This window comes from Microlunatus elymi (assembly GCF_007362775.1).
GTDB classification, from domain to species: domain Bacteria; phylum Actinomycetota; class Actinomycetes; order Propionibacteriales; family Propionibacteriaceae; genus Microlunatus; species Microlunatus elymi.
In genome coordinates, this window is record NZ_CP041692.1 from 1,267,733 (window position 1) to 1,729,105 (window position 461,373).

Genomic DNA, 461,373 nt, shown 5'->3' on the forward strand with positions numbered 1-461,373 from the left:
GGCGTGCTGACAGCCTCGTCGGGCCGGCCGTCGAACCACACCAGCACCTTGCCCGCAGTGACGTCGCCGGCACCGAGCGCGCGGAAAGTGGCGTCGGCCTCCTCGGGCTCGACGTGCCGGCTGATCAGGTGAGCCAGCCGCGGGTCGGACGATGCTGCGAACTCGGCCGCATCGCGGAAGTCCTGGGCCGAGTAGGTGAAACTGCCGATGATCGTGCGTTCCTCGGTACTGATCTTGAACCCCGGCAACTCCAGCGCCGGCGATCCCATCCCGACCAGGCAGATCCGGCCGCCGAGGGTGGCCGCAGCCAACGCGTCCCGGACACTCGCGGTCACGCCGACGGCGTCGATCACCACCTCGAACGGTCCTCCGGCCGACGCAATCGCATCGGCGATCGGCCCGGCCGTCGGGTCGATGACGGACGCGCCCAGTCGCTGGAGCAGCATGCGTCGCGCCGGATCGACCTCGCTGACGACGACCTGGTCGACGCCCTCGACGCCGAGCGCCAGAACGATCGACTGGCCGATCGGGCCGCCCCCGACCACCAGCACCCGATCCACCGTGGGAGTCAGCACCCGTCGTACCGCATGCAGGGCCACGGCCAGCGGTTCGATCAGTGCGCCGTACGCGATCGGCATGCTCTGCGGAAGCGCGACCACGTTGGAGCCGGGGACGACGAGGTAATCGGCGAACGCGGCCGGGATCTCCGGGACGACGCCGATCACCGTCTTGTCCGGGCAGTGCTGTTCCCGGCCGGCGAAGACCGCGGCCTGTTCGGCCGGCAGCACCACCGGATTGAAGGTGACCGGTTCGCCGACGCTCAGGCCGAGGGCCTCGGTCCGCGGTCCGAGACCGGCGACCCGGCCCACCGCCTCGTGTCCCATCACCTGACCCGGCACCCGGCGACCGTTCTCACCGGTGTAGCCGTGTACGTCCGACCCGCAGATTCCGGTGGCACAGATGCGAATCAGCACCTCGCCAGGCCCAGGCGCCGGCGTCCGGCGCTCCTCGATCCGCAACTCGCCGAAGTCATGCAGCACCAGTGCGCGCACGCCGGCCACCCGCCTTTCTGCTGGCCGCCTCTCGTCTGGGCTCCGATTCCACCACGGCCGGGTTTGCCGGCGCCACCGGGCCGGCTCTTCCCGCAGCTGAGGGCAAACCACGAGGCGTTGCTTGAGCTGGCCCGTATCGGGGTGGCGTCGGCTACTTCGTGGTGATCGCGTTGGTGGGCTGGGCGCTGGCCTCGTACGACCTGAACTTGCTGACCCTGCTGCTGCCCGACATCGCCGCCGATCTGCACCTGACCCAGACGCTCGTCGGTCTCCTCGGCTTCAGGATCGGCGCGATCCAGATGGTGGCGGTGATCATCGGAGACCGCCGGTGCCCGACGCAACAACGTCGACCACTCCCGGCCTCGACAATTCCCTGCTCGTGCTGGATTCTGACGCGTGGACCGCTCTCGGGAACGGTAATTTCCCGCACGTGCTGGATTCTGGCGCGCCTACCACTCCCGGCCAGGGCGAAGTCCGGTTGGTCCGGTGGCGCAGCGGGTAGTGGCTGTCCAGAAGTCGTCAAGGGCGTCGGGCAGCCGATGCCCGGCACATAAGGAGATCAGCATGGGCAGCGCAGTCGAAGACCGCCGGAAGGCGGCACAGCTCCCCGAGGGCGATGTGATCAGGATCCTGTTGAACCAGCATGCCCAGGTCCACGACCTGTTCGACGAGATCGAGGGCTCGACCGGTCAGCAGCGCAAGGAGGCATTCGAGGAGTTGCGCGCGATGCTGGCTCTGCACGAGACGGCGGAGGAGATCGTGCTCCGCCCGGTGACGGCGACGATTGCTCCGGCCGGCGTTGCGGATGCGCGTAACACCGAGGAGCAGGAAGCCAACGAAGTCTTGAAGAAGCTGGAGGAACTCGATCCCGACAGCGACGAATTCGCGGCCGAGCTCGCCGACTTCAAGTCGGCCGTGGATGCGCACGCCGAGAGCGAGGAGAGCGAGGAATTCCCTGCTGTGCTGGAGAACTGCGACCTCGACCAGCGCCAGCGGATGGGACGCCGGATGGAGGCGGTGGAGAAGATCGCCCCGACCCGGCCGCATCCCAGCGTCGCGGGCTCGACGGCCAAGCAATGGACCGCCGGCCCGTTCGCCGCGTTGATCGATCGTGCCAAGGACGCCATCGACAAGGTCAAGGACTGAGGACTAGCTCGGGTCTGCCGGGTCGGCCTGGATCCAGGTCAGCCCAGCCGGTGCAGCCGTTCCAGCAGCGGCCCGGCTGCCTGGTCGAGGAACTGTTGTTGATGTTGGTCGCCCACCTGGACCAGGCCGATGTCGGTGAATCCGGCCTGCACCGCCGGCTCGAACGCCTTCGCGATCCGATCAAGATCGGGACCGCAGGGGATCGACGCTGTCACGTCCTCGACACGTACGGGCTCGGTCGCGGCCGCGAACGATGCTGGCGACGGCAGTTCGGCATTCACCGACCAACTGCCGATCGACCAGCGGAACTGATCATGCGCGACACTGACCGCGGTCGATTCGTCCGGTGCCCAGCAGATGGGCAACTGCAGGAACGATCGCGCCGTCGGTCCGCCCGCCGGACGCGCTTCGTCCCATTGGTCGAGGAGTTCATGATCAGGCGTGGTCGAGATCAGGTGATCGGCCAACGGTGCGAAGCGCTTGATCGATCTGCTGCCGGAGACTGCCACCCCCATCTGTATCGGGTCTTGCGGACAGTCCCACAGTTTCGCCTGTGACACATGGAAGAAGTCGCCATCGGAGGTGACCGTCTCGCCGCCGAGCAACTGCCGGATGATCATCATCGCCTCCTGCAGCATCGACTGCCGAACCTCCGCCGTCGGCCAGCCCTGGCCGATCACGTGCTCGTTGAGGTTCTCACCCGAGCCGAGTCCGAGGATGAATCGGCCGTCGCTCAACAGCCCCAGGGTCGCCGCTTTCTGGGCCACGATCGTCGGATGGTAGCGATGGGTCGGGCAGGTGACGTAGCTGACCAGTTCCATCCGATGCGTCGCCTGGGCCACCGCGCCGAGCACCGCCCAGGCGTACGGCGCGTGCCCCTGCGATTCCAGCCACGGATTGTAGTGATCGCTGCACAACGCGAAGTCGAAGCCGACTTGCTCGGCCGCGGCGGCGTACTGCACCAGCTGCGCCGGTCCGCTCTGTTCGGTCATCAGGGTGTATCCGAAGCGTGCCATGGCGGTTGGTTACCCGCCGCCCGTCCGGGCGAAACCGAGGCCGTCAGAAGTCGATTGCAGCCGCGATGTCGTCCAACTCCAGCTTTCCGGTCCGGGACCGCTTGATCACCGAGCGTGCGTCATCGGTCTTGTCCGGCACGTTCCACAGCAGCACACCGTTGACCGTCTGATCGTCGTCCAGGTAGTAGACGACACCACGTTCATGATCATCGGACCAGCTCTCGATCATGGTTGCCGAGGCGTCGAGGGTGCCGACCACCTCGTACCGATTGCCGAACAGCACCGAGTAGAAGTACGGCGTGTAGTCGTACGGCTCGTTCGCGCCGGTCAGGTTGCGGCCGGCCAGACTGCCCATCGCGTTGGCGTTGTCGACGTGCTCGACCCGCTGCCGTCCCAACAGGGCGTCGGGATAGCTGGCGACATCCCCCGCGGCCAGGATGTCCGGGTCGCTGGTGACCAGGTACTCGTCGACGACGACGCCGTCATCCACGTTCAATCCGGCCGCTTCGGCCAGTTCGGCTCGCGGTGCGACGCCGAGGCCGGCTGCGACCCCGTCGGCCACGATGTCGTCGCCGGAGTCCGTCGTCAGCCGGATCTCGTCCTGGTCGGCGCTACCGCCGGTGATCTTGGTTCCGGTGCGCAGCTCAACCCCGTGCTCGCGATACAGCTCGGTCACGTGATCGGCGAGTGCGCGCGGGAATTTGTCTTCGTACACACGGTTCTGCGGCAGCGCCATGATCACCCGGGTGTCGTTCTGGCTCAGCCCGGCGGCGAGTTCGGTGCCGATGTAGCCGCCGCCGACGACGGCGATCGTGCGACCTGGACCGGACAGTTTGCGCAGCCGTCGGTAGTCGGCAACCGTACGGAAGTGAATGATCCGATCGTCGTCCGGCAGATCGAGACGATTCGGCTCGGCGCCGGTGGCCAGCAGCAGTCGCCGATAGCCGACGCGGTGATCACCGGCCGCGACCTCGTGCGCCGCCGGGTCGATCGAATCCACGTGCAGAGAGGTGATCAACTGCGCGCCGGTCTGTTCGACGGTCTGCAACCAGACCTGGTCGAACTCGAAGTCGGGGTCCGTCCACAACTTCTTGGTCAGCGCCGGGCGGGTGACCGGCTCGTCGGGATCGTCGCTGAGGATTCCGATCGATCCGTTCGGATCGGTCTGCTGGATCGCCTTGGCGGCATTGTCTGCGACCATGCCGCCGCCGATGATCAAGTAGTCGTACGACGCGGCAGGTGCGGCGACCTGATTCGACGTGTTCATGATCACTCCTCCAAACAGCTGGTCAGTTGATGGCGGCAACGGAGCCGGAGTCGACGCGATAGTTCGCGCCGGCGATGAAACTGGCCCGATCAGAACACAGGAAGGCGATCACGGCGGCCACCTCGTCGGCCTCGCCGCGTCGGCCCAGCACCATGTTCGGACGCTTCTCCTCCAGGAAGGTCCGCACCGCCTCGTCGAAATCGACCCCCAGTTCGTCGGCTCGCTGATGCATCATCTTGTCCGTCATCGGCGTCCGGACGAACGCGGGGGACACGCAGTTGACGAGCAGACCGTCCTCGCCGTACGCCTTCGACAGCGCCTTGGCCGTCGCCAGCAGCGCGGCCTTCGCGGCGTCGTACGGAATCTCGTCCGGGTAGGGCTGTACGGCGTTCTCCGAGGTCAGAAAGATCAACCGGCCCCAACCGCCGGTTCGAAGATCATCCATGAATGCCCGGGTGAGCCGGATCGGGCCCATCAGGTCGACCTCGAGAGTGTCCCGCCAGCCGTCGTCGCCGATCTCGTGGAAGGGCCCGGTCGCACCGGTCTCGCCGGCCGAGTTGATCAAGATGTCGATCTTGCCGACGGCCCGGACGTGTTCCCGCAGCCGACTGACCTGGTCGGGCTGGGTCAGATCGGCTGCGAAGCCGAGCAGCCGACGACCGGAGTCAGGCAGCGATGCTGCGGCCTGGTCCAGTTGATCTTGATCAAGATCGGTGATGATCACCCGGGCGCCTTCGGCCAGCAGTACTCGTGCGCTGGCCAGGCCGATGCCCGAGTCGCCGCCGGAGATCAGGGCACAGCGGCGCGACAGTCCCAGATCCATGTCTGCTCTGTGCCCGCGGCCGAGAGCCTGAAACGGTTCTCCGACGCTCACGGATCAGGGCGATCGAACCGGTGCCGGCCCGGCAGCACCCGGCAACGGGGGGTTTGACGCTCGTCGCGGGCGGGCACGGGGAGATGAGTCGCGGAGGAAGGGGAGTGTGGTGGCGATCAACCCGATGATCAAGAACAGGTCGGGGCCGACCCGGCCCGCGGGCAGCGCCAAGGGTGCCTGGCTCAGCCTGCTGGAGCAGGGCGCCAACGTGTTGCAGACGAAGGCCTCGAAGGCCTTGCAGCATTGAGAAACGTGATCAGAACTCGACCCGAGTGGTGTCACCGAGCTCGGGGTGGCCCTTGGTGACGGCCGCCTTGGCGTATTTCACCGCTGCGACCACTCGCGGGCTCTCGACGGACTGCAGTTCGGCGGACCGGGCCTGCACCTTCAGCAGCGCAACGGCCGGATCATCCCGACCGCCGTCGAACCAGGCCTCGACGTGCCGGTTCCAGAATTCGTCGATCAACGCCTGATCCTTGGTGATGGTCCCGGTACCCGCCACCGACAGGTAGTTGCCGTGACTCTCGATCGCGATGTTGACCTGGGGATTTCGCCGTACCTGCACGGATTTGTCGGAGGGATCCGGAGTGAAGAAGTACAGGTCGCCGTCGAAGTCGCGCTGCTGCAGACCCAACGGCCGGCTGACCAGCGACCCGTCCTCGTCGACCGTCGTGACGATCGCGATGTGGGCCTTCTCGATCACCTCGGCAACCGCCTGTCGATCCGCCTCGGCACGCTCGTCCGGGTTCAGACCCTCGGTTGTTTCGCTCATGCCGATATCGATTACCCCGTCGGTGGGCCGTGAATCGTGACATCGCTTACGGCGTGGCGTTGGCATCCGATCTTTTCGTTCGGCTGCACCTTCCCAGTGCCGCGACTAGCATCAACTCATGGCCGTCGAGGCCGCGGGCCGGGACGTGCCCACCCTCACGGGGTGGCCCGTGGTCGGGAACCTCCGGGCGTTGCGTACGAACTACCTGGGCACGATCTCTCGCGCGGATCGCGAGCTCGGCGGACTCGCGCGGATCGTGGCCGGACCACCGGGCTGGCGGCTGATCATGTACAGCGTCACGTCGCCGGAGTTGATCGAGGAGGTCCTGGGCAGCCCGGAGCGCTTCGGCAAACAGCATCCCGGCTACCGCGAACTCCGCGGCGCACTCGGCGACAACATGCTCACCAGCGAGGGCGACGTCTGGCATCGGCAGCGGCGTTTCCTGGCCTCGGTGTTCACCCGGCGGCGGGTCGCCGAGAGCTACGCGCCGGTGATGACCGACGAGGCCCGGCGGCTGGTCGACCGGTGGCGACAGCCGGCGGCCACCGGGACGATGTTGGACGGCTACCCGGAGATGATCAAGGTTGCGTCCCGGGTCAGCGGCCGGATCCTGTTCGGCGCCGACATGTCCGCGGCGGCGGACCTGCTGACGCGTTTCCGCCGGGTCAACGATCACCTGCTCCGGCGAGCGGTCGCGCCGCATCCGCTACCGACTGCGGCGCCGACACCCGGCAATCGGCGGCTGCACCGTGACCTGCGGCAGATCCGGGCCATCGTCGACACCCTGATCGCCCGCCGCCGGGATCGGCCGGATCCGACGGCCAGCGACATGCTCGGCCTGCTTTGCGCCGCTCGGGACGCGGACGACCCGGCGGATCGGCTGACCGATCAGGAGGTGGCCGAGCAGGCGATGCTGTTCCTGCTCGCCGGCCACGACACCACTGCGGTGACCCTGAGCTGTGTGGTGCTGCTGCTCGCCCAGCACCCCGACTGGCAGGCGCGACTGCAGGCGGAGGTCGACGACGTCCTGGCCGGCCGGACGCCGACCGCCGCCGATCTGGATCGACTGCCGTGGCTTGGCCGGGTGGTCCGGGAGACGCTGCGGCTGTTTCCGGCGGCGCACGGAGTCGGCCGCAGTCCGGCCACCGATCAGACCTTGGCCGGCTGCCGGATCCCGGCCGGTTCCTGGGTCGAGGTGTCGATCTGGGGCGTCCAGCACTCGGCGCGGGTGTGGCCGGATCCGGAACGGTTCGATCCGCGCCGTTTCGACCTGCCCGATCGAGGCCTGACCGATCGAGCCGTACCCGGCAGCCATCGCTACGCCTGGCTGCCGTTCGGCGCCGGCGCTCGGGCCTGCATCGGGTCGGTGATCGCGCTGACCGAGGTGCAGCTGGTACTGGCCGCGATCCTGCAGACCTACCAACTCCGTACGCCGCTGGCCAGGACGCCGGTGCACGCCGCGATCACCCTGTTGCCGACCGGTTCGTTGCCGTTTCAGCTGTCACCGCGGGCCACCTGAGCGGAATCGGGTACCGTCCACGCGATGTCTGATCACACCACGTCGCCTGCAGCCACGACGGAACGCAGGACGGTCGGAGTCGAGGAAGAGCTGTTGCTGGTTGACGCCGACTCCGGCGTTCCGCGCGCCGTCGCCGGGAATCTGCTGCGCAGGGCCGAGGCCGATCGGCCCCGCCGTGATGAACCACCGCGTGCGCCGGACGACGGCGAGATCGAAGCCGAGCTGCAGCAACAGCAGATCGAGGTGGAGACCAGCCCGTGCGCGGACCTGAGCGAGCTCCGCCGGCAACTCGTCGAGTGGCGGCAATACACCGACCAGTTGGCTCGCAAGAGTGACGCCCGGGTGTTGGCGATGGCGACCTCTCCGCTGCCGGTCGACCCGCGAACCATGGTCAAGCCGCGGTACCGGCGGATGGTCGAGAGGTACGGCCTGACCACGATGGAACAGCTGACCTGCGGCTGCCACGTGCACGTCTCGGTGGCCGACGACGAGGAGGGCGTCGGGGTCGTCGACCGGGTGCAACGCCGGCTGCCGGCGCTGCTTGCGCTCTCCGCAAACTCGCCGTTCTGGCAGGGCCGCGACAGCGGATACTCCAGTTACCGGACCCAGGTCTGGTCGCGGTTCCCGACCGCCGGCCCGACGGCGCCGTTCGGCAGCGCGGCCGCCTACCACGAGCGGGTCGAGCGGCTGGTCCGCACCGGCGTGCTGCTGGACCCGGACATGATCTACTTCAACGTCCGGCTGTCTCGGCACTACCCGACGGTCGAGTTCCGGATCGCCGACATCTGCCTGCGGGCCGACGACGCGGTGATGATCGCCGCCCTCGCGCGGGCGCTGGTGGACACCGCCGCCGCCGACATCGCCGTCGGCCGGTCGGCCCCCAGCGACGATCCGCAGTTGCTGCTGCTGGCCCAGTGGCGCGCCAGCCGGGACGGACTCCGCGGAGGCCTGCTCGATCCCGTCGATGCGGTGCCGCAACCGGCGGCCGAGGTGATCGAGACGCTGCTGGACCACGTACGCGGGGCGCTGACCGCCAACGGCGACCTCGAGCTGGTGCAACAGGGCATCGACCGCGTCTTCGAGAACGGCACCGGCGCGGAGCTGCAACGCCGCGCCGTACGCGATGGAGCCGAGCCGGTCGAGATGGTGCGCGCCCTGCTCGACACCTCGATCGCCGACTGAACCTGTGCCACGTTGGGCCGGCCGCCGCCAGCAGCCGTGAAGGTCACTGCAGCGCGGAGGTCAACCGCATCGCGTTGTCCAGGTAGCGCTGCACCAGCGATCGCCGCTTCCACTGCTCCAGGGTCAGCTCGGTCGACTTGGCCCGGTAGTCGGCGATCACCTCGTTCAGCGACGCGGCGACCTCCTCGCCGAGCCCGAGCAGCATGATCTCGTAGTCCAACGCGAAGGAACGCATGTCCATGTTGGACGAGCCGATCACCCCGACCTGATCGTCGACAGTGACCATCTTGGTGTGCAGCACCGCCGGCGCGGGATAGCGGTAGATCCGCACCCCGGCCTCCAGCAGTTGCTGGTAGTAGGACCGCTGGGCGTGGTGGACCATGAACTGGTCGGCCTTCTCGGACACGTACAACTCCAACTGCACGCCCCGATAGGACGCAGTGGTGATCGCGCTGAACAACGCCTCGTCCGGTACGAAGTAGGGGCTGACGATCGACACCGTGCGCTGCGCCAGGTGGATCAGCGAGGTGAACATCCGCAGGTTGGGTTCGGTCGGGAAGCCGGGCCCCGACGGCACCAACTGGAAGGCGGTGCTGCCGCCGGCGCTCTGATAGTGCTCCGGATGTGCATCGGTGGCGATCTCGCCGCCGATGGTTCCGGTTTTCGCCTGCACCAGCCGTTCCCCGGTCTCGGCGAACCAGTCGGTGGCGAAGACGACGTCGAGCGATTCGACGATCTCGCCGGTGATCTCGATGTTGAGGTCGACCCAGGCCCGGCCGATCTTGACGTTCTTCGGGCTGAGGTAGCTGGGGTCGATCATGTTCTGCGAGCCCATGAAGCCGCGGATGCCGTCGATCACCACCAGCTTGCGGTGGTTGCGCAGATCCGGCCGGCGCCACCTCCGGTGCAGCAGGTCGATCGGCATCATCAGGTGCCAGTCGATCCCGTCCGCGGTGAGCCGCCGATCCATCTCCTTGCGGCCCGGGTACTTGCGCGAGCCGAGATGGTCGTACAGCACCCGGACCTTGACCCCGCGCTTGACCGCCGCCGTCATCGCGTCGAACAGCGGTGCCGTGGTCTGGTCCATCGCCAGGATGTACATCTCCAGATGGACGTAGCGCTCGGCCTGGTCGATGGCGGCCGCGATCGCCTTGATCCCGGCCACCGAGTCCGGATGCAGGCCCTCGTTGACGCCGAGCACGCACGGCATCGAGGTCAGATTGCGGTTCAGCGTGAGCACGCCGCCCGCGGTCGCGTTCATCCGATGCGTCTCGGGAACGACCGGATGATGAGCGGTGTATTCGGCGATCGCCCGGTTCGCCTCCTGCTGCAGCTTGTGCCGCCGGCCGCGGACGTACGGCGATCCGATCAGCAGGAACAGCGGCAGCCCGATGATCGGGACGAACAGGATCGCCAGCAGCCAGGCCTGGCCGGAGCTGGGTCGCCGATTCTCCGGTACGAAGCCGATCGCGATGATCTTGATCAGGTAGTCGACCACGATGAAGGCGGTGGTGACCGCGGTGGGAGTGGTCATGGCAGCACCGTCCTCGGCGCCGCGCCGCGGCGGCCTCGTACTGATCTCATGGCGGAAAGGTACTGACCGTCGACCCGGTCGTGGGCACAGCCACCGGGAGTCGGGTCGAAGTTCGTACGATCTGGGTGACTTCGGCTGCCGAAGACGGTCGTAACGAGCTCCGGAAGTGCCCGGAAAACTCGATTCGCGTTCCGGGCTGGTTGTTGTGTATCTTTGCGTGTCGGCGCGGCTTGGTCGCGTCGGTTCCACCCAGGTGGACGTGCCCCTATAGCTCAGTCGGTAGAGCGTCTCCATGGTAAGGAGAAGGTCTGCGGTTCGATTCCGCATGGGGGCTCGGCGGTAGCGCCGCGGCGGGATAGCTCAGACGGTAGAGCAAGCGGCTCATAATCGCTGTGTCACGGGTTCAAGTCCCGTTCCCGCTACCAACCTGTTGCCCCAGGAAACTGCGGGCGGCAACCAGCTGACGAAGATCGAGGTTTGAGGGCAATGGCCAAGGCATCGGACGTTAGGCCGAAGATCACGCTCGCCTGCACCGAGTGCAAGGAGCGGAACTACCTGACGAAGAAGAACCGGCGGAACGACCCCGACCGGCTTGAGATCAACAAGTTCTGCCCGCGCTGCGGGAAGCACACCGCGCATCGCGAAACCCGCTGACCGGGTCCTCCATGCTGCCGACCGGTGCCCGCGATCAGCGGGTGCCGGTCGTTTTGCTTGCCCACGGCAGCCGGCATCCGCAGGGTGTCGCCTCCATCGACCGGCTCCGGGCCGGGGTTGAGGCAGTCGGACTGCCGGCGCGGACGGCCTATCTCGATCTGAACGAGCCCGACATCGAAGCGGCGGCCGCCGCGTTGAAGGCCGACGGCTGCGGTCGGGCGATCGTGGTTCCGTTGCTGTTCACGCCCGCCTTCCACGCTCGGACCGATGCGCCCGCAGCGATCGCCGCAGCGCGGCATTCCACCGGGGTCGAGCTGATCGTGGCCGACATCCTCGGCACCGGCGACGAGTTGCTGCCGCTGCTCGCATCGGCTGCCGAGGCGGCCGGGATCCCCGACGACGGTGCGGTCCTGCTCGGCTCGGTCGGCTCGTCGCGAGCCGAGGCCAACGCGGCCGTCGAGGACCTCGGCCGCAGACTGGCCTCCTTGCGGGGCGGGCCCGTCCGAACCGCGTTCGCCACCTGTGCACCGCGCGCGGTCGACGCCCTGCTCACCGGTCCGGAGCTGGCCGGGGTGGTCTCCCTCTTTGTCGGCCAGGGCCTGCTGCTGGACAAGATCACCCAGGCCGCCGAGGCGCGCGGCATCCCCACCACGGTGCCGCTGGAGACCGCGCTGGTCCCGCTGATTCTGGATCGGTACGCCGCCGTAGGCTGCTGACGTGTGCCCGCCGTAGGCTGCTGCATTGTGATCGACGAGAGCCATGCCGGGCGGAGCTATCCGCCGACCGAGCCGTACCAGGTGACCGCGGGCAAGATCGCCGAATTCGCCGCGGCACTGGGCGACGACAATCCCGCCTACCGCGGTGACTCCGCGATCGCGCCGCCGACCTTTGCCGCGGTGATCGCCGGCCGGGCCTGGGAGGCGTTGTGGTCCGACCCGGACCTGGGCCTGGAGCTGCGCCGGATCGTGCACGGCGATCAGCGGATCGCCCATCGGCGACCGCTGCGCGCCGGTGATCGGGTGATTGCGACGCTGCGGATCGACAAGGTGCGTGCCCGTGGCAGTGTCGACATGATCAACTCCAGCGTTGTGCTGGCCACCGTGGACGGCGACGAGGTCTGTACGGCATCCTCGACCTTCCTGCACAACCGGGAGGAGTCGGCGTGAGCGAGTTCGCCGTCGGCGACGAACTGCCGACCGTCAGCTTCCGGCTGACCCGGGAGACTCTGGTCCGCTACGCCGGCGCGTCCGGGGACTTCAACCCGATCCACTACTCCGACCATCAGGCCGGTCGGCTGGGCCTGCCGGGCGTGATCGCCCACGGGATGCTCACCATGGCGCTGTCGTTGCGCGCCGTCACCGACTGGGCCGGCGACCCGGCGAAGGTGACCGGCTGCTTCACCCGTTTCACCCGCCCGGTGCCGGTGCCTGACGACGACGCGGGTGCGGAGCTGACCGTTGCCGGCAAGGTGTCCAAGATCGACTCTGGTGTGGCCACCGTTCAGCTCGACGTCCGCTGTGGCGAGGAGAAGGTGCTCGGGATGGCCACCGCCGAGGTGCTGATCGAGGAACGATCTTGACCGCACCCGCTGCCACCGATGTCCGGCTGGCCGGCCTCACCACGCTGCGGGTCGGCGGTCCGGCGAAGAAGTTGATCACCGTCGACACCGAAGCTGAACTGGTGCAGACCGTCCGGGACGCCGACACGAACGGCGAACCGGTGTTGATCATCGGCGGCGGCTCCAATCTGCTGATCGACGATGCCGGCTTCGACGGGACCGTGATCAAGATCAACACCCGCGGCCGGGACGCCGACGTGAGCAGTTGCTCGGGTACGACGCTGACGCTGGCTGCCGGCGAGCCCTGGGACGACCTGGTCGCCGAAACGGTCGATCAAGGCTGGTCCGGGTTGGAGGCGTTGTCCGGGATCCCCGGTCTGGTCGGTGCCACTCCGATCCAGAACGTCGGCGCGTACGGCGCGGAGATCAGTCAGGTGCTGGCCGGCGTCCGTACCTACGACCGCAAACTGGCGCAGCAGAAGACCTTCGCGATGGCGGACTGCGGCTTCGGCTACCGCTGGTCCCGGTTCAAGGCGGAACGGGATCGGTACCTGATCTTGACCGTCACCCTGCAATTGCCGCTGGCCGATCTGTCTGCGCCGATCCGCTACGCCCAGCTCGCCGGCGCACTCGGGGTCGTCGTCGGCACCCGGGTCGACGCGCACGCCGTACGCGAGGCGGTGTTGGAGCTGCGCCGCAGCAAGGGCATGGTGCTCGATGTTGCTGATCATGACACCTGGAGTGCCGGGTCCTTCTTCACCAATCCGATCATCTCGGCCGAGACGGCGGCGAAGCTGCCCGAGGCGGCGCCGCGCTTCGGCCAGCCCGACGGCAGCATCAAGACCAGCGCCGGCTGGCTGATCGAGCACGCCGGCTTCAAGAAGGGGTACGGAGATCCGCCGGCAACCCTGTCCAGCAAGCACACCCTGGCGCTGACCAACCGCGGCAGTGCCACCGCCGCCGACCTGATCGCACTGGCCCGCGAGATCCGCGCCGGCGTCCAAGACCGTTTCGGCATCGAGCTGGTCCCCGAACCCAACCTGATCAACTGCGAGCTCTGATCGTTCCATGCATCCGGAGCAAGACGGGCCGGCATCGCAACCCCGGCGCACTCAAGATCAACTGCGCGAGTTGCTCAGCGTGTGGGCACCCAACCCGGCCAAGATCACCGCGCTCGCCGGTGACCACCGGATCGAGTTGATCAAGGAGCCCGGTGACTGGTGGCGTCCCGCCGCGCCGTTGCCGGAGGATCTGCAGCACGGCGACTTCGACTACGCCTTCTTGTTGGATGACGACCCGACGCCGCTGCCGGATCCGCGATCACGCCGCCAGCCCAACGGTGTGCACGAGCGGTCGCGCAGTTACGATCCGGCCGGTTTCGGTTGGCAAGATCAACAGTGGACCGGCCGGCAGCTCGCCGGCGGTGTGATCTACGAGCTGCACCTCGGCACCTTCAGCCCCGACGGCACCCTGCGCTCGGCGATCGACCACCTTGATCATCTGGTCGAGCTCGGCATCGATTTCGTCGAGCTGATGCCGGTCAACGCCTTCAACGGTGATCACAACTGGGGCTACGACGGCGTCGACTGGTATGCGGTGCAGGAGAGCTACGGTGGCCCGGCCGCGTACCAGGAGTTCGTCGACGCCTGCCATCAACGTGGCCTGGCCGTGATCCAGGACGTCGTCTACAACCATCTCGGACCCAGCGGCAACTACCTGCCCCGCTTCGGCCCCTACCTGACCACCGGACGCAGCACCTGGGGCGACTTGATCAACCTCGACGGACCCGGCTCGGACGAGGTGCGCCGGTTCATCATCGACAACGCGCTGACGTGGCTACGGGACTACCACGTCGACGGGCTGCGGCTGGACGCCGTGCACGCGCTGATGGATTCTCGCGCCCAGAAGCTGCTGGAGGAGCTGGCGATCGAGACCGACACGCTCAGCGCTCAGCTCGGTCGGCCGCTCACCCTGATCGCCGAGTCCGACCTCAATGACCCGAAGTTGATCACTGCACCTGCGGCCGGCGGCTACGGGCTGGCGGGGCAGTGGAGCGACGACTTCCACCACGCGCTCTATGTCCGGCTGACCGGCGACAGCAGCGGCTACTACTCCGACTTCGCAGCCGACGGTGCCCTGGCCAAGGTGCTCCGGCGCGGTTTCTTCCACGACGGCAGCTATTCCAGCTTCCGCGGACGCAGCCACGGCCGGCCGATCGATGCCGCGACGACCGCTGGATGGCAGTTGGTCGTCTGTTCGGACAACCATGATCAAATCGGCAACCGGGCCGCCGGTGAACGGCTGTCGACCAAGATCGACTTCGATCAGCTGCGTCCGGCCGCCGTGCTGACCGTGCTCGGACCGTTCACGCCGATGATCTTCATGGGCGAGGAGTGGGGGACCCGGACCCCGTTCCAGTTCTTCACCAGTCACCCCGAGCCGGAGCTCGGCAGGATCGTCGCCGAAGGACGGCTGGAGGAGTTCGCCAAGATGGATTGGGACACCAGCCAGGTGCCCGATCCGCAGGATCCGCAGACTTTCCGGCGTTCCAAGCTGGACTGGACCGAGCCGACCCGCGATGAGCATGCCGAGCTACTGGCCGACTACCGGAAGTTGATCAAGCTCAGGCGTACGGTGCCGGAGCTGACCGACCCGAGGTTCGCCCACATATCGGTCGACAGCGACGACGACGCCGGCTGGCTGGTGCTACGCCGCGGCCCGATCTCGGTGATGATCAACTTCAGCGATCGTACGGTGCACCTCGACGAGCGGACCGAATCGGTGCTGTTCGAGAGCGGCGCCGTCGGCCATGACGACGGGGTCACGCTGGGCCGCTACGCAGCTGCGGTGGTCCGACGGCCGTGCTGATCCAGCCAGTCGTCACACGCCGGACACCAGCCGGCCCGTTGATCTCGATCAACCGATCTTGATCTCCCGCTTCAGCATCTTGCCGGTCGGGCCCTTGGGGATCTCGCCGAACCGGATGATCCGCGGATACTTGTAGGCCGCGATCCGCTCCTTGGTCCACTCCCGCAACTCGTCCTCGGTGACGGCCTCGCCCTCCTTCAACGTGATCAACGCCGCGATCTCCTCGCCGTGCACGGCATCCGGCACGCCGACCACTGCGGCTTCGGCGACCGCCGGATGGGTGTAGAGGAGTTCTTCGATCTCCCGTGGATACACGTTGAACGCGTTGCGGACGATCATGTCCTTGACCCGGTCCACGATGAAGAAGTAGCCGTCGGAGTCCATCCGACCAAGATCACCACTGTGGAACCAGCCGCCCCGCATCGCTTCCTGGGTGGCGGTGGGATTGTTCAGGTAGCCTTTCATGATGTTCTCGCCGCGGATCACGATCTCGCCGATCTCGCCGACCGGCACCTCTTGATCATCGGGGCCGACCACCTTGGCCTCGACGCCGCGGATCGGGGTGCCGACCGAGCCGGGCTTGCTGGGGCGATCGGGATGGTTGAAGGTCGCCACCGGAGCGGTCTCGGACAGCCCGTACCCCTCCAGAACCGTTACCTGGAAGGTCTTCTCGATTCCGTGCAACACCTCGACCGGCATCGACGATCCGCCCGAGCAACACTGACGCAGTGCCGAGGTGTCGAAGCGCTGCGGATCCTTGACCGCCAGCAGCGCCATGTACATCGTCGGCACGCCGAGGAACACGGTCACCTTGTCGTCCTGGACGATCTCCAGCGCTTGTTCGGCATCGAACCTCGGCAGCAGGGCCAACGCGGCACCGGCGTACACGGCGGAGTTCATCGCGCAGGTCTGGCCGAAGGAGTGGAAGAGCGGCAGTCCGCCGAAGACGACGTCGCCCGGCCCGGTGTGGGACAACGTCTCGACCATGGTGGCGACATTGCTGCCGATGTTGGCGTGGGTCAGCTCGGCGCCCTTGGGCCGACCGGTGGTGCCGGAGGTGTACAAGATCACCGCGGTGTCGTCCGCTGACCGTTCGGCCACGCTGGTGTCAGGTTCCTGACCGGCCAGCAGTTGATCGAATTCGCCCGGCACCACGGTGATCACATCGGTGCCGGTGTCCTTGGCGGCCAGTTCCGCATCCGGCGCGAACAGATTCAGCACCACCGCCACCCGGCAGTCGGAGTCCTGCCAGATATAGGAGATCTCCCCGGCCTTGAGCAGCGGATTGCTCGGCACCACGATCGCGCCCAGGCGCAGGATCGCGTAGTAGACGATCGGGAAGTAGGCGACGTTCGGCATGATCAACGAGACGTGATCACCGGGGCCGACGCCGTGCGACGTCAACAGACTCGCCGCCCGGCCGGCGGCATCGTCCAGGGCTCGATAGCTGAGGGTCAGCGCGCCCTGTCGGATCGCTGGGGCGTCGGGAGTCTCGGCCGCCCACCGGCGCAACCACTGGGCCAGGTTCGCGGATTCGCCTGCGGTGTCGGGGATGCCGGCGGCCGACTCGTCGGCTCGTACCGGGGCTTCGTTGCCTGCCATGGCAGGACTGTAATCGGCGTACCTGTGGTTGTCAGGGCAACGACGGAATCTGCTCAGACTGTCGGTGACCGGGCCGATAGACTCGGCGCTCGGGCACCGCGGCCCCATCGCACCGCTACCACCCGAATCGAGGGCTGACACCACCATGAGCCTGGCCGACCTGTCGCCGGCAGAACTGTCCGCGCTGCACGAGGAACTGACCACCCGCTACGAGGAACTCAAGCCGGCCGGGCTGAAGCTCGACCTCACGCGCGGCAAGCCCTCGGCCGAACAGCTCGACCTGTCGAACGAGCTGCTCGGCCTGCCCGGCCCCGATCACACCGTCGATGCGGCCGGTGTCGACGTCCGCAACTACGGCGGATTGCAAGGCCTGCAGGAGATTCGGCAGATCTTCGGTGACCTGCTCGGCATCCCGGCCGATCAGTTGATCGCTGCCGACAACTCCAGCCTGTCGATCATGCACGACAGCCTGACCTTCGCGCTGCTGCACGGCCGGCCGGGTGGGGCGCCGTGGGCTCGACTGCAGGCTCGCGGCGAGACGATCAAGGTGCTCTGCCCGACCCCCGGCTACGACCGGCACTTCATGCTCAGCGAGGCGCTCGGCTTCGAGCTGATCCCGGTCGACCTCGACGTCGACGGCCCGGACCTGGACACGATCAAGAAGTTGGCGGCCGAGGACCCGCTGATCAAGGCGATCTGGGTGGTGCCGACCTACGCCAACCCGAACGGTGCGGTTTACAGCAGCGAGGTCACGCGTGAGCTGGTGTCGATGCCGACCGCGGCCGACGACTTCACCATCCTGTGGGACAACGCGTACGCGGTGCATCACCTGACCGACGACGAGATCAAGCCCGTCGACGTCCTCGGGCTGGCCGCCGAGGCCCGGCATCCGGATCGGGTGTTCGTCTACGCCTCCAGTTCCAAGATCACCTTCGCCGGCGCCGGGGTGTCGTTCTTCGGCGGTTCGAAGACGATCATCGACTGGTATCTGGCCAATCTGTCCAAGCGGACCATCGGGCCGGACAAGATCAATCAGCTGCGGCACGCGCTCTTCCTGAAGGACGCCGACGGCGTACGCGCGTTGATGCGCAGGCATCGCGCGATCATCGAGCCCAAATTCGCTGCTGTGGAAGAGATCCTGGCCGATCGGCTCGGTTCGTACGAGGTGGCTCGCTGGACCGAACCGCAGGGCGGCTACTTCATCAGTCTCGATGTCGCCGAGCACACCGCGGCCGAGGTCGTCCGGTTGGCCAAGGAAGCCGGCATCGCCCTCACCCCGGCCGGCTCGGCCTACCCCTACGGCAAGGACCCGGCCGACAAGAACATCCGGATCGCCCCGACCTTCCCGCCACTGGCCCAGGTCAGGACCGCCATCGACGGCCTCGCCACCTGCGTCCTTCTCGCCGCCGTCACCCGCCGCCTCGCCCAGTAGTCCGCCGCTCCCGTCCACAGCCGCACCACTTAGCGCCAGCCGCACCGGCTGCAGCTGGTGCGGCTGGCTGCAACTGGTGCGGCTGCGGAGGGTGCGGTCGGGGAGCTCGTAATCCCCCGGGCATCCTGGGCGGTCTCGGTCTAGGCTGCTCTGCTTGTGAGCACACTGGTGGACCGGATCGTCCCGGCGCGGATGGGTCGGAGCTTCCGCTGGTTGCTCGCATCGTCCTGGACCAGCAACATCGGCGACGGGATCGCGCTGGCGGCCGGACCGTTGCTGGTGGCCTCGCAGACGAACTCCGCCTTCATCGTCGCGCTGGCGGGCCTGATGCAGAAGCTGCCATGGCTGATCTTCGGGCTGTGGGCCGGTGCGCTGGCCGATCGGCTCGATCGCCGCAAGGTGGTGATGATCGCCGACACCCTGCGCGCCGGAGTGGTCGCGGTGCTGTGCGTGACGATCGTGACCGGGCACGTGAACATCGGCGTGGTCATGATCACCATGACCCTGTACGGGGTGGCCGAGGTGTTCGCCGACACCACCACCTCGACGCTGCTGCCGATGATGGTCGACCGGCGCGACCTCGGCACCGGGAACCAGCGGCTGCAGGCCGGCTTCCTGACCTGCAACCAACTCGTCGGCCCACCGGTCGGCGCCTTCCTGTTCGCGGCCGGGATGGCCTGGCCGTTCCTGGTCCAGGTGCTCTGTGTGCTGCTGGCCGTGCTGTTGGTGTCGCGGATCGCCACCTCCCAGGCATCGTCCGCCGACCCGGTAGCTCGTACCCACGTCCGCCGGGACGTCGTCGAGGGGCTGCGCTGGATCTGGCAGCACGCCGCGGTCCGTACGTTGGCGTTGGTGATCTTGGTCTTCAACGTGACCTGGGCGGCCGCCTGGTCGGTGCTGGTGCTGTGGTCGCGCGACCACCTCGGCATGAGTGAGACCGGCTTCGGCCTGCTCACCACCGGCTCGGCGGTCGGCGGGCTGATCGGCACCGGCCTGTACGGCAGCATCGAGCGCCGCTTCAAGTTGGCCACCATCATGCGGGTCTGCCTGCTGCTGGAGGTGCTGACCCATCTGGCGCTCGCCCTGGTCACCACCGGCTGGCTGGCGATCGCGGTGATGGTCGAGTTCGGCGCGTACGCCTTCATCTGGGGCACGGTCTCGAACACGGTCCGGCAGCGTGCGGTACCGCAGCGCTACCATGGCCGGGTGAGCGCTGCCTACATGATGTGCGTGTACGGAGGTCTGATCGTCGGCCAGGCGATCGGCGGCGTGATCGCCCAGCACTGGGGTTTGGTCGCGCCGTTCTGGTTCGCCTTCTTCGGCGCCGGCATCACCCTGGCCCTGGTCTGGAAGCAACTCGGGAGCATCGCCCACGCCGACTCCGGCGACGACCGCCCCGCAACCAGCGCCACCTGATATGTAGTTGAAATCCCGGGTTGCAGCCACTCCCGCTCCCGAAAACGACCGGCGCTCGCGATACATCGGGTGCGGGAGCAGATTCTGCGCGCGGCTGTCTCCGGGCCGGGCGATATTGGGGCGCGGGAGCGGATTCTGCGCGCGGCTGTCTTCCGGGCCGGGCGATATCGGGTGCAGGAGAAGATTCTGCGCGCGGCTGTCTTCCGGGCCGGGCGATATCGGGTGCAGGAGAAGATTCTGCGCGCGGCGCCTTCCGTGGCGGACGACTTCGGGTGCGGCGGTCGAATTTCCGCGCGGCCGTCCTCGGGGCGACTTCGGGTGCGCGAGGGGATCTTGCGCCGCCACGCTCTGTGGCGAGCGGAGGTGGGGGTGCGGCCACTCTTCAAGATCCAAGGAGGTTGCGTCGATTCTGGGACCGGTATGGGTGCCGAACCTCCTGGGATCCTCGTCCTCCGACGTTGCGCCGGCGCCACCTGGGATAGCGGGACAGCGGGTTCGCCGCTGGCGGGATTGGAGGAGGTTGCGGCGATTCCGGGGCCGGTATGGGTGCCGAGCCTCCTGGAATCCTGGTCCGCCCGAGCCGAGCGGCCGCGCCCCTGCGTGCAGCGAAGTGGTGAAGCGGGCCTCCCGGCCGGTAGGGTTTCGGGCGAGTTCGCATCTGGGCGTCCGGTTGCGTACACTCATCCTCTTGGTGGCTTCACCATGGTCGGTCGCGCCCATCTGAGGGCGCATCGAGCGCGGTGGCAGAGCCGTCGAAGGGCATTAGCTCAATTGGTAGAGCATCGGTCTCCAAAACCGAAGGTTGTGGGTTCGAGTCCCTCATGCCCTGCGCTGCATCTATCGGGAGAGAAGGGGCCCGGCAGGCTGGTGCGGTCCGCTGACTGGCCGGTCCGGGGTGGCCCGGCTCTCCCGACAAGGCCTGCTAGCCAACGCATCGACCCGGAGGATCCACGAAGTGGCAGACGAGAAAGACACCGATTCGGCGTCCGACAAGGACGCGTCCGAATCGGCTGCTGCCCGATCCGCTCGGTCCGACGGGTCCAGCCCGGTGAGCCCGCAGTCAGCTGGCAGCCCGCAGTCAGCTGGCAGCCCCGACTCGCCTGAGCTCGACGACCCGTCCGAACTGGAGTACGACGCGTCCGATGAGCGCGACGACGCTCCGGACTCCGACGGCGAGGACGACCGAGAGGGCGAGCGGGAGCTGGTCGGCGTCGGCGCCCGGAAGCGGCGGTCCGGCGGCGAGGACTCCGCGTCCGGATCGGCGACCAAGACCGGCGGCCGCAAGAAGGACCACGCGACACCGAAGCAGAAGTCGGCGGCGGACAAGCCGAAGCGCACCACGCCGGCCAGTTTCGTACGAGGCTCGATCAGCGAGCTGAAGAAGGTCGTCTATCCGACCGGCAACCAGCTGGCCAACTACTTCGTGGTCGTGCTCGTGTTCGTGCTGATCGTGATCGGAATCGTGACCGGTCTGGACTACGGCTTCGGCTGGCTGATGCTGAAGATATTCGGCTGATGAGCGAGTACGTGCCGAACGAGTCTGGGCCAAACGAGTCTGGGCCAGGAGACAACGCCGAGGACCTCGGCGGCCGACAGAGCAATGGAGATAACGACGTGGCAGAGAACTTTCCCCCGAACTCTGAGCCTGAAGGGCTGCTGCCCGAGGGTGAGGAGTCGACGGAAAGCACCCAGTCGCAGGACCAGGAGCAGGACTTCGAGGTAGATCTCGGTCAGCAGAGCTTCGGCCGCGACGACTCCGGCGACGGGAAGTCCGGCTCTGACGACTTCGACATCAACCTCGACTTCGGCGCCGAGACCGAGGAGGCCGACAGCGGCATCAACCTCGACTTCAAGACCGAAGCAGAAGAGCAGGCCGACGAGCAGGCCGAGCTGGACGAGCAGGACGCCGACGCGGCCGACGAGCTGGTGTTGGAGGAGTTCCGTGCCGAGCTGCGGGCCAAAATCGGCGAGTGGTACGTGGTGCACACGTACTCAGGGATGGAGAACCGAGTCAAGCAGAACCTGGAGAACCGGGTCACCTCGCTGAACATGGAGGACTACATCCACGAGATCGTGGTCCCCACCGAGGAAGTCACCGAGATCCGCAACGGTCAGCGCAAGCAGATCAAGCGGACCACCCTGCCCGGCTACGTGCTGGTCCGGATGGACCTGACCGACGAGTCCTGGTCGACCGTCCGGCACACCCCATCGGTGACCGGCTTCGTCGGCCACTCCAACAATCCGGTGCCGCTCGGCCTGGACGAGGTGGAGAAGATGCTCGCTCCGGCCGTGGTCGCCGCCGCGAACGCCAACAAGGCCGCGCCGACCGCCAAGAAGAAGAAGGTCGAGGTCGCCGACTACGTCGAGGGCGATTCGGTGATGGTGATCGACGGTCCGTTCGCCGGCGTGCACGCCACGATCACCGAGATCAACGCCAACGCGCAGCGGCTGAAGGCCCTGGTCGAGATCCTCGGCCGGGAGACCCCGGTCGACCTGACCTTCTCCCAGATCCAGAAGGTCTAGTCCAGTCCCACAGATTTCCCGTCCGACACCCACGTCGTACGGGTTGGAAAAGAAGCGCCGGAACTTCCGGCAACAGCAAGTAAGGACCCACAGTTATGCCCGCCAAGAAGAAGGTTGCGGCGCTGGTCAAGGTTGCCCTGCAAGCGGGCGCCGCGACCCCCGCCCCGCCGGTCGGTACCGCGCTCGGTCCGCACGGCGTCAACATCATGGAATTCTGCAAGGCGTACAACGCCGCGACGGAATCCCAGCGTGGCAACGTGATTCCGGTCGAGATCACCATCTACGAGGACCGCAGCTTCACGTTCGTCACCAAGACCCCGCCGGCCGCCGAGTTGATCAAGAAGGCCGCCGGTCTGCAGAAGGGTTCCGGCAACGCGCTGGAGACCGTCGGCAAGATCACCGCCGATCAGGTGCGTGAGATCGCCACGACCAAGCTCCCCGATCTGAACGCCAACGACGTCGAGGGTGCGATGAAGATCGTCGCCGGCACCGCCCGTTCGATGGGCGTCAAGGTCGAAGGCTGACAAAGAAGCTGACCCCGCTTACGCAACCGGCGTATCGGAGGGTCAGGGGGTCGTCCCCCCTGCAATTGATCTGGGAGGGCGTCGCGCCGCCCGTACCAGAACTAGTTGAGAGGTAACTAGCCATGAAGCGCAGCAAGAACTACGCAGCAGCCGCCGAGAAGCGCAATCCTGAGCAGCTGTACACCCCGGCCGAGGCGCTCACCCTGGCCAAGCAGAACAGCTCGGCCAAGTTCGACGAGACCGTCGATGTGGCCATGCGTCTGGGTGTCGACCCGCGGAAGGCGGACCAGATGGTCCGCGGCACCGTGAATCTCCCCAACGGAACCGGCAAGACGGCAAGGGTCCTCGTCTTCGCCACCGGGGACCGGGCCGCCCAGGCCGAGGCGGCGGGTGCCGACGAGGTTGGCTCCGACGAGCTGATCGAGAAGGTGGCCGGCGGCTACCTGGACTTCGACGCGGTCGTCGCCACCCCGGATCTGATGGGCAAGGTCGGCCGGCTCGGCCGGGTGCTCGGTCCGCGTGGCCTGATGCCGAACCCGAAGACCGGCACCGTCACCATGGACGTGGCCAAGGCCGTGTCCGACATCAAGGGCGGCAAGATCGAGTTCCGGGTCGACCGGCACTCCAACCTGCACTTCATCATCGGCAAGGCGTCGTTCAGCGATGAGCAGCTGAACCAGAACTACTTCGCCGCGCTGGACGAGGTGCTGCGGCTCAAGCCGAGCAGCTCCAAGGGCCGCTACATCAAGAAGATCACCGTGTCCACCACGATGGGCCCGGGCATCCAGGTCGACCCGAGCGACACCAAGGCCTGATCGGTAACCACGAGGGGCCCTTTGCTTGCGTACCGCGCGAGCGAAGGGCCCCTTTTGCGTGCCTGCGGGACTGGTCACAACGCGGCGATGACGATAGGTTGCGGCCAGGGATCGCAGTGCGTCGGAATTGCCCAATCGTCACTGTTCACGGGAGATTCGCATGCAGCACGCTGGCCGTACGACGCGGCGCTGGCTCACAGCCGGCGCCGCCGCGTTGATGATGACCCTGATCGCCCCGGCTGCCATCAGCGCGGCGGCCCCCAACCGGCCGAACGGCTCGGCCGGAGCTGATCATGCGATGGGATCGCAGATCCGCAAGCACGAGGGTTCCGGTGCCGCGACGCGGGCCGTCGCCCGGCCGATGGCCGCCGCCAGTTCGGTTCGCGGCATCGACGTCAGCAGTTGGCAGGGCACCGTCGACTGGACCGCGCAGTGGAACGCCGGCAAGCGGTTCGCCTGGGTGAAGGCGACCGAGGGCACGAACTACACCAACCCGTACTTCACCTCGCAGTACGGCGGCTCGTACAAGAAGGGCTTCATCCGCGGCGCCTACCACTTCGCGCTGCCGGACAAGTCCAGCGGCGCCACCCAGGCCAAGTACTTCTCCGATCACGGCGGCGGTTGGTCCGCCGACGGCAAGACCCTGCCCGGCGTGGTGGATCTGGAATACAACCCGTACGGCGCGACGTGTTACGGCAAGACCAAGGCCCAGATGCGGACCTGGATCGCCGACTTCAGCAACTACTACAAGAAGCGCTGGAACAAGTACCCGGCGATCTACACCTCCACCAGCTGGTGGAGCAAGTGCGTGAACAGTTCCTTCAGCAGCACCAACGCGCTCTGGGTCGCCCGCTACGCCAGCACCGTCGGTACCCTTCCGTACAACTGGGCCTACTACACGGTTTGGCAGTACAGCAGCTCACCGATCGATCAGAACGTCTTCAACGGCACCACGACTCAGCTGAGGACGTTCGCCGCGAACCACGACTGACCGGCGACCACATTTGTCTACGCGTTGCCCGTAATTCGACTTTTCGGCCGCATTCGGGTCGACGCGTAGACGAATCTCATCAAGGTTTCCTGCTACTCGGCGAACTGACAGGCCGCCGACCGGCCGCCGGCCAGTTCACGCAGCGCCGGCGCCGGGTCGCTGCGGCAGATGTCTTCGGCCCGGTCGCAGCGCGGGTGGAACGGGCAGCCGGCCGGGATCCGGGTCAGCTCCGGCGGCCGGCCGCTGATCGCATCCAGCTGGTGACCCTTGCGGTCCAGCCGGGGGATCGACCGCAGCAGCGCCTGGGTGTACGGGTGACCCGGCCGGGCGAAGATCTGCTCGACCGGGGCCTGCTCGACCACCCGACCGGCGTACATCACGTTCACCTCGTCGGCGACCTCGGCCACCACGCCGAGATCGTGGGTGATCAAGATCATCCCCATCTCCCGCTCGGCCTGGATCTCGCCGAGCAGCCGCATGATCTGGGCCTGCACGGTGACGTCCAGGGCGGTGGTCGGCTCGTCGGCGATCAGCACCTCGGGTTCCAACGCCAGCGCCATCGCGATCATCACGCGCTGACGCATGCCGCCGGAGAACTGATGCGGATAGTCCTTCACCCGCTGGCTCGCGTTCGGCACCTCGACCAACTGCAGCAGCTCGATCGCACGAGCCCGCGCCCGTGATCGACTCAGATGCCGCCGCCGGCGCAACGCCTCGCTGAGCTGGAAGCCGATGCTGTAGACCGGGTTTAGCGCGGCCAGCGCGTCCTGGAACACGATCGCGATGTGCTCGCCGCAGACGGCCCGGTGCGCCGACTCGGACAGCTGCAGCAGATCCCTGCCCTGGAAGAGAATCCGGCCGCCGGTGACCCGGGCGGGCGGGGTCTGCAGCAGCCGCATGATCGCCTGCGCGGTGACGCTCTTGCCGCTGCCGGACTCGCCGACGACCGCCAACGTTCGGCCCTTCTCCAGCGTGAACGAGACGCCGTTGACCGCCGACACCACCCCGTGCCCGACCCGGAATTCGACCTTCAGGTCGTCGACCTCCAGCAGCGGTTCGTGCTCGGCGTCGCGGGATGCGGTCGAGACGGCCGTCTGGGTCATGATCATCACCTGCTCACTTGAGCTTGGGGTCGAGGGCGTCGCGCAGGTTGTCGCCGATCACCACCAGGGACAGTACGGTCAGCAGCAGGCAGCCGAGCGGAAACAGCAACAGGTACGGGTATCCGCCGGTGAACCACGGGGCGCCGTTGGAGATCATGATGCCCCAGCTGATCGCCGGCGGCCGGACCCCGATGCCCAGGAACGCCAGCACCGCCTCGGCCGAGATGATGCCGGCGATCGCGGTCGGCACCAGCGCGGTCACCGGCGCGATCGCGTTCGGCAGGATGTGGCTGAACATCAGCCGGCGGTCCCGGGCTCCCAGCGCCCGGGCGGCCTGCACGTAGTCCAGGTTCTTCGCCTCCAGCACCGCGGCCCGGACGTAGCGGGTGTAGCCCATCCAGCCGAACGCGGTGAGCACGATCGCCGGCTGGATGATGGTGGCGAAGGCGCCGTCGCCGACGTCGATGTTGCGGAACAGCGTCAGCAGCAGCAGTGCCGCCAGCAGCAGCGGGATCACCAGGAACACCTCGAGCAGCCGGGACACCGCGACGTCGACCCAGCCGAGGTAGAAGCCGGAGACGACGCCGAGGAAGACGCCGATCAACAACGAGGCGGCCACCACGGTGAAGGCGAGCAGCAGGGACGGCCGGGCGCCGTGCGCCAGCTGGGCCAGTACGTCGCAGCCGGACACGTCGGTGCCGAACGGGTGCGGATGGCCGAAACCCTGCGGATGCAGCTTCGCCACCGAGATGTCGCAGTGCTGCGGGCTGACACTGGTGATCGCCTGCGGGAACGCGGCCACGAAGATGAAGAACAGCGTGATCACCAAACCGATGATCACGTCCGGCCGCCGCAGCATCTGCCGCAGCACCCCGGACCACATGCCATGGCCCTCGGACAGGTTGGCCTCGACGTCGAGGTCGATCGTCGCGGCTTGCGTCGCGTCACTCATAGCGGATCCTCGGATCGAGGGCGGCGTAGGCGAGATCGACCAGCAGCATCACGCCGATGATCACCACCGACAGGATCGTGGTCACTCCGATCACGGTCGAGACGTCGCTCTTCTCCACCGCCTGCCAGAGCAGGTTGCCCATGCCGCGGATGTTCATCACGCCCTCGGTGATCACCGCGCCGGCCAGCGCGTCGGCGAAGACGAAACCGAGCGCGGTGACGACCGGGATGGAAGAGTTGCGGACGATGTGGAAGCCGGTCACGTATGTGTTGCCCAAGCCCTTGGACCGGGCCGTCCGAACGTGATCGGCGTTGTAGTTCTCCAACTGCGCCGCCCGCACCAGCCGGATGAAGCCGGCACAGCCGGCCAGCCCGAGCAGCACTCCCGGGACGATCAAGGTCAGCCACGGATGATCTTGATCGAAGGACGGTTTGAACAGCAGCGCCGGGATCGAGTCCGGTCCGAACGTGTTTCGGGCCCAGGTGGTCAGCGGCACCGTGAAGATGTAGCGGTAGACCACCAACATCACGAACACCGGGAAGGCGTCGATCAGGATCGACGTCAGCCGGATCGAGTGATCGGCCGGCTTGCCGCGGAACCGGGCGGCCACCGAGCCGAGCAGCATGCCGGCGAAGAACCAGGTGATGGTGACGATCACGAACAGCCGCAGCGTGTTCGGCGCGGCCTGCGCGACGAGTTCGGTGATCGGGCGGTCCCGGAAGTCCGTACCGAAGTCGCCGTGCAGGTATTCACCGAGCCGGTGGACGAACGGCCGCAGACACGGGTCGCCGGGGCGGCCGTAGCAGGGATCGTCCAGCCCGTACCGCACCTCGACCGCATGCAACTGCCCCGGCGATGGCACCCGATCGCCGAAGAATGCGAGCGCCGGGTTGCCGTTCAGCTGGATCGCCAGTGTGGTCAGCAGGTGCAGCAGAAACAGCACCAGGAACACGGTGAGCAGACCGAGCAGCACCCGGCGGATGACATAGGAGACCAAGGTCAGTCAGCCAAGATCAACTGAGCCGTCGCCGGTGAGTCGTCAGCCAACGTACTTCAGCTCCCGCAGCCGGGTTGCGCCGCTGAACGGGTCGATGACGATGTTGTCCACCCGATCGCTGTAGAACGTCACCGACTTGGAGAAGTCCAACGGAATGGTCGGGAAGTCCTTGGCCAGGATGTCCTCGGCCTTCTCGTAATCGGTCACCGCGCTGTCGATGTCGGGTGCGGCGTCGCCGTCCTTGAGCGCCTTCTCGAAGGCGGCGTCGTAGTAGCCGAACTCGGTGTTGCCGTTCTTCGGATCGTCGCTGGAGTAGACCGGGCCGAGGAAGTTCTCGTTCAACGGGTAGTCCGGGAACCAGTTGTTGCGGTAGGCGCCGTCGAACTTGCGGGCACTGCGCAGCGAGAAGAAGTCGGTGCTGGGGATCAGCTTGTACTTGATGCCCAGGTTCAGGCTGATCTGATCACCGATCGCCTTGAAGTAGGCCTCCGAGGTCTCGTCCTTGCCCAGGTAGATGTTCAGCACCTTGCCCTGGGGCCAGCCGCCGGCCTTCGCCAACGCAGCCTTGGCCGCCTGCGGGTCGTACTTGCACCACTGGCAGACGTTGTCACGGCCGCCGGGGATGCCGACCGGCACCCAGCTGGTGGCCGGCACCGATTGGCCAGGGATTACGGTGTCGATGATCTTCTGCCGATCGATCGCCATCGAGATCGCCTTGCGGAATTCGATGTTGTCCCAGGGCTCGTTCTTCTTGTACAGCGGGAATCCGAGGTAGGTCAGGTCGGCGGTCTGCCGCTCCACCTTGCGGGAGGTGAGGTCGGGATCGTTGTTGGCGGCCTGCCACTGGTCCGGCGGCGGCGCACCAAGATCAAGATCGCCGGCCTCGAAATCCGGCCAGGAGGACGAACCCGCGTACTCCTTCCAGACGATCTTGTCGTAGTTGGGCGTTTCCTTCAGCGAGTAGCCCTTCCACTTGCTCGCGGTCAGCTGGACACCCTGATCCCAGCTGTCGATCTTGAACGGGCCGTTGCCGATCGGCTTCTTGGCACAGGCCTTGATGTCGTCGATGCAGGACTGGGTGACCGGGTAGAAGCCGGTGTAGCCGAGCATGGTGGAGAAGCCGGCGAACGGGCTGGTCAGGGTGACCTGCAGGGTGGTGTCGTCGACCACCTTCAGCCCGGACAGCTCGGTCGCCTTGGGCTTCTTGGTGACCGTGACCTTGCCGTCGTCGTCCTCGGTGTACTCGCCCTGCATCTCGTCGTAGCCGGCGATCCGATCGAAGAAGTAGTTGTTGTACATCGCGTGCGGCCCGTAGGCGGCGTAGTTCCAGGCGCGGGCGAAGGACGCCGCGTCCACCGGATCACCGTTCTGGAATTTCAGCCCGGGCTTGATCTTGATCGTCCACACTTTGTTGTCGGTGGTGTCGATCTTGTCGGCGACGTAGTTGTACGGCTTGCCGGTCTTCGCGTCGTAACGGACCAGCGCGTCGAAGACCACCGAGAGCACGCCGATGTTGTCGCCGACGTGGGCGTCCATCGGCAGCATCGAGTCGACGTCCTGGCCGAGCGCGAGGTGAACGGTCTTGGTCCCGCCACCACCGCCGGCGTTGTCGTTGTTGTTGTCGCTGCCGCCGCCGGACGTGCAGGCGGCCGTGCTGAGCAGAGCTACGACGGCCCCGACGGCCATCAGCTTCTTGGCCGCGGAGACGGCCGGCAAACCCCGCAGGGCCAGACTTCTGGGCACCATGGCTCCCCTTCTGCGATGCATCTCGGCACAAAATCTTGCACGGTCCGCGCCCCCGGTGGGGCAGGCCGCAGATTTGTTACCTCACCGTAGCCCGATCAGGAAGTTCTTGTCGGGTTATCGGGCCGCGTCATCGGCCGCGATCGGCGAAGTCGGTCAGCGCCCGCCCGGTCAGCCGGTAGGTGGTCCATTCGTCCAGCGGTTCGCCACCGACCCGGTCGTACACGGCGATCGCCGGCGCGTTCCAGTTCAACACCACCCACTCCATCCGGGCGAAGCCGTTGTCGCAGGCGATCCGGGCCAGCCGCTTCAGCAGTGCGCCGCCGAATCCCTGTCCGCGAAACTGCGGCCGGACGAAGAGGTCCTCCAGGTAGAGCCCGTGAACGCCCTCCCAGGTGGAGAAGTTGTAAAAGTAGAGGGCGAAGCCGGCCACCTGATGATCATCGGTCTCGGCCATCAGGCAGAACACCTTCGGGTGCTCGCAGAACAGGGCCGTACGCAGCCCGTCGGCCGTCGCCCGAACCGCGTCCGGCGCCTTCTCGTAGGTGGCAAGGTCCTTGATCAACGCGACGATGTCGTCAAGATCATCTTCCCGCGCCTCGCGGATCACCACTGGCCCCGCCCCGCGGATGACCATCGACTCAACTCCCGGATCAGCATGCGGGTCAGGCTATCGGGAACGCCACCGCCGATCGCGGCGAACCTGCGGGAATCCATTCCGCGGCAAGGTGGCGAATCCCAGGCAGAGAGACAGCTGGGCCCCGAGCATGTCTGCTCGGGGCCCAGCGTTTCGGGGGGTTTCAGTGGTGGATCGGATGGTGGTGCATCATGCGGGCCGAACGGCACCGTTGTACGGCATGTACTTCATCTTGATGTACTGCACGGACTGGCCGGGCCGGGGCGCGTGGATGACCTTGCCGTTGCCGGCGTAGATGCCGACGTGGCTGCGGCCGCTATAGAAGAACACCAGATCGCCCTTCTTCAGCGACGACTTGGAGACCTTCCGCTCCGCGCGGTACTGCGCGTTGGTGTTGTGCGGGAGCTTGACGCCGGCCGCCCGCCACGCTGCCTGGGTCAGACCCGAGCAGTCGAACGAGCCCGGACCGTTGGCGCCGTAGACGTACGGATCGCCGAGCTGCTTCTTCGCGTACGCCAGGGCTTTCAGACCCTTGGACGAGGACGAGGTCAGATGGGCCGCCTTGACCTGCGGCTTCGGTGAGCTGTGGTGCTTCGGCTTGGACCACTGGCCACCGTGCTGCAGGAAGGACCAGACGCCCTTGCCGGCGATGCCGGTCCGCTTCCAGCCGTACTTGGCCTGGATCGCCTTGACCCGGCTGGCGGTGATCTTGCCGTAGTGGCCGGTCGCGTCGACGTTCTTGCCGTACGCGCTCAGCGCCTTCTGCAGCCGGACCACGGAGGTGCCGTTGGAGCCCTCGACCAGCTTGACCCGGGTGCCCTGGGAGATCAGCGCCACCCAGGTCTTCTTGTTCACGTTGCCGCTGGCCTTCAGGCCGCGGGAGGACTGGAACGCCTTGGTCGCGCTGCGATCGGCGTTGCTGAACTGGCCGTTCACCGTGGCGGCGTGGAAGCCGGCCCGTTCCAGCAGGCATTCGGCGGCCCGGACCTGCTTGCCCCGGTCGCCCTTGGTGATCTTGGCCGCTGATCCGCTCGGATTGCAGGCTCCGGCAGCGGCGGCCGGGCTGGCGGTGGCGAACGCGAGTCCGCCGACCAGGGCGGCGCTGGCGGCAACGCCGACCGATGCCCGTCCGAGCTTGCTGGCCGCCGATTGCGGCTCAGGTACCGGACCCAGTGCCCGGCGGGGTCGGATGTTCTTCGACGATGGCTTCGACGCACTGATGTCCGCGCGCCGCGCCGCCGGCAACTGGCCGGTTGCGCGCATGGACTGCTCCCCTCGATAGATTGCACCGCGGGTAAGGGGCCCTTCGCGGTGGCGGTCCGGCATCCCGACGCCGAGCCACGGCCGGGACGTTATCTTCCCGTGACCTTCCTGAGCAAACGGTTGCCAAGCGAGCACACGGATTCCTGATCAGCTCCAAAGGCGACCCTGAGCTGACCTGAACGACCTGAGGGGAACCCAGTGCCTTCACTCGCCGGAACCCGGGCATTCTCAGGGGCGGTGATCGGGGTCGTACGGGGGTTGGGAGCGTTAGGTCACGATCACGTCACCGGCGAGCGGCCGCGCACGGCCGTTTTCCACCCGTTGTCGGAATTGAGCGCGAAGCTACCGGCTCGGCCCGGATGTATTCCGGCCGTGGTTGGGGTTCGGTTCGCGATCGGTCTGCGGTAGCCGCTTTCCGCCGGAAGTCGCTGCTGCCGCGGCCCGCCATCGACGGCCCTGACGTTCGACACCGCCGTTTCGAGCTGGTGGCGTCGTTCCGTAACCTGAGCGGCCATACGCGCTGCGTGGACGGCTTCGATCCGCCGGTGCCCGGGCTGGGCGCCCAGTTCTGGCGTGTGGTCGACTTCCGTACAAAGCAGGATCGGACGTGCCGCGCTGCGCAGGATTTGGACCCGATCGGCCGATCCCGTACGCTGGTCGCTGCCGAAGACCGCTGGTCGATCGCAGATCCGAAGAGCTCCCTGGTGGAGCGACCCGCGCAGGTTAACTGGTACGACATTTCTTGATCGATGCCTCGGACGCGTCCGGGCGGATGATCATGGTCAGCCCCGGGCGCCTGCGCACCGGGGTTTCTTGGTTTCTGGAGCTCGTACGAACTTCCGATTCCGCTTCGTTCCTGCGCCACACCGTCGGGCTGACGATTCCCCGGCGATTGGTCGGCGGGGTAATGCAAAGAAGTGGAAGGGAGACCCATGGCGAAGCCGGACAAGGTGGCAGCCGTCTCGGAGCTGAAGGAGAAGTTCACCAGCTCCCAGGGCGCCGTGCTCACCGAGTACCGCGGTCTCACCGTCTCCGAGCTGCGCAATCTGCGTCGCTCGCTTGGTGAGGACGCCAGCTACGCCGTGACGAAGAACACCCTGACCCAGATCGCAGCCCGGGAAGCGGGCATCGAGGGCATCGACGAGCAGCTCGTCGGCCCGACCGCGATCGCCTTCATCGACGGTGACCCGGTCAACGTCGCGAAGGGACTCAGGGACTTCGCCAAGGCGAATCCGCTTCTGGTGATCAAGGGCGGCGTGCTCGAGGGCAAGGTGATCAGCGCCGCCGAGGTGACGAAGCTGGCTGATCTCGAGTCTCGGGAGACGCTGCTGGCGAAGCTGGCCGGTGCCATGAAGGGCACCCTCGGCAACGCTGCTTCGCTGTTCCAGGCTCCGCTGTCTCAGGCCGCCCGCGTGCTGGGTGCCCTGGAGGCGAAGGCGCAGGAGGATCCGTCCGTTATCGCCGGAGCCGGATCGGCACCAGAAGCAACCGAAGCTGATGCAGCACCTGCTGCGGATGACAACACCCCTGCAGCCGACGCTGCGCAAGAAGAGAAGTAAGGAAGGAACGCCACCATGGCGAAGCTCAGCACCGAAGAGCTCCTTGACGCTTTCAAGGAGATGACGCTGATCGAGCTCAGCGAGTTCGTCAAGCAGTTCGAGGACACCTTCGAGGTCACCGCCGCCGCTCCGGTTGCGGTTGCCACCGCTCCGGCCGCTTCCAGCGGTGACGGCGCTGCCGCCGAGGAGGAGGGCTCCGATGAGGTCGACGTGATCCTCGAGTCCGCCGGCGACAAGAAGATCCAGGTCATCAAGGAGGTGCGTACCCTCACCTCGCTCGGCCTGAAGGAGGCCAAGGATCTGGTCGAGGGCGCGCCGAAGCCGGTCCTGGAGAAGGTCGACAAGGACGCCGCGAACAAGGCGAAGGAGGCCCTCGAGGCCGCCGGCGCCACCGTCACCGTCAAGTGAGCACTGCTCACTGAGCGTCTGACATCTCGCCGACAGGGGCGGGCCCGATCCGGGCCCGCCCCTGTTGCATGCCCGGCTCACGTCGCACGATCCAAGCAAAACATCGGGGACACAAGGATCTCTTGACACCGGCTCGGCGCGACCGCAAGACTCCGGTGCCAGCCGTCCCGTACGGCGCCCGCCGGCCGTCGAACCGCGATGCCGGTCAGGGTCGAAGCACAGGGGAGTGCGCCGATGTCACCAGGACCCTTGCGATCTCACCGCCGGAATGGGGCTCACCGAAATGGGAACCGAGCCGCAAAACTTGCCGCCGTCGCTGCCGCTGTCAGCCTGGCTGTCGCGGGGATGGCCGCGACGTCGAACACCGCCGGCGCGGATCCGCTGCCGAAGAAGAGCGCCAACAGCCGCCCGGCCGCCGACACCATCGACATCGGGCCGAAGCTGCGCAAGCAGAGCACAGTCAGCCTGAGCAAGGCCGAACGAGACAAGTTCGCCGACAGTGCGCCCGCAACGGGTTCGCGGATGAAGAAGCAATCCACTGCCGCAGACGCCGGCACCGGCGGCATCCCCGTCGGCGGCGAGAAGACCTGGATGATCCTCGACGACGAGAAGGGCGGCTACTCGGCTGCCACCTTCGTGCTCACCGCGCTGGGCAACAACATCGAGGTGTGGGTGCAGAAGAATCTCAACTACCCGACCGGCGATTGTCGCAACGACGGCGTACGCAATGTGGTCACCTCGGCCCAGGCGCGGTATCTGGCCGACGAGTTCGACAACAACATATTGCCGATCCAGTCGCAATTCTTCTCCACCGCGCCGGCTCGCGACGGCAGCCAGCAGGAAGACATCGGTTTCGGTGCCCCGCTGTGGGATCTGCTCGGCGGCGGCGATCCCAACTACTACGTCGGTGACGGCAACAAGACGATCGCCTTGATCAGCAACGTCCGCGACGCCAATTACTACGACCCGACCAGCCCGGACGGCGCCACCTACATCGCCGGCTTCTTCTCGCCGACCTTCAACGAGGCCTTCGATCGCAACGTGATGACGATCGACTCCTACGACTGGCTGCACCGCACCGGCGCCAACCCGCCGGACGAGACGCCGGGCGGACTCTGCTCGGCCAAGCAGGCAGCGCGCCCGCACAGCTACGAGGGGACCTTCGCCCACGAATACCAGCACCTGCTGGAGTATTACCAGGACGGCGCGGAAAGCACCTGGCTGAACGAGGGACTCTCCGACTACGCCCAGACCTTGGTCGGCTACGTCGACACCACGCTGCCGTACGGGGTCAAGGGCGCCGACAGCCATCTCACCTGCTATCAGGGCTTCCTCGGCTCGGACTCGTTCCCGTACTGCGGTGCGGAGAATTCCTTGACCCGTTGGGAAGATCAAGGTTCGCCGTCGGTGCTGTCCGACTACGGTGCCGCCTACGCGTTCGTCACGTACTTGGAGAATCAGTTCGGACGCCAGGCGATCCAGTATCTGCACACCAGTGACAAGCAGGGCTTGTCCTCGCTTCAGGCCTACCTTGATGATCATGCTCCGGGGCTGACCACAACCGATGTGCTGCACGACTTCCTGGCCCAGATGGCCTTGGACCGGCTGGTCGACGACGGTGCCAAGGGTCTGACCAAAGATCAAAAGGCGCGCTTCACCGCTGATCAACTGAGTTCGGCGATCGACTGGTCCTGGACCGGCTCGTACGACTCGCCCGGCGCGCCCACCAACGGTGGCGACTTCGTCCTCGGCATCGCCGATCGCCCGGTCAACGGCCGTACCGTCGGCAAGATCAACTTCTCCGGCGCCACGACCTATCAACCGGACCCGCTGGCCTGGACGGTTGACGACAACGCGCTCTACAGCGGTGTCGGCAATGAGCTGGACAACACCGCCGTGTACGACGTGAAGGTGCCGGCCGGAGCCCGGACGCTGACCATCTCCACCAAGTACAACATCGAACAGGACTGGGACTTCGGGGTCGTTCAGGTCTCCACCGACGGCGGCAAGACCTACCGGACCCTTCCCGGCACCGACACCACCAGTGATCATGATCCGGCCGCCGAAGGCAGGATCGTTGATCAACTTCCCGGCCTGACCGGACTGTCAGACGGCTACGTGCCGCAGAGCTACGACCTGAGCGGCTATGCCGGCAAGGACGTGAAGTTGTCGTTCCGCTACTTGACCGATGCGGCCAGCAACGGCAACAACGACGATCCGAGCGGCTGGTGGATCCGTGACGTCAAGATCGGCAACACCGTGATCACCGACGGCAGCAACACCGACGGGGCCCGCTCGGCAACTGAGATCTCACCGATCCCGGTGGCCGGCTGGAGTCTGCAGGTGGTGGGTTGGAGCCTGGACGGCAAGACGGTCGCCTACGCCGACCTGAAGGTCGGCAAGGACGGCACCGCCAAGCTCAACAAGGGCCATGCCCAGAAGGTGTTCAAGAAGGTCGACCGGATCGGGTTCATCGTCACCGCCGACGACCCGACCGAGACCGCCACCAAGTACGCGGCGTACACGCTCAAGATCAACGGCGTCACCCAGGCCGGCGGCGGCGGTCAGACCGCCACGAGTTCGGACCCGTCGGTGCTGGCCAAGCAACTTCCCAGCTCCCATCGCCGACAGGTCTTCTGACACGACGGGACCGACTCGGGACGGAACTTGATCTTGGTCGCCCGGTGATCGGACACGAGTCATGATCACCGGGCGACCGGGCGTTATCTGGATACACTCCTGCTGTGTCGATTGACTCCACGGCGCGCGGCGAGGCGGACGCGTTGACGACCGGCCGTCTGGCCAAGCTGGCGATTCCCGCCGCTGTGATCGGCGTGCTGTCCGGCGTCAGTCTGGCGCTGGTGTCCTGGGTGGCCAATCAGCTCCAGCATTGGTTGTGGGACGTGTTGCCGCAGGGGTTGGAGCACGGTGGCGACACCTGGTGGTGGATCATCGCCGTGCTCACCGCCACCGGCCTGGCGGTCGGTGCGGTCGTGCAATGGGCGGCCGGGCATGCCGGCAACGACCCGGCCGCGACGGAGCTGGTCGCACCGCCGTTGCCGATGCGGACGCTGCCCGGACTGATCGCGGCGTTGATCTTGGGCCTGGCCGGTGGCGTCAGCCTCGGCCCGGAGAATCCGATCATCGCGGTCAATGTGGCGCTCTCGGTCTGGCTGGTCAGCGTGGTCAAGGTCGGCGTACCGAAGCCGGCCACCACCCTGATGGCGGCGTCCGGGACGATCGGAGCGATGTTCGGCACCCCGGTCGGCGCCGCACTCTTGATGACCGAGTTGGTCGCGGGCAAGGGAAAGGGACCCCTGTTCGACCGACTGTTCGGGCCGCTGGTGGCCGCCGGCACCGGCTCGCTGACGATGACGTTGATCGGGATGCCGCAACTGTCGGTGAGCGTGCCGAAGTACACCTCACCGGCCTGGGTCGACCTGATCTCGGCGCCCGCGGTGGCCATCGTCGCGGCCCTGTTGTGTCTGCTCGGCGTGTGGGCTTTTCGCTACGTGCATTCGGCTTTCCATCGGATGAGGTATCCGATCCTGATGCTCGGTCTGGGGGGTCTGCTGCTGGGCATCCTCGGTGCCATCGGCGGCCCGCTGACCCTGTTCAAGGGGTTGGACGAGATGCAGGAGCTGACCAAACACGCCGCCGACTACTCGGTGCTGGCGCTGTTCGGATTCGCGGTGATCAAACTCGCGGCCCTGGTGCTGGCTGCCTGCGCCGGCTTCCGCGGTGGGCGGATCTTCCCGTCGGTGTTCATCGGAGTGGCGGTGGGACTCGCCGCCCACGCGCTGATCCCGAGCCTCCCGCTCGGTCTCACGCTTGCGGCCGCGGTGACCGGCGCCGCCATGGTCGTCGCCCGGGACGGCTGGCTGGCCCTCTTCATGGGCGTGGCGATGGTCGGCGACGTCCAGGTACTCCCGGTGCTCTGCCTGGTCGTGCTGCCGCTGTGGCTGCTGGTCCGCAGCCGCCCGCTGATGCTGATCGAGAACGAAGGTCCGGCGACGAGCTGACTCGGCTTGCCCGTCGCCCACCCATGTTTTTGTATACCGGTCCGCCCGAACCCGCCGAAAACGGCTCGATCGGGCCAACGCGTATACAAATGTCATCGCCACTCGTGGTGGCGAGCGATCCATTGCGGACGAGACGTGGTCGTGATCCTGTCCGCAGGAACCCTCACGAGTGGGTCGGTACATTCACGTCAATGAGTTCTAGGTTCCGTCCGCGACGACGATGCTGTCTCTCGGACGATCCGCCGCGCGCTGGCAGCCGGTTTCCTGTATGGCGGGGCTACCGCCCGGGTCGGCTCAGCAATCGGTCGCGGCCGGCTCGGACGCCGGCAGGAAAGCCTGTCACGTAGTAGTGACGCAGATACCAGAGTCCGTGAAGGAGCCAGAGCGCGCGGTAGCTGCGGTCGTTCGGCGGCTCGAACAAGCCGGGGTCGCCGTAGCCGGCCTGGATCCATTCGACCGGGAAACGGGCCCCTTCTCGGAATGACCACTTGGCGAAGTCGTTCGCCGCAGGTTCGGCTGCGGCCACGCCGAAGTCGATGATCCCCGACAACCTCCCGTCATGTACCAGGACGTGAACGGCGAGGAGGTCGTTGTGGCTCATCGTCATCCGGGGTGAGGCTCCCCGGAGCGAGTCGAGGATCTCGCGGAGCCATCCTCGGATCGTCGTCGGTTCGAGTCCGACCGATCGGCCGGCGTCCTCGAACAGTCTCGCCTGGGTGGTCACGTTGGCCAGCCACTCATCCAACGTCTCGAACGTACCGACGCCTGAGCCGTCGAGGTTGCCGAGGCCTCGTACCGGGATGGTGTGGAGCTGCTTCAGCCACGCTCCAACCTCTTCCAGCACGCGACGAACGTCGACGTCGTCCGGATCAAGGTCGGCGAGCCGCACACCCGGCAGCTTCTCCGTCACCATCACGGACCGAAACTCGCTGCAAACCTCGACGCGACGAACAGCGTGAACCCGAGGCGCCCGAATGCCCCGCACCGCACACTGGCCGAGAACCCACGCCTCCCGGTCGTGCGCCTCGGATCCGGTGTGCGAGATCCGTACGATCACCGATGGGGCTTGGTCCAGGGTGACGTCGTAGACCTCGTTCTGCTCGCCCTCGACGATGCGGCGGGAGTCCACGATCGGCGCTTTCGTCACCTCGCCGACCACAGCCGCCACCACGTTCAGCGGCGTCGCCCACGCGCTGTGCAGCGTGGCCAGGTGCTGCCTGCGGTCCACATCGGATGGAGACCGGTCGGACGGAGACCTGTCGGATGGTGACCTGACTTCGCGCTCCGACATCCCGCGATCGTAACGACAGACCGCCTACCGGGGCGACACGCTTTCGGGTGACACCCGAACCGGCCGCGGACCGAGGTGCCCGCGAGTGCCCGGTGATTGATCCTCACCCGACTGGGACGTTCGCGCAGAGAGACCCGGCCGATCGGCGCGCAGCGCGATCCTGCACCCGATGGTGGGGCGCCCAAGATCAGGTCAGGTCGACCAGCATGGCGCCGGCCAGGGCGAGTCCGGCGGCGATCACGCCGCGGCGGCTGAGCCGTTCTCGCAGGAGGACCGCGCCCAGCAGGACGGCCCAGACCACGCCGGTCTCGCGCAGCGCGGCCACCATCGACAGCGGCATCCGGTTCTGCGCCCAGACCACGATTCCGTACGTGAGAAAGGAAAGCAGGCCGCCGACGATGCCCTTGATCGCGTGTGGCCGCATCCGCGGGACAAGATCAGCACCGCCTCGCCAGCGAGCCGTGATGATCAACAACGGCGCCTGGATGACGAACATCCAGCCGGCGTAGCCGATCGCCTCACCACTGTGCCGGACTCCGATCCCGTCCACCAGGCTGTACGCGGCGATGCAGCAGCCGGTCAGCACCGCCAGGCCGATCCCGTCACCGCGCCGGGGCAGTCCTCGACCGAGGGCCAGAACCGCCAGTCCCGCGCACAGCATGCCGATCCCGAACAGCGCCCAGCCGCTGATCCGCTCGCCGAGCACGGTCAGCGCCACAATCGTTACCAGCAAGGGATCCAGCCCGCGGATGAGCGGATAGAGCCGGCTCATGTCGCCGTGCTGGTAGGCGCTGGTGAGCAACAGCAGATAGACCACCTGCAGGATCGCCGAGGTGATCAGAAACGGCCAGGACTCGGGGTCCGGCGACGGCCGCAGTAACACCGTGACCAAGCCGGCGATCAGGTAGCCGCAGCCCATCAGGGCACTCGACACCCACCGATCGCCGACCGACTTCGCGGCGGTGTTCCAGATCGCGTGCAGCAAGGCGCTGGCCAACACCAGCGCCGCGGTCAGACTCATTCGCGCGCTGCGCCCGTCGTCCCCGCCTCAACGCTCGCCCGCGGCAGGTCGAACGGTCGGCCGGTCATGTGCGCCCAGGCAGCATCGTTGATCCGCAGGGTGGCCATCGCGTGAGCAGCGACGTCGGCCTGCTCGAGGCCCTCGGGTACCACGCCGGTGCCGAGCACCCGGGTGAACGGGCCGCGGGCAGCGATCCAGGCGGTGCGCTCCTCGTCGCTGTCGCCACCGTGCCCGCCGGCGTCGACGTGGCCGTGGTCGGTGACCGCGATCACCGTCCACTCCTCCTCGGGCCGCGCGCCGATGGCTGCCAACAGCCGCACGACCCGAGCGTCGGCCCGGGCAATCGACTCGTCGTACAGCGGACCGGTGCCGTGGGCATGCGCGATCTCGTCCGGTGCGCCGAGGTAGCAGACCAGCAGGCTGCCTTGACTGCTGTCGTGACCGGCGATGAATTCCTCGGCCCGTCGGGTGACCTGCTCGTCCAGCGCGTCCAGGCCCTCCGGCGATTCACCGTCGGTCGACGGAACGGGTACGAAGCCGCCGTCGGCGAACATCGGCCCGCCACTGACGTGGTCCACCAACGGGGTCCAACTGGCCCCGCGAAGGCCGGCAGGCCGGGCCGCTCCCGCTGCGCCAGCTTGATCAGATCCGGGAAGTCCTGCAGCCGATGGCCGGTGAAGTCGTTGTCGAAGATCAGGTGCCGGTCGGCCAGCACCCCGGTGAAGATGGTCGCCCAGCTCGGCCCGGAGATGGTCGGCCCGGCCTCGTTGACCCGTACCGGCGCAAGGAAGCCTGCCTCGGCGATGGCGTCGATGCCGGGTGTCGGCAGTCGGCGCAGCGTGTCGTAGCGGACACCGTCGATGCCGATCACCAACACGTGTCGGGTGCTCGGACCGTCGGACGGCCGAGCCTCGTTCGCGGCGAGTTGGTCCTGCTGGGTCGAAGTCATCTGCGATTCCTCTTCTCTCGTCGTGCTGCTTGGTTGGTTCATGCCGACTGGCTGGTGGGTGCCGTGGATCGAGGGTCGCCGATCACGCGGTGGGCGATCTCGAAGACGGTGCGGATCGGCTGCCGCTCACGCAGGTCCCGCGCGCAGGCCAGGTATTGGGTCAGGGAGAGGTCGATGCCGCTGACCTGAACGGCGACGATGCGGGGATCGTCGGGGACCTCCCGTACGGCGCTGACGCCGACTCCCAGCCCCTCGCGTACGGCGACGTGCACGGCCTCGCGACTGTCCACGGTGACCACGTCGGCCGGTTCGAGGTGCACCGCGGCCAGGGCCTGGGCGAGCCGGCGTCGGGTCATCGACTGCGGTTCGCGCAGGATCAGTCGTTCGCCGACGAGTTCCTCACCGGTGATCGCGTCCCGGTCGGCGAAGCGGTGATCCGACGGGACGACGGCGACCAGGTCGTTGCGCATCAGCGGCTCGGCACAGATCCCGGGGTGCGAGCCCGGATCGGCGGTGATGGCGACGTCGGCCTCGTGCTCCAGCAGGTCGGCCATCACCTTCTCCGAGTTGCCCGAGCTCAGGCTCACCCGCAGCCCCGGGTGCCGGCGTTCCAATTCGGCGAACAGCGGCATCGCGTGCACGGGCGCGTCGGCGGCGATCCGCAACTCGCCGGATCGGAGCTCGGCCGAGTCCGAGAGCAGTCGTTCGGCCGCGGCCTCGGCGCGGGCGAGTCGGCCGGTGACCTCGTACAGGTCGCGGCCCAGTCGAGTCAGTCGTGCGGTCCGCCCGCTGCGGTCGAACAGCATCACCTGGTAGCGGTTCTCCAGCGCCCGGACCTGCTCCGACAGCGTGGGTTGGCTGATCTGCAGCTGCCGGGCAGCGGCGGTGAAGCTGCCCGCCTCGGCAACCGCATGGAAGGCGCGCAGGTGCGCCAGATTGATCATCGGGATGACCTATTTATCAGATCGAGATTTCGATAATCCCTATACACGACGGGATCATAGCTGCCCGTTCACCGGCATGGGAAGCGACGCCTGTGCGCGGGTCGGTAAGAACGTCGGGCGGGATGAGCTCAAACCGCCCATTCGTGGGGGTTCGGGTCAACCCGTCCGACGTTCTTACCGCGCGCCCATCCCCAGTGCCGAGGATCCGGCGCGCTCGCATCAGCCGGGACGCGGCAATCTTCCGCGCGTCGCTTGCGGGTGCAACCTCGCTGAGTAAGCTTCCTGCCGTTAAACCGCGAGGCAACTCCGTCCGGGGAGGTCTCGGGGCCGGTCAGGGGGACTCGGCCCGGTCGGTTCTGGTGGCGCGCGCCCTGCGGGGTTTACAATCCGCGGCCGTCGTTGTAGTCTGTCATCTTGCCCATGCTTTTCGTCAACCCGTTTCACTTGACTCGGGTCGTTTGTCGTGCGTGGGTTCGGGTGGCCCGAACCGCTGCTGGAGCGGGTGCCCGGTGGGCGTTTGGCCTGCTTGACAAGCGAAGGCCTGCCAGACGCGTACTCAAGTGAATAGACGCAACCACACGGAACCGCCCGCGAGCCCTCGGAAGGACCACTCTTGGCCGCCTCGCGCACTGCCTCATCCCACTCCAAGAAGTCGCCAATCTCGGCTTCCGGCCGCATCTCATTCGCCAAGATCGACGAACCGCTCGAAGTTCCGAATCTGCTGGATCTGCAGACCCGGTCCTTCGACTGGCTGGTCGGAAACGACGTGTGGAAGGCACGCGTCGAGGCGGATCTGGCCGCAGGACGTACCGACGTCAACACCAAGTCCGGTCTCGAAGAGGTCTTCGAGGAGCTGTCCCCGATCGAGGACTTCTCCCAGACCATGTCGCTGTCGTTCCGCGACTACCGCTTCGAGCCGCCGAAGTACTCGGTGGAGGAGTGCAAGGAGCGCGACGTCAACTACGCCGCATCCCTCTTCGTGACCGCCGAGTTCATGAACAACGAGACCGGTGAGATCAAGAGCCAGACCGTCTTCATCGGTGATTTCCCGCTGATGACGGACAAGGGGACCTTCATCGTCAACGGCACCGAGCGTGTCGTGGTGTCCCAGCTCGTCCGGTCCCCGGGTGTCTACTTCGAGCAGACCCCGGACAAGACCTCCGACAAGGAGATTTTCACCGCCAAGATCATCCCGTCCCGGGGTGCCTGGCTGGAGTTCGAGATCGACAAGCGCGACACCGTCGGTGTCCGGCTGGACCGCAAGCGCAAGCAGAACGTCACCGTGCTGCTGAAGGCGCTCGGCTGGACCGACGCGCAGATCCTGGAGGAGTTCGGCGAGTACGAGTCCATGCGGCTCACCCTGGAGAAGGACCACACCTCCACCCAGGACGAGGCGCTGCTGGACATCTACCGCAAGCTCCGTCCGGGCGAGCCGCCGACCCGCGAGGCCGCCCAGACCCTGCTGGAGAACTACTACTTCAATCCGAAGCGGTACGACCTGGCCAAGGTCGGTCGGTACAAGATCAACAAGAAGCTGGGCGTCGGGCTGCCGTTCGACCAGCAGGTGCTGACCATCGACGACATCGTCGCCACCATCAAGTTCGTGGTCGCGCTGCACGAGGGCAAGGAGACCCTACCCGCGGCCGACGGCAGCGAACTGGTGGTCGAAGAGGACGACATCGATCACTTCGGCAACCGCCGGCTGCGGACCGTCGGCGAGCTGGTGCAGAACCAGCTGCGTACCGGTCTGTCCCGGATGGAGCGCGTTGTCCGAGACCGGATGACCACCCAGGACGTCGAGGCCATCACCCCGCAGACGTTGATCAACGTCCGCCCGGTGACCGCGGCGCTGCGGGAGTTCTTCGGCACCTCCCAGCTGTCCCAGTTCATGGACGACACCAACCCGCTGGCCGGGTTGACCCACAAGCGCCGGTTGTCGGCGCTGGGTCCGGGTGGTCTGTCCCGTGACCGGGCCGGCATGGAGGTCCGTGACGTGCACACCTCGCACTACGGCCGGATGTGCCCGATCGAGACCCCGGAAGGCCCGAACATTGGCCTGATCGGCTCGCTCGCCTCCTTCGCCCGGGTGAACGCCTTCGGCTTCATCGAGACCCCGTACCGCAAGGTCGTCGACGGCGTGGTTACCGACCAGATCGACTACCTGACCGCCGACGAGGAAGATCGTTTCGACGTCGCCCAGGCCAACGCCAAGGTGGACGAGAACGGCAAGTTCCTTGAGGAGCGGGTGCTGGTCCGCAAGCGGCACGGCGACACCGACGAGATCAAGGCCGACGAGGTCGATTACATCGACGTCTCGCCGCGGCAGATGGTCTCGGTGGCCACCGCGATGATCCCGTTCCTGGAGCACGACGACGCCTCCCGTGCGTTGATGGGCTCCAACATGCAGCGCCAGGCGGTGCCGCTGGTCAAGTCTGAGGCGCCGTTCGTCGGCACCGGGATGGAGTACCGCGGTGCGGTCGACGCGGCCGACGTCACCACGGCGAAGGCCGCCGGTGTGGTCCAGTCCGTCACCGCCGACCTGGTCGAGGTCGCGCAGGACGACGGCAACTACCGGGTCTACAAGCTGGAGAAGTTCCAGCGGTCCAACCACGGCACCTGCATCAACCAGCGTCCGCTGGTCTCCGCCGGTCAGCGGGTCGAGGTCGGTACGCCGATCGCCGACGGTCCCTGCACCGACGGTGGCGAGATGTCGCTGGGCCGCAACCTGCTGGTCGCCTTCATGCCCTGGGAGGGTCTGAACTACGAGGACGCGATCATCCTCAACCAGCGGCTGGTCCAGGACGACGTCCTCACCTCGATCCACATCGAGGAGCACGAGGTCGACGCCCGCGACACCAAGCTCGGTGCCGAGGAGATCACCCGCGACATCCCGAACGTCAGCGAGGAGATGCTGGCCGACCTGGATGAGCGCGGCATCGTCCGGATCGGTGCCGAGGTCGGCACCGGCGACATCCTGGTCGGCAAGGTCACCCCGAAGGGCGAGACCGAGCTGACGCCGGAGGAGCGACTGCTGCGGGCGATCTTCGGTGAGAAGGCCCGTGAGGTCCGCGACACCTCGCTGAAGGTCCCGCACGGCGAGTCCGGCACCGTGATCGGTGTGCGCGTCTTCGACCGCGAGTCCGACGACGAGTTGTCCCCGGGCGTCAACCAGCTGGTCCGGGTGTACGTGGCCCAGAAGCGGAAGATCCAGGACGGCGACAAGCTCGCCGGCCGGCACGGCAACAAGGGCGTCATCTCCAAGATCCTGCCGAGCGAGGACATGCCGTTCCTGGAGGATGGGACCCCGGTCGATATCATCCTGAACCCGATGGGCGTGCCGAGCCGGATGAACGTCGGTCAGGTGCTGGAGACCCACCTCGGTTGGGTCGGCAAGCAGGGCTGGGACGTCGAGGGCGTCGACGAGCCCTGGGCCGAGCGGCTGCGTTCGGTCGGTCTGACCCACGTGCCGGGTGATTCCCGGTTGGCGACGCCGGTGTTCGACGGCGCGACCGAGGGCGAGATCACCGGTCTGCTCGGGCACACGCTGCCCAACCAGGACGGCAATCGGATGGTCAACTCCGACGGCAAGGCGCGGCTGTTCGACGGCCGCTCCGGTGAGCCGTTCCCGGATCCGGTGGGTGTCGGCTACATCTACATGTTGAAGCTGCACCACCTGGTCGACGACAAGATCCACGCTCGCTCGACCGGCCCGTACTCGATGATCACCCAGCAGCCGCTCGGTGGTAAGGCGCAGTTCGGTGGCCAGCGGTTCGGCGAGATGGAGGTCTGGGCCCTGGAGGCGTACGGCGCTGCCTGGGCTCTGCAGGAGCTGCTGACCATCAAGTCCGACGACATCCCGGGCCGGGTCAAGGTGTACGAGGCCATCGTCAAGGGCGAGAACATCCCCGAACCGGGCATCCCCGAGTCGTTCAAGGTGCTGGTGAAGGAGATGAAGTCCCTCTGCCTGAATGTCGAGGTGCTGAGCTCCGACGGGACCGAGGTGGAGCTGCGGGATTCCGATGAGGACACCTACCGCGCCTCCGACGAGTTCGGTATCGACCTGTCGCGCCGTCCCGGCGCCGACCTCGGAGTCGAAGAAGTCTGACCACCAAGCCGACTTGTCAGTCGCTGGTGTGGCTATAGCCAAACCACGCACTGACAAGACGGGCAGGGGTCAGTCCCAAGAGCCAACAACTTCCTCAGTGATTTAGAGATAAGAGAGACAGACACTGTGCTCGATGTGAACTTCTTCGACACGATCCGGATCGGTCTGGCCAGCGCCGACGAGATCCGGGCCTGGTCGTTCGGCGAGGTCAAGAAGCCGGAGACCATCAACTACCGCACCCTGAAGCCGGAGCGGGACGGGCTGTTCTGCGAGAAGATCTTCGGTCCCACCCGGGACTGGGAGTGCTACTGCGGCAAGTACAAGCGGGTCCGCTTCAAGGGCATCATCTGTGAGCGCTGCGGCGTCGAGGTGACCCGTTCCAAGGTCCGCCGCGAGCGGATGGGCCACATCGAACTGGCCGCCCCGGTCACCCACATCTGGTACTTCAAGGGTGTTCCGAGCCGCCTGGGCTACCTGCTGGACATCGCCCCGAAGGACCTGGAGAAGGTCATCTACTTCGCGGCGTACATGATCACCTCGGTCGACGACGAGGCGCGGCACCGCGACCTGTCGTCGCTGGAGGCCAAGATCGACACCGAGCGCAAGCAGCTCGAGGGCCGCCGGGACTCAGACATCGAGACCCGGATGAAGAAGCTCGAAACCGACATGGCCCAGCTCGAGGCCGAGGGCGCCAAGTCCGACGTCAAGCGCAAGGTCCGTGAGGGTGCCGAGCGTGAGGTCAAGCAGCTGCGCGACCGGGCCCAGCGTGAGCTGGACCGGCTGGACGCGGTCTGGACCCGGTTCAAGAACCTCAAGGTCCAAGACCTCGAGGGCGACGAGATCCTCTACCGGGAGATGAAGAACCGGTTCGGCAAGTACTTCGAGGGCTCGATGGGTGCCGACGCGATCCAGAAGCGCCTGCAGACCTTCGACCTGCACGCCGAGGCGGCCAACCTGCGCGAGACCATTCAGACCGGCAAGGGCCAGCGCAAGACCCGCGCCCTGAAGCGGCTGAAGGTGGTGTCGGCGTTCCTGTCGACCCGCAACGCGGCCGACGCGATGGTGCTGGACTGCGTCCCGGTCATCCCGCCGGATCTGCGGCCGATGGTTCAGCTCGACGGTGGCCGGTTCGCCACCTCTGACCTGAACGATCTGTACCGCAGGGTGATCAACCGGAACAACCGGCTGAAGCGGCTTCTTGATCTTGGTGCGCCCGAGATCATCGTCAACAACGAGAAGCGGATGCTGCAGGAGGCCGTCGACTCGCTGTTCGACAACGGCCGCCGCGGCCGTCCGGTCACCGGGCCGGGCAACCGTCCGCTGAAGTCGATCTCGGACATGCTCAAGGGCAAGCAGGGCCGGTTCCGGCAGAACCTGCTCGGCAAGCGCGTCGACTACTCCGGCCGTTCGGTCATCGTGGTCGGCCCGCAGCTGAAGCTGCACCAGTGCGGTCTGCCGAAGGCGATGGCGCTGGAGCTGTTCAAGCCGTTCGTGATGAAGCGGCTGGACGACCTGAACCACGCGCAGAACATCAAGTCCGCCAAGCGGATGGTGGAGCGTCAGCGACCGGTCGTCTGGGACGTCCTAGAAGAGGTCATCGCCGAGCATCCGGTGCTGCTGAACCGCGCACCGACCCTGCACCGGCTGGGCATCCAGGCGTTCGAGCCGCAGCTGATCGAGGGCAAGGCCATTCAGATCCACCCGTTGGTGTGTACGGCGTTCAACGCCGACTTCGACGGTGACCAGATGGCCGTACACCTGCCGCTGAGCGCGGAGGCCCAGGCCGAGGCCCGGATCCTGATGTTGTCGACCAACAACATCCTGAAGCCGGCCGACGGACGTCCGGTGACCATGCCGACCCAGGACATGATCATCGGCGGCTACTACCTGACCATGGACCGCGACGACGTCGAGGGCGCCGGTCGGGTGTTCGGTTCGGTGGCCGAGGCGCAGATGGCCTTCGACCTGCACGAGATCGCAGTCCAGGCGCCGGTGAAGATCCGGATGCGGGACATCGTTCCGCCGGCCGGAGCCGAGCTGCGCCCCGACGGCACCATCCTGCTGGACACCACACTCGGCCGGGCGCTGTTCAACGAGGCGCTGCCGGACGACTACCCGTTCGTCAACGGCGAGGTGGGCAAGAAGCAGCTGGGCGCGATCGTCAACGATCTGGCCGAGCGCTACCCGAAGTCCGAGGTGGCGACCTGCCTGGACAACCTGAAGGAACTCGGCTTCCACTGGGCCACCCGGTCCGGTGTCACCGTGTCCATCGGTGACGTCTCCACCCCGGCCGACAAGGTCGAGATCCTGTCCGACTACGAGGCTCGGGCGGAGAAGGTCGACACCCAGTACGACCGCGGCCTGATCACCGAGGACGAGCGGCGCCAGGAACTGATCGAGATCTGGACCGACGCCACCAGCGTGCTCGGGCAGGCCATGGAGAAGAACTTCTCCAAGACCAACCCGATCTACATGATGGTGCACTCGGGTGCTCGCGGAAACATGGTGCAGATGCGGCAGATCGCCGCCATGCGTGGCCTGGTGGTGAACCCGAAGGGCGAGATCATCGCCCGGCCGATCAAGTCCAACTTCCGTGAGGGTCTGACCGTGTTGGAGTACTTCAACTCCACTCACGGTGGTCGTAAGGGCCAGGCCGACACCGCGCTGCGGACCGCCGACTCGGGTTACCTGACCCGGCGTCTGGTGGACGTCAGCCAGGACGTGATCATCCGCGAGGAGGATTGCGGCACCGAGCGGGGTCTGAACAAGATCATCGCGATCGAGGAGAACGGCAAGCTGGTCGCCGACGAGCACGTCGAGACCGCGGTGTACGCCCGGACGCTGGCTGTCGACGTACTGGACTCCGACGGCAACGTGCTGCTGCCGGCCGGAGTTGATCTTGGTGACGTCAACATCAAGCTGCTGATCGAGAACGGCATCAACACGGTCAAGGTGCGCAGCGTCCTCACCTGTGAGGCCGCCACCGGCACCTGCGCCATGTGCTACGGCAGGTCGCTGGCCAGCGGCAAGCTGGTCGACGTCGGCGAGGCTGTCGGTATCGTCGCGGCCCAGTCCATCGGTGAGCCGGGGACCCAGCTGACCATGCGGACCTTCCACACCGGTGGTGTCGCGGGTGATGACATCACCCAGGGTCTGCCGCGTGTGGTCGAGTTGTTCGAGGCTCGTACCCCGAAGGGCAAGGCGCCGATCGCCGAGACCGCCGGCCGGATCGAGGTCGAGGACGGTGATCGTTCGCGGAAGTTGATCATCACCCCCGACGACGGGTCGGACAAGATCGAGATCGCGGTCAGCCGCCGGGTGCGGATGCTGGTCGACGAGGGTGATCATGTCGAGGTCGGGCAGCAGCTGACCGCAGGTACGCCGGATCCTCAGGACGTGCTGCGCATCCTCGGTGTCCGCAAGGTGCAGGAGCACCTGGTGGAAGAGGTGCAGACCGTGTACCGCACGCAGGGTGCGGAGATCCACGAGAAGCACATCGAGATCATCATCCGGCAGATGCTGCGCCGGGTGACGGTGATCGAGTCCGGCGACTCCGAGCTGCTGGCCGGCGACCTGGTCGACCGTCCGTCGTACGAGGCTGCCAACCGCAAGGTGGTTGCCGAGGGCGGGACGCCGGCTTCCGGTCGTCCGGTGCTGATGGGCATCACCAAGGCGTCGCTGGCGACCGAGTCGTGGCTGTCGGCGGCCTCCTTCCAGGAGACCACCAAGGTGCTCACCGACGCCGCGATCCACGGCAAGTCCGACTCGCTGGTCGGTCTGAAGGAGAACGTCATCCTCGGCAAGCTGATCCCGGCCGGCACCGGCCTGGAGCGCTACCGCAACATCCGGGTGGAGCCCACCGCGGAGGCGCGTGCGCAGGCGTACTCGATGGTCGGCTACGACCCGTTCGACTACGACTTCGGCACCGGCAGCGGCGCTGCGGTCCCGCTGGAGGAGTTCGACATCGGCGGCGACTACCGCTGATCGACTGAGAACGCCGGAGGGGCGGGCCCACCCGGGCCCGCCCCTCCGCCGTTCCCAGCCCGACCCGTGCCCCGGGCCTCGCCCTTCCCGCACCAGGTGCAGCACCCCGCACCAGGTGCAGCCGGTGCGGGGTGCTGCACCTGGTGCGCGAGTGGGCCTGCGGGCGCGGGTCCGTATCCACAGGCGGGAAGTTATCCACAGCCGGCGAATCGGGGCGGACACAGCGGCGCCGAAATTCGCAATGTGTGGGTGTGAGCAAACCATTGTTGGCCCGCGACCTGATCATGGCCGGGCTGGAACACGGCGAACTGCGGAGCATGAGCCGCACCGGCGAACTGCGACACCTGCGGCGGGGAGCGTACTTCACGGCCGAGCAGCTGACCGCCGAGCAGTATCACCGGCTGCTCGTCGAGGCGACCTTTCAGCTGGCGGAGTCGGATTCGGTGATCAGCTTCGGCTCGGCGGCGGTGATCCATCAGTTGCCGGTCCCGCGGGCCGCGATGCAGCTGGTCCACCTGACCAGGAATCGCAACTGCAGCGGACGAATCCGAACCGGTGTGCACGTTCACGTCGCGCCGATCGCCGGTCCCGAGGCGGTTGTCATCGACGGGCTGCGGGTGACGAGTCTGGACCGTACGTTTGTTGATCTCGCTCGCACCGTACGACTCTCCGAAGCGGTGGCGGCAGGGGATGCCGCACTCCGGCGCGGAATGGATCCGCGAGCCGTCGTCGAGCAACTGGAGCAGGCCAAGCGGCGTCGGGGCATTCGCACCGCTCGGCGAGCTGCCAGCGTGATCGATGCACGAAGCCAGAGCTACGGGGAGTCGCTCAGCCGAGTGGTCATGATCGAGCACGGGCTTCCGCTGCCCGAACTGCAGGTCGCGTTCGACGGGCCGGACGGTTTCCACGCCGAGGTCGACTTCTGCTGGGAGGACATGAAGGTCATCGGCGAGTTCGACGGCGAGATCAAGTACGGAAGATTGCTGCGGCCGGGGGAGGTCGCCGGTGACGCCGTGTTCCGTGAGAAGCAGCGTGAGGACCGGCTGCGCGAGCTGGGCTACATCGTCGTCCGCTGGGTGTGGGACGACCTGTTCCATCCGGAGCGGCTGGTCGCGAGAATTCGGCGCGCGCTCGAACTCGGAGCCCGTCTCCGCAGATGACCCGCGCCCGTTCCCCGGCCTCGCCCCTTCCCGCACCAGTTGCCGCCAGCCGCACCGGTTGCAGCCGGTGCGTGATGCTGTGAGCGGTGCGGGAGTGCGGGTCTCAGTGCGCGGTCGGGGAGCTGCGAGCTGCTCGCCGAGATGCGAGTATTGCGGTATGAGACGGGCGTATCAGAATATAAGACGCGCGGATCCGGGCAGCTCACGTCGTTGGGTGATGCTCGGGGTCGGGTTGCTCGACCAGGCGGTCAGCGCGTACTTCGTGCACGGTGCGGCCTTTCTCATTCCCGAGCTCAACCGGCTGGGGCTGAGCCTCAGTCAAGCCGGCGCGCTGGTCGCAGCGCCCACCATCGGCATCATGCTGACGCTGGTTGCATGGGGCGCGTTCGTCGATCGTTTCGGGGAACGCCGCGCACTGATGATCGGACTGGGGCTGACCGCTGCGGCCGCAGTTGCGGCGGCACTGATCGGCAGTACGGGCGCGGTCGGGCCCACGGTAGGCGCGACGTCGATCAGTACGGGTCGGCTGGTCGGGCTGGGTGTCTTCCTCGGGCTGGGCGGGATGGCTGCGGCCAGTTCGAACGTGGCCAGCGGCCGAATCGTGGTCGGTTGGTTCCCGGCCCATCGGCGCGGCTTGGCGATGGGCATCCGGCAGATGGCGCAGCCGTTGGGGGTCGGGATCGCCGCGCTGACCGTACCGGTGCTGGCCGAGCGGCACGGGCTGGGTGCGGCACTCTGGCTGGCCGCCGCCCTGGCGCTGGTCGCCGTGCTGTGCACCGTGATCGTGGTGATCGATCCGCCACGGCCGTCGCGCACTGCCGCCGATCAGGCCGGGCACCTGCGCAATCCCTACCGTGGCAGCAGTTTTCTGTGGCGCGTGCATGCGGTCTCGGTGCTGTTGGTGGTGCCGCAGTTCACCGTCTGGACGTTCATGCTGGTATGGCTGGTCGCCGACCGCGGCTGGGCGGCCGGGACGGCAGGGCTGCTGGTGGCCGGCACTCAGTTCCTCGGTGCCATCGGCCGGATCGGTGCGGGTCAGCTGTCCGATCTGGTACGCAGCCGGATGCGCCCGCTGCGCTGGGTTGCGATCGCGGCGGCCCTGACCATGGGCCTGCTCGCGCTCCTTGATCAACTTCACTCGCCGTGGGCGGTGGTGATCATGGTGGTCGCCTCGGTGATCACCGTTGCCGACAACGGCTTGGCGTTCACCGCGATCGCCGAGGTCGCCGGTCCCTTCTGGTCCGGGCGGGCGCTCGGCACCCAGAACACCGCCCAATTTCTGGCCGCATCGGCCGTCGCGCCGGTCGTCGGCGGTCTGATCGGTCTGGTCGGCTACCCCGCCGCCTTCGCGCTGGTGGCGTTGTGCCCGGCCGCCGCGGTGCCCTTGGTGCCCCATGATCATCGCCGCCACGTCGAACCGGCGTCGACCGGTACGAGCAGTGCGTCCGCCACCGACCGTTGACCTCGGACGGGTGATCTCCTCGGCGCATCGAATCGAGATTGAGTCAAGTTGTCCCACGGCGGGTAGCACTGATCGGACCGGACCTTCTCGTAGGCACGTCGCCCTGGATCCGAGGAGGTTCGGCACCCATAGCCGGCCGTACTGGTGCGGAGCCTCCTGGGATCCGCGGGGCCGGGTGGTCGTCGTACGCCGGTCAGTCGCTGGCGGGGTGTGGAGGTGCTTGGGTCTGGTCCGAGGTTGGTCCGTTGGAGTTCATTGCCCTTCGACGGGCTCAGGACCCTTTGACGGGTCTTTGGGGGCGATCAGGAGAGTTGGTTGGTGCGGACCCAGTCGAGGTATTCCTGGGTGACGGTGCCGGTGACGTAGTTGCCGGTGAAGCAACTGACTTCAAGATCATCTACCGGTGAACCGTCGGTGACAGCAGCGATCAGATCGGACACCTCGGCGTAGATCAACCGGTCGGCGCCGAGCAGTTGGTTGATCTCGTCCACGCTGCGATCGTGGGCCAGCAACTCGTCCGGCGAGGGCATGTTGATCCCGTACACGTTGGGAAAACGGATCGGCGGCGCGGCGGAGGCGAAGGAAACCGAGTTGGCGCCACTGGCCCGGGCGAGCTCGATGATCTGCGACGAGGTGGTGCCGCGGACGATCGAGTCCTCGATGATCAACACGTTCTTGCCCTTGAACTCCGAACTGATCGGGTTCAGCTTCTGCCGTACGCTGCGCCGCCGGGTCGCCTGCCCGGGCATGATGAACGTCCGGCCGACATAGACGTTCTTGTAGAACCCTTCCCGATACTCGATGCCGAGATTGCGCGCGACCTGCATCGCCGCCGGCCGCGACGACTCCGGCACGCACATCACCACGTCGATGTCACCGGCCGGCGCCTGCTGTCGGATCCTCGCCGCCAGCCGATCGCCCATCCGCAACCGCGCCTCGTACACCGAGATGCCGTTCATGATCGAGTCCGGTCGCGCCAGGTAGATGTACTCGAAGGCGCAGGGTACAAGTTTCGTTTGTGCGGCGCACTGGCGGGCGATCAACTCCCCGGACTCGCTGATGAAGATCGCTTCGCCCGGCTCGACCTCACGCACCACCTCGAAGCCGGAACCCTCTGCGGCCACCGATTCCGAACAGACGATCCAGTCGGTTCCATGATCAGTTTCGCGCCGGCCCAAGATCAACGGCCGAATCCCGTACGGATCCCGGAACGCCAGCAGCCCGTAGCCGGCGATCAGGCTGATCACCGCGTACGAGCCCTGCAGTCGCTGATGCGTCTGCCGGACCGCCGCGAAGATCTGCTCCGGTTCCAATTCGATCCCACTGATCTGCTTCTGCAGTTCGGTGGCCAGCACGTTCAACAGCATCTCGGTGTCGCTGGTGGAGTTCATGTGCCGGCGGTCGATGTGAAACAGATCATCGGCCAACTGCCGGGCATTGGTCAGGTTGCCGTTGTGGATCAAGCTGATCCCGTACGGAGCGTTGACGTAGAACGGCTGCACCTCCCGCTCGTTGGCGGCATCACCCTGGGTGGTGTAGCGGACGTGGCCGAGGCCGAGGTTGCCGAGCAGCGAGCGCATGTCCCGGGTCCGGAACGCCTCCCGCACCTGACCGCGGGCCTTGGACAGATGGAACGTCGGCCCGTCGGCGGTGACGATCCCGGTGGCGTCCTGGCCGCGGTGCTGCAGCATCAGCAGGGCATCGTAGAGCTGCTGGTTGGCAGGTTCGGAGGAAACGATGCCGACGATGCCGCACATGCCCGGATAGCTCCCGCGAGAGATAGGTCGTTGCCCGGTACGAACCGCACCAGTCGGCGCCAGACTATCCGGCCCGCTACCAGCGCTCCCGCGCACTCCCGGTGCTCCCGCGGAGGTTGGAACTTGCGCGGCAGCGCCGCCGGTGCGCGGGAACGTGGGTGGCGGGTCGTCAGCGGGACAGGGTCAGGATCGACAGCGAGTGCGGCGGGAAGGTCCAGCCGCCGTCGACCGCCTCGACCTCGCCGTGATCCCGTGCCGCGACCGCGTCCGGGCGGTCAAGGGTGTTCGCGGTCGACGGGTCGTCCAGATCGCCGCCCAGGCAGTGAATCCGCGCGGTCCGCGGCCCGTCGGCGGCTCCGTCCAAGATCAACTTCGCGGTGCTGGGGCGGCTGCGGTGGCGGTTGATCACCGCGAGCCGGAGGCTGCCGTCGGCGGCCAGGGTCGCCGACACGTCCAGGTCGGCGATGGTGCCCGGGCTGGTGAGGAAGTCGCCGTGCTTGTCGCGTACGTCGCCGTGCCGGATCGCGCCGGTGCGTGCCGGCCCGTTGACCCGAGCGGTCAAAGCAGTGCGCCCGGTCTGCTCCCGATAGAGCTTCCACACCCAGAACGCGGTGCTGCGTACGGCGCCGCCCGGCCGGGCCACCACGATCCCGTTGGCGTTGACCAGGTTGACCGCGTTGGCCATCGCGAACGGTGCCGGTAGTCCGGCGGTTCGGTGCACGGCGTTGAACACTCCGGCGTAGAACAGCGCATCGGTCAGCGTGCGCGGACTCCACCGATTCACCCGATAGCCGTCGCCATTGGCGGCAGGGGCGTCGGTCGAGGGAAGGTCGCGGGGCGCGGTGCCGCCGTCGGCACCCGGCTGCGGCTGGGGCCATCCCGCGGGCTCGACATGCCGGATGTTCCATTCGTCCATCACCAGGCCAGGCGGCCGGTCGAGACCGGCCTGATCGGCCAACTCGGCGACCAGCCGCGAGTAGGACTGCAGCTCGTTCTCGAAGTGCACGCTCTGGGAGAGCGTGTCGTCGTAGTCGTCGGCCAGGTAGAGACCGGCGTTGGCACCGTACAGATGCAGCGAGAGCAGATCCAGCTGCCGACCGGCCCGCTGCAGCAACGGCCGCGTCCACTCCTCCTGACATTCCTGCTGGTACGGCGGAATCCCGACCCCGATGGTGATGATCGACGGATCGACCGCCTTCATGAATCCGGCGTGCTCGCGAGCGTCCCGGGCGTACGCCTCGGCACTGCGATGGCCCAGCTGCCAGGGTCCGTACACCTCGTTACCGACGCCCCAGTAACGCACCCGCCACGGTGCGCTGCGACCGTTGCGCTCGCGGGCTCGGGCCAGCGTGGTGCTGCCGGCGGCGGCGTTGGTGTATTCCACCCAGCGCACTGCCTCTTCGACGTCCCGGGCGCTGTGCGCGAGATAGGGTCGGCCGCCGACAGCCTCGCACCAGGCCAGGAACTCGTCGGTGCCGAAGCGGTTGCTCTCCCGACCGCCCCAGGCCAGCTCCAGCCGGGTCGGCCGGTGGTTGCGCGGCCCGATGCCGTCGGTCCAGTGATAGCCGGAGGTGAAGTTCCCGCCCGGCCAGCGGATCGGGCCCGGCATCAGCTCCCGGCAGAGCTCGAGCACGTCGGCCCGCAATCCCTGCAGCAGTCCGGGCTCCTTGATCGACAACCCGGATCCTTCGTCCAGCACGCCGCCCTCGATGTTGCCGAAGAACGCCGACTCCAGGAAGTGCCCGTAGATGTTGTCGTCGATGACACCAACCGGATGCCGAGTGTCGATCTCGATCGTCGCGGTGGCCGGTGCTGCGAGCCTGCTCACGGTGTTGATCACTCCTTGATCATGAAAATCCCCTGCTGACCTGCGCGGCACCGTACGCCATCCGGCCCGCAGCCGGACGGCGCACCGGCCGGGTTCGACCACCACCCGCCGGGTACCGAATAGGTTGGTTCGCTGACGGAGGTGTTGATGGATACGGCTCATTTGATCTTGCTGCAGACCAACCTGCAGTGGGATCTGCAGCTCGAGCGGTTGCCGGAGCTCGGCGCCGCGCTGCTGCTGTCGCTGGCGATCGGCTTCGAACGGCAGGTGCGCGGCAAACAGGCGGGCGTTCGCACGCATGCCCTGGTGGGGTTGGGATCCGCGCTGTTCATGCTGGTGTCCAAGTACGGTTTCGCCGACCTGCTGGGCGTCCACGGCGTCAGCCTGGATCCGAGCCGAGTCGCCGCCCAGATCGTGTCCGGGATCGGCTTTCTCGGCGCCGGCATCATCGTCTTCCGTTCGGATGCGGTACGAGGTCTGACCACCGCGGCGTCGATCTGGCTGACCGCCGCGATCGGGATGGCCTGCGGCGGCAGCCTGTTCGTGCTGGCCGGGGTGGTGTCGGCCGCGTACTTCCTGGTGATCTTGATGGGTCCGCTGCTGCATCGTCTCAGCCACCGCAAGGGCGAGGCGGAGATGCAGATCGAGTATCGCGACGGCCACGGTCTGCTCCGCGACATCGTCGAGGTGATCACCCAGCGCAGGTGGCGGATCTCCCGGCTGCGCACCGGCTCACATCGCACCGACCCGGGCTACGTCGCGGTGTTCATCGCGGCCGAGGGCGGCACCGATCCCGGCGACCTGTTGGACGCCATCGCCAGCGTCGAGGGCGTGCGCTCGGTGGACTGGGCCGAGGATGACGACGACAACTCCAGCTAGGAGTGGGTCTGGCAGCCGTCGTTGAAATGCGGCCACTGATCCGCAATTGCGGCGATAGAGTGCCATCTGTGCCGCACTATCGGATATCTCAGGCCGCCGGTCTGCTGGGCGTGAGCGACGACACCGTACGCCGTTGGATCGAGTCGAGCCGGTTGAAGGTCGTCGACGGCCCCGGGCCGACCCGGATCGACGGAGCCGAACTGGCCCGCCTGGCCCAACAGGTGGCGACCGAACCGACCGGCGGCGACCCGGTGGCCACCAGTGCTCGCAATCGCTTCACCGGGCTGGTCACCCGGGTGGTCAAGGACGAGGTGATGGCCCAGGTCGACCTGCAGTGCGGCCCGTTTCGGGTCGTCTCGCTGATGTCGGCGGAGGCAGCCGATGATCTCGGGCTGGAGCCGGGAGTGCTGGCGGTGGCCGCGGTCAAGGCCACCACGGTCGTGGTCGAGGTGCCGCAATGATCAACAACAGCGGGCTCAACGCCGGCACGATCAGCGGCAGGTGGATCGGCAACAGCATGATCAACAGCCGCCTGCAGAAAATGATCATGATCATCGCGGGCGTCCTGCTGGCGATCGCGGCCACCGGATGCGGTGATCAACAACCGGCCTCCGGCCGGCCGACCGCCGGCACCTCGGCGTCGGCGGTGACCGGCAAGATCACCGTGTTGGCGGCGGCCTCACTGACCGAGTCGTTCAGCACCATCGGCAAGAATTTCGAGCAGGCTCACCCGGGCAGCACGGTGACCTTCTCCTTCGGTTCCAGTGCGACCCTGGCCACCGAGGTCAACCAGGGTGCGCCCGCCGACGTGCTGGCCACTGCCGACGAACGCACGATGAAGCTGGTGACCGACGCCGGCAACGCGTCCGCCAAACCGGCGATCTTCGCGACCAACACGCTCGAGATCGCTGTGCCAGCAGGAAACCCGGGACACGTCACCGGCCTGGCCGACTTCGCCGACCCCAAGTACAAGACCGCCTTGTGTGCCAAGGAGGTGCCCTGCGGAGCGGCAGCGCAGAAGGTTTTCGCCGACGCCAAGATCACTCCGAAGCCGGTGAGCTACGAGACCGACGTCAAGGCCGCGTTGCAGAAGGTCGAACAGAACGAGGTGGACGCGGCACTGGTCTACAAGACCGATGTGGCGGCGGCCGGCGACAAGGTGCACGGGATCGACTTCCCCGAAGCGTCGTCGGTGGTGAACCAGTACCCGCTGGTCGCACTCAAGGACGCGAAGAATCCCGACGGAGCGGCCGCCTTCGTCGCGTACGTCCGGTCCGCCGCCGGCCAGCAGGTGCTGCAGGCGGCCGGCTTCGGCAAACCATGATCAACTGACGAGGCGACCGATCATGACCTCCAGGACCGCGACCGGCAGTCGACCTCCGGTGCTGCTGGCGATCCCGGCCATGATCGGGCTCGCGTTCCTGGTGCTGCCGCTGATCGGGTTGGTGGTCCGGGCTCCGTGGTCCGATGCCGGCTCGATCCTGCGCGGAGCCGACGCCTGGCTGGCGTTGCGGTTGTCGCTGATCACCGCCACCATCGCCACCGCACTGGTGTTGCTGCTCGGCGTCCCGCTGGCCTGGCTGCTGGCCAGGCCCGGCGGCCGGTTCCGCTCGCTGCTGAGGGCAGTGATCACGGTGCCGCTGGTGCTGCCGCCGGTGGTCGGCGGGGTTGCCCTGTTCACCGTGTTGGGCCGGTCGGGGATCATCGGCCGGCCGCTGTACGAGCTGACCGGCTTCGCCTTCCCGTTCACCCCGTACGCAGTGGTGCTGGCCCAGGCCTTCGTCGCACTGCCGTACCTGGTGCTGGCCGTCGAGGGCGCACTCCGGGCTGCCGATCGCCGCTACGAGGATGCCGCGCAGACGCTCGGGGCGCGGCCGGTTACGGTGTTCTGGCGGGTCACGGTGCCGCTGATCGGACCCGGAATCGCCTCCGGCGCCGTACTGGCCTGGGCTCGTGCGCTGGGCGAATTCGGCGCCACGATCACCTTCGCCGGCAACTTTCCCGGCACCACCCAGACCATGCCGCTGGCGGTCTATCTCGCGCTGCAGACCGATCCGGACGCCGCACTGCTGTTGTCGGTGCTGCTGCTGGCCGTCTCGGTCGCCGTGCTGGCCGTGCTTCGCGACCGCTGGGTGCGCTCATGGTGACGAAGCGAGGGGACCGGGTGCCGGGGCTGCACGCCGACTTCCGGGTCCGTCGGGGCGACTTCACCCTCGACCTCCGGCTCGACGTCGCCGAGGGCGAGGTGATCGCCCTGGTCGGGCCGAACGGCGCCGGCAAATCCACCACCCTGCGGACGCTGGCCGGGCTGCTGCCACCTGACGCCGGCACCATCACCCTCGGTGACCGGATCCTGGACGACGCCGGCAGCCATCGGCCCGCCCATCGCCGAGCGGTGGCGGTGGTCTTCCAGGACTATCTGCTGTTTCCGCATCTGACCGTGCTGGACAACGTTGCCTTCGGGCTGCGCGCGACCGGCGAGGGTCGTGCCGCCAGTCGCCGCCGAGCCCAGCACTGGCTGGCCCGGATGGACGCCGTAGAGCTCGCCGAGCTGCGGCCACAGCAGTTGTCCGGCGGCCAGGCTCAGCGGGTCGCACTGGCCCGGGCGCTGGCGACCGACCCCGAATTGTTGTTGCTGGACGAGCCGCTGGCCGCGCTCGATGCGCGCACCCGGTTGACCGTACGCGGTGAGCTGCGGCGGCACCTGGCCGACTTCCCGGGCGCGGCGATCGTGATCACCCACGATCCGACCGATGCCGCAGTGCTCGCGGATCGGCTGGTGGTGATCGAGCACGGGAAAGTGGTGCAGACCGGGACCCGGGAGCAGGTCGCCGGCCGGCCGCGTACCGACTATGTCGCTCGGCTGGTCGGCCTCAACCTGCTGATCGGCGACGGTGTTGATCATGGAGTCCGGCTGGACGACGGGACCATGATCAACACCGGTCGTACGGTGTCGGGGCGGTTGTTCGCAGCCTTCCGACCGGCCGCGGTCGCGCTCTGGCGGGAACGCCCCGAAGGCAGTCCGCGCAACGTCTGGCCGGTGCTGGTCGACGGCCTGGAACCGATCGGGGACAGTGTCCGGGTCGAGTTGATCATCGGCGCGCGGCCCGGCGGGCAGACCATGATCGCCGAGATCACCCCGGCCGCGGTCGCCGAGCTGGGACTCGATCACGGCCATCGGCTGTGGGCCAGCCTGAAGGCGTCCGAGATCGAGGTCTATCCGGCCGATTGAGGCACACTTCCCGGCGTTTTCGGTGACGCCGATCCGAGAACGCAAGCATGATCGAGGTCACAGGATTGATGCTGCGGAAACCGCACCTTCACCGAACCTTCAGTCCCGCGGACGATTCACAGGAAAGTCATGGGCGCTGAATGGTCGCCGGGTGCATCCGGCTATTAGACAGGATGGGTGAAATCCCCAGCTGAGCACCCGACCGACCCGCGACACCTGGCTGGTCAGCCGTCGAACGGGCAGCAGTCCAACGGCCGCAGAGTCGGCCGGCGGGCGCTGCTGATCGGCGGGATCGCGCTGGTTCCGGTGGTGGCATTCGGCTCCTACGAAGCCTGGTCGCTGACCCACGGACTCGACCAACTGAAGCGGACCGTCGACCTGCCCAAGGCGACCAACCGGGGATCTGACTCGGCTACCGCAACCGACCCGGACAAGGGCAAGGCCGTCGATGTGTTGCTGCTCGGCTCGGACAGTCGCGATCAGTCGCAGAGCCTGGAGGGCAAGGCCGGCGACGGACGCAGCGACACGATCATGCTGCTGCATCTGGACGCCGACCGGAAGCACGCCTACCTGATCTCGTTCCCCCGCGACATGTGGGTGAACATACCCGGCCACGGCGACAACAAGATCAATGCCGCGTACTCCTACGGCGGCACCGAACTGGTGGCCGAGACGATCAACGAGCTGACCGGTATCACCATCGACCATGCCGCGGTGATCGACTTCTCCGGATTCGCCGATCTGACCGAGGCGGTCGGCGGCGTGACCGTCGACAACACGCAGGCGTTCAGCACCCACGGCTTCAACTATCCGAAGGGCAAGATCACCATCTCGGGCAAGAAGGCGCTCTGGTTCGTACGGGAGCGGCATGCGCTGGCCGACGGCGACTTCGACCGCGCAGCGAATCAGCGCAAGGTGGTCAAGGCGTTGGTGGCCAAGATCGCCGGCCCGTCGGTCCTGGCCAACCCGGCCAAACTTTCCGCCGTCGTCTCCAAGCTGGCCAAGTACGTCACGGTCGACTCCGGTCTGACCGACGAGGCGATCCTCGGGCTGGCCGCGTCGATGAAGGACGCCTCACGGTCGCTGGTCACCCTGCAGGCGCCGGTGTCCGGCACCTCGATGATCGACGGTCAGTCGGTGGACGTGGTCGACACCAAGAAGATGAAGCGGCTCGCGGCCGCGTTGCAGAAGGACAACCTCGCGTCGTACGCGGCTTGATTCGCGGTCGAGGTGGGCGCCGCTGCCGCGATCTGCGCTGGCGTCCCACGGAGGGCCCCGCACCCCCGCCCCGCTCACCCTCCACGGCCATCTCGCCGCGGTTCCTCCGCTGCGCTGCGGAACCGGCCTCGCTTCGCTCGGCGGGAGGTGCAACGTGGCGGTTGTGGTTCGCCTTGAGCAAGGTCGCTACATCACGACACCAGATTCCGACGACTCGGCGATTAGGGTGTTCCGGTGTTCGGAACCGGAGAGCAGCGCGTCGAGACCGTCAACGTCGGACGGCCACAACCCAACCCCCACAAGGAAAACCTCAGTACCGGGATCGGCAAGCAGCCGGTGGCCGGCCGGATCGAGGTGCGTGCACCCGGCGCGAAGCATGGCGGGTTGGGCAGTGGGCTGGTCGGCGACTTCATCGGTGACAAGGCCAACCACGGCGGCGACGATCAGGCGGTCTACTCGTTCGCCCGGGAGGACCTGGACAGCTGGCAGCAGCGGCTCGGCCGCGAGCTGCCGAACGGGTTCTTCGGCGAGAATCTGACCACCGTCGGGATCGACGTCAATCAGGCCCGGATCGGCGAGCGGTGGCTGATCGGCCCCAATCCCGGAAGCCCGAACCCCGGAAGCCCGGATGATGATCAGGTCGAGCTCGAGGTCACCTGCCCGAGGATCCCTTGCTCGACCTTCCGTGGGCGGGTGGGGGAGAAGGGCTGGCTGCGCACCTTCACTCTGGTGGCCCGGCCGGGCGCGTACCTGAAAGTGATCAAGCCGGGCCGGATCGGCGCGGGTGATTCGATCGCGATCAGCCGCGTTCCCGATCACGATGTGACGGTGTCTCTGGTCTTTCGCGCCACCACCACCGAACGCGAACTGCTGCCCGAACTGCTGGCTGCGGGCGACGATCTGTCCGCCGAACTGCGCCAGGTGGTCGCCGACCGCGGCGGTTGGGACCTGATCTGACCGAGGACCGGTCACTTCGCCCGGGCGCTTCTGCGTTGGAAGGTCCTGGCGTCGTTCGGTAACCGGGGTCGTGGTACGGCGACACCGGTACGGTTCCCGCGCAGGTATGGTTCACCCGCGCATGCTCCAACGTGCGCGGGAGCGCCGACGGTGCGCGGGAAGCCGGGTGGTGGTTTCGAGGGTGCGCGGGTGCTATTCGGCAAGGATCCCTGTGTAGACAGCGATATCGGTGCTGTCAGCTCCACTCGGCCGGGATCGGCACGTCGAAGTTGTGCGGCTCGAAGTCCTTCCACCAGTCCGGTGCCTCGGGCGGTAGCAGATCGGCGTCGACCCGGGCGACAAGATCACGAAGCCGCTGCTTGAGCTTGATCAACTCGGTCAGCTCGGGCGCCCGCTCCGGGTCCACAACCGGACGTTGTGTCGCCTGCTGGGCCGCGATCACCCAGCGCAGCGCGTGTGCTTCGGTGGCGTCCGGATCGAGTGCCGGCACGTCGGCCGGGGTGACGAACAACGTACGTTCCAGCTCCCAGATGTCGCGGCGCAGCTCGAACAGCTCGCGTACCAGGTCGGACTGGCCCGCCGGTGCCTTGCGTACGGCTTCGGCGGCACGGGCGTAGCCGTAGTCGATCGAGATCGCGGTCAGGCCGGGATCGACGGTGAGCACGTCGTGCAGGTTGAGTTCCGGCTGGATCAGGATCGCGCCGTCGCGGTGCGCGCCGGCCACCTCGTCGCGTAGCTCCTCGTCGGTCATGATGTCGCCGGTGGCCCTGATCGCGACCGACAACAGATCCGCGTTCTGATAGCTGGTCTCGACCGGCACGCCGAGCGGATTGGCCACGATCGCGTAGCAGGTGGTGACGCCGAGCCGTTTGGTCGCGATCCGGGTCGGCAGGTTCTCCCGAACGCCGCCGTCGACGTAGGTCTCACCGCCGAGGCGGACGGGTTCGAAGACCGCCGGGATCGCGCAGGAAGCCATGATCGCGTCGGCGAGATCGATCGGCCGGTCCTGACCGACCCCGGACGGGAAGGGGTTGTTCTGGCGGTCGACCATGCTGCCCTGCTCGGTCACGTACCGCAGTTCACCGGTCTCCAGGCTGACGGTGGCGATCCGCAGCTGGACTCCGGAGTCGGGGATCCGGGAGGAGACGAAGATGCCGCCGTCGATCAGGCGGTCCATGATCGGGCCGATCCGGTACAACGACCGTTCCTTGGTCATGCTCTGGATCAGGCTGGACAGTTGCGGCCGGACCCGGCTGACCTCGCGCAGGGTGCTGAGCACCTCGACCATGCCGAGCGACCGCCCTCCCGAGGTGCCCGAGTCCGGGTCGCGCGGATCGGGGGAGCGGCGGCTGACCCGCTGCAAGGTCCGCCCGATCGCTCCGGGCTCCTGTTTCTGCAGCGACATCCATTCCAGGCCGCGTTGGCTGAGGATGTCGAACCAGGCGTTGGCGGTGAACATCTCGTTGCTGCTGCGCATCGCCCGCCAGACGTCGGTCAGTTCGGTGAGCAGTCGGCGCTGACCGGCGGCATCGGAGGTCTGCGCCAGGATCGAGGCGAGGATCGAACCGGCCGAGGTCCCGACCATGATCTGCGGGTTGATGCCGACCTCGTCGTACAGGTAGCGCAGCGCGCCCAGCTCGAAGTCCGCCCGCGATCCGCCGCCGCTGAGCACCAGGCCGGTGACCCGGCGGCGAAAGCGGCTCCGAATCTTGCCGGCGATGTCTGTCAGACGCACCCTGCCGACCCTAATCGTGACCGGTCGGGAATAGGGCGGCCTAGCGGATGAGTTGCGGCCCGGTGTGACTGATCAACAGCAGACAACAACACCCGACGCTCGCCAGAGCGGCACCTTCGAGATCAAGGACTTGGGCGCGGTGACGCGGCTCGGCTTCGGTGCGATGCGGATCACCGGCCCCGGCATCTGGGGCGAGCCGGCCGACCGTGAGCAGGCCCGGCAGGTCGTCCGCCGCGCGGTCGAACTCGGCGTCGACTTCATCGACACCGCCGACGCGTACGGGCCGAACGTCAGCGAGGAGATCCTGGCCGAGGCGCTGCACCCCTACGACGGGGTGAAGATCGCGACCAAGATCGGCAACACCCGGCAGGGTCCGGACCAGTGGGCCGCCGTCGGCCGACCGGAGTATCTGCGGCAGGCCGTCGAGTTGATCCTGCGCCGGCTGAAGGTGGACAAGATCGACCTGTTGCAACTGCACCGGATCGACGCCCAGGTGCCGGCCGAGGCGCAGTTCGAGGCGCTGGCCGCGTTCCAGGCCGAGGGCAAGGTCGGCGCGCTCGGCCTGTCCGAGGTGAGCGTGGCCGAGATCGAGCGGGCGAGCGAGTTCTTCACCGTCGCCACCGTGCAGAACCGTTACAACCTGACCGATCGCAAGTCCGAGGACGTACTGGAGTACAGCGAAGAGCACGGCATCGGCTTCATCCCGTGGGCGCCGATCTCGTCCGGTCAACTCGCCGCGCCCGGGGGCCCGGTCGCCGAGGCCGCCGAGCGACTGGGAGCGACGCCGTCCCAGATCGCGCTGGCCTGGCTACTGCGCCGTTCGCCGGCGATGCTGCCGATCCCCGGTACCGGCTCGAGCGCGCACCTGGAGGAGAACCTCGGCGCCGCGTCGGTCCGACTCGACGACGAGGCGTACGAGTCGATCGCTGCCGCCGTCCGCTGACCTCCGGCTCCGGCCCGGCTCCCCAACCGATCCCGTTCCCGCGCACCCACGGTGCAGCCGCGCAGGTTCGAACCTGCGCCGCAGCGCCGCCGGTGCGCGGGAACGGTGGTTGGTGCGGGTCGGCGCGGGCGAGCCGTAGCCGGGCCCCGCGGGGACGATGCTTGTTGCGTGGCCACGTACGCTGCTCGATGGGTCCGACACGTGTCCGATCAGGTCGTTCAGGTACCCAGCCGCAGCGGTCCGGAGCGCTATTTTGACCCTCCGCACCTCAGCGGATAACCTTGTCCCTTGTGTTCGGGCTTGCCCGACACTTTGCGCGTGCCCGTGCGCGCCGCCCGAAGCCTGTGGTTGGGGTTGCTTTCGCCCCGAACGCATCCGTGCGGTGTGATGCGTCAAGTACCGTCCCGATTCATTTCGCCCGTTACCGGGCTGCACGATCGGGCCCGGCCTTGCTCGTCATGCAGGAGGGGCTCGTGCATGTACGAAGTACGAGCAGGTCAATTCCAGAACAGAGAGAGAAGCGGTGCCCACAATCCAGCAGTTGGTCCGTAAGGGCCGTGCCGACAAGGTGGCCAAGAACAAGACGCCCGCGCTGAAGGAGTCGCCGCAGCGCCGTGGTGTGTGCACGCGTGTCTACACCACCACCCCGAAGAAGCCGAACTCGGCGCTGCGGAAGGTGGCTCGCGTGAAGCTGTCCTCCGGCATCGAGGTCACCGCCTACATCCCGGGCGTCGGCCACAACCTGCAGGAGCACTCGATGGTCCTCGTCCGCGGTGGGCGAGTGAAGGACCTGCCGGGTGTCCGCTACAAGATCGTTCGCGGTTCGCTCGACACCCAGGGCGTGAAGAACCGCAAGCAGGCTCGCAGCAAGTACGGCGCGAAGAAGGAGAAGTAATGCCGCGCAAGGGTCCCGCCCCGAAGCGACCGGTTCTCGTCGACCCGGTTTACGGATCGCCGCTGGTCAGCCAGCTGGTTTCGAAGATCCTGCTGGACGGCAAGAAGACCGTCGCCCAGAACATCGTCTACACCGCGCTGGAGGGCACCCGCGCGAAGACCGGTGTTGATCCCGTGCAGACCCTCAAGCGCGCGCTGGACAACGTCAAGCCGAGCCTGGAGGTGAAGAGCCGCCGGGTCGGTGGCGCCACCTACCAGGTGCCGGTCGACGTGAAGCCGGCCCGCTCCACCACGCTGGCCATGCGCTGGCTGGTCAGCTTCTCCCGGCAGCGTCGCGAGAAGACCATGGCCGAGCGGCTGATGAACGAGATTCTGGACGCCTCGAACGGTCTGGGCGCTTCGGTGAAGCGGCGTGAGGACACCCACAAGATGGCCGACGCCAACCGCGCCTTCGCGCACTACCGCTGGTAATTCCGCATCCGGCGATCCCGGATGTCCGCAGCGCGTACGAGTCGAAAGCTCAGCTCGTACGCACAGCGGAACCCACCACTTTCGAAACTGAGGACGAACTCCCGAGATGGCTGTCGAACTGAAGGTCGATCTGTCGAAGGTCCGCAACATCGGCATCATGGCCCACATCGATGCCGGCAAGACCACCACTACCGAGCGGATCCTGTACTACACGGGCATCAACTACAAGATCGGTGAGGTCCATGAGGGCGCGGCCACCATGGACTGGATGGAGCAGGAGCAGGAGCGGGGTATCACCATCACCTCCGCGGCTACCACCTGCCACTGGAAAGACCACACCATCAACATCATCGACACCCCGGGCCACGTGGACTTCACCGTTGAGGTGGAGCGCTCGCTGCGAGTGCTGGACGGTGCGGTCGCGGTCTTCGACGGCGTCGCCGGCGTGGAGCCGCAGAGCCAGACCGTGTGGCGGCAGGCCGACCGGTACAACGTGCCGCGGATCTGCTTCGTGAACAAGCTGGACCGGACCGGTGCGAGCTTCGACTTCTGCGTCGAGACGATCAAGAACCGGCTGAACGCGACCCCGGTCGTGATGCAGCTGCCGATCGGTGCCGAGGCCGACTTCATCGGCGTCGTCGACCTGGTCGGCAACCGCGCGCTGACCTGGCGCGGCGAGACCAAGATCGGTGAGGACTTCGAGGTCGAGGCGATCCCGGCCGAGCTGCAGGAGAAGGCCGAGGCCGCCCGCGCCGCGCTGATCGAGACCGTCGCCGAGAACGACGACGAGCTGATGGAGCTCTACCTGGAGGGTGAGGAGCCGACCGTCGAGCAGCTCAAGGCGGGCATCCGCCGCGGCGTGCTGGCCGGTGCCTTCACCGCCGTCTTCTGCGGTTCGGCGTTCAAGAACAAGGGTGTCCAGCCGCTGCTGGACGCGGTCAACGACTACCTGCCGTCGCCGGTCGACGTGCCCGCCATCCAGGGCTTCAAGCCGGGTGACGAGAGCGTCGAGATGGAGCGGCACCCGAGCGAGGACGAGCCGTTCGCCGCGCTCGCGTACAAGATCGCGGCCGACCCGCACCTGGGCAAGCTGACCTACATCCGGGTCTACTCCGGCGTGCTCAACACCGGCACCCAGGTGCTGAACTCGACCAAGCAGCGCAAGGAACGGATCGGCAAGATCTACCGGATGCACGCCAACAAGCGTGAGGAGATCGACAGTGTCGGCGCCGGTCACATCGTCGCGGTGATGGGTCTGAAGGACACCACCACCGGTGAGACGCTGTCCGACCCGACCAGCCCGATCGTGCTGGAGTCGATGGACTTCCCGGCACCGGTGATCGAGCAGGCGATCGAGCCGAAGACCAAGTCCGACCAGGAAAAGCTGTCGATGGCGATCCAGCGCCTCGCCGAGGAGGACCCGACCTTCCGGGTGCACACCGACGAGGAGACCGGCCAGACCATCATCGCCGGCATGGGCGAGCTGCATCTGGACGTGCTGATCGACCGGATGAAGCGCGAGTTCCGGGTCGAGGCCAACATCGGCAAGCCGCAGGTCTCCTACCGCGAGACCCTGCGCCGGCCGGTGGAGAAGGTCGAGTACACCCACAAGAAGCAGTCCGGTGGTTCGGGTCAGTACGGCCGCGTGATCATCAACCTGGAGCCGCAGGAAGCCGGTTCGGGGTACGAGTTCGTGAATGCGGTCACCGGTGGCCGGATCCCGAAGGAGTACATCCCGTCCGTCGACGCGGGTATCCAGGAGGCCATGCAGTTCGGTGTGCTCGCCGGCTACCCGGTGGAAGACATCAAGGTCACCCTGACCGACGGTGCCTACCACGACGTCGACTCCTCCGAACTGGCGTTCAAGATCGCCGGCTCGATGGCCTTCAAGGAGGCCGCACGGCGCGCCGATCCGGCGATCCTGGAGCCGATGATGCGGGTCGAGGTGACCACCCCGGAGGACTACCTCGGCACCGTGATCGGTGACCTGAACGCACGCCGTGGACAGGTTCAGTCCATGGAGGAAGCCCACGGCAACAAGGTGGTCACCGCCCTGGTGCCGCTGTCGGAGATGTTCGGCTATGTCGGCGATCTCCGCTCCAAGACCTCGGGACAGGCCTCGTACTCGATGGAGTTCGATTCCTACGCCGAGACCCCGAAGAACGTCTCCGACGAGATTGTCGCCAAGTCCCGCGGAGAATGAGCTTCAGCTGCGTGGCCCCGATTCGGGTTTGACCCGGACGGGGCCGAGCAGCAAAACTTAGGCCGGATTGCCCAACTCAGGACAACCCGGGTCCGGGTAAAACAAGTCAGTACAACCAACACCGTTCGCCACGCGACCAGCGCGGCGACAGCGCAAGTGAGGAGCCCCAGTGGCCAAGGCCAAGTTCGAGCGGACCAAGCCGCACGTCAACATCGGCACCATCGGGCATATCGACCACGGCAAGACCACTCTGACCGCGGCGATCTCGAAGGTGCTCCACGACCAGGACCCGGTTGCCAATCCGAGCACCGAGGCGTTCGACCAGATCGACAAGGCGCCGGAAGAGCGCCAGCGCGGTATCACCATCTCGATCGCCCACATCGAGTACCAGACCGCGAATCGGCACTACGCCCACGTCGACTGCCCGGGTCACGCCGACTACGTCAAGAACATGATCACCGGTGCCGCGCAGATGGACGGCGCCATCCTGGTGGTCGCCGCCACCGACGGCCCGATGCCGCAGACCCGCGAGCACGTGCTGCTGGCCCGCCAGGTCGGCGTGCCGGCCATGGTGGTTGCGCTGAACAAGTGCGACATGGTCGACGACGAGGAGATCCTGGAGCTCGTCGAGCTCGAGGTCCGCGAGCTGCTGAACTCCCAGGAGTTCGACGGCGACAACGCCCCGGTGGTGCAGGTTGCCGCCTTCCCGGCGCTGAACGGTGACGAGAAGTGGACCCAGTCCATCCTCGACCTGATGGCCGCCGTGGACGAGTACATCCCGGAGCCGGCGCGCGACACCGAGAAGCCGTTCCTGATGCCGATCGAGGACGTCGTCACGATCACCGGTCGTGGCACCGTCGTCACCGGCCTGGTCGACCGCGGTGTGCTCAAGGTCAACGAAGAGGTCGAGATCGTCGGCCTGCGGGACAGCATCAAGACCACCGTCACCAGCATGGAGGTCTTCCGGAAGGTTCTCGATCAGGCTCAGGCCGGCGACAACGCCGCCCTGCTGCTGCGCGGCACCAAGCGTGAGGCCGTGGAGCGTGGCCAGGTCGTGACGAAGCCGGGCAGCATCACCCCGCACACCGACTTCGAGGGTCAGGTCTACATCCTGAACAAGGAGGAGGGCGGACGTCACACCCCGTTCTTCAACAACTACCGCCCGCAGTTCTACTTCCGGACCACCGACGTCACCGGCGTCGTGCACCTGCCGGAAGGCACCGAGATGGTGATGCCGGGCGACAACACCACCATGACCGCTGAGCTGATCAAGCCCATCGCCATGGAAGAGGGCCTGAAGTTCGCCATCCGCGAGGGTGGTCGTACCGTCGGCGCCGGTCGGGTCACCAAGATCATCAAGTGAGCAAGAGCTCAACGATCATCAAGTGAGCAAGAGCTCAACGATCATCAAGTGAGCAAGAGCTCAACGATCATCAAGTGAGCAAGAGCTCAACGATCATCAAGTGAGCCTCGTTGCTCGTTGATGATCACGTGATCCACCACCAGGATGTCAGCATGATGACCTGGGCTTGGTGAACAACTGATCCAGCAGAACGGCCCGGACCGGCACTCGCCGGCCCGGGCCGTTCTGCATCCTCCGGGACCCTGCCGACTCGTCAGCGACGTCCGTGGGCGCAGTACGGCGAGCGATGCTGTCGGTGAACGTGGGGAGTGGGCCGGCCCGAGGAAGTGCGGATGGGGCTGCCCGTTGGTAACCGGGAGTTGCGCGGTATGCAGCTGGTAAGTCGCCGGCCGGAGCACCCGTGTGGACATCGACCGGCACGTCTCGTGTTCCATTCGGCTGCGGCAGGCGAAGGGGATTGCAAGAATCCTGCGCCAGTGGGCCTGGGCAGCGGGATTCAGCGGGCTTCATGGTGACTGGTGCAGGATTCTTGTAATCCGAACCGGAGGCCGGCACTTCCTGGGACAGCTGGGGTCGGCGCCCGTCGGGCGACGTCCGGGCCGGACTTCGTACCTGTCAGGCTCCGGGGATAGAAAGGGACGATGGAGGCCAACAGCGAGGCGATCATTCGGCTGGCGTGGGCGCGGCAGCTTTCTCTGGCCGACGACGCGCTGGAGGACTCCGGGCATCTGATCATGGTCGAGCGCGACGATGTGCTGTCCTTCATCCGGGTCTGCGGCGCCGAGGTCCTGGCCGGGCCGGCCGGGCTGCTGCAGCGGATCGATGATGATCATCGGCCGCCCAACGCGTTCGACCAGGGCCATGAACAACAGGGTGCCCATCAGCTTGATCGGCTGACCGATCCGCATCTGCTCTTCGGGCTGCTCAGCGACGAGCAGCGACGAACCGCCAGGCTGCTGGGTTGCGCCGAACTGTTCTACACCGACCAGTATTGCGACCATCCCCGGCTGGACGGCGCGGCGATCAACAGCGATCCGGAGGCGGCCGCGGCGGTGCAGCGGTGTTGCCCACCCGACGACGTCACCGAGACCGAGCTCGACCATCCTTCTCAACGCTATGTGCTGTACGACGACAGCGACGAGCCCGTCGCGCTGGCCATGGCGCAGGACTGGATGCAGGTGATCGCACCGCTCAGCGTGCTGGTCGGGCTGCCCTTCCGCGGCCGCGGTTGGGGCCGCCTGGTCGCCGCGGCCGCGGTCAACGATCTGCTCGACGCCGGACAGATCCCCGGCTGGCGGACCCGATCGCAGAACCGTGCCTCGATGGCGGTGGCGCACCGATTGGGCTTCGAACGGAAGGGAAGTCAGACCACGGTGCTGTTGAACTTCATGAACGACAATTCGACCAGACAATGATCATGTCCGAAATAGGACAACAGTCTATTCTGTCCGAATTCGGACAAGATGGGAATTGGGTTCTCTTCGGTGCAACAGCTCATGACTTTCGCAACTTGCGGCCATTTACCTGAATGAATCCGCGCCAGGACTTGCGGACGACGAACATTCTTCTAGGGTGAGTCCGTGGTCGTGGGATCAGGAGGAGGCGGGCAGCGCCGAGGGCAGCAGAGCCCCGTCACCGATCCACGATTTCTCTCCTTCCTCGGTGGCGCCGCGATGGCCGACATCGGCGACCAGGCGTGGATCGTCGTCCTCGCCTTCGCCGCCGCCCAGTCCGGAGATCCGCTGATCGCAACCCTGACCGTTGCCGCGGGCACCATCCCACGGGCGATTCTCGATCTGGTCGGGGGCGCCGTCGCTGACCGGCTACCGACCCGTCCGCTGCTGGTCGGGGCGGCCTTCGTACGCGTGCTGGTGCTGGTTCTCGGCGTGCTGGCTCTGATCCGCTACCCCGAGCACACCATCGCGATCATGGTCGTGGTGGCCGCGTTCTTCGGCGCTGCCGATGCCCTGCACAAACCGGCCATCGGCACCATGCCCCGTCAACTCGTACCGATGAATCAGCTGGTCCAGGCCGCCGGTCTTCGGCAGCTGATCAATCGCACGGCTCTGCTCGTCGGCCCCGCGCTGGCCGGTCTGGTGCTGGCGGCCTGGGCGCTGGCCGGCGCGATGGCGGGTCTGATCGCCGTCTTCGCCGCCGCCGCGATCCTGCTCAGCCTCGTTCGCACCCGCTATCGACGCGAGCTCGCGCCGCGGCAATCGGTGCTCGCCTCCACCCGCCAGGTGGTCGGTTATCTCCGCGTCGACGCGACCGCCCGCGCGCTCACCCTGACCATGATCGGGTTGAACTTCTTCGTCATCCCGGTGATCAACGCCGGCATCGCGATCCGGGTGCACGAACGCGGCTGGGGCCCGCACATGCTCGGCGTGCTGACCGCGTCCATCGGCGTCGGTGCGATTGTCGGGACGCTGGCGGCGCTGCTGCTGCATCCACGCTTTCCGATGCGTTTCGCGCTGGTGCTGCTGGTTTCCCAGGGCTTCGCTCTGGCGCTGTCCGGGCTGCTCCCGCAGGTCGGTTCGGCCATCTCGTTGGGTCTGGTCGGGCTGACCGCCGGACTGTCCTCGCCGATGCTCGGCGGCACCACCCAGACGATCGTGCACGAGTCCTATATCGGCCGTATCTATGCGCTCTTCGCGCTGGCCGACGACGCGCTGATTCCGTTCGCCCTGGTCGGTTACGGCATCTGCGCCAAGGCCATCGGGGTCGAGGCGACGACGGTCATCTGCGGCCTGGCCATGGCCGCTCTGATGGGCATCGGTCTGCTCCGCAAGGCGTTGCGCAATCTGCAGTTGGGCGACGGCGACCAACGCCGTGCCCCCGAGGCGGACGACGACGCCGAATCTGCGGCTGCGCAGAGCGGACGCGCGTCGTCGGAGACTGCATCCTCGGCGTCGTCGGAGACGGCGGAGGAGCAGCAGGACGAGAGGTCCCGCGATCAGTCCCCGGGCTCCGATGGCTCCGTCGCCGATCGGACCAGCAACGCCACCGGGTAGCGATCCAGCAGCCGCTCGACTGCAATCCGGCCGGTGTGGGTGGCACCGGTCAGCCGGTCCGTCCAGGCCTCGTTCGGCAGGTCGATCGAGGTGTCGCCCCAGCCGCCTCGCTGCGCCAGTCCGTACGGAAGTCGGGTGGCGAACCCGATCAGGCCGCCGACGTCGAAACCGAGCAGATGGGCTGCGGCGACACCGTCGGCCGGTAGCGGCCGATAGCTCGTCGGCGGGAAATCTCTGCGCGCTCGCAATGCGCGACTGGTCACCCAGAGCTTGACCTCGTCCGGATCGTCGGCCCCGGGTGGTTCGGTCCGGGTTAGTTCGTTCAGGGCCGCCAGCCACTGCCGGCGACGGGTGAAGTCGACCGGCCGCCGATTGTCCGGATCGACCAGCGAGTCATCGACGAATTCGGTGCCCTGATAGACGTCCGGTACGCCGGGAGCGAGTAACTGCAGCAGCTTCTGACCGAGCAGGTTGCTGATCACTGCGGGCCGGATCTCGGTCCGGAAGGCGGCGATCAAACCCGCCAGCTCCGGATCGTCGTACGCCCGGTCCAGCGCACCGTGGACGGCGGTCTCGAAGTCGGCGTCCTGGTCCAGCCAGCCGGTGCCGAGAGCAGCCTCCCGCATCGCCTTCTCGGCGTACGCGTGCAGCCGGTCACGGCCGATCGTCTCGACGGTCGCGACCACTTGCCAGAGCAGGTAGCCGATCGTCGGTTCGGGCATCGGCGCCGCCGTCATGAGTGCGGTGCACAGCTCGCGCCAGCGCTGCGGCACCTCGGCCAGCACCGCGATCGCGGCCCGGACATCCTCGGAGCGTTTGGTGTCGTGGGTGGACAGCGTGGTCATGGTGTCCGGCGCGTACCGCAGCCGCGCGGCCTGAGCCCGGTGGAAGGCGTCCGGCTCGACGCCGAAGCCGCCGGGGTTGCCGCCCACCTCGTTCAGGCAGGTCAGCCGGTTGGCCCGGTAGAAGGCGGTGTCCTCGACGCCCTTGGCCATCACCGCACCGGTCAGCTGGCAGAACCGGATCGCGAACTCGTCGTCCGGATCACCGATCCGAGCCGACAGCCGCTGCACCGTGTCCGACCACTCCGGATGATCTTGGGCCGTGGCGGCCAGCGCCGTGATCATCGGGCCGACGTCGTCGGGCAGGTAGCCCCGATAGACGTCCAGCCGGGTGGCCGCATCGGCGATCACCGCCCGAGTCTTCGGCAGCTCGGGCGCCAACGCGGCGATCCGGCGCAGCTCGGACCCGAACAGGTCGTCCAGCACCAGTCGCTTGCCGGCCCGTTCATGATCAGCAACGCTGCGGTGGTCGCCGGTCAGTTGCTGGTAGATCGCGGTCAGTTCGGCTTCGGCGGCGGGGTCGACGAAGACGCCGGTGAAATCGGTCAACGCGTCGTAGCCGGTGGTGCCGGCCACCGGCCAGTCCGGCAGTTCCTCGCCGGGCTCGAGGATCTTCTCGACCACGATCCAGGCGTCGGGCGCGAGGTCGCGCAGCCGCTGCAGGTAGCCGGCCGGGTCTGCCAGCCCGTCCGGATGATCGACCCGCAGTCCGGCGACGCCCTGCCTGATCAGGTCGGCGACCCGGCGATGGGTGGCCTCGAATACCGCGGGATCCTCCATCCGTACAGCGGCCAGCGTGTTCACGGCGAAGAAACGACGGTAGCCGAGCTCGGTCTGGCCCCGTCGGTGATTGACCAGGCGGTAGTGCTGGCGATCATGGATCTCCTGCGCCGTGCCGTGTCCGGTGCCCGGCGCGATCGGATACCGATGCTCCCAGTAGCAGAGCCGGCCGTCGTCGATCTGCAGCCGCTGCAGCTCGTCCGGATCGTCGCCCAGGATCGGGATCAGCAGCTTGTCGGCGGTCCAGTCGATGTCGAACCAGGACGCGTACGCCGACTGCCGGCCGTGCAGCAGCACGTCCCACCAGGCCGGGTTCTGCTCCGGCACGTCGACGCCCAGATGGTTGGGCACGATGTCCACAACGACCGGCAGGTCGCGCGCTCCGGCCGCCTTCAGCAGCGCGGCGAAGCCGTCCTCGCCGCCGCGTTGCGGGTCGAGCCGGGTCGGATCGGTGACGTCGTAGCCGTGATCGGAACCGGTGACCGAGGTCAACAACGGCGACAGATAGATCGCACCCACCCCCAGTTCGGCCAGGTAGTCGGTCAGCTCCGCGGCCTCGTACAGCGTGAAACCGGGGCGGATCTGCAAGCGGTACGTCGAACTCGGCACGGGCGTCACGAATCCGACCCTAAAGCTCCGAGTTGTCAGAAGGTAGTTGGGCCATAAACCCAACGGCCTTCTGACAAGTCGGTCAGGTGCGGACGCCGAAGGTGCGGGTGGCAGGGTCGAAGACGGCGTGCGGGGTGCCGAAGACGGTGCCGATCCTGCCGTTGTCGATCAAGGTCGAGGGGGTGCCGGTGATCAGCCGATGATCATCGATCAGCCACAGCTGGTGCGCCATCCGCAGCGCCAGTTCGACCTCGTGCGTCGACACCAGCACGGTGATCGAACGCTGCCGGGCCAGCCGATCCAACAGCGCCATCAGGTCCACCCGGGCGCCCACATCGAGGAAGGCGCTCGGCTCGTCCAAGATCAACAATTCCGGTTCGGTGACCAGCGCGCGGGCCAGCAGCAGCCGCTGCCGTTGCCCGTCGGACAACTCGGCGAATCGCTGCTCGGCCAGATCGGTTGCCTGCAGGTCGGCCAGCACCTCGGCGATCAGCCGATGATCGCGGTCGGTCAGCCGGCTGACCAGGCCCAGGTAGGGATGCCGGCCGAGTTCGACCACCTCGCGTCCGGTGAGCAGCCCGACGTCCACCCGTTCGGTCAGCACCACCGCGGTCCGGCGGGCCCGATCCCTGGGCGACAGCCGGAGCAGATCATGATCAACTCCGGCAGCGCCACGGAGCATGATCGCGCCGCCGAGCGCGGGTTGCAGACCGGCCACCGTACGAAGCAGGGTTGACTTTCCGGCGCCGTTGGGGCCGAGCACCGCGGTCACCCGACCGGCCGGCGCCTCGGCGGTGATTCCGTCGACGATCACGCGGTCCGGCTCGCTGGCCGGCCAACGCCGAGTGTGCCGATAGCCGACCCGAAGGTCATCAAGCCGGAGGCCCGCGCCCGCCGTGAAGTTGATCATCAGACCGCTCCTGCCGACAGACGCCGAGATCGCAGCAGCACCACGATCACCACCGGAGCGCCGATCAGGGCGGCCGTGACGTTGATCGGCAGCACCGCGTCGTCACCGGGCAGCTGAGCCACCACCGAACACACGCTGGAGGCGATCACGCCGACCAGGATCGAGGCCGGCATCAGCAGTCGGTGGTCGGAACTGCCGATGGTCAACCGGGCCAGGTGCGGGACCGCGATGCCGAGGAAGGCGATCGGCCCGCAGTAGGCGGTCACCGCGCCCGCGATCAGGGCGGTCGCGATCATCGCCAGCACCCGAACGGATCCGACCCGCACGCCCATCGAGCGGGCGTACCGCTCACCGAGCAGCATCGCGTTCAGCGACCGGGCCAGCAGCGCGGCGATGATGATCGCGATCAGGATCACCGGCAGCAGCACGAGCAGGTCGCCGCGGGTGACGCCGCTGAAGGAGCCGAGCCCCCACATCACGTACCGCTGCATCCGGGTCGGATCGGCGAAAGCCAACAGCAGCGAGGTGAACGCGCCGACGGTTGCGGAGAACATCACCCCGGCGATCAGCAGCGTGGTCACCGAACGGACCCAACGGTTGATCACCAAGATCAACATCAGCACCAACGCCGACCCGGTCGCCGCAGCCGCGGCCACCGCGATCCGCTGTCCGCCGACCAGGCTGACGAAGCCGCCGGTCACGGTGCCGGTGCCGAGGGTGATCAGTGCGACGCCCAGTGAGGCGCCCGAGGACACCCCCAGGATGTACGGGTCGGCCAGCGGATTGGCGAACAGCGTCTGCATCAGCAGCCCGGCGATGCCCAGCCCGGCGCCGACCGCGGCCGCGGTGATCACCCGCGGCATCCGGATCTGCTCGAGCAACACGGTGCTGGCCGGATCGGCCGCGTGCCCGGTGGTTGCGTACAGCAACAGGTCGTGCCAGCCGATGGTGACCGACCCGACCGCGGCACCCAGACCGATCGCGGCCACCGCTGCCACCGCCATCACGATCAGCGCCAGCACCGGCCGCCGCAGCCGGCCGCGCGGCACCCGGACGGCATCGATCTCGGCGGAGATCGGTCGTTCGGCGGGGGTGCTGGCCATCATCTACCGCGTCACTTGAGCTTCTGATAGAAGGTGAACCGGTGGTCCGGTTCAAGATCAGGATGCAGGATCGCGATCAGATCGGCGACCACCAGATCCGGCCGCAGCACCCCCAACTCGTACAGGTTGTTGCCACCGGCCGCGTTCACCTGCTTGCTCGGCGCCCACACGTCACCGGACTTGAAGGCGGCGAAGTCGGCCAGCCGCGGCTCGGTGCCGGTGGCCTCCTTCTTGGTCTTCCAGTTCGTCGAGGTGATCCACGGCTTGGCGTCGCCGGACTTGGCGAAGACCGTCTCCAGGTCAACGTTCTTGCTGACCGTCGACGTGTCGTCCTGCCAGGGCCAGCTGCCGCCGGCGTCGGTGATCAACTTGCCCATCGGCGTGCCGCCGGTCGGCATCGTCCAGCTGCCCTGGTAGGGCTGGTTCAGCACCACCGAGGTCGGCTTGGCATCGGCTGCCTTCTGCACGGCGGACTTGTAGTTGGCGGCGATCTTGTCGAAGGTCGTCGCCGCCTTGTCCTCGGTGCCGGTCAGCGCGGCGAAGTACTTGATCCACTCGGCCTCGCCCAACGGCGAGGTCTCCAGGTATTCGGCGTCGGCCAGCACCGGGATCCCGGCCTGCCGGACGGTCGCGTACGCCGGATCGGTCTGCCCGGCGGTGATCAGCACGTCCGGCTTGGCGGCCACGATCTTCTCCGCGTTGGCGGTGCCGGCCGGCGCGAACTCGGTGACGTCGGGGCTCTGCACCCGCTCCTGCGCCGCCTTGGAGCTGATCAGCGCATTCGACGCGACACCGGTCACCACATCCAGCTGGCCGAGTGCTTCCAGACTCGGCAGATGGGTCGTTGAGGCGGAGAACAGGCTGTGCACCGGCACCGTCACCTGTTGTGCCTGGGCGAGATCGCCGCTCAACTGGGGTTTCGGCGCGCCGCACTTGACCAGGACGTAGCTCTCCGGCTTGCCGCCCACCTCGGGCTGCTTGACGGTCAGCACCTGGTACGACTTGTGGTAGCTGAGGCTGAAGTTCTCGGCGTACTCGAGCTTCTGCTTGACCGGGAAGTAGTCGGTGTTCGGGTTGAAGTCGGTGATGCAGCCGGGCGCGGTCGACGACGGTGCGACTCCCGGCGCCGGGCTGCCCGCGTCGGTGCCGCAGGCGGCCAGCGACAGGGTCAGTGCCGCGGCCGCGGCGGCCGCCGTGACGGCCCGCTGCCGCCGGCCGGAGAACAACTTGTTGATCATGAAAGGCTTCGGACTCCTTGCCGCACGACGATTGTCCTGGAGCCTGGCACCGTCACCCGGCGACCGCGATGGATGAGGCAGCGCCGGTGTGCCGGTGATCTTCCCTCGAGACCCCTGGACGCGCGGACCGGCGGCCCGCACACCGACGGCAGGTTTTCGGACTTGTGGGTGTCGCCGGATCATCCCCGACGGCCTACTGGCTGATGCTTCCCAGACTCGCGGCGGAGGATCGAGGTCCTCCGGATCGTTCGTCCAGTGCGTCTGTACAGCGTTCGTACCCACTCACCGCTGCGGGGCAGTCCCGGTCTCGCACCGGATTCCCTCCCCGTCGGCAGGGCGATTCTAACCTGATCGGCGCCGCCGGTCCGACCGCCCGAACCTGGCGAGCGAACGCGCTCAGAGGTGGGAGAGCACGATCGCAGTACGAGTCCGCAGCACGTCGTGCTGGTCGCGGATCCGGCCGAGCACCCGCTCCAGATGCGCCGCATCGGTGCAGCGCACCACCAGCAGACCGTCGGCCTCGCCGGTGATGGTGTACGCGTCGTGCACCTCGGGAATGGCGTGCGCGAACTCCTTCATCTGTTTCGGCGGCACCTGCCCGTTGCAGTAGATCTCCACGAACGCCTCGATGCTCCACCCCAGCGCTGCCGGATTGACATCGGCGCCGAAGCCGCGGATCACGCCTTCCTTGCGCATCCGATCGACCCGGCGCTTGGTGGCGGCCGTGGACAGTTCGACCTGCTGCCCCAAGGCGGCATAGCTCTGCCGTCCGTCGGCCATCAACAACGCAAGAAGCTTGCGATCTGGAAATCCCCCACTTTCGTGAAGGCATGCACTATGAGGAGTTGTCATGCCAGAGAAGCGACGGAAGTTCGACGCGGAGTTCCGCGAGGGCGCTGTGCGGCTGGTGCACGAGTCCAACAAGTCGATCGCGCAGGTCGCCCGTGACCTGGGGGTCAACGAGGGCACCCTGGGCAACTGGGTGGCCCGGGACCGTGAACAGCGTGAAGGCGTCAATAGCCTGTCCAAAGATGATCTTGACGAGTTGAAGCGGCTGCGCTCTGAGAACGCCGAGCTGCGGATGGAGCGTGATGTTCTCAAGCGTTCCGTGGTCCTGTGGGTGAAGGAGGCGATGAGGTGAGCGTGGCACGCTTCATCGCCGACCAGAGGACCTTCTACCGCGTCCCGATCGCGGTCTGCTGCGCCATCCTCGGCCTGAGTGTGGGCTGGTTCTACAAGTGGATCAAGTCCCCGGTCACCGACCGACAGCAGCGGCGCCGCGAGCTGGATGCTGCGGTGCTGGCCATGTTTGAGGCGTCCGGTCGTACCTACGGCTCACCGCGGATCCACCGGGATCTGGTCGATGCCGGCTGGAGGGTGGGCCACAACACGGTCGCCGACTCGATGACCCGCCAAGGCCTGCAGGGCAGAAAACGCAAACACCGTAAGGGATTGACCAAACAGGACCGCAAGGCGGCCAAGTTCCCGGACCTGGTGCAGCGGGACTTCTCCGCCCGGGCGCCGAACTGCAAATGGTGTGGCGATATCACTGAGATTCCGACCGATGAGGGCAAGCTCTACATGGCCACGGTGATCGACTTGTTCTCGCGCAAGCTGCTGGCCTGCCCGATCAGCGATCACCCCGACGCGCCATTGGTCTGTGATGCGATCAAGATCGCCGCGGCGGTCCGCGGTGGCCGGGACCACATCGAGGGTGTGATCTTCCACTCCGACCGTGGATCAACGTATACAGCGAAGGACTTTTCCCTGCTGTGTAAGAAGAAACTCGGGATCCGACAGTCGATGGGACGGGTCGGATCCTGTTTCGACAACGCGGCAGCGGAGTCGTTCTTCTCCACCCTCGAACACGAAGTCCTGTCCCGCCACCACTTCGAAACCAAAGCCCAAGCCAGGGCTGTCGTCCTGGCCTGGTGCCACCAGTTCTACAACGTCCAACGACGGCACAGCGGCGCGGCCTTGCTGCCACCCGACCAATACGAGATGATCACCGCTGACCAACCGGCAGCGGCCTAAACCGAAACCCTTCACGATTTCGGGGAAATCTCAATCGATGTCGTCAATCCGCAATGAAGTGCCCCCGTTCATCCGGACGCAGCCTATCGGGGCTCGCGCCGGGGATGGCACTTCCTCCGGCCACGCGCTTGGTTACGCTGCAGGAAAGGCACCGTCGGTGCGGCGGCCGTCGCCGTGCCGGGGCCGCCACACGGAGGTGGTGGGGTGATGAAGTACGGGATCGTGACCTCGGCCGGGACGGTTCGCGACTACGTGACGATGGCCCGTGAAGCCGAGGCCGGCGGCTGGGACGGTGTGTTCGTCTGGGACGACATCTGTGTCGGCCCGATCCCGACCTACGACCCCTGGGTGGCATTGGGGGCGATGGCGGTGAGCACCGAACGCATCACGCTCGGTTCGATGGTGTTCTCGCTGGCCCGCCGTCGCCCGTGGAAGGTCGCCCGCGAGACGCTCACGCTGGACATCCTCTCCGCCGGCCGGCTGGTGCTGCCGGTCGGTTTCGGTGGCGAGTGGGACGGCGGCTACTCCCGGGTGAACACCGATGAACCGGGGCGTCGGGAGCGTCGGGAGAAGCTCGACGAATGCCTGGCCATCCTCGACCTCGCGTGGACCGGCGAATCCTTCGACTACGACGGAAAGCACTACCAGGCAAAGGAGTTGGTCTTCCGTCCGCGGCCGGTGCAACGGCCGCGGATCCCGGTCTGGACCGTCGGCGCCTGGCCGCACGACCGCTCGCTGGCCCGATCCGCACGTTGGGACGGTGTGATCACCGCCGACCGCTCGCCCGGTGCCGGGGAGTACGACGTCGTCCAGCCAGCCGCGGTCGCCAAGATCCGGGACTGGATGCTCGACCGGCGCGGTTCACTCGACGGCTTCGACGTCATCGCCGAGGGGACCACGGACGGCAGCGACCCCGACGCGGCGGCCGCGCACGTCGCGCCGTACCGGGAAGCCGGCGCCACCTGGTGGATCGAATCGCACTGGGACGACGAGATCACCGCCGACTTCCTGCTGAACCGAATCCGGCAGGGGCCACCGCGGTGAGGTCCCGACCGGAAGTGGTGAACCGGAAGGTGTTGAACCGGAAGTGGTGAAAACGTCGGACGGGATTGCCCCGAACCCCCGAAAACGGCTCGTTCGACGCATCCCGCCCGACGGTCTTACCGCTTCCATCACATGACACCTGTCAGTGCGTACCGCTGACATTCAGGTGGGGCGCCATCGCTCGGTCGGCAACAGACTGATCGCATGAAGATGCTTGAGGAGCCGGTCGGGGCCGGTGCCACCACCCCCGGTGCCGAGCAGCCCGGGTCCGCGCTGGAGCTCGCGGGGTTACACAAGGCGTACGGTCCGGTGCGGGCGGTCGACGGTGTTGACCTCGAGGTCCGCCGGCGGGAGATCGTGGCCATGCTCGGACCCAACGGAGCCGGCAAGTCCACCATCAACGAGATGATCACAGGGCTGGTCCAGCCGGACAGCGGCCGGCTCAGCGTTCTCGGTCGCCAGCCGCGGGTCGCCGTCGCCGAGGGCCGGGTCGGGGCGATGTTGCAGGCCGGTGCGCTGCTGCACGACGCCACCACCCGGGACGTGCTGCGGCTGATGCACGGACTGCACCGGCACCCGCTGCCGCTGGACGAGGTGATCGAACGCGCCGAACTCGGCGACTTCCTGAAGACCAAGTCGGACAAGCTGTCCGGCGGCCAGGCGCAACGGCTGCGGTACGCGTTGGCGATCATGCCCGACCCGGAGTTGTTGATCTTGGACGAGCCGACGGTCGGGATGGATGTCGAGGTACGCCGCCAGTTCTGGGCCTCGATGCGTGACTTCGCCGCCGACGGCCGGACCGTGTTGTTCGCCACCCACTATCTGGAGGAGGCCGACGAAATGGCCGACCGGATCGTGGTGCTGAACACCGGCCGGGTCGTGGCCGACGGCACCGGGGCCGAGATCAAGTCCCGGGTGACCGGCCGGGTGATCACGGTGTCGCCGGCCGATGTGCCGGCGGCCGAGTTGGCCGCCCTGCCGGCCGCGACCGGCACCGAACGGGTCGGCAGTCGGATCAAGATCAAGACCGCCGACTCGGATCTGACCCTGCGGGCCATGGTTCAGCGCTATCCGCAGGTCTGTGACATCGAGGTCGGTTCGGCCCGGCTGGAGGACGCCTTCCTGGCGCTGACCGGGAACCAGGATCAACCCGAACAAGATCACCTACCGATCGATGATCAACGAGTCGACCGGACCGCGAACCAATTCTCCAGGAGCCTGCGATGACCGCCGCGGTGGCCCAAACCCGTCAGGCCGGCCGTCGGCCGGCACCGTTGCACTACCTGATCCACAGCGTCCGGCTGACCGCCCGCAACACCGGTTTCACCGTCTTCTCGGTGATCACCCCGCTGGTGCTGTACGTCGTGTTCAGCCAGATCTTCGGCAAGCAGTCCAACGACACCGGCGGGATCGACTGGGCCGCGCTCTACATGGTCTCGATGGCTGCGTACGGATCGCTCGGCGCGGCCATGGGCGGCGGCGCGCAACTTGCCGTCGAGCGGCGTTCCGGATGGTTCCGGCAACTGACCATCACCACCCTGCGGCCGCGAGAATTCCTGCTGGCGAAGGCAGCCGTGATCATGATCATGGTGCTACCGGCGTTGATCTTGGTCTTCGTCGCCGGGTACGTGGTCGGCGGCGTCCGGGCACCGTTCGGCAGTTGGCTGGCCGCTCTGCTGCTGATGTGGGCCTCGCTGATCCCGATGACGATCATGGGCCTGGTGATCGGACTGTGGGTGAAGGCCGAGACGGTGCAGCCGCTGAACGTGCTGGTGATGCTCGTGATGGCGTTGCTCGGCGGACTCTGGTTCCCGGCTCAGCTGATGCCCGATGCGATGCAGACGATCGCCAAGCTGATGCCGTCGTACTGGTTGGCCTCGCTCGGCCGCTATCCGATCATCGGTGGATCGTTCCCCTGGCAGGGGGTGCTGGTGCTGCTCGGCTGGACGATCGCCCTGACGATCCTGGGCGCGCTGGGATATCGTCGAGCTGCGGCGAACAGTAAACGCTGATGGCCTGGGAGCCGTCGCGAAAGGTGGGTCCGATGCCGAACTTCTTTCGGATGGCATTGACCGTTGCGCCTCAGGACATGGACCGGTCGAACGCCGCGCCGACGGCCTACTGCGGGCCCGATCCGGCGCCGCGATTCAGCTTGCGCCGGGCCGTGCAGAACATGGCCGTCGTCTACATCTTCGGCCTGTTCTTCATGGTCTTCACCATCTCCGACATAGCGCACGATGCGCCGACCACCGAGGTGCTGGTCTTCCGGGTCGCGCTGGTCGTGCTGATCGCCTTGACCTACGTCGGTTCGGCGTTCGCCGCGGACGGGCCGCTGTGGTTCCGGTGGGCCTACATCGGCTGGTTCATTGCGCTGACGATGCTGACGATTCCGTTCAACGGTTGGGATTTCCTGGACTTCGGCGTTTACACCGCGATCATGTTGGCGGCGCTGATCCCGTGGCGGACCGCTCGGTGGGCGATCGTGATCTGGAGTTGCATCGTCGCTGCCGGTGCGATCCCGGCCTGGGAGGTCACGCAGCTGCTGATCGGCGTGATGAGCCTGCTGATCGGCGGATCGGTCGGCGGCGGCATCCAGGCCGGACGGATCCGAGCCCGGCTGGATCTTGCCGAGCAGCGGGTCTCCGCCCTGGCCGTGGCCGCCGAACGGGAACGGATCGCGCGTGACCTGCACGACATCCTCGGCCACTCGTTGACCGCGATCTCGATCAAGTCCGGGCTGGCGGCGCGACTGGCCGAGCAGGACCCTGCCGCGGCGAAGGCGCAGATGACCGAGGTCGAGGAGATCGCCCGGGTGGCGCTGGCCGACGTCCGGTCCACCACCACCGGGATGCGGCAGGTCCGGCTCGCCTCCGAGATCGCCAGCGCCCGCTCGGTGCTGATGGCCGCGGGAATCGAGGCGGTCACGCCGTCCGCACTGCCGACGCTGTCGGCGGAATGCAGCGAGCTGCTGGGTTACGTCGTCCGCGAGGCCGTCACCAACGTCGTACGCCATGCCGACGCGACCCGATGCGTGATCAGCGTTGCCGATCATGCGGTGTCGGTCGCCGACGACGGGGTCGGTATCGACGGCCGACGGGGCGGTTCCGGGCTGGCCGGCCTGAGCAAGCGGGTCGGTGAGGCCGGTGGCAGGTTCAGCGTCACCGCCGCACCCTCGGGCGGAACCGTCGTCCACGCGGAGTGGTCGTCGACCAAGATCAACAACAAGTCCGTACGACCTGACGCTGCGGCCGGCGCGAGATCGGCTGCCGAGGTGAGCGCCGCTCCTTCGACAGGGTCACAACCCTATGAGCGTGAGGGTTCCGCTCCTTCGACGGGCTCAGGACCCTTTGTGGGTGAGATCCCTGAGTTGGACCACTCTTCCCAGATCCCTGAGCTTGTCGAAGGGCACAGCCGAGCAGGAAAGGCACGATGAACGACTCGAACCCGGCGGCGACCAAGATCAAAGTGCTGCTGGCCGATGATCAAGCTCTGATCCGGCAGGCGTTCGCCGCGCTGCTGAATCTGGAACATGATCTTGAGGTGGTGGGTCAGGCGTCCGACGGCGCGGAGGCGATCGCCCTGGCCGCCGAACGCCGGCCGGACGTGGTCGTGATGGACGTCCAGATGCCCGAGCACACCGGTACGGACAGTGGTGACGGGATCGCCGCGACGGCCAAGATCATGGCGGAGAATCCGTCGGTGCGGGTGATCATCGTGACCACCTTCGGCCGGCCCGGCTATCTGCGCCGGGCGATGGAGGCGGGCGCGGTCGGCTTCATGGTCAAGGACGCACCGGCCGACCAGTTGATCGAGGGCATCCGTCGAGTGCATCGCGGGCTGCGGGTCGTCGACCCGACGTTGGCCGCGGCCAGCCTGAGCGTGGGTGCGTCCCCGTTGACCGAACGGGAGACCGAGGTGCTCGCCGCGGCCTCGCACGGTGGTGCGACCAGCACCATCGCTGGCACCGTCTTCCTGAGCGAGGGGACCGTACGCAATCACCTGTCCTCGGCGATGGGCAAACTCGGCGCGGCAACGCGGGCCGAGGCCGTACGGATCGCCACCGAGAACGGCTGGCTTCCCTGAGCTGAACCCTCGTAACAGGGTCACGGCTCGTCCGCAACTCCTGACCCCTACGGCGTGCCTTGCCGGAATCGGCTCGGCCATTGTGAAACATGGCAGGCCAGAGCAGTCCGGGCCGCGGTGGCCGGGTGGGTGGAAGGTCGCAAGCAGTGCGTGGATGGCGTCGGTCAAGGGCCTCGAGTTGGATCCGTCCGGTGTCGGCGGTGGTGCTGGCCGGCGGGTTGCTGTTCGGCACGGTCGGCTGCAGCCCGACGATCCAGTCCGGTGGCCGGGAGATCGCCGATCCTGGCCAGCCGTTGCAGGCTGCGTTGAGCAAGCTGAAGAAGGACAACTACGCCAGCATCCAGAACAACAGCGTCACCGTCGGCGACAACACCAACTGCTTCTATCAGCGGCCGAACAAGGACTCCGACGACATCACCGACCAGGTCGCCTGCGGCCCGATCCGCCGGATCGGCCAGCCCGATGATCACGTCTGGGACACCTACCGGCTGAGCTTCCAACCGTCGGCCGACGGCAAGAGCACCGCGCGGGTGCAGTCGGCGACGGCTCATGCGGTCGTGGTGAACACGGCGCTGCTGGTCTCGCCGGATGACACCAAACCCGGTGCCGCCGCGGACGTGCCGGCGCCGCAGGTGCCGCAGACCTCGATCACCGACCGTGCCGTTGCGCTGTCCGATCAGGATCTCTCCGATGTCACCTTCAGCACCCCGGCCCAGCCGATCAAGCTGATCACTCCGACGGCCACCGTGCAGGTGATCGGCCAGGCCGTTCCCGGGCGGGTGCCGCAACAGTTGGTCGCCGGCCAGGACGATCCGGCCGGCAATGCGCCGTACTATCGGCCGGCGACCGGGCAGAAGGTGTACGCGTACAAGGTCAAGATCAGCGCCCCGGCCGAACACGCCGTACCGGCGTCCACCACAGCCGCTGGTACTGTGCCCGATCTGACCACCCAGCTGTCGATCGGCGTCGGTGATCAACAGCTGCCGATCGCCGACAACCGCGCCGACCCGCAGAAGTCGTTCAAGATCAACTGCGGTACGACCGGTGCCGCCTATCCGTGCAAGCCGGCGGCCGACACGTTCGTGATCCTGATGACCGTGCCGGACAACGCCGCCCCCAGCTTGGCGGCGACCACCGCCAAGCACACTCAGTCGATCGCATTGGGAACGGGGCAGCTGACGAGCTCGGTCTCGCAGGTCGAGTACGGGCACAACTCGCTGGTGGCGAAGATCGGCGAGAAGGTGAAAGTGCCGTCGTACCAGGCCAAGATCAGCGTCCCCGATCCCACCGCCAAGCCACCGGCCGATGATCAGAGTGCCGATGATCAGAGTGCCGGTGATCAAAGCGCTGGTGATCAAAGCAAGGGTGGGTCGTCCAAGGACGAGCCCTCGGCCGACAGCAGCGCCGGTGCCTCCGACAAGCAGACCGAGCCGGCGACCAAGACCAAGACCAAGAAGGCCTCCTGGTCGATGCGGATCGATTCGGTCGCGCTGTCGGCCTTCGATCCGACCCGTGGCTGGGCGCCCGCGGGCAAGGCGTGGTTGGTGGTCACCACCTCCGGCTATGCCAAGCACGATCCGGACGACGCGTTCACCGACAAGCGAGTCTCCAGCATCGCGGTGACCTCGGCCGGCGCGACCTACCGACCCGACGGGCTGACCGACGCCGACTTCGCCGGCGGCGGGCCGTTGGCCACCAGCAGCGAAGTCAGCTGGGTCTTCTCGGTGCCGGACGACCTGACCGAGGCGGACTTCACCTTCCGGCCGACAGGCACGGTCGCTGCCGACGGCACCAGCACCGCGTTCACCGTCCCCAAGCCGGCAACCGCCACCCTCAAGCCGCCCAAGTAGCCGCACCCGCCCAAGGTCGACTGCCACCCCGAAATCTGCCGAACTCGGCACAGCCGCGCGCAAGATCGACTCCCGCAGCCGCTATTTCGCGCGCGGCGGTCGATTTCGGGTGCGGGAGTGGTGTCGGCGGCCGGCTTCGCGCGCGGCGGTCGATTTCGGGTGCGAGGGTGGCGGGCGGCCGGGGGCCCGTGGGGTCAAGGGGACCGTTCTCGACTCTGGTGGGGAAACGGCCGGGGGCCCGTGGGGTCAAGGGGACCGATCTCGACTGTGGTGGGAAAGCGTCCGGGGTCCGTGGGGTCAAGGGGACCGTTCTCGACTGTGGTGGGAAAACGTCCGGGTGGTCAACGGGTTGGTGGTGGCGACCCCGGCCGGGGCTGAGAACGGCGCCCAGGATTGGGTTGCGGGCGGGGACCGGTGGCAGACTCTGCGGGCGGGCGCGGCCGGATCCGTGGCTCTGCTGGCCCCCATCGGTGCGCAGCCGAAGATTGGCAGCGAGCCGAAGACCGGATTTGGAATGTAGGGCGACCTCTGACAAGATATTCGGGTTGCTCCGACGGGGTCGCCGGGGTGAGTCGTGCCCAGCACGCAATTTCGACCGTCAGGTCGAGATGTGTGCGGGTGGCCACCGGACCGCGAGACCCCCTGATCCACCTGGATCGGGTGCGCCTGATCTGTTGATCGGGTGTTCATCACAACGCAAAGCACGACCCGAGCCTGGGTCGTCGTGCGCTTGAGATGGCCGACACGCCCGACCTCGGGGGTCGGACGAAGAGTCGGGCCGAGGAGTCGGATCGAGGTCCGGACGCCGGGGCAGCACGCAAGGCCAACAACGTGGCTCTGCCACAACAGATGCGTTGATAACAGCAGAGTGCGTAACAGCTGAAGCAGGAAGAGGGACGGACTGTGGCGGGACAGAAGATCCGCATCAGGCTCAAGGCCTACGACCACGAGGTCATCGACGGGTCGGCGCGCAAGATCGTCGACACGGTGACTCGTACGGGTGCGAAGGTCGCGGGCCCGGTGCCGCTGCCGACGGAGAAGAACGTGTTCTGCGTGATCCGTTCTCCGCACAAGTACAAGGACAGCCGCGAGCACTTCGAGATGCGTACGCACAAGCGGCTGATCGACATCATCGACCCCACCCCGAAGACGGTTGACTCGCTGATGCGGCTCGACCTGCCGGCCGGTGTCGACATCGAGATCAAGCTCTAGAGGGACGCACGATGAGTGAGCGCAAAGTGAAGGGACTGCTGGGCACCAAGCTCGGCATGACCCAACTCTGGGACGAGAACAATCGCGTGGTTCCGGTGACCGTCGTCGCCGCCGGCCCGTGCGTGGTGACCCAGGTCCGCACCGCCGACAACGACGGCTACTCCGCCGTCCAGCTCGGCTTCGGTGCGATCAAGGCCAAGAAGGTCACCAAGCCGAGCGCCGGTCACTTCGACAAGGCCGGAGTCACCCCGCGCAAGCACCTGGTCGAGATCCGGACCACCGACGCCGACCAGTATGAACTGGGTCAGGAGCTCGGTGCCGACACCTTCGCCGAGGCCGAGATCCTCGACGTCACCGGTGTGACCAAGGGCAAGGGCACCGCCGGCGTCATGAAGCGGCACGGCTTCCACGGTCTGCGCGCCAGCCACGGTGTGCACCGCAAGCACCGCTCCCCGGGTTCGATCGGTGGCTGCGCCACCCCCGGCCGGGTGTTCAAGGGTCTGCGGATGGCCGGCCGGATGGGCAACGCCAGCAAGACCGTGCAGAACCTGACCGTGCACTCGGTTGACGCCGAGCGCGGCCTGATCCTGATCAAGGGTGCGATCCCGGGTGCCAAGGGTGGCCTGGTCGTGCTGCGGTCTGCCGCCAAGAAGGGAGAGGTCGCATGAGCCCCAGTAATGAAGCGACGGTTCGTACCGTCGACGTCGTTGACGCCAAGGGCGCCAAGTCCGGCTCTGCCGAACTGCCGGCCGACCTGTTCGACGTCACCACCAACGTGCCGCTGATCCACCAGGTCGTGACCGCCCAGCTGGCGGCTGCCCGGCAGGGGACGCACTCCACCAAGACCCGCGGCGAGGTTCGCGGCGGTGGCACCAAGCCGTACCGGCAGAAGGGCACCGGCCGCGCCCGGCAGGGTTCGATCCGCGCACCGCAGTACAACGGCGGTGGCATCGTGCACGGCCCGACCCCGCACGGCTACGCCCAGCGGACCCCGAAGAAGATGGTGGCCGCCGCGCTCCGCGGCGCCCTGTCCGACCGGGCTCGCGACGGCAAGGTGTACGTGGTCAGCTCGCTGGTCGACGGCGAGACCCCGTCCACCAAGGCGGCCCTGGCCGCGCTGACCGCGGTCACCGACACCGCCAAGGTGCTGGTCGTGCTCGGCCGGGACGAGGACGCCGCCTGGCTGAGCCTGCGCAACGTACCGACCGCGCACGTCATCGTCGCCGACCAGCTGAACGCCTACGACGTTCTGGTCAACGACGCGGTGGTCTTCACCTCCGCCGCGCTGGACGCCTACGTCGCCGGTCCGGCCAAGGGCAAGTCGGTGAAGGCAACCGCCACTGAGTCCGAAGCGAACGAGTCTGAAGCCGAGGAGGCAGCCGAATGAGCGCCGCCGCGAAGATCCGCGACCACCGCGACATCTTGCTGGCGCCGGTCGTCAGCGAGAAGAGCTACGGCCTGCTGGACGAGAACAAGTACACCTTCGTGGTGGCGCCGCAGGCCAACAAGACCGAGATCAAGATCGCGGTCGAGAAGGTCTTCAGCGTCAAGGTCACCGGTGTGAACACCTACGTCCGCAAGGGCAAGAAGCAGCGCACCCGGTTCGGGTACGGCAAGCGCCCGGACAGCAAGCGTGCGATCGTCACCGTCGCCGAGGGTCAGAGCATCGACATCTTCGGCGGACCGGTCGGCTGAGGGATAGGGACTGAACATGGCTATTCGTAAGTACAAGCCGACCACACCCGGTCGTCGCGGTGGCTCGGTGGCCGACTTCGCCGAGGTCACCCGTTCGACCCCGGAGAAGTCGCTGCTGGTGCCGAACCCGAAGACCGGTGGCCGCAACAACAACGGCCGGATCACCTCCCGCCACATCGGCGGCGGCCACAAGCAGGCCTACCGGCTGATCGACTTCAAGCGGTACGACAAGGACGGGGTGCCGGCCAAGGTCGCGCACATCGAGTACGACCCGAACCGCACCGCCCGGATCGCACTGCTGCACTACGCCGACGGCGAGAAGCGCTACATCGTGGCGCCGAACGGCCTGAAGCAGGGTGCGCCGGTGGAGGCCGGTGAGGGCGCCGACATCAAGACCGGCAACAACCTGCCGCTGCGCAACATCCCGGTCGGCACCACGGTGCACGCGGTCGAGATGCGCCCAGGCGGCGGGGCCAAGCTCGGCCGCAGCGCCGGCGCCTCCATCCAGCTGGTCGCCCGCGAGGGCAAGTACGCCACGCTGCGGATGCCTTCCGGTGAGATGCGGATGGTCGACGTTCGCTGCCGCGCCACCATCGGCGAGGTCGGCAACGCCGAGCAGTCCAACATCAACTGGGGCAAGGCCGGCCGCAACCGCTGGAAGGGCAAGCGCCCCAAGGTTCGTGGTGTCGTGATGAACCCGGTCGACCACCCGCACGGCGGTGGCGAGGGCCGTACCTCCGGTGGCCGGCATCCGGTCTCCCCGTGGGGCAAGCCGGAAGGCCGTACCCGTAACAAGAACAAGGCGAGTTCTCGTCTGATCGTCCGTCGTCGCAAGACCGGCAAGAAGCGCTGAGCAGGAGTCTGAGCAGATATGCCACGCAGCCTGAAGAAGGGCCCTTCGTTGATGATCATCTGGCCAAGAAGGTCGATGCTCAGAACGAGAAGGGCACCCACACCGTGATCAAGACCTGGTCGCGCCGTTCGATGATCACGCCGGACATGATCGGCCACACCATCGCCGTGCACGACGGTCGCAAGCACGTCCCGGTCTTCATCTCCGATTCGATGATCGGTCACAAGCTCGGTGAGTTCGCCCCGACCCGGACCTTCCGTGGTCACGACAAGGACGACCGCAAGTCGCGCCGCCGCTGAGAAGAGGAACCCAGATGAGTAACGCAGAGAAGACCCGGCCGTCTCGCCGGGACGCGCTGCTGGGTGACCGGCAGGGCTCGTACGCGATCGCCCGTGGCGTCCGGATGTCACCGACCAAGGTGCGCCGGGTGGTGGACGTGATCCGCGGCCTGGACGTCACCGAGGCGTTGGACACGCTCAAGTTCGCGCCGCAGGCGGCGGCCGAGCCGGTCAGCAAGGTGATCGCGTCCGCGGCGGCCAACGCCGAGAACACCGAGAACCTGCGCACCGAGCAGCTGTACGTCTCCCAGGCGTTCGTGGACGAGGGCATGACCATGCGCCGGATCCGCCCGCGGGCCAAGGGATCGGCCAGCCGGGTGCTCAAGCGCAGCAGCCACATCACCGTCGTCGTCGAGAAGAAGGAGGCCTGAGCCATGGGTCAGAAGATCAACCCGCACGGCTTCCGGCTCGGCATCAGCACCGATCACAAGAGCCGCTGGTACGCCGACAAGGCCTACGCCGACTACGTCGGTGAGGACGTCAAGATCCGCCGCAGCCTCCACAAGGGTCTGGAGCGGGCCGGCATCTCCAGCATCGAGATCGAGCGGACCCGGGATCGGGTCCGGGTCGACATCTACACCGCCCGCCCGGGCATCGTGATCGGCCGCAACGGCGCCGAGGCGGAGCGGGTGCGCGGCGAGTTGGAGAAGCTGACCGGCAAGCAGGTCCAGCTGAACATCCTCGAGGTCAAGGGCACCGAGACCGACGCGCAGCTGGTCGCCCAGGGCGTGGCCGAGCAGCTCGCGTCCCGGGTGCAGTTCCGCCGGGCCATGAAGAAGGCGCAGCAGAGCGCGATGCGGGCCGGTGCCAAGGGCATCCGGATCCAGTGCTCCGGTCGTCTCGGCGGCGCCGAGATGAGCCGCTCGGAGTTCTACCGCGAGGGTCGGGTTCCGCTGCACACGCTGCGGGCCGACGTCGACTACGGCTTCTTCGAGGCTCGTACCTCCTTCGGCCGGATCGGCGTGAAGGTGTGGATCTACAAGGGTGACGTGTCCGGGACCCGGGCCGAGCGGGCCGCGCAGAAGGCTGCCCGCAATGCCGCCCAGGGCAACCGTCGTCCGGGCCGTGGCCGTGGTGGCCGGGGCGATCGTCCCGAGCGGGGCGGCCGGCGCCGGCAGGACTCCGTTAACGCCGCGCCGACCGAGACCGCCGGACAGCCGGCAGCCTCGGCGCAGGCGACGAGTGGGCAGGAGAGTTAAGCAATGTTGGTTCCGCGCAAGGTCAAGTTCCGCAAGCAGCATCACCCGACCCGTCGGGGGATGGCCAAGGGCGGTACGGAGCTGGCGTTCGGCGACTACGGCATCCAGGCGCTCGCGCCGGCCTACGTCACCAACCGGCAGATCGAAGCCGCTCGTATCGCCATGACCCGTCACATGAAGCGTGGCGGCAAGGTCTGGATCAACATCTACCCGGACCGCCCGCTGACCAAGAAGCCGGCCGAGACCCGGATGGGTTCCGGCAAGGGTTCCCCGGAGTGGTGGATCGCCAACGTCAAGCCCGGACGGGTGATGTTCGAGCTCTCCGGCGTTACCGACGACGTCGCCCGTGAGGCGCTGCGACTGGCGGTGCACAAGCTGCCGATGAAGTGCCGCATCGTGTCGCGTGAGGCAGGAGATAACTGATGGCGAACACCGTGAAGGCCGCGGATCTGCGGTCGCTGAGCCGCGACGAGCTCAACGCGAAGGTCGTCGAACTGAAGGAAGAGCTGTTCACGCTGCGGTTCCAGGCCGCCACCGGGCAGCTGGAGTCACACGGTCGGCTGCGGTCGGTCCGTAAGGACATCGCCCGGATCTACACCGTGCTGACCGAGCGCAGCCTCGGCATCACCGACGATCCGGACAGCGAAACCGCTGTTACCGAAACGGCTGGTGCCTGAGATGAGCGAGCAGAGGAACGAAGTGAGTTCAGAGTTGTTGGCCGACACCGCCGACGCCGAGCAGGTCGTGGCCGAGGTCGCGCACACCTCGTCCGATCGGGGCCGCCGCAAGGTCCGTGAGGGCCTGGTGGTCAGCGACAAGATGGACAAGACCGTCGTGGTCGCCGTCGAGGACCGGATCAAGCACCGGTTGTACGGCAAGGTCATGACCCAGACCACCAAGCTCAAGGTGCACGACGAGGAGAACTCGGCCGGCATCGGTGACCGGGTGGTCGTGATGGAGACCCGTCCGCTGAGCGCCACCAAGCGCTGGCGCCTGGTCAAGATCGTCGAAAAGGCCAAGTAACGCCGACTTGTCAGTCGCTGGTGTGGCTATAGCCAAACCACGTACTGACAACTCAGAGGAAGAGTAGAGAGAAATGATCCAGCAGGAGTCGCGGCTGAAGGTCGCCGACAACACCGGTGCCAAGGAGATCTTGTGCATCCGGGTGCTCGGCGGATCCGGTCGCCGCTACGCCGGAATCGGCGATCAGATCGTGGCCACGGTGAAGGACGCCATCCCGGGCGGCAACGTGAAGAAGGGCGAGGTCGTCAAGGCCGTCGTCGTACGCACCGTGAAGCAGCGTCGCCGGGCCGATGGTTCCTACATCAAGTTCGACGAGAACGCCGCGGTGATCCTGCGCAACGACGGTGAGCCGCGCGGCACCCGCATCTTCGGCCCGGTCGGCCGTGAGCTGCGGGAGAAGAAGTTCATGCGCATCATCTCGCTCGCCCCGGAGGTGATCTGACCCATGACCAAGAAGAACACCAAGATCAACGCCGCCGTCTCCCGCGAACACGCCCGCGTGGACATTCGCAAGGGTGACCGGGTGAAGGTACTGTCCGGCAAGGACAAGGGCCTGACCGGTGAGGTGCTGTCGGTTCAGCCCGATCGCGAGCTGGTCACCGTCTCCGGCGTGAACATCGTCAAGCGGCACCTGAAGGACACCCAGGCGCAGCCGAACAGCCAGCAGACCAAGGGCGGCATCGTCTCGTCCGAGGCCCCGATCCACGTCTCCAACGTCGGCCTGGTCGTCAAGGACGGCGAGGGCAACGAGGTGACCACTCGGATCGGACACCGTCGTGACCAGGTGACCAAGCGTCGCCCGGACGGCACCGAGTACACCGCATACCGGTCGGTGCGGATCGCCCGCAAGACCGGGGAGGAGATCTGATGACCAGCACCGCAGCAGAGCAGTACGTGCCGCGGCTGAAGCAGCGCTACGCCACCGAGATCGTGCCGACGCTGCAGCAGGAGTTCAACTTCGCCAACGCGATGCTGATCCCGCGGCTGACCAAGATCGTGGTCAACATGGGTGTCGGCGACGCGGCTCGCGACTCCAAGGTGATGGACGGCGCCGTACGGGATCTGACCACCATCACCGGTCAGAAGCCGCAGGTGACCCGGGCCAAGAAGTCGATCGCCCAGTTCCGGCTCCGCGAGGGCCAGCCGATCGGCGCGCACGTGACCCTGCGCGGCCAGCGGATGTGGGAGTTCGCCGACCGGCTGCTCACCCTGGCGCTGCCCCGGATCCGTGACTTCCGCGGCCTGTCGCCGAAGCAGTTCGACGGCAACGGCAACTACACCTTCGGTCTTTCGGAGCAGGTCATGTTCCACGAGATCGACCAGGACAAGATCGACCGGGTGCGGGGGATGGACATCACCTTCGTGACCACGGCGACCAACGACGACGAGGGCCGGGCGCTGCTGCGCAACCTCGGCTTCCCGTTCCGTGCCAACTGAGCTATTGGCCAACTGAACCAGCGAAGAAGAGAGATATCGACGTGGCGAAGACAGCGCTGAGGGTCAAGGCGGCTCGCAAGCCGAAGTACGGCGTCCGGGCCTACACCCGGTGCCAGAAATGCGGCCGGCCGAAGGCCGTCTACCGCAAGTTCGGGCTCTGCCGGATCTGCCTGCGGGAGATGGCGCACAAGGGCGAGCTGCCCGGTGTGACCAAGTCGTCTTGGTGACCTGCAAGACCCCCGAAACCCCACTGATCAACGAGACAGGTCCCCGGAGCATCAATCGCCGAGGGAAACCACTCGAGAAGGAATCACACCAGCCATGACCATGACAGATCCGATCGCGGACATGTTGACCCGCGTCCGGAACGCCTCCCAGGCCTACCACGACACCGCGACCATGCCGTCGTCCACCATCAAGGTCGGGATCGCCAAGATCCTCACCGAAGAGGGCTACATCGCCGGCTACGAGGTGAAGGAGCCGGCCGAGGGTGAGGTCGGCAAGTCCTTGCTGATCACCCTCAAGTACGGCCAGAACCGGGAGCGGTCGATCGCCGGCGTACGCCGGATCTCCAAGCCGGGTCTTCGGGTGTACGCCAAGTCCACCGGCCTGCCGAAGGTTCTCGGCGGCCTGGGCATCGCCATCATCTCCACGTCGGCCGGTCTGCTGACCGACAAGCAAGCACACGCACGCAGCGTAGGCGGGGAAGTCCTCGCCTACGTCTGGTGAGCGTCGAGACCAACAGAAAGGACTGAGAAGACATGTCGCGCATTGGCAAGCTTCCTGTTCCGGTGCCGTCCGGGGTCGAGGTGACCATCGACGGTTCCCTGGTCTCGGTGAAGGGACCGAAGGGTCAGCTCGAGCACACCGTGGCCGAGCCGATCACCGTCGTCCGCAACGACGAGGGCCAGATCGTCCTGAACCGGCCCGACGACGAGCGGACGTCCAAGGCTCTGCACGGACTGTCGCGGACGCTGGTATCCAACATGGTGACCGGTGTCTCCGAGGGCTACGTGAAGAAGCTGGAGATCGTCGGCGTCGGCTACCGGGTCATCTCCAAGGGCCCGGCCGAGCTGGAGCTGAACCTGGGCTACAGCCATCCGATCAACGTGAAGGCGCCCGAGGGCATCACCTTCGCCGTCGAGTCGCCGACCAAGTTCTCGGTCGCCGGCATCGACAAGCAGCGGGTCGGAGAGGTTGCGGCCAACATTCGCAAGCTGCGTAAGCCGGAGCCGTACAAGGGCAAGGGTGTGCGGTACGAGGGCGAGCACGTCCGCCGCAAGGTCGGAAAGGCTGGTAAGTGACGATGGCGGTTTCACTGTCTGCGCGCAAGCACACCGAGCAGCGTACGAAGTCGCGGCTGCGTCGCCAGCTGCGTGGCCGGAAGAAGATCTTCGGCGGGGCCGATCGGCCGCGCCTGGTGGTCACCCGGTCCGCCAAGCACATCACCGCCCAGGTGATCGACGACAGCCGCGGTCACACGCTGGCCTACGCCTCCACCATGGAGGGCGGCCTGCGGACCGCCACCGGCGACAAGACCGAGAAGGCCAAGCAGGTCGGCCAGCTGGTCGCCGAGCGGGCCAAGGCTGCCGGGGTGGAGACCGTCGTCTTCGACCGGGCCGGCAACAAGTACCACGGCCGGATCGCGGCGCTGGCCGACGCGGCCCGCGAAAACGGTCTCGGATTCTGACCGCGGGAACTGGAGAGGTAGAACAGCTATGAGTGGATCACAGCGTCGAGGCGGCGGAGACCGCCGCGGTGACCGCCGGGGTCAGGACAAGAGCAACTACGTGGAGAAGGTCGTCGCGATCAATCGCGTCGCCAAGGTGGTCAAGGGTGGCCGCCGGTTCAGCTTCACCGCGTTGGTCGTCGTCGGCGACGGCGACGGCTCGGTCGGCATCGGCTACGGCAAGGCCAAGGAGGTGCCGGCCGCGATCGCCAAGGGCGTGGAGGAGGCCAAGAAGCACTTCTTCCACGTGCCGCGGGTGCAGGGCACCATCCCGCATCCGGTGCAGGGTGAGAAGGCGGCCGGCGTGGTCATGCTGCGCCCGGCGTCTCCCGGTACCGGTGTGATCGCCGGCGGCGCCTGCCGCGCGGTGCTCGAGGCGGCCGGCGTGCACGACGTGCTGGCCAAGTCGCTCGGCTCGGCCAACGCGATCAACGTGGTGCACGCCACCATCGCGGCCCTGCAGATGCTCGAGGAGCCCGAGGAGGTGGCCCGCCGCCGCGGCAAGTCGGTGGAGGACGTCACCCCGGCGGCGCTGCTGAAGGCACGGCAGGCCGGTATCCGGCAGGAGGCGCACGCATGAGCACGCGCCTGAAGATCACCCAGGTGAAGTCCTCGATCGGCGGCAAGCAGAACCAGCGGGACACGCTGCGTACGCTCGGCCTGAAGCGGATCGGTGACGTGTCCGCGCACGAGGACACACCGTCCGTACGAGGCATGATCGCGACGGTGTCGCACCTGATCACCGTCGAGGAGGTCGACTGATATGGCTGACGAGACCAACGAGGTCCAGAACTCCCGGCACAACGGGGGAACCGGGCTGAAGGTTCATCACCTTCGTCCGGCTCCGGGGGCCCACAAGGCCAAGACCCGGGTCGGTCGCGGTGAGGGTTCCAAGGGCAAGACCGCCGGTCGCGGCACCAAGGGTTCGAAGGCCCGGAACAACATCTCCGAGGCGTTCGAGGGCGGTCAGATGCCGCTGCACATGCGGACCCCGAAGCTGCGCGGCTTCACCAATCCGTTCCGGACCGAGTTCCAGGTCGTCAACCTGGACCGGATCTCCTCCCTCTTCCCCGAGGGCGGCGAGGTGAACCCGCAGGCGCTGGTCGAGCGTGGCGCGGTGCGCGCCGGGCTGCCGGTCAAGGTGCTGGGCTCGGGCGAGCTGAGTGTCGCGGTGCAGGTTTCGGCGCACGCCTTCTCGGCTTCGGCCAAGGAGAAGATCGCCGCAGCCGGCGGAAGCACCACCGAACTGTAAGGGTCGGTCCGCGATCACTCCCGCGATCGCGGCACGGCCAAGCCAGGAGGGGCGGCACACACTGTGGCCGCCCCTTCGGCGTATCGCCGCCCTTTCGGCATTCACGGGCATCCTGTGTGACGGGATATCCCAGCCCTCAGTCCGTTCTGGGTTGCACCCCATCTGCTTGATAGAGTCGAGCGGTTCCCGGTGGGTCTGCCTGGGACAGTTGGGCTGATCAGAGAGAAGGATTTGGATTGCTCACCGCCTTCGCAGGAGCATTCAGGACTCCGGACCTGCGCAAGAAACTCCTGTTCACGCTCGGCATCATGGTCATCTACCGACTCGGCTCGGTCATCCCGGTGCCGAACGTCGACGTCGGCACGCTGCACACGTGTGCCACCAACGCACAGGCCGGTTCGCAGGCGGGCCTGTACTCGCTGCTCTCGCTGTTCTCCGGCGGGGCGTTGCTCCAGCTGGCGATCTTCGCGCTCGGCATCATGCCGTACATCACCGCGAGCATCATCCTGCAGCTGCTGACCGTGGTGATCCCGCGGCTGGAGGCGCTGAAGAAGGAAGGCCAGTCCGGGCAGAACAAGATCACCCAGTACACGCGTTATCTGACCCTGGTGCTGGCGGTGCTGCAGTCGACCACCTTCGTCACCCTGGCCCGTAACGATCAGCTCTTCCAGAACTGCCCGGGCGTGGTCTACGACACCGGCGCGTTCCCGATCATCGTGATGATCCTGACCATGACCGCCGGTACCGGCGTGGTGATGTGGCTGGGTGAATTGATCACCGAGAAGGGCGTCGGCAACGGCATGTCGGTGCTGATCTTCACCCAGATCTGTGCGACCTTCCCGCAGGCGCTGTGGGCGATCAAGCAGCAGCGCCCGGGCGGTGCCGGCTGGGTGGTCTTCCTACTGGTGCTGGGCATCGGCCTGCTGGTGATGCTCGCGGTGATCTTCATCGAGCAGTCCCAGCGCCGGATCCCGGTTCAGTACGCCAAACGCATGGTCGGTCGCCGGGTGCTCGGCGGCACCACCACGTACATCCCGCTGAAGGTCAACCAGGCCGGCGTGATCCCGGTGATCTTCGCCTCTTCGCTGATGTACATCCCGGTGCTCTACTCGCAGTTCCGGCCGAACGGCTGGGGCGCGTCGTGGATCCAGTCGCACTTCGTCCGCGGCGATCATCCGGTCTACATGGCGACCTTTTTCCTGCTGATCATCTTCTTCGCCTACTTCTACGTCTCGATCACCTTCAATCCGCAAGAGGTGGCCGACAACATGAAGAAGTACGGCGGCTTCATCCCGGGCATCCGCGCCGGCAAGCCGACCGAGGACTACCTCGGCTACGTGCTGAACCGGCTGACCCTGCCCGGCTCGCTCTACCTGGGTCTGATCGCGCTGATCCCGATGATCGCGATCGGTGTGCTGAACACGAACTCGCAGAGCGGGTTCCCGTTCGGCGGCACCTCGATCCTGATCATCGTCGGTGTCGGCCTGGACACGGTGAAGCAGATCGAGAGTCAGCTCCAGCAACGCAACTACGAGGGCTTCCTGCGGTAGTCGCAGGCACGGGCAACGACAAGAGGATCTTCCGCTGATGCGACTGTTGATCATGGGACCGCCGGGTGCGGGCAAGGGCACCCAGGCGAAGGCGATCGCCGAGCACTACCAGATTCCCACCGTCTCCACCGGTGACATCCTGCGCGCCAACGTGGCCGCAGGTACGCCGCTCGGTCTGGAGGCCAAGCAGGTGATGGAGACCGGCGGCTATGTCGGCGACGACATCCTCAACGGCATCGTGGGCGATTGGTTGGAGCAGGACGACGCGCGGCGCGGCTTCCTGCTGGACGGATATCCGCGGACGCTGGCTCAGGTCGAGGCGCTGGACTCGATGCTGGAGCAACAGCACGTCGGACTCGACGCCGTCCTCTCGCTGAAGGTCGACATCGAAGAGGTCGTCGGCCGCCTCCGCAAGCGGGCCGAGACCGAAGGTCGTACCGACGACAGCGAGGACGCGATCCGAGTCCGCCAGCACAAGTACGCTGCCGAGACCTCCCCGCTGCTCGACGTCTACGCCCGCCGCGGCCTCCTGCTCGAGGTCGACGGCCTCGGCGAGGTCGACGAGATCACCAAGCGCATCTTCGTAGCCCTGGACTCCCGCCTCTGACCCACCTCTCACCCCGCGCGGGTCCGGAGCCCTGTCGAAGAGCCGCAAGGTCCCGAGCCTCCGGTCCGGACGTGTTCGATTTCCACCCAGCGTTGGGTTCCGGGGGCCTCGTCCCGCAGCAACGTCGATGCGCCCGCGAGATCTGCGGGCGACAGGCGCACTGTGATCAGGCGTGGGCGCCGTCGGTCGCCGGTTGAGGCGACTCCCACTCGGCCGGCCGCGGCACCGTACGCACCGCCCGGGCGATCGTGGGGATCAGGGCCACCAGGCCACACGGCAGGGCCAAGATCAACATCGCCACGGTGCCGGTCAGCACGCTGAGCAGACCGCCGGCCAGTATCGGCGCCAGCGGCATCAGCGACATCGAGGTGAAGCCCATGGTGGCGGAGAACCGGCCGAGCTGATCCTGCCGCATCTGCGTCTGGGCGTACGAGGAGATCGCGGCATTGCCGGCCGGGTTGAGGAAGATCCCGATCGCCAACGCAGCAGCCACGATCCAGGGTGTGTTCCACAGCGCCATCGGCAACAGAATCGGGACGAACGCCCAGGCCGACATGATCACCAGCAGCCCGGTGGGGATCCGCTGGATCAACCACGGTGCGCACAGGGCGCCGAGGATCCCGATGACGCCGACGCTGGTCTCGATCAGCCCGATCTGCCAGGGCGGGAACCCGGCGGAGATCAGGCGCAGGTTGGCGGCGAAGAAGACCGCGTTGACCACCAGATTCGTCAGCGGCGCCCAGATCGCCAGCACCCGCAGCATCGGATGTCCGAACTGGAACCGCCAGCCCGAGATCACGTCGGCCAGCGCGGACTGCCGTGGTCGGGGCGCTCCGTCGGGCCGGGGCGTCAAGTTCGTACGGATCCGGCCGAGCAGCAGCCAGCTGATCGCGTACGACACCGCGTCGGCGGCGAACGGCATCCATCGGGTGACCGCCAGCAGCAAGCCGCCGACCGGTGCGCCGAGCAACGACGCGATGTGCTGGCGGGCCTGATTCTGACTGAGCGCGGTGGGCAACTCCTCGGTGCTCACCACCGTACGGACGGCACCGGTCTCGGCCGGCCGGAACAGCCCCTCGGTCGCGCCGGTCAGCAACGCCACCGCGATCAGGTGCGGCACCGTCAACCAACCGGCGATCCCCGCAGCGACCACCGTCGCGTACAGCACCGCACCCGCCCCGGCCGAGACGCGCATCACCAATCGGCGATCGACCCGGTCGGCCAGTGCTCCGGCCGGCAGCATGACGACCAACATGCCGACCAGATGTGCAGTGCCGACGATCGAGGTGATCAGCGCCGAACTGGTCAGCGCGTAGCCGACCAGCGGAAACGCGAAGCTACTGATCGCGCTGCCCAGACCGGAGATCGTCTGGCCGATCCACAACACGGTGAAGTCGTGATTGCGCGCCAGCGACCGATATCCGATCCGCGCCGGCTGGGTGGCGGCCTCGTCGGCGATAGCCGGACCGGTCGACCGGCCAGATTCCGGATCCACCGATCAGCGCCCGTGCGTCGGCAGCGACAACGCCGGCCGGTGCGCATGACCGGACCGGATCCGCCGCGCCGTCGGCGTGCTCGGCGCCAGGCGGTCCGCGACCCGTCGAAGGCCGCGAGCGGCCAGGCCCCGCAGGCCCGCTTCGGGGTGCGCCTGCCGGTAGTCCTTGATCAGCCGGCGAACCTCGGCGTCGGCGTGGAGCTGGTCGATCTGCTGCCGTGCGAGCTGACCGACGAAGTACGGGTCACCGGTGCGGGTGGCCGGGATGTGGGGAGGAAGAACGCTGCTCATGACCTGCACTTTATGATGCGCAATGTCAGTTGCGCAATAGGTAGTGCGCAATTTGTGGTGCGAATTTTTTGGTAGGGTCGACCCATGAGTGACGAGAGCTCCGAACACGCGGGCGTCCGGGTGACCGACCCGCGGATGCTACGAGCGATCGCGCACCCGACGCGCAACCGGATCCTGGCCGAACTGACCGCCGCCGGACCATCTCGGGCCGCTGACCTGGCCCGCGATCTCGGCATTCCGGCGAACCAGGCGAGCTTTCATCTTCGCCAGCTCGCCAAGTACGGGATGGTGATCGAGGCGCCGGAGGTCGCCCGGGACAAGCGGGACCGGGTCTGGAAGGTGGCGGCCGAGCGCGGCTACCACGTCAACCTGCGGGCGATCGGTGAGGCGTCCGGCGGCCAGGCGGCGGTGGCCGTGTTCACCGATCAGCTCCGCAACTGGGCGGCGTACCTGGTCGACCGGGCTCTGGACGAGACCGGCGACGACCCCGATGCGCCCGAGCACGACCGGCGATCGATCACCGACTCGGAGATCCGGCTGACCGACGACGAACGCGACGAGTTCGCCGCGGACATGCAGGAGCTGTTCGATCGCTGGGCCGACCGGACCCGGGATCGCAGCGTGCCCAGGCGCAGTTACTCGTACTTCATGATCATGCAGCCGTATCCACCAGTCGCGCCGCCGGGACGCACCACCGGCGGCCACAGCGACCCGGACAAGCCGGTCGGGGAACCGAAGTCGTGAGGCTGCGTCGCCGCCGGGTCGAGATCAAGTCCGTCGACGAACTGGTGTTGATGCGCCGAGCCGGGCTGGTCGTCGCTGACGCGCTCGTTGCGGTACGGGATCGGGTGCGGTCCGGCGTGACCACCGCCGAACTGAACGGCGTCGCCGCCGAGGTCATCAACTCTGCCGGTGCCCGGCCGTCCTTTCTCGGATACGGCGAGAGCCCAACCAGGCAAGGGTTTCCGGGTGTCTGCTGCCTGTCGGTGAACGACGAGATCGTGCACGGCATCGGTGGTGATCGGGTGCTGGCCGACGGCGATCTGATCTCGATCGACTGCGGCGCGATCGTCGAGGGCTGGCACGGTGACGCCGCGATCACGGTGGAAGTCGGCGCCGTCGCGGCCGAACGCCGGCACCTCAGCCAGGCGACTCGGTCTGCCATGTGGCACGGAATCGCCGCGGCCCGGCTGGGCGGACGGGTGACGGACATCTCGGCGGCGATCGAAGCCAGGGTGGACGCGCTCGAAGTTGATCATGAACGGCCGTACGGGATCGTGGAGGGATTCGTCGGGCACGGGATCGGTTCGGCGATGCACCAGGAGCCGGACGTGCCCAACGCAGGTCGTCCCGGTCGTGGGCCCAAGATCATCCCGGGGCTCGCGCTGGCAGTGGAACCGATGCTCACCCTGGGCGAACCGGATCATCGGCTGCTCGGCGACGGCTGGACCGCGGTCACCGTCGACGGGTCCGTTGCGGCCCACTGGGAGCACACCATGACCGTGACCGAACACGGGATCTGGGTGCTGACCGCCCACGACGGCGGCGAATCCGAGTTGGCCGCGCTCGGCGTTCGGTTCGGCCCGCTCGCCAACTGAGTGCCCCGTCGCGCCGATCGAGCCCGCGCTAGCTAGCGCCTGGTGACGCTTCCCGCGCACCGTTGACGCTCCGGCGCAGGTTCGTACTTGCGCGGGAGTGCCGCAGGTGCGCGGGAACGCTGTAGATGCAAAGGAGCGGTGGCTGCCCGCGAGTAGGGTGCCGGGCATGTGCGACGCACCCCTGTTGATCAAGCAGGATCGAGAGTCGATGATCGTTGCGGTGCGCGCCGAGGGACTCGAAGTTGATCTTGAGGGCGTCGAGGTCCGCTCCGGTTGGGAGAATGTCGTGCTGGACACTCGGGACGGGTGGATCCTGCGGTTCCCGCGGGACGAACAGGTCCCGTACCAGCGAGAGCTGGCGCTGCTCGATCGCCTTCATGATCATCTTCCCGCACCGTCCGGACTCCCGCGAGCGGTAAAAACGTAGGAGCAGAAGGCTGCAAACCCCATTTGAAGACCGTTCGGGCCATCTGCTCCGACGTTCTTACCGCTCGCAGAGGTCGGGGTGGTCGGGGTGGTCGTTGCAGGCCGTCCAGCGGATCGCCATGCCGCGTTCCGGCGTAGCGACTGAACCGGGACCGCTACCGAAGCGAAGCGCGGTGCGGACTCATGGCAGGCTGAGGCGCATGGCAGACGCACCCGCACCCACCTATCCGCAAACCCGCGCCGGCGACGTGGTCGAGGAGTTGCACGGCCACCGCATCGCCGACCCGTACCGATGGCTGGAGGACCCGGACTCACCGGAGACGGCGGACTGGGTGCTGCGGCAGAACGCGTACACCGAGGAGGCATTCGCCGAGATCGGTGAGCGAGCCTGGTTCACCGAACTGATGAACAAGATCATCCGCCGGCCGCGCGCCGGAATGCCGGTGAAGAAGGGCGGCAAGTATTTCGTCAGCCGCAACGACGGCAGCCTGAACCAGGATCAGATCTTCGTCGCCGACACCTTCGACGAACTGCGGGCCGGTGGCGGTGCGGGCCGATCAGCCCGGGGTGCTCGGATGATCTTGGACCCGAACACGTTGTCCGAGGACGGCACCACCTCGGTACGAGGGTTCCAGACCAGCTTGGACGGACGCTTCTTCAGCTATCAGGTCAGCGAGGGTGGCAGCGACTGGGTCGACTTCGTGCTGCTCGAGACCGCCACCGGCGAACCGGTCGACGACGCGCCGATCCAGACCAAGTTCGGGTCTCCCAGCTGGCTTCCGGACAACACGAGCTACCTCTACGAGGCCGTTCCACACGTGGGACGAGCCGACGGTTCCCAAGCCGGACAGGTGAAGACCGGGCTGTTGAAGCTGCACCAAGTCGGCCGGCCGGAGGACGACGACCAGGTCATCGTCGACATCCGCGACGACTACACCCAGGGCATCGTGGACAAGCAGGTGTCGGTGGACGGCAAGTACGTTGCCGTCTATCTGATCGAGGGCACCGAGAACGTCAACCGGCTGTGGCTGCTCAAGATCACCGAGGTGGACGGACGCAGCATCCTGTCGGATCCGATCAAACTGATCGACACCGCGTACGCCTGGTTCGAATTCGTCCGCAGCGACGGCGACAAGATCATCTTGTACACCGATCATGAAGCCGACCGTGGCCGGGTGGTGCAGATCGATCTTGCGGAGTTCGAGCGCACCGGGGAATTGCGGCTCGAAGAGTTGATCGCCGAGACGGATGACGCCGTGCTGGCGGTGGCAGCGGCCGGGGACGAATTGATCATGGTCCGGCTGGCGGATGCTCAACCGGTCATCACTCGGTACGGGCTGGACGGATCGTTGCTGGGTAAGGTCGAGATCACCGGTGGCGCGGTCACCGGCTTGTGGGCGCGGCCGGATTCGCAGGAGTGGTTCGTCGGACTGTCCACGGTCACCTCGCCGACTCGGTCCTACCGGGTGGAGACCGGCAGCGGCCACGCGGAGCCCCTTGATGATCTTGTCCCGCCCGGCGCCGATTTCGACCCGCCAGCGTACGCCGTCGAGCGCCGACGGGCGACCAGCAGGGACGGCACCCCGGTCCCGTACTTCCTGATCACGCCGACGGACTCTGCAACAGAGCAACGGGATCCGAGCCCTGAGTCGCACCAGCCGCGGCCGACACTGCTCTACGGCTACGGCGGCTTCAACATCCCGGTCGAGGCCGACTACCGCCCCATGTGGTCGGGTTGGCTCGCGGCCGGTGGAGTGATCGCGATCGCCAACCTGCGCGGTGGTGGCGAGTACGGCAAGTCCTGGTACGACGCCGGACGGCTCGCCGACAAGCAGAATGTCTTCGATGACTTCATCGCGGTCGGTGATCATCTGGTCGCCACAGGAGTCACCACCCATGATCAACTCGCCATCCATGGTCGCAGCAACGGCGGACTTCTGGTCGGCGCAACGATGACCCAGCGGCCGGACCTTGCGGCGGTTGCACTGCCCGGCGTCGGAGTGCTGGATCTGCTGCGATTCCACAAGTTCACCGCCGGTGCGGCCTGGACCTCCGACTACGGAAACCCTGATGACAAGGCGGAGTTCGAGATTGCCCTGGCCTACTCGCCGCTGCACAACATCTCCGCAGCGGGCTACCCGGCGACCTTGATCATGACCGGTGATCATGACGACCGGGTGGTCCCGCTGCACAGCCACAAGTTCACCGCAACCCTGCAGCGGGCACAGCAGGGCGAGGCCCCGGTGCTGACCCGGATCGAAACCCAGACCGGCCACGGCATGGGCAAACCCGCCGCCATGGTCGCCGCCGAACTCGCCGACATGCTCGCCTTCGCCGCCCACTACACCGGGCTCCGGGTGCCACCGCAGTGACGTTTCGCCAGTATCCGGACACAGCCGCGCGCGAAATCTTCTCCCGCACCGGATATTTTGCGCGCGCGGGTCGTTCTTGAGTGCGGCTGATGGCGGCAGGACGATTTTGCGCGCGGCTGTGAACGGTGTTGCGCTTTCCTCAGCGCACGCGGGCGATCGCAGCCGTACGAGGCTGTGGGACCGCGCCGGGATGGATGATCTCGGCCAGCGCCTCGATCCCGTCCACCAACCGCGGACCCGGGCGGACCATCAGGCCGTCACCGTCGATCGCCCAGACCTGGCATTCGGGCAGACGTTCCATGATCGATCGATCGTCGATGATCTTGACCGCCTGCTGGCAAGCGCCGTCCAGACCGAAGCCGCAGGGCGAGATGATCATGATCTCCGGCTCGGCCGCGACGACGTCGTCCCAGGTCATCGGCACCGAACGTTGCCGAGGGCGGCAGGCGACCGGCTCGCCACCGGCCGCAGTGACCATGTCCGGCATCCAGTGGCCCGCACCGAACAGCGGATCGATCCACTCCAGCACCGCGACCCGCGGCCGCGGCAGACCAGTCACCCGGTCCTCCACGGCTGCGATCCGACCACGCAATTCCATGATCAACTGATCAGCCCGCCCAGGCACCGAGGCGGCACGTCCGACGGCCCGGATCGACTCCAACACCTCGTCCAGCGAGTACGGATCGAGGGTGACGACCTCGGCGTCGCAGCCGAGTTGTGCGGCGGCATCGCGGACCGTCTCAGTGGGGACCGCGCAGACCCGGCACAGATCCTGGGTCAAGATCAACTCCGGTTGCAGTGTCGACAACGCACCGGCGTCCAGGGTGTAGAGATCTTCTCCGGCGGCCAGCCGGCGACGGACCACGCTGTCGATCTGTGCCTCAGACAACTCGGCCGTGCTCATCCCGCCGACGATGATCTGCTTGTCCTGCCGTGCGCGTGGTGGTTCGTCGCACTCGAACGTCACGCCGAGCAACTCGTCCTCCAGGCCGAGTGCGTAGGCGATCTCGGTGGCCGACGGTAGCAGCGAGACGATGCGCATGCACTGAGCTTAGAAACGTACGCGAGTGGGATGATCATCGGCATCGATTCGCCTTCGAGCGGGTGGGTCCGCAAGGTAGCCTGAGCCGTGTGAACGACCTGCCCATCTCGTCGAAATATCGGAGCACCCCGGATGCCGCGGTCTCCGCTGACGAGCGCGAGCAGTTGACCCGCCGGCTGAACGACGCCTTCGCCGCCGGACAGCTTGATCAGGACGATTATTCGGCCAAGCTCGACCGGCTTTTCTCCGCGCACAGGTTGGGGGAGTTGATCCCGGTGGTGGAAGGGCTGCCGGGGGCACAGTCCTATGCCGAGCCCGACGCCGTACGGCAATCGGGCCAGTCCGCGCCGGGCGAGCTGACCGCGGCGCGTTCCGGCAGTCGGCTCACGCTTGCCGTCATCGTCGCCATCGCCCTGGTGGTGATCATCATCGCGATCCTGCTGGCGATCATTCTGTAGTGCCGGCCTGTAGTGCCGGCCTGGTCTCGGGGGAGTTAGTCGATCCTAAGTTTCTTTGTGAACAAGCCCACACCGACCGAGTCGCAGGATCGGTTCAGCCGCGGTTAAGGTGAGGTTCGTGCCCCGGCAGATCATCACCGGTCAGAAGATCGCTGACCATGTCAAGCGTCTGGGTGACCTCTACCCGCCGATCCCGCTTGACACCGTGGACCGCACCGTCCACAACCCGGAGGCGGTGAAGCAGCGCTACGGACATGTGCTGGATTATCTGGCCCGGGTCGAGCTCGAGGTCGACCGCAACGTGCTCGAGTTGCTGGTGCTGCTGCCGGACGTGGACGAGACCAACCGGATGTTCTACGCCGACGTCTGGCAGCCGCAGGAGATCCAGCACGGTTTGATCTTGGACCGGCTGCAGCAGGATCTTGACATGCCCGCGGCCGAACCGCATCTGGAGGTGTCGTCCAAGATCAAATTGCTCGGTGCGCTGGCCCATTTCGAGCCGATCCAGAGCGTGGCCAAACTGCTCTACTACCTCACCGGCGCGAGCACCGAGCGTCAGGCCGTGCTGGCCTACAACCAGCTGAACGAGGGCCTGAACGAGATGGGGGAGCGGGCGATCGCGGAGACGATCATCCACCCGATCAAGCAGCAGGAACCGGGCCACTTCGCGTTCTACCAGATGTCGGCGACCGCGATGGTTCAGGCCGGAGAACTCAAACCCTGGCAGCTGTTTCTGGCCCGAGTGCTGCGGGAGAAGTCGTACGGCCTGGTCGGCACCAACGGCATGGACCGCTACAAGGCGGACATGGGTGCGGTGATCATGAACCTCGGGATGGAGGACGAGCTGGCCGACTACGCCCGCGAGATCGGCCGCGTCGAGTCCCGGTTGCTGTGGGCGAACAAGGAGGGCATGGAGGTTCCGACCTACATCCTCAAGGCACTCCATGAGAGTGTTGATCTCTATACCGAACGCGAGGCCCGCAAGGCCGGCTGATCGGCCCGAACTCGCGATCGCAACATCAATGACGATGTGGAGGGGCAGTCCGTGGGACGCAATCATGATCATTCATCGACCGCCGGTACAAGGCACAGCGGCGTCAGCCGGAGAGGCTTGATCGCCGGCGTCGGCGCAGGAGTCGCGGCAACTCCGTTCCTGGGTGGCGTCGCCGCAGCCGCCGAACCGGGCCACGGTCACGGCCGGCACGAGCGCGTCGTGCCCGGTGCCGACGCGGCCGCGGCGGACGGCTGGAAGCCGCTGACCGGGCAACGGCTCGGCGTCATCACCAATCCGACCGGCATCCTGGCCGGCAGCATGCGCAGCATCGTCGACGAGATGGTCGAGTCCGGTGCGGTCAACGTGGTCGCCGTCTTCGGTCCCGAACACGGCTTCCGCGGTACGGCGCAGGCCGGCGAGTCCGAGGGCACCTATGTCGACGAACGCACCGGCGTCACCGTCTACGACGCGTACGGAGCGAATGCCGACAAGTTCGCCGAGTTCTTCGCCGATGCCGACGTGGAGACGGTCATCTTCGACATCCAGGACGTCGGCGCCCGCTTCTACACCTACATCTGGACGATGTATCAGGCGATGGCCGCGGCGGTCCGCTCCGGCCTGGACTTCGTCGTGCTGGACCGGCCGAATCCCGTTGGCGGCAAGGCGAACGGGCCGATCATGACCGACGGCTACACCTCCGGCGTCGGCCTGGACAAGATCGTTCAGCAGCACGGGATGACGGTCGGTGAGCTGGCCCGATTCTTCGACGGAGAGTTCATGCCCCGTGTCGCCGGCGGCCGGCTGGACGACCGGCTCTCGGTGATCAAGGTTCGCGGCTGGATGCCGGATCAGCTGTTCGCCGAGACCGGCCTGCGCTGGGTGCTGCCGAGTCCGAACATGCCGACCCCGGACACCGCGCTGCTGTATCCCGGCACCTGTCTGTTCGAGGCGACCAACCTCTCCGAGGGTCGCGGCACCACCCGGCCGTTCGAGATCATCGGCGCTCCGTACGTCGACTATCACTGGGCCGCGCAGCTGAACAAGCGCGACCTGGCCGGGGTGTACTTCCGCGAGGCGTACTTCACCCCGACCTTCTCCAAGAATGCGAATGAGGTCTGCGGCGGGGTCCAGGTGCACCTCACCGACCCGCATCGGCTGGACGCCATCCGGGTGGCGACCGAGATGCTGGTCGCGCTGCGCGACCTTTACTCCGACTTCGCCTGGCGAACGTACGCGGCCGACGCCTACCCCGGCCAGTGGCTGGACAAGCTGACCGGCTCGGCCCGCTTCCGTACCCAGTTCGAGGCGGGTGCCGCAGCCGACGAGATCGTCGCCGGCTGGCGGACCGAGCTCGCCGCCTTCGACCGCCGCCGCCGGCCCTACCTGCTCTACCGGCGCTGAGGTTCGGTGACGGCCGGATAGCTGGGCAGGTCGATCTTGTCCTCGACGGCCATCGCCTTGGCCATCATCGAGGACACCGGCCGATGTCCGGCGATGACGGTCGCCAGTTCGGCGAGCTTCACCCCGTACCGCGTCTTCGGCATGCTCCAACTCGTGCTGCCTGGCGGCAACTGCTGCCCGGCGGCGATCTGCGGCGCCATCAGCGCTTCGTAGCTGCGCAGCGCCGACGCCAGGTCGGTGCCGGTGGTCAGCTCACCGGCCAGGATGTAGGCGCCGACCAACGCCAGCGCGGTGCCCTGGCCGCTGGACGGCGACGGGCAGTAGCCCGCGTCACCGAGCAGCACCACCCGGCCGCGGGACAGCTCCGGCATCTTGACTTGAGCGACGCTGTCGAAGTAGAGGTCGTCCGCCGACTCCAGCGCGGCCACCATGGCCGGCACGTGCCAGTCGGCTCCGGTGAAGCGCTTGATCAACATCTCCCGGCGGGCGTGCGGATCGTGACGATCCGGCACGACGCTGCCGGGCTGGTCGAGGAAGGTCATGATCGCGTGCGCCAGCGCCGGATCGTGGTCCGGCCGGATCATCGTCATCCGCCGCTCCGACAGCACGTGCGCCAGCGTCCAGCCGTCCAGCGGCTCGGGCGCCGGCATGGTGAAGTACGCGGTGTGCCCTCCGACCTGATGCACGTACGGGTCCTCCGGGCCCCAGATCAGCCGGCGGGTCGCCGAGTGCAGACCGTCCGCGGCGACAACCAGGTCGTAGCGCTCTGTCCGCCCATGCTCGAAGGAAACGCTGATGTGGTCGGTGTGCTCGTCCACGGAGGTGATCTTGTCGTTGAAGCGGAAGTCGACCCGATCCCGTACCGCCTCGTGCAGGATCTCGCTGATGTCACCACGGAAGATCTCCAGATCGGACACCGGGCCGTGGCCGCCGAACATGTCGATGCCCCAGCGGGCAAAGACCCGACCGCGTCCGTTGATGTAGGCGATCCCGTTCTGCGGCAGCCGGGCGTCCATGATGCGGTCGAACAGACCCATCCGTCGAACCGCCTCCTGCGAGTTGCCGCGCAGGTCGACGAGTTGGCCGGCGGTACGGATGCCCGCCGACCTCTCCACCACCGTCACCTGGACGCCGGACGCGGCCAGTTGATGTGCCAGGGCGGGACCGGCGATGCCGGCGCCGGAGATCAGGACGTTGTGAACCGGTTGATTGGACATGGACGGTCCCTTCCAGGAGGTCGGTTGTTCAAAAGGGTCGTCGATCAGCGGGTGATCGATCGAGCGCGCTGGGCTGTTGACCGGGATCATACACACGTCTTAGACGTTTGTCTCAAACGTTCGTCTAAAACGCGGTAGAGTCCCGGACATGGGAAACCGGGAGGCGCTCCTGGAGGGCGCACGCAAATGCCTGATGGAGAAGGGGTACGCGCACACCACGGCCCGCGACATCGCCGAGGCGGCCGGGGTCAGCCTGGCCGCGATCGGCTACCACTTCGGCGGCAAGGACGCGCTGATGACCGAGGTGATGATGGGCGCCGGCTCGCGGATCGGCGAGGTGTTGGAGCAGGCGATGCGTTCGGCCGCCAAGGAGAAGTCGCCGCTGCGTGCCTTCGTCAAGGCCTGGGATGCGACCATGCAGGACTTCCCGGATCGGCGCGAGGTGTTGCTGAGTCTGCAGGGCGTGGTGCAACTCGCGTTGTCCGCCGAGGTGGGGCAGGACATGCGGGCGGCCGATCGCAAGGCGCTGGACGATCTGGCCGACCTCTATCGCCAGGCCGATCCGGACGCCACCGACGCGGAATGCCGGGCGGTGGCCCGGTTGTTCTTCACCCTGCTGAACGGGGTTGCACTGCTCTGGCTGGTCGATCCGGAGTCGGTGCCCACCGGCGCCCAGCTCAGCGCCGCCGTCGGGGCCCTCGCCGGGTCCGCCGGCTGAACCCGTTCCCGCGCACCTACGGTGCTCCCGCGCAAGTTCGTACCTGCGCGGCAGCGCCGACGGTGCGCGGGAGCAGATCGTGACGTGCGAGGTCCGCGGATTTGGGTCCTCAGGCGGGTTGGCGTAAAGTCTGTCGTCGGCCACCTGTGTCGGTGGTTCGTTGTTTCCTGCTCACCCTTTGCGATTGAGAGTTTATGGCGAAAAAGGAAGGCGCCCTGGAGTTGGAGGGCACCGTGGTCGAGGCGCTGCCGAACGCGATGTTTCGCGTCGAGCTGAGCAACGGTCACAAGGTGTTGGCCACCATCAGCGGCAAGATGCGGCAGCACTACATCCGGATCCTGCCGGCTGACCGTGTTGTCGTGGAGCTTTCCGCCTACGACCTGACCCGCGGTCGGATCGTCTACCGGCACAAGTAAGCCCACCTGCGTACGAGGCCGCCGGGTCGTCGTACCAGGAACGTCCGGTTCGCCGGACACTGCACCACCACCACGCCCCTGAGTTCGTTCCGCGCCGCGCGCGGATTCGGACCGCGTCAGACAGAAAGTCACTGCGATGAAGGTCCAGCCGAGCGTCAAGCCGATCTGCGATAACTGCAAGGTCATCCGTCGGCACGGTCGGGTGATGGTGATCTGCAGCACGAACCCGCGGCACAAGCAGCGTCAGGGCTGACCCGGGTTGCTGGGGTCACCGGATCCCGCAAGCACAACTGAATATCCATAACGTGACGGCAAGGCCGGAAGGAATTCCGGTCACCACCCCCGGTCGGAGGCCGGGGCCCGGGAGTGCACCGGGGCGCCTCACGCGACGACCTCCGCGGGACCGGCCGGCAGCGCCGTACGGATCTCGTCAACAGACAAGGACACGCCAACCCATGGCACGTTTGATCGGTGTCGACCTGCCGCGCGACAAGCGCCTCGAGGTCGCCCTCACCTACATCTACGGCATCGGCCGTACCCGCGCTACCGAGACCCTGGCCAATACCGGCGTCAGCGGCGATCTGCGCGTTCACGAAGTCACCGACGACCAGCTGATCACCTTGCGTGACTGGATCGAGGCGAACTACCAGACCGAGGGCGATCTTCGCCGTGAGGTCGCCGCCGACATCCGCCGCAAGGTCGAGATCGGCTCCTACCAGGGCCGCCGCCACCGCAGCGGTCTGCCGGTCCGCGGACAGCGGACCCGTACCAACGCCCGCAGCCGTAAGGGTGCGCGCAAGCCCGTCGCCGGCAAGAAGAAGGCCCGCTGACGCGGCCCGTGAACGCACAGGAGAACTGAACTTATGGCTACAGCAGGTCGCGGCGGCGCCAAGAAGGTGCGCCGCAAGGAAAAGAAGAACGTCGTCGCGGGTCACGCCCACATCAAGTCGACCTTCAACAACACTGTCATTTCGATCACCGATCCCACCGGCGCGGTGATCGCGTGGGCCTCCGCCGGCACCGTCGGCTTCAAGGGCTCCCGCAAGTCCACCCCGTACGCCGCCCAGATGGCTGCCGAGGCCGCCGGCCGTCGCGCCATGGAGCACGGCATGAAGCGGGTCGACGTGTTCGTGAAGGGTCCGGGTTCGGGCCGCGAGACCGCGATTCGTTCGCTCGGTGCGGTCGGGCTGGAGGTCGGTGCGATCTCCGACGTCACCCCGGTCCCGCACAACGGCTGCCGTCCGCCGAAGCGTCGTCGCGTCTAGTCGTCCGTCCCAACCTCGTTAAGGAAAGAACATGGCTCGCTACACCGGTCCTTTGACCAAGAAGTCGCGCCGGCTGGGCACGGACCTCGTCGGCAATGACAAGGCGTTCGAACGCCGCCCCTACCCGCCGGGCATGCACGGCCGCGGCCGGATCAAGGAGTCCGAGTACTCCCTTCAGCTGCGGGAGAAGCAGAAGATCCGCTACGCCTACGGCGTGCTGGAGAAGCAGCTGCGTCGCTACTACGAGCTGGCCTTCCGTCAGGACGGTCGTACCGGCGACAACCTGCTGCGTCTGCTCGAGACCCGGCTGGACAACGTGGTCTACCGCGCGGGCTTCGCTCGTACGCGGCGGCAGGCCCGCCAGCTGGTCGGCCACGGTCACTTCACCGTGAACGGCCAGAAGGTGACCGTTCCGTCGTACCAGGTCACCCAGTACGACATCATCGACGTCCGGGAGAAGTCGGCCAACCTGACCCCGATCGTGATCGCCAAGGAAACCCACGGCGAGCGCGTTGTTCCGGGCTGGATGGACGCCGACATCGACCGTGGCCGGATCCTGATCCACCAGCTCCCGGTCCGCGAGCAGATCACCGTCGACGTTCAAGAGCAGCTGATCGTCGAGTACTACTCGCGCGTCTAGTCCCACCGACTTGTCAGTCGCTGGTTTGCCTATAGCCAAACCAGCGACTGACAACTCTGAAACAAAATCCCTGAGTTCGCGTCATCAAATAGCGGTTGGCGCGGAAAGGAACGCAACATGCTCATCGCACAGCGTCCGACGCTGTCGGAAGAGGTCATCTCCGACTTCCGGTCCCGGTTCACCATCGAGCCGCTGGAGCCGGGCTTCGGCTACACCCTCGGCAACTCGCTGCGTCGCACCCTGCTGTCGTCCATCCCGGGCGCGGCCGTGACCAGCATCAAGATCGACGGCAACCTGCACGAGTTCTCCACCCTGGAGGGCGTCGTCGAGGATGTCACCGAGATCATCCTGAACCTGAAGGGCCTGGTCGTCTCCTCCGAGGAGGACGAGCCGGTCGTCATGTACCTGCGCAAGGCAGGCCCGGGTGCCGTGACCGCCGCCGACATCGCGCCGCCGGCCGGTGTCGAGGTGCACAACCCCGAGCTGCACATCGCCACCCTGAACGAGAACGGGCGGCTGGAGATGGAGCTGGTGGTCGAGCGCGGCCGCGGCTACGTGTCCTCGGTGCAGAACAAGACCGCCGACGCCGAGATCGGCCGGATCCCGGTCGACTCGATCTACTCGCCCGTGCTCAAGGTGACCTACAAGGTCGAGGCGACTCGTGTCGAGCAGCGCACCGACTTCGACAAGTTGATCTTGGACGTGGAGACCAAGAACGCGATCAAGCCGCGTGATGCGGTCGCGTCCGCCGGTCGTACCCTGGTCGAGCTGTTCGGCCTGGCCCGCGAGCTGAACGTCGAGGCCGAGGGCATCGAGATCGGCCCGTCCCCGATCGACGAGCAGCTGGCCGCAGACCTGGCGCTGCCGGTGGAGGACCTGAACCTGACCGTTCGGTCCTACAACTGCCTCAAGCGCGAGGGCATCCACACCGTCGGCGAGCTGGTGTCCCGCTCCGAGCAGGACCTGCTGGACATCCGGAACTTCGGCTCCAAGTCCATCGACGAGGTCAAGCTCAAGCTGCACGAGATGGGGCTGTCGCTGAAGGACAGTGCGCCCGGCTTCGATCCGCTGACCGCCATCGGCCGGTACGACGACGAGCCCGGTGACGACGGCGACATCGACTACGCCGAGACTGAACAGTACTGAGCCTCGGTCCAGTACTGATCCGCTAACAACCAACACGGAGAACGACACCAATGCCTACACCCACCAAGGGCGCTCGCCTGGGCGGCAGCGCGGCGCACGAGCGGCTGATCCTGGCCAACCTGGCCACCCAGCTGTTCGAGCACGGGCGGATCACCACCACCGAGGCGAAGGCCAAGCGGCTGCGTCCGGTCGCGGAGAAGTTGATCACCAAGGCCAAGCGGGGAGACCTGCATGCGCGCCGTCAGGTGATGCAGACCATCCGGGACAGGAGTGTGGTGCACTCGCTGTTCACCGAGATCGCTCCGACCTTCGCCGAGCGTGAGGGCGGCTACCTTCGGATCACCAAGGTCGGCCTGCGCAAGGGCGACCGGGCTCCGATGGCTGTCATCGAGCTCGTCACCGAGTCGGTCGAGGACTCCAAGAAGGCCAACGGCAGCTCGGCCGCTGCTGCTCCCGCCGCCGCTGCTCCTGCAGCCGCCGCGAGCGCTGCCTCTGCCGAATCGGCCGACAGCCCCGCATCTGCGGAGTCCCCGGAGAGCGCAGAGTCCCCGGAGAGCCCCGAGTCGCCGGCCTCGGCCGACGAGGTCGAGGACTCCGCCGACTCCGCTGACTCCGCTGCCGCCGAGGATTCGGAGAAGAAGCCCGAGGCCTGATCGGTCTCGAACCTTCGCGAACAAAAGCCCCCGCTCATTCGCTCCTGCGGCCCGTTTTCGGGTCGTACGGGGCAATGAGCGGGGGCTTTTGTTCGCCAGCACGTCCGAACCAGTCCCGGTCCGCCCTCCGCCGGCGTACGTTTTCCAGCCGGTGACCTGCGCGGGCCGGGTGCTGGATCAGCCGGCGTTGGTGGTGTCCTCGATCTGGCCGACGAGTTCCTCGATCACGTCCTCCAGGAAGATCACTCCGGTCACCGTGCCGCCGGCGGGCTCCGTACCGAGGGCGGCCGAGGTGGCCAGCGCCACGTGCGAGCTGTGCGACCGCATGGCCCGCAGGGCATCCTCGGCCTCGCTGTCCTGCGGCACCCTGATCAGCGGTCGGATCCGGTCGGCCGGGACCGGAGCGTGGGCATGTTTCGGATCCTCGAGATCGAGCACATCCTTCAGGTGTACGTAGCCGGTCAGGTCGCCGGCCGGGTCAGTGATCAGGTAGCGCGAGAAACCGCGGGACGCGACCAGCTGCTGTACGTCGGCCGGTGCTGCGCCGGCCGGCAGCGCGACCACCTGCTCGCGCGGCACGACCAGCGCAGCAACGGTCTTGGCGGTGAACTCCAGCGCCGCCGAGATCCGGCCGCCCTCGTCGGCGAGCGTGCCGGCCTCGGCCGATTGCCGGACGATGCTGGCCACCTCCTCCAGCGTGTAGGCGCTGGTCGCCTCGTCCTTCGGCTCGACACCGAACAGCTTGACGAACCCGTTGGCCGCCCAGTTCAGCGCGAAGATGATCGGCTTCACCAGCCGTCCGATGAACACCAGCGGCGGCGCGAGCAGCAACGCGGCTCGGTCCGGCACGGAGAAGGACAGATTCTTCGGAACCATCTCACCGAACACCACATGCAGGAAGGTGACCAGGGCCAGGGTGATCACGAAGCCGGCCACGTCGATCACCGACTCCGGCAGACCGATCGCCGAGAGCGGGATCTCCAGCAGATGGTGGATCGCCGGCTCGGACACGTTCAAGATCAACAGCGAACAGACGGTGATGCCGAGTTGAGTGGTGGCCAGCATCAGCGTGGCGTGTTCCATGGCCCACAAGGTGGTCCGGGCCGCTGCGCTGCCCTGCTCGGCGCGCGGTTCGATCTGCGAACGGCGCGCGGAGATCACCGCGAACTCGGCGCCGACGAAGTAGGCGTTGATCAACAACAACACCACCAGCGCGATCAGGCCGACGACATCGCTACTCACGACTGCACCTCCGAATCGGCCTGATCAACCGGTGGATCGGGCAGGTAACGCAGCCGGTCGATCCGGCGCTCGTCGACCGAGATCACCCGCAGCGTGCCGTGATCAATCCGCACCTCGTCCTCCGGTTCGGCGATCTTGCCGAGTTCACCGGTGACGAACCCGGCCACCGTCTCGTAGTCCGGACCCTCCGGTACGACCAGGCCGGACAGCGCCCGCAGTTCGTCCGGCCGCAGCGAAGCGTCGATGATCAGGTCGTCGCCGTCGGAGCTGACCCGGGGCGCTTCATGATCATGTTCGTCCGCGACGTCACCGATCAGTTCCTCGATCAGGTCTTCCAGGGTCACCATGCCCGCGGTGCCGCCGTACTCGTCGGCGACGATGGCTGACTGCAACGGTGCCCTGCGGAGCTGGGAAAGCAGGAGGTTGACACCGATGGTGTCCGGCACCTGCAGGGGAGTGCTCATCAGCCGGGTCACCCGGACCTGGCTGCGCTGACCGGGCTCGACCGCGTACGCGTGTTTGACGTGGATCAGTCCGATGATGTCGTCCACGTCGGCGCCGAGCACCGGGAACCGCGACATCCCGGTCTCCCGGGCCAGATCGACCACCGTCTGAGCCGAATCGGTACGGCGTACGGTTTCCATCCGCACCCGGGGCGTCATCACGTCCTCGGCGACGCGGTCGGCGAAACGCAGGGACCGGCCCAGCAGCACCGCCTGCTCGATCTCCAAGGTGCCCTCGACCGCGGAGCGTCGCACCAGTGAACTGAGCTCCTCGGCTGTCCGGGCACCGGACAACTCCTCCTGCGGTTCCACGCCGAGCGCGCGAACGACGGCGTTGGCGGTGCTGTTCAGCAGCACGACCAGGGGTTTGAACACGGTGGTGAACGCGGCCTGCAGCGGAACCACCAGCTTGGCGGTGCGGATCGGTACGGCGATGGCGAAGTTCTTCGGCACCAGTTCGCCGAACAGCATCGAGCCGAGGGTGGCGACCACGATGCCGATCACGCTGGCGATGACCGACACCGACGCCTGTGGCAGCGGGGTGGCCGACAGTGCGGGAGAGATCAGCGTGGCCAGTGCCGGCTCGAAGGTGAAGCCGGTCAGCAGGGTGGTCAAGGTGATGCCGAGCTGAGCGCCGGACAGGTGCGTGGAGGTGATCTTCAGCGCTTTGATGGTCGGACCGAGGCCACGTTCGCCGCGGCCCTGCCGGTCCTCCAGGTCACCGCGGTCGAGATTGACCAGAGCGAATTCCGAGGCGACGAAGACACCGGTGCCGAGCGTGAGCAGGACGCCCACCCCGACCATGATCCATTCGAAGGCCACGGCTCACCGCCTCGGCTCGGGCGGGGTGGCGATGGGGAGCCCCGCATGACGGGGCCCGGGACTTTGAGGGTTCGCAGGAGGAGGTTCGTCCATGATGTCGCGACATAGTAGCCGAACGATGCGACAGCTTCCCAGCTGACCACCGGCGCCGGCCGCGACCCGGTCAGTCGAACGGTTGTGGGGGCGGCGGGCCGATGTAGCGGGACGACGGCCGGATGATCTTGCTGTCGGCTGTCTGTTCGAGGATGTGTGCGGTCCAACCGATGACGCGCCCGGTGGCGAAGGTCGGGGTGAACATCTGCCGCGGGATGTCGCACAGCTCCATCACCACTCCGGCGTAGAACTCCACATTGGTACGCAGCGCACGGCCCGGTTTGAGTTCGTCCAGGATCGCGATCACGGACTCCTCGACCTTGATCGCGAAGTCGACCCGGGGACCGCCGAAGCCGCGAGCGATCTCCTTCAGCATGGCCGATCGTGGATCCTCGGTGCGATAGATCGCGTGTCCGAAGCCCATCATCCGCCGGCCCGAATTCACCGAATCCCTGACCCAGCCGTCGATCCGGTCCTCGGTACCGATCGCGTCCAGGGTGTCCAACGCGCGGCTCGGCGCGCCGCCGTGCAACGGTCCGGACAGCGAACCGAGGCCGCCGAGCACGCACGAACCAAGATCAGCACCGGTGGAGGCGATCACCCGCGAGGTGAAGGTGGACGCGTTGAATCCGTGATCAATGGTGGAGATCAGGTACGCGTTGATCGCGTGCCACTGGCATTGCTCCGGCTCACGGCCGGTCAGCATCCAGTAGTAGTTCGCGGCATGATCAAGATCATCTCTGGGGCCGATGATCTTGCCGCCGGCGCGGATTCGATGCAGGGCGGCGAGCAACACCGGCGTGATCGCGCCGACGGTGATCGCCGCCTTCCGGCGTTGCTGTTGATCTTGGTCGTAGAGCGGTGCGAATCCGTACGCGGCGCAGGCGAGCGCCAGTGCCACCCGCAAACCGGCCAGCGAGTCGGCGTGTGCGGTGGCGGCGGCGATAGCCGGCAACTCGGTCAGCACCGGCTGCGGCAGCACCCGGGCCGCCCGGGCCGTGCCGCTGAAGTCTGCTGCCTGCTCCGGAGTGGGCAGTTCGCCGTCGATCATCAACCGCCAGACATCCTCGAACGGCTTGCGGGTCGCCAACTCGACCGCCGAATACTGCCGATAGTGATAGAAGCCCTCGAGTCCGCGTACGTCGCCGAGCGCGGTCTCTGCCGCCACCACACCGGCCAGGCCCCGCGGCACATCGATCAGGCTGTCGTCCATCCGATCCCGCACTACCGGCTCCAGACCCTGAATGCTCGTTGCTGGCATGGTCGCCTCCTGGTGTCCCGTTTCGTCCAGAGTCATACTTGACCGACGCGCAAATCAATGTTGATCGGATCAATACAACTCAGCCTCTGGGTAGACATCCACGGAAAGAGCACGATGGCCGATCAAGCCCCAGCCCGACTCAGCGCCACCGAGACCGCGGCTCGACTCGGGGTCAAACCCGCAACCCTCTACGCGTACGTGTCCCGCGGACTGCTCGGCCGGGAACGGGGCGCGCACGGCTCGACCTTCGACCCGATCGAGGTCGAACGGTTCGCGGCATCCCGGCGGCGCAACGGTGCCGACAACCCGGCCGTGTTGATCAAGGACGGTCGTCCGGCCGGCGGTCCACTGATGACGATCGACACCGACATCGCGTTGATCGAGGACGACCAGCTCTACTATCGCGGCAAGCCGGCGGCCGACCTGGCCAGAACAGCGACCTTCGAGTCGGTCTGCAGCTGGCTCTGGACCGGGCACTGGGATCCGACGTCGACCTTCCGTCCGCTGCCCGGAGCGCCGGCTGCCGTTCGGCCGGTGCTGCGGGCGTTGCCGGCCGGCGTCGGTCCGGCCGATCGGATCCGGGTCGTGGTCCCGGTGCTGGCTGGCATCGACCCGCTTCGAGATGTGCTGGAGCCGGCCGGTGTCGCGCATCGGGCGGGTGGCTTGATCAGTACCGCGGCTGCGGTGATCGGTGCCGAAGTTGATCATGATCTGCCCCGGGCCCCGGTCCTTCGACAGCCTCGGCACCCTGGGGATGGGGCGGTTCATCGGGTTGCGTCGGCGGGGTCGGTGGCGGAGATGTTGGTGGCCGCGCTGTCACCGGGTGGCAGCGTTGATCATGATCAGTTGGTCCGGATCGTCAACGCCACACTGATCCTGCTGGTGGATCATGATCTTGCGGTGTCGACGCTGGCGGCCCGGGCGGCGGCCTCGGCCCGGGCCAACCCGTACGCGGTGGTGATCAGCGGTTTGGGCGCGCTGGATTCGGCGCTGCACGGCAACGCCAGCAGGGCCGCCCATCGGATGTTGACCGCGGTGGTTTCGGGTGAGCCGGCGCGTACGGTGGTCGCGAACAGGATCGCAACCGGTCGCGGCGGCGTACCCGGGTTCGGGCATCGGATCTACATCGAGGCCGACCCGCGCGCGGAACTGATCATGGAATCGCTGGCCGACCTGCCGGGCGCCGATTCGGCGCTGGCTGCCGCGGCAGCCGTGACCGAGGTCGTAGGTGATCATGGTGGTCCGTTCCGCAATGTTGATCTTGCTCTGGCCACGCTGGCGCTGGCTGCCGAGATGTCCGAGGAAGCCGGTGAGGTGATCTTCGCGCTGGCCAGGATCGGCGGCTGGATCGCTCACGCCATCGACGAGTATTCCCAACCACCGTTGCGATTGCGACCGGTAGGACGCTACATCGGCCCCTAGCCGGTCCGTCGACGTTACTCACGTGCCCGAGCGCTGATTCCGACCAGCAGACCGAACAACACAACGGCCAGCCACCGCCGGTCGGGGTGCCGCTGCTGGTGCGGCACGCCCGCGTCGTCCGGCTGACCGAGGTCGGGCTCGCGCTGGCATCCGGTAAGCCGGACTCAGCTCACACGGCATCCAGCAGGGCGAGTTGATCATCGGTCAGCTTGACGTCCAGCGTGCCCAACGCCTCATCCAGTTGATCAACCGAGCTGGCACCGAAGATCGGCAACATCGCGGCGCGGCGCGGAGCAAGATCATCCAGCGCGTGGGTGCTGGAGCCGTCGCGATAGGTGAAGTTGCTCTTCGGCCCAGCCAGCTGCCAGGCCATGATCACCTGATTGGCAGTGGCACCAAGATCATGAGCGATCCGATGCACCAGCCGAAGACGATCATGACTGCCCGGATGGTCATAGTAGGAACGAAAATCCATCCAGGGACGGACGATCTGACCGCCCTGCTGAGGTGAGTACGTGGTGATCGTCAGGTCCGGCTCGGAGGCCGCGTAGTCGACCATCTCGCCGGTGACCGCACTGCCGTCGGCGTAGCCGGGACGGGTCCAGTAGATCGAGTGTTCCTGTTCCCAGGCACCGAACTCCGGCCGGCCGTGTTTCAGACTGTGCGCCCGGGCCAGAGCCAGCCGCCAGGTCATCGTGTTGGACAGCCCCGGGATCGCGATCAATCCCTCCTCGGCCAGCGCGGAGAAGGTGTCGGCGATCTCCGTGACGTCGCGTTCACGATCATCGACATGCCCGTAATAGACGCCGACCCGTTCGACGCCGAGGCGCTGCAGGCTGCCGGTGAGCTCACGGCGTACGACCTCGGGTGCCAGACCCTCGTAGTTGGTCGGCGGGATGCCGGACAGCGGACGGTCGCCGCTGAGCTTGCCCGCGCCGCACTTGGTGGCGATCACCACATCGTCGGCCGGCTTGCGGATGGCCAGCCAGCGACCGAGGACCCGTTCGCTGTCGCCGGCCCGGGTGCCGAGGGACTCCTCGGTCCACGCGCCGTAGTTGTTGGCGGTGTCGAAGAACCGGCCGCCGGCCTCGTAGTAGCGATCGAAGATCGCGAATGCGGTCTGCTCGTCGGTGCTGACGCCGAGATTCATGATGCCGAGACAGAGCGGGCTCACCTCGAGTCGGGTGTCGCCGCTGCGCAGAACTCTGGTTTCCATGAGGACTAACGTAGGAGGATATTGGTCTGGACTGACAGGCCAATCCGATCACGAGAAACCGAGCCAATTCCATGATCGAATCCATCGTGAACGTCGCCGGTCTGACGCTCGATCTCGGCTCGCCGGGGCAGCCGCTGATCCGGCGGTTGATGGCCGCGCTTCGAGACGGCGTCCGGGACGGCCGGCTGCCGGCCGGCACGGCGTTGCCGCCGAGCCGGACTCTGGCGACCGAGCTCGGCTGCTCCCGCTGGGTGGTGACCGAGGCGTACGGCCAACTGGTCGCCGAGGGATACCTGAACGCGGCGCAGGGGTCGGTGACCACGGTCCGCGCCCTCGGCGTGGCCGATGATCATGGTCCGACGCGGCGTTCGCAACCTGATCGGCGGCCGCGTTTTGATCTTGCTCCCGGCGTCCCGGATCTGGCCGCGTTCCCGCGGGCTCGTTGGGCCGACTGCTATCGGCGAGCGGTGCTGGAACGAGAGACCGGGTTGCTCGGCGGCCGAAGCCTGCTGAGCACGATCGATGCGCGGTCGGTGATCACCGACTATCTGGTGCGCACGCGGCAGATCCGGGAGGATCCCAGCCAGCTCAATCTGAGCAGCGGCGCGACCGACGCGGTCGGCTGGCTGGCCCGGTTGCTGTCTGCCGGCGGACATCGGCGGATCGCGGTCGAGGATCCGTCCTGGCCCGGGCTGCGTGACGCGGCTCGCCGCGCCGGGTTGCAGCTGGTGCCGATCGAGGTGGACGGTGACGGCCTGCGCGTTGATCAACTCGACGACCATCGAGTGCGAGCCGTGATCTGTACGCCGGCGCACCAATTCCCTACCGGGGTGGCGATGTCGGCCGATCGGCGGCTGGCGCTGATCGACTGGGCTCACCGGGTGGACGGCTTGATCATCGAGGACGACTACGACGCGGAGTTCCGTTACGACCGCCGGCCGGTCGCCAGTCTGCAGGGGATGGCACCGGATCGGGTGGTGCTGGTCGGTTCGGTGTCGAAGACGCTGTCGCCGGCTGTCGGCCTGGGCTGGACGGTCCTGCCGCAACAGTTGATCATGAGGATCCTGTCCGAAGATCTCGAACTCCGCACGGGACCGTCGACCTTCACCATCGACGCGATGGCGGCCATGATCAGCGGCGGCTGGTACGAGCGGCACCTGCGGGCGATGCGGCTGACGTACCGGCGGCGGCGGGAGGCCCTGCTGGCAGCGCTCTTGGAGCTACTGCCCGAAGCGACGGTACGAGGCATGCCGGCCGGACTGCATGTCGTGGTCGATCTGCCCGCCGGCACCGACGTCGAAAACATCGTCGACCAGGCGGCACGGCGCGAGGTCGCGGTGGCCGGCATCGGTCGCTACCGACTTCGCTCGGATCCTGCGGAATCCTCACTGGTGTTGGGATTCGGCAACCTCCGCTCCGGCCGCGAACGGGACGCGGTCGAGATTCTGGCAGCGGTGATCAGCACCGCGGGATCGGGTGCCGGAGGGCGTGACCGGTCACGAGGATGATCTGGCCGAGTTGAGCCGCGCTGCCCGCTTCGTCAGCTGATGCTGCTCGGCCACCGTGGTCGCACTCCGAGCAGCATCGGCGTACAACCGGGCGGCCTCGGAGAGGTTTCCGGCACGCTCTTGCAGATAGGCAGCCACGGCGGCGTAGCGAGGCAGCGACGGATCAAGATCATCAAGCGCTCGCAGACCCACCAATGGTCCGTCGACCTGACCGACCGCCACCGCGCGATTCAGCGCCACCACCGGTGAATCGGTCAACCTGAACAGTTCGTCGTACCAGTCGAGGATCTGCCGCCAGTCCGTCTCCGCCGAGTTCGCGGCGTCGTCGTGGAGGGCAGCAATCGCTGCCTGGGCTTGATATTCGCCGAGCTGATCACGAGCCAGCGCGTGCTGCAGGATCAGCACACCTTCTTCGATCAGCGTGGTATCCCAACGGGAACGATCTTGTTCGTCGAGCGGGACCAGTTCGCCGGCAGCGGTCCAGCGGGCGGCCCGGCGGGCGTCGGTGAGGAGCATCAGGGCGAGCAGTCCGTCCACCTCCGGATCGTCGCCGGCCGCAGCCAACTGCCGGGTCAGCCGGATCGCCTCCAGCGCCAGATCGACCTCACCGGTGTGCCCTTCGCTGAAGATCAGATAGAGCACCCGGAGCACGGACTGCACCTCACCGGGACGGTCGAACCGTTCGCCGAGCAGATGGCGCTTGGCCCGACTGATCCGCTGCGCCATCGTCGTCTCGGGGACGAGGTAGGCGCGGGCGATCTGGGCCGTGGTCAGACCGCCGACGGCGCGCAGCGTGAGCGCAATCGCCGATGCCGGACTGAGCGAGGAATGGCAGCAGCGGCTGAGCAGCAGCAGGGTGTCGTCGGACTGCTCAGTCGGCCCCGTCGACGGCTGCTGGTGGTCCAGCACCTCGCGTCGGCGGCGCGCTGTCTCGGATCGCTGCTGATCAACCAACTTGCGCCAGGCGACGGTGATCAGCCAGCCGCGTGGGTCGTCCGGCTGTCGGTCGGGCCAGTGTCGGGCCGCCTCGATCAGAGCCTCTTGGACGGCGTCCTCGGCCACCGCGAAGTCTGCTCCGCGGCGGACGAGGACACCCAGCGTCTGCGGACCGAGCTCGCGCAGTTGCTCGGACAGTTCGGCATCCATCTGCTGCGTCTCCTCGGTAGGCTCGGGTTCAGCTGTCCTGGACCGGCGCCTCGGTCAGGAACGGCCGCACCTCGATCCATTCCTCCAGCGGCTTGCCACCGGGCCCCGGCGCCGAGGACAGGAACGCCGCCGCCTCGTGCGCCCGTTCGGTCGAGTCGACGTCGATCACCATCCAGCCGGCGATCAGATCTTTGGTCTCGGCGAACGGCCCGTCGGTCACCGGCGGCTTGCCCTCACCGTCGTACCGGACGAAGGCGCCCTCCGGCGACAGCGCCTGCCCGTCCACGTACTCGCCGCGCTCGGCCAGCACATCGGCGACATGCTGCATGAATTCGAGGTGCGCGGTCACCTCCTCCGGCGTCCACTTGTCCATCGGCAATTCGGCATTCGGCCGCTGCTTCGGTCCGCCGCGGTAGTGCTTGAGCAGCAGGTACTTCGCCATGATCGTCTCCGTCTCCCTGGTTGATGCGGTCATTGTTGCCGCAGCTTCGAACTGGGAACGGTGCGGGCAGCCGGTTCTCGACATCGAGATCGGGAGAATTCGGAACCGTCCGTTCCGAATCTGGTCACCGGACTCGGCGGTGTTCGGGTGGTCGTGCCGGGAGCGAGTGCGGCCGGCGTCGTGGTTCACGATCGAACTCGCCCACGGTCGGGGTGCGTTTGCGGTGGGGCGCGGTCGTACGGCCGCCCGGGTTGCCGAACGACGCCGGCAGTGCGGGTGCGGGTCGTAGTTGGAAGCACCGGTCACCGGACGGCGCCCTGGCTGCTGGTCAGAACTCAACTGTGGTTGGGAAACGAACGCTCCGAGGCCAGCGATCATCGGTCAAACCCAACCATGGTTGGAAAACGTACGGGGTTCTGCCTGCGGGTCAGCCGAGTTGGTCGGTCGGCTGCAGCCGGGGTACGTCGCTGAGCAGCCGCTGGGTGTATTCGTGCTGCGGGTTGAAGATCACCTGTTCGGCAGGTCCGTGTTCGACCAGCACCCCGTGCTCCATCACCAGCACCTGATCGGCGATGTAGCAAGCCTGGCCGATGTCGTGGGTGATGAAGAAGACGGTCATCCCGAGTTCCTGGCGCAGATCGGCCAGCACGTTGAGCAGGTTGACCCGCAGTGACGCATCCAGCATCGAGGTCGCCTCGTCGGCAATCAGCAGCCGGGGCTGCATCATCAGCGCCCGGGCGATCATGATCCGCTGCCGCTGCCCGCCGGACAGCTCGTGGGCGTAGCGATTCAGGACCTGAGAATCCATCCCGACATGCGCCAGCGACTCCTCCATCCGTTTCCGCCCGACCGCAGCGTCCTTGACCAGCTTCAGCGACCGGTTCAGCATCGTCCGTACCGTGAAGAACTGGTTATAGGCGCTGAACGGGTCCTGGAACACCGCCTGTACGTTGCGCCAGTAGTCGGCGCGCTCGCGGCCGCGGGTGTTGGTGATGTCCCTGCCGTCGAAGGTCAACGTGCCGGAGCTGACGTTCATCAGCCGCAGCATCAACCGAGCCATCGTCGACTTGCCGGAGCCGCTCTCGCCGACCAGCGTGGTGACGGTGCCGGGCTGGATCTCGAACGAGACGTTCTTGACCGCCTGCACCGCGTTGTTGCCGCGGCCGAACGTCTTGCAGACGTCATCGACGGTGAACAGTGCGCTCATTCTCGATCTCCGTCCCGATCCTGGTTGCCGCCGCTCGACGGGGCCAGCTTGCTCAGATCGCCCAACTCGACCAGGTCCCCGGCGGCCGCGTCGGCGCCGACGGCCTCGGTGGCGATCAGTTCCTCGGTGTCGATATTGGTGTGGGCCGACAGCTTGTCCATCGGCATCGGCACGTCGGGATTCTTCGCCGTCCAGAAGCAGTCGGCGTAAACCAGGTCGTTGCCGACGTGCGGCGGATCCTCGGCCGAGCACTCTTCCATGGCCAGCGCGCAGCGGGGGTGGAAGCGGCAGCCGGTCGGGGGGTTGGCCAGATTGGGCGGCGCGCCGGGGATGCCGAACACGCGCCGCGTGCGGATCTGCGGATCCGGGGTCAGCACCGCATTCAGCAGCGACGCCGAGTACGGATGCCGCGGGTTCTCGACGATGTCGTCGGCCGGCGCGATCTCGGCGATCCGACCGGCGTACATCACCGCGATCCGGTCGGCCACCTCGTGCAACACCGGCAGGTCGTGGGTGATGAAGATGACCCCGGACATGATCTTGGCATCCAACATCTGCTTCAGCATCTCGATCAGCTGCTTCTGCGACGACACGTCCAGAGCCGAGGTCGGTTCGTCGGCGATCAGCAGCCGTGGATTGAGCAGGGTCGAGATGATCGTGATCACCCGCTGCCGCATGCCCCCGGACAGCTGGTGCGGGTAGGCGTCGAGCACCCGGGGCGGCAGCCCGAGGGATTCGATCCGGTCCCGGGCCCGGTCCAGCGCATCGTTGCGGGCGACCCGCCCGTGGGCCTTCATCACGTCGATCACCAGGCTGCTGACCTTCATGGTCGGGCTGATCGAGTTCATCGCGCCCTGCGGCAGCAAAGAGACCACCGAGCCACGCCAGGTGCGGGGCACCTTGTGGCCCTGGCCGATCTGCTGCACCTTGCCGTCGATCTCGATCGCGCCGGCCCGGACGTAGAGCGGCGGGCGGGCGTTCAGCGACAGCACCGAGCCGAGCGTGGTCTTGCCGCAACCGGATTCACCGGCGATGCCGAGGATCTCGCCCTCGTCGATGTGGACGCTGACGTCGTCCAGCGCCACCACGTCGCGACCGAAGCCGCCGTAGGCAGCGGTCAGGTTGGTGGCGTTGAGCAGTCGGTTGCTGCCCGCGCTCGCCCGTGATTCGTACGAACCCCACACGTCGTCATCGGTCAGTTGTCCGGTCATGCCCTACCTCCGGCGGTCTCGGTGTCGGGGGCGATTCCTGTCACGGCGGGTCCCTCGGCCAATGCGCCGACGTTGACCGCCGGAGCACGGCGGGCGGCCCGGCTGCGTCCACGACGCAGCCGTGGATTGAACACCTCATCCAGGCTGGACTGCAGAAGCAGCAACGAGAACGCGATCATGGTCAGCATCAGGGTCGGCGGCAGGAACGCCCAGTAGGCGCCGACCCGGACCGATCCCCAGACCAGTGCCCAGTGCAGCATGATGCCGAGGCTGACCACCCCGGACGGGCCCAGACCGAGCATCGACAGTGCCGCCTCGGTCAGGATCGCGCCGGACATCTGCAGCACGAACGCCATCACCACGTACGACAGCAGGTAGGGCAACACGTCCCGCAACAGGATGCTGGGCAGCGAGGCACCCGAAATCCTGGCCACGTCGATGTGTTCACGGGTACGAACGCTGGTCGCCTGGGCGCGGACTGCACGAGCGGTCCACGGCCAGCTGGTGATGCCGATCACCACACCGAGGATCAGGACGCCCCGGCTCGGCAGGGCGACCGACAACAAGATCACCACGACGATGGCCGGAATCGCCAGGACGACGTTGGTGAATCCCATCAGGACGTCCTCGACGGTGCCGCCGAGGTAGCCGGCGAAGAGGCCGATGATCAAGCCGATCCCGGTGGCGATGCCGCCGGCGATGATGCCGACGATCAGTGAGGTCCGGGTGCCGAAGACCAGATTGGCCAACACGCTCTGCCCCTGGTTGTCGGTGCCGAGCATCTTCGCGCCGAATCCCTCCGGCGGGTCGTACAGACCACCGACCACCGCGTCGGGCGAGGTCTTGACCACCATCGGTCCGATGACCCCGACCACCAGCACGGCGATGATGAAACACAACGCCACCCAGAATCTCGGGGTGAAACTGACCGCCCTCATCAGCGTTCTCCTACCTGTGCGGCGCGAATACGGGGATCGATGAGCCCGTAGATGATCTCGACCAGGAAGTTGGCGGCGAGCACGGCCACCGTGATGATCAACGTGATCCCCTGGATCACCGGATAGTCATTCGCGCCGATCGCATCGAACAGTTGGGAGCCGATTCCGGGATAGGAGAACACCAACTCGGTGATCAGCGCACCGCTGACCAGGGTGCCGATCGACAGCGCCAGGCCGGTGATCTGCGGCAGCATCGCGTTGCGGAACACGTACCGGGTCATGGTGCCCTGCCGCAGCCCGAGACCGCGGCCGTAGTTGACGTAATCGGCGCCCAACTCGTAGATCGCCATCGACCGCATGCCGACCGCCTGGCCGCCGACGAAGATGATCACCAGCGACCAGAACGGCAACCACCAGTACGAGATCGCGTCACTGATGAACGTCATCGACAACTCGGGACTCATGCCGGGCGAGTAGGCACCGCCCACCGGCAGGAAGCCCCAGGTCACGCCGACCAGGTAGAGCAGGATGATCGCCAGGCAGTAGTACGGCATCGCCGACATGAAGAGCGATCCGACGAAGGCGCCCCGGTCGAACCAGCCGCCGCGGAACGCGCCGATCGCACCGATGACGTTGCCGACGATCCAGCCCACCAGGATCGCCGGCAACTGGATCGCGATGCTCCACGGCAGCGCCTGGCCGACGATGCTGTTCACCGAGGCCGGATACTGGGCGAAGCTGGTGCCGAGATTGCCGTGTGCCAGCTGTTTCAGGTAGGTGAGGAACTGCTCGTACCAGGGTTTGTCCAGACCGAACTGGTGAATGTAGTTGTTGTAGATCACCTGCAGTTGTTCACCCGTGGTCCCCCCGCCCTGCGCCATCTTGGTCACGATCGCGTCGACCGGACTTCCCGGGATGATGCGGGGCAGGAAGAAGTTGAGCAGCAGGGCGATGAAGAACGCGAGCAGATACCACAGGGTTTTCTTGCCGAGATAGCGAGCAAAGACCATCGAACATCCTTGTTCTGTCGTCGCCGTTGTGGTCGTGAGCCTGGGTCAGCTACCAACCCTCTTGAGCTTGAACAACCACTGGATGCCGGCACCCTGCCACATCGGCGGCGCGTACGGGTTCTTCTCGTCCGGGAAGTTCGTCCAGTTCGACTCGTTGTACTCGTAGAACTCCAGCGGGCGATACATCACCGGGATGACCGGGATCGTCTCACGGAAGATGTTGTCCAACTCGCGGATCGCCGCGATCGACTCCTGATCATTGGCTGCCGCTGCCGCCTTGTCCAGCAGCGCCGGCACCCGGGAGTCGGAGAATCGGCCGTAGTTGTAGAAGGCCTGCTTGCCGATCTTCGGTACCCCGCGATTGTCCAGCATGTCCCGATAGCGGGCCCACGGGCTGTTCGGGCCGACACCGGTGTAGGTGTTGTGGACCAGGTCGAAGTTGCCGTTCTGCATCGCGGTGGTCCAGGTCGGTGCCTGTGGGAAGTTGGTCTTGACGTCGATGCCGACCGCCTTGAGATTCTTGGAGATGATCTCGCAGCTGGTGTTCCAGTCGCTCCAGCCGGTGGGGCAGGAGATCGTCCAGCCGCCCAGCTTGGTGCCGTCGGGCAGCGAGTAGATCCCGTCGGATCCCTTCTTGGCCTTGAGTTCGTCGGTCAGGATCTGCTCGGCCTTGTCCGGGTTGTACTCCCAGCCGTTCGCCTGCACCGCGGACGCGTCGAAGTACTTCTCCTCCGAACCCTTCGGCACGATCATCGATGCCTGCGCATCGTCGGAGTAGCTGCTCATCGCGGTCTTGGCGATGTCGCCGTAGTTGATCGCGTACGCGAAGGCCTTGCGGACCTTCACGTTGTCCAGGCCCTTCTTGGACAGGTTGAAGATCACCGACGGCAGGTTGCCCGGGATGTAGTACGGCTTCTCCTTCAGCCAGGTGCCGACCGGCTTGCCCTTGTCCTCCCACATGGTCCAGATCTGGCTGGTGAACTGCTGGCTGGCGTCGACCTGGCCGCTCTCCAGGGCGAGGTCGCCGTCGGAGTTGGACTTGTAGATCTGGTGGTGAACGATCTTCATCGGTGGCTTGCCGTACGCCGTGTTGCCCCAGTAGTTGTCGTCGCGGAGCAGGTGCACCTGGGTCTGATCGGCCTTGCCGATCTTGAACGGTCCGCTGCCGACCGGCTCCATGTTGGTCACGGTGATGATCTTGTCCGGGCTGGTCTTGCTCCAGATGTGCTTGGGCAGGATCAGCACGCTGTTCAGCGCGCCCTTGACCGTCGGCGGGTTGTACGGATTCTTCTTCAGCGTGAAGGCGACGGTGCGCGGGTCCTTGGCCTCGACCTTGTCCAGATAGGTCCACACGTTGGAGAAGTTGAGCGCGGCCTGCTTGCCGAGCTCGAAGGTGTAGACGACGTCGTCGGCGGTCAGGTCCTGGCCGTCGGCCCACTTGGTGCCCTCCTGCAGCGGCACCTCGATGGTGTACTTGTCCGGCATCGACATGCTCTTGCCCAGGCCGGCGTACAACTTGCCGTCGAGGATGTTCCAACGCAGCAAGGTCTCGTAGATCAACTGACTCTGCCCGCCGCCGGTCGGCCAGGCCGGAGTGGCGCTGTACGGGTTGAAGCTGGTCGGCGGCCCCCATTGGAAACCGGCGACGAAGAGCGTCTCGCCGGCGTCACCGGCGCGTCCCTTGGCGGCACCACTGGTCTTGGCGCCGGGGTTCTTGTTGCCGGCGGCGCTGCCGCAGGCGGTGACGGTCGAACCGAGAATCACTCCGGTCGCGCCGGCACCGGCCAGAGCCAGGAAGCGGCGCCGGTTGGTGGCCCAGGAGTTGGTCCAGCGTTCGACATTCATTTCTGAGGTTCCGGAGTCCGTGCCGTGGCCGGAGCTGCTCGGGTCAGTCATTTTCCCTCCACGTTGAGGTGATCGAATGGCGGTACAACCTGCGTGCGCCGACGGATCGAAACGATCGGCGATGTCTGCAGGCACATCATTACTGAACCGGTTCGGTTGTCAACGCCTGTTACGAAAATCGTTATCGAGATTCGTCGCGAGGCTCAGGCTCGTCTGAAGCTGTCCGTGCCGGACGGCAGAATCGGGGCATGACTGACGACCACGGCATCCTGCTCGATCGGCTGGTCGCCGCCTGGCGCGGGCTGGCCGCAACGCGATCACGCAACGCCAAACGTGACCTGATCGCTGCCGTGCTGCGGGAAGCCACCGCAGCCGATGTCGAGATCGTGGTGAGCTATCTGTCCGGCAGCCTGCGCCAACGCCGGACCGGCATCGGCTGGCACAGCTTGCAGGACCTTCCGGCGCCGGCCGCCGAGGCCTCGCTGCGGGTCGTTGAGGTCGACGCGGCGTTCGAGCAGATCTCCGGGCTGGCGGGGCCCGGATCGGCCGCGTTGCGGCAGGCGGCGGTGGCCGAGTTGTTCGGCCGGGCCACCGCCGGTGAGCAGGAGTTGCTGCGCGGGCTGATCTTCGGTGAGCTGCGGCAAGGCGCCCTGGAGTCGGCCGTGCAGGACGGCCTGGCGGCGGCGTACGACGTTGATCGGGCGACCGTGCGTCGAGCGGCCATGTTGCTCGGTTCGACCACCGCGGCCGCCCACTTGTTGCTCACCGAGGGTGAGCAGGCGTTGGCTGAGGTCAGCCTCCAGGTCGGGATCGCGGTGCAGCCGATGCTGGCCGCCAGCGCCCCGGATGTCGAAGCGGCATTGGCCAAGTCCGGTCTGCCGGCGGTGATCGACGCGAAGTTGGACGGCATCCGCGTGCAGGTGCACAAGCACGGTTCCAAGATCAACATCTTCACCCGCAGCCTGGACGAGATCACCGAGCGGCTGCCGCAGGTGGTGGCCACCGTCGCCGCCCTGCCACAAGATCAACTGGTGTTGGATGGCGAGGCGTTGGCGCTGCGCCCCGACGGTCGACCGGAGGTGTTTCAGCAGATCGCCTCCAGCGCGGCCACCAGGAGCGAGTCGGCCGGTGCCGAGCGGCTGCCGCTGCAGGCGTACTTCTTCGATCTGCTGCGGATCGACGAGCTGGAGCTGCTGGATCAGCCGCTGGCCGAGAGGTCGGTGATCATGACCGACACGCTGCCGCCCGCTCTGCTGGTGCCACGATTGATCACCGACGACGGCGGGCGAGCCGCCGACTTCTACGCCGACGTGGTGGCCCAGGGTTTCGAAGGCGTGGTGATCAAGGACCCCACAGCCTCGTACGCTGCCGGTCGCCGGGACGCCGGTTGGGTGAAGGTGAAGCCTCGGCACACCTTCGACCTGGTGATCATCGCCGCCGAGTGGGGACACGGCAGGCGGCAGGGCTGGCTGTCCAATCTGCACCTGGCCGCCCGCTCCGACGACGGCGAGGAGTTGATCATGCTCGGCAAGACGTTCAAGGGACTGACCGACGAGATGCTGGCCTGGCAGACCGAGCGGTTCCTGCAACTGGAGGAGCGACGCGTCCCGGGAATCGTCTTCGTCCGGCCCGAGTTGGTGGCCGAGATCGCCGTCGACGGGTTGCAGACCTCGCCGCGCTATCCGGGCGGGGTGGCGCTGCGGTTCGCCCGGGTGCTGCGCTACCGCGAGGACAAGCCCGCCGCGGAGGCGGACACCATCAGCACCGTGAAGCGGCTGCTGCCGGCCATCGATTGATCATGCTGTTCACCGGGGGCACATGATGATCTTGTGGCGACGTGATCGGCCAGGCCTGGGCCGGGCTTGACAGTCGACGGCTTGCCCTTGAAGCTCGACGCGTGACTGGAGCCCTGCGGCGGTGTCTTGCCTGGTTCGCCATCCTCCTGGTGTGCGCCGGCACCGCTTCCTGCGGGCTGGCCGACCGGATTCCTCCCAGCGGACACAGGTCGACCCCGCCGGCTCAGCCGCGAGAGCTCACCGCGCCGTTGCTGTTCTGGCCGGTGAAGAAGGCGGAGCCCGGCGCCTGCCCGGCCGGCCTCAAGTTGGCGGTCGACGACGAGCCGAACGGAATCTGCCTCCGGCTGGGCGCCGCGGCACTCGTGGTGGACCGGCTGAAGGCGGTGTCGCTGGACCCGGGGCAGTCCGGCGACTGGGCCGTCGACATCACCCTGGCCGACGGCGACGCCGAGCCGTTCAACCGGCTCACCGAGGAGCTCAGTCAGCAGACGGATCCGAAGAATCGGATGGTGCTCACCATCGGTGTGCCACCGGACGGACGGCTGCTGACCGCGCCGTCGGTTCCGCAGCGAATCGACGGGGCGCAGTTGACGATCAGTGGATCGTTCACTCGGGACCAGGCCGAGCGCCTGGTGCACGACCTGGGCGGTTGACGGCCGGTGAGTTGCTCATCACCGTCCACGGCCACGGGCGCAGTCCGGATGATCATCAGCTAACCCCGTCAGTCGGCCAACGGCTTGCGGGACGTCTCCGGCATCACGATGTAGACCACCAGCGAGACCACGCACAACAGTGCGACCCACCAGCCGAAGAGTCCGGGATTGCCCCGCTCGGCGAAGAACGTACCGATGAAGGGTGCGGTGCCACCGAACAGGGCAACGGTCAGTGAGTACGGGAATCCGATGCCGGCGGCGCGGACCCGGCCGGGAACGATCTCGGCGTTGAGTGCGGCACTGATCGAGGTGAAGCCGCTGAGCAGAACCATGCCCAGCAGACTGATCAGCAGGTAACCGCCGAAGGACGGTCCCGATCTGATCAACGCCAGTCCGGGGACGATGCCGACGGCGAACGCGGCGGCGAAGATGATCAACAGTGGCTTGCGTCCGATCCGGTCGCTGAGGCTGCCGACCAGGGGTTGGATCGCACCGAAGAAGGCCAGCGAGATGGTGGAGATCAACAACGCCATGCTCGGGTCCACCTTGTTCTGCTCGGCGTAGTTGGGCAGATAGGTGGTCCAGGTGTAGTAGCTGATGGTGCCGGCGATCGTCACGCCGATGATCAGCAACGACGGCTTGGGGAATCGTACGATCGCCTCGAACAAGTGCGGCTTGTGCTCGACCGGCGGGACATGCGTCTCCACGGCCGCGCGCCGGATCCACAGTCCGACCAGAGCGATCAGGGCGCCGACGGCGAAGCCGATCCGCCAGCCCCAGGAGTTCATCTGGCTCGACGTGAGGGTCAGCGTCAGCACGGTGGCCAGGCCGGAGGCGATCAACTGGCCGATGGTGGTGGAGACGTACTGGAAGGACGAGTAGAAGCCGCGCCGACCCTCCGGCGCCGATTCCACCAGAAACGTGGTGTTGGCGGCGAACTCGCCGCCGATCGACAGCCCGGACACCAGTCGTGCGAACACCAAGATCACCGGCGCCAGGATCCCCACACTCGCGTAGGTCGGCGTGATCGCGATGATCAAACTCGCCGCACCCATGGTCAGGATGGTCAGCGTCAGCGTGTTCCGCCGGCCCCAGCGATCGGCCAGCGCACCGATCAACAGCCCGCCGATCGGCCGCAGGAAGAACCCGACAGCGAAGACCGCGAACGAGCTCAGGGTCTGTGCCAACGCGTTGTCGCCGGGAAAGATCTGCGGCGCGAAATAACGCGTCAGGAAGCTATAGATGTACCAGTCGTACCACTCGGCAGTGTTGCCGATCCCGGCTGCGAGGATCTGCCGGGCACCGCGCCGCTGAGCTGGAATCACATCGGTGTTCTGACCAGACACGTCCCCGACGCTATCGCGGCTTCGCCGCCGGCTCGTCGACATTCCATTCGGTGGTCCGCGGGATCGTTCGTCAGCCGCGCGCAAGATCGTCAGCCGCACCTGATATCGCCCGGCCCACCGCCAGCCGCACCCAAAAACGTCAGCCGCACCCGAAATTTCGGGTGCGGCTGACGTTTTTGCGCGCGGCTGTGTCCGGGCCGAGGACTCGAGCGCGCGCCAATGGTCAGGGGACGATGAGGCCCTGGGTCTGGCTGGTGGCGCGGGTGAAGCGGTCTTGGGCGTCGGCCCAGTTGACGACGTTCCACCAGGCTTTGACGTAGTCGGGTTTGACGTTTTGGTATTGCAGGTAGAAGGCGTGTTCCCACATGTCCAGCAGCACGATCGGGATCTGGGCCAGGGGCAGGTTGCCTTGTTGGTCGTAGAGCTGGACGATGTTGAGGCGGCGGCCCAGGGTGTCGTAGGCCAGGATGGCCCAGCCCGATCCCATGATGCTGGTGGCGGTGGCTTCGAAGTGGGCGCGGAAGGCGTCGAAGGTGCCGAAGTATTCGTCGATGGCCGCGGCGAGTTCACCGGTGGGTTTGTCGCCGCCGTCGGGGGACAGGTTGGGCCAGAAGACGGAGTGGTTGACGTGGCCGCCGAGGTTGAAGGCGAGCGCCTTTTCCAGGCCGGCGACGGTGCCGAGTTGGTTCTTCTCCCGGGCTTCGGCCAGTTGGTCCAGGGCGGTGTTGATGCCCTTGACGTAGGTGGCGTGGTGCTTGTCGTGGTGCAGTTCCATGATCTTGCCCGAGATGTGCGGCTCCAGTGCGCCGTAGTCGTAGGGCAGATCAGGAAGCTCATAGGCAGCCATCGGAATTCTTGTCCCCTCGCTCGTGAGTAGCAATCAGGATGAATCTTTTCGCATCCTAACGCGCTGGTCGGCGGGCGCCGAGGGGTGCCCCGACCGCCGATGATCTTCCGCTGACGTCAACCATCGTCGATCCCAAGATCAACCTTCGTCACCGCAGGATCGCGACAAATGTCGTACCCGATCTGGGTCGTCGCGTGTTGGATGGAGCCATGTCGGAATACGCGATGGCACCCAATCAGGACTCACGATCGGCAGACCCTCGATCGGTTGCGGCCGGATCACCGGCAACGGGGGCGCCCGACAGGCAGCCGCTGCCGGCACTTGATCTTCGTGGCCTGCAGAAGAGCTTCGGTGCCAAGCAGGCCGTGCGCGGCCTGCAGTTGCAGGTGATGCCGGGGCGGCTGTTCGGGCTGGTCGGCCCGAACGGCGCCGGCAAGACGACGACCTTGTCGATGGCGACCGGCTTGCTCCGTCCGGACGCCGGCAGCGCGCTGATTCTCGGCCACGACGTCTGGACCGATCCGCCGGCCGCCAAGGCGCTGATGGGCGTGTTGCCCGACGGCGTCCGGCTTTTCGACCGGCTGAGCGGCCGGGAGTTGCTCCGCTACATCGGCCGGCTGCGGCAGGTCCCCGAGGACGACATCGAGATCCGCTCGTCCGAGTTGCTTGCCGCACTCGGCCTGACCGACGACGCCGATCAACTGGTGGTCGATTACTCAGCCGGCATGACCAAGAAGATCGGCCTGGCCTGTGCGTTGATCCACGCGCCCCGGTTGTTGATCTTGGACGAGCCGTTCGAGGCGGTCGATCCGGTGTCCGGAGAAGGCATCCGGTCGATCCTGCGAGGGTACGTTGCCAGCGGCGGCACGGTGGTGATGTCCAGTCACGTGATGGAGTTGGTGGAGAACCTCTGCGACAGCGTCGCCGTGGTCGCGGCCGGGCAGGTGCTGGCCGCCGGCAGCCTGGACGAGGTACGGGCCGGAATGTCTTTGCAGCAAAGATTCCTGCAACTGGTCGGCGGCGCCGGCAACGTCGCCGTACAGCAGGGTGGCGAGGAGGTGCTGTCGTGGTTGCGGTCATCGTCGGTCTGAAGCTGAGCCTGCTGCGCAACGGGTTGCGGCGCAGCACCTGGCGGCTGGTCGCCATGATCATCGGTCTGGTGTACGGGGCCGCGATCGTGGCCGGTGCCTGGGCCGGACTTATCGCCCTGCGCTTCGCACCGTCCTGGCTGGCTGCCGACCTCACCACCGTCGGCTTCAGCCTGTTGACGGTCGGCTGGCTGTTGATGTCGCTGCTGGCCTTCGGAGCCGACGAGACGGTCGACCCGAGCAGATTCGCGCTGTTGCCGGTGTCTGCGCAGCGGTTGCAACCCGGGCTGTTCCTGGCCGGCCTGATCGGCGTGCCGGGACTGGCCACCGCGCTGATCGGGTTGGGCAGCGTGGTCACCTGGGCGCGCAGCCCGGGCTTGATCATCGTCGCAGTGATCAGCGTGCCGTTCGGCGTGGCCAGCTGCTTCCTGATCGCCCGAGTCGCCACCACCGCATTCGCCCAGGCCCTGTCCTCACGGCGATTCCGGGACTTCGCCGCGGTCGTGATGGCACTGTTCGGCGCCGGTGTCGCGCTGAGTATCAACGCGATCACCCGGGCATCCTCCGACTTCAGCCCGGCGGCACTGCGAGCAATGCTGCAGCACACCGCCGCCGCGCTGGGTTGGACGCCCTTCGGCTGGAGCTGGTCCGCGCCGGCCGAGCTGGCAACAGGGTCCTGGCCGGCGGCGATGATCAAATTGCTGCTGAGCGCCGCTCTGATCATCCTGCTCTGGTACGGCTGGCAGCGCTTCCTCGTCCGCAGCCTGACCTCGCCGTTGGAGGTCGGTGGGACTACCCGGCGTGCGGCCCACGGCAGCTTCATCGACCGGCTCTATCCAGCCACCCGAGCGGGCGCGGTGGCCGCTCGCAGCCTGCGCTACTGGCGACGCGATCCGCGTTATCTGGCAGCGATCAGCGGCATCTGTGTCGCGCCGTTGATCATCATCGTGACCCAGTTGATCAACCCACACTCCGGTTCGGCGACGGTGGCGATGTTTGCGCCGACGCTGCTGTCGCTGTTGATCGGGAGCGTGGTGACCAGCGACATCTCCTACGACGGCACCGCGCTGTGGACCCACGTCAGTACCGGGATCCGCGGCGCCGACGATCGCGCCGGCCGGGCGATGGCGGTGGGCACGGTGATCGGCCCGATCGCCCTGATCATGACCGTGGTGGTCGCGGTGCTCGGACACAAGGAAGCCTTGTTGCCGCAGGTGCTGGCGTTGGTGATCGGTCTGGGCATGATCGCCATCGGCGTCGGTTGCTGGGCCGGTACGGTCTGGCAGGTGCCGGTGCCGCCGCCGGGCTCGAATCCCTTCCAGCGTGGCAACAGCGGCGGACTGGCGGCCCTCGCCTCCACCGGCGCCACGGTCGGGCTGACGGCTGCTTGTGCGCTGCCGACGATCGCCGTGGTGATCGGCTCGTTCTGGATCGGCTGGCTGGCGTACGTGGGGATCGCGGTCGGTGTCGTCAGCGGAATCGTTGCGCTGCGACTCGGCATCGGACTCGGTGGTGCCCGGCTGGACCGCCACTGGCCCGAGGTGCTGGCCCGGGTCGGCGCCAACTCCTGATGGTCGGAGTCTGGTCAGGAGGCGTGTGCGACCAGAACACGGAATCCCTTGGCACTGGCGACTCGCTCACACGGATAGTCCTGGGCGGTGAGCCAGGTCTGCAACGAGTCGGCGCCGAGGTTCTTGCCGACGACCATCCGCATCACACCCTCGGGCGTCAGCCGGGGCAGCCAGGTCAGCAGCAACTCGTGCAGTGCTTGCTTGCCGATCCGGATCGGCGGATTGGACCAGATCTCGTCGTATCGCGCGGCCGGATCCGTCTGCTCGGGGCGTAACGTGATCACTCGTTGGGCCACGCCGGCTGCGGCCGCATTCTCCTTGCAGAGTTGAAGAGCCGCGTCGTTGACGTCGACCGCGTCGACTGTCGCGCTCGGGCAGTGATCGGCCAGCGCGATGGCGATCGGACCGTAGCCGCAGCCCACATCACACAATCGCCGGGCGCCGGTCGGCGGGTCACAGGAGCGCAGCAGGACCGCGGTGGCGATGTCCAGACCGGACCGGGCGAAGACGCCGCTGGCGGTGATCAACTCGTAGTCGGTGCTCCAGATGGTTGCCGTGGTGAGCTGGCGATTTTTGCCGGCGTCCGGGGAGTTGGTGAAGTAGTGGTCAGCCATCAATCGTCCTCGGTGATGATCGATTCTGAGCGACCATGATCAACACGCCGGAGCTTGCGGGACTCCTCGGCCCGCGCGGCCAATTGATCATCGTCGGGATAGCCGACCTCCTCCAGGGTCAGACCTGAGGCCGGCATCACCTGGATGCCGCTGTCCCGTACGCCCCGGGTCGCGACCTCGGCCGCCCAGCCGGCGTCCCGTGAACCTTCGCCGACGCGCACCAGGGCGCCGACCAAGGCGCGCACCATCGAGTGGCAGAAGGCGTCGGCGATCACGGTGAACTCGATCGTGCCGGCCAGCGGTCCATGATCAACTCGGCGGCCGGACAACTCGATCAGGGTACGGATCGTCGTCGCACCGTCTCGGCGCTTGCAGAATGCGGCGAAGTCGCGAAGCCCGATGAGTGACTGACCGGCGAGATTCATCGCCGACAGGTCCAGCGGACGCTGCCAGGTCGCTAAATGATCACGGTGCAAGGGATCCGGCGGCACCGCGAGGTCCGACAGGCGGTAGACGTAGCGTCGCTGGATCGCCGAGAAGCGAGCATCGAAACCGGTCGGGGCCCGGGACACGCGGCGTACCACAAGATCATCGGGAAGCACCCGGGCGAAGCGTCGCCGCAGGGTGGTGCCGTCATCGGTGATCACCGCGGGATCGAGGTCGAAATGGCAGACCTGTCCGCGGGCATGGACGCCGGCGTCCGTCCGCCCGGCGCAGGTCAAACCCACCGGATGACCGACCCGTAGCAGCCGCGGCAGCCAAAGCTCCAACTCTCCCTGCACCGTACGGCGTCCGGGCTGTGCGGCCCAGCCGGAGAAGTCGGTGCCGCGATAGCTGACGTCGAGCCGCCAGCGGGTCGACTGCGTGATCGCCGAATCCTGGTGGACGCGGGCAGTGCCCGACGGTCCAAGATCAACTTCACCCATGATCACCGACGCCGATAGGCAAGATCGAAGATCTCCCGGCCCTCGTCGATTCCGCGCTGCTCGAACTTGGTGATCGGCCGAGCGTCCCAACGTGGCGCGTACCCGCCGGGGTGCAGGCTCTCGAACGCTTCATGATCATCGAGCACCGTCCGCATCTGCTGGGCGTAGTCGGCCCAGTCGGTGGCCAGTCGCCAGACGGCCGCGGGCCGCAGTCGGGAGGCGACCAACTCGGCGAAGTCGTGGTTGAGCAGCCGACGCTTGCGGTGCTTGCTCTTGTGCCACGGATCGGGGAAGAACATCCACAACTCGTCCACGCCGGCCGGCGGTGCGAGCTGTCGCAGCCCTTCGACCGCGTTGGCCTGGATGATCCGTACGTTGTCGTTGCCCTGCCGGTCGATCTTGGCCATGATCCGGGCGATCGCGGGCCGGTAGACCTCGAAGGCGAGCACGTTCGCCTCCGGGCGGGCGGCCGCCATCGGCACCAGCGACTCGCCCATCCCGGGACCGATCTCGATGATCAGCGGCGCGCTCCGGCCGAACTCGGCAGCGAGATCGATGCCGTGATGGGGATCGATCGAGGTGCTGTTGCCGTGGCGCGGGACCTCGATCAGCCACTGATCATGGAACCTGTCCCACAACCGTTGCTGTTGCGGTGTCAGCCGCGGGCTCCGGCGGACGAAGGACACCACGCCGCGTCGATTCTTCTGCTCGACCAGGCCGAGCGCGGTCGGATGCCTGTCAGGGTGCGCCTGGCTGGTGGTGGGTTCGGCGCCGTCGGCGGCGGTGGCCGGGTCGTGGGCGAGGATCACTGCTGCTTCCGCTTCTCGTACTGGTAAAGGATGAATCCCAGCACAATCACCACGCCGAGGAAAACCGCGGCACCGGTCCAGAAGCTCTGAGTGAGGGAGACCACGATCGCGCCCGGGACGGCGCCGCACAGCGACAGGATCCAGAGGCGAGTCTGTTGCCCGCGGGACCGTTCCGGCATCTGCTTGCGGCCGGGTTGGTTGCGGCCCGGATAGCGATTGCTCGGCGGTTGGCCCGGCTGACGATTGCTCTTACCCACCAGATGAACCTACCGCGCCCGATGACCAGCTGTTATCGGGTGAGATTCGGACCGACATTGGTGCGAATTTCACCCGACGATCACAACTGAACCCTGATGTGCCGCAACGCGGGAGCTCAGCTGGTGACGTCCTTGGTGGTCAGCCGGGCCCAGGCGGCGAGCCAGAAGACCACCGCGTAGACGGCGGCGGTGATCAGGCCGCGGCCGATGTTCCCGCCGTACATCGGATCCCGCAACACGTCGGCGAACGCCGACCACCAATGGGTCAACAGGTACGGGTGCAGCCAGTCCAACTGCTGGATCGTGTCCGCGATGAACATGCCCACGGTGATCAGCACGGTGGCGACCATCGCCCCGATCGGCTGCTCGGTCAGGGTGGAGATGAAGAGCCCGATCGCGCCGACCGCGGCAAAACCGGCGGCCAGATAGCCGCACGCCAACAGCAGCCGCCACAGGCCGCCCGCGAACGAGATCTCGGTGCCCGACAGCAGCGGCAGCGACCCGGCACCGAACAAGATCACCCCGATGATCAACCCGACCGCGGCCACCAGCAGGGTCGCCAGCAGCGAGAAGATCACGATGCTGGCGTACTTCACGGTGAGCAGCCGGGTCCTGCCAACCGGCACCGTCAGCAGATATCGCAGGGTGCCGATGTTCGCCTCGCCGGCGATCGAGTCACCGGAGATGGTGGCGATCGCCAACGGCAGGAACAGGGGCAACTCGACGGTCAGCGCCGCCAGTGCCACGAACAACCCGTTCTCGGTGATGCTGCTGATGAACGCCGGACCGCCTCCACCACCGGCCCCCCAGATCTTCACCGCGACGGCGATCAGCACCGGCACCGCGGACAAGGTGGCCAGTCCGGCGATGTTGCGTCGCCGGGTCACCACCAGCCGGAATTCCGAACCCAGCAAGCGAATCCACGACGAGATCGGGTACGCCGCCGGCGCCGGTCGAGTGCCGCTGGCCGCCGACCTAAGCGCTGACATCGAAGCCCTCCCCGGTCAGTTCGACGAACACGTCCTCCAGGCTGGGGGAGTCGACCGCGAACCCGTACACACTGACGCCGTCGGACACCAGGGCCGGCATGATCGACTCCGCCGGCACCGCACCGAGTGTCCCGGTGACCAGTTGATGATCATGATCAGCGTGCCCGGGGCTGCCGATGGCTGCGTCTTCGATGCCGAGCTTGATCATGATCTTGGTCGCCTGCTCGGCCTCGTTCGTCTTGATCTTGACCGTCGGCGCGGTCCGTCCGCGTAGCTCCTCGATGGTGCCCTGAGCCAGCAGGTGACCGGCGTGCATGACGCCCACGTGACTGCAGATCTGCTCGACCTCGCTGAGCAGGTGGGAGGAGATCAAGATCGTCGCACCGTCGCCGGCCAGGTCGGCGACCAGATGGCGTACCTCCCGGGTGCCCTGCGGATCGAGCCCGTTGGTCGGTTCGTCCAAGATCAACAGATCCCGCGGTTGCAGCAGCGCGGCCGCGATCGCCAGCCGCTGCCGCATCCCCAGCGAGTAGGCCCGGAAAGTCTTCGTCGCGGCCGGCAGCAGACCGACCCGGTCCAGTGCTGCGTCGATCCGTTTCTTGGCGGTACGTCGGTCGGCGTGCGGATCGGCGGCGTCGAGCCGGGCCAGGTTGCGCCGTCCGCTGAGATAGGGATGGAAGGCCGGTCCCTCCACCAGCGAACCGACCCGCGGCAACACCGCCGCACCGCCCTCGGGCATCGGCCGACCGAGCAGGTAGGCGACGCCGGCGGTCGGCCGGATCAGCCCGAGCAGCATCCGGATCGTGGTGGTCTTGCCCGAGCCGTTCGGGCCGAGGAACCCGTACACCGAACCGTCCGGCACCGCCAGGTCGATGCCGTCCACCGCCAGCTGATGCCGGAACCGTTTGGACAGGCCCGTACTGGCAACCGCGGCCTGGTTCGTGGCCGGAACGGTTGCGGTCGGGGCCGGCGCGCTCAGAACCGCCTACTTCTGCAGCGCCGAGTAGAGCAGGGCCGGACGAACCGCGCCCGCCGCCACCCGGCCGTCCTGGGTGATCACCGCTGAGAACAACGAGCCTTGCAGCAACCGGCCCGATCCCCACGAGCCGGACACCTTCGGCAGCGACTGGATCAGCTGGCCGTACTCGCCAGCCTGCTGGCCGGTCTTGGTGAGCTGATCAGTGGAACCGACGACCACCGAGGTCCAGCCCTTACCGACGACCTTCGGCTGTGCCGGGGCACTCGACTTCTGCGGGTGCGCCTTGTTGGTGGCGCCGCCGATCGTGTGATGCTCGACGGTCGCGCCGGCCGGCGGGGTGAACTGGAAGTTCTTGGCGGCGGGCTGGGAGAAGTCGACGCTGGTGAAGCCGACCGAGAAGGCCGGATCAGCCTGCCCGTCGGCGCGGACCTGAACTCGCAGCGGGACCGACGTCTTCGCGTCCACCGCAATGCTGACGTCGGCGACCAGCGAGCGCTGGTCCTTCGGCGTCAGCACCAACTCGTACGCCGATCGGCCGGCGACGGTCGCGTTGCGGCCGACCGAGGTCGCGGTGGTCGGACCGATCTCGGCCAGTGCCTGCTGAGCAGCCTCCTGCGGCGTGGCCGGGACCTCGCCCTGCCGCATAGCCGGCTTGCCGCCGACGTACGTGGTCTGGACGGCCTTCTTGTCCGCGCTGGACCACACCCAGGCCTGGTTGCCGTTGCGGATCAGGTCGGACTCGCCGTAGCTGCCGAGCAGGGAGACCCGGGACTTGTCCTGCCCGGAGGTCCACACCTTGAGCGTGTGGCTGCCGGTCAGCAGGGAGGAGAAGTCGCTGGAGTCGCGACGTTCGTTGGACGGCATCGTCGGCAGTCCGAGGTTGGCCGTCTCGCTGACCGTGCCGGAGAGGCCGTCGACATGAGCCGAGGCGACCGCCGTCAGCAGTTGCTCGGCGTTCTTCTTCGGCAGCGTCGGTTCGGCGGCTGCGGAGGTGGCGATCAGGCTGCCGCCGACGGCCAGCGCGGCGACGGCGACGGGAACGATCCACCTGGTCGTCTGTCGTCTGCGCGGCGCTGCCGGTGTCGCAGCTGCTGGCGGGTAGTTGGCGTCGCTGGGCATGGCCTCATTCTTCCCCCGATTCGCCGAGACACCAGGGGCTGGGGGAGTTCTTTCCGACGATTTCGTGCGACTCAGGTCGTACATCGAATCGCGTCGGCGCTCGGAAATCGGCGAGCGGGCAGCGGCAGCGCGAACTAGGGTGACGTCTCATGGGACACGTGGAGCTGACCGGGGTGTCGTTCCATCTCCCGGACGGACGGCCGCTGCTGGACGAGATCACGTTCCGCGTCGGGGACGGCGCGGTGATCGCGCTGGTCGGTCCGAACGGCGCGGGCAAGACCACCCTGCTGCGGATCATCTCGGGTGATCTCGAACCGAGCTCCGGTGGCATCTCCCGCAGCGGCGGGCTGGGTGTGATGCGTCAGTTCATCGGCAGTATCCGGGACTCATCGACGGTGCGTGACCTATTGCTCTCACTGGCGCCACCGCGATTGCAGCACGCGGCGGCCGAAGTGGATCGGCTGGAGCTCGAGTTGATGGCCGACGACAGCGAGCCGACCCAATTGAAGTACGCGGCCGCGCTGGCCGAGTACGCCGATGCCGGCGGGTACGACGCCGAGGTCACCTTCGATGCCTGCTGCACGTCGGCGATCGGGATCGATTACGACCGGGCCAAGTGGCGTGAGGTGAACACGCTGTCCGGCGGTGAGCAGAAGCGGCTGGCCCTCGAGGCGCTGCTGCGCGGGCCGGACGAGGTCCTGCTGCTGGACGAACCGGACAACTATCTGGACGTGCCGGCCAAGCGCTGGCTGGAGACGCAACTGCAGCAGACCAAGAAGACGGTGCTGCTGGTCAGCCACGACCGCGAGTTGCTGGCGAATGCGGCCACCGGCATCGCCGCGCTCGAGCTCGGCTCCGCCGGGAACACGCTGTGGGTGCACGGCGGCGGCTTCGGCACCTTCGCCGAGGCGCGGCGGGCGCGGTTCGAACGGTTCGAGGAGTTGCGCCGACGCTGGGACGAGGAGCACGCCAAGCTCAAGGCCCTGGTGATCATGTACAAGCAGAAGGCGTCGTACAACGCGGACATGGCGAGTCGGCTGCAGGCCGCCCGGACCCGGCTGGCCAAATTCGAGGAGGCAGGTCCGCCGCAGGAGCTGCCGCGCGAACAGCAGGTGTCGATGCGGCTGCGCGGCGGGCGGACCGCCAAACGTGCCGTGATCGTCAACGACCTCGAGCTGACCGGACTGATGAAGCCGTTCAGCACCGAGATCTGGTACGGCGACCGGGTCGGTGTACTCGGCTCGAACGGCTCCGGCAAGTCGCATTTCCTGCGCCTGTTGGCTCTCGGCGGTTCGCTGCCCGAAACCGATCTTGAACCGATCGGCGGAGTTGATCTTGCTCCGGTGGCGCACACCGGGATCGCTCGGCTCGGGTCGCGGGTCAAGCCGGGCTTGTTCGCGCAGACCCATCACCATCCGGAGCTGGTCGGCAAGACGCTGCTGGAGATCCTGCATCGCGGTGATGATCATCGTGACGGTTTGGATCGGGAGTACGCGGCTCGCCGGCTGGATCGCTACGAGCTGGCCAAGTCGGCGGACGTCCGGTTCGACCTGTTGTCCGGTGGCCAGCAGGCGCGCTTCCAGATCCTGTTGCTGGAGCTGTCCGGCGTGACCTGCCTGTTGCTGGACGAGCCGACCGACAACCTCGACATCGAATCGGCGGAGGCGTTGGAGGCGGGCTTGGACGGCTTCGAGGGCACGGTGATCGCAGTCACCCACGACCGCTGGTTCGCCCGCGGTTTCGACCGGTTCCTGATCTTCGGCTCCGACGGAAGCGTGTACGAGTCCGAGCAGCCGGTCTGGGACGAGGGTCGGGTGCAGCGCGCCCGCTGACGGCGCCCGCTGCTGTCCTCTTCGCTATCGGCAGCTCCCGCGTACCCGTGAAGCTCCCGCGCACCTCCGACGCTCCCGCGCATGATCGAACTTGCGCTGGAAAACCGACGGTGCGCGGGAAGGCGTCAGCGAGGCGGCAGGGCGGCGCGCTCGGCGGGGGAGAGCAGCACGCAAAGCTGGTTTCCCTCCGGATCGGCCAACACCACCCAGCCGGTGCCGGGACCGTACTTGCCGCGTTGATCATCGAGCTGAGTGGCGCCGAGCCCGATCAGACGCTGCACCTCCTCGGCCTGGGTGCCGCTGCGCGGCCGGAGGTCGAAGTGGATCCGCTTGGCCGGCAACTCGGCATCCGGCACCTCGATGAACAGCAACTGATGCCCCGACTCCGGATCACGGATCATGCACTCCTCGTGCCCGGGCTCGTTCGGGTCGCCCGCGATGTCGACGTAACCGAGAACCTTCTTCCACCACTCGGAGAGCTCGTAGGCGTTGTGGCAATCGACGGTTGTGTGCGAGATCAAGCTGGTCATGATCAACATCCAACCACCAGGTCGGTCGAGCTGCCGGAGCTTCGCCGGCGCTCACCAGTTGCACGAACAGAACGGCCGGCGCATGGCCAATGGCCGAACGGCGGACTATCGGATCCGGAACGAGTCCATCACCGTGGTGATCTGCTCCTGGTGACTCTCCTTGTGGTCTTGCGTCGTCCAGCCGGCCACCTGATAGAAGTGACCGTTCTCGCCGTCGATCAGATTGATCCAGAAGTAGACATTCGTGCCCTGATAGGGAAATCCCACCGTCAGCTGACGCGAAGGCAGTGGGCCGACTTGCCGCTGCGGACCGACGACGACAGGAAAGCCGATCGCCTTTGTCTGCCATTGCGTCTGCGAGGCGTCGACGAAGTCGCTGAAGCTGTCGAAGTCGGTCCCGGGGTACGCATACACGGCGATATAGTCGTCGACGCCCTCGGTGATCATCAGATCGGTGCCTTCGACCGTCGACGGATCGGTCTCCTCGGTCCAGTTCTTGGTTGCGGTGAGTTGGCAACAGCCGCTGTGGGTGACGAAGCCCTTGCTGATCTTGGACTGCCTGCCGAATTCACCGATCTCCAGGTACGCCAACGCGCCCAGGCAGAGCGCCGCGGCGAGGATGATCGCGAGCACGATGATGACCCGACGGCGGATGTTCGGACGCGGTCCGACCGGCAGTTGCTGCTGGGGACCGTACGGACCCCACTGCACCGGGCCCGCTGGGGCCGCACCGGAAGGCGGATGCCCGTAGCGGGCAAGCAACTGCGGGTCGAGACCCTGAGGCGGCACCGCAGTGGGCGGCTGATCGGCGGTGCTGGATTGCCGTGCTGGCAGGAAATCCGGTGGTTGGTCTTTGCTCACGGCCGCGTCTCTCTGTCCTCAGCTGGTGGACGTCGCGCGAAACCGGGGGCGTGTTCGGCACCGGGGCCGATCGCGATCAGCCGGCCGATCGGAATCGACAGCCACGGGAACAGTCGCATCAAGATCACGAAGAGTTCGAAGCCGCCGCGGTGTCCGGACATCGCGGGCACGTAGATGGTTTCGTGCAGGACTTGCTGACCGGTCTGCAGGAACACGGTCGGGAACCAGCGGCTGCGCCGTACCCGATCAAGATCACGACCACGCGGAGACCGACCCCGGCGGAGCGGACCGGCCAGGATCCGGGCCGCGGCAACGGCGTCCTGGATGGCGAGGTTGACACCGACGCCGCCCGATGGCGACATCGCGTGGGCGGCATCGCCGATGCAGAGCAGACCCGGCTGATGCCAGCGATGCAGCCGGTTCAGCCGGACCTGCAGGAACGGCAGATCATCCATCGAGGACAGCTCGTCCAGTCGGTCCGCAAGGTCGGGACGCAGCCGGGCGATCCGGGCCCGGAAGGACTCGATTCCCTCGGCTCGCAAGCGATCCCGCGATCCGGTCGGTGCCAGATAGGCGAGTTGGTAGTACTCGTGGTGGGCCATCGCGAGCATGATGTCCGGAGGCTTGATCGTCGGCAGCAGCGTGGCCTGCTGACTTCGGCGTTCCTGTTCGGTCCGAGACAGCCGAAACCACCACACCTCGTACGGCACCTTGAATTCGCGCGGCACCAGGTCCGCACCGGCGCGCAGCGGTGAATCCCTGCCCTCACAGGCAACCGTGAGGTCCGCACTGATGATCGACTCGGTTGCGTCGGCCCGGCGGATCCGCGCCCCGGTCACCCGACCATGATCAACAACGGGGCCGAGGATCTCGGTGTTCATCAGCAAGGTGAAGCTCGGCTCCTGCTGCGCGGCGTCGGCCAGCATCGACAACAGGTCCCACTGCTGGGCCATCGCGATGTGGTCGTACGGCTTCTTGATCTTGCTGAAGTCGCCCAGCACGATGCTGCGATGATCATCCAGCGGCAGCCGATAGTCCGAGAGATCGGTGTGCTCGATCGCGGCGAATCGTTGGCCCAGACCGAGTTCGTCCAGCAGCCGCAAGGTGGAGGCGTGGACGGTGTCGCCGCGGAAGTCGCGCAGGAAATCGCCGTGCTTCTCCGCCACCGTGACCTCGACCCCGGCGCGGGCCAGCAGCAATCCGAGCATGATGCCGGCCGGACCGCCGCCGGCGATCAAACACGTCGTTCGACCATCCACGGCCCCATCATGCCAGCCGCCCCGGTCCGGCCCGCGACACAAAGATGATCATGGACGGGCCGACGTTCCGCGCCCGGAAGTTGCGTGACGAAAGCGCGGGAAATCGACGCCGAACCGCACCCCTTCGTGACGCAAGTTCCCGAGTCTCCCGTCCTCCCGATCGGCGAAGGGTCGGGCGCGGTTCAGGAGACGGGAGCGCGTTCGGCGAAGTGGCCCGGTGCGCGGTCGACCACGACGGTACGTGCTCGGCGCGCGTCCCGCCGGCGGCGTACGAGGGTGATGATCTTGTCGATGACGAAACCGATCGCTATCCCGAGGGCGACGGCGAGCAGTGCGCCGAGGATCGGATGCTGGCTGACCCAGGCGCCGCCGATGGTGCCGATCACCAGCGAGTAGACCGCCCACAGCGACGAGGATGCCGCGGTGAGCGGCCGGTAGACGGTACGCGGGATCTTGGTTGCGCCGGCGACCAGGCTGATCGCCACCCGGCCGCCGGGCACGAATCGGCCGGCCAGCACGGCCGAGGAGACCCGCCGTTGCAGTGCCGCGGCCGCCCAATCGGTCACCTTGACGAAGCGCGGATGCCGCATCCAGCGGAAGCGCCGCAGCCCGACGGCCCGGCCGATCTCGTACGCGAGGTTGTCGCCGATGAAGGCGGCGACAGCGGCCACGAACCCCAACAGGAGAAGCGACGGGTGACCGGTGCCGACCCCGATCGCGGCCAGTCCGATCACGATCGACTCGCTCGGCACCAGCGGAAATATCCCGTCGATGATGATCAGACAGAACATGGCCAGCAGGGCCCACGGTGTTCCGGCGGCGGCCAGTACGAATTGGCTCAGGGCGTCCATGGTCCTACCCCACCGGATCCGCCCTCCGCAGACGATGGGGTCAGGACCCGAACCCCTGCTGGGGCTAGCCGGAGCACCGATCGGCTATGGCGACCCGCGAACACAATCCCCCGCTGATGGACCGGATCGACCGGTTTCCGGCCGAATCACCGCAATCAGCGGGGGATTGTGTTCGCGAGGTTCGGGAGCTATCCGCCTTGGCGGTTGCCGAGGGTCAGCGCTCTGCCAACGGCACGAAGTCGCGGGTGCGGGCGCCGGTGTAGATCTGCTTCGGCCGGGCGATCTTCTGCTCCTTGTCGCCGGTCAGCTCCTCCCACTGCGCCAGCCAGCCGGGCATCCGGCCGATGGCGAACAGCACGGTGAACATCTCCGGCGGGAACTGCAGCGCCTCGTAGATCAGACCGGAGTAGAAGTCGACATTGGGGTAGAGCTTGCGGGAGACGAAGTAGTCGTCCTCCAACGCGATCTTCTCCAGCTCCACCGCGATCTTCAGCAACGGGTTGATGCCGGTCACGTCGAAGACGTCGTCGGCGGCCTTCTTGATGATCTTGGCCCGCGGGTCGTAGTTCTTGTAGACCCGGTGACCGAAGCCCATCAGCCGTTCCTTGCCACCCTTCACGCCGTCGATGAAGTCCGGAATGTTGGAGGCGTCGCCGATCCGGCGCAGCATCTTCAGCACGGCCTCGTTGGCGCCGCCGTGCAGCGGACCGTAGAGGGCGCCGACGCCGGCCGCCGCAGCGGAGTACGGATCCACGCCGGACGAGCCGACCGAGCGGACCGCGTTCGCCGAGCAGTTCTGCTCGTGATCGGCATGCAGGATGAACAGCGTCTCCAGCGCGCGGGACAGCCGCGGGTCGGCGTTGTACTTCCGTTCGCTCATCTTGAACAGCATGGCCAGGAAGTTCTCCACGTAGGAGAGCTCGTTGTCCGGGTACACGTACGGCTTGCCCTGGCCGTGCCGGAACGCGAAGGCGCCGATGGTCGGCATCTTGGCGATCAGCCGGGTGATCTGCAGCTTGCGGTTCTCCGGGTCGTGGATGTCCTGCGCGTCCGGGTAGAAGGTGGACAGCGCGGCGACCGCGGCCATGGTCATGCCCATCGGATGGGCGTCGTACCGGAAACCCTCGATGAAGGTCTTGATGTTCTCGTGCAGGAACGTGTGGAACGTGATGTCGTGCGTCCACTGCGCCAGCTCGTCGGAGGTCGGCAGCTCACCGTTCAGCAGCAGGTAGGCCACCTCCAGGAAGGTGGAGGACTCGGCGAGCTGCTCGATCGGGTAGCCGCGGTACTCCAGGATCCCGGCTTCGCCGTCGATGTAGGTGATCGCGCTGCGGCAGGATGCGGTGTTCACGAACCCCGGGTCGTAGGTGGCCAGCCCCGGCTCACCATCGACCGCGATCTGCTTCAGATCGGCGGCGCGAATTGTGCCGTCGGTGATGGCGACCTCGTAGTCCCGCCCGGTCCGGTTGTCGCGAATGGTGAGGGTTTCGGTCATGGGCTCAAATTACGCGGAGACGAGTCGTGGCGGCCAGTTGGGGCCGTATGATTTGAGCCACCCACCGCACTGGTCTGGTCGATGGCGACGTCCGGCCGATCGGTTGATGAGGCGCGTTTTGACCCGAGGGTGCCCCCGCAGGTAACCTAAACCGCTGTTGCGCTCAGCGCGCCGTGGGTTCGCGTGTGCACGGAATCGGCGGCAGGTTTCCGGTGACGGACTTGCTGGCTCCGGCTGACGCGCAAACTCAGTTCACATCAGAAGCGAAGAAAGATTGGTCTGCGACCGTGTCCACGTACAGCCCGAAGCCCGGTGACATCACCCGGGAATGGCATGTCATCGATGCCACCGACGTCGTCCTGGGTCGTCTCGCCGTGACCGCGGCGGGCCTGCTGCGCGGCAAGCACAAGCCGACCTTCGCTCCGCATGTCGACGGCGGTGACTTCGTCATCATCGTCAACGCCTCGAAGATCGCGTTGACCGGCAACAAGCGCACCGACAAGCTGGCCTACCGGCACTCCGGTCGCCCGGGCGGGTTGAAGGCGATCAGCTACGGCGAGCTGCTCGACACCGATCCGCGCAAGGCCGTGGAGAAGGCGGTCTGGGGCATGCTCCCGAAGAACCGGCTGAGCCGGAAGATGATCAAGAAGCTCAAGGTGTACGCCGGTCCGGAGCACCCGCACAACGCGCAGAAGCCGCAGCCGTACGAGATCACCCAGCTCGCCCAGTAACAGTTGACAGCAGGAGAATCACCGACCGTGACCGAGAACGTAACCGAGGCCCAGGCCACCGAGGCCGAGCAGACCGAGGAGCTCACCCCCTTCACTGAGGGTGAGAAGGAGATCGCCTACCGCAGCGAGGGTGGCGAGTCCCGCGGCGCCGCCGGCACCGGCAGCCGTCCGGCCGTCATCGCGGCCGCCGGCGCGACCGGTCGCCGCAAGGAGGCCATTGCTCGGGTTCGGATCATCCCGGGCTCCGGCAGCTGGACCATCAACGGCCGCACCCTCGAGGCGTACTTCCCGAACAAGGTGCACCAGCAGATCGTCTCCGAGCCCTTCTCCACCGCAGCGGTGGACGGCGCGTACGACGTGATCGCCCGGATCAACGGCGGCGGCACCAGCGGCCAGGCCGGTGCGCTGCGCCTGGGCATCGCCCGCGCGCTGAACGAGGTCGACGCCGAGGCCAGCCGCCCGAGCCTGAAGAAGGCCGGCATGCTGACCCGCGACGCCCGGATCAAGGAACGCAAGAAGGCCGGCCTGAAGAAGGCCCGCAAGGCCCCGCAGTACAGCAAGCGCTGATCCACGCCGGGTTGTCAGCGTCAGGATGAGTTGTCAGCGTCAGGATGGGCTATGGCGACTTCTGACGCTGACAAGTCGGGATTTCTAGGGGGCTGAATGGGCCGGTTGTTCGGTACGGACGGTGTGCGCGGCGTCGCGAACGCCGATCTCACGGCGGAGCTTGCGCTCGATCTGTCCGTTGCTGCGGCCCATGTTCTCGGTGAAGCAGGTGAACTCGCCCGGGCGCGTCCGATCGCGGTGGTCGGTCGTGATCCGCGCGCATCCGGCGAGTTCCTCGAGGCCGCCGTCATCGCAGGCCTGGCCAGTGCCGGCATCAACGTGGTCCGGCTGGGCGTGCTGCCCACCCCCGCGGTCGCCCACCTGACCGGCTCGACCGCGGCCGATCTCGGCGTGATGATCTCCGCCAGTCACAACCCGATGCCGGACAACGGCATCAAGTTCTTCGCCCGCGGCGGCGCCAAGCTGGACGACGCCCTGGAGGACGCCATCGAACGGCGGCTCGGCGAGAGCTGGGCCCGACCGACCGGCGCCGGCGTCGGCCGCGTCACCTACCAACCGGAGCTGGTCGACGGCTACGTCGACCACCTGGTCAACAGCGCCGGTGACGGCGCCGGCCTGGACGGCATCCACGTCGTGGTCGACTGCGCCAACGGTGCGGCCCATCGGACCGCCGCTGCAACCTACGGCCGGCTCGGCGCCAAGGTCACCACGATCAACGCCGAGCCGGACGGCATCAACATCAACGACGGCGCGGGCTCGACCCATATCGAATCCCTGCAGAAGAGGGTCGTCGCCGAGGGTGCCGATCTCGGCATCGCGCTGGACGGCGACGCCGACCGCTGCCTGGCGGTCGACGCGGAGGGAACCGCGGTCGACGGCGATCAGATCATGGCGATCCTGGCCATCGGTCTGCAGGAGCTCGGCAGGCTCAGCGGCGACACTCTGGTCGCCACCGTGATGAGCAATCTCGGCCTGACCCAGGCGATGAGCAAGTACGGCATCACCGTCGAGCAGACCAAGGTCGGCGACCGGTACGTCCTGGAGACGATGCGGGCCGGCGGCTTCAGCCTGGGCGGCGAACAGTCCGGTCACGTGGTGTTGGCCGAGCACGCCACCACTGGTGACGGTGTGCTGACCGGGCTGCATCTGATGCAGCGGATGGCGGTCAGCGGTCGTTCGCTGGCCGAGCTGGCCGCGGTGATGGAACGCCTCCCGCAGGTGCTGGTGAACGTCCGCGACGTGGACAAGAACCGCACCGACACCGCCCCCGCGGTGGTCGAGGCGGTCGCCGCCGCCAACGCTGAGCTCGGCGACAGCGGCCGGGTGCTGCTGCGGCCCTCCGGCACCGAGTCCCTGGTCCGGGTGATGGTCGAGGCACCGTCGGCCGATCAGGCCCAAGCCGTCGCCAACCGGCTGGCCCACATCGTTCGTACCTCGCTGGGTGTCCGCACCGTCTGATCCGTCTCCGACTTGTCAGAAGGTGGTTGGGCTATGACCCAACTACGTTCTGACAACTCGGTGAGGGTCAGAAGTTGAAGACGTGGCGGAGGTCGGAGGACAGGCTGAGGCCGAAGATGAGGGCGATGATGGCGGCGACCACGGTCAGCAGCAGGCTGAACAGGGTGGCGCCGAGGGCGAAGAAGAAGCCGAGCTTGAGGGCGGTGCCGGCACCGATGAGCATGCGGGTCCGGGTGGAGCGGTTCGCAGCAGGGACGGCGGGGAGTTCCTGAGTTGTCATGGCCGGAAAACTACCCGGCAAGGTCCTCCGAGGCGGGTTCCCGAACCGCCGTGGCGTCAATCTCCTCGGCCGATCGACCTGATGAATGATCCGCCGAGCGATCGAAGTCGCTCTCGTCCTCGTCCGGCCGGGCCGCGGGCAGGATGAAGCGGAAGATCGCGCCGTCGCCGTTCGGGCTCTCCGCCCAGATCCGTCCACCGTGTCGCTCGACGATGCTGCGGGAGATGGACAGCCCGAGGCCGCTGCCTCCCATCTCGCGTCGATCGGAGGAGTCGACCTGTTCGAACCGTTCGAAGATCTGCTCGAGCTTGTCGGCCGGGATGCCGCGGCCGCGATCGGCGACCCAGAAGACGATCATGTCCCGATCTGCGCCCTCGTGATCAACGGCACCATGATCAACAGGTACGTGTTCGGCCGAGCCGTGATCGCCCAGCCCAGCCTCACCAGGACCATGGCCACCGCGACCATGATCACCAGTGCCTCCACCCACCGCAGCAAGATCAACCGGGCCAAGATCAACTCGGTCTCCGACGGGCCCGGCACCCACCTGTACGGCGTCCCCGGTGGGCGAATACTTGATCGCGTTGCTGATCAGGTTGACCAGGGTCTGCACGATCCGATCGGCATCGACGTTCACCGTCCCCGAACTGGGCTCGATGATCACCTGCACCTGCGCCGCGGCAGCGATCGGCCGGAGCTGACTGGCCGCCACTTCCAGCAGTTCGACGGCATCATGATCACGGAAGTCCATCGGCATGCTGCCCGATTCCATCCGGTCGATGTCGAGAATGTCGTTGACCAGTCGACCCAGCCGCTCGGTGCTGTTCAGGGCGATGTTGATCATGCGCTGCGCCTGCGGGCCGAGGTTGCCGAGCCGCTGATCGGCCAACAGGCCAAGGGATCCACGGATCGCGGTCAACGGCGTACGAAGTTCATGGCTGACCACCGAGACGAACTCGCGCTTCATCCGGTCGACCTCCCGCCGCTGGGTGATGTCACGGAAGACGATCACCGCACCCGGAAAGCTGGTCTGGCTGTCCAGCGGGCTGGCGGTCACCTCGACCGGGATCTGCCGGCCGTCGGCGCAGACGTAGATGTCCTCCTCGCTGTTGGTCGCGCCGGACTCGATCGCCTCGGCGATGTAGCAGTGCTCGTAGTCGTAGGCGGTTCCGTCGAGTTGCGGCGCGTGGAACAGGTCGTGGGCGTTGCGACCGATCAGATCCTCGATCCGGTAGCCGAGCGCCCGGGCGGCCGACGGGTTGGCGGTGGTGATCTTGCCTTCGGAGTCGACGCCGTAGATGCCGTCGCCGACCGAATTCAGCATCAACTCGCTCTGCCGAGTGACCGATTCGAGCTCCCGGGTGCGGGCCGACACCCGGCGTTCCAGGCTGCCGCGAAGACGCTCGTTGTCCACGATCAGGATCACCTGACGGACCACCACCGCGATCACCAGAATCAGCCAGAGCCCGCCGATCCACGGACTGACCATGGCCGAGGCACTCGGTGCGTTCGACGCCGCGGCGATCAGCAACACGCCGAAGGTGAGAATGGTGTCGGCGATCGGCGACGCCTGCCTCGCAGGCGACGCGTCGGCCGGTTGCCGGGTCCGCCGCGGGACCCGGGCCGCCAGCGCCAGGCAGGCGTAGCCGAGCGGCCAGAGCAGCGGCGCCGGACTGTTGAAGAAGTCGACCCCGTGCTCGATCAGCACCCAACGTGCCAGGTCGGTGCCGGCCCAGATGACGAAGCCGAGCGCCAGCAGCGCCAGCACCGGCCGGTCGGATCGATTGCCGCGGATCAACAACAACGCGGCCACCGTGGCCAGGATCGTGTCGGTGGCCATCACCGCCAGCGAATCGATTCGGGTGAAGGGATTCTGCCCCTCGGCCAACACCGACGGCAGCGCCAGTACGGTGACCGTGAGCAGCACCGAGCCGGCGATCACCACTCCGTCCAGGATCATCCGGAACAACTCGGTGCCGCGCTGTTTCGCCGCCGGGAAGGCGGCCATCCCGACGATCGCGAAGATGCCGCCGATCACGTACCCCAGGTCACCCAGGCTGCTCAGCACGGGCCGGCCGAGGAGCATGGTGACCGCGATCCAGCAATTGCCGAAGGTGGCGAAAACGCCCGCGATCGAGAGCAGCACCCAGGCCCGCCGCTGGCGCCGATCCGGCCCGCGCCAGGCCGCGATCCCGGCGGCGATCGCCAACGCGAGGCTGCCGGCGACCTGAGCCACCCCGTTCACCCAGACCAGCGAGCTGTGGCCGACCAGACCGAGGATCTCCAGCAACGCGGCGGTGCACAGGGCGACGAAGGTGATGGCCAGGCCGATGAAGACGTTGGGGTAGCGCTGGACGGCGCGCGACAGCGAACTGCGTGCGCTCGACCGCCGTCCTGGCACAGCTCCTCCGTTGCGTTGTTTCGCAGCAGACATCATGACCGGGCTCACGTTGCCCCGGTCATGCTACCTACTACGATGTCGGGTGCCATCGGCTCAACTCGGGGATCGCGCTGGACGTCGGAGTCAACCAGCTCGTCGGATACAGATCGTGCAGCGCGTGCGGAGCCGAAACCGGGGAAAAGACAAGAATGCGGCGGTGAAGGCATGACCACCAAAGACGTGCTGCTCGTCGACGATGACGCCTCGATTCGTGAAGTGATACAGCTGACCCTCGAACTGGTCGGCGGCTGGCACGTGCACCTTGCAGCCAGCGGAGTCGAGGCGCTGGAGCAGGTGCAAGAACGCCGCCCGGATGCAATCCTGTTGGACATGATGATGCCGGGGATGGATGGCGCGACCACGCTGGCCCGGTTGCGCGAGGCGGGCGGTGAGAAGGACGTGCCGGTGATCCTGTTGTCGGCCAAGCTGCAGCAACGGCGCGACGACGACCAGCTCGACGGACTGGGGGTGGCCGGGGTGATCGGCAAACCGTTCGATCCGATCGCGCTGCCCGGTCAGATCCGCACCATCCTCGGGTGGGCCGAATGAGCCCGACCGAGTCCGACGTCAGCGCGGCCGAGGCGGACCCCCTGGATCGCGTACACGAGATCTTCGATCGGGCGCGTGAGCGCAACCTCTGCCGGGCCGAGGAGTTGGCCGGCTGGGTGACCGCGGCCGAACAGGACGGGCTGACCGCCGCCGACCGGGTGGTGGCCAAGGACGTCGCCCATCAACTGGCCGGCTCGGCCGGCACCTTCGGTTACCAGTCGGCCACCGAGGTCGCCCGCAAGATCGAGCGGCTCTTCGCCGACGGCGACGGCTCGCACTGCTGGGCCACCGCCCGCGACCACGTACGCGACCTGATGCGCAAACTCCAAGACCCCCCAGAGTCCGGCGGATGCCCAGGTTTGTGAATCTGAGCTTCCGCAGAGTGGCAACCAGCAGCTTGCACCCACTCGCCGTCACCACGAACGCTTGAAAGTCAGATTGAACGCAACGTCGAGACCCGCGCCGCCCACTGCTTGGGTCTGACCGCCGCCACCACGAACGCTTGAAGGCCGGATTGAACGCACGTCGAGCGCCCTGGCGCGAGACCGACTCCGAAGGAGTCGGCGTGAGCGGCTGACAAGCTAACCACGGCGGGAGCGCGAGGGTCGCCCCTCGCAAACGTGAGCCGCCAGACCAGATCGCGGCAGCGGCACCCAACTCGACCGCGAATCCAATCAGAGCTTGCGGATACGCACCCACTCGACCCGATGGTCGTCGCTCTTGCGCAAGACGGCGGTGGCTCGGCCTCGGGTGGGCAGGATGTTGATGGCCAGGTTGGGGCCGTTGATCGAGTCCCAGATGCCTTCGGCGGTCGGGACGGCGTCCTCGTCGCTCAGCCCGGCGTAGCGGGTGAAGAAGGACCGCGGGTCGGTGAAGGCGGTCTGCCGCAATTCCAGGAAGCGTTGCACGTACCACTGCCGGATCGCGTCGGTGTGGGCGTCGATGTAGACCGAGAAGTCGAAGAAATCGCTCAGCGCCAGGCCGGTGGTGCCGTCCGGTCGCGGCCGGGCCGGCTGCAACACGTTCAGACCCTCGATGATCAGGATGTCCGGCCGGCGGACGACGATCTGTTCACCGGGCACGATGTCGTAGCTGAGGTGGTCGTAGACCGGTGCGGTGACGACGTCCTTGCCGGACTTGATGTCCATCACAAACCGCAGCAGGCGCGTGCGGTCGTACGACTCCGGGAAGCCCTTGCGGGACATGATTCCGCGCCGTTCCAGCTCCGCGTTCGGGAAGAGGAAACCGTCGGTGGTGACCAACTCCACCCGAGGATGATCGGGCCAACTGGCCAGCAGGGCCTGCAGCAGCCGCGCGGTGGTGGATTTGCCGACCGCCACCGAACCGGCCACCCCGATCACGAACGGGGTCCGGCCGACCGAGAGCCGGAGGAATTCGTTGCTGGCCTGGTGCAGGTCTCCGGTGTGCTTGACGTAGGTGGCCAGCAGCCGGGTCAGCGGCAGGTAGACCTCGCGGACGTCGTCCAGGCTGGTCGGGTCCTGCATGCCGCGCAGCGAACCGAGCGCTTCGGCGGTCAGCGGCATCGGGGTGGAGTTCGCCAGCGCGGCCCAGTCGGCGCGGCTGCGTTCCACGTACGGGCTGGCGGTGTCGCTGAGCTCGGGGCGATTCGGCACGGCCTGATTATCCCCGTTGCGGTTGCTGGTGCGCCGGGCGGATCCGTCGAACGCGGCCTGCCGACGGTAGCCTGACCGACCATGTGCGGGATCGTCGGATATGTGGGCGCGGGTTCGGCCGCGGAAGTGATCGTGGCCGGGCTGAAACGGCTGGAGTACCGCGGCTACGACTCGGCCGGGGTGGCCGTGGTGACCGGTCAGCCGGCCGACGGTGCGCCGGGGCCGCGGCGGATCGCGACGGCGAAGAAGGCCGGCAAGATCGCCAACCTGGTCGAGCTGCTGGACGCCGAGCCGCTGCCGAAGGACGGCGTCGGCATCGGGCACACCCGGTGGGCGACCCACGGCGTACCCAACGACCGCAACGCACACCCGCATCTCTCGTACGACGGTCGGGTCGCGGTCGTGCACAACGGCATCATCGAGAACTTCGCCGCGCTCCGCGCCGAGCTGCAGGCAGCCGGCATCGAGCCGGTCTCCGACACCGACACCGAGGTGGTCGCCCACCTGCTGGCACAGCAGCTGGCCGACGGGCAGCAGCTGGCCGCGGCGATGCGTACGGTGTGCAACCGGCTGGCCGGCGCCTTCACCCTGGTCGCGATCGATCGGGACGATCCGGAGGTGGTGGTCGGCGCCCGCCGCAACTCACCGCTGGTGGTCGGCGTCGGCGACGGCGCCAACTACCTCGGTTCGGATGTGGCCGCCTTCATCGAACACACCCGGGAGGCGATCGAGCTCGGGCAGGACCAGGTGGTCGAGATCCGTGCCGACCGGGTGGACGTGACCGGCTTCGACGGACGTCCGGCGGAGGTCCGTCGCTACCACGTGGACTGGGACCTGTCGGCGGCCGAGAAGGACGGCTTCGACTGGTTCATGCGCAAGGAGATCTACGAGCAGCCGAAGGCGATCGGCGACACTCTGCTCGGCCGCTACGACACCGACGGGGCGCTCCGGCTGGACGAGCTGCGGATGTCGGAGGCCGAGCTGCGGCGGATCGACAAGATCATCATCGTGGCCTGCGGCACCGCCTTCTATGCCGGCCTGGTCGCCAAGTACGCGATCGAGCACTGGACCCGGATCGCCTGTGAGGTCGAGCTGGCGCACGAATTCCGCTACCGCGACCCGATCGTCAACCCGAACACCCTGGTGGTCTGCATCAGTCAGTCCGGGGAGACCGCCGACTCGCTGATGGCCGTACGACATGCGGCCGAACAGGGCGCCAAGGTGCTGGCCATCTGCAACACCAACGGCTCCACCATTCCGCGCGAGTCGGACGCGGTGATCTACACCCACGCCGGACCGGAGATCGGGGTCGCCTCGACCAAGGGTTTCACCACCCAACTGGTCGCCTGCTATCTGCTCGGGCTCTATCTGGCGCAGGTCCGCGGCACCCTGTTCGGCGACGAGATCGCCCGGCTGATGGCCGAACTGGAGGAGATGCCGGCAACGCTGCAGCGGGTGCTGGACGAATCCGAACCGGTGCTCAAGCTGGCCGGCGACTTCGCCGAGCAGCCGTCGGTGCTGTTCCTGGGCAGGCACGTCGGCTATCCGGTGGCGTTGGAGGGCGCGCTCAAGCTGAAGGAGCTCGCCTACATCCATGCCGAAGGATTCGCGGCCGGGGAGCTCAAACACGGTCCGATCGCGCTGGTCGACGACGGGCTGCCGGTGTTCGTGGTGGTGCCGCCGAAGGGGCGGGACATGTTGCACGACAAGGTGGTCTCCAACATCGCCGAGATCCGCGCCCGCGGTGCGCTGACGGTGGTGCTGGCCGAGGAGGACGATCCGGAGATCGAGCCGTTGGCCGACGTCTGGATCCGGCTGCCGAAGGTCTCCACCCTGCTGCAGCCGGTGCTGGCCACCGTGCCGCTGCAGCTCTTCGCCTGTGAGTTGGCGACCCGCAAGGGTCACGATGTCGATCAGCCGCGGAACCTGGCAAAGTCGGTCACGGTGGAATGAGTTCGGTCACGGTGGAGTGAGCAGGAGGGCGGCCATGATCATCGGGGTTGGCATCGATGTGTGTGAGATCGCCCGCTTCGCGGAGACGATCGAACGCCGGCCCGGCCTGGTGAAGCGGCTGTTCACCAGCACCGAGGCGACCAAGCCGATGGCCTCCCTGGCCGCCCGGTTCGCGGCGAAGGAGGCGCTGGCCAAGGCGCTCGGCGCGCCGAGCGGTCTGTCCTGGCTGGACGCCGAGATCGAGACCGACGAGGTCGGCAAGCCCTCCTTCCGAGTACGAGGAACCGTCGCCGCCCGCGCCGCCGCCCTCGGCGTGGCCAACATCCACGTGTCGTTGTCGCACGACGCCGGGATAGCCTCGGCGTTCGTGATCTGCGAGGCCTGAGCACCATGATCACTGCCAAGGAGCCGCCATCATGCTGACCGCCTACCCGGTGCATGACATCCGGCGACTGGAAACGGCGGCGATCGACGCCGACCCGGCGCAGGACCTGATGCAACAGGCGGCCGGCGCGGTGGCGGCGGTGGCCGCCGAGGAGCTGGCCCGCCGTCGCGGACGGGTCTACGGCGCCCGGGTGTTGATCTTGGTCGGTGGCGGCAACAACGGTGGGGACGCGTTGTTCGCCGGTGCCCGGCTGGCTCGCCGCGGCGCTCGGGTGATCGCCCTGGGTCTGCTCGGCACCCCGCATCCCGGGGGCCTTGCCGCACTGCTGGCTGCCGGTGGCCGGCTGCTCGATCAAGATCAACTCGGGCAAGTTGATCTTGACGGGTTCGATCTCGGGTTGGACGGTGTGCTCGGCATCGGCGGCCGACCGGGATTGCCCGACCAGGTGGCCGAGATCGCCCGCAGGTTGGACGAGTGCGACGTGCCGGTGGTCGCCGTCGATCTTCCGTCCGGGGTGGACGCCGACACCGGCGCCGTGCCGTCGGCTGCCGTTCGGGCAACGGTCACGGTGAGCTTCGGTGCGGCCAAGCTGTGCGAGGTGATCGAACCGGCGAAGGGGAACTGCGGCCGGATCGTCCGTATTGATCTTGGTTTCCGGCCGGACAACGCGGTCACCGCGATCGACGTACTGGATGAAGTTGATCTTGCCCGGCGCTGGCCCTATCCGGACGCCCGGAGCAGCAAGTACACCCGGGGCGTGGTCGGCATCGATGCGGGGTCGACGCAGTATCCGGGTGCGGGCATCCTGGCCACCCACGGTGCGGTCTTCTCGGGTGCCGGAATGGTGCGATTCCACGGCGGCGAGGAGGCGCGCCGGGTGCTCACCGGTGCGCTGCCCAATGTGGTGTACGCCGAGGGTCGGGTGCAGGCGATGTTGTACGGCTCCGGCTGGGGGGATCGCAGTGACGGGGCCGAGGTGATCTCCCGCGGACTGGACAGCGGGCTGCCGGGTGTCGTGGACGCCGATGGGCTGCAACGCTTACCCAGCAGGGGAATGTCCGCGGACTGGCTGCTCACCCCGCACGCCGGCGAGCTGGCCCGGCTGCTCGGTTGCGACCGGTCCGAGGTCGAGGCCGATCCGCTGACGGCCGCGCATCGCGGCGCCGACCGGACCGGCGCAACCGTGCTGCTGAAGGGATCCACCCAGATCGTCGCGCAACCGGGACGTCGATCGGCGCTGATCGCCGTCGGCGGACCGGCCTGGACGGCGCAGGCCGGCTCGGGCGACGTACTGGCCGGGATCTGTACGACGCTGCTGGCCGCCGGCGTGCCGGCGCAGCTGGCCGGGGCCCTGGCCGCGTCGGTGCAGGCCGTGGCCGCCGCGTCGTTGCCGGGCCCGGTGCCGCCGCAGCGCCTGGCCGAGCAGGTGGCGATCGTGCTGGGCCGTCTGCAGCCGCAACCGCCGTACGAAGTTGATCATGAAATCGGTCGGTCCGGTGATGATCATGGGGCCGGGCGTCGATGACCTCCGATCGGACCGCGGGGATCGCCGCCCGGACAGCCAGTGCGGAGGTTGATCTCGCTGCCTTCCGGCGCAACGTTCGCCGGCTTCATGATCACGTCGGAGACGTGTCGATCATGGTTGTGGTCAAGGCCGACGGGTACGGCCACGGCATGATCAACTGTGCTGCCGCAGCCCGGGCCGCGGGCGCAGCCTGGGTCGGCACCGCGACGCCGACGGAGGCGCTGGCGCTGCGCGCGTCGGGAGACCGCGGGCGGCTGCTGTGCTGGCTGTACGGTCCGGACGAGGATCTGGAACCGGTCGTCGCGGCGGACATCGACCTCACCGTGCACAGCCCGGAGCAGCTGGCCTCGGTGGTCGCCGCGGCTGCCGCGATCAAGACCACTGCGCGGGTCCAGCTCAAGGTCGACACCGGGCTGTCCCGGAACGGATCGCCGATGCGGGACTGGCCCGATCTCTGTGCCGAGGCCGCCGACGCGGAACGAGCCGGCGCCGTGGCTGTCACCGGCATCTGGTCGCACTTCGCGGCCGCCGACGAGCCCGGGCATCCGTCCGTCGCCCGGCAGCAGCAGGCCTTCGCCGAGGCGCTCACCGTTTCCCAGCAGGCCGGGCTGACGCCGGAGGTCAGGCATCTGGCCAACTCCGCGGGTGCGATCACGTTGCCCGAGGCCCGCTACGACCTGGTCCGGCTGGGCATCGGCTGCTACGGCATCGAGCCCGTTCCCGGGCAGGCCGTGGCCGCCGGGCTGGAACTCGAGCCGGTGATGACGCTGCGGGCGCAACTGGTCAACGTGAAGCCGCTCGCCGCGGGCGAGGGGGTCTCGTACGGTCACACCTGGATCGCCGACCACGACACGGTGGTCGGACTGGTGCCGTTGGGCTACGGCGACGGCATTCCGGTGCACGCCAGCAACCGGGCCGAGGTTCAGGTCGGCGGCCGCCGCGCGCCGATCCGCGGCCGGGTCTGCATGGACCAGTTCGTTGTTGATCTTGGACCGGATGCCGAGGACCAGATCGGCGACGAAGTGATCATCTTCTCCGGCGCGGACCGCGGCCCGACTGCTCAGGACTGGGCGCAGGCCTGCGACACCATCGGCTACGAGATCGTCACCAGGATCGGCGCCCGGGTGCCGCGCCGAATCGTTGCTGATCATGATCACGATCCGCAGGCAGGGAACCGATGAGCAGACGATCGGGGGTCGGCCTGGTCGCCGGCGCCGCCACCCTCGCCGTCGGCGGATTCGCGGTGGGGCTCAAACTCGAACGGGCGCTGATCGGCCGACGGCTGCGCTCCGAGCTGGCCGAGCCGCAGGAAAACTTCTTCGCGCTGCGCTCCGACGGGGTTTCCGTGCAGACCCCCGACGGCGTCCGGTTGCATGCAGAAGTCGACCCCAAGGGTCCTGAGCCCGCCGAAGGACCCCAGACGCGACCACAGGGTCCTGAGCCTGTCGAAGGACCGCAACGCAACGACCGGGGTCCTGAGCTTGTCGAAGGACCGCGACTCGGATCCGCACAGCCCACGTTGGTGTTCGTGCACGGTTACGCACTCAGCCTGGACTGCTGGCACTTCCAGCGAAAGCACTTCCGCGGCCGATATCGGATGATCTTCTACGATCAGCGATCCCACGGCCGTTCGGGGCGGTCCTCGCCGGATCGCTGCCGGATCCCGCAGTTGGCCGATGATCTTGCTCAGATCCTGCGCGAGGTCGCCGGCCCCGGTCCGGTGATCTTGATCGGTCACTCGATGGGCGGCATGACGATCATGGAACTGGCCAGGCAACACCCCGCATGGTTCACCGGTGACAACGCAGCGGTGCCGGTCGACGGGATCGGGCCGATCATCGGCGTCGGGCTGGTGTGTACGTCGGCCGACGACCTGCTCGACCCGCATCCCGTACGCGGTCTGCCGAGCCGTGCCGCCGCCCGGCTGGCCGAGCCGGCGATGGCCGCGCTGAACCGGATCCCGACGGTGGTCGAACAGACCCGGCAGGCCGGCTCGGATCTGGCCTACCTGGTGACGCGGGGGATGACCTTCCCGTCACCGGTGCCGCCGTCGTACGTGCAGTTCATGTCGGACATGCTCGGTCAGACACCACTGGAGGTCGTGGCCGACTTCTACCCGGCCTTCGCCGAACTCGACCAAGCCGCCGGCCTCGCCGTGATCAACACCGTGCCGACCGCCGTGGTCGGCGCCCGGCAGGACCTGGTCACTCCGTACCGGCACACCGGGGTGATCCTCGATCATCTTCCGGCGGCGGAGAAGTTGATCTTGGACCAGTCCGGCCACATGGCGATGATCGAGCACCACCAGAAGGTGAACACCTTCCTCGACCGTTTGATCGATCGTGCGACTCAGCACATCACGCGATCGTGATCATGAGTTCGGCGGTGTTGACCCGCCGAAGGCCGCGGTGTGCCGGCGCGCCCAATCCTGATAGCTGTGTTGGCGGCCGGTGATCTTCGGCACCGCCTCGCTGACCTGCTGCTCCAGCGGGGTCGGGCCGCCCAGGATGGCAAGCGTGCCCTCGGCCACCGGTGCCGGCATCATCCGCAGAAGTTGATCAAGCGCCTGCTCCCGGGTCAGTTCGACGAAGTCGATCGGCCGGTCGAGCGTGCGCCCGATGGCCGCAGCTTGCTGACGGGGCGTGATCGCCTCTGGGCCGGTGAGCAGGTAGGTCGCGCCGTCGTGGCCGTCCTGGGTGAGGGTGATCGCAGCCACCTCGGCAATGTCCAGTGGGTCGATCACCGGAAGCGCCACCTCGGCGAACGGTGCGAAGACGGTGCTCCGGTCGATGATCGACGGCGCCCAGCCGAGCGTGTTGCTGGCAAAGCCTGCGGGGCGCAGGATCGTGTGTTCCAGCCCTGACCGGCGTACGTCGTCTTCCAGGGCAAGCATCGCATCGTGGGACCGGCGGATACCCGCGGCCTGGGACGACAGCAGAACCACCCGACGTACTCCGGCTCGGGCAACGCGATCGAGCAGCTTCGGTCCGTCGATTGCTGAGCCGTCCCCGGGCACCACCAGGAACAGCGCGTCGGCCCGCTGCAGCACGGGCTCGAGGGAATCGGGATCGGTCAGATCTGCGACGAACGAGGTGATGCCGGGGTGGTCCGGCGGCGGGGCAGACGTACCACGGGAGACCGCGGCCACCTGGTGGCCGGAGGCTGCGACGATTTCGGTGAGATGGCGGCCGACGTTTCCGGTCGCTCCGGTGATGATGATCATGATGAGAACGCTAGAGAAGGGTCGGCAGTACGTTCCTGGTGGAAAGTGACTGTCCGAGCAGAAGGGGCGCCATGACCGAAACCATCAACCGTCCGGGATCTCCGTCGGATTACGACCCGGTGCAGGCCTGCCCGATCAGCCCCGTCGTCGATCTGGTCTTCAGCCGCTGGACCACGCCGATCCTGTGGACACTGCATCAGAACGGCCCGCTGCGATTCGTGGAGTTGGAACGACGACTGGCCACGATCACGCCGAAGGTGCTGACCTCTCGGCTCCGGCAGCTCGAGCGGGACGGTCTGGTCGAACGCCGCCAGTTTGCCGAAGTGCCGCCGCGGGTGGAGTACGAGATCTCCGAACTCGGCCGCAGCCTGGCCCCGATCTTCGCCGACCTCGGCAGTTGGTCGCAGCAGAACATGGCTCGGGTCGAAGAAGCACGCAAGGCGTACACCGGCCCGCTGCCACGCTGAGCCCGTGACCCCGACCGCGGGGCCTCAGCTTGTCGAAGGACCGATAACGCAACCCCGGGCACTGAGCTTGTCGAAGGGCCGGCAAGGCAACCCCGGGCACTGAGCTTGTCGAAGGGCCGGCAACGCAAGCCCAGGGCCCTGAGCTGGGTGCGGTCCGGTCGGGTGTTCGGTTCGCTCCGCGCAGACAACCAGTCCGCACAATGCCCTGGATCGCTTGTCTGGTTGGGAATTCTGGCTGCTGGTTCGGCCGGTCGATCGGCATCGTGCGGACGGCCAGGCCCATCCACGTCTCGCGCGGAGACCCCCGAACACCCGGCCTCGGCGCTTGGTCGGGACCGCGTTGGCCCGGACCGCTCGGGTCGACAGCGAACCCCGCTCCAGGGGTCCTGAGCCGTTCGCCGGTTGGACATCGGCAAAAACGTCGGACGGGATGGGCCGAACTCCACCGTTTCCGAGGGGTACGAGCCATCCCGTCCGACGTTGTTACCGATAGGCGCGCCGTAGCTGGTTGCCGGCGCTGCGAAATGTGCCGGCCGGAGGGCTGCGATCCCGGCCGCGGATGGTGCACCCCGCCGGCAGATCGACGCGGCCAACCGGTGAGAATGCAGGAGCAGTCGGCCAGAATGACGACTACTGGGGCGTAAGCATCTGCTCCCACATCCTTACCGTTTTGCCGCCGCCCACGTCGACGCGGCCACTCAGGAGCGACCGGGTGTCATCAGCGGCACGGTCCGGGGCAATGGCACCGATTGGGAGTGAGCGGGGCGAGCCGGTAGGATGAGTGATCGCGGCTGCCGAGGGCGGCCGGGGCCGGTGGATGCACCGATGCCCCGCATTTCCTTCACTTTCTGTCCACCCGAAACCGAACGGGCCGAGGCGTGCCTACGCCGGGACTGCAGCCACGACTCAATGATGCGTGCGTCCACTCACGAGGCCGGAAGCCTCCTCGGGCGCGTGCGCCCGATCGCCGGTGAGCCACCGGCGCAGAAGAGAGATGCATGTCTGCAGCAGCACCTGCCGGAAAGTCGGCGGGCCAGAAGTCCAGCAAGTCCACCAGCAACAAGCCCGGCAAGCACCAGCGATCGAACCCTTCCTCGAAGAAGCATCGCTGGACCGCCGCCGAGCGGGCGGCGAAGGGCCGCAAGCCGCGCCGCCGTGGCGGAGCCGACGAGGTCGGATCCGGCCGGGCCTTGGAATACGCCGCTCCACGCAATCGCGAGGAGCGCCGGGCCGCCGAACGGGCCGAGAACTTCCGCACCCAGCGTGACGACCGCCGCTCCTACGACCGCGGCGATCGCACCCGCTACGAGCGGGATGACCGTCCTCGGTTCAACCGGGACGACCGCGACCGTAACGATCGCGCCCGCTACGATCGCGACGACCGGCGTTCATTCGGGCGGGACGAGCGCCGTCCGTTCAACCGGGATGATCGTGCCCGCAACGATCGTGACGACCGTCGCTGGAATCGTGACGATCGCCCGTACAACCGCGACGATCGCGGTGGCAACGATCGGGACGACCGCCGTTCCTTCCAGCGGGACGACCGCCGCCCGTACGATCGAGACGACCGCCGTTCCTTCCAGCGGGACGACCGCCGCCCGTACGATCGAGACGACCGCAACCGCAGAAATAGCCGCTCGAACAGCCGCGACGACCGCACGTACGATCGGGACAACCGTCGCTCCTTCGATCGGTCCGACCGTGATCGGAGCGAGCGGGCCCGCTTCGACGACCGGCGGACGAACCAGCGCAACGATCGCGACCGCCTTGAGCGCAGCGATCGCGGCTCGTACGCCGGCGACCGCCGATCCTTCGACCGCACTGATCGGGTGCGCAGCGATCAAGATCGTCAGACCGATGATCGCACCCGTCGTACGCCGGTAGAGCCCACGCTCGCAAGCCAAGCACCGGCGGCGACCGAAGCACCGGCACCGGACGCGGCGACGTCGCTGACCACGGCCGACGCGGTCGGTTTCGCAGAATTGGGTGTCGCCCAACCGCTGGTCGATCGGCTCGGCGCCGACGGCATCGTCGCCGCGTTCCCGATCCAGGCCGCCTCGATCCCGGACGCCGTGGCCGGCCGCGACGTGCTCGGCCGGGGGCGTACGGGGTCGGGCAAGACGCTCGGCTTCGGCCTGCCGATGCTGACCCGGCTGGCCGCCGGTGAGCGTCCCGGCCGTGACCCGCGCGGCCTGATCCTGCTGCCCACCCGCGAGTTGGCCACCCAGGTCTCCGACGTGCTGGCGCCGCTGGCGCGCACCGTCGGATTGCGGACTCAGCTGGTGGCCGGCGGCATGTCCTACGGCCCGCAACTGAACGGCCTGGACAAGGGCGTCGACATCGTCATCGGCACCCCCGGCCGGCTGATCGACCTGATGGATCGCGCCGCCCTGCTGCTCGGTTCGGTCGAGATCACCGTGCTGGACGAGGCCGATCACATGGCCGACCTCGGCTTCCTGCCCGACGTCACCACGCTGCTGGACGCCGTTCCGGCCGACGGCCAGCGGATGCTGTTCTCGGCCACCCTGGACCGCGGCATCGACCGGCTGGTCGAACGCTACCTGAGCGATCCGAGCACCCACGAGGTGGACAGCGCCCAGGCCTCGGTGGACACGATGGCGCACTACCTGCTGCCGGTCGCACCGGCGGACAAGCGTCCGATCACCGCCGAGATCGCCAATCGGGACGGCCGGACGGTGATCTTCGTCCGGACCCAGCTCGGCGCCGACCGGGTCGCCGAACAGCTCCGCGACGCCGGGGTGATGGCCGGCGCCTTGCACGGCGGTCTGCCGCAGGGCGCCCGGAATCGGACCCTGGAGGCGTTCAAGACCGGCAGCCTGCCGGTGCTGGTGGCCACCGACGTGGCCGCTCGCGGTATCCATGTGGACGAGGTCGGGCTGGTTCTCCAGGTCGATCCGCCGACCGATTCGAAGACCTACCTGCACCGGGCCGGGCGAACGGCCCGCGCGGGACAGACCGGCGTGGTGGTCACCCTGGTACTGCCCAACCAGCGTGGCCAGGTACGCCGGCTGGCCAAGGACGCCGGCGTCGCCGCGACCCAGCTGGACGCCCGGCCGGGCGATGCTGCCCTGGGCGAGGCGACCGGCGCCGTACCGACCGACGGGCCGCGGATCGGCGAACGTGACTACGCCAAGCTGATCGCTCCCCGCCAGCCGGTACGTTCCGGCCGTGGCCCGCGTCGTGGTCCCGGCCGGGGCCCGCGCGACGATCGGCGTTCCCGGGACGATCGTTACGGCCCGCGTTCGGACCGGGGACGGCGAAACGGTTCGGGACGCCGAGAGCAGGCCGCTTACCATAGCGGGCGATGAACCTCAGCGATTCGACTCCGATCTACCACCGCGCCCATGCCGAGCACGCCGCCGGCATGGTCGAGGTCATCCACGCCGCGTTCGGCGCGCGTCCGCCTCTGGACCCGCCGTCCACGGCCGACAGCGAGACGCCCGAGTCGGTGGCCGCGGCGCTGGCCACCGGCACCGGTGTCTACGCCACGGTCGGTGATCGCCCTGCCGGCGCGATCATCATCGAGCCGGGCGATGACCGCGTGGCGACGCTGCGTCGGGTGTCGGTGCATCCGGACTTCCAGCGGCACGGCATCGCCTCGACCATGGTGGAGGAGTGCAAGCTGCTGGCCGCCGAGCTCGGCTGCATCCGGGTCGAGTTGCTGGCCCGCAAGGAGTTCCCGGAGCTGATCACCTATTGGCGACATCGCGGTTTCACCGTGGTGCGCGAGGTGCCGCACGGTGTCGTCCTCGGCCGGCCGCTGCCGCGTCGGGTGCTGGTGCCGACGACCGACGACATGCACGCCCTCGGCGCCCGGATCGCCGACCGACTGCAGGCCGGCGACGTGATCATCGCCACCGGTGATCTCGGTGCCGGCAAGACCACCCTGACCCAGGGGATCGGCCGCGGGCTGGGCGCTGCCGGGCAGATCATCTCGCCGACCTTCGTGTTGTCCCGCATCCACCAGTCGTCCACCGGCCGGCCGGATCTGGTGCATGTCGACGCCTATCGGCTGTCCAGCGCGGCCGAGCTCGATGATCTTGATCTGCTGGAGTCGCTGGAAGGATCGGTGACTGTGGTGGAGTGGGGCGAAGGAATCGCCGAGAGTCTGAATCCCGAACGGTTGGAGATCATGGTGCTGCGCAGCGCCGATCCGACCGACGACACCCGGACCGTGCTGCTCGCCGGCGTCGGTGATCGGTGGACCGAGGCCGAGCTTGATCAACTCGTCCACCCGGGTGCGTCCGAGTCCCTGGACCAGGAGGCGGTTTCCCGTGCCTGAGCAACTGATTCTCGGCATCGACACCGCCACCGAGGTACGGGTCGGGTTGGCCGACGGCTCGCAGGTGCTGAGCTCGTTGTCGTACGAGGATCCGCGCCGGCACGTCGAACAGCTCACTCCGCTGATCGAGAAGTTGATCAAGGAATCCGGCGTGACGACAGCGCAGCTGACCAAGATCATCGTCGGGGTCGGACCGGGGCCGTACACCGGTCTGCGGGTGGGCATCGCCACAGCGAGGACGATCGGTTTCGTACTCGGCGTTCAGGTCCGTGGTGTCTGCACGCTGGACGTGCTGGCCGCGCAGTGGCTGCGTTCGGACGTGCCACCGGCCGACGACTTCCTGATCGCCACCGACGCCCGTCGCAAGGAGATCTACTGGGCTCGCTACGCCCCCGACGGCAGCAGGGTCGCCGGGCCGTCCGTCGGCAAGGCCGACGAGTTGCCACAGCTGCCCGTGGCTGGCCCGGCCACCGAGATCTATCCGGAGTTGCAGGCGTCGGCGAACGCCCCGGTGAGTCTCGACGCCGGTGTGCTCGCGCTGGTCGGATCGGAGCTGGCCGACGCCGGCATCGAACCGCTGTATCTGCGCAGTCCCGACGCCGCCCCGCCCGGCCCGCGGAAATCCGTACTTCCTCGAGTCCTTTCATGACCGACTTGTCAGAAGCTAGTTGGCCTATGGCCCAACCACGGTCTGACAACTCGGTGCGGGCAGCGACGGTTGCCGATCTGGCCGCGCTCTTGGAGTTGGAACGGGCCGGGTTTCCGGTCCTTGAGCAGTGGAGCGAGCAGAGCTGGCGTTCCGAGCTCACCGAACCGGCGCTGCAGGTCCTGATCATCGGTACCGATCCGCTGCTCGGTGCGATCGCTCTGCGGATCGCCGGCGACGACGTGGAACTCGATCGGATCGTGGTGCATCCTCGGGCGCGTCGCAGCGGCATCGCCCGTACCTTGATCAACAACGCGTTGGACGGACACCGGGCTGCGGAGAAGATGATCTTAGAAGTCTGGACCGGCAACGCCGCCGCGATCGCGCTCTATCGATCGTTCGGCTTCACCGAGTTGATCAATCGCCGCGATTACTACGGCCCCGGCCGGGACGCCGTGATCATGAGCCTGCCCATTCAAGATCATCGAAGAGTGCAAGATCATCGAGCTGGAGAGGTACGAGCGTGAGTGAACCGCTGATCCTCGGGATTGAATCCTCCTGCGACGAGACCGGCGTCGGCATCGTCCGCGGGCATGAGTTGCTGGCCAATGAGGTGGCCTCCAGCGTGGAGGAACACGTCCGCTTCGGCGGCGTGGTGCCCGAGGTCGCGAGTCGGGCCCACCTGGAGGCGATCGTGCCGACGCTGGAGCGCGCGCTGGCCACCGCCGACGTCGACCTGGCCGAGATCGACGCGATCGCGGTGACCGCGGGGCCCGGGCTGATGGGCGCGCTGGTGGTCGGCATCTCGGCGGCCAAGGCGCTGGCGCTGGCCACCGGCAAACCGCTGTACGGGGTCAATCACCTGGCCGGTCACGTCGCCGTCGACCTGCTCGAGCACGGCCCGCTGCCGCAGCCGGCCGTCGCGCTGCTGGTCTCCGGCGGACACACGTCGCTGCTGCAGGTCGACGACGTGGCGACCAAGATCATCGAGATCGGCGCCACCATCGACGACGCCGCCGGCGAGGCGTACGACAAGGTCGCACGGCTGCTCGGACTGTCCTACCCGGGCGGCCCGGTGATCGACCGAGTCGCAGGAGGAGACGGCGATCCGGCACAGGCCGGTGACCCGAAGGCGATCCGATTCCCGCGCGGCCTGACCGCGCAGAAGGACCTGGTCAAGCACCGCTTCGACTTCTCCTTCTCGGGGCTGAAGACCGCCGTCGCGCGCTGGGTCGAGTTGCGCCGCCGCGACGGTCTGGACATCCCCCTGGCAGACGTCTGCGCCAGCTTCCAGGAGGCGGTCTGCGACGTGCTCAGCGCGAAGGCCGTCGAGGCGTGTACGGCGCTGGGCTCGGAGGACCTGCTGATCGGCGGTGGGGTGGCGGCCAACGGTCGGCTCCGGGCCCTGCTGGCCGAACGCACCGAGGAACACGGCATCCGGCTGCGCCGCCCGAAGCCCGCCCTGTGCACCGACAACGGCGCGATGATCGCCGCCCTCGGCGCCGAGATGGTGCGTCGTGATCTTCGTCCCTCGGACCTCGACTTCGGCGCCGACTCCACCATGCCCGTCTCCCGCCCGCTCTGCAGATCCGGTGCGGACCCGGGTCCCACCCATCAGCCGCACCACTTACCGCACGCCGCACCGGCTGCAACCGGTGCGCTGTGCTGCACCTGGTGCGGCAGTGGTCGGGCTCCGGGTGAGCCGGGCCGTCACTGACCGCGGAAGGCCGGGCTGAAACGAATGGCGGCGGCGACGGCGGCGGTGAGGATCGGGATCACGGCCAGCGCGATCGTCAGGGTGGTCGCCTGGGCCAGGTGGCCGATGGCCGGCGGGCCGATCATGAAACCGGCCCAGCCGAGCGCCGACACGGTGGCGATCGCGGTTCCGGCGTTGCTCGCCGACAACCGTCCGGCGGCGGTGAAGGCGGCCGGCACCACTGCGGCAACGCCGGCGCCGAGCAGAGCGAATCCGATGATCGCCACGGCCGGGGTACCGATCACCAGCGCCGCCGTCATTCCCAACGTGGCAACCAGAGCCAGCACCGGCAGCACGGTCCGGACCGGCCGCCGGGACAGCACCCAGCCGCCGGACAGCCGGACCACCACCATCACCGCGGCATAGGCGGCGTAGGCCAGCCCGGCGACGCCGGGATCTGCGTGCAGGCTGTCCCGCAGATACTTGGCCGACCAGTCGGCAGCCGCGCCCTCACACAGCATGCAGGCGGTCGCGATGCCGCCGAGCAGCAAGATCATCGGCGACCAGCTGCGTCCCCGCCGCTGATGAGTCCGCGGCCCGGCGTCGCGGTCGTCGATCAAGCTCCGGGTCACCGCCGCGTTGAGCACCAGCAACACCGCCGCCATGATCATCAGCTGCGGCAGCAACCCGACGCCGGCCGCCACCGCGGCCGAACCGATCATCGCGCCGCCGAGCGCTCCGATGCTCCACGCGCCGTGGAACCCGGACATGATCGGCCGACTCATCGAGCGTTCGATCGTCACGCCCTGGGTGTTCATCGCGACACCGAGCGAGCCCTGGAAGAAGCCGCAGAGTGCCAGGGCGAGGAACAGCGTCACCGTCCCTCCAGCCAACCCGATCCCACAGCAGGCGAGCAGATAACCGACGATCGCGATCCGTACCAGGATGGGGCTGCCCACTCGGGGCAGCAGCCGCCCGGTGAGCGGCATCGACAACACCGAGCCGACCGGCGCCCCGAGCAGTGCGGTGCCGAGGGCGGCGTTGTCCAAGCCGAGATCGGCAGCGACGGCGGGGATGTGGGCCGTCCACGAGGCGAACGGGAGCGCCTGGGTGCCGAACGCGATCGTCACGGCCAACCGGGCGCGCCGATCGGTGACCCTAGTCGCTGCCACTCGCTGCGGCTCCGCGTCAGTCATCGGTCATCCCCACGCCGAGCACGCTATCGGTCCCTCACAACCGCCGGCGCGGACGTCGCTGCCCCGAATCCTGGGAATGCGGATGCAGCCGGCGAATATCGGCCCCACGTGGACGTTTCGTCCGACTGCGTCCGCATTTCCAGGGTTCCGCGTGCCGGCCTGGGTTGTTGCTGAGTTGTCGTCTCGGATCGACATGACATCTGTGGGGTTGTCTGGACCCAGGATCGGGTCAGGATGGACCTCGTACCGCAGCCAGGGGAGTGAGGACGGATCGATGCCGATCGAACAGCAAGAGCTGATGGCGATTAAACGGCGAAAGCTGATGCCGATCAAGAAGCAGGAGCTTCAGTTCATCAAGGAGTTGTACGGGACCAAGGCCAGGCTGCTCTGGTCCGGCTATCTGAGGCGCGACCCGGTGGCGCGGCTGCAACTCGAACCGGGCCGGCTCGACCCCTATCCGCTGTACGAGCAGATCCGCTCCCGGGGCCGCGTGTCCAGGACGCCGTTCGGGCACTTCGTCACAGTTGATCATGAAATCTGCAACGAGGTGCTGCGCTCGCGCGACTTCGGCGTCGGCGAGGACGCCCGGGACAAGAGCCTGTCCCTGCTGGACCTGAACCCGCCGGACCACACTCGGTTGCGCCGACTGGTCGCACCCGACTTCAGCGTCCGCACCATCGGCCGCTACACGCCGCGGATCGAGGCCGTGCTGCAGAACTTGATCAAGGACGTACCTCGGGACGATCCGTTCGATCTGGTGTCGGTGGTGGCCGCGCCGCTGCCGATCGCCGTGATCGCCGACCTGCTCGGCATCCCCGATGCCGACGCCGACGAGTTCGCCCGGCACGGCACCGAGTTCGGCAGTGCGCTCGGCGGCATCCAGTCCCTGGCGCATGCGCAGCGGCTGGCCGCCACCCGCAAACGCCTGGCAGAGATCTTCGCCGGCATCTTCGAGTTGCGACGCAAGGAACCCACCGACGACGTGGTCAGCCGGATCGTCAACTCCGACGGCACCGTACGGCCGGAGGAGATGGTCCCGCTGTGCACGCTGCTGCTGATCGCCGGCTTCGAGACCACGGTCAACCTGATCGGCAACACGGTGCTGGCCCTGCTGTCGAATCCCGACCAGTGGCGAATGCTGGTCGAACAGCCCGAGCTGGCCGAGCGGGCCATCGAAGAAGGCCTGCGGTACGACTCGCCGGTGCAGCGGACCGGCCGGCTCGCGACGGCCGACACCGAGGTCGCCGGGGTGCCGTTCAAACAGGGGGACTGGATCATGACCGCGATCGGCGGCGCGAACCGCGACCCAGCGGTGTTCACCGACCCGGCCCGATACGACCTGCATCGGGACAACGCCGAAGATCATCTGTCCTTCTCCGGCGGCGTGCATTACTGCCTGGGCGCGGCCCTGGCTCGGCTCGAGGCCGGCATCGCGCTGCGCACCATCGTCACCGAATTCCCCGAGCTCGCCCTGGCCGGCCCGCGCGAACGCCGCCCCGGCAGCCTGATCCGCGGCATGCAGCACTTCCCGGTCCGCGCCCCGCGCAGCGCCGTGATGGTGTGATCGCAGCGTGGATTGTCCCCGCGAGTCTCGCCGTCAGGCCAGATCGCGGCAGCGGCACCCATCCCGACCGCGAAGAGGGCCAGTAACGTCGGCCTGGTGCTGCCCGAACCACTGACCGCCGAGGCTATGGCCGACGCCGAGGCCGAGGTCGACCCGGCGTCACTTGCGGCGGCCCAGCGGCTGCGCCGCAAGCACAGCCCCGGGGTTGCGGCTGCCGCGCTCGACCAGGTGGTGCTGCGGCGGCGGGCGATCGCCAAGTTCGGCGACCGGGCGGCGGCGATGTTCTTCACCCGGGACGGTCTGGAGCAGGCGACCCGGCCGGCGGTGGCCGAATATCACGCCCGTCGGCTCGCCGCGACCGGTGCATCCCGCGTTGTTGATCTTGGTTGCGGGATCGGCACCGACGCACTCGCGTTCGCCGCGGCCGGGCTGCGGGTGGTCGCGGTCGAGATCGACGAGCACACGGCCGAGATCGCCCGCGCCAACGTCGCCGTCCATGATCAACTTCGGGGTACGGTCGAGGTGCTCACCGGCGATGCCGAGCAGCTCGCCCCGGAGTTGATCAAGGACGGCGACGCGGTCTTCCTGGATCCGGCCCGGCGGACCAGTGCCGGCCGGCTGTGGCGCACCGAGGACTTCCGGCCGTCCTGGACCTTCGTCACCGGTCTGTTGACGTCCGGCCGGCCGGTCGCCGTCAAGCTCGGGCCCGCCCTTCCACACCGGGAGATTCCGGACGCCGTCGAGGCCGAATGGCTGACCGACCACGGCGAGACCGTCGAGGTCTGCCTCCGTTCCGGGCCGGGCAGTACGCCGGATCGGCGCGCGGCGTTGATCATGCCCGACCATCGGATGATTGCGCGCCCGACCTCGACGCCGGTACGAGCACTGGGGCAGTTCCTGTACGAACCGGACGGTGCGGTGATCCGTGCCGGCGCGGTCGGCACCCTGGCCGAGGAACTGTCGGCCTGGCTGCTCGATGATCAGATCGCCTACCTCAGCGCGGAGAAGTTGATCATGACTCCGTACGCCGGCGCGTTCGAGATCATCGAGCAACTTCCGTACGCGGAGAAGGCGCTGCGACGCTGGGTACGTGATCATCACATCGGCACGTTGGAGATCAAGAAACGCGGCATCGACATCGACCCGGCGCTGCTGCGCAAACGCCTGAAACCGGCCGGCCCCGAGTCAGCGACCTTGATCATCAGCAGAACTCCGCGCGGCGCCAGGGTGCTGCACGCCCGCCGGATCGCCGCCGACGATCACGAGTGATCAGCTGAACCGGAAGCGCCACGGCAGTGAGAGCACCCCGGCCTGCTGCACACCCAGCGCCGTGGTCAACGTCTCCAGCAGTCCCGGCGGCGGCCCGCTGATCACCGCATCGGCCAGCGACTCGGTCGATTCGGCCGGCTTGAACCGAGCCAGCATCGGCAACTGCGGGAACTGCTGCACCCGGACATGATCAACATCGGTGCCGACCCGTCGGCAGGCCAACTCGACCGCGGTACGAAGTCCGCCGAGCTCGTCCACCAGGCCGCGTTCCTTGGCGTCGGCCCCGGTCCACACCCGGCCCCGGGCGACGGCCTCGAGGTCGGCGTAGTCGAGCCCGCGATCGTCGGCCGCCTTTTGGGTGAAGTCCTCGTAGACGGCGTCCAGCCAACCCTCGACGCGTGCCCACTCGTCGTCGGCGAACCGGCGATCGGAGGAGAACATGGTCGCCGAACGGCTGCCGATCGCCTCCCGAGTGACGCCGATCTTGGTCAGGGTTTCCTTGATCACCACCTTGCCGCCGAGCACCCCGATGGAGCCGGTCAGCGTGCTCGGCAGGGCGACGATCCGGTCCGCGGCCATCGACACGAAGTAGCCGCCGGAGGCCGCGAGTGCGCCCATCGACACGATCACCGGCCGGCCGGACTTCTTCACCCGCAGCACCGCATCGCGGATCGCGTCCGAGGCGACGTACGAACCGCCCGGGCTGTCGACCCGCAACACCACCGCGCGGACGGAGTCGTTGTCGGCTGCCGACCGGAGGGCGGCGGCGACAAGATCGGACCCGGCCTGCGGTCGCTGCGTCGGCAGTTGGCCGTGACCGCGGCCGGTGACGATGGCGCCGTTGACGTTGACCACGGCGATGATCGGACTGCGCCGCCGCTTGGCCATGCTGACCGCCTGCTTGGGCAGCGAACGCGCGTACCGGTGCGCGAACAGCAGCCGGAGTTGCGGTTCTTCCTGCTCGTCATCGTCACGACCTCCGTACGAGTCGCGTACCGACCGATAGACGTCGTCGCGGTAGCCGAGGTGATCGATCAGATTGCGCTGCAGCGCGTCCTCGGCGGCCAACGGAGCGACCGACATCGCCTCGGCGACCTGTTCGGGGGTGAGCAGGCGAGCCTGTGCGGTCGCGTTGATCACCTGCTCGGTGATCGAGGCGCACATCCGACCGGTCATCTCCCGATTCGGTTCACTGATCTCGGTCGCGGTGTACATCTCGGCGGCGGTCTTGTACTCCTGCCGCTGGCCGATCTGCGGCTCGGCGCCGATCTTGTCCAGAACGCCGCGAATGGTGGCGACCTCCAGCCCGATGCCCTGAAGCCCGAGCGTTCCGCTGGGCTGCATCCAGATCTCGTCGGCCACCGTCGCCAGGTAGTACGGCAGGGTGCCCGGCCCGAGCTCGCCGAAGCTCTCGCTCCAGGCGATCACCTTCTTGCCGGCGTCGCGGAAGGAACGCAGCGCGATCGCCAGTTCGTCGGCCTCTGCCGCCTTGATCATCGGCGTCAGGTGCATGATCAACGCCACCACCTCGTCGTCGCCGGCGGCATGCCGTAGGCCGGAGATGATGTGGGAGAGCCGGGGCGTGTTGCGCGCCCGCAGCGCCGTCAACGGATCCTGCGGAGTGGCGTCCTGCAGGCCGAGGCTGAGGTCGATCTCGAGGACAAGCGGCTTCTTCTCCATCCCCCGAACCTAACCGGGCACGCAACCGCAGGAACGGCCGGTCCGGCTGCCCCGGCCAAACCCGCTCCCGCGCACTTCCGGTCCTCCCGCGCATGTTGGAGCATGCGCGGCAGCGCCGCAGGTGCGCGGGAAGCAGCGAGGAGGGGGAAGGGGTCAGCCGGCGGGGTGTTCGGAGATCAGCGTGCTGAGCCAGCTGGCCGGCGGCAGCCCGATGATCTTGGTGAAGTCGTTGGTCAGATGAGCCTGATCGGCGTAGCCGAACTCGGCGGCCACGTCGGCCAACGCCGTACGCTCCGAGGTCGCGGATGCGGCCAGCTGGATCAGTCGCTCGGCGGCGGCGTGCAACCGGCCGCGGCGCAGCACCCAGCCCGGCGTGAGCCCGAGGTAGTCGGCGAACAGCCGCTGCAGCGTGCGCTCACTGACCCCGAGCTGCCCGGTGACGTCGCGAACTCGCCGGACGTCGGGATCGCTGGTCAGTGCGGCGACGGCTTCCTGCACCAACGACAGCTCCGCCGACGGCCCGGCCAGCCGAGAACCGAACAAGGCTTCGGTGACGGCGATCCGTTCCCGGTCGCGACGGCAGCCGCGCAACTGTTCGGCCAGTTCGGCGGCCAGACCCATCACCGCCTCGGCGGGCTGTCCCTGCCCGGACAGAGCGCCGACCTCGATATCGATCAGCAACCGGGCGACTCCGGGCCGGAGCTTGATGCCGAAGACCCGGTCGTTCCCGGTGAGGGTCCGATTGAAGACGCCGCGGGCAACGCCGGTGATCACCAGTTCGCCGGACTCCAGGGTCAGGTTGACGGTCGGATGCGGCAGCACCCGGGCGGTCACCGCCCGGCCCGGCGGGATCTGCCAGGCCGAGGTCCAGAACCGGTCGATGCACCAGCGCAGCTCATCGCTCGGCTGCGTACGCGTGACCTGATACGGCAGCCGATCGGGCAGGCCGAGGATGCCGCGCGGCGGCGTCGAGTGGCGCGCTGCCTCGTGCCCGTGCGCTCCGGGGGCCGAACTTCGTACCGGATCGGCTGACGAGCTCTTCACCCGGCCAACTATGACGGCCGGCACCGACACCGGTCGACTGCGGTTGGACTGATCCGAGAGGCGTCTGGCACTCACGATGAGCGAGTGCTAATCTCGCGTTAGCACTCTCCCTGTGAGTGTGCCAGTTGTACCCGGACGGGACGGCACCCGCGACGACGCCCCGGCCACACCAACACGATGAACCGACAACTCACATTGTGAAAGGGGTTTGAACGTGGCAGTCACGATCAAGCCGCTCGAGGATCGCATCCTCGTTGAGCCGCTCGAGGCCGAGCAGACCACCGCTTCGGGCCTGGTCATTCCGGACACCGCCAAGGAGAAGCCGCAGGAGGGCAAGGTTCTGGCCATCGGCCCGGGCCGCGTCGACGACAGCGGCAAGCGGATCCCCGTCGACGTCGCCGAGAACGACGTGGTGATCTTCAGCAAGTACGGCGGCACCGAGGTTCGCTACGACAACAAGGACCTGCTGCTGCTGAACGCCCGCGACATCCTCGCTGTCGTCAGCAAGTGAATCGATAAGTAGGAGAAGGGACAGCAAATGCCCAAGATCCTCTCTTTCGATGAGGAAGCACGTCAGGCGTTGGAGCGGGGCGTCGACACCCTGGCCAACACCGTCAAGGTGACGCTCGGCCCGAAGGGCCGCTACGTCGTCATCGACAAGAAGTGGGGCGCCCCGACCATCACCAACGACGGTGTCACCGTCGCCCGTGAGGTCGAGCTCGACGATCCGTACGAGAACCTCGGCGCGCAGTTGGCCAAGGAGGTCGCCACCAAGACCAACGACATCGCCGGTGACGGCACCACCACTGCGACCGTGCTGGCGCAGGCGATGGTGCACGAGGGCCTGAAGGCCGTCGCCGCCGGTGCCAATCCGATCGGCCTCAAGCGGGGCATCGACGCCGCAGTGGAGAAGGTCACTGAGCGGCTGCGTTCCGACGCCCGCGAGGTGCAGACCACCTCCGACATGGCATCGGTCGCCACGGTTTCCTCGCGTGACGAGGAGATCGGCTCGCTGATCGCCGAGGCGTTCGACAAGGTCGGCAAGGACGGTGTGATCACCGTCGACGAGTCGCAGACCTTCGGTACCGAACTCGAGTTCACCGAGGGCATGCAGTTCGACAAGGGCTACATCAGCCAGTACTTCGTCACCGACGCCGATCGCCAGGAAGCGGTGCTGGACGATCCGTACATCCTGATCCACCAGGGCAAGATCAGCTCGATGAACGATCTGCTGCCGCTGCTGGAGAAGGTCATCGGCCAGTCCGGCAAGTTGTTCATCGTGGCCGAGGACGTGGACGGCGAGGCGCTCTCCACCCTGGTGGTGAACAAGATCAAGGGCACCTTCACCTCGGTCGCGGTCAAGGCTCCGGCCTTCGGTGATCGTCGTAAGGCCATGCTCGAGGACATCGCCATCCTGACCGGCGGCACCGTCGTCACCTCCGACGTGGGCCTCAAGCTGGATCAGGTCGGTCTGGACGTTCTGGGCCGGGCTCGCCGGGTCGTCGTCACCAAGGACGACACCACCATCGTCGACGGCGCGGGTAACGCCGAGGACGTGGCCGGTCGGGTCGCCACCCTGAACGCCGAGATCGAGCGGACCGATTCCGACTGGGATCGGGAGAAGCTGCAGGAGCGGGTTGCCAAGCTCGCCGGCGGTGTCTGCGTGATCAAGGTCGGCGCGGCCACCGAGGTCGAACTGAAGGAGAAGAAGCACCGGATCGAGGACGCGGTCTCTGCGACCCGCGCCGCGATCGAGGAGGGCATCGTCGCCGGTGGCGGCGCGGCTCTGGTGCATGCTGCCTCCGCCCTCGACGGCGGCCTCGGCCTGGACAAGGACGAGGAGCTCGGTGTCGGCATCGTGCGCCGGTCCGTTGTCGAGCCGCTGCGCTGGATTGCCGAGAACGGCGGTCAGCAGGGCTACGTGATCACCTCCAAGGTTGCCGAGCTGGGCCCGAACGAGGGCTACAACGCGGCCACCGACAAGTACGGCGACCTGATCGCCGACGGTGTGATCGACCCGGTCAAGGTGACGCGTTCCGCGCTCGCCAACGCCGCCTCGATCGCCTCCCTGCTGCTCACCACCGAGACCCTGGTGGTGGACAAGCCGGAGGACGAGGACTGATCACTGGTTGATCAACAACGAAGGGCCCTTCCCGTACGGGGAGGGCCCTTCGTCGTGCCCGGACGGTGCTCCACGAACACAGCCGCACCCAAAACCGACCGTCGCGCGCGAAATTACGGGTGCGGCGGTCGTTATCGGGTGCGGCTGTGGGTGAGCCGGGCTGTTTCGGGTGCGGCGGTCGCTTTCGGGTGCGGTTGTCCGACCGTGCCGCCGTTTTCCAACCACAGTTGGAATTCGACGGGCCGCGTCGCCTCGGGAGCGTACGTTTCCCAACCGGAGATGAGATACGGCCGGCGGACGTACGCTCGCGCGACGCTCGGTAACCAGGGCCGCGGTCATCGGCCGTCGTCGACTGTTCCTGCAGGCGTTTTGGCGCCGTGGCGACCGTACGGCGCCAGCCCGCGGGTGTCTGGAGCTCGGATCCAGGGACTCAACCAACTTGCGGGACGAAGGTGCAGTTCTCGGCGCGCATTCCTTGCACCTTCGTCACGCAAGTTCTGTCCGGATGATCATTTCGCATACGAGTCCAGCCGGAAGGTGCTGATCGGGATCCGCGCGACCAGGTCGGCGGCGATCTCGTGCGCTTCGTCCTCGCCGAGCTGGTGAGTGGCGACCAGGTTGGCCAGGAATGCGGCGTCCACCCGGCGGGACATGTCGTGCCGGGCCGGGATCGAGCAGTAGGCACGGGTGTCGTCGATGAAGCCGGACGTCTTGTTGAAGCCGGCGCTGTCGGTCGCGGCTGCGCGGAAGCGGGTGATCGCGGCCGGGGTGTCGATGAACCACCACGGTGCACCCACGTACACGCTGGGGTAGAAGCCGGCGAGCGGCGCGATCTGCTGGCTGATGGTCGCCTCGTCGGTGGTGAACAACACGATCCGGAAGGTCGGATTCGTACCGAAGTCGTTCAGCAGCTTCCGCAGCCCGTTGGTGTAGTCGCACGCGCCCGGCAGGTCATGACCGGTGTCAGGACCGTACTTGGCGAACGAGGCGTCGTGATGGTTACGCCGTACGCCGGAGTGCAGCTGCATCACCAGCCCGTCCTCGGCCGACATCGCCGCGAACTCATACAGCATGTTCCTTCGGTACGCGGTGGCGTCGTCCTCGGTCGCGGTGCCGGCCAGCCCGGCCCGATGGATCCGCTCCAGCTCCGCGGACGGTAGCGGCTCGGCGATCGAGTCCAGGATGCCGGTGTCGGTGGCGGTCGCGCCGCACTCCTTGAAGTACGCCCGGCGGGCCCGCAGCGCGTCGATCAAACCCGCGTACGACTCGGTATCGATGCCCGAGGTCGTGGCCAACGCGGACAGCGCATCCTTCCAGCCCGGCAGATTCGGGCTCATGTAGCGATCGGCCCGGAAGGTCGGGATCACCGCACCGCCGAAGCTCGAGTCCGCGGCCAGTGCCCGGTGCGGAGCAAGATCATCTGCCGGGTCGTCGGTGGTCGCCAGCACCGAGATGTTGAACCGGTCGAACAGTTCGCGCGGCCGGAAGTCGGCCCGGGACAACTGCTCGGACAACTGGTCGTAGATCTGATCGGCGGTCTGTGCACCGGGCGTGACGGTGATGCCGAAGACCTCGTTCAGCTCGCTCTCGAACCAGTAGCGAACCACCGTGCCTGCGAAGACATCCCAATGAGCACAGAACAAACGCCAGATCTCCCGCGGATCCGCGTCCGGATTCTTCACCCCGAGTTGATCAAGACCGATCCCGTGCGCATGGATCAGCCGGGTGACGTAGTGATCGGGAGTGATCAACAATTCGGCCGGATTGCCGAAGGGTCGGTTCTCCGCGATGATCGCGGCATCGACGTGACCGTGCGGCGAGTAGATCGGCGCACCGGCCACGCTCCGGTAGATCGCCCGAGCAAGATCACGAACGCCCGGGTCCGCCGGCAGCAGTCGATCCGGATGGGGATTCAGCGGCCTCACCTTCGCGGTTGCCTGCGGGCGTTCCGTGGTGGTGTTGGTCATCTACGCGGGTCCTTCCGTGGATTCTCGTACGGGTCCGGTCGTCGACCGGATCGTCAGATGCGTGGGCAGCATCACCCGGCGCCGGCCCATCTGGCGGGGCTGCTGGCCGGTCGTCGTGGGGTTCAGCAGGCCGAGCAGCATGGTGATCGCTGCCCGCCCTGCCTGCTCGATCGGAGCGGTCATCGTGGTCAGCGGCGGATCGCAGAAGTCGGAGCCGAAGATGTCGTCGCAGCCGACGATGCTGATGTCGCCCGGCACCGCGACCTTACGGTCCGCGAACCGGCGCAGCATGCCGATCGCCAGCAGATCGTTGTACGCGATGCAGGCGGTCGCACCCGAGTTCAGGACGGCGTCGGCGGCGGCCGGACCGGACACCGTCTTCGGCGAGAACGGGCCGACGCGCAGTGCCTCGACCTCCGGCGAGCCGGGCCGTCGGCGGGACCGGATGGCCTCGTTCAGCGCCCGCCAGCGCCACCGGTTGGAGAACGAGGTGGGCGGACCGGACACGTAGCAGATCTTGCGATGCCCCAACGAGACCAGGTGATCCACCGCCTGGGCGATGCCGATCGGGGTCTCCACCAGCACGCTCGGCACCCCGGCGACGTTGCGGTTGATGGTCACCAGCGGCTGGATCCGGGAGGCGGCGATGACCTGCTCGTCGCTCAGCCGGGACGCCGACAACACCACCCCGTCACAGGTCTTGCGCAGCCGCTCCAGAGAGGCGAGTTCCTGGTCGCCGGACTCCTCGGTGTCCAGCAACACCTGGGTGTAGCCGGCCGCCTTCAACTGATGCTGGGTGCCGCGGATCAGGTCGAAGTAGAACGGGTTGGTGATGTCGGGCACCAACACCGCGACGGTCTTCGTCCGGCCGGACGAGAGGGCCCGGGCCTGGCTGCTCGGTACGTAGTTGAGCTCGGCCGCGATCCGTTGCACCCGTTCCCGGGTGGTCGCATTGACCCGGCCGGGATTGTTCAGCGCGCGCGACACCGTCGACGCCGCGACGCCGGCCTTGGCGGCGACGTCGTGGATGGTCACCGTACGGTCGGGGTCCGGGACGTCGTGGGAGTCGCCGGCTCCAGCGGCGCCGGCAGGGGTGCCCGTCGAGGTCACGAGCACAGACAACCACATCCGGCAACATCTGGCAATCGCTTGCCATCCCGGTCGCTCCGGCTTCATCCCGGACCCGGACCCCAGCCGCACCAGTCACAGCATCCCGCACCATCTGCAGCCGGTGCGGGGTGCTGTGACTGGTGCGGGAGTGGGGGTCGGTGCCGGGTTCGTCGGGCGCCGGACGGCGGGAAGAATCGTCGCGTCGCGGCGGTTAGGATGAGTGCACCGGCCCGCTCATCCTCGGAAGGCTTCTCGTGTCCCAGGACCCCTCGTTCCGTTCTGCCGATCCCACTGCCGATCTGTCACCCGCCGGGGTTCCCGGCCCGTTCGCCACCCTCGGTCTCACTTTCGACGACGTCCTGCTGCAGCCGGCCGAGTCCGACGTGATCCCGTCCCAGGTGGACACCCGGGCGCAGGTGTCGAAGAACATCTCGATCAAGATCCCGCTGTTGTCCTCGCCGATGGACACCGTGACCGAGGCTCGGATGGCGATCGCCATCGCCCGTGAGGGCGGCCTGGGCGTGCTGCACCGCAACATGCCGCTGGAGGATCAGGCCCGTCAGGTCGACCAGGTCAAGCGGTCCGAGGCCGGGATGATCGACGAGCCGATCACCATCTCGCCGGACGCGACGCTGCGCGAGGCGGACGAGTTGTGCGGCCACTTCCGCATCTCCGGTGTCCCGGTGGTGGACGCCGACGGCCATCTGCTCGGCATCGTCACCAACCGGGACATGCGCTTCGAGACCGACCCGGAGAAGAAGGTCGGCGCGGTGATGACCAAGATGCCGCTGGTCACCGGCCGGGTCGGCATCAGCAAGGACGACGCGCTCAAGCTGCTGGCGCAGAACAAGATCGAGAAGCTGCCGCTGGTCGACGAGCAGGGCCGGCTCAAGGGCCTGATCACGCTGAAGGACTTCGTCAAGTCCGACCAGTACCCGAACGCCTCCAAGGATGATCAAGGCCGGCTCCGGGTTGCGGCCGCGGTCGGCTTCTTCGGTGATGCCTGGCAGCGGGCGATGGCGCTGGTCGAGGAGGGTGTCGACATGCTGATCGTCGACACCGCACACGGCCACTCCCAGGCGGTGCACGACATGGTCCGCAAGCTGAAGACCGAGCCGTTGGCCGATCACGTCGACATCGTCGGCGGCAACGTCGCCACCTACGCCGGTGCCAAGGCGCTGGTCGAGGCTGGAGTCGACGGCGTCAAGGTCGGCGTCGGGCCGGGTTCGATCTGCACCACCCGGGTGGTGGCCGGTGTCGGCGTGCCGCAGGTGACCGCGATCTACAACGCCGCCCGCGCGGCCAAGCCGGCCGGTGTTCCGGTGATCGGCGACGGCGGCCTGCAGTATTCCGGGGACATCGCCAAGGCGCTGGTGGCCGGCGCCGACACGGTGATGCTCGGTTCGCTGCTCGCCGGTTGTGACGAGAGCCCGGGCGATCTGGTCTTCATCAACGGCAAGCAGTTCAAGTCCTACCGCGGGATGGCCTCGCTGCCCGCGCTGTCGGGTCGCGGCCGGAAGGGCTCCTACTCCAAGGACCGCTACTTCCAGAGCGACGTGAAGGCCGAGGACAAGCTGGTCCCCGAAGGCATCGAGGGCCAGGTGCCCTATCGCGGCCCGGTCGGTGCCGTCGCCTACCAGCTGATCGGCGGACTGCGGCAGTCGATGTTCTACACCGGCGCGACCACCATCGGTGAGCTGCAGCAGCGGGGCAGCTTCGTACGGATCACCTCGGCCGGGCTGCGCGAGTCGCACCCGCACGACATCCAGATGACCGTCGAGGCGCCCAACTACTCCGGCACCAACTGATCATGATCACCGATGATGATCATCATCGGTGCAAGAAGTTGATCATGGATCGCCGACCCCGGTGATCATCACTGAAGATCAGAAGGCAGGCATGTACGAAATCGGCCGCAACAAGCGGGCCCAGCAGGGTTTCTCCTTCGACGACATCGCGATCGTTCCGTCCCGGCGGACGCGAGGACTGGAGGAGGTCAACCTGACCTGGCGGATCGACGCCCTGACCTTCGAATTCCCGATCATCGCCGCCCCGATGGATTCGGTGATGTCCCCGGACACCGCGATCACGCTCGGCCGGCTCGGCGGACTCGGGGTGCTCAATCTGGAAGGGCTGTGGACGCGGTACGAGGATCCCGAGCCGCTGCTGACCGAGGTCGCGGCGATCGCCGATCCGGCCGAGGCGACCCGGCGGATGCAGCAGATCTACGCCCAGCCGATCGACCCGGCACTGATCACCAAACGGATCTCCCAGATCCGGGAGGCCGGCGTCCCGGCCGCCGGTTCGCTGTCGCCGCAGAACACCAGCGAGTACGCCCAGGCGGTGGTCGACTCCGGCGTCGACTTCTTCGTCATCCGCGGCACCACGGTCTCGGCCGAGCACGTTTCCCGCGCCGCCGAGCCGCTGAACCTGAAACAGTTCATCTACGACCTCGACGTGCCGGTGATCGTCGGCGGCTGCGCCACCTATCAGGCCGCCCTGCACCTGATGCGGACCGGCGCCGCCGGCGTACTGGTCGGCTTCGGCGGGGGAGCGGCGCACACCACCCGGGACGTGCTCGGGGTGGCGGTGCCGATGGCGTCCGCGGTTTCCGATGTGGCGGCCGCCCGGCGCGACTACCTGGACGAGTCCGGCGGTCGCTACGTCCATGTGATCGCCGACGGTTCGGTCGGCCGGTCCGGCGACATCGCCAAGGCGATCGCCTGCGGCGCCGACGCGGTGATGGTCGGCTCCCCGCTGGCCCGCGCCGACGAGGCACCCGGCCACGGCTTCCACTGGGGCGCCGAGGCCTGGCACGCGTCGCTGCCGCGCGGTGAACGGGTCCAGGTCGGTTCGGTCGGCTCCCTGGAGCAGATCCTGCTCGGCCCGTCCACGGTTCCCGACGGCACCATGAACCTGGTCGGTGCGTTGCGCCGGGCCATGGCGACCACCGGCTACACCGAAGTCAAGGAATTCCAGCGGGTCGAGGTCATCGTCGGCTGACCGGCGAACGGGTTCGCCCGATCGGGAGGCTGTACTCACCGCCTGCGGTGTGCCGAGGTTGACCTTTCATCCCGTAGGGTCTGCCCGTGCCTGCGACCCTACGAACCATCCGCCGACGCGTTGCTACCGCTGTCGCCGTCACCGCGATCGGCGCGGCCGCCGCGATCGCCGTACCGAACAACCCGGTGACGGGGATCGGCGGTGCACAGGCGGCCGCGGTGTGTGACTCCGCGTCCGGCTCGGTGAAGCAGTTCTACCAGGGGCAGGACGCCAGTAACACCTACAACCGGCTGTTCAGCGGCAGCACGAAGGTCGACAAGTACCTGAACGACTACGTGCCGCAGGGTGTCGCGGTCTGGCCGAACTGGGACGGCAGTGGCCAGCGCGTCTACCTGATCGGCATGCACCACAAGAACGAGGAGAAGTACGCCGGCGACGCCAATCAGCCTGCCGGACTCATCTACGCGGTGGACACCGCCGGCTACCTCAAGGGCGTTGCCTATCTGCCGCACGGAGCGCACGCCGGCAGCGTCCGCGTGTACGGCAAGTGGATGTACGTGCAGCAGAACACCAGCGTGCTGCGCCGCTACAGCCTGAAGTCGGTCCGGTTGACGTTCCGGCTCCGACGGGGCATCCACTCGCTGGGCAACGGGACCGCGATCAAGGTGACCGGCGCCAGCTTCTTCGACATCTTCGCCGGCAAGCTGTACGCCGGCGAGTTCCACAGTGATCAGCGCGGGGTGATGCGGCGCTACACCATCGGCAAGAAGGGTGGACTCAGCCGCGACGGCTGGGGGCCGCTCCAGGTCCCCCTGAAGGCCCAGGGGCTGACCGTCACCAAGAACCGCTACATCTTCAGCACCTCGTACAAACGGGGCAATCGCGGCAACATCTACGTAATCAAACGTGGCTACTCCCGCGACGAGAATTTCGAGAAGGCCGGCTACCGCTGTTTCCGTGCGCCGGTGCTGACCGAGGACATCACCGAATACAAGGGAACCTTGTATCTACTCAACGAGAGCGGTGCGTCCTACTTCGCCGACGGCCGCAAGAACAAGATCACCCATCTGCACAAGACGACAACCGCCAAGCTGACCGCACTCGCGCTCCACTAGCCTCGTCCGGCCGGTGAAGCGTGGTGTTCGGCGGTGGGTCGGCCGGTACCGGGAAATGCGGGAATCAGCCGAGGAGTTCGGCGAATCGGTCGGCACCGATGTTGCCGCCGGAGATGATTACCCCGATCCGATCCGGCAGCGGGCCGATGCGGCGGGCGAGCAGGGCGGCCAGACCGGTGGCGCCGCTCGGTTCGACCACCAGCTTCATCCGTTCGAAGAACAACCGCAGCGCGGCCAGGATCTCCTCGTCGCTGACCAGGGCGATGTCGGAGACCAGCCGCCGGTTGATCTCGAAGGTCAGTTCGCCGGGCGTCTCGGCGGCCTGACCGTCGGCAATCGTCCGAGCCACCGGCACCCGGACGCGATGCCCCGCCGCCAGCGACAGCTCGGTGTCGTTGCCCGCCTCCGGCTCGACGCCGATGATCCGAATCCCCGGCCGGACTCCCGTTGCGGCAACCCCGCTGCCGGCGATCAGTCCACCGCCGCCGACCGGGACCACCAGCGCGTCCAGCTCGGGCACCTCGTCCAGCAGCTCAAGCGCGGCCGTGCCCTGACCGGCGATCACGTCCGGATGGTCGTACGGCGGGATCAACGTCAATCCGCGCTCGGCGGCCAGTGCTGCACCCAGCTCGGACCGGTCCTGGCTGTACCGGTCGTAGCTGACGATCTCGGCGCCGTACCCGCGGGTCGCCGCCACCTTCGACTCCGGCGTGTCGTCGGGCATCAGGATGACCGCACTGCTGTTCAACTCCCGCGCGGCCAGCGCGACGCCCTGGGCGTGGTTCCCGGAGGAGAACGCGGCGACACCGCGCCGTAGTTGCTCCGGCGCCAACCGGGAGATGGCGTTGTAGGCGCCGCGAAACTTGAACGCGCCGATCCGCTGCAGGTTCTCGCACTTGAAGAAGACGGCCGACCCGACGAGTTCGTCGACCGTCCGCGAGCGCAGCACCGGTGTCCGGTGAGCGATGCCGGCCAGACGATCGGCGGCATCGCGGACGTTGTCCAGGGTCACGATCGGCTCGGGCACGGCGTCTCCTCGATGGTCGGCGTGGTCGGGAGGTGGGCGTGCTCCGGCGTCACGGCATCAGCCCGCTCCGTCGGGCGATCGCGACCGCCTCGGTACGACTCTCGGCGCCGAGCTTGGCCATGATGTTCGACACGTGAACGCTGGCGGTCTTGGTGCTGATCACCAGCCGCTTCCCGATGTCCCGGTTGCTCAACCCGTCCGCGACCAGATCGAGCACCTCACGCTCTCGTCCGGTCAGCGGGTTGTGATCGTCGGCCGGCCGCGGCCCGGCGGTCAGGCCGGCCAACTCCCGCAGCAGCGGAACGGCACCGAGCCTGGTCGCGGTGGCGGTCGCCTCGGCGATCAACTCCCGGGCCCGGGCCTGGCCGTCGGCTGCAGCCGAGGGCCCGACCGGAGTCGACTGCAGTACGGCGGCCAGTCGGGCCTGCGAGCGCGCCCGCTCGAAGACATGCGGGTACGTGGTGAATCCGGCAACCGCGCGTTCCCAGGCCGCCACCTGCTCCGCGCGACGCTCGTCGGCGCCCTCAACGTCGGCGCCGGCACCATCGAGCCTGGCACCATCGACGCCGTCCGCCCGTCCACCGCCGATCCGGGCGAGACGGTCGGTGAAGCGGAGGTACTCCGCCTCGGCCCGGGCCAGCCAGGCGTCGGCCTCGGGTCCCGGTGAGCGTCGACGGCGGAAATCGGTCAGCGCCTCACGGCCCGCGATCAGGGCATGGTCGGCCAGCCGGGCGAGAGTGTCCGGCGGGATCGAGCGTTCACGGTGGCGTCGCGACGCATCGAGCGCCTGGGTCAGGGTGTCCAGCAGTTCACCGGACAACCGCAGCCGACCGATGAAGTGGGTGCCGTTCACCGCCGCCATCGCGGCCACCACGTCGTCGTGCAACGCGATAGCGGCCGCGAAGTCTCCGGCGAACGCGTACAACCCGACGCCGTAACTGGAGTTGATCGCGACCATGCTGTCGTAGTCCCACCAGCGGCGCAGCCTCGGCAGCAGTTCGAGACCCTCGACCTGGCCGCGGCCGGCGCGGACCGCGAGCACGTTGATGTCGAGATTCGCCCGGGCCAATCCCGGCACCTGCTCACCCTCGGCAGCAAGCTCCAGCGCCCGATCCCATTCACCCACCGAATAGGCGGTCTGAGCCGCCATCACGATCGCGTCCAACCCGTACGGCGCCCACTGGCGGCCGTTCTGCCGAGCCTTCACCATGGCTTGTTCGTAATTCGCCAGGGCATCGGCCAGCCGGCCCTGCTCGAATCGGATCGCGCCCAGTTGGTCGATGGCGCGGAGCTCGGTCGCTCCGTCTCCTTCCGACCGAGCCTGGGCCAGCACCCGCTCGGTCTCCCGGATCGACGACTCGGGATCACCGAGTCGCTGTTTGATCTTGGCCAGCAGGATGGTCTGTTCGGCGACCATCCGCTGCAGCCCGAGCCGACGGCCCAGCTCGGCGGCCCGTTGCGCGGACTCCATCGCCTCCTCGTAGCGCGTCCGGCCGGCGAAGGAGAGGGCACGGGTGGCCCACAGCCGGGCGTAGAGGATCGGGTCGTCGTCGGGGCCGATCAGGTCCAGGGCCTCGGACAACAAGGTCCGATCGTCGAGGTCGTAGTCGGTGTACTGCAACGCGGCGGCCAGCGCCTGGAGCAGCCGGGCCCGGTTGAGCCCGGTCAGCCGGGCACCGCCCGGTTTGGAGCCGGTCTGGTTGGTCCCGGGTGGATTGATGTCGGGCGGATTGGGCGAACCGCGTTCGAGCCGGTCCCGGAGCAGTTTGATGGCCTGCTCCTGATGGCCGGCCGTCTCCGCCGCCTCGGCCGCCTTGATGGTCAGCTCGACCAGCGCCGCAGTCTGGTCGTCCCTGTCCGGGATCGGATGTTGCTCGGCGAATTGGAGCGCATGCCGGTAGTGCCCCAGCGCGTCGTCCGGACCACCCACCCGCAGTGCCTCGTCGCCGGCCTCGATGCTGGCCCGGATCGCGGTGTCGATGTCGTGGCTGGCGCGAGCGTGCCGGGCCAATTCGGCTGCCATCGGAGCACGACCCGGCGCCCGCAACGCCTGGACGTAGCGGGCATGCAGCCGGACCCGCTCACCCGGCAGCAGGTCGTCGTACACCGCCTCGGCGAGCAGCGCGTGCCGAAACGCGTACCCGTCCCGGCGGCCGACCAGCACCTGACCCTCCACGGCTCCGCGAATCGCCAGGTCCAGCTCGGTCGCCGGCAGGTCGACGACGGCGGACAGCAGTTCGTGACTGACTCGGTGACCGGCGACCGAAGCGACCCGGACGACCTGCCGTGCCTCCTCGGACAACACGTCCAGCCGCAACAGCAGCAGCCCGGCCAGATCGGCCGGCAGCATCCCGCGGACGTCGGCGGCGGCCGCCAACTCCTCGGCGAAGAACGCGTTTCCCTCGGCCCGGGTGATCACCGCCCGGATGTCGGAGCCGTGCAGATCGGGGCGCAGCCCGGAAACGAGCCGGGCGACGTCGTCGTCGGACAACGGCGGCAGATCGATCCGGTCGACCTGCTCCAGCCGTGACCAGTTGGCCAGCGCGGCACGCAACGGATGGCTGCGAACCAACTCGTCACTGCGGTAGGAGACCAGCAACGAGACCGGATGGCTGAACCGCCGGGCCAGCAGATAGGTGAGCAGATCCCGGCTGGAGGGATCGGACCAGTGCAGATCCTCGATCATGATCACCAGGCCGCGCTCACCGGCCAGACCGTCGAAGGTCCGGGCCACCGCGTCGAACAACTCGGTCCGGGCCACCGGACCACTGTCGGTGACCTCGTCATCGGCCGCCCGCCGCTCGGCCGGCAGCAGTCGATGGATCGCCCGGTGCCGGCCGGCGACCGCAGCCATCTCCACCGGCGACTCGGCCTGCAGCCGGCCGAAGATCTCTGTGAACGGCAGGTAGGGAAGGGATGCGTCGCCGAAGTCCAGGCAGTGCCCGACCGTCAGCCGGCGACCCGACTCCTGAACCAGCTCACCGATCGCCGACAACAGTCGGGTCTTGCCGATGCCGGCCTCGCCGGCGACGATCGCGTGCCGGACCGCTCGCGGCGCCAAGTACGCCGCCGCGCCGAGCCGTGGCGGCGGCTCGAACGGGCCGCCGGTCCCGCCGACGTCTCCGAGGCCGATCGCGTGGCTCAGGCGGTGCACCTCACCGTCGCGACCGATCAGGGCATGGGTCGGCCGGGGACGCTCGCTGACCAGATCGGTTACCACGTCTGTCATCATCCCCGATGCCACTGACAACGGTCCGGTCGTTTTCTGCCAAATGGGACATTGATCGCGCCGCGAGAAGCCTCGATAGGCTCACCATGTGACCGACGACCCCTGGCCCGAACTCCGCAGACTGCGGCTGAGCATCGACAACATGGACGCGGCGCTGGTGCATCTGCTCGCCGAGCGGTTCAAGATCACCCAGCGGGTGGGCGAGTTGAAGGCCGAACACGGGCTGCCACCGGCCGATCCGGCCCGGGAGGCGGAGCAGATCGCCCGACTGCGCGCGCTGGCCGCCGACTCTCACCTGGACCCGGAGTTCGCCGAGAAGTTCCTCGGCTTCATCGTCGCCGAGGTCGTACGCCATCACGAGGCGCTGGCCAAGAAGTCCTGACTTCGCAGGTTGGTGCCGCAAGTCCTGACCTCTTCCTCAGCCGACGGCGCGAGCAGCCGCTCGGCCGGCGATCCGGCCGGAATGCAGGCAGCCGCCCAGGAAGGTTCCTTCCAGCGAGCGGTAGCCGTGCATCCCACCGCCGCCGAATCCGGACACCTCACCGGCCGCGTACACGCCGGGCAGCGGATCGCCACCGGCGGTCAGCACCCGTCCCTCCAGATCGGTCTCCAATCCGCCGAGCGTCTTGCGGGTGAGGACATGCAGCCGGACGGCGATCAGCGGACCGCCCGGACCGGCCAGGCCCGACCCGGGCCGATGCGGATCGAGGTACGGGTGCGGGGTGGCGACCCGGATCAGCCGATCACCCAGATAGCGGCGGGCGGCCGCGGTCGCCGTCACCTGCGGGTCCTTGCCGAGCCCGGAGCGGACCTGAAGATCACGGGCCTCGATCAACTTCCGCAGCTGCTCGGCCGAGATCGCGTCGTTGCCTGCCAGCGCGTTCATCCGGGTCGCGAGTTCGCCGACGTCGCCGGCCCGGATGAAGTCCGGGCCACGGTCGAGGAAGGCCCGAACCTCCGGCGTCGGGCCGGGCCGCACCCGGGTCGACAGCTGCTTGAGATCCTTGCCGGTCAGATCGGCGTTCTGCTCCGAACCGGAGAGAGCGAACTCCTTGCCGATGGTCTCCGCATCCAGCACGAACCAGGAGTACGTGTCACCCCGCGAGGTGATCTGACGCAGTGCGCCGAGCGAGTCGAACCCGGGGAAGTACGGCGCCGGCAGTCGCTCGCCGCGCGCGTCCAGCCACAGCGACGACGGCCCGGCCAGGATCCGGATGCCGTGGCCGGTCCACAGCGGTGTGTGGTTGAGGATGCCCTCGGGATAGTGCCACATCCGGTCCCGGTTGATCACCCGGCCGCCGGCGTCTTCGGCGACCTGCAGCATCGAACCGTCGACGAAGTCGGGTACGCCGATGATCATGTTCTCCGGTGCCTTGCCCCAGGCTCCGGGCCAGTTCTGTCGGACCAGGTCGAGGTTGGCGCCGATGCCGCCGCTGCTGATGATCACCGCCTGCGCCGTCAGCGAGAATCCGCCGACCCCGTCGCCGTCGCTCCGGACACCCCGCGGCACCGAACTGGGGGACAGGATGGTGCCCTCCACGCGTACGCCGTCGTCGTCGATGATCAGCCCGGAAACCTTGTGCCGGTTGAGAATCCGGACCCGATCACTGTGCTGCACCTGATCGGCGAACGGGCCGACCAAGCCCGGCCCGGTGCCCCAGACGATGTGGAATCGCGGCACCGAGTTGCCGTGTCCGGGGGCCATCCAGCCGCCGCGTTCGGCCCACTGCACCACCGGAAACCAGCGCACACCCAGGCCGTGCAACCAACTGCGCAACTCGCCGGCGGAGAAGTTGACGTACGCCTCCGCCCAGCGCCGCGGCCAGTAGTCGCAGTCCCGGTCGAAGCCGGCCGAGCCGAGCCAGTCGGCCAGCGCGATCTCGGCCGAGTCGTGCACCCGCATGTGCCGCTGCTCCGGTGTGTCGACCAGGAACAGGCCACCGAACGACCAGTGCGCCTGCCCGCCGAGCGATTGGACCGGTTCGCTGTCCAGCAGCAGAACCGAACGACCGGCAGCAGCGAGTTCGGAGGTGGCGACGAGCCCGGACAGACCGGCCCCGATCACGATGACATCGGCATCCATGACGAATCCTTACCAGTCCCGGCCGTAACTGGCAACGGTCGAACGGGCGCGTCCCGCGATCGTCGTTAGACTGCCGCCATCATTTCCCAATCTGCAGAGGCGTCCCACAGACAATGAGCGACTCCGAGTACGGCAGCGCCGAGCATGCGGTGTCGGCCGCCGGCTACACCCCGGCCGATGATCACGATCTGGTGATCGTGATCGACTACGGCGCCCAGTACGCGCAGTTGATCGCCCGCCGGGTGCGCGAGGCGCGGGTGTTCAGCGAGATCATGCCGCACACTGCGCCGGTGGATCAGATCCTGGCGCGCAAGCCGAAGGCGATCATCCTGTCCGGCGGTCCGGCCTCGGTGTACGCCGAGGGGGCGCCGCAGGTCGACGCGGCGATGTTCACCGGCGGCGTGCCCGTCTTCGGCATCTGCTACGGCTTCCAGGCCATGGCGAACGCACTCGGCGGCGAAGTCGCGCACACCGGCGGCAGTGAGTTCGGCCGGACCGTACTGCAGGTTTCTGATCATGGTCGGCTGCTGGCCGAGTTGCCCGATCGGATGAGTGTGTGGATGAGTCACGGCGATTCGGTGGTCGCTGCTCCCAAGGGCTTCATCGCCTTGGCTGGCACCGACGGTGCTCCGGTCGCCGCCTTCGAGAACCTTGATCAACAACTGGCCGGGGTGCAGTGGCATCCGGAGGTGCTGCACAGCGAATCCGGCCAGCAGGTGCTGGAACGGTTCCTGTTCGACGTCGCCGGCTGCAGCCCGACCTGGACCGCTGCCAACATCGTCGAGGAGCAGGTCGCCGCGATCCGCGAACTGGTCGGCAACAAGCACGTGATCTGCGGGCTGTCCGGCGGTGTGGACTCCGCCGTCGCCGGCGCCCTGGTGCAGCGGGCGATCGGTGATCAACTCACCTGCGTCTTTGTTGATCATGGTCTGCTGCGCAAAGGTGAAGCAGAGCAGGTGGAGCAGGACTTCGTCGCCGCGACCGGGGTCGAACTCAAGGTCGTTGACGCGAGCAAACAGTTCCTGGACGCGCTGGCCGGGGTCACCGACCCGGAACGCAAGCGCAAGATCATCGGCGCGGAGTTCATCACCAGCTTCGAGCAGGCCGCCCGCGAGATCGTGCTGGCGAAGTCCGGTGGTTCGGGTTCGGCGGACGAGTCGGTCGAGTTCCTGGTCCAGGGCACTCTGTACCCGGACGTGGTCGAGTCCGGTGGCGGTGAGGGAGCGGCCAACATCAAGAGTCACCACAACGTCGGCGGGCTGCCCGACGACCTGCAGTTCAAGCTGATCGAACCGTTGCGCACCCTGTTCAAGGACGAGGTGCGGGCGGTCGGCGAACAGCTCGGACTGCCCCGGGGGATGGTCTGGCGGCATCCGTTCCCCGGCCCCGGGCTGGCGATCCGTATCGTCGGCGCAGTTGATCATGAACGGCTGGCGATATTGCGTGAGGCCGACGCGATCGTCCGGGCCGAGGTGACAGCGGCCGGACTGGACGACGAGATCTGGCAGTTCCCGGTGGTGCTGCTGGCCGACGTCCGCTCGGTCGGTGTGCAGGGCGACGGCCGCACCTACGGCCACCCGATCGTGCTCCGGCCGGTGTCCAGCGAGGACGCGATGACCGCGGACTGGAGCCGACTTCCGTACGAGTTGCTGGAGCGGATCAGTTCCAAGATCACCAACGGCGTACGCGAGGTGAACCGAGTCGTGCTGGACCTGACCAGCAAGCCGCCGGCCACCATCGAATGGGAGTGATCAACTTCTCCGAATTCCCTTGCTGAGCAACAAACGGCCGGGCCCCGACGATTCGGGGTCCGGCCGCTTTCGGCTGCGGGTGATTCAGGAAGCAGAACCGGAATCCGGCTTGGACTCGGGTGACTCACCGGGCTCGGGCTGATCGGATCCGGTCGGATCGGCGTCGGGTTGGCCGCCGGTCGGCTGGGTCGGGTGCTTGGCCCTGCTGAACAGATCCTCCGCCGACTGGCGAGGCGGCGGCGGGGTGCTGCTCGTGGACTGCTGCCACGGGGCGCCGCCGGCTCCCCAGACCGGATCCTCGGCAGGCCGGGAGTTGGGGGCCGGCCAGCGGTACTGGCTGCTGCCGTACTGATTGCCACCGTACTGGCCGGCGCCGGGCGGCGCGTTGCGCGGGCCGATCGAGCTCGGCGGAGCGGGCGGCGCCTCGGGCACCAGCAACATCATCGCCAGGTAGATCAGCGCCACCGGGAAGGCGGCGGTGACGACTGCCAGCACGACGACCAGCACCCGGACCAGGGTCGGGTCCATGTTGAGGTATTGGGCAAGGCCCCCACAGACGCCGCCGATCCAGCGATCGTTGCGGCTGCGCTGCAGCTTGCGCGGTTGGTAGTTCGGGTAACTCATGATCATCTGCCTTTCACGGATCAGGTCGGCGTCGGCTGACAAGATCAACTTTTCAAGATCGACTTCTGTTGAGCGGTGGAGGGGTGGACGAACGTCAGCGATCTGATCGAGGACGGGACGCGGCGAGCCCGATGATGCCGATCACGACCAGGGTCAGCGGCGCCGCGACCTTCAAGGTCGACCAGTCGAAACCCTTGCCGCCGAGTGCGAGCCACAGCCCGCCCAGAGCCAGGGCCGTGGTCAACAGACCGAGGATCAACGAGACCGTATCCGGCCGGCGGTTCATCGGCGTACCTCCAGTTGCCCCTGACCAACCAACAGGTCCAGGTTGATCGACGTCTTGTGCTGACCGTTCAGCTGCGCGGTACCGGTCAGCTGGGAACCCCAGCGACGTGGCTGCCCGGTGATGCTGATCGTGCCATCGTCGACCCGGTAGTCGACAGTACTTCCGACATCGCGGGGCAGCAGCACGATCAGCCGGCCGGTTCCGACCGATGCGGTGAACGTGCGGGTGGAGGTCAGTTGCAGGTCGCGCAGATCGATGGTCAGCTGACCGGCGTCCACGTGTTTCTCGGCGGGCATCGCCGCCCCGGTCGAAAAGCTGACCTTCTGTACGCCGACCGAGTCGTCACCGATCACCGGCACTCGCTCGGCGGTCAGCGTGAACGCCATCGCCACCGCGGTCAGGATCGCCACCACAGCCATCCCCGGCGGTCTGCCGAACCGGGTCCCGGCGAGCAGGGTGAGGCCCATCACCAACAGGGCGGCCGACAGATAGATGGCCGGCGAGATCACCACTCCCAACGACGAGGCGACACCGAGACCGCCCAGGGTCAGCGCCAACACGGCCAGCGAGACCAGGCCCAGCCGCCGGGCGGAACGACGACGCTGTGCGGTACGAGCGCGCCGCGTCTCGATCACGTCGGCCGTCGGTGCGGGTTCGGCGTAGAGCCCGACCGGGTCGGGATGAGCGAGGAACTCCTCCCGGTAGGGATCCTCGGCCGGCAGCTGTTCTGCTCGTTGCGCCTCGGCCTGTTGCTGCCGCACCGTCTGCTGGTACTCGACGATCCGGTCCTGCCAGGCCCGGGCCGCCTCGGTGAAGGGAGTCGGCTCGCCGGTGAACTCGGCGAACTGCATCGGAGGTTCGACCGGCTCGGCGGCCGGCGGATCTGCCTGCTGCGGCCGGTTGCGGTAGTAGCCGAAATACCAGACAGCCGCCATCACCACCGCCGCGGCGAAACTGAACGGGGCCACCGACGACAGCGCGACCAGACCGATCACACAGGCAGCGGCAACGATCACCAGCCGGAGTTCGCGGGACCAGCCGCGAGTCTGCGGGATCGCTTGATCCAGGTACGAGGCCTGCTTGCCCTCCTCGGGAACCATCAGCCAGCCGGCCAGGTACAGCACCACGCCGATCCCGCCGCTGAGCGCGAGGATCGCGAAACCGACCCTGATCAGCACCGGGTCGACGTTCCAGACCCGGGCCAACCCCGCAGCCAGGCCGCTAACCTTGCGGTCGGTCGCGGTGCGACGAACCGTCCAGATCGAACTCATGGCGGCAATCCTTATCGGCTGCCGGAGATTGCACCATCGGGGACCACCCCCACCCGTGCCGGTTTGCCGACCCCGGAGTATCGATCGGGGACGCGTACGGGTTGACCCTGCTGAGTTCCGGTTCCATTCGTGCAAGGCTGGTTGCCGTCATGACACGCTCCCCTGCGCATGGGGCTCCGGCCATCGGCCGGGCTGCCGGCGATCAATCCGACTCCGGGTCCGGGACCGACCCGGATGCCGATTCGTCGCGCCCGAAGGAACCGGCGAGCGAGCTTCCGCCGGCAGGTTCGGTTCGGGACAAGGTGCTGGAGACCGCCAGCCGACAACAGGCCGAGCAGGAAGCCAAGCAGACCCGCCCGCGCGCGTCCCGGGTGAGTGAAGGGGCCTGGCTCGGCGGCGTGTGCACCGGGCTGGCCCGGCATCTCGGCTGGCCGGTGATGGTGATCCGAGTCGGCTTCGTGGCGCTCGCGCTGGCTCAGTTCGTCGGCGTCATCGCCTACGGCGCGCTGTGGCTGTTGCTGCCGCCCGAGTCGGCGATGAAGTCGCCCGGTCTGGAAGCGGCCAGTCGCCAGGGACTGCGCAACGAGCGGTCCAACCGCCGTGTCCGGCGGCGAGCCGACTGGGGTGCGGTGTTGGCGCTGGTCGTCCTCGGCGCCGGTCTGATCTGGACCGTGCAGGCGACCGGGCTCGGCATCAGACAACAGATCTTCTGGCCGGTGGCGTTCGCCTGTGCCGGCGCCGCGCTGGTCTGGCGGCAGGCAGACACCGCGCGGCAGAGCGAGTGGAAGTCCGAGGCCGGCGGGCGGATCTGGCTGGCGCCGTTGATCGCTCGCGGTGGCTGGCCGGCGATCATGCGGGTGGTGGTCGGACTGACCCTGGTCGGCGCCGCGTTCGGTCTGATCGTCGCCCAGCAGAACCAGCTGCAGGAGCTGCCGCAGGTGCTGGCGATGACGATGCTGGCGCTGGCCGGTCTCGCGATCGTCGCCGCGCCGTGGCTGCACCGGTCCCGTACGGCGTTGAACGAGGCCCGGGCGGCGAAGGTGAGAGCCGACGCCCGCGCCGACATGGCCGCCCACCTGCACGACTCGGTGCTGCAGACCTTGGCACTGATCCAACGCCAGGCCGACGACCCGAAGGAGGTCCAGCGGCTGGCGCGCCGGCAGGAACGTGAACTGCGGACCTGGTTGTATGGCGAGGAAGTCGCCGACACCACGATGAAGGCGGCGGTCAGCGCCGCCGCCGCCGAGATCGAGGACGAGCGGGGCATCCCGGTCGAGGTGATCACCGTCGGCGACTGCGAACTGACCGAGCCGATGCAGGCGATGATCATGGCCGCGCGAGAGGCGATCGTGAACGCCGCCAAACACTCCGGCGCGGACAAGATCGACGTGTATGCCGAGGTCACCGACGAACTGGTGGAGATTTTCGTCCGCGATCGGGGCAAGGGATTCGATCAAGAGCTGATCGACGACGATCGGATGGGGGTCCGGGGCAGCATCATCGGCCGGATGACCCGTCACGGCGGCAAGGCCAGGATCCGCAGTGCTCCTGGCGATGGAACCGAAGTACGACTGGAGATGCAGCGATGAACAACGACCTCCCCCACTCGAGCCGGCCCGAATCGACCCAGCCGAACGCGCTGGGGCAGCCCACGCCGTCCGCGGCGCCCGGGCCGGCACCGGTCGATCCGCAGCGTCCGCGCAGTGTGGTGATCGTTGATGATCATGCGATGTTTCGCAGCGGCGTACGGCATGAGATCGGCATCCGGTGTCGGGTGCTCGGCGAGGCCGAGGACGTCGACTCCGCGGTGAAGTTGATCTTGCAGACACAACCGGACGTTGTACTGCTCGACGTTCATCTGCCCGGCGGTGGCGGCACCGAGGTGCTGCGTCGGGTGCACGAGAAGAACCCGGAGCAGAAGTTTCTGGCTTTGTCCGTCTCGGACGCGGCCGAGGACGTGATCGGCGTGATCCGCGGTGGCTCGCGGGGTTACGTGACGAAGTCGATCAGCGGGCCGGAACTGATCGACGCGATCCGCCGGGTGGCCGAAGGAGATGCGGTGTTCTCGCCGCGGCTGGCCGGCTTCGTACTGGACGCGTTCTCCGGTGCGATCGACATCGCCAGTGTGGACGAGGACCTTGATCGACTTTCGCCACGGGAACGTGAGGTGATGCGTCTGATCGCACGCGGCTATGCCTACAAGGAAGTCGCCAAGGAACTGTTCATCTCGATCAAGACGGTGGAGACCCACGTCAGCAGCGTGCTGCGCAAACTCCAACTGTCCAATCGGCACCAGCTGACCCGCTGGGCCACCGATCGCCGACTGGTCTGAACGACCGCGGCCGAACAGATCGCGCGAGATCCGCGCGGTGAGGCGGAGAGATCCGTACGAATCGATGGTCGCCTGGCCATCGGAAGCTGGAAGGAGCAAGATCATGTTCTCGATCATCGGCACGATCATCTTCGGAGCGGTGATTGGCATCCTGGCCCGCGCGGTGTTGCCGGGCCGTCAGTCCTACGGTTGGGTGGTCACCATCCTGCTCGGCATCGGTGGAGCCTTCATCGGCTACTGGCTGTCGGGTCTGCTCGGTGTCCGGCACACCTTCGGCATCGACTGGATCCGTTGGGCGCTCAGTGTCGGCGCGGCTGCCGTGTTGAGCTTCGCCTACACCTCGATCACCCGGAAGGGTCGTCAGGACACCACCGTGTGAGGTGATGCGTCCGGCCTCGTTCCGTTCGAGGATTCTTCGGAGTCTTGATCGACTCCGTCTGCGACTTGGTGTCCTGCATCCGAATCCGGGTGCAGGACACTAGGTTTTTAGCCATGGGATTGGCTCAGCAGATCGTTCTGTTGCTGCATTTGATCGCGTTCGCGGCACTGTTCGGCGGCATCCTGGTGCAGGTGCGCCGGCCGGAGCCGGAAGTGAATGCCGCCATGCTGCACGGCTCGTACACGATGTTGATCACCGGCGTGGTGCTGGTCGTGCTGGCCGAGGTGAACGACGATCCGACCAACCATCTCAAGATCGGAATCAAGCTGGCGGTGAGCATGATCATCACCTTCCTGGTGATCATCAATCGTCGGTTCAGCTCGATCCCGCGCGGCCTGCTGATGCTGTTGGGGCTGTTCACGCTGGGGAATGCGACGCTCGCCGTCGTGTGGCAGTAATCTTCTGCACTGATGAGACTTTCAGCGCGCGTCGACTACGCCCTCCGTGCCGCCGCCGAGCTGGCCGCGGCGGGCGCACCTCGTACGCTGGACCAGCTCGCGGCCGCCCAGGAGATCCCGGCCAAGTATCTGGAGAGCATCCTCGGTGAGATGCGTCGCGGTGGGATCCTGCGCAGCCAGCGCGGTCCCGACGGTGGCTATCGGCTCGGTCGCCCGTCGGAGCAGATCAGCATCGCCGACATCATCCGGGTGCTCGACGGCGAGCTCGCGAACGTCCGCGGCAGCCGTCCGGAGAACCTCGAGTACACCGGCGCCGCGGTGCCGCTGCAGCAGGTCTGGATCGCGCTGCGAGCCAGCGAACGTTCGATCCTGGAACAGGTCACCCTCGCCAACATCGCCGACGCCAAGATGCCCGACGCAGTAGCAAAGTTGATCGCCTCTCCGGCTGCCTGGAGCTGATGGGTCTTCGCGGTCGAGTCGGTGCCGCTGCCGCGGTCTGGTCTGGCGTCTTGCGTTGCGGGGACAATCCCCGCACCCCTTACCGTCTGCAACGCAGTCGAGATCGTGCCGCTGCCGCCGTCTGGTCTGGTGTCTTGCGTTGCGGGGACAATCCCCGCACCCCTTACCGTCTGCAACGCAGTCGAGATCCTGCCGCTGCCGCCGTCTGGTCTGGCGTCTTGCGTTGCGGGGACAATCCCCGCACCCCTTACCGGAGTTGCGTCCATGGAAGGTGTTGCCCCGGCACCTCCGCTGCGCTGCGGTGCCGGTCTCGCGTTGGGGCGCTCGACCGGCATGCAAGGTTGCCGTTCTTGGCTGGGTGCCCGGTTGAGCCGGGCTCTTACTCGCCAAGTGTCCTGAGCCCGTCGAAGGACCGGGACTTGCAGCGTTCGGAGGATCTGCTGCTGTCGAAGGACCGGGGCGGTGTGTGATCGGCGAGCGTTCGTTTTCCAGCCGGAGCTGGGTTTGGTGTCGGTGTCGGACCGCTGGCTCCGCACGAACCCAACTGTGGTCGGAAAGCGTACGGCAGAGCGCCGCTGGCTCCGCTGAAATCCCGTTCCCGCGTACCTTCGGGACTCCCGCGGACCTTCCTGACGCTGGGGACGCTTCCCGCGTACCTTCGGCGCTCCCGCGCAAGTCGGAACGTACGCGGGAGGACCGTCGATGCGCGGCAACCTCCCCGACCCTGATCTCTGCGACCGCGAGTCGCACGAATTCAACCGCACAGTTGGAAGATGAGCGGGCAGAGCGGGAGTGTTCGTTTTCCGGCCGGAGCTGGGTTTGGTGCCGGGGTCCGGGTCCGGCGTCGGGGCCGTACGTTCTCCAGCGATCGCGGAGTAGTGGTCGGCGGTGCCGTGGCTCACCGAGCGACGCTGCACCGCAAACTCGCGGATCCGGATGAGAGTGAGGTATCAACATCCGGTCATCCGGGCGACACGCTGCTGGATTCTGGCAAAGTCCTAGTCAACCCGTAGGGTTAGTCACTACGGTAGGGATTGTTCGGTACGAGAACGATCCGGACGAGAACGAGATCAGCAACGGAAGGCCGGGGAACCATGCGCAAACTCATCGTGGTCGCTGTGGTCGGACTACTCGCACAGCTCGTCGACGGCGCGCTCGGGATGGGGTACGGCGTGACCTCCAGCAGCTTGCTGGTCGCCGTCGCCGCGCTCACCCCGGCGGCGGCATCGGCATCGGTACACCTGTCGGAGATGGGCACCAACATCGCCTCCGGCATCTCCCACTGGAGACTGAAGAACGTCGACTGGCGGGTGGTGGCGCGGATCGCGCTGCCGGGCGCGATCGGCTCGTTCATCGGCGCCACGGTGCTGTCCAACCTGTCCACCGAAGCAGCCGAACCGGTGATGTGCGGCATCCTGCTGGCGCTCGGCGTCTACATCTTCATTCGCTTCCTGATCGGCATCAAGCCACGGCTGCGCGGCAACCCGGGGCTGAAGTTGCTGGCCCCACTGGGACTGTTCGCCGGCTTCGTCGACGCCACCGGAGGCGGCGGCTGGGGACCGGTGGCTACCCCGGCGCTGCTGACCGACGGCCGGATGGAGCCGCGCAAGGTGATCGGCTCGATCGACACCGCCGAGTTCGTCGTCAGTGCCGCCGCCAGCCTCGGCTTCATCATCGCGCTGGGCTCGCAGGGCATCCATTGGGGACTCGCGCTGGCGCTGCTGATCGGCGGCGTGATCGCCGCCCCGATCGCCGCGTATCTGGTCCGGATCGCGCCGGCCCACCTGCTCGGGATCGCGGTCGCCGGGATCATCCTGCTGACCAACTCTCGTACCTTGATGAAGTCCGCGGACGTCGACTCCGGCACCCGCTGGATCGTCTACATCGGTCTCTTCGTGGTGACTGTCGCCGGCCTGGTCTTCGTCATCGCCCGCAATCGCCGCAACAAGGACGACTCCGCCGACCGCCCGGTCGAGACCGTGTCCGCCTGAATCGCCCATCCAGACTCCGACCTGTCAGCGTCAGAGAGCGTTATGGCGCCTTCTGCCGCTGACAAGTCGGATCAGGAAAGGTCTCAGAGGAGGGGGCGGAACGGCGTGAGCACGGATTCGCTGAATTTCACCATCGCCGGCCGGCTGTGCCACTCGTCCAGGGTGAGTTCGCGGCAGTTGCTCGAATCCATCGCGAAGATCTCCTCCAGCTGACCGGCCACCGCGTCGGAGAACACCTCGATGTTCATCTCGTAGTTGCCCTGCAGGGACAATCGGTCGATGTTGGCGGTGCCGATGGTCGACCACTGCCCATCGATGCAGGCCGTCTTCGCGTGCACCATCGCACCCTGGTAGAGGAAGAGTCGTACGCCGCCGCGCAGCAACTGGCTGTAGAAGCCGCGGGACAACCAGTCGGCGACGATGTGGTTGGACTCCTCGGGGACGATGATTCGCACATCGACGCCACGATCGGCCGCCTGCAACAGCGCCCGCACCATGTCCTCGTCCGGGATCAGGTAGGCGTGGGTCAGGTAGATGTGATGACTGGCCCGGTCGATCGCATCCAGATACATGCCGCGGATCGGGAAGACCAGGTTCTTCGGCACATTCCGGTAGAGCCGGATGTTCGGCTGCCAGACGAGCCCGCCGGTATCGGGCAGCTGCGGCAGCCGCCGCCGAGGGAACAGGTTCCAGTAGTCGATGAACGCGTTCTGCATGTCCCAGACGATGTCGCCGGTCAGCCGGGCATGGGTGTCGCGCCAGTTCGTCGCGTACAGGCTGCCGATGTTGTAACCGCCGATGAAGGCGACGTCGTCGTCGACCACCAGCAGCTTGCGGTGATCGCGCCCGGTCTGCCGCGGCCAGCGGAATCCGAAACCGATCAGCCGATGCGGCTTCACCCGCAGATTCGGATGCTTCGGGAAGCGGAAGAAGCTTCGTGGGACGACCAGATTGGCGAACTCGTCGTAGACGATGTAGACCCGTACGCCGCGCTCCGCCGCGTCCAGCAGCGCCTGCTTGAACTCGAAGCCGACCGGGTCGGCCTTCCAGATGAACGTCTCGAAGTAGATCTGTAGCCTGGCCTGCCGGATGGCGCCGAGCATGTCGGCGTACAGGTCCTCGCCGTAGGTGTAGAGCGTGACCTCCGAACCGCCGGTGGTCACCGAACGCGGCGGCACGCGCGGAAAGACGACGTGCCGACGGCTCTTCTTGCGGCGGTGGTCGGTGATCGCCAACGCGCCGAGCGTCGCACCCTGTACGGCTGCCACGGCAAGCACGGATCGCTTGATGATCTTCCGCACCGGCAGCCGTCCCAACTTCATGGCGTCAGCCTAGACGCTCGGCAGGACGGCGGGGCGGACACCGGTGCCGCCGACCGCAGTCGGAGGATGTCGGCGTACGCGGCTAGGCTGACTCGGTCATGAGCAGTGCATCAGCTTCCGAGGAAACCGGGTCTTCCGAGAGATCCGTGCGGTCGCGACGGTCCGCCGACAGCTCGCGGGACGACGGGGCACGACACCGGCAATCGTCGGATGATGCGTTGTTTCCCGAGGCCGGCCGGCCCGCGCGGGACAAGAAGCAGCGCAAGCAGGATCTGCTGGCGGGGTTGAATCCTCAGCAGCGGCAGGCCGTGCTGCACACCGGCGCGCCGGTGCTGGTCGTCGCCGGCGCGGGATCGGGCAAGACCCGGGTGCTGACCCGCCGGATCGCCTACCTGGTTGGCGAAAGGAAGGTTCATCCGGGGTCGATCCTCGCCATCACCTTCACCAACAAGGCCGCCGCCGAGATGCGGGATCGAGTGCAGGAGCTGATCGGCAACCGGGCCAAGTTGATGTGGGTGTCCACCTTCCACTCCGCGTGTGTCAGGATCCTGCGTTCGGAGATCGGCCGATTCAACATGGCCCGTACGTTCTCGATCTACGACGACGCCGACGCGAAGCGGCTGATGCAGTTGGTCTGTCGCGACCTTTCCCTTGACCCGAAGCGATTCCCGCCGCGCGCGGTGCTGAACTGGGTGTCCAACTGCAAGAACGAGTTGGTCGACACCGACTCGGCGAGTTCGAAAGTGAGCACGCCGCTGGAGGAGGGCTATCTCGCTGCGTACAAGGAATATCAGCAGCGTCTGATCGCCGCGAACGCCTTGGACTTCGACGATTTGATCATGACGACCGTGCACCTGATGCAGGCCTTCCCCGAGGTCCGCGAGCAGTACCGGCGCCGGTTCCGGCATGTCCTCGTCGACGAGTATCAGGACACCAACATCGCCCAGTACGAGTTGATCCGCCAGCTCTGCGGCCATGTCGAGGACAGTCCGGCGCAGGTCGAGGACGGTCCGGCGGCGGCCCCGGCGGAGTTGATGGTGGTCGGCGACTCGGACCAGTCGATCTACGCCTTCCGCGGCGCGACCATCCGCAACATCCTCGACTTCGAGTCCGACTTCCCGGGCGCCGAAACGATCTTGCTCGAGCAGAACTACCGCTCCACCCAGAACGTCCTGGACGCGGCCAACGCGGTCATCTCGCGCAACCAGGGGCGTACCGAGAAGCGGCTGTGGTCCGACGCCGGAGCCGGCGACAAGCTCGTCGGCTACGTGGCCGATTCCGAGCACGACGAGGCCCAGTTCGTGGCCGGTGAGATCGACGCGCTGGTCGATCAGGGCAAGATCAAGTACGGCGACGTCGCGGTGTTCTACCGGACCAACGCTCAGTCCCGCGCGTTCGAGGAGGTCTTCGTCCGGGTCGGGTTGCCGTACAAGGTCGTCGGCGGCGTCCGCTTCTACGAGCGGCGCGAGATCCGCGACGCGATCGCCTACTTGCGTGCCATCGCCAACCGCAGCGACGACGTCTCGGTCCGGCGGATCCTCAACGTGCCCAAGCGCGGCATCGGTGATCGGGCCGAGGCGGCCGTGGAGGCGTACGCGGCCGAGCATCGGATCAGCTTCGGCGACGCGCTGCGGCACGTCGACGAGATCGCGGGACTCGCCACCCGGTCGGCCAAGCAGATCGCCTCCTTCACCGCGTTCATGGACAAGTGCGAGCGGTTGGTCGCCGACAACGCGCCGGCCGACGAGGTGTTGACCACGGTGCTGCAGGACTCGGGCTACCTGGCCGAGTTGCACGCCTCGACCGATCCGCAGGACGAGACCCGGCTGGAGAACCTGGTCGAGCTGGTGGCGGTGGCGCGGGAGTTCGTCGCCGCCGGCGGGACCACGCCGCTGGGCAGCGGCGGTGAGGGCGGGGGGTTGTCCTCGCTGAGCACCGAACCGATCCTCGCCACCGAGCTGCCGCCGACGGTTGAGACGGTTCAGGCTCCACAGGACACCGAGCCGCAGCACCGCGGTCCGCGCGTCGATCCCGCACCGGCCGACAGTCTTTTCGCCGAGGGGTTGTTCGCGCTGGAGGAGAATTCCGGTCCTTCGACAAGCTCAGGACCCGTGGGAGTCGGCTCCGAATCGGTGGATGCGGGTTCGGGTTCCGGGTCGATCCTGGACGAGGTGCAGGTCGGGCCGGAGGCCGATCAACTGACCGGGGCCGAGTTCGAGTTGGGCGCCGGGGCGGCCCAACCCGATGTGTCGCTGGGCGCGTTCCTGGAGCGGGTGGCGCTGGTGGCCGACGCCGATCAGATCCCGGACTCCGACGGCGAGTCCGGCGGGATGGTCACCCTGATGACCTTGCACACGGCCAAGGGGCTGGAGTTCGACACCGTTTTCCTCGGCGGCCTGGAGGACGGGATCTTCCCGCACCAGCGCGCGCTGGGGGAGCGCGCCGAGTTGGAGGAGGAACGCCGACTCGCCTATGTCGGGCTGACCCGGGCCCGCAAGCGGCTCTACCTGAGCCGGGCCATCGTCCGTTCCGCCTGGGGTGCGCCGCAGCACAACCCGCCGAGCCGATTCCTGGCCGAGATCCCGGTCGACCTGATCGACTGGCGGCGTACCGAGGGTGCGGTGACCAGTTGGCGGTCGTCGTCGGCCACCTCGTACGAGCGGGAACGGGCCAAGGACGAGGCAACCGCGCGCTGGCGCAACACCGTCGGCTTCGGCAGCAGCCTGCCGAAGAAGAAGGAGATCCCGTCCCTGCAGGCCGGCGATCGAGTGCTGCACTCGGTCTTCGGCATGGGCAGCGTGATCGCCACCTCCGGTGCCGGCGAGAACGCCAAGGCCGACGTGGATTTCGGCTCCTCGGGCGTGAAGCGGCTTTCGCTGCGGCACGCGCCGCTGGAAAAGCTCTGAGAAACAGCGGCAGCGCACCCGTTCCGCGGTAACGCAATCAGCCGCACCAGTTACCGCACGCCGCACCGGGTGCAGCCGGTGCGGCGTGCGGTACGTGGTGCGGCTGTGCCGGGTCGGGCGGTGGTTACGGGTTCAGACCGTGGGCGTGGAACCAGATGGCCGGGTTGATCGCGCTGTAGACGTCGCCCGGGGTGACGCCGGCCGGGTAGAGCTCGACGTGGGTGTGCGGACCGAAGGCGCGGCCGGTCTGGCCGACGTGTCCGATCAGCTGACCGGCGGTCACCTGCTGGCCGGCGCTGACCGACACCGAGGACATGTGCGCGAACAGCATTTGCTGGCCGTTGGCGAACTTGATCGTCACGTAGTTGCCGGCCCAGCTGCTGGCCGAACCGATGCCGGCATTGGTGATCACGCCGTTGCCGGTCGCGTGGATCGGCGTACCGATCGGGGCGGCGAAGTCGATGCCGGTGTGGTAGCGGGCCCAGGAACCGTACTGACCGAAGGTCGCCGCGATGTTGTACGAGCCCTTCGCCACCGGCAGGGTCGCATGCCCGTCGCCGGTGCTGGAGCTGGTCAGATCCTGGCTGTCGGTGCCGGCGGCCGTCGTGGCGTTCCCGGTGTCGCCGCTGCCGGTGGTGTTGGCGCCGGTGGTGGCGTTGTCGGCAGCTACCTGCCCGCGCTCGCGCTCTTCCTTGCTGAGCTTGCTGGAGAGCTTCTGCGACGACTTCGACGCGTCCTGCAGGGCCTTCGCCCGCTGCTCGCCGGCCTTGCTGGCGGCGTCGTTCTGGCTGCTGGTGTCGGTGACCTTGGCGTTCTTCTGGGCGTCCCGACGAGCAGACATGTCGACCGTGCCGTCCAGCGGCCCGTCAGTGTTGGAGGTCTGGGAAGCGGACAGCGACTTCCGCTGCACCGACCGGCTGGTCTGATCCGACCGGTTGCCGACCGCGGTCACGCCGGCGTCCGACGAACTCGACGCCACGGTCACGCCGGTGGTCGAGCCACCGGACAGTTCACTGGCCGAACCGGTCAGGGCGACCGCGCCGGCGGCTCCGAGACCGAGACCGGCGATCGCCAGCGCGGCGATGCCGTGCCGGATCCAGCCCCGCTTGTCCTTCTCGAGTTCTTCGATCGCCCGGCGGGCCCGCGTCCGCTTGGCGGTCCCAAAGGCTCTGGCGCCGGTCACCGTCGGGAAATTCTTCAGCAACGGGACACGCTTGCGCTGTTGCGATCGCACGCGGGACGTTCTCCTTGGTCGGCGGCAGGCCGCAATCGACACCGCTTCGGCGTACGAAGTTGGCCCTGATGACTGTGCCGAACGCCCGAGACTGACCCCCACAGGCGGCAGGCACCCGATGACCATAACGGATGAGTAACGGGCCGCCAAACCTCAGGGGAGAGTCTTGAGGACATCTTGGCAAGCGCTTGCGGTTGCTGTGCAGACTTCCCGCAGCAGACGAATGATTCCGACCATCAACGCGGATGGACGCCGATGCTGTTCAACCAGGGGAGCGGATCGACCGCGCGGTAGACGTCTCCCGGCCGGATCCCCGGCGGGTAGACCTCGAAATGCAGATGCGGGCCGAACGCCCGCCCGGTCTGGCCGACACGTCCGATCTCCTGCCCTGCGGCCACCGGCTGACCGGGCGACACCTCGATGTCGGACAGATGTGAGTACATGGTGCTGACGCCGTCGGCGTGCCGGATGGCGACGTGGTTGCCGGCCCAGTCACCGCTGTTGCCCGCGTAGGTCACGACTCCGGCGGCCACGGCGTGGACCGGTTCGCCGAAGCCGGCGCGGAAGTCGACTCCGGTGTGGTAGCTCGACCAGAACCCGTACGCACCGAAGCGTGCGCCGATCGTTCCCGACGCCACCGGCATCACCCCGCCGACCACGCGACCGAAGGGAATGCCGTCCTGGCCGGGTGGAGTGGCGCCGTCGACCGTCCCGACCTGGGTGGTGCCGTTCTCGTTGGACAGGGACGCGGTGGCGCCCGCTGCGGCGGCATCGGCCGGAGGTTCGGCACCGGCGGCACGTTGCCGCGCCGCCTCTGCCTCGGCCGCCGCCTGTTCCCGGCGCAGCCGCTCGGCCAACTCGCGAGCCACCATCGCCCGGATCCGACGTTGCTCACGCTCGGCGAAGATCTTCTCCTGCGCGTGCTGGGTGCGTGCCGCGGTTTGCCGCAAGGCCCGGCGGCGTTCGGCGGCGTAGCTCTTCAACGCCGTCTCGGCGATGATCTGTTGTTCGCCGGCGAGTTGATAGTGCCGTTGCACGGCCACCAACCGGTTCTGAGCGGGCGTGTTCAGCCGGATCTGGGGTGCGGCCCCGAAGTTGCGGTCGTACTGCGCCAGCGGAGCCGGGTGCCGGACGACCTGCTGGGTGGCCGCCGAGCGCGGCGGCGCGGTCAGGTCGGTGATCGCCGCGACGGTCACGCCGGCCCCGGCGATCAGCACCGCGGCGAACCAGGCGGGCAGCCAGACTCGTACCCAACGCGACAGCAGGGCACGCAGATGCGGCAGCCGAAGCGCTCGGCGAAATCGACGCCACTGGCGATGCAGCGTCCCAGCGCCGGATGCAGTGCGCAACGCGAACCCCTCCTACCAGGCCTCGGCCTGCCGTGAACCAGCGATGGCCCGGACCGGCAGTGAGGTGACTGCCGGCACCGCCCATCCTGTCACCCGAACGGTTCTGCGGAGTAGCCTCTCGTCGCATGGAAACAGGGTCGAGTTCCGGGCCTCAGCTGCGGATCGTGGTTGCCAAGCCCGGCCTGGACGGCCATGATCGCGGCGCCAAGGTGATCGCCCGGGCACTGCGAGATGCCGGCATGGAGGTCATCTACACCGGCCTGCATCAGACCCCCGAACAGATCGTCCGTACCGCGATCGCCGAGGACGCCGACGGGATCGGCCTGTCCGTGCTGTCGGGCGCCCACATGACCTTGTTCGCCCGGGTGATGGAGCTGCTGGCGGAGAACGAGGCGACCGACATCGTGGTCTTCGGCGGCGGCATCATCCCCGAGGAGGATCGGCGGGCGCTGGCCGAGCTGGGGGTCACCGGAATCTTCACCCCGGGCGCTCGGATGGACGAGATCGTCGATTGGGTCCGGACCAACGTCAAGCATCAAGCGACCCTCTGACTCCTCACCTCGAGTGGCTCGCGACCACCGGCGACCCTGCTCGGTCCGGCGACTCACTGCGCGTTAGGCTGCCGCCGTCTGCTACCGCAGGCACACCTAAGAGAGTGAGGTTGAGCGCGGTGGACTTGTACGAGTACCAAGCGCGTGATGTCTTCGAGGCGCACGGCGTCCCCGTACTGCGGGGGATCACCGCGACGACACCGGACGAGGCGAAGTCGGCAGCCGCCGAACTGGGCAGCCCCGTTGTGGTGGTCAAGGCCCAGGTGAAGACCGGCGGACGAGGCAAGGCCGGCGGCGTCAAGATCGCCAAGAGCCCGGACGAGGCGGCCGCCCGCGCCGAGGAGATCCTCGGCCTGGACATCAAGGGCCACGTGGTCAAGAAGCTGATGATCGCCGAAGGTGCCGACATCGCCGAGGAGTACTACTTCTCCGTGCTGCTGGACCGCGCCGAGCGTCGCTACCTCGCCATGTGCTCCAAAGAGGGCGGGATGGAGATCGAACAGCTCGCCGTCGAGCGTCCCGAGGCACTGGCCAAGGTGCCGGTGGACCCGGTGGTCGGCATCGACGAGGCGAAGGCCCGCGAGATCGTACGGCAGGCCGGCTTCGACTCCGAGATCGGCGCCAAGATCGCTCCGGTGTTGATCAAGCTCTACGACGTGTACACCGGCGAGGACGCCACCCTGGTTGAGGTCAACCCGCTGGTGAAGACCGGTGCCGGCGACATCATCGCGCTGGACGGCAAGGTCACCCTCGACGAGAACGCCGCCTTCCGCCATCCTGATCACGCTGCGCTCGTGGACAACGTCTCCACCGACCCGCTCGAGGTCAAGGCCAAGGACAAGGGCCTGAACTACGTCAAGCTGGACGGCGAGGTCGGCATCATCGGCAACGGCGCCGGTCTGGTGATGAGCACTCTCGACGTGGTCGCGTACGCCGGTGAGAAGCACGGTGTGAAGCCGGCCAACTTCCTCGACATCGGCGGCGGTGCCAACGCCCAGGTGATGGCCGACGGGCTGGACGTGATCTTGGGCGACGAGCAGGTCCGGACCGTGTTCGTGAACGTGTTCGGCGGTATCACCGCCTGCGACGAGGTCGCCAATGGCATCAAGGGTGCGCTGGAGATCCTCGGCGACAGCGCCACCAAACCGCTGGTCGTCCGCCTCGACGGGAACAACGTGGACAAGGGCCGCGCGATCCTGAACGAGTTGAATCACCCGCTGGTGACCCAGGTGGACACGATGGACGGCGCCGCGGCCAAGGCCGCCGAGCTCGCCGCCCGCTGATCGGCTGACAGAAAGAGGAATCACGAACCATGTCGATCTTTTTGAACGCTGACAGCAAGATCATCGTGCAGGGCATGACCGGCGGGATGGGCTCCAAGCACACGCGGCTGATGCTGCAGGCCGGATCGAACATCGTCGGCGGCGTGAACGCCCGCAAGGCCGGCACCACCGTCGACTTCGACGGCACCGAATTGCCCGTCTTCGGTTCGGTGTCCGAGGCGATGGAGAAGACCGGCGCCGACGTGTCGGTCGCCTTCGTCCCGCCGGCCTTCGCCAAGGACGCCGCGATCGAGGCCATCGATGCCGAGATCGGTCTGCTGGTGATCATCACCGAGGGCATCCCGGTCAAGGACTCGGCCGAGTTCTACAACTACTCGATCGGTAAGAAGACCAGGATCATCGGGCCGAACTGCCCGGGCATCATCACTCCGGAGGAGTCGCTGGCCGGCATCACGCCGCACACCATTGCGGGCAAGGGCCCGATCGGTCTGGTGTCGAAGTCCGGCACGCTGACCTACCAGATGATGTACGAGTTGCGGGACTTCGGCTTCACCACCGCCATCGGCATCGGCGGCGACCCGGTCATCGGCACCACCCACATCGACGCATTGGAGGCCTTCGAGGCTGACCCGGACACCAAGGCGATCGTGATGATCGGCGAGATCGGTGGCGACGCCGAGGAGCGGGCAGCCGAATACATCAAGGCGCACGTGACCAAGCCGGTGGTCGGCTACGTGGCCGGCTTCACCGCACCGGAAGGCAAGACCATGGGTCACGCCGGCGCCATCGTGTCCGGCTCGTCCGGTACCGCCGAGGCGAAGAAGGTCGCGCTGGAGGCGGCCGGGGTCAAGGTCGGCAAGACGCCTTCGGAGACAGCCGAACTGATGCGTTCGATCTTGAACGGGTAGACCGGTCCAAGATCAACTTCCCTTCTCGATGATCAACTAGTTGAAGATCAGCCACGGCCGTGTTGCCGACTCCGGTCGGCGGCACGGCCGCTGTGTGACGGAGTGCAGCAGTGTCGATTGAACTTGTCGCGTTCGACCTGGACGGAACGATCTTGGAGAACGGCGACACGATTGCCGACGAGTGCCTGGCGGCCATCCGGGCCGTACGCGATGCGGGAGTCCGGTGTGTGATCAACTCCGGCCGATCGACCGACTTCCAGGCCGAGCTGCTCGTCCGGCACGACGTACTTCTCTGCTTCGACGCGCTGATCGGCGACGAACGCTGGGTCCAGCTGGTTGATCATGAATCGGGCCGTGGCGGACGTCCGGAACTGCGGCCGCTGGAGCCGTGGAACAGCGACGTCCAGCGGCGCTGGACTGCGCTGGAGCCGATGGCCGAGCAGTGGTGCCGACGGCTCGAAGATCAGTCCGCGGGTCGGGGGTGGAGCTGCCGGCCCAGCGATCCACGCGCCGGCCGGGCCCGCGGGATGTGGTGGCTCACCTTCCAGTCAGCCGAGCAGGCGCTGGAACTGCTGGACTGGCTCGAGCCGCGGTTGGCCGGTGGCCCGCTGGCAGCGAACTGCAACGGCACCATCGTCCACATCTACGACCGGGCCTGCGACAAGGGGACAACGTTGCTCGCGTTGTCCCGACACTTCGGCGTTGCGGCCCAGGACGTCCTGGCCTTCGGCGACAACTTCAACGACAAGCCGATGTTGGACGGTCGGTACGGGTTCGCAGCGGCGACCGTTGCCAACGCCGATCCGGCCGTCCAGGAATGGGTTCGTTGCACCGGTGGCCCGGTGGCCGGACGAGCCTGTGGTGCTGGTGTGGCCGACGTGCTCACCGATGTCGCAGCTCCGCGATCGATCCGGGATCGCCCGGCCGGAGTTGGGATCAGACCTCGACCCGGTAGCTGAGCTTCAATTCGTCGGCCACGACACCCCGGATGCCCCAGTTCTGCTTCGGGCTCTCGATGATCACGACTTCAAGATCATCTTCGGCCAGTCCGAGTGCCGGTGCGACGGCCCCGTACAGCTCCATGATCAACTTCTTCTTGGCCTCGTCGGATCGGCCGTCGAAGCAAATGATCTCGATCATCAGGTAGTCGGCCGAGCGGGGTGCGATCAGGTCACCGTCGTCCAGCAACAGGAATCGGTGGAACCGCTTCTCGGTGGGCAGTTGCCAGGTCTTGATCAGGGCGGCGTGCACGAGGTCCGAGACCTCGCGCCGCCGGTCCTGCCAGATTCCTCGAGAACCGTAGATCTTGACCTGCGCCATGGCCAGAGGCTATCGGCTCACTGCGATAATTCCCGCGTGGACATGTTGCTCGCCGCGGTCGGCGACCTGTTGGGCAAACCGGTGGACCTGGTCGAACGACTGTCCGAGAAGGACCGGCGGAACACGGTCGTCCGGGTCCGGACCACGGACGGCCCCGCGGCCGGCACCACGTTCATCGTCAAGCAGACGGTCGGATTCGATGTCCCGGAGGCCGCGGACGACCTTCGGCGGCGGTTCTATCAGGAGGCGACTGCGGCGATGTTCCTGACCCGAATCGCCCCGGGTGAGCACGTGCCGCGATGCCATGGCGTCGATTCCCGACTCGGCCTGATGATCTTCGAGGACCTGGGCAGCGCGCCCGATCTGGCCGGAGCCCTGCTGGGAGAGAACGGGCCGGCGGCTCGCAGCTCACTGGTGGCCTACGCACGCCGCCTGGGTGCGCTGCACGCCGCGACTGCCGGCCGGATGCAGATCTGGGACGAGGTGGTCACCGAACTGGGCGCTCCGATCGAGCTTCACAGTGACCGAGCGCTGCAAGCGCACGCCGAAGCCCTTGACGGTGGAATTCGTGGCCTCGGCGACCAACTGCGGGAATTGGGATTACCGGGGCTCGACGAGCAGGCGGTTGCCGAACTGGACGCCGTTCGCACGTCGGTCTCCCAACCGGGACCGTTCACGGTCCTCGTCCACCGTGACTCGTGTCCCGACAACGTGATCGTCGCACTCGATGGCGTACGACTGATCGACTTCGAATTCGCCCGGCCGGGCCATGCCCTGCTGGACGGGCTCTATCCTCAGCTGCCGTTTCCCACCTGTTGGTGCTGCAATCGGCTTCCATCCGCGGTCGAGGAGGAGGTTGCGGCGGCGTACCGGGCCGAGTTGATCGCCGGCGTCCCGGAGGCCGCCGACGATCGGCTGTACGACGATGCGGTCAGCCGGCTGATGGCGTACTGGCTGATTGCCTCCTTCGAGTGGACTTTCGCCGGCGTGCTGACCGAGTCGCGGACCTGGGGGATCGCCAGCGTCCGGGCGCGAGAGCTCAGCAGGCTGCAGGTCTTCGTCGGCTTCGCCGAGCGGACCGGGGCGGTTCCCGGGCTGCGGGGCGTTGCGCAGCGGTTGCTCGCCGAGCTCACCCGGCGCTGGCCGGGCGAAAAACCGCTGGCTGTCTATCCGGCACTCCGAGCCGAACAGTCGGGATGATCGACGCGGCTCAGCGGACCTGGGTGGCGCGCTGTCCGGCGCGTACGGTGACGGTCTGCCACTGATCGCTCGTGAAGTCCCAGTCGCCCTGCCGCGGCAGGAAGGTGTAGATCAGCTTGTCGCCGGCGGCGACGACACCGACCCGGTAGCGGGAGGTCTCGTCGGCCGACACCTTCTGGTTCACCAGGGCGACGGTGCCGGCGACCTCGGTGTTGTCGGCGCCTCGGCCGGTGACCTTGGTGAAATCGCTGACCGACGCGGTCGGCAGCCGATCCCCGCAGGACTTGAGGTTGTCGACGATCTGTTTCACCTCGGACGTGGCGTCCTTGTTGTTCCTCATGCTCAGCACGATCTGATCCAACCCGAAGGTCTTCGGCATCTGTTTCGGCTTGTCGGTGAGGACGTAGCTGCGGGCGGTCCGGTTGTCCGCCGCGAGCGTGCCGAAGTCGACGTTCTCGCAGCCGGAGGTGGTCACGTCGGCGGGCGATCCCGGCTCCAGCCCACCCCAGGTGCCCTTGCCGTTGACCGGCTGCGGAAGGTCGGCCAGCGCCAGGAATCCCGGCTGATCGCCTCCGATCGGCGGCGGCCCAGGGGTGATCGACGGGTCGCTGGCGCAGACTCCGACCGCGATCGTGCACTGGGTGTCGGTCAGCTGGCCGACCGCCTGGGCCGTCTTGCCGAGGTCGGGCGCCTGCTTGCTTTCGGTGACGTCGACCACGTTGATCACCCGCCCGGTCCGATTGAGTACGACGGCGCGGTAGCTGTCCTTGAGGTCGTCGGACAACGCGATCCCGGTGGCCTGGTCGCCGAGGCCGGTGATCACCCGGGCGTCGGAGATGTAGCTGCCCTTCAGGTTGCACTCGCCGAGCGCCTTGGACTGCAGCGCGAACGCCTCGGTCGCGTCCTCGGCCGACTTGTACGCCTGAGCCAGATGCAGCGCCGCCGGATCTCCTGCACCGTCGGCGGTCAGGGTGCGGACCCGGGCGTTGGACGGTTTCGGGCCGTCGTCGGGGAGGTTGCTCAGGCAGGCCGGCACCGGCGCGTTGTCGTCGCCGGCGGGCTGGTCGTTGTCGACCTTCCACTTCTCGTCGATGACCTGGTTCAGGGAGTTCGGCGACAGCATCGTCTGCGCACTGATCATGCTGGTCGGGGCCGACGTCGTGGCGGCTGTTGCCGGTGACTGGGCCGCCGGAGTCGGCTTGTTGCCCACGGTGAGGAACCCCGCGACCACCGCTGCCGCGACCACGATGGCGACCGCGCCCACGATCAGGCCGACTCGTCGGCCGCGGTGCGGCTCGGCCTCGAGCTCGGCCACGTTGCGCCGATGCCCGACGTCGGGGCGATCGGATTTCTGCGACAACCCGTGCTTCCCGGTGACCGAGTCCCTGAGCTCGCGCAGCTCGGCGATCCGTTCCGCGCGCTGTGCCTCGGCGACAGCTTGCTCGGTGCTCTGGGGCTCAGGCTTGGTCGTCTCGGGTTTCGGGGCAGCGGGCTCGGAGGTGGAAGCATCCTCGGAGGTGGAAGCATCGGAGGCTTCGGTTGCGCCGACCTCGGCATCAGCCGGGGTAGCGCTGCCGGGTGCATCGGTGCCCGATGTCCCGGCCGGCCGAAAATCTGGGGCATCCGACCGGTGCCGACGTGCCGGCCGGGTCTGCTCGGAATCCTCGGCGGATTCGTCGTCGCCGCGTCCCCGGCGTGGTCGGTTTTCGCTCCGTTCGCTGGGGCCCATGCTCCGACGAAACTCCCTGCTGCTGACTGAACTTCACTGCTGCCGCCGCGACGCGGCCGGTTGAACTGTACCTGTTGGATCGGTGCGGATGAATTGCTCCGTACGGGGCCGGATTTTCTTGGCCGGCCGGCTTCGGGCGTGTCTGATGGGAATGACAGATCGGCTGGGTGAGCATGGACGGGCCATGGCCTCTCTGCTTTCACCGCGCCGTCCCGGGCGTTCCCGGCGCCCTGCTCCCGATGTCCGGTTGACCGCGACCGAACCGACCGAGCCGATCAGCCGCGAACAATCCGAGCCGACCGGTCCGCGCTACGGCTGGCAGCTGGTCGCCGTCGCCGGTGGGCTGGCGACTGCGCTCGCGGGATGGGTGATCGTGGCCGGCCTGAGCGTGGTCGGCTGGTTGGCCGCCACTCGCGGCGAGGTCGGCGACGCCCTGCAGGTCGGTACCACCTTGTGGCTGTTGGCCAACGGAGCACCGGCCCAGCTGGGTTCGGTGACCTGGTCGGTGGTTCCGCTCGGCATGAGCCTGCTGATCGTGTTCATGATCAGCCGCTTCGCCCGAGCCGCGGTCCGCTACGCCGCACCCGAGCCTGCCCATCGACGCGCCGTCGGTTTGGGCACGGTCGGACTCTGCTCGGTCAGCTATGCCGCGGCCGTCGCCGCCGTCGGGTTGGCGACGGGCGCCGAAACCTCGTACGCGATTCTGGGCGCTGCCGTGATCGCCGTGGTCGGCTCGACCTGGGGCAGCGTGCGTGGTCTGCGGGTACGGGTGTGGGACCGACTGCCGGGCTGGGCCCGGCCGGTCCCGCTCGCAGTGGCCTGCGCCGTCGGCGTGCTGCTGCTGGCCGGGATCGCCGTACTGGTGACCGGCGTGCTGCTGCATCTGGACCGGATCACCGCGCTGTCGGCAGGTCTCGGCGCCGGGGTGGTCGGCGGCATCGCCTTGTGGGTGGCCCAGGCGGCGTTCCTGCCGAACATCATCGTGTGGTGCGCCAGCTATGCCCTCGGCGCCGGATTCTCGATCGGGCAGGGGTCGGTCGTCGCGCCGTCCGGGGTGACCCTCGGCCTGCTGCCGTCGATCCCGGCGCTGGGTGCGCTGCCGGCCACCGGACCCGGCTCGGATCGCGGGCTGTTCTGGCTGGCGTCCGGTGTGGTCGCCGGTGCGGTCGCCGCCCTGATCGTGGTACGCCGCCGCCCGGCCGCCCGCTTCGACGAGACGGCGCTGGTCGGTGGGTTGGCCGGACTGCTCGCCGGACTCGTCTTCACCGGCTTGGCGTTCTTCACCGGTGGCGATCTCGGCGACGGCCGGCTGGCCGGCACCGGACCCCGGCTGGTGGAGCTGCTGGTGATGAGCGGAACGCTGCTCGGCCTGGCCGGGCTGATCTGCGGCCTGGTGTTCGGGCTGATCGCGCACCTTCGCCGCCGTTCCGCGCGGACGGCAGAAGCCACCCAGCGAACCGACGCCGGGTCGACGGCCTCGAGCTCTCCGGCCGCGGAGCAGTCGGTCGATGACGGGGCCGGGAAGGGCGCGGTCGCCGCGTCCAGGGAAGTCGACCGCGCCGACGTCGACGCGGATGTCCCTGTCGGAGAGGTCGACGACACCGAGGAAACAGTGGCCGTGGGCGATTCCAATGCAGACCACGATGCCGACGACGCGAGCGAGCAACGGCGCTCCGCCTGAATTCGCTCTTCTGCTTCCCGTCCGTTTTCCCACCGAACACGAGATCGAATCCCGGCCCGAACCTATTTCCCGTCCGTTTTCCCACCAGGCACGAGATCGAACCGGCCGTACCTGCTTTCCGAACGGCGCATGAGCAGCACTCGTCATCGCGGCCACTACCGAGCAGCCCAACCTTGGACCTGGTGATCGCGGGTTCTCGAGGACGCCGAGTGAGCCGCGATCTCGGGCTTGGTTCGGATGCCGATAGGCTTCCGGACGTGGGTTTCCGCGTGGTCGTCCTGGTGTCCGGTTCGGGCACGCTGTTGCAGTCCCTGATCGACGCCCAGGCCGATCCCGGCTTCGGTGCTCAGATCGTCGCGGTCGGCGCCGACCGCGGCAAGATCGCCGGGCTGGAACGCGCCGAGGCAGCGGGCGTTCCCACCTTCGTACACCGGTTGAAGAAGGGCGCCGATCGCGACGCCTGGGACGTCGGACTGCGCGATCTCGTCGACGGCTACGCTCCCGATCTGGTGGTCAGCGCCGGCTTCATGAAGCTAGTCGGGCCGGCCTTCCTGGAGCGCTTCGGCGGCCGGATGATCAACTCGCATCCGGCCCTGCTGCCGAGCTTCCCGGGGATGCACGGCGCCCGCGACGCGCTCGAGTACGGGGTGAAGATCACCGGGGCCACCGTGTTCCTGGTCGACGGGGGCGTGGACAGCGGCGCCATCCTGGCCCAGGCCGCCGTACCGGTGCTGGACGACGACGACGAGGAATCGCTGCACGAACGGATCAAGATCAGCGAGCGCGCGTTGCTGGTCCAGGTCGTCGCCCGAATGGCCCGGCAGCGTTGGTGGGTGCAGGGCCGGACGGTGCGCTGGCAGTGACTGCGAACCCCGAAGGCCGGCGGCCGCGACCACCGAAGTTGACCCCGACAGAGATGGTGTCGCTGGCGGTCGTGGTGGCTGGGATGATCGCCGGCTTGGTGCTGGTGGCCATCGGTCAATGGCGGCTCGGCTGTCTGGTGGTCGGTGCGTTCCTCGCGGTCGGCGGGCTCGAACGTCTCTTGTTGCCGACCGCGAAGGCGGGCCTGTTGCGCGTACGCAGCCGGTTCTTCGACGTGATCATCCTGATCGGCATGGGGGCGGCGATCATCGCGTTGTCGATCTTGGTCCCGCAGAACTGAACGGGTCCAGAACTCAACACCAGAAAGGAAAGGCCCCGAGCAACTGCCCGGGGCCTCGACCAAGCCGATCGTCGCAGCGGCGATCAGCCCATCGATCCGGCCACTCCGAAAACCATGATCAACACGAAGATCATGTAGACGATGAAGAACGCGATTCCGACCATGCTCAGGATCGACATGATCATGCCAATGATCTTGCCGGCGTTGATGTTGCCGACATTGCTGTAGGTGGCGCCGGTCTCTTCGATCTCCCGTTGCACCTTGTGGCCCATGTACCAGGCGACGAAGCCGATCACCGGCACCGCGATGCTGACCACGCCCAGGACCAGAATGGTGGTGCCTTGCGGATGTTCCGGCGCGATCGCATACGGCGGGTAGGGCTGCCCGTGTTGCGTCGGAAGGCCTTGCACCGGCTGTCCCTGGTAGGGCTGACCCTGCTGCTGGAATCCCTGTTGTTGGTATCCCTGCTGCTGGAAGGGTTGCGCCGGACCCGGCCGGCCCTGGGGCTGGCCGTAGTAGCCGGCCGGTGACTGATCGCCTGCCTGTCCGTGCTGGTACGGATCCTGGGGGCTGTAACCGCTGGCCATCGGCGGAGCCTTTCTGCTGGAGCGGCCTCAAGCCTACGGTCCCGGCGGGTCACAGCCGACCGGGACCACACGACGTCGACGGACTGGGACACGCCCTAGGAACCGGCGCGAACGGCCAGACCGATGATCACCCAGACGACCAGCAGCGCGACGCCGATGATGCCGCAGTAGAGCCCGGCACTGGCCTGCTGCCGACCGGTGTACGCGGCCGGGTTGGCGTCGATCTCCTTGCGGGCCTTGTTGCCCAGCACGATCGCGATGATGCCGGTGATCAGGCCGACACAGCCGATCGAGAACGGGATCGAGATGATGCCCAGGATCATCGCCGGCAGTGCCTGCGGATGCTTGACCGGAGCGGCTGCACCGTACGGGCCGTAACCAGGCTGCGCGCCGTAGGCATTGCCCTGCTGGGCGCCATAGGCGTTGCCGGCGGGGTAGTTTCCTTGCTGGCCGGGATAGCTCTGGCCGTAGTCGGACTGCGGCGGCTGCTGTGCACTGTAGGGCGACTGAGTGCTGCCGTAGCCGCCGGCGCTCGGCTGCCCGTACGGCTGCTGAGGCTGCTGTCCGTACGGCTGCTGTTGCTGCTGCCCGTACTGCGGGTCTTGGCCGTACGGCGTCTGCTGGCCGTAGTCGGGCTGGCCCGACCCCGAACCGGTCGACCCCGAACCGGTCGAACCCGAATTGTCGGCCCCCGAGTTGTCGGCGCCCGAGCCGTCTTCGGGCTTGTCGCCGTAGGGATTGGATCCGTAGGGAGAACTCATACCGCCATCATTTCGTCGTTTGCGTCGGATGGACCCGCGGAAGTCACCTTCGGCGGGTCACAAGCCCGACATGTCGGAACCGGGCGCTCTCAGCTTATCGGCAGGTACTGTCAATTCGCTCTCAGCCTGGCCACGGCATCGGTTCCCACGACGATCAACGCACAGCGGTTCAGATCAGGCCGAGGCTCTTGACCGCCTCGCGCTCCTCGTTCAACTCGGCAACCGAGGCGTCGATCTTGGCCCGGGAGAAGTCGTCCAGCTCCAGGCCCTGCACGATCTCGTACTCGCCGTTCTTGACCACACACGGGAAACCGGACACGACGCCCTCGGCGATGCCGTACGAACCGTCGGTCGGCACCGCCATCGACACCCAGTCGCCCGCCGGCGTCCCGGAAACCCAGTCCCGCATGTGCTCAAGTGTCGCGTTGGCCGCGCTCGCCGCCGAGCTGGCGCCCCGTGCCTCGATGATGGCCGCGCCGCGCTTCTGCACGGTCGGCAGGAAGTCGTTCTCGATCCAGGCTCGGTCGTTGATCACCTCGGCCGCAGGCTTGCCGCCGATCTTGGCGTTGAACGCGTCCGGGTACTGGGTGGCCGAGTGATTGCCCCAGATGGTGACGTTGCTGACCTCGTTCACCGAGACCCCGGCCTTCGCGGCGAGCTGGGCCTTGGCCCGGTTGTGATCAAGCCGGGTCAGCGCATTGAAGCGGTTGGCCGGGATGTCGGGGGCGTTGCTCTTGGCGATCAGCGCATTCGTGTTGGCCGGGTTGCCGGTGATCAAGATCTTGACGTCGTCGGCGGCATGATCGTTGAGCGCCTTGCCCTGCGCAGTGAAGATCGCGCCGTTTGCCTCCAGCAGATCACTGCGCTCCATGCCCTTGCTGCGGGGGCGAGCGCCGACCAGCATGGCCAGATTGACCCCGTCGAACACCTGGTTCGGATCGTCGCCGATCTCGACCCCGGCCAGCGTCGAGTAGGCACAGTCGTCCAACTCCATCACCACACCCTCCAGCGCCTTCAGCGCCGGGGTGATCTCCAGCAGACGCAGCTCGACCGGCTGGTTTGCTCCGAGCAGTTCACCGGAGGCGATCCGGAACAGCAGGCTGTAACAGATCTGACCGGCAGCGCCGGTGACGGCGACCTTGACGGGTGCGGGACTCATGACTGGATCTCCCTTGAGGGCTTCGGACGACTGGCTCGACTGGAACAGCTTGCGGCGCGTCCGCTACGGACTGGCTACCCAGACCCGACTGGACTATTCGAACCAACTGGACTACCAGGGCCGACGCTAGCAAGATGAGCCCGCGCGGAGTGCGCTGGGTGACGTGAGGCTCCCCACAACTCCGGCCCGCGGAATCCGTGTTGATCAAGCCTCGAGGAAGAGAGTGGCCACCGTGCCGAACGACTACCGCTGGTACGAACTGGGCGAGCCCGAAGGACGGGGTTGGCCGGCATCGGACACCAAGCGTCTGACCGACCGGTTGCCGGCCCGGGCCGAGGGCGTCGTACCGGACGTCGTCTGGGGGCTCAGCCGGATGTCGGCCGGGCTGTACTACCGATTCCGGACCGACGCGACCGAGATCGCCGCCCGATGGACACTGCCCGACGGGCCGGTGGCGATGCCGCACATGCCGGCCAGTTCGGTCAGCGGGCTGGACCTGTACGCCGAAGATGATCATGGCCGGTTGCGGTGGGCCTCCTGGGCCGCGCCGGCGGAGGGCGGCACCAACACCGCGGTCCTGCTGTCGGAGATCCGCCCCTTCGACGGGATGCGCGAATATCGGCTGTACCTGCCGCTGTTCAACCAGGCCGACGAGATCGCCGTCGGCGTGCCGGAGCAATCCCGCCTGGAGATCCTGGAACGCGATCCGGTCGCCCCGATCGCCTATTACGGCACCTCGATCGTGCACGGCGCGGCGGCGTCTCGATGCGGGATGGCGATGCCGGCGCAGCTGGGCCGACGGCTCGACCGGCCGGTGCTCGGGCTCGGCTTCTCCGGAAACGCCAAGATGGAGATCGAGCTGGCCGACGTGCTCGCCGACCTCGACCCTGCCGTCTATCTGATCGACTGCCTGCCGAACATGACGGCCGAGCAAGTCGCCGAACGGGCCGAACCCTTCGTCCGGCGCCTGCGCGTTGACCATCCGAGGACGCCGATCCTGCTGATCGAGGACCGGACCCTGACCAACGCCTGGATCCGGACCGAGGTGTTGGACGCGCACCGGGCCCGGCGCGCCGAGCTCGCGGCCGCGTACCGGTTGCTGCGAGCCGAGGGCGACACCAACCTGCACTACCTCGGCCATGATCAACTTCTCGGCGACGACGACGAGGGCACCGTGGACAGCTCGCACCCCACCGACCTCGGCTTCACCCGCATGGTCGACCTCCTGGAGCCCCGCGTCAAAGCCCTCCTCTAACCGACTTGTCAGCGTTAGACGTCGCTATAGCGCTTCTTAAGGCTGACAACTCGGGGGTGTGGATAACTCGGCTGGTGTCCCGCGCGAACTGCGGCAGAGTTTCGGACCATGTTCCCGGGTACAGAGGGCGATCGGCGGCTGGCGGCGACGGCACTACGGCAAGCAGGTGCGGTCCACCGTGACCAACTCCGAGACCTTGGCGTCACGGCATCGTTCGTACGTGCGCAATTGGCCGCTCGTCGATGGATGGCGATCGGCGAGTCGGTGGTGATAACGCAGAACATCGCGCCCGGACGTCTGCAGACGATGTGGGCCGCCGTGTTGGACGCGGGTCCGGCGTCCTTGCTGGGTAGTCACACAGCCCTGGAACTAGCGGGCTTTGAAAGCCGCGCACGTGAACGGGAAGTGATCCACCTGATCGTTCCGAGGGGTCGGCACACAACACCTCTGCCCGGTGTGCGAGTACACGAGTCGCGACGAATCCGTCCGGGAGACGGCACGGTGATCGGCGGTCTGCCGTGTACCCCGGTTGCGAGATCTGTGGTTGATGCCGCTGCATGGCAACCGTGGCCGCGGTTCGCTTGCATGATGCTTGCGATGGCTGTGCAGCAGCGGCTCTGCACGGTCGAGCAACTCGACGAGGCTCTCGGTCGCGTCGGTCGTGTCCGGCACAAGCGCTACATGAGGTTGGCGCTGGTCGACATTGCAGGAGGTGCGCAGGCACTGGGCGAGATCGACATGGCCCGAGTCTGCCGGCGATTCGGTCTACAGCCGCCCAAGCGCCAAGTGCGGCGCAAGGACGCGAGCGGGAAATGGCGGTATCTCGACTGCGAGTGGGATCTGCCGACCGGGGAGATTCTGGTGTTGGAAATTGACGGCCGACATCACTATGACGTCAGCCAGTGGGAGGCCGATATGCGCAGGGAGCGTGGAGTCGTGGTGAGCCGGCGGTGGGTGTTACGGGCCACCGCGTTCGAAGTCCGGCTCGAGCCGGGTCCGTTGGTGGCCGACCTGATCTCGATGGGCGTACCCAGAATCTCCGACTTGTCAGCGTTAGGAAGCGCTATAGCGCGTCGAGACGCTGACAAGTCGGATTAGAGGGTGGCGGCGCGGCCTAGTTGTACGAGTTTCCAGCCGGCAACGTGCCAGGTGGCGGGGTTGAGCTTCAGGCGGGCGTCGATGATGATCTTGGTCTTCACCAGGTCCGCCAGTGCGGCGGGGTCGAGATTACGGAATTCGGGCCATTCGGTCAGGTGCAGGACGATGTCCGCATCCCGTACGGCGGCCTCGACGGTGTCGACCTGGGTGAAGTTCTCCCGCGGTGCCAGCTTGGCCTGCGGATCGAAGATGATCACCTCGGCGCCGCGGGCATGCAGTTGATCGGCCACCGTCAGGGCAGGGGAGTTGCGTGTGTCGTCGGTCCCCGGCTTGAAGCTCGCCCCCAGCACGGCGACCCGCTTGCCGTCCACCGAACCGCCGAGTTGATCAACAGCGAGCTGGGTGACCTCGGCCCGCTGACCGTTGTTGATCTTCTCCACGCTCTCGATCAGGTTGCTCAGTACATCGACACCGTGTTCGTCGGCGCTGTAGGCCAGAGCCCTGATGTCCTTGGGAATGCAGCCGCCGCCGAAGCCGAGACCGGCGTTCAGCATGCCGCGGCCGATCCGCTTGTCGTAGCCGATCGCGTCGGCGAGCTGGGTGACGTCGCCACCGGTCGCCTGGCAGAGCTGCGCCATCGCGTTGATGAAGCTGATCTTGGTCGCCAGGAACGCGTTGGCGGCGTTCTTGATCAACTCCGCGGTGGCGAAGTTGGTGATCACCCGCGGCGTGTCCTCGCTGAACGGGATCGCGTAGACCTGGTCCAGGATCGCCAGGGAAACCTCGTCCTCGATGCCGAGCACAATCCGATCCGGACGCAAAGTGTCCTCGACGGCAAGGCCCTCGCGCAGGAACTCGGGATTGAACGCCAGATCGACGGCATCCCCAGCCGGGGCGAGTGCACGGATCTGCTGCCGCAATGCCGACGCGGTGCCGACCGGGACGGTGGATTTGTTGACGATCAGTGTGGGCTTGGTCAGCAACGGCGCCAGCCCGTCGCGTACGGAGTTGATCTGGGCGAGGTCGGCCGCGCCGGACGGCGCCTGCGGAGTGCCGACGCAGATGAAATGCACGTCGGCCCAATCGGCGATGTCGGCGTAGTCGGTGGTGAAGCGGAGCCGGCCGCTTGCGGTGTGTCGTTCCAGCAGGGGGTCGAGGTTGACCTCGTACATCGGCGCCTGGCCGGAGTTCAGCAGCTTGACCCGCTCGGGCTCGACGTCGACCCCGATCACCTCGTGCCCGAACTCGGCCATCCCGGCCGCGTGAGTGGTGCCGAGGTAGCCCGTACCGATGACGCTGATCCGCAAAGTCACGCCTGCGATTCTCACATACCGAGCACTCCACACCGAGTTGTCAGCGTCACGAGGCGTTATGGCGCCTCGTGAGGCTGACAAGTCGGGCAGAATTCGGCCATGATCCGGGTGAGTGCGACTGCGCAGGCGATGACGTCCAGTGCGATTCGGGAGATCCTCAAGATCACCCAGCGGCCCGAGGTGATCTCGTTCGCCGGCGGCCTGCCGGCGCCGGAGTTGTTCCCGTTGGCCGAGATCCGTGAGGCCACCGAGAAGGTGTACGCCGACCATGGACCGGCCGCGCTGCAGTATTCGACCACCGAGGGACATCTGCCGTTGCGGACGTGGATCGCCGATCGCGGCGGGCTCGCACCGGACCAGGTGCAGATCACCAGCGGCAGCCAGCAGGGTCTGGATCTGCTCGGCCGGGTGCTGATCGACCCGGGCGACGTGATGCTGGTCGAGTCGCCCACCTACCTCGGCGCGCTGCAGGCGTTCGCACCCTACCGGCCGCGGTTCGTCGAGGTGATCACCGACGACGACGGCGTCGTGCCGGAGGCGCTTGAAGATCAACTTCGTACGACGCCGGCCAAGTTGATCTACCTGGTGCCGACCTTCCAGAACCCGACCGGCCGCACCCTGTCGGTCGAGCGCCGCCGGCAACTGCTGGAGATCACCAAGCGGCACGGCGTGACCATCCTCGAGGACGGTCCCTACAACGAATTGCGGTTCCGCGGCGAACGGGTGCCGACCCTGTTCGAGCTCGCGCTGGCCGACGGCACCCCGGTCGACGATCTGAACGTGATCATGCTCGGCACCTTCTCCAAGGTGCTCGCACCTGGGCTGCGCGATGCCTGGGTCCAGGGGCCGCGACCGGTGATCGACAAGCTCGTGATGGCCAAGCAGGCAGCGGATCTGCACTCGCCGACGCTGAACCAGTTGATCGTCACCGAACTGCTGGACGACGTGCTGCCACGGCAGATCAAGATCATCAGCGCCGAGTACGGCAAGCGCGCCGCGGTCATGATCAACTCCATCGCCGAGAACTTCCCCCCAGGTGTTGCTTGTACCGATCCCGACGGCGGCATGTTCTGCTGGGTGCAGTTGCCCACCGATGCCGGCATCGACACCGAACCGATGCTGGCGGCCGCGGTGGATCGCAACGTCGCCTACGTTCCCGGCCGGCCGTTCTTCGCCTCCGGGATCGGGCACAACACGATGCGGCTGAGCTATGTCACCTCGACCGAGCAGGAGATCCGGGCCGGCATCGAGGCGCTCGGCGCGGTGATCGAGGATCAGCTGGTTGGACGGGCGCAGCTACGCTGAGCCCATGAAGCAGGCGGCGCCCATGAACCACCGAGAGGGCGACCTCGGTCCGGAGGACGAACTGGGGGAGTTGCTGCGTCGGGCGTCGCACCGGATGCGGCACCGCTGGGTCGAGCTGCTGCAACCGTGGGAGTTGTCGCCGCATCAGGCCCGTGCCCTGCGGGCGATCGTGACCAGTGAGCCGGTGCGGTTGACCGAGCTCGCCGATCGGTTGCGGGTGGCCAATCGTTCGGTGACCGATGTGGTCGACGCGTTGGTCGAGCGCGGACTGGCCGAGCGCGGTGCGGTGCCCGGGGACCGGCGGGCGACCGCGGTCCGGGCGACCGAAGCCGGCCGGGAGTTGCTGGAGCGCACCGAGGACGCACGCCGGGCCGACGACGCCATCTTCTTCGGCCGGCTTACCGACGCCGAGCGCCGCCGGCTGGCCGCGCTGTTGCACAAGCTCACCGAATCCGAATGAGTTGATCTTGGTCCGCTGATCGAGCGGGGCGGTTGCTGCGGTTCGGCTTTGCGGTCCTTCGACAGGCTCAGGACCCGAGGTGTTGACGTGCCGGTAGATGCTGAGGTATCCTCACAATCAGGTTAGCTCAAGATGTCGGTCGCGCCACGATCCCGTACTGGTTGATCGAGCGCCTGGACCGCCTTGAGTCCGTACGATGAAAGGACTTGCCTTTGCCTGCCACTACCACACTTCCACCACCCGATGCACCGTCCCGTGCCGGTGACCAACGCGGCCGCGGCGGCCGCGGCGGGCCCGGCGGCGGTTTCGGCCCCGCGAAGATCGACCCCGAGGACCGCGCCCAACTCGCCGAGAGCCCGGTCAAGATCGCCAGGATCCTTAAGCTGTTCCGACCGTACCGAGGCCAGTTGATCATGGTCACCCTGATCATCGTCGGGACCTCGGTGATCGGCTTGGCCAGCCCGTTCCTGCTGCGCGAGATCATCGACGTCGCCCTGCCGCAGCAGGACGTCCGGCTACTCGTGATCTTGGTTGCGATGATGCTCGCCGTCACCGTGGTCACCTCACTGTTCGGCGTACTGCAGACCTGGATCGCGACCAAGGTCGGCCAGCAGGTGATGCACACGCTGCGGACCAGAGTCTTCAGCCACCTGCAATCCCAGTCGATGTCCTTCTTCACCGGCGCCCGCACCGGCGAGGTGACGTCCCGGCTGACCAACGACATCGGCGGCATGCAAAACGTCGTCACCACCACCGCCACCTCGATCGCCAGCAACTTGACCACTGTCGTCGCCACCGCGATCGCGATGATCGCCCTGAGCTGGCAGCTCAGCCTGTTCACCCTGCTGGTGCTGCCGCCGGCGATCATCCTGACCCGTCGGGTTGCCTTGCTACGCAGGGAAATGACGCTGCAACAGCAGCGTCGGATGGCCGACCTGACCAGTCAGATCGACGAGGGGCTGTCGGTCAGCGGCGCCCTGCTCACCAAGACGATGGGTGCCACCAAGGCCAGCTCGCGGCGGTTCGCCGAAACCTCGACCGAGCTTGTTGATCTTGCTCTGCGATCGGAGTTGGCCGGCCGTTGGCGGATGGCGACGATGTCGATCATCTTCGCCGCGATCCCGGCCCTGATCTACCTGGTGGCCGGCCTGCCGATCACCGGCGGCACGATCAGCATCGGCACCTTGATCGCCTTCGCTTCCTTGCAGGGCAGCATCTTCCGGCCGATGATGGGTCTGCTCAACGTGGCCGCCCAATGGATCGCGTCGATGGCGTTGTTCTCCCGGATCTTCGGCTACCTGGACACCACCACCGACGTTCCCGAGCCGACCCATCCGCTGCCGATTGATCCGGCCGCGATCCGCGGCGAGGTGGAGATCGTCGGCGTCGACTACCGCTATCCGGGAGCCGAGACCGGCGCCCTCGACGGCATCGAGCTGAGGGTTTCGGCCGGCGGCAGCCTGGCCCTGGTCGGCGCGACCGGTTCCGGCAAGTCCACGCTCGCCTCGCTGGTGGCCAGACTGCGCGATCCGAGTACTGGTTCGGTCACCGTCGACGGCTACGACCTGCGTGAGCTGTCCGCCGAGACGATCGCCGCAGTGGTCGGCGTGGTCACCCAGGAGACGTATCTGTTGCACGGAACGGTCCGCGACAACCTGTTGATCGCTGCCCCGGAAGCGACCGACGAACAGCTGTGGCAAGCCCTCGAGGTGGCGCAGATCGACGACCTGATCGGCGGTCTGCCGGCCGGGTTGGACACCGTGGTCGGCGCCCGTGGGCAGCGGTTCTCCGGCGGCGAGCAACAACGCCTGGCGATCGCCCGGGTGGTGCTGCGCGACCCGCGGGTCCTGGTCCTCGACGAGGCCACCAGCGCCCTGGACAACGCCACCGAACGCCGACTGCAGACCGCACTGGACGCGTTGAGCCGCGGCCGGACCACGATCACCATCGCGCACCGGCTCAGCACCATCGAGCACGCCGACCAGATCGCCGTACTTGATCATGGTCGAGTGATCGAACTCGGTGCCGACGCCGATCTGCGGGCCCGCGCCGGGGCGTACGCGCAGCTGGCCGGGGATCCGGTGAACGTCTCCTAGTCTTATGGGCGTGAGTGCCCCTGGACCCGGTCGCGTCCGATGAGCAGCGTGCTGCGCGATGCTGCGCTGATCCTGCTGTTCGTGATCATCGGGGGCGTGTTCGCCGCCGCGGAGATGGCGCTGGTGTCGCTGCGGGAGAGCCAGGTCCGGCAACTCGGCCATCGCGGCACACGCGGCCAGACCATTGCCCGGCTCACCGCCGATCCGAACCGATTCCTGTCCGCGGTGCAGATCGGCGTCACGCTGGCCGGCTTCCTCTCGGCGGCCTTCGGCGGCGCGACCCTGGCCGGGCCGCTCGGCCGGCAACTGCAGAAGCTGCATCTGGCGCCCGGCGTGGCCGACACGGTCGCGCTGGTGCTGGTGACCGCCGCCATCTCGTACGTGTCGATCGTGGTCGGCGAGCTGACCGCCAAGCGGTTGGCCTTGCAGCGCTCGGAATCCTTCGCGATGGCGCTGGCGCCGCTGGTCGACCTGATCGCGAAGATCGCCCGGCCGGTGATCTGGCTGCTCGGGGTGTCCACCGACGGTCTGGTCCGGCTGCTCGGCGGTGATCCGAAGGCGTCCCGGGAGGAGGTCACCAGTGAGGAACTGCGGGCGATGGTTAGTGGCTCGGAGAACCTCGGCGAGCAGGAACGGCAGATCGTCGACGATGTGTTCGCGGCCGGCACCCGCAGCCTGCGGGAGGTGATGGTGCCGCGGACCGAGGTCGACTTCCTCGACGGCGCCCAGCCGGCCTACCAGGCCGCCCGCGAGGTGAGCACGGGATCGCGTTCGCGCTATCCGGTCACCGGCGACTCGGCCGACGACATCCTCGGCTTCGTGCACATCCGGGACCTGCTCAACCCGGCGATGAGCAGTCGGTCGGTGCCGGTCCGGGAACTGGTCCGGCCGGTGATCTCGCTGCCCGACACCGTACGGGTGCTGTTGGCGATGACCGAGTTGCGCCGGCAGGGTTCGCATCTGGCGATCGTGGTCGACGAGTACGGCGGCACCGCCGGCATCGTCACCCTGGAGGACCTGGTCGAGGAGCTGATCGGCGACATCACCGACGAGTACGACGAACCGGCCCCCGAGCACGGACCCGAACATGATCATGAAGTGGACGGACTGCTCAGCCTGGAGGACTTCGCGGATCGGACCGGGCTGCAGTTGCCGGAGGGGCACTACGACACGGTCGCCGGCTTCTTCGTCGCGCGACTGGGCCGGATCCCGGAGTTGGACGACGAGATCGAGACGGTGATCAACGTCGACGAGGCGGATGCGGAACGGTCGGGTCGGGTGCTGCTGGAGATGCGGGTGACCGAGTTGGACGGACGGCGGGCGGCCCGGTTCTGGGCCCGGATGACGCCGTTGCCGGACGAGCCGGATTCGGACTCGTCGGCGGAGGAGCACACTGCCGAGCAGGCGGTCCGGGACCTTGCTCAGGACCCTGATGGGGTCGCTCGGGACCGTTGATTGCCGGCCGCGCTGCCACGGGTGCGAGAATGCCGCCCATGCCTGAAGCAGTACGTGCTGACGCTCGACCCCGCGTCCTCTCGCTGATCCAGCCGACCGCCGATTCGCTGCACCTGGGGAATTACCTCGGCGCGCTGCGGCAGTGGGTGCCGCTGCAAGATGATCATGACGCGTTCTACGGCGTCGCCGACCTGCACGCGCTGACCGTCGATCAGGATCCGGCCGCGTTGCGGGAGAAGTCCTTGCGGGCCGCGGCCCAGTTGATCGCGGCCGGCATCGATCCGGCCAAGGCGACGGTCTTCGTTCAGTCCCACGTGCCCGAGCACACCCAGCTGATGTGGGTGCTGTCCTGCATGACCGGTTTCGGCCAGGCGGGCCGGATGACCCAGTTCAAGGACAAGTCCGCCAAGGGCGGCGTCGAGTCGGCCAACGTGGGCCTGTTCGCGTACCCGATCCTGATGGCCGCCGACATCCTCATCTATCAGGCCGAACGGGTCCCGGTCGGCGAGGACCAGCGGCAGCATCTCGAACTCACCCGGGATCTGGCGCAGCGCTTCAACGCCCGCTACGACAAGACCTTCGTGGTCCCGGAACCGCACATCCTCAAGTCGGTCGGGAAGATCCAGGACCTGCAGGATCCGACCGCCAAGATGAGCAAGTCGGCCTCCTCGCCGAACGGGATCATCGAGTTGCTGGATCCGGAGAAGGTCAACATCAAGAAGATCAAGTCCGCGGTCACCGATTCCGAACGCGAGATCCGCTACGACGAGGACGCCAAGCCGGGGGTGGCGAACCTGTTGACGATCTTGTCCGCGCTCACCGGCGACAGCATCGACGACCTGGTGAATTCCTTTGCAGGTAAGGGATACGGCGACCTCAAGGGCGCCGTTGCCGACGCCGTGACCGCGTTCGCCACCCCGTTCCGGGACCGTACGCTGCAGCTGATGGACGAGCGTACGGAGTTGGAGAAGATCCTTGCCGAGGGGGCCGAACGCGCTCGCGAGGTCGCCGGAGCCACCATCAAGGACGTGTACGCCCGGGTCGGTCTGCTGCCCTGATCGCCAGCGTGGTGACGGCTCCCAGGATCGAGATCAGTGCCGCGGCGCCGATCGCCCAGCGGAAGCCGGTGATCACCGCGGTCGGTGAGGTCAGCGAGCCGTGCGCGCCGAAGACGGCCGTGATCACGGCGATGCCGAGCACCGCACCGATCCGTTGCATGGTGTTGGTGACGCCGGCGGCAATCCCAACCTGATCCGGATCGACCGAGGCCAGCGCGGCGGCCGGCAAAGTCGGAATGGCCAGCGACACTCCGGCGCCGGCCGCCACGAAGGCGACGATGAAGGCCGGCCACGGGGCGCCGGCGCCGGCCAGCACCGCGATCGCGCAGAAGCCGACCGCTTGCAGCAGCAGTCCTGATCCGGCCAGCCGACGGGCGCCGACCCGATCGAACCAGCGGCCGGCCAGCGGCGCGATGATCAACGGCATCGCGGTCCACGGCAGGAACCGAAGCCCGGTGCCGAGCGGCGAATGTCCCAAGCCCAGTTGGAAATACAGGCTGGTCACGTACGCGGCCGAGAAGATCGCCGCCGAGCACAGCAGGTTGGCCAGATTGCTCGCCAGGAAGCTCCGACGGCGAAACAGCGCCGGCGGCAGCATCGGTGCGCTCGCTCGTCGCTCGAGCACGACCAAGATCAAGACAGCCGCCGCGGCCGCGGCCAGCAGCCCGATGGTGCGCGCCGACAGCCGGCCCGCGTCGGGGACGTTGATCAGGGCGTCGACCAGCAGCCCGATCGCGATCACGACCAAGATCATTCCGGGCAGGTCGAGCCGCCGAGCCGGTCCGCGGCTCTCCTGCAGCACCCGCAGTGCAGCCGCGAAGACTGCAACGCCGATCGGCAGATTGATCCAGAAAACCCAATGCCAGTTGAGATCCTGGGTCACTGTGCCGCCGACCAGCGGTCCCGCGGCCACCCCGACTCCGGCGATGCCGCCCCAGATGCCGACAGCGGCACCGCGGCGTTCGGGCGGAAAGGCCGCGGAGATCAACGCCAGTCCGACCGGCGTCAGCAGCGCAGCACCGAAGCCTTGCATCGCGCGTACACCGATCAGCACGGCCAGCGTCGGCGCCATCGCGCAGGCCGCACTGGCGAGGGTGAAGATCACCAGCCCGGTCAGGAAGATCCGCCGGCGGCCGAACCGGTCGCCAAGTGCTGCACCGGTGACGATGCCGGCGGCGAAGACCAGGGTGTACGCGTTCACGATCCAGGCCATTCCTGAGGCGCTGCCGCCGAGCGTTCGGTGGATCTGCGGCATCGCGGTGACCACGACGAGCGAGTCGAGGGTCACCATCAGGAAGGCCAGCGACGGAATCAGTACGGCTGCCAACCGAGGGCGGCTGAGCGGCGACTGAGCTTGCGGTTGATACGGAACGGGTGCGAGCTCGGCGGTCATGGTGTCTCCTCCGAAGAGCGGATTCACCCATATCGACGCCGGCGCCGACCGAGAACTGGGCGCCTGTGCAGCGCCCAGTTTCGAGCTCGGCCGACGTCGACAGCAGTGAAGTCGGACCACGATCCGAAGGTGGATGGGATCAGATGAACGCGCTGGACGAAGCAGGATTCGAAGCCCTGGTTGCCCCGTACCGGTCGGAGCTGCAGGCGCATTGCTATCGGGTGCTGGGCTCGCTGGAGGACGCCGAGGAGGCAATCCAGGACACGTTGCTGTCGGCCTGGCAGCACTACCCGGACTTCGAACATCGCTCCTCGGTGCGCACCTGGCTCTACCGGATCGCGACCAATCGCTGCCTCGATCAGTTGAGAGCCGGAAGGAGAAGGCCGATGGCCACGCCGTTGAGCCGCGAACCACCCGAGCCGTCGTCCTCGTCCGAGGTCGCCTGGCTGCAGCCCTACCCGGATGATCTGCTGGTGGAGGATCCGGCCGATGCGGTGGCCGGACGGGAGACGATCGGGCTCGCCTACGTACGGGCGTTACAGCTGCTGCCGCCGCGGCAACGCGTCGTGCTGGTGCTGCGCGACGTGCTCGCCTTCCGGGCCGCCGAGGTGGCCGAGATGTTGGAGATCACCGAGGAGGCCGTGACCAGCGCACTCAAGCGAGCCCGGGCGACGCTGCGGGTGGAGGAGGCGCCCGAGCCGCCACCGCCACCGCGATCGGCGCAGGAACGGACCGTGGTGCAGGCCTGGTTGGACGCGTTCTGTCTGATGGACATCCCGCGGCTGGTCGAACTGCTGACCGAGGACGCCTGGCTGCGGATGCCGCCGCTACCGTTCGAGTATCACGGCCGGGCGGCCGCGGCCCGCTTCTTCACCGCGATGCAGACCGGCGCCCGGCACGATCGGATCCTGCAGACCCGGGCGAACGGACAACCGGCTTACTCGGCCTACGCCCAGGATCGGGTCACCGGACTATGGCACAGCCGCGGCCTGTTCGTGATCACAGTCGCCGGCGACAAGGTCCACGAAGTGACCCGGTTCGAGCCTGCGCTCGCCGCCCACTTCGGTTTGCCGCGGACCCTGCCCGAGTGAACACGGCTCGCCGATCCGCGGGCCGTTGAAGACAGATGTGTTATGGACGACCGTTAGCGGGACAGCCGAAGCTCGTAGTGTCACGCGCGGCACGACCACGATTCGCGGGCGCTTCCGCGAGTCTCGTCGTGGGGTTGCTCACCGCAGTGGCAGCTCTTACCGTGGCAAGTGGCGGGCGGGGGAAGGGTTCTGATGACGAATCCAGGTGGAGGACAACGGTCTCCGGTGCGGTCAGACCAGCGGCGGGGTGTCCGCACAGCGCGGCTGCTGGCAGCCGGTACGGGTCTCTTCCTGATCCTGACTGCGGTCGGGGGGTACGGCTTTCGCTGGGGTTGGACGGGGTTCGCCGACAACGACACGCTTTGGGATTGGCTCAATCTTGTGCTCCTGCCGGTCACTGTGGCTTGCCTGCCGTTGTGGTCGGTGTCGAGGGCGGCCCACCGCACGGCCTGGCGCCTGGGGATGGGGTTGGCGGCGGGTGTTCTGGCCGTGCTGGTCGTGGGTGGATATGCCGTGCCGTGGCGCTGGACCGGCTTCGCGGGCAACACCTTGTGGGATTGGTTGCAGCTGTTCTTGGTGCCGGTTGTCCTGCCGCTTGTGGTCGGGTGGATGACCGGCCACCTGAAGTCTCAGGCTGGGGAGGGCTCTTCCTGACCGGTGCCTCGCTGTGGTTCTCCAGCAGGCGTCGGGAGGACCTCCAGCTTCCCGACGGTGCCTCCGCTCCTCCGGGCCAAGGTCGCACCCGACGGGATCCGGGTGGAGGCCACGGCCACGGCCTCGTCCAGCTCAGACTGCCAGAGCGGAACCTCGAGCTTGGCTGCGACCTTCGCGGCGGCCATCGACAATCCTTTGACGGTGACGCCCAGAGCGACGAGCGACGCCAGCAGGTTGGTAATCGCCTTCGTAACTCCGGTGAGGTTGCCGCTGACGCTCACCCCGACGATCGTAGCGGCGAGCGCCGCCACGACGATGAGGATGCCCCACCAGAAGGTGCGGACGAGCACCGCGCCGAGTCGTGCCATGCGGTGCAGCATGGCTCGGGAAGCAGCCACGTAGTCGCCGGCCGACAGCAGGTCGACTGCTGCCTTCTCGCCGGACAGCAGCGTCCGCCAGATGTGGCCTTGGGAACGCAGTGCCGCCCGTGCCGTGTCCGGGTCGGCGCGGTGCTGTCCCTGCCACGCCTCAAGACTTCGGCTGACCGCGTAGGCGGTGTGATCGGGAAGGTCGCTCTTGAGCGCGGACAACCACCGCTTGAGGACAAGCAGCCGGTCCGAGGCGAACAGCGCTTCGAGGGCCCTCTGCTGACCGGCGGGATCCGGCCGGTCGGGGCCGCCGGCGCCGACAAGCGTTGTCGTCTCGCTGAGTAGGCGCCCCATGCCGTAGGCCTTACCGAGCCGGAAGTCGGCCGCATTGAGTGCCTCGAGCAGCTGCACGTGCAGGGCCAGAACCGCCTCGCGGACTTCGTCGGCGGTGTGTCCGGCGCGGTTCAGTGCTGCGATCGTGGCGTCGACACTGGGCGCGGGTCCCACCGGGTCCTGCGGCACGCTTAGCGTTTCGTAGGCCGCAGCGATAGTGCGTGCCAAGAGCCGGTACCGCCGAGCGGCGCTGAGCTGGTCCAGACCTGGCAGCTCGCCGTCCAGGGGGTGCGGTTCGAGCGGTTCGAGCGGCACCGGGTAGGCGAACAGCTGCGCCACCTGCCAACCGATCGTGAAGGCGCGCTGCACTCTCGGGTCCCCGGAGTGCTTCTCCGGGTTGGGTGGGGCAACCGACGAGAGCGAGGTTTCTTGCTGCGGGATGATCATCGGGGCCGCCTTCGCCGACATCTGCCGCACCGGACCTGCGGCTGTAGCCATGCTATCGGCGGAGTGTCCACGGGTAACCGGGCACAGCAGAAGCCCGCTCTGGCGTATCCCGACCTGCGGCCCTAGATTGAGAAGGCTTCGACCACGGTTTCGGAGGTTTGCATGTCCACCATCGACCATGTCGTTGTGCTGGCGCTGGAGAACCGGTCCTTCGACCATATGCTCGGTTTCCTAGCCCATCCTGACCCAGCCTTCGACGGGCTGCTCACTGCTGAGGGGTACAGCAATCCCGGTTGGAACGGTGGCCCGGCCGTGGTGGCTTCGCCGATCGCCAAGCGGGTGCTGCCGGTTGGTCCGGACCACTCCCATAACGCGGTGATGGAGCAGCTCGCCGTGGTGGGTTCAGGTGCTGGCCGGAAGGCGACCAACACCGGTTTTGTGGCCAGCTATGAGCGGAAGGGGCGTGGACTGGTGCCGCCGCCCTACCGGGGTCTTCTCGCTCCGCTCCTCAACCTGGTCGCGGGGCGCTTGGGCTCGTCTCGCATGGCGGCGAACCGTGGTCCGCTGGTGATGCAGTGCCAGCCGCCGGCGCAGGTGCCGGTGCTGAGCGAACTGGCCCGCGAGTACGCGGTGTGCACGCGGTGGTTCTGCTCGGTTCCGGGGGAGACGTGGCCGAACCGCAATTTCTTGCATGCCGCGACCTCCGACGGGGCAACTGACATCGAACTCCGTTTCTACGCCAATCGGACAATCTTCGAGGTCCTCGAGGAAGCGGGCTGTGATTGGCGCATCTATCACGACGACACCCCGCAGGTCTGGGCCTTCCCTCGGCTGTGGGACACCCCGGAGCGGCACGCTCGCTGGTTCCCGCTCGCCGACTTCGCACGGCACGTGGCAGAAGGCTCCCTGCCGAACTACACCTTCATCGAGCCCAACCACCGACCTCCGCTGCACACCCTGGACCACGAGCCGCTGGTGGGCGTGCCGGACGTCAGCAACAACCAGCACCCGGAGAACAATCTGGTCAGCGACGCGGCCTACGACGGGTTCGTCGATGACGGTGACACCGATTTTGCTCGTGCCGAGCAGCTCCTGGCCATGGTCTATGAGGCCCTCCGCGGCAATCCCGCGCTCTTCGAACACACGGTGCTCTTGGTGACCTACGACGAGCACGGCGGTCTCTACGATCACGTACCGCCGCCTTGTGACGTCCCGGCACCGGGCAGTGGGTCGACCACGCCGCCCGAGCGTCGGCTCCTGAGGCTGGCCCATGCGCTCCTTCGGCGCTCGGCCGCCGCGTTCGACTTCACCATGCTCGGGCCTCGGGTACCAACGGTGGTGATATCTCCGCTGGTGCCGGCCGGCACCGTCGACGCCCGGATCCATGACCACGCGACGGTGCCGGCGACCCTGCGGCTGCTCTTCGCGCCGGATGAGGTGCCGCTGACGGCGCGTGACGCGTGGGCGCAACGACACCCCTTTCACACGGTGATGACGCTCGACCGCCCCCGGAGCGATCTGCCGGATCTCTCCGGTTACCTCCCCCCAAAAGTCGGGTCCGCCGACGTTTCGCGCGAGGCTCCCGGTGGGCGGCCCGAGACGGCCAGGGTGAAGCCCTGGGTGCCCGAGTACTACGACGCTTTCATGCAACTGGGGCGTGACGTCAGCCAGCGGCTCGCCTCGGTGGGCGAGCCTGAGGTGGTGTCGCCGGGACCGACCCCGACAGTGGCGTCGGCGGCACAGGTCAGCACGGAGTTCGCCCTCGCGGCGGAGCGACACCGCCGGCAGCATGGCGGCGAGTGAAGCGAGCTCTGGGTCAGCTGGTGCGCTTCCGCGGACGGATACCTAAGCGGTGTCGAGCTCGGCCCGCAGGCGTCGCGCCCAGTCACGGTTGGTGCCGTTGGCCAGTTTCTTGACACCGATCGCCACGCCGTCGGCCGCACCTTCGTCCAGTCGCAGAGCTCGCAGCACCTCCCGCAGCACCGAGAGGGGGTCGACGGAGAGCCGGTCGTAGCTCAGCCGCAACGGTTCGATCGCCTCGCTCGCGAACCAGCTGAGCCACTGCCTGTCCAACTCCACCGTCTCGTCGTAGGTGCGGCGCAGCGCAGGCCCGTCGTAAACCGGATCCTGGTGCTCCTTCACCCGCTCCAGCGCAGTCCCATCCGGAGCCATGTGCCACAGTCCCGTCTGCTGCGCTATGACACACGACACGGCCTGCGCAATTTTGTCGGCCCGCGTGAGATGGATGAAGAGCGTTCGGCCGAAGGCTGCGCGAAATCTGTCCGCGTCACTCATCTGTTCGGGATGCAACAGCGCCAGCTTGCCCAGGAGGAAGTCGAAGCTGTGCCGCTGCAGTCTCAGACCGAAGACGCCGGTGCTGTTGGTGCCCTCGGCGATAGCCGCGTCCACCACGGTCCGCGCATAGTCGAGATCGCTGCCGCGGCGTCCCGGCGGCGTCAGTAGATGCGCCGACCAGTTCGCGACCGACGGCTCGTGGAAGAAGGATTTAGGATTGCCGGCCAGACCGGTGGCCGCAAGCAGCGAGCAGAGCAGGGTGCTTCCGCTGCGCGGGGACGTGCAGAGCACATAGGACTCAAAGCGCCCGCCGGCGCCACTCCCGATCGTCATCTGGTCAAAACTCCAGGCGCTGCGTCGGGGTGGTCACTTCGCCATTCCTACCAGTCGGGCTGTCAGCGCGGGACGGGGCAAGCTCGATCACCTGGGCCACGGACCTCACGCTCAGCTGGGTGTCCGGTGGAGACCCGATGGTCCGCCCGGCCACCGGCTGCGACGTTCGGCCGCCGGCCGCATTGGTCCGGGAACCCGTACCGGTTCTGGATTCCGCACTGCAGGCGGAGCACTCCGAGTCGGCACTGACTCGACCGCATTATCCGAGTCGTTCGTCCTCGAAGCACCAGCGCCACTTCTCGCCGGGTTCGAAGCTGCGCATCACCGGATGGCCGGTCTCGGTCCAGTGCCGGCGGGAATGCTGGGCGGGGGAGGAGTCGCAGCAGCCGACGTTGCCGCAGGTCAGGCAGAGCCGCAGGTGCACCGTACGAGTGCCCTCGCGTTCACAGTCCAGGCAGTGGCCCGGGCCGACCGGCTGGATCACGTACGGGGCATCCTCCAGATGGTTGCAGGCCCCGCGGAAACTCTCTGGTGCGCTCAACGGACTCGCCTCCGAGATCTGTTCGTCCTGGTCCGACAACACTGTCAGCATCGACTCCTCGACGTCGAGGGCATAGAGCACGTCGTCGATCACCTCGTGGTCGATCTTGCCGGTGCCGCGGATCTTCAGCACCTTGGTCCGTTCGGCCTGCAGCGTCGCCATCCGGAGCCGGCGATACTCCTCGGCCGGCGTCTCCATGTTGCCGGTGCCGAGGCGTTCCCAGATCTCGTTCGTCCGCCGGGAGATCCGATCCCGTAGCTGGGCCAAGGTCTCCTCCGAGTCGGAGGCATCGGCGATGTCGTCCAATTTCTGCAGCGCGGCCGCCGAACTGGCCTGTAGCACCGACGCTGCCTGCAAGGCGTCCTCCCGCGGGTCGGGGCCGCGCAGTCCGGTCCGCCGAGCCAGTATTGGCAACGTCAATCCCTGCAGCAGTAGGGTTCCCGCGGTCACCACCATCGCCGAGAACACCAGCAGCGGCCGATACGGGACCGTGCTCGGCAGCACGAACGCCGCCGCCAAGGTGACCACCCCGCGCATCCCGGCCCAGCCGACGATCAGCGTCTCCGCCCTGGTCCCGCCGCCACCGTTCTCCGGATCCCGGCGCAGCAGCACCAGGTGAAAGATCCACACCATCACCATCCGGATCACGATCACCCCGCCGAACACGGCAGCGCAGACTGCGACGATCAGACCGAGGCCCAGCTTGGCCGCCGCCAGATCCGCGACGATCCAGCGGGCCTGCAGGCCGATCAACAGGAAGACCGCGTTCTCCAGCAGGAACTGGATGGTGCCCCAGTTCATCCGTTCGCTCAGCCGGGACTGCGCGGTCTGGACCAGCGGCGCCCGATGCCCGATGATCAGGCCGGCGGTCACCACCGCGATCACGCCGGAAGCGTGCAACTCGCCGACGCCCAGCTCCTCGGCCGGCAGATAAGCGGCGAACGGAAGCAGCAGCGACAGCGCGTTGTCCAACCGTGGCGAGCTGATCCGGGACCGGATGATGCCGGCCAGCCAGGCCACCACCAGCCCGATCGCGACGCCGCCGCCGGCCGCGATCAGGAACGCCAACCCGACCTGGCCGACTCCGACCTCGGCCGTCAGCGCCAGGATGCCGACGCGTAGACACGTGATCGCCGTGGCGTCGTTGAACAGCGACTCGCCCTCCAGGATGGTGACGATCCGCCGGGGCAGCCCGACCCGACGCGCCACCGACGTCGCCGCGACCGCATCCGGCGGCGCGACCACGGCACCGATCGCAAACGCGGCGGCGAACGGGATGCCCGGCAGCAACAACTTCACCAGCACACCGACACCGAGCGCGGTGACGACGACCAACGCCACCGACAGCAGCCCGATCGCGGGCGCCTGGGCCTTGAAGTCGACCACCGAGGAACGGATCGCGGCCGCGTACAGCAGCGGCGGCAGCAGCCCGATCAGCACCACCTCCGGCGACAGGTGCACCTCGGGGATCTGCGGTATGAAGGAGGCGATGATGCCGATCAGCATCAGCACCAGCGGCGCGGACAACCGCAGCCGTCCGGCCAACGCGGTGAACGCGATCACGGCGGCGGTCAGGGTGGCGATCCCCAGGGCAACGGGCACGCGGCTATCGTGCCAGCAGGCCGCTGCCCGGCCAGAATGCCATCGGGGACCGGCAAGAATGCCATCGGGGGCGGAACGCCTGAAGCATCGGGAGGACTGTGACACCGAACGCACCTGCCGTCGACGACGGGTCCGAGCTGCTCACCTCGGGTGACGCGCAGGACGTGCTGGCCGCTGCCGTACGGCATCGCGGCGGGACGCTGGTGTCCTGGAAACTCGACCATGTCGACGCCAACCCCCGGCGCAGTACGACGGCCACCTTCCATGCGGTCGTCGACTGGCCGTACGGCCGACGCGAGGAGTTGATCGGTGCCAGCGCGCGGGTCGAGGGCCGCAACCGTACCGACGAACGCGCGGTGATCTTCGGCGACGGCAGCCGGGAGGTCGCGGTCTGGATCTATCCCGACGACCCGGACCTGGTCGGACTGCCGCGGGCGGCCTACCCGGATCGCTTCGCCGCACTGCTGACCGAATTGGGCACCCTGGGCCGTCCGGTCAGCAAGGATCAGGTCCAACTGCAGGTGATCGGCTATCGGCCACGTCGCCGGGCCGTGTTGAAGGCGACCATTGCCGGGCCTGTGAGCACTCGCGGGCAGAGCACTCGCGGGCCGAGTCAATCCCGGCCGGAAGTGCTGTACGTCAAGGTGTTGCGGGAGAGCAGCTACGCGGCCGTGCTCGGTCGGCATCGGCTGCTGCTGGATGCCGGGCTGCCGTCGCCGCCGATCGCCGCGGCCACCGCCGACCAGTTGCTGGTACTGCGCGAGTTGCCCGGTCGTCCGCTGGCGCGGGCGTTGTTCGACTCGGTCCCCCCGGTCGGCGCCGAGGATTTGATCGGACTGCTGGACGCGATGCCCGCGGCGGTGTCGACGCTGGAACGGCATCGCCCGTGGGCCGATGCGGTCGACCAGTACGCGACGATGGTCGCGGCCGCGCTGCCGGAGGCCGAATCGATTTTGACCGCGATGGTCAGCGCGATTCGTTCCGGACTGGGCGGAATCCCGCTCGGCAACGAGCCGACCCACGGCGACTTCTACGAGGCCCAACTGTTCGTACGTCGTGGCCGGGTGAGCGGGATCCTGGACATCGACACCATCGGGCCGGGGAGGCGGGCCGATGATCTTGCCTGCCTGGTCGCCCATCTGGCCACGGTGCAGCGGATGAACGCCGAGCAGGCGTCCCGGGTACAGCGGCTGATCGATCAGTGGCTGCCGGTGTTCGACCGCCGGGTCGATCCGGTCGAGTTGCGGCTGCGGGCGGCCGCGATCGCGATCTCGCTGGCCACCGGGCCGTATCGAGGTCAGGAAGCTGACTGGCAGGGCGAAACCTGGCAGATCCTGCGGTCGGCCGATCAACTGATCCGCAGTATTTCCTGACGAGTTGATCAAGGTCTGCCGTGATCTGCAGCCTGATGTGCCAATCGTGGCCGAGCACGCTACGATCCCCAAGGTCTTGGGCGCCGGACGAAAACTTTCGGCAAGGACCCGAGGCCCCACGTACACCGGCCTAACCCCCGAGGGCCGGTTGGGAGATCCGCGTACCCCCTGGGTGCGCGGATTCTTCCGTTTGTAGCGCAGTCGAGTTTCTGCCTGCTGCCGCGATTTACCTTGGCGGCTTACTTTCCGAGGGGCGACCCCCGGACCCCCGCCTGGGGCACCTCTTCCGCTCAACTCACTTCGACTCCTCCGGAGCCGGTCTCGCGCTGGGGCGCTCGACAGGCGTTCAATCTGGCCTTCAAGCGTTCGTGGTGGCGGCAGATATTGGGCGCAGTCGGGCTGGGTGCGTGCTTCCGCGACTTGGTCTGGCGTCTTGCGTTGCGAGGGGCGACCCCCGGACCCCCGCCTGGGGCACCTCTTCCGCTCAACTCACTTCGACTCCTCCGGAGCCGGTCTCGCGCTGGGGCGCTCGACAGGCGTTCAATCTGGCCTTCAAGCGTTCGTGGTGGCGGCAGATATTGGGCGCAGTCGGGCTGGGTGCGTGCTTCCGCGACTTGGTCTGGCGTCTTGCGTTGCGGGGGGCGACCCCCGGACCCCCGCCTGGGGCACCTCGTCCGCTCAACTCACTTCGACTCCTCCGGAGTCGGTCTCGCGCTGGGGCGCTCGACAGGGTGTTCAATCTGGCCTTCAAGCGTTTGTGGTGGCGGCAGATATTGGGCGCGGTCGGGCTGGGTGGCTGCTTCGGCTACCAGACCGCGGCGGCGGCAGCGACCTGACCGCGTAGGTTAATCCGCATGCGGGAGCGAGAGACCGAGTCGGGGACGCCGTTCAAGACGGTGTACGACGCGGAGGATCTGGCCGGGTTCGATCCCGCACGGCTCGGGGAACCGGGCGAGTTTCCGTACACACGTGGCGTTTATCCGGGGATGTACACCGAGCGGCCGTGGACGATGCGGCAGTATGCCGGGTTCGGCACCGCGAGCGAGTCCAACCAGCGCTATCGCGAGTTGATCGAGAACGGCACCACCGGGCTGTCGGTCGCCTTCGACCTGCCCACCCAGATGGGCTACGACTCGGACGCGTCCCTGGCGCACGGCGAGGTCGGCAAGGTCGGGGTGGCGATCGACAGCCTGGCCGACATGCGGGTGCTGTTCGACCGGATTCCGTTGGGCGAAGTCTCCACCTCGATGACGATCAACGCACCGGCGGCGGTGCTGCTGCTGCTCTACCAACTGGTCGCCGAGGAGCAGGGCGTCGACCCGACGCGGCTCACCGGCACCATCCAGAACGACGTGCTCAAGGAGTACATCGCCCGCGGCACCTACATCTTTCCGCCGGCGGCCAGTCTGCGGCTGGTCAGCGACACTTTTTCCTACTGTCGCAGCGAATTGCCGCGTTGGAACACGATCTCGATCTCCGGCTATCACATGGCAGAGGCCGGTGCTCATCCGGCGCAGGAGATCGCGTTCACCCTGGCCAACGGGATCGCCTACGTCCAGGCCGCGATCGACGCGGGCCTGGCAGTGGACGACTTCGCGCCCCGGTTGAGCTTCTTCTTCGTCAGCCGCACCAGCCTGCTGGAGGAGGTGGCGAAGTTCCGTGCGGCCCGCCGGATCTGGGCCCACGTGATGCGGGATCGCTTCGGAGCAAGGAATCCCAAGTCGTTGATGCTGCGCTTCCACACCCAGACCGCGGGGGTGCAGCTGACCGCGCAGCAGCCCGAGGTCAACCTGGTCCGGGTCGCGGTGCAGGCGCTGGCTGCGGTGCTCGGTGGCACCCAGTCCCTGCACACGAACTCCTTCGACGAGGCGATCGCGCTGCCCACCCAGAAGGCCGCACGGCTGGCGTTACGCACCCAGCAGGTGATCGCGTACGAGTCCGACGTCACCAAGACCGTCGATCCCTTCGCCGGCTCGTACGTGATCGAGTCGCTCACCGATGACCTTGAAGACCATGCCCTCAAGTTGATGCAACGCGTTGATGATCTTGGTGGTGCGGTGGCTGCGATCGAACAGGGGTACCAGAAGAGCGAGATCGAGCAGACCGCGTACGCGACCGCGCAGCAGATCGACGACGGGGAACGGATTGTCGTCGGGGTCAACAGGTTCACCCTGGCCGAGGAGGAACCGTACGAGCCGCTGCGGGTCGACCCGGCGATCGAACAAGCACAAGTCGATCGGCTCGTCTCGTTGCGGGCCGGTCGTGATCAACAAGCCGTCGACGCCGCCCTTGATCAACTTCGTACAGCCGCGAAGGGCGACGACAACGTGCTCTATCCGATGAAGGAAGCGTTGCGCGCGCTCGCCACCGTCGGTGAGGTGTGTGACGTGCTCCGCGAGGTCTGGGGACGCTACCAGCCCAGCGACCGGTTCTGACGTTGTGCCAGACTCGCGGCATGACCGAAGATGATCATCCGACGAAGTTGATCATGACATCGCTGGCGGAGCTCGAGTCCGAGTTGATCGACTTCCGCCGCGACCTGCACGCCCATCCGGAGCTGGGGTTCGCCGAGCAGCGGACCACGACCAAGATCATCGAGCGGCTGGTCGCGGCCGGACTGTCGCCGCACCGGCTGCCGTCCGGGACCGGGCTGGTCTGTGATCTTGTCCCGGCCGGGATGGAGGGCCGGCCGATGATCGGCCTGCGCGCCGACATCGATGCACTCCCGATCACCGACATCAAGGATGTTCCTTACAGGTCAGAGAATCCGGGCGTCTGCCATGCCTGCGGTCACGACGTCCACACCAGTGTCGTGCTCGGCACCGGGCTCGTCCTGGCCGGCCTGCTGGACCGGATGACCAAGCCGGTGCGGTTGATCTTCCAGCCGGCCGAGGAGCTCGTCCCCGGCGGTGCGCCGGCGACGATCGAGGCCGGCGTACTGGACGGCCTGGACGAGGTGTACGCGATGCACTGCGATCCGCGGACCTCGGTCGGCCGGATCGCGCTCACCACCGGGCCGATCACCTCGGCGTTGGACCGGATCCTGGTCCGGCTGTCCGGGCCGGGCGGCCACACCTCCCGGCCGCAGCTGACCTGCGACCTGGTCGCGGCACTGGCCCAGGTCGCCGTTCAGGCGCCGCTGCTGCTCTCCCGCCGGGTCGATCCGCGCGGCGGCAGCTCGCTGGTCTGGGGCCGGATCAACGCCGGTACGACGGCGAACGCGATTCCTGCGGTCGGCGAGTTGGAGGGCACGGTTCGGTCGTTGCAGCTCAGCGGCTGGCGGGAAGCGCAGCAGCAGCTGCCCGAGCTGATCAGGCAGATCGCCGAGCCGTACGGTGCCGCGGTCGAGGTGAGCATGACCGAGGGGGTGCCTCCCACCGTCAACGACGCGGCCGCCGTGCGACGGCTGACCGAGGCGGCCGCAGCCGTGCTGGGCGACCAGGCGGTCGGCATCACCGAGCAGTCGCTGGGCGGCGAGGATTTCTCCTGGATGCTGCAGCAGGTGCCGGGCGCGATGGCCCGGCTCGGCGTACGGAGTCCGCACGCCGACCCGGCCGAGGTTGTCGACCTGCATCAGGCCGGCTTCGACCCCGACGAAGGTGCGATCGCCACCGGCGTCAGCGTCTTCAGTCGACTGGCGCTCGGCCACGACTGACGGGCTCGCGCTAACGAACTTGTATCGTCCGGCCGTGCAGATTGCCGCAGGCGCGACGCGAGCCGACCTGTCGGGCTACAGTGCCGGTTGCCAGGCACCGAACGGAGCAGGATTTCGCTGCGGGAACGGTCTTGGTCGATAGGTTCCGGGGTTTGTCGAGGAGGCGGCGTGAAGAAATCCATCATCAGCGTGGCGGCGGTGGCAGGAGCATTGGCGCTCGGTCTGGCGAGTTGCGCCCAGCCGCCGGGCAACGAGTCCGGCAACAGCGCCAGCCCGAAGACGTCGGCCAGCAGTCCGGCGGCCGGCGGTGGTGCCAGCGCGAGCAACGCCTCCTTCAAGGCCTGCATGGTCTCCGACTCGGGCGGCTTCGACGACAAGTCGTTCAACCAGACCTCGTACAAGGGCCTGACCGACGCCAAGAAGGAGTTCGGCATCCAGACCGGTGCGGTCGAGTCGAACAGCAACTCCGACTACGCCAAGAACATCCAGTCGATGGTGGCCGCCAAGTGCAACATCATCGTCACCGTCGGCTTCCTGCTCGCCGATGACACCCTGGCGGCGGCCAAGGCCAATCCCGACATCGATTTCGCCATCGTCGACTCGGACGACCCCAAGTTCAAGGCGGTGAAGAACCTCAAGCCGCTGGTCTTCAACACCGCCGAGTCCAGCTTCCTCGGCGGCTACCTGGCCGCCTCGATGACCAAGACCGGCAAGGTCGCCACCTTCGGCGGCACCAAGATCCCGACCGTGACGATCTTCATGGACGGCTTCGCCCAGGGCGTCGAGTATTACAACAAGCAGAACGGCAAGAACGTCCAGCTGATCGGCTGGAACGCGGCCAAGCAGGACGGCCAGTTCGTGCCCGGCGATCAGCCGTTCGAGAACGTCACCGGCGGCAAGCAGGTCGCGCAGAACCTGGTCAGCCAGGGGGCCGACATCCTCTTCCCGGTCGCCGGCCCGGCCGGTGAGGGTGCGTTGCAGACCGCCAAGGCCAGCGGCGGCAAGGTGAACGCGATCTGGGTCGACACCGACGGCTGCATCAGCGCGGCGTCCTACTGCCCGCAGATCATCAGCAGCGTCTACAAGGGCATGGATGTTGCTGTGACGGACGTGATCAAGGCGTCGATGGACAAGACCTTCAGCCCGGATGCCTTCGTCGGCACCCTGGAGAACAAGGGCACCGGCCTGGCTCCCTTCCACGATTGGGATTCCAAGGTCCCCGCGGATGTGAAATCCAAGCTTGATCAACTCAAGTCCGACATCATCTCCGGCAAGATCAAGATCACCTCGAAGGCCCAGCCGGGCAGCTGAGTTGATCAACCGGAACTGACACGAGATGGCGGATGCGGTGCGCGGTACAGACGGCGGACCCGGTCGGGGCCGCGGTGATGCCGAGCCGGTCCCGGCCGATGCCGGGATCGGCCTGCGGCTGCGGCAGATCACCAAACGGTTCGGCTCGCTCGTCGCCAACGACCGAGTTGATCTTGACATCCGGCCCGGTGAGATCCACTGCCTGCTGGGTGAGAACGGGGCCGGCAAGTCGACCCTGATGAACGTCCTGTACGGGCTGCTGCAGCCGGACGAGGGCGAGATCGCGGTCGACGGCGTGCCGCGGATCTTCAACAATCCCAAGCAGGCCATCAATGCCGGCATCGGGATGGTGCATCAGCACTTCATGCTGGTGGACGTGTTCTCGGTCGCCGAGAACATGATCTTGGGCCGTGAGCCGGGCAGCGGCGGCATGCTCAACCTGGGCACGGCTCGGCGGCGGGTGCGCGAACTGTCGAAGCGGTACGGCCTGCAGGTCGACCCCGATGCGCTGGTCGAGGACCTGCCGGTGGGCGTCCAGCAGCGGGTCGAGATCTTGAAGGCGCTGGCCAACGACGCCGAGTACTTGATCTTCGACGAGCCGACCGCGGTGCTCACTCCGCAGGAGATCGACGAACTGATGCAGGTGATGCGGACGCTGCGCGACGAGGGCAAGGCGATCGTCTTCATCACCCACAAGTTGCGCGAGGTCCGGGCCATCGCCGATCGGATCACCGTGATCCGACGCGGCGCCGTGGTCGGCGAAGCGGATCCGGGTGACTCGGAGTCCAAGCTGGCCGAGATGATGGTCGGCCGTCAGGTCAGCCTGCTGGTGAGCAAACTGCAGCACAAGACCGGCGACGTACGGCTGCAGCTGTCCGGTGTCACCATCGCCAGCCCGGCCGGCGCGGTGATGGTCGATGATCTTGATCTCGACGTGGCCGGCGGCGAGATCGTCTGTATCGCAGGAGTTCAGGGCAACGGACAGAGCGAGCTGGCCGAGGCAATCATCGGCACCGTCGAGGTGCGCTCCGGCGACATCCGGGTGGACGGCCGCTCCATGATCAAGTTGACTCCCAAGCAGCGCATCCGGGTCGGGCTCGGCTTCGTACCGGAGGATCGCCAGCACGACGGCTTCGTCGGTGAATACAGCGTGGCCGAGAACCTGGTGCTGAACACCTTCGACGAACCGCCGTTCGCTCGCGGCGCCGCGCTCAACCTGACCAAGATCAACCAGAACGCCGTCGAACTGGTGGAGGAGTTCGACATCCGTACCCAGGCGATCGACACTCCGGTCGGTTCACTGTCCGGCGGCAATCAGCAGAAGGTCGTACTGGCGCGGGAGATGTCGCGCGAGCTGTCGGTGCTGATCGCCAGCCAGCCGACCCGCGGGGTGGACGTCGGCGCAATCGAGTTCCTGCACCAGCGCCTGGTGTCCGCTCGGGATCGCGGCAGCGCGGTGCTGATCGTCTCCACCGAGCTGGACGAGGTGTCCGCGCTGGCCGACCGGATCGCGGTGATGTATCGCGGCAAGATCATCGGCGTCGTCGACGCGAACACCTCGCGTGAGGTGCTCGGCATGATGATGGCCGGGATGTCTGCCGAGGACGCCCGCGCGCAGGCCAGTCAGTTGACCAGCGAGACCGAGGGAGTGGTGACGTGAGCCCGGCAGCCGATCAGAATCCGGGTCCGGCCGCTGATCAAGCCCCCGGTGCGGGTTCGGGGGCTGCGAGCTCACGGGCGCCGGGCTCACGGGGTACGGGATCGGACAAGCCGTCGTTGAGCGATGCGATGCGGCCGAGATCGACCACCCGCAAGGGATTCCCGTGGACCGATGTCTGGACCACCCTCGGCGCGATCCTGCTGGCGTTGATCGTCGGAGCCATCCTGATGGTGGTCACCGACCCGGACGTGGTCAGCAAGTACGCCTACTTCTTCGCCCGTCCCGGCGATGCGCTGAGCGCCTCCTGGGACAAGATCAGCAGTGCCTACCTGGCGTTGCTGAAGGGTGCTGTCGGCGGCTGGGTGCCGATCACCGAATCGACCGCCCAGGCGGCGCCGTTGATCATGGCCGGGCTCGGCGTCGCGCTCGCCTTCCGTACCGGCTTGATCAACATCGGCGGACAGGGACAGGCGATCTGGGGTGCGATCCTGGCCGCCTACGTCGGGTTCACCCTGCACATGCCGCCCGGGCTGCAGCTGATCGTCGCGATCATCGCCGGCATCGTCGGCGGGGCGATCTGGGGCGGCATCGTCGGCTGGTTGAAGGCCCGGACCGGGGCGCACGAGGTGATCGTCACGATCATGCTCAACTACGTCGCGGTCGGCATGCTGGCCTACCTCTTGACCACCACCGCGTTCCGCCGGCCGGGACGTACCGATCCGATCTCGCCGGTCGTCGACTGGAACGCGACCTTCCCGCGGCTGGCCGGATCGCAACTGCACCTGGGCTTCTTCCTCGCGCTCGCCGCGGCGGTGCTGGTCTGGTGGATCCTGGAACGATCCACCCTCGGCTTCAGCTTGAAGGCGGTCGGGATGAACCCGCACGCCGCGGCGACCGCCGGGATGAGCGTGTCCCGGGCAACCGTGCTGGCGATGCTGATCGCCGGCGCGCTGGCCGGTCTGGCCGGTGCGAACGCCGCGTTGGCACCGAGCGCGAGCGGAGTGCCGGTGCCGCTGTCGGCCGGCATCGTCGGCACCGTCGGCTTCGACGCGGTCACCGTCGCACTGCTCGGACGATCGAAACCGCTCGGCGTGGTGCTGGCCGGATTGCTCTTCGGCGCGCTGCACGCCGGCGGGCTGGCGATGCAGAGTTCGGCCGGTACGCCGCTGACGCTGACCACGGTGCTGCAGGCGGTGATCGTGTTGTTCGTCGCCGCACCGGCGCTGGTGACACGGATCCTGCCGTTCGTCAAGGCCCGCAAACACGCCACGGCGAGTGGTGTGCCGACCTCGACGGGGGCCCTGTCATGACCGCCGACGAGACCCGAACACGTACGGTCGAAGACGGCGGCGGCGATCAGAACGCGGACAACTCGGCGGCCGCCGGCGTACCGACCGACGTCGGGCCGATCGAATTCACCCGGGTGGAGGCACCGGCGGCACGGCGTCAGCGGCTGACCACCGGCTCGCTGATCTGTCTGGTGGGCGTCCTGTTGTTGATCTTGGTGCCGTTCACGCACGGGTCGGCACGGTTCGCGCTGTCGGATGCGTTCGACCCGGTCCAGCTGCCGACGATCGTGCTGCCCGGCATGCCGATCGTGTTGATCTGCGCGCTGCTCTGTCTGGCTTCGGGCGCGGCGTTCCTGACTGGTCGGGCTCGTGGCCGGATGGAAGCCGTCGCGGGCACGGTCGGCGGCGTGGCGTTCCTGATCGGATTCCTGACCTGGGCCGCGGCCGGACGGGATCTGCCGTTCCCGGTCAGCAATCAGTTCGCCGGCACCCTGGCGGTGGCGACGCCGCTGGTGCTGGGCGCGCTGGCCGGTGTGCTCGGCGAACGGGCCGGCGTGATCAACGTGTCGATCGAGGGCCAGTTCCTGGTGGCTGCGTTGGCGGCGGCGATCGTCGGATCGCTGACCCAGTCGGTGTTCTGGGCGATCGTCGCGGCAGCGATCGCCGGGGTTGGGATGGGTGCGCTGCTGGCGCTGTTCGCGATCAAGTACCTGGTCAACCAAGTGGTGCTCGGGGTGGTCCTGAACATGCTGGCCACCGGCATCACCGGCTTCATCTTCGACCAGCTGGTGGAGCCGAACCAGGCGACGCTGAACTCGGCTCCAGTGCTGGAGAAGATCGCCATCCCGGGCCTGTCCAAGATTCCCTTCTTCGGCCCGGTGCTGTTCGACCAGAACGTGCTGGCCTACCTGGCCGGAATCTCGGTGGTGGTCGTCTGGCTGCTGCTGTTCAAGACCAAGTGGGGGCTGCGGGTCCGGGCCGTCGGCGAACACCCGCGGGCGGCGGACACGGTCGGCATCAGCGTGGTCGGGATGCGGTGGTCGGCGGTGCTGGCCGGTGGCCTGTTCGCCGGTCTCGGCGGCGCCTTCTTCACGCTCGCGTCCACCGGCGCCTTCTCCAAGGAATTCACCGTCGGCAACGGCTTCATCGCGCTGGCCGCGGTGATCATGGGGCGCTGGCACCCGGTCTGGGCCGCGATCATGGCGCTGTTCTTCGGCTTCGTCACCCAGATGGCCTCGCAGCTGCAGACCCTCAGCACCCCGGTGCCGAGCCAGTTCCTGCTGATGTTGCCGTACGTCGCGACGGTGATCGCGGTGGCCGGTCTGATCGGCCGGGTCCGAGCGCCGGCCGCCGACGGCGTTCCCTACGAGAAGGCCTGATGAGCACCAGTCTCGCCTCGGTCGACTGGGAGGCGCTGCGAGCGGCGGCGCGGGAGGTCAGTGCGCGCGCCTACGCTCCGTACTCCAACTATCCGGTCGGCGTGGCCGGTCTGGTCGACGACGGCCGAATCGTGGTCGGCTGCAACGTCGAGAACGCCGCCTACGGCGTCGGCCTGTGCGCAGAGTGCGGCATGGTCTCCTCGCTGCACGCCGGCGGCGGCGGCCGGCTGATCGCGGTCGCCTGCGTCGACGGCGACGGCGAGACGCTGATGCCCTGCGGCCGCTGCCGTCAACTCCTCTGGGAGAACGGCGGCCCCGACTGCCTGCTCGACACCCCCGCCGGCATCCAACCGATGACCGCGGTGCTGCCCCAAGCCTTCGGCGTGGAGAACCTCCTGCGGTAGTGCCCCGCCGGCAGCGGTAAAAACGTCGGACGGGACGCACTGCACCCCGCCGTTACAGGGGTTGTAGCCCATCCCGTCCGACACTTTTACCGCATTCGGGCAACCATGGTCGGAGTGCTGCCGACGCACGCTACCTACCGCTCACCAACGAAGTCGTCGAGGCTCACCTGCGGGGCCACGCGTTCATCGGGCAGGATCCGATGAGGAGCGACAACACCTGTCACTACCTCGCCGCAGACTTCGATGGTCCCGCGGCCGTGCTGGACGCGCTGGCGTACACCAAGGCAGCTCGATCGCAGGGGGTTCCTGCCGCCTTGGAACTGTCGCAGTCCGGGCGCGGTGCGCACGTCTGGATCTTCTTCGCGGCCGCCGTACGGGCCGACCTTGCCAGGGCCCTCGGAACCGCTCTGATCCACGAAGCCAGCATGCTGCGGGGCTGGATGGAGCTGACGTCCTATGACCGGCTCTTCCCCAACCAGGACGTGCTGCCGGCCGGCGGCTTCGGCAATCTGATCGCCGCGCCGTTGCAGGGAAAGCGTCGGCGGGATGGTCTGACAACCTTCCTCGATCTCTCCACGCTGGAGCCGCACGCGGACCAATGGCTGTTTCTCTCCACGATCGACCGGCTGAGCCCGAGCGAACTCGCCCGTTACCGACATCGTCGACCGTGCCGGGTCGAGGCTGTCGGTCACTGATCTGCGTAATGCCGGCAGGGAGATCGATGTCGAACTGAATGCTGAGCTGTCGCCCGTTCAACAGCAGGCGGTGAGCGCTGTGCTGGCTCACGACGACGGCGTCCTGGTCGCTCCGCCGGGATCGGGGGAAGACAGTGATGGCGTGCGCGGTGATCGCGGAACGCTCGACGTCGACGTTGGTACTGGTGGACCGCAAAGCCCTGGCGGAGCAATGGCGTGATCGGTTGCGCACCTTTCTCGGGATTCCGCCCGGTCAGTTGGGTGGTGGCCGTCGCAAGCTCAGCGGCGTGGTGGACATCGCGATGATGCCGACGTTGGCCCGGCGGGACGACATTGCGGAGCTGACCGATGGCTACGGACAGATCGTCGTCGACGAATGCCATCACTTGGCTGCCGCCAGCTACGACCACGCGGTGAAGCGGATCGGCGCGCAGTTCTGGCTCGGGCTGACGGCCACGCCGACTCGACGCGACGGACTCGAAGATCTGATCAATTGGCAGCTCGGGCCCGTTCGGCACGCCGTCGCCGACCAGCAACGTGTGGGTCAGAACAGCAAACGGTGGCTATCCGGTCGACATCCTGTTTCGCCGCGAGCGGGTGATTGTCGAGTTCGATGGTTACGCCTACCACAGCGATCGGGCTGCGTTCGAGCGAGACCGCGCGCGCCGCAACGAGCTCGTGCTCGCCGGCTACACCGTGCTCAACTTCACCTGGGCCCAGCTGTGCGACCGGCCGGAGTGGGTGATCAACTGCATCCGCCGGGCGCTCGGACGGTAAGAACGTCGGTGGGGATTGCAGTTCGCCCCGGGGGACGTGGGTCCAAGCGATCGCGTCCGACGTTATTACACCTCTGCCGATCAGTAGGATCGGCGAATGGCGGTTGATCTCGACCTGTTGCGCAGGGCGCCGAAGGTGTTGCTTCATGATCATCTGGACGGCGGGTTGCGGCCGGGGACGATCATCGAGTTGGCCGCAGAGTGCGGGCATCGGCTGCCGGCCGAGGATCCGCAGAAGCTGGCGCGGTGGTTCGCCGAGTCTGCCGATTCCGGTGCCCTGGAACGGTATCTGGAAACGTTCGAGCACACCGTTGCGGTGATGCAGACCGCGTCGGCGCTGCGCCGGGTCGCTGCCGAGATGGTGGCCGACCTCGCCGACGACGGTGTGGTGTACGTGGAGACGCGGTGGGCGCCGGAGCAGCACCTGCACGGCGGTCTGTCACTGCGCCAAACGGTGGAGGCCGTGCAGCATGGTCTCGAGGACGGTATGGCGGTTGCCGCCGGGCAGGGCCACAAGATCACCGCGCGGCAGTTGCTGACCGCGATGCGTCACGCTGAGGACTCCCGTCAGATCGCGGAACTGGTGGTGAGCTGCCGCGACCTCGGCATCGCCGGGTTCGACATCGCCGGCGCCGAGGCGGGCTATCCGCCCTCGCGCTATCGCGGGTCCTTCGACTACCTGAAGCGCAACAACGCCCGGATCACCGTCCACGCGGGCGAAGGGTTCGGGTTGCCGTCGATCTGGGAGGCGGTGCAACTGTGCGGCGCGAACCGGCTCGGCCACGGCGTACGGATCATCGACGACATCCCGTTCGGCGACGGTGTCGCCGAGCTGGGGGACTTGGCCGCCTACGTTCGTGATCTGCGCATCCCGCTGGAGATGTGCCCGACGTCCAACGTACAGACCGGCGCGGTCGCCTCGATCGCCGAGCATCCGATCAAGCTGCTCGCCGACCTCGGCTTTCGAGTCACCGTGAACACCGACAACCGACTGATGAGCAACACCTCGATGACCGGAGAATTCGCCGCCCTCAGTGAGGCTTTCGGCTTCGGCCTCGACGACTTCCGCTGGCTCACCCTCAACGCCGCCAAGAGCGCCTTCTTCCCGCACCCCGAACGCCTCAAGTTGATCGAGGAACAGATCAAGCCCGGGTACGCCGAGCTTGCTGCGCGGACCTGACACCCGGTCCTTCGACAAGCTCAGGACCCTTGGGAGCCGGAATCCCTTTGCCGTCACCATGAGCGCTTGAAACAGCGATTGAATAACCCGTCGAGCGCAGCGAGGCCGGCTCCGGAGCCGGCGGAGGAGTCGGGGTAAGAAGCGCACTCGCAGTGACCACGGCGGGAGCGCGAGGGGCGTCCCTCGCAAATTAAGACGCCAGACCACGACCGCGGCAGCGGCACCCGGCTCGACCGCGGATCCAGGCGGTTAGGGTACGCCCTATGAGTTCAGTCTTGACCTCGGTTGCCTGGCCGTACGCCAACGGCCCGCGGCACATCGGCCACGTTTCCGGCTTCGGCGTTCCCTCCGATGTGTTCTCGCGCTACATGAGGATGTCGGGGCATCAGGTGCTGATGGTGTCCGGGACCGATGAGCACGGCACCCCGATCTCGGTCCAGGCCGAGGCCGAAGGCATGACGGCCCGCGAACTCGCCGACAAGTACAACGGCGTGATCACCCGTGACCTGCAGGGCCTGGGACTCTCGTACGACCTGTTCACCCGGACCACCACGCGCAACCACTACCGTGTTGTGCAGGACCTGTTCACGTCCCTGTTCAAGAACGGGTACGTGGTGCCGAAGACGACGATGGGCGCGATCAGCCCGTCCACCGGACGGACGCTGCCGGACCGCTACATCGAGGGCACCTGCCCGATCTGCGGCTACGACAATGCCCGCGGCGATCAGTGCGACAACTGCGGCAACCAGCTCGATCCGGTCGACCTGATCAATCCGCGGTCCAAGATCAACGGGGAGACGCCGAAGTTCGTCGAGACCGAGCACTTCTTCCTCGACCTGCCGGCGCTGGCCGGATCGCTGGAGAAGTGGCTGGGCACCAAGACCGAGTGGCGGCCGAACGTGCTCCGCTTCTCCCACAATCTCCTTGCAGACTTGAAACCTCGCGCGATCACGCGTGATCTCGACTGGGGCGTACCGGTGCCGCTGGACGGCTGGCGGGACCAGCCGATGAAGCGGATCTACGTCTGGTTCGACGCGGTGATCGGCTACCTGTCGGCCTCGATCGAGTGGGCCCAGCGGACCGGCGATCCGGACGCCTGGAAGCAGTGGTGGCTCGACCCCGACGCCCAGGGCTACTACTTCATGGGCAAGGACAACATCGTCTTCCACTCGGTGATCTGGCCGGGCATCCTGCTCGGGCAGAACGGCGAAGGTGATCATGGCGGCGAGGTCGGGCCGTTCGGAAAGCTCAACCTGCCCAGCGAAATCGTCTCCAGCGAGTTCCTCACCATGAGCGGGTCGAAGTTCTCCACCAGTCGCGGCCAGGTGATCTACGTCGGCGACTTCCTGCGTGACTTCGGCCCGGACGCGCTGCGCTACTTCATCGCGGTGGCCGGCCCGGAGAATCAGGACACCGACTTCACCTGGGACGAGTTCGTCCGCCGGACCAACTTCGAGCTGGCCAACGAGTGGGGCAACCTGGTCAACCGGTCGGTGTCGATGGCGCACAAGCAGGTCGGCGCCGTACCGGAGGCCCATGATCAACGCGATGTTGATCATGAGCTGCTGAACCGCTCGCGGGCCGCCTTCGATGAGGTCGGGAAGCTGTTGCAGCGCAGCAGATTCAAGCAGGCGATGGGGGAGGCGATGAAGGTCGTCTCGTCGGCCAACCGCTACATCTCCGACCAGGAGCCGTGGAAACTGAAGGACCAGCCGGAGCGGCGCGACACCGTCCTGCACACCGCGTTGCAGGTGGTCTCGGACGCCAACACGCTGCTCACCCCGTTCCTGCCGCACGCCGCGCAGAAGGTGCACGAGGCGCTCGGCCGGGACGGTGTCTGGGCGGCTCAGCCCGAGATCCGTACGGTCTCGGAGACCGACGGTCCCGACTATCCGGTGCTGATGGGGGAGTACGCCGCCGAGCAGGCCCACTGGGAGAGCACCCCGATCCGGCCGGGCACGCCGCTGCAGAAGCCGACGCCGCTCTTCCCCAAGCTGGACGAGAGTCTGGGCCAGACCGGCCCGGACTGGGCGCCGCTGGACTGACCCGCCGTTGTTCGGCGGACTTTGCGGCTCCGCCGAACGAGCCGGAACTCCGACTTGCGTTGCATAGGAACTCTATGTAGAGTTACATAGCGTGACGATGGATGTGGTACGGGAGATCGGCACGGCAGCGCCGGAGCCGGGTGAGTTGATGCTCGCCTGCGCACGGCTGACCCGATCGGCGTCGCGACTGAACCGGCGTGCCGATCCGTCGGCGGTGTGGCGGGCGATGGCGACGCTGGCCGAGGCCGGGCCGCTGCGGGTCAGCGAATTCGCCGAGCTCGACCACTGCTCCCAACCCACCGCGACCACGATGATCAAACGGCTGGAGGCCGACGGCCTCGCCCAGCGGATCGCCGACCCGGACGACGGCCGGGCCTGGCTGGTCAGCCTGACCGAAGCCGGACGTCGTCGACTGGACCAGCTGCGAGCCCAGACCGCCGACCTGATGAAGGCCCGGCTGGGAGCGACCAAACCGGTCAGCGACGACGAACTGCGGGCCGCGATCGACGTGATCAACCGGCTGACCACCAGCCTGATGAACAGCAACCACGACAAGGAGGACGGCACCGAGTGAGTGCATCCAGTACGGCGGCCCAAACCGCCAAACCATCGATCTTCCGTCAGACTAAAGCGGTCTGGGCGGTCGCATTCGCCTCGGTGATCGCCTTCATGGGCATCGGACTCGTCGACCCGATCCTGCCCAAGATCAGCAGCGAACTCGGCGCGACGCCGTCCCAGGCGATGCTGTTGTTCACCAGCTACTTGATCATCACCGGTGTGGCGATGTTCTTCACCAGTTGGGTTTCCAGCCGGATCGGGGTGAAGAAGACGCTGCTGATCGGCCTCGCGCTGATCGTGATCTTCGCTGCGCTGGCCGGATCGTCGAGCACCGTGAACATGATCATCGGCTTCCGGGCCGGTTGGGGTCTGGGCAACGCGTTGTTCATCTCGACCGCGTTGGCCACCATCGTCGGCGCAGCCAGCGGCGGCGTGGACAGCGCGATCATGTTGTACGAGGCTGCGCTCGGTGTCGGCATCGCCGTCGGTCCGCTGGTCGGCGGAGTGCTCGGAACCATCTCCTGGCGTGGCCCCTTCTTCGGCACCGCGGTGCTGATGGCGATCGGACTGATCGCGATCTTGGTACTTCTCGGCCAGACCCCGCAGAACGCCGGGGCGGCACGGGTGAAGATCACCGCACCACTGGCAGCCCTTCGGCACAAGGGAATTCTGACCCTCGGGCTGGTCGCGCTCTTCTACAACTTCGGCTTCTTCACCCTGTTGGCCTACAGCCCGTTCCCGTTGAACGACGCGGCGACGGCGCTTTGGGGCCCGGACAAGTTCGGAGCGATCCAGCTCGGCCTGGTGTTCTTCGGCTGGGGCATCTGCCTTGCGTTCACCTCGGTCTTCGTCGCGCAGCGGCTGGCGCGCCGGATCGGCCGGCGCAACACGATCTACCTCGCGATGGCCTGCCTGGCCGTGATCGAGGTGATCATGGCGCTCAAGATCGACACCTTCGTCGTGATCACCGTGTGCGTGATCGTCGGCGGTCTCTTCCTGGGTGTGATGAACACGGTGATGACCGAGTCCGTGATGGAGGTGTCGGACCTGCCGCGGGCGGTCGCGTCGTCCACCTATAGCGGGATCCGCTTCCTCGGTGGTGCGATCGCCCCGGCCGTCGCTGGTCCGATCTCGACCCACATCAGTGCCGGGGCACCGTTCTACTTCGGCGCGGGCGCGTTCGTGGTCGGCATGATCGTGCTCACCCTCGGTCGCAAGCACCTGGCTCACATCGATCGTCCGGACGAGCTCGACGAGCTGGAGGAAGCGGAACTGCTCACCGCTGCCGACTCGTGATCAGCGATCGTTCCTGATCAACTCCAGCGACTGCCGCAGGCTCACCATCGCGAAGCCTGCGGCAGTCGCGCGTTCGCGGAGCGCTTTGTCAGCGTGAAACAGGGCGACGCCGCGGCGGATCAGGATCGCCAGCGGCTTGCGATGCTCGCGCAGATCACGTACGAACCTCAAGACCATCACCAGCAGCCTGGGCCGGTCCAGGTAGAGCGGCAGCACATGCAACCCGGCGGCGCGGCAGCGATCGGCGAGCTGCATCGCGAACACCCCTTCGGCAACGAAGCAACGAGCATCACCAAGATCAACTCGATGACTGCCGACCCGGATGCTGCGGCCGATGTCGTAGCGAGGAACCTCGGCCGCGCCGGTGCGCAGGAGTTGATCAACGGCCGCGACCGCGGCGTCGGCGTCCCAGGTCCGCGGGTCGTCCCAGTCCACGATCCCCAACGTGTGCGGGAGATCCGGATGATCGGCGTCGAAGTAGAAGTCGTCCAGGTTCAGACTCGGGCACTCCGCGAGCCTGGCCACCCGTGACTTCCCGCTGCCGGACGGCCCGGCCAGCAGGACGATCTGCCCCTGACGTTCGTGCACCCGCCGAAGACTAATAGCTGGAACCGGCGGCCAGCGATGGCGATCCGGTCGGGTGCCAGACCGTCTTGATCTCCAGGAAGGCTCGCAGCCGCGCCGTGCCGGGGGTGGCCGTGAAGTCCGGGCGCCCCTTCGGCCGGTAGACGCGCTTGACCGTTCCGGCCGCGCTACGTTCCAGCTCCGTCCGCAGTTCGCCCTCGGCGCCGGTCAGGTCGAGTGCGTTCACGTCCGCGTGCGCGGCCAGCGTCGGCCCGATCTCGGCGCCATGGCCGGTCAGGATGTTGACAACACCGGCCGGTACGTCGGAGGTGGCCAGCACCTCGCCGAAAGTGACTGCTACACAGGGATCCTGCTCGGCTGCGATCACCACGCACGCGTTGCCGCCGGTGATCACCGGAGCGATCACCGACACCAGCCCGAGCAGCGGGGCGTCGACCGGCGCGACCACCGCGACCACGCCCGTCGGCTCCGGCGCGGAGTAGCTGAAGTACGGTGCGGACACCGGATTCGCCGAGCCGAACACCGCGGTCAGCTTGTCGGTCCAGCCGGCGTAGTGCACCAACCGGTCGATCGCCGCATCGACCTCGGCGCGTGCCGTGTCATGATCAACACCGCGGCCGACGATCAACAATTCGACGAACTCCGCCGCCCGGCCCTGCAGCATCTCGGCGATCCGATAGATCACCTGGCCGCGGTTGTACGGCGTCGCCTTCGACCAGGCAGCAAAACCCTTCCGGGCCGCGACCACCGCATCCCGGGCGTCCTTGCGCGAGGCCAGCACCGCGTTCGCCATGAAGCTTCCTCCGGCATCGTCGACCTGATAGGTGCGCCCGGACTCCGACCGCGGAAAAGCCCCGCCCACGTACAACTTGTAGGTCTTGGAGACCGTCAGGCTCATCCCAGCACCGCCTCGTCGTCGGTGTCCAGGTAGGCGGCCAGGCCGGCCGGTCCGCCCTCGCGGCCGAAGCCGGACTCCTGATAGCCGCCGAAGGCCGCTGCCGGGTCGAACCGGTTGAAGGTGTTGTCCCAGATCACCCCGGCCTGCAGCCGGGCCGCCATCGCCATCGCTCGCGATCCCTTCTCGGTCCACACCCCGGCCGACAAGCCGTACGGGCTGTTGTTCGCCTTGGCCAACGCCTCGTCCGGAGTACGGAAGGTGATCACCGTCAGCACCGGGCCGAAGATCTCCTCCCGGGCGATCCGCATCGTCGCCGACGCGTTCGCCAGGATCGTCGGGGTGACGTAGAACCCGCGATCGGGCAGCGGGCAACTCGACCGCCAGACCTCAGCACCCTCGTCGACGCCGGCCTGAGTGAGCTCGGTGATCTTGGTCAGCTGGGCGGACGAGTTGATCGCACCGACGTCGGTGTTCTTGTCCAACGGGTCACCGACTCGCAGGGTCTCGGCCCGATCCTTCAACCGGAGCAGCAACTCCTCGGCGACAGGCTCCTGCACCAGCAACCGTGAACCGGCGCAGCAGACCTGGCCGGCGTTGAAGAAGATCCCGTTCACGATCCCCTCGACAGCTTGATCAAGAGCGGCATCGGCGAAGACGATGTTGGCGCCCTTGCCGCCCAACTCCAGCGTCAGCTTGCGACCGGTTCCCGCGAGCGACTGCTGGATCTGCTTGCCCACCGCGGTCGAACCGGTGAACGCGACCTTGTCGATGCCGGGATGATTGACCAGGCTGGCTCCGACGTCCCCGGCGCCGGGGACGATGTTCACCACACCCGGGGGGAGGTCGGCGTCGGCGATGATCTCGGCCAGCACCAAGATCGACAACGGGGTCGTCTCGGCCGGCTTGATCACCACCGTGTTGCCGGCCGCCAGTGCCGGAGCGATCTTCCAGGCCGCCATCAGCAAAGGGAAATTCCACGGAATCACCTGGCCGGCAACCCCCAGCGACTTCGGATTCGGGCCGTAGCCGAGGTAGCCGAGCTTGTCCGCCCAACCCGCGTGGTAGAAGAAGTGCTGCGCTGCGGTGGGGACGTCGAAGTCGCGGGTCTCCTTGATCGGTTTGCCGTTGTCCAGACTCTCCAGCACGGCCAGTTCTCGGGCGCGTTCGGCGATGCCGCGGGCAATCCGGAAGAGGTACTTGCCGCGTTCGGCGCCGGAGAGTTTCGACCACGGACCCTCGTACGCCCTGCGGGCCGCGGCGATCGCGGTGTCGAGATCGGCATCGTCGACCGTGGACACGGTCGCCAGGTCTTCGCCGCGTCCAGGGTTGACGGTGATCAGATCGTCGCCGCCGCCCTCGATGAACTTGCCGTCGATGTAGGGCAGGTAGCGTTCCTTGACCCGGGCGACGGCCTCGGACTCCGGCGCCGGCGCGTATTCCCAGTCCACAACAGAATTTGTCATGATCAGCTCTCAGTCCACGGTCACGTAGTCGGCACCCCAGTAGTGCCCGGCCTGCTGTGTACGGCGCTGCATGATCAGATCGTTCAGCACCGAGGATGCGCCGAACCGGAACCAGTAGGGATCCAGCCACTCGGGTCCGGCAACCTCGCGAACCGCAACCAGGTAACGGATCGCGTCCTTGGCAGTACGGATCCCGCCGGCCGGCTTGACTGCCCGTTGCTGCCCGGTCAGCCGCTTCCAGTCCTTGACCGCCTGCAACATCACGTGCGTGACCGGCAGGGTCGCGGCCGGACTGACCTTGCCGGTCGACGTCTTGATGAAGTCGCCGCCGGCCAGCAGCGCCAGCCAGGAGGCCTTGCGGACATTGTCGTAGGTGGCCAGCTCGCCGGTCTCCAAGATCACCTTCAGCCGTGCCGCGCCGCACGCCTGTTTCACCGCAACGATCTCCTCGTACACCTTGGCGTAGTTCCCGGCCAGGAACGCGCCCCGATCGATCACCATGTCGATCTCGTCGGCACCCGCCTCGACGGCGCTGCGTACGTCGGCGATCTTGACCGAGGTCGCCGCCCGGCCGGACGGGAACGCGGTCGCCACCGAGGCGATCTTGATCTTGGTCCCGGTCCGTTCCGCGCCGGCCAGCGCTTCGGCGGCCACCGGAACCAGATCGGGGTAGATGCACACCGCCGCGACCCGCGGCGTGTCCGGTTGCTCGGGATCGGGCTGCAGCGCCTTGCGGACCAGGTTGCGCACCTTGCCAGGGGTGTCTGCGCCCTCCAGCGTGGTCAGGTCGACCATCGAGATCGCCAGGTCGATCGCGGTCAGCTTGGACTGCTTCTTGATCGACCGGGTCGCCAGCCCCGCCGCTCGCTGCTCCAACGCCACCGGATCCACGCCCGGCAACCCGTCCAGAAAGCGGCGCAGCGAACTCTGGTCGGCGACGACGTCGGCGAACGGTGCCGGCGGTCCTTGGACAGGCTCAGGACCCTTGGGCGCGCCAGGCTCAGGACCCTTGGGCCGTGATGCGTCGTGGATCACCGTGCTGGCCATGCCTCAGACCTTATCGCGCGCTCAGGTAGCCGGGGCAGCGTCTTCTACACTCCGTAGGACATCTGCTGCAGGGAAAGAGGCGACCGACGCGCATGAGATTCCGACGACTCCCGCGGCGGCACACCTCGATCCTGCTGGCTGCGACGGCGGCGACCGCGACGGTGCTGCTGGCCGGCTGCGATGTGTCGCAGGGGCACGTCGCAGGTACGGCCCCCGGGTCATCGGCGTCACAGTCGTCGGCCGTTGCCCCTGACACTCCCGGTCCGAGCACTCCCGCCGCGAGCCCGGCATCGTCGGTCGCGGCGTCGTCGGGCAAGCCGTCCATCGACCAGTTGCAGTCCGGCCTCGCGAGCTATTTCGGCCTGCTGCCCAACATGACCTCAGATCAGGTCCGTCGGGCGGCCGCCTGTGCCGCATACCCCACGTTCCAGGAGCTCTCCACCTCCGGACTCACCAAGATCATCAAGGGGCAGACGGCAGACCTCAGAGGTGCCGACGAAACGTCCTTCCAGCATGTCGTGACCGAATGCATCACGGCCGCCGGAGGCCCGGGAAAATGAACGGACTCACCCCCACTCTCTGCCCCTGCAGGTGGTGGACGTGAGATTGATGACCTACAACGTTCATCGATGGGGAGATGATCGTTCCGCGCTGAGCAGCGTGATCAGGACCTGCGATCCGGAGGTGTTGATCGTCCAGGAAGCACCGACCTGGTATGGGACACGCAGCCGACGGCGTGCGTTCGCGCGCAGCGTCGATCTCAACTATCTGGCCGGTGAGGCGCGGACAGCGGCCTTCGTCACCACCCCGGCGCACTGGACGATTCGCACCCGACGGATCTGGCGCCCGTTGGTCCGCCGGTGGAAGTCCGCCTGCACCCTGCAGCTTCCCGGCGGCGCGATCGCGCTGTCGACCAAGATCAACAAGGTGGGCAGGTTCAACAACGTTTCGCTGTCGGTGGTCGGTTGCCATCTCGGCCTGAGCAACCGTGGCCGGCTGGCGGAGATGGAGCAGGTGCTCGATCTCGTACGGAGGTCGGCGGGTCCCAGCGTGCTGGTCGGAGACATCAACGAACCGGCGGACGGCCCTGTCTGGAAGCTGGCCGAGGCCGCCGGCCTGATCGACCCGGAAGCGGACCACCCGAAGCCGACCTTCCCGGCCGCAGCTCCGCGATCCCGGATCGATATCGTGTGGACCTCGCCCGGGATCCGCGCGCTGCCGGTTGATCTCGGCTGCTTGGGCCTTGATCAACAACTACTGGCCCGCGCCTCCGATCATCTCCCGTTGGTCGTGGATCTGCTCACAGGGTGATGATCATCTTGCCGGTGTTCGCCCCACGAAGCATCCCGATGAAGGCGTCCACGGCCTGATCAAGTCCGTCCACGACGGTTTCCCGGGTCTTGATCTTGCCCTCGGTGAGCCAGCCGCTTACCTGCTGAGTGAATTCGTCGGCGAGGTCATCGTGCTCGAAGACCAGGAAACCCTTCATGGCAAGGCGTCTGGAGACGAACAGGCCGAGATTGCGCGGGCCCGGCTGAGGCGATGACGCGTTGTAGCCGGAGATCTGGCCGCACACGGCGATCCGGCCGTGCAGCTTCATCGCACCGATCGCGGCCTCCAGTTGTTCGCCGCCGACATTGTCGAAGTAGACGTCGATCCCGTCCGGTGCGGCTTGTGCCAGCAGCCGGGCAGCAGGCCCGTCGTGGTAGTTGAAGGCGGCGTCGAAACCAAGATCGTTCAGCAGGAAGTCGATCTTGTCCTGACTTCCTGCGCTGCCGATCACCCGCGCCGCACCGGACAGTTTCGCCAGCTGGCCGACCATGCTGCCGACCGCACCGGCCGCGGCCGAGACGAAGACCGTGTCGCCGGGCTGGAAGGCAGCGATGCGGAAGAGACCGACGTACGCCGTACGCCCCGGCATCCCGAGCGCGCCCAGGTACAGCGTCGGCGACAAACCGTCGCGGCGCGGCACCACGAACGCCTCCGACGCCGGCAGCACGGCGTGCTCACGCCAGCCACGGTCGTGCAGCACCAGGCTGCCGACCGCCACATCGGGGCTCTGCGAGGCGGTCACCTCGCCGATCGCGCCACCGCGCGCGGCCTCGCCCAGCTGCCACGGCGGCGCGTACGACGGAGCGTCGTTCATCCGGCCGCGCATGTAGGGATCGACCGACATCGCCAAGTTGCGTACGGCGATCTCGCCCGGCTGCGGATCGGGCAGCGCCACCTCGGCCAGCGCGAAGTTGTCTTGTGTCGGCTCGCCGTGCGGGCGGGACGCGAGTTGGATCTCGCGGGTGCTGATCGGCATCGATACGGCCTTTCTGCAGGCGGTTACCAGCGGAGGGAGGCTGCCCAGTATTGCTGTCGGGACGTCGCCGGGGCCGGTCGGGCCGGGTCTCGTGCCACGGGCCACTTCGCGGTGCACCGCCCGACAAGGCAGAATGCACGACTGCTGCGCGTTGTCGCGGAGGCGGATGCGGGGAACGGCCGGAGGAGAACAGACGTGAGTGTGCAGACGATCGAAGGACGGATCGCGACCGAGCTGGAGGTCGGCGAGGCCCAGGTGCTGGCCGCCGTCCGGATGCTCGACGAGGGGTCGACCGTTCCCTTCATCGCCCGCTATCGCAAGGAGATCACCGGCGGGCTGGACGACACCCAGCTGCGCACGCTGGAGGAGCGGCTGCGCTACCTGCGCGAGCTGGACGAGCGCAAGCAGACCATCCTGGAGTCGATCGAGAGGCAGGGCAAGCTCACCGACGAACTGAAGACCCGGGTCACCGAGGCTGAGACCAAGGCGCGGCTGGAGGACATCTACCTGCCGTACAAGCCGAAGCGGCGGACCAAGGCGATGGTGGCGCGGGAGGCCGGGCTGGAGCCGCTGGCCGACGCGTTGCTCGCCGACCCGACGCTGGATCCGCAGGAAACGGCAGCCGGTTACGTGGACGAGGACAAGGGTGTCGCGGATGTCGCGGCCGCCCTGGACGGCGCCCGGGCGATTCTGATCGAACGCTTCGCCGAGGACGCGGATCTGATCGGTGAGCTCCGCGAACGACTGTGGAACACCGGCCGACTGGTGTCCAAGGTCCGCGACGGGATGAAGAAGACCGGCGCGAAATTCTCCGACTACTTCGACTTCGCCGAACCGTTCACCAGCCTGCCCTCGCACCGCATCCTGGCGCTGAATCGGGGCGAGCGTGAGGAAGTGCTCACGCTGACCGTTTCGCCGGATGCCGAGGATCCGGAACCGGCCACCACCAACCCGGTTCTGGCCAAGCTGAACCAGGCGCCGACCAAGATCAACTCCGCGCCGAGTGAATACGAGAATGTGATCGCCCGCCGCTTCGGCATCTCGGATCAACACCGTCCGGCCGACCGCTGGCTGCAGGGGGTCGTGGGCTGGGCCTGGCGGACCAAGATCCTGGTCGGCCTCGGCATCGACGTACGGATCCGGTTGCGGCAGCTGGCCGAGGACACCGCGATCGACGTCTTCGCCACCGGCGTCAAGGACGTGCTGATGGCCGCACCGGCCGGCACCCGCGCCACCCTCGGTCTGGATCCGGGACTGCGGACCGGGGTCAAGGTCGCGGTGGTGGACGCCACCGGAAAGGTCGTCGACACCGGGGTGATCTACCCGCACGCGCCGAAGAACCAGTGGGACGAATCGGTTGCCACGCTGGCGAAACTGTGCGCGGTTCATCGGGTCGACCTGATCGCGATCGGCAACGGTACGGCGTCCCGGGAGACCGAGAAGCTGGCCGCACAGTTGATCAGGAAGCACCCGGAGCTGGAGCTGACCAAGGCGGTCGTCTCCGAGGCCGGGGCCTCGGTCTACTCAGCTTCCGCCTACGCCGCCGAGGAGTTGCCGGAGTTGGACGTGACCCTGCGCGGTGCGGTGTCGATCGCCCGCCGGCTGCAGGATCCGCTGGCCGAGCTGGTCAAGATCGATCCGAAGTCGATCGGGGTCGGTCAGTATCAGCATGATCTGTCCGAGGTGGCGCTGTCGCGTTCGCTGGACGCGGTGGTCGAGGACTGCGTGAACGCGGTCGGCGTGGACGTGAACACTGCCTCCGCGCCGCTGTTGACTCGAGTGTCCGGCATCACCCCGGGGTTGGCGGAGAACATCGTCCGGCACCGTGATCAGCACGGTCGTTTTTCAACCAGGACAGCGTTGTTGGAGGTGCCCCGGCTCGGCCCGAAGGCGTACGAGCAGGCCGCCGGCTTCTTGCGGATCCGTGGCGGCGATGAGCCGCTGGACGGCTCGGCCGTGCATCCGGAGTCGTACGAGGTGGTGCGCAAGATTCAGGCGGCCGCCGGAGTTGATCATGATTCGTTGATCGGCAAGCCGGAGGTGTTGCAGGGGTTGAAGCCGAAGGAGTTCGTCGACGAGCAGTTCGGGCTACCGACGGTGACCGACATCTTCGCGGAGTTGGAGAAGCCCGGGCGCGACCCGCGACCGGCGTTCGAGACGGCGGAATTCACCGACGGGGTTGAGACCCTGACCGATCTGGTCGCCGGAATGATCTTGGAAGGGCAGGTGACCAACGTCGCCGCCTTCGGCGCGTTCGTCGACATCGGCGTCCATCAGGACGGCCTGGTGCACATCTCCGCGATGTCGAAGAGTTTCGTCTCCGATCCGCGGGACGTGGCCAAGACCGGTGACGTGGTCAAGGTGAAGGTGCTCGAAGTCGATCTTGAACGCAAGCGGATCTCGCTGACCATGCGGCTGGATGATGATCAAGCTCCGGCAGACGGCGAGCGGAAGGCGGATGCCGAACGCAAGAACAACGGACGTCGCAGCGGCCCGCGGAATCAGCAGGTCGGCAACAAGGGCAAGGGCCGGAACGGGAAGCCTCAGCAGTCCCGCGACCGCAAACCGGCCCCCGCCAACACCGCGATGGCCGACGCCCTGCGCCGGGCCGGCCTGGGCTGACGAAGCGATCATCGAGCGACGATCGTCGCGCCGAGTTGGTTTGCGATGGCATCCACCTGTAGCCGTCCCTCGCCTTCCAGCAGGTTTCGGCTGCCAGGGCCGATGCGTCTCCAACCGCCGCGACCGACCTGATAGCTGTCGGCGTAGACGACCACCGCGATCACGTGTTCATCCGCGCCGAGTTCTGCCTGCCGTGAGTGCCACATCAGGCCGTGTGCCCGGCCCGGGTCGACGAAGGCGCGGTGCAGGTGCTGGGCGATTCTTCGGGTGCAGGGGTAGTGCTCGGCGGGGCTGGAGACGAACTGGCCGCGGGCGATCCCGGCATCCGTCAAGATCGGATCGCGTAGGTCCACCAGGCTGAGGGGACTCGGCGTGCGCAGATACGCCAGCAGCTGTTCTCGAAGATCACTTTCGTAGATGAGCCGGCTCGCGGTTTGGTGGACATCGTGGAAGATTGTCTCGAGGAGCGCTCCGGTCGGCGTCTCGGCGGCATAGAGGGCCGGTACGCGACGCCCGTCATCGAGTGCGTCGAACGGCGAGAACCTGGCGTCACCGAAGCCGGGATTGGGTTCGTCGTATCCCCAAGCCCCGTCGTAGACGCGGTGGAGCGAGCTGCCCTCGGGCAGTTGGACCACGGGGAGATCGTGGGGAAGATCTTCGGCATTGACAACCGGGCAACGCCTTGGCGACGGACAGGCCAGGTCTTGAGGCGGGTATTTCATCCCGGGTCTCGATCAGGCCGCGGGCCGGTGCCGCGCGGCGAACCTTTCGGCTGCCCGATAGGCGCGCTGCGGCTCAGTCTCGACGAGCTCGATCGGAACGGCGCCCGACAGCAACGGACTCGAGCTCGCCAGCCACGTCCACAAGGCCCAACCGTCCACTCCGGCCTCCAGCAATGGTCCGACAAGTCCGGCGAGATCCTGCCGTGGCTCGCCTTCGTCGGTCAACTGGAACGCAGGAATGATCAGCTGATTGTCGATCTTCACGGTGAACAAGAGCCGAGCCGAGCGCTTCCGGGACACCCAGGTCCGCGTCGTCGCCTGCTGAGCGTGCCCGAGCAGTTCACCGAGGGTCTCGTAGGTGTAAACGGGTGTGCTCAGCATCCGCCGTCGATGATCGGCTTGGCGGCGCGCTTGCTCGATCGCAGCCGGGGGAGTGAGGTCGACATCTGCGGTCGCCATGATCTGAGTGAGCTGCGATGCCGTCAGAGATCCGCGTTCGAACTGCAGCTGGCGAGCTGCACCGAGGAGCCGCAATGCCTCGCGTGCATCCGCAGGATCGAGCCCCTCGATCTCAACTCCTCCGTCGCGTCGCAGCACCGTGTAGCCCCGGCGCTCGAGGTCAGCTCGCCTTCGCTTCTCGTCGTGGGTCGATCGATCGTCACCAGCGGTGGTCATAGGGTTACCTCCCGACGTACTGTAACACTCGATGCGTAGTTTGAGATCCGTTACAGCTGCATCAGTTACCGGTCAGGTGAAGGCGTTCTCGCCGGTGAGGGCTTGGCCGATCACCAGTTGGTGCACCTCGCTGGTGCCCTCGTAGGTGAGCACCGATTCGAGGTTGTTGGCGTGCCGCATGATCGGGTACTCGCCGGTGATGCCGTTCGCGCCGAGGATGGTGCGGCAGGTGCGGGCGATCTTGATCGCCTCCCGGACGTTGTTCAGCTTGCCCAGGCTGATCTGCTCGGGGTCGAGTTGATGATCATCTTTGAGCCGGCCCAGGTGCAGCGCGAGCAGGAATCCCTTCTGCAGTTCGAGCGTCATGTCGGCAAGCTTGGCCTGGGTGAGTTGGTACGAGGCCAGCGACCGGTCGAACACCTCCCGGGTCCGGGCGTAGGCCAGCGTCGTGTCCAGGCAGTCCCGGGCGGCGCCGAGGGAGCCGAAGACGATGCCGAACCGAGCCTCGTTCAGGCAGGACAGCGGGCCGCGCAGGCCACGGACCTCCGGCAGCACCGCGTCGGCCGGCAGCCGGACGTTGTCCAAGATCAACTCCGAGGTGATCGAGGCGCGCAGGGACAGCTTGTGCTTGACCTTGGGTGCGCTGAAGCCGGGAGTGTCGGTGGGCACCAGGAACCCGCGGATTCCCTTACCTGGTTGGTCCTTGTCGGTCTGCGCCCAGACCACGGCGACGTCGGCGGCCGAGCCGTTGGTGATCCACATCTTGGTGCCGTTGAGCACCCAGTCGTCCCCGTCGCGTACGGCGTGGGTGCGCATCCCGGCCGGGTTGGAGCCGAAGTCCGGTTCGGTCAGCCCGAAGCAACCCAGCGCCTCGCCGGCCGCCATCGCCGGCAACCAGCGCTGCTTCTGCTCCTCGCTGCCGAACTTCCAGATCGCGAACATGGTCAGCGACCCCTGCACCGACACCAGGCTCCGAACTCCGGAGTCGCCGGCCTCCAACTCCAGGCAGGCCAGGCCGTAGGAGACCGCGTTGGTGCCGGCACAGCCGTAGCCGGTCAGGTGCATGCCGAGCAGGCCGAGCGAACCGGCCTCCTTCACCAACTCGAGATCGATATCTCCGCGCTCGTACCAGTCGGCGACGTTGGGCCGCACCCGCCGATCCACGAAATCTCGTACGGTGGCGGCGATGTCACGCTCGTCGGAGGACAGCAGGTGATCGATCTTCAACAGCTCGAGCGGTGACTTCGGCATCGGATACTCCTTACGGTGAACGGATCCAGGACGTGTCCCGAGATCAATGGCGGACCCGGCGAGCGTTGATCCGGCTGCTCGCGACGAGGTGCTGAGCCGCCTTCTCGATCTCCTCGACGTTGATCAGGACGTGTTCGGCGGCGGCGCCCAGCGGGATGAAGCTGTCGTGGCTCGACAGCCGGGCCACGCGTCCGGCGAAGTCAGCCTCGACCAGCGCGGTGATCACACCCTCGCCGACACCGCCACTATGTCGGGTCTCGTCGACCACCAACACCCGGTCGGTAGCCCGAGCCGCTGCCAGGATGTCCTCGACCGGCAAGGGTGCCAACCAGCGCAGGTCGAGGACGGCCGCCTCGATCCCGGCGGCGGCCAGCCGACGAGCCGCCTGCAGACACATCGGCACCCCGTTGCCGAAGGTGATCATGGTCAGGTCGCTGCCCGATCGGCGGACCCGACCGCGGCCGATCGACGCGGCCTGACCATGATCAAGACTGAGCCACCCGCCGTCTCCGCTGCTGTAGAGATCCCGGCGGTGGTAGAGGGCGATCGGTTCCAGGAGGACCGAAACCGTGCCGTCGACCAGCGCTGCAGCGACCAGCGTACGCAACATGGCGGCGGCGTCGTCACCGGCGGACGGGCAGCCGACCACCAGTCCGGGGATGTCACGCAGGGATGCCAGGCCGTTGTCGTTGTGGAAGTGACCGCCGAATCCCTTCTGGTAGGACAATCCGGGCACCCGCAGCACCATCGGGTTGCGATAGCGGCCACGGGAGAAGAACTGCTGGGTGGCCGCCTCCCCCCGTAGTTGATCGATCGCGTTGTGCAGATAGGCCAGGTATTGCACCTCGGGGATGGGCAACATCCCTGCCAGGCCGGCGCCGAGCGCCAACCCGAGAATCGACTGCTCGTCCAGGATCGCATCGAAGACCCGGGCGCCGCCGTAGCGTCGGGCCAGTCCGCGGGTGATCCCGTACACACCGCCCTTCACGCCGACGTCCTCGCCGAAGATCATCGCCCGCGGCTCGCAATCCAGGATCGTTCCGAGGGTTGCATTGATCGACTCGGCCAGCGTGCGATGCTCGCCGAGCTCAGGACCCATGGCCAGGTCGGCGGCGCGCTCGGCGACGCGGCCGGGGTGACGAGGCGCGATCGGGCCCATCACCTCCTCGGCGGAGGCGAGGCGTCGTGAACCGCGAAGTCGCGCCAGCTCTTGATCGACCAGATCGCGCTGGTGTTGGTAGCGCTGGAGCACGGCTGGCGGCTCCACACCATGATCAACAAGGGCGCGTGCCGTTCCCAGTAAGGGATCCCGGGCATAGTCGGCCTCGATCGCCGACTGCGTGCGGTAGGCGATCTCGGCATCGCTGCCCGCGTGTGCGCCGAAGCGTACGCAGCGCAGATGCAGGAAGACCGGGCGTCGCCGGGACCGTACGATCTCGGCCGCTCGGGCGGCGGACGCGAAAACCTCCTCGACGTCGGTACCGTCACAACTCAGATATTCCAAGCCCGGCCGCGACCCGTAGGCGTGTTCGATCCAACCAGCAGGCGTCGGCACCGAGATGCCGTAACCGTTGTCCTCGCAGACGAACAGGATCGGCACCGGCAGGCCGCGGTAGGCGGTGTTCAACGCGGTGTTGATCGCCCCGGTCGCGGTCGAGTGATTGGCCGACGCATCACCGAAGGAGCAGACCACGATCGCATCGTTCGGCCACGACGGTGCCTGCAGTTCCGGGTGCCGTCGGGCGGTTCGATGTGCGCGGGGCAGGGCTACGGCCAGCCCGACGGCGCGCGGCAGGTGGGAGGCGACGGTCGAGGTCTGCGGAATGATGTTGAGTTCGCGCCGGCCGAACACCTTGTGCCGGCCGCCGGCGATCGGTTCGTCCGCCAGCGCCATCAACCCCTGGAGCACATCGCGGATCGGCGTCGATCCGGTCACCTGCGAAGCACGGGCGGCATAGAAGCCGCCGGAACGGTAATGCAACAAGGCGGGATCGGTCGGCCGCAGCGCGTACGCGATCGCCGCGTTGCTCTCGTGCCCGGAGGATCCGATGGTGTAGAAGCCGTCGCCGGACGCCTGGAGTTCGCGAGCCACCACGTCCAGGTGCCGGCTGGCGGCCTGGGCGTCGAAGATCAACTCCAGCTCGGCGCGGGTCAGGGTTTCATGATCAACAGCGTCGGAGCTTCGGTTGCGATGCGGTCCTTCGACGGGCGCAGGATCCTGGGGGATGGACTCAGGCCCCTGGGCGGTCAGGGCGGCGATGGCGGTGCGGAGCCACGCATCCTGGGGGGTGGTTGCAGCCATGAGTGATTATCAGCGCTCGTCCACATCCAAGGTGAAGTCGGGGTCCACGGCCAGCTCGGCAACGTCCATCTGCGCCTTCTGCAACCGGCCGGAGTAGTCCCAGTTCATCGACTGCCAGCGGGTGAACTGATCCAGCACCCAGATGCCCGACTGCCGGGATCCGTTGCCGGACTTGCCGTTGCCACCGAACGGCAGGTGCGCCTCGGCGCCCGAGGTCGAGTTGTTCACGCTGGTCATCCCGGCCGAGATCCGGTTGGCGAAGCTGAACGCCTCCCGGGCGTCGTTGGTGTAGATCGCCGAACTCAGCCCGTAGCCCGGAGTATTCGCCAACTCGATCGCCTGCTCGAGATCGCGATAGCTGGTCACCCCGACCAGCGGTCCGAACGTCTCCTGGTCGAAGATCGCGTCACCGGGCTGGACACCGTCCACCACCACCGGGTGGTAGAACAGCCCGGCTGCCGGATCGCCGACGAAGCCGTCCCGCGGATTGTCGGCGGTGATCCGGCCGCACGCCGCCTGCACCTTGTGCTGCGGCTGGATCCAGCTCAGGAATTCCTCGTATCGTTCGGCGAACTTGGCGTCCATCATCGGCCCCATCAACACCTCGGCGGTCGGATCGCCGATCGGGGCAGCGGCCAGTGCGGCGTTGAACCGGTCGAGGAAATCGTCGTGTACCGACTCGTGCACGATCACCGTGCCCAGCGACGTACACCGCTGACCAGCAGTGCCGAAGCCGGCGAACAACGCACCCTCGACAGCAAGATCAAGATCTGCGGCCGGCGTGATCACCATCGGGTTCTTGCCGCCCAACTCCAGGCAGGCGGTCTGCAGATGACGGCCGGCCAGGCCGCCGACCTCACGGCCCACCGCCGACGAGCCGGTGAAGCCGATCTTGTCGATCAGGCCGGCGTCCAACGACTGCTCGAGTCCGGCAAAGGTCGACGGCCCGTCCGCATGCACGATGTTGAACACGCCGTCGGGCAGCCCGCCGCCGCGGACGAAGATCTCGTGGAAGGCGGCCGATGCGGCGGGGGAGTATTCGGCCGGCTTCCAGACGATCGTGTTGCCGGTCAGCAGTGCCGGCACGATGTACCAGGACGGCACCGCCACCGGGAAGTTGCCGGCGGTGATCACCGCAACGGTGCCGACCGGCCGCCGGAAGGTGAAGAGCTGCTTGTCTGCCATCTCACTCGGCACGGTCTGGCCGTAGAGTCGGCGGCCCTCGCCGAGGAAGAAGTCACAGGTGTCGATGATCTCCTGAACCTCGCCGAGCGCCTCGGCGTACGGCTTGCCGATCTCGGCGGTGACGATCTTGGCCAGCGCCTGTTTGTTGCGCTCGACCGCCCGGCCGATGCCGGCGATCGCCCGGCCCCGTACCGGAGCAGGGATCGCGGCCCATGCCGGCTGCGCTCGATGCGCCGATTCGGCCGCCCCGACCAGGGTCGACGCGTCGCCGAAGGACACCTTGGCGATCACCTCGTCCAGCCGGCTCGGGTTGGTGCTGTCGGCCGCGCGTACGCCGTCGACGGGCTTCCCGTCGACGATTGACTTGATGGAAAGGGTCCTGAGCTTGCCGAAGGACGTCACTGGTTACCTCCCGCAACATCGGCCACGGCCCGGCCCAGCGCCGCAGCGGCCTGGTCCAACTCGGCCTCGGTCACCGACAGTGCCGGCCGGAACCGGATCGACCGTTCGCCACTGGGCAGGGCCAGCACGTGCTCATGATCACGAAGCCTGGTCAGCACGTTATCGCGGGTCTGCGGATCGCGCAGATCGACCGCCACCATCAGCCCACGACCGCGGACGTTGGAGAGTGCCACGCCGGACTTCTCGGCGATCTCCCACAGACGTTCGACCAGGTGCGCGCCCTTCGGACCGGCCGCCTCGATCAGGCCGTCGCGCTCGACGATCTCCAGGATCCGGGTGGCCCGGACCATGTCGACCAGTCCGCCGCCCCAGGTGGAGTTGATCCGTCCCGATACCCGGAAGACGTTGTCCTGCACCTCGTCCACTCGGCGGCCGGCCATGATCCCGCCCAGCTGGGCCTTCTTGGAGAAGGCGACGATGTCGGGCTCCAGCCCGAGTTGCTGGTAGGCCCAGGCGGTGCCGGTGGTGCCCATCCCGGTCTGCACCTCGTCCACGATGAACAACGCATCATGATCATGAACGAGTTGCTGCATCACTCGCAGGAATTCCGGACGTAGGTGGTTGTCACCGCCCTCGCCCTGGATCGGTTCGCAGATGAACGCGGCAATGTCGTACGGATGCTCCGAGAATGCCATCCTGGCTTGGGAAACAGCCCGTTCCTCGGCTGCGATCACCTCGTCCAGATGATCTTCCAACGGGAACGTGATCGCCGGCACGTCGATCCGCGGCCAACTGAACTTGGGGAACCGCGCCACCTTGCCTGGCTCGGTGTTGGTCAGCGACATGGTGTAGCCGCTGCGGCCGTGGAAGGCCCGAGTCAGGTGCATGATCTTGGTGCCCAACTCCGGTGACCGACCGGCGTCCTCGTTCTTGCGGCTCTTCCAGTCGAACGCGACCTTCAACGCGTTCTCCACTGCGAGTGCGCCGCCCTCGATGAAGAACAGGTGCGGCAGCGCGGGATCGCCGACGACGCGGACGAAGGTCTCGGTGAAGTCGGCGAGTTCGGCGCTGTAGATGTCGGAGTTGGCCGGCTTGTTGGCGGCGATCCGGCCGAGCTTCTCCAGGAACGCCGGGTCGTCGACGATGCCGGGAGGATTCAAGCCCAGCGGAGCGCTGGCGAAGAACGTGTACAGGTCCAGGTAGCGGTCCCCGGTGACCGCATCGACCACCACGCTGCCGCGGCTCGCGGCCAGGTCGATGACCAGTTTGAAACCGTCGGTCAGCAGGTGCCGCCCCAGCACCTCGTGGACCTCGGCGGGCAGGACGTGCGTCTGTTCGGCCATGGCATCCTCCCTGATGCTTCTTCGACAGCTGTTGAGCGAGTTCGACAGAGTCAATGAGGTAAATGTGTCGTCGAGGCCACTCTATGCGGGAAGTCTTGCGCAGGTTCGGCAGGTGAGCGACGAATTCGGCTTCATGAAACACTGGCGCGCATGTCTCGCGTGATCACCGCCGACGAAGTGCGGAAACTGCAGTCCTCCGGCCTCGGCGACGCCGAACTGGCCGACACGTTGGTCGCGTGGACGGAGCAGCCCGACGTTCGGTACGGGGTGGGCGTCTCGCCGGCCGAACTGCTCAGCCTTGCCGCCACCCATCGCGGCGTCTGTGGTGATCATGATCTGCAGTGGGAGCTGCTGGAGCGGGCCCGCGCCGCCGAGGGTGCGACCACGATCGACATCGAGGCGAAGATGATCGCCTCGCTGGTGTTGCGCGGGCAGCCCGATCAGGCGTTGCGGATCGCCGATGAGCTGCGGAAGCAGGGGTCCGGTCGCTGATCTCGTACCTGCTGATCTCGTCCTCGCTCAGCGACGCGGGCGAGACGCGGCAGGCCCTGCGCTGGTTGAACATGGGGCTGCGCGCCTTCGAACGACAGGAGCACACCGAGTCCGACGACGCCATCCTGCAGGCGCTGTTGACCGACCGCTATCAGCTGCGGCGGCAATCGGAACTGGGCAAGGACAGTTACGACGAGGAGGCCGAGCTGATCCTGCAACGCTGGTCCGCCGAGCAGCAAGGCAGTGCCGAGGGCGAAGACGCCGCCGACGGCTGATCGCCGGGTCGGCGCACCGTGATGCCCCGCCGGGCTGGGACAATTCCCGATCGTGGCTGAACAGCAACCCCAGGAATTCGGTGACGGCCCGGCAGAACGACCGGACCGGTGGCTCGCTCCGGGTGAACACGCCGAGAACCCCGCCGGATCCGGGATCCCGAACGCGCCGCAGTCGGGCGATCCGACCTCCGTCCCGGAGCGGTACCGGCCGAACTTCCGCCCGGTACGAGGTGGCCGTGGCATGCGCTCGCCCGGCCGTACGCGGATCGGAGGCCGGATCGGAATCGTGGTCCTGCTGGTGCTGGCGGCCATCACAATCGCCGGAGTGATCTCGAACCTGAACCGCTCCGGCGAGGTCGACCGGCCGAGACCGTCGGCCACCGGATTCAAGGAGCTGCCGACCAAGATCAACTGGAAGGTCGAGCCCGCGCAGCTGCGATCCGACCTGACCGAGCCCCGGTTCATCTCCTCGGTTGACGGTGACTTCAGCGGCTCCTACGTCGCGGCCACCGCCGATGTCTGGCTGACGATCACCGGTCGGGAGAACGCCACCGACACCATGGTGCATGCGCTGAATCCCCAGACCGGGAAGGAGATCTGGCATCGTCGGCTGGACGGGGTGCTGTGTGACGCCGAGGCGCCCGCCTCGGGCATCGTCTGCGCCTCGGTGCTCTCGCGCGATCCGCAGACCGGGCTCGGCACCCGCTGGCGGCTGCATCGAATCGATCCCGCTGACGGCAGCGACCGGAAGACCGCCGACATCAACGGCTGGCTGACGGCAGTTCATCGCAGCGGGAACCAGTTCATCGTGCTGGAACAGCGTCAGCCGGCGCCGCACGCCGTGGTGCGCGCCTTCGACGTCAAGGACCTGACTCCACGATGGAGTCGCGATCTGCTCCGGCAGCCGGGCCAAGCCGAGATGTTCAGCGAGAACAGGATCATCAAACGGCCGGAACCCGAACGGCAGGGTCTGGCGCTCGACCGGCCGCGGTTCCGCGACGTAGGGCACGGGCTCGTCGCCGTCTGGGCCGGGCAGCGGACCGCGTTCTTCAACGCCGCCAGCGGGAAGTTGATCATGATGCCGCACTGCTCGCGGCTGGTCGACGACGGGCAGCGATTGTGGTGCAACGAACCGGCCGGCGCGGCCTCGTACAGCTACAACGGCAAGTTGTTACACCGAATTCTCGGTCCGCGGCTCGCCTTCCCCTACGACAACGGCATCGGGGTCGACCGCAACCGGCCGATCTTCCTGAACGACTCCGGCGCTCCGGTCTCGGTCGACCTGAAGACCGGCACGGTCGGCGGCGCGTACGGCGGCCCCGGCGCGGGATCGGCATTCGGGATGAAGACGATGCCGAGCGCGTACACCGTCGGCCGCTACACCTTCCTGGTCGGTGAGGGCGGCGCCATGCTGCTCGATCCGAAGCAGGACCGAGCAGCATGGCTGAATCCCGCCGCCACCCACACCGACCTGCCGATCCTGCTCGGCGATCGGGTGCTGGTCGGCGACTTCCACTGGACCGTGCTCGACCTCGCCACCGGCAAACAACAGGCGACGGTCCACCCCGACGCCGGCCTCTACACGGTCGCCATCGGCGACCACGTCGCCGGCATCGGCCCGGACAAGATCTCCGACCTGCAGCTCGGCTGAGCGGTCGGACGAAGCACTTGGGCCGCTCGGGGGCGACGGTCAGGTGCATGGTTCTGGTACTCGGACCTGCATAATTTTGGTACTCGATGGTGTGTGAAATTGGTAGTCTCTCCGATATGGGCTTGTCTGACGCCATCGACTATCGGCGACGCATCGTCGATGACGTCCTGGACGAGCGCTTGGCAAGCGATCCCGCGATCTTGATCACGGGACCTCGCGGATGCGGCAAGACGACCACCGCATCGCGCAGGGTAGCCAGTGTCGTACGGCTCGACGTGCCCGGCGAAGCTGAGGCATTTCGAAGCGATCCGGATGCCGCAATCGGTCGGGTAGCGGGCCCAGTTCTGCTCGACGAGTGGCAACAAGTGCCGGAGGTGCTCGCGGCCGTGCGACGAGCCGTGGACGCAGGCGCGGGCCCGGGCCAATATCTGCTGACCGGAAGCATGCGGGCCAACCGTGGGCCCAGTCTCTGGCCGGGGACCGGTCGGATCGCCCGAGTGCGGATGGAAGGTCTCACCCAGTCCGAACAGCGCGACCCGGACGGGTCGAACGACGTCATGGCACGCTTGCTCCATCCCAGCGACTCTCTCGGCCGTTCGAGATCGAAGTTGCCCGACTACCTGGACCTCGCAGTGCGCGGCGGTATGCCTGCCGTCGTCCTGCGAGGCCGAAGCCCACTTCGTTGGTATGCCGATTACCTCGACCAGTTCATCGACAGGGACGTTCCCGAGACCGGCACCATTGCAGAACCGGACCGGCTTCGTCGCTATCTGGTGACCCTGGCGGAGTCGACCGCAGGGACGCCGACTACGTCGACCTTGCTTCAGGCTGCTCGGATCAACGCGAAGACGGCCGCCCGCTATGACGTGATCTTGACCGAGATGGGCATCCTCGAAGTCGCTCCGACCTGGTCGAGAAACAGGCTGAGCCGAATCGTCAAACAGGGCAAGGTCTACCTGACGGACACCGGTCTGACGGCAGCGGCGCTCGAGGTGGATGCCGACGACCTGCTGGCAGATGGCGGCCTGTACGGCCGGATCACCGATGCTTTCGTGGCTGCCCAAATTCGGCCGGCGCTGGCCGTCGGATCGATAGCGCGACGCTTGTATCACCTGCGTGATCAGGGCGGCCGGCACGAGATCGACCTGATCCTCGATCTTGGTCGCCGGGGAATCGTGGCGATAGAGATCAAGGCTGCCGCGAGCGTGACGCCGCAAGATGCCCGGCATCTCGCCTGGTTGCGTGACCAGTTGGGGGATCAATTCGCCTCCGGTCTGGTCCTGCACACCGGGCCGGACGGATATGAGCTCGGCGATCGCATCGTTGCAGCGCCGATCAGCTTTCTGTGGTCGTAGCGCAGCCTCAGTTGAGGCCGAGGGCGGCTGCCATCTCTTTTCGCAGCTGACGCAGGACGCCGGCGGCTGTCGTCTGCGCGTCGTCGACGCTGCGATCCTCGGTCGGCACCCGGGCCTCGAGGTAGCACTTCAGCTTCGGTTCGGTGCCGGAGGGGCGGGCGACGACCTTGATCGATTCGCCGGTGATCAACACGCCGTCGGTCGGCGGCAGCACCCCGGCCGGACCAAGATCAACTCCTGCTGCCAGGTCCTGGACGGTGACCGGCTGGTCGGCCAGCTCGGTCGGCGGATGATCGCGCAGCCGGGTCATCGCATCGGCGATGATCGTCATGTCCTCGACCCGGACCGACAGCTGATCGGTGGCGTGGACGCCGTAGCGAGCGCTGATCTCGTTCAGTCGGCCGACGACGGTCTGCCCGTCGGCCTTCAGTTCGGTGGCGATCGCCAGCACCCGCAGCAGGGCGGTGATGCCGTCCTTGTCGGGTACGGCGGCGGAATCGCAGCAGTAGCCGATCGCTTCCTCGTAACCGAACGCGAGCTCCGGCACTCGGCCGATCCACTTGAAGCCGGTCAGCGTGTACTGGAACGGTTGATCATGGTCGGCGGCCATCGTCTGCAGCAGTGAACTGGACACGATCGAGCAGGCATAGCGGCCGGAAACCCCACGGCGCAAGGCGTCATCGGCCAGCAACACCCCCAGTTCGTCGCCGCGCAACATCCGCCAGCCGTGATTACCGGCCGAGGGGTCCGACACCGCCACGGCGCAGCGGTCGGCGTCGGGATCGTTGGCGATCACCAGGTCGGCCTCGGCCTCCGTCGCCCTGGCGATGGCGAGATCGAGGGCGCCGGGCTCCTCGGGGTTGGGGAAGGGCACCGTGGGGAAGTCCGGGTCCGGGTCGGCCTGTTCCTTCACCACCTCCGGTTCGTCGAAGCCGAGTCGGCTGACCGCCTCGGCGACGATCCGGCCGCCGACGCCGTGCATCGGGGTGTAGACCCAGGACAGTGACCGCGGGGTGCCGTCCGCGATCAGGGAGGTCGCCCGGTCGAGGTACGCGTTGATCAACTTGTCGCCGACGACGCGGTAATCCTGCGACCGTGGCACCCGATCCAGTGGCTGCGCGGACACCAAGTCGATCTGCGCGGCGATGTCGGCATCGGCGGGCGGCACGATCTGCGATCCGTCGCCCAGATAGACCTTGTAGCCGTTGTCCTGCGGCGGATTGTGCGACGCCGTCACCACGACGCCGGCCACACACTCGAAGTGCCGGATGCCGAAGGCGACCACTGGCGTCGGCGTCGGTGCGGCGGTGATCAAGGCGTCGAAACCGGCCGCGGCCATGATCTCCGCGGTGTCGGTGGCAAACAACTGTGACTTGTGCCGGGCGTCGAAGCCGATGATCACCCGGCCGCCGCCCAGTTGTTGATCTTGGAGGTAGCGGGCCAATCCAGCGGCTGCCTGGCCGACGGTGACCCGGTTCATTCGATTCGGTCCGGGGCCGAGCGCGCCGCGTAGCCCGGCGGTGCCGAAGGTCAGCCGGGCACCGAACGCGTCCTCCAACTCTCGTACGGCTTCGGTGTCTGCGTCCTCGGCGGCGTTCACCAACCGATCGAGTTCAGCGACCGTGCCGGGGTCGGAATCCTGAGCACGCCAGGACGTGATCACGTCCTCCAGATCCGAGCTCACAGCAGCCCTGCCAATCCACGCAGCAACTCACGGAGCCGATCGGTCGCGTCCCGGCCTGCCTGGACGACCTCGGCATGGTTCAACGGTTCCGGTGCGATGCCGGCCGCCGGATTGGTGACCAGCGACAGACCGAGCACCTCCATCCCGGCCTCGCGGGCCGCGATCGCCTCCAGCGTGGTGGACATGCCGACCAGATCGCCGCCGAGGATGCCGGCCATCCGCACCTCGGCCGGAGTCTCGTACTGCGGGCCGCGGAACTGCACGTAGACCCCCTCCGGCAACTCGGGGGCGACCTGATGAGCAAGATCACGAAGCCGGCGCGAGTAGACCTCGGTCAGGTCGATGAAGGTCGCACCCCGCAGCGGACTCTGCCCGGTCAAATTGATGTGATCGGTGATCAGCACGGGTGTCCCGGGCGACCAGGCCGGATTCAAACCTCCGCAGGCGTTGGTCAGCAGCACAGCGGTGGCACCCAGCGCCGCCGCCGTTCGTACGCCGTGCACGACCGCCTCGACGCCGTGTCCCTCGTAGAAGTGGGTCCGGCCGGTGAAGATCAACGCAGACTTGCCGTTCGGCGTACGCACCAACCGCAGCGCGCCGCCGTGCCCGGCCACCACCGGTCTGCGAAAGCCCGGCAGCTCGGCCAGGTCGCAACTGGCCAGCACCTCGCCGACGCCGTCCGCGGCCGCAGCCCAACCGGAGCCCAGCACCAGGGCCAGGTCTGTTCGTTCGACACCGTGACCGGCAAAATTCAGCCGTCCGCGAGCAACCTCGGCGGCCCGTTCGGCCGTCGGTTGCGGATCCTCGATCAGCGCATCAACCACACCGGCACCCTAATGCCGTCCTGGCGCCGCTTCCCGCGCATCGTCGGTTCTCCCGCGCAGGTTGGTACTTGCGCGGCAGCGCCGTGGGTGCGCGGGAGCCGATATTCGCCGAGCTTCACGCAGCCCGGGACTGGTCCGGCCCGTGGTGACGATCGAGCTTCGGGTCCGGCGCCTCCAGCAGCTCGGCCCGAGCGCGGTCGAAGGACGAGGCCTCGACGATCTCGCCGATGACGCGGCGAACCGCCCGCAGACCGGAGGACGAGGCCACCGTGCGAACGTCTTCTCGTACGCGTCGCAGGTCGGCATCGTCGTCGGATTCGGCGGGGGCCCAGTCGAGCTCGGTGCTTCGCCGGTGCGTCCGGCCGAGCAGCAGTACGACGCCCATGACCAGGGCGATCAAGATCATCCAGCTGACAACATCAAAGGCGGACATGACATCCACGCTCTCGTCCGACTGATGCAAATCCTAAGCCAATCTCCTAGGATTGGTCTGCAAATGGAACCAATTGAGATTGTTGATCGGATGGGCCGATGGTCGTCAGGCCGCGGCCGTCTCTCTGCGCTCCTCGCACAACGGCTGCGGGCGATGATCGACGACGGTGAACTCGGGCCGGGCGAACCGCTGCCGACCGACCGGGCGTTGGCTGCCGCGCTGGCCGTCGGCCGGAGCACCGTCGTCGCCGCGTACGAGATGTTGCGCGCCGACGGCCGGATCGTCCGCCGCCAGGGCAGCGGCACCCAGGTCGCCGGGGAGCGCCCGCCCGATCGGCCGCTGATCATTCCCGACGCCGAGACCAGCGCGCCGATCTTCCTGCAGCAGATCGAGCCGACCGCCGGAGCCATTCCGTTGGCCTGTGCCGCACCGACCAGGCCGCCGCAGGCCCTGCTGGACGCGCAGCGCACCGTCCTCGATCGGCTGCAAGGCACGGACCCGGACGCCGTCGACTTCGGCTACTTCCCGGCCGGCCACCCGCTGCTGCGCGAGGCCGTCGCCGACCACTACCGGCGGGCCGGTCTGCCGACCGCGCCGGAGGAGATCCTGATCACCAACGGATCGCAGCAGGCGATCAGCCTGATCACCCGATTGTTGATCACGCCGGGGGATCGGGTGCTGGTGGAAGCACCCACCTACCCGGGAGCGCTGGAGGTGTTCCGGGCCGGCGGTGCGGAGTTGGTGCCGTTGCCGCTCGGGCTGCCGCACTTCGACAAGTCCGCCGAACGGCACTCGGCCGCGTTGGGCTACGTGGTGTCGATCTTCCACAACCCGACCGGATCCGTGCTGGGGTCGCTTCCCGGTGAGCGGCTGGCCCGGTCGGCGGATCGCAGTGGGACCTGGCTGATCGACGATCGATCCCTGTCGGAGTTGGTCTTTCCGGGCGTCGAGGTGCCGCGTCCGTTGGCGTTGCACGCCGACCGGGTGATCACCCTGGGATCGTTGTCCAAGATCATCTGGGGCGGTCTGCGGGTCGGCTGGATCAGAGCGTCACGGACCTTGATCAATCGCCTGGTCCGGGTCCGGGCCGTGCACGACATCGGTGGCTCACCGCTGACCCAGCTGGCCGCAGCCGAGCTGATCGATGATCTTGCTCGGCATCGCGACGAGATCGGTCGGCAACTGTCGGCCAAACATGATCATCTGTGCGAGCAGCTGTCCCGGCGGCTACCCGCCTGGAGGTTCACGCGGGCGGCCGGCGGGCAGAGTCTGTGGGTACGGATTCCCTACGGAGACGGGGATTCCTTCGCCCAGGAGGCAATGCGGCACGGCGTCGCCGTGCTGGCCGGCAGCGGCCTGGACGCATCCGGCGGCGGCACCCAGCACCTGCGTCTGCACTTCCAACTGTCCACCGACCTGCTGACCGATGCGGTGGCGCGATTGGCGGAGGCCTGGCAGGTCTACCGGCCGCCCGCCGAGCCGTTGGTGGATCGGCCGAAGCTGGCGGTCTGACCGGGCGTCACTGCTCGGATCCGCGACCTTCGGTCTCCTCGCGATGCGCCGGGGGTCTGATCCCCGGCCGACCGGCACTCGCGGCCGAGTCCATGATCCCGCGCGCCAGCCACTTGCCGGCACTGATCAGCGGGCTGTCCGGCTGCTGGGAGATCCTCGGCGGCATCACCACCACCGGGCAGGCGGCGTTGTAGACCAGGCGATGCGCCAGCATCGGGGTGCTGAAATCGGTACGCCGCGGGGCGTCGATCACCAGCAGCGCGGCGATCGTGCTGAGCGCGGTCAGCACCGACAGCGGCGTACCGTCGCGGACCTCGCAGAACGCCTCATGATCATCACCCAGCGCCTGCCGGACGTCGTCCGCCAACGCGGACTCGGCGTATTCCCGTTCACCCGCTACGTCCCGGCTGACGACCGGCGGTCGCCCGGCCGCAGCAGACGGCGGGTGTGACGGACGCCAGGCCCGGACGGCAAGCAGGCTGGCCTGCCAGCGTACGGCAGCATCCGCACCCCAGCGCAACGCAGCCGGCGAGTGGCTGGTGTTGCTCACCCCGACCACGATCAGCGGCCGATCCTGATCAACTTCCGACTCGATCGTCATCGCCGCTCGCCCGCCGCAGGAAGATCAACTTTGGACAGCGGATCGGCGACGTCCTCCAACGACTGACCCTCGGCGTTGACGCCGAGAAGCAGTGCGACCAGTCCGCCGATGATCATCAGCGCGGCGCCGATGAAGTAGCCGATCATCAACGGCGTACGGCTGGAGAAGTCACCCATCAACGCGCCGTAGATCACCGGCGCCATCGCCCCGGCAGCCTGGCCGATGCAGAAGAAGTACGAGATGGCCTGACCGCGGACCTCCAGCGGGAAGATCTCGCTCACCGTCAGGTAGGCCGACGAAGCGCCGGCGGAGGCGAAGAAGAACGACACGCACCAGAAGATCGTCTGGGTGGTCGCGGTGAGCAGATCCAGCTGGAACAGCACGGCCGACAGCGCCAGCACCAGACCCGAGATCAGATAGGTGCCGAAGATCATCTTCCGTCTGCCGACGGTGTCGAAGAAGTGCCCCAGCAACAGTGGGCCGAGCAGATTGCCGATCGCGAACGGGAAGAAGAAGTAGCCGACGTTCGCCTCGCTGATCCCGTAGAAGCCCTTCAACACGTTGCCCTGGGAGAAGAAGATCGCGTTGTAGAGAAAGGATTGCGTGATCATCATGGTCAGGCCGAGAATCGTTCTTCGCGGGTACTTGACGAAGAAGATCCGGACCAGCTCCCTCAGCGCGACCCGCGGATAGTCGACTACCGCGATCGCCTTGGACTCCGGTACCGGCTCCAGATCCACACCCTCGGATCGGACCTGTTCCTCGATCTCGTCCACGGTCCGGTTCGCCTCCTCGGCGTGACCGTGGGTCAGTAACCAGCGCGGACTCTCCGGGATGTGACGTCGCAGATAGATGATGATCAAGCCCAGCACCGGGCCGACGAAGAAGCCGATGCGCCAAGCCCAGTTGGGCGAGAACAGGTTCTGGGTGACGATGGTGGCGACCGCACCGAGGGCGGCACCGGCCCAGTAGGTGCCGTTGACCGCGATGTCGACCCGGCCGCGATAGCGGGACGGGATCAGCTCGTCGATCGCGGAGTTGATTGCGGTGTACTCGCCGCCTATGCCCAGGCCGGCAATGAAGCGGAACACCCACAACATCCACATGTCCAGCGACAGGCCGGCCAGGCCGCTGCCGGCCAGGTAGATCGCCAGGGTGAGGATAAACAGCTTCTTCCGGCCGATGCTGTCGGTCATCCGCCCGAACACCAACGCGCCGACGATCTGCCCGACCAGGTAGACAGTCGCGGTGAAGCCCACCTGGGTGGCGTTCATCTTGAATTCCTGGGCGAAACCGCCGGCCGAGACCAGCTGGATCTCCAGGCCGTCCAGGATCCAGGAGACGCCGAGTCCGACGACGACCGACCAGTGGAACTTGGTCCACGGCAGTCGATCCATCCGGGCGGGGACCAGGCTGATCACGGGTTCTTGCGCTGTTGCTGTCACGCTGCCTCCCTCGGGTCTTGATCATCGACGAGACCTCGGGTGCCGCGGCGGGGTAGCTACCTCGTCGTTCGGTACTCCGCTGACGAGCCTAACGATCGCACCCGGCCGCTGGCGACCCCCAAGATCGGCAGAGGCAGATTGGGCGGCGGCCGGGAACCGGCCGTGAAGCCGGTTCGGCGCGGTTCGTCGGCGGGGAGCCGTCCGCTGTGAAAGATTGGGCGCAGCGAGCGGACCCGACGGGAGGAAGTGTGGCGGACGAGCCGATCGACCTGCTGTTCTCCGGCGCGATCTTCTGCGACCTGGTGTTCGCCGGCGTGAGTAATCCCGAGGCAGGCACCGAGGTGTACGCCGACGGGTTTGCCATCTCGCCCGGTGGCGCGGCGAACACCGCGGTCGCGGCGGCCCGGCTCGGTCGTCGTACGGCGTTGTTGTCCGAGCTCGGCGACGACCTGCTGGGTGAGACGATCCGCCGCTCGCTGGCCGAGGAGGAGTGTCTCGACGTCGGCTGGATCGCCGAGCGACACGGCTACCAGACCCCGGTGACGGCGGCCATGACCGGTCCACGGGACCGCCGCTTCGTCACCTACGCCGAGGACGAGTGCAACCTGGACTGGCCGGTCGATGCACCCGCAGTCAGCGCCGCACACGTCAGCGTGGACGGCAACCTGCGCCCCTGGGTGCGGCGGCTGCGCGAGTCCGGGACGTTGATCTACGGCGGCGTCGGCTGGGACGACTCCGGGCTCTGGAGCGAAGGCATCCTGGAACGCTTGGACCAGGTCGACGTGTTCGTACCCAACGACGTCGAGGCGATGAACTACACCCGAACCGCCACCGCCGCCGAGGCCGCGGTGGCGCTCGGCCGCTACGTCGGGCTGGTCGTCGTGACCTGCGGCCGGGACGGCGCGATCGCCTACCAGCGCGGTACCGGTGAACTGGACCGGATCGAGGCGGTGCCGATGCGGGCCGCCGATCCGACCGGAGCCGGCGACGTCTTTGTGGCCGCGCTGATGACCAGCTTCGACGTCGGCTGGCCGCTGGCGCAGCGACTCCGATTCGCCAATCTGTGTGCGGCGTTGTCGGTGCAGTCTCTCGGCGGTGCCCGCAGCGCGCCGACGCTGAGCATGATCGAGCGTTTCCTGACCTCACAGACCGTGGCCGACGAGGACCTGATCCGGGACGAACTGCCCGAGGGGGATCAGTTGCTGCGGGTGGACTGGAAGCCGGGCGCCGAGTGGGATCCGATCATCGATTGGCTGCGGACGCGGCGTTAGCCGCGCGAGGCGGGCCGTGGAACAATCCCGTTCTGTGACGCACGTGGTGATCATCGGAGGCGGTCCGGGCGGGTACGAGGCCGCACTGGTCGCGGCGCAACTCGGCGGCCGGGTCACCCTGATCGAGCGCGACGGACTCGGCGGCGCCAGCGTGCTCACCGACTGCGTACCCTCCAAGACGTTGATCGCCACCGCCGAGTTGATGAGCGAGATCAACGACTCCGGCGAGCTCGGGCTGCGGTTCGGCCCCGCCGGAGATCCGTCCAGCACCGCTGCCGTCCGGGTTGACCTGGCCGCGGTCAACCAGCGGGTGCTCGGTCTGGCCCGGCGGCAGTCCGCCGACATCGACGAACGGCTGCGCCGCGAGGGCGTCGAGATCATCGCCGGCACCGGCCGGCTGGACGGTCCGCAGCGGGTGATCGCCGCGACCGCCTACGGCGAGATCGTGCTGGACGCCGACGTGGCGTTGCTGGCCACCGGCGCGCATCCGCGAGTGCTGCCCGACGCCGTACCCGATGGTGAACGGATCCTCACCTGGACTCAGCTGTACGGGCTGACTGAGCTTCCCGAGCGGCTGATCGTGGTCGGCTCCGGCGTGACCGGCGCCGAATTCGCCAGCGCCTACGACGCTCTCGGCGCCGAGGTGGTGCTGGTCTCGTCCCGGGACCGGGTGCTGCCCGGCGAGGACGCCGACGCCGCCCGAGTGCTGGAGGACGTGTTCAGCCGCCGCGGCCTGACCGTGATGGGCAAGTCCCGCGCGGCCGCGGTGCGCCGCGACGGTGATCGGGTCACCGTCACCCTCACCGACGGTCGGGAGGTGACCGGATCGCACTGCCTGCTGGCGGTCGGCTCGATTCCCAACACCGACGGGCTGGGCCTGGAGACCGCCGGGGTGGAGACCGACGACCGCGGCAACATCCGGGTGGACAAGGTGTCCCGCACCACCGCGCGGTGGGTGTACGCGGCCGGGGACTGCACCGGAGTGCTGATGCTGGCCTCGGTGGCAGCCATGCAGGGCCGGATCGCGATGTGGCATTCGCTCGGTGATGCGGTCGGTCCGCTGGATCTTGCGTCGGTGTCGTCGAACGTGTTCACCGCCCCCGAGATCGCCACCGTCGGGGTCAGCCAGCAGCAGGTCGACGCCGGCGAGTTCGGCGCGGTGTCGGTGAAGCTGGCGCTGAAGGGCAACCCGAGGGCCAAGATGCAGGGCGTCCGGGACGGCTTCGTCAAGATCTTCTGCCTGCCGGTGACCGGGATCGTGGTCGGCGGCGTGGTTGTGGCCCCGAGGGCCAGCGAGTTGATCTTCCCACTGGCGGTCGCGGTGGCCCAGCGGATCACCGTTGATCAACTGGCACAGGACTTCACCGTCTACCCGTCCATCTCCGGTTCGCTGTCCGAGGCGGCCCGGCGGCTGCACGGTCATGATCAACTTCTGCGGAATCCGTGATCATGGTGGTCCCCAGGCCCACCAATCTGCGGTTCGGATCGGACTGGCAGCCGAGCGCTCCGGAAGTCCTGGCCCGTCCGCTCGGTGATCAACTCGACGCCGTGGCCCGGTTGCTGGACGGGCGGCGTTGGACCTGTCTGACCGGCGCCGGGATCTCCACCGACAGTGGGATCCCGGACTACCGCGGACCCGGGTCGCCGCGCGCGACGCCGATGATGTACGCCGAATTCGTCGGCGCCGAGGCCAACCGGAAACGCTACTGGGCCAGGAGTTTCCTGGGCTGGCAGCGGATGCGGGCCGCCCACCCCAATGCCGGTCATCGTGCCCTCGCCGAGCTGACGGCGTACGGCCTGAACGGCGTGATCACGCAGAATGTCGACGGCCTGCATCACGCTGCCGGCAGCGACCCGGTGATCGACCTGCACGGCCGGATCTCCCGGATCGTCTGTCTGGACTGCGGCCGGCTGAGTTCGCGGGCCGCCTACCAGGATCGCTTGCTGGCTTTGAATCCCGACGTCCGCGCCGAAGTTGATCTTGCCCATGCCGAGCTGCGGCCGGACGGTGACGCGGTGGTGGAGGACTGGAGCGGATTTCGGGTGGCGCCCTGTCTGAACTGCGGCGGAGTGCTGAAACCGGACGTGATCTTCTTCGGTGAATCGGTGCCCAAGGATCGGGTCGAGCAGTGCTACCGGCTGGTAGACGCCGGCGACGGGTTGCTGGTGGCCGGATCGTCGCTGGCGGTGATGAGTGGACTGCGGTTCGTCCGGCACGACGCCAAACACGACAAGCCGGTGATCATCATCAACCGCGGCGCCACCCGCGGCGACGACCTGGCCACGATCAAGATCGACTCCGGCACCACCGAGGCACTGACCGCCCTCCACACCCGACTTGTCAGCCTCAGAGGTCGCTCTGGCGCTTCCTAGCGCTGACAAGTCCGTGGTTGGACGGCAGAATGAGACATCTCTACGTCCTGCTGCCCGTGCTCGGTGGCCGCAAGCACTACTGGGTCGGTCCGGACGAGGTCGACAAACTGCTCCGAGCCGGCGCCGGTTGGTTGCCGGACCATCCGGAGCGGGAGTTGATCATGAACCGCTACCTCGCCTTCCGGCACGGCTACGTGCAGGACGCGACCGACCGGCTGCTGGGTGTCGATGTCGGTCACCTCCCCAAGGGTCCCGAGCCTGTCGAAGGACCGGTAACGCAACCACGGCGAACGCTGGCACAAGGACGACAAGGGGCCGTGCTGGAGTTGTTGATCAAGTCCGGTGCTCGCCGAGTAGTTGATCTTGGTTGCGGTGAGGGCACACTGTTGCTGCAGTTGGCGCGGGATGCGCAGTTCGTCGAGATCCTCGGTGCCGACGCCTCGCCGCGCGCGTTGGATCGGGCCGAACGCCGGCTGTCCGAGGCGCGGCTGAGTGAACGGCAGCGCGAGCGGATCAGGTTGCGTCAGTCCTCGGTGACCTATCGCGACCCCGAGTTGGCCGGCTTCGACGCGGTCGTGTTGATGGAGGTGATCGAGCATCTCGATCAAGATCGAATTCCCGACCTGGAACGCACCGTGTTCGGTGCGGCCCGGCCGAGGGCGGTGATCATCACCACGCCGAACCGCGACGCCAACACGGCATTCGCCGGGCTTGCGGACGGCGGACTGCGCCACCGGGACCATCGCTTCGAGTGGAGTCGTACGGAGTTCGCCCGCTGGGCCGACGAAACCGCCGCGGCGTACGGCTACGACGCGAGTCTTCACGGCATCGACACCGACGGCCTGGCAGACCTGAACACCGCGCTCGGGGCGCCGACGCAGGCTGCCGTCTTCACCCGCCACGCATCGAGCAACTCGGCGGCGGGTGGTTCCCGATGACCACCAGGATAGAGATCCCCGAGTTGTCGCTGGTGGTACTGATCGGCGTCTCCGGCTCGGGCAAGTCGACGTTTGCTCGTGATCATTTCGGTCCGTTCGAGACGATCTCCAGCGACTTCTGCCGGGGTCTGGTGTCCGGCGACGAGCACGATCAGACGGTCTCCGCCGACGCGTTCGACGTACTGGGCTACATCGCCGGCAAACGGCTGGCCGGCGGCCGGTTGACCGTGATCGACGCCACCAGCGTCACCGTTCAGGCTCGTCGTCAGTTGATCAAGCTGGCGCGTGATCATGATGTGTTGCCGACCGCGATCGTGCTGGACACACCGGTGGAGTTGGCGATGGAACGCAACCGAAGCCGACCCGATCGCGATTTCGGCGAACACGTGGTGCGGCGACAGCATGATCAACTTCGCAGATCGCTGAAGGGGCTGGCCAAGGAGGGTTTTCGGAAGGTTCACGTGCTCGGCCCGGAGCAGGCCGCCGACTGCGAGATCGTCCGAACCCGGCTGTTCAACGATCGGCGCGATGATCATGGTCCGTTCGACGTGATCGGCGACGTGCACGGCTGCCTGTCCGAGTTGCTGCTCCTGCTGGAGAAGCTCGACTACCGGATCGAACGCGATGATCATGGACGCGCCGTGGACGCGAGCCATCCGGACGGCCGGCGCGCGCTGTTCCTCGGCGACCTCGTCGATCGCGGCCCGGACACGGTCGGCGTGCTGCGGCTGGCGATGGGGATGACCGCGGCCGGGCACGCGCTGGCGATCACCGGCAACCACGAGGAGAAGCTGATCCGGGCACTGTCCGGCCGGAAGGTGACCGCGAGCCACGGGCTGCAACAGACCCTTGATCAACTTGCAGCCGAACCGGAAGACTTCCGGCAGCAGGTACTGAGCTGGTGCCGGGAGCTGATCGCACACCTGGTGCTGGACGACGGCAAGCTCGTGGTAGCCCATGCCGGCCTCAAGGAATCCTTCCACGGCAGGGCTTCCGGCAGAGTGCGGGCCTTCGCGCTGTACGGCGACACCACCGGTGAGACCGACGAGTACGGTCTGCCGGTGCGGCTGCCGTGGGCTCAGCAGTATCGCGGTCAGGCGATGGTGCTCTACGGCCACACGCCGACGCCGGAGCTGACCTGGATCAACAACACGCTCTGCCTGGACACCGGCTGCGTGTTCGGCGGCAAGCTCAGCGCGCTGCGCTACCCGGAATCAGAGACCGTCCAGGTGCCGACCGAGAAAGTCTGGTACCAGCCGGCCAAGCCGTTCCTGGCCGACGGCTCACCATCGGCTGCGAACGGCGCCGAGCGCGCTGGAGATGATCTTGAACTGTCCGACGTGCTGGGTCGCCGGGCGATCGAGACGAAGGTACATGGCCGAATCACCGTCTCCGAGGAGCAAGCAGCCGGCGCGCTGGAGGTGATCAGTCGGTTCGCGTTGCATCCGCGGTGGCTGAGTTACCTGCCGCCGACGATGGCGCCGGCGCCGGCGACCGGACGCGCAGATCACCTGGAGTATCCCGACACCGCGTTCACCACGTACGCCAAGGCCGGTGTCGAGCGGGTGATCTGCGAGGAGAAGCACATGGGCTCCCGCGCGGTGATCATGGTCTGCGCCGACGAGGATGCGGCCCGCCGCCGGTTCGGTTCCCAAGCCCACCGGACCGGCGTGATCCATACCCGGACCGGCCGGGCGATGGCCGACGTCGAGCCGACCGAGGAACTGCTGAGCAAGATCAGAAAGGCGATCACGGCGGCCGGGATCTGGGACGAACTGGCGGCCGACTGGTTGCTGCTGGACGCGGAGCTGTTGCCGTGGTCGTTGAAGGCCGACGAGCTGCTGCAGGATCAGTACGCCGCCACCGCTGCCGCCGCGCGAATGGCCCTCGGCATCACCGGTGATCAACTTCGGCTGGCCGCCGCGCGCGGACTCGACGTGGTCGAGCTGATCGGCAGGACCGAACAACGCCAACGGTCCACGGAGGCCTTCGCGGCGGCGTACCGGCGCTATCAGCCTCGATCTTTCGTCTGGCTCGTTGTTGATCATGGTTGTAGTGGTTGAGGCTTCGATCGATGGTGTGGGCAGGGGTGGGCTCCGGCGCTGTGTCCGCCGGTTCTCCGTGGTCCTTGGTCGTTGGGGTCGGGGCTGGTTGGTCAGGCGGTGCTCAGGCTGGTCCAGGCGTGGTCGATGTAGTGGTTCCAGGGCCAGCCGCGTGGGAGTCGCAGGAGGTGTCGGCGGCTGGTGTGGATGATGCGTCCGGCCACGGCGAGGATGCGGAAGCGGAGTCGTTTGGGTTCCCACCGGCGGATGTCGGCGGTGGGTTCGAAGGCCAGGGTCTGGGTCCAGGCCAGGAGGTCGGCTGCCAGGGCGACGATCTCGACCCAGATCCGGTTCTGGTTGTAGCCGTGGAAGGGCAGGTTGCGTAGTCCGGTGTCTTTCAGGGCGCGGATCCGGTCTTCGCAGCGGGCGCGTTGGCGGTGTCGGACTTCCAGCACCGGGATGGTCCAGCCCGGGCCGCGGGTGTTGGTGGCAAAGCAGGTGACCCGCCAGCCGTTGTGATCGGTCAACCTCAGCTGGGCGCCGGGATGGGGCCGTTCCCGGCGGGCGATCACCCGCATCTGGGCCGGCCACTCGTCCTGGCCACGGGTCAGGGGTGGCATCCACCGGGTGAGTTCGGCGACCTCGGCACCCTCACGCCGATCACCGTTGCTGTCCAGGGCCGGCTGCCAGGCCTGGTCCGGGATCGTCTCGATCGCGGCCGCGACCCGGTTGCTGGCCTTGAACCCGACGCTGTATTCCAGACCGGCAGCGATGACGTGGTCGAGGAAGTCTTTGTTGCCTGGTCCGGAATCGGTCCGCACCAGCACCGCGTCGCGTTCACCGGGCGGGAGTTGAGCCAGGGCGTGGTCCAGGGTGTTGATGTGGTCGGCACTGTCCATCGCCGAGGCCCATCCCGGCCGCAGATCGATGGCCAGCGTGTCGGCGGTGCCGTGTTCGCCGTGATCGACGAACGCGCAGATCGGATGGAACCCGTAACCCCGCTTATAGGTCCGGCCGGCGCCTTGTTTGTCCGAATGCGCGGTCACCAACGTGGGATCGATATCGATGATCACCTGCCCGCCATCGCGCTGCCCGGACGGTCCCGACACCGGCCGCCGCCGGGCCCAGACCCGGCCCCGGGCCGTCGCGTGAACCGAGCGGATCGCGGTCACCACCTCATCGACATCGGCGGCCAGTGTTGTGAACAGTCGTGAGATTATCGGGTCCGAGGCCACCGGGCCGAACACCTCAGGCTGGGCCCGGACCGCGGCCACATCGGCCAGACAATCCCCACCCAGGGCGACCGCGACAGTCACATCGAGCAGGATCTTGCCCGGATCATGCACGTAGCGATCGGCCCGCCACCGAGCCAACGCCCTCGACAAGGCCCGATCCAGACCGGCAGCCCGGATCGTCTCGGTCAACAACAACGCACCCGACGACGAAATCAACGACTCACGCCTGGGATCAAGAACCAGTCCGCCACCTCGGTTACGCTTCACCTGCGGAGTGCCTTTCCCCTTGGATGATTCACGACTCAGACAATCGCTAGTCTTCCAAGCAGGACAGGCACTTCCGTGTTTCAACCCACGGTCACAACACCAAGATCACGAAATATTGAGATTTCCCCGAAATCGTGAAGGGTTTCGGTTTAGGCCGCTGCCGGTTGGTCAGCGGTGATCATCTCGTACTCATCGGGCGGCAGCAAGGCTGCGCTGCTGTGCCGACGTTGGACGTTGCAGAACCGGTGGCACCAGGCCAGTACGACCTCCTTGGCCTGGGCCTTGGTTTCGAAGTGGTGGCGGGACAGGACCTCGTGTTCGAGGGTGGAGAAGAACGACTCCGCTGCCGCGTTGTCGAAGCAGGAACCGACCCGACCCATCGACTGACGGATCCCGAGTTTCCCCTTACACAGCAGGGTAAACTCCTTCGCAGTGTAGGTCGAGCCGCGGTCGCTGTGGAAGATCACCCCCTCGATCTGCTGGCGTCCCCCGCGGACCGCCGCGGCGATCTTGATCGCAGCACAGGCCAGCCCCGCATCGGGATGATCCCCGATCGGGCAGGCCAGCAGCTTGCGGGAGTACAAATCGATCACCGTGGCCATGTAGAGCTTGCCCTCATCGGTCGGGATCTCGGTGATATCGCCACACCATTTCCGGTTCCGCGCCGGCGCGGCGAAGTCCCGCCGGACCAGGTCCGGGAACTTGGCCGCCTTGCGGTCTTGCTTGGTCAATCCCTTACGGTGTTTGCGTTTCCTGCCCTGCAGGCCTTGGCGGGCCATCGAGTCGGCGACCGTGTTGTGGCCCACCCTCCAGCCGGCATCGACCAGATCCCGGTGGATCCGCGGTGATCCGTAGGTACGACCGGACGCCTCAAACATGGCCAGCACCGCAGCATCCAGCTCGCGGCGACGCTGCTGTCGGTCGGTGACCGGGGACTTGATCCACTTGTAGAACCAGCCGATCGACAGGCCGAGGATGGCGCAGCAGACCGCGATCGGGACGCGGTAGAAGGTCCTCTGGTCGGCGATGAAGCGTGCCACGCTCACCTCATCGCCTCCTTCACCCACAGGACCACGGAACGCTTGAGAACATCACGCTCCATCCGCAGCTCGGCGTTCTCCGAGCGGAGCCGCTTCAACTCGTCAAGATCATCTTTGGACAGGCCATTGACGCCTTCACGCTGTTCACGATCCCGGGCCACCCAGTTGCCCAGGGTGCCCTCGTTGACCCCCAGGTCACGGGCGACCTGCGCGATCGACTTGTTGGACTCGTGCACCAGCCGCACAGCGCCCTCGCGGAACTCCGCGTCGAACTTCCGTCGCTTCTCTGGCATGACAACTCCTCATAGTGCATGCCTTCACGAAAGTGGGGGATTTCCATATCGAGGTCAGTGGCCGACGGACGGTTGGCTGGGAGTCCAGCTTGCTCCGTTCCAACTGTTGGCCGGCGGGGAGCGGACCTTCGAAGATCATGATCATGGTTGGCATCTCGGGTTCGCCGACCGGCTGGTGCAGGCCGACCCGGAACTGTTCCGGCGTACTCGCCGACTGATCGTCGACACCGGTTCGGCGCGGTCGATCGACGACGGCATCGCCTGGTGGACCGAGCTCACCGCACGGGGCGGCGAAGGCATGGTGGTCAAGCCGTACCCGAATCTGATCCGGAGCAAGGACGGGTTGGTGCAGCCGGGGTTGAAGGTCCGCGGTCGCGAATACCTGCGGTTGATCTACGGTCCGGACTACCTGGAGCCGGCGGAGTTGGCGCGGCTCAAGCAGCGCCGGTTGGGGCACAAGCAGTCCTTGGCCCTGCGGGAGTACGCACTGGGGCTGGAATCGCTGCGCAGACTCGTGACCGGGAAGCCGCTGTGGCGCATCCACGAGGCCGTCGTCGCCGTCCTCGCCCTGGAGTCGGACCCGGTCGACCCCCGTCTCTGACCAGAGTTGTCAGAAGGTGGTTGGGCTATAACCCAACCACCTTCTGACAAGTCGGAGAGGGGTGCGGTCAGCCGCCGAAGATGTCGCCGAACATGTCCCCGATGCCGTCGCCGATGTCGCCGATGCCGTCACCGATTCCGTCGAACATGTCGCCGATGCCCTCGCCGATCCCGCCGATACCCTCGCCCAGGCCGTAGAACAGGCCGCCCATCGAGTTCATCCCACCGAACAGCAGACCGCCGACCATCATCCCGGTCAGCATGTCCGAGCCGCGCCAGTTGTTGTAGTAGCCCTGGGCCCATGGCGCGTAGGCCGGGCCACCCTCCCAGTACGGCACCCGCTGGGCGCCCATCTGGACGGTACGGATGTACGGATCGGCACCTGCCAGCACCCGTTCGGCGTCGGCGGCGCAGGCCGGGACGTCGCGGACCGCTCCGCCCGTGGGCGCCCACTGCACGTTCTGCACCGAGGGGCCGTGGGCCGGATTGAAGAAACACGGCGGCCGCTTCTGCGGCAACGGCTTCGCCTCCACCCGCGCCTTCACGCAGGCGATCGCGTACCGACCGTCCTCGAGGATCTCGGTGACGTGCCGGATCTCCTCCGGCTTCTTCACTGCGAACAGCGAGGTCTTGGAATCCTCGTACGCATCGAGCGCCCGTTGGTAGTCCTGCTGCATCGCCTCGTCGAGCGGATGGCCGGCGACGTCGGTGTCCAGCCGCTGCAACTCCTCGCCGAACTTGGTCACGTCCTCGTCCGCCGCCCGCTTGGAGGTGGCCAGTTGGCTCTCCAACTCGGCCCGAGCCTCGGCCTCGCGCCGCAGCGTCGCCTTCCGGCTGTACAACAGGGCTCCGCCGCCGACGACGGCAAGGATCAGCAGCAGGACGATTGGTTCCATGGCGCCCAGTCTGCCAACCGGTCCAAGTGGACCGGATCCACGGCCCTGTTTATTAAGTCATTCTTGGGGCGAGGACCTTGCGACGATCAGGGATCGGGACCTGCCCCGCTGCGCGACGGCCGTCCCGAGACGATCGACCCGGCGCGATCAGACGATCTCGCAGATCACCGAACCGCTGGTCACGGTCTCGCCGACCGCCGCGGACAGTCCGGTGATCTTGCCGGCGCGATGGGCCGACAGCGGCTGCTCCATCTTCATCGCCTCCAGGACGACGATCAGGTCGCCCTCGGCCACCTCGTCGCCGTCGGCGACGACGATCTTGACGATGGTGCCCTGCATCGGTGAGGTCAGCGCGTTGCCCGAGGCCGCTGCCGCCCCGCCCGCCCTACGCTGCCGCTTCGGCTTCTTGGTGGCGGTGTTGCCGGGAGCACTCATCGCGCCCAACTCGGCGGGCAGTGCGACCTCCAACCGCTTCCCGTTCACCTCGACCACCACGGTGGTTTTCTCCGCCGCCTCGGGCGCCTCGCCGACCGGACCCGCGTACGGCGGGATCCGGTTGTCGAACTCGGTCTCGATCCAGCGCGTGTGCACGGCGAAGGTGCCGTCGGCCGCGACGAAGGCCGGATCCTCCACCACCGCGCGGTGGAACGGCAGCACCGTCGGCATGCCCTCGATCTCCAACTCCGCCAGGGCTCGCCGGCTGCGAGCGATCGCCTCGGTGCGGTCGGAACCGGTGACGATGATCTTGGCCACCAGCGAGTCGAAACTGCCCGGCACCGTCATGCCGGCGCGATAGCCCTCGTCCACCCGGACTCCCGGACCGGACGGCGGCTGCCAGCGGGTCAGCGTGCCCGGCGCCGGCATGAAGTTGCGGCCCGCGTCCTCGGCGTTGATCCGGAACTCGATCGAGTGCCGGCGGATCTGCGGATCGCCGCCGGTCAGCTCCGCGCCGTCGGCGATCCGGAACATCTCCCGGACCAGGTCCATGCCGGTGACCTCCTCCGAGACCGGATGCTCCACCTGCAGTCGGGTGTTGACCTCGAGGAAGGAGATGGTGCCGTCGACGCCGACCAGGAATTCGCAGGTGCCGGCGCCGACGTAGCCGGCCTCGGACAGGATCGCCTTCGACGCCGAGTAGAGGGTGGCCAGTTGATCATCGGTGAGGAACGGCGCCGGCGCCTCCTCGACCAGTTTCTGGTTGCGTCGCTGCAGCGAGCAGTCCCGGCTGGACACCACCACCACGTTGCCGTGCTCGTCGGCCAGGCACTGGGTCTCCACGTGCCGGGGATGATCAAGGAAACGCTCGACGAAGCACTCGCCGCGGCCGAAGGCAGTGACCGCCTCGCGGACCGCGGAGTCGAACAGATCCGGGATCTCCTCCATCGTCCGGGCCACCTTGAGGCCGCGGCCGCCGCCGCCGAAGGCCGCCTTGATCGCCACCGGCAAACCGTGCTCCTGCGCGAACGCAACGATCTCGTCCGCGTCGGCGACCGGGTCGGCGGTGCCGGGCACCAACGGGGCGCCGACCTTCTGGGCGATGTGCCGGGCCTGCACCTTGTCCCCGAGGGCGTCGATGGCTGCCGGCGGCGGGCCGATCCAGGTCAGTCCGGCGTCGATCACGGCCTGGGCGAAGGCGGAGTTCTCGGCCAGGAAGCCGTAGCCGGGATGGACCGCGTCGGCGCCGCTGCGCCGAGCGGCGTCGATGATCTTGGTGATGTCCAGATAGGTGTCGGCCGGCGTGCTGCCGCCCAGCGCGTACGCCTCGTCGGCGAGTTGCACGAACAGCGAGTCGGTATCGGGCTCGGCGTAGACGGCGACACTGCCGAGTCCGGCATCGGCGGCGGCGCGGATCACTCGGACTGCGATCTCGCCCCGGTTCGCGACCAGAACCTTGCTGATACCCACGTGACATCTCCTCCTGGTAGCTGCGGGCCGAGTTTACGGGTACGGGTCGGCGTTGCGCCGGTACGCCGGACCGGACGACACCGGCGACCGGAGGGTGAAGCGGACCGCGTCGCCGGGCCGGAGTTGCGCGGCCCGATCGCAACCGTCGGGGGTGGCGACGGCGATCACCGGATAGCCGCCGGTGACCGGATGATCGGAGCCGAAGATCAGCGGCAGTCCGGACGGCGGCACCTGGATGGCGCCCCGGACCAGACCCTCGGACGGCAGTTCGGAGTTGTTGCGGCGTTGCAGCGGCCGCCCGTGCAGTCGTACGGCGGTCCGGTCGGAGTCGGGGTCGACGGTCCAGAGTTGCTCGATCAGTGCGGCCGTCGCGTCGTCGGTGAACCAGTCGGTCCGTGGGCCGGCTTCGACCTCGATGGTGGTGGGCCGGCTCGGCGGCAGCGGTTGCGGCGTGACGTCGGCGCCGGGGAACGCCGTGGACGCAATGCCCACGTGGAGCCGGTCGCCGGCGGCCAGCCGTGGCGGCCCGAGCCCGGACAACAGGTCGGTGGAGCGGCTGCCCAGCACCGACGGCACCTCGAGGCCGCCGCGGATCGCGAGGTAGTTGCGCAGACCGCGCGCGGGCGGCAGCACGCCGAGTTGATCACCGGCCTCGAGATGGATCGGGTGGTGCGACGGCTCGGCCCGGTTGTTGATCATGATTGTGGTGGCCGGGCCAGCGATCGCACACCAGAGCGGGGCATCCGTGCGGATCCTCAAGCCACCGAGCGTGATCTCGATCGCCGCCTGGACATCGGCATTGCCGACCAGCCGGTTCGCGGTCCGCAGCGCGCCCCGATCGGCGGCGCCGGAGGTGGAAACGCCCAGGTGCGCGTAGCCGTGTCGGCCGAGGTCTTCGATCAGGGCGAGCGGTCCGGGAGCCTCGATGGTGATCATCGGTGATCTTCGACGAACCGGACCCGCAGGCCGGGGCGCAGGGTCGCTGGCGGATCGGCGTTCGCGTCGAACAGCCGGAGGTCGGTCGAGCCGATCAGCTGCCAGCCGCCCGGGCTGTCGGTCGGATAGATGGCAGACCACTGATCGGCCAGGGCGACCGAGCCCGCCGGCACTCGGGTCCGGGGCGAGGCGCCGCGCGGAACCGGCAGCGACCGTACCGTCGGCGCGAGATAGCCGAATCCCGGTGCGAAGCCGCAGAAGGCCACCGTCCAGTCCTGTCCGGTGTGATGGTCGATCAACTCCGGCACGCTCAGCCCGAGCAACTGCGACACGTGATCAAGATCGACACCGTGGTAGCGGACGGGGATCCGCAGGGTTTCGCTGTCGTCCGTCTCGACCGGCGGGAGGTCGATGTCGATCATGGTCCGGGCCAGCGAATCCGGTAGCGGTGATCGCAGTTTGAGCAGCAGCGTTCGGGCTCCGGGCACGATCTCGGCGATCTGTTCCGGCCGCTGATCATCGAGCCAGCGATGCACGGCCTGGCTGTCGGCCAGGTCGGCGCATTCCAGCAGACGCGCGTGCTGCCCGTACGGCAAGATCCTGCGTTGCGTCATGGCGTGATGAACGGTTCGACGGCGACGCCGGCAGCGGTCAGGGCATCGCGTACGGTCCGGGCCATCCGCACCGCACCGGGAGAATCCCCATGCGTACAAAAGGATTCGGCCCGGCGCTCGCGGGCGGCGGCGACGGCCCTCTCGGCCGCCAGCTCGGGATCGGTGATCAACGCGTCGGGGCGGCGACGATCGACCAGCCGGCCGTCGTCGGTGTAGTTCCGGTCGATGAAGTATTCGGTCACCGTACGGATCCCGTGGTCGGCCGCGAGTTCCAGTACGAGTGAACCCGGCAAGCCCAGCAGCGGGAGCGGATGCGGCAAGGCGAGCAGTGCGTCCACCACGGCCTGAGCCTGACCGCGATGATCGACGATCGCGTTGTACAGGGCACCGTGCGGTTTCAGGTAGCGGACCCGGCCGCCGACACTGGTCGCCAGCGCGTCCAGCGCACCCACCTGGTAGAGGATGTCGGCGGTCAGGTCGGCCGGATCGACATCGATGAAGCGGCGGCCGAATCCGGCAAGATCGCGATAGCCGACCTGGGCGCCGATGATCACGCCGTGCTGCACCGCCTGCGCGCAGGTCGTGCGCAGGGTCCGCGGATCGCCGGCATGGAAACCGGCGGCGACATTGGCGCTGGTGATCAACTCCAGCATGGCCGCGTCGTCGCCGAGCTGCCATCGGCCGAAGGACTCGCCGAGGTCGGCGTTGAGGTCGACCCGGGCATCGACGTTGAGATCCTCGCTCACAGCTGATCACAATAGGGCGCTGGGTCGACGCCGCGCCCTGACGTCGTGGGCGGGACCCTGCGGCCAAGGAACGGGAGCCAGCACACCGCGAACGGGAACCAGCACACCGCGAACGGGAGCCAGCACACCGCGAACGGGAACAGGGCCCCTCCAAGTATGAGTTGGAGGGGCCCCGCTCAGGCCAGGTCTGATGACGCGTCCGGCCTCCCGATGATCCTGTGATCAGCCCGGCCCGTCATCGACCGGGTGGTGGGTCGCGGCCCACCGGGTGACCATGGTCCTTCATCGGATCCCGCAGCTCCCTGCGGAGTGCGTGACTAGAGTTCTACTCGTACTCGGCGGACTCCCACAACCCCTACTGGCAAAGAAAATCGGCCCAACGCAGCAAGAAATTTCGGCGAATCCTGCATCCACCGCTTCGTCCACAAGCCGGGCGCCGTCATCCACCGCAAACCCCGGTTTGTGCACAGCTCGGAGCCCGACCTGGGGAAACTCGGACCGGGGCTCGGTGGGAAAGGTTCGTTGGCACGGTTGGCTCGGCGCGATCGTCGACGCGGTTAGGCTCTGGCCATGGAGCAGCCACCGAGGGACACCAAGGATTGGACCTGGACGATCCAACTGCGATGCCCGGATTGCGGATTGGAGGCCGGCGTCATCGATGTCGCCGAGATCGCCGACCGGATCGAGGCGGGCGCCGCGGAATGGGTGCAGATCCTGACCCAGAACCCGGCGGCGGATCGGCGACCGGCGCCGGTGGTGTGGTCGCCGCTGGAGTACGGCGCACATGTTCGCGATGCGTTGGAACTGTACGACGCCCGACTGGTGCTGATGTTGATCGAGGACAACCCGGCCTTCAAGAACTGGGATCAGGACGAGGCTGCGATCAGCGGTGACTACGTCCGGCTGGACCCCGATCAGGTGGCGACCGAACTCGCCGACGTTGCACAGACCTTCGTGGCCAGGATCCGGTCGCTGGAGGAGTCCCAGCTGGATCGCCGGGGCACGCGATCGGACGGGGCCGAATTCACCGTCCGGACCTTCCTGCAGTACTTCCTGCATGATCTTGTCCATCATCTGTGGGATGTCACCGGGCAACAGCAGTCGGAGGCGTAGCGGCCGGGCGGAGGGAACGATGACGTTCGAACTGAGCAAGGAACACCAGGACTTCCGTGCGGTGATGGCGGAGTTCGCGGCGGCCGAGGTTGAGCCGTACGCCGCGGACTGGGACCGCGAGCACCGGTTCCCGACGGAGACGGTCCGCAAGCTCGGCGACCTCGGCGTGTTCGGCTTGCATGCGCCGCAGGAGTACGGCGGGGCCGGCGACTTCACCAGCCTCTGCATCGCGATCGAGGAGATCGGTCGAGCCGATCAGTCGTTGGGCATCACCATCGAGGCCGGGGTCGGGCTGGGCATCAATCCGATCGCCAGCTTCGGCAACGATGATCAGAAGCAGCGCTGGTTGCCGGACCTGATCGCCGGCCGGGCGCTGGCGGGGTTCGGGTTGACCGAACCGGAGAACGGCTCCGACGCCGGCGCGACCCGTACCCGCGCCGAGCTGGTCGATGAGCACTGGCTGATCAACGGCGCCAAACAGTTCATCACGAACTCCGGCACCGACCTCACCTCACTGGTGACGATCACCGCCCGGACCGGCACCCGGGACGACGGCAAGGCGGAGATCTCGGCGATCATCGTGCCGACTGGAACGCCCGGGTTCACCGTCGAACCGGCATATCGGAAGCTGGGTTGGCATTCCTCCGACACTCATCCGCTCAGCTTCGCCGGGGTGCGGGTGCCCGAAGATCATCTACTCGGTGCGCGCGGTCGCGGCTATGCGCAGTTCCTGGCCATCCTGGACGACGGCAGGGTGGCGATCGCCGCGCTGGCGTTGGGATGTGTCCGCGCCTGTCGTGATCTTGCGCTGGCCTACGCCGGGCAACGGAAGGCATTCGGCGTGCCGATCGGCCGCAAACAGGGAATTGCCTTCCAGCTCGCTGATCTTGACGTGATGGCTCACACCGCCGAACTCCTGGTCTACTCCGCGGCGGCGATGCGTGACGGCATCGACAGCGGGGCCGGGCCCGGCCCGGCCGCGTACAGAAGGGCGGCATCCATCGCCAAGCTGCAGACCACGGAGTATGCGGTGTCGGCGACCCGGATCGCGTCTCAGGTCTTCGGCGGGTACGGCTTCATGGAGGAGTATCCGATCGCACGCTTCTATCGGGACGCGAAGATCCTGGAGGTCGGCGAGGGCACCTCCGAGGTGCAGCGACTGCTGATCGCCCGGGGGCTGGGGTTGGACGTCGAATGATCAGTGATCATGAACCGGTAGTTGATCATGAAGCCCGCGATCACGACGACGTGATCAGGGCCGCCCGGGAAGCCACCACGGCGCCGACCGAGAAGGCCGCGGCCAAGCTGGTACGTCAACACAAGTTGTATGTCCGGGATCGGATCGCGTTGCTGTTCGACGAGGGCAGCTTCGTCGAGGACGGCCAGCTGGCGAACGCGATGAGTTCCGGTCTGCCGGCCGACGGGGTGGTCACCGGCCGCGGCCTGGTCGACGGCCGGCCCGCGTTGGTGGTGGCCAACGACCCGGGCGTGAAGGCAGGGTCCTGGGGCGCTCGTACGGTGGAAAAGATCATCAGGGTCACCGAGATCGCGTTGGCCGACGAGCTGCCGATCTTCTGGTTCGTCGATTCGGCGGGTGCGCGGATCACCGATCAGATCGACCTCTTTCCCGGCCGCCGCGGTGCCGGTCGGATCTTCCACAACCAGGTCGCGCTGTCGGGCAAGGTGCCGCAGCTGTGTTGCCTGTTCGGGCCGAGCGCTGCCGGCGGCGCGTACATTCCGGCGTTCTGCGATGTGGTGATCATGGTCGACGGCAACGCGTCGATGTATCTGGGCTCGCCGCGGATGGCCGAGATGGTGGTGGGGGAGAAGGTCACGCTGGAGGAGATGGGCGGCGCCCGGATGCATGTCTCGGTGTCCGGTTGTGGTGATCAGCTCGCGGTCGACGACGAGGACGCGATCGAACAGGCCAAGCAGATCTTCGGGTATCTGCCGGTCAACTGGCGTACGACGCCGCCGCGAACTGACGCGGTGGAGCCGGCAGTGCCGTTCACGGCCGACGTGGTGCCGCAGAACGAGGCGGCCGGTTACGACGTCAACCGGGTGATCAACACGATCGTCGACGAGGACTCCTTCTGCGAGCTGAAGCCGCTGTTCGCACCCGAGTTGATCACCGGATTCGCCACTCTGGAAGGAAATCCGGTCGGCATCGTCGCCAACCAGCCCGCGGTCAAGGGCGGTGTGCTGTTCGTCGACTCGGCCGACAAGGCGGCGCGATTCATCTGGTTCTGCGACGCGTTCAACGTGCCGCTGCTGTATCTGGCCGACGTACCGGGTTTCATGATCGGCAGCGAGGTCGAGCGGCAGGGCATCATCAGGCACGGCGCGAAGATGATCACTGCGGTTGCCGAGGCCAGCGTGCCGACGATCTCGTTGATCGTCCGCAAGGCGTACGGGGCGGGGCTGTATGCGATGGCCGGCCCGGGGTTCGGCCCGGACGCCTGCCTGGCGCTGCCGACCGCGAAGATCGCGGTGATGGGACCGGAGGCGGCGGTGAATGCGGTCTATGCGAACAAGATCAACGAGATCGACGATCCGGCCGAGCGGGCTGCCTACGTCGCCGAGCTGGAGGCCGAATACACCGAGGACATCGACATCCTGCGGCTGGCCTCGGACCTGATCGTGGACGCGATCATCGAGCCGGTCGAGGTGCGGCGCGAGTTGATCGCTCGGTTTGCCGCGGCGGCGACCAAGGACCGTCGTCCGGTCGCCAAACGGCACGGCGTCCCGCCGGTCTGAGGCCAGCACTCGACTCCGAAGACGCGGTCAGGACTCCGCGTGCTCGCGTCCTTGATCATGATCCGGTCGCCACCCTGCATGGACGACAGAGGCGGCCAGCTTTTTTTCGTTATCAGACAGAGATATCTCCAGATCGCCGGAAGCGCCTGGATCGGGAAGAAGGGTCGGTGGCCGGTCGTAGTGTTTGATCAGGGTCGCAGTGATTCAGGAGCCGGACACGACCCGCGAGCTCGCGGGCCGGTTCCATGACCGGGTCCGCGACGAAATCATGGCGCAGAATGATCAACTGATCATCGCCGCACTGTGGGCCGACCAACACCCACCCGACGGACTGCCTCGGACAGGCGCGGTGAGCCTGGTCGCCGAGCGTGCGGTCCGTCCCGGTGGCGAGGGCACCCCGGAGGTGGCCGAGTTCGCCGCTGCCGAACTCGCCCCCGAGGGCGGAATCAGCGTCGGCGCGGCCAAAGCTCTGATCGCTGACGTGCTCGATCTGCGCCACCGGCTCCCGCTGATCTGGCGACTGGTCCAAACCGGCCAGGTGCGCGCCTGGGTCGCCCGCCGTGTCGCCGTCCAAACCCGGCACTTGTCGCTCGCCCAGGCCGGCCGGGCCGACCAACTCCTGGCCGCGGCGATCCAAGGCCCGATCGGGCCGGTGCGCCTGGACAACCGGATCAAAGCAGCCCTGCTCACCGTGGATGCCGAACACATGGCCCAACTGGCCGCCCAAGCCCTACGGATGCGCGGTGTGTGGGTTGGGCAATCCAACACCGACGGGGTTACCGAGGTGGTCCTGCGAATGGACGCCCCGGGCGCGATCGCGTTGAAGGCCCGGATCGACCAGCTGGCCCGGATCCTGATGCATGCGCCCGAACCGATCCCCGGGGTGCCCGACCGAAACCCGCAATCCTTCGACGAATGGCAGGCCGTCGCCGCCGAGGTCGCCGCCAACTCCCTGCTCGCGGCCAAGATCTTGATCGAACACGACCAGCCTGACCTGTTCGACGCGTTCGCCGACCTGTATGCGCCACCGGCCAGCCATGCCCGCGGCCCGCACGAGACCCCGCCGGACCGGTACCCGGCGAACGAGGCCGACCTCGCTCCCACCGACCCGGGCCGTGAGGCGCCGGATCCCGACGAGCCACCGCTGCCCGAGGACCTGCCACCCGACGATGCCGACCTGCTGGATGATCCCAACGCTGGTGATTCTGGTCAGGGTTCGGATGATCATGATCATGCAGCCGGTGCTTACGATTCCGGTCCTTCGACAGGCTCAGGAACCGACGGTAGTGCCACCGATGATCATGGTCGACCACGGCCCGGTGATCGACCCCCAGCATCCGGTGACCGAAGATCAGCTCATCATCCACCGGGCCGACAAGCGCTACCGGCTGCATTCGACTCCGAACTGCGCGACGCCTACCGCGACCAGGCACTCCGGGCACTGCTGCGCGCCCTGGACCCGAGGCGGCTCGCCACACCCGTGACCCTGCACGTCCACTGCACCGCTGACGGACTCGCACGACAACCAGCGACCACCGCAGCTGGCATGGGCCGACCAGCAGTCGTTCGACAGGCTCGTGTCCCGAATCGTGAGGTTCAGGATGCGCCGATTGCTCGGATCGAGGAGATCGGGCCGGTCCTTCTCGACCAGGTTCGCGCCTGGTTCGGCAGCGGTGCGGTGATCGATCTCCAACCCGTCATCGACGTGGCCGGTATCCAACCCGTGGATGCTTATGAGGTCCCGGCGGCGATGCGTGAAGCCCTGTTCCTGCGGACCCCGGCCAGCGCGTTCCCGTACTCCAATCAGGTCAACCGAGCGATGGACGCCGACCACACCATCCCGTACCGACGGGAGCCAAACCCAGCAGGTCAGACCGGCCTACAGAATCTCGGACTCTTGGGCAGAGCCGAACACCGGTTCAAAACCCACGGCCGGATCGCCATCAGGCAACCGGTCCCGGGCACCTACCTCTGGAGGACCTTCACCGGACGCGTCATCGTCGTCAACGACACCGGCACCCACGACCTCGGCATCAACACCTTCGCCGACACCATCTGGCAAGCGGCACGCCGGCCGGCAGCTTGACGCGTTGAGAAGTTGTCAAGTCCGCGGCGTGTAGGGCGGCACCGATTCAAGATCAACATCGACGTCCGGCCAGCGCTTTCACGAACTCGATCACGCTGTGCGGCAGGACCACGCCTGTTGTCATGATGGGTCCGCTCCCGGATTGCCTCTGAGTGTTCATACCCGCCGAACCCGCGGCCAGGAAGGAAATTCGTACGAGCTCGATCGATCATCTCGTCGCGATCCGCCGACTCGGATCCGGGAGATGAAGATACCGGACTGCCGACGGAGGCGAACGCTGATCAGCAACGGTCTGCTCCGTGCAGCGCCCGAGGTCAGTTACTGTCGGCGACGTGGACCAGAGCAGATCCGACAGATCGGACGAGATCATGGCGGCGCTGGCCGCGGCGCGGAAAGCGCACTCGGCGGCCAGTGAGGCATTGAACAAGGCCGAGGCAGCGGCCCGACTGGCCGGCATGTCCGTCGACAGCGACCCAGGCGGGGAGGTCGTGCAGGCGCCGGCCGAGGAGTTGCGAGTGCAGCGCATTCGGATCGTCGAGCCCGACGGCACGACCCGGATGATCATCGGCAACTCGACGGCCTCCGCCGTCGCACCGATACGAGGTCAGGACGAACCTCACCCGGGACGCGGTGAGTTTGCCGGAATCATCTTCTGCAACGACGAAGGGACAGAAGCCGGCGGGCTCGTGTACGCCCGGTGGAGTTGTCGACGGCGAACCGCGCCAGCTGGGATTCTGGACCGTCGATGACTTCGAGCAGAACGAGGGTTTCAAACTCGGTGCCATGCAAGCCGGCCACGAGCGGGCCAAGTGGATCGAGTTCGCCGATCAACCGTTCTTCTCGCTGGCCGACTTCATCGCCGAATCGAAGGGCAAGACGGGCGCCGAGTTGGAGGAGATCCAGCAGCGTTACTGGCCCGCCGGCACGGACGGCAACGGGATCACCCGGATGCGGCTGTTCAAGGATCCGGACGGCGCGGTGGGATTGTCCTTGCGGGACACGGATGGCGTCGAACGGATCCGGCTGGTGGTTGACGCCGAGGGCGGGGCCAAGATGATCATGACCGCTCGCGACGGATCCATCTGGCAGCAGCCGGCTGCACCAGCCACCTGAGGTTCCGACCTACTACTTGGAGGACTTGTGCCGAATCGATTCACGCGGGTTGTGCTGAAGGTGAGCGGGGAGGCGTTGTCGGGTGATGCCGGTACGGGCGTCGATCCCGATGCGCTCGATCAGATGGCACAGCAGATCCTGCAGGTTCACGATCTTGGCGTGCAGATCGGTGTCGTGGTCGGTGGCGGCAACTACTTCCGCGGTCGGATGGCCGACAGCTGGGGGATTGGTCGCGCCGAAGCGGACAACATCGGCATGCTCGGCACGGTGATGAACGCGCTGATGCTGCGAGGATCGCTGACCGGCAAGAGCGATGCCGACGTACGGGTGATGACCGCCATTCCGATGCAGAGCATCGCCGAACCGTTCATCCGACTGCGCGCTGTCCGGCACCTGAAGCACGGCGCGATCGTGATCATGGCCGCCGGCATCGGTCAGCCGTACGTGACCACGGACTACCCGTCGGTGCAGCGCGCCCTGGAGTTGGAAGCCGACGCGCTGCTGGTGGCCAAACGCGGCGTCGACGGCGTCTATGACAAGGATCCCAACGTCCACACGGATGCCCGGCGATACCGACGGTTCGGCTACCGCGAGGCGATCGACAAGGGACTGGAGATCATGGACACCAGCGCGTTCGTGCTGGCCGAGGAGCAGAAGCTGGTCATGCACGTCTTCGACGTTGCCGGCGACGGACTGATGCGACGGGCCTGCCTGGGCGAGGACGTCGGCACCACCATCACTGCCGACTGAAGGAGCGAAGATCATGCGGATGCCCGCCGCCGAGATCGACGTCAACGCCGAACTGGTGCAGAAGTTGATCATGGAGCAACATCCGGACCTGTCGGCACCGTTGATCATGGTCGCCAACGGTTGGGACAACGTGATTTTCCGCCTCGGCGATGATCTTGGGGTCCGGTTGCCGCGTCGTCAGGTCGCCGCGCAACTGGTGATCAACGAACAACGGTGGCTGCCGACCATCGCAGCGTCGCTTCCGGTGCGGACGCCGGTGCCGATCCGGATCGGCCAACCCAGCAAGGACTTCCCGTGGGCGTGGACGATCGGCCCGTGGCTCGATGGTCGATCGCTGATCGAACTTCCGGTCGCCGATCGCTCGCGCTTCGCTCCGGCGCTGGCCGAGTTCCTCGCCGCACTGCACCGGCCTGCTCCGGTCGACGCGCCGCACAACCCGGTACGCGGTGTGCCGCTCGCCGATCGAGCAAGCCTGGCTGCCGAACACCTCGACAGTGGTCTGGTGCCCGATGCCGACCGGCTGCGTCGACTGTGGGTGCAGCTGCTCGGAACGCCTGCCTGGGCAGCGGATCCGGTCTGGGTGCACGGTGACCCGCACCCGGCGAACGTCCTCGTCAGCCATGATCAACTCAGTGCCGTGATCGACTTCGGCGACGTCAACTCCGGTGATCCGGCCACCGACCTCGCCGCGGGATGGCTGAGCTTCGATGTCGCGGGCCGATCAGCCTTCAAGGCTCGCTATCAGCAGCTCACCGGGATGGATGGCGATCTCTGGCAACGAGCCCGCGGCTGGGCCCTGGTGATCGGCATGGCCCTGGTGGTCAACTCCGATGATCATCCGCAATTGGCCGCGGTAGGTCGGCACGCACTAGCTGCAGTGCTGGAGGATTGAGTTACTGGCCCTTCGACAAGCTCAGGGACCTTAACCCGGTTCTCCGGTGATCTTGTTTTGGGCCGGTGGTGCCCTTCGACAAGCTCAGGTCCTTCGACAAGCTCAGGTCCTTCGACAAGCTCAGGTCCTTCGACAAGCTCAGGTCCTTCGACAAGCTCAGGACCCTCAACAGCGCGTCCCCAATCATGGAGTTGCTAGGGATCGTTGCCAAGATGATCTTGGGAGGCAGCCACTCGAACGCAACCTATGCATGCCCGTCGAGCGCCCCAGCGCGAGACCGTGCCCGTAGCACAGCGGAGGGCACGCGGCGCCGCGACTGTGGAGGTGCCCACGCCCGGGGGTACGGGGGTCGCCCCCCGGAACGCAAGACGCCAGACCAGGTCGCGGCAGCGGCACAGTCTCGACCGCGTATCAATCTGCGCTATATCGGCAATCGGCGGAAGAGCGGGCGGGGGACGTGGCGGAGGCCGGACATCACGTAGCGGAAGGCGTTCGGCACCCAGATCAGTTCCTTGCGGTCGCGTACCGCGGCCAGGGTCGCCGCGGCCACCTCGTCCGGGGTCACGGCCAGCGGCGCCTCGGCCATCCCGGCAGTCATCTTCGAGCGGACGAAGCCGGGGCGGACCACCAGCACCCGCGCGCCGAACGGCCGAAGCGCCTCGCCGAGGCCGAGGTAGAAGCCGTCGAAGCCGGCCTTGGTGGAGCCGTAGACGAAGTTGGAACGCCGTACCCGCTCGCCGGCAACGCTGGACAGGGCGACGATCTGGCCGTACCCCTGACCCTTGAACCGGTCGGCCAGCAGCGCACCGATGTGCACCGGCGCGGCGTAGTTGATCTCGGCCAGCTCCAGCGCGTGCTCGGGATCGGTCCAGGCGCGTTCGGCGTCACCGAGGATGCCGAAGGCGACCACGGCAAGATCAACATCGCCCTGCGCGAAGGCCTGCTCCACCACCCGCTTGCGGGATTCGACGTCGGTCGCCTCGAAGTCCAGCTCGGTCACCGTGCAACCGGCGTCGGTCAGCCCGGTCGCCGCCGGCGTACGCCGCTCGCCGGGCCGAGCAGCCAGCACGACCCGCAACGTCGTGCCCTGTTCGTGCCGCACGGCCGCGTACCGGTGGGCGATGGCCAAGGCGATGTCGGAGGTGCCGCCGAGCAGCAACAGCGACTGCGGTACGCCGAGAGCGTCGATCACGGGGTTCCTCTCCTCGAAAGTCGTACGAAGGCAGCAACGTCAGCCGAAGACCGCGATGCAGATCAAGATCAACCAGATCAGCGCCAGCACTTGTAGCACCCGATCCTTCAGCACCACGTCCTCCGGTTCCCCGGCCGTGCCCAGGTCGATCTCTCGCGCGTACTGCAGCAGGCCGAGGGTGAACGGGGCGATCGAGATCGCGGTCCACCCTACGCCGAGCGGCCCGCGGTGCAGATTGTCGAAGGCCCACAGGCTGTAGCTGATCAGCACCATCGCCGCGGACAGCATCCAGGCAAACCGCAGGTACGAGTCGGTGTAGCTGGCCAGTGACCTGCGCGTGCCCGCGTCCGCACCGAGAGCGAGCATCTCCGAGTAGCGCTTGCCCGCGACCATGAACAACGAACCGAACGATGCGACCAACAGGAACCACTGGCTGAGCGGGATGCCACTGGCCACGCCGCCGGCGATCGCTCGCAACAGGAAGCCGCTGGCCACCATGGCCAGGTCGATCACCGGCTGATGCTTCAGAAAGGTGGAGTAGCCGATCTGCAGCAGCAGATAGACGCTGACGGTGATGCCGAGCGGAATCGCTGTCAGGTAACCGATCGCCAGCCCGGCCACCCCGACCACGACCGCCAGGATCCAGGCCGTGCTGATCTTGAGTTCGCCGGCCGGGATCGGCCGGAACCGCTTCTTCGGGTGCTGCCGATCCTCCTCGACGTCGCGGATGTCGTTGATCAGATAGACCGCCCCGCTGACCAGGCAGAACGAGACGAACGCCAGCAACGAGCTGGTCAGCACTCCCGGTGCGAACATCTTGCCCGCCGCCAGCGGCGCGGAGAAGACCAACACGTTCTTGATCCACTGCCGCGGCCGCAGCGCCCGGATCGGCGCGGGCAGCCTCGCCCGACCGCGCTGGATGTCGGGCACGGGGTCGTTCGGCGCCGGCGTCAGTTCGTCAGACATAACGAGCGAAGGTTAGCTGGCCGGGTTCGACCGGGCCGAGTCCGACACCGGGGTCGGTGGGTGCGTAATGTCGTCGTCTGTGAGTACGCCCGATCTGCTGACCACCGTGGTGGACGCGATTGTCCCCGCCGATGACTACCCGTCCGCCAGCGACGCCGGCGCGCTGGACTTCCTGCACCGGCTGCGGGAGTACGAACGCCCGGACTGGGGGCGGCGGATCAACGCGGTGGTTGCCAAGGTGGATGCCACCGCCTGGCGGACCGCCGGGAACGGGTTCATCGGACTCGCCGCCGACCGGCGGCAGGCGGTGCTGGACGAGTTGCGGTCCGACCCGGACTTCGACTGGTTCGCCCGGCTGATCAACAACGCGTACTACGGCGACAACGCCCGCGCCGGCGGCCCGTTGCCGTCCTGGCAGATGGTCGACTGGCAGCCGGGTCCGGTCGGCGGTTGGCCGGCCGAGTTGCCGGCGGTGCCGTTCCGGCGCAACGGTCTGATCACTCCCGCCCAGCTGCAGCCGCGCTACGACGCGATTGTGGTCGGAGCCGGTGCCGGCGGCGGTGCGGTCGCGCAGGTGCTGGCCGAGTCCGGTCGTACGGTGTTGATCATCGAGGCCGGCGAGGGCCCGGACACCCATCGGCTGGACCATGATCATCTTCGTAATCCGCGGATCAACACCGGTCTGGTCCCGTTGACCGGTCCGCTCGGTCCTGGTCATCCGCGCACGCTCGACCTCGGTGATGAACGGATGATTGTCGGGCAGTCCGATCCGCGCTGGGGCAACAACGCGTTCATGGTCGGCGGCGGCACTCGGGTCTACGGCGCCCAGGCGTGGCGATTCAGCCCGCGCGACTTCCGGATGGCCAGCGAGTACGGCATCCCGGACGGCAGCGCGCTGGCCGACTGGCCGATCGGCTACGACGAACTGGAACCGTACTATTCCGAAGCGGAGTGGCGATTCGGCGTCAGCGGAGCCAGCGGAGTCAGCGGCGCAGGTGTTGATCATGATCCGTGGGCGGGCATCCGATCCCGTGACTACCCGATGCCGCCGGTGTCGGGGACGGGCAATCCGGCGGTGCTGGCCGCCGGTGCGGCCACGCTGGGGTGGAACACGCTGCCGGTGCCGCTCTTGATCAACTCCGAGGGATATCGGGGCCGATCCGGCTGCCTGCACTGCGCCCAGTGCGTCGGCTTCGCATGCCCGATCGAGGCGAAGTCCGGTTCGCACAACACGTCGATCCCGGCGGCGCTGGCCACCGGCAACGGCTTCCTGATCACCGAGACGACCGCGGAACGCCTGCTCAGCAACGAATCCGGCAAGATCACCGGGGTCGCGCTGGTGGGCTCGAACGGCGGCGAGATCTGGCGATCCGAGGTTTCGGCCGACGAGGTGATCATCTCCGCCGGCGCGATCGAGTCGGCCCGGCTGCTGCTGAACAGCGCGCATGATCATGAACCCAACGGGATCGGCAACAACCGAGATCAGGTCGGCCGGCATCTGCAGGGGCACGTCTACGCCGGCGCGCTGGGGATCTTCGACGACGAGATCTTCACCCTGGAAGGGCCGGGCGTTTCGATCGCGACCTGCGACTTCCGGCACGGCAACGACGGACTGGTCGGCGGCGGCATGATCGCCAACGAGTTCGTCCCGACGCCCGCCAGCACCTTCGACTACCTGGTCGGTGCGGGTGTCTTCGCCCCGTACGGAACCGAAGCCAAGCAGGGAATGCGGCGCTGGACCCGGCGGATGACCCGGGTGGTTGGTCCGATCCAGGAGGTCACGAGTGCCGAGTCCCGGATCCGGCTGGACCCCGACGTACGGGATCGGTTCGGCAATCCGGTGGCCGAGCTCAGTGGGTCGATCCACCCCGCAGACCAACAGGCCAAGGAATTCATGACGGCGCGTGCGGCCGAGTGGTTGCAGGCGGCCGGTGCGTCCCGGGTGTTCGCGGCTCCGCCGGGTGGCGCGTTGCCGACCGGGCCCAGCTCCGGGCAGCATCAGGCCGGCACCTGCCGGATGGGCACCGATCCGGCCCACTCGGTCACCGATCCGAACGGGCGGGTCTGGGGCCACGACAACCTGTGGGTGGCCGACGGTTCGCTGCACGTCACCAACGGTGGCGTCAATCCGGTGCTGACCATCCTCGCCAACGCCCTGCGGGTCGGTCAGGGGATCGTCGACAGCTGAGGCAGCGAGCCGCTACCGGCTGCCGGCCCGCGCTCGGCAGCGTGGACGGTGATCGGCCGGGAAGCGGTCCGGTGATCGTTGCTTTCCGGCGAAACGCCGCCGCAGGAGCCCCGCCCGCGGCACTTGATCGACCAAGATCGGGCCATGACGAAGGCGCCCCCCGCCCGCCGTTCGCTTTCTACCCACCTGCTTGCCGGTCTGACGACCGTCGCGGTCAGCTTGTCGATGATGATCATCACGGTCCCGTCGGCTCAGGCGCAGCCGATCAGCTTCGGACTCGATCAGCTCGGCCAGTCGGCAACGCTGGGTTTCGCCGACAGCACCAGCAGTCAGCTGGTGTTGCCGGTTCCCCGGGGTACGAGGCCGGACCGGCTGACCGGCACGGCGGAGATCAGTGCCGACGGGGTCGACGGCAGGCTCCTGGTCAGCACCGGCGCCGGTCGGCTGGACAGCATCGATCTGGGATCGAAGGCGGGGCAGGCGATCGGGCTGGACATCGATCTCTCCGCAGTCCCGGTCACCGGCAACGCCGTCAGCGTGACGATCCAGGTGCTACCGCGGACCGGCTATTGCCATCCTCCGGACGCCACCGGAACGGTGCTGCGCGACCTCGCCCTGTCCTACAGCGGCAGCCCTGCCGCACCGGAATCGATCGGCGAATTCCTGCCGCCGGTGTTACCGAAGCTGATCTTGGCGGTGCCGGACAACGTCGACGCCGATCTCGGCACGGCCGCCGCCCGGCTGGCCACGGCCATCACCCAGCGGTACCTGCCGGCGCAACCCGAGATCAGCGTGCAGACCGGACCGGTGCCGGAGCCGAGCGGACTGACTCGAGTCATCGAGTTGACCGGGTCGGGAGACGCCGGATTGGCGCTGGGAAGCGACACTCGCCGGCTACAAATCACCGGCACCGGTGCCGGTGTGGTGGCCCAGGTGGCCGGTCTGACCGGCGACCTCGGCACGATCGCCACCGGCAGCCGGGCCACTGCGGCCGGTCGATCGCCGTTGCCGGCTCTGGCGCCGAAGACCCAGACCCTGTCCCGGCTCGGCATCGGTGACGTGTCCGCTCGCGGTGTCGGCCGGGCGACCCTGCATCTGGGCGTCGATCGGGCGAGGATCGGCGGAGCCGGCGGCGGTTGGACAGCTCGCCTGGTCGGCTCGGTGGTCGCCGGTGCCAGCCCGGACGGTACCGGCCGTCAGGGCACTCTGACCCTGGCCGCCGACGGCCACCCGCTGCAGACCTGGCCTCTGAAGAGCGGCCAGTTGAATCTGACCGCAACCGTGCCGCAGCAGCGGATCGGACGGTTTACCGATCTCACCCTGACGGCCGCCGCCGACGGTGCTTCGGGCTGCGGCCGAGGGCCGGAAGTCTCGCTCGCCCTGGACGGCGACTCGACCCTGGCAGCACGCAACGACCCCGCCGGCCCGATCGGCCTCGGCCAACTGCCGGCGGCGCTGCAACCCAGGTTCGCGATCGCGTCCGGTGTGTCCGGTGTGTCCGGTGCCGACGGTCTCGGGGAGACCGTGGCGATGGCGGTTGCCATGCAACGATTGACCAGCGCGGCGCTGACTGTGGACTGGTTTCCCCGGGCCGCGGACGCGCTGGCCACGGGCCGGCCGACGGTCCTGCTGGCCGGGAACGGCGACGTGCCGGTCGACCTGCCGGTGAAGCTCGACGCCGACGGCGTGACCGCCCCCGATGGCCGCCGACTGGACGGTCCGATCGAGGCCGGGGCGCTGCAGATCACCGAATCGGACGGCCGGCCGGTGGTGGTCGAGCAGGCCACTTCGGCGGCGATTCAGCGCCGGTTCGGCCGATGGCTGACCGCCGGTGATCATCTCGCCGGGCTGACCGGTGCGGCGGCGGTGTGGACCGGCGGCGACACCGCGATCACCTTCCGGACCGCGACCCGGCCATCGGTCGAGCCGACCGACGACGGGCTGCCGGCCGGTTGGCTGATCACGATCGGAGTAGCCGTCGGCGCGGCGGTGATCGCGGCCCCGATCGTCCTGGCCGTGATGATCCGGCGGCGGCGCCGGCGCTGATGACTGCGCTGAGTCTCGGGCTGCGCTGGGTGGTGTTGATCGCGGCCACCATGCTCGCTTTCGCCCACACCGTCGGCGCCGCCGCCGTCGCGGTCCGCGAAGGATACGAGTTGTCGTACGTGCCCGTGGTCGTGAGCTACGCGGGCTTCGCAGCGATCGCGGTCCGCCGCCGGAATCGGCCGGTGGTCGAGATCCATGATCGGGAGACCGACTTCATCGTGGCCGCGATCGGCGTGGTGTTCTCGCTGGTCGCAGCCTCGCTGCTGGCACCCACCATCTCGGGCGGCGCCCGGATGTGGCGGATCGATCTGCTGATGATGTGGGTTTTCGCGGTGTCGGGCGCGACGGTGCTGTTCGGTCTGCGTCGGGTCTTCCAGTACCGCTGGGCGTGGCTGACCCTGATCCTGATCTGGCCGCTCCCGGTGCGGCTGCTGATGTTCGGCCTGGGACACGGCAGTTTCCGCTGGATCGCGGGACTGCACCTGGCGGTGATCGTCGCCCTGCTGATCATCGGGCGGCGACCCGGCGAACGGCTGTGGTGGCTGGCTCCCGCTGCGGCGCTGCTGGTCGCTGCTCCGCTGGTCGGCTTGGACATCGATCGGAGTCCGCGGCTGGCGGTGGTGGCGCCACTGGTTGCGATCGTGGCCGGTGGCCTCTGCTGGCTGCTGCGCGACGAGTGGGACTGGCGTGGTCTGCGAAAGCCGGTGGTGAGCCGGCCGCTGCCCGCGATGGCCGGACTGATGGTGGCTGCCGTGATCGGTTACGTCGTGGTGCCGCCGTTGCCGCCGCTGCGGCAACTGCCGGAGCTTCCCGTGCGTAGCTCGGCGGACGGGCCCGGGACCGTGGTGCCGGCCGGGTGGACGCTGCTGAACAAGACCTCGTACCCGGGGCAGAGCGCTTACTTCGGGGTGCATGCAACCTGGTATCGCTACCGGATCCAAGCCCGCGACGCTGCAGCCGGCCCCGGTGCGGTGGACGGTGTCGGCCGGAAACGGCAGATGGTGATCGACGAGCTGACCACCGAGCGGCCGCGCACGTTCGACCTGTTCGGGCTGCAGACGACCTACCCGATCGGCGACTTCGAACTCACCCCGGCGGTGAATGTTGATCTTGGGCACGGGGTGCGGGGCGAGTTGCATGCCGCGGTGGATCCGCGAGCTCGGCTGACGTGGAGCATGGTCACCTTCAGCTTCACGCTGCCGTCCGCGGCCGTCGCGGGTACGGCGTCGGGCGGGCCGGCGCAGGTCGGACAGCGGATCACCCTGCTGCTGGTTGATGATCATCGACCGACGGCACCGTTCCCCCGGCCGACCCGGGCGATGCTGGACAGCCTGCGAGCCGTGCTGACGGCCGTCCTTCGGCGCAGCGGCGACGTCCGACCGCCGCCGATCAAGAACGCCGATCTGCTGGTCAGTGCGGCGCAGCGGATCGTGAACCAGCGGGTCGAGGGCGCATCGTGACCGGCCGCGTACTCCCGGTCGACGGATCGGTTCCGGCAGAACTGGAGCAGTCGGCGCTGGCCGAGGCGGTCGACGGGCTGCGGCGTCGTGATCCGTCGGCGAGCGCGGCGGTCCCGTTCGTTCGGTGGCAACGCTGGGCACTGATCGGGATCGGGGCCGTGGTGATCATCGGGTTCGTGCTGATCCCGCAGTGGACGGCCCCTATCGTCACGGCGGCGGCGACCCTGTTGTATCTGGCGGCGATGGCCCAGCGGATTCAGCTGTTCGTGCTGGGTCTTGACGACCGGACCATCATGCGGGTCAGCGATGAGGAAGCGTGTGCGATCGCCGATCACGAACTGCCGCGATACACGGTCCTGGTGCCGGCCTACGGTGAGCCGGAGGTGATCAGCCAGTTGCTGACCAACCTGGGCGCCCTCGATTACCCGGCCGATCGGCTGGAGATCTTGATCTTGCTGGAGGCCGACGACGAGGAGACGGTGAACGCTGCCCGGGCCGCCGGGGTCGAGGCACCGTTGCGGCTGGTGCTGGTCCCGCCGGCTGAGCCGCGTACCAAGCCGAAGGCCTGCAACTACGGCATGCAGTTCGCCGACGGTGAGATCGTCACCATCTACGACGCCGAGGACCGGCCGGACCCGCTGCAACTGCGGCGAGCGGTGATCTTGTTCCGCCGCGACCCGGGATTGGCTTGTGTGCAAGCAAGATTGGCCTTTCACAACGGTGATCAAAATCTGCTCACCGCCTGGTTCACGGCCGAGTACGGGCTGTGGTTCAGTTACCTGCTGCCGGGGCTGTCGTCGCGTCGATGGCCGGTGCCGCTGGGCGGCACCTCGAACCATCTGCGGGCCGACGTGCTGGCCGAGGCCGGCGGCTGGGACCCCTACAACGTGACCGAGGACGCCGATCTGGGCCTGCGGCTGGCGCGCCGCGGCTACCGGACCGGCGTGCTGGACTCCGTCACCTGGGAGGAGGCGAACAGCGACCCGATCAACTGGATCAGGCAACGATCCCGTTGGTACAAGGGCTATCTGCAGTCGTGCCTGGTGGCGCTGCGGCGACCGTTGGAGACCGTTCGGGTGATCGGTGTTCCCGGGACAGCGGCGATGATCTTGCTGTTGGCGGGAACCCCGATCGCGGCGGCGACCAATTTGATCTTCTGGATGATGACGGTGATCTGGGTGCTCGGACAGCCGGCGCAGATTCAGGTAGCGTTCCCGCCGGCGGTCTACTACGCGTCCTTGATCAGCTTCGTGATCGGTAACGTGCTGGCCCTGTACAGCACGCTGGTCGGGGCGCGGGCCCGCGGCGACAACAATCTGCTGGTCGCCTGCCTGCTGACGCCGCTGTACTGGTTCTTGATGGCGGTGGCGGCGTTGAAGGGGATCTGGCAGTTGCTGCTCCGACCGTCGTACTGGGAGAAGACGGTGCACGGACTCGATCAGGGTCCGGCGGCGAGCTCCGACGCGAGCCCGGAGTCGCCATCATGACAGCGATCGTCGCCGGAGCAGCGGAGGAGGCGCAGAGTCCGTTCGCCCGGGTGCGGGGCTATCGGCTCGTCTGGTTCCTGGTGATCGCCGGCTGCTATCTGCTGGTCGGCCTGTGGCTCAGCTATCACCGCGGTTTGATCATGGGCGACGCGTTGAGCCGGGTCGCCGACGCCCGGTTCGTGCTCTTCAGCCGGTTCCCGCATCTGGCCGCGATGGGATTCGTGTTCACCCCGCTCACCACGTTCCTGCAACTGCCGTTGGTGGCTGTGCTGAATCCGTGGCCCGATCTGTTGGCTCATGCCGTGCCGGCGATCGTGGTGTCCGCGTTGGCGATGAGCGGCGCCGTGCTGCAGGTCGCCGGCATGCTGCGTGACCGTCGGATGACCGGCGGCTGGATCATCGTGCTGTCGGCGATGCTGGCGCTGCATCCCATGATCATCATCTACGGTGCGAACGGGATGAGCGAGGCCTTGTTCCTGCTCATGATGGCCATCTGTGCACGGTTTCTGCTGCGTTGGTTCGGATCCGACGACGTGCACGACCTGGCGCTGGTCGGCCTGGCGTTGGCGCTGGGGCTGCTGGTTCGCTACGACGCGTTGGCGGTGGCGATCGCCTGTGCCGTGCTGGTGGCCGGAACCAGTTGGTCGCGTGCGCGCAGCCGGGGTGCGCGAGGCAGCAGCGCGGCGGCCATGGATGTCGCCGTCGTGTTGGCGCCGATCAGCACCACGTTCCTGCTGTGGACCGGCACCAGCTGGTTGATCACCGGCGAGGCACTGGCTCAGTTCAGCTCCGACTACGGCAACAGCGCGATCGTCGCCGCCAGCGGCGGAGCCGTCGGCGGCGCCGGCTTTCGGGCAGGGTTCACGCTGATCGAGTGGCTGGTCCTGGAGCCGATGATCTTCATGATCGTCGCGCTGGCGGTGGTGGTCACCGCCGTTCGCCGGGTCCCCGACGCGCTGCCGGCCTTGATCGTGTACGGCGCGGTGCTCGGCTTCCAGGGACTCATGTACGTCCGTGGTGGAACGTTCGGCTTTCTCCGGTTCGCGATCACTGTGATCCCGCTGGCAGTCGGCCTGGTCGGCGTACTGCGGCCACGACGAGGCCTGCTGTACAGCCGCCGGGCCGGCCCGGGGGCTCGGCTGACCGGTTCGGTGCGGACCCTCAGCCCGGTCCGGCGGATCTGGAGCTGGGTTGCGGTCGCCGGCCTGCTGTTGCCGACCCTGCTGCTGCCGGCGTTGATCATGACCCGTCCGACCTTGGCGCCGCAGGAGTACGCGGTGCTGGCGGGTCTGTTGCCGTCGACGGTCTCACCGAAGACCCAACTGAGCGTCGAACAACAAGAACGCACCTTCACTACCGAGCGCGAGGTCGCACAGTATCTGGACGCACTCCGGCTGCCGGACGGTGCGGTGCTCACCGACACGCTCTACGGTGATGCGATCGTGGTCGCATCGGATCACCCACGCCAATTCGTCATCCCCAGCGATCTCGACTTCACCAACGTGCTGAACGATCCGTCCGGACATCACGTCCGGTACGTGATCACCGTCCCCAACCTCGGGCGCGGCAGCACGGATGCGATCAACCAGCGCTTCCCGACGATCTACGCCAACGGTGCCGACATCGCCATGCTGGACATGGAGTTTCCCAACAGTGGCACCGACCAGCCGACCTATCGGCTGTATCGGGTGATCAACTAGGGCCGAACACTCGCCCACAGTTCGGGCCAGCTGTGGCCGGCGGCCATGATCATTTCCCGCAGCAGCGGCAGGCTGATGCCGATCACGTTGTGTGGATCGCCCTCGATACCGGTGACGAACGGGCCGCCGAGTCCGTCCAGGGTGAAGCTGCCGGCCACCACCAGCGGTTCGCCGGTGTCGACGTAGGCCTTGATCTCGGCGTCGTCGAGATCGGCGAAATGCACGATGGTGGCCGCGCCGCGACCGGCCGCGTGGGTGATCTCGCCGTTGTTGATCTTGATCACCTGGTGGCCGGTGTGCAGCACTCCGGAACGCCCGCGCATCTGTTGCCAGCGTTGGATCGCGACCTGCGGATCGTGCGGCTTGCCGTACGCCGCACCGTCCAGCTCCAGTACCGAATCGCAACCGATCACCAAGATCGTGCGGTCGTCGACACCGTCGTCGGTGTCGTCGGCGTTGACCAACTGGTCGGCCACCGCACGTGCCTTCAACTGGGCCAGCGCCAACGCGAGCCCGGCCGGGTCGGCGTCGTTGATCACCGACTCGTCGACACCGGAGACGATCACCTCCGGTTCGACCCCGGCCGATCGCAACGTGGCCAACCGAGCAGGGGATTGTGATGCGAGCACCAAGCGGAGTTCGCTCATGATCAGATCCGGGACAGGGCGGAGCGGAGCGGGTCGAGACCCATCGGGCCGAGGTTGAGGGCCTGGGCGTGGAACTGCTGCAGGTCGAAGGAGGCACCGGCGCGCTGCTTGGCTTCTTCCCTTGCCTGCAACCAGATTCGTTCCCCGACCTTGTACGAGGGTGCCTGGCCCGGCCAGCCCAGGTAGCGATCGAGTTCGAAGCGCAGGGTCGGCTCGTCGGTCGCCAGATTCATCATCAGGAACTCCAGCCCGGCCTGCGGGGTCCAGCGTTCGCCCGGCCGGAAGTCCCAGCGGTTGTGCTCGGGGATCCGCAGTTGCAGGTGCATGCCGATGTCGATGATCACCCGGACCGCGCGCAGCGCCTGGGCGTCGAGCATGCCCATCCGGTTGCCCGGATCGCTGAGGTAACCAAGATCATCCATCAGCCGTTCGGCGTACAACGCCCAACCCTCGCCGTGCCCGGAAACCCAGCACAGCAAGCGTTGCCAGCGATTCAGCAGGTCGGACCGGTACGCATTCTGGGCCACCTGGAGGTGATGTCCGGGCACGCCCTCGTGGTAGACGGTGGTGACCTCTTTCCAGGTGGAGAAGCTGTCGATGCCCTCGGGCACCGCCCACCACATCCTCCCCGGTCGGGAGAAGTCCTCGGTGGGGCCGGTGTAGTAGATGCCGCCGTCATGGGTCGGTGCCAGGCAGCACTCGATCCGGCGGATCGGCTCGGGGATGTCGAAGTGGGTGCCGGACAGGTCGGCGAGTGCCTGATCGGCGAGCGCCTGCATCCAGTCCCGGAAGGCTTCGGCGCCCTCGATCTTGCGGGCCGGATCGGCGTCCAGCGCATCGTAGGCTGCCTTGATATCGCTGTGTCCGTAGAGATCCTGGGCGATCTGCCGTTGTTGATCCTGCAGCCGTTCCAGCTCCGCCCAACCCCACTGGTAGGTCTCCTGCAGGTCGATGCTGGCGCCGAGGAAGTAGCGGCTGTTCAACGCGTACCGTTCCTCGCCGACCGCGTCCAGGCTCGGCGCCTTCGGCAGCAGATCGGCCTCCAGCCAGTCGGCGTAGTCGATGTAGGCCTGCCGCGCTGTGTCGGCGGCCCGTCGCAGGTCACCGGCCAACGTCTCGCCGTGTTCGGTCGGATAGTCGTTGATCAACTCGGCGAAGAAGTCGTGCGATCCGGTCTGCCCGGTCCAGCTGCGGATCTGTTCGACACTCGCCGTGATCTGCCGTGCGGCCGAGACGTTCCCGTCGGCGGCCTCGCGCGCGAGGGTCTGCCGGGCACCGGACAACGGATTGCCGATGGTCTGCAGCCGGACCGCGATGTTGCGCCAGGCGTCGGCGGTGTCGGTGGGCATCAGGTCGAAGATCTCGCGCACCTCGTGCGCGACGTCAGCGATCACGCTGACCCGACTGGTCTCGATGTGCGCGTCGTACAGCTCGGTCTGCAACCCGAGCCGCTCGATCATCGCTTCCTTGGCAGTGTTCTCCCGCTCGTCGCTGGGCGTCGCGGCGTGCAGGGCGGCCAGCGTCCGGCGATCGTGGCCGGCCCGGTCGGCAAATCCGTCGGGGGAGAAGTCGTCCCACTGATCGTCGTGGCCCTCGATGCCGAGCGCCGTCGCCAACGTCGGCTGCTGATTGATCGCCTCGGTGACGTAGGCCTCGGCGAGTTGGTCGATCGGCCTGCCTCCAGCGGACTGCTCTGCGGTCATGGGCGCGACATTACCGGGCGCCGTCGCGCTGCGAGCGGACGGCGGGAGTGCTCGCCAGCGAGACCAGGCAGACCGCCGCGATCACCAGCAGGGCGTGGCGGACGCCGACATGATCACCGATGAAACCGAGCACCGGCGGCCCGACCAGGAAGGCGGCGTACCCGATGGTCGAGACCACCGAGACGCGAGCGCTGGCGTAACGCCGATCATCCGCGGCGGCGGACATGCCGACCGGGAAACCGAGCGCGGCACCGGCGCCCCAGAACACCGCGCCGATCGCTGCCAGGTAGATGTTCGGCGCGAAAACGAAGATCAACAAGCCGACGATCGCGGCCAGCAGACAGCAGCGCAGGGTGGCGACCCGGCCGAATCGATCCAGCAGCGAACTGCCGGCGTAGCGGAAGATCGTCATCGACAGGACGAACACCGCGAACATGATCGCGCCGGTGCTGTTGGCGGCGTTCAGGCCGTCCACGGTCGCCTTGGCCACCCAGTCGTTGGCCGAGCCCTCGGTCAGCGCGGCGGCCAGCACGACCAACCCGATCGCGAGGGTCCGCGGCTCCTTCCAGGCCGCCCAGCGGCTGCGCTTCGGCAGGCCGCTCGGAAGGTCGTCGTCGTGGTGGGTGTGCGCCGGCAGGAAATAGCGGGTGCCGATCGCGACCACGATGGCGCCGAGGCCGATCAACACCAGCAGGTGCAGCCAGAGGGGGATGCCGAGATGGGCCAGCAGGCCGCCGATCATGGCGCCGACGAACGCGCCGCCGCTGAACGCGGCATGGAATTTCGGCATGATCGTCTTGGTGCCGCGGCGTTCCACCTCGGCGCCCTCGATGTTCTGTGCGACGTCCCAGACGCCGATGCCGAAACCGAAGCAGAACAAGGCGATTCCGCAGGGAATCAGCCAGCCGTTCAGCAGGCTGATCGCCACCACGGTCATGGCGAGGCCCAGCAGGCTGCCGGCCGCCCGGACCGATCCCGCGGTGCCCAGCCGTTCGGCGATGCCACCGGCCAGCGGCAGTCCGAGCACCGAGCCGAAACCGGCCATCAGCAACAGCAGACCGAGACCGCCGGGGGACAGCGCGAACGTCTCCGCGACCGAGGGCAACCGGGCCGACCAGCTGGCGAACAGCAGACCGTTCAGCCCGAAGATCACGAAGGTCGCGATCCGAGCGCGTCGTACGGTCGCCTGTTGGCCGATCTGCTGGTCCATCGTCACCGAAGGATCCTACGGGCGCGGCCCGGACGCCGACGAAACGGCGGCCGGGGCCCGAAACCTGATCGCGCCTCAGCGTCGGATGCGGGTGACCGCGACGCCGGCCAGGCAGACGGCGCCGCCGATGAAGCCGTACACCGTGGGCAGTTCGGACAGGAAGATCCAGGAGATCACGATGGTGATCGCCGGCACCAGGTAGGTGGTCGCACCGGTCCGGGCGGCACCCATCACCGACAACGCGTACGCCCAGGTGGTGAAGGCGACCGCGGTCGGGAACAGCCCGAGGTAGCCGACGCCGAGCCAGACGCCGGCCGATGCGCGGCTCAGCTCACCGACCAGCGACGGCGCGAACGGCAGGCAGGCGATCATGCCGGCCAGGCAGCCGATCCAGGTCGCCTGCAACGGCTGCGTGGTACGAAGCCCGACCCGCAGCAGCAGAGTCGCGGCCGCGTACAGGATCGCTGCGGTCAGACAGAACACGATGCCCAGCGCGTCGATCCGATGATCACCGGCGCCCGCGGAGATGACCACCACGCCGCCGAAGGAGACCACGGAGCCGATGATCACCCAGCGCGGGAAACCCTCACGCAGGAACGCGCCCGCGCCGAGGGTGATCAGCACCGGTGCGACGTTGACCAGCAGCGCGGCGGTGCCCGCGTCGAGGTGTTGCTCGCCGGCGTTCAACGCCACCATGTAGCCGCCGAACCAGAGCACCCCGTACACGATCAACAGCAGCAACGTCCGGCCGCGGGGGATCCGGAACCGGCGGATCAACGCGAACACGGTCAGTGCGACCGCGGCCACTGCAAGTCGGCCCAGCGCCAGCCCGCCCGGGGACAGCACCCCGGCCAGCGGCCGGATCACCACGAACGCCGACGCCCAGAACAGCACCGTGATGCCCGCCATCGCCAGCGCGAGTCGGTTCGACGGCTGGTCAACGGGCGCCGGTGTCTCGATCGGCACCGGGGACTCGGTCGGATCCGACAACGGTTGTGGTTCGCGGGCAGGTCGTGTGGGCACCAACCCATGCTGGGTGGGAATTGATTCGATCGCTAGCGAAATTCGGACAGCAAGCGAAAGGAACCTGCCTCAGTGCCCTCAAGCGGGCAGCTCGTGGGAGTGTTTCTCCAGCCAGGAAGCGATGTCGGCGAGCTCGCGATGGCCCGCAGCGACACTGAGGACGAACTTCTCACCGTCGTCCGGCGTGGTCGCCAGATCGTGGCCGTTGCGTCGGTAGAAGAGCACTGTGAGAACCCAGGACAGCCGCTTGTTGCCGTCGATCAAGGGATGTGAGTGATTGATCGCGTCGCACAGCGCAGCGGCTTTCGTATGCAGACCGGGATACACCTCGGTGCCGAAGGCCCAGGTCGCCGGGCGGGCGAGCGCGCCGGCCAGGAGACCGGGATCGCGCAGCGTCATCCCCAGGAGGTCGACGGCGTCGAGCGCGTCCTCGAGCGTGATGTAGTCCGGGGCTTCCTCGGTGGCCATGGGTCAGCGTGCCAACCGATCGAGAAGCTCGGCATCTCGATCGATGATCTCACTGAGGGTGGCACGGACCTCCGTGCGGCGTTCGGACTGCTCGACACGGTCCTTGATCGCAAGGCGGACGACGTCCTGCATCGAGCGATGTTCGGTTGCCGCCAGCTCGGTGAGGGCCTCGTGCTCCTCGTCGGTCAGCCGAACCAGAAACGTGCGTGTGCTCATGGCTCCTCCTCTGATATCGCGACGATATCGCTGGTGACGCACCTTCGGTAGGGAGTTTCGGGACGAAAGCGGTAAGAATGCAGGAGCAGATTGCCTTGCCCTCCTCAAAAGTGCGGTTCGGGCTATCTGCTCCGACATTCTTACCGCTTCAGCCGCGGTACACGGCCTGCCAGCTGCCCGGGCCGGGGTGCACCGGGGCGCCGACCGAGCGCCAGTAGGCGGCCCAGCCGGACTTCGGCTCTTCGACCCGGGTGTTCGGCGAGGCGGCGGCACGGGCGGTGAGCACGGCGACGACGGCCGCGACCTCTTCGTCGGTCGGGTTGCCGGTGATCGTGATCTCGGAGTCGATCTTGGTCACAGCGGGATGTTCCCGTGCTTCTTGGGCGGCAGCTGCTCGCGTTTGGTCCGCAGCAGCTGCAGTGCCCGGGTGATCTCGGTACGGGTCTGGCGCGGCTGGATGACCGCGTCGACATAGCCGCGTTCGGCCGCCAGGTAGGGATTGGCGAGCTCGTCGTCGTACTCGGTGATCAACTCCGCCCGACGGGCGTCCGGGTCGGCGGCGTCGGCCAGTTCGCGGCGGTAGAGGATGTTGACCGCACCCTGCGCGCCCATCACCGCGATCTGGGCGGTCGGCCAGGCCAGATTGATGTCCGCGCCCAGATGTTTGGATCCCATCACGTCGTAGGCGCCGCCGTACGCCTTGCGGGTGATCACGGTGACCAGCGGCACGGTCGCCTCCGCATAGGCGAACAGCAGCTTGGCGCCGCGGCGGATGATCCCGTTCCACTCCTGATCGGTGCCGGGCAGGAAGCCCGGCACGTCGACGAAGGTGATCACCGGGATGTTGAACGCGTCGCAGGTGCGGACGAACCGGGCCGCCTTCTCGGACGCGTTGATGTCCAGGCAACCGGCCAGCACCGACGGCTGGTTGGCGACGATGCCGACCGCGCGACCCTCCACCCGGCCATAACCGGTGATCACATTGCCGGCGTACAGCGGCTGTACCTCGAGGAAATCCTCGTCATCGAGGACCGTCTTGATTACTTCGTGCATGTCGTACGGCTGATTCGGCGAGTCCGGCACGATCGTGTCCAGGAGGCGATCAAGATCATTGATCTCCAGCTCTGCCTCGGACGGATAGCTGGGCGCTTCCTCCAGGTTGTTCTGCGGCAGATAGCTCAGAAGTTCTTTGACATAAGCAATGGCGTCCTCCTCGTCGGAGGCCAGATAGTGCGCGTTGCCCGAGGTGGTGTTGTGGGTACGGCCGCCGCCGAGATCCTCCATCGTGACGTCCTCGCCGGTGACGGTCTTGATCACGTCCGGGCCGGTGATGAACATCTGCGAGGTCTGATCGACCATGATGGTGAAGTCGGTGATCGCGGGGGAGTAGACCGCACCGCCGGCGCACGGGCCCATGATCAACGAGATCTGCGGGATCACTCCGGAGGCATGGGTGTTGCGGCGGAAGATCTCCCCGTACAGGCCGAGCGAGACCACGCCCTCCTGGATCCGGGCGCCACCGGAATCGTTGATCCCGATCAGCGGACAGCCGGTCTTCAACGCGAAGTCCATCACCTTGGCGATCTTCTCCCCGAACACCTGCCCCAGCGAGCCACCGAAGACGGTGAAGTCCTGGGAGAACACGCACACCTGGCGACCGTCGACGGTGCCGAAACCGGTGATCACGCCGTCGCCGTACGGCCGCCGCTGCTCCATCCCGAACGAGGTGGAGCGGTGCCGGGCGAATTCGTCCAGCTCCAGGAACGATCCCTCGTCCAGCAGCAACTCGATCCGTTCCCGAGCGGTCAGTTTGCCGCGGGCGTGCTGCTTCTCCACCGCCGCGGCCGAACCGGCATGCACCGCCTCGTCGAGACGATGTTCGAGATCGGCCAGCTTGCCGGCCGTGGTGTGCCGGTCGAGATCGTCACCGTCGAGATCGGATGGGGCGTACGTCACGAGTCAGACCCTAACGCCCCAGCCTCGACCGACCGACGACCTCGGGCCGCTGGTCGCGGTGCACTATCGTCGATGCCCTGATGTACGACACCGATCCCCTGGACGCCGAGCGTCTGCGCGAATTGTTGATCATGCCTGATGCGAGCGCGGCCGCGGACGGGCTGTGGCGTCGGATCGAGGTGGTCGAGGAAACCGGATCCACCAACGCCGACCTGGCCGACTGGGCCCGCAACGGGGCAGCCGGCGATGGCACCGCCCTGCTGACCGGCTTCCAGTCCCGCGGCCGCGGCCGGCTGGACCGCACCTGGACCGCACCGCCCGGGGCCAGCCTGGCGATGTCGATGCTGGTGCTGCCCGGCGACAGCAGCGCCCACCGCTGGACCTGGCTGCCGCTGATCTGCGGGATGGCCACCGCCGAGGGCCTGCGCCGGGCCACCGGCGTCGCCCCGATGTTGAAGTGGCCCAACGATGTGATGGTCGGCGATCGCAAGCTGTGCGGGATTCTGGCCGAACGGGTGGAGACTCCCAACGGTCCGGGCTGCGTGATCGGCGTCGGCATCAACACCGATCTGACCGAGGAACAACTGCCGGTGCCGTGGGCGACCTCGCTGGCGCTGCTCGGCGCCAGCACCCGAAACAAGACCACCCTTGCGGTCACCGTGCTGCGAGCCTTCGAGCTGCTGTATCGGCAATGGCAGAACGACTTCGACGCCGCGGCCCTGGCCACCTCGTACGTGGGCCGCTGCGCCACCATCGGGCGTCAGGTCCGGGTCGTCCTCCCGGAGGGGGACGTGACCGGCCGGGCCGAGGCGATCGACGATCACGGTCGGCTGGTGGTACAGACCGACCGCGGCCGGCAGACCTTCGGCGCCGGTGACGTGGTGCATCTGCGCTGACCTCTCGGCCGTACGAAGTGGGCTGACCGGCTCGCGGCGGTACGTTGGCTGCCATGGGCTTGCCACGAAGACTTCTCGGCGACAACGAGCACGTCGAGATCCAGGTCCGGACCCACGCCAAGGCGATGGTGTTGCCGGCGATCATGTTGATCGCGCTCGGCGCCGGCGTCGGTATCGGCGCCGCGGTGATCCCGCACCAGATCGCGCCGGTCGGTCAGTACGTGGTGATCATCCTCGGCCTCATCCTGGCGATCTGGTGGTGTGTGCTGCCCTTCCTGCGCTGGCGAACCACCACCTACACGGTGACGAATCGGCGCCTGATCCTGAGGACCGGGATCCTCAGCAAGACCGGCAAGGATCTGCCGCTGATCCGGGTGAATGACGTCAGCTACGCCCGCAGCCTGTCCGATCGGGTGTTCGGTTGCGGCACCTTGAAGGTGCAGACCGCCGGCGAGGACGGGCTGATCGAGCTGGACGACATCCCCGACGTCGAACAGGTCCACCGGATCATGAGCGAGCTGTTGTTCGAGGAGATCCATGGCCGGCAGCCGAACTGATTCGATCGTGATCGAGCGGCCGCGGGACCGGGTGGCCGAGATCGTGATGAATCGGCCGGACGCGTTGAATGCGGTCGACGCCCGGCAGGCGACCCTGATCGCCGATGCCTGCGCCGAGTTGGCTGCCGATGATCGGCTCAGCGTGGTGATCTTGAGTACGGCGCTGGACCGCGCCTTCTGCGTCGGCGCGGACCTGAAGGAACGCAACCAGCTGACCAATGATGATCTTGCTGCCCAGCGGCCGGCATCTCGACGTGCCTACAACTCCGTCTTGGGGCTACCGATGCCCACGATCGCTGCAGTGGAAGGATTTGCGCTCGGCGGCGGCTGCGAGTTGGCGCTGTCCTGCGACCTGATCATCGCCTCCGACTCGGCCGCCTTCGGGTTGCCCGAGGTGGGTGTCGGAGTGATCCCTGGCGGTGGCGGGACCCAGTTGCTGTCCCGCCGGGTCGGACTGAACCGGGCCGCGGATCTGATCTTCAGCACCCGCCGGGTCTCGGCCGACGAGGCGTACGCGATCGGGCTGGCCGACCGGCGAGCTGCCGCCGGCGCCGCCCGTACCGCGGCCGGTGAGCTGGCCGCTGAGATAGCCGCGAAGTCGCCGGTCGCCCTGCGCAACGCCAAGCGGGCGTTGCGGACCGGCTTCGATCTGCCGATGGCCGAGGCGCTCGAGGTGGAGGACGCGTGCTGGCACGACACCGCGATGTCGGCCGACCGCGCCGAGGGCGTCGCCGCCTTCGTGGAGAAACGCAAGCCCGAATGGCCTCGCGCGAAGGGCTGAATCAGGTCCGGGGACGCAGCTGTTGCCCCGGCCAGGTCGGGACACATCACTACACCGGCCGTCCCAGGACAGCAGCGCAATCATTGTCTGAACGATCAGCCTGAGGGATCGCGGCGGGGTGCCCGGGCAGCGCCGCCAGCGTGCCGCACTGGTTAGCGTCGATCGCTGGCGCGGTGGTTCAGTCGTGGATGGGCGCGGCGGCGACCCAGATGTGGTCGGCGAAAGGTCCTTCGCCGAGATCGTGGGAACCGGTCTGGTTGACCAGGAAGATTCTGCCGCGTGGCGCCCGGAACAGGACGGTTCCGGGCTCGGGTTGTCGGCGATCCCATAGGCCGTGGGTGATCACTCGATGCTCCGGTCTGGCTTCGGGTCCGAGGTTGTTCTCCCTGGTTTGCCCTGTGCGGCCGGGTCGGTAGGGGTCGCTGTGGTCCAGGTCAAGATGCTGGCCGCGGGAGGTGGAGAAGGGGAAGTCGCTGCTGGGGCGTTTGAGGAACATCCGCTCCCGCATCAGCCGTGGGATTTCATAGGAGTTGACCGGCGTCAGGTCGGCGTTCAGGTCGATCACCGGCTTGACTGTGACTTGGCAGCCTTGGAGCCAGTCGGCGACCAGGCTGGACACGATCGGTCCGATGTCCTCCACCCTGGTCACGCCGAGTCCGGTTTGCAGGGTTTCTTGGGCAATGTGCATGTACAGGGTGGCGTCAGGCCGCAACCTGGCGGGGTCGAGTTGGCTGATCGCCCGGATCGCCGCCCAAGCCAGATCATGATCATCGTCCAGTCGGGGATAGCGGACCGGATGATCGTTGCCGGGTTGGGTTTCCGGTCCGCCGCCTTGCTCGGGCCCCTCGGGTTGCGTGCCCGATCCACCGGACGATTCATGATCCTGCGGCTGCGAGCCCGGTCCGCCGTCCTGAACAACCGCAGACGACTCGACCGGCGGAGCCTCCACAACAGGGCGATCATGATCATCCTCGGGCAGATCGTCATCACCGAGATCGGGGTCGAACAGGGATGGTGCGTCGTCTTCGGCCAACAGCCGCAGCGCGTACAGCGGGTTGGCCAGGATCCCGATCGCCGCCGCACGGCGTTCGTCCTTGCTGCGGGTATCGCCGCGGCGGGCGAGAAGGTCGGCGAATCGGTCGACCATCGCGTCGAACCAGATCACATCACAGGCATCCGCGCGGGCGAACACGGTCTTGCAACCGTGCTCGGTCGACTGTCCGACCCAGACACCCTTCTCCCGTTGCCGGCGGTTGGCCTCGGCGGCGATCCGGTCGGCATCGACCTCGATGATCTTCGCCTCCACCAACCGCAACAACGCCGCCCGACCCAACCGGCCCACATAGTCGGCCAACGCGGCATCCACCAGCCCGGCCTTCTCCAGGGTCAGGTGCCGGGTGGCCTGGGCGATCAGTTGCGCGTCGGCGCCCTCGATCTCAAAGTTGCAGACTCGGTCCCAGAGTCGGGGCAGCCGATACCGCAGATCCAGAGCGTCGCCGATGAAATACCGGCCACCAGCGATCGACTTCCGCAGCTGGGTGGCGAACTCCGGAACGGCGAACTCCGCCATCGCCGGCGTCCCCTCCCCACCGGGATGAATCGGCCGATCCCCGCCCGGAATCGACAACTGATACGGATCGATCGACTCGGCCGGATGATACTGGGCCCATTCCACGGCCGCGATCAATTTGGTATTGCGGCCGATCAACTCCTGCCGGTCGGCATCACCGACGACACGCAAGATCTGCGCCGCGTCCCGTCCGCCCTCGTCGACCATGCACCTGACGGTACAGACACGGTCTGACAAAACATGCCCGCCGGAAACCCAACCCTACAAGAGAAATCTCGAACATGCCGCCGGGACTCCGGCGGTCGCATTGGGTCGCAGGCCCGCACGCCTTGCCCAGGCTCCGGGGTGCCAACGTGGGAGTCGAAGCCTGAAAGAGATCCGCTGATGCCCGGATCCACCAACGTCCAGGACATCATCGACACCGTGGCCACGTGAAGCGAACGTGGTCAGCTGGGTGAAAGATCATGTCGGAGACAGGATCGATGAAGCCGGTCCGGCCACCGATGTCCAATCTGCCGCAAGCTGTGCGTTCAATCTGCCGCTACTCACGTGTTCAATCTGCCGCGGCGCGCGTGCTCCAGTCCGCTTGTTGCCGCTTTGGCCGATCGGATGCCGCGTCCTGACGGTCACGCCGCCGTACTGGCTGTTCCCGGGCAGTGTGATCGCGCCGTCGTCTCCTGGCCCGGTGTGTGGGTAGCATCCGTTCGGCAGAAGCAGATCGAGTGCGAGGATTGCGTGGTGTCCCCAGAAGACGGGCCGGCGGCAGCGACGCCGCTGGTGTCGGTGATCATTCCGACGTACAACAGCCGGGAGTTTCTGGCCGAGGCGCTGACGGCGATCCGGGCCCAGACGCTGGGCGCGGAGCAGATCGAGACGATCGTCATCGACGACGGCTCGACCGACGACACCTGGGACTACCTGCAGGGGCTGGCCGAGCAGTGGCCGCAGCTGCGGATCTTCACCCAAGCCAACTCCGGAGCGCCGTCGGTCGGCCGCAACGTCGGTCTGCGCGTCGCGACGGGGCGCTACCTGTTCTTCCACGACGCGGACGACTGGCTGGCCGACGATGCGCTGGATCGGCTGACCGCAGCCGCCGAGGACTTCGGTGCCGACGTGGTGGTTGGGCAGGTACGGGTGGTCGGCCGCCAGGGGTGGACCGTCAACAAGGTGCGAGCCGCTGCTGACGCGGACCTGATCGAGGATCGGATCTGGACCACGCTGTCGGCGCAGAAGCTGTTTCGGCGGGCGTTGATCGACCGGCTGTCGCTGGAGTTCTGCGAGGACATGGTGCAGGGCGAGGACCAGGTCTTCGTGGCCACCGCGCTGCTGGCCGCCAAGCGGGTGACCTCGCTGACCGACAGCACGTACTACTTCCGCCGCCGCAACCTGCCCGGCAGTCTGTCCCGGCAACCGCAGACTTTGCAGAACAAGCTGCTGACGGCAACGCGGATGACCGAGTTGATCATGAAGAATGTCGAGCCCCAGCAGCGATCCCGTTATTTCGATCGGGTGTTGATCCGGGTGGTCGCACCGTCCTTCGGCGGTCCGTTCATGCGTGCCGACGAGACCGAACGAGAGGTTGCACTGGCCGAGCTCAAACGGACCGTACTGTCGCAGCTGGAGGCCCGTCACCTGGATCGTGCCCGGGAGGACGCCCGGCTGCGGCTGATGGTCGCCTCCCGCGGCGGCGCCGAGGACATCGTTGCGCTGAACGAGTGGATCGCGGCCGGTCGGGCCCGGAGCGCCTTCGGCGATCGGCTCCGTTACGACTTGCCCGACTCGCTGAATGCGCTGCTGACACCGGCGGAGCTGATCGTCCGGACCTCACCGGGCGCGCCGCGTCCGGTCGTCGAACCGCACCCGGCGGGGTGGACGCGCCGGCTGAGGACCAGGGCAGGAGGTTTTGTCGGCCGCTGGCGCGGCCGTCTAACCTGAAGCGGTGCTCGAACCCGGATCGTTGCCTGCCCCACCGCAGCATCATGCGCTGCCGGTGCAGCTGTTCCGGTTCGTGATCACCGGCGGGCTGTCGGCGATCGTCGACTTCGGCATCCTGGTGCTGCTGATGCACTTCGGCCTGCTACACACACCCGCCAAGGCGATCTCGTTCGTCTGCGGCACCACCACCGCGTACCTGATCAATCGGCGCTGGACCTTCCGGGCCGAACCGTCGGCACGGCGCTTCGTCAGCGTGTTGATCTTGTACGGTTCGACGTTCTTCGTCCAGGTCGGCCTGTTCGCGGTGCTCTATCCGGTGCTGGCGCGGCACCTGCCTCAGATCTGGACCCAGACGCTCGCGTTCGTGATCGCCCAAGGTGTGGCGACCGCGGTGAACTTCATCGTGCAGCGGATGGTGATCTTCCGCTATCGCCCGCCGCTGGCTTGAACAAACCTGACTTGACCAACCGGGCTTGATCAACGAGCCGCTGCCTTGATCAACCCGCCGAAGAGCCCGGCGTCGTCGCGTTCCTCCGGATGCCATTGGACGCCCAGCCGGAACCGTTCGCCGTCGGCTTCCAGCGCCTCGATCGCACCGTCGGCGGATCTTGCCGAGATCTGCAGGCCGGGATGTTCGGCCACCGCCTGGTGATGGTGGCAGCTCACCTGCAGCCGGTCGCCGACCAGACTGGCGACCCGGCTCTTCGGTTCCACGATCACTTCGACCGTGCCGTAATCCGCGCCGCCCGGCGAATGCAGTTGGTGGCCGAGCTGATCGGGCAGATGCTGTTGCAGGGTGCCGCCGGCGTGCACCGCCAGCACCTGCAAACCACGACAGATCCCCAACACCGGAAGGGAAATCCGGTCGGCTGCGTCGAGCAGAGCCAACTCCCAGGCATCGCGTACGCCGCCGGGCTGATCGGTCTGCGGGTGTCGGTCCGCGCCGTATCGGGCCGGGTCGACATCGGGCCCGCCGGTGATGATCAAGCCGTCGATCCGCGCCACCACCGCGTCGGCGTGATCACCGGGATCCTGCGGCGGTGGCAGCAGGATCGGGATGCCGCCGGCCAGTTCGACCGAGCGGGTGTACGTGGTGGGCAGCAGCACCGCCTCGGTGTCCCAGACGCCCCACTGTGCCTTGTTGCGATAGCAGCTCAGCCCGATCACCGGTTTCATGATCAACTCGACGATCAGAGCGGGGTGACGTAGGCGGCGGAGATGCCGCCGTCGACCAGGAAGGTGTTGGCGGTGATGAAGCTCGACTCGTCGCTGGCCAGGAACAACACCGCGTTGGCGATCTCCTCCGGCTCGGCGAAGCGGCCCATCGGCACGTGCACCAGTCGGCGCTCCGCTCGCTCGGGGTCGGAGGCGAACAGCTCCTGCAGCAACGGCGTGTTCACCGGGCCGGGGCACAGCGCGTTCACCCGGATGCCGGAACGGGCGAACTGCACACCGAGCTCGCGACTCATCGACAGCACGCCACCCTTGGAGGCGGAGTAGGAGATCTGAGACGTGGCAGCACCCATCAGTGCGACGAACGAGGCCGTGTTGATGATCGAACCCCGACCTTGCTCGGTCATGATCTCCAACGCGGCCTTGCAGCACAGGTAAACACTGGTCAGGTTGACCTGCTGCACCTGATGCCAGGCGTCCAGATCGGTGTCCAGGATCGAATCGTCCTCCGGCGGCGAGATGCCGGCGTTGTTGAAGGCGATGTCGACCGATCCGAACTGTTCCCTGGCGGACCGGAAAAGATGATCAACTGCGGACTTGTCGGTGACGTCGGTGGCCAGGTACGCACCGCCGACGGACGCTGCCACGTCCGGCCCTTGGGTGTCGTCGACGTCGCCGATCACCACCGTGGCGCCTTCGGTGGCCAGCCGCCGTACCGTTGCCAGCCCGATGCCGGAGCAGCCTCCGGTGACCACCGCGACCTTGCCGTCCACCCGTCCTGCCATGTTGTTCGCACTCCTCATTCCAAGGGTCTGAGCTTGTCGAAGGACCGTAAGCCCTGCTCCGGTGTATTCAGTAGTCGGCGATGAAGACGTTCTTCTCCTCGGTGTACGCGTCGGCGGCGTCCGGGCCGAGCTCGCGGCCGAGCCCGGACTGTTTGTAGCCGCCGAAGGGGGTCCAGTAGCGGACCGAGGAGTGTGAGTTGACGCTCAGGTTGCCGGCCTGGACCGACCGGGACACCCGCAGCGCCCGGCCAAGATCACGGGTGAAGATCGAGCCGGACAGGCCGTAGTCGCTGTCGTTGGCGAGCCGGATCGCGTCGGCCTCGTCGGTGAACGGCTGCACAGCCAGCACCGGCCCGAACACCTCTTCGCGCCAGATCCGATCATCGGGCGAGGTGTTGATGATCACCGTCGGCGGCATCCAGAATCCCGGCCCGTCCGGAGCCGTGCCGGTGTAGGCGACGTCGGCGTCATCCAGATATCCCTGTACGCGTTGACGATGCTGTGCCGAGGTCAACGGTCCCATGATCGTTTCCGGATCGGCCGGATCGCCGACGCGTACGTCCTTGACCGCCGGCTCGAGCAGCTCCAGGAAGCGGTCCAGCACCGAGGACTGGACCAGGATCCGTGATCGGGCGCAGCAGTCCTGGCCGGAGTTGTCGAAGACCGCTCCCGGTGCGGCAGTGGCGGCTCGCTCCAGATCGGCGTCGGCGAAGATCACGTTCGCGCTCTTGCCGCCGAGCTCCAGCGTGCAGCGCTTCAACTGCTCGGCGCAGCCGGCCATGATCATCTTGCCGACTCGGGTCGATCCGGTGAAGGTGATCTTGCGGACCAACGGATGCTCGACCAGCCGCCGCCCGACCACCGGACCTTCGCCGGGCAGGACGGTGAACACCCCGTCGGGAATCCCAGCCTCGGCGGCGATCTCGGCCAATCGCAGGGCGGTCAGCGGGGTCCACTCCGCCGGCTTCAGCACAACGCAGTTACCGGCGGCAAGCGCCGGCGCGAAGCCCCAGCCGGCGATCGGCATCGGGAAATTCCAGGGCACGATCACGCCCACCACACCGAGCGGTTCGCGGAAGGTGACGTCGATGCCGCCGGCGACCGGGATCTGCCGGCCGAACAGCCGCTCCGGAGTGGCCGAGTAGAAGTTCAGCACGTCGCGGACGTTTCCTGCCTCCCAACGGGCGTTTCCGATCGGATGCCCGGAGTTGCGGACCTCCAGCTGGGCCAGCTCGTCGCCATGATCATCAACCAGCCGGGCGAACCGGCGCAGCAACGTCGCCCGATCACCGGGAGCAAGATCACGCCAGCCGCCGAAGGCCTGGTGGGCCCGCTCGATCGCCGCGTCGGTTTCCTCCGCCGAGGCGAACTCGACTGTGGTGAAGGCCTCCGCGGTGGTCGGATTGATCACCGGAAACGTCGTGCTCACAACATCCTCTCCATCGTGTCAGGAACCTTACATGCGCTCGAAAGAGCCATCCATTACATGCGCACGAAAGAGCCATCCATTACATGCGCTCGAAAGAGCCATCTATTACATGCGCTCGAAAGAGCGACGCCGCTCCCAGTCGGTGACGGTCGCGTTGAACGCAGCCAACTCGACGTCGGCCATGTTGGTGTAGTGATCGACCACCGGATCGCCGAGCAGCTTGCGGGTCAGCGCGGATCGGGTGAAGGCGTCGCGGGCCCGAGCGAGCGTCTGCGGCACCGTCGGCAGGTCGGCGTCGTACGCGTTGCCGGTGGTCTCGGCCGGCAGCTCCAACTCATGATCAACTCCGTACAGACCGCCCGCGAGCATGGCGGCCAGTGCTAGGTACGGGTTGACGTCGCCGCCCGGCACCCGGTTCTCCAGCCGGGCCGACAGTCCGTCGCCCACCAGCCGGACCGCGCAGGTGCGGTTGTCGTAGCCCCAGCCGATCTTGGTCGGCGCGAAGGACCCGTCGGCGAATCTCTTGTAGGAGTTGACGTTCGGCGCGTAGAGCAGGGTGAAGTCGGGCATCGTCGCCAGCACGCCGGCGATGAATCGGTCGTAGAGCTCGGTCCGCTGCCCGTTGCCGAAGACCGGCTTGCCGTCCCGGTCGCGCAGCGACAGGTGGATGTGGCAGGAGTTGCCCTCGCGCTCGTCGTACTTGGCCATGAAGGTGATCGACTGGCCGCGGCGAGCGGCGATCTCCTTGGCGGCGTTCTTGTAGACCACGTGATTGTCGGCGGTGGTCAGCGCGTCGGCGTAGAGGAAGCCGATCTCCTGCTGGCCCAGGTTGCACTCGCCCTTGGCCGACTCGACGTTCATCCCGGCCCCGTACATCGCGTTGCGGATCTCCCGCAGCAGCGGCTCGACCTTGCTGCCGGCCAAGATCGAATAGTCGCCGTTGTACGGCACCGCGGGTCGCAGATCATGGAAGCCGGACTGCCAGGCGTCGGCGTAGCTGGTGTCGAAGATCATGAACTCCAGCTCGGTCCCGGCCAGAGCGGTGTAGCCGCGCTCGGCCACCTGCTCCAGCTGGTTCTTCAAGATCGTTCGGGGCGACTGGGCCACCGGACTGCCGTCCAGCCAGGTCAGGTCGCACTGCACCATCGCTGCGCCCGGCTGATGCGGGAGCAGCCGAAGGGTGTCGGTGTCCAGGCTGAAGATCATGTCGCCGTAGCCGCGCTCCCAGGAGGAGACCGCATAGCCGTCGACGGTGTTCATGTCGACGTCGACGGCGAGCAGATAGTTGCAACCCTCGCTGCCGTGAGCCAGCACGTGATCACGGAAGTACGCGGCGTGCATCCGCTTGCCCTGCAGGCGGCCCTGCATGTCGGTGAAGCAGACGATCACGGTGTCGAGGTCGCCGTTGTCGATCATGGACTGCAGACCGGCGACGCTCAGGTGACGGTCGGTCCGAAGCCCGAGTTTGCTCTCTCTCATATCGCTTCCGTTCAACGGGGATCAACAGTCGGCGGGTTGGTCAACTGAGCAGGCCGCGCAACAGCGCAGCGGTGTCGTCGCAGTGTCGTTCCATGGCCAGTCTGGCCTGTGCGGGGCGTCGATTCCGAATCGCCCGGACGATGCTGCTGTGCTGGGCGTTGGAGTGCTCGATGTTGACCTCCAGCATCGGGATCGCGGTGAGCAGGGTGTGCACGTCGGCCTGAACGCGGGTGATGGCCTGGAGCAGCTGTGGTGAGCCGGTGACGGTGGCGATCGCCAGGTGCAGCCGGGAATCGGCCTGTCGGTAGGCGCCGGGCTTGTCGGCCTGCTCCACCGCCTGCAGCGAGGTGTCCAACAGCTTTTGATGATCATGGTCGAGGACGGAGGCGGCTGCCAGGCCGGCCGCGCCCGGCTCGACGACCCGGCGGAAGACCAGCGCATCCATCAGCTCGTCGCGCCGGCCGGCGAGTTGGCGGGAGTTGGCGTGGGCCGGGGTGACCGGCCGGTGGCTGATCACCGTTCCGCCGCCGCGACCGCGCACCGTACGCACCATGCCTGCTTGACGCAGCGCGGCGATCGCCTCCCGCAGCGTGGCCCGGGAGACGCCCATCCGCGCGCTGAGCTCGCGCTCGGCCGGCAACACGCTGCCCTCCGGAAAGACGCCGAGCCGGATCGCCGTCGCCAGCCGTTCGACGCAGTCCTCGAAGGCGTGCCGGCCGCGTCCGCCGCCGAGGATTCCGGTGGCCAACCGGTCGGTGGCTCCCTCGCTCATCGAGCCGTCACTCATCGAGAACCGTGTCGGCTTCCTTGGTCAGATGCTCGGCCTCGGCGCGTCCCTGCATGAAGTTCTTCCGTCCGCCGACGAACCAGGTGACCAGCGCCAGTACGGCCACCACGATCACCGCGACCGGCGCGTAGTTGAAGGTGCTGATCGTCACCGGCGAGGCCGGCGGGAGCACGAACAGGACGCAGATGATCGCAACCCAGACGATCGCGATCCAGCCGATCACCGGCGACCAGCGGCCCAGGCTCCACGGTCCGGGCGTGAAGTCCTTGCTCAGTCGCCGCAGCAGCACCGGCACGACGTAGGCGATGTAGAGCCCGATCACCGCGATCGAGGTGACGGCCAGGTAGGCGGTGGCGTTGAACAGCGCAGGTAGGGCCAAGATCACCGAGCAGGTGACGCACAGCCAGATCGAGTTGGTCGGGGTGCCGGTGCGCGAGTTGACCTTGGACCAGATCCGCGATCCGGGCAGCGCATGATCACGGGAGAAGGCGTACGACATCCGCGAGTTGGCGGTCACCGATGCCATCCCGCAGAAGAACTGAGCAACGCAGACGATGAACAGCAGGAACTTGGCCACCGTCGGGGATCCCAACGCATCAAGGAAGATCTGCGCCGGCGGGAGTCCGGTGTCACTGGCGGCCAGCTTGGTCAGCCCGGCCGGGGAGGCGTCCGGAATGGCAGCGGTGATCGAGAACAGCAGGATGAATCCGCCGATCACCGAGACCAGCACGGAGGTGACAATGCCGCGGGGCGCCGACCTCGAGGCGCCGCGGGTCTCCTCGGCGACGTGAGCCGAGGCGTCGTACCCGGTGTAGGTGTACTGCGCCATCAACAGACCCATCAGGAACACGTACGGGCCGAACATCCAGCCGGTCTCGTTGTGCCAGCCGGTCAAGGTCCAGCTGACCGACTGATGCTTCTCGGGCAGGATCCAGAGCACCGCGACGATGATCGCGACGCCGACCAGGTGCCACCAGGCGGAGACGTTGGAGAGCAGGCTGACCAGGTTGACACCGAACGTGTTCAACAGCGCGTGGGCGACGATGATCACCAGGAAGGTGATGAAGGTGCTGGTCGCCGTCGGCTCGAAGCCGAAGGTGAGGTTGGCGAAGGCCATCCAGGTGGAGGCACAGCCGTAGTCGATGGCCGCGGTCACCGCGATCTCGCCGAGGAAGTTGAACCAGCCGACGAACCAGGCCCACTGCCGCTTGTTCCTGCGGGCCAGCCGGCCGGCCCAGAAGTAGAGCCCGCCGGCGGTGGGGTAGCGCGAACACACCTCGGCCATCGCCGCGGACACCGCGAGCACGAAGACGCCGACGATCAACCAACCCAGGACCAACGTGGACGGCCCGCCGGAGACCAACGCGATCTTGTAGCTGGTGATGCAGCCGGCCAGGATCGAGATGATCGAGAAGGACACCGCGAAGTTGGAGAAGCCCGACATCCGCCGATGCAGCTCCTGCTTGTAGCCCAGCTCCGCCAGCAACGACTCGTCGCTCTGCCCGGCAGGTGTGGCTTCCTTGCCATCGCTCATAGCTCCGGCAGTCTGTCGGGTCGGGCCAGAATCTGTCAATGGTCTGGCCTCAGACCATTGAGCGGGGCTCAACCTCACAGCCGCGCGCAAAAACCGCCGCCGCACCCGAAATTTCGAGTGCGGCGGTCGATTTTGGGTGCGGCTGTCACGTGAGCCGCGCGGTTTAGCTGATGTTGCCGGTGTCCTTGATGGTCTGGTTCATGTCGGCGAACATCTTCGGTACGCCCTGGGCGGCCGAGGTCTTGCCGTTGATGATGTCGACCCACTGCACGTTGGTGATGTCGCCGACGCGTTGCGACCACGGGGCGATGAAGCGCACCGGGATCTTGGTCGGGGTCTGCATCTCGTAACGGACCGTGTCGGCCGTGCTTCCTGCGCCGGACTTCGTCAGCGAGTCGTAGTAGGGCGGTGCGGACGGCGCGTAGGCCGGCGGGGCGACAGGCGCCTTGGCCAGCACCTTGGGCAGTACGTCGGTCTCCAGATAGCTCAGCGCCTTCCACACCGCGTCGGGATCCTTGAGCTGTTTGGGCGAGCAAACCCCTTGTGGATCGAGGGGTTGGACCGGTGTCGCGGCGGTCGGCATCGGCGCGAAGCCCCAGTCGCCGGCCTTCATCGATGTGCTGGCCAGGAACGACACCGCCAGCCACTGGCCGCCGTAGAGCAGTCCGGTCTTGCCGCTGGAGAAGGCGGCGGTCGCGTTGGCGTTGGCCTGATCGGTCGCCATTACATCACCGGCCTGCATCAGCTTGCTCCATTGATCGGCAGCGTCGATCAGCTGCTGGTCGTACTGCAGCTCGGTGCCGCCGGTGTAGTGATCATTCACCTTCTTGCCACCGTTGCCGACCGACAACAGGTTGGTTCCATTCAGCGAGTAGAGCCCGGACGGTGCATCCATCGTCCACAAGCCGTACTTGGACCCATTGACGCCCTTCAACTTCTTGATCACGGAGAACAGCTCGGGCCAAGTCCACTTGGTCTTCGGTATGCTCACGCCGGCCTTCGCCAGATACTTCTTGTTGTAGAAGAACCCGTACGTGTTGGCCAGCGTCGGCAGACCGTACAACTGACCGGGGCTGATGTACCAGGAGTCGAGGGTGGCCGGAGAGAACTTGGCCGGATCGAAACTGCCGGACTTCTTCTTCGCATAATCCGCCCAGTTGTAGAGCAGACCCTGACGGCCCATCGCCTCGGCGGTGTCCAGGTTGCACCAGAAGAAGTCTGGCAGCTTCTGCGCCAGCGTCAGTGAGGTGAGCTTCTGGTTGTACGCGGCCGACGGGATGTTCATCCGTTGGACGTGGTACTGGCCGTCGGACCAGCCGGAGAACGCCTCGTCCAGGGCGGCGTTGGTGGTGGTGTCCTCCCAGGTGAAGTAGGTGATCGCCGTCGGATCGGTGCTGTACGAGCTGGACAGGCCCGAGCAGCCGGTGGCGACCAGCGCGGTGACCGCGGCGATGCCGACGGCTGCGAGCTTGATCAACTTCTTCTTGATCATTTGGTGCCACCTCCCAGGCTGCCGAGCCCGGTCATGAAGTAGCGCTGTGCCAGGAAGAACAGCACCAGCGGCGGCAGCATGTACCAGAAGTTCGTTGCCATGTAGTAGTTGTACGGAGTCACCGAGACACCGGCGAACGAGCCGGAGAACTGCGCCATGCCCAGCGAGAGCGGGTATTTGCTGTCGGTGGTCAGGTAGATGAGCGGGCTGAGGTAGTCGTTCCAGGCGCCTTGGAAGCTCATCACGGCCATGGTGATCCACAGCGGCTTGGTGAGCGGGAACATGATCCGGGTGAAGATCCGCCAGTGGCCCGCCCCGTCGATCGTCGCTGCCTCGTCGATGGACATCGGGATGGTCATGAAGTACTGCCGGGCCAGGAAGGTGAAGATCGGATTACCGAGGAAGGCAGGCAGGATCAGCGGCCACCACGAGTCGTACAGATGGACGGCGATGTAGAGCCGTACCAGCGGGATCATGCCGACGATGCCGGGCAGGAAGATCGAGCAGGTGAAGACGTAGAACCACACCTTGCGGCCGGTGAATTCGACTCGCGCCAGGCCGTAGCCGACCAGCATCGAGGAGAGCACCGCGCCGACGGTGACCAGCACCGTGATGGTGACGGTGTTGCCCAGCAGGCCGAGGAAGTTGATCTGCTTCGGACCGTCGATGAAGTTGGACCAGATGAATTCCTTGGGTAGCAGGTCGGGCGGCAGTTGGTTGATGTCGGTGTCGCTTTTCAAGGCGATGCTCAACATCCACAGCAGCGGGAAGATCATCGACACCGCGAGCACGGCGCAGAGCAGATACCAGGCGAGCCGGGAGACGTGCATCGGGACGCGTACCGACAGTGGCGCCTTGCGCCGGTTCGGCGGACTGCCCGCGGTCTGTGGCTTGGGCGCCACGGTGGTCATGGTGGTCATCGTGGCCGCCTCAATTCCTGGTCTCGTTGGCGTTGTAGACCCACATCGAGGAGGTCCGGAAGGTGAACGCGGTGACGATCATGACCAGGATGAACAGGAACCACACCTCGGCCGTGGCGTAACCCATCAGCGGATTGTTGACGCTGGTGAACCCGTCGGTATAGATCTTGTACATCAGCAGGTCGGTCGAGTTGTCCGGGCCGCCCTGGGTGAGGATCGCAATCTGGTTGAACGTCTGGAAGGCGCCGTTGATCTGCAAGATCAGCTGCAGCAGCAGGATCGGGGTGATCATCGGCAGGGTGACGGAGAAGAAGGTACGGATCGCGCCGGCACCGTCGAGCTTGGCGGCCTCGTACAGCTCGTCGGGAACGTTCTGCAGACCGGCCAAGAAGATGATCATGGTTCCACCGACGCCCCAGACGCCGATCAGGATCACGGTCGGCATCGCGGTGTCGGCGCTGCTCAGCCACTGGCTGGTCGGCAGGTGTAGCCAGCTGAGGATCTGATTGGCCAGTCCGAACTGAGGATCGAACAGGTACTTCCACATCGTCAGAACGGCGATCGACGGCAACACCACCGGCAGGAAGAAGATCGTCCGGAAGATCTTCACGCCCTTCAATTTGCGGTTGAGCAGCACCGCGAGGGCGAGTCCGGCGATCAGACTGACCGGTACGCTGATCACCGCGAACACCAACGTGTTGCGGACCGCGATCCAGAAAACCGGATCCTTCGTCAGCATGTAGACGTAGTTGTCCAGGCCGATGAACTGCGGCTTGGTGACACCGTTCCAGCGGGTGAGCGAGTAGTAGATGCTCATCACCAGCGGGTAGGCGACGAACAGACCGAAGCCCACGATCGACGGTGCGATGAACAAGTAGCCGACCCGGTTGTTGCGGCGGAGACTTCGTCGTTTACGGGCCGGAGGTCCGGAGCTCGAGTCCGCCGGGACGGTGCCGAGCCTCACTTCCCGCGTCAGTGCGGAATTGGACATGAAGGTTCCCTCTCCATCGAGGCTTCTTGGGATCGTTTCCATGGAAACGTTTCCGAGGTTTCGCGCTGCAAGTTAGCACCGAGGTCGGTCCGAGGTCAACGAAGCAGCCCGGTGAGCGATCGCCACGTGCTCGCCCGGCAGATGCCGGCGCGGAGGGACGTTGAGATCAGTCGGGCGCGTGGAAGCGGCGGCCGCGACGGTCGAGGCGGGTGGGCACGCGCAGGGTACGAGCGGGGCCGGTGTCGCCGTCGATCCGGCGGAAGAGTTGCTCGGCTCCGCGCCGGCCGAGGTCGGCGGGGGAGTAGACGACCAGATCTACCTCGAAGGGCAGCAGGTCGGCCAGCTCCAGGTCGTCGAAGCCGGCCAGGGCGACGGTGGTGCCGAGGGTGGTCAGCGCCTGCAGCACGCCGAGGGTCATCCGGTTGTTGTCGCTGAAGATCGCCGTCGGCGGACGGCGCCGGGTCAGCAGGCCGATGGTCGACTCCCGGGCCGAATCGGTGGAGTAGTTGTGCATCGAGATCAGGTCGGCATCGGGCCGGATGCCGCGCTGACTGAGCAGCTGCTTGTACGACCTCAGCCGGGTGGCGCCGGTGGTGGCATCCGGGGATCCGCCGATGTAGGCGATCCGCCGATGCCCCGCCTCGAGCAGGCCGTTCAGCGCGGACTTGACCCCGCTGTGGTTGTCCAGCAGCACCCGGTCGTAACGGCCGCCGGCCGGCGCCCGGTCGACGTAGACGACCGGAACCGTACCGATGCCGAGCGTCTCGTCGATCGGTTTGCGATCACTGGAGACGATCAGCAGCCCGTCCACCTGCCGCCGGACGAACTCGCGGACCAGGTCACGCTCGGCCTGGGCGTCCCGCTCCGTACTGCCGATCAGCAGCACATGATCACGGCCTTTCGCCACCTGCAGAGCGCCCGCGGCAACCTCCGAGCTGAACGGATTCTCCAAGTCGTCGATGATCAACCCGACCGTGGCCGAGGCCTGCCCGGGACGCAACATCCGGGCCACCTCGTTGCGGTGGAACCCGGTCTCCGCGATCGCTTTCTCAACCCTGGCTCGGGTCTCGGCCGACACACTGGAGCTCTTGTTCACCACCCGGGACACCGTCCCGACGCCGACGCCGGCACGGGCCGCGACATCGCGCATCGTGGGTTTCCGGCCGGCCATGGCCACACCTTACGGGCGAACGGGCCGCCCCGTGACCGAATGCCGCCGCCCGTTCCCGCTGATCGGACCATGATCAACTTCGGGGAGCCCAGGGCGTTCGTTTACGATCAGTGACCGTGACCTATGTGGTGGGGATTATCGGTGGCGGGCAGCTGGCCCGGATGATGCACGCGGCCTCGATCGGGCTGGGCATCAACGTACGGCTGCTGGCCGAGGCAGCGGACACGTCCGCGGCACAGGTGGTCGGCGACACGACCGTCGGTGACTACACCGATCCGGCGACGGTACGGGACTTCGCCGCCGGCTGCGACGTGATCACCTTTGATCATGAGCACGTGCCGACCGACATCCTGACCGAACTCGAGACGTCCGGCATCGCCGTCCGGCCCGGTCCGAAACCGCTGGTGCACGCGCAGGACAAGGGCGTGATGCGGGACCGGCTCGGCGCGATGGGCATCCCGTGCCCGGCGAACCAGCGAGTGGCCACCCCCGAGGAGTTGATCAACTTCGGTGATCAGCACGGCTGGCCGGTGATCGCCAAGACCACCCGCGGCGGCTACGACGGCAAGGGCGTCTTCAAGATCAACTCCGCCGAGCAGGCCGCCGAGCCCTTCGCGAGTTCGACGGGATCAGGGGGTCTGCCCGGCGGGATCGGCATCCTGGCTGAGGAATTCGTCGACTTCAGCCGCGAACTCAGCGCCCTGGTCGTACGCTCGCCCAGCGGTCAGGCGGTGGCCTACCCGATCAGTGAGACGGTGCAGTCCGACGGCATCTGCACCGAGACCACCACGCCGGCGCCCGGTTTGACCGAGGAGCAGGCCATCGGTTGCCAGCAACTGGCGTTGACCATCGCCCATCAGTTGGAGGTGACCGGTCTGCTCGCGGTGGAGCTGATGCAGCGCGCCGACGGCAGCGTGGTGGTGAACGAGTTGGCGATGCGTCCGCACAACACCGCGCACTGGTCGATCGACGGCGCGCACACCTCCCAGTTCGAGAATCATCTGCGCGCGGTGTTGGACCTGCCGTTGGGTGATCCGACCACCCGTGCCCCTGGACCGTGATGGTGAACGTCCTCGGCGGCAGTGTGACCGACCTGCCGGCAGCGCTGTTGCACTGCTTCGCTCGGGATCCGAAGCTGCGCGTCCAGTTGTACGGCAAATCGGTCAAGCCCGGCCGCAAGGTCGGCCACGTGACCACCTTCGGAAACGATCTCGCCGATGTAGGCAAACGCGCTCGGCACGCAGCCGACTACCTGATGGGGAGTAAATGATCATGGTCGAGACACCGGCGCGGGTCGGCATCGTGATGGGTTCGGACTCGGACTGGCCGGTGATGCGGGAGGCCGGTGACGCGCTGGACGAATTCGGCATCGACTGGGCCGCCGACGTGGTGTCCGCGCATCGGATGCCGGAGGCGATGGTCGAATACGGCCGGACCGCGCACACCCGCGGACTCGAGGTGATCATCGCGGGTGCCGGTGGTGCCGCGCATCTGCCCGGCATGCTCGCCTCACTCACCCCGCTGCCGGTGATCGGCGTCCCGGTGCCGCTGAAATACCTGGACGGTATGGACTCCCTGCTGTCGATCGTGCAGATGCCGGCCGGGGTGCCGGTGGCGACGGTGTCGATCGGCAACGCCCGGAACGCTGGCCTGCTGGCCGCCCGCATCCTGGCCGCCGGCGACGCGTCCCTGACCCAGGCCATGATCGACTTCCAGGATCGGCTGCGGGAAGCTGCCGAGGCCAAGGGCGAGAAGGTACGAGCCCAGCAGGGCTGAGATGATCAAGGAACTGCTGGCCGGCGCGGCCATCCTGCCGCGAGCCTTCCAGTTGGTGACCGCACGACGACAGCTCTTCCTGCTCGGAGCGCTGCCACCGCTGATCACCTCGGTGATCTTCCTGGCGGTGTTGATCACTCTGATCAGCAACCTGCACACACTACTTCCCTTCCTGGCTTCGTTTTCCGACGACTGGGTTGCCGGTTTGCACCTGACGATCGAGATCGCGTTCGGCGTCGGCCTGGTCGGCGGACCGATGTTGATCATGGTTCTGGTGTTCACCGCGATCACCCTGCTGATCGGCGCGCCCGCCTACGACAAGATCGCCGAACTCACCGAGGCGGAGCTGGGGCACGCGCCCGCCGATACCGCGGACGCGCCGCTGCTGCGATCCGCCGGTCGGGCGATCCGGCAGTCGCTGGCGCTGGTGGCCGTCTCGGTGGCGGGTGCGATCGTGTTCGCGCTGCTCGGCTTCATCCCGGTGATCGGGCAGACCGTGATCCCGGTGCTGTCGACCGTCTTCGGCAGTTGGCTGCTCTGCATCGAGTTGCTGTCGCCGGCCTTCGAACGTCGCGGCCGGCTCCGGATCGCCGATCGTCGGGCCGCGATGGGGCAGCACCGCATGCGGACCCTCGGCTTCGCGATCCCGACCTTCCTGCTGCTGGCGATCCCGTTCGTGGCGGTCCTGGTCTTCCCGGCGGCCACCGCCGGCGGCACGATCCTGGCTCGCGAAGTCCTCCCCAACGACGAGAGACTCTGCTAAGTTCCGGCGGGTGGCGACTTCACAGACTTCACGCAGACGTAGTCGGATGCTTGCCGCAGCGGGGATTCTCGCCGCGTCGAGCCTGGTGATCGCACCCGTGACCGCGCAGGCACAGCCCGCCGCGCACGGCTCGCCGAGGCACAATGCCTCGGCGAACGCGGGCCATGCCGGCAACACCGGCCGGCTCAAACCCCGTACCCAGTTCACCATGAAGCCGGACGGCTCCAGCGGCCTGCGGGCCGACGGTGAGGGCATCCCCAACATCGATTCGGTCAAGTCGACCATCCGCACCTACTACGGCGACGACGGCGACGGCACCGCGAACCGCACCTCCTCGCCGTACATCACCGAGATGAATCGGATCGCCGACCGCGAGGAACGCAAGCTGCAGCAGCAGTATCGGCAGGCCAAGCGGCACGGCGACAAGCCGGCCCTGGTGTTCGACGCCGACGACACCACGCTGTGGACCTACGACATGGAGGCCGGGGCGATGAAGTTCGTCTACGACCCGGTGTTGCAGGACCAGTGGGTGCAGGACGAACGCTTCGCGGCAACGCCAGCGATGGTCCGACTGGTCAACCGGGCGCAGCAGTTGGGCTTCACGATCTTCGGACTGACCGGCCGCAACGATGATCAGAAGGCCGCCACCGTGGCCAACCTGAAGAAGGTCGGCTATCGCGGATTCACCGCCGATCGCTTCTACACCAAGTGGACCGGCAAGGGTGATTCGCAGCAGCCGAGCTACATCACCTGTGCTGCGGTCAAGTGCACAACGGTCGAGTACAAGGCCCTGACCCGCAAGCACATCGAAGCGCTCGGCTACGACATCGTCGCCAACTTCGGTGATCAGTGGTCCGACCTGCAGGGCGGCTATGCCGATCATGTGGTCAAGCTGCCGAACCCGACCTACTACCTGCCGTCTCCGGATCTTCCCGGCAAGCACGAGCCGTGGCTTGCACCCCGGACCCGCTTCACCATGCGGCCGGACGGTTCCAGCGGACTGCGGCCCGACGGTGACGGCATCCCCAACATCGATTCCGTCAAGTCCACCATCCGCAGCTACTACGGAGACACCGGCAACGGCCTTGCCAACAAGGAATCCTCGCCCTACGTCACCGAGCTGACCAAGATCATCAAGCGGCAGCAGCCTTCGGTGATCCACCGCTGCTGGCGGGAGAGCACCCGCGGCGGCAACCCGGCGCTGGTGCTGGACGCCGATGACACCACCTTGTGGACCTACGACATGGAGGCCGGGGCGATGAACTTCGTCTACGACCCGGTGCTGCAGGACCAGTGGGTGCAGGACGAGCGATTCCCTGCCACACCAGGGATGGTGGCGCTGGTGAACGCGGCCCAGCATGCCGGCTGCACGATCATCGGGCTGACCGGACGCAACGATGATCAGAAGGCGGCCACCGTACAGAACTTGATCAACGTCGGCTACAACGGTTTCACCAAGGACGACTACTACACCAAGTGGACCGGCAAGGGTGACTCCCAGCAGCCGAGCTACATCCACTGCGCCGAGGCCAGGTGCACCACCATCGAATACAAGTCGCAGACCCGTGCCTACGTGGAATCCAAGGCAGGTGGCGATTACGACGTGGTGGCCAACTTCGGTGATCAGTTCTCCGACCTGATCGGCGGCCACGCCGACCGCACGGTCAAGCTTCCCAACCCCACGTACTATTTGCCGTAAACGCCGGCTCGCTTCGCTCGCACGGGGACGACCCCCGGACCCCCGGGCGTGGCCACTTCCACAGATCAACTCCACTCGGCCGCTCCGCGACCGGCGGCATACGCGGCCGCGGGTGCGTTCCCCAAGTTTTGTGGGCTCAGAAGTCGCGACGTTGCTTCGCTTATTCGGCTTCGTCCCAGGGGAGTTCGCCGGACTCGGTCGGGGTCAGTGGGATCACGATCACCGGGCGGGGCTGCCGGTGGGTCAGGTGCGCGGCGACCGAGCCGCCGAAGAATTCGGCCAGGCCGGCGCGGAAGCCGGGTCGGCGGGTGCCGACCATGATCATGTACGCCTGCTCCTGCTCGGCCAGCTCGGCCAGCGCGATCGCGGGTTCGCCGATCGGCCGCCGGAATTCGACCGGCACCTCCTTGGCGCCGCAGGTCTCGGCCAGTCGCTGCTGCAGTTCCTCCGGGAACGGAGTCGGCTCGTCGACGATGTCGGGGTCCAGCGGCATCGTCATCAGGGTGCCGTCGGCCCCCTCGAACATGGCCATCTGGCCGGTGTCGACGAACGCGCACAGCACCCGAGCGCCGAGTTTTCGGGCCAGTTTGACCGCGTGTTTGATGACGAGGTCGGGTTGCCCGGGGGTGACGCCGACGACGATGGTCGGTGTGGCCGGGCCGGTCTGATCGTTCATGAGGCCTCCCTGCGCTGGCTGGGACAAGCGTAGGCCGATCATTGCACGGCTCACCGGGTACGAGGCCGGCGCGCGCAGCAGTGTCGGGAGCAGAAATCTCAGCCGGCCGCACCCGTCGAAACGGGCTGAACCGGTTCGGTAGTGTGACTCCGGGCACCGGCGACCGTGGTGCCTTTCCCTTTGCGCACCAAGGAGATTTGATGCCGACACTAGGTACCGACAAGCTGTCGGTCCAGCTCTACACCCTCCGCGAGGCACTCACCGACGACGTCGACGGCACGCTCGGCCGGATCGCCGAGATCGGCTACAAGCTGGTCGAGCCGTTCGGCTTCCAGAAGTTCTTCGACGGACTGTCCTCCGCCCTGCCGAAGTACGGTCTGAGCGCCCCGACCACGCACAGCAGCCTGGTCGATGCCGACGTCGACGACGTGTTGGCCGCGGCCAAGGAACTGGGCATCCAGACCGTGATCGATCCGCACACCGATCCGGCCCGCTGGCAGGACGCCGACGACATCGCCAAGATCGCCCAGTCACTGAACGCCGCCGCCGAGAAGGCTGCCGCCCTCGGCCTGACCGTCGGCTACCACAACCACGCCTTCGAGCTGGAGTCGGTGATCGACGGCAAGCACGGCCTGGAGATCCTGGCCGACAACCTCGCCCCGGAAGTGATCTTGGAGGTCGACACCTACTGGGCCGCCGGTGGCGGCGCCGACGTACCGGCACTGCTGGGCAAGCTCGGCGATCGGGTGCAGGCGCTGCACATCAAGGACGGCGACGGCTCCAAGGACGTCAAGAAGCAGGTCGCCGTCGGCGACGGATCGCTGCCGGTGTGGGACTACATCAACGCGGCCCCGAACATGAAGTACGGCGTGGTGGAGCTCGACGACAGCGCCGGTGACCGGTTCGTCGCGGTCGCCGACAGCTTCGCCTACCTGACCGGAAAGGCGGCGTGATCATGGCAGGCAGCGGACCCGTCGGCGTCGGCATCATCGGCGCCGGCACCATCAGCAAGACCTATCTGGAGAATCTCACCTCGTTCCCCGACGTCGAGGTGCTGGCCATCGGCGACATCGTCACCGACGCGGCCCAGGCCAAGGCCGAGGAGTTCGGCATCGGCACCCACGGCGGCCCGGACGCCGTTCTCGATCATGACGGTGTCGAACTGGTGATCAACCTGACCATCCCGGCGGTGCACGCCGAGGTGGCGACCTCGGCCATCCAGGCCGGCAAGCACGTCTTCAACGAGAAGCCGCTGGCCATGGAACGCGTCTCGGCCAAGGCGTTGCTGGACGCGGCCGAGGCCGCCGGCCTGCGGGTCGGCTGCGCGCCGGACACCTTCCTGGGCAGCGGTCTGCAGGAAGCGCGCAAGATCATCGAACGCGGTGACATCGGCCAGCCGTTGAGCGCGCTGACGCTGATGCAGAGCCCGGGACCGGAGTCCTGGCACCCGAATCCGGCCTTCCTCTTCCAGGAGGGTGCCGGCCCGCTGTTCGACATCGGCCCGTACTACTTCACCGCCCTGGTGCAGTTCTTCGGTGCCGCCGAGTCGGTGGCGGCGGTTGGCTCCAAGTCGCGGGAACAGCGGGTGATCGGCTCCGGCCCCAAGGCCGGCGAGACCTTCGACGTGACCGTGCCGACGCACGTCAGCGCCGCGGTCCGCTACGCCAGCGGCCAGTCCTCGCAGACGATCCTGTCCTTCGACTCGGCGGCGCGCCGGGTGTTGTTCGAGGTCAACGGCACCGAGGGCACGCTGGCGGTGACCGATCCGAACACCTTCGACGGTGAGCTCAAGATCATCGGCCGCTCCGACGACGACTGGACCTCGGTGGCCAAGACCACCGAGCTGTCGAGCCGCGGCACCGGTGCGCTGGAGATGGCCCGGGCCATTCGGGAAGGCCGTCCGCACCGAGCCACCGGGGCGCAGGCCTACCACGTACTCGACGTGATGGAGTCGGTCGCCGAGGCGGCTACCTCCGGCAACTACGTCACGATCGACAGCACCTTCGATCGTCCGGACCCGCTGCCCGAGGACTGGGATCCGAAGGCCAAGACCCTCTGAGTCATTTCTTCTGCCAGGCGGTGACGGTGCCGGCCCTGGCCAAGGCGTTGTACACGTACTGGGCCAGGCGCCGGTTGCCGGCGGCGTTGGGATGATCGCCGTCGGCGATCAGGTACGCGGTCGGGTCGCGTTGCCCGTCGCCACCCTTCAACGCGGCGTACGCGTCCACATAGGTAGCGCCGGTCCGCCGGGACACGTCGATCACCATCGCGTTGAAGTCCTGGGTCACCTCGTCACTGGCCGCAACGTAGGCGGCGCCGCGAGCCTGGCCGACCGCCCCGTCGACGCTGACATTCCAGTAGCCCATCAGCACGATCTCCACGTCCGGCACCGGGTCGACCGCCCGGACCTCCCGTACCGTCGCAGTGAGCTGATCACCGACCTGGCGCAAGGTGGGGGCGAAGCAGTCCGAACCGGCCGCCGGCTGACATTGCGGTTCGTTCAGCCTGCCCAGCGGAAGATCGTTCGCGCCGGCCTCGATGATCACCAGGTCGGCACCGGCGGCAAGATCATCATGGCTGGTGCCGCTCTGCGCATCGGCCAGCACCTGCTGGCTGGTCCAGCCGTCGACCGCGTCGTTGTGCAAGATCACCTCCCGCCCGGTCGCCTGCTGCAACCTGGCCGCGGTCAGCTCGCTGAATCCCTGGCAACCACACAGGTCCGCTGCCGGTACGGAGTCGCCGAGGACGACCACGGTGAGCGGTCCGGCACTGGTCTGCGCGGTGGGCGCGATCGCCTTGCCGGCGGACACGGCGAGCAGGCATAGCACCGCCACCGCGACCGCGATCACGGCCAGGACGACGACACGCATCCGATCAGCCAACGCAGCTCCGATCTGCGGTTGGACTCGCCACGACAGTCGTCAGCCGCGGAAGGCCGGCAGAGTTTTCGCCAACCACAGCAGGGATCCCGCGGTGTACGGCTCGAAGATCGTGGTCCGGTGGCCGCCGGTCGGGACGATCACCGCGTGCACTGCCAGCGGTGCCTTCGCCTGCTCGATGAACTGATGCGTGGTCGGGTAGGCGAGATGATCTTGCTGGGAGGCGAACAGCCAGATCGCCACCGGCGGTGGCTGGTGCCCGGCCATCGCGACCAGATCGTACGGCTTGAGCTGGGCCCCGGTGAGCGGGACGTAGTCGCGGCCGAACAGGGGATGGAAGTAACCCTCGAACACGATCGCAGCGGAGAACAAGGACGGATGCCGCATGGTCAACTCGGCCGCGCACCAGCCGCCGAACGAGTAGCCGAGCGTGGCCCAGTCCTGCCGTTCGGTGCGGACATGGAGATGCCGGACGATCCAGGGCGGCAGTTCCTTCGACAGCCAGGTGTCGGTCTGCGGATCGCCGGGCGCGGGGCCGTTCACACACTCGGTGTCCAGCTGGCGTGGACTGTTGATCTGCGGGATCACGAAGATCGTCCGGGCGAACTGGTGCTGCTTGGTCAGGCTCTCAGCCGTCCGCAAGAAGTTGATCTTGGTGAAGGATGCCGGCACGCTGGGGAAGCCGTGCAGCCCGATGATCACCGGATAGCGCCGCGTCGATGCCGGATCGTAGCCGCGGGGCAGTTGCACCAGCACCTGCATCGTTGCATCGGACGCCACATCACGGACGTGATAGTCCTGCAGGCTGCGGCCGGGATCGGGCAGGGCGAAGTCACGATTTCCCTTGACCCACTTGAGATCCGTCCCGTGCACCGTACGCAGCGCTGCCGTTCCGGTGCCGCCGTGCTGGCTGCTGCTGTCCTTGGGACCGGTGCCGAACAGGTCCGACCAGCTGGAGTAGAAGACGTAGCTGTTGTTGAGCACCAGGAAGCCGACCATGATCACCAGGCTGTTCATCAGCAGCGCGGCGACGGCCCGGCTGACGCCGCGGGCGAGGCGGTGATGCCACCGCGGCAGTCCGAGGACGAGGCAGACGAACACCGCAGCGGCAAGGATCGCCAGCAGCCACGGCAGGGCCGGATCAGTGAGTTGCATCAAGATCACCTCGTTGGATCGACGGACATCCAGGCATTGGGTTCGGAAAACTGCTCAGGTGGTTCGGAAAACTGCTCAGGCGGCTCGGACAACTGGTCAGGCGGATCGGGCGGACCGGGAGAACGGGAAGGCAAGCACGGAACGGATCGGCCGGTTGGTCAGCAGCATCACCACTCGATCGACGCCCAGCCCCAGGCCACCGGTCGGCGGCATGCCGAGCTCCAACGACCTCAGGAAGTCCTCGTCCACCTCCATCGCCTCCGGGTCTCCGGCGACCGCGCGCAGCGACTGTTCGGTCAGCCGCTGCCGTTGGTCGATCGGATCGGTCAGTTCGGTGTAGGCGGTGCCGATCTCCATCCCGGCCGCGACCAGATCCCAGCGCTCCACCAGGCCCGGGTCGAGGCGATGCGGACGGGTCAGCGGTGAGGTCTCCTGCGGGAAGTCGATGTAGAAGGTCGGCTGGCTGGTGTTCGGCTCGACCAACTTGCTGTACAGCGCCTCCAGCACGGCGCCGTTGCCGGCATCTGCGGGAAGCTGGGCGATCTGGTGCCGCTCGGCCAGCGAACGCAGCAGGGCCGGATCGCTGTCCATGCCGACGACACGACCGAGCGCGGCCGACACCGCGTCGACCATCGGCACCACCGGCCACGGCCGGCCGATGTCGACCACCTCGGCCGGATCGCCGCAGCGGTTGCCGGCCGGCGGCAGCCACAGCACCGGCTTCTGATGCACCGCGACCGCGGCAGCGATGATCAACTCCCGGGCCAGCTCCATCATCGTCCGATAGTCACCGCCGGGCAGATAGGCCTCCAGCGAGGTGAACTCGGGATTGTGCGAGCCGTCGATGCCTTCGTTGCGGAAGTTGCGGCCGATCTCGAAGACCGGCCCGCTGCCGGCGACCAGCAACCGCTTCAGGTAGAGCTCGGGCGCGATCCGCAGCGACAGCTCCCGGCCGGACCCGTTCAGCCGGGTACGGAACGGGCGAGCCTGGGCTCCGCCGTGCACGGTCTGCAGGATCGGTGTCTCCACCTCGAGGAAGTCGCGCCGTTGCAGCAGGTCCCGGATCGCGCCGACCGCGGCCGCGCGCTGCCGGATCGCGATCAGGTCGTCCGGATGGGTGATCAGATCCGCGGCCCGATTGGCGCTGCGGCTCCGTGGGTCGTCGACATGACTCCAGGGCAACGGATGCAGCGACTTGGCCTGCAGCCGCCAGTGCCGGACGAGCAGGCTCCCGGTTCCGTTGCGGGTGTGACCGAGCAACCCCGTACACGCCAGCAGGTCGCCGGACTGGATGGTGCCGAGCCGGTCGAAGTCGGCGGTCCGGCCACGCTCCGCGGTCAGCTGCAGGCTGTAGCCGCCCTCGATCAGGTCGATGAAGATCACGCCGCCGTGGTCGCGGATCGCGCGGACCCGCCCGGACACCGACAGCGCCCGGCCGGGCTGAGCACCGGTCTCGTACAGCTCTCGCAGCGACGTTGCGGCGGTGCCCGCGGGCTCGGCGGCAGGGTAGGGATCCACGCCTTGGCTGCGGAGCTCGGCCAGCCGGTCGAGCCGGCGCACGGTCTGCCGGTCCGATCGCTGCGGGGCCGAGGGGACAGGGGGCGCGGTGATCGCCAGCAGCCGATCCAGCTGGCCGGCCGGGAAACGCGACGGCGGTCGGTCCCGTAGCTGCGGCCAGGGCAGAAAACCCTCGGCGGCAGCAGCGGCCAACAGCACCCGGGGCAGCACCAGCAGGTCGCCGTAGCAGAGGAATCGCGGCACCCAGCTGGGACGGTACTTCTCGTTGGCGCGATAGAGCCGTTCCAGCTGCCAGAAGCGATCGAGGACGCCGAGCACGCCGGCGTTCAGCTTGGTCAGGGTCCGGCCGCCGATCCGTTCGGCCTCGGCGTAGACGCCGCGGAACAGGCAGAAATTCAGCGACACCCGGGCGATGCCGAGCCGGTCCGCACGCGCCATCAGCTCGGTGATCATCAGCTCGGTGACGCCGGCCGGAGCGTCGGGGCCGCGGCGCATCAGGTCCAGCGACGCGTCCCGCCAACCCCACGGCACGAACCGCAGGATCGCGACCAGGCGGCCGTCGGTGTACGCGGTGACGACCAGATTGCGGTGGTCGGCCGGATCGGCGTCCCGGTTCAGCGCCATCGTGAAGCCGCGCTCGTTGACCCCGTTCAGCCAGCCGGCCGACGCGTTGGCGAGTTGCTCCAGCTCGCTGCCGTCGAGCTCGCTCTGGCGGCGGATCTGGACGCTCACCCCGGCGGCCCGGGCGTGTCCGGCAGCACGTCGTACGGCGGTCATCGCCGGCCGTCGCCGGGTGAATCGGGCCACGTCGAGAATCGCCTCGTCGCCCATCAGCAGCACCCGCAGACCCGCAGCGGAGTAGGCGCGCGCACCGGTCTCGCCGGCCGACAACACCGCGGGCTGCCAGCCGTAGCGGCGGGCCTCGGCCAGCCACGCCGCGATCGCGGCCGGCCAGCTGTCCCGCGCCCCGATCGGGTCGGCGGCGGCGAGCGAGACCCCGGCGATCACCCGATAGGTGACCGCGGCGCGACCGTCGGGCGAGAAGACCGCTGACCGGTCACGACGGGTGCCGAAGTAGCCGAGCGAATCCTCCGCGCCGTCCGCTGCGAGCAGCTCCCGCAGGGCGATCTCACGGTCCGGCGACCAGCGATTCCGCGGCCGGGCGGAGATCAGGAACAGCGAACTGGCCACCAGCAGGGTGACGCCGGCCAGGAAGGCGGTCAGATCGATCACCCACGGGTCCACACCGGTCACGCGGATGCTGCGGTGGGAGGCGCCGCTCAGCACCGCGGTGACGGTGTCGACCACGCCGTCGAGGCGTTGCCGGTTGGTGCTCTGCACTCCCAGCAGCAGCCACATCACGCCGCCGGTGACGGCGGTGCCGATCACCGCGGCCGCGATCGCAAGCCGCCACGATCCCGGCAGCAGCCGCCCGGTGAACTGCCCGCGGATCCGCCACAGCAACACCAACATGGCGACCGTGACGCCGGTCGCCAGGATGTCGGCCGTGCGACCGATCGGACCTTGGGTTCGCCAGAGCGCGAGCGCCGGCGACAGCCGCACCGGCAGCAGTGTCGCCACGCCGACCCAGATCGCGGCGAGTTGGAACAGTCCGACCAGCCAGAGGCCAACGCGTTTGCGGCCGATCAGGGCCCGGGTGACCAGATAGAGCGCGACCACCGACAGGAAGCTGCCGTCGACCGGGATGTTCAGGATGCCGAAGCCGAGGCGCCAGAACCAGGCGCCGCCGTGGCGGCCGAAGAGCATCAGTCCGACGGCGGCCAGCGTCGCCACCGCGTACGCCGTGGTCAGCGTGCGCGCGATCCGTTGCGGCCAGACGTCGCCGGCCCCCCTCCTGACCATGCCGACAGTCTTTTGCGGTCACCTGGCAAAAGCCTGACAAACGGCTGATCGGCCTTCAGCAGACAGCCGGCTCACTGGTCACGCTCAGGAACCTCGCCCGGGCCGTCTCAGGATCACTCCGCGCCGGGCCGGCCCCGTCAGTCGCCGAGGTAGGCGACGGCCTCCAGCTCGACGCGGACGTCCGGGTTGCCGAAACCACTGACCACCGTGGTCCTGGCCGGCGGCACGTCGCCGAACCTGGCCGCGTACAGCTCGTTGAAGCGGGCGAACGAGGCGCCGTTGGACAGGTAGGCGTTGATCTTGACGATCTTGTCGGTGCTGCCGCCGGCGGCCTCGACCACGGCGAAGACGTTGTCGATCGCGCCGTTCACCTCGGCCTCGAAGTCACCGATGATCACCGAGCCGTCGTCATCGGTGGCCACCTGACCGGAGACGAACAGGAAGTCCCCGGCCTTGATGCCTGGCGTGAGCGGAATTCCCGGCACCCCTTTGCCGGAGTTGTTGGTGCCGCTGGGGTGGATGGGTTCGATCATGCCGACACCGTAGCCGTGATCACGTCGTTCACCGACCGCAGCACCGGCGCCGTGATCAACTGCTGCGGGTCCACGCCCTCGGCGCCGGTGACGGTGAAGGTGTGGGATTCGCCCGCCTGCAAGGTGATCAGGCAGCTGTCCACCCGAGCCGCCGGATCCAGCCGATCCGGGAACAGGGCGAGATCCTTGACCAGGGCCTGCGCGGCGACGGTGACCCGGAAGCCGCCGTCGACCCTCTCGACCGATGCCGTGTAGGCGATGGCGGGGGCGGTCAGTTGGAGCTGCGGATCCTCGACGAAGTACCAGTACGCCGGTGCGTCGCCGCTCTCGCTGCGCACCTGAACATACTCAGCCGCCGGATCGCTCGGCGTGATCAGCTCGTCGGCGAGCGCGATGGTGGCGCTGGAGCGGGGACCGACGTTCAGCTCGATCCGCTGCTCGGCCAGCGCGGTGCTGTCGACCGTGGTCGAGCGACGGCTGATCACCAGCGTCGCTGACCAGGACTCCGCGGTGTCGTTGTGCGCGATCAGCGTCGGCGACTTTCCATGATCATCATCGCGTGGCTGGACGGTCAGCAGCCGGTCGGCGTAGGCGGCCTTCAACGCGTACCACAACGGCTTGCGGATGCCGGCGTAGTCGACGGCAGCCCAGCTGATCACCGGCCAGTTGTCGTTCAGCTGCCAGACGCAGGTGCCGGTGTTCAGCGGTGCCAGGCTGCGGAAGTGCTCGATGCCGAAGCGCAGCGCCCGGGCCTGATTGAGCTGAGTCAACCAGTGCCAGTCGTCGATCGCGATCTCCGGCTCGGTCCGCCATTTCGGCAGATGATCACCAAGGCCCCTTTCCAGCTTGAGATTCCCGTCGCCGGCCTTCTGGTGCACCAGCATCTGCCGACCGTAGGGGTCCAGCGGTTGATCATGGACGACCGAGGTCAGCGTGGACCAGGCCGGCGGCCCCTGGAAGCCGAACTCCGAGACGTAGCGCGGCCGGTGGCTGCGGTAGGTGGTGTAGTCGACCGAATTCCAGACGTCCCAGATGTGCATCGACCCGTGCCGGGCGTCGTTGGGATGCAGGTAATCGTCGTAGGAGAAGGGACTTCCGGGCGAGTACGGCGTCCGCGGGTCGAGCTCGGCCACCAGCTGGGGCAACAAGTCGCGGTAGTAGCCGTTGCCCCAACTGCGGCCGGCCAGGTGCGGTCGCCAGCCCCAGTCGGCATAGCCCCAGATGTTCTCGTTGTTGCCGTTCCAGACCGCCAGGCTGGCGTGGGAAGACAGCCGGGTGATCGCCTCGCGGGCCTCAGCCTCGACCTCGCTCCACAGCGGCTCGTCCTCGCTGTAGGCGGCGCAGGCGAACAAGAAGTCCTGCCAGACCAGGATTCCCAGCTCGTCGCAGACGGTGTAGAAGTAGCTGCTCTCGTAGATGCCGCCGCCCCAGATCCGCAGCAGGTTCGCACCGGAGTCGTACGCTTCCATGATCGACGTGCGGTAGCTGTCGGAGTTCAGCCGGGTCAGGAAAGCATCGTCGGGGATCCAGTTGTAGCCCTTGATGTAGATCGGCTGATCGTTGACGCTGAGCACGAATTCGGTGCCCTGGCGGTCCGGCTTGGTGGACAGCGTGATGTTGCGGAAGCCCACCCTTCCGTCCCAGCGATCAAGATCATGATCACCTGCGCGCAACCGGACCGTGGTCGGATAGAGCGGCTGGTCACCGTAGCCGCGCGGCCACCACAGCTGGGCATCGGCGATCTCGGCCTCGATCGTGACGTGCGGCGTACCCGGTTCGACCGAGCGCTCGACCGTCTGTCCGGCGATCTCCACCGCCACGGTGACCGGATTGCCGCTGCCGGTCAACCAGTCAAGATCAACTTCGGCGGTCAGCAGACCGGTGCTGCCCTCTCCGACGCCGGCCAGCGGTCGGACCGTGGCCAGCCGGACGGTGTCCCAGGACTCGATCCGGATCGGCTTCCAGATGCCCGCGCCGGCCAGATCCGGCCCCCAGTCCCAGCCGAAACTGCTGGCCATCTTGCGGACCGCGTTGTACGGATGGGTGTACGAGACCGGGCGGGCGCCCAGTTGTTCCTCGGCCTGCTCGGCAACCACCGACGGTGCGGCGAAGTTGATCACCAGTTCGTTGCTGCCTTCACGCAGCAGCGAGGTCACGTCGAAGCGGTAGCCGCGATGCTGATTGGCGGTCCGGCCGACCTCGGTGCCGTTCAGCACGATGGTGGCAAACGTGTCCAGGCCGTCGGCGACCAGATCGTGCCGGCGCTCGGCGCCGGGCTGCCAGTCGAAGGTCAGCCGGTAACTCCAGTCGGTCCGGCCGATCCACTGCAGCAGCGACTCGTTGTCGCCGTCGAACGGTTCGGGGATCAGACCGGCGGCCAGCAGATCGGTGTGCACCTCCCCGGGCACCGTGGCGGATGTGGTCGCGGGGATCCGGTCGGTCCATTCGGCCGGCAGCGGTCCGGCCGGCGACAGTGTCCAGTTCAGGTCGGCAGCACTGTCGGAGGTGAGCGAGAAGGTGCGCATGGCGTGGAACTGTACCGTTTAAGCACCGGCCGTGTTTCGCGTCCCGGGACCGCTGGTCAGCACGGACGCCGCCGCGACACTCGGACTCCGTTGCCATGATTGTCCGGACTGGTTGGGAGCCTTGGCGATCGGCTGCATCATCCCGATGACGGTCTGAGTTCGATCGCCCCTGCTGAGCGTGATCGCCCCGACTGAAAACTGCGTCAGCTCCGCTCCGGCGGGTACGTGATCGCCACCAGCGGCGCGATGACCAGACGTGCCGACTCGACCCAGAAGGGGTAGGCAGATGGGCATTGGAGACAAGGCCAAGAACAAGGCCGACGAACTGGCCGGACAGGCCAAGGAAAAGGCGGGCGACGCGCTCGACAACGACGAGATGCGTAATGAGGGCCAGGCCGATCAGGCCAAGGCCAACGCCAAGCAGGCCGGAGAGAAACTCAAGGATGCCGGTGACGATCTCAAGGATCGGGTCACCGACGACAATTGACCCGCCGCGCTGAGGTCGAAGCCGGCGGACGGATCCGCCGACCACGCTGCCGTGCTCGATGGATGATCACGGCGACCCCGGGATTAGGGTCGTTGCCGTGATCATCTGGAACCGGTGGGGCTTTCTGGTGCTGCTGTTTCTCGGCATCGGCGTGGTCGGCGGCTTCGGCCTGGCCGCACTAGCCGGCGTACCGGGCGACGGCGGCCCGCTGGTCGGCCTGTTCGTCGGCATCGGCCTGGTCGTTGCCGGTGCCTTGTTGTACGTGTTGGACCGGTTTGTCCTGTCCCGCTGGGACAAACCGACGCCGACGCTGGTGCAGGAACGCCTCTCCAGCCCGGTCACCCTGCCGAACGGGCAACAGCAGCGCTACCGCACCTCACCCGCGCTCGACCCGACCACCGGCCAGCCGCTCCTCGCCCGCCCGCACTCCGCATTCCTCTGGATCCCCGTCCACGTCTGGCCCTACCTGATGGCCGCCGGCGGCCTGGTGATCATCGCCATCTGTGCCATCCGATTGCTCCTTTGAAGTGACGTCCGCCTGGGTGCGGCTGCCGCCGCTCTGATGCTGTAGGTCGCGTTCCGGGGACACTCCCCGGACCCCTTACCCCGCGTGTGTCCACGGTCAGCTCGCCGCGTTGTCTCCGCTTCGCTTCGACGACGGTCTCGCGCTGGGGCGCTCGACGGGCGTGCAACGTGGCGGTCCGGCGTCGGCTGGCTAGGAGCCAGCGTGAAATTACAAGGCCGTAAGGGAGCGGAGACTGTCCCCGCGAAGTGACCTACAGCACCAGAGCGGCGGCAGCGGCACCGCGGACGTCATTAAAGTGGGCCCGTGAGTGACTTCAGCGGTATGTATCGGCCCAGCGAAGAGCACGAGGCATTCCGGGCGGCGGTTCGCGAGGTGTGCGATGCCAAGGTCGCACCGCATGCGGCGGAGACCGACGAGTTGGCCGAGTTTCCGAAGGCTTCGTACGAGGCGTTGCGGGCCGCGGACTTCCACGCCCCGCACGTGCCCGAGCAGTACGGCGGCGTCGGCGCGGATGCGCTGGCCACGGTGATCGTGATCGAGGAGATCGCCCGCGCGTGCATGTCCAGTTCGCTGATCCCGGCGGTGAACAAACTGGCCACGCTGTGCTGGATCAACCAAGGCAGCGAGGAGATCCGGCAGGCTTACTTGCCCAAGATCGCCAGCGGGGAGTCGATGGCCTCGTACTGCCTGTCCGAACCGGAAGCCGGGTCCGACGTGGCGAGCATGAGGACCCGTGCGGTCGCCGACGGCGACGAGTTCGTGATCAACGGCGCCAAGCGCTGGATCACCAACGCCGGCGTCTCGGACTTCTACACCGTCTTCGCGGTCACCGATCCTGATCAACGCAGCAAGGGAATCAGCGCGTTCGTAGTGGAGAGGGCCGACGACGGTGTCTCCTTCGGAGCGCCGGAGAAGAAGCTCGGCATCAAGGGGTCGCCGACCTGCGAGGTCTACTTCGACAACGTACGGATTCCCGGGTCGCGGATGATCGGTGATCCGGGAACCGGCTTCGTGACCGCGATGAAGACACTCGATCACACCCGGATCACCATCGCCGCCCAGGCGATCGGCGTCGCCCAGGGCGCCCTCGACTACGCGAAGGGATATGTCAAGGAGCGCAAGCAATTCGGCCGGCCGATCGCAGAATTCCAAGGTCTGCAGTTCATGATCGCCGACATGGGGATGAAGCTGGAAGCCGCGCGCCAGTTGACCTACGCCGCTGCGGCCAAGTCCGAACGCGGCGATGCCGACCTGACCTACTTCGGTGCTGCCGCCAAGTGCTTCGCCTCTGATGTAGCTATGGAGATCACCACCGACGCCGTGCAGTTGCTCGGCGGTTACGGCTACACCAAGGACTACCCGCTGGAGCGGATGATGCGCGACGCCAAGATCACCCAGATCTACGAAGGCACCAACCAAGTACAGAGAATCGTCATGGCGCGTGCCCTGTTGAAATGACGCGGTCGAGTCTCTGCCCGCTGCCGCGACCTGGTCTGGCGTCTTCCGTTGCGGACGACCCCCTGCACCCCAGGGCGTGGTTGCGCCCACAGCGATCTCGCCGCGGCCCCTCCGCTGCGCTGCGGGCACGGTCTCGCGCCGGGGCGCTCGACGGGCGTGCCAAGTAACGTTCGAGTGATGGACTCATCAGTGCAGGTTCAGCCGCTCCGGACCACCCATGCGTCGTTCGACCGGCGACCATGATCAACTCGTGGATGCGGCCGTTGCCGGTGCGGCGGGTGTTCGAAGATGATCATGGCCCGCTGGACCGCAAGACCTGGCCGGCGACGCTGCCCGCGGTCAGGCAACTGCTGGACGACGGGCTCGAGTTCGATCGGGTGACCGTCCTGGTCGGCGAGAACGGATCCGGGAAGTCGACGCTGATCGAGGCGATCGCGATGGCGTACGGACTGTCACCCGAGGGCGGTTCGACGGGCGCGATGCACAGCACTCGAGTCACCGAATCCGAACTGTGGAAGGCGATCCGGCTGGGGCGAGGTGCCGGCGCATCCCGCTGGGGCTACTTCCTGCGAGCCGAGACGATGCACGGTCTTTACAGCTATCTGGAGGATCATCCCGGGCCCGATCCGCACTTCCATCGGATGAGCCACGGCGAGTCGTTCATGACCATGATCGCCCAGCCGGAGCGATTTGATCATGGTGGGTTGTTCGTGATGGACGAGCCGGAGGCGGGCCTCTCGTTCGTCACCCAGCTCACCCTGCTCGGCCGGCTGATCGAACTCGCTGCCGATGAACGGACCCAGTTGATCATCGCCACCCACTCGCCGATCATCGCCCGGCTGCCCGGCGCCAACCTGCTGCAACTCGACCAGGACGGCATCACCCCGATCGACTGGGACGATCTCGCCGTCGTCTACCACTACCGCAGCTTCCTGGACAGCCCGGATCGGTATCTGCATCATCTCCTGCGGCCCTGACCGACTCAGCAGACTGAGACTGTCAGCGGTCGGTTCCAGAATCCTTCCCAACCGAGAAGGGGGAGAGATGACGGCAATGGACAACGTGGTCAACATCGAGGCACAGCTGCGGGAGCGGTCCTCGGAGTTGCTGGTGATCCGACCGAAGGAGTGCGTGATCTGCTACGTGGCGCGGATGCTGATGGACTTCGGCTGCGACGGCACCCGTCGATGGGCGCTGCGCTATCGCGACCAGCGGGCGCCGCAGGCAACGGCGTTGGAGGAGCGGCTCGCCCGGCGTGGTGCTTGCTGTTGCGACTGCGAGATCTTTCTGAGCGGGTACGTCCTGGTCGATCGACTGAGGGTGCGCCGCCCGCTCTTCGGCGAGCTCAGTGCGGCGGAGTTGTTGTCGTACGGGTATGACGACGAGGCCGAGGCGACCGAGCTGGTCGCTCCGAAGGTTCCACCACCGTGTTCGGGTGTGCGACGCGGATCCGTCCAGCCGTGTGCCAACTGGCGCACCCGGACCTGGTACGACGAATGAACACCGGCGAGGAGCAGCGGCGACGCCAGGCCCACGACCGCCTGAGCCGTGTCAGGGTTGGGCCATGGCAACGCTGGAGGATGTGCGACGGATCGCGATGAGCCTGCCCGAGACCAGCGAGAAGGTCTCGTGGGGTTCGGTGATGTGGCGGGTCAAGGACCGCGGCTTCGTCTGGGAGCGGCCGCTGCGCAAGACCGATCGGGAAGCTCTCGGCGATGCGGCGCCGCCCGGCGAGATTCTCGGGGTGCGAGTCGCCGACGACGGCGAGAAGGAGGCGCTGCTGCAGAGCGAACCCGAACGCTTCTTCACCATCCCGCACTTCGACGGCTACCCGGCGGTCCTGCTCCGGCTGAGTGAGATCGGCGTCGACGAACTCGAGGAGGTGGTCGTCGACGCGTGGCTCGACCGAGCCCCGAAACGGTTGGCCGCGGCGTTCCTAGCCGCCCGCGGGTAGCCGCAGAGCGCCGGCGGTTGCGCACAGCACGTGCGCTACATTGCGGTACGAGGAGGGACAGTCATGTCTTCAACGTCGTCCACGTCGTTCCGCATCAATAGCAGAGCCAAACGAGCGCTCACTGAGCGGGCCGCGCATGAGCACATCAGCGCGACCGCCCTGTTGGAGCGGCTGATCACCGAGGGAATCCGACAGTTGGACCACCCCGGCATCACTTTTCGCGGCCCTGAAAACGACCGACGAGCTGCGCTCGCCGCAGGCCCGGATGTCTGGGAGGTGGTTGGCCGACTCAGCGAGCTCGACGGTTCAGCCGAGCATCGGATCGCGCTGCTGGCCGACGAAGTAGAGCTGCATCCGCGGCTGATCCGTCTTGCGGTCGACTATGCGGCGGCCTATCGCGACGAGATCGAGGAGCGGATCGAAAGCAACCGCGCGGCGGCGACGGCAGCCAGACAAGCCGTTGAGAATCGGCAGGCACTCCTCGCGTGAGGTTCCTGATCGACGAGATGTTCCACCACGCGGTCGCAGAGCGACTACGAGCCCTCGGGCATGACGCTGTCCACGTCCGGGAGATCGGTCTGGCTGCCACCGAGGATGCCGTCGTTGCTTCGACGGCTCGAGCCGAGCGACGCGCTGTCGTCACCGAGAATGTCGCCGACTATGCAGGTGAGCGGGACGTGATCCTGGTGTTTGTCTTGAAGTCCCACCTGCCGGGCGGCGGCGCGCAGAGCGCGGCGCTGGCTACTGCTCTCGACCGGTGGGCGGCGGACAATCCGGATCCGTACCTCGGCCAGCATTGGCCGCTCTGAGCGAAACAGCGATCACAGCTGTCAGTGCCGCCTCGGCGGCCGACACGTCACTGCAGGTCCAGGTCTACGGTGGCGAAACTGTGCCGGGGGAGTTCGGCGGTGAGAACGCCGTTGTCGATGCTGACCTCGAAATCGGCGGGCCTGACCGCTGCGTTCGCCTCGGCGGTGTTGTGCGATTGGGGCGAATCGGCAGTCAGGATCCGGGCTCGATGATCGCCGACCGCACGTCCGCGCAGATCAACCGTCAGGGTGGTGTCCGAATCCACCGACAGGTTGCTGGCCGAGATCAAGGCACGACCGTCCTTGATGCTGGCCGACATCGAGATCGGTACGACTTGATCTTGGTCGACCGAGACCGCTTCCGGTTGCGAGATCACGTGCACCGGCAGCCGCTGCGCGTCCTGATGTCCCTTGTTCATCTCAAACACGTGGTAGGTCGGGGTCAGCACCATCGCGCCGTTGTCGTCGGTCAAGATCATCGCCTGCAACACGTTCACGGTCTGCGCGATGTTGGCCATCTGCAACCGCTCGGCGTGGTTGTGGAAGATGTCGAAGTGCAGGCTCGCCACCAGCGCGTCCCGCAACGCGTTCTGCTGGAACAGGAAGCCGGGGTTGGTGCCGGGCTCGACCTCCCACCAGGTGCCCCACTCGTCGCAGATCAGACCGAGCTTGCGGGCCGGGTCGTAGGCGTCCATCAACGCGCTGTGGCCGGCGATCACCCGGTCGATGTCGGCGGCCTTGATCAAGGTCCGGTAGTACTGCTCGTCGGTGAAGTCGGTCGCGCTGCCGTGCCGGATGCCGGCCTCGGACGTGTAGTAGTGGAACGAGATGCCTTGGAAGGTCGACCGCGGATCGCGGCCGCAGTTCAGGCAGCTGACCGCCTTCAGCAGCGCCTCGGTCCATTCAAGATCATCATCGGCGGCGCCGGCGGCGATCCGGTACAGCTTGTTGTCACCATGATCACGACAGAAGGTCGCATAGCGGCGCGCCTCGTCCGCGTACGCCTGCGCCCGCATGTTGCCGCCGCAGCCCCAGGCCTCGTTGCCGATGCCCCAGAACGGCACCCGCCACGGCTTGTCCCGGCCGTTGGCCTTGCGCAGCCGCACCATCGGTGAGTCACCGTCGCGGGTCAGGTATTCGACCCACTCGCTCATCTCCCGTACGGTGCCGGAGCCGACATTGCCGTTCACGTACGGATCGGCGCCGAGCAGCTCGCACAGCGCCATGAATTCGTGCGTGCCGAAGTGATTGTTCTCCTCGACGTTTCCCCAATGGGTGTTGACCATCGTCGGCCGCTGATCGCGGGGCCCGACGCCGTTCATCCAGTGGTATTCGTCGGCGAAGCAGCCGCCCGGCCAGCGCAGGTTGGGGATGTTCAACGCCCGCAGGGCATCGACCACGTCGCGCCGGATGCCGCCCTCGTTGGGGATCGGTGAGTCCTCGCCCACCCAGAACCCGCCGTAGATGCAGCGACCCAGGTGCTCGGCGAAATGACCGTACAGATGCTTGTTGATCTTGGGTCCGGCGACATCGAGATCGATGACCGCGCGGGCATTCGAGCTGCTCATGATTTCCCTTCGGCGAGCGGACGACGTAGGCCCCGGGTACGTTATCGGTGGCGGCTCGGCGAGTGAAGAAGACCGCCACCACCCGGACGATCACCGATACACTCACGGCGATCTGCTGAGGAGGGGCCGGGCATGTCCACAACGTCCGATGATGATCGGTCCGAGCGTCGGTTTGCCGTGGTCGTCAACCCGACCAAGATCAGCGAAGCGTTGCCGGAGTTGATCAACGAGGCGGCCGAGCGCGGTGGCTGGTCCGAGCCGCTCTGGCTGGAGACGACCGCGGACGATCCCGGACGACGGATGGCGCAGCAAGCACGCGACGCCGGGGTGCAGACGGTCCTCGCAGTCGGCGGCGACGGCACCGTCCGGGTCGTGGCGTCGGAGCTGGCGGGTTCCGGCGTCGGTCTGGGCATCGTGCCGGAGGGCACCGGGAATCTGCTGGCCCGCAACCTCGGCATCCCACTCACCGAGTCGGAGGCGATCGCCGTCGCGCTCGGTGAATCGAGCCGTGACCTGGACATCGTGCGGATCAGCACCGACGACGACGCGTCCGCGGACCGGTTCACGGTGATGGCCGGACTCGGCCTGGACGCCGCCATCATGAGCAACACCGACGAGGCGTTGAAGGCCAAGATCGGATCGATCGCCTACGTTGCGGCGGCATTGCAACACCTCGGCCGGGAACCTCGCCGGATGCGCATCACGGTGGACGATCACCGACGGCTGGAGCGACGGGCGATCTTGTGTCTGATCGGCAACGTCGGCGCGGTCCAGGGCGACATCGAGCTGATTCCCGGAGCGTTGCCCGACGACGGGCTGCTCGACGTGGTGGTGGCCAGCCCGCGACGCCTGCGGCACTGGTTCGCGGTTGCCCTTCGCCTGATCACCCGGCGCGAACGCAGTGGCGATCGCATCGACCAGCTCACCGGACGCCGGGTGGTGGTCGAGATCGATCAGCCGGAGGATTACGAACTCGACGGCGACACCATCGGTCAGTGCCGTCGGTTGGTGGCCGAGATCGAGCCCGGGGCGCTGCAGGTGCGGGCGCCCGTCGATGACCGCTAGTTCGCGTACTTCTTGAGGCCGCTGGTGTCGCCGCGGGCGATCTCGTCGAACATCGCCTTCGCCTTCGCCTTGTCCCACAACACCGACGATCCGGCCGAGGTATAGGCGTTCGCGTCGGCGATCGGCACGGTCAGCGTCATCCCGCTGCCGCCGGACACCTTGCCCATTCCGATCATCATCCGCGCCATGCTGATCATGGACGCGTTCTCGCCCACCGCCAACGAATCCGAGCCGGCGTTGGTCAGCTGCCAATAGCGGACCGGGTTGAGGAAGCTGACCGGTGAGGCCGCCTTCTTCGCCATCGCACTGACCACCTCGCGTTGCCGCTTCACCCGACCAAGATCACCTTGCGGATCGGCCTTGCGCATCCGGACGTAACCCAGCGCGTCCTTGCCGACCAGGGTCTGGCAGCCCTTCTTCAGGTTGAGGTGGGAGTCCTTGTCCTTGATCGGTTTCTTCAGGCAGACGTGAATGCCGCCGATCGCGTCGATCACGTTGACGAAACCGTCGAAGCCGACCTCGACGTACTGATCGATCCGCAGCCCGGTGTTCTGCTCGACGGTCTTGGTCAGCAGCTTCGGCCCACCGAACGCGTACGCGGCGTTGATCTTGTTCGAGCCGTGTCCCGGGATCGGCACGTACGAGTCGCGGGGGATCGAGATCAGCGCGGGGTCGCCGCCCGGCGGCAGGTACAAGATCATCATCGTGTCGGTACGGCCACCGCTGGTGTGCCCGGTGCCGTACTCCTTCTGCTGTTTCTTGGTCATCCCGGCGCGGGAGTCCGAGCCGACCAGCAGATAGGTGGTGCCGGGCTGGCTGTCCGGGCGCGAGCCGCTCGGCTCGTAGGCAACCCGATGGACCTGGCTCCAGGCGTACACCGGGACCGCGATCAGCCAGACGATCAGGGCCAGCACCACCGCGCCGACGATCGCGCAGCCACGGCGGACCGGCCGCTTGCGACGCGGCGGCTTTCCCGCGCCCGCCGGCGGCACCGACTGGCCGGGCCGCTGGGAGGGGCTGGCGGGCTGCTGCGCCGGGCGCGCGGTCGAGCCTGATCGCCCGCCGGTCGGCGGGAGCTGATCGGACGGCAGGACGCGGGTCGGCTCCGGCTCGTCCGGACGCTTCGGACCCGTAGGTTTCGGGTCGCGGCGGTAGAGCCAGTCCAGGTTCTCGTCTTCGCTGGGCGGCATGCGCGACAACGTACCGGCGAAGGCTGAGGAGATGGTGATGTCGCGCTGAAGGGAGCGTCACGCTCAAATCACAGTCGCTCGGCGTGGCGGACCGATCGAGCCCAGGTCGGCTCGGAATACTGGCCATCATCTGCGCGACGGCCGACCGAGCGGGTCGCGCGCGGACACCTTCCCCAACGAAAGGCCCGCCGGTGACCTCAGCCACGCTGCCCCCGTCCCGACCACGCCCAGGCTCGTCCTCCGGGCGTGCCTTCGCGCGGCCGAAGGAACCCAGCCCGATCCAACAGCAGAGTCATCGGGTCAAGTTGCGGCGCGGCTTGACCTTCCTGTTGATGACCCTGGTGCTGCCCGGCTCGGCGCAGATGGCCGCCGGCAACAAGCGGGTCGGCCGGATCGCGCTGCGGGCCTGGGCGGTGCTGGTAGCGGCGGTGATCGTGACCGCGATCCTGGGCCTGGTCTGGCGCAGTGCCTTCATCACCCTGTTGTCCAGTTCGGCGCCGCTGCGGATCCTGCAGGTGCTGCTGGTGCTGGTCGGGATCTGCTGGGCGCTGCTGATGATCGACGCCTGGCGGATCAGCCGTCCGCCGGAGCTGGCGCGCAAACACCGGCTCGGCTTCGCGATGCTGAGCACCGCGCTGGCGTTCATGATCACCGGCGCGCTGTTCGCCAGCGCCTCGATCGTGTCCTCGCAACGCGACTTCATGGCCTCGGTCTTCGCCGGGGGCGGTGACAGTCACGCCAAGGCCGGCCGGATCAACGTGCTGTTGCTCGGCGGCGACGCCGGCAAGGACCGGGTCGGGCTGCGGCCGGACAGCATGACCATCGCCAGCATCGACGTCGACTCCGGTCGTACGGTGTTGTTCAGCCTGCCCCGCAACATGGAGGACGTGCCGTTCCCGGCCTCCTCGCCGCTGCACAAGAAATTCCCCAACGGGTACGGCTGCGCGGACCACAGCTGCATGCTGAACGCGGTCTACACCTACGCGATGGCGCACAAGGATCTCTATCCCGGCGTGAGGAATCCGGGTGCTCAGGCCACCAAGGAGGCGGCCGAGGGAGCCACCGGACTCAAGATCAACTACTACGCGCTGGTCGACCTGAAGGGATTCCAGAAGCTGATCGACGCCGTCGGCGGCATCACCCTGACGGTGAACAAGCGGCTGCCGATCGGCGGCCAGGTGCCCGGGCAGAAGGTGAAGAACTACATCGAGCCGGGCAAGCAGCACATGGACGGCTTCCACGCGCTCTGGTATGCCCGGTCGCGGCACGCCGACAGCGACTACGCCAGGATGGCCCGGCAGAAGTGCGTGATGAACGCGATGCTGAACCAGCTCGACCCGGTCACCGTATTGACCAAGTTCAACAAGATCGCCAAGGCCGGCAAGCAGGTGATGGAGACCGACGTGCCGCCGTCGCAGATCAACAAGCTGATCGAGTTGGCCGGCAAGGCCAAGCAGCACAAGATCGCCAGCGTCGCGTTCGTACCGCCGACCATCTATCCGGGCAGCCCGAACTTCGCCCTGATGCATCGCCTGACCAACGAAGCCGTGACCAAGGCGACCGACGAGGGTGCCGCCAAGGCCAAGGCCGAACGGAAGGCGGCCAAGAAGAAGGCCCAACAGGAGAAGGCACAGCAGCAGAAGTCGGGCGCGCCGAGCAGCGGTGCCAGCTCACCGGCCAGCACCTCGTCGCCGACCGGATCGTCCACCTCCTCGGCACCGAGTAGGGCCAACACCCCGACCAGCAACTCCTCGGCGGGTTCCGACAACGCCGACGACTCGCAGGATCTGACCAAGGTCTGCTCGGCCTGACCCGGGTTTCCGGGTTGTCGGCGGTCGCCTGACACAATGACGCGGTGATCGCAGAGTATCCGGGCGTATCGGTGGTGATGCCGATCCTGAATGAGGAACGGCACCTGGCCGCGGCGGTGCGCCGCATCCTGGCCCAGGACTACCCGGGCGACCTGCAGGTGATCCTGTCGGTCGGCCCGTGCACGGACCGGACCGAGCAGATCGCCACCGACCTGGCGTCCGCCGATCACCGGCTGCAGGTGGTGGAGAATCCGACCGGGAAGACGCCGAGCGCGCTCAACCTCGGCATCGCCGCGGCCAAGTACGAGATCGTGGTCCGAGTCGACGGCCACGGCGAGCTGACCGACGGCTACATCAAGCGGGCGGTCGAGTTGCTGGACGAGACCGGCGCGGCCAACGTCGGCGGCGTGATGGACGCCCAGGGCAACAGCGCCTTCGAGGAGGCGGTCGCCTACGCCTACACCTCGAGGCTGGGACTGGGCGGGTCGAAGTTCCATCTGGAGGAGTCGCCGGCCGGGCCGGCCGAGACCGTCTATCTCGGGGTGTTCCGCAAACAGGCCCTGCAGGAAGCCGGCGGCTACGACGAGACCATGTTCCGGGCCCAGGACTGGGAGTTGAACCACCGGCTGCTGCAGCGGGGAGAGCTGATCTGGTTCTCGCCGGAGTTGAAGGTCACCTATCGGCCGCGCTCCACGTTCAAGGCGCTGGCATCGCAGTTCTTCCTGACCGGCAAGTGGCGCCGCGAGGTCGTCCGGCGCTACCCGGAGACGGCCGGGCTGCGTTATCTGGCGCCGCCGGTGACGGTGGTCGGCGTCGGGGTCGGCACCGCCGGCGGTCTGCTCGGGCTGCTGGCCGACAAGTTGATCTTGAAGATCGGCTGGCTGGCGCCAGTCGGCTACGCGTTGTTGATCATGGCCGGAACGGCGACCGCCAAGGGCCTCAGTCCGCAGGCTCGGGCGCGACTGCCGCTGGTGCTGATCGTGATGCATCTGTGCTGGGGGGCCGGCTTCCTGGTGGGTCTGGACCACCGCAACCGTCGCTGACCGCTGCTTGCCGGAATCGCTTCTCAGCAACGGATCAGCCGCTCTGACCTAGCTTTGTGCCTGCTCGCGAGCGCGAGGGGGTTGCTGTGGCGAAGCCGATGTCGGCAGTGCTGTGCTGGCTGGTCAGTCGGCTGCTGGTGATCTTGCTGGCGACGACGGCAACCGAACACCGGGCCACCGGAGACGTCAGCTACTACTTTGCGTCGCTGGCTCGGCTGCGCAAGGTCGGCGTCGGCCGGACCATGATCGAATACCCGTTGCCGGTGGTCTGGCTGCTGCAACTCCCGTACGCGATCGGGCGGGCGGTCGGCGGCGGGCTGACGACCTTCCGGCTGGTGTTCGTGCTGGCGATGCTCTGCCTGGATGCGGCGTTCAGCATCCTGCTCTGGCGGTGCACGGGTCGGCGGTGGAGTGCCGCGATCGTGTTCTGGTTGGGTTTCGCGGTGGCGATCGGACCGTTGATCTACTTTCGGTTCGATCTGGTGCCGTCTGTGCTGGCCGGTGCCGCGCTGCTGGCGATGCGGCGGCGACCCGGGTTGAGCGGGGTGCTGGTCGCCGCCGCGGCAGCGATCAAGTTGTGGCCCGCCGTGCTGGTCGGTTCCCTGCTGCGCGGTGCCGGTCGACGTCGCCGGATGCTGGCCGGTTTCGCTCTGGCCGGCAGCGGGCTCTTCGTCACCGCTTTCCTGGCTGCGGGCTGGCAGCGGCTGCTCTCACCGCTGAGGTGGCAGGCCGAGCGCGGTCTGCAGATCGAGTCGGTGTGGGCGACGCCGTTGATGATCTTGAGGTTGGCCGATCCGCTGACCTGGCGATCGCACTTCAGCGCCTTCCATGCCTTCGAGGTGTCCGGGCCCGGAGTCGAGGTGCTGCTGAGGTTGAGCTCGATCGCCACGGTCGCAGGGATCTTGTTGATCATCCTGCTGGCCGTGCGCGGACTGGCCGGCCGGAATCGGGCGGACTCGCCATCGATCGATCGGCATACGGCCGGCTGGCTGATGGTCGCTTCGGTGTTGATCATGATCATCTCCGACAAGGTGCTGAGTCCGCAGTATCTGATCTGGCTGGCCGGTCCGGTGGCCGCGCTCCTGGTGATCCGGGCAGCCGAGCAGCGACGGCGAGGCGGCGGGATCGCGCTGGTCTGTGCGGTGCTGGTGCTCGCACTCCTCACCCAGGCCGTTTTCCCGATCAGTTACCGGGGTCTGCACGGTTCGGCGCTCGACGGATCCCTGTCGCTGTGGGCCACCGCGCTGCTGGCGATGCGCAACGGCGGCCTGGTGATCGTGACCGCGGTCGCAGTCCGGATGGCGTGGCATCGCGGGTGCACTCATACCGCTTCCACAGTGGACGGACAGCCGGACTCCGTACCGTCGTAGACCTGCCAGGACCAGCCCGACCACAGGAGTCTGCATGAAACAACGGCCGAACCATCTCCGCTATCAGGGACGCGAGTTGCCCAGGCCGGACGAGGAACTGGTTGATCAAGGTCTCGGATTTGATCTTGGTACGTTGTTCGACCGGCGCCGGGTGCTGGCGTTGTTCGGCGCGGGAGCAGCTGCGGCCGGGCTGGCCGCGTGCAGCAACGGCAACGGCTCGACGGCGGATGCGGCGACCGGCGATGCCGCCACCGGTTCGTCCGGCGGGCTGACCGAGATCCCGGACGAGACCGCCGGCCCGTATCCCGGCGACGGATCCAACGGTCCGGACGTGTTGGAGCAGAGCGGCATCGTCCGCAGTGACCTCCGGTCCAGCTTCGGCACCGGCAGCGCCACCGCCGAGGGCGTGCCGATGACGCTCGAGTTGACGATTCTGGACCTGGCGCACGACAACGCCGCGTTCAACGACGTCGCGGTGTACGTCTGGCACTGCGATCGCGGCGGCAACTACTCGATGTACGCGTCCGGGCTGGAGGACGAGAACTACTTGCGCGGCGTCCAGATCGCCGACGCCGACGGAAAGGTGAAGTTCACCAGCATCTTCCCGGCCTGCTACTCGGGCCGGTGGCCGCACATCCACTTCGAGGTCTACCCGGACCAGGACAGCATCACCGACTCGACCAAGGCGATCGCCACCTCGCAGGTTGCGCTGCCGGCCTCGGTCTGCCAGCAGGTCTACAAACAGAGCGGCTACCAGCAGTCGGTGCAGAACCTGTCCCGGGTCAGCCTGGACAGCGACAACGTCTTCGGCGACGACGGCGGCAAACACCAGCTCGGCACCGTGACCGGCGGCATCAAGAAAGGGCTGCAGGTCTCGCTGAAGGTGCCGGTGGACACCGGCACGAAGCCGACTGGTGGGTCGGCTCCGCAGGGTGGCGGTGGTCCGGGTGGTGCACCCGGTGGTGCGCCGCCCAGCGGTGCCCCGACCGGAGCTCCGCCCAGTGGTGCACCTTCACGCGGCGCGAGCTGAGGCGCCGCGTGAACCTCGCGAACAGAATCCCCCGCTGATTGGACGATCCGACACCTAAGTACCGGATCTTGGTCAAATGGCGGGTGATTCTGTTCGCGAGCGCCTGGTGTCTCCGACCGGTCAGGGCAACAAGCTCAATGAGTTCCGTTGCCGGCGGCACCGATCAGCTGCCGACGTACTCGGCCAGGTGCTGGCCGGTCAGGGTCGAGCGATCCTTGATCAATTCGGCCGGGGTGCCTTCGAAGACGATGGTGCCGCCGTCGTGGCCGGCGCCGGGACCAAGATCGATGATCCAGTCGGCGTGCGCCATCACCGCCTGGTGATGTTCGATCACGATCACCGACTTGCCGGAGTCGACCAGCCGGTCCAGCAGCGCCAGCAACTGTTCGACGTCGGCCAGGTGCAGGCCGGTGGTCGGCTCGTCCAGCACGTACACGTCACCCTTCTCCGCCATCTGGGTGGCCAGCTTGATCCGCTGCCGTTCGCCACCGGACAGCGTGGTCAGCGGCTGTCCGAGTCGCAGATAGCCGAGGCCGACCTCGGCCAGCCGAGTAAGGATCTTGTGCGCCGCCGGCACGCTGGCCGCCTCGGACGCGAAGAACTCCTCGGCCTCGGCCACCGACATCGCGAGCACCTCGCTGATGTCCCGACCGCCGAACCGATACTCCAGCACCGAGGCGCCGAAGCGCTTGCCGCCGCACTCCTCGCAGGTGGTGGCGACGCCGGCCATCATGCCCAGATCGGTGTAGATCACCCCGGCCCCGTTGCAGGCCGGGCAGGCGCCCTCGGAGTTGGCACTGAACAACGCGGGCTTGACTCCGTTCTCCTTGGCGAACGCCTTGCGGATCGGCTCCAGCAGACCGGTGTACGTGGCCGGGTTGCTCCGCCGCGATCCCTTGATCGCGCTCTGATCGACCGTCACCACACCGTCCAGCGGGGACACCGAGCTGTTGATCAGGGAACTCTTGCCGGAGCCGGCCACCCCGGTGATCACGGTCAGCACACCGAGCGGGATGTCCACGTCGACGTCGCGCAGGTTGTGCTCGTCGGCGCCACGAATCTCCAACGCAGCAGACGATTCCCGGACCGACTCCTTCAACCGCGCGCGATCGTCCAGATGTCGCCCGGTGATCGTGTCGCTGGCCCGCAGCCCCTCCACGGTGCCCTCGAAGCAGATGCTGCCGCCGTCCGATCCGGCGCCCGGACCAAGATCAACAACGTGATCGGCGATGGTGATCATCTCCGGCTTGTGTTCCACCACCAGTACGGTGTTTCCCTTGTCCCGAAGCTGCAGCAGCAGACTGTTCATCCGCTCGATGTCGTGCGGGTGCAGGCCGATCGACGGCTCGTCGAAGACGTAGGTGATGTCGGTGAGGGCGGAGCCGAGATGCCGGATCATCTTGATCCGCTGGGCTTCACCGCCGGACAGCGTCCCGGACGGGCGATCCAGCGACAGGTAGCCCAGACCGATCTCGGTGAACGAGTCCAACGTGTCGGCCAACGCGCTGAGCAGCGGTGCCACCGACGGATCGCTCAGCTTGCGGATCCACTGCGCGACATCGCTGATCTGCAGCGCGCAGACGTCGGCGATGCTGAGCTTGTTGATCTTCGACGATCGAGCCAGCTCGCTGAGCCGAGTGCCGTTGCATTCCGGGCAGGTGGAGAAGGTGATCGCCCGGTCCACGAAGGCGCGGATGTGCGGCTGCATCGACTCCCGGTCCTTGGACAGCATCGACCGCTGGATGCGCGGGATCAGACCCTCGTACCAGACGTTGACGCCCTGGACCTTGACCCGGGTCTGTTCCTTGTACAGCAGGTCGTTCAGCTCGCGCTTGGTGTATTTGCGGATCGGCTTGTCCGGGTCGAGGTAACCGGCTTCCTTGAAGATCCGGCCGTACCAGCTGTTGCCGCCGTGATTGGGCACCAGCAGGGCGTCGTCGTTCAGCGACTTGCTCTCGTCGTACAACTGGGTGAGATCGAAGTCGGACACCCGGCCGACTCCCTCGCAGCGCGGGCACATGCCGCCGACGATGTTGAAGTCGCGTCGTTCCTTGACCTTCCGGCCCGACTTCTCGAAGGTGACCGCGCCGGCGCCGCTGATCGAGGCGACGTTGAAACTGAACGCCTTGGGGGAGCCGATGTGCGGCTTGCCGAGCCGGCTGTAGAGGATGCGCAACATCGCGCCGACGTCGGTCGCGGTGCCGACGGTGGAGCGCGGGTCGGTGCCCATCCGTTCCTGATCGACGATGATCGCCGTGGTCAGCCCGTCCAGCACGTCCACATCGGGCCGATCCAGGGTCGGCATGAAACCCTGGACGAACGCGCTGTAGGTCTCGTTGATCAACCGCTGCGACTCGGCGGCGATGGTGCCGAACACCAGTGAACTCTTCCCGGATCCGGAGACACCGGTGATCGCGGTCAGCCGCCGTTTCGGCAGCTCGACGTGGATGTCCTTCAGGTTGTTCACCCGGGCACCGTCGACGCGGATCAGATCGTGACTGTCCGCCGTCACGACCGGCTCCGCTGCGTCCGCCTTCATCACCGGCGAGCGACGCTTCGTCCTACTGGCTGAGCTGGTGGAGGTCATGCCGGCAACGCTAGCGGGCGGGACACCCGTCGGCTTCTCGATTCGTGATCGGCTGACCTCGGTCCCGCGTTCCGTCAGCTGGGGACCGGGTCATGGATGCGGTAGCCGAGTTGTTCGGCGACGTGAGCCATGGCTCGGTCGTGGGTCACGATCACCACATCTTCCAAGCCCGAGCGAACGACGGATGCAAGGTGGATCGCGTCGAGCGTCTTGATGTTCGGCACGATCGACTCGGCTTCGGTCAGGACTGCATGATCAATCGGGATGATGTCGATGTGATCGAGAATCCGATCACGGTCGGCAACGGGCAGATCCTCTCTGCGCAGCACCCTGGTCACTTCCGTGCGCAGGATGCGCGACGAGACGATCCGATCGGTTGAAGCGGTCGTGAGATCGAACCACTCGGCGGCCTCCGGCGAGTGACCCAGCAGGATCCTGACGGCGACCGAACTGTCCAGATAGAAGTGGGTCACCAGTCGCCCTTGTCGGACGCAAGAAGTTCATCGATCGACGTGGCGCTTCGCAGCTCATGCCGGCGGATCTCACGGGTTCTGGCGGGCGAATTGACCTTGCGAGGCACGATGCCAGCAGACGAGGCCGTCGGGATGATCCGGCCGATCTCCCGGTTGTGTCGGGTCAGCGAGTAGACCTCGCCGGATTCGAGGTCGGCAATCATCGGCGCAGGATTCTGTCGCAGCTGGCCGATCGAGATCGTTTTCATGTGGCCACCGTAGCCTCATTTTGTCTACGATTGTCTACGAGCGCCGCAGGCATCCGGACGGGCGCGTCAGGGGTCGCGGCCGGTCGGCGGCCGGGGCGGCGTCGTACCTCGCGCCGACGTCAATTAGCTTGATCCCCAGCGGCATCGGCAATCAGTTGGTCCCATGGCCGCGACATCCCAACGGAAGGAACGGCACGTGTCCAAGCCCGAAATTTCAGTACAGCTCTACTCGATTCATGCCCAGCTCGATGCCGACCTCGACGGGTCGCTGCGGCGGCTGTTCGAGATCGGACTGCGGACCGTCGAGGCGTTCGACTTCGTCCGCCGGGCGGACGAGCTGAAGAAGTCGTTCGACGCGTACGGGTTGAGCGCGCCGACCGCGCACGCGATCTTGATCGAGAACGAGGGCGTCGCCACACCTGACGGCCTGCTGTCGGTGCCGCCGGCCGAGGAGGTCTTCGCCGCCGCCAACACCCTCGGCGTGCAGGTGGTGATCGATCCGTTCGTCGCTCCGAGTCGCTGGGCGACCGCCGACGACGTGCAACGCAACGCCGAGCGGCTCAACGCCAGCGCGAAGCAGGCCGCGGAATTCGGTCTCAAGGTCGGCTACCACAACCATGATCACGAGTTCGCCACCCAGATCGACGGCCGGCCCGCGCTGGAGGTTTTCGCCGGCCTGCTCGATCCGGCGGTGTTGCTCGAAGTTGATCTTTACTGGGCCACGGCCGGTGGCGCCGATCCCGTTGCCTTGTTGGAGAAACTGGGTGATCGGGTGATTGCCGTGCACATCAAGGACGGGCCGATGCGTCCGGGCATCACCGCGGCCGACATGCCGTCGGACCAGCAGCCGGCCGGACAGGGCGACGTGCCGCTGGCCGCTGTGCTGGCAGCCAATCCGGAGCTGCCGTACGCGGTGATCGAATTCGATCACTACGAGGGCGACATCTTCGACGGCATCGCCCAGAGCTACCGGTTCCTGACCGACACGTTGGGCTGACTCAGCCCTTCGACACGCTCAGCAGCCATCGAGCTCAGGGGCATCGACCTCAGCAGCCATTGGGCTCAGGAGCCTGTCGAGCTCAAGGGGCGAGGGAGACCTCGAGGGAGTAGTGCGAGGCGCGGTAGACGTGCTGGCCGATCTCGACCAACCGGCCGCTGTCGTCGTACACCACCCGGAGTGCGGTGAGGCAGGCTGCCGGTCGGCGCTCGGCCAGCAGCTTGCCCTCGTCGGCGGTCATCAACCGAGCGCTGACCGTCTGATGGGCGACCCGCAGATTGACCCCGCGGGCGCGCAACGCCGCGTAGAGACCGGTGCCGGCAAGATCAGCTTCGCTGACCGCCAGCCGTGCCGGCAGATGGTTGGTCAGGATCGCCAGCGGCAGCCCGTCGGCGATCCGCAACCTGGTGATCTTTAGGAACTCACCGCTGAGTTCGGTCTCGGCCAGCTCGACGCCGCTGGACAGTAGGTCTTCGGCAGACACCCCCAGCTCGTACGAGAGCAGGCGGGTCTCCGGCCGCCGGCCGGCCGCCTGCAGATCCTCGTACAGGCTGGACAGGCGGGTCTCGCGATTGATCCGCGGGCTCAGCACCTGAGTGCCGACCCCGCGTTTACGCACCACCAGCCCCTTGCGGGCGAGCTCGCCGATCGCCTGCCGCGCGGTCGGCCGGGCCAGACCGAGCCGAGTGGTCATCGACAGCTCGTTCTCCAGGCGATCGCCGGGGGACAGTTCGCCGGAACGGATCGCGGCCTCGATCGCCTGTGCCAGCTGGTGATACAGCGGCACCGGACTGTTGCGGTCCAGGATGATCGGCAGCTGCCGAGGGGCGGTCGGCGTCGGCTCGCCGGGCGCGTTCGTCGTGCTGCCGGCATCCGCTGCCTGCACGCCCTTCGGTGCGGTTGGCGGGCCGGCGGCATTCGGGGCGGAGATGTCCGCTCCAGGGTCGACCATGCGCGCAGCTTAACCAGATCGGTCCGATGTTGGACTATTGACTGTTTGTCTGGACAAAGCTTGACCTTGGGTGGTCCGGGCTGGTTGGCTGTGCCCATGGCCGAACCGGTACGAGCTGATGACCGATCCCGCAGGCAGCCGGACGATCGCTCCCGCGCCCGGCGCGACGGCGCCGTCGGGCACGAGGTCCTGACCTTCGGCCGCAGCGGAGTGGACATCTACCCGCAGCAGATCGGCGTCGGGCTCGAGGACGTGACCTCCTTTGGCAAGTACCTCGGCGGCACCACCGCCAACGTCGCCGTCGCCGCCGCCCGGCTCGGACGGCGCGCGGCGATCATCACCGGTGTCGGCGACGACCCGTTCGGCCGCTATGTTCGCCGCCAACTCGTCGACCTCGGGGTCGACGACCGGCACGTGGTGACCAACACCGAATACGCCACTCCGGTCACCTTCTGCGAGATCTTCCCGCCGGACGATTTCCCGATCTGGTTCTACCGCAAGCCGTCGGCACCCGACCTGCAGGTGCGCGTGGCCGACGTCGATCTCGATGCCGTCCGCGGATCCGATCTGGTCTGGATCTCGGTCACCGGGTTGAGCGAGAATCCCAGCAGGGAAACACATTTCGCGGTGCTGGAGGCGCGGCAGCGTAAGCCGTTCACCGTTGTTGATCTTGACTATCGGCCGATGTTCTGGGAGTCGCCCGAGGCCGCTCGGGCACAGATCGCCAAGGTGCTGCCGCAGGTCAACGTCGCGGTCGGCAACCGGGAGGAGTGCGAGGTCGCGGTCGGTGAGTCCGATCCTGAACGCGCGGCCGATGCGCTGCTGGAAGCCGGGGTCGAGTTGGCCATCGTCAAGCAAGGGCCGGACGGTGTGCTGGCCAAGACCCGTACCGAGCGGGTGGTGTCGCCGCCGATCATGATCACGCCGATGAACGGCCTCGGCGCCGGCGATGGGTTCGGCGGTTCGCTGGCTCACGGGCTGCTGGCCGGCTGGCCGCTGGGAACCGTGCTGCAGCGAGCCAACGCCGCCGGAGCGATCGTCGCCTCCCGGCTGGAGTGCTCCACCGCGATGCCGACCGCCGAAGAGATCGACACCCTGTTGGCCGGTGGCGATCCCAACGCGGGCCTCGCCGACGCGGCCACCCACCCGGACGCTGGTTCTGCTGCCCCGATGCCCGGCCCGGCAAGAACGGCGATTCGATCATGACCGGTGAGGCCGTGCTGGAACATCCGTCCGCCGATCGGGTCACGATCGCCGAGCTGACCGACCTTCGGCTCACCGACCCTGGACGGATCGGGCGGCTGTTGGCGGCCCGGACGAGCCCTGGGCTGCCGGTCGACGGGCGGTTGATGATCATCGCCTGTGATCATCCGGCCCGCGGTTCGCTGTCGGCGCTCGGCCGGCCCACCGCGATGGCCGATCGTACGGAATTGCTGTCCCGGTTGATGATTGCGCTGTCGCGGCCCGGAGTCGACGGGGTGCTGGCAACCGCCGACATCATCGAAGATCTCCTCCTGCTGGGCGCTTGTCGGGACAAGTTGATCTTCGGCTCGATGAATCGGGGCGGGCTGGCCGGTGCCGCGTTCGAGGCCGATGATCGGATGACCGGCTACGACGTGGCCGGCATCAACGCCGGCCGGCTGGACGGCGGCAAGATGCTGCTCCGGTTGGTACTGGATGATCACGGAACCGCGGACACCCTGCAGGCCTGCGCGTCCGCAGTGAACGAACTCAATCGGTCCGGGCGGATCGCCATGCTGGAGCCGTTCCTGAGCCGGCGCGCCGCCGCCGGCACCAAGTTGATCAACGACCTGAGCCCGGAGGCGGTGATCAGATCGGTGGCCATCGCGCAGGGTCTGGGCGCCTCCAGTGCGTACACCTGGTTGAAGCTGCCGGTGACCGAACGGATGGAGCAGGTTGCCGCGGCGACCACGTTGCCGACCCTGCTGCTCGGCGGCGATCCGGCCGAGGACGCCGACCTCACCTATGCCAGCTGGCAATCTGCGCTGGCGCTGCCTCCGGTACGAGGTCTGGTGGTCGGCCGTAGCCTGCTCTACCCCCGCGACGACGACGTCGCGGCGGCCGTCGACATCGCCGCCCGACTGGTTCATCCGAGGATGGAATCCCTTCCCAGGAAGGAAGATCTCCGATGACCGCCGAGCGCTGGGTGTTGCCTGCCGGCACGGCCGCGGTCGACGACTACCTGCTGCAGGTGACCCCGGAGTCGGCCGGGTGGGGCTACTCCAGTCTGCGGATCCTCGCCCTGGAAGGAGGTCAGGAACACCGGCTGCACACCGGCGCAGAGGAGATGATCTTGATCCCGCTTGCCGGCAGTGCGGTCGTGGGCTGCGGCCACGAGACCCACCGGCTGGTGGGGCGGGAATCGGTGTTCGCCGGACCGAGCGACTTCAGCTACCTGCCGGTCGATTCGCAGGTGACCGTCGGGTCGGCGGCCGGGGGCCGGTTCGCTCTCTGCGGCGCCCGGACCCAGACCAGGCTGCCGTTCCGTTACGGGGCTGCCGGCGACGTGCCGGTCGAGCTGCGCGGCGCCGGCCAGTCCAGCCGGCTGGTCCGCAACTTCGGCACCGTCGGCTCCTTCGACACCGGCAAGTTGATCGCCTGCGAGGTGATCACGCCGGACGGCAACTGGTCCTCCTACCCGGCGCACAAACATGATCATGGCGGGCCGGTCGAGTCCGAGCTGGAGGAGATCTACTACTTCGAGATCGGATCCGGCCCCCAAGGTGAACCGGGCTTCGGCTACATGCAGACCCGCGCCTCGGACGATCGGCCGATCAAGATCATGACCGAGGTCCGCGACGGCGACACCGTGCTGGTGCCGTACGGCTGGCACGGTCCGTGTGTGGCCGCCCCCGGCTTCGAGATGTACTACCTGAACGTGATGGCCGGCCCGGCCGCCGAACGGGCCTGGCTGATCTCCGATCATCCCGACCACCGCTTCGTCCGGGCGAGTTGGGACTCCCAGCAACTCGATCCGCGATTGACCGGCCGACGATGACCACCGACACCCGAGGAGCGGCACCGATGTCCGAGCAGACCGTACGGCTGACGGTCGCACAGGCGACCATCCGGTTCCTGGCCAACCAGTACAGCGAACGCGACGGACTCCGACAGCGGCTGATCCCAGTTAGCCTGGGTATTTTCGGCCACGGCAACGTCGCCGGGCTGGGCCAGGCGCTGCTGCAGGCCGACATCGATCATGAATCCACCGACGAGCCGGGCAGCATGCCGTACATCCTGTCCCGGAACGAGCAGGGCGCCGTGCACACGGCGGTCGGCTTCGCCCGGGCTCGCAACCGCACGCAGACCTACGCGGTGACGACGAGCATCGGGCCGGGGGCGACGAACATGGTCACCGGCGCCGCGCTGGCCACAATCAACCGGATCCCGGTGTTGTTGCTGCCGGCTGACGGATTCGCCAACCGGGCCGCAACTCCACTGCTGCAGGAATTGGAGCGCACCGACGCCGGTGACGTCTCGGTCAACGACGCGTTCCGGCCGGTGTCGCGCTACTTCGACCGGGTGCAGCGACCCGAGCAGTTGCCGGCCGCCTTGCTCGGCGCGATGCGGGTGCTGACCGACGTCGCCGAGACCGGCGCCGTCACGGTGTGCTTCCCGCAGGACGTGCAGGCCGAGGCGTACGACTGGCCGGCAGCGTTGTTCGCGCCCAGAGTCTGGCGGTTGGCCCGGCCGCAGGCCGAGCCGGCGCTGCTGGATCGGGCCGCGGAGTTGATCAAGAACGCGCAGCGGCCGCTGATCGTGGCGGGCGGCGGGGTGCATTACAGCCAGGCGGAGGACGCGTTGCGGGACTTCGTCGACCAGACCCGGATCCCGGTCGGGCTGACCCAGGCCGGCAAGGGTGCGTTGCTCGATGATCATCCGCTGTGCCTGGGTGCGGTCGGCTCCACCGGCACCACCGCGGCCAACGCGATCGCCCGCGAGGCCGATCTGGTGATCGGCATCGGGACTCGCTACTCGGACTTCACCACGGCCAGCCGGTCTGCCTTCCAACACCCGGACGTACGGTTCGTCAACGTCAACGTGGCCGGACTGGATTCGATCAAGGAATCGGGACTGCCGCTGCTGGCCGATGCGCGGGACTCCTTGACTGGCTTGGCTTCCCGGCTTTCCGGTCACCGGACCGAGGACGGCTACCGGAGCAAGATCACCGAACTCAAGGCCGAGTGGGACAAGATCGTCGACGACGCCTGTCATCCGGCCGTGCGGGTCGACGGTGGAGCGCCGGACGGTTCGGCTCACCTGCTCAGCCAGAACGAGGTGATCGGGATGGTCAACGAGCATTCCGATCCGCGCGACGTCGTGGTCTGTGCGGCGGGTTCGATGCCCGGCGATCTGCACAAATTGTGGCGGACCCGCGACGTCGGCGGCTATCACGTCGAGTACGGATATTCCTGTATGGGTTACGAGATCGCCGGCGGGCTCGGCGTACGGCTGGCCGATCCGAGCCGGGACGTGTTCGTGATGGTCGGCGACGGGTCCTATCTGATGTTGGCCAGCGAGCTGGTGACCGCGATCCAGGAAGACGTCAAGCTGGTCGTGATCCTGGTGCAGAATCACGGCTTCGCCTCGATCGGATCGCTCAGCGAATCCCTCGGCTCACAGCGATTCGGCACTCGGTATCGGCACCGCGGCGCGTCCGGCCGGCTGGATGGCGACTTCCTGCCGATCGACCTGGCCGCCAACGCGGCCAGCCTGGGCGCCGAGGTGATCACCGCCGGAACGGCAGACGAGTTCGTGGCGGCGATCAAGGCGGCCAAGCGCGCGGAGCGCAGCGTGGTGATCCACGTCGAGACGGACCCGTTCATCGATGCGCCGGACTCCCGGTCCTGGTGGGACGTGCCGGTCAGTGAGGTGTCGACGCTGGAGTCGACCCAGCAGGCGTACAAGAGCTACCGCGACCACAAGAGCGACCAGCGGATCTATTTGGATTCGGTGGATTGAGCAAGGCCTTCCGACAGGCTCAGGGCCCCTTACCGGGCAGGAAAGGAACGCAGTGACCCAACAACCGATCACCATCGGGTCCGCCCCGGACTCCTGGGGTGTGTGGTTCGCCGACGACCCGGAGCAGGTCGACCCCGGCCGGTTCCTGGACGAGGTGGCGGCCGCCGGCTACACCTGGATCGAACTCGGGCCGGTCGGCTACCTGCCCACCGACGCGAACGCGTTGCAAGATCAACTCGACGCGCACCGGTTGAAGGTGTCGGCCGGCACCGTGTTCGAGCATCTGCACCAGCCCGACTCCTGGGACGACGTCTGGAGTCAGGTGTCGACCGTCGGTGCGCTGACTCGCGCGGTCGGCGGTGAGCACATCGTGGTGATCCCCGACGTCTGGCGTGATCACAAGACCGGCGAGCCGAAGGAACCACGCGAGCTCACCGCCGAGCAGTGGCGGCGGATGACCTCGGGCATGAACGAGTTGGGTCGGCGGATCCTCGACGAGTACGGCCTGAAGGTCCAGTTCCACAGCCATGCCGACAGCCACGTCGGCTATCAGACCGACATCGAACGCTTCCTGGAGGCGACCGATCCGGCGTACGTGAATCTCTGCCTGGACACCGGACACGTCGCCTACTACGGCGGCGACAACCTCGATCTGATCACTCGCTATCCGGAGCGGATCGGCTACCTGCACCTGAAGCAGGTCGATCCGGCGATCCGGGACAAGGTGCTGGCCGAGGATCTGTCCTTTCCCGAGGCGGTCAGACTGGGCGTGATGGTCGAGCCGCCGTCCGGTGTTCCCGATCTTGCTCCGATCCTCGACGCGGTCGGCGACTTCGGCCGGCCGATCTACGGCATCGTGGAACAGGACATGTACCCCTGCCCGCCCGAGGTGCCGCTGCCGATCGCCCGCCGCACCTTCACCTACCTCAACTCCTGCCTCGAAGGTCGACTCCAGTGATCACTGAACCGAGATCCCTGAGCCTGTCGAAGGGCCAGGGACCCGAGCAGGGACGCCGACATGCCTGACCCGCTGCGGATCGCCGTGCTCGGCGTGGGCATGATGGGCCGCTTCCATGCCGAAACGCTGAGCAGCCGGGTGCACGGCGCCCGGGTCAGCGTGATCTACGACTTTGATCATGAACGGGCGGCCGAGGTTGCAGCGGAGGTCGGTGCCCGGGTCGAAGCCGATCCGTTCGCCGCGATCAACGCCGACGACGTCGACGCCGTGTTGATCGCCAGCCCCGGCTCCGTACACGAGGAACAGGTGCTGGCCTGCCTGGACCGCGGCATCCCCGTACTGTGCGAGAAGCCGCTCACCACCGGCATCCGCACCGCGCGAGCGGTGGTGGAGACGGAAGCCAAGCTGGGCAAGAAGATCGTCCAGCTCGGCTTCATGCGCCGCTTCGATCCGGAGTACGTCGCCGCCAAACAGTTGATCGACTCCGGTGCGATCGGCCGCCCGCTGCTGCTGCATTGCGTCCACCGGAACAAGAACAACGGTGATCACTTCAACTCCGAGATGATGATCAGGGACTCGGTGGTGCACGAGGTCGATGTGGCCAGATTCCTGCTGGGGGAGGAGATCCGCGCGGTCCAGGTGCATCGCCCGGCGGCCACTGCGGCTGCACCCGCCGGGGTGTCGGACCCGATGATCGTGATCTTCGAGACCGAGGCCGGCCGGCTGGTCACGGTGGAGATCTTCGTCCGCACCGGCATCGGCTACGAGGTCAGGACCGAGGTCGTCGGCGAGAACGGCAGCACCGTCTTCGGCCTTGATCACCACGGGATCACCCGGACGGCTGGGCCCGGGGGCGCGATCTGGTCGGGACTGATTCCGGAGGGCTTCATCGAACGGTTCGCCGACGCGTACACGATCGAACTGCAACGCTGGGTCGATGCCGCGCGGACCGGCGGCATCAGCCCCGACGGCGCCGACGCCTGGGACGGGTACGCCGCCGTGGCGGTCTGCGAAGCTGGGGTGGAGGCCATCCGTACCGGCGACCGGGTCGAGGTCGACCTCGGTTCACGTCCGGTGCCGGTCGACCGACCAACCGAATGACGCGACGGCAGTCGCCGCCGACACGAGGGAAGGAATTGATCATGGCAACGACGCTGCCGCATTGGGCGACAGGCAAGGAATTCTCCGGTTCGTCCGGGAGGTTCGGAGACGTCACCGATCCGGCGACCGGCGCGGTGACCGGACAGGTCGCGTTCGCCTCGGCCGAGGACGCCGATCAGGTGATCACGGCTGCAGCCGAAGCTTTTCCGGCATGGCGCGACACCTCGCTGACCAAGCGCATGCAGGTGATGTTCCGCTTCCGCGAGTTGCTGAACGAGCGCAAGGAGGAGGTCGCGCAGCTGATCACCGCCGAGCACGGCAAGGTGCTGTCCGACGCGACCGGCGAGGTCACCCGCGGGCTCGAGGTGGTCGAATTCGCGTGTGGCATGCCGCACCTGTTGAAGGGCGGATTCACCGAGGGTGCCTCGACCCGGGTGGACGTGCATTCGGTCCGTCAGCCGCTGGGCGTGGTCGGCATCATCTCGCCGTTCAACTTTCCGATGATGGTGCCGCTGTGGTTCACCCCGATCGCGATCGGAGCCGGCAACGCGGTGGTGCTGAAACCGAGCGAGAAGGATCCCAGCGCCGCGCTGTGGATGGCCAAGCTGTGGCAGGAGGCCGGACTGCCCGACGGCGTGTTCAACGTGCTGAACGGGGACAAGGTCGCCGTCGACGCACTGCTGACCCATGATCAGGTCAAGTCGATCTCGTTCGTCGGTTCGACGCCGATCGCCCGCTACGTGTACGAGACCGCGACGGCGAACGGCAAGCGGGTGCAGGCACTCGGCGGCGCCAAGAACCACATGGTGGTGCTGCCGGATGCCGATCTTGATCTTGCTGCCGACCAGGCCGTGAACGCCGGCTACGGTTCGGCGGGGGAACGATGCATGGCGATCTCCGCCGTGGTCGCGGTCGGGGACATCGCCGACACCCTGGTGGACAAGATCAAATCGCGAACCGAGCAACTGCGTACCGGTGACGGTCGGCGCGAATCGGACATGGGCCCGCTGGTCACGGCGCAGGCGAAGGAGCGTGTGCTCGGCTACGTCGAGGCGGGCCAGCAGTCCGGTGCGACGTTGGTCGTCGACGGGCGCGAGGTGAGTCCCGATGCCGACGGCGGGGGTTTCTTCGTCGGGCCGACGCTGTTTGATCATGTCGGCACCGAGATGTCGATCTACACCGACGAGATCTTCGGCCCGGTGCTGTCGGTGCTGCGGGTGGACAGCTTCGAGGAGGCGGTCGAGTTGATCAACGCCAACCCGTACGGAAACGGGACGGCGATCTTCACCAACGACGGCGGCGCGGCCCGGCGATTCTCCAACGAGATCGAGGTCGGGATGGTCGGCATCAACGTGCCGATCCCGGTGCCGATGGCCTATTACTCCTTCGGTGGTTGGAAGTCCTCGCTGTTCGGCGACACTCATGCGCACGGCACCGAGGGCGTGCACTTCTTCACTCGGGGCAAGGTGATCACCACCCGTTGGCTGGATCCCTCGCACGGCGGCATCAACCTCGGTTTCCCGCAGAACGAGTGACGTTCGTCCTTCGAATCTGCTCGAATGGACGACGACAGCGTCCATGCCCCGGTCGGCCGCCCGTACGACTCCCGCGGCACGGCGTACGTGGCGCTGATCGCGGGATTCCAGGAGCTTGTGCACCCATAGTCCTGTGTTGGGGACCGGAACCTCCTGAAATCCGAGGGCTGAGGTGGCTCGGGCCTGCTACAGGTTGGGAGTTTGGCGCGGTGTACCCGTGCGTGCGGTCAGCTCGCGGATTGCAGGAGCCTGCTCACCCATATTCCACTCTCTGGGTGACCGAGCCTCCTGTGATTCGGGGCTGCGGAACGCGCGCCACCAGTTGGCGAATCCCGGGGGTTGCGCAGCCATATTCGTGCTGACAGGAGGGGGTCCTGAGTAGTGGGTGTCTGGGGGCGCTGTCCGCAGGGTGCTCCTGTGCGGTGGGCCGGGGCACTCAGGTGCGGGCTGGTCGCCAGGCGTCGGCTGTGGTAGTGGTCCCCGGTCCTTCGACAAGCTCAGGACCCTGGTGGCTCAGATCTGCTGCGAATCGACGGAGCGGCTGATCAGCTTTCTACACGCTCGGCATCGGCTACCTGGGCGCGACGTTCGGGAGCAGCGCCGACCATGATCACCACCGAGCCGCCGGTGATCACCGGGTTGACCAGGGCGCGTTGGAGGTTGGTCCAGAGTGATTCCGATGGATCCGGAATGATCATGGTCCGTCGGGCCGGCGATGATGAGCTGACCGGGCTGCTGGTGATCACTTCCGCCTGGGTCAGTCGCGTCGGGTGCAGGCCCGGATCTTCGATCCAGGCGGTGGCAGCAGGATCCGGAAAGGGACCGCGGAAACTGTCCGGCTGGGCGCGTACCTCGATGCCGTAGTCGATCACCCCGTCCGGCAGCGGATCGGTGAACCCCAGACCCAGCGGGTGAAGGCTGCAGGCGATCGTTTCGACCCCCGCCGCGGGCTGGTCGAAGGCGGAGTCCGGACCGACCACCACAACCGCGGCATCCGACCCACCAAACCCGGCAGAGGCGTCACCGACCAGGACCGGACAGCCGACCCGCCAACAGGCCGCCACCCAGACCAGGGTCACCCAGTGCAGCGGGGCGCTCCGGGCAAGGTCCAGCCGGACGGGCTGCCCGCTCTCGATCAGCACCTCGTCGACGAGCAAGCCGGCGGTCTTGTCGACCCAGTTGGCGTACGAGGTCCCCGACAACTCCGTACGTTCGCCGCGATCCTCGTCGTAGTAGGTGATCAACGGCAACGCTCCGGCCGTACGGTTGCGGGCGGCCAGCAGCCGGTTGAAGAGTTCGGTCACCCGCCGATGGTGACAGACCCCGCATCGGTACACCGGGCCCCGGCTGGTCCGAGTCCCCGTAGGGTGTCCGCATGCGTTACGTGGTGATCGTTGCCGGCGGCGCCGGAACCCGGCTCTGGCCGCTCTCTCGACAGGGCACGCCGAAGCAGTTGCTCAACCTGGTCGACGGGAAGACCCTGTTGCGGATCGCGTACGAGCGGATCCAGGGCCTGGTGCCGGACGAACGGGTGCTGGTCTGCACCGGTGCCGACTTCCGCGATGCGGTCGCGGAGGAGATCCCGGAGATTCCGGTCGACAACATCCTCGGCGAGCCGATCGGCCGTGACACCCTCAACGCCGTCGCCTATCCGGCCGCGGTGCTGGCCCAGCGCGATCCCGATGCGGTGATGGCCTCGGTCACCTCCGACCAGATCATGAACCCGGTCTCGACTCTGCGGGCCGCGCTGCAGAAAGCCTTCCGGGTGGCCGAGTCGAACGCCGATTCCTTGATCACCTTCGGTGTGGTGCCGACCGCCCCGCACACCGGATTCGGTTACCTGCAACGGGGTTCGGCGATCGCCGGTCATACCGGTGTTTGCCAGGTTGCCAGCTTCACCGAGAAGCCGGACCGGGAGACCGCCGAGCGCTACCTGGCCTCCGGGCAGTACTGGTGGAACTCCGGCATGTTCGTCTGGCGCTGCGCCACCTTCCTTGATCAACTCCGCCAGTTGCGCCCGGACGCGTACGACATCCTCGCCACCCTGACCGCCGATCCGAGTCGGCTCGGCGAGCTCTATCCGCAGCTGCCCAAGATCAGCGTCGACTACGCGGTGATGGAGCCGGTTTCCCGCGGTGAGGGCACGGCCCAGGTGCTCGCCGTCCGGCTGCCGATCACCTGGCACGACGTCGGCGGCTTCGAGGCCCTCGGATCGCAGCTGCCGCGCGATGCCGACGGCAACGCCACCACCGGGCAGAGCGTGCTGGTGGACAGTTCGGACAACGTGGTGATCAACCAGGACGAGGACGGCCGGGTGGTCGCGGTGTTCGGCCTGTCCGGCACGGTGGTGGTGCAGACTCCGGAGATCACCCTGGTCTGTCCGATCAGTGAGGCGGAGCGGATCAAGGAACTGGTCGCCGAGGTCACCGAGCGGCTCGGCACCTCCTACGCCTGAGCCGACCTGTCAGAACGTAGTTGGCCTATAACCCAACTACCTTCTGACAACTCGGTCAGGGACATCAGGGCCAGAGCGGTTGGGCGGCGACGATCATCGTCCTGATCATGGTCCGGACCGGGTCGGTCAGGTCGACGCCATCGGTGATTGCGGCGAAGAGTTCGTCCCGGTCCCAGAGCCGGACGACCTGCTCGTAGCGTTCCGGATAACCGACCGCGGCCAACAGCGCACCCAGCACGGCCTCCCGGCTGCCGCGCCAGAACAGGTCCTCGTCCCCGGTACGCAGCAGGTCACGAGCCGACGGCCCGGGCGCCACCACATGATCACCGACACCGCGGATGACGGCCACCGGACGACCCTCGAGCTTGGTCTTGGCCAGATCCGCTGCGGCGGCCAACTCGTCGGCGATGGCGACGCTGGTCACGTGCAGTTCGTTGCCGTAATCGTCGGTCCGGCCGGCGTAGCTGTCCAGCACCCGGACGCCGGCACTGCCGATCGCGTGATCGGTCTGCCCGACCCGCCACACCCGGCCGGCGGTGTCGGAGATGATCACCCCGACCCGTACCCCGAAATGATCACTCAGCGCCGATCGCAGGACCTCGGCGCTGGCGTCGGAATCCACCGGCAGCAACAGGATCCGGCCCGGCGCGACGTTGGAGTTGTCCACCCCGGCACCGGCCTGGGTCAGCCCGTGCTTGGTCTCCACGATGCCCATCGACTTGCGTCGAGCGACCGTTCGTACGGTCTCGGAGTCGATCTGCTGCTGCCGGTCCTCGGCGTCGGCGAATCGTCCCTCGGCCTTGCTGATGATCTTGGACGTGACCACCAGGACGTCGCCGTCGAGCAGCTGTTGATCATGCTGCCGCAGCGCGGCGATGATGACCTCGGCGACGTCGTCCCCGGGATTGACCTCGCCGATCCCGTCCGGCGCGAAGATGGTGATCACTCGGTGGCCAGCTTCACGCCGTGCTGGATGAAGTCGGCGGTGGCCGCCGGTTCACTCATGATCAGATCCGTGCTGGCGGCGATCAGTCCGTGCTCGCGCAACCGCGGCAAGGCCCCAGCGTCGGCGGTGTCCACGATCCAGGCGTCCAGCACGCCGTCGGCCGGGCGAGCGCCGTAGTGCAGCCCGACCGAGCCGGCGTCGACGTCGACGCCGATCGCCGGCAGCAGCCGGTGCGCCATGCCCAGCACCGGCGCACCGCCGATGATGCCGGAAAAGCCGACCACCGGCGCCTTGGCCGCCCGGATCGCCGCAGTGATGCCCGGCACGCCCAGCACCGGGCCGATCGACACCACCGGATTGCTCGGCGCGAGCAGCACCAGCTCGGCGGTCGAGATCGCCTCCAGTACGCCGGGAGCGGGCCGGCACTTGTCGATGCCGACCTGCAGCACCTGCCGGGCCTCGGGCTCGGCATGCAGCTTGACCCAGTACTCCTGGAAGTGCACTGCCCGCCGGCCGGACGCCGCGGCCGGGTCGTCGATCACCACGTGGGTCTCCACCCGGTCGTCGGTCATCGGCACCAGCTGTACCGGTTGGGCCCGCTGATCGGCGTCGCGCAGCCATCGGGTACACAGCGCCTGGGTCACCGTCGACAGCGGATAGCCGGCATCCAGCATCTGAGTCCGTACGAGATGGGTCGCCAGGTCGAGGTCGCCCAGCCCGAACCAGGACGGTTCGACGCCGTAGGCAGCCAACTCGCCGCCGACCCGCCAGGTCTCCTCCGCCCGGCCCCAGCCGCGTTCGGGATCGATCCCACCGCCCAGGCTGTACATCATGGTGTCCAGGTCGGGAGAGATGTGCAGGCCGTGCAGGGTGATGTCGTCGGCCGTGTTGACGATCACCGTCACGGTCGCGTCCGGGTACGCCCGACGGACGCCCTGGACGAATCTCGAACCACCAACACCACCGGCCAACACCGCAATCTGCACCGGGTCAGTCTGTCACCGCCGAGCCGTCAGGTCGGCCGGGGGTTGGGTGCTGTCGGTGGGCCGGATCGGCGGGTGATTGAAAACCCAGCTAACGCCCATCACAGTTCGGTCAATTCGGTGATCGATATTGGAATTGTTCCGGCCGATTCCGGTGATTTGCAATCCGTCGATCGATTTTCGCGATCGGCCCGCAACGAGGCCGCCCGTCCGGGATGCGTTCCTCGACCGCGGTGACTCGGTGGGCGCGTCGGTCGAGACCTCCCGGACCGGCTTGGATCGCCACCGTTCAACGGCACCGGGACGAGTCCGTCGACCATGATCAACTTCCGGATCGGCCGGTTCGCCGGTCGGTCCAGGAACGAAGTTGATCATGGTTCGGCGGACAGTTCGGTCCGGTTCGACGACGGCCTCGGCGAGGGCGCGGATTGTGCCCGGGGGCTCTCAGCAGGCGGGTCGCGCGGCGACCCGGAGTGTGATATTCGGACCCCTTGTACCACCTGCGCACTTGACTTATCGGTATTGACAGGCATGTAATTTCACTTATGTCGTTCAGGTGTGTCCGCACCGCGAGTGGGCACCCGGCCGGCGACTGGTGGACGAGGGTCGAGGAGGCACCATGATGGAGGAGTTCGGGCTGGAACCGGATTTCGACGACGAAGGCGCATTGGGCTGGCAGGAACGGGCTCTGTGTGCGCAGACCGATCCCGAGGCGTTCTTCCCGGAGAAGGGCGGATCGACCCGTGAGGCCAAGAAGGTCTGCCTGTCCTGCGACGTCCGCTCCGAGTGCTTGGAGTACGCGTTGTCCAACGACGAGCGGTTCGGCATCTGGGGCGGGTTGAGTGAGCGCGAGCGGCGCAAGCTGAAGAAGCGAGCCGTCTAGCTCGTACGGGTCGCAGTCCGCGGTGCCCTCGGCCGCGGGCCTGATCCACGACGTGCCCGAACACGTACCCAGCCCCTACCGAACCGTCCGATCAAACCGCCTCGTCCCGCTCGATCCGTGCGCCACTCGGTCCACCAGGACCACCGACGTCAGCACCCGCAGCCGGTCCCGACCCGCCGGCTGCCACCCCTGCTCCACCGGAACGCCCGCGCCGACAACGGCTGCGGACAAAGCCGCAGCTGAGCCGCCCGCACCGCTTCGAATGCTCGCCGACGGGGAGGCTCGCATACAGTAGTGGCCGCCCGCGTGCCCGATGCCGGCTGCGCGGAGTTGACTCTTGTGTCCGTACGGCTGCGCGCCGGTCGGCTGCTGACGACGATTTCGTAGGGGTAGTTCAGGCAATCGTGATGGATGACAACCCGGCGCTCGGGGAGCACCCCGAGAGCCCGCTGGACGCCGGCGAGACGGCATTCCTGCCGCGGATCAAGGCGCCCCTCGGTTCATCGACCCCAACTCACCCGACCCCGCAACCGGCGGCCGCGCCGGCCAAGCCGCCGGCCACCAACCAGCACGCTTCCGCACCGGCCGGGAACGGCAGTACGCAGACAGCGGTACTGGATCCCGACGACCCGTGGGCGTGGGCCTCGGCCGCCGACGAACCCGAGATCGTCGACATCTCCCACTGCCGGGTGACCGCAGTCCTGGTCACCCAGAACGCGGGCGGTTGGCTCTCCGAGACCCTGACCGCACTGGCCGGCCTGACCCGGCGCCCCAACCGGGTGATCGCGATCGACAATGAGAGCACCGACAACACCCTCGACCTGCTCGACGACGCCATCCAGCGCCGGGAGCTCGACGCGGTCTACCTCGGCCGCCACGGCTACGGCTACGGCGACGCGATCCGCTCCGCGCTGGACCAGGATGCCGCCGAACACGGCTCCGGGACAGGGCCCGGATCCACAGCAGGGCCCGGATCCACAGCAGGGCCCGGATCCACAGCCGGGGCCGAGGACTGGCTGTGGCTGCTGCACGACGACGCCGCACCGGCCCCGCAGGCGCTGGCGCAGCTGCTCGGCCACGTCGTCACCGACCCGAGCATCGACATCACCGGACCGAAGCTGCTCCGGCCGCGCCGCCGGCATCGGCCGTACGAGATCAGCGAACTCGGCGTCTCCATCGCCGGCTCCGGCCGTCGCCACCTGGGCCTGGACTCCGGCGAGATCGACCAGGGGCAGCGGGACCAGCCGGTCCGCCGACTCGGCGTGTCCAGCTGCGGCATGCTGGTCCGCCGGACCGTCTTCGACCAACTCGGCGGCTTCGATCCGGCCGTCCCCGGCTTCCGCGACGGCGTCGAATTCGGCTGGCGTGCCCAGTTGGCCGGTCATCGGGTGATGACCACGCCCGCCGCCACCATGGTTCACCGTCAGGTCGGCCGGGCCGGACTTCGTCCCAGCGGCATCGGCGGCAAGCATCCGGACAAGGTCGACCGCGAGCTCGGGATGGCGTTGGTCGCCGCGCACGCCCCGGCGCCCGCGCTGCCGTTCGTCTGGCTGCGGCTGGTGTTCGGCTGCATCGTGCACGCCGTCGGCTACCTGATCGGCAAGGTGCCCGGCCGGGCGGCCGAGGAGATCGCCGCGGCGCGATCGTTCGCCTGCCACCCGCGGCGGATCGTCCGGATGCGCAAACGGCTGCAGGGACTGACGACGGATCCGCGCGGCGAGGCCGCGGTGCAGCGATTGCGGCCCGGCAGATTCAGCGGCGCCAAGGCCGCGATCGACCAGATCACCGCCGCCGTCGGCAACCGGTACGTGGCGATCGCAGGTTCCGCGCCCGGCGCGGCCAGCCTGGACGAGCTGACCAGCGACGAGCTGCCGAGCGCGCCGGAGGAGAAGAAGACCAGCCCGTGGCTGTCGCCGATCGTGATCGCGCTGCTGCTGAGCGTGGTCGCGGCCGTGGTCGCCGCCCGTCAACTGATCGGTCTCGGCTCGCTGACAAGTCCTTACCTGCTGCCGGTCAGCACCGACCTCGGCAACCTGTGGCACACCTTCACCGCCGCCATCCCGGGTGCGCCCGGGAGCACCAACGCCCCGTGGACCGGCCTGATCGCGCTGGCCGGCACGGTATTCGTCGGCCAGCCCGAGTGGTTGGTCACCGTGCTGATCATCGGCACCGTGCCGCTGGCCCTGCTCAGCGTCTACCCGTTGATCCGGCGCGTCATCACCGATCGTCGGGTCCGGCTCTGGGCCGCCACCAGCTACGCCCTGCTGCCGGTGCTGCTCGGCGGCACGAACCAGGGCCGGCTGATGCTCAGTGTGGCCGCGATCCTGTTGCCGCTGCTGGCCGTGGCCGGCCGCGCGCTGGTGCTGCGCCGGGTCGGCAACCCGGAGGCCTGGCGCGGCGGCTGGGGTGCCGGTCTGGTGCTGACCGCACTGGCCGCCTTCGAGCCGTCCCTGCTGCTGGTCGCCGTGCTGCTCGCCGTGGTCGCCGCGTTCACCGTGGCCCGGCAACCGCGCAAGATCGGCCGGCTGGTGATCGCGATCGCGGTCCCGCTGGTCATCCTCAGCCCGTGGTGGCCGACCGTGATCCGGACCTGGGGCCGGCTGCTCACCGGCCCCGATCCGTCGCTCGAATCCACCGCATTGCCGGCCTCGAGTTGGATGTTCCTGATCGGCCGCGACGGTGGGGCCGGGCTGCCGCCGCTGTGGGTCGGCGTGATCGTGTTCGGCGCGATCTGGTGTGTCGCCCTCGGCGGCCTGCTGCGTTCGCCGCGCCGCCGGGCCGTGATCACCGGCTGGGTGGTCGGCCTGGTCGCGCTCGCCGCCGCCATCGTGCTGTCCCGGCTGCTGGTCACCGTCCCGACCCTGGACACCCTGACCAGGCCGTACGTCGGTCTCTATCTGCTGCTCGGATTCGGCGCGCTGGTGCTGGCCGGGGCGATCGGGTTGGACGGCTACACCCAGCAGTTGGGCCGGCAGAGTTTCTCCGTCGCCCAGCCGCTGTCGGTGCTTGCCGGTGTGCTGGCCGGACTGATCGGGCTGCTCGGCGCCGGCTGGTGGGTTGCCGCCGGTGCCACCGGACCGATCCAGCGGACCGAGCTGAACCAGATTCCGCCGTACATCGTCGACGCGCAGGACAGCCCGGCCGCCGTTCGTACCCTGGCCATCGACCTGACCCACGGACGCGCCGACTACTCGGTGGTGGAGCAGGGCGGCAACCGGCTCGGCACCGCCGAGCGCGGCTTCGCCTTCGGCGGCTCGCAGCAGGCCCAACAGGAGGTCGCCGGCGTGGTCGGCCGGTTGGTCTCCGGGTCCGGGGACTCCCAGGTCGCCTCCGATCTGTCCGATCTCGGCGTCAACTACGTCTGGGTCAGCGGGGCCGATGACGACATCCGGAACCGGATCACCAACACCCCCGGCCTGGCCGGCGCCAGCGGCAACACCTCGGCTAGCGTCTGGCAGCTGAGCCAGCCGACCTCGCGGGTCCGGCTGGTGTCGGGTGAGCAGGTGACCCGGCTGGACGACCCGGTCAGCACCGGCGAGACGGTTCAGGTCCCGGCCAGCAGCCTGCAACGCACGCTGCGGCTCGGCGTACCGGCCGATGCCCGTTGGTCCGCGACGCTGGACGGCAAGCAGCTGACACCCGCCCACGACGGCAACTGGCAGCAGAGCTTCCTGATGCCCGAGTCCGGCGGCCGGCTGGTGGTTCGGCTGAACAGTCCGATTCCGTGGTTCCCGATCGGCCAGGGCGTCGCGCTGCTGATCACCATCGTGCTGGCCGCGCCGGCGGTGCGCCGTCCGGAGGTGCGCGATCCGGTGCAGGACGCGCGCCGAGTGGCCACCGCCGGGGCGAGCCCGACGATGCGGCGCAGCCTGCCGCCGATGGCCGACGATCTGACCTCGCTGACCAGCACCACCGGCTGGAACACCGTCTCCGGAGGCGTCACCACCTCGACCGACGGACACTCCGGCGACCTGCTCGGCACCACCACGCTGGAGGCACTGCGCGGCGGTGAGTTGCCCGACGACGACGACACCCGGGAGATCTCGGCTCGGCCGATCGCTGCATCCCGGGCGCGGATCGAGGAGGACGCATGAGCGCGATCAACGCCGTACGCGGCTGGATCGCGGTCGGTGTCGCCATCGTGGTCGCCACGGGCATCGGCCTCCTCGGTTACCTCGTACCGACCGCACAGCCGCCGGCCGCCGGCAGCAGCCAGCCGATGCTGGGGCGGACCAGTTCGGTCTGCACAACTGGCACCCTGAACGCCGGAAAGTCCTCGGACAGCGCCGAGTCGCAGGTGTACGCGGTGGCGGCGAAGGCCTCCGCCAACGACACCGGCACGCTGACCGGCCGCGAGCTCGGCAGCGCCGACGAGGGCTCGGCTCCGCTGTCGGTGGATACGCCGGGGCAGGGCAAGATCCTGACCGGCCCGCAGAACTCGGTGCAACTGACCGCGGACGGGATCATGGCCGGCACCTCGGCCGGCATGGTGTTCGGCTCGACCGACAGCGGCGAGGACCGCGGCCTGTCGCTCGGCGCGTGCACCAGTCCGGTCGTCGACCAGTGGTTCACCGGCCTGGGCGCCGCCGACCGGCTGCGCAGCCAGTTGGTGCTGAGCAATCCCGACGACAAGCAGGCCGAGGTCGACCTGACGTTCTTCGGCCCGGACGGCGAGTTGTCGGTTCCCGGTGGCTCCGGTCTGCTGATCCCGGCCGGGCGCAGCCGGACCGTCTCGTTGCAGGACCTGCTCGGCAACCTCGACGGTGATGTGACCGTGCACGTGCATGCCTCGGTCGGCCGGGTGTCGGCGATGGCGCGCGATCTGCGCAGCGCCGCCGACCATACCCCGACCGGCGCCGACTGGCATCCCGCCTCGGCGGCGCCGGCCAACCAGCAGATCATCCCGGCGGTTCCCGGTGGTCCGGGTGCCCGGAAGTTGATCATCAGCAATCCGGGCCAGCGGCGGGCGAACGTCAAGATCGAGATCCTCGGACCGGACGGCCCGTTCACCCCGGCCGACGCCGGCGAGACGTCGGTCGAGGGGCAGTCGGTGGTGGAGGTCGAGGTCTCCAAGGGGCTGGCCGGTCAGATCGGAACCGTCCGGGTGACCAGTGACCAGAAGGTGGTCTCGGCGGTCCGCTCCGAACGGATCGGCAAGACCAAGCCGAACGACATCGCCATCAACACCGCGCAGCCGGCGATCACCTCGCTGGGGTTGGCGCCGGCCGCGGTGGTCGACGGTTCGGAGACCGAGTTGGCGATCAGCAACGGCGGCTCGGCAATCGCCACCGCGGACGTTTCCTTGATCAACCTGGACGGCGTTTCCCTTTACCACGAACGGATTCCGGTGGCACCCGGTGCGTCGATCGAGCGCCGCGTCACCCAGGCCGGACCGGCCTACCTGCAGGTGAAGACGCCGGCCGGATCCCAGCTGTACGGCGGTGTGACACTGCGTCAGCTGACCGGAAGTGTCAACGGCCTGGCCGCCGCCGCGTTGATCACTCCGAGCCTGGCCGGCAGCGCTCGTGGCACCCAGTACGACCCGCACGTCGCCCAGTAGTCGCCAATGGTCGTACGAGCCCGTACGAGCATCCCGGTGACCGTCGCAAGCAACCGGAAGTTTCCAGCACGTGCGGGGTTTCGGCGAGCTCGATCGGTCAGTCGTCGTCGTCCAATCCGTCCGGATCGAGTTCCTCGATGCTGCGCCCGGTGAGGGCTGCCAACTGCTCGACCAGGGTGCGGTGGATCAGGATCTGCAGACCCGGCCGGCTGGCGGCCCGGTGTTCGATCGGCCGCCGATACAGCACCACCCGGCCGAAGGCGGTGGGGGTGGGCGCCACCGCGGCGGCCAGCGGGACCCGTTCACCCGACCACGCGGTCTCCAGGAACGGCACTTCCTCGATGCCGACCGTGATGCCCTTCAACACGTCCGGGCAGTTCTCGTTCACCTGTTCGATCGAGTCCTGCACCGCCTCGTCGAAGAAGGACGCCCGGGCCGGCGGCTGGACCGGACGGACCGTCGTACCGGTCAGCGGATTGCGCACCGCAAGCGGGCCGCGCAGACCGCGGCCATGTCGATCGCGCCGCCGGGTGGACATGCCGTGAAGTCTATTGCCGTGTCCCTTCTCGATCCGACCGGCCACCGGCGGTACGGTCTAGTCCGTGACGTCGAGAAGTTGCTCCCGCAGCGGTTGTGATGAGCGGGCGGTAGCCACTTTGACCTACGTCTACAACGACTCCACCGCGGTGATCGGCCCACTGGCCAGCAACGTCGAACCGCACGGCTACGACCTGTGTCGCCGGCATTCGGCCAATCTGTCGGCCCCGCGCGGCTGGGAAGTGATCCGGCTGGCGACCGACTTCACCGACCCCGAACCCAGCGACGACGACCTGCTCGCGCTGGCCGACGCCGTCCGCGAGGTCGGCCTCAACTACGGCACCGACGATGCGGTGGGGACGCTCGGCGCCGGTGGTGCATCGTCGATGGTCGAGGTCGCCCGCCGTGGGCACCTGACCGTGCTGGCCGACCCGGACGCCTGATCGACCCGGACGCTTATCGACCTCGGCGCCTGATCGAAACCGACGGGAGTGACGCTTCGGCCACCGCGTCTGCATTGGTGCCCTAAGCTGACGGGCCATGGCGTGCCGCCGGTCCCGAGCCGTACAGCTTCGGCCACATCGGTCACAGCTCCGGCCGGATCGCTGGCAGCTCGTCAACACTGCGGGAGGGGCGCAACGTTGATCGAACCGGGGATCTTCAAGGCCAACGACATTCGCGGGGTGACCGGGCCGGACGGCGAATGGGACGCCGACGGCGCGTACGCAATCGGCACCGCCGCCGCCGACGTGCTGGAACTGGCCGGCAGGACGATGGTGCTGGGCCGGGACATGCGGACCAGTTCGCCGACCTACAGCGCGGCGTTCGCCCGCGGCGTACGGGATCGCGGTGTGAACGTGATCGACGTCGGCCTGACCAGTACCGACCAGCTCTGGTTCTGCTCCGGCAGCCTCGATCTGCACGGGGCGATGTTCACTGCCAGCCACAATCCCGGCCGGTACAACGGGATCAAGTTCTGCAAGCCGGGGGCGCTGCCGGTGGACTCGCAGATCCTGTCCGAGATCAAGAAACGCGCGTTGGCCGGGCCGACCGCACCGGTCGCCGAGCCGGGCAGCATCGAACACCGCGACCTGCTGCACGCCTACGCCGATCACCTGCACGCCCTGGTCGACACGTCCGGGCTGCGCAGGCTCAAGGTGGTCGCCGATGCCGGCAACGGGATGGCCGGCCACACCCTGCCGGCGGTGCTGGGGGACGGTGCGTTCGAGGTGATCGGCCTCTACACCGATCCGGACGGCAGCTTCCCCAACCACGCTCCCAACCCGCTCGAGCCGGAGAACCTGGTGGACGCGCAGGCCGCGGTCCGCGAACACGGAGCAGACCTTGCGCTGGTCTTCGACGGTGACGCCGATCGCTGTTTCATCATCGACGAACGCGGCGAGGTGGTCAGCCCGTCGGTGGTGACGGCGATGATCGCGGTGCAGGAGCTTGCCCGCGAGCCGGGCGCGACGATCGTCCGCAACATCATCACCTCTCGGACAGTCCCGGAGGTGGTGGCCGAACACGGCGGTCGCTGCGTCACCACCCGGGTCGGGCACACCTTTGTCAAGGCGACGATGGCCGAGACCGGCGCGATCTTCGGCGGTGAGCATTCGGCGCACTACTACTTCCGCGACTTCTGGGGCGCCGACACCGGCATGCTGGCCGGACTGCATGTGCTGGCGATGGTCGGCCGGTCATCGCTGCCGCTGTCGGAGCTGGCAGCGGAGTATTCGCGCTATTTCGCCTCCGGCGAGATCAATTCGACGGTCCCGGACGCGGCGGCGATGCTGGACAAGATCGAGAAGCTGTACGCCGACCGGGGCGAGATCGATCGCTCCGACGGCCTGACCGTCAGCTCCGAGGACTGGTGGTTCAACCTCCGGCCGAGCAACACCGAACCGCTGCTGCGCTTCAACGCCGAGTCGGTGACACAATCATTGACTGACCAGATCCGGGACGAAGTCCTCGCGATCGTACGCAGCTGACCGAGTTGTCAGCGTTAGGCGGCGCTATAACGCCTTCTGGCGCTGACACGTCGGGGATGAGGAGAGTTGATGGCCGTCGAGTTGGCGCCCGAACTGCTGGCGGTGCTGGCCTGCCCGAACTGCCACGGCAGTCTGGCAGTTGATCATGAACGCTCCGAGCTGGTCTGCACCTCGCCGGACTGCCAGCTGGCCTACCCGGTACGGGACCAGATCCCGATCCTGTTGATCGACGAAGCCCGCCCGCCCAAGGGGGCCCCTTCATCCAGCAGGAACGAAGGCCGACCCGATCAGAGCGCGGAGCAACCCGACCGCGGTCCTGAACCTGGCGAAGGACCGAACTCCCAACCGGACAAGGATTCTCAGGACTCGAGCAAGGGGCCTGAGCCTGTCGAAGGACCGGAATCGCAATCGAGCAAGGGTCCTGAGCCTGTCGAAGGATCGGAATCCGGGCCTTCGAGCAACACCGGCGGCGCAGCCTAGCCTCGATCTTTCGTCTGGCTCGTTGTTGATCATGGTTGTAGTGGTTGAGGCTTCGATCGATGGTGTGGGCAGGGGTGGGCTCCGGCGCTGTGTCCGCCGGTTCTCCGTGGTCCTTGGTCGTTGGGGTAGGGGCTGGTTGGTCAGGCGGTGCTCAGGCTGGTCCAGGCGTGGTCGATGTAGTGGTTCCAGGGCCAGCCGCGTGGGAGTCGCAGGAGGTGTCGGCGGCTGGTGTGGATGATGCGTCCGGCCACGGCGAGGATGCGGAAGCGGAGTCGTTTGGGTTCCCACCGGCGGATGTCGGCGGTGGGTTCGAAGGCCAGGGTCTGGGTCCAGGCCAGGAGGTCGGCTGCCAGGGCGACGATCTCGACCCAGATCCGGTTCTGGTTGTAGCCGTGGAAGGGCAGGTTGCGTAGTCCGGTGTCTTTCAGGGCGCGGATCCGGTCTTCGCAGCGGGCGCGTTGGCGGTGTCGGACTTCCAGCACCGGGATGGTCCAGCCCGGGCCGCGGGTGTTGGTGGCAAAGCAGGTGACCCGCCAGCCGTTGTGATCGGTCAACCTCAGCTGGGCGCCGGGATGGGGCCGTTCCCGGCGGGCGATCACCCGCATCTGGGCCGGCCACTCGTCCTGGCCACGGGTCAGGGGTGGCATCCACCGGGTGAGTTCGGCGACCTCGGCACCCTCACGCCGATCACCGTTGCTGTCCAGGGCCGGCTGCCAGGCCTGGTCCGGGATCGTCTCGATCGCGGCCGCGACCCGGTTGCTGGCCTTGAACCCGACGCTGTATTCCAGACCGGCAGCGATGACGTGGTCGAGGAAGTCTTTGTTGCCTGGTCCGGAATCGGTCCGCACCAGCACCGCGTCGCGTTCACCGGGCGGGAGTTGAGCCAGGGCGTGGTCCAGGGTGTTGATGTGGTCGGCACTGTCCATCGCCGAGGCCCATCCCGGCCGCAGATCGATGGCCAGCGTGTCGGCGGTGCCGTGTTCGCCGTGATCGACGAACGCGCAGATCGGATGGAACCCGTAACCCCGCTTATAGGTCCGGCCGGCGCCTTGTTTGTCCGAATGCGCGGTCACCAACGTGGGATCGATATCGATGATCACCTGCCCGCCATCGCGCTGCCCGGACGGTCCCGACACCGGCCGCCGCCGGGCCCAGACCCGGCCCCGGGCCGTCGCGTGAACCGAGCGGATCGCGGTCACCACCTCATCGACATCGGCGGCCAGTGTTGTGAACAGTCGTGAGATTATCGGGTCCGAGGCCACCGGGCCGAACACCTCAGGCTGGGCCCGGACCGCGGCCACATCGGCCAGACAATCCCCACCCAGGGCGACCGCGACAGTCACATCGAGCAGGATCTTGCCCGGATCATGCACGTAGCGATCGGCCCGCCACCGAGCCAACGCCCTCGACAAGGCCCGATCCAGACCGGCAGCCCGGATCGTCTCGGTCAACAACAACGCACCCGACGACGAAATCAACGACTCACGCCTGGGATCAAGAACCAGTCCGCCACCTCGGTTACGCTTCACCTGCGGAGTGCCTTTCCCCTTGGATGATTCACGACTCAGACAATCGCTAGTCTTCCAAGCAGGACAGGCACTTCCGTGTTTCAACCCACGGTCACAACACCAAGATCACGAAATATCGAGGCTAGATGCCCTTCTTCGACGATTCCCTGCTGGACGATCCCACCGCCCTGGCGGCGGCCGACGGCATGCTGCGCCGGCTCGCGCAGGCCGGCGCCCGGATCCGGATCGAGGCCGAACAGGCCGCTGCGGCGTTGTCGGCGGTGGTCGAGCTGCCGCGGCCACGAGCTGTGATCGCGGCCGGTTCGGAAGCCCGGCTGATCCGGTCCATGCTCGAACCGAGTTGCCCGGTGCCGTTCCTGGCCTGGCCACGGCACGGCCTGCCCGGCTGGGTGGGTGCGCTGGATCTGGTGGTGGTGCTGGCCACCGACGGCGCCGACGCCAACCTGGTCGCGACCGCGCGTGAGGCGATCCGCCGCGGCAGCCAGTTGATCATCGCCTGCCCGCAGCCATCGGTGATCGCCGAGCGTGTGTCCGGGCGGGACGCGATCATGCTGCCGACCAAGACCGGAGACACCCTGGCGGCGGCGGTGATCGTGCTGGCCGCGCTGCACCGGATGCAGCTCGGGCCGATCGTGGACGCCGAGGCCGTTGCCGGCGCGTTCGACCGGGTGGCCGAGGACTGCTCCCCGTACGTCGACGTGGCCGAGAATCCGGCCAAGGATCTCGCGCTCGGGCTGGCCGAGACACAGCCGTTGGTCTGGGGCGGGTCGGTGCTGGCCAGCCGCGCCAGCCGCCGGGTGGCCGAGACGTTGCGCGCGGCCAGCGGGCGAGCTGCGTTGGCCGCAGATGCGGGGGAATTGGTGCCGGTGCTGGCATCGGTCACCCGCAAGGATCTTTTCGACGATCCGTTCGAGAACCCGCAGCCGTCCGAACGACGGCCGGCGTTGGTGATCTTGGACGACGGTACCGGTGATCAACTCACCAACAGCTGGCAGAACCGGTTGCGTGAAGTGGCCGACGCCGCCGACGTACGGGTGTGCCCGATCTACTGCACCAGCGGTGGTGATCTTGATCGGTACGCCGGACTGCTGCAGACCGGCCTGTTCGGCGCGGTCTACTTGGCGGTCGGGTTGGGCCGTTCGATCTGGCAGGATTGACCGTCGTGAGTTCTGAGACCGCCGCCGAGCCGAGCGGTGCCCCGGCCGGTGCGCCCGGCGAGCCCGAAGCCGCCGGACACAGCAGCAACAAGGCGATCATCGCCGCGCTGCTGGCCAACACCTTCATCGCTGTGCTGAAATTCGCCGGCTGGGCGCTGACCGGTGCGTCGTCGATGCTCGCCGAGGCGATCCATTCCGTAGCGGATACCGGCAATCAGTTCCTGCTGCTGATCGGCGGTCGGAGAGCGAAGAAGGAAGCGACCGCGGAGCACCCGTTCGGCTACGGCCGGGAGCGGTACGTGTTCGCGTTCATGGTCGCCATCGTGATGTTCAGCATCGGTGGCGTGTTCGCGCTGTACGAGGCCTATCACAAGCTGGAGGAGATCCTCGCCGGGCACCACGACGACTTGGGCCGCTGGTGGTGGGTGCCGATCGTGATCTTGATCGGCGCGATCATCGCCGAAGGTCTGTCGCTGCGGACCGCGATCGGCGAGTCCAACAAGGCGCGGGGCAGCCAACGGTTGTCCCGGTTCATCCGATCGGCCAAGGCGCCGGAGCTTCCGGTGGTGTTGCTGGAGGACTCCGCCGCGGTGATCGGGCTGGTGTTCGCGCTGTTCGGTGTGGTGCTGACCAAGATCACCGGCAACGGCATCTTCGACGTCATCGGAACCGCCCTGATCGGCCTGCTGCTGGTCGCGGTGGCGATCACGCTGGCGACCGAGACGAAGAGCCTGCTGCTGGGCGAGGCCGCCTCGCCGCAGGCGATCGACAAGATCAACTCCGCGCTGGTCGGCACCGAGGGCGTCGATCGGGTGATCCACATGAAGACTCTGCATCTGGGTCCGGAGGAGATCATGGTCGCCGCCAAGATCGCCGTCAGCCCGGAGGACTCGGCCACCGAGGTCGCGGGGCTGATCAATCGCGCCGAGTCGGCCATCCGGGCCGCCGAACCGATGGTGACCGCGCTCTACCTGGAGCCCGACATCTACGTCAAGGACTACCAACCCGCGCCCCGCCCCGAGCGCCCCGCCGCCCCCTCGCACTGACCCGCCCGGTCCGATTCCGTTCCCGCGCACCCACCCGACGGCGCCGGATCGTTCCCGCGCACCCACGGTCCTCCCGCGGACGTACTAACCTGCGCGGGAGAGCCGTAGGTGCGCGGGAGCTATGGGTGGAGGACGGATGGGGCAGCGGGCAGTGCTGGTTTTGAACGGGCCGAACCTGGGCCGGTTGGGCAAGCGGGAGCCGGAGACGTACGGGTCGACAACGCACGATGATCTTGCCGCCCAGTTGATCAAGGTCGGGGCCGAGTTCGGACTCGATGTCGAGGTCCGGCAGACCGATGCCGAGGCGGAGATGATCGGCTGGCTGCACGAGGCCGCCGACTACTCCATCCCGGTGGTGCTCAACCCGGCCGCCTGGAGCCACTACTCCATCGCGATCGCCGACGCGGTGGCCCAGCGCACCGCCGACCTGATCGAGGTGCACATCTCGAACATCCACACCCGGGAGGAATTCCGGCACCACTCGGTGATCTCCGCCTACGCCACCGGGGTGATTGCCGGCCTCGGCCTGGACGGCTACGAGTTGGCCCTGCGCAAACTCGCCGCCTGAGGCGTCACCAGAGGGTCTCGATCTCGAACAGCTGGAAGGCCGGGTCCTTGGTCACAAGCGGAAGCGACTCGAGCTTGCTCTGGGCGGCCAGCATGCGGTCGAACGGATCGCGATGGACCACATCGAAACTGCCGGCTGTCAGCGCGTGCCGCTGTTCGACGGGCAGTGGGGTGAACCCGTTGAGCGCGACGAGCTGCGGATAGCGCTCCGTCGCCTCCGGCACCTCGTCGAGCTTGCCCAGGCGCTGCTTTGTCGAGATCTCCCATGCGCTCGCGGCACTGACAAAGACCTGGTTGTCGATCGAAGCGATCTCGGAACGGGCCGCCGACGACAGCCTGGGGTCGTCGGTGAACCACCACAACAGCGCATGGGTGTCGAGGAGAACCCGGCTCACGAGTCACCTTCCCAAGCGTCCAATTCGGAGTCGGGCAGCGAGTCGAAGAACGACTCGCCGAGGTAGCCGTCGAGCCCCCCGGGCTCTCGCGCTTCGCTGGGAGCAAGGGGCACCAGACGCGCGTACGGGATGCCGGACTTGGCGAGGATGATCTCCTCACCGGCATGGGCGCGTTCCAGCAGCCGGGACAGATGAGTCTTCGCGTCGTGGACGTTGATGGTCACCATGGGAGCTCCTATGACTTAGTCCACCACCTTAGTCCGCTGCCGCTGCTGGTGAGGGACTCCGTCCGGTCAGCCGGAGGCGAGGCGGCCCCTCGGCAGTACGGCCTGATCGGCTGCGGCGGTCCCCGCGTGCCAGCCGCGGGCGTCGACGCGACGGGAACCGCCGCTGCTGATCGAGGGGAACATCCGGCGCAGCTCCTGGTCGACGGCCTCCTGCTGCTCGGCCAGGACCGGGACGAGGTCGGTGCCGTACTCCGCGGCGACCCGTTCGGCGGTCTCGCTCAGCCGTTCGCCGATCCGGGTGGCGTAGGCGAGCAGGAACGAGCGCCGGAAGCCGGCCGAGCGGTTGACGCTGCCCGTCCGGCTGCCGTCGCCGTGCTCGGTCATCGCCCGAACCGCCTGCACCAGCAGTGAGGTGAACAGCAACTCGACCTGCTCCAGGTCGCCCGCCATCCCGACGATGGTGCTGGCTCCGGCCTGCTCGTCCCATACCGCCCGGACCCGGTTCGCCTCGGCCACCCGCTGGGCCAGGGTGGCCTTGGTCAGCGCATACGGGTTGTCGATGTAGAGCCGTCGCGCGCTGACCTGGTAGGCGGACGCCGACTCGGACTGCAGCAGTGCCTCGTCGATGGCGTGCCGGCTGATCAACTCCTGCGCCTTGGCCGTCAGGGCCTCGGCCTCGGCGGAGAAGGTGGTCGACTCCGCTTTGGCCAGCAGTGCCCGGACCCGGCCCAGCAGCCCAGGATCGACGGCGGACGAGCCGTAGCGCTGCGACGACGGCCGGGCAGACGCGAACGGTGACCGGGATCCTCCCGGCTCGGTCTCGTCGCGCCACGCCGACGGCGGCGGACCCAGCGGCGCCAGCCGATGCATTCGGCGCAGCTGCCGCATCAGCGACAGTGCCCGACGCCAACGCCGGAGCGGATCGGCATCGGCCGAAAATAACCAGCCGGCCCGGCCGGGACCCGCTGCGGGGACGTCGAAGTTGCCGGGCAGCTGGGCCCGCCACCAGGCCGGTGCCCGGGCGGCCAACCCGCTACGACGGTGCTGCTCGAGAACGCCGGCGGCGCCCAGATCGTCGAGTCGTGGCGTGCCGCGCCGAAGATAGTGCAGCAGATCGGCGGGCTGCCAGCCGGACTCCCAGCGGTTGCCGATCATGGTCAGCACTTCCTCGGCCATCACGAATCGAGGGTCGAGCCAGTCGGCCGGTGCCCCGACGCTGAGCTGTTCGAGCTCGATCAACACCTGCTCGGCCACGACGGCCGAAACGTCGGGAGCGGTGTCGCGGATGCCCAGATCGATCACGTAGCGCACCTGCTCGGCCATGGCCTGGGCGTGCGCCCGCTCGGCCATCCGCGGATGGGCTCTCGCGTCGGGACGGACAAAGGCGGACTCGCCACCGGCGGGCGACCAGGGCCGGGACCTGGAACGGTCGTTGCGACGACGTTGCCGATTGCTCATCCGAGACTCCCTCGTTCGTGTTCGGCCCTCCTGATCGGCCCGGGTGCACGAGGTTAGGGGACGGCTCCGACAGAACGTGTTCAGATCGCCTTCGAACGGACCAGCAGGCCGGCCGCGAACGTGACGATCAACGCGTACATGGTGTCGGCGAAGTCCACCGGGAAGACGGCCAGGTCCGGGTGTTCGTGATAGACCGCCTGCACCGATTCCGCAGGCTGCGAATGCGTCCACACCGCGCCGATCTGGAGCAGTGACGCGCCGATCAGCCGGCTGCAGTCCGGCACCGCGAGCTCGGGCAGCTGCCGGTGCACCACCTCGGCCAGCAACCGGACCTGATCGATCGAGGCTCGCTTGAACTCGGTCGCGACTTCGACGGTGATGTTGCGTTCCAGCACACCGGCCTGGGCGCTCAGCAGGTCACACAGGACCGGGCGGTCGGCGAGGGCCGCGACGAACACGTCGGCGACGATCTCGCTGCGCCGCAAGACCGTACGTCGCCGGTCCGCTCGCTTCAGCTGCTCGCTCACCTCGGCGACCAACCCGGCCGACTCGCGGGTCAAGAGACTCAACAGGATCGCTTCCCTGCTTGGGAAGTAGCGCAATACGTTCGACTTGGCCAGACCCACTCGGCGGCTGAGCTCGTTCAGGCTCAGCGCGGCCACCGGCATCTCGGTGAGCATCACAGCGGCGGTCTGCAGGATCGCCGACCGGCGGGCGGCTCGCTGCTCCTCACTGTGAGCACGCTGGAAGGACGGCATGCCGTGATCATAGCGGACCAGTGGTCTCTTGCTAACAGACCGCCGGTCCTTTAAGGTTGCCAGCGACCGACGGTCCGTTGCCCGTCATGACTCGAGGAGTGCTTGATGTACGAGGTTCCTGATCAATCCGGCCGGCGCTTCGTGATCACCGGCGCCAACAGTGGCACCGGCAAGGAGGCGGCGAAACGGCTTGCCGGTGCCGGCGCCGAGGTGATCATGGCGGTCCGTTCGCCGGAGAAGGGCGAGGTTGCCCGGGACGAGATCCTCGCCGAGAATTCCGAAGCCCGCTTGGAGGTCCGGCGAGTTGATCTTGCCAGTCTGAGCAGTGTGGCCGGGTTCGCCGACGAGTTGATCAAGGACGGCCGGCCGATTCACGTCTTGATCAACAACGCCGGAGTGATGGTGCCGCCCCGGCGGTTCCTGACCGAGGACGGCTTCGAACTTCAGTTCGGCACCAACTTCCTCGGTCCGTTCGCGCTGACGGTCCGGTTGCTGCCGCTGCTGCTGGCCGCGCCGCAGCCGAGGGTGGCGACGATGTCCAGCGGGGTGGCGACGATCGGCCGGATCCGCTTCCGGGATCTTCAGTTCGAACGCGGCTATCAGCCGTGGCTGGCCTACGGCCAGTCCAAACTCGCGGACCTGCTGCTGACCAAGCGGCTGGCCGAGTTGGCGAGTGCGGCGGACTGGCCGCTGCTCAGCACCGCGGCGCATCCGGGCTACACGCAGACGAATCTTCAGGTGTCCGGCGCCAGTCTCGGCCGGGACAAGCCGCGGCGAATCCTGCAGTTCAGCGGGCCGCTGCCGGTGCAGCAGCCGCCGGAGGGTACCGAACCGCTGCTGTTCGCGGCTGCCGATCCGGGCGCCGTTCAGGGTGGTTACTACGGTCCGAGCGGGCTCGGTCATCTGACCGGCCCGACCGGACCGGCGCGTTACCCACGGTCGGCCCGCGGCGTCGACCTGGCCCGATCGGTGTGGGCCGTCGCCGAGGACCTGACCGGGGTCCGCGCCGACTTGTCAGCGTTGGGCGGCGTCAGCCCACGCTGAGAAGTCGGCAGGGCGTCACCAGGCGTAGTCCTCCGGGGCGGTCTTGTAACCCGGGAAGAGCTCGTCGAGTCGATCGAGGGTGGACTGCTCCAGCTTCAGCTCGACCGCGCGGAGTGCGCCGCTGAGCTGATCAGCGGTGCGCGGACCGATGATCGGCCCGGTGATCCCGGGACGATGCAGCAGCCAGGACAGCCCGAGTTCGCCCGGTTCGACGCCGAGATCGTCGGCCAGGTCCTCGTAGGCGGTCAGCGCTTCGCGATTGGCTTCGAGGTTGTCCTTGGCCCGGCCCTCGTAACGCCGTACGCCGTCGCGCTCCTTCTTGATCACGCCGCCGAGCAGGCCGCCGTTCAGCGGCGACCACGGAATTACGCCGAGCCCGTAGTACTGCGCGGCCGGAATGACCTCGCGCTCGATGTCGCGGACCAGCAGGTTGTAGAACGACTGCTCGCTGACCAGGCCGACGAAATGTCGCTGCTTGGCCGCCTCCTGCGCCTGGGCGATGTGCCAGCCGGAGAAGTTGGACGAGCCGACGTAGAGGATCTTGCCCTGCGCGACGGCGGTCTCGCAGGCCTGCCAGATCTCCTCCCACGGCGTCGCCCTGTCGACGTGGTGGAACTGGATCAGGTCGAGGTGATCGGTCTGCAGCCGCTGCAGGCTGGCGTCGATGGCCCGGCGGATGTTGAGGGCGGACAGCTTGCCCTCGTTCGGCCAGCCGGCGTCGGGCTGACCCTCGTACGGCATCTCGCCGTAGAGCTTGGTCGCGAGCACCGTACGTTCGCGACGGCCGCCGCCGGAGGCGAACCAGTTGCCGATGATCTCCTCGGTCTTGCCGACGCTGACCTGTCGACCGTAGACGTTCGCGGTGTCGAAGAAGTTGATGCCGGCGTCATGCGCGGCATCCATGATCTTGTGTGAGTCGGATTCGCTGGTCTGCGGGCCGAAATTCATCGTGCCGAGGCAGAGCCGGGAAACGGACAGGCCGGTACGGCCCAAGTGGGTGTACTCCATGATCGCCAAGCCTTCCGCAGCGTCGACGAATAGTCCAGCAGTGATCGGGGTTCCGGCCACCTGGCCACCTCACCTAAGCTGCGGCCATGGATTATCGCGTCGCAGATCTGAGCCTGGCCGAGTTCGGCCGCAAGGAGATCACCCTCGCCGAGCAGGAGATGCCCGGCCTGATGGCCATGCGGGCGGAGTACGGAGCCAGCAAGCCGCTGACCGGTGCTCGGATCGCCGGGTCGATCCACATGACCGTGCAGACTGCGGTGCTGATCGAGACCTTGACCGCGCTCGGCGCCGAGGTGCGGTGGGCCAGCTGCAACATCTTCTCCACCCAGGACCACGCCGCAGCCGCCGTGGTGGTCGGCAAGGACGGCACGCCGGACGATCCGCAGGGCGTACCGGTGTTCGCCTGGAAGGGCGAGACGCTGCCGGAGTACTGGGAGTGCACGGCCGAGATCTTCAACTGGGGCGAGCAACTGCCCAACATGATCCTCGACGACGGCGGTGACGCGACCCTGCTGGTGCACAAGGGCGTCGAGTACGAGAAGGCCGGCGCGGTGCCCCAGCCCGGCCCGGACGATCCGGAGGAACTCGGCGTCATCCTGGCCCAGCTGAAGAAGTCGATCTCGTCCGGCACGTCGCGCTGGGTGGAGATCGGTTCGGCGATCATGGGCGTGACCGAGGAGACCACCACCGGCGTGCACCGGCTGTACGAGATGGCGCGCGAGGGATCGCTGCTGTTCCCGGCGATCAGCGTCAACGACGCGGTGACCAAGTCCAAGTTCGACAACAAGTACGGCTGCCGGCACTCCCTGATCGACGGCATCAACCGGGCCACCGACGTGCTGATCGGCGGCAAGGTCGCGGTCGTCTGCGGCTACGGCGACGTCGGCAAGGGCTGCGCGGAATCGCTGCGTGGGCAGGGCGCCCGGGTGATCATCACCGAGATCGACCCGATCTGCGCGCTGCAGGCGGCGATGGACGGCTACCAGGTGACGACGCTGGAGGACGTGCTGAGCTACGGCGACATCTTCGTCACCACCACCGGTTGCCGCGACGTCATCTCCGCCGATCAGATGAGCCGGATGAAGCACCAGGCGATCGTCGGCAACATCGGCCACTTCGACAACGAGATCGACATGGCCGGGCTGGCCAAGATCGCGGGCATCGTGAAGGACGAGATCAAGCCGCAGGTGCACGAGTGGACCTTCGAGGCGGGCACCGATCGGGCGCACTCGATCATCATCCTGAGCGAGGGCCGGCTGCTCAATCTCGGCAACGCGACCGGGCACCCGAGCTTCGTCATGAGTAACTCGTTCACCAACCAGGTGCTGGCTCAGATCGAGCTCTACACCAAGCCCGAGGACTACCCGACCGACGTCTACACGCTGCCGAAGGCGCTGGACGAGAAGGTCGCCCGGCTGCATCTGGATGCCCTCGGTGTCAAGCTCACCGAACTCACTCCGACCCAGGCCGCCTACCTCGGTGTCCCGGTCGAAGGGCCGTACAAGCCGGAGTTGTACCGCTACTGATTGGATGACGTCCACCGGAGTGCCGCTGCCGCTGGGTTGGTTGCTGTAGGTCGCGTTCTGGGGGCGACCCACCAGAGCCAGACCTCCGCCGTGGTCACCTCCATGGATCTCCTCGCCTCGGCACCTCCGCTGACAGATGCGCCGACGGATACCTGGGAATGCGGACGCCGTGGGCGAAAATCGGGGGCCGGAGCCGGATAGGGCCACTGCGTCCGCATGTTCAGGTTTCCGGCGACGGTCCCGACCGCCCCGCCCGAACGGCGAGGAGGTGGTCCGCAGCCTCGTGCCTCCGGCGGACGGAGTGCGATCCGGCGGCGGGTGAGGTCTCGATTCCAGTAACGTTCGCGGGGTGCGCAGATATCGGGAGCCGGCGGGGGAGCGGGAGGAGATCCCGCTGCTCGGTGGTGATGTGACCGAGGGACTGGTACGGGTCGGGGACACCGTACGGGGCCCGCTGGGCAGCAACTCGGCATTGGTGCATGCCGCTCTTGATCATCTGGAGTCGGTCGGCTTCGTCGGGGCGCCGCGGTTCCTCGGGGTTGATGATCAAGGTCGGGCGGTGTTGAGTTACGTCGACGGCGAGGTGGCGGGGCGCCCGCGGCCGGACTGGATCGCCGACGAGGGCCGGTTGATCTCGGTGGCGCGGCTGCTGCGGTCGTTGGACGACGCCATGATCGATTTCGGCATCCCGGACATCGAGCTGGAGCAGAACCCCGACCCAGAAGGGATCCCGCCGGCTCGAAGCTATCCGAGCGACTTCATCGGGCACCGCGACGTCACCCCGGAGAACGTGATCTTCCGCGACGGCGTTGCCTACGCATTGATCGACTTCGACCTCGCGCGTCCCTCGACCCGGATGCAGGAAGTCCAAGGGGCGTTGGTCTATTGGGCGCCGATCAGCGATCCGGCCGACCGGGACCGTCGGCTGCGCGACGTGGATCCGTTCCGGCGCGCCCGGCTGTTCGCGGACGCCTACGGGCTTGACGCTGCGGATCGGACCGTCCTGGTCGAGGATCTGCGGTACGGCACCGAACGGTCCTGGCATCTGATGCGCGACCGGGCCCGGCGACTCGGCGGCGGCTGGGCACGGATGTGGGACGAGGGGGTCGGCGACGTCATTCGCCGCCGCGGTGCCTGGCTCGACGAGCACGGCGAGGAACTCGCCACGGCGCTGGTGTCATGAGGATCCGCTGTCTCATGACGATCACCCGTTTGATGAGGATCCCGGCTCGGGCAGGTCAGGATTGTGGCTGATCTTCCGGGTGATCTGGCCGCTGCGCTCGATCGCGTCACCGCCGGAGTGAACCAAGATCGACTCGCGACCGTCACCGGCAGGCTGATCGACCGCTATCAGGCCGACCACCCGGCCGAGCCCGGCCGGCCGATCATGGCCGGTGAGCAGGAGGCGCGTGCGTACGCGGCCTACCGGATGCCGGCCACGTACGCGGCGATCAGGGCGGTCCTTGATCAACTCCCCGATCTCGAGCCGGACACGCATCTGGACGTCGCCGGTGGTACGGGCGTCGCGATCTGGGCGGTCGCCGACCGCTGGACCTCGATCCGGCAGCACACCGTACTGGAACAGGCGCCGGCCGCGATCAAGCTCGGTCGCACCTTGGCCGCGGGTGCCGATCGTGCCGGGGTGCGCCAGGCACACTGGCAGCAGATGGTGTTCGGTGAGCGATCCGGTCCGCTTCGACAAGCTCAGGACACCAGTTCGACAGGCTCAGGACCCTTGTCCGGCTCCGGGTCCTTGCCTCGAGCTGACGTGATCACCGTCGGCTATCTGCTCAGTGAGATAGACGAATCGCTGCAGCAGCAGGTGATCCGGGCGTCGGCCGACGCGGCCGGGGAATTGTTGATCATCGTCGAGCCCGGCACCAAGAAGGGCTATCGTCGGATCATTTCCGCCCGTGAGCAACTTCTCGCCGCCGGGATGTCCCTGGTGGCGCCGTGTCCGCATCAGCTGCGCTGTCCGCTGCAAGATCAAGATCGGGACTGGTGCCATTTCGCGGCCAGGGTGAATCGCAGTCCTGTCCACCGCAGGGCCAAGGGTGCCGAACTGGGGTACGAGGACGAGAAGTTCAGCTATCTGGTGGTCGCGCCACCAGGCGTCGACGTGTCGGCGCGGGCCGAGAGTCGGGTGTTGCGTCATCCGCAGTATCCGAAGGGTCGAGTGCGGCTCGAGTTGTGCCAACGGGACGGGACGGCGGCGGCGGCGGTCATCGCCAAGCGGGACAAGGAAACGTATCGGCTGGCTCGCAAGGTCGAGTGGGGCGACGGGTGGCCGGACGTCCGACGATGATCATCGGTCGTCGGTGCGCCGCAGCACCCCGTATCCGCTGCAGAGTCAGCTGGAGCAGCACCTTCCCCAACCCGAGCCCTCGGCTCCGGCAACCTACCCTGTCCCTGCTCGCAGCACTATCGTCGGCGCATGGCGTGGAGCCGTTACCTTGCTCGAGATCCCCAGCTGCGTGATGCCGGCCTGGCCTGCGTCGGAGCGGGCGAGAAGACGACGGGGCCGCGGGATCGGGTGGTCGAGCGGACCCTCCCGTGCTACGCCCTGGTGATCGTTTCGAACGGGGCGGGGGACTTCGTCGACGCGTCCGGCCGGCACCCGGTCCGCGCCCCGGCAGCGTTCTGGCTGTTCCCCGGGGTCGGCCACAGTTACGGTCCGGACGGCCGGGGCTGGTCCGAGCACTGGATGTTGTTCGAAGGAGTCACCTCCCGTGCCTACGAGTCGTACGGTGCCTGGGATCGGTCGGCGCCGGTGGTGACGTTACGACACCGACCCGAGCGCGAACTGCTGGACTGCTTCGGTGAACTTCGCCGGTTGACCCGATCGCCGAGCAGCACCGCGCAGCTGCTGGCAGCGACCGTGATGCACCGGATCATCGGCCTGGTCCGCGCCGCAACGGCTCCGCGGATCGAAGATCAGTCGGTGATCGATCGGATCAGCGGATCGGTGGCCGACAACATCAGCGTGGCCGAACGCGCCCGCCGGCTCGGACTGAGCCCGGCCGCACTGCGGGACGAAGTCCGCTCTGCAACCGGCCTGTCCGTACACGAGTTGATCATCAGAGCACGGATCACCAGAGCCCAACAGCTGTTGAAGGACAGCGATCTCGGAGTGGCCGAGATCGGCCGCATGATCGGCTACGAGGATGCCGCCTATTTCTCCAGATTGTTCAGCAGGCGCACCGGATTCTCGCCGATCAAGTTCCGCGAACTGCCGTGAGCTGAGCTGGAGCGAGATCGCCGAGCGAGATCGCCGAAGCGAAAGTCCAAGCCGCGGCGTACACATGTCCATTGCCAATCCGCGCCGGGGATCAAATACTGAGCGGGTGTTGACCTCCAACGGGTACGTGCTGAGTCAGCGGCCGGAGCGGTTCGGCTCCCTGCAACCGGTGCCGGACGGCGAACGAGCCGATCGCAGTGCGTTGTGGCAGCGGTTGGACGACGACGGATACCTGTACCTGCCAGGATTTCTGGATCGCCAGGTGGTCGAGGATTTCCGCCGCTACTACTTCGATCGGCTTGCCCCTGCCGGACTCACCGAGACCGGCGGCAGCAAAGATGATCTTGATCAGTCAACCCTGCGCAGGGTCCTGTTCCGGGAGATCGTGCCCGGTCGGGCGTACGACGACTTCTGCCGGCAACCGAAGATCGTCGACTTCTTCGGCTGGCTGCTCGCCGACGACGTCCATCTGCACCGCCGCAAGATCCTCCGCCACACCAGGCCCGGCGACACGGGCATCGGCCAGGCGACCCAGGCCCACTACGATCTCTTGTATCTGCGCGAGGGGACCGCGCAGGTGCTGACGATCTGGATCCCGGTCGGCGATTGCCCGGTCGAACGGGGCAGCCTGATCTACCTGGAAGGCAGTCATCGCTGGGTGCAGGCCGAGGAGGCCGCCGGTCGGCTGCAGCGCCCCGCCGCGTCGATCACCGCCGACCTGCCGGGCCTGGCCGATGATCATGACGCCCGCTGGCTGGCGACGGACTTCCGCTGCGGGGACGTGATGGTGCACACGTCCCAGATCGTCCATGCTGCGTTGGACAATGTCGACCCGGACCGGGTCACCCGGCTGTCCACCGACATCCGCTACCAACGCGTCTCTGATCGGATCGACGCTCGTTGGCAGCACGACTGGCACGACCGCGACGGTCTCTGATCAAGACCTGCGGGGTGCAGGCCAACCATGATCATTTCTTCGGCTTGCCCCGCGGCACCGCGAAATCCAGCAGGGTGGCCGACTGCTTTCGTAGGTCCGACCAGTGGCCGTCGTAGCCGAGCACGGCCATCCCGCTGGTCGGAAACTTCGTGTCCATCCGATTCCACAGTTCGGTCTTGCCGTCGCGCGGCGCCAACTTCTCAACCAGGTCGGGAATTCCGGGCGCGTGACCGATCATCATCACTGTCCGGACCTCGTCCGGCGTCTTGCGCAGCAGCTTCAGCAGTTCGTGCGCAACCGCCTCGTACAGATGGTCGTCGTAGTTCACCCGATCGGCGTCGGCACCTGCCTTGACCGCCCGTTCCCAGGTCTGCCGCGCGCGGACCGCTCGGGAGCACCAGATCAGCTCGGGCTCGATCCGATGCCGGGCCAGGTGCTCGCCGACCGCGAGACCGTCCCGTTTGCCGCGCTTCGACAACGGCCGTTCGTGATCCTCGACATCCAGACCCCAGGCCGACTTCGCGTGCCGGAGCAGCACAATCGTGCGGTTGACCGCCATGCACCGGACTCTACGCATCACGGATGGACGGAAGGTTGCGCGCAGACCACCGGACGGTGCCTGTGGACCGGTGTCGCCGATCGTCGGCGATGCCGGTTAGGGTCGCTGGGTGAGTGTGCCGAGCCGTTCCGAATCGCCGCAGCAGGTGCTGCAGCGCGTCTTCGGGTACGACGCCTTCCACGGTGAACAGGCCGAGATCATCGAGTACGTCTGCGCCGGCGGCGACGCGCTGGTGTTGATGCCGACCGGCGGCGGCAAGTCGCTGTGCTACCAGATCCCCGCGCTGGTCCGTCCCGGCGTCGGCGTGGTGATCTCACCGCTGATCGCGCTGATGCAGGACCAGGTGGACGCCCTGCAGGCGCTCGGCGTCCGCGCCGGTTTCCTCAACTCCACCCAGGACTTCGGACAACGCCGTGACACCGAGCAGGCGTTGCTGGCCGGCCAACTCGATCTGCTCTACCTGGCCCCGGAGCGGCTGCGGGTGCCCGCCACGCTCGAGCTGCTCGATCGGGCCGAGATCGCGCTCTTCGCGATCGACGAGGCGCACTGCGTTTCCCAGTGGGGACACGACTTCCGTCCCGACTACCTGCAACTGTCCGGGCTGCACCAGCGCTGGCCCCAGGTGCCCCGGATCGCGTTGACGGCAACCGCGACCGCCGCCACCAGAGCCGAGATCGCCGCACGGCTCGACCTCGGTCGGGCCCGGCACTTCGTCGCCAGCTTCGACCGGCCCAACATCAACTACCGGATCGTGCCCAAGGACAACCCGCGCAAGCAGTTGCTGGAGTTGATCACCGGCGAACATGACGGCGACTGCGGCATCGTCTATTGTCTGTCCCGGGCATCGGTGGAGGACACCGCCGATTTCCTCAGCAGGCAAGGGATTCCGGCACTTCCGTACCACGCCGGACTGGATTCGGGCACCCGCGCCGACCATCAATCGCGTTTCCTCCGGGAAGACCGGATGATCATGGTCGCCACCATCGCCTTCGGGATGGGGATCGACAAACCCGACGTCCGGTTCGTCGCCCACCTGGATCTGCCGAAGTCGGTGGAGGGCTACTATCAGGAGACCGGCCGGGCCGGCCGGGACGGTCTGCCGTCGACTGCCTGGCTCGCGTACGGGTTGCCGGACGTCGTCCAGCAGCGCAAGCTGATCAACAACTCCGAAGGCGACGCGGCCCGCAAGCGGCAGCTGTCGGCACATCTGGACGCGATGCTGGCACTGTGCGAGACGGTGCAGTGCCGACGCAGCCAACTGCTGGCCTACTTCGGTGAACAGACCGGCCCCTGCGGCAACTGCGACACCTGCCTGCAACCGGCCGAGACCTGGGACGGCACCGTGGCCGCGCAGAAGGTGCTCTCCTGCGTTTATCGGCTGCACCAGCGCCGGCAGCACTTCGGTGCCGGACACATCACCGACATCCTGGCCGGCAGGTCGACGCCGAAGATCGAACAGTTCGGCCATCAGCAGTTGTCCGTATTCGGCGTCGGCGATGATCTTGATCCGGTGCAGTGGCGCGCGGTGATCCGGCAACTGCTGGCCCAGGGCTACCTGGCGGTCGAATCCGACCACGGCACCCTCGGGCTGACCGAGAGCAGTCGTGCCGTGCTGTTCGACGGCGCCGAGGTGAAGCTCCGTCGAGACCCCGAACGGCGCCGGCCGCGGACGGCGCCGAAGCAGGCGAGGGCGCAGGTCGAACTGCCGGCCGAGGCCGCACCGGTATTCGAACGACTGCGGGCCTGGCGGGCCGGGTTGGCGAAGGAACAAGGCGTCCCGGCGTACGTGATCTTCCACGACGCGACGCTGCGGCAGATCGCCACCGAGCAGCCGGTGGATCTGGCCGATCTCGGCCGGATCAACGGAGTCGGCGAGGCCAAATTGGCGCGCTACGGCGAACAGTTGCTGGCCGCCCTGACCGCCTGAGCCGCCCGCCTTCGGCCGACTATTCGCGCGACAAGTCGGTTATTGACGGCCAACACGGACGGAATATTCGGCCGGCCGAGGTGATGCATCGCAAAAGCTCAGGCGTTAGTGTGTGTCTCGCCGGCTCGGAGCCGGAGCGTGACCGAAGCCGGATGAGCCCGGTGCTTTAGGCGCCGGGTCCTCGATGCAGGAGGTCGTTGCAGATGGTTCCTGTACCGCCGATTGGCAGCTTGTCGCCGGTGCCCCTGGACCTGCCGATCCCGATGGAGACGTTGCGGATCGATGCGAATGCCATCGACTACATCCTGGTGGCACTCTATTTCGTCCTGGTGATCGCCATCGGACTGATGTCGCGACGGAAGGTTTCCAGCAGCCTGGACTTCCTTCTGGCCGGTCGTAGTCTGCCCGCCTGGATCACCGGCTTGGCCTTCATCTCGGCCAACCTGGGCGCGACCGAGTTGCTCGGACAATCCGCCAACGGCGCGCAGTACGGCGAACAGGCGTTCCACTATTACTGGATCGGCGCGGTCCCGGCGATGGTGTTCCTGGCCCTGTTCATGATGCCGTTCTATTACGGCTCCAAGGTGCGCAGCGTCCCGGAATTTCTGCATCGACGGTTCAACCGCACCACTCAGCGGTTGCAGGCTCTGTTGTTTGCGGTGGCCACCGTGCTGATCGCCGGCGTCAACCTGTACGCGTTGGCTCTGGTGGTAAATGCGCTGCTCGGCTGGCCGATCTGGGTTTCGATCGTCGCCGCCGCGTTCGTCGTACTGGCCTACACCTTCCTCGGCGGATTGTCGGCTGCGATCTACAACGAGGTGCTGCAGTTCTTCGTCATCGTGGTCGCGATGATCCCGGTTACCATCGTCGGTTTGCATCGGGTCGGCGGCTGGAACGGATTGACCGCCAAGATCGCCCCGCTGCCCCATGGAGCCGACAACCTGAGTCCGTTTCCGGCCCAGCAACTGACCGGATTCGACAGTCCGATCCTGTCGGTGATCGGGGTCGTGTTCGGACTCGGGTTCGTGCTGTCCTTCGGCTACTGGACGACGAACTTCACCGAGGTGCAGCGAGCGTTCTCCGCCAACAGCGCCGGCGCCGCGCAGCGGACACCGCTGATCGCAGCCATCCCGAAGGCCCTGGTCGCACTGGTGATCATCATCCCCGGCATGATCGCGGCCGTGCTGATTCCCAGTATCAACGAGCTGAAACGAGGGCTGCCGTCCGACGTCGCGTACAACGATGTCGTGCCGTTGATGCTGCGCGAATTGTTGCCGAACGGATTTCTCGGGGTGGCGCTGACCGGTCTGCTGGCGTCATTCATGGCCGGCATGGCGGCCAACGTCAGTTCGTTCAACACGATCTTCACCTATGACATCTGGCAGGACTGGTTGCGCCCCGGAAAACCGGACTGGTATTACCTGAACGTCGGCCGGATCGTCACCGTCGCGGCTACCCTGATGGCCATCGGTACTGCCTTCATCGCAGCCGGATTCAGCAACATCATGGATTACATCCAGTCGCTGTTCTCGTTCTTCAACGTGCCGCTGTTCGCCACGTTCATCCTCGGCCTGTATTGGAAACGGATGACCGGCACCGCCGGCTGGACGAGTTTGGCGGCCGGCGTGATCGGGGCGGTCGGCGTCTACATTCTGAATACGGTCGGGGTGCTGAACCTTCCCGGCCAGGGGGCGAGTTTCCTGGGGGCGAGCGTCGGATTCGTCCTTGCCATCATTGTCGGCGTCGTCGTTTCTTACCGTACGACGCCCAAACCCGAGGCCGAGCTGGTCGGTCTGGTCCGCAGCCTGACGCCGACCAAGTCGCTGGCCGCGGCGGTCGAGCCGGGCTGGTACAAGTCGCCGGTGGTGCTCACCGTGATCATCGGCATCCTGACGGTGGGCGGTTATGTCTTCTTCACCATCGTTTGAGTCCCGATACTTCGGCAGCCGGCACAGGAGGGGACATGTCCAGTAGCGAACACCAGACATCGGAGCAGACCAGGTCGATCCTCTTCGACCTGCGGACGATCATCGGCGGGCTATTCGCCGTCTACGGAATTGTCTGCCTGATCATCGGAATCGTCTCGTTCACGCCGGCGGACGCGCAGAAGGCCGGCGGGATCAACGTCAATCTCTGGTCGGGCATCGGGATGATCATCATTGCCGCGATCTTCCTGATCTGGTCGTTCACCCGACCGCTCGAGGTCGGAGAACTCAAGGCAGAAGCCGCAGACAACGACCAGCCGGGCGACAGTTCAGACCTCGGGGACGCCAACACGCCCGGTTGACCCGACTGCCGGGTGGGGCTCGGCCGCGGATCAGGACGCGATCAGGACTCGCCGTCCTTGTCGCCGCCCTTGCCGGGGCGCAGGCTGTCCCAGATCTCCTTGCACTCGGGGCAGATCGGGAACTTCTCCGGATCGCGGCTGGGCACCCAGACCTTGCCGCACAGCGCGACCACCGGCGTACCCATCACCATCGCCTCGGTCAGCTTGTCCTTGGGCACGTAATGACTGAATCGTTCCGCGTCGCCCTCGTCGTAGCGGTACTCGGACTTGGTCCGCTCGTCGACAATCGTCTCGGCGCCGGGGCTCAACTGCTGACTCACAGGGCTACCTTATGCGCTCGGAGTCCGCGGTGACACGATAGATGATTTCGACTTGACCTGAACCTGGGTTGAGGTGATGAAGTTAGCCGGTGAACCAGCCGATGACCACCGAACCCGACGCGCCGCCGGCCGTCAGCCGTACCGCGTTGACGATCGGACTGTGCGCGGTGATCATCGGCATCGCCTTCGAGGCCGCGGCGGTCGCCACCGCGATGCCGGTGGCGGCGCGGGAGCTGCACGGGTTGGGCCAGTACGCGTGGGCGTTCTCCCTGTTCACCATCGGCATGTTGTTCTCCACCGTGGTCTCCGGCCGACTCTGCGACCGGATCGGGCCGGCCAAACCGATGATCGCCGGCGTGATCATCTTCGCGCTCGGACTGGTGATCGGCGGCACCGCAGTCAGTTGGCCGATGCTGATCCTCGGCCGGCTGGTGCAGGGGTTGGGCGGCGGCGCCCTGAACACAGCCTCGTACGTGTGCATCGCCCAGGTCTTCGACGCCAAGCAGCGGCCGCGGATGTTCACCTACATCTCGATGGCCTGGGTGCTGCCGGGGATCGCCGGTCCGGTGGTCGCGGCTTGGATCACCCACACGTTCAGCTGGCACTGGGCCTTCTTCGCCGTCCTGCCGGTGCTTGCGTTCGGAGCCGCGATGCTGACGCCGACCCTGCGCCTGTTGCTGCGCTCGCCGGTTCCGCATCCGGAGCAGGCGACGAATCCGGCGCCGATCTGGGGTGCCGCGGTGGCGGCCCTGTCGGCTGCCGCGATCCAGTACGCCGGTCAGCGGCTGGACCTGATCGCGATCATCCCCGCGGTGATCGGAGTGGTCGGACTGGCGATCGCGCTGCCGCGGTTGATGCCGCCCGGTTTCGCCCGGCTGTCTCGCGGCCTGCCGTCGGTCATCCTCACCCGGATGCTGTTGCCCGGTGCCTTCTTCGGTACGGAGGCGTTCGTGCCGCTGATGCTGGTGGAGGAGCGTCACCTCAGCCTGAAACTGGCCGGTGCTGCGCTGACCATCGGGTCGATCGGCTGGTTCGCCGGCGCCTGGGTGCAATCGCAGAGCTGGATGCGGATGCGGCGGGACCGGATGATCACCGTCGGCACCGCCGGGGTGGCGATCGGGGTGGCGATCGTCGCCGCGTCCGCGCTGGTGCCGGGCAGTTGGATCGGGCTGGTCGCCGTCGGCTGGATCTTCGCCGCCTTCGGCATGGGCGTCGGCACGGCAAGCTCGTCGGTGGCCACCATGGCCTTCTCGACCGACGCCGAACAGGGCCGCAACGCGTCCTCGCTCAACCTCGGCGACGCCCTCGGCACCAGCATCTTCGTCGGCATCAGCGGCTCGGTCTTCGCCGCACTGCGCGCCGGCGGTGACCTGTCCCACACCTTCGGTGTCGCCTTCGCCACCATGACAGTGGTCGCCCTGCTCTCGGTGATCGCCTCGCTGAGGGTCGGCCGATTGCCTCACTGATTCCGTCCGTCTGGGTGCCGCTTCGGATTTGATTCAGTCAGCCTGGGTGCCGCTGCCCGGAAACGCGACCTGCAGCACACAGGATCGCGGCAGCCGCGCCCAGGCGGACAGAAAACAGAAGGTAGAGTCTCGACGCGTGACAGCCCAGCCCGAACGTGACCTATTCGATCCGACGGGGCAGGAGATCAACACCAAGACCGGGTTGTCGCCGGCGTTTCCGGATCGGGCGGCGTGGGGCACCTCGCGCCAGTTGCGGGCCTGGCAGTCCGCAGCGCTGGAGCAATATTTCGCGGAGAACCCGAAGGACTTCCTGGCGGTGGCGACCCCGGGCGCGGGCAAGACCTCGTTCGCACTCACCCTGGCGGCCAACCTGTTCGCCCGCCGTGAGATCGACCGCGTGGTGGTGGTCGCGCCGACCGAGCATCTGAAGACCCAGTGGGCCGAGGCTGCGGACAAGATCAACATCCCGATCGATCCGAATTTCGGCAGCAAACAACCCAAGACCAGCAAGGACTTCAAGGGCATCGCGCTCACTTACGCCGGAGTCGCGGCCAACCCGCTGGGGTTACGGATCCGGGTCGAGGGCTTCAAGACGTTGGTGATCTTGGACGAGGTGCATCACGCCGGCGACGCGCTCAGCTGGGGCGAGGCCGTAAGGGAGGCGTTTGATCCGGCCGCGCGCCGGCTCGCGTTGACCGGGACGCCGTTCCGGTCCGACGCCAACCCGATCCCCTTCGTACGCTACGAACCCGACGGTGGCGGCGCGCTGCGCTCGGTCGCCGACTACTCCTACGGCTACGGGCCGGCGCTGACCGACGGGATCGTCCGGCCGGTGCTGTTCATGGCTTACTCCGGCGACATGCATTGGCGGACCAAGGCCGGCGACGAGGTCGCCGCCCGGCTCGGCGAACCACTGACCAAGGACCTGACCAACCAGGCGCTGCGGACCGCGCTGGACCCGGCCGGGTCGTGGATGCCGGCGGTGCTGAAGGCCGCCGATCATCGCCTGACCGAGGTACGCCAGCACGTGCCGGACGCCGGCGGACTGGTCATCGCCACCGAACAGACCCACGCCCGCGCGTACGCCGACATCCTGAAGTCGATCACCGGCAAGCGGCCGGTCGTGGTGCTCAGCGACGAGGCGCAATCCGGCAAGAAGATCAGCAAGTTCTCCGCCGGCGACGAGCGCTGGATGGTTGCGGTCCGGATGGTTTCCGAGGGGGTCGACGTGCCCCGGCTGGCCGTCGGCGTGTACGCGACCATGACCGCGACCCCGCTGTTCTTCGCCCAGGCGATCGGCCGGTTCGTCCGGGCCCGGACCAAGGGGGAGACGGCGTCGGTGTTCCTGCCCAGCGCGCCGCATCTGCTCCGGTTCGCCGCCGACATGGAGGTCGAGCGTGATCATGCCCTCAAACCGCGCAGCGAGGACGAGTCGCAACTGCTGGTCGAGGCCGAGCGGACCGAGACCGAGGAGGACGCCGATCTCGACGGCGAGCACTCCTTCGCCGCGCTGGCCAGTGAGGCCGACTTCGATCGGGTGGTCTTCGACGGTGGCGAGTTCGGTCTCGGCGCCTACTCCGGCAGCCAGGACGAGTTGGACTACCTCGGCATCCCGGGTCTGCTGGAAGCCGACCAGGTGAAGGATCTGCTGCGTCGGCATCAGGCGTCCCAGGTGGCGCGCGCCCACACTGATCAAACTGGCGCGGAGCCACCGGCCTCGTACAGCACTCACCAGCGGCTGCGCGAACTCCGCAAGGAACTCAACGGGCTGGTCGCTGCCTGGCATCACCGCACCGAGAAGCCGCACGGCGTGATCCATGCGGCGCTGGTGTCGGAGTGCGGCGGCCCGCCGTCGGCGGTCGCCAGCGAAGATCAACTTCAGCAGCGGATCGACACCATCCGGCATTGGGCCGTGCGCGGCTCCTGACCGGGCAGGGTGCTCGGGCGAAAACGGGTAAAACGTAGGAGCAGACGGCCTCCACCCCCGGATTTCGGGGGTTGAATGCAATCTGCTCCGACGTTCTTACCGCTCCACCGTCGGCACTCTTGCCCGCGCCGACCGTCAACTCGGTCGATGCGCAGCGGTGGCACGGAGGAATGCGCGCCACTGGTCGGTGCCGTCGTCGACCGCCCCGGGGTGTTCGGTCCGCTCCAGCACGGACCTGGTGGCGTCGGCGGTCTCGTCGTTCCAGTCGCTGGAGATCTCGACCCGTTGACCCCAGACGTGATTGAGCATGCCCTGCACCGCCTGCACCTGCGACGGCGAGCGCTTGCTGAAGGTCGACAGCTGATCACCGGAGCGGCCGTTGTCGATGTGGATGTGGTTGTGATGGGTGGAGTTGTACAGGTAGGTCAGCACGTAGGCGAAGTGCAGGTGCAAGCTCGCGGCCAGGGCCCAGTAGCGGCTGCGGAAGTACTGCAACCGGGCGCCCGTGTAGTTCCTCCAGAGGTCGTATCGGCAGGACACCAGTACCTCGTTGCCCGCCACCAGCCGGGACAGGTCGAAGGCTCGGCCGGCGTCGTGCCAGGAGTCGCAGTTCGGTTCGCCGTCCAGCCAGGATCCGTACGTCCACACCTGATCCGGAGGCTTCGTCCCGGAGAGCTCGCGATAGTCGGACAGCCACCGTACGAGTTGGTCGTAGAAACCCCCGTCGAAACGGAAGCTGGTCGGCTTGCCGCTGATGTCGTACACCAGCCGAGCGTTGCCGAGGCGACTGTGCCGGCCGACTTGGCCGGTCGAGACGCAGTACGCACTGGGGGACGAGCCGCCTCCGGTGCTGCAGCCGGCGACTCCGGCGGCGATGGTGCCGAGGCCGAGCGCGAGCAAGGTTCGTCGGCGCAGCGGCATGAGCACACGATAGATAACCGGACCTGATCAGGCATCGGACGGCGGTCCGATCCGGATCAGACTTTCGGCGTCGATGCTGAAGTTGATCATGAACCACGAGGCCGGCGGCCCGCCCCGTCAAGAGCCTGACGACCGGGCTGTGTAATCTCCTGCCAAGCCCGGTGAGGAGAGTCATGGTTGAGCGAGCGAACGGTACCGACGCCGACACCGAGGATCGGATCGCGTACCAGACCCGGCGGCTGCAGCAGCTGCTTCGGCGGACCGGCGATGCCACGTTGCAGACCATTGGGCTGACGCTCGCTCAGTTCACCGTGTTGAAGATCATCGGCCGGAGCCAGGATGCGTCGTCGGCGCAGATCGCCCGGGAGTGCAACGTCAGCCGCCAGTCGCTGCAGGATCTGATCCGCACCTTGCGCGACCGGGGCTACATCCAGATCGCCGAGCAATCGCGGGGCGGCCGGTCGCTGCCGATCCGGATCACCCCGCAGGGCCGCACGGTGCTGCGCAAGGCTGATCGTGCGATGAGCCGGATCGAGGACCGGATGGTGGCCGGCATCAGTGAACGCGACGTCGATCGTACGGTGGAACTGCTTCGCCGCTGTGCGGAGAACCTGGACGCGGTCTGACCGGTCCGGTTCTGCTGCGGCGGGCCGCGCGGCTCGTGTCGGCGGGGCGGTTCGGCGTGCCGATTAGGCTGGCCCCGTGAGTGAGATCCCGATCGGTTCCCCGCCAGCGCCACCGGGGCGGCATGCCGCGCCCCAAGGCTGGTATCCGGATCCGGTCGACGGTTCCCGTGAGCGTTACTGGGATGGTTGGAGCTGGTCGCGGAACACTCGTCCGTCGGAGGCTGCCGGACCTGCCGGCCGCAACGTCGGCGGTGCGTACCCCGGTCATCCGGCCGGTCAGCAGCCCGGTCCCTACGGGGGACACGGCCAGGGCGGGTTCCAACAGGGCGGGGGATTCCAGCAGGGTGGCGGCTTTCAGCAAGGAGGCTTCCCGCAAGGTGGTTACGGCCGGCCCGGGTACGGGCAGCAGCAGCCGCATCCGCCGATCGGCCCGCAATCGCAGATCCCGGTCGCCGCGACCACAGCGGACGGGATGCCGCTGGCGGGTTGGGGCTGGCGTTGCCTGGCCGCGATCATCGATCTGATCTGCTACTCGATCCTGGCCACCGTCTTCGCCCTGCCGATCTACCTGAAAGTGCTGCCGGTGATCTCGCAGTACTTCGCCGAAACGGTCGCGGCCGCACAGACCGGCCGGCAGCCGCCGATGCTGACGCCGCAGGATCTGGCCATGTCGACTACCGACCAGCTACTGCTGACCGGGATCATGATCGTGGTCGGCATGCTGTACTTCGGTCTGTTCTGGCGTTATCTGCGCGCGACACCGGGGCACTTGATCTGTGGTCTGCGGGTGGTCGCTGTCGGCCCCGGCGCCGATCCCGAACGGCTGGGCTGGCAGCAGGCACTGATCCGTGCGTTGGTCTTCATCGTTCCGTTCGCCATCGGCAGCTACCTGCTGTTCTTCGTGGTGCTGAACGCGTTGATGCCACTCTGGAACGCCAACCGGCAAGCCATTCACGACATCGCCGCCAAGACCCAACTGGTCAAGATCAAATAGCTTGATCAACTGCGATGCTGCAGTCGTTCCAGCAGGAGTTCCGGCTGCGCCGTCCGAACCCGCTGCAGCCGGCGACGGATCCGCGCCACCTGCGGCTCGCCCCAAGATCGGGTTGTGTCGGCGTGATCATGATCGTCCGCGGCGAGGAGCCCGGCCGCCTCGCCGACGGCAGATCCGTCGATCAGGGCGTCCAGCGCCAGCAGCAGCCCGGTCAGTCGTCCGCCGGGCAGCCGATCGGCCACGAAACCCAGATCCGCTTCGACGAACGCGCTGAGCTGCTCGGCCACCTGGCGGGCGGGCGCCGACATCCGGATCAGTCCCTGCAGGCCGGCGGCCTCCACCTCGGCGACGGCGTCCTGCCAGCCGAATCCGTACGGGATCTCAACGTGTACAGCGATGTCCGGATCCAATTCCCGGGCCGCGGCGACGACCCGGGCCACGTTGCCGAGCAGATCGCCCGGGTCGCGCAGAGTGGTGTCCACGGCGCTGATTGCGAGCTGGTGCATGGATCGACCGGCCAGCGCGGTCAGTCCGCCCGCCCCGCCGGTGTTGATCACCGTCACCGGAATCGGCGGATCGGTGGTTGCGGCTGCGGCGCGGTCGATCGCGGCGAGCGTACGGTCCTCGACCACCAGGGTCGCGAGCGCATCGGCGGCCGACCCGGCCAGCAGGTGCCGGTGCCGGGTCAGCGCCGCTTCGACCGGGACCGGATCCGGGTCGAGCAGTACGGTGTCGTCGATCAGGTTGCTGAACAAGCTCATCGGCGGCAGCCTAACGCGTGCGTCCGGTCGTCCGGCCCGGTATCGTCGGTCGCGACGTCAGGAGGCTGACATGCGGACCTGGACTCCGGCCGAGGCGGATCGGCGACTGACGATGGTGCGGTCGGCGTGCCTGAGGCTGCCCGAGACCGGCGAACGGCCGAGCCATGCCGGTCCCGGATTCTTCATCCGGGGCAACAAGATGTTCGTCACCTTCCTCGATGACCATCACGACGACGGGCGGCTGGCGATCTGGTGCGCCGCACCTGAGGGCGTACAGCAGGAGATGATCGAGACCGAGCCGGAACGATTCTTCCGCCCGCCGTACGTCGGTCACCGCGGATGGCTCGGCGTCCACCTGCTCACCGTCGGTCAGGGCGAACTCGACGCGATCGCCCGCGAGGCGTACCGCTGCGTCGCGCCGAAGACGTTGATCAAGCAGCTCGACTCGGACAGCTCGACCGTTGATGATCACCGGTAGCTGCCGGGCGGCGGAGCCGGATCACTGCGGCGCCGGCAGCTCGCCTTCGGTGGCGACGCCGGCGGCGGCCCAGTCGGCGTGGGTGGTCTCGATCCGATCCGGCGCAACCGCGGCGGTGTAGTCCAGCAGCACGGTGGTAGTGAAGCCGGCCGCGGCCGCATCCAGCGCAGTGGCCCGGACACAGTAGTCGGTGGCGATACCCACCACGTCGACAAGATCGGCATCATGGCCGGAAAGCCAATCCTGCAAGGAATTCCCGTCCACGTCCTTGCCCTCGAAGCCGGAGTAGGCGGCCGCGTACTCACCCTTGTCGAACACCGCGGCGAAGTCGCGGAAGGTGAGTTGATCATGGAATTCGACTCCGTCGGTGCCGACCACACAGTGCGGCGGCCAGCTGTCGACGAAGTCGGGGTGATCGGAGAAGTGCGCCCCGGGGTCGATGTGATGATCGCGGGTCGCCAGCACCAGATCGTAGCCATGGTCACCGGCCAGCAACTCGCTGATCCTCGCCGCCGTCGCTGCACCGCCGGCGACCGCCAGCGAGCCACCCTCGCAGAAGTCCTTCTGCACATCGACAACGATCAATACGTGACTCATCCGCCCCATCCCTCTCCGAGTTGTCAGTCGGTGGTTTGGCTGTAACCAAAGCACCGACTGACAAGTCAGCTGAAGATCGTCTCGATCACCGGTTCGCCGCGGGACATCTTCAACGCGTCCAGCGGCAACTCTGCGCGGGCTGCCAGATGCCGATCACGAGCCGCATCCAACGGTTCCCGGCCGACGATCTTGCCGCCCTTCACCAACTGCACCAGCAGATCACGACCATGATCGACATCGGGTTCATGATCGATGCCGATCACCTCGGTCTGCGCGACACCGTGCTCGTCGAACCGCCGCCAGGCATACTTGCGGCCGCCGATCGTCGCCTTGGCGGTGCTGCGTTTGGCGACGTGGATCATCGGTGCATCCGGCTCGTCGGACACCGCCCGGGACACCATCTTGTAGACGAATCCGCAGGTCGGATGGCCGGATCCGGTGACCAGCGCCGTACCCACTCCGTAGCCGTCCACCGGAGCGCCGGCCAGCGCGGCGATCTGCCATTCGTCCAGATCGCTGGTGACGATGATCTTGGTCCGGGTCGCACCGAGCGAATCCAGCAGCGACCGTACGTGTTTGGCCAGGGCCGGCAGATCACCGGAGTCCAGCCGTACCGAGCCGATCCGGCCACCGGTCAACTCCACCGCCGTCCGCACCGCCTCGTCGACGTCGTAGGTGTCCACCAGCAGCGTGGTGTCCTCGCCGAGTGCCTTGATCTGGGCGGCGAAGGCGTCGCGTTCGTTGTCGTGCAGCAGGGTGAACGCGTGCGCGGCGGTGCCGATCGTCGGGACTCCGTACCGGCGGCCGGACTCCAGCGACGAGGTGCCGGTGAACCCGGCGATGTAGGCGGCCCGCGCGGCAGCCACCGCGGACAACTCCTGGGTCCGCCGGGCACCCATCTCCAGACACGGCCGGCCGTCGGCGACCGCGGTCATTCGCGATGCAGCCGAGGCGATCGCCGAATCGTGGTTGTAGATGCTGAGCAGCACGGTCTCCAGCAACACCGCCTCGGCGAAGGTGCTCTCCACGATCAGCAGCGGCGAGCCGGGGAAGTAGATGTCCCCCTCGGCATAGCCCCATATCTGGCCGCTGAACCGGAAATCGGCCAGCCAGTCCGCGGTCGGCTGGTCCACGATGTGGCGATCCAGCAGGAACTGCCGCGACTCGTCGTCGAAACGGAAGTGGGACAGCGCCCGCAGCGCCCGGCCGACGCCGGCAACCACGCCGTAGCGGCGGCCGTCGGGCAGCTTGCGCGGGAAGAGTTCGAAGATGCAGCGACGATTCGCGGTGCCGGACTGGAACGCCGCCCGCAGCATGGTCAACTCGTAATGGTCGGTGAGCAGCGCGGTGGTCGGCACCTCGCTCGGGCCCCAGGGCTCGAGCGGATCCGTCCTGGTCGTCGATCCCATCTCAGAACCGGTCACGGCCGCAGCCTACTGGTCCGGCAGTGCCGTGTTGCGGCGCCGAGTGTTCGGCCCTCGGCGGGGTCGCCGAGCCTGTCCGGCATCGCCAACTCGACGGTGCCCTGTAACCGCGGGATCCGATTTGCCAGAATGGGCCGCATGCCCGCAACCTCAGATCCTGTTCTGGCGCCCGCGGGCGGGACCGCGATCGAGGACCGCCCGATCGAGGAGTCGTACGACCTGACGCCCTGGGCGACCATCGTCTGGGACGACCCGGTCAACCTGATGTCGTACGTCGCCCACGTGTTTGCGACCTACTTCCACTACTCCAAGTCCAAGGCGCATCGGTTGATGATGGCCGTGCACACCGAGGGCAAGGCGATCGTCGCCACCGGAAGCCGCGAGGAGATGGAACGCGACGTGACGGCGATGCACGAGTACGGTCTGTGGGCGACGCTGGATCGGGCCGATTCCTGAGCTCTGGTACGGCGGCCGGAGCACGAGCACGACCAAACCGGACGAGCAACCACAAGACGAGCAACGGACAAGACCAGGGCGGACGCTGACTCATCGATGCACAGATTCAAGAAGCGCGGCGGAGTGATCAGCTCCGATCTCGAACCCGACGAGGTGCAGCTGCTGCAGTCCCTGGTCGGCGAGCTGATCGGACTGATCAACTCCGACCGGCCCGAGAAGGCGAATCCGCAGCCGGGCGACGATCCCTTCGCGGCCTGGGCCGCGGAGTTGGCCGACGACGGCCCGGTGGAGGCGCCCGAGGATCCGGTGCTGCGCCGGTTGCTGCCGGACGCCTACCCGCACGACCCGAAGGCGTCGGCGGAGTTCCGCCGGTTCACCGACCACAACCTGCGGCAGAAGAAGGTCTCCGACGCCGACGTCGTGCTCGGCCACCTGGCCGCGACCCGGGGCGGACAGGAACCGCTGCGGATCCCGGCCGATGCCGCCGGCCCCTGGCTGCGGACGTTGACCAGCGTCCGGCTGGCCGTGGCCGGTCGACTCGGCATCACCGACAACGAGAGCGCCGCGGCGCTGGGCGAGGTGCCCGACGACGACCCGCGCGCGTTCATGATCAGCGTGTACGACTGGCTCGGCTTCGCCCAGGAGACCCTGGTCTCGGCGCTCTGAGTTGATTCAGCGCAGCCACTCGGCGTTCGGCGCGGTGCGGCGGCCGAGCAGTTGCAACGCGGTGGCCCAGTCATCGGGTGCGGCCTCGGCGGGCTCTGTCGCAGCGACTGATGCGTCGAACGCCGTGGACGCTTCCGGGCGGGTGGCGATCTGCCGGGCGAAACCGAGGACGTCGGTGACCACGGCGTCGACGGGACGGTAACTGCGGCCGATGCTGCTGGCGATGTCCCAACCGTGTACGGCGGTGTCGAGCAGTTGCATCCGCAGCACCGTCGCCACCGGTAGCTTGCCGAATCCGGCCAGGTTGATGATCTTGTCCTGGTCCGCTGCCGTGGCTGCATCGAGCAGGCTCGAGGTCGCGCGTCGCCACTGTGCGGTGAGCCGATCGGAGTCGACGACCGCGGGGTCGAAGCTGGCGGGCGGGGCGTCACCGGTCGAGACGGCCTCGGTGAAGCCCGTCAGCTCGCCCAGCTGGTGGGCGAGCAGATCACGAAGATCCCAGTCCTGGCAGGGAGTCGGTCGGTCCAGATCCTGCGCGGTGATCGTCCCGGCGAGCTGGCACACCTTGATCAGTGTCTCTCGAAAAACCGTAAGCATGCGTAGATCGTAAACGACAGTAGATGATCAACCAAGGCTAATCTTCAGTCATGTCGCAACGTCCCGAGCTCGGCTACCTCTTCAACCGGCTGTTGACGACCGTGATCGAGCGGGAACTGCCGATCCTCGAGCGGCACGATCTGCAGATGTGGGAGTACGTGATCATGAACGCGCTGCGGCAGGGTGATGCGCCGACGCAGACGGAGCTGTCCGCGATCACCGGCCGGGACAAGACCCGGCTGATCCGCAATCTCGACGAGTTGGTCGAGGTGGGACTGGTGCGACGCGATTCCGACCCCCAGGACCGGCGCAATCGGGTGGTGTCCCTGACCGCCGAGGGGCGGCGGGTACTGCAGGCCTGTCGCAAGGACATCCGGGCGATGGAACGGGAGCTGCTGGCCGCGCTCCCGGCCGACGACCGAACCGTCTTCGAACGCGCTCTGGTCACCCTGGACCGCGAGCTGCCCCCGGCGCGTCGATCCCTGCCGAGGACCCGACGGTAGCCGCACCGTGAAGCGACTCCCGCACCCGATACCGCCGGGCCAGGGACACAGCCGCGCGCTAGCCTGCGTGTTTCACGCTGATCTTGGCGACACTGGGTCTGGATGCGCGAAAGTGCCTGTCCTGCTTGGAAGAATCCGGCTTGCGACGGTCGGACTATTCCAGTAGGGCGGGCACTTTGCAGGTGAAGCGTAGCAAGCGAGTCAGGGTCAGTGCGGATGGTCATGGCGTGGTGTCGCATGCCGGGATCGGTCTGTTGCGGGAGTTGGCCGTAGACACCGGCCTGGTCGATGGGATCACCGCGGCGTTGATCGACACCTATGACGGGCCGCCGGTGCATCCGCCGGGTCGGGTGTTCACAGATTTGGCGGTCGCGGTAGCCGACGGCGCGGACGCGATCAGCGGGATCAGTGTGTTGCGGGATCGGACCGATCTGTTCGGCCCGGTCGCTTCGATGCCGACGACCTGGCGGGTGTTGGACCGGATCGATGTTGATCATCTGGCCGCGGTTCGGCGGGCCCGGGCTGGGGCGCGGGAGGCGGCCTGGGCGGCCGGGGCCGGACCCGATCTGGCTTCGACGTTGGCGTTGGATTTCGACGCGTCGGTGTTGATCGCCCATTCGGAGAAGGAGAACGCGGCGGCGACCTGGAAACGCACGTTCGGGTTCCATCCGTTGTTGTGTTTCTTGGACCGGCCCGAGATCGCTTCCGGTGAAGCGTTGGCCGGGCTGCTGCGGCGCGGCAATGCCGGCTCCAACACTGCCGCCGACCACATCGCCGTGTTGGACATGGCATTGGCGAGCCTGCCCGAGCAGGCCCGGCCCCGGCCCGACGATCCGGACGGGCCGAGCCTGTTGGCCCGGTCCGACTCGGCCGGCGCGACCCATGATTTCGCCGCCGCGTGTGTCGAGCGGGGTCTGGAGTTCTCCTTCGGCTTCCCGATCGGCTTCAGCGTCCAGCAGATCGTGGACGCGATCCCCGAATCGTGCTGGATGCCCGCCCTGCAAGGCGATGACGGGCTCCGCGACGGCGCCTGGGTGGCCGAGGTCACCGACTGTGTGGACCTGTCGGGTTGGCCGGCCGGATCCAGGTTGATCCTGCGCAAGGAACGTCCCCATCCCGGTGCGCAACTGACCTTCGCCGATGCCGACGGGATGCGGATCACCGGATTCCTGACCAACACCGGCCCCGGTGTCGTGGCCGGACAGGCCGCCGGGCTGGAACTGCGACACCGCCAACACGCCCGCGTCGAGGACCGGATCCGCCAAGCCAAGGCCACCGGCCTGCGGAACCTGCCCTGCCACGGCTGGGACGAAAACGCCGCCTGGCTCGAAGTCGTGCTGACCGCGACCGACCTGATCTGCTGGACCAAACTGATCGTCTTCGCCGATCACCCCGACCTCGCTTCCTGCGAGATCGCCACCTTCCGCTACCGGATCCTGCACGTGGCCGCACGGATCACCCGCGGCGCCCGGCAAACATGGCTCCGGATCGACAAAACCTGGCGCTGGGCCGTCCACATCGCCGAAGGCTTCCACCGATTACGCGCCGCCTTCACCTGACCCGCCGCGACCCACCATCGCCCGACCCCAAGGACCCCGGAGAACCGCTACCGCAGCGCCACGCGAGACACTGCCACGCCCCAACACCCACCACAGCCACGACCAGCCACCGACCCCGACGACCATGATCAACTTCCCGCCACGTGAAAGAGGGAGGCTAGATCGACTGCCGCACCCGAAATTTCGGGTGCGGCGGCGATTCTTGCGCGCGGCTGATGGGGTGGCCGCCGGTCAGAGCTGCGACGTGAAGACCGTACGGCCGCCGGTGACCTCGAAGTCGTGATCGAGGCTGGGGGATGCCGTCCCGGACACGACCGTGGCACTCGCGCCGGGGATCCGGACCAGGGCGGTGCAGCCGGCCGGCACATCGACGGTCAGGGTGAACCGTCCGGACTGGTCGCGTTGCCAGCTCACCGCGGCCCGACCGCGGATCGTCTCGATCCCGTACGCGACGTGCTGCAGATCGCCGATCGGATGCGGTTGGACGATCATGGTCTGCCAGCCGTGATCACCGCAGCGCAGCCCGGCGACCTCCTCGAACAACCACTGCACCACGGTCCCGTGGAAATAGTGGTCGCGGGACCGTGCGGTGGTCTCCCACATCTCCCACATGGTGTCGGCCCCGTTGGCGAACCAGTAGCCCCAGCTCGGATAACTGGTCTGCCGGGCCACCCGCAGTGCAAGATCACCGTGTCCGTGATCGGTCAGCGCCTTCAATACCGTGTTGGCGCCGATGCAGCCGACGTTGAGATGGTCATCCCGCTCGGCGATGTCGGCGACCAGATGCTCGACCACGGCCGGTGCGTAGGCCCCCGGCACCAGGCCGAAGACCAGCGGGACCGCGTTGGAGGTCTGGCTGTAGACCGGGCCGACCACGTACTGGCCGCGTTCATGATCAAGGAATTTCGCGTTCATCGCGTCGGTGACCTGCTGCGCGGCCTGCAGCAGCCGCCGATGATCAGGTTGCTCACCGATCAGCAGGGCGAGCTCGGCACTGTCGCGCAGCGCACGGATCAGGAAACTGGACGCGGTCACACCCGAGTCGTCCGGACCGAGCCCGTGGGTGCCCGGCTGCAGGTAGTCGCCCAGTGCGGAGACCGCGCAGCCGTCGACCAGTTTGCCCAATTCCCAATCCAGGTAGCGAATCAGCGTCACCCAATGCCGCCGGACGAGGTCAAGATCACCGGTCCGACGGAACAGCTCCCGGAGCAGATGCGGATAGACCGTCGTCCACTCCGGGGCCGGTGCCAGCTCGGCAAACCCCCAACCGCCGGACGGCACGATCACCGGAATCGCCCCGTCCGGTCGCTGCGCGTCGGCAAGATCATCAAGCCACTTGATCATCACCCGGCGCAGGTCGAACAGGCTCAACATGCTGACCGTGCCGACCTGGGCGTCGCCGGTCCAGCCGTTCTTCTCATAGACCGGAGTGTCGGTCGGGATGTGATGCAGATTGTTCTCGATGGTCCGCGCCATCGCGCCGACGAAGGTCTGGAAAAGCTCTTCACTGCAAGCGAATTCGGCGATCCGTGCGATGTCGTTGTGCGCTGCGTACGCGGTCAGCGTGTCCTCCCGGGGAGGATGGCTCAGTCCGTCCAACTGCACATAACGGAAACCCTTGTAGCTGAACCGAGGCTCCCAGTACTGATCGGCCGCACCGTCGCCGACGTAGCTGTCGGTCTGGAACCGATCACCCGACACGTGCACGCTGTCCGGTGCGCAGCTGCCGTCGTCCTCGAGCTTCTCGGCGTAGATGATCTTGACCTCCGCGCCGCGCTGTTGATCACTGCGCAGCCCGACCCAGCCGGCGATCGTACGACCGAAGTCGGCCACCCAGGCGTCGCCGACTCGTTGCCAGCTCGGCCGGCCCTGCCAGGTCACCCGGATCGGTTCATGATCAACAGGCTGCAGCTCACCCTTCGGCGCGTCGGCCGGGACGGCCGAGGCCGCAGCGGGCAGCTCCAAGGTCGCGTCGTACGACTCACCCGCGTAGTAACAGTCGTAGGTGGTCCGGCCGAGGGTCGTCTGCCAACTCGGGTCGGTGCCGATGATCTTGGTCCGGCCGTCGGCCTGGTCGATCCGCAACTCCGCGATCGCCCGTAGCGGACCCGACCACGGCGCCTGATGCCAGCGCCAGACGTTCTCCGTCGGCACTGCGAAGAACCCTCGGCCCAGCGTGATGCTGATCCGGTGGGTGCCGGGCGTCAGCAGCGCGGTCACGTCGGTCGACACGTACAGCACGCGCCGATCGAAGTCGGTGAACGGCGGATCCAGTCGATGATCGTTGATCGGCAGGTCGTCGATCCGTACGTCCTGCAATCCCAGTCCGCAGACCGACAGCACCGCCGCGCGGATCGGTTCGGTGATCGTCACGTGGGTGAACAGGACCGGCGTCCGGTACTGATCCGCGTCCGACGGCGGCGGGGCACTGATCCACCGACCAACCTGGCCGAAGGTCTGATCGCCGGACGGGAGTGTGGTTCGGGTCGCGGCGTCGTCGCCGGGTTGCGCGGTCACCTGCAGGACGCTACCGGTCTCACAGTTCGGGCGGCGACCGGCCCGGTCTGCGGCGATGCCTACTCTGCAAGCGTGTTGAGGATCCCGCGTGACCAGGTCGACGAGATGATCGCGCACGCCCGCACCGATCACCCTGATGAAGCCTGTGGCGTGATCGTCGGCCCGGAAGGCTCGGATCAGCCGACTCGGCTGATCCGGATGACCAACGCCGAACGATCGCCGACGTTCTTCCGGTTCGACCCGCTCGAGCAACTCCAACTGGTCAAGGAACTTGACGCAGCAGACGAGGAGATCGTCGTCGTTTATCACAGCCACACCGCGACCGAGGCCTACCCGTCGCGGACCGACATCTCGTACGCCGCCGAGCCGCAGGCGCACTACCTGCTGGTCTCCACTGCCGAGTCCGGACGCGAGGAGGGCCCGGTGTCGGTGCGTTCCTATCGCATCCTCGACGGCCAGGTGAGTGAGGAAGAGATCGAGGTCCTTCGGCCGTGACGGCCCGAGGGACCCGAGGGAATAGCCGAGGCGGCCGGGAGGTTGCCGACCAAGAATTGCCGAACAGCCAACAGGAGTGAACAGATGGCGGTCGAAGTCAAGATTCCGACGATCCTGCGCACCTACACCGACGGGCAGAAGACCGTCAACAGCACCGGCAGCACGCTGGCCGAGGTGATCGACGACGTCGACAGCCGCCACCCGGGGCTGAAGGACCGCATCGTCGAGTCCGCCGGTCTGCGCCGATTCGTCAACGTGTACGTCAACGACGAGGACGTACGGTTCTCCGGCGGCCTGTCCGCCCCGATCGCCGACGACGACGTCGTGGTGGTCCTGCCGGCCGTGGCCGGCGGCGCCCACTGACGCCTACGGTCTCGACATCGTGACCCGCTACGCATCGCTGGCCGACTCGGTCGGGCACACCCCGCTGGTCGGGCTGCCCAGGTTGTCGCCGAGCACGAGCGTCCGGCTGTGGGCGAAACTGGAGGATCGCAATCCGACCGGTTCGATCAAGGACCGGGCGGCGCTGAACATGATCAACGTCGCCGAGGCGGACGGACTGCTGTCGCCCGGTGCGACGATCCTGGAGCCGACCAGCGGCAACACCGGGATCTCGCTGGCGATGGCGGCCAAGCTGAAGGGCTACCGGCTGATCTGCGTGATGCCGGAGAACACCAGCGCCGAACGCAAGCAACTGCTGGCGATGTGGGGTGCCGAGGTGGTCTCCTCCCCGGCCGCGGGCGGATCCAACGAGGCCGTCCGGGTCGCCAAGAAGCTGAGTGAGGAACATCCGGACTGGGTGATGCTCTACCAGTACGGCAATCCGGCCAACGCCGAGGCGCATTACCTCGGCACCGGCCCGGAGATCTTGGAGGATCTGCCGGAGGTGACGCACGTGGTTGCCGGGCTGGGCACCACCGGCACCCTGATGGGCATCGGCCGGTTCCTGGCCGAGAAGAAGCCCGGGGTCAAGATCATCGCCGCCGAGCCGCGGTACGGCGAGTTGGTCTACGGCTTGCGCAATCTGGACGAGGGCTTCGTGCCGGAGCTGTACGACGATTCCTTGATCAGTTCACGCTTCTCGGTCGGTTCCCGTGACGCGGTCCGTCGGGTGCGGGAGTTGCTGGAGCGGGAAGGGATCTTCGCCGGTCTGTCCACTGGCGCGATCGTGCATGCCGCGATGGCTCAAGCTGCCAAGGCCCACAAGGCGGGCGAGTCCGCCGACATCGTGTTGATCATCGCCGACGGCGGCTGGAAGTACCTGTCCACCGGTGCGTATGCCGCCGACCTCGACGAGGTCGAGGAGCACCTGGACACCCAGGTCTGGGCCTGACCCCCCTTGCACGGCACCGTACGGGCTGTGATGATCGCGCTATGAGCGACAGTGACGCGGGAATGGTGATCGTCGGCGGCGGACTGGGCGGGGTCCGGGCGATCGAGGAACTACGGAATCAGGGCTACCAGGGTTCGATCACCCTGGTCGCGGCCGAGTCGAAGCTTCCGTACGAGCGGCCGGTGCTTTCCAAGGGCTACCTGCTCGGCAACGAACCGTTGGAGTCCGCGTTCGTTCATGATCAACAGTGGTTCGATGATCATCGGGTCGAGGTCGTGCTCGACGACCCGGCGGTCTCGATCGATCGTGATCAGCACCAGGTGAGCACCGCGTCGGGCCACACGATCGGCTACCACAAACTGTTGCTGGCAACCGGATCGGCGCCGCGCAAGCTGCCGCTGCCGGGGGCCGATGCCGACGGTGTCTACACCCTGCGCAACGTCGGCGACGCGGAGAAGATCAAGGCGGTGATCGAGTCCGGCGGCCCGTTGGTGATCATCGGCGGCGGCTGGATCGGTCTCGAGGTCGCGGCCGCGGCACGCGAGCACGGCGTCGAGGTGACCGTGCTGGAGGCCGCCGAGGAACCGCTGCTCGCGGTGATGGGGACCGAGGTGGCCAAGGTGTTCGCCGGCCTGCATCGTGAGCACGGCGTCAACCTGATCACCGGCGCGAAGGTGCAGGAGTTGATCACCGCGGACGGCCGGGTGACCGCGGTCCGCAGCGCCGACGCTGAGCACCCGGCGGCGGCGGTGATCATGGGCGTCGGGGCCGCACCGCGGCTGGACCTGGCCACCGACGCCGGGCTCGAAGTTGATCATGGTGTGCTGACCGACGCGTCGCTGCGCACCACCGACCCGGACGTGTACGCGGTCGGCGACATCGCCGCCGTCGACCATCCGCTGATCGACGGCCGGGTCCGGGTCGAGCACTGGGCCTGGGCCAACGACGGCGGTCCGGTGGCCGCCCGGGCGATGCTCGGCCAGGACGCGACCATGGACTTCCTGCCGTTCTTCTTCACCGACCAGTACGACCTCGGGATGGAGTACATCGGCTACCTGCCGCCGCACAGCGACGCCCGGGTCGAGCTGCGCGGCGACGTGCCGGGCCGCGCGTTCGCGGCGTACTGGATTGTCCAGGACAAGGTGGTGGCCGGCATGCACGTCAACCTGTGGGACACCGGCATCGATCCGATCAAGGAGATCGTGCTGTCCGGCGACCCGTCCCGGATCGCGTGAGCAACACAAAGCGGTAAGAATGTCGGAGCAGATAGCCCGAACCCCCACAAAACAAGGGGTTAGGGCCATCTGCTCCTACGTTTACCCGCTAGCGCAGTGCGAGCGAGCGGCTGATGATGCCGTTCAGATCGGTCTGATCGATCAGGCCGACCACATTGCCTGCTTCGGGCCCGTACGCGGCCACCCGCAGCTGGGTGCCGGTGTGCTGTTGACTGCCGCCGGCCTCGGCGGTGTTGTAGGAGACAACCATCTCCGAGCCCTCGCGGGTCTTCAGCTTGGTGGTCAGCCCAGGGGTGTTGCCGTCCACGATCTGGCTGGTGTGGGCGTGGTCTGCGGTGACGATCACCAGCGTGTGGCCGTCCTTCTCGGCGAACTGCAACGCCTTCTGCACGGCCAGGTCGAGTTGTTCGGTCTCACCGATCTGCCCGCACGCGTTGGCGGCGTGGTCCTGCTTGTCGATCGAGGCGCTCTCCACCTGCAGGAAGAAGCCGTTCTTCTTGCCGGCCTTGTTGCCGGACAGCAGGTTGATCGCCTTGTTGGTCATCGCCGGCAGCGCCGGCACCTGGGCGAAGTCGGGGTTGCGGGTGCAGGTCTGGGCTGCCTCGAGCGCGCCGCCGTGGGTGGCCGTGGACGGGGCGAACTTGACCGGCATGTTGCCCGGCGCCATCACCGCCAGCAGCGGCCGGTCCTGATCGGCGCTGCGTACGCCGGCCAGTGACTCCTTGTCGGTGACGTAGTTGTAGCCGCGTCGCTTGGCCTGCGCGGCCAAAGTCTGACCCTTCCACTTGCCGGCCTTGGCGACCTCGTCGAAGGTGGCCGAGCCGCCGCCGATGGTGACGTCGGGCCGGGTCTTCAGCAGTTGTTCGGTGATCGAGCCGGAGCCGCCGTTCTCCAACGCGTCCTCGGGGCAGGTCTTGCTGGTCGCCTCGGGTCCGTAGCAGGAGCGGGAGCTGACGTGCGCAACCTGGACCGCCGGGGTGGCGTCCTGGATCTCGGAGGTGGTGACGTCGCCGGTGGCGAAGCCCTTCTTCTTGGCCAGCTCCAGCAACGTCTTGTGCGACTTGCCGAACCGGTCGACGCTGATCGCCCCGTCGTAGCTCTTGGTGCCGGTGGCCCAGGCGGTGCCGGTGGCGGCCGAGTCCGGGGTGTAGTCCGGCAGGCCGGTGTCCTTGTTCACGCTGTAGTGGGTCATCTGGCCGGTCAGCGGCAGCGCGTCGATGCCCTTGAAGGCACCGCCGGCGCCCTCAAGGTAGTTGCGAGCGACGGTGATCTCCGAGTCGCCCATTCCGTCGCCGATGAACAAGATCACGTTGCGGACCTTGCCGGACTTCAGCGAGTTGCGGATGAGCTGGGTCTGGTCGCCGTCCAGGCGGGCGGCGCCGCCGGGCTTGTCGACCTTGCCCTGGGCGACCCGGTTCAGCAGCGGCAGCGAACCGCCGGTCGCCGAGGCGACGGAGGCGCCGAGCGAGCAGGCCAGCGCCAGCGCGCCGACGGCTGCGATCCGACGACGTACGGTCCGCCTGCGGGCGGATTCGGAAGTTGTGGACATGTAGCGATTTCCCCTTTGATCATGACGGTGGGAACGGTCGGTCCGACCGTTTCGCCACCAGGTGGATCCGGGGTGACGCTTGGGCAGCGGGGGCGTGAATGCTGCGGAACCGATTCGGAGTCCGGTCTCCCGGACTCGCGAACACGATCACCCGCTGATGGAGGCCGCAGGGCCGATTTCGGGCCGGACGGGCGAATGCGCGGGCGATCGTGTTCGCGGCCGGCCGAAGGGCTACCGATCTGCGGCGTCGCCGGCCGGCTGATCGCCGGTGTCGGTGTCCAGACCCTGGACCTGCATCCGGACCGAGGTGGCCAGCGAGGCGAGGGCGCCGTCGATCAACTCCAGATCCCGCAGCGCCAGTTGCCGCGGCGTGGTGACGTCCTGATCGTCGAGCTCGCCGGCGACCCGGTCGAACAGCGATGCCGAACGCAGGTACACCCGTTGCTCGAAGTCGCGATGCTGCAGCGCCTCGCTGATCTCACCGCCCGAGGTCGCGAGCAGCCGGGTGGCGGTGCCGAGGTGATCGCCGATCTCGTCCGGCAGCGGGGTGCTCAGCGCGGTGTCCAGGACCAGGTTGCGGGCGTAGTAGCGAGACGCGGTGGCGGCGTACCAGAACTGGGCCCGCAGCCCCGCCCCCGCGGCACCGGGCAGCCGGACCCGGGTCGGTGAGGTGGCGGACTCCAGAGCCTGGTAGGCGACGTCGAGCCGGCGCGCTGCTGCCCGCAGTTCCTGATCATCACCGGCCGTACGGAGTCGCTGCACGGCAAGATCAACAACCTCCAGCAGCGCCTCCAGCTGGCCGCGGGTGGCGACGGCGACGACCTGCCGGGTCCGTACCGGTAGCACGAACGCGACGGTGAGCGCCGCGATGCTGGCGCCGACCGCGGTCTCGGCCAGCCGCAGCAACAGCAATCCGGTGGAGAATTCGTGCAGCTGGACGTAGAGCTGCGACAGCATCACCGTGATGCCGGTGACCATGAACGCATAGCTGACCCGCAGCAGATAGACGCCGAAGAACAACGACAGCAGGATCACCACGATGGAGACCGCGGTGTTGTTGCCGATCACGTGGGCCAGCAGGACACCGACGAATACGCCGATCACCGTACCCACCACCCGCAGCACGCCCTTGCGGATCTGTTCGGTGGCGTTGTGCGCGCCGAGGAAGGTGACGAAGGTGGCGATCACCGCCCAGTAGAACCGGGTCGGCGACACCACGCTGCCGATCACGATCGCGGCGGTGACCGAGACCACCAGCTGGATGGTGACTCGTTCGTACGGTTCCAGCCGGGCCCGGTCCAACCAGTTGGCGCCGCGTTCGGTGGAAGCGGTGGCGCTGACCTGCTGCGATCCCGGCAGCCACGGCCCGGACAGCTCGACGGCCGAGTCGAATGCGGCCGCATCGGGCAGGAAGTGCGGTTCCGGTTGATCATGAACCGACCTGGCCACCTCCGCATAACCGATCACCGAGGTGGTGAATCGGTGCAGCACGATCTGGGTGGTTCTGGACAGTCGGGTCTGCTGCTCCAGTTCCGCACGCCGGGCCGAGTCCTGCTGGCGGCCGGCGGCCTGCAGCCAGTGCCGGATCTCCGCCGCGGCCGCCTCGGCCCTGGCCTCGTCGTTGTCGCGGGCGGCCCGCAGCGCGTCGCGGATCCTGTCCAGCAGGTAGTCCGGCAGCTGGCTGGTCGACAGACGTTCGGCGAAGCGAGCGGTGTTGGTCAGCGTCAACTCGGCGTCGAACACCCGCTGATGCAGCGCGGCCGCGGTGGCACCCTTGGGCAGCGCCGCCGGGTCGGCGAGCTGGCCGTCGATCATCAGCGCGGTCTCGTTCAGCCGGATCAGCAGCCGATACAGCCGGCGGATCTTGCCCTGGTCGCCCGGGTCGTCGAGTAGGTCCAGGGCGGCCGCCGCGACCTGACTGGACCGGACCCGGAACGATCGCCGCATCCGCCGCAGCGCACTGCGTCGGCTGGGGTAGAAGAGGGTGAACTGGGAGATGATCGACACCGCGGAGCCGATGCAGACGATCAGCACCAGAGCGCCGATGTCGGCAATGCTGATCACCCGGGACAGGAAGAAGCCGAAGAAGTCGCCCATGAAGAGCAGCTGACCGGCGAAGAATCCGCGCGGCCCGAAGCGGCGCAGATAGCCGAAGGCGGCCAGCACCGCCACCATCGAGCCGACCGCGATCAGGTGATGCGGCGCCAGCGCGAGTCCGAGCGACAGGCCGGCGAGCATCGGCACCGGCGCCAGCGCCAGCGCGCCGAGCACGCTCAGCGGGGTGGAGAACTGCGGTCCGATGAAGCTGGACACCATGCAGACCACCGCACCGCACATGATCGCCAACACGGTCGCCGCGTGATGCTGGGCGGCGATCGCGGCGGCCTGTTCTGCCGTCAGGTGTCCCGGCGGGACCGGGACCTGGAGGGCTCCGGTGAAGCGCACCAGCAGCCACTCGCACAGCATCGCGGCCGCGATCGAGGCGACCGCCTGGCCGGCCGTACGGAGCCGGTTGAGGCCGGGATCGGAAGCAAGGAAGCGTTCCCACCACTCGTACGGCAGCCGGGTCGCGCCGGCGGGCGGTGGCGGGGCCGGTGCGGCCGGTGCGATCCCCGCGCTCACGCCGGCCGAGGGTGACTGTCGAGACCGGATGTCGCCATAGCCCGCACCCTAGCCCCGGTCGGCTGTCGGGCTGCTCAGCAGCTCGCCGCTGGTCAGAAGGTGGCGTGGACGACCTCACTGTGGCCCAACTCGCTCCCGTCGGCGTCCAGCGCGACCACCTGAAAGTACGGCCCGGTGCTGTTCACCACGATCGCGGATTCGAAGCCGGCTCGGGCCGCCTCGGCCTGCTTGCGCAGCGCGGATCGCTGCGACCCGGCCAGCACCCGCCAGCTCGCCACCTCGGTGGCGCCGTTCCAGCTGGCGTAGACGGTGACGCCGCGGGCCGCGTTGGTGCCGACGGTGGCGACCGGATCGTCGGTCGGCCGACCCTGCCAGTCGCCGGCCAGCGTCCGGTAACTCTGGACGTTGTCCGGCAGCTTGCCGTCCAGGGCGAGGGTGCCGGCGGCGTCGTACTGGCTGAAATAGGGCTCGGCACCCCAGCCGACCAGCCAGCAGGCGGCGGCGCCGTCGGCATCGGTCAGCTGTTGGAAGCTGCCCTGGCTGTCGGCCAGCAGCTTGGCCGGATGCGTCAACTCCTTGATCAACTTCACCGTCCTCGCCTTGCCGTTCAGTCCCAGCACCAACGCGCGGGACTGCGGTTCACGTTGCGGTGAGGAGCCGTTGTCGAAGATCATCAGGCGATCCGGAGCGGAAAGGGTTGCGTTGTGCTGGTAGAAGAATCGGGTGCCGGCGCCGTGCTGGAAGTCCGATTCCTTGCCGCCGAGTTGCCAGTTGATCTTGCCGGTGTCCTTGGCGATCGAGTAGACCGCGCAGGTGTTGCGGGACGAGATCAGCAACGTCCTCCGGTCGATCTCGAAGATCGAATTCAGGTGGAAGTAGTCCAACGTGTCGGACGAGTTGGTGGTGGCGTGCTGATAACTGGCGCCGGGATCGACGTGATCAAGACTGTCCCAGCTGAACAGGAGCTTGCCGGTGGCGATGTCGATCTCCTGTACGACGCCGCTGAGGATCTTGCCGTCGGCCAGCCCGCCGATGCTGCGCAGATCGGCCGTGGTGTTGCGGTAGGCGGTGATCAACGCGGTGTTGCGGTCGGTGATCAAGAACTCGTGCAGATCGGCTTCAAGATCATCTCCGGCCTTCACCTCGGCGATCTTGTGGTAGTCGCTGTCCATGATCACGCCCACTCCGCTGCCGTAGCCGGTTGCGACCGCGCCCTGCCACCAGGTCAGCACGCGCTTGCCGCGGTAACGCTGGACCCGGAAGTCCATCACCCGTTGATCATCGGAGTCCGAGGGGGAGAACCAGACCACGTGGCCGCCACGGTCGATGATCATCGGACCGGACTGGGAGGACGTGCTGCCCGCGGTGGTGTACTGCTTGGGCGCCAGGAAGAAGTACGGCGCTCCGCCGACCGGTCGTAGTTTGCCGCTCGTACGGGGACGAGTGATGGCGACCGCGGGCGGCGCCAGATCCGGCCGGGTGCGATAGCTGACGGCGTCGGCGGTCGTGGCGTCGGCGGCGTTGGAGGAGTCGCCGGTGGTCGCAGCATCGCTGGCGTTGCCGCCGCGGGATCCGATCCGAAAGCCGATCGAGCCCGCGGCCGCCAGCGCGGTTGCGCCACCGACGACGCCGCCGGTCAGCTCGAGCAATCGTCGCCGTGTGACTCGTCTGCCGTCGCTCCCAGGGGTCTGGGCATAGTCGGCGCCGGTCGGGACGGCGCTCCCGTTCGAGCGGGGGTCAGCGGCGGGAACGGGATCGGCAGGTTGCCGGCTGTCGGGTCGGTCGGTGTTGTCTTGCTCGGGCACGTAGAAGGAGCGTGCCGGAGCACTCTGTGCGCGCGATGTGCACCGGCTGGGCCGCGGGCGTGAGTCGAAGCGAGGGTGTTCGGGCGCTGGTTTCTCGGGACTGTGGCCGGTCCCCGTTAAGCTCACCGAACGTGACTGCCACTTCCGACCAGACGGCGACAGACGGCCCGATCGGCATCTTCGACTCCGGGTTCGGCGGGCTGACGGTGGCCAGAGCGGTGATGGACCAGTTGCCGAACGAGGACCTGATCTATCTGGGCGACACCGCCCGTGCCCCGTACGGGGACCAGGCGATCGCCGATGTCCGCGAGTTCACCTTGGAGTGCCTGGATCATCTGGTCTCGCTCGGGGTGAAGGCGTTGGTGATCGCGTGCAACGCGGGCAGCGCCGCCACCCTGCGTGACGCCCGGGAGCGCTATCGGGTGCCGGTGATCGAGGTGGTGCTGCCGGCAGCCCGGCGGGCCGCGGCGGCCACCCGCAACGGCCGGGTCGGGGTGATCTGTACCGAGGTGACCAAGACGTCGATGGCCTACGACGACGCGCTGGCGGTGGCCGCCGGGGTCAAGGTGTTCACCGCCGCATGTCCGAAGTTCGTCCCGTTCGTGGAGGCCGGAGTCACCGGCGGCCCGGACCTGCTGGCCGCGGCCGAGGATTATCTGACCCCGCTGCAGGCGGCCGAGATCGACACCCTGATCCTGGGCTGTACGCACTATCCGTTGTTGACCGGTGCGCTGTCGATGGTGCTCGGCGACGGCGTCACCCTGGTGTCCAGTGCGGACGAGTGTGCCAAGGAGTTGTACGCGGTGTTGGCGAAGGCGGCCCTGGCCCACGACGCGCCGCGGCCGGCGAGCCGGCGCTTCCTGACCACCGGCGATCCGCAGTCGTTCTCGGATCTGGGGCGGAGGTTGGTGCCCGATCTGATCACCGATGTCGATCAGTTCTCCGGCGGCCTGTCATGGAGTTGACGATCGTCGGCTGCAGCGGATCGTTGAGCGGCCCGCGGTCCCCGGCCAGCAGCTATTTGATCACCGCGCCGTATCGGGGCAGCACCTTCCGGCTGGTTGTTGATCTTGGTGCCGGTTCGCTGGGTTCGCTGTACGGGTTGATCAACCCGGCCGAGGTCGATGCGATCGCGATCAGTCACCTGCATCCCGATCACTGCATCGACCTGTGTGCCTTCCACGTGGCTTCCCGATATGCGCCGGACGGGCCGTGGAAGCCGGTCGATCTGTACGGTCCGCCGGGCACGCCCCAGCGGATCAGCCGGGCCTACGATCCGAGTGCCGACAGCGCCGAACCGGAGGACCTGACCTCGACTTTTTCCTTCCAGGCTTGGCAATCCGTCCAGCAGATCGGGCCGTTCACGATCAACACCGCGGTGATGGCGCACCCCGTGCCGACGTACGGGATGCGGATCGCCACCGACGATGCGGTGTTGGCCTACTCCGCCGACACCGGGCCGTCCAGCGCGCTGCTCGAGCTGGCCCGCGACGCCGACCTGTTGCTGTGCGAGTCGGCGTTCGTCGGCGACGACAATCCGGCGGACCTTCATCTGACCGGACGGCAGGCGGCCGAGCATGCCAGCGCTGCCGGCGTCGGAAAGTTGATGATCACTCACGTCCCGCCGTGGCATCGGCCCGAGACCGTGTTGGCCGAGGCACGACCGTACTTCGACGGCCCTGTTGATCTTGCTCGGCGAGGAGTGACCGTGAGTGTCGCCGGATGACCCAGCGCAAACCGTACGCGTTGATCATCGGCTGGGACGGCGTCCGTCACGATCGGCTGTCGGCGTTGGAGTTGCCTGCTCTGCAAGCAGTTGCCGACACCGGTTTTCTGCAGGGCACCACGATGCCCGAGGAAAGTCAGGCGAAGACCTCGACCGCTCCCGGCTGGTCCACCAACCTGACCGGGGTCTGGCCGACCAAGCACGGCATCACCGACAACGAGCCGATGCCCAACAACTTCGGGTTGTATCCCCATCTGCTGCAGCGATTCCTCGACGCCAAGCCCGACGGGAACACGCTGGCTTGCGTCTGTGCCGCGATGCTCGGTTCGACGAAGGGGCCGGGCCCGATTCTGGCCGGTGGGGTGTCGACGCTGATCTTCCACGACGTGCGGACCCATCCGCTCGGTCCGCTCGGTCGCGACCCACTGGTGTTCGAGGACGCGCGTCGGCAACTGGCGGAGAGGGACTACGACCTGTCCTTCGTCTACTTCGCCGGCACGGACAAGACAGCCCATCTGAGTGGGACGCTCGGCAAGGACTACCGGGACGCGATCGTCCAGGAGGACCGCTGGACCGGCGAGTTGATCAACACGATCCGGCAACGTCCGAACTTCGCCGAGGAGGACTGGTTGGTGGTGATCACCACCGATCACGGTCACTGGGACGAGGGCGGTCACGGCGGCAACAGCTGGCAGGAACGCCAGTCCTTCATCGCCATGGCCCGGCTCGACGGCGACCTCGGCTTCGTACCGTCCGAGCAACTGGCCAACGTTGATCTTGCGCCCACGGTCCTCACCCACCTCGGCGTGAAGGTGCTCCCGGACTGGGATCTGGACGGCGCCCCGCTGCAGCGGTAGCGGTCAGTTCATCACCGGGACGGCGCCACCGCCCAGCATCGTCAAGATGATCATCAGCGACGCAGCCAGGGTCGCGATCAGTCCCGCCATTCGTCTCCACACGGTCACGACGCTAAGCCGCACCGGCCTCGTACCGGATCCGACCAGGGTCCGAAGTCAACGCGACCGCAGTCGCAGACCCACCAGGACGGCCCGAACGACGGCCGCGACCGTCTGAACGTCGCGGCCACCGTCCGTCAGCACCCGGTTAGTGTCGACGTCCCAGCCAGATCGGGTTCGTCAATGCCGCCATCGCACCGAAGCCGAAGGCCGGATTCATCGTCGTACCGCCCGACGAGCCGTCCGCCAGCGGATGGCGGACCTCGGCTCGGACGAACGCGGCGATCTCCGGTTTGGTGACCCAGCTGACGGTCCCCGATCCACTGTCCGGTAGGGAACTCTGGAGCATCTGGCCCTCGTCGGTGAGCAGTCGTACGGTGCCGTTCGGCACTCCCGAGGCTTGGAGGGTGACGGTCACCTCCGTCCCGCTCGACACCTCCAACCGGTCACCGATCCCGGCGGTGCGGCGGCCGCCCGCTGCGGTGAAGCGCAGATCGACCGCGGACGACTCGGCGATCCAGGTGTGACCGGCCGCCATGCCGGCGAGGATCGACTCCCGGTTCAGATTGTCGGCCAGGACGACATTCTGTGGGAGGCCGATCACGTTGGACGGACCGTGGGCGTCGCTGTTGCCGACCGCGGGCAGCCACCGGTGCAGCCCGTCGGCGGCCTGGGTGAGCAGGTTGGCCCAGGTGGACACCGCTGCGTCGTCGTCCCAGCCCCACGGCCCGGTCCAGACCTCGGTGGCGTCCATGCCGTCGAAGCCGAACTTCCACTCGCACCCGATCCAGGGGCAGTACATGTGCGCGGCAATGCAGAGCCCACCGGCCAGGTGCACCTGCTTCTGGTATTCGTCGAGAACGTCGTCGCGGGAGCGGTAGCGCCAGTCGACGAACTGTTCCGGCTTGATTCCCGCCGCCACCCAGTGGCCGTTGCGGGTGGTCACCTCCTCGCCCAGGATGATCAGCAGATCGTCGGTGGCCAGTGGGCCCCACACACCGTGCGAGCTGGTGGTGTTGTGGTCTGCCGACACGATGAAATCGAGCTTGCCGGCCCGGGCCCGGGCAGCGACATCCTCGGGCAGATTTGCACCGTCGGAATACACGGTGTGCAGGTGACAGTCGCCGCGGTACCAGGCACGGCCCCTGCCCTTGGCCCGGGTCGGGGGATAGTGCGGCACGAACGGCTCGCCTCGAGGCCCGTAGGTGAGCGTCACGGTGACCGAGTAGTCCATGCCCTGCGGCGCGACCTGGTAGGGGCCGAGCACCACGTTCCAGGTGCCTGCCGAGACCGGGCCGGGCAGGTATCCCGGCGTCGCCTCGGAATTGCTGATGGCGAATTCGGTACGGAAGCCGCCGGACCAGCCGCGGAAGCCGGCGCCACCCGCGGCCACGCCGTGGTTGTCGAAGATGCCGATGTCGCAGGAGTTGCCCGGCGTGCCCTTCGGCACGGTCGGCTTGGAGTAGCTGTACGAGACGGCGATCTCGGCGACGCCGCGGGGCACCTGGATCGGCAGGTAGACGAAGTCGGCCACACCCGGCTCGAAGTGCCCGGTGATGGTCCTGGTCTTCTTGCCGGTGTCGGCCTCGGCGAAGGCGACCGGCGCCAGCGTCATTGCGGCGCCGAGACCCGCGGCGGCCAGCAGCGCCCGGCGGGAGAGGTTGGTGGATGACGGCTGAGCCGGATCATCAGGTGAGATTTTCACAACGGCAATCTGTCGCAGCCGTCGACGGAGGTCAAGCCCCTCGCGGCCGAAGCTTTGATGACGCGGGATGAACATCGTGGTCCACCGGGCGACCTGCCGACCGGGTCGATGTCGGTGGCACTGGTTAGGGTGATCGACATGACTCAACCGACCTCGACCACCGCAGGAACGCGCCCTTCGACAGGCTCAGGAACGCGCGCGGACGGTCGCGCCACCGATCAGTTGCGCGAGGTGCGGTTCACCCGCAACTGGTTGGACTCCGCGGAGGGGTCGGTGCTGGTCGAGTTCGGCAAGACCCGGGTGCTGGTCGCGGCCAGTGTGACCCCGGGTGTTCCGCGTTGGCGCAAGGGATCGGGTCTGGGCTGGGTCACCAGCGAGTACGCGATGCTGCCGCGGGCGACGAACACCCGCAACGACCGGGAGTCGGTCAAGGGCCGGATCGGCGGCCGGACGCACGAGATCAGCCGGCTGATCGGCCGCAGCCTGCGGGCGATCATCGACTACAAGGCGCTCGGCGAGAACACCATCGTGCTGGACTGCGACGTGCTGCAGGCCGACGGCGGGACGCGTACGGCATCGATCACCGGCGCTTACGTCGCCCTGTCCGACGCTGTCGACTGGCTGCGCGAGCGCAAGCTGCTGGCCGGCGAGCCGCTGACCGGGTCGGTCTCGGCGATCTCGGTCGGTGTGGTCGGCGGGGTGCCGATGCTCGACCTTGCCTACAGCGAGGACTCGGTCGCCGACACCGACATGAATGTGGTGATGAGCGGCGACGGCGACTTCATCGAGGTGCAGGGAACCGCTGAGGGTGCTCCCTTCGACCGGGCGACCCTTGATCAACTTCTCGACCTGGCCGCAGGCGGCTGCCGGACGTTGTCCGAGCTGCAGCAGACCGCGCTCGGACGGGCACCGCGCGAGGTGCCGGGGGAACCGGTCAAGTGACGCAGCAACGGATCGTGCTGGCGACCAACAACGGCAAGAAGTTGGTGGAGTTGCGCCGGATCGTGGCCGAGCATCCGGCCGTCCGCGACGGTCTGGTCGCGGTCGAGGTGTTGGGACTCGCCGACGTACCGAGCTACCCCGAACCGGCCGAGACCGAGCGCAGCTTCGACGGCAACGCACTGATCAAGGCGCGTACCTGCGTCGCGGTGACCGGCCTGCCGGCGCTCGCCGACGACTCCGGGCTCGCGGTCGAGGAGTTGAACGGGATGCCGGGCGTCCGCTCAGCCCGATGGTCCGGGCCGGATGCGACCGACGAGGCCAACAACGAGCTGCTGTTGCGGCAGCTCAGCGACCTGCCCGACGGCCGGAGGCGCGCGACGTTCATCAGCGCGGTCGCCTTCGTGCTGCCGGACGGTCGCGAGTTCATCCGGCACGGCGAGATGCCGGGTCGGCTGCTGACAGAATTGCGGGGGGACAACGGCTTCGGGTACGACCCGATGTTCGTCCCGGACGGCTTCGAGCAGAGCACCGGCGAGCTCGGAGCGGAGCAGAAGGACGCGATCAGCCATCGAGGTAAGGCGGTCCGAGCGATGGTCGACGTGATCATGCACGAGTTCGCCCGCGACGCAGCCGCCGAGGAGAAGCGATGAAGGCATATCTGGAGCTGTTGGATCACGTGCTGAACAACGGCACCCGCAAAGACGACCGCACCGGCACCGGCACGCTGAGCGTCTTCGGATATCAGATGCGGTTCGACCTCAGCGACGGGTTTCCCTTGCTGACAACGAAAAGAATCCACACACGCTCGGTGTTCGCCGAGTTGCTGTGGTTCCTGCGCGGCGAGACCAACATCGGTTGGCTGCATGAGCAGGGCGTGACGATCTGGGACGAGTGGGCCGACGACGACGGCGAGCTGGGGCCGGTCTACGGCTACCAGTGGCGGTCCTGGCCGGATCCGATCTCGGCCGAGAACGACGGCCGGCATTCGATCGACCAGGTCGCTCAGGTGATCGAGCAGATCCGCAAGAATCCCGACTCCCGCCGGCTGATCGTCAACGCGTGGAACGTCGCCGCGATCGAGCAGATGGCGCTGCCGCCCTGTCACACCATGTTCCAGTTCTACGTCGCCGACGGACGGCTGAGCTGCCAGCTCTATCAGCGTTCGGCCGACATCTTCCTCGGGGTGCCCTTCAACATCGCCTCGTACGCATTGCTGACCCACTTGATCGCGCAGGTGACCGGTCTGGGAGTGGGGGACTTCGTGCACACCCTGGGTGATGCGCATCTCTACCTCAACCACGTCGAGCAGGCCAAGAAGCAGCTGACCCGGACACCACGGCCGCTGCCGAAGTTGATCTTGAACTCGGCGATCACCGAGATCGACGACTTCACCCTGGACGACATCGGCATCGAGGGTTACGACCCCTATCCGGGGATCAAGGCTCCGATCGCCGTCTGACGATCCGAGCCTGGCCGAGATCGCATCGCAGCCGAGCCCCGAAGGACAGCCATGCCCGACATCATCGCCATCGCCGCGGTCGCCCGGAACGGCGTGATCGGCGCCGGACCCGAGATCCCGTGGCGGCTGAAGGGTGATCAACTCCGGTTCAAGCAGTTGACCCGGGGCCACGTGTTGATCATGGGCCGCAAGACGTACGAGTCGATCGGCCGCCCGCTGCCCGGCCGGACCACGTACGTGATCACGCGCGATCCGCACTGGCGAGCCGAGGGCGTACGGACCTTCGCGTCGCTGGACGAAGCGCTGGACGCGGCGGCGCTCAGCGATCCGGCAGGACCGATCTGGATCGGGGGCGGCGGGGACATCTACCGGTTGGCGCTGCAACGTTGCGACGGCTTGGAGATCACCGAGGTCGACGCCGAACCGGCCGGTGATGCGACCTTCCCGGCGATCGATCACGATCACTGGGTCGAGACCGCCCGGGACGATGATCATGACGGTTATGCCTGGGTGAGCTACCGCCGCCGCAGCAACTGAACCGCGCGACAACGGCTTGAGGGTCGGGCCCGACGTCGGCCCGGACTTTCGCCGGCGGTCGACAACGTTGCCGTACCGCGATCCGGCAATCGGCCTGTCGTAGCTCAAGATCAGCGCGGTGTCCCCCTAAGCTGACACGCGATTATGCAGTTGTCCTTGCCATTCGGGGATTACCCACACAGGAGAATTTCATGGAGTCACCTCCCCTCGGTGCCCGGCTGGGCGCTGAAGCTCTAGGTACCTTCTGGCTGGTTTTCGGTGGTTGTGGCACCGCGATCATGGCCGGAGTGTTCATCAACTCGGACAAGGTCTCGGTAGGCGTCGGCTTCCTCGGCATAGCCCTGGCCTTCGGCCTGACCGTGCTGACCATGGTGTACGCGGTCGGTCACGTCTCCGGCGGCCACTTCAACCCCGCGGTCACCGTCGGCCTGGCGGTCGCCCGGCGGATCGAGTGGAAGTTCGTGCCGGCGTACATCATCACCCAGATCATCGCCGGCAGCCTGGCCGGACTGATCCTGTTCATCATCGCCAACGGCAAGCCGGGCTTCGACGCGGTGCAGAGCGGATTCGCCAGCAACGGCTACGGCGATCGTTCGCCGGGGCACTACTCGCTGATCGCGTGTCTGATCGCCGAGATCGTGCTCACCGCGTTCTTCCTGTACGTGATTCTCGGCGCCACCGATGATCGCGCGCCGAAGGGCTTCGCCGGGCTCGCCATCGGTCTGAGCCTGACCCTGATCCACCTGGTCGGCATCCCGATCACCAACACCTCGGTCAACCCCGCCCGCTCGCTGGCGGTGGCCTGGTTCGCCGGCGCGGACGCGCTCAAGCAGGTGTGGCTGTTCATCGTCGCCCCGATCATCGGGGCGGCCATCGCCGGCATCAGTTACGCCGTCATCACCGGCGCCCGCGGCCCGGCCGCCGAGGTCGACGAGGGCGTCGCCCAGAACCCGTAACCCGGCCGCCGCGGCCCCGCCCCGGGCGTCACCGCACCAGCCGCGCGCAAGATCTGCCGCCGCACGCGATATCTCGCGCGCGAGAGCAGATCTTGCGCGCGGCTGATGTACGTCGCCTCGCGGCGGTTGGTTAGTCTTGCTCCGCCGGCGCGAGTGGCGGAATCGGTAGACGCGCCAGATTTAGGTTCTGGTGTCCTCGGACGTGCGAGTTCAAGTCTCGCCTCGCGCACCAGTGAGCCCCGGCATTTACAAGAATCCTGCGCCAGTGGTCAGTCGGCCCCCGATTCGCCGGGGTAGGCACTCACTGGAGCAGGATTCTTGTACTCCCCAGCGGCGACGCGCTCATGTCAGGGGTTCCCTTGCCAGGCTGGTTGGGTGCAGGATTCCTGCATGATCCTTGAACCGGGTAAGTCAGCAGCGTCGCGGCGAGCCGTTCTGGGTGCAGCAGTCGGGGGAGCGGCGGCCGCATTCGTCGGCACCGCCACCGCCTCGGCAGCTCCGCGAGATCCCACCACCGCGACCGGCCACACCACCACACCGCATCGGGCGCAGTCGACCCGAGTCGCTCGGGCCGCCACGGCGGTCGATGGTGCTCCGACCATCACGTCGGATGATCTTCGCTTCACCCCGTGGGCCAGGCTGCGTCGCGGCCGCCCCGAGCAGGTCGGCCTCGAGCGCGACAGCATCGCCCAACTCCGTACCGACATCGCCCGCTACCTGGTGCCCACCCCCGACACCCCGGCCCACCCGGAGTACGCCGGCGCCACCGTGATCGCGGTCAAGGACGGCGTGATTGTCGCGTACGAGTCCGCCGGCAAGGCGGTTCGCTACGGTCTGGACGGCGACACCGTGGTCGAACTTCCGGTCGCCCAGCAGATCGACGCGAGGCTTGACACCATCTGGGACCTGGCCTCGATGTCGAAGCTGTTCACCGCTACCGCGGTGATGCAGCTGATCGAAAGCGGCCGGGTCGGTCTGGAGGAGCCGGTGGTGAGCTACCTGCCGGACTTCGCCGCGCACGGCAAGTCCGACATCCTGATCCGTCACCTGCTCACCCACACCTCGGGTCTGATCCCCGACCCGATCCCGTCGCTGTGGGCCGGATACGACACCTACGACGAGCGGATCGCCGCGATCCTGGACACCACGCCCGACGCGCCGCCCGGCACCGAGTACGTCTACTCCGACCTCAACTTCCTCACCCTCGGCCTGGTGGTGGAGGTGGTGTCGGGGCAACGGCTCGACGACTACGTACGTGATCACATCACCCGGCCGCTGGGCATGCACGACACCATGTACAACCCGCCGGCAGCGCTGAAGCACCGCGTCGCCGCCGAGGAGTACGAGCCGTGGGCCGACCGCGGTCTGGTCTGGGGTTCGGTGCACGACGAGAACGCGTGGGCGCTCGGCGGGGTGGCCGGGCACGCCGGCGTCTTCTCCACCGCGTACGACATCGCGATCTTCGCCCAGACCTACCTCAACGGCGGCAGCTATCGCGGCGTGCGCATCCTGCAGGAGGACACTGTCCGGCAGATGCTTCACGACTTCAACGGCGCCACCTTTCCCGACGACACCCACGGCCTGGGTTGGGAGCTGGGGTTGGTCTGGTATCACGGCGCGATCTGGTCGCCGGTGTCGTTCGGTCACACCGGTTACACCGGCACGTCGATCGTGGTCGATCCGATCGAGCACCAGTTCGTCATCCTGCTGACCAACCGGGTGCACCCCAGCCGCGACTGGGGCAGCAACAACCCGTCCCGCCGCGCGGTGGCCGACGATCTCGGCATGGCCAACCCGGTGCGTCCGCGGCACGGACGGCAGGAGTGGTTCGCCGGCCGTGCCAACAAGACCGACGCGACCCTCGACGTACCGCTGCCGGCGACGGCCGCCGGCAAGCTCGACTTCGACTACTGGTACGACACCGAGCCGCACTACGACTTCGGCCGGCTGCAGTACTCCACCGACGGTACGAGCTTCAGCCCGCTGCCCTTCACCCTGGACGGCGGACAGTGGCACTGGACCACCGACGGATCGGTCAGCGGCTACGGCGGACGTCGTTGGCTTCGCGGCAGCGCCGACCTGCCGGCCGGCACCACGACCCTGCGGTGGAGCTATCAGACCGACACCAACTCGCAGGGCCGCGGCGTCTACCTCGGCGCCGTTCGGGTCACCGACGGCCACAAGATCATCTTCGACTCGCTGAGGCCGCGGGACGCCGCCAAGGTCCGCACCGACGGCTGGACCGCCACCGATCGCTGACCGCCCACCGAGCCGAGATCCGCGGGGCCTCCCGTTACGGTGCTCCCGCGCACCCGCGGTGCTCCCGCGCACCCGCGGTGCTCCCGCGCACCCGCGGCGCTCCCGCGCACCCGCGGTGCTCCCGCGCACCCGCGGCGCTCCCGCGCAGGTTCGGACTTCCGCGGCTGCGCCGACGGTGCGCGGGAGCGCAATCGGCGAGCGGTAGTCAGGACGGCCGACTGGCCATCCGCTGCCGGGCGCTGTTCGTCCGGCCGGTGACCGGGCGGATCCCGGTCGCCTTGGCGAGACCCAGTGGCGGGGTGTGCACGTAGATCGACTCGGCCCGGCTGACCGGGTAGGTCTCGTGCCACACCCCGACCGCGCCGTTGCCGTCACGGGTCCGCCGGTTGAACGCCGACCAGGCCGGGCGATGCTCGGCATCGGGGCGGCCGGCGTAGTCGTACAGCTTGTCCAGGCTGGTCCAGTACTGCACCAGCCAGGGGCCGCGCGGATCGAAGATCAACCGGTAGCCGAGCAGACC

416 protein-coding genes, 4 tRNA genes, 6 pseudogenes and 1 riboswitch (2 of these 427 only partly in view) are annotated in these 461,373 nt (G+C 67.3%); of the genes and pseudogenes, 263 read left to right on the top strand and 163 right to left on the bottom strand.

Annotation, left to right across the window (positions count from 1 at the left end; translation table 11 throughout):
* On the bottom strand, positions 1-1,061 hold the 5' portion of the coding sequence (locus FOE78_RS05625; RefSeq protein ID WP_228266067.1) for a zinc-dependent alcohol dehydrogenase. It extends 28 nt beyond the left edge of the window; the window shows 1,061 of its 1,089 coding nt (coding positions 1-1,061); it begins with the start codon at positions 1,059-1,061; its stop codon lies off the left edge, out of view.
* A 149-nt stretch (positions 1,062-1,210) separates the two neighbouring features.
* Between FOE78_RS05625 and FOE78_RS05630 the strand changes: the two genes are divergently transcribed.
* The gene (locus FOE78_RS05630; RefSeq protein ID WP_143985426.1) at positions 1,211-1,606 is read left to right on the top strand and encodes a hypothetical protein; all 396 of its coding nucleotides are present in this window, start codon (positions 1,211-1,213) and stop codon (positions 1,604-1,606) included.
* Positions 1,607-1,616: 10 nt separating this feature from the next.
* Positions 1,617-2,198: a hemerythrin domain-containing protein gene (locus tag FOE78_RS05635; protein ID WP_143985427.1), complete on the top strand. Its 582-nt coding sequence runs from the start codon at positions 1,617-1,619 to the stop codon at positions 2,196-2,198.
* Between the two features lie 38 nt (positions 2,199-2,236).
* Here the strand turns inward: FOE78_RS05635 and FOE78_RS05640 are convergent, their stop codons facing one another.
* The 3 genes from FOE78_RS05640 to FOE78_RS05650 are packed head-to-tail and all read right to left on the bottom strand — an operon-like array spanning position 2,237 to position 5,304.
* A complete protein-coding gene (locus FOE78_RS05640; RefSeq protein WP_143985428.1) occupies positions 2,237-3,214 on the bottom strand; it encodes a TIGR03557 family F420-dependent LLM class oxidoreductase in 978 nt (325 codons plus the stop codon).
* A 43-nt stretch (positions 3,215-3,257) separates the two neighbouring features.
* A complete protein-coding gene (locus FOE78_RS05645; RefSeq protein ID WP_143985429.1) occupies positions 3,258-4,481 on the bottom strand; it encodes an NAD(P)/FAD-dependent oxidoreductase in 1,224 nt (407 codons plus the stop codon).
* 22 nt (positions 4,482-4,503) lie between these two features.
* Positions 4,504-5,304: an SDR family NAD(P)-dependent oxidoreductase gene (locus tag FOE78_RS05650; RefSeq protein ID WP_143985430.1), complete on the bottom strand. Its 801-nt coding sequence runs from the start codon at positions 5,302-5,304 to the stop codon at positions 4,504-4,506.
* A gap of 160 nt (positions 5,305-5,464) precedes the next feature.
* Between FOE78_RS05650 and FOE78_RS23545 the strand changes: the two genes are divergently transcribed.
* The gene (locus FOE78_RS23545; protein ID WP_168207399.1) at positions 5,465-5,602 is read left to right on the top strand and encodes a hypothetical protein; all 138 of its coding nucleotides are present in this window, start codon (positions 5,465-5,467) and stop codon (positions 5,600-5,602) included.
* 9 nt (positions 5,603-5,611) lie between these two features.
* Here the strand turns inward: FOE78_RS23545 and FOE78_RS05655 are convergent, their stop codons facing one another.
* Positions 5,612-6,127: a pyridoxamine 5'-phosphate oxidase family protein gene (locus FOE78_RS05655; RefSeq protein ID WP_143985431.1), complete on the bottom strand. Its 516-nt coding sequence runs from the start codon at positions 6,125-6,127 to the stop codon at positions 5,612-5,614.
* Positions 6,128-6,245: 118 nt separating this feature from the next.
* Between FOE78_RS05655 and FOE78_RS05660 the strand changes: the two genes are divergently transcribed.
* Both FOE78_RS05660 and FOE78_RS05665 read left to right on the top strand, forming a co-directional pair.
* Positions 6,246-7,646: a cytochrome P450 gene (locus FOE78_RS05660; protein ID WP_143985432.1), complete on the top strand. Its 1,401-nt coding sequence runs from the start codon at positions 6,246-6,248 to the stop codon at positions 7,644-7,646.
* A gap of 24 nt (positions 7,647-7,670) precedes the next feature.
* Positions 7,671-8,828, top strand: coding sequence for a carboxylate-amine ligase (locus FOE78_RS05665; protein ID WP_143985433.1), 1,158 nt, complete (start codon positions 7,671-7,673; stop codon positions 8,826-8,828).
* A 43-nt stretch (positions 8,829-8,871) separates the two neighbouring features.
* Here FOE78_RS05665 and cls read toward each other — a convergent pair whose 3' ends face one another.
* A complete protein-coding gene (gene cls, locus FOE78_RS05670; protein WP_168207400.1) occupies positions 8,872-10,362 on the bottom strand; it encodes a cardiolipin synthase in 1,491 nt (496 codons plus the stop codon).
* Positions 10,363-10,623: 261 nt separating this feature from the next.
* On the opposite strand from cls, the gene FOE78_RS05675 reads away from it, so the two are divergent.
* The 8 genes from FOE78_RS05675 (at position 10,624) to treZ (ending at position 15,442) form a co-directional block, all read left to right on the top strand.
* Positions 10,624-10,696, top strand: a tRNA-Thr gene (locus FOE78_RS05675).
* A 15-nt stretch (positions 10,697-10,711) separates the two neighbouring features.
* Positions 10,712-10,787, top strand: a tRNA-Met gene (locus FOE78_RS05680).
* Positions 10,788-10,848: 61 nt separating this feature from the next.
* The gene (gene rpmG, locus FOE78_RS05685) at positions 10,849-11,016 is read left to right on the top strand and encodes a 50S ribosomal protein L33 (RefSeq protein ID WP_143985435.1); all 168 of its coding nucleotides are present in this window, start codon (positions 10,849-10,851) and stop codon (positions 11,014-11,016) included.
* A 41-nt stretch (positions 11,017-11,057) separates the two neighbouring features.
* A complete protein-coding gene (locus FOE78_RS05690) occupies positions 11,058-11,732 on the top strand; it encodes a sirohydrochlorin chelatase (RefSeq protein WP_168207401.1) in 675 nt (224 codons plus the stop codon).
* Between the two features lie 24 nt (positions 11,733-11,756).
* Positions 11,757-12,182, top strand: coding sequence for an FAS1-like dehydratase domain-containing protein (locus tag FOE78_RS05695; protein WP_143988585.1), 426 nt, complete (start codon positions 11,757-11,759; stop codon positions 12,180-12,182).
* Complete coding sequence (locus tag FOE78_RS05700; RefSeq protein WP_143985437.1) at positions 12,179-12,595, top strand: MaoC/PaaZ C-terminal domain-containing protein; 417 nt, start codon at positions 12,179-12,181, stop codon at positions 12,593-12,595. Before FOE78_RS05695 ends, FOE78_RS05700 begins: the two co-directional genes overlap by 4 nt.
* Entirely contained in the window at positions 12,592-13,635 is a 1,044-nt protein-coding gene (locus tag FOE78_RS05705) for a UDP-N-acetylmuramate dehydrogenase (RefSeq protein ID WP_228266068.1), read from the top strand. The genes FOE78_RS05700 and FOE78_RS05705 overlap by 4 nt, the downstream gene beginning before the upstream one ends.
* Positions 13,636-13,642: 7 nt before the next feature.
* Positions 13,643-15,442: a malto-oligosyltrehalose trehalohydrolase gene (gene treZ / locus FOE78_RS05710; protein WP_143985439.1), complete on the top strand. Its 1,800-nt coding sequence runs from the start codon at positions 13,643-13,645 to the stop codon at positions 15,440-15,442.
* Positions 15,443-15,490: 48 nt separating this feature from the next.
* Here the strand turns inward: treZ and FOE78_RS05715 are convergent, their stop codons facing one another.
* Positions 15,491-17,044 carry a long-chain-fatty-acid--CoA ligase gene (locus FOE78_RS05715; RefSeq protein ID WP_143985440.1) on the bottom strand — a complete coding sequence of 518 codons (1,554 nt, stop codon included), beginning with the start codon at positions 17,042-17,044 and terminating at the stop codon, positions 15,491-15,493.
* A gap of 145 nt (positions 17,045-17,189) precedes the next feature.
* Between FOE78_RS05715 and FOE78_RS05720 the strand changes: the two genes are divergently transcribed.
* The 8 genes from FOE78_RS05720 (at position 17,190) to FOE78_RS05755 (ending at position 24,745) form a co-directional block, all read left to right on the top strand.
* The gene (locus FOE78_RS05720; RefSeq protein ID WP_143985441.1) at positions 17,190-18,476 is read left to right on the top strand and encodes a PLP-dependent aminotransferase family protein; all 1,287 of its coding nucleotides are present in this window, start codon (positions 17,190-17,192) and stop codon (positions 18,474-18,476) included.
* A 156-nt stretch (positions 18,477-18,632) separates the two neighbouring features.
* Complete coding sequence (locus FOE78_RS05725) at positions 18,633-19,892, top strand: MFS transporter (RefSeq protein WP_210414839.1); 1,260 nt, start codon at positions 18,633-18,635, stop codon at positions 19,890-19,892.
* A 756-nt stretch (positions 19,893-20,648) separates the two neighbouring features.
* A tRNA-Trp gene (locus FOE78_RS05730) sits at positions 20,649-20,721 on the top strand.
* A 126-nt stretch (positions 20,722-20,847) separates the two neighbouring features.
* A complete protein-coding gene (gene secE, locus FOE78_RS24070) occupies positions 20,848-21,408 on the top strand; it encodes a preprotein translocase subunit SecE (RefSeq protein ID WP_228266069.1) in 561 nt (186 codons plus the stop codon).
* Entirely contained in the window at positions 21,408-22,415 is a 1,008-nt protein-coding gene (gene nusG, locus FOE78_RS05740) for a transcription termination/antitermination protein NusG (RefSeq protein ID WP_323125712.1), read from the top strand. The genes secE and nusG overlap by 1 nt, the downstream gene beginning before the upstream one ends.
* 95 nt (positions 22,416-22,510) lie before the next feature.
* Positions 22,511-22,939: a 50S ribosomal protein L11 gene (rplK, locus tag FOE78_RS05745; protein WP_143985442.1), complete on the top strand. Its 429-nt coding sequence runs from the start codon at positions 22,511-22,513 to the stop codon at positions 22,937-22,939.
* Positions 22,940-23,061: 122 nt separating this feature from the next.
* The gene (rplA, locus tag FOE78_RS05750) at positions 23,062-23,754 is read left to right on the top strand and encodes a 50S ribosomal protein L1 (RefSeq protein WP_143985443.1); all 693 of its coding nucleotides are present in this window, start codon (positions 23,062-23,064) and stop codon (positions 23,752-23,754) included.
* A gap of 160 nt (positions 23,755-23,914) precedes the next feature.
* Positions 23,915-24,745: a lysozyme gene (locus tag FOE78_RS05755; protein WP_143985444.1), complete on the top strand. Its 831-nt coding sequence runs from the start codon at positions 23,915-23,917 to the stop codon at positions 24,743-24,745.
* Between the two features lie 92 nt (positions 24,746-24,837).
* Here FOE78_RS05755 and FOE78_RS05760 read toward each other — a convergent pair whose 3' ends face one another.
* The 6 genes from FOE78_RS05760 to FOE78_RS05785 form a co-directional block, all read right to left on the bottom strand.
* Positions 24,838-25,848: an ABC transporter ATP-binding protein gene (locus FOE78_RS05760; RefSeq protein ID WP_323125713.1), complete on the bottom strand. Its 1,011-nt coding sequence runs from the start codon at positions 25,846-25,848 to the stop codon at positions 24,838-24,840.
* Between the two features lie 13 nt (positions 25,849-25,861).
* The gene (locus tag FOE78_RS05765; protein WP_143985446.1) at positions 25,862-26,800 is read right to left on the bottom strand and encodes an ABC transporter permease; all 939 of its coding nucleotides are present in this window, start codon (positions 26,798-26,800) and stop codon (positions 25,862-25,864) included.
* A complete protein-coding gene (locus FOE78_RS05770; RefSeq protein WP_143985447.1) occupies positions 26,793-27,797 on the bottom strand; it encodes an ABC transporter permease in 1,005 nt (334 codons plus the stop codon). Before FOE78_RS05770 ends, FOE78_RS05765 begins: the two co-directional genes overlap by 8 nt.
* Positions 27,798-27,839: 42 nt before the next feature.
* Complete coding sequence (locus FOE78_RS05775; RefSeq protein ID WP_168207402.1) at positions 27,840-29,543, bottom strand: peptide ABC transporter substrate-binding protein; 1,704 nt, start codon at positions 29,541-29,543, stop codon at positions 27,840-27,842.
* Between the two features lie 127 nt (positions 29,544-29,670).
* Complete coding sequence (locus tag FOE78_RS05780) at positions 29,671-30,177, bottom strand: GNAT family N-acetyltransferase (protein WP_143985449.1); 507 nt, start codon at positions 30,175-30,177, stop codon at positions 29,671-29,673.
* Positions 30,178-30,366: 189 nt separating this feature from the next.
* Entirely contained in the window at positions 30,367-31,440 is a 1,074-nt protein-coding gene (locus FOE78_RS05785) for a C40 family peptidase (RefSeq protein WP_168207403.1), read from the bottom strand.
* A gap of 359 nt (positions 31,441-31,799) precedes the next feature.
* Here FOE78_RS05785 and FOE78_RS05790 point away from each other — a divergent pair, with 359 nt between their 5' ends.
* From FOE78_RS05790 to FOE78_RS05810, 5 genes are all read left to right on the top strand, one after another.
* Complete coding sequence (locus FOE78_RS05790; RefSeq protein ID WP_143985451.1) at positions 31,800-32,186, top strand: hypothetical protein; 387 nt, start codon at positions 31,800-31,802, stop codon at positions 32,184-32,186.
* 186 nt (positions 32,187-32,372) lie between these two features.
* Complete coding sequence (rplJ, locus tag FOE78_RS05795; RefSeq protein ID WP_143985452.1) at positions 32,373-32,999, top strand: 50S ribosomal protein L10; 627 nt, start codon at positions 32,373-32,375, stop codon at positions 32,997-32,999.
* Positions 33,000-33,014: 15 nt separating this feature from the next.
* Positions 33,015-33,407, top strand: a complete 393-nt coding sequence (gene rplL, locus FOE78_RS05800) for a 50S ribosomal protein L7/L12 (protein WP_143985453.1) — start codon at positions 33,015-33,017, stop codon at positions 33,405-33,407.
* 345 nt (positions 33,408-33,752) lie between these two features.
* Positions 33,753-36,047 carry an immune inhibitor A domain-containing protein gene (locus tag FOE78_RS05805; RefSeq protein ID WP_168207404.1) on the top strand — a complete coding sequence of 765 codons (2,295 nt, stop codon included), beginning with the start codon at positions 33,753-33,755 and terminating at the stop codon, positions 36,045-36,047.
* A 104-nt stretch (positions 36,048-36,151) separates the two neighbouring features.
* Complete coding sequence (locus tag FOE78_RS05810; protein WP_228266070.1) at positions 36,152-37,429, top strand: ion channel protein; 1,278 nt, start codon at positions 36,152-36,154, stop codon at positions 37,427-37,429.
* A gap of 277 nt (positions 37,430-37,706) precedes the next feature.
* On the opposite strand, the gene FOE78_RS05815 is transcribed toward FOE78_RS05810, so the two are convergent.
* From FOE78_RS05815 to FOE78_RS05835, 5 genes and pseudogenes are all read right to left on the bottom strand, one after another.
* Positions 37,707-38,720, bottom strand: a complete 1,014-nt coding sequence (locus FOE78_RS05815) for a phosphotransferase family protein (RefSeq protein ID WP_143985455.1) — start codon at positions 38,718-38,720, stop codon at positions 37,707-37,709.
* Positions 38,721-38,907: 187 nt separating this feature from the next.
* Positions 38,908-39,741 carry an EamA family transporter gene (locus FOE78_RS05820; protein WP_143985456.1) on the bottom strand — a complete coding sequence of 278 codons (834 nt, stop codon included), beginning with the start codon at positions 39,739-39,741 and terminating at the stop codon, positions 38,908-38,910.
* Positions 39,738-40,319, bottom strand: a complete 582-nt coding sequence (locus tag FOE78_RS05825) for an alkaline phosphatase family protein (RefSeq protein ID WP_228266071.1) — start codon at positions 40,317-40,319, stop codon at positions 39,738-39,740. Before FOE78_RS05825 ends, FOE78_RS05820 begins: the two co-directional genes overlap by 4 nt.
* A 26-nt stretch (positions 40,320-40,345) precedes the next feature.
* Positions 40,346-40,732, bottom strand: a pseudogene (locus tag FOE78_RS24740) (alkaline phosphatase family protein); the annotation flags it as partial.
* On the bottom strand, positions 40,729-41,634 hold the full coding sequence (locus tag FOE78_RS05835; protein ID WP_143985459.1) for a LysR substrate-binding domain-containing protein: 906 nt from the start codon (positions 41,632-41,634) through the stop codon (positions 40,729-40,731). The pseudogene FOE78_RS24740 and the gene FOE78_RS05835, both read right to left, overlap by 4 nt.
* A gap of 613 nt (positions 41,635-42,247) precedes the next feature.
* On the opposite strand from FOE78_RS05835, the gene rpoB reads away from it, so the two are divergent.
* The 4 genes from rpoB (at position 42,248) to FOE78_RS05855 (ending at position 52,345) form a co-directional block, all read left to right on the top strand.
* Entirely contained in the window at positions 42,248-45,739 is a 3,492-nt protein-coding gene (gene rpoB, locus FOE78_RS05840; protein WP_143985460.1) for a DNA-directed RNA polymerase subunit beta, read from the top strand.
* Positions 45,740-45,865: 126 nt separating this feature from the next.
* Positions 45,866-49,723, top strand: coding sequence for a DNA-directed RNA polymerase subunit beta' (locus FOE78_RS05845; RefSeq protein ID WP_143985461.1), 3,858 nt, complete (start codon positions 45,866-45,868; stop codon positions 49,721-49,723).
* 251 nt (positions 49,724-49,974) lie between these two features.
* The gene (locus FOE78_RS05850; RefSeq protein ID WP_143985462.1) at positions 49,975-50,883 is read left to right on the top strand and encodes an SET domain-containing protein; all 909 of its coding nucleotides are present in this window, start codon (positions 49,975-49,977) and stop codon (positions 50,881-50,883) included.
* A gap of 217 nt (positions 50,884-51,100) precedes the next feature.
* On the top strand, positions 51,101-52,345 hold the full coding sequence (locus FOE78_RS05855) for an MFS transporter (RefSeq protein ID WP_143985463.1): 1,245 nt from the start codon (positions 51,101-51,103) through the stop codon (positions 52,343-52,345).
* 302 nt (positions 52,346-52,647) lie between these two features.
* On the opposite strand, the gene purF is transcribed toward FOE78_RS05855, so the two are convergent.
* Positions 52,648-54,102: an amidophosphoribosyltransferase gene (gene purF, locus FOE78_RS05860; protein WP_143985464.1), complete on the bottom strand. Its 1,455-nt coding sequence runs from the start codon at positions 54,100-54,102 to the stop codon at positions 52,648-52,650.
* A 169-nt stretch (positions 54,103-54,271) separates the two neighbouring features.
* Positions 54,272-56,092, bottom strand: a complete 1,821-nt coding sequence (locus FOE78_RS05865) for an alpha-L-arabinofuranosidase C-terminal domain-containing protein (RefSeq protein WP_143985465.1) — start codon at positions 56,090-56,092, stop codon at positions 54,272-54,274.
* Here FOE78_RS05865 and FOE78_RS05870 point away from each other — a divergent pair.
* The 7 genes from FOE78_RS05870 to FOE78_RS05900 all read left to right on the top strand — a co-directional run bounded on the left by FOE78_RS05870 (position 56,078) and on the right by FOE78_RS05900 (position 62,216).
* Positions 56,078-56,809: an MgtC/SapB family protein gene (locus FOE78_RS05870; RefSeq protein WP_143985466.1), complete on the top strand. Its 732-nt coding sequence runs from the start codon at positions 56,078-56,080 to the stop codon at positions 56,807-56,809. The genes FOE78_RS05865 and FOE78_RS05870 overlap by 15 nt on opposite strands.
* A 68-nt stretch (positions 56,810-56,877) precedes the next feature.
* Positions 56,878-57,270: a TOBE domain-containing protein gene (locus FOE78_RS05875; protein WP_143985467.1), complete on the top strand. Its 393-nt coding sequence runs from the start codon at positions 56,878-56,880 to the stop codon at positions 57,268-57,270.
* On the top strand, positions 57,267-58,133 hold the full coding sequence (gene modA / locus FOE78_RS05880) for a molybdate ABC transporter substrate-binding protein (RefSeq protein ID WP_228266072.1): 867 nt from the start codon (positions 57,267-57,269) through the stop codon (positions 58,131-58,133). The genes FOE78_RS05875 and modA overlap by 4 nt, the downstream gene beginning before the upstream one ends.
* 22 nt (positions 58,134-58,155) lie before the next feature.
* A complete protein-coding gene (locus FOE78_RS05885) occupies positions 58,156-58,956 on the top strand; it encodes an ABC transporter permease (RefSeq protein ID WP_143985468.1) in 801 nt (266 codons plus the stop codon).
* Positions 58,950-60,041, top strand: coding sequence for a sulfate/molybdate ABC transporter ATP-binding protein (locus FOE78_RS05890; RefSeq protein WP_143985469.1), 1,092 nt, complete (start codon positions 58,950-58,952; stop codon positions 60,039-60,041). Before FOE78_RS05885 ends, FOE78_RS05890 begins: the two co-directional genes overlap by 7 nt.
* A 177-nt stretch (positions 60,042-60,218) precedes the next feature.
* A complete protein-coding gene (locus FOE78_RS05895; RefSeq protein ID WP_143985470.1) occupies positions 60,219-61,259 on the top strand; it encodes an LCP family protein in 1,041 nt (346 codons plus the stop codon).
* 234 nt (positions 61,260-61,493) lie between these two features.
* Complete coding sequence (locus tag FOE78_RS05900; RefSeq protein WP_143985471.1) at positions 61,494-62,216, top strand: MOSC domain-containing protein; 723 nt, start codon at positions 61,494-61,496, stop codon at positions 62,214-62,216.
* Positions 62,217-62,451: 235 nt separating this feature from the next.
* On the opposite strand, the gene FOE78_RS05905 is transcribed toward FOE78_RS05900, so the two are convergent.
* Complete coding sequence (locus FOE78_RS05905; RefSeq protein WP_143985472.1) at positions 62,452-63,951, bottom strand: patatin-like phospholipase family protein; 1,500 nt, start codon at positions 63,949-63,951, stop codon at positions 62,452-62,454.
* A gap of 64 nt (positions 63,952-64,015) precedes the next feature.
* Between FOE78_RS05905 and FOE78_RS05910 the strand changes: the two genes are divergently transcribed.
* From FOE78_RS05910 to FOE78_RS05940, 7 genes are all read left to right on the top strand, one after another.
* A complete protein-coding gene (locus FOE78_RS05910) occupies positions 64,016-64,894 on the top strand; it encodes an aldo/keto reductase (RefSeq protein WP_228266073.1) in 879 nt (292 codons plus the stop codon).
* Positions 64,895-65,417: 523 nt separating this feature from the next.
* Positions 65,418-65,789, top strand: coding sequence for a 30S ribosomal protein S12 (rpsL, locus tag FOE78_RS05915; protein ID WP_143985473.1), 372 nt, complete (start codon positions 65,418-65,420; stop codon positions 65,787-65,789).
* Complete coding sequence (gene rpsG / locus FOE78_RS05920; protein WP_143985474.1) at positions 65,789-66,259, top strand: 30S ribosomal protein S7; 471 nt, start codon at positions 65,789-65,791, stop codon at positions 66,257-66,259. The genes rpsL and rpsG overlap by 1 nt, the downstream gene beginning before the upstream one ends.
* A 106-nt stretch (positions 66,260-66,365) precedes the next feature.
* A complete protein-coding gene (gene fusA / locus FOE78_RS05925; protein ID WP_143985475.1) occupies positions 66,366-68,462 on the top strand; it encodes an elongation factor G in 2,097 nt (698 codons plus the stop codon).
* A 169-nt stretch (positions 68,463-68,631) separates the two neighbouring features.
* On the top strand, positions 68,632-69,825 hold the full coding sequence (gene tuf / locus FOE78_RS05930) for an elongation factor Tu (RefSeq protein ID WP_143985476.1): 1,194 nt from the start codon (positions 68,632-68,634) through the stop codon (positions 69,823-69,825).
* Between the two features lie 641 nt (positions 69,826-70,466).
* On the top strand, positions 70,467-71,240 hold the full coding sequence (locus FOE78_RS05935; protein ID WP_143985477.1) for a GNAT family N-acetyltransferase: 774 nt from the start codon (positions 70,467-70,469) through the stop codon (positions 71,238-71,240).
* A gap of 165 nt (positions 71,241-71,405) precedes the next feature.
* Positions 71,406-72,836 (top strand): MFS transporter, encoded by a 1,431-nt coding sequence (locus FOE78_RS05940; protein WP_143985478.1) that lies wholly within the window; start codon positions 71,406-71,408, stop codon positions 72,834-72,836.
* On the opposite strand, the gene treY is transcribed toward FOE78_RS05940, so the two are convergent.
* The 5 genes from treY to FOE78_RS05965 form a co-directional block, all read right to left on the bottom strand.
* Positions 72,779-75,076, bottom strand: a complete 2,298-nt coding sequence (gene treY / locus FOE78_RS05945; RefSeq protein ID WP_143985479.1) for a malto-oligosyltrehalose synthase — start codon at positions 75,074-75,076, stop codon at positions 72,779-72,781. The genes FOE78_RS05940 and treY overlap by 58 nt on opposite strands.
* A 73-nt stretch (positions 75,077-75,149) precedes the next feature.
* Entirely contained in the window at positions 75,150-75,977 is an 828-nt protein-coding gene (locus FOE78_RS05950; RefSeq protein WP_143985480.1) for an ABC transporter ATP-binding protein, read from the bottom strand.
* Positions 75,977-77,083: a FecCD family ABC transporter permease gene (locus tag FOE78_RS05955; protein ID WP_210414841.1), complete on the bottom strand. Its 1,107-nt coding sequence runs from the start codon at positions 77,081-77,083 to the stop codon at positions 75,977-75,979. Before FOE78_RS05955 ends, FOE78_RS05950 begins: the two co-directional genes overlap by 1 nt.
* 8 nt (positions 77,084-77,091) lie before the next feature.
* Positions 77,092-78,318, bottom strand: coding sequence for an ABC transporter substrate-binding protein (locus FOE78_RS05960; protein ID WP_143985481.1), 1,227 nt, complete (start codon positions 78,316-78,318; stop codon positions 77,092-77,094).
* Between the two features lie 130 nt (positions 78,319-78,448).
* Positions 78,449-78,663: riboswitch (cobalamin riboswitch) on the bottom strand.
* 51 nt (positions 78,664-78,714) lie between these two features.
* On the bottom strand, positions 78,715-79,098 hold the full coding sequence (locus FOE78_RS05965) for an Lrp/AsnC family transcriptional regulator (protein WP_210414964.1): 384 nt from the start codon (positions 79,096-79,098) through the stop codon (positions 78,715-78,717).
* Positions 79,099-79,168: 70 nt separating this feature from the next.
* Between FOE78_RS05965 and FOE78_RS05970 the strand changes: the two genes are divergently transcribed.
* The 31 genes and pseudogenes from FOE78_RS05970 (at position 79,169) to FOE78_RS06120 (ending at position 100,224) form a co-directional block, all read left to right on the top strand.
* Positions 79,169-79,459 carry a transposase gene (locus FOE78_RS05970; RefSeq protein WP_143984785.1) on the top strand — a complete coding sequence of 97 codons (291 nt, stop codon included), beginning with the start codon at positions 79,169-79,171 and terminating at the stop codon, positions 79,457-79,459.
* Positions 79,456-80,352, top strand: coding sequence for an IS3 family transposase (locus FOE78_RS05975; protein WP_143984784.1), 897 nt, complete (start codon positions 79,456-79,458; stop codon positions 80,350-80,352). Before FOE78_RS05970 ends, FOE78_RS05975 begins: the two co-directional genes overlap by 4 nt.
* Before the next feature lie 207 nt (positions 80,353-80,559).
* Entirely contained in the window at positions 80,560-81,396 is an 837-nt protein-coding gene (locus tag FOE78_RS05980; protein WP_143985483.1) for an LLM class flavin-dependent oxidoreductase, read from the top strand.
* Between the two features lie 204 nt (positions 81,397-81,600).
* Positions 81,601-82,623: an ABC transporter ATP-binding protein gene (locus FOE78_RS05985; RefSeq protein WP_228266074.1), complete on the top strand. Its 1,023-nt coding sequence runs from the start codon at positions 81,601-81,603 to the stop codon at positions 82,621-82,623.
* Positions 82,620-83,408 (top strand): ABC transporter permease, encoded by a 789-nt coding sequence (locus tag FOE78_RS05990; RefSeq protein ID WP_143985484.1) that lies wholly within the window; start codon positions 82,620-82,622, stop codon positions 83,406-83,408. Before FOE78_RS05985 ends, FOE78_RS05990 begins: the two co-directional genes overlap by 4 nt.
* 32 nt (positions 83,409-83,440) lie before the next feature.
* A complete protein-coding gene (locus FOE78_RS05995) occupies positions 83,441-84,829 on the top strand; it encodes a sensor histidine kinase (protein ID WP_168207405.1) in 1,389 nt (462 codons plus the stop codon).
* A complete protein-coding gene (locus tag FOE78_RS06000) occupies positions 84,826-85,479 on the top strand; it encodes a response regulator transcription factor (RefSeq protein ID WP_143985486.1) in 654 nt (217 codons plus the stop codon). The genes FOE78_RS05995 and FOE78_RS06000 overlap by 4 nt, the downstream gene beginning before the upstream one ends.
* Positions 85,480-85,670: 191 nt before the next feature.
* Positions 85,671-87,329 carry a hypothetical protein gene (locus tag FOE78_RS06005; RefSeq protein ID WP_143985487.1) on the top strand — a complete coding sequence of 553 codons (1,659 nt, stop codon included), beginning with the start codon at positions 85,671-85,673 and terminating at the stop codon, positions 87,327-87,329.
* Between the two features lie 903 nt (positions 87,330-88,232).
* Positions 88,233-88,541: a 30S ribosomal protein S10 gene (gene rpsJ, locus FOE78_RS06010; RefSeq protein WP_091526937.1), complete on the top strand. Its 309-nt coding sequence runs from the start codon at positions 88,233-88,235 to the stop codon at positions 88,539-88,541.
* Between the two features lie 11 nt (positions 88,542-88,552).
* Positions 88,553-89,209, top strand: coding sequence for a 50S ribosomal protein L3 (gene rplC, locus FOE78_RS06015; protein WP_143985488.1), 657 nt, complete (start codon positions 88,553-88,555; stop codon positions 89,207-89,209).
* Complete coding sequence (gene rplD / locus FOE78_RS06020) at positions 89,206-89,928, top strand: 50S ribosomal protein L4 (RefSeq protein ID WP_143985489.1); 723 nt, start codon at positions 89,206-89,208, stop codon at positions 89,926-89,928. Before rplC ends, rplD begins: the two co-directional genes overlap by 4 nt.
* Complete coding sequence (gene rplW / locus FOE78_RS06025) at positions 89,925-90,236, top strand: 50S ribosomal protein L23 (protein WP_143985490.1); 312 nt, start codon at positions 89,925-89,927, stop codon at positions 90,234-90,236. Before rplD ends, rplW begins: the two co-directional genes overlap by 4 nt.
* A 16-nt stretch (positions 90,237-90,252) precedes the next feature.
* The gene (gene rplB / locus FOE78_RS06030; protein WP_143985491.1) at positions 90,253-91,089 is read left to right on the top strand and encodes a 50S ribosomal protein L2; all 837 of its coding nucleotides are present in this window, start codon (positions 90,253-90,255) and stop codon (positions 91,087-91,089) included.
* 18 nt (positions 91,090-91,107) lie between these two features.
* Positions 91,108-91,388: pseudogene (gene rpsS, locus FOE78_RS06035) on the top strand (30S ribosomal protein S19).
* A 14-nt stretch (positions 91,389-91,402) separates the two neighbouring features.
* Positions 91,403-91,798 (top strand): 50S ribosomal protein L22, encoded by a 396-nt coding sequence (gene rplV / locus FOE78_RS06040; RefSeq protein WP_143985493.1) that lies wholly within the window; start codon positions 91,403-91,405, stop codon positions 91,796-91,798.
* Positions 91,799-91,801: 3 nt separating this feature from the next.
* Positions 91,802-92,626 carry a 30S ribosomal protein S3 gene (rpsC, locus tag FOE78_RS06045; protein ID WP_143985494.1) on the top strand — a complete coding sequence of 275 codons (825 nt, stop codon included), beginning with the start codon at positions 91,802-91,804 and terminating at the stop codon, positions 92,624-92,626.
* A 3-nt stretch (positions 92,627-92,629) separates the two neighbouring features.
* A complete protein-coding gene (gene rplP, locus FOE78_RS06050; protein WP_143985495.1) occupies positions 92,630-93,049 on the top strand; it encodes a 50S ribosomal protein L16 in 420 nt (139 codons plus the stop codon).
* Positions 93,049-93,303 (top strand): 50S ribosomal protein L29, encoded by a 255-nt coding sequence (gene rpmC, locus FOE78_RS06055; RefSeq protein ID WP_143985496.1) that lies wholly within the window; start codon positions 93,049-93,051, stop codon positions 93,301-93,303. The genes rplP and rpmC overlap by 1 nt, the downstream gene beginning before the upstream one ends.
* 22 nt (positions 93,304-93,325) lie before the next feature.
* Positions 93,326-93,649 carry a 30S ribosomal protein S17 gene (gene rpsQ, locus FOE78_RS06060; RefSeq protein WP_456082566.1) on the top strand — a complete coding sequence of 108 codons (324 nt, stop codon included), beginning with the start codon at positions 93,326-93,328 and terminating at the stop codon, positions 93,647-93,649.
* 73 nt (positions 93,650-93,722) lie between these two features.
* The gene (gene rplN, locus FOE78_RS06065; RefSeq protein WP_143985498.1) at positions 93,723-94,091 is read left to right on the top strand and encodes a 50S ribosomal protein L14; all 369 of its coding nucleotides are present in this window, start codon (positions 93,723-93,725) and stop codon (positions 94,089-94,091) included.
* Between the two features lie 3 nt (positions 94,092-94,094).
* The gene (gene rplX, locus FOE78_RS06070) at positions 94,095-94,517 is read left to right on the top strand and encodes a 50S ribosomal protein L24 (protein ID WP_143985499.1); all 423 of its coding nucleotides are present in this window, start codon (positions 94,095-94,097) and stop codon (positions 94,515-94,517) included.
* Positions 94,517-95,086, top strand: a complete 570-nt coding sequence (gene rplE / locus FOE78_RS06075; RefSeq protein ID WP_143985500.1) for a 50S ribosomal protein L5 — start codon at positions 94,517-94,519, stop codon at positions 95,084-95,086. The genes rplX and rplE overlap by 1 nt, the downstream gene beginning before the upstream one ends.
* Before the next feature lie 41 nt (positions 95,087-95,127).
* Positions 95,128-95,313 carry a type Z 30S ribosomal protein S14 gene (locus tag FOE78_RS06080; RefSeq protein WP_143985501.1) on the top strand — a complete coding sequence of 62 codons (186 nt, stop codon included), beginning with the start codon at positions 95,128-95,130 and terminating at the stop codon, positions 95,311-95,313.
* A gap of 94 nt (positions 95,314-95,407) precedes the next feature.
* On the top strand, positions 95,408-95,815 hold the full coding sequence (gene rpsH, locus FOE78_RS06085) for a 30S ribosomal protein S8 (RefSeq protein WP_143985502.1): 408 nt from the start codon (positions 95,408-95,410) through the stop codon (positions 95,813-95,815).
* 32 nt (positions 95,816-95,847) lie between these two features.
* Positions 95,848-96,390, top strand: coding sequence for a 50S ribosomal protein L6 (rplF, locus tag FOE78_RS06090; protein ID WP_143985503.1), 543 nt, complete (start codon positions 95,848-95,850; stop codon positions 96,388-96,390).
* Between the two features lie 2 nt (positions 96,391-96,392).
* A complete protein-coding gene (gene rplR / locus FOE78_RS06095; protein ID WP_143988602.1) occupies positions 96,393-96,776 on the top strand; it encodes a 50S ribosomal protein L18 in 384 nt (127 codons plus the stop codon).
* Positions 96,777-96,804: 28 nt separating this feature from the next.
* Positions 96,805-97,395, top strand: a complete 591-nt coding sequence (rpsE, locus tag FOE78_RS06100; protein ID WP_143985504.1) for a 30S ribosomal protein S5 — start codon at positions 96,805-96,807, stop codon at positions 97,393-97,395.
* The gene (gene rpmD, locus FOE78_RS06105; RefSeq protein WP_143985505.1) at positions 97,392-97,577 is read left to right on the top strand and encodes a 50S ribosomal protein L30; all 186 of its coding nucleotides are present in this window, start codon (positions 97,392-97,394) and stop codon (positions 97,575-97,577) included. The genes rpsE and rpmD overlap by 4 nt, the downstream gene beginning before the upstream one ends.
* A 1-nt stretch (position 97,578) precedes the next feature.
* Positions 97,579-98,067 carry a 50S ribosomal protein L15 gene (gene rplO / locus FOE78_RS06110; RefSeq protein WP_143985506.1) on the top strand — a complete coding sequence of 163 codons (489 nt, stop codon included), beginning with the start codon at positions 97,579-97,581 and terminating at the stop codon, positions 98,065-98,067.
* A gap of 236 nt (positions 98,068-98,303) precedes the next feature.
* On the top strand, positions 98,304-99,617 hold the full coding sequence (gene secY, locus FOE78_RS06115; protein ID WP_143985507.1) for a preprotein translocase subunit SecY: 1,314 nt from the start codon (positions 98,304-98,306) through the stop codon (positions 99,615-99,617).
* Positions 99,618-99,654: 37 nt separating this feature from the next.
* Entirely contained in the window at positions 99,655-100,224 is a 570-nt protein-coding gene (locus FOE78_RS06120; RefSeq protein ID WP_143985508.1) for an adenylate kinase, read from the top strand.
* A gap of 166 nt (positions 100,225-100,390) precedes the next feature.
* On the opposite strand, the gene FOE78_RS06125 is transcribed toward FOE78_RS06120, so the two are convergent.
* Together FOE78_RS06125 and FOE78_RS06130 are read right to left on the bottom strand one after the other, a co-directional pair.
* Complete coding sequence (locus tag FOE78_RS06125; RefSeq protein ID WP_228266075.1) at positions 100,391-101,719, bottom strand: MFS transporter; 1,329 nt, start codon at positions 101,717-101,719, stop codon at positions 100,391-100,393.
* Between the two features lie 3 nt (positions 101,720-101,722).
* The gene (locus FOE78_RS06130; protein ID WP_143985509.1) at positions 101,723-102,010 is read right to left on the bottom strand and encodes a hypothetical protein; all 288 of its coding nucleotides are present in this window, start codon (positions 102,008-102,010) and stop codon (positions 101,723-101,725) included.
* An 84-nt stretch (positions 102,011-102,094) separates the two neighbouring features.
* On the opposite strand from FOE78_RS06130, the gene FOE78_RS06135 reads away from it, so the two are divergent.
* The 4 genes from FOE78_RS06135 (at position 102,095) to FOE78_RS06150 (ending at position 106,406) form a co-directional block, all read left to right on the top strand.
* Positions 102,095-102,754 (top strand): winged helix-turn-helix domain-containing protein, encoded by a 660-nt coding sequence (locus FOE78_RS06135; RefSeq protein ID WP_143985510.1) that lies wholly within the window; start codon positions 102,095-102,097, stop codon positions 102,752-102,754.
* A gap of 50 nt (positions 102,755-102,804) precedes the next feature.
* Positions 102,805-103,608: a type I methionyl aminopeptidase gene (map, locus tag FOE78_RS06140; protein ID WP_266095025.1), complete on the top strand. Its 804-nt coding sequence runs from the start codon at positions 102,805-102,807 to the stop codon at positions 103,606-103,608.
* A gap of 166 nt (positions 103,609-103,774) precedes the next feature.
* Positions 103,775-104,035, top strand: a complete 261-nt coding sequence (locus tag FOE78_RS06145) for a hypothetical protein (RefSeq protein ID WP_143985512.1) — start codon at positions 103,775-103,777, stop codon at positions 104,033-104,035.
* Positions 104,036-104,234: 199 nt separating this feature from the next.
* Entirely contained in the window at positions 104,235-106,406 is a 2,172-nt protein-coding gene (locus tag FOE78_RS06150; protein WP_143985513.1) for a prolyl oligopeptidase family serine peptidase, read from the top strand.
* 139 nt (positions 106,407-106,545) lie between these two features.
* Here FOE78_RS06150 and FOE78_RS06155 read toward each other — a convergent pair whose 3' ends face one another.
* Positions 106,546-107,448, bottom strand: a complete 903-nt coding sequence (locus tag FOE78_RS06155; protein WP_143985514.1) for an ABC transporter substrate-binding protein — start codon at positions 107,446-107,448, stop codon at positions 106,546-106,548.
* An 89-nt stretch (positions 107,449-107,537) separates the two neighbouring features.
* Between FOE78_RS06155 and FOE78_RS06160 the strand changes: the two genes are divergently transcribed.
* The 3 genes from FOE78_RS06160 (at position 107,538) to FOE78_RS06170 (ending at position 110,301) form a co-directional block, all read left to right on the top strand.
* Positions 107,538-107,906, top strand: coding sequence for a DUF1707 SHOCT-like domain-containing protein (locus FOE78_RS06160; protein WP_168207406.1), 369 nt, complete (start codon positions 107,538-107,540; stop codon positions 107,904-107,906).
* 118 nt (positions 107,907-108,024) lie between these two features.
* Positions 108,025-108,900 carry a GTP-binding protein LepA gene (locus tag FOE78_RS06165; protein WP_143985516.1) on the top strand — a complete coding sequence of 292 codons (876 nt, stop codon included), beginning with the start codon at positions 108,025-108,027 and terminating at the stop codon, positions 108,898-108,900.
* A gap of 117 nt (positions 108,901-109,017) precedes the next feature.
* The gene (locus FOE78_RS06170; RefSeq protein WP_228266076.1) at positions 109,018-110,301 is read left to right on the top strand and encodes an exo-beta-N-acetylmuramidase NamZ family protein; all 1,284 of its coding nucleotides are present in this window, start codon (positions 109,018-109,020) and stop codon (positions 110,299-110,301) included.
* Here the strand turns inward: FOE78_RS06170 and FOE78_RS06175 are convergent.
* Positions 110,289-111,518 carry an FAD-dependent monooxygenase gene (locus FOE78_RS06175; RefSeq protein ID WP_168207407.1) on the bottom strand — a complete coding sequence of 410 codons (1,230 nt, stop codon included), beginning with the start codon at positions 111,516-111,518 and terminating at the stop codon, positions 110,289-110,291. The two genes, FOE78_RS06170 and FOE78_RS06175, sit on opposite strands and share 13 nt — an antisense overlap.
* A 148-nt stretch (positions 111,519-111,666) precedes the next feature.
* On the opposite strand from FOE78_RS06175, the gene FOE78_RS06180 reads away from it, so the two are divergent.
* The 8 genes from FOE78_RS06180 to rplQ all read left to right on the top strand — a co-directional run bounded on the left by FOE78_RS06180 (position 111,667) and on the right by rplQ (position 116,356).
* A complete protein-coding gene (locus FOE78_RS06180) occupies positions 111,667-112,236 on the top strand; it encodes a TetR/AcrR family transcriptional regulator (RefSeq protein ID WP_143985519.1) in 570 nt (189 codons plus the stop codon).
* Between the two features lie 194 nt (positions 112,237-112,430).
* Positions 112,431-112,652, top strand: a complete 222-nt coding sequence (gene infA / locus FOE78_RS06185; protein WP_143985520.1) for a translation initiation factor IF-1 — start codon at positions 112,431-112,433, stop codon at positions 112,650-112,652.
* Positions 112,653-112,788: 136 nt separating this feature from the next.
* Positions 112,789-112,905 carry a 50S ribosomal protein L36 gene (gene rpmJ, locus FOE78_RS06190; protein WP_091526970.1) on the top strand — a complete coding sequence of 39 codons (117 nt, stop codon included), beginning with the start codon at positions 112,789-112,791 and terminating at the stop codon, positions 112,903-112,905.
* 202 nt (positions 112,906-113,107) lie between these two features.
* The gene (gene rpsM, locus FOE78_RS06195) at positions 113,108-113,482 is read left to right on the top strand and encodes a 30S ribosomal protein S13 (protein ID WP_143985521.1); all 375 of its coding nucleotides are present in this window, start codon (positions 113,108-113,110) and stop codon (positions 113,480-113,482) included.
* 33 nt (positions 113,483-113,515) lie between these two features.
* The gene (gene rpsK, locus FOE78_RS06200) at positions 113,516-113,917 is read left to right on the top strand and encodes a 30S ribosomal protein S11 (RefSeq protein WP_143985522.1); all 402 of its coding nucleotides are present in this window, start codon (positions 113,516-113,518) and stop codon (positions 113,915-113,917) included.
* Positions 113,918-113,948: 31 nt separating this feature from the next.
* The gene (rpsD, locus tag FOE78_RS06205; RefSeq protein WP_143985523.1) at positions 113,949-114,557 is read left to right on the top strand and encodes a 30S ribosomal protein S4; all 609 of its coding nucleotides are present in this window, start codon (positions 113,949-113,951) and stop codon (positions 114,555-114,557) included.
* Between the two features lie 117 nt (positions 114,558-114,674).
* The gene (locus FOE78_RS06210; RefSeq protein ID WP_143985524.1) at positions 114,675-115,703 is read left to right on the top strand and encodes a DNA-directed RNA polymerase subunit alpha; all 1,029 of its coding nucleotides are present in this window, start codon (positions 114,675-114,677) and stop codon (positions 115,701-115,703) included.
* Positions 115,704-115,753: 50 nt separating this feature from the next.
* Entirely contained in the window at positions 115,754-116,356 is a 603-nt protein-coding gene (gene rplQ, locus FOE78_RS06215) for a 50S ribosomal protein L17 (RefSeq protein ID WP_143985525.1), read from the top strand.
* A gap of 177 nt (positions 116,357-116,533) precedes the next feature.
* On the opposite strand, the gene FOE78_RS06220 is transcribed toward rplQ, so the two are convergent.
* From FOE78_RS06220 to FOE78_RS06230, 3 genes are all read right to left on the bottom strand, one after another.
* Entirely contained in the window at positions 116,534-117,598 is a 1,065-nt protein-coding gene (locus FOE78_RS06220; RefSeq protein WP_143985526.1) for a hemolysin family protein, read from the bottom strand.
* Entirely contained in the window at positions 117,595-118,923 is a 1,329-nt protein-coding gene (locus tag FOE78_RS06225; RefSeq protein ID WP_210414842.1) for a hemolysin family protein, read from the bottom strand. Before FOE78_RS06225 ends, FOE78_RS06220 begins: the two co-directional genes overlap by 4 nt.
* Before the next feature lie 163 nt (positions 118,924-119,086).
* A complete protein-coding gene (locus tag FOE78_RS06230) occupies positions 119,087-120,277 on the bottom strand; it encodes a citrate synthase (RefSeq protein ID WP_228266077.1) in 1,191 nt (396 codons plus the stop codon).
* Positions 120,278-120,391: 114 nt separating this feature from the next.
* Between FOE78_RS06230 and FOE78_RS06235 the strand changes: the two genes are divergently transcribed.
* Positions 120,392-121,699 carry a citrate synthase gene (locus tag FOE78_RS06235; protein WP_143985527.1) on the top strand — a complete coding sequence of 436 codons (1,308 nt, stop codon included), beginning with the start codon at positions 120,392-120,394 and terminating at the stop codon, positions 121,697-121,699.
* 169 nt (positions 121,700-121,868) lie between these two features.
* Here the strand turns inward: FOE78_RS06235 and FOE78_RS06240 are convergent, their stop codons facing one another.
* Entirely contained in the window at positions 121,869-122,915 is a 1,047-nt protein-coding gene (locus FOE78_RS06240; RefSeq protein ID WP_143985528.1) for an aldo/keto reductase, read from the bottom strand.
* Positions 122,916-122,986: 71 nt separating this feature from the next.
* On the opposite strand from FOE78_RS06240, the gene pdxR reads away from it, so the two are divergent.
* The gene (gene pdxR / locus FOE78_RS06245) at positions 122,987-124,423 is read left to right on the top strand and encodes a MocR-like pyridoxine biosynthesis transcription factor PdxR (RefSeq protein WP_143985529.1); all 1,437 of its coding nucleotides are present in this window, start codon (positions 122,987-122,989) and stop codon (positions 124,421-124,423) included.
* Here the strand turns inward: pdxR and FOE78_RS06250 are convergent.
* The 7 genes from FOE78_RS06250 to FOE78_RS06280 all read right to left on the bottom strand — a co-directional run bounded on the left by FOE78_RS06250 (position 124,412) and on the right by FOE78_RS06280 (position 132,273).
* Positions 124,412-125,569, bottom strand: a complete 1,158-nt coding sequence (locus tag FOE78_RS06250; protein ID WP_143985530.1) for an RNA polymerase sigma factor — start codon at positions 125,567-125,569, stop codon at positions 124,412-124,414. The two genes, pdxR and FOE78_RS06250, sit on opposite strands and share 12 nt — an antisense overlap.
* 28 nt (positions 125,570-125,597) lie before the next feature.
* Positions 125,598-126,011 carry a YciI family protein gene (locus FOE78_RS06255; protein WP_143985531.1) on the bottom strand — a complete coding sequence of 138 codons (414 nt, stop codon included), beginning with the start codon at positions 126,009-126,011 and terminating at the stop codon, positions 125,598-125,600.
* Positions 126,012-126,438: 427 nt separating this feature from the next.
* On the bottom strand, positions 126,439-127,218 hold the full coding sequence (locus tag FOE78_RS06260; protein ID WP_143985532.1) for an ABC transporter ATP-binding protein: 780 nt from the start codon (positions 127,216-127,218) through the stop codon (positions 126,439-126,441).
* The gene (locus tag FOE78_RS06265) at positions 127,215-128,429 is read right to left on the bottom strand and encodes an ABC transporter ATP-binding protein (protein ID WP_143985533.1); all 1,215 of its coding nucleotides are present in this window, start codon (positions 128,427-128,429) and stop codon (positions 127,215-127,217) included. Before FOE78_RS06265 ends, FOE78_RS06260 begins: the two co-directional genes overlap by 4 nt.
* Positions 128,426-129,367, bottom strand: coding sequence for an ABC transporter permease (locus FOE78_RS06270; protein WP_143985534.1), 942 nt, complete (start codon positions 129,365-129,367; stop codon positions 128,426-128,428). The genes FOE78_RS06265 and FOE78_RS06270 overlap by 4 nt, the downstream gene beginning before the upstream one ends.
* Positions 129,367-130,377 (bottom strand): ABC transporter permease, encoded by a 1,011-nt coding sequence (locus FOE78_RS06275; RefSeq protein WP_143985535.1) that lies wholly within the window; start codon positions 130,375-130,377, stop codon positions 129,367-129,369. Before FOE78_RS06275 ends, FOE78_RS06270 begins: the two co-directional genes overlap by 1 nt.
* Positions 130,378-130,422: 45 nt before the next feature.
* Positions 130,423-132,273: an ABC transporter substrate-binding protein gene (locus FOE78_RS06280; protein WP_228266078.1), complete on the bottom strand. Its 1,851-nt coding sequence runs from the start codon at positions 132,271-132,273 to the stop codon at positions 130,423-130,425.
* Positions 132,274-132,470: 197 nt separating this feature from the next.
* Here FOE78_RS06280 and FOE78_RS06285 point away from each other — a divergent pair, with 197 nt between their 5' ends.
* Positions 132,471-134,018, top strand: a complete 1,548-nt coding sequence (locus FOE78_RS06285) for an ATP-dependent DNA ligase (protein ID WP_143985536.1) — start codon at positions 132,471-132,473, stop codon at positions 134,016-134,018.
* A gap of 101 nt (positions 134,019-134,119) precedes the next feature.
* Positions 134,120-134,671 (top strand): SecDF P1 head subdomain-containing protein, encoded by a 552-nt coding sequence (locus tag FOE78_RS06290; protein WP_143985537.1) that lies wholly within the window; start codon positions 134,120-134,122, stop codon positions 134,669-134,671.
* A gap of 68 nt (positions 134,672-134,739) precedes the next feature.
* Here FOE78_RS06290 and FOE78_RS06295 read toward each other — a convergent pair whose 3' ends face one another.
* Both FOE78_RS06295 and FOE78_RS06300 read right to left on the bottom strand, forming a co-directional pair.
* Entirely contained in the window at positions 134,740-136,017 is a 1,278-nt protein-coding gene (locus FOE78_RS06295) for an MFS transporter (RefSeq protein ID WP_210414843.1), read from the bottom strand.
* A 223-nt stretch (positions 136,018-136,240) separates the two neighbouring features.
* Entirely contained in the window at positions 136,241-136,864 is a 624-nt protein-coding gene (locus FOE78_RS06300; RefSeq protein ID WP_143985539.1) for a superoxide dismutase, read from the bottom strand.
* A 209-nt stretch (positions 136,865-137,073) separates the two neighbouring features.
* Here FOE78_RS06300 and FOE78_RS06305 point away from each other — a divergent pair, with 209 nt between their 5' ends.
* Positions 137,074-137,955, top strand: a complete 882-nt coding sequence (locus FOE78_RS06305) for an ABC transporter ATP-binding protein (protein WP_228266079.1) — start codon at positions 137,074-137,076, stop codon at positions 137,953-137,955.
* Positions 137,931-139,523 (top strand): hypothetical protein, encoded by a 1,593-nt coding sequence (locus FOE78_RS06310; RefSeq protein WP_143985540.1) that lies wholly within the window; start codon positions 137,931-137,933, stop codon positions 139,521-139,523. The genes FOE78_RS06305 and FOE78_RS06310 overlap by 25 nt, the downstream gene beginning before the upstream one ends.
* 14 nt (positions 139,524-139,537) lie before the next feature.
* Here FOE78_RS06310 and FOE78_RS06315 read toward each other — a convergent pair whose 3' ends face one another.
* From FOE78_RS06315 to FOE78_RS06345, 7 genes are all read right to left on the bottom strand, one after another.
* On the bottom strand, positions 139,538-140,137 hold the full coding sequence (locus FOE78_RS06315) for a class I SAM-dependent methyltransferase (RefSeq protein ID WP_143985541.1): 600 nt from the start codon (positions 140,135-140,137) through the stop codon (positions 139,538-139,540).
* The gene (locus FOE78_RS06320) at positions 140,137-141,063 is read right to left on the bottom strand and encodes a tRNA pseudouridine synthase A (protein ID WP_143988613.1); all 927 of its coding nucleotides are present in this window, start codon (positions 141,061-141,063) and stop codon (positions 140,137-140,139) included. Before FOE78_RS06320 ends, FOE78_RS06315 begins: the two co-directional genes overlap by 1 nt.
* A gap of 2 nt (positions 141,064-141,065) precedes the next feature.
* The gene (gene trmB, locus FOE78_RS06325; protein WP_228266080.1) at positions 141,066-141,872 is read right to left on the bottom strand and encodes a tRNA (guanosine(46)-N7)-methyltransferase TrmB; all 807 of its coding nucleotides are present in this window, start codon (positions 141,870-141,872) and stop codon (positions 141,066-141,068) included.
* On the bottom strand, positions 141,869-142,129 hold the full coding sequence (locus FOE78_RS06330; RefSeq protein ID WP_143985542.1) for a hypothetical protein: 261 nt from the start codon (positions 142,127-142,129) through the stop codon (positions 141,869-141,871). Before FOE78_RS06330 ends, trmB begins: the two co-directional genes overlap by 4 nt.
* A gap of 116 nt (positions 142,130-142,245) precedes the next feature.
* Entirely contained in the window at positions 142,246-143,118 is an 873-nt protein-coding gene (locus FOE78_RS06335; RefSeq protein ID WP_143985543.1) for an ABC transporter permease, read from the bottom strand.
* Positions 143,105-144,001 carry an ABC transporter ATP-binding protein gene (locus FOE78_RS06340; protein WP_210414844.1) on the bottom strand — a complete coding sequence of 299 codons (897 nt, stop codon included), beginning with the start codon at positions 143,999-144,001 and terminating at the stop codon, positions 143,105-143,107. Before FOE78_RS06340 ends, FOE78_RS06335 begins: the two co-directional genes overlap by 14 nt.
* A gap of 102 nt (positions 144,002-144,103) precedes the next feature.
* Complete coding sequence (locus FOE78_RS06345) at positions 144,104-145,216, bottom strand: LolA family protein (protein WP_210414845.1); 1,113 nt, start codon at positions 145,214-145,216, stop codon at positions 144,104-144,106.
* 149 nt (positions 145,217-145,365) lie between these two features.
* Here FOE78_RS06345 and FOE78_RS06350 point away from each other — a divergent pair, with 149 nt between their 5' ends.
* Positions 145,366-147,048: an ABC-F family ATP-binding cassette domain-containing protein gene (locus FOE78_RS06350; RefSeq protein WP_143985545.1), complete on the top strand. Its 1,683-nt coding sequence runs from the start codon at positions 145,366-145,368 to the stop codon at positions 147,046-147,048.
* Between the two features lie 125 nt (positions 147,049-147,173).
* On the opposite strand, the gene FOE78_RS06355 is transcribed toward FOE78_RS06350, so the two are convergent.
* From FOE78_RS06355 to FOE78_RS06375, 5 genes are all read right to left on the bottom strand, one after another.
* Positions 147,174-147,578 (bottom strand): VOC family protein, encoded by a 405-nt coding sequence (locus tag FOE78_RS06355; protein ID WP_143985546.1) that lies wholly within the window; start codon positions 147,576-147,578, stop codon positions 147,174-147,176.
* Positions 147,579-147,683: 105 nt separating this feature from the next.
* Positions 147,684-148,439: a hypothetical protein gene (locus FOE78_RS06360; RefSeq protein WP_143985547.1), complete on the bottom strand. Its 756-nt coding sequence runs from the start codon at positions 148,437-148,439 to the stop codon at positions 147,684-147,686.
* On the bottom strand, positions 148,436-149,698 hold the full coding sequence (locus FOE78_RS06365; protein ID WP_143985548.1) for an FAD-dependent oxidoreductase: 1,263 nt from the start codon (positions 149,696-149,698) through the stop codon (positions 148,436-148,438). The genes FOE78_RS06360 and FOE78_RS06365 overlap by 4 nt, the downstream gene beginning before the upstream one ends.
* A gap of 182 nt (positions 149,699-149,880) precedes the next feature.
* A complete protein-coding gene (locus FOE78_RS06370) occupies positions 149,881-150,549 on the bottom strand; it encodes a DedA family protein (protein WP_143985549.1) in 669 nt (222 codons plus the stop codon).
* A 214-nt stretch (positions 150,550-150,763) separates the two neighbouring features.
* Positions 150,764-152,044 carry a citrate synthase gene (locus tag FOE78_RS06375; protein WP_143985550.1) on the bottom strand — a complete coding sequence of 427 codons (1,281 nt, stop codon included), beginning with the start codon at positions 152,042-152,044 and terminating at the stop codon, positions 150,764-150,766.
* A gap of 287 nt (positions 152,045-152,331) precedes the next feature.
* On the opposite strand from FOE78_RS06375, the gene rplM reads away from it, so the two are divergent.
* The 3 genes from rplM to glmM all read left to right on the top strand — a co-directional run bounded on the left by rplM (position 152,332) and on the right by glmM (position 154,800).
* A complete protein-coding gene (gene rplM, locus FOE78_RS06380) occupies positions 152,332-152,775 on the top strand; it encodes a 50S ribosomal protein L13 (RefSeq protein ID WP_143985551.1) in 444 nt (147 codons plus the stop codon).
* A gap of 27 nt (positions 152,776-152,802) precedes the next feature.
* Positions 152,803-153,342, top strand: a complete 540-nt coding sequence (gene rpsI / locus FOE78_RS06385) for a 30S ribosomal protein S9 (RefSeq protein WP_143985552.1) — start codon at positions 152,803-152,805, stop codon at positions 153,340-153,342.
* A gap of 96 nt (positions 153,343-153,438) precedes the next feature.
* Complete coding sequence (gene glmM / locus FOE78_RS06390; protein ID WP_143985553.1) at positions 153,439-154,800, top strand: phosphoglucosamine mutase; 1,362 nt, start codon at positions 153,439-153,441, stop codon at positions 154,798-154,800.
* Between the two features lie 67 nt (positions 154,801-154,867).
* Here glmM and FOE78_RS06395 read toward each other — a convergent pair whose 3' ends face one another.
* Positions 154,868-155,080, bottom strand: coding sequence for a hypothetical protein (locus FOE78_RS06395; RefSeq protein WP_143985554.1), 213 nt, complete (start codon positions 155,078-155,080; stop codon positions 154,868-154,870).
* A 10-nt stretch (positions 155,081-155,090) separates the two neighbouring features.
* Positions 155,091-157,481, bottom strand: a complete 2,391-nt coding sequence (locus tag FOE78_RS06400; protein WP_168207408.1) for a sensor histidine kinase — start codon at positions 157,479-157,481, stop codon at positions 155,091-155,093.
* 75 nt (positions 157,482-157,556) lie between these two features.
* Here FOE78_RS06400 and FOE78_RS06405 point away from each other — a divergent pair, with 75 nt between their 5' ends.
* Positions 157,557-158,069 (top strand): response regulator, encoded by a 513-nt coding sequence (locus FOE78_RS06405; RefSeq protein ID WP_210414846.1) that lies wholly within the window; start codon positions 157,557-157,559, stop codon positions 158,067-158,069.
* Positions 158,066-158,434, top strand: a complete 369-nt coding sequence (locus tag FOE78_RS06410; protein WP_143985556.1) for an Hpt domain-containing protein — start codon at positions 158,066-158,068, stop codon at positions 158,432-158,434. Before FOE78_RS06405 ends, FOE78_RS06410 begins: the two co-directional genes overlap by 4 nt.
* Before the next feature lie 309 nt (positions 158,435-158,743).
* Here FOE78_RS06410 and coaA read toward each other — a convergent pair whose 3' ends face one another.
* Positions 158,744-159,703 carry a type I pantothenate kinase gene (coaA, locus tag FOE78_RS06415; RefSeq protein ID WP_143985557.1) on the bottom strand — a complete coding sequence of 320 codons (960 nt, stop codon included), beginning with the start codon at positions 159,701-159,703 and terminating at the stop codon, positions 158,744-158,746.
* 81 nt (positions 159,704-159,784) lie between these two features.
* On the opposite strand from coaA, the gene glmS reads away from it, so the two are divergent.
* Genes glmS through FOE78_RS06440 form a run of 5 tightly spaced genes read left to right on the top strand, consistent with a single transcriptional unit; the run spans position 159,785 to position 165,937 of the window.
* Positions 159,785-161,656, top strand: coding sequence for a glutamine--fructose-6-phosphate transaminase (isomerizing) (gene glmS / locus FOE78_RS06420; protein WP_143985558.1), 1,872 nt, complete (start codon positions 159,785-159,787; stop codon positions 161,654-161,656).
* Positions 161,657-161,690: 34 nt separating this feature from the next.
* Positions 161,691-162,041, top strand: a complete 351-nt coding sequence (locus tag FOE78_RS06425) for a holo-ACP synthase (RefSeq protein ID WP_143985559.1) — start codon at positions 161,691-161,693, stop codon at positions 162,039-162,041.
* A gap of 31 nt (positions 162,042-162,072) precedes the next feature.
* Positions 162,073-163,566 carry a bifunctional ADP-dependent NAD(P)H-hydrate dehydratase/NAD(P)H-hydrate epimerase gene (locus FOE78_RS06430; RefSeq protein WP_143985560.1) on the top strand — a complete coding sequence of 498 codons (1,494 nt, stop codon included), beginning with the start codon at positions 162,073-162,075 and terminating at the stop codon, positions 163,564-163,566.
* The gene (gene alr, locus FOE78_RS06435) at positions 163,563-164,747 is read left to right on the top strand and encodes an alanine racemase (RefSeq protein WP_143985561.1); all 1,185 of its coding nucleotides are present in this window, start codon (positions 163,563-163,565) and stop codon (positions 164,745-164,747) included. The genes FOE78_RS06430 and alr overlap by 4 nt, the downstream gene beginning before the upstream one ends.
* A complete protein-coding gene (locus FOE78_RS06440; protein WP_143985562.1) occupies positions 164,744-165,937 on the top strand; it encodes an alpha/beta fold hydrolase in 1,194 nt (397 codons plus the stop codon). Before alr ends, FOE78_RS06440 begins: the two co-directional genes overlap by 4 nt.
* Here the strand turns inward: FOE78_RS06440 and FOE78_RS06445 are convergent, their stop codons facing one another.
* Positions 165,938-166,789 carry an NAD(P)H-binding protein gene (locus FOE78_RS06445; RefSeq protein WP_143985563.1) on the bottom strand — a complete coding sequence of 284 codons (852 nt, stop codon included), beginning with the start codon at positions 166,787-166,789 and terminating at the stop codon, positions 165,938-165,940. It lies immediately after the preceding gene.
* 71 nt (positions 166,790-166,860) lie between these two features.
* Between FOE78_RS06445 and FOE78_RS06450 the strand changes: the two genes are divergently transcribed.
* From FOE78_RS06450 to tsaD, 6 genes and pseudogenes are all read left to right on the top strand, one after another.
* Entirely contained in the window at positions 166,861-167,256 is a 396-nt protein-coding gene (locus FOE78_RS06450; RefSeq protein ID WP_143985564.1) for a winged helix-turn-helix transcriptional regulator, read from the top strand.
* Between the two features lie 998 nt (positions 167,257-168,254).
* Complete coding sequence (locus tag FOE78_RS06455) at positions 168,255-170,585, top strand: DEAD/DEAH box helicase (protein ID WP_143985565.1); 2,331 nt, start codon at positions 168,255-168,257, stop codon at positions 170,583-170,585.
* Positions 170,582-171,559 (top strand): tRNA (adenosine(37)-N6)-threonylcarbamoyltransferase complex ATPase subunit type 1 TsaE, encoded by a 978-nt coding sequence (gene tsaE / locus FOE78_RS24540; RefSeq protein WP_323125714.1) that lies wholly within the window; start codon positions 170,582-170,584, stop codon positions 171,557-171,559. The genes FOE78_RS06455 and tsaE overlap by 4 nt, the downstream gene beginning before the upstream one ends.
* Positions 171,552-172,208, top strand: coding sequence for a tRNA (adenosine(37)-N6)-threonylcarbamoyltransferase complex dimerization subunit type 1 TsaB (tsaB, locus tag FOE78_RS06465; protein ID WP_143985566.1), 657 nt, complete (start codon positions 171,552-171,554; stop codon positions 172,206-172,208). Before tsaE ends, tsaB begins: the two co-directional genes overlap by 8 nt.
* A 26-nt stretch (positions 172,209-172,234) precedes the next feature.
* Positions 172,235-172,732: a GNAT family N-acetyltransferase gene (locus FOE78_RS06470; protein WP_168207409.1), complete on the top strand. Its 498-nt coding sequence runs from the start codon at positions 172,235-172,237 to the stop codon at positions 172,730-172,732.
* Positions 172,729-173,787: pseudogene (gene tsaD / locus FOE78_RS06475) on the top strand (tRNA (adenosine(37)-N6)-threonylcarbamoyltransferase complex transferase subunit TsaD); the annotation flags it as partial. The gene FOE78_RS06470 and the pseudogene tsaD, both read left to right, overlap by 4 nt.
* Before the next feature lie 128 nt (positions 173,788-173,915).
* Here tsaD and FOE78_RS06480 read toward each other — a convergent pair.
* Positions 173,916-175,073: an MFS transporter gene (locus FOE78_RS06480; RefSeq protein WP_210414847.1), complete on the bottom strand. Its 1,158-nt coding sequence runs from the start codon at positions 175,071-175,073 to the stop codon at positions 173,916-173,918.
* A 298-nt stretch (positions 175,074-175,371) separates the two neighbouring features.
* Here FOE78_RS06480 and FOE78_RS06485 point away from each other — a divergent pair, with 298 nt between their 5' ends.
* Positions 175,372-176,661: a cytochrome P450 gene (locus FOE78_RS06485; protein WP_210414848.1), complete on the top strand. Its 1,290-nt coding sequence runs from the start codon at positions 175,372-175,374 to the stop codon at positions 176,659-176,661.
* Positions 176,662-176,757: 96 nt separating this feature from the next.
* A complete protein-coding gene (locus tag FOE78_RS06490; protein ID WP_228266081.1) occupies positions 176,758-177,930 on the top strand; it encodes a class I SAM-dependent methyltransferase in 1,173 nt (390 codons plus the stop codon).
* Here the strand turns inward: FOE78_RS06490 and sppA are convergent, their stop codons facing one another.
* A complete protein-coding gene (gene sppA, locus FOE78_RS06495) occupies positions 177,931-179,610 on the bottom strand; it encodes a signal peptide peptidase SppA (protein WP_143985570.1) in 1,680 nt (559 codons plus the stop codon).
* Between the two features lie 153 nt (positions 179,611-179,763).
* Positions 179,764-180,654, bottom strand: coding sequence for a helix-turn-helix domain-containing protein (locus FOE78_RS06500; RefSeq protein ID WP_143985571.1), 891 nt, complete (start codon positions 180,652-180,654; stop codon positions 179,764-179,766).
* 214 nt (positions 180,655-180,868) lie between these two features.
* On the opposite strand from FOE78_RS06500, the gene groES reads away from it, so the two are divergent.
* On the top strand, positions 180,869-181,165 hold the full coding sequence (groES, locus tag FOE78_RS06505) for a co-chaperone GroES (RefSeq protein ID WP_143985572.1): 297 nt from the start codon (positions 180,869-180,871) through the stop codon (positions 181,163-181,165).
* A 27-nt stretch (positions 181,166-181,192) separates the two neighbouring features.
* The gene (groL, locus tag FOE78_RS06510; RefSeq protein ID WP_143985573.1) at positions 181,193-182,776 is read left to right on the top strand and encodes a chaperonin GroEL; all 1,584 of its coding nucleotides are present in this window, start codon (positions 181,193-181,195) and stop codon (positions 182,774-182,776) included.
* Between the two features lie 509 nt (positions 182,777-183,285).
* On the opposite strand, the gene uxaC is transcribed toward groL, so the two are convergent.
* Positions 183,286-184,743, bottom strand: coding sequence for a glucuronate isomerase (gene uxaC / locus FOE78_RS06515; RefSeq protein WP_168207410.1), 1,458 nt, complete (start codon positions 184,741-184,743; stop codon positions 183,286-183,288).
* On the bottom strand, positions 184,744-185,871 hold the full coding sequence (locus FOE78_RS06520; RefSeq protein WP_143985574.1) for a LacI family DNA-binding transcriptional regulator: 1,128 nt from the start codon (positions 185,869-185,871) through the stop codon (positions 184,744-184,746).
* Between the two features lie 281 nt (positions 185,872-186,152).
* Between FOE78_RS06520 and guaB the strand changes: the two genes are divergently transcribed.
* The 3 genes from guaB (at position 186,153) to FOE78_RS06535 (ending at position 189,971) form a co-directional block, all read left to right on the top strand.
* Positions 186,153-187,661 (top strand): IMP dehydrogenase, encoded by a 1,509-nt coding sequence (gene guaB / locus FOE78_RS06525; RefSeq protein ID WP_143988628.1) that lies wholly within the window; start codon positions 186,153-186,155, stop codon positions 187,659-187,661.
* A gap of 91 nt (positions 187,662-187,752) precedes the next feature.
* Complete coding sequence (locus tag FOE78_RS06530; protein WP_143988629.1) at positions 187,753-188,856, top strand: GuaB3 family IMP dehydrogenase-related protein; 1,104 nt, start codon at positions 187,753-187,755, stop codon at positions 188,854-188,856.
* A gap of 86 nt (positions 188,857-188,942) precedes the next feature.
* A complete protein-coding gene (locus FOE78_RS06535) occupies positions 188,943-189,971 on the top strand; it encodes a hypothetical protein (RefSeq protein ID WP_143985575.1) in 1,029 nt (342 codons plus the stop codon).
* 64 nt (positions 189,972-190,035) lie between these two features.
* On the opposite strand, the gene FOE78_RS06540 is transcribed toward FOE78_RS06535, so the two are convergent.
* The gene (locus FOE78_RS06540; RefSeq protein ID WP_143985576.1) at positions 190,036-190,998 is read right to left on the bottom strand and encodes a pyridoxal-phosphate dependent enzyme; all 963 of its coding nucleotides are present in this window, start codon (positions 190,996-190,998) and stop codon (positions 190,036-190,038) included.
* 49 nt (positions 190,999-191,047) lie between these two features.
* Positions 191,048-194,218, bottom strand: a complete 3,171-nt coding sequence (locus tag FOE78_RS06545; RefSeq protein ID WP_168207412.1) for a helix-turn-helix transcriptional regulator — start codon at positions 194,216-194,218, stop codon at positions 191,048-191,050.
* Positions 194,219-194,369: 151 nt separating this feature from the next.
* On the opposite strand from FOE78_RS06545, the gene FOE78_RS06550 reads away from it, so the two are divergent.
* Positions 194,370-194,609 carry a chorismate mutase gene (locus FOE78_RS06550; RefSeq protein WP_143988630.1) on the top strand — a complete coding sequence of 80 codons (240 nt, stop codon included), beginning with the start codon at positions 194,370-194,372 and terminating at the stop codon, positions 194,607-194,609.
* Between the two features lie 36 nt (positions 194,610-194,645).
* On the opposite strand, the gene FOE78_RS06555 is transcribed toward FOE78_RS06550, so the two are convergent.
* The gene (locus FOE78_RS06555) at positions 194,646-196,310 is read right to left on the bottom strand and encodes an FAD-binding dehydrogenase (RefSeq protein WP_143985578.1); all 1,665 of its coding nucleotides are present in this window, start codon (positions 196,308-196,310) and stop codon (positions 194,646-194,648) included.
* A 113-nt stretch (positions 196,311-196,423) separates the two neighbouring features.
* Here FOE78_RS06555 and guaA point away from each other — a divergent pair, with 113 nt between their 5' ends.
* Positions 196,424-198,061, top strand: a complete 1,638-nt coding sequence (gene guaA / locus FOE78_RS06560) for a glutamine-hydrolyzing GMP synthase (RefSeq protein WP_143985579.1) — start codon at positions 196,424-196,426, stop codon at positions 198,059-198,061.
* A gap of 84 nt (positions 198,062-198,145) precedes the next feature.
* Here the strand turns inward: guaA and FOE78_RS06565 are convergent, their stop codons facing one another.
* The 3 genes from FOE78_RS06565 to FOE78_RS06575 form a co-directional block, all read right to left on the bottom strand.
* A complete protein-coding gene (locus FOE78_RS06565; protein ID WP_143985580.1) occupies positions 198,146-198,685 on the bottom strand; it encodes a PspC domain-containing protein in 540 nt (179 codons plus the stop codon).
* A gap of 94 nt (positions 198,686-198,779) precedes the next feature.
* Positions 198,780-198,971, bottom strand: a complete 192-nt coding sequence (locus FOE78_RS06570) for a hypothetical protein (RefSeq protein WP_143985581.1) — start codon at positions 198,969-198,971, stop codon at positions 198,780-198,782.
* Entirely contained in the window at positions 198,968-200,242 is a 1,275-nt protein-coding gene (locus tag FOE78_RS06575) for a PspC domain-containing protein (RefSeq protein ID WP_143985582.1), read from the bottom strand. The genes FOE78_RS06570 and FOE78_RS06575 overlap by 4 nt, the downstream gene beginning before the upstream one ends.
* 149 nt (positions 200,243-200,391) lie before the next feature.
* Here FOE78_RS06575 and FOE78_RS06580 point away from each other — a divergent pair, with 149 nt between their 5' ends.
* The 6 genes from FOE78_RS06580 to FOE78_RS06605 all read left to right on the top strand — a co-directional run bounded on the left by FOE78_RS06580 (position 200,392) and on the right by FOE78_RS06605 (position 205,861).
* Positions 200,392-201,831 carry an ATP-binding protein gene (locus FOE78_RS06580; protein ID WP_143985583.1) on the top strand — a complete coding sequence of 480 codons (1,440 nt, stop codon included), beginning with the start codon at positions 200,392-200,394 and terminating at the stop codon, positions 201,829-201,831.
* A 140-nt stretch (positions 201,832-201,971) separates the two neighbouring features.
* A complete protein-coding gene (locus FOE78_RS06585; protein WP_266095026.1) occupies positions 201,972-202,574 on the top strand; it encodes a LuxR C-terminal-related transcriptional regulator in 603 nt (200 codons plus the stop codon).
* A 103-nt stretch (positions 202,575-202,677) separates the two neighbouring features.
* Positions 202,678-202,953 carry a GlsB/YeaQ/YmgE family stress response membrane protein gene (locus FOE78_RS06590; RefSeq protein ID WP_143985585.1) on the top strand — a complete coding sequence of 92 codons (276 nt, stop codon included), beginning with the start codon at positions 202,678-202,680 and terminating at the stop codon, positions 202,951-202,953.
* 44 nt (positions 202,954-202,997) lie between these two features.
* Positions 202,998-203,411, top strand: a complete 414-nt coding sequence (locus tag FOE78_RS06595; RefSeq protein WP_228266082.1) for a hypothetical protein — start codon at positions 202,998-203,000, stop codon at positions 203,409-203,411.
* 12 nt (positions 203,412-203,423) lie between these two features.
* Entirely contained in the window at positions 203,424-203,870 is a 447-nt protein-coding gene (locus FOE78_RS06600) for an RrF2 family transcriptional regulator (RefSeq protein ID WP_143985586.1), read from the top strand.
* Positions 203,871-204,964: 1,094 nt separating this feature from the next.
* The gene (locus FOE78_RS06605) at positions 204,965-205,861 is read left to right on the top strand and encodes a sulfite exporter TauE/SafE family protein (RefSeq protein WP_143985587.1); all 897 of its coding nucleotides are present in this window, start codon (positions 204,965-204,967) and stop codon (positions 205,859-205,861) included.
* 83 nt (positions 205,862-205,944) lie between these two features.
* Here FOE78_RS06605 and FOE78_RS06610 read toward each other — a convergent pair whose 3' ends face one another.
* Complete coding sequence (locus FOE78_RS06610; protein WP_143985588.1) at positions 205,945-207,183, bottom strand: phospholipase D-like domain-containing protein; 1,239 nt, start codon at positions 207,181-207,183, stop codon at positions 205,945-205,947.
* A 218-nt stretch (positions 207,184-207,401) separates the two neighbouring features.
* Between FOE78_RS06610 and FOE78_RS24745 the strand changes: the two genes are divergently transcribed.
* On the top strand, positions 207,402-210,089 hold the full coding sequence (locus FOE78_RS24745; protein WP_407662615.1) for a UvrD-helicase domain-containing protein: 2,688 nt from the start codon (positions 207,402-207,404) through the stop codon (positions 210,087-210,089).
* Between the two features lie 124 nt (positions 210,090-210,213).
* Here the strand turns inward: FOE78_RS24745 and FOE78_RS06620 are convergent, their stop codons facing one another.
* Together FOE78_RS06620 and FOE78_RS06625 are read right to left on the bottom strand one after the other, a co-directional pair.
* Entirely contained in the window at positions 210,214-211,323 is a 1,110-nt protein-coding gene (locus FOE78_RS06620) for a M23 family metallopeptidase (RefSeq protein ID WP_143985590.1), read from the bottom strand.
* 236 nt (positions 211,324-211,559) lie between these two features.
* A complete protein-coding gene (locus tag FOE78_RS06625) occupies positions 211,560-212,672 on the bottom strand; it encodes a M23 family metallopeptidase (protein ID WP_143985591.1) in 1,113 nt (370 codons plus the stop codon).
* Between the two features lie 125 nt (positions 212,673-212,797).
* Here FOE78_RS06625 and FOE78_RS06630 point away from each other — a divergent pair, with 125 nt between their 5' ends.
* From FOE78_RS06630 to FOE78_RS06645, 4 genes are all read left to right on the top strand, one after another.
* Entirely contained in the window at positions 212,798-213,223 is a 426-nt protein-coding gene (locus FOE78_RS06630) for a cobalamin B12-binding domain-containing protein (RefSeq protein ID WP_143985592.1), read from the top strand.
* Positions 213,224-213,342: 119 nt separating this feature from the next.
* Positions 213,343-214,506 carry an ADP-forming succinate--CoA ligase subunit beta gene (gene sucC / locus FOE78_RS06635; RefSeq protein WP_143985593.1) on the top strand — a complete coding sequence of 388 codons (1,164 nt, stop codon included), beginning with the start codon at positions 213,343-213,345 and terminating at the stop codon, positions 214,504-214,506.
* A 29-nt stretch (positions 214,507-214,535) separates the two neighbouring features.
* Complete coding sequence (gene sucD / locus FOE78_RS06640) at positions 214,536-215,414, top strand: succinate--CoA ligase subunit alpha (RefSeq protein WP_143985594.1); 879 nt, start codon at positions 214,536-214,538, stop codon at positions 215,412-215,414.
* A 110-nt stretch (positions 215,415-215,524) separates the two neighbouring features.
* Complete coding sequence (locus tag FOE78_RS06645; RefSeq protein ID WP_143985595.1) at positions 215,525-216,373, top strand: HAD family hydrolase; 849 nt, start codon at positions 215,525-215,527, stop codon at positions 216,371-216,373.
* Here FOE78_RS06645 and FOE78_RS06650 read toward each other — a convergent pair.
* A complete protein-coding gene (locus tag FOE78_RS06650; protein ID WP_143985596.1) occupies positions 216,351-216,734 on the bottom strand; it encodes a tautomerase family protein in 384 nt (127 codons plus the stop codon). The two genes, FOE78_RS06645 and FOE78_RS06650, sit on opposite strands and share 23 nt — an antisense overlap.
* A gap of 42 nt (positions 216,735-216,776) precedes the next feature.
* Between FOE78_RS06650 and FOE78_RS06655 the strand changes: the two genes are divergently transcribed.
* The gene (locus FOE78_RS06655; protein WP_228266187.1) at positions 216,777-217,934 is read left to right on the top strand and encodes a phosphotransferase; all 1,158 of its coding nucleotides are present in this window, start codon (positions 216,777-216,779) and stop codon (positions 217,932-217,934) included.
* A gap of 10 nt (positions 217,935-217,944) precedes the next feature.
* Here the strand turns inward: FOE78_RS06655 and FOE78_RS06660 are convergent, their stop codons facing one another.
* Entirely contained in the window at positions 217,945-219,663 is a 1,719-nt protein-coding gene (locus FOE78_RS06660) for a hypothetical protein (protein WP_143985598.1), read from the bottom strand.
* A gap of 247 nt (positions 219,664-219,910) precedes the next feature.
* Here FOE78_RS06660 and FOE78_RS06665 point away from each other — a divergent pair, with 247 nt between their 5' ends.
* From FOE78_RS06665 to FOE78_RS06675, 3 genes are all read left to right on the top strand, one after another.
* Positions 219,911-221,344 (top strand): cell division protein PerM, encoded by a 1,434-nt coding sequence (locus FOE78_RS06665; protein ID WP_143985599.1) that lies wholly within the window; start codon positions 219,911-219,913, stop codon positions 221,342-221,344.
* Positions 221,345-221,601: 257 nt separating this feature from the next.
* Positions 221,602-222,207 carry a phosphoribosylglycinamide formyltransferase gene (purN, locus tag FOE78_RS06670; protein ID WP_143985600.1) on the top strand — a complete coding sequence of 202 codons (606 nt, stop codon included), beginning with the start codon at positions 221,602-221,604 and terminating at the stop codon, positions 222,205-222,207.
* Complete coding sequence (locus tag FOE78_RS06675; protein WP_210414850.1) at positions 222,204-222,506, top strand: DUF3017 domain-containing protein; 303 nt, start codon at positions 222,204-222,206, stop codon at positions 222,504-222,506. The genes purN and FOE78_RS06675 overlap by 4 nt, the downstream gene beginning before the upstream one ends.
* An 83-nt stretch (positions 222,507-222,589) precedes the next feature.
* Here FOE78_RS06675 and FOE78_RS06680 read toward each other — a convergent pair whose 3' ends face one another.
* From FOE78_RS06680 to FOE78_RS06690, 3 genes are all read right to left on the bottom strand, one after another.
* A complete protein-coding gene (locus FOE78_RS06680; RefSeq protein ID WP_143985601.1) occupies positions 222,590-223,093 on the bottom strand; it encodes a hypothetical protein in 504 nt (167 codons plus the stop codon).
* A gap of 95 nt (positions 223,094-223,188) precedes the next feature.
* Positions 223,189-223,854, bottom strand: coding sequence for a DUF4190 domain-containing protein (locus tag FOE78_RS06685; RefSeq protein WP_143985602.1), 666 nt, complete (start codon positions 223,852-223,854; stop codon positions 223,189-223,191).
* 169 nt (positions 223,855-224,023) lie between these two features.
* Positions 224,024-225,013 carry a malate dehydrogenase gene (locus tag FOE78_RS06690; RefSeq protein ID WP_143985603.1) on the bottom strand — a complete coding sequence of 330 codons (990 nt, stop codon included), beginning with the start codon at positions 225,011-225,013 and terminating at the stop codon, positions 224,024-224,026.
* Positions 225,014-225,245: 232 nt separating this feature from the next.
* On the opposite strand from FOE78_RS06690, the gene FOE78_RS06695 reads away from it, so the two are divergent.
* Entirely contained in the window at positions 225,246-226,268 is a 1,023-nt protein-coding gene (locus tag FOE78_RS06695; RefSeq protein ID WP_143985604.1) for an SGNH/GDSL hydrolase family protein, read from the top strand.
* A 597-nt stretch (positions 226,269-226,865) separates the two neighbouring features.
* The gene (locus tag FOE78_RS06700; protein WP_143985605.1) at positions 226,866-227,366 is read left to right on the top strand and encodes a hypothetical protein; all 501 of its coding nucleotides are present in this window, start codon (positions 226,866-226,868) and stop codon (positions 227,364-227,366) included.
* On the opposite strand, the gene FOE78_RS06705 is transcribed toward FOE78_RS06700, so the two are convergent.
* Entirely contained in the window at positions 227,363-228,679 is a 1,317-nt protein-coding gene (locus FOE78_RS06705; RefSeq protein ID WP_210414851.1) for a UDP-glucose dehydrogenase family protein, read from the bottom strand. The two genes, FOE78_RS06700 and FOE78_RS06705, sit on opposite strands and share 4 nt — an antisense overlap.
* 99 nt (positions 228,680-228,778) lie before the next feature.
* On the opposite strand from FOE78_RS06705, the gene FOE78_RS06710 reads away from it, so the two are divergent.
* From FOE78_RS06710 to trpS, 5 genes are all read left to right on the top strand, one after another.
* On the top strand, positions 228,779-229,984 hold the full coding sequence (locus FOE78_RS06710) for an aminotransferase-like domain-containing protein (protein ID WP_210414852.1): 1,206 nt from the start codon (positions 228,779-228,781) through the stop codon (positions 229,982-229,984).
* A 22-nt stretch (positions 229,985-230,006) separates the two neighbouring features.
* A complete protein-coding gene (locus tag FOE78_RS06715; RefSeq protein WP_143985606.1) occupies positions 230,007-230,444 on the top strand; it encodes a MarR family winged helix-turn-helix transcriptional regulator in 438 nt (145 codons plus the stop codon).
* 212 nt (positions 230,445-230,656) lie between these two features.
* Complete coding sequence (locus tag FOE78_RS06720) at positions 230,657-232,540, top strand: ABC transporter ATP-binding protein (protein WP_143985607.1); 1,884 nt, start codon at positions 230,657-230,659, stop codon at positions 232,538-232,540.
* Positions 232,541-232,579: 39 nt separating this feature from the next.
* Positions 232,580-233,995, top strand: coding sequence for a hemolysin family protein (locus FOE78_RS06725; RefSeq protein WP_143985608.1), 1,416 nt, complete (start codon positions 232,580-232,582; stop codon positions 233,993-233,995).
* 38 nt (positions 233,996-234,033) lie between these two features.
* Complete coding sequence (trpS, locus tag FOE78_RS06730; RefSeq protein ID WP_210414853.1) at positions 234,034-235,053, top strand: tryptophan--tRNA ligase; 1,020 nt, start codon at positions 234,034-234,036, stop codon at positions 235,051-235,053.
* Here the strand turns inward: trpS and FOE78_RS06735 are convergent.
* On the bottom strand, positions 235,016-236,446 hold the full coding sequence (locus FOE78_RS06735; protein ID WP_143985610.1) for an MFS transporter: 1,431 nt from the start codon (positions 236,444-236,446) through the stop codon (positions 235,016-235,018). The genes trpS and FOE78_RS06735 overlap by 38 nt on opposite strands.
* 143 nt (positions 236,447-236,589) lie before the next feature.
* Between FOE78_RS06735 and FOE78_RS06740 the strand changes: the two genes are divergently transcribed.
* Positions 236,590-237,537, top strand: coding sequence for an RNA polymerase subunit sigma-70 (locus tag FOE78_RS06740; RefSeq protein WP_143985611.1), 948 nt, complete (start codon positions 236,590-236,592; stop codon positions 237,535-237,537).
* A 225-nt stretch (positions 237,538-237,762) separates the two neighbouring features.
* Positions 237,763-238,191 carry a hypothetical protein gene (locus tag FOE78_RS06745; protein WP_143985612.1) on the top strand — a complete coding sequence of 143 codons (429 nt, stop codon included), beginning with the start codon at positions 237,763-237,765 and terminating at the stop codon, positions 238,189-238,191.
* Here the strand turns inward: FOE78_RS06745 and FOE78_RS06750 are convergent.
* Positions 238,167-239,339, bottom strand: coding sequence for a hypothetical protein (locus FOE78_RS06750; RefSeq protein ID WP_143985613.1), 1,173 nt, complete (start codon positions 239,337-239,339; stop codon positions 238,167-238,169). The two genes, FOE78_RS06745 and FOE78_RS06750, sit on opposite strands and share 25 nt — an antisense overlap.
* Before the next feature lie 162 nt (positions 239,340-239,501).
* On the opposite strand from FOE78_RS06750, the gene FOE78_RS06755 reads away from it, so the two are divergent.
* Complete coding sequence (locus tag FOE78_RS06755) at positions 239,502-241,142, top strand: alkaline phosphatase family protein (RefSeq protein ID WP_143985614.1); 1,641 nt, start codon at positions 239,502-239,504, stop codon at positions 241,140-241,142.
* Between the two features lie 42 nt (positions 241,143-241,184).
* On the opposite strand, the gene FOE78_RS06760 is transcribed toward FOE78_RS06755, so the two are convergent.
* Both FOE78_RS06760 and FOE78_RS06765 read right to left on the bottom strand, forming a co-directional pair.
* Entirely contained in the window at positions 241,185-241,967 is a 783-nt protein-coding gene (locus FOE78_RS06760; RefSeq protein WP_143985615.1) for a Stf0 family sulfotransferase, read from the bottom strand.
* Between the two features lie 259 nt (positions 241,968-242,226).
* On the bottom strand, positions 242,227-244,110 hold the full coding sequence (locus FOE78_RS06765) for a Na+/H+ antiporter (protein WP_143985616.1): 1,884 nt from the start codon (positions 244,108-244,110) through the stop codon (positions 242,227-242,229).
* A 98-nt stretch (positions 244,111-244,208) separates the two neighbouring features.
* On the opposite strand from FOE78_RS06765, the gene FOE78_RS06770 reads away from it, so the two are divergent.
* From FOE78_RS06770 to FOE78_RS06835, 15 genes and pseudogenes are all read left to right on the top strand, one after another.
* Positions 244,209-245,483: a phosphotransferase gene (locus FOE78_RS06770; RefSeq protein ID WP_228266083.1), complete on the top strand. Its 1,275-nt coding sequence runs from the start codon at positions 244,209-244,211 to the stop codon at positions 245,481-245,483.
* Between the two features lie 854 nt (positions 245,484-246,337).
* Positions 246,338-247,918 carry an acyl-CoA mutase large subunit family protein gene (locus tag FOE78_RS06775; RefSeq protein ID WP_143985618.1) on the top strand — a complete coding sequence of 527 codons (1,581 nt, stop codon included), beginning with the start codon at positions 246,338-246,340 and terminating at the stop codon, positions 247,916-247,918.
* Positions 247,919-247,938: 20 nt separating this feature from the next.
* Positions 247,939-249,138, top strand: a complete 1,200-nt coding sequence (locus tag FOE78_RS06780; protein WP_143985619.1) for an amidohydrolase — start codon at positions 247,939-247,941, stop codon at positions 249,136-249,138.
* A gap of 168 nt (positions 249,139-249,306) precedes the next feature.
* On the top strand, positions 249,307-250,449 hold the full coding sequence (locus FOE78_RS06785; RefSeq protein ID WP_210414854.1) for a BMP family lipoprotein: 1,143 nt from the start codon (positions 249,307-249,309) through the stop codon (positions 250,447-250,449).
* Positions 250,450-250,486: 37 nt separating this feature from the next.
* Positions 250,487-252,109: an ABC transporter ATP-binding protein gene (locus FOE78_RS06790; RefSeq protein ID WP_407662616.1), complete on the top strand. Its 1,623-nt coding sequence runs from the start codon at positions 250,487-250,489 to the stop codon at positions 252,107-252,109.
* Positions 252,110-252,237: 128 nt separating this feature from the next.
* Positions 252,238-253,419: an ABC transporter permease gene (locus FOE78_RS06795; protein WP_143988636.1), complete on the top strand. Its 1,182-nt coding sequence runs from the start codon at positions 252,238-252,240 to the stop codon at positions 253,417-253,419.
* A complete protein-coding gene (locus FOE78_RS06800) occupies positions 253,416-254,777 on the top strand; it encodes an ABC transporter permease (RefSeq protein ID WP_143985621.1) in 1,362 nt (453 codons plus the stop codon). The genes FOE78_RS06795 and FOE78_RS06800 overlap by 4 nt, the downstream gene beginning before the upstream one ends.
* On the top strand, positions 254,777-255,181 hold the full coding sequence (locus tag FOE78_RS06805) for a cytidine deaminase (protein ID WP_143985622.1): 405 nt from the start codon (positions 254,777-254,779) through the stop codon (positions 255,179-255,181). The genes FOE78_RS06800 and FOE78_RS06805 overlap by 1 nt, the downstream gene beginning before the upstream one ends.
* Positions 255,182-255,348: 167 nt before the next feature.
* A complete protein-coding gene (locus FOE78_RS23815) occupies positions 255,349-255,876 on the top strand; it encodes a TOTE conflict system archaeo-eukaryotic primase domain-containing protein (RefSeq protein WP_407662647.1) in 528 nt (175 codons plus the stop codon).
* Between the two features lie 137 nt (positions 255,877-256,013).
* Positions 256,014-256,283: pseudogene (locus FOE78_RS24750) on the top strand (DEAD/DEAH box helicase); the annotation flags it as partial.
* A gap of 130 nt (positions 256,284-256,413) precedes the next feature.
* On the top strand, positions 256,414-256,653 hold the full coding sequence (locus FOE78_RS06815) for an endonuclease domain-containing protein (protein WP_210414856.1): 240 nt from the start codon (positions 256,414-256,416) through the stop codon (positions 256,651-256,653).
* Positions 256,654-256,749: 96 nt separating this feature from the next.
* Positions 256,750-257,832, top strand: a complete 1,083-nt coding sequence (locus FOE78_RS06820; protein ID WP_143985623.1) for an adenosine deaminase — start codon at positions 256,750-256,752, stop codon at positions 257,830-257,832.
* A 263-nt stretch (positions 257,833-258,095) separates the two neighbouring features.
* Entirely contained in the window at positions 258,096-259,877 is a 1,782-nt protein-coding gene (metG, locus tag FOE78_RS06825) for a methionine--tRNA ligase (protein ID WP_143985624.1), read from the top strand.
* A 97-nt stretch (positions 259,878-259,974) separates the two neighbouring features.
* On the top strand, positions 259,975-260,451 hold the full coding sequence (locus FOE78_RS06830) for a MarR family winged helix-turn-helix transcriptional regulator (RefSeq protein ID WP_228266189.1): 477 nt from the start codon (positions 259,975-259,977) through the stop codon (positions 260,449-260,451).
* A gap of 95 nt (positions 260,452-260,546) precedes the next feature.
* A complete protein-coding gene (locus tag FOE78_RS06835) occupies positions 260,547-261,731 on the top strand; it encodes an MFS transporter (RefSeq protein ID WP_407662648.1) in 1,185 nt (394 codons plus the stop codon).
* Here the strand turns inward: FOE78_RS06835 and FOE78_RS06840 are convergent, their stop codons facing one another.
* From FOE78_RS06840 to deoC, 4 genes are read right to left on the bottom strand one after another with little or no spacing between them, the layout of a single operon-like run.
* Positions 261,732-262,319: a uridine kinase gene (locus FOE78_RS06840; RefSeq protein WP_228266084.1), complete on the bottom strand. Its 588-nt coding sequence runs from the start codon at positions 262,317-262,319 to the stop codon at positions 261,732-261,734. It lies immediately after the preceding gene.
* Between the two features lie 10 nt (positions 262,320-262,329).
* Entirely contained in the window at positions 262,330-263,214 is an 885-nt protein-coding gene (locus FOE78_RS06845; RefSeq protein WP_143985627.1) for an aldehyde dehydrogenase family protein, read from the bottom strand.
* Entirely contained in the window at positions 263,211-264,677 is a 1,467-nt protein-coding gene (locus FOE78_RS06850) for an aldehyde dehydrogenase family protein (RefSeq protein WP_143985628.1), read from the bottom strand. Before FOE78_RS06850 ends, FOE78_RS06845 begins: the two co-directional genes overlap by 4 nt.
* A gap of 9 nt (positions 264,678-264,686) precedes the next feature.
* Positions 264,687-265,724 (bottom strand): deoxyribose-phosphate aldolase, encoded by a 1,038-nt coding sequence (gene deoC, locus FOE78_RS06855; RefSeq protein ID WP_143985629.1) that lies wholly within the window; start codon positions 265,722-265,724, stop codon positions 264,687-264,689.
* A gap of 92 nt (positions 265,725-265,816) precedes the next feature.
* On the opposite strand from deoC, the gene FOE78_RS06860 reads away from it, so the two are divergent.
* The gene (locus FOE78_RS06860) at positions 265,817-266,284 is read left to right on the top strand and encodes a hypothetical protein (protein WP_143985630.1); all 468 of its coding nucleotides are present in this window, start codon (positions 265,817-265,819) and stop codon (positions 266,282-266,284) included.
* Between the two features lie 49 nt (positions 266,285-266,333).
* Complete coding sequence (locus tag FOE78_RS06865; RefSeq protein WP_228266190.1) at positions 266,334-267,035, top strand: endonuclease/exonuclease/phosphatase family protein; 702 nt, start codon at positions 266,334-266,336, stop codon at positions 267,033-267,035.
* On the opposite strand, the gene FOE78_RS06870 is transcribed toward FOE78_RS06865, so the two are convergent.
* Positions 267,025-268,032, bottom strand: coding sequence for an NADP-dependent oxidoreductase (locus FOE78_RS06870; RefSeq protein ID WP_143985632.1), 1,008 nt, complete (start codon positions 268,030-268,032; stop codon positions 267,025-267,027). The two genes, FOE78_RS06865 and FOE78_RS06870, sit on opposite strands and share 11 nt — an antisense overlap.
* Positions 268,033-268,227: 195 nt before the next feature.
* On the opposite strand from FOE78_RS06870, the gene FOE78_RS06875 reads away from it, so the two are divergent.
* The gene (locus FOE78_RS06875; RefSeq protein WP_143985633.1) at positions 268,228-270,654 is read left to right on the top strand and encodes a Tex family protein; all 2,427 of its coding nucleotides are present in this window, start codon (positions 268,228-268,230) and stop codon (positions 270,652-270,654) included.
* Positions 270,655-270,662: 8 nt separating this feature from the next.
* Here FOE78_RS06875 and FOE78_RS06880 read toward each other — a convergent pair whose 3' ends face one another.
* The 6 genes from FOE78_RS06880 to lat all read right to left on the bottom strand — a co-directional run bounded on the left by FOE78_RS06880 (position 270,663) and on the right by lat (position 278,534).
* Entirely contained in the window at positions 270,663-271,376 is a 714-nt protein-coding gene (locus tag FOE78_RS06880) for an RES family NAD+ phosphorylase (protein ID WP_143985634.1), read from the bottom strand.
* 12 nt (positions 271,377-271,388) lie between these two features.
* The gene (locus FOE78_RS06885; RefSeq protein ID WP_143985635.1) at positions 271,389-272,051 is read right to left on the bottom strand and encodes a hypothetical protein; all 663 of its coding nucleotides are present in this window, start codon (positions 272,049-272,051) and stop codon (positions 271,389-271,391) included.
* Positions 272,052-272,123: 72 nt separating this feature from the next.
* A complete protein-coding gene (locus tag FOE78_RS06890) occupies positions 272,124-273,302 on the bottom strand; it encodes an acyl-CoA dehydrogenase family protein (RefSeq protein WP_143985636.1) in 1,179 nt (392 codons plus the stop codon).
* Between the two features lie 43 nt (positions 273,303-273,345).
* Entirely contained in the window at positions 273,346-275,604 is a 2,259-nt protein-coding gene (locus tag FOE78_RS06895) for a thiamine pyrophosphate-dependent enzyme (protein ID WP_143985637.1), read from the bottom strand.
* 9 nt (positions 275,605-275,613) lie between these two features.
* The gene (locus tag FOE78_RS06900; RefSeq protein WP_228266085.1) at positions 275,614-277,191 is read right to left on the bottom strand and encodes an aldehyde dehydrogenase family protein; all 1,578 of its coding nucleotides are present in this window, start codon (positions 277,189-277,191) and stop codon (positions 275,614-275,616) included.
* Positions 277,188-278,534 (bottom strand): L-lysine 6-transaminase, encoded by a 1,347-nt coding sequence (gene lat / locus FOE78_RS06905; protein ID WP_143985638.1) that lies wholly within the window; start codon positions 278,532-278,534, stop codon positions 277,188-277,190. The genes FOE78_RS06900 and lat overlap by 4 nt, the downstream gene beginning before the upstream one ends.
* 150 nt (positions 278,535-278,684) lie before the next feature.
* On the opposite strand from lat, the gene FOE78_RS06910 reads away from it, so the two are divergent.
* The 4 genes from FOE78_RS06910 (at position 278,685) to FOE78_RS06925 (ending at position 282,307) form a co-directional block, all read left to right on the top strand.
* The gene (locus tag FOE78_RS06910; protein WP_143985639.1) at positions 278,685-279,026 is read left to right on the top strand and encodes a hypothetical protein; all 342 of its coding nucleotides are present in this window, start codon (positions 278,685-278,687) and stop codon (positions 279,024-279,026) included.
* Between the two features lie 71 nt (positions 279,027-279,097).
* Positions 279,098-279,301: a hypothetical protein gene (locus tag FOE78_RS06915; protein WP_143985640.1), complete on the top strand. Its 204-nt coding sequence runs from the start codon at positions 279,098-279,100 to the stop codon at positions 279,299-279,301.
* A 52-nt stretch (positions 279,302-279,353) separates the two neighbouring features.
* The gene (locus tag FOE78_RS06920) at positions 279,354-280,952 is read left to right on the top strand and encodes an outer membrane protein assembly factor BamB family protein (protein WP_143985641.1); all 1,599 of its coding nucleotides are present in this window, start codon (positions 279,354-279,356) and stop codon (positions 280,950-280,952) included.
* Positions 280,953-281,074: 122 nt separating this feature from the next.
* Positions 281,075-282,307, top strand: a complete 1,233-nt coding sequence (locus FOE78_RS06925) for an ATP-binding protein (protein WP_210414857.1) — start codon at positions 281,075-281,077, stop codon at positions 282,305-282,307.
* Positions 282,308-282,314: 7 nt separating this feature from the next.
* Here the strand turns inward: FOE78_RS06925 and FOE78_RS06930 are convergent, their stop codons facing one another.
* From FOE78_RS06930 to FOE78_RS06940, 3 genes are all read right to left on the bottom strand, one after another.
* Positions 282,315-283,991 carry a phospho-sugar mutase gene (locus tag FOE78_RS06930; protein WP_143985643.1) on the bottom strand — a complete coding sequence of 559 codons (1,677 nt, stop codon included), beginning with the start codon at positions 283,989-283,991 and terminating at the stop codon, positions 282,315-282,317.
* A complete protein-coding gene (locus FOE78_RS06935; protein WP_210414858.1) occupies positions 283,988-284,815 on the bottom strand; it encodes a purine-nucleoside phosphorylase in 828 nt (275 codons plus the stop codon). The genes FOE78_RS06930 and FOE78_RS06935 overlap by 4 nt, the downstream gene beginning before the upstream one ends.
* Positions 284,816-284,930: 115 nt before the next feature.
* Entirely contained in the window at positions 284,931-285,248 is a 318-nt protein-coding gene (locus FOE78_RS06940) for a hypothetical protein (RefSeq protein ID WP_143985644.1), read from the bottom strand.
* A gap of 153 nt (positions 285,249-285,401) precedes the next feature.
* Here FOE78_RS06940 and FOE78_RS06945 point away from each other — a divergent pair, with 153 nt between their 5' ends.
* Positions 285,402-286,760, top strand: coding sequence for an aminotransferase-like domain-containing protein (locus FOE78_RS06945; protein WP_210414859.1), 1,359 nt, complete (start codon positions 285,402-285,404; stop codon positions 286,758-286,760).
* Between the two features lie 7 nt (positions 286,761-286,767).
* Here the strand turns inward: FOE78_RS06945 and FOE78_RS06950 are convergent, their stop codons facing one another.
* The gene (locus tag FOE78_RS06950) at positions 286,768-287,361 is read right to left on the bottom strand and encodes a universal stress protein (protein WP_143985646.1); all 594 of its coding nucleotides are present in this window, start codon (positions 287,359-287,361) and stop codon (positions 286,768-286,770) included.
* Positions 287,358-288,758: an MFS transporter gene (locus tag FOE78_RS06955; RefSeq protein ID WP_143988641.1), complete on the bottom strand. Its 1,401-nt coding sequence runs from the start codon at positions 288,756-288,758 to the stop codon at positions 287,358-287,360. Before FOE78_RS06955 ends, FOE78_RS06950 begins: the two co-directional genes overlap by 4 nt.
* A gap of 296 nt (positions 288,759-289,054) precedes the next feature.
* On the opposite strand from FOE78_RS06955, the gene FOE78_RS06960 reads away from it, so the two are divergent.
* From FOE78_RS06960 to FOE78_RS06980, 5 genes are read left to right on the top strand one after another with little or no spacing between them, the layout of a single operon-like run.
* Positions 289,055-290,077, top strand: coding sequence for a carbohydrate kinase family protein (locus FOE78_RS06960; RefSeq protein ID WP_168207413.1), 1,023 nt, complete (start codon positions 289,055-289,057; stop codon positions 290,075-290,077).
* Between the two features lie 34 nt (positions 290,078-290,111).
* Positions 290,112-291,524, top strand: a complete 1,413-nt coding sequence (locus FOE78_RS06965) for an NAD(P)H-quinone dehydrogenase (RefSeq protein ID WP_143985648.1) — start codon at positions 290,112-290,114, stop codon at positions 291,522-291,524.
* 2 nt (positions 291,525-291,526) lie between these two features.
* Positions 291,527-292,450, top strand: a complete 924-nt coding sequence (locus FOE78_RS06970) for an NAD-dependent protein deacetylase (RefSeq protein ID WP_143985649.1) — start codon at positions 291,527-291,529, stop codon at positions 292,448-292,450.
* 29 nt (positions 292,451-292,479) lie between these two features.
* Entirely contained in the window at positions 292,480-293,388 is a 909-nt protein-coding gene (locus FOE78_RS06975) for a 3' terminal RNA ribose 2'-O-methyltransferase Hen1 (protein WP_143985650.1), read from the top strand.
* Positions 293,385-295,451 carry a polynucleotide kinase-phosphatase gene (locus FOE78_RS06980; protein ID WP_143985651.1) on the top strand — a complete coding sequence of 689 codons (2,067 nt, stop codon included), beginning with the start codon at positions 293,385-293,387 and terminating at the stop codon, positions 295,449-295,451. The genes FOE78_RS06975 and FOE78_RS06980 overlap by 4 nt, the downstream gene beginning before the upstream one ends.
* 92 nt (positions 295,452-295,543) lie before the next feature.
* On the opposite strand, the gene FOE78_RS06985 is transcribed toward FOE78_RS06980, so the two are convergent.
* The 3 genes from FOE78_RS06985 to FOE78_RS06995 form a co-directional block, all read right to left on the bottom strand.
* On the bottom strand, positions 295,544-296,932 hold the full coding sequence (locus FOE78_RS06985) for an IS1380 family transposase (protein ID WP_323125687.1): 1,389 nt from the start codon (positions 296,930-296,932) through the stop codon (positions 295,544-295,546).
* A gap of 149 nt (positions 296,933-297,081) precedes the next feature.
* Positions 297,082-297,978: an IS3 family transposase gene (locus tag FOE78_RS06990; protein WP_143985652.1), complete on the bottom strand. Its 897-nt coding sequence runs from the start codon at positions 297,976-297,978 to the stop codon at positions 297,082-297,084.
* Entirely contained in the window at positions 297,975-298,265 is a 291-nt protein-coding gene (locus FOE78_RS06995; protein WP_143985653.1) for a transposase, read from the bottom strand. The genes FOE78_RS06990 and FOE78_RS06995 overlap by 4 nt, the downstream gene beginning before the upstream one ends.
* Before the next feature lie 106 nt (positions 298,266-298,371).
* Here FOE78_RS06995 and FOE78_RS07000 point away from each other — a divergent pair, with 106 nt between their 5' ends.
* Positions 298,372-298,866 (top strand): hypothetical protein, encoded by a 495-nt coding sequence (locus FOE78_RS07000; RefSeq protein WP_266095008.1) that lies wholly within the window; start codon positions 298,372-298,374, stop codon positions 298,864-298,866.
* A gap of 67 nt (positions 298,867-298,933) precedes the next feature.
* Here the strand turns inward: FOE78_RS07000 and FOE78_RS07005 are convergent, their stop codons facing one another.
* The 5 genes from FOE78_RS07005 to FOE78_RS07025 form a co-directional block, all read right to left on the bottom strand.
* Positions 298,934-299,761 (bottom strand): hypothetical protein, encoded by an 828-nt coding sequence (locus FOE78_RS07005; protein WP_143985655.1) that lies wholly within the window; start codon positions 299,759-299,761, stop codon positions 298,934-298,936.
* 147 nt (positions 299,762-299,908) lie between these two features.
* On the bottom strand, positions 299,909-301,666 hold the full coding sequence (locus FOE78_RS07010) for an acetyl/propionyl/methylcrotonyl-CoA carboxylase subunit alpha (protein WP_210414860.1): 1,758 nt from the start codon (positions 301,664-301,666) through the stop codon (positions 299,909-299,911).
* Positions 301,667-301,699: 33 nt separating this feature from the next.
* A complete protein-coding gene (locus tag FOE78_RS07015; protein ID WP_143985656.1) occupies positions 301,700-302,602 on the bottom strand; it encodes a 5-oxoprolinase subunit C family protein in 903 nt (300 codons plus the stop codon).
* Complete coding sequence (locus tag FOE78_RS07020; RefSeq protein ID WP_143985657.1) at positions 302,599-303,216, bottom strand: 5-oxoprolinase subunit B family protein; 618 nt, start codon at positions 303,214-303,216, stop codon at positions 302,599-302,601. Before FOE78_RS07020 ends, FOE78_RS07015 begins: the two co-directional genes overlap by 4 nt.
* On the bottom strand, positions 303,213-303,962 hold the full coding sequence (locus tag FOE78_RS07025) for a LamB/YcsF family protein (protein ID WP_143985658.1): 750 nt from the start codon (positions 303,960-303,962) through the stop codon (positions 303,213-303,215). Before FOE78_RS07025 ends, FOE78_RS07020 begins: the two co-directional genes overlap by 4 nt.
* Before the next feature lie 570 nt (positions 303,963-304,532).
* Here FOE78_RS07025 and FOE78_RS07030 point away from each other — a divergent pair.
* The 8 genes from FOE78_RS07030 to FOE78_RS07065 all read left to right on the top strand — a co-directional run bounded on the left by FOE78_RS07030 (position 304,533) and on the right by FOE78_RS07065 (position 312,673).
* Positions 304,533-305,075: a DinB family protein gene (locus FOE78_RS07030; RefSeq protein WP_143985659.1), complete on the top strand. Its 543-nt coding sequence runs from the start codon at positions 304,533-304,535 to the stop codon at positions 305,073-305,075.
* Between the two features lie 19 nt (positions 305,076-305,094).
* Positions 305,095-306,273 carry an acyl-CoA dehydrogenase family protein gene (locus FOE78_RS07035; RefSeq protein ID WP_143985660.1) on the top strand — a complete coding sequence of 393 codons (1,179 nt, stop codon included), beginning with the start codon at positions 305,095-305,097 and terminating at the stop codon, positions 306,271-306,273.
* A complete protein-coding gene (locus tag FOE78_RS07040) occupies positions 306,270-307,832 on the top strand; it encodes an acyl-CoA carboxylase subunit beta (RefSeq protein WP_143985661.1) in 1,563 nt (520 codons plus the stop codon). Before FOE78_RS07035 ends, FOE78_RS07040 begins: the two co-directional genes overlap by 4 nt.
* A gap of 199 nt (positions 307,833-308,031) precedes the next feature.
* Positions 308,032-309,918 carry a DUF222 domain-containing protein gene (locus FOE78_RS07045; protein WP_143985662.1) on the top strand — a complete coding sequence of 629 codons (1,887 nt, stop codon included), beginning with the start codon at positions 308,032-308,034 and terminating at the stop codon, positions 309,916-309,918.
* A gap of 368 nt (positions 309,919-310,286) precedes the next feature.
* Positions 310,287-310,667 carry a hypothetical protein gene (locus FOE78_RS07050; protein ID WP_210414861.1) on the top strand — a complete coding sequence of 127 codons (381 nt, stop codon included), beginning with the start codon at positions 310,287-310,289 and terminating at the stop codon, positions 310,665-310,667.
* 34 nt (positions 310,668-310,701) lie between these two features.
* Positions 310,702-311,031, top strand: a complete 330-nt coding sequence (locus FOE78_RS07055) for a hypothetical protein (protein WP_143985664.1) — start codon at positions 310,702-310,704, stop codon at positions 311,029-311,031.
* A 51-nt stretch (positions 311,032-311,082) separates the two neighbouring features.
* Entirely contained in the window at positions 311,083-311,781 is a 699-nt protein-coding gene (gene pyrH, locus FOE78_RS07060; RefSeq protein WP_210414862.1) for a UMP kinase, read from the top strand.
* A 13-nt stretch (positions 311,782-311,794) separates the two neighbouring features.
* On the top strand, positions 311,795-312,673 hold the full coding sequence (locus FOE78_RS07065) for an aminoglycoside phosphotransferase family protein (protein WP_143985666.1): 879 nt from the start codon (positions 311,795-311,797) through the stop codon (positions 312,671-312,673).
* 421 nt (positions 312,674-313,094) lie between these two features.
* On the opposite strand, the gene FOE78_RS07070 is transcribed toward FOE78_RS07065, so the two are convergent.
* Positions 313,095-313,865 carry a decaprenylphospho-beta-D-erythro-pentofuranosid-2-ulose 2-reductase gene (locus FOE78_RS07070; RefSeq protein WP_143985667.1) on the bottom strand — a complete coding sequence of 257 codons (771 nt, stop codon included), beginning with the start codon at positions 313,863-313,865 and terminating at the stop codon, positions 313,095-313,097.
* A gap of 39 nt (positions 313,866-313,904) precedes the next feature.
* On the bottom strand, positions 313,905-314,831 hold the full coding sequence (locus FOE78_RS07075; protein ID WP_143985668.1) for a decaprenyl-phosphate phosphoribosyltransferase: 927 nt from the start codon (positions 314,829-314,831) through the stop codon (positions 313,905-313,907).
* Between the two features lie 79 nt (positions 314,832-314,910).
* Here FOE78_RS07075 and FOE78_RS07080 point away from each other — a divergent pair, with 79 nt between their 5' ends.
* From FOE78_RS07080 to FOE78_RS07100, 5 genes are all read left to right on the top strand, one after another.
* On the top strand, positions 314,911-317,019 hold the full coding sequence (locus FOE78_RS07080) for a GMC family oxidoreductase (RefSeq protein ID WP_228266086.1): 2,109 nt from the start codon (positions 314,911-314,913) through the stop codon (positions 317,017-317,019).
* Between the two features lie 144 nt (positions 317,020-317,163).
* Positions 317,164-319,065: a hypothetical protein gene (locus tag FOE78_RS07085; RefSeq protein ID WP_143985670.1), complete on the top strand. Its 1,902-nt coding sequence runs from the start codon at positions 317,164-317,166 to the stop codon at positions 319,063-319,065.
* The gene (locus FOE78_RS07090) at positions 319,065-320,525 is read left to right on the top strand and encodes a hypothetical protein (protein ID WP_143985671.1); all 1,461 of its coding nucleotides are present in this window, start codon (positions 319,065-319,067) and stop codon (positions 320,523-320,525) included. Before FOE78_RS07085 ends, FOE78_RS07090 begins: the two co-directional genes overlap by 1 nt.
* On the top strand, positions 320,522-322,012 hold the full coding sequence (locus tag FOE78_RS07095) for a glycosyltransferase (RefSeq protein ID WP_143985672.1): 1,491 nt from the start codon (positions 320,522-320,524) through the stop codon (positions 322,010-322,012). The genes FOE78_RS07090 and FOE78_RS07095 overlap by 4 nt, the downstream gene beginning before the upstream one ends.
* Positions 322,009-323,712: an ABC transporter gene (locus FOE78_RS07100; RefSeq protein WP_143985673.1), complete on the top strand. Its 1,704-nt coding sequence runs from the start codon at positions 322,009-322,011 to the stop codon at positions 323,710-323,712. The genes FOE78_RS07095 and FOE78_RS07100 overlap by 4 nt, the downstream gene beginning before the upstream one ends.
* On the opposite strand, the gene FOE78_RS07105 is transcribed toward FOE78_RS07100, so the two are convergent.
* The 8 genes from FOE78_RS07105 to FOE78_RS07140 form a co-directional block, all read right to left on the bottom strand.
* On the bottom strand, positions 323,709-324,359 hold the full coding sequence (locus FOE78_RS07105) for a Maf family protein (protein WP_143985674.1): 651 nt from the start codon (positions 324,357-324,359) through the stop codon (positions 323,709-323,711). The genes FOE78_RS07100 and FOE78_RS07105 overlap by 4 nt on opposite strands.
* A gap of 2 nt (positions 324,360-324,361) precedes the next feature.
* A complete protein-coding gene (locus FOE78_RS07110) occupies positions 324,362-326,062 on the bottom strand; it encodes a DUF885 domain-containing protein (protein ID WP_143985675.1) in 1,701 nt (566 codons plus the stop codon).
* A 10-nt stretch (positions 326,063-326,072) separates the two neighbouring features.
* Positions 326,073-327,272, bottom strand: coding sequence for an MFS transporter (locus FOE78_RS07115; protein ID WP_143988644.1), 1,200 nt, complete (start codon positions 327,270-327,272; stop codon positions 326,073-326,075).
* A gap of 75 nt (positions 327,273-327,347) precedes the next feature.
* Positions 327,348-328,295 (bottom strand): DMT family transporter, encoded by a 948-nt coding sequence (locus FOE78_RS07120; protein WP_210414864.1) that lies wholly within the window; start codon positions 328,293-328,295, stop codon positions 327,348-327,350.
* Between the two features lie 78 nt (positions 328,296-328,373).
* The gene (locus FOE78_RS07125; protein ID WP_210414865.1) at positions 328,374-328,763 is read right to left on the bottom strand and encodes a type II toxin-antitoxin system death-on-curing family toxin; all 390 of its coding nucleotides are present in this window, start codon (positions 328,761-328,763) and stop codon (positions 328,374-328,376) included.
* Positions 328,764-328,766: 3 nt separating this feature from the next.
* The gene (locus FOE78_RS07130; protein ID WP_143985676.1) at positions 328,767-328,979 is read right to left on the bottom strand and encodes a ribbon-helix-helix protein, CopG family; all 213 of its coding nucleotides are present in this window, start codon (positions 328,977-328,979) and stop codon (positions 328,767-328,769) included.
* A 148-nt stretch (positions 328,980-329,127) separates the two neighbouring features.
* Entirely contained in the window at positions 329,128-329,337 is a 210-nt protein-coding gene (locus tag FOE78_RS07135) for an acyl-CoA carboxylase subunit epsilon (protein ID WP_143985677.1), read from the bottom strand.
* Positions 329,334-330,935, bottom strand: a complete 1,602-nt coding sequence (locus tag FOE78_RS07140) for an acyl-CoA carboxylase subunit beta (protein WP_143985678.1) — start codon at positions 330,933-330,935, stop codon at positions 329,334-329,336. The genes FOE78_RS07135 and FOE78_RS07140 overlap by 4 nt, the downstream gene beginning before the upstream one ends.
* Before the next feature lie 80 nt (positions 330,936-331,015).
* Here FOE78_RS07140 and FOE78_RS07145 point away from each other — a divergent pair, with 80 nt between their 5' ends.
* The 3 genes from FOE78_RS07145 to FOE78_RS07155 are packed head-to-tail and all read left to right on the top strand — an operon-like array spanning position 331,016 to position 333,169.
* Positions 331,016-331,831 carry a biotin--[acetyl-CoA-carboxylase] ligase gene (locus tag FOE78_RS07145; RefSeq protein ID WP_143985679.1) on the top strand — a complete coding sequence of 272 codons (816 nt, stop codon included), beginning with the start codon at positions 331,016-331,018 and terminating at the stop codon, positions 331,829-331,831.
* Positions 331,832-331,884: 53 nt separating this feature from the next.
* Positions 331,885-332,388 carry a PH domain-containing protein gene (locus FOE78_RS07150; protein WP_143985680.1) on the top strand — a complete coding sequence of 168 codons (504 nt, stop codon included), beginning with the start codon at positions 331,885-331,887 and terminating at the stop codon, positions 332,386-332,388.
* Complete coding sequence (locus tag FOE78_RS07155; protein ID WP_143985681.1) at positions 332,369-333,169, top strand: enoyl-CoA hydratase/isomerase family protein; 801 nt, start codon at positions 332,369-332,371, stop codon at positions 333,167-333,169. Before FOE78_RS07150 ends, FOE78_RS07155 begins: the two co-directional genes overlap by 20 nt.
* Positions 333,170-333,347: 178 nt before the next feature.
* Here the strand turns inward: FOE78_RS07155 and FOE78_RS07160 are convergent, their stop codons facing one another.
* Positions 333,348-334,946, bottom strand: a complete 1,599-nt coding sequence (locus tag FOE78_RS07160) for a DUF222 domain-containing protein (RefSeq protein WP_143985682.1) — start codon at positions 334,944-334,946, stop codon at positions 333,348-333,350.
* A gap of 531 nt (positions 334,947-335,477) precedes the next feature.
* Here FOE78_RS07160 and FOE78_RS07165 point away from each other — a divergent pair.
* Positions 335,478-336,674, top strand: coding sequence for a glycosyltransferase family 2 protein (locus FOE78_RS07165; RefSeq protein ID WP_168207414.1), 1,197 nt, complete (start codon positions 335,478-335,480; stop codon positions 336,672-336,674).
* A 4-nt stretch (positions 336,675-336,678) separates the two neighbouring features.
* Complete coding sequence (locus FOE78_RS07170; RefSeq protein WP_323125715.1) at positions 336,679-337,122, top strand: GtrA family protein; 444 nt, start codon at positions 336,679-336,681, stop codon at positions 337,120-337,122.
* A 29-nt stretch (positions 337,123-337,151) separates the two neighbouring features.
* Here the strand turns inward: FOE78_RS07170 and FOE78_RS07175 are convergent, their stop codons facing one another.
* From FOE78_RS07175 to FOE78_RS07220, 10 genes are all read right to left on the bottom strand, one after another.
* Positions 337,152-337,850: a gamma-glutamyl-gamma-aminobutyrate hydrolase family protein gene (locus tag FOE78_RS07175; RefSeq protein ID WP_143988648.1), complete on the bottom strand. Its 699-nt coding sequence runs from the start codon at positions 337,848-337,850 to the stop codon at positions 337,152-337,154.
* Positions 337,851-337,864: 14 nt separating this feature from the next.
* Entirely contained in the window at positions 337,865-338,632 is a 768-nt protein-coding gene (locus tag FOE78_RS07180; RefSeq protein WP_143985684.1) for a 3-oxoacyl-ACP reductase, read from the bottom strand.
* Positions 338,633-338,699: 67 nt separating this feature from the next.
* Positions 338,700-340,061, bottom strand: coding sequence for an aldehyde dehydrogenase family protein (locus tag FOE78_RS07185; protein ID WP_210414866.1), 1,362 nt, complete (start codon positions 340,059-340,061; stop codon positions 338,700-338,702).
* Positions 340,062-340,166: 105 nt separating this feature from the next.
* On the bottom strand, positions 340,167-341,540 hold the full coding sequence (locus tag FOE78_RS07190) for a glutamine synthetase family protein (RefSeq protein WP_143985685.1): 1,374 nt from the start codon (positions 341,538-341,540) through the stop codon (positions 340,167-340,169).
* A 40-nt stretch (positions 341,541-341,580) separates the two neighbouring features.
* Complete coding sequence (locus FOE78_RS07195; RefSeq protein WP_228266088.1) at positions 341,581-342,327, bottom strand: FadR/GntR family transcriptional regulator; 747 nt, start codon at positions 342,325-342,327, stop codon at positions 341,581-341,583.
* Entirely contained in the window at positions 342,320-343,861 is a 1,542-nt protein-coding gene (locus tag FOE78_RS07200; protein ID WP_143985686.1) for an amino acid permease, read from the bottom strand. The genes FOE78_RS07195 and FOE78_RS07200 overlap by 8 nt, the downstream gene beginning before the upstream one ends.
* Positions 343,862-344,024: 163 nt before the next feature.
* Positions 344,025-345,353, bottom strand: a complete 1,329-nt coding sequence (locus tag FOE78_RS07205; RefSeq protein WP_143985687.1) for an ABC transporter substrate-binding protein — start codon at positions 345,351-345,353, stop codon at positions 344,025-344,027.
* Positions 345,350-346,273: a carbohydrate ABC transporter permease gene (locus FOE78_RS07210; RefSeq protein ID WP_228266089.1), complete on the bottom strand. Its 924-nt coding sequence runs from the start codon at positions 346,271-346,273 to the stop codon at positions 345,350-345,352. Before FOE78_RS07210 ends, FOE78_RS07205 begins: the two co-directional genes overlap by 4 nt.
* A 10-nt stretch (positions 346,274-346,283) precedes the next feature.
* Positions 346,284-347,264: a carbohydrate ABC transporter permease gene (locus tag FOE78_RS07215; RefSeq protein WP_143985688.1), complete on the bottom strand. Its 981-nt coding sequence runs from the start codon at positions 347,262-347,264 to the stop codon at positions 346,284-346,286.
* Positions 347,265-347,430: 166 nt separating this feature from the next.
* A complete protein-coding gene (locus tag FOE78_RS07220) occupies positions 347,431-348,435 on the bottom strand; it encodes a LacI family DNA-binding transcriptional regulator (RefSeq protein ID WP_143985689.1) in 1,005 nt (334 codons plus the stop codon).
* Positions 348,436-348,596: 161 nt separating this feature from the next.
* On the opposite strand from FOE78_RS07220, the pseudogene FOE78_RS07225 reads away from it, so the two are divergent.
* From FOE78_RS07225 to FOE78_RS07240, 4 genes and pseudogenes are all read left to right on the top strand, one after another.
* A pseudogene (locus FOE78_RS07225) lies at positions 348,597-349,705 on the top strand (5-(carboxyamino)imidazole ribonucleotide synthase).
* A 2-nt stretch (positions 349,706-349,707) separates the two neighbouring features.
* Entirely contained in the window at positions 349,708-350,211 is a 504-nt protein-coding gene (gene purE / locus FOE78_RS07230; protein ID WP_143988652.1) for a 5-(carboxyamino)imidazole ribonucleotide mutase, read from the top strand.
* Position 350,212: 1 nt separating this feature from the next.
* A complete protein-coding gene (locus FOE78_RS07235; protein WP_143985690.1) occupies positions 350,213-350,974 on the top strand; it encodes an EI24 domain-containing protein in 762 nt (253 codons plus the stop codon).
* A 46-nt stretch (positions 350,975-351,020) separates the two neighbouring features.
* Positions 351,021-352,673, top strand: coding sequence for an HAD family acid phosphatase (locus FOE78_RS07240; RefSeq protein ID WP_143985691.1), 1,653 nt, complete (start codon positions 351,021-351,023; stop codon positions 352,671-352,673).
* Positions 352,674-352,833: 160 nt separating this feature from the next.
* On the opposite strand, the gene FOE78_RS07245 is transcribed toward FOE78_RS07240, so the two are convergent.
* Positions 352,834-353,349: a universal stress protein gene (locus FOE78_RS07245; RefSeq protein WP_168207415.1), complete on the bottom strand. Its 516-nt coding sequence runs from the start codon at positions 353,347-353,349 to the stop codon at positions 352,834-352,836.
* Positions 353,350-353,549: 200 nt separating this feature from the next.
* Between FOE78_RS07245 and FOE78_RS07250 the strand changes: the two genes are divergently transcribed.
* Entirely contained in the window at positions 353,550-354,302 is a 753-nt protein-coding gene (locus FOE78_RS07250) for a sugar phosphate isomerase/epimerase family protein (protein ID WP_143985693.1), read from the top strand.
* Positions 354,303-354,304: 2 nt separating this feature from the next.
* The gene (locus FOE78_RS07255) at positions 354,305-355,408 is read left to right on the top strand and encodes a Gfo/Idh/MocA family protein (RefSeq protein ID WP_143985694.1); all 1,104 of its coding nucleotides are present in this window, start codon (positions 354,305-354,307) and stop codon (positions 355,406-355,408) included.
* 1 nt (position 355,409) lies between these two features.
* On the opposite strand, the gene FOE78_RS07260 is transcribed toward FOE78_RS07255, so the two are convergent.
* The 5 genes from FOE78_RS07260 to FOE78_RS07280 form a co-directional block, all read right to left on the bottom strand.
* Complete coding sequence (locus tag FOE78_RS07260) at positions 355,410-356,219, bottom strand: SGNH/GDSL hydrolase family protein (RefSeq protein ID WP_143985695.1); 810 nt, start codon at positions 356,217-356,219, stop codon at positions 355,410-355,412.
* 51 nt (positions 356,220-356,270) lie between these two features.
* Positions 356,271-357,383, bottom strand: a complete 1,113-nt coding sequence (locus FOE78_RS07265) for an alpha/beta hydrolase (protein WP_143985696.1) — start codon at positions 357,381-357,383, stop codon at positions 356,271-356,273.
* 96 nt (positions 357,384-357,479) lie between these two features.
* Positions 357,480-360,764 (bottom strand): bifunctional lysylphosphatidylglycerol synthetase/lysine--tRNA ligase LysX, encoded by a 3,285-nt coding sequence (gene lysX / locus FOE78_RS07270; protein ID WP_143985697.1) that lies wholly within the window; start codon positions 360,762-360,764, stop codon positions 357,480-357,482.
* A gap of 137 nt (positions 360,765-360,901) precedes the next feature.
* Positions 360,902-361,297, bottom strand: a complete 396-nt coding sequence (locus FOE78_RS07275) for a RidA family protein (RefSeq protein WP_143985698.1) — start codon at positions 361,295-361,297, stop codon at positions 360,902-360,904.
* A complete protein-coding gene (locus FOE78_RS07280; RefSeq protein ID WP_143985699.1) occupies positions 361,294-363,822 on the bottom strand; it encodes a glycoside hydrolase family 2 protein in 2,529 nt (842 codons plus the stop codon). Before FOE78_RS07280 ends, FOE78_RS07275 begins: the two co-directional genes overlap by 4 nt.
* A 286-nt stretch (positions 363,823-364,108) precedes the next feature.
* On the opposite strand from FOE78_RS07280, the gene FOE78_RS07285 reads away from it, so the two are divergent.
* From FOE78_RS07285 to FOE78_RS07320, 8 genes are all read left to right on the top strand, one after another.
* On the top strand, positions 364,109-364,309 hold the full coding sequence (locus tag FOE78_RS07285; RefSeq protein WP_143985700.1) for a CsbD family protein: 201 nt from the start codon (positions 364,109-364,111) through the stop codon (positions 364,307-364,309).
* Between the two features lie 97 nt (positions 364,310-364,406).
* Positions 364,407-364,835, top strand: coding sequence for a hypothetical protein (locus tag FOE78_RS07290; RefSeq protein WP_143985701.1), 429 nt, complete (start codon positions 364,407-364,409; stop codon positions 364,833-364,835).
* Between the two features lie 321 nt (positions 364,836-365,156).
* On the top strand, positions 365,157-366,293 hold the full coding sequence (locus FOE78_RS07295) for an acyl-CoA dehydrogenase family protein (RefSeq protein WP_143988653.1): 1,137 nt from the start codon (positions 365,157-365,159) through the stop codon (positions 366,291-366,293).
* Between the two features lie 239 nt (positions 366,294-366,532).
* Positions 366,533-367,270, top strand: a complete 738-nt coding sequence (locus tag FOE78_RS07300; protein WP_228266090.1) for an AAA family ATPase — start codon at positions 366,533-366,535, stop codon at positions 367,268-367,270.
* Between the two features lie 67 nt (positions 367,271-367,337).
* Positions 367,338-367,793 (top strand): DUF2695 domain-containing protein, encoded by a 456-nt coding sequence (locus FOE78_RS07305; protein WP_143985702.1) that lies wholly within the window; start codon positions 367,338-367,340, stop codon positions 367,791-367,793.
* A 64-nt stretch (positions 367,794-367,857) separates the two neighbouring features.
* Positions 367,858-368,247: an MmcQ/YjbR family DNA-binding protein gene (locus FOE78_RS07310; protein ID WP_143985703.1), complete on the top strand. Its 390-nt coding sequence runs from the start codon at positions 367,858-367,860 to the stop codon at positions 368,245-368,247.
* Between the two features lie 63 nt (positions 368,248-368,310).
* The gene (locus FOE78_RS07315; RefSeq protein WP_210414867.1) at positions 368,311-368,736 is read left to right on the top strand and encodes a hypothetical protein; all 426 of its coding nucleotides are present in this window, start codon (positions 368,311-368,313) and stop codon (positions 368,734-368,736) included.
* The gene (locus FOE78_RS07320) at positions 368,733-369,056 is read left to right on the top strand and encodes a DUF5615 family PIN-like protein (protein WP_210414868.1); all 324 of its coding nucleotides are present in this window, start codon (positions 368,733-368,735) and stop codon (positions 369,054-369,056) included. The genes FOE78_RS07315 and FOE78_RS07320 overlap by 4 nt, the downstream gene beginning before the upstream one ends.
* Positions 369,057-369,103: 47 nt before the next feature.
* On the opposite strand, the gene FOE78_RS07325 is transcribed toward FOE78_RS07320, so the two are convergent.
* Positions 369,104-370,624: an alpha-N-arabinofuranosidase gene (locus tag FOE78_RS07325; RefSeq protein ID WP_143985704.1), complete on the bottom strand. Its 1,521-nt coding sequence runs from the start codon at positions 370,622-370,624 to the stop codon at positions 369,104-369,106.
* A gap of 132 nt (positions 370,625-370,756) precedes the next feature.
* Between FOE78_RS07325 and FOE78_RS07330 the strand changes: the two genes are divergently transcribed.
* The gene (locus tag FOE78_RS07330; RefSeq protein WP_143985705.1) at positions 370,757-371,689 is read left to right on the top strand and encodes a diacylglycerol/lipid kinase family protein; all 933 of its coding nucleotides are present in this window, start codon (positions 370,757-370,759) and stop codon (positions 371,687-371,689) included.
* Here FOE78_RS07330 and FOE78_RS07335 read toward each other — a convergent pair.
* Entirely contained in the window at positions 371,686-372,879 is a 1,194-nt protein-coding gene (locus FOE78_RS07335; protein ID WP_143985706.1) for an LCP family protein, read from the bottom strand. The genes FOE78_RS07330 and FOE78_RS07335 overlap by 4 nt on opposite strands.
* A 191-nt stretch (positions 372,880-373,070) precedes the next feature.
* Here FOE78_RS07335 and FOE78_RS07340 point away from each other — a divergent pair, with 191 nt between their 5' ends.
* From FOE78_RS07340 to FOE78_RS07355, 4 genes are all read left to right on the top strand, one after another.
* Positions 373,071-374,690 carry an LCP family protein gene (locus tag FOE78_RS07340; protein WP_228266091.1) on the top strand — a complete coding sequence of 540 codons (1,620 nt, stop codon included), beginning with the start codon at positions 373,071-373,073 and terminating at the stop codon, positions 374,688-374,690.
* A gap of 77 nt (positions 374,691-374,767) precedes the next feature.
* The gene (locus FOE78_RS07345) at positions 374,768-375,733 is read left to right on the top strand and encodes a glycosyltransferase family 2 protein (RefSeq protein ID WP_407662649.1); all 966 of its coding nucleotides are present in this window, start codon (positions 374,768-374,770) and stop codon (positions 375,731-375,733) included.
* Between the two features lie 86 nt (positions 375,734-375,819).
* Positions 375,820-377,103 (top strand): glycosyltransferase 87 family protein, encoded by a 1,284-nt coding sequence (locus FOE78_RS07350; protein ID WP_143985707.1) that lies wholly within the window; start codon positions 375,820-375,822, stop codon positions 377,101-377,103.
* Positions 377,104-377,137: 34 nt separating this feature from the next.
* Positions 377,138-378,133, top strand: a complete 996-nt coding sequence (locus FOE78_RS07355) for an intradiol ring-cleavage dioxygenase (RefSeq protein ID WP_143985708.1) — start codon at positions 377,138-377,140, stop codon at positions 378,131-378,133.
* 163 nt (positions 378,134-378,296) lie between these two features.
* Here the strand turns inward: FOE78_RS07355 and FOE78_RS07360 are convergent, their stop codons facing one another.
* From FOE78_RS07360 to FOE78_RS23825, 3 genes are all read right to left on the bottom strand, one after another.
* Positions 378,297-380,672 (bottom strand): ATP-binding cassette domain-containing protein, encoded by a 2,376-nt coding sequence (locus FOE78_RS07360; RefSeq protein ID WP_143988659.1) that lies wholly within the window; start codon positions 380,670-380,672, stop codon positions 378,297-378,299.
* 122 nt (positions 380,673-380,794) lie between these two features.
* Positions 380,795-381,193, bottom strand: a complete 399-nt coding sequence (locus FOE78_RS07365; protein WP_210414869.1) for a type II toxin-antitoxin system VapC family toxin — start codon at positions 381,191-381,193, stop codon at positions 380,795-380,797.
* On the bottom strand, positions 381,190-381,441 hold the full coding sequence (locus tag FOE78_RS23825; RefSeq protein ID WP_143985710.1) for a type II toxin-antitoxin system Phd/YefM family antitoxin: 252 nt from the start codon (positions 381,439-381,441) through the stop codon (positions 381,190-381,192). The genes FOE78_RS07365 and FOE78_RS23825 overlap by 4 nt, the downstream gene beginning before the upstream one ends.
* 196 nt (positions 381,442-381,637) lie before the next feature.
* Here FOE78_RS23825 and FOE78_RS07375 point away from each other — a divergent pair, with 196 nt between their 5' ends.
* Positions 381,638-382,438, top strand: a complete 801-nt coding sequence (locus tag FOE78_RS07375) for a sugar phosphate isomerase/epimerase family protein (protein ID WP_210414870.1) — start codon at positions 381,638-381,640, stop codon at positions 382,436-382,438.
* An 82-nt stretch (positions 382,439-382,520) separates the two neighbouring features.
* Here the strand turns inward: FOE78_RS07375 and FOE78_RS07380 are convergent, their stop codons facing one another.
* Positions 382,521-383,390 carry a GntR family transcriptional regulator gene (locus FOE78_RS07380; protein WP_143985712.1) on the bottom strand — a complete coding sequence of 290 codons (870 nt, stop codon included), beginning with the start codon at positions 383,388-383,390 and terminating at the stop codon, positions 382,521-382,523.
* Between the two features lie 96 nt (positions 383,391-383,486).
* Here FOE78_RS07380 and iolC point away from each other — a divergent pair, with 96 nt between their 5' ends.
* Genes iolC through FOE78_RS07415 form a run of 7 tightly spaced genes read left to right on the top strand, consistent with a single transcriptional unit; the run spans position 383,487 to position 391,967 of the window.
* Entirely contained in the window at positions 383,487-384,596 is a 1,110-nt protein-coding gene (gene iolC, locus FOE78_RS07385) for a 5-dehydro-2-deoxygluconokinase (RefSeq protein ID WP_143985713.1), read from the top strand.
* Complete coding sequence (locus FOE78_RS07390) at positions 384,593-385,543, top strand: Cgl0159 family (beta/alpha)8-fold protein (RefSeq protein WP_143985714.1); 951 nt, start codon at positions 384,593-384,595, stop codon at positions 385,541-385,543. Before iolC ends, FOE78_RS07390 begins: the two co-directional genes overlap by 4 nt.
* Positions 385,540-386,409, top strand: a complete 870-nt coding sequence (gene iolB / locus FOE78_RS07395; protein ID WP_143985715.1) for a 5-deoxy-glucuronate isomerase — start codon at positions 385,540-385,542, stop codon at positions 386,407-386,409. Before FOE78_RS07390 ends, iolB begins: the two co-directional genes overlap by 4 nt.
* 26 nt (positions 386,410-386,435) lie before the next feature.
* Positions 386,436-388,373 (top strand): 3D-(3,5/4)-trihydroxycyclohexane-1,2-dione acylhydrolase (decyclizing), encoded by a 1,938-nt coding sequence (iolD, locus tag FOE78_RS07400; RefSeq protein WP_210414871.1) that lies wholly within the window; start codon positions 386,436-386,438, stop codon positions 388,371-388,373.
* 52 nt (positions 388,374-388,425) lie between these two features.
* On the top strand, positions 388,426-389,331 hold the full coding sequence (locus FOE78_RS07405) for a sugar phosphate isomerase/epimerase family protein (protein ID WP_210414872.1): 906 nt from the start codon (positions 388,426-388,428) through the stop codon (positions 389,329-389,331).
* Between the two features lie 60 nt (positions 389,332-389,391).
* A complete protein-coding gene (locus FOE78_RS07410; RefSeq protein WP_143985717.1) occupies positions 389,392-390,432 on the top strand; it encodes a Gfo/Idh/MocA family protein in 1,041 nt (346 codons plus the stop codon).
* 41 nt (positions 390,433-390,473) lie between these two features.
* A complete protein-coding gene (locus FOE78_RS07415; RefSeq protein ID WP_143985718.1) occupies positions 390,474-391,967 on the top strand; it encodes a CoA-acylating methylmalonate-semialdehyde dehydrogenase in 1,494 nt (497 codons plus the stop codon).
* A 545-nt stretch (positions 391,968-392,512) separates the two neighbouring features.
* Here the strand turns inward: FOE78_RS07415 and FOE78_RS07420 are convergent.
* On the bottom strand, positions 392,513-393,271 hold the full coding sequence (locus FOE78_RS07420) for a TIGR03089 family protein (protein WP_228266092.1): 759 nt from the start codon (positions 393,269-393,271) through the stop codon (positions 392,513-392,515).
* Between the two features lie 71 nt (positions 393,272-393,342).
* On the opposite strand from FOE78_RS07420, the gene FOE78_RS07425 reads away from it, so the two are divergent.
* A complete protein-coding gene (locus FOE78_RS07425; RefSeq protein WP_143985719.1) occupies positions 393,343-394,422 on the top strand; it encodes a mannose-1-phosphate guanylyltransferase in 1,080 nt (359 codons plus the stop codon).
* A gap of 64 nt (positions 394,423-394,486) precedes the next feature.
* On the opposite strand, the gene FOE78_RS07430 is transcribed toward FOE78_RS07425, so the two are convergent.
* Both FOE78_RS07430 and cofD read right to left on the bottom strand, forming a co-directional pair.
* Positions 394,487-395,368: a coenzyme F420-0:L-glutamate ligase gene (locus FOE78_RS07430; RefSeq protein WP_143985720.1), complete on the bottom strand. Its 882-nt coding sequence runs from the start codon at positions 395,366-395,368 to the stop codon at positions 394,487-394,489.
* The gene (gene cofD / locus FOE78_RS07435; RefSeq protein ID WP_143985721.1) at positions 395,365-396,354 is read right to left on the bottom strand and encodes a 2-phospho-L-lactate transferase; all 990 of its coding nucleotides are present in this window, start codon (positions 396,352-396,354) and stop codon (positions 395,365-395,367) included. The genes FOE78_RS07430 and cofD overlap by 4 nt, the downstream gene beginning before the upstream one ends.
* Before the next feature lie 619 nt (positions 396,355-396,973).
* Here cofD and FOE78_RS07440 point away from each other — a divergent pair.
* The 3 genes from FOE78_RS07440 to FOE78_RS07450 all read left to right on the top strand — a co-directional run bounded on the left by FOE78_RS07440 (position 396,974) and on the right by FOE78_RS07450 (position 402,794).
* Positions 396,974-397,234, top strand: coding sequence for a WhiB family transcriptional regulator (locus FOE78_RS07440; RefSeq protein WP_143988662.1), 261 nt, complete (start codon positions 396,974-396,976; stop codon positions 397,232-397,234).
* Positions 397,235-397,641: 407 nt separating this feature from the next.
* Entirely contained in the window at positions 397,642-401,328 is a 3,687-nt protein-coding gene (locus tag FOE78_RS07445; protein WP_143985722.1) for a glycosyltransferase, read from the top strand.
* Positions 401,325-402,794, top strand: coding sequence for a DUF5719 family protein (locus tag FOE78_RS07450; RefSeq protein WP_143985723.1), 1,470 nt, complete (start codon positions 401,325-401,327; stop codon positions 402,792-402,794). The genes FOE78_RS07445 and FOE78_RS07450 overlap by 4 nt, the downstream gene beginning before the upstream one ends.
* A 97-nt stretch (positions 402,795-402,891) precedes the next feature.
* Here FOE78_RS07450 and FOE78_RS07455 read toward each other — a convergent pair whose 3' ends face one another.
* A complete protein-coding gene (locus FOE78_RS07455) occupies positions 402,892-403,332 on the bottom strand; it encodes a metallopeptidase family protein (protein WP_143985724.1) in 441 nt (146 codons plus the stop codon).
* A 64-nt stretch (positions 403,333-403,396) separates the two neighbouring features.
* On the opposite strand from FOE78_RS07455, the gene FOE78_RS07460 reads away from it, so the two are divergent.
* The 3 genes from FOE78_RS07460 to FOE78_RS24895 all read left to right on the top strand — a co-directional run bounded on the left by FOE78_RS07460 (position 403,397) and on the right by FOE78_RS24895 (position 405,799).
* A complete protein-coding gene (locus FOE78_RS07460; RefSeq protein WP_143985725.1) occupies positions 403,397-403,774 on the top strand; it encodes a DUF3499 domain-containing protein in 378 nt (125 codons plus the stop codon).
* Between the two features lie 198 nt (positions 403,775-403,972).
* Entirely contained in the window at positions 403,973-405,319 is a 1,347-nt protein-coding gene (locus FOE78_RS07465) for a phosphomannomutase/phosphoglucomutase (protein ID WP_143985726.1), read from the top strand.
* 69 nt (positions 405,320-405,388) lie between these two features.
* A complete protein-coding gene (locus tag FOE78_RS24895) occupies positions 405,389-405,799 on the top strand; it encodes a Trm112 family protein (RefSeq protein ID WP_210414873.1) in 411 nt (136 codons plus the stop codon).
* A gap of 140 nt (positions 405,800-405,939) precedes the next feature.
* On the opposite strand, the gene FOE78_RS07475 is transcribed toward FOE78_RS24895, so the two are convergent.
* Positions 405,940-407,328: an IS1380 family transposase gene (locus FOE78_RS07475; protein ID WP_323125687.1), complete on the bottom strand. Its 1,389-nt coding sequence runs from the start codon at positions 407,326-407,328 to the stop codon at positions 405,940-405,942.
* 125 nt (positions 407,329-407,453) lie between these two features.
* Here FOE78_RS07475 and FOE78_RS07480 point away from each other — a divergent pair, with 125 nt between their 5' ends.
* From FOE78_RS07480 to aroQ, 3 genes are all read left to right on the top strand, one after another.
* A complete protein-coding gene (locus tag FOE78_RS07480) occupies positions 407,454-408,485 on the top strand; it encodes an SIS domain-containing protein (protein ID WP_143985727.1) in 1,032 nt (343 codons plus the stop codon).
* A gap of 5 nt (positions 408,486-408,490) precedes the next feature.
* Complete coding sequence (locus tag FOE78_RS07485; protein ID WP_143985728.1) at positions 408,491-409,531, top strand: cation diffusion facilitator family transporter; 1,041 nt, start codon at positions 408,491-408,493, stop codon at positions 409,529-409,531.
* Between the two features lie 136 nt (positions 409,532-409,667).
* Positions 409,668-410,099 carry a type II 3-dehydroquinate dehydratase gene (gene aroQ / locus FOE78_RS07490; RefSeq protein WP_143985729.1) on the top strand — a complete coding sequence of 144 codons (432 nt, stop codon included), beginning with the start codon at positions 409,668-409,670 and terminating at the stop codon, positions 410,097-410,099.
* Positions 410,100-410,103: 4 nt separating this feature from the next.
* On the opposite strand, the gene FOE78_RS07495 is transcribed toward aroQ, so the two are convergent.
* The 4 genes from FOE78_RS07495 to FOE78_RS07510 all read right to left on the bottom strand — a co-directional run bounded on the left by FOE78_RS07495 (position 410,104) and on the right by FOE78_RS07510 (position 412,936).
* Positions 410,104-410,493 (bottom strand): type II toxin-antitoxin system VapC family toxin, encoded by a 390-nt coding sequence (locus FOE78_RS07495; RefSeq protein ID WP_143985730.1) that lies wholly within the window; start codon positions 410,491-410,493, stop codon positions 410,104-410,106.
* Positions 410,490-410,720: a type II toxin-antitoxin system Phd/YefM family antitoxin gene (locus FOE78_RS07500; protein ID WP_143985731.1), complete on the bottom strand. Its 231-nt coding sequence runs from the start codon at positions 410,718-410,720 to the stop codon at positions 410,490-410,492. Before FOE78_RS07500 ends, FOE78_RS07495 begins: the two co-directional genes overlap by 4 nt.
* A 66-nt stretch (positions 410,721-410,786) precedes the next feature.
* Positions 410,787-412,178 (bottom strand): DUF2786 domain-containing protein, encoded by a 1,392-nt coding sequence (locus FOE78_RS07505; RefSeq protein ID WP_143985732.1) that lies wholly within the window; start codon positions 412,176-412,178, stop codon positions 410,787-410,789.
* A gap of 80 nt (positions 412,179-412,258) precedes the next feature.
* The gene (locus FOE78_RS07510; RefSeq protein WP_143985733.1) at positions 412,259-412,936 is read right to left on the bottom strand and encodes a TetR/AcrR family transcriptional regulator; all 678 of its coding nucleotides are present in this window, start codon (positions 412,934-412,936) and stop codon (positions 412,259-412,261) included.
* A gap of 105 nt (positions 412,937-413,041) precedes the next feature.
* Between FOE78_RS07510 and FOE78_RS07515 the strand changes: the two genes are divergently transcribed.
* Positions 413,042-413,980 carry an SDR family oxidoreductase gene (locus FOE78_RS07515; RefSeq protein WP_143985734.1) on the top strand — a complete coding sequence of 313 codons (939 nt, stop codon included), beginning with the start codon at positions 413,042-413,044 and terminating at the stop codon, positions 413,978-413,980.
* A 15-nt stretch (positions 413,981-413,995) separates the two neighbouring features.
* Here the strand turns inward: FOE78_RS07515 and FOE78_RS07520 are convergent, their stop codons facing one another.
* Positions 413,996-414,988: an aldo/keto reductase gene (locus FOE78_RS07520; protein WP_143985735.1), complete on the bottom strand. Its 993-nt coding sequence runs from the start codon at positions 414,986-414,988 to the stop codon at positions 413,996-413,998.
* An 86-nt stretch (positions 414,989-415,074) separates the two neighbouring features.
* Between FOE78_RS07520 and ahcY the strand changes: the two genes are divergently transcribed.
* From ahcY to FOE78_RS07545, 5 genes are all read left to right on the top strand, one after another.
* Entirely contained in the window at positions 415,075-416,514 is a 1,440-nt protein-coding gene (gene ahcY, locus FOE78_RS07525; protein WP_143985736.1) for an adenosylhomocysteinase, read from the top strand.
* A gap of 349 nt (positions 416,515-416,863) precedes the next feature.
* A complete protein-coding gene (locus tag FOE78_RS07530) occupies positions 416,864-417,697 on the top strand; it encodes a phosphotransferase (RefSeq protein WP_210414874.1) in 834 nt (277 codons plus the stop codon).
* Between the two features lie 63 nt (positions 417,698-417,760).
* Positions 417,761-418,819: a small ribosomal subunit Rsm22 family protein gene (locus FOE78_RS07535; RefSeq protein WP_143985737.1), complete on the top strand. Its 1,059-nt coding sequence runs from the start codon at positions 417,761-417,763 to the stop codon at positions 418,817-418,819.
* Positions 418,820-418,948: 129 nt separating this feature from the next.
* Positions 418,949-419,752: a helix-turn-helix domain-containing protein gene (locus FOE78_RS07540; protein ID WP_143985738.1), complete on the top strand. Its 804-nt coding sequence runs from the start codon at positions 418,949-418,951 to the stop codon at positions 419,750-419,752.
* Positions 419,753-419,858: 106 nt separating this feature from the next.
* A complete protein-coding gene (locus FOE78_RS07545; protein ID WP_143985739.1) occupies positions 419,859-420,689 on the top strand; it encodes a phytanoyl-CoA dioxygenase family protein in 831 nt (276 codons plus the stop codon).
* Between the two features lie 31 nt (positions 420,690-420,720).
* Here FOE78_RS07545 and FOE78_RS07550 read toward each other — a convergent pair whose 3' ends face one another.
* Positions 420,721-421,248 carry a SixA phosphatase family protein gene (locus FOE78_RS07550; RefSeq protein ID WP_210414876.1) on the bottom strand — a complete coding sequence of 176 codons (528 nt, stop codon included), beginning with the start codon at positions 421,246-421,248 and terminating at the stop codon, positions 420,721-420,723.
* 109 nt (positions 421,249-421,357) lie between these two features.
* On the opposite strand from FOE78_RS07550, the gene recQ reads away from it, so the two are divergent.
* The 3 genes from recQ to FOE78_RS07565 all read left to right on the top strand — a co-directional run bounded on the left by recQ (position 421,358) and on the right by FOE78_RS07565 (position 425,462).
* Complete coding sequence (gene recQ, locus FOE78_RS07555; protein WP_143985740.1) at positions 421,358-423,175, top strand: DNA helicase RecQ; 1,818 nt, start codon at positions 421,358-421,360, stop codon at positions 423,173-423,175.
* A 257-nt stretch (positions 423,176-423,432) separates the two neighbouring features.
* Positions 423,433-425,103 carry a sodium:solute symporter family protein gene (locus FOE78_RS07560; protein WP_210414971.1) on the top strand — a complete coding sequence of 557 codons (1,671 nt, stop codon included), beginning with the start codon at positions 423,433-423,435 and terminating at the stop codon, positions 425,101-425,103.
* Positions 425,104-425,138: 35 nt separating this feature from the next.
* Entirely contained in the window at positions 425,139-425,462 is a 324-nt protein-coding gene (locus tag FOE78_RS07565) for a hypothetical protein (protein ID WP_143985741.1), read from the top strand.
* A 41-nt stretch (positions 425,463-425,503) separates the two neighbouring features.
* Here the strand turns inward: FOE78_RS07565 and FOE78_RS07570 are convergent, their stop codons facing one another.
* The gene (locus tag FOE78_RS07570; protein ID WP_143985742.1) at positions 425,504-425,782 is read right to left on the bottom strand and encodes a DUF3039 domain-containing protein; all 279 of its coding nucleotides are present in this window, start codon (positions 425,780-425,782) and stop codon (positions 425,504-425,506) included.
* An 89-nt stretch (positions 425,783-425,871) separates the two neighbouring features.
* Here FOE78_RS07570 and FOE78_RS07575 point away from each other — a divergent pair, with 89 nt between their 5' ends.
* Together FOE78_RS07575 and FOE78_RS07580 are read left to right on the top strand one after the other, a co-directional pair.
* Positions 425,872-427,248: an MFS transporter gene (locus FOE78_RS07575; RefSeq protein ID WP_143985743.1), complete on the top strand. Its 1,377-nt coding sequence runs from the start codon at positions 425,872-425,874 to the stop codon at positions 427,246-427,248.
* A 136-nt stretch (positions 427,249-427,384) separates the two neighbouring features.
* Positions 427,385-429,175 (top strand): DEAD/DEAH box helicase, encoded by a 1,791-nt coding sequence (locus FOE78_RS07580; RefSeq protein WP_456082629.1) that lies wholly within the window; start codon positions 427,385-427,387, stop codon positions 429,173-429,175.
* Between the two features lie 135 nt (positions 429,176-429,310).
* Here FOE78_RS07580 and FOE78_RS07585 read toward each other — a convergent pair whose 3' ends face one another.
* On the bottom strand, positions 429,311-430,096 hold the full coding sequence (locus FOE78_RS07585; RefSeq protein WP_143985744.1) for a hypothetical protein: 786 nt from the start codon (positions 430,094-430,096) through the stop codon (positions 429,311-429,313).
* Between the two features lie 173 nt (positions 430,097-430,269).
* Here FOE78_RS07585 and FOE78_RS07590 point away from each other — a divergent pair, with 173 nt between their 5' ends.
* Positions 430,270-430,722 carry a MarR family winged helix-turn-helix transcriptional regulator gene (locus tag FOE78_RS07590; protein ID WP_143985745.1) on the top strand — a complete coding sequence of 151 codons (453 nt, stop codon included), beginning with the start codon at positions 430,270-430,272 and terminating at the stop codon, positions 430,720-430,722.
* 76 nt (positions 430,723-430,798) lie between these two features.
* On the top strand, positions 430,799-431,716 hold the full coding sequence (locus FOE78_RS07595; RefSeq protein WP_143985746.1) for an RDD family protein: 918 nt from the start codon (positions 430,799-430,801) through the stop codon (positions 431,714-431,716).
* A gap of 5 nt (positions 431,717-431,721) precedes the next feature.
* Here FOE78_RS07595 and FOE78_RS07600 read toward each other — a convergent pair whose 3' ends face one another.
* Positions 431,722-432,477 (bottom strand): hypothetical protein, encoded by a 756-nt coding sequence (locus FOE78_RS07600; RefSeq protein WP_143985747.1) that lies wholly within the window; start codon positions 432,475-432,477, stop codon positions 431,722-431,724.
* 70 nt (positions 432,478-432,547) lie between these two features.
* Between FOE78_RS07600 and FOE78_RS07605 the strand changes: the two genes are divergently transcribed.
* Positions 432,548-432,955, top strand: a complete 408-nt coding sequence (locus FOE78_RS07605; protein ID WP_143985748.1) for an MmcQ/YjbR family DNA-binding protein — start codon at positions 432,548-432,550, stop codon at positions 432,953-432,955.
* Between the two features lie 21 nt (positions 432,956-432,976).
* Here the strand turns inward: FOE78_RS07605 and FOE78_RS07610 are convergent, their stop codons facing one another.
* A complete protein-coding gene (locus FOE78_RS07610) occupies positions 432,977-433,552 on the bottom strand; it encodes an isochorismatase family protein (RefSeq protein WP_143985749.1) in 576 nt (191 codons plus the stop codon).
* Positions 433,553-433,617: 65 nt separating this feature from the next.
* The gene (locus FOE78_RS07615; protein ID WP_143988667.1) at positions 433,618-434,961 is read right to left on the bottom strand and encodes a nicotinate phosphoribosyltransferase; all 1,344 of its coding nucleotides are present in this window, start codon (positions 434,959-434,961) and stop codon (positions 433,618-433,620) included.
* A gap of 144 nt (positions 434,962-435,105) precedes the next feature.
* On the opposite strand from FOE78_RS07615, the gene clpS reads away from it, so the two are divergent.
* Together clpS and FOE78_RS07625 are read left to right on the top strand one after the other, a co-directional pair.
* A complete protein-coding gene (gene clpS, locus FOE78_RS07620) occupies positions 435,106-435,432 on the top strand; it encodes an ATP-dependent Clp protease adapter ClpS (protein WP_168207417.1) in 327 nt (108 codons plus the stop codon).
* A gap of 96 nt (positions 435,433-435,528) precedes the next feature.
* Positions 435,529-436,098, top strand: a complete 570-nt coding sequence (locus FOE78_RS07625; RefSeq protein ID WP_143985751.1) for a DUF2017 domain-containing protein — start codon at positions 435,529-435,531, stop codon at positions 436,096-436,098.
* A 6-nt stretch (positions 436,099-436,104) separates the two neighbouring features.
* Here the strand turns inward: FOE78_RS07625 and FOE78_RS07630 are convergent, their stop codons facing one another.
* Positions 436,105-436,695 carry a TIGR03086 family metal-binding protein gene (locus FOE78_RS07630; protein WP_143985752.1) on the bottom strand — a complete coding sequence of 197 codons (591 nt, stop codon included), beginning with the start codon at positions 436,693-436,695 and terminating at the stop codon, positions 436,105-436,107.
* 50 nt (positions 436,696-436,745) lie between these two features.
* On the opposite strand from FOE78_RS07630, the gene FOE78_RS07635 reads away from it, so the two are divergent.
* Both FOE78_RS07635 and FOE78_RS07640 read left to right on the top strand, forming a co-directional pair.
* A complete protein-coding gene (locus FOE78_RS07635) occupies positions 436,746-437,198 on the top strand; it encodes a MarR family winged helix-turn-helix transcriptional regulator (RefSeq protein ID WP_143985753.1) in 453 nt (150 codons plus the stop codon).
* Positions 437,199-437,374: 176 nt separating this feature from the next.
* Positions 437,375-438,757 (top strand): IS1380 family transposase, encoded by a 1,383-nt coding sequence (locus FOE78_RS07640; RefSeq protein ID WP_143985022.1) that lies wholly within the window; start codon positions 437,375-437,377, stop codon positions 438,755-438,757.
* Positions 438,758-438,988: 231 nt separating this feature from the next.
* Here the strand turns inward: FOE78_RS07640 and FOE78_RS07645 are convergent, their stop codons facing one another.
* Positions 438,989-441,274: an alpha-L-rhamnosidase gene (locus tag FOE78_RS07645; protein WP_168207418.1), complete on the bottom strand. Its 2,286-nt coding sequence runs from the start codon at positions 441,272-441,274 to the stop codon at positions 438,989-438,991.
* 72 nt (positions 441,275-441,346) lie between these two features.
* On the opposite strand from FOE78_RS07645, the gene FOE78_RS07650 reads away from it, so the two are divergent.
* From FOE78_RS07650 to FOE78_RS07665, 4 genes are all read left to right on the top strand, one after another.
* Positions 441,347-441,769, top strand: coding sequence for a Mov34/MPN/PAD-1 family protein (locus tag FOE78_RS07650; RefSeq protein WP_143985755.1), 423 nt, complete (start codon positions 441,347-441,349; stop codon positions 441,767-441,769).
* An 84-nt stretch (positions 441,770-441,853) separates the two neighbouring features.
* Positions 441,854-442,132 carry a MoaD/ThiS family protein gene (locus tag FOE78_RS07655; protein WP_143985756.1) on the top strand — a complete coding sequence of 93 codons (279 nt, stop codon included), beginning with the start codon at positions 441,854-441,856 and terminating at the stop codon, positions 442,130-442,132.
* A 19-nt stretch (positions 442,133-442,151) separates the two neighbouring features.
* A complete protein-coding gene (locus tag FOE78_RS07660; RefSeq protein ID WP_143985757.1) occupies positions 442,152-443,102 on the top strand; it encodes a PLP-dependent cysteine synthase family protein in 951 nt (316 codons plus the stop codon).
* A gap of 41 nt (positions 443,103-443,143) precedes the next feature.
* Positions 443,144-444,337: an NAD(P)/FAD-dependent oxidoreductase gene (locus FOE78_RS07665; protein ID WP_143985758.1), complete on the top strand. Its 1,194-nt coding sequence runs from the start codon at positions 443,144-443,146 to the stop codon at positions 444,335-444,337.
* Positions 444,338-444,425: 88 nt separating this feature from the next.
* Here the strand turns inward: FOE78_RS07665 and phoA are convergent, their stop codons facing one another.
* The 3 genes from phoA to FOE78_RS07680 form a co-directional block, all read right to left on the bottom strand.
* Positions 444,426-445,886, bottom strand: a complete 1,461-nt coding sequence (gene phoA / locus FOE78_RS07670; RefSeq protein WP_143985759.1) for an alkaline phosphatase — start codon at positions 445,884-445,886, stop codon at positions 444,426-444,428.
* Positions 445,887-446,117: 231 nt separating this feature from the next.
* Complete coding sequence (locus FOE78_RS07675) at positions 446,118-448,508, bottom strand: FUSC family protein (RefSeq protein ID WP_143985760.1); 2,391 nt, start codon at positions 448,506-448,508, stop codon at positions 446,118-446,120.
* Between the two features lie 92 nt (positions 448,509-448,600).
* Positions 448,601-450,157, bottom strand: coding sequence for an arylsulfotransferase family protein (locus FOE78_RS07680; protein WP_143985761.1), 1,557 nt, complete (start codon positions 450,155-450,157; stop codon positions 448,601-448,603).
* A gap of 287 nt (positions 450,158-450,444) precedes the next feature.
* Here FOE78_RS07680 and murI point away from each other — a divergent pair.
* The 3 genes and pseudogenes from murI to FOE78_RS07695 form a co-directional block, all read left to right on the top strand.
* Positions 450,445-451,297: pseudogene (murI, locus tag FOE78_RS07685) on the top strand (glutamate racemase); the annotation flags it as partial.
* The gene (locus FOE78_RS07690; RefSeq protein ID WP_143985762.1) at positions 451,269-452,039 is read left to right on the top strand and encodes an MBL fold metallo-hydrolase; all 771 of its coding nucleotides are present in this window, start codon (positions 451,269-451,271) and stop codon (positions 452,037-452,039) included. The pseudogene murI and the gene FOE78_RS07690, both read left to right, overlap by 29 nt.
* A complete protein-coding gene (locus FOE78_RS07695; RefSeq protein WP_143985763.1) occupies positions 452,036-452,896 on the top strand; it encodes an alkaline phosphatase family protein in 861 nt (286 codons plus the stop codon). Before FOE78_RS07690 ends, FOE78_RS07695 begins: the two co-directional genes overlap by 4 nt.
* Before the next feature lie 247 nt (positions 452,897-453,143).
* Here FOE78_RS07695 and FOE78_RS07700 read toward each other — a convergent pair whose 3' ends face one another.
* Positions 453,144-454,700, bottom strand: a complete 1,557-nt coding sequence (locus FOE78_RS07700) for a CehA/McbA family metallohydrolase (RefSeq protein WP_210414877.1) — start codon at positions 454,698-454,700, stop codon at positions 453,144-453,146.
* 138 nt (positions 454,701-454,838) lie between these two features.
* On the opposite strand from FOE78_RS07700, the gene rph reads away from it, so the two are divergent.
* From rph to FOE78_RS07735, 7 genes are all read left to right on the top strand, one after another.
* Positions 454,839-455,642, top strand: coding sequence for a ribonuclease PH (gene rph, locus FOE78_RS07705; protein ID WP_143985764.1), 804 nt, complete (start codon positions 454,839-454,841; stop codon positions 455,640-455,642).
* Positions 455,639-456,292: a non-canonical purine NTP pyrophosphatase gene (locus tag FOE78_RS07710; RefSeq protein ID WP_143985765.1), complete on the top strand. Its 654-nt coding sequence runs from the start codon at positions 455,639-455,641 to the stop codon at positions 456,290-456,292. Before rph ends, FOE78_RS07710 begins: the two co-directional genes overlap by 4 nt.
* Positions 456,289-457,101 (top strand): thymidylate synthase, encoded by an 813-nt coding sequence (locus tag FOE78_RS07715; RefSeq protein WP_143985766.1) that lies wholly within the window; start codon positions 456,289-456,291, stop codon positions 457,099-457,101. The genes FOE78_RS07710 and FOE78_RS07715 overlap by 4 nt, the downstream gene beginning before the upstream one ends.
* A 51-nt stretch (positions 457,102-457,152) precedes the next feature.
* Entirely contained in the window at positions 457,153-457,638 is a 486-nt protein-coding gene (locus FOE78_RS07720) for a dihydrofolate reductase (RefSeq protein ID WP_143985767.1), read from the top strand.
* 191 nt (positions 457,639-457,829) lie between these two features.
* Positions 457,830-458,594 (top strand): aquaporin Z, encoded by a 765-nt coding sequence (aqpZ, locus tag FOE78_RS07725; protein WP_143985768.1) that lies wholly within the window; start codon positions 457,830-457,832, stop codon positions 458,592-458,594.
* 147 nt (positions 458,595-458,741) lie between these two features.
* A tRNA-Leu gene (locus FOE78_RS07730) sits at positions 458,742-458,826 on the top strand.
* Positions 458,827-458,984: 158 nt separating this feature from the next.
* Positions 458,985-460,853: a serine hydrolase gene (locus FOE78_RS07735; RefSeq protein ID WP_143985769.1), complete on the top strand. Its 1,869-nt coding sequence runs from the start codon at positions 458,985-458,987 to the stop codon at positions 460,851-460,853.
* A gap of 205 nt (positions 460,854-461,058) precedes the next feature.
* On the opposite strand, the gene FOE78_RS07740 is transcribed toward FOE78_RS07735, so the two are convergent.
* Positions 461,059-461,373, bottom strand: the 3' portion of a protein-coding gene (locus FOE78_RS07740; RefSeq protein WP_228266094.1) for a DUF4188 domain-containing protein. The gene runs 141 nt beyond the window's last position; the window shows 315 of its 456 coding nt (coding positions 142-456); its start codon lies beyond the right edge, outside the window; the stop codon is at positions 461,059-461,061.

What these genes read in the sequence shown, in the direction of transcription:
- FOE78_RS05635 (WP_143985427.1), top strand. Translation starts at nt 1,617, where the DNA reads ATGGGCAGCGCAGTCGAAGACCGCCGGAAGGCGGCACAGCTCCCCGAG.
- FOE78_RS05640 (WP_143985428.1), bottom strand. Translation starts at nt 3,214, where the DNA reads ATGGCACGCTTCGGATACACCCTGATGACCGAACAGAGCGGACCGGCG.
- FOE78_RS05645 (WP_143985429.1), bottom strand. Translation starts at nt 4,481, where the DNA reads ATGAACACGTCGAATCAGGTCGCCGCACCTGCCGCGTCGTACGACTAC.
- FOE78_RS05650 (WP_143985430.1), bottom strand. Translation starts at nt 5,304, where the DNA reads ATGGATCTGGGACTGTCGCGCCGCTGTGCCCTGATCTCCGGCGGCGAC.
- FOE78_RS05655 (WP_143985431.1), bottom strand. Translation starts at nt 6,127, where the DNA reads ATGAGCGAAACAACCGAGGGTCTGAACCCGGACGAGCGTGCCGAGGCG.
- FOE78_RS05660 (WP_143985432.1), top strand. Translation starts at nt 6,246, where the DNA reads ATGGCCGTCGAGGCCGCGGGCCGGGACGTGCCCACCCTCACGGGGTGG.
- FOE78_RS05665 (WP_143985433.1), top strand. Translation starts at nt 7,671, where the DNA reads ATGTCTGATCACACCACGTCGCCTGCAGCCACGACGGAACGCAGGACG.
- cls (WP_168207400.1), bottom strand. Translation starts at nt 10,362, where the DNA reads ATGACCACTCCCACCGCGGTCACCACCGCCTTCATCGTGGTCGACTAC.
- rpmG (WP_143985435.1), top strand. Translation starts at nt 10,849, where the DNA reads ATGGCCAAGGCATCGGACGTTAGGCCGAAGATCACGCTCGCCTGCACC.
- treZ (WP_143985439.1), top strand. Translation starts at nt 13,643, where the DNA reads ATGCATCCGGAGCAAGACGGGCCGGCATCGCAACCCCGGCGCACTCAA.
- FOE78_RS05715 (WP_143985440.1), bottom strand. Translation starts at nt 17,044, where the DNA reads ATGGCAGGCAACGAAGCCCCGGTACGAGCCGACGAGTCGGCCGCCGGC.
- FOE78_RS05720 (WP_143985441.1), top strand. Translation starts at nt 17,190, where the DNA reads ATGAGCCTGGCCGACCTGTCGCCGGCAGAACTGTCCGCGCTGCACGAG.
- nusG (WP_323125712.1), top strand. Translation starts at nt 21,408, where the DNA reads ATGAGCGAGTACGTGCCGAACGAGTCTGGGCCAAACGAGTCTGGGCCA.
- rplK (WP_143985442.1), top strand. Translation starts at nt 22,511, where the DNA reads ATGCCCGCCAAGAAGAAGGTTGCGGCGCTGGTCAAGGTTGCCCTGCAA.
- rplA (WP_143985443.1), top strand. Translation starts at nt 23,062, where the DNA reads ATGAAGCGCAGCAAGAACTACGCAGCAGCCGCCGAGAAGCGCAATCCT.
- FOE78_RS05755 (WP_143985444.1), top strand. Translation starts at nt 23,915, where the DNA reads ATGCAGCACGCTGGCCGTACGACGCGGCGCTGGCTCACAGCCGGCGCC.
- FOE78_RS05760 (WP_323125713.1), bottom strand. Translation starts at nt 25,848, where the DNA reads ATGACCCAGACGGCCGTCTCGACCGCATCCCGCGACGCCGAGCACGAA.
- FOE78_RS05765 (WP_143985446.1), bottom strand. Translation starts at nt 26,800, where the DNA reads ATGAGTGACGCGACGCAAGCCGCGACGATCGACCTCGACGTCGAGGCC.
- FOE78_RS05775 (WP_168207402.1), bottom strand. Translation starts at nt 29,543, where the DNA reads ATGGTGCCCAGAAGTCTGGCCCTGCGGGGTTTGCCGGCCGTCTCCGCG.
- FOE78_RS05780 (WP_143985449.1), bottom strand. Translation starts at nt 30,177, where the DNA reads ATGGTCATCCGCGGGGCGGGGCCAGTGGTGATCCGCGAGGCGCGGGAA.
- FOE78_RS05785 (WP_168207403.1), bottom strand. Translation starts at nt 31,440, where the DNA reads ATGCGCGCAACCGGCCAGTTGCCGGCGGCGCGGCGCGCGGACATCAGT.
- FOE78_RS05790 (WP_143985451.1), top strand. Translation starts at nt 31,800, where the DNA reads ATGTATTCCGGCCGTGGTTGGGGTTCGGTTCGCGATCGGTCTGCGGTA.
- rplJ (WP_143985452.1), top strand. Translation starts at nt 32,373, where the DNA reads ATGGCGAAGCCGGACAAGGTGGCAGCCGTCTCGGAGCTGAAGGAGAAG.
- rplL (WP_143985453.1), top strand. Translation starts at nt 33,015, where the DNA reads ATGGCGAAGCTCAGCACCGAAGAGCTCCTTGACGCTTTCAAGGAGATG.
- FOE78_RS05805 (WP_168207404.1), top strand. Translation starts at nt 33,753, where the DNA reads ATGGCCGCGACGTCGAACACCGCCGGCGCGGATCCGCTGCCGAAGAAG.
- FOE78_RS05815 (WP_143985455.1), bottom strand. Translation starts at nt 38,720, where the DNA reads ATGTCGGAGCGCGAAGTCAGGTCACCATCCGACAGGTCTCCGTCCGAC.
- FOE78_RS05820 (WP_143985456.1), bottom strand. Translation starts at nt 39,741, where the DNA reads ATGAGTCTGACCGCGGCGCTGGTGTTGGCCAGCGCCTTGCTGCACGCG.
- FOE78_RS05835 (WP_143985459.1), bottom strand. Translation starts at nt 41,634, where the DNA reads ATGATCAATCTGGCGCACCTGCGCGCCTTCCATGCGGTTGCCGAGGCG.
- FOE78_RS05855 (WP_143985463.1), top strand. Translation starts at nt 51,101, where the DNA reads ATGCTCGGGGTCGGGTTGCTCGACCAGGCGGTCAGCGCGTACTTCGTG.
- purF (WP_143985464.1), bottom strand. Translation starts at nt 54,102, where the DNA reads ATGTGCGGCATCGTCGGCATCGTTTCCTCCGAACCTGCCAACCAGCAG.
- FOE78_RS05870 (WP_143985466.1), top strand. Translation starts at nt 56,078, where the DNA reads ATGGATACGGCTCATTTGATCTTGCTGCAGACCAACCTGCAGTGGGAT.
- FOE78_RS05865 (WP_143985465.1), bottom strand. Translation starts at nt 56,092, where the DNA reads ATGAGCCGTATCCATCAACACCTCCGTCAGCGAACCAACCTATTCGGT.
- modA (WP_228266072.1), top strand. Translation starts at nt 57,267, where the DNA reads ATGATCAACAACAGCGGGCTCAACGCCGGCACGATCAGCGGCAGGTGG.
- FOE78_RS05885 (WP_143985468.1), top strand. Translation starts at nt 58,156, where the DNA reads ATGACCTCCAGGACCGCGACCGGCAGTCGACCTCCGGTGCTGCTGGCG.
- FOE78_RS05890 (WP_143985469.1), top strand. Translation starts at nt 58,950, where the DNA reads ATGGTGACGAAGCGAGGGGACCGGGTGCCGGGGCTGCACGCCGACTTC.
- rpsG (WP_143985474.1), top strand. Translation starts at nt 65,789, where the DNA reads ATGCCGCGCAAGGGTCCCGCCCCGAAGCGACCGGTTCTCGTCGACCCG.
- fusA (WP_143985475.1), top strand. Translation starts at nt 66,366, where the DNA reads ATGGCTGTCGAACTGAAGGTCGATCTGTCGAAGGTCCGCAACATCGGC.
- FOE78_RS05935 (WP_143985477.1), top strand. Translation starts at nt 70,467, where the DNA reads ATGGAGGCCAACAGCGAGGCGATCATTCGGCTGGCGTGGGCGCGGCAG.
- FOE78_RS05950 (WP_143985480.1), bottom strand. Translation starts at nt 75,977, where the DNA reads ATGATCAACTTCACGGCGGGCGCGGGCCTCCGGCTTGATGACCTTCGG.
- FOE78_RS05955 (WP_210414841.1), bottom strand. Translation starts at nt 77,083, where the DNA reads ATGATGGCCAGCACCCCCGCCGAACGACCGATCTCCGCCGAGATCGAT.
- FOE78_RS05960 (WP_143985481.1), bottom strand. Translation starts at nt 78,318, where the DNA reads ATGATCAACAAGTTGTTCTCCGGCCGGCGGCAGCGGGCCGTCACGGCG.
- FOE78_RS05965 (WP_210414964.1), bottom strand. Translation starts at nt 79,098, where the DNA reads ATGGCCGACGGACGGCAGAGCTATGCCGCCTTGGGGCAGCAGGTCGAA.
- FOE78_RS05970 (WP_143984785.1), top strand. Translation starts at nt 79,169, where the DNA reads ATGCCAGAGAAGCGACGGAAGTTCGACGCGGAGTTCCGCGAGGGCGCT.
- FOE78_RS05980 (WP_143985483.1), top strand. Translation starts at nt 80,560, where the DNA reads ATGAAGTACGGGATCGTGACCTCGGCCGGGACGGTTCGCGACTACGTG.
- FOE78_RS05985 (WP_228266074.1), top strand. Translation starts at nt 81,601, where the DNA reads ATGAAGATGCTTGAGGAGCCGGTCGGGGCCGGTGCCACCACCCCCGGT.
- FOE78_RS05990 (WP_143985484.1), top strand. Translation starts at nt 82,620, where the DNA reads ATGACCGCCGCGGTGGCCCAAACCCGTCAGGCCGGCCGTCGGCCGGCA.
- FOE78_RS05995 (WP_168207405.1), top strand. Translation starts at nt 83,441, where the DNA reads ATGCCGAACTTCTTTCGGATGGCATTGACCGTTGCGCCTCAGGACATG.
- FOE78_RS06000 (WP_143985486.1), top strand. Translation starts at nt 84,826, where the DNA reads ATGAACGACTCGAACCCGGCGGCGACCAAGATCAAAGTGCTGCTGGCC.
- rplC (WP_143985488.1), top strand. Translation starts at nt 88,553, where the DNA reads ATGAGTGAGCGCAAAGTGAAGGGACTGCTGGGCACCAAGCTCGGCATG.
- rplD (WP_143985489.1), top strand. Translation starts at nt 89,206, where the DNA reads ATGAGCCCCAGTAATGAAGCGACGGTTCGTACCGTCGACGTCGTTGAC.
- rplW (WP_143985490.1), top strand. Translation starts at nt 89,925, where the DNA reads ATGAGCGCCGCCGCGAAGATCCGCGACCACCGCGACATCTTGCTGGCG.
- rplB (WP_143985491.1), top strand. Translation starts at nt 90,253, where the DNA reads ATGGCTATTCGTAAGTACAAGCCGACCACACCCGGTCGTCGCGGTGGC.
- rplV (WP_143985493.1), top strand. Translation starts at nt 91,403, where the DNA reads ATGAGTAACGCAGAGAAGACCCGGCCGTCTCGCCGGGACGCGCTGCTG.
- rpsC (WP_143985494.1), top strand. Translation starts at nt 91,802, where the DNA reads ATGGGTCAGAAGATCAACCCGCACGGCTTCCGGCTCGGCATCAGCACC.
- rplP (WP_143985495.1), top strand. Translation starts at nt 92,630, where the DNA reads ATGTTGGTTCCGCGCAAGGTCAAGTTCCGCAAGCAGCATCACCCGACC.
- rpmC (WP_143985496.1), top strand. Translation starts at nt 93,049, where the DNA reads ATGGCGAACACCGTGAAGGCCGCGGATCTGCGGTCGCTGAGCCGCGAC.
- rplN (WP_143985498.1), top strand. Translation starts at nt 93,723, where the DNA reads ATGATCCAGCAGGAGTCGCGGCTGAAGGTCGCCGACAACACCGGTGCC.
- rplX (WP_143985499.1), top strand. Translation starts at nt 94,095, where the DNA reads ATGACCAAGAAGAACACCAAGATCAACGCCGCCGTCTCCCGCGAACAC.
- rplE (WP_143985500.1), top strand. Translation starts at nt 94,517, where the DNA reads ATGACCAGCACCGCAGCAGAGCAGTACGTGCCGCGGCTGAAGCAGCGC.
- rpsH (WP_143985502.1), top strand. Translation starts at nt 95,408, where the DNA reads ATGACCATGACAGATCCGATCGCGGACATGTTGACCCGCGTCCGGAAC.
- rplF (WP_143985503.1), top strand. Translation starts at nt 95,848, where the DNA reads ATGTCGCGCATTGGCAAGCTTCCTGTTCCGGTGCCGTCCGGGGTCGAG.
- rplR (WP_143988602.1), top strand. Translation starts at nt 96,393, where the DNA reads ATGGCGGTTTCACTGTCTGCGCGCAAGCACACCGAGCAGCGTACGAAG.
- rpsE (WP_143985504.1), top strand. Translation starts at nt 96,805, where the DNA reads ATGAGTGGATCACAGCGTCGAGGCGGCGGAGACCGCCGCGGTGACCGC.
- rpmD (WP_143985505.1), top strand. Translation starts at nt 97,392, where the DNA reads ATGAGCACGCGCCTGAAGATCACCCAGGTGAAGTCCTCGATCGGCGGC.
- rplO (WP_143985506.1), top strand. Translation starts at nt 97,579, where the DNA reads ATGGCTGACGAGACCAACGAGGTCCAGAACTCCCGGCACAACGGGGGA.
- FOE78_RS06120 (WP_143985508.1), top strand. Translation starts at nt 99,655, where the DNA reads ATGCGACTGTTGATCATGGGACCGCCGGGTGCGGGCAAGGGCACCCAG.
- FOE78_RS06130 (WP_143985509.1), bottom strand. Translation starts at nt 102,010, where the DNA reads ATGAGCAGCGTTCTTCCTCCCCACATCCCGGCCACCCGCACCGGTGAC.
- FOE78_RS06135 (WP_143985510.1), top strand. Translation starts at nt 102,095, where the DNA reads ATGAGTGACGAGAGCTCCGAACACGCGGGCGTCCGGGTGACCGACCCG.
- map (WP_266095025.1), top strand. Translation starts at nt 102,805, where the DNA reads ATGCGCCGAGCCGGGCTGGTCGTCGCTGACGCGCTCGTTGCGGTACGG.
- FOE78_RS06145 (WP_143985512.1), top strand. Translation starts at nt 103,775, where the DNA reads ATGTGCGACGCACCCCTGTTGATCAAGCAGGATCGAGAGTCGATGATC.
- FOE78_RS06150 (WP_143985513.1), top strand. Translation starts at nt 104,235, where the DNA reads ATGGCAGACGCACCCGCACCCACCTATCCGCAAACCCGCGCCGGCGAC.
- FOE78_RS06155 (WP_143985514.1), bottom strand. Translation starts at nt 107,448, where the DNA reads ATGCGCATCGTCTCGCTGCTACCGTCGGCCACCGAGATCGCCTACGCA.
- FOE78_RS06175 (WP_168207407.1), bottom strand. Translation starts at nt 111,518, where the DNA reads ATGTCCAATCAACCGGTTCACAACGTCCTGATCTCCGGCGCCGGCATC.
- FOE78_RS06180 (WP_143985519.1), top strand. Translation starts at nt 111,667, where the DNA reads ATGGGAAACCGGGAGGCGCTCCTGGAGGGCGCACGCAAATGCCTGATG.
- infA (WP_143985520.1), top strand. Translation starts at nt 112,431, where the DNA reads ATGGCGAAAAAGGAAGGCGCCCTGGAGTTGGAGGGCACCGTGGTCGAG.
- rpmJ (WP_091526970.1), top strand. Translation starts at nt 112,789, where the DNA reads ATGAAGGTCCAGCCGAGCGTCAAGCCGATCTGCGATAACTGCAAGGTC.
- rpsM (WP_143985521.1), top strand. Translation starts at nt 113,108, where the DNA reads ATGGCACGTTTGATCGGTGTCGACCTGCCGCGCGACAAGCGCCTCGAG.
- rpsK (WP_143985522.1), top strand. Translation starts at nt 113,516, where the DNA reads ATGGCTACAGCAGGTCGCGGCGGCGCCAAGAAGGTGCGCCGCAAGGAA.
- rpsD (WP_143985523.1), top strand. Translation starts at nt 113,949, where the DNA reads ATGGCTCGCTACACCGGTCCTTTGACCAAGAAGTCGCGCCGGCTGGGC.
- FOE78_RS06210 (WP_143985524.1), top strand. Translation starts at nt 114,675, where the DNA reads ATGCTCATCGCACAGCGTCCGACGCTGTCGGAAGAGGTCATCTCCGAC.
- rplQ (WP_143985525.1), top strand. Translation starts at nt 115,754, where the DNA reads ATGCCTACACCCACCAAGGGCGCTCGCCTGGGCGGCAGCGCGGCGCAC.
- FOE78_RS06230 (WP_228266077.1), bottom strand. Translation starts at nt 120,277, where the DNA reads ATGCCAGCAACGAGCATTCAGGGTCTGGAGCCGGTAGTGCGGGATCGG.
- FOE78_RS06235 (WP_143985527.1), top strand. Translation starts at nt 120,392, where the DNA reads ATGGCCGATCAAGCCCCAGCCCGACTCAGCGCCACCGAGACCGCGGCT.
- FOE78_RS06240 (WP_143985528.1), bottom strand. Translation starts at nt 122,915, where the DNA reads ATGGAAACCAGAGTTCTGCGCAGCGGCGACACCCGACTCGAGGTGAGC.
- pdxR (WP_143985529.1), top strand. Translation starts at nt 122,987, where the DNA reads ATGATCGAATCCATCGTGAACGTCGCCGGTCTGACGCTCGATCTCGGC.
- FOE78_RS06250 (WP_143985530.1), bottom strand. Translation starts at nt 125,569, where the DNA reads ATGGATGCCGAACTGTCCGAGCAACTGCGCGAGCTCGGTCCGCAGACG.
- FOE78_RS06255 (WP_143985531.1), bottom strand. Translation starts at nt 126,011, where the DNA reads ATGGCGAAGTACCTGCTGCTCAAGCACTACCGCGGCGGACCGAAGCAG.
- FOE78_RS06260 (WP_143985532.1), bottom strand. Translation starts at nt 127,218, where the DNA reads ATGAGCGCACTGTTCACCGTCGATGACGTCTGCAAGACGTTCGGCCGC.
- FOE78_RS06265 (WP_143985533.1), bottom strand. Translation starts at nt 128,429, where the DNA reads ATGACCGGACAACTGACCGATGACGACGTGTGGGGTTCGTACGAATCA.
- FOE78_RS06270 (WP_143985534.1), bottom strand. Translation starts at nt 129,367, where the DNA reads ATGAGGGCGGTCAGTTTCACCCCGAGATTCTGGGTGGCGTTGTGTTTC.
- FOE78_RS06275 (WP_143985535.1), bottom strand. Translation starts at nt 130,377, where the DNA reads ATGGTCTTTGCTCGCTATCTCGGCAAGAAAACCCTGTGGTATCTGCTC.
- FOE78_RS06280 (WP_228266078.1), bottom strand. Translation starts at nt 132,273, where the DNA reads ATGACTGACCCGAGCAGCTCCGGCCACGGCACGGACTCCGGAACCTCA.
- FOE78_RS06285 (WP_143985536.1), top strand. Translation starts at nt 132,471, where the DNA reads ATGACTGACGACCACGGCATCCTGCTCGATCGGCTGGTCGCCGCCTGG.
- FOE78_RS06300 (WP_143985539.1), bottom strand. Translation starts at nt 136,864, where the DNA reads ATGGCTGCCTATGAGCTTCCTGATCTGCCCTACGACTACGGCGCACTG.
- FOE78_RS06305 (WP_228266079.1), top strand. Translation starts at nt 137,074, where the DNA reads ATGTCGGAATACGCGATGGCACCCAATCAGGACTCACGATCGGCAGAC.
- FOE78_RS06315 (WP_143985541.1), bottom strand. Translation starts at nt 140,137, where the DNA reads ATGGCTGACCACTACTTCACCAACTCCCCGGACGCCGGCAAAAATCGC.
- FOE78_RS06320 (WP_143988613.1), bottom strand. Translation starts at nt 141,063, where the DNA reads ATGGGTGAAGTTGATCTTGGACCGTCGGGCACTGCCCGCGTCCACCAG.
- FOE78_RS06335 (WP_143985543.1), bottom strand. Translation starts at nt 143,118, where the DNA reads ATGTCAGCGCTTAGGTCGGCGGCCAGCGGCACTCGACCGGCGCCGGCG.
- FOE78_RS06345 (WP_210414845.1), bottom strand. Translation starts at nt 145,216, where the DNA reads ATGCCCAGCGACGCCAACTACCCGCCAGCAGCTGCGACACCGGCAGCG.
- FOE78_RS06350 (WP_143985545.1), top strand. Translation starts at nt 145,366, where the DNA reads ATGGGACACGTGGAGCTGACCGGGGTGTCGTTCCATCTCCCGGACGGA.
- FOE78_RS06355 (WP_143985546.1), bottom strand. Translation starts at nt 147,578, where the DNA reads ATGACCAGCTTGATCTCGCACACAACCGTCGATTGCCACAACGCCTAC.
- FOE78_RS06370 (WP_143985549.1), bottom strand. Translation starts at nt 150,549, where the DNA reads ATGGACGCCCTGAGCCAATTCGTACTGGCCGCCGCCGGAACACCGTGG.
- FOE78_RS06375 (WP_143985550.1), bottom strand. Translation starts at nt 152,044, where the DNA reads ATGACCGAAACCCTCACCATTCGCGACAACCGGACCGGGCGGGACTAC.
- glmM (WP_143985553.1), top strand. Translation starts at nt 153,439, where the DNA reads ATGGGCCGGTTGTTCGGTACGGACGGTGTGCGCGGCGTCGCGAACGCC.
- FOE78_RS06395 (WP_143985554.1), bottom strand. Translation starts at nt 155,080, where the DNA reads ATGACAACTCAGGAACTCCCCGCCGTCCCTGCTGCGAACCGCTCCACC.
- FOE78_RS06405 (WP_210414846.1), top strand. Translation starts at nt 157,557, where the DNA reads ATGTCGGGTGCCATCGGCTCAACTCGGGGATCGCGCTGGACGTCGGAG.
- FOE78_RS06410 (WP_143985556.1), top strand. Translation starts at nt 158,066, where the DNA reads ATGAGCCCGACCGAGTCCGACGTCAGCGCGGCCGAGGCGGACCCCCTG.
- glmS (WP_143985558.1), top strand. Translation starts at nt 159,785, where the DNA reads ATGTGCGGGATCGTCGGATATGTGGGCGCGGGTTCGGCCGCGGAAGTG.
- FOE78_RS06425 (WP_143985559.1), top strand. Translation starts at nt 161,691, where the DNA reads ATGATCATCGGGGTTGGCATCGATGTGTGTGAGATCGCCCGCTTCGCG.
- FOE78_RS06430 (WP_143985560.1), top strand. Translation starts at nt 162,073, where the DNA reads ATGCTGACCGCCTACCCGGTGCATGACATCCGGCGACTGGAAACGGCG.
- alr (WP_143985561.1), top strand. Translation starts at nt 163,563, where the DNA reads ATGACCTCCGATCGGACCGCGGGGATCGCCGCCCGGACAGCCAGTGCG.
- FOE78_RS06440 (WP_143985562.1), top strand. Translation starts at nt 164,744, where the DNA reads ATGAGCAGACGATCGGGGGTCGGCCTGGTCGCCGGCGCCGCCACCCTC.
- FOE78_RS06445 (WP_143985563.1), bottom strand. Translation starts at nt 166,789, where the DNA reads ATGATCATCATCACCGGAGCGACCGGAAACGTCGGCCGCCATCTCACC.
- FOE78_RS06450 (WP_143985564.1), top strand. Translation starts at nt 166,861, where the DNA reads ATGACCGAAACCATCAACCGTCCGGGATCTCCGTCGGATTACGACCCG.
- FOE78_RS06455 (WP_143985565.1), top strand. Translation starts at nt 168,255, where the DNA reads ATGTCTGCAGCAGCACCTGCCGGAAAGTCGGCGGGCCAGAAGTCCAGC.
- tsaE (WP_323125714.1), top strand. Translation starts at nt 170,582, where the DNA reads ATGAACCTCAGCGATTCGACTCCGATCTACCACCGCGCCCATGCCGAG.
- FOE78_RS06470 (WP_168207409.1), top strand. Translation starts at nt 172,235, where the DNA reads ATGGCCCAACCACGGTCTGACAACTCGGTGCGGGCAGCGACGGTTGCC.
- FOE78_RS06485 (WP_210414848.1), top strand. Translation starts at nt 175,372, where the DNA reads ATGCCGATCGAACAGCAAGAGCTGATGGCGATTAAACGGCGAAAGCTG.
- sppA (WP_143985570.1), bottom strand. Translation starts at nt 179,610, where the DNA reads ATGGAGAAGAAGCCGCTTGTCCTCGAGATCGACCTCAGCCTCGGCCTG.
- groL (WP_143985573.1), top strand. Translation starts at nt 181,193, where the DNA reads ATGCCCAAGATCCTCTCTTTCGATGAGGAAGCACGTCAGGCGTTGGAG.
- uxaC (WP_168207410.1), bottom strand. Translation starts at nt 184,743, where the DNA reads ATGACCAACACCACCACGGAACGCCCGCAGGCAACCGCGAAGGTGAGG.
- FOE78_RS06520 (WP_143985574.1), bottom strand. Translation starts at nt 185,871, where the DNA reads ATGTGGTTGTCTGTGCTCGTGACCTCGACGGGCACCCCTGCCGGCGCC.
- FOE78_RS06530 (WP_143988629.1), top strand. Translation starts at nt 187,753, where the DNA reads ATGTACGAAATCGGCCGCAACAAGCGGGCCCAGCAGGGTTTCTCCTTC.
- FOE78_RS06550 (WP_143988630.1), top strand. Translation starts at nt 194,370, where the DNA reads ATGGACGCGGCGCTGGTGCATCTGCTCGCCGAGCGGTTCAAGATCACC.
- FOE78_RS06555 (WP_143985578.1), bottom strand. Translation starts at nt 196,310, where the DNA reads ATGGATGCCGATGTCATCGTGATCGGGGCCGGTCTGTCCGGGCTCGTC.
- guaA (WP_143985579.1), top strand. Translation starts at nt 196,424, where the DNA reads ATGAGCGACTCCGAGTACGGCAGCGCCGAGCATGCGGTGTCGGCCGCC.
- FOE78_RS06565 (WP_143985580.1), bottom strand. Translation starts at nt 198,685, where the DNA reads ATGAGTTACCCGAACTACCAACCGCGCAAGCTGCAGCGCAGCCGCAAC.
- FOE78_RS06570 (WP_143985581.1), bottom strand. Translation starts at nt 198,971, where the DNA reads ATGAACCGCCGGCCGGATACGGTCTCGTTGATCCTCGGTCTGTTGACC.
- FOE78_RS06575 (WP_143985582.1), bottom strand. Translation starts at nt 200,242, where the DNA reads ATGAGTTCGATCTGGACGGTTCGTCGCACCGCGACCGACCGCAAGGTT.
- FOE78_RS06580 (WP_143985583.1), top strand. Translation starts at nt 200,392, where the DNA reads ATGACACGCTCCCCTGCGCATGGGGCTCCGGCCATCGGCCGGGCTGCC.
- FOE78_RS06585 (WP_266095026.1), top strand. Translation starts at nt 201,972, where the DNA reads ATGTTTCGCAGCGGCGTACGGCATGAGATCGGCATCCGGTGTCGGGTG.
- FOE78_RS06590 (WP_143985585.1), top strand. Translation starts at nt 202,678, where the DNA reads ATGTTCTCGATCATCGGCACGATCATCTTCGGAGCGGTGATTGGCATC.
- FOE78_RS06600 (WP_143985586.1), top strand. Translation starts at nt 203,424, where the DNA reads ATGAGACTTTCAGCGCGCGTCGACTACGCCCTCCGTGCCGCCGCCGAG.
- FOE78_RS06605 (WP_143985587.1), top strand. Translation starts at nt 204,965, where the DNA reads ATGCGCAAACTCATCGTGGTCGCTGTGGTCGGACTACTCGCACAGCTC.
- FOE78_RS06610 (WP_143985588.1), bottom strand. Translation starts at nt 207,183, where the DNA reads ATGAAGTTGGGACGGCTGCCGGTGCGGAAGATCATCAAGCGATCCGTG.
- FOE78_RS06630 (WP_143985592.1), top strand. Translation starts at nt 212,798, where the DNA reads ATGGAAACAGGGTCGAGTTCCGGGCCTCAGCTGCGGATCGTGGTTGCC.
- sucD (WP_143985594.1), top strand. Translation starts at nt 214,536, where the DNA reads ATGTCGATCTTTTTGAACGCTGACAGCAAGATCATCGTGCAGGGCATG.
- FOE78_RS06650 (WP_143985596.1), bottom strand. Translation starts at nt 216,734, where the DNA reads ATGGCGCAGGTCAAGATCTACGGTTCTCGAGGAATCTGGCAGGACCGG.
- FOE78_RS06655 (WP_228266187.1), top strand. Translation starts at nt 216,777, where the DNA reads ATGTTGCTCGCCGCGGTCGGCGACCTGTTGGGCAAACCGGTGGACCTG.
- FOE78_RS06660 (WP_143985598.1), bottom strand. Translation starts at nt 219,663, where the DNA reads ATGGGCCCCAGCGAACGGAGCGAAAACCGACCACGCCGGGGACGCGGC.
- FOE78_RS06680 (WP_143985601.1), bottom strand. Translation starts at nt 223,093, where the DNA reads ATGGCCAGCGGTTACAGCCCCCAGGATCCGTACCAGCACGGACAGGCA.
- FOE78_RS06685 (WP_143985602.1), bottom strand. Translation starts at nt 223,854, where the DNA reads ATGAGTTCTCCCTACGGATCCAATCCCTACGGCGACAAGCCCGAAGAC.
- FOE78_RS06690 (WP_143985603.1), bottom strand. Translation starts at nt 225,013, where the DNA reads ATGAGTCCCGCACCCGTCAAGGTCGCCGTCACCGGCGCTGCCGGTCAG.
- FOE78_RS06700 (WP_143985605.1), top strand. Translation starts at nt 226,866, where the DNA reads ATGGCTGTGCAGCAGCGGCTCTGCACGGTCGAGCAACTCGACGAGGCT.
- FOE78_RS06710 (WP_210414852.1), top strand. Translation starts at nt 228,779, where the DNA reads ATGATCCGGGTGAGTGCGACTGCGCAGGCGATGACGTCCAGTGCGATT.
- FOE78_RS06715 (WP_143985606.1), top strand. Translation starts at nt 230,007, where the DNA reads ATGAACCACCGAGAGGGCGACCTCGGTCCGGAGGACGAACTGGGGGAG.
- FOE78_RS06725 (WP_143985608.1), top strand. Translation starts at nt 232,580, where the DNA reads ATGAGCAGCGTGCTGCGCGATGCTGCGCTGATCCTGCTGTTCGTGATC.
- trpS (WP_210414853.1), top strand. Translation starts at nt 234,034, where the DNA reads ATGCCTGAAGCAGTACGTGCTGACGCTCGACCCCGCGTCCTCTCGCTG.
- FOE78_RS06735 (WP_143985610.1), bottom strand. Translation starts at nt 236,446, where the DNA reads ATGACCGCCGAGCTCGCACCCGTTCCGTATCAACCGCAAGCTCAGTCG.
- FOE78_RS06740 (WP_143985611.1), top strand. Translation starts at nt 236,590, where the DNA reads ATGAACGCGCTGGACGAAGCAGGATTCGAAGCCCTGGTTGCCCCGTAC.
- FOE78_RS06750 (WP_143985613.1), bottom strand. Translation starts at nt 239,339, where the DNA reads ATGATCATCCCGCAGCAAGAAACCTCGCTCTCGTCGGTTGCCCCACCC.
- FOE78_RS06755 (WP_143985614.1), top strand. Translation starts at nt 239,502, where the DNA reads ATGTCCACCATCGACCATGTCGTTGTGCTGGCGCTGGAGAACCGGTCC.
- FOE78_RS06760 (WP_143985615.1), bottom strand. Translation starts at nt 241,967, where the DNA reads ATGACGATCGGGAGTGGCGCCGGCGGGCGCTTTGAGTCCTATGTGCTC.
- FOE78_RS06775 (WP_143985618.1), top strand. Translation starts at nt 246,338, where the DNA reads ATGCGGGAGCGAGAGACCGAGTCGGGGACGCCGTTCAAGACGGTGTAC.
- FOE78_RS06780 (WP_143985619.1), top strand. Translation starts at nt 247,939, where the DNA reads ATGACCGAAGATGATCATCCGACGAAGTTGATCATGACATCGCTGGCG.
- FOE78_RS06795 (WP_143988636.1), top strand. Translation starts at nt 252,238, where the DNA reads ATGCGGCCGAGATCGACCACCCGCAAGGGATTCCCGTGGACCGATGTC.
- FOE78_RS06800 (WP_143985621.1), top strand. Translation starts at nt 253,416, where the DNA reads ATGACCGCCGACGAGACCCGAACACGTACGGTCGAAGACGGCGGCGGC.
- FOE78_RS06805 (WP_143985622.1), top strand. Translation starts at nt 254,777, where the DNA reads ATGAGCACCAGTCTCGCCTCGGTCGACTGGGAGGCGCTGCGAGCGGCG.
- FOE78_RS06820 (WP_143985623.1), top strand. Translation starts at nt 256,750, where the DNA reads ATGGCGGTTGATCTCGACCTGTTGCGCAGGGCGCCGAAGGTGTTGCTT.
- metG (WP_143985624.1), top strand. Translation starts at nt 258,096, where the DNA reads ATGAGTTCAGTCTTGACCTCGGTTGCCTGGCCGTACGCCAACGGCCCG.
- FOE78_RS06830 (WP_228266189.1), top strand. Translation starts at nt 259,975, where the DNA reads ATGGATGTGGTACGGGAGATCGGCACGGCAGCGCCGGAGCCGGGTGAG.
- FOE78_RS06835 (WP_407662648.1), top strand. Translation starts at nt 260,547, where the DNA reads ATGGGCATCGGACTCGTCGACCCGATCCTGCCCAAGATCAGCAGCGAA.
- FOE78_RS06845 (WP_143985627.1), bottom strand. Translation starts at nt 263,214, where the DNA reads ATGAGCCTGACGGTCTCCAAGACCTACAAGTTGTACGTGGGCGGGGCT.
- FOE78_RS06850 (WP_143985628.1), bottom strand. Translation starts at nt 264,677, where the DNA reads ATGACAAATTCTGTTGTGGACTGGGAATACGCGCCGGCGCCGGAGTCC.
- deoC (WP_143985629.1), bottom strand. Translation starts at nt 265,724, where the DNA reads ATGGCCAGCACGGTGATCCACGACGCATCACGGCCCAAGGGTCCTGAG.
- FOE78_RS06860 (WP_143985630.1), top strand. Translation starts at nt 265,817, where the DNA reads ATGAGATTCCGACGACTCCCGCGGCGGCACACCTCGATCCTGCTGGCT.
- FOE78_RS06865 (WP_228266190.1), top strand. Translation starts at nt 266,334, where the DNA reads ATGACCTACAACGTTCATCGATGGGGAGATGATCGTTCCGCGCTGAGC.
- FOE78_RS06870 (WP_143985632.1), bottom strand. Translation starts at nt 268,032, where the DNA reads ATGCCGATCAGCACCCGCGAGATCCAACTCGCGTCCCGCCCGCACGGC.
- FOE78_RS06880 (WP_143985634.1), bottom strand. Translation starts at nt 271,376, where the DNA reads ATGAAATACCCGCCTCAAGACCTGGCCTGTCCGTCGCCAAGGCGTTGC.
- FOE78_RS06885 (WP_143985635.1), bottom strand. Translation starts at nt 272,051, where the DNA reads ATGACCACCGCTGGTGACGATCGATCGACCCACGACGAGAAGCGAAGG.
- FOE78_RS06890 (WP_143985636.1), bottom strand. Translation starts at nt 273,302, where the DNA reads ATGCCGAAGTCACCGCTCGAGCTGTTGAAGATCGATCACCTGCTGTCC.
- FOE78_RS06895 (WP_143985637.1), bottom strand. Translation starts at nt 275,604, where the DNA reads ATGGCTGCAACCACCCCCCAGGATGCGTGGCTCCGCACCGCCATCGCC.
- lat (WP_143985638.1), bottom strand. Translation starts at nt 278,534, where the DNA reads ATGGCCGAACAGACGCACGTCCTGCCCGCCGAGGTCCACGAGGTGCTG.
- FOE78_RS06910 (WP_143985639.1), top strand. Translation starts at nt 278,685, where the DNA reads ATGTCTCGCGTGATCACCGCCGACGAAGTGCGGAAACTGCAGTCCTCC.
- FOE78_RS06915 (WP_143985640.1), top strand. Translation starts at nt 279,098, where the DNA reads ATGGGGCTGCGCGCCTTCGAACGACAGGAGCACACCGAGTCCGACGAC.
- FOE78_RS06940 (WP_143985644.1), bottom strand. Translation starts at nt 285,248, where the DNA reads ATGTCCGCCTTTGATGTTGTCAGCTGGATGATCTTGATCGCCCTGGTC.
- FOE78_RS06945 (WP_210414859.1), top strand. Translation starts at nt 285,402, where the DNA reads ATGATCGACGACGGTGAACTCGGGCCGGGCGAACCGCTGCCGACCGAC.
- FOE78_RS06950 (WP_143985646.1), bottom strand. Translation starts at nt 287,361, where the DNA reads ATGACGATCGAGTCGGAAGTTGATCAGGATCGGCCGCTGATCGTGGTC.
- FOE78_RS06955 (WP_143988641.1), bottom strand. Translation starts at nt 288,758, where the DNA reads ATGGATCGACTGCCGTGGACCAAGTTCCACTGGTCGGTCGTCGTCGGA.
- FOE78_RS06970 (WP_143985649.1), top strand. Translation starts at nt 291,527, where the DNA reads ATGGTGGTCCCCAGGCCCACCAATCTGCGGTTCGGATCGGACTGGCAG.
- FOE78_RS06975 (WP_143985650.1), top strand. Translation starts at nt 292,480, where the DNA reads ATGAGACATCTCTACGTCCTGCTGCCCGTGCTCGGTGGCCGCAAGCAC.
- FOE78_RS06980 (WP_143985651.1), top strand. Translation starts at nt 293,385, where the DNA reads ATGACCACCAGGATAGAGATCCCCGAGTTGTCGCTGGTGGTACTGATC.
- FOE78_RS06995 (WP_143985653.1), bottom strand. Translation starts at nt 298,265, where the DNA reads ATGCCAGAGAAGCGACGGAAGTTCGACGCGGAGTTCCGCGAGGGCGCT.
- FOE78_RS07005 (WP_143985655.1), bottom strand. Translation starts at nt 299,761, where the DNA reads ATGGAACCAATCGTCCTGCTGCTGATCCTTGCCGTCGTCGGCGGCGGA.
- FOE78_RS07015 (WP_143985656.1), bottom strand. Translation starts at nt 302,602, where the DNA reads ATGATCACCATCGAGGCTCCCGGACCGCTCGCCCTGATCGAAGACCTC.
- FOE78_RS07020 (WP_143985657.1), bottom strand. Translation starts at nt 303,216, where the DNA reads ATGACGCAACGCAGGATCTTGCCGTACGGGCAGCACGCGCGTCTGCTG.
- FOE78_RS07030 (WP_143985659.1), top strand. Translation starts at nt 304,533, where the DNA reads ATGGAGCAGCCACCGAGGGACACCAAGGATTGGACCTGGACGATCCAA.
- FOE78_RS07035 (WP_143985660.1), top strand. Translation starts at nt 305,095, where the DNA reads ATGACGTTCGAACTGAGCAAGGAACACCAGGACTTCCGTGCGGTGATG.
- FOE78_RS07040 (WP_143985661.1), top strand. Translation starts at nt 306,270, where the DNA reads ATGATCAGTGATCATGAACCGGTAGTTGATCATGAAGCCCGCGATCAC.
- FOE78_RS07050 (WP_210414861.1), top strand. Translation starts at nt 310,287, where the DNA reads ATGGCGGCGCTGGCCGCGGCGCGGAAAGCGCACTCGGCGGCCAGTGAG.
- FOE78_RS07055 (WP_143985664.1), top strand. Translation starts at nt 310,702, where the DNA reads ATGCAAGCCGGCCACGAGCGGGCCAAGTGGATCGAGTTCGCCGATCAA.
- FOE78_RS07065 (WP_143985666.1), top strand. Translation starts at nt 311,795, where the DNA reads ATGCGGATGCCCGCCGCCGAGATCGACGTCAACGCCGAACTGGTGCAG.
- FOE78_RS07075 (WP_143985668.1), bottom strand. Translation starts at nt 314,831, where the DNA reads ATGTCTGACGAACTGACGCCGGCGCCGAACGACCCCGTGCCCGACATC.
- FOE78_RS07085 (WP_143985670.1), top strand. Translation starts at nt 317,164, where the DNA reads ATGACGAAGGCGCCCCCCGCCCGCCGTTCGCTTTCTACCCACCTGCTT.
- FOE78_RS07090 (WP_143985671.1), top strand. Translation starts at nt 319,065, where the DNA reads ATGACTGCGCTGAGTCTCGGGCTGCGCTGGGTGGTGTTGATCGCGGCC.
- FOE78_RS07100 (WP_143985673.1), top strand. Translation starts at nt 322,009, where the DNA reads ATGACAGCGATCGTCGCCGGAGCAGCGGAGGAGGCGCAGAGTCCGTTC.
- FOE78_RS07105 (WP_143985674.1), bottom strand. Translation starts at nt 324,359, where the DNA reads ATGAGCGAACTCCGCTTGGTGCTCGCATCACAATCCCCTGCTCGGTTG.
- FOE78_RS07110 (WP_143985675.1), bottom strand. Translation starts at nt 326,062, where the DNA reads ATGACCGCAGAGCAGTCCGCTGGAGGCAGGCCGATCGACCAACTCGCC.
- FOE78_RS07115 (WP_143988644.1), bottom strand. Translation starts at nt 327,272, where the DNA reads ATGGACCAGCAGATCGGCCAACAGGCGACCGTACGACGCGCTCGGATC.
- FOE78_RS07125 (WP_210414865.1), bottom strand. Translation starts at nt 328,763, where the DNA reads ATGGCCACCGAGGAAGCCCCGGACTACATCACGCTCGAGGACGCGCTC.
- FOE78_RS07130 (WP_143985676.1), bottom strand. Translation starts at nt 328,979, where the DNA reads ATGAGCACACGCACGTTTCTGGTTCGGCTGACCGACGAGGAGCACGAG.
- FOE78_RS07145 (WP_143985679.1), top strand. Translation starts at nt 331,016, where the DNA reads ATGTACGACACCGATCCCCTGGACGCCGAGCGTCTGCGCGAATTGTTG.
- FOE78_RS07150 (WP_143985680.1), top strand. Translation starts at nt 331,885, where the DNA reads ATGGGCTTGCCACGAAGACTTCTCGGCGACAACGAGCACGTCGAGATC.
- FOE78_RS07155 (WP_143985681.1), top strand. Translation starts at nt 332,369, where the DNA reads ATGGCCGGCAGCCGAACTGATTCGATCGTGATCGAGCGGCCGCGGGAC.
- FOE78_RS07160 (WP_143985682.1), bottom strand. Translation starts at nt 334,946, where the DNA reads ATGGTCGACGAGGGCGGACGGGACGCGGCGCAGATCTTGCGTGTCGTC.
- FOE78_RS07175 (WP_143988648.1), bottom strand. Translation starts at nt 337,850, where the DNA reads ATGAAACCGGTGATCGGGCTGAGCTGCTATCGCAACAAGGCACAGTGG.
- FOE78_RS07180 (WP_143985684.1), bottom strand. Translation starts at nt 338,632, where the DNA reads ATGGCAGGACGGGTGGACGGCAAGGTCGCGGTGGTCACCGGAGGCTGC.
- FOE78_RS07190 (WP_143985685.1), bottom strand. Translation starts at nt 341,540, where the DNA reads ATGAGAGAGAGCAAACTCGGGCTTCGGACCGACCGTCACCTGAGCGTC.
- FOE78_RS07195 (WP_228266088.1), bottom strand. Translation starts at nt 342,327, where the DNA reads ATGAGTGACGGCTCGATGAGCGAGGGAGCCACCGACCGGTTGGCCACC.
- FOE78_RS07200 (WP_143985686.1), bottom strand. Translation starts at nt 343,861, where the DNA reads ATGAGCGATGGCAAGGAAGCCACACCTGCCGGGCAGAGCGACGAGTCG.
- FOE78_RS07205 (WP_143985687.1), bottom strand. Translation starts at nt 345,353, where the DNA reads ATGATCAAGAAGAAGTTGATCAAGCTCGCAGCCGTCGGCATCGCCGCG.
- FOE78_RS07210 (WP_228266089.1), bottom strand. Translation starts at nt 346,273, where the DNA reads ATGACCACCATGACCACCGTGGCGCCCAAGCCACAGACCGCGGGCAGT.
- FOE78_RS07215 (WP_143985688.1), bottom strand. Translation starts at nt 347,264, where the DNA reads ATGTCCAATTCCGCACTGACGCGGGAAGTGAGGCTCGGCACCGTCCCG.
- FOE78_RS07220 (WP_143985689.1), bottom strand. Translation starts at nt 348,435, where the DNA reads ATGGCCGGCCGGAAACCCACGATGCGCGATGTCGCGGCCCGTGCCGGC.
- purE (WP_143988652.1), top strand. Translation starts at nt 349,708, where the DNA reads ATGGTCGAGACACCGGCGCGGGTCGGCATCGTGATGGGTTCGGACTCG.
- FOE78_RS07235 (WP_143985690.1), top strand. Translation starts at nt 350,213, where the DNA reads ATGATCAAGGAACTGCTGGCCGGCGCGGCCATCCTGCCGCGAGCCTTC.
- FOE78_RS07240 (WP_143985691.1), top strand. Translation starts at nt 351,021, where the DNA reads ATGCTTGCCGCAGCGGGGATTCTCGCCGCGTCGAGCCTGGTGATCGCA.
- FOE78_RS07245 (WP_168207415.1), bottom strand. Translation starts at nt 353,349, where the DNA reads ATGAACGATCAGACCGGCCCGGCCACACCGACCATCGTCGTCGGCGTC.
- FOE78_RS07250 (WP_143985693.1), top strand. Translation starts at nt 353,550, where the DNA reads ATGCCGACACTAGGTACCGACAAGCTGTCGGTCCAGCTCTACACCCTC.
- FOE78_RS07255 (WP_143985694.1), top strand. Translation starts at nt 354,305, where the DNA reads ATGGCAGGCAGCGGACCCGTCGGCGTCGGCATCATCGGCGCCGGCACC.
- FOE78_RS07260 (WP_143985695.1), bottom strand. Translation starts at nt 356,219, where the DNA reads ATGCGTGTCGTCGTCCTGGCCGTGATCGCGGTCGCGGTGGCGGTGCTA.
- FOE78_RS07265 (WP_143985696.1), bottom strand. Translation starts at nt 357,383, where the DNA reads ATGCAACTCACTGATCCGGCCCTGCCGTGGCTGCTGGCGATCCTTGCC.
- lysX (WP_143985697.1), bottom strand. Translation starts at nt 360,764, where the DNA reads ATGGTCAGGAGGGGGGCCGGCGACGTCTGGCCGCAACGGATCGCGCGC.
- FOE78_RS07275 (WP_143985698.1), bottom strand. Translation starts at nt 361,297, where the DNA reads ATGATCGAACCCATCCACCCCAGCGGCACCAACAACTCCGGCAAAGGG.
- FOE78_RS07280 (WP_143985699.1), bottom strand. Translation starts at nt 363,822, where the DNA reads ATGCGCACCTTCTCGCTCACCTCCGACAGTGCTGCCGACCTGAACTGG.
- FOE78_RS07285 (WP_143985700.1), top strand. Translation starts at nt 364,109, where the DNA reads ATGGGCATTGGAGACAAGGCCAAGAACAAGGCCGACGAACTGGCCGGA.
- FOE78_RS07295 (WP_143988653.1), top strand. Translation starts at nt 365,157, where the DNA reads ATGTATCGGCCCAGCGAAGAGCACGAGGCATTCCGGGCGGCGGTTCGC.
- FOE78_RS07300 (WP_228266090.1), top strand. Translation starts at nt 366,533, where the DNA reads ATGATCAACTCGTGGATGCGGCCGTTGCCGGTGCGGCGGGTGTTCGAA.
- FOE78_RS07305 (WP_143985702.1), top strand. Translation starts at nt 367,338, where the DNA reads ATGACGGCAATGGACAACGTGGTCAACATCGAGGCACAGCTGCGGGAG.
- FOE78_RS07310 (WP_143985703.1), top strand. Translation starts at nt 367,858, where the DNA reads ATGGCAACGCTGGAGGATGTGCGACGGATCGCGATGAGCCTGCCCGAG.
- FOE78_RS07315 (WP_210414867.1), top strand. Translation starts at nt 368,311, where the DNA reads ATGTCTTCAACGTCGTCCACGTCGTTCCGCATCAATAGCAGAGCCAAA.
- FOE78_RS07325 (WP_143985704.1), bottom strand. Translation starts at nt 370,624, where the DNA reads ATGAGCAGCTCGAATGCCCGCGCGGTCATCGATCTCGATGTCGCCGGA.
- FOE78_RS07330 (WP_143985705.1), top strand. Translation starts at nt 370,757, where the DNA reads ATGTCCACAACGTCCGATGATGATCGGTCCGAGCGTCGGTTTGCCGTG.
- FOE78_RS07335 (WP_143985706.1), bottom strand. Translation starts at nt 372,879, where the DNA reads ATGCCGCCCAGCGAAGACGAGAACCTGGACTGGCTCTACCGCCGCGAC.
- FOE78_RS07345 (WP_407662649.1), top strand. Translation starts at nt 374,768, where the DNA reads ATGCCGATCCTGAATGAGGAACGGCACCTGGCCGCGGCGGTGCGCCGC.
- FOE78_RS07355 (WP_143985708.1), top strand. Translation starts at nt 377,138, where the DNA reads ATGAAACAACGGCCGAACCATCTCCGCTATCAGGGACGCGAGTTGCCC.
- FOE78_RS07360 (WP_143988659.1), bottom strand. Translation starts at nt 380,672, where the DNA reads ATGAAGGCGGACGCAGCGGAGCCGGTCGTGACGGCGGACAGTCACGAT.
- FOE78_RS23825 (WP_143985710.1), bottom strand. Translation starts at nt 381,441, where the DNA reads ATGAAAACGATCTCGATCGGCCAGCTGCGACAGAATCCTGCGCCGATG.
- FOE78_RS07380 (WP_143985712.1), bottom strand. Translation starts at nt 383,390, where the DNA reads ATGGTCGACCCTGGAGCGGACATCTCCGCCCCGAATGCCGCCGGCCCG.
- iolC (WP_143985713.1), top strand. Translation starts at nt 383,487, where the DNA reads ATGGCCGAACCGGTACGAGCTGATGACCGATCCCGCAGGCAGCCGGAC.
- FOE78_RS07390 (WP_143985714.1), top strand. Translation starts at nt 384,593, where the DNA reads ATGACCGGTGAGGCCGTGCTGGAACATCCGTCCGCCGATCGGGTCACG.
- iolB (WP_143985715.1), top strand. Translation starts at nt 385,540, where the DNA reads ATGACCGCCGAGCGCTGGGTGTTGCCTGCCGGCACGGCCGCGGTCGAC.
- iolD (WP_210414871.1), top strand. Translation starts at nt 386,436, where the DNA reads ATGTCCGAGCAGACCGTACGGCTGACGGTCGCACAGGCGACCATCCGG.
- FOE78_RS07410 (WP_143985717.1), top strand. Translation starts at nt 389,392, where the DNA reads ATGCCTGACCCGCTGCGGATCGCCGTGCTCGGCGTGGGCATGATGGGC.
- FOE78_RS07415 (WP_143985718.1), top strand. Translation starts at nt 390,474, where the DNA reads ATGGCAACGACGCTGCCGCATTGGGCGACAGGCAAGGAATTCTCCGGT.
- FOE78_RS07425 (WP_143985719.1), top strand. Translation starts at nt 393,343, where the DNA reads ATGCGTTACGTGGTGATCGTTGCCGGCGGCGCCGGAACCCGGCTCTGG.
- FOE78_RS07440 (WP_143988662.1), top strand. Translation starts at nt 396,974, where the DNA reads ATGGAGGAGTTCGGGCTGGAACCGGATTTCGACGACGAAGGCGCATTG.
- FOE78_RS07445 (WP_143985722.1), top strand. Translation starts at nt 397,642, where the DNA reads ATGGATGACAACCCGGCGCTCGGGGAGCACCCCGAGAGCCCGCTGGAC.
- FOE78_RS07450 (WP_143985723.1), top strand. Translation starts at nt 401,325, where the DNA reads ATGAGCGCGATCAACGCCGTACGCGGCTGGATCGCGGTCGGTGTCGCC.
- FOE78_RS07455 (WP_143985724.1), bottom strand. Translation starts at nt 403,332, where the DNA reads ATGTCCACCCGGCGGCGCGATCGACATGGCCGCGGTCTGCGCGGCCCG.
- FOE78_RS24895 (WP_210414873.1), top strand. Translation starts at nt 405,389, where the DNA reads ATGGCCGTCGAGTTGGCGCCCGAACTGCTGGCGGTGCTGGCCTGCCCG.
- FOE78_RS07480 (WP_143985727.1), top strand. Translation starts at nt 407,454, where the DNA reads ATGCCCTTCTTCGACGATTCCCTGCTGGACGATCCCACCGCCCTGGCG.
- aroQ (WP_143985729.1), top strand. Translation starts at nt 409,668, where the DNA reads ATGGGGCAGCGGGCAGTGCTGGTTTTGAACGGGCCGAACCTGGGCCGG.
- FOE78_RS07500 (WP_143985731.1), bottom strand. Translation starts at nt 410,720, where the DNA reads ATGGTGACCATCAACGTCCACGACGCGAAGACTCATCTGTCCCGGCTG.
- FOE78_RS07505 (WP_143985732.1), bottom strand. Translation starts at nt 412,178, where the DNA reads ATGAGCAATCGGCAACGTCGTCGCAACGACCGTTCCAGGTCCCGGCCC.
- FOE78_RS07510 (WP_143985733.1), bottom strand. Translation starts at nt 412,936, where the DNA reads ATGCCGTCCTTCCAGCGTGCTCACAGTGAGGAGCAGCGAGCCGCCCGC.
- FOE78_RS07515 (WP_143985734.1), top strand. Translation starts at nt 413,042, where the DNA reads ATGTACGAGGTTCCTGATCAATCCGGCCGGCGCTTCGTGATCACCGGC.
- FOE78_RS07520 (WP_143985735.1), bottom strand. Translation starts at nt 414,988, where the DNA reads ATGGAGTACACCCACTTGGGCCGTACCGGCCTGTCCGTTTCCCGGCTC.
- ahcY (WP_143985736.1), top strand. Translation starts at nt 415,075, where the DNA reads ATGGATTATCGCGTCGCAGATCTGAGCCTGGCCGAGTTCGGCCGCAAG.
- FOE78_RS07540 (WP_143985738.1), top strand. Translation starts at nt 418,949, where the DNA reads ATGGCGTGGAGCCGTTACCTTGCTCGAGATCCCCAGCTGCGTGATGCC.
- FOE78_RS07550 (WP_210414876.1), bottom strand. Translation starts at nt 421,248, where the DNA reads ATGGCGGTCAACCGCACGATTGTGCTGCTCCGGCACGCGAAGTCGGCC.
- FOE78_RS07565 (WP_143985741.1), top strand. Translation starts at nt 425,139, where the DNA reads ATGTCCAGTAGCGAACACCAGACATCGGAGCAGACCAGGTCGATCCTC.
- FOE78_RS07585 (WP_143985744.1), bottom strand. Translation starts at nt 430,096, where the DNA reads ATGCCGCTGCGCCGACGAACCTTGCTCGCGCTCGGCCTCGGCACCATC.
- FOE78_RS07590 (WP_143985745.1), top strand. Translation starts at nt 430,270, where the DNA reads ATGGTTGAGCGAGCGAACGGTACCGACGCCGACACCGAGGATCGGATC.
- FOE78_RS07600 (WP_143985747.1), bottom strand. Translation starts at nt 432,477, where the DNA reads ATGAGCTTGTTCAGCAACCTGATCGACGACACCGTACTGCTCGACCCG.
- FOE78_RS07605 (WP_143985748.1), top strand. Translation starts at nt 432,548, where the DNA reads ATGCGGACCTGGACTCCGGCCGAGGCGGATCGGCGACTGACGATGGTG.
- FOE78_RS07610 (WP_143985749.1), bottom strand. Translation starts at nt 433,552, where the DNA reads ATGAGTCACGTATTGATCGTTGTCGATGTGCAGAAGGACTTCTGCGAG.
- FOE78_RS07615 (WP_143988667.1), bottom strand. Translation starts at nt 434,961, where the DNA reads ATGGGATCGACGACCAGGACGGATCCGCTCGAGCCCTGGGGCCCGAGC.
- clpS (WP_168207417.1), top strand. Translation starts at nt 435,106, where the DNA reads ATGGGCCGCATGCCCGCAACCTCAGATCCTGTTCTGGCGCCCGCGGGC.
- FOE78_RS07625 (WP_143985751.1), top strand. Translation starts at nt 435,529, where the DNA reads ATGCACAGATTCAAGAAGCGCGGCGGAGTGATCAGCTCCGATCTCGAA.
- FOE78_RS07630 (WP_143985752.1), bottom strand. Translation starts at nt 436,695, where the DNA reads ATGCTTACGGTTTTTCGAGAGACACTGATCAAGGTGTGCCAGCTCGCC.
- FOE78_RS07635 (WP_143985753.1), top strand. Translation starts at nt 436,746, where the DNA reads ATGTCGCAACGTCCCGAGCTCGGCTACCTCTTCAACCGGCTGTTGACG.
- FOE78_RS07655 (WP_143985756.1), top strand. Translation starts at nt 441,854, where the DNA reads ATGGCGGTCGAAGTCAAGATTCCGACGATCCTGCGCACCTACACCGAC.
- FOE78_RS07665 (WP_143985758.1), top strand. Translation starts at nt 443,144, where the DNA reads ATGAGCGACAGTGACGCGGGAATGGTGATCGTCGGCGGCGGACTGGGC.
- phoA (WP_143985759.1), bottom strand. Translation starts at nt 445,886, where the DNA reads ATGTCCACAACTTCCGAATCCGCCCGCAGGCGGACCGTACGTCGTCGG.
- FOE78_RS07690 (WP_143985762.1), top strand. Translation starts at nt 451,269, where the DNA reads ATGGAGTTGACGATCGTCGGCTGCAGCGGATCGTTGAGCGGCCCGCGG.
- FOE78_RS07695 (WP_143985763.1), top strand. Translation starts at nt 452,036, where the DNA reads ATGACCCAGCGCAAACCGTACGCGTTGATCATCGGCTGGGACGGCGTC.
- rph (WP_143985764.1), top strand. Translation starts at nt 454,839, where the DNA reads ATGACTCAACCGACCTCGACCACCGCAGGAACGCGCCCTTCGACAGGC.
- FOE78_RS07715 (WP_143985766.1), top strand. Translation starts at nt 456,289, where the DNA reads ATGAAGGCATATCTGGAGCTGTTGGATCACGTGCTGAACAACGGCACC.
- FOE78_RS07720 (WP_143985767.1), top strand. Translation starts at nt 457,153, where the DNA reads ATGCCCGACATCATCGCCATCGCCGCGGTCGCCCGGAACGGCGTGATC.
- aqpZ (WP_143985768.1), top strand. Translation starts at nt 457,830, where the DNA reads ATGGAGTCACCTCCCCTCGGTGCCCGGCTGGGCGCTGAAGCTCTAGGT.
- FOE78_RS07735 (WP_143985769.1), top strand. Translation starts at nt 458,985, where the DNA reads ATGATCCTTGAACCGGGTAAGTCAGCAGCGTCGCGGCGAGCCGTTCTG.